Raw genomic sequence first — 461,373 nt, forward strand, 5'->3', positions numbered from 1 at the left:
GGGGATACCCTCGATGGCCCGCTGTACACAGAACCCCTGTAGGAGCTGCCGCAGGCTCGGGCCGCGATCGGACGATCTTTTGATCTTGATTCAAAAACAGGATCAAGAGATCGCAGCCTCGTTTCACTCGACAGCTCCTACAGGGATTTGCGGTGGGTTTGGGAAATTACCCCGCAAACGGGCAAACCCCCACCCGTGGGCTATAACCTATAGGGCCGTATCGGGAAGTCGCCGCTATGAACATGCAGTCGAAATCGCTTCCGGTGGACGAGGGGAATCTGCGGTTGGGCTCGCGCAAGCTGCCGTTCAACCTGCTGCGTTGGTTTTCGCTGATCAGCATGGCGGTGATCGGCACCGTTGCTGCGGCGCTGGGGGTGGTCTCGACAAGATTCGTGATCGAAGAAAGCGTGCAGCGTGACGCCTTGCTCACTGCGCAGTTCATTCAGGCCATCGCTTCAGCCGAAGTGCGCCACGTCTCTATTGCCAATGTGCGCACCATGGGCGAGCTGCTGGATCCGCGGCAGGATCTGAATTTTCCCGACGTCAGTCCAAAGGCCCGGGCCGATGCCCGCGGTGAGTTTCTCGATCACATCGAACACTTGCCCGACGTGATCCTAGCCAATATTTATGCCCCGGATCGTCAGGTGATCTGGTCCACCAACCCGGCTCTGATCGGTAGCCACATCCACTCCGACAAAGACCTTGATCGTGCCTTCAACGACAAAATCCCCGTCTCCGCCAGTTACCACAACGTCGACAAGGCCCGTGAGGAACAGAAGTTCGTCATCCCGCCGGATTACATCTTTATTGAAAACTACATTCCGCTGTTCGACGCCGAGGGCAAGAACGTCACGGCGATGGTCGAGATCTACAAGGAACCCAAAGACCTGATCGCCCGCATGGAGCGCGGACTGGTTCTGATCTGGCTGGCCACCGCACTCGGCGGCGGGCTGATTTATCTGGGGCTGTACTGGATCGTGCGGCGTGCGGCAATTCTGCTCGCGGCCCAGCAAAAACAATTGATCGCCAACGAAACCTTTGTCGCGTTGGGCGAGATGTCTTCGGCTGTGGCGCACAGCTTGCGCAACCCGCTGGCGACTATCCGCTCCAGCGCCGAACTGGCGCTGGAATTCGACGCCGGCCCGGCCGAGAAAAACATCAATGACATCATCGGCCAGGTCGACCGGATGTCGAAGTGGGTACGCGAACTGCTGCAATCGCTGCGTCCGCTCAACGATGATCCGGAGCCGGTGAACCTGGTGGCGGCGCTGCACGAAAGCCTCGTCGCGTTCGAACAGCAGATCGCCAGGGCAGGCGTGCAAGTGGTGTTTCACCCGCAACACACGCCGATGGTGCTCAGTCAACCGGTGCAACTGACGCAGATCCTCAACAGCCTGCTGGCCAATGCACTGGAAGCGATGGACAAGCGCGGCACGCTGACCGTCAGCCTCGAACCGCGCGACAACTGCGGTGTGTGCGTGGTGCTCAGCGACACCGGCAAAGGCATGAATGAAGAGCAGCGCACCATGGCCTTCCGGCCATTTTTCACCACCAAATCCGGTGGCCTCGGCGTCGGCCTGGTGTTGGTCAAACGCATCATGGAACGCTTTGGCGGCGGCGTAACCTTTGACAGCCGCGAAGGCGAGGGCACCACCGTGCGGCTGGCATTTCGACTCGTCCAGTAACTCGCATTTTCCCTGTAGGAGCTGCCGAAGGCGGCGATCAGGTTCAAGAGCAAAGATCGCAGCCTTCGTCAGCTCCTACAGGGGTTTTGTCAACGGTGTCAGATGCGAGTGACTTTCCCCACCTATGGGTGCCAAGCCCCGGTGACTGGGGGCTGGGTATGCGCATAGCACTCCCAAGTGCCTGTAACCACTGCAAATAAATTCTTGGCGCGGTAGTTGCTAAAACACCATCACTCCTTCCGCCGAAGCTTCGGCCGACGACGCGTTGAGGCCGGTAAAACCGGGCTCTGGCGCGGCACAGATAAGTCAAATTCAGTAGCGGCAAAATAGCATCGTTGAACCGTGTGTCACGGCCAGAGCCACCTACACTGATGGCTGTAACTGGCTCGATACAAAACTCCAGGGCACTCCCATGCAGCGACTGGAAGCACGAAAAACCGCTGCACCGAACGCCTCGGTCGCAGGCAGGGGCTGGCGCGAGCAGTTCAATCTGCTGCGCTGGTTCTCGCTCGCCAGTTTTTTCATCATCGCGGCGGTGGCGCTGGGGCTCGGTTACATCTCCACACGCTTCGTGGTCACAGAAAGCGTGAAGCGCGACGCGCTATTGACCGCGCACTTTGTTCAAGCCATCGGCGAGGCCGAAATGCGCCACGCCAAAATCAATTCGAACCGCACGATGGGCGAGATGCTCGACCCGCGCCAGGACAACCACTACGCCGATGTGGATCCAGCGTTGCAGGCGTCGGCGCGCATCGAGTTTCTCGACCACGTCGAACATCTGCCGGATATTTTGCTGGCGACCGTGTACGCGTTGGATCGCACCGTCATCTGGTCAACCAACGCCGAGCTGATCGGCGTGCACATCAAGGATGACGACGAGCTCGACGAGTCGTTCGCGATGAAAGTGCCGGTGTCCTCCAGCTACCACAAAATCGACGACGAGCGCCCGGAGCAGCGGTTGCTGCGCGAGCCTAAATACCTGTTCATCGAGAACTACATTCCGATGTTCAATGCCGACAAAAGCAAAGTCGTCGCCATGGTCGAGATCTACAAGGAACCGTCGGATCTGGTCGAGCGTATCGACCGTGGTTTCGCCTCGATCTGGGCGGCGACTTTTTTTGGTGGTGCGGCGATCTTCCTCGCCTTGTTCTGGATTGTCAGGCGTGCGGCGCAACTGCTGCAGAGCCAGCAGCAACAATTGGTCTGCGACGAAACCTTTGTAGCCCTCGGCGAGATGTCTTCGGCGGTGGCGCACAGCTTGCGCAATCCGCTGGCGACCATTCGTTCCAGTGCCGAACTGGCCCAGGAAATCGCCAGCCCCGGCGCGCAGCGCAACATCGGCGACATCATCAGCCAGGTCGATCGCATGTCGCGCTGGGTGCGCGAGTTGCTGGTGTCGCTGCGGCCGATGAACGACGACGGCGAGGCCGTCGATCTGGTGTTGGCGGTTGAAGACACCTTTGGCGCATTTGATGCCTTGATCAAACGCAGCGGCGTTGAAGTGCGATTCACGCCGCAAAATTGCGCGCCGGTCGTCAGTCAGAAGGTGTTGCTCACGCAAATACTCAACAGCCTGTTTGCCAACGCCCTCGAAGCCATGCCCAAGGGCGGCGTGCTCACCATCGAATTCGAATCGCCGCAGCCGGACAGCGTGCGCATGACCCTCAGCGACACCGGCAAAGGCATGACCGCGCAGCAGCAATTGCTGGTGTTCAAACCGTTTTTCACCACCAAGCAGGGCGGCCTCGGGGTCGGCCTGGCGTTGGTCAAACGAATCATGGAGCGTTTTCAGGGTTCGGTCGTGTTGACCAGCCGCGAGCAGGAGGGAACCCGCGTCAGTCTGAACTTCAAGGTGGCATCGGGAGGGGAATATGGAACACAGCATTCTGCTGGTTGAGGATGACGAACTGCTGGCCGAAAATATTCAGACCTACCTGGAGCGCAAGGACTTCGAGGTGACTGTCTGCCATTCGGCTGAAGACGCGCTGGGGCAACTGGAAACGTTCATGCCGGACATCGTTCTGACGGATAACTCGCTGCCCGGCATGAGCGGTCACGACCTGATCCAGAAGCTGCGCATAAGCGCGCCAGATCTGAAAGTGATCATGATGACCGGATACGGCAACGTCGACGATGCGGTGGTGGCAATGAAGGAGGGCGCCTTTCATTACGTCACCAAACCGGTCGCATTGACGGAGCTGAAGCTGTTGCTCGACAAGGCCCTGGCCACCGAGCGGATGGAGCGCACGCTGTCGTTCTACCAGGAGCGCGAGGCGCAGAAATCCGGGGTGCAGGCGCTAATTGGCGACTCGGCGCCGATGCAGTATCTGAAGAACACCATCGGCCAGTTGCTCGATGCCGAACGGCGCATGGCCAACACTGATCTGCCACCGGTTTTGGTCGAAGGCGAGACCGGCACTGGCAAGGAACTGGTGGCCCGCGCCCTGCACTTCGACGGCCCGCGCAGCAAGGGCCCGTTCATTGAATTCAACTGTGCGTCGATCCCGTCGAATCTGGTGGAATCGGAGTTGTTCGGGCATGAAAAAGGCGCGTTCACTGATGCCAAGGATCGCCGCGTCGGTCTGGTGGAAGCGGCGGATGGCGGCACGCTGTTTCTCGATGAAATCGGCGAAATGGATCTGCTGTTGCAGGCGAAGATTCTGAAATTGCTGGAAGATCGCACCATTCGCCGGGTTGGCTCGGTGAAAGAGCGCAAGGTTAATCTGCGGGTGATCAGCGCGACCAACTGCAATCTTGAGCAGATGGTGCAGCAGGGTAAATTCAGGCGTGATCTGTTTTTCCGTCTGCGCATCATTTCGATCAAGGTGCCGCGTCTGTATGCGCGCGGCGAGGATATCCTGCTGCTGGCGCGGCATTTTCTCGCCAGCCATGGCAAGCGTTACGGCAAACCGAATCTGCATTTCAGCGATCAGGCCGAGGAGTTGCTGCTCAGTTACACCTGGCCGGGCAACGTGCGCGAGCTGCGCAACATGCTCGAACAAACCGTGCTGCTGGCGCCGAGCGACACGATTGCCGTGCATCAACTGAATGTGTGCATGAGTCTGTGCGACGAGTTGCCACCGCAGCATCAGCATCAACATCAGCATCATGAGCCGGCCGCGCACTATGAACCGCGTCCGGCGAGCAATATGGAATCGATGAACCTGCCGGAAGTCGAGCGCGACATGGTGCGCAAAATGCTCGACAAGACTGACTGGAACGTCACCAAATCTGCGCGCCTGCTCGGCCTGAGCCGCGACATGCTGCGCTACCGCATCGAAAAACTCGGCTTGGCCCGCCCGGATAAACGGCAGTGGTAGCGGCCGTACACAATGAATGTAGGAGCTGCCGCAGGCTGCGATCTTTTGATCTTGTTTTAAGATCAAGATCAACAGATCGCAGCCTGCGGCAGCTCCTACAGTGGGCGTTCGTTATTCAGTGTTGCTGCCGGCTCAAACACTCCAGCAGACAACTCGGATCGAGCACCTCGTCATTCACATAAATCCCGCGCTCGGCATCGTATGTACGGATAAACACCCGCACCGTCGCATCCGCCACGGTCGGCAGTTGCGAATCGTAGAACACATGGTCGTCCGCAATGACCACAAAATCCTGCGGCGCGGCGTCGTCGTAAGACTTGGGCGGCGTGGCGCGCAATGAATACGGAGCAGGATGGGCAAAGGGCTGGTTCGGCCCGTAATACGCAAAATTGCTGTCCAGCGCTTGCGCCTGTGTGGCAGCGAGCAAACAGCCCGTCAACAGCAGTCGATCGAACATTGGCATGGCGGCACCTGCGAGTGCGGTTTTCCCCAAGGCTATTAACTATAGCCTCTCGCAGGCACCACCGAATTTTTGGCGAGGAGCTCGCTCCCACACGGAAACGCATTCCATTGTGGGAGCGAGCCTGCTCGCGATGGCGGCCTCAGAACCGCCAGGAACATCCAGCCTGAATCAAGCCTGCGCCGCCGCCGTCACCGCCGGTCTTTCCGGCTTGCGCAGCGCCTCCAGCCTTGACTCGCTGTAGCGCGTTTGGCGGAAGAAGCGCCAGTGTCCGAAGAGGTCGTAAACGTGGGTGATCCGCCCTTGTTCTTTATAGCCCAGGCGCACATGCATCTTCAGGGCCTGGATATTGGCGTTGTCGCAGATATCCACGACTTTTTTGAACCCCTTGGCGTCCATGACTTGCCACAATGCGGTCTGTGCATCCACGGTCAGGCTAGTGCCGAAGTAGGGCCGGGCAATTTCGGCTCCGAACTGGAAGTATTCACCGGGCTGGACCGGGAACGTGCAGCGGTAGAAGTGGCGGTCGTAATAATCGCGGGCGCTGGCCCAGACGAACCCGACGGTGTGACCGTCCTGGTCCAGATACATGTGCCCCGTATGCCCTTCAGCGGCCAACTCGGCCATGGTCCCCACCCGGTCACCAAAGTATTTGCCGAAGGCCTTGGCGTTGTCCTCGGTGATGTCCACTCTGCGCAAACCTTCACAGGGGCGCAGTTTGTTTGGGCCGATCGGAGTGACGAGGTCGCGCTCCATCCACAACAGTTCACGGTGAGCGAACACGTAACGTTTCCCCAGCGCGCCAAGGGTGCGACTCAGGCCTTTTTGTCTAATGCGCAGAAGCAGTTTTTCGATGACGTTCATGATGCTCTCCGAGGCGCTAGCCCAGGTGGGGTGGATGATGTTGCCGGTTGAGTTTCGGATGTATTTGTTGTTGTCGGATTGGCGGCACGCTGTGCGCGTCTTTTGCGCAGAGCCGGTTTGACGTAGTACCAAAAACGTAGCCCCAGACCGAGCAGCAAGCCGCTGGGGCGCCATGAGTAGAAGCTCCAGCGCCAGTGCTCGAGTTGTCCGGTCATGCGCTCGTGCAGTTGATGGCTGGAGTTCTCCAGGCTGACCCGCGACGCATCGATCCAGCGCCATTGCTCGTCCAGGCCCCAGCGAATCCATTCGTCCAACAGCACGCGACCGCTGCCCAGGTCGGCGTGTTGCGGCAGGAAGGCGAGGTTGTAGTCGTAGAGTCGGTCCTGTTCGAGCAGGCCCAGCCGATAGCTGATGCAGCGACCGTCAAGCTCCAGCGTCACAACCCGCACCAGCCCTTGCGCTGCTAGGGCGGTGAAAGCGCTGTCCATCCACTGACGACTGCGTTCAGTGGCGAAAATCCCGACGCCTTCGTCACCTTTCCAACTGACGGATTCGACTTCGCGCAGCGCCTGCAAAAGCGTTGGCATCGACAGCGCATCGGGGGTGATTCGCCGTACCTGGGCGCCGCATGCGGCAATCCGTTTGCGCGCCCGGCGCAGTTTGTAGCGCGGGTCGCCGGAGACTTCCTGATGGTCGGCTTCGCTGATCAGATGCACCGGCACCCGACAGCTCAATCGGCGCTCGCCTGTGGAACTGCGGGCCATCCAGTCAGCGAGCACACTTTGCTCGCCCACCGGTTCGGTCAGTTCATTGAGCTGCAGCAATGCGTGGGGGATGCGCTGGCGGATCAGGCGTAACGCCTGTCCCATGGCCTCGGCATCCAGCAGCGACAACAGTGCCAAGCGATCCGCCATGGGGTAACCCAAATGACGCACGATGCGAAAGCGCAAACCGGCAAAGCGCTCTCGACCCGCCACCAATGGCAGGCACAGGCACAGTGCGTCGGCGTCCCAGCCCAGCAAGACCAACAGGCATTGATTCTGGTCGAGCGCCTGCTCTGCCGCGCACAACCAGCCGAGGTTGTTGAATGGCGTGTGGTCGGTTACGCGCAGGCGCAGTGCTTCGTAGGCATCAGCCGGGAAGTCGGCGGCGCACAGCGACGTGTGCCATTCGAATCGCATTGCCATGGGTTCAGGCCGCCGTTGCTTTGACAGGTGGACGGGAAGTTTTGCGCACCGCCATCAGGCGCGAACCGCTGTAATGCGTTTCGCGATAGAAGCGCCAGCGGCCGAACAGCGTGTAGATATTCATGATCCGCTGTTGTTCGGTATAGCCCATGCGCAGGTGCAGCTTGAGCGCCGGGATGTTGCTCGAGTCACAGACATCGACCACTTTGCTGGAGCCTTTTGCAGCCATGGCTTTCCACAGGAGCAGTTGCACATCGACTGACAATGCGGTGCCCCAATAGGCGCGGGCCATTTCGCCACCGAATTCGAAGAACTCGCCGGGTTTCACCGGGAATCGGCAACCGTAGAAATGCCGATCAAAATAATCGCGCTGCGTACCCCAGATGAACGCCACGGCATCGCCGTGCTCGTCGACATGCATATGCCCGGTGTGGCCTTCATCGGCCAGTTCGGCCATGACGCCGACACGGTCGCCGAAGTAACGGCTGAAGGCGCTGGCGTTGTCGGCGGTGATCTTCATCACGCGCAGCGGCGGGTAAGGTTTGAGGCTGTACGGCGGGACGGGGCTGACCAGGTCGCGCTCCATCCACAGCAATTGCTGATGGGCAAAAATGTACATTCTGCGGATCTTCGCCAAAGTCGCTCGCAGGCCTTTGCGGCGGATATGTCCGCTGAGTTTTTTCAGGATTTCCATGGTTTCATCTCCCGGTGAAGGTGCCACGCGCAGCATGACGCTCGCAGGGCGCAGGGGCGGTTCATGAAGCATTCCAGTTCAGGGCAAACAGGGTTTGCCCGGGTAACTCGAAACGCACGCGCCCGTTTTCGCAGACAAACGGTGCGTCGCGGGCGCGGTTGTCGACGCCGAAGAAACGCAGGGCGCCCTGGTTCAGCGGGCACTTGGCGCCGCTCAGATCAACGCGTTGCAGGCGTGTGCCTTTGTTCACACCCAGCAAAGTGCGCTGCTCGTCGCCGGCCATCGCCAGCACATCCACTTCAAAGGCGTCGTTTTCGAGCTGCAGCACATGCGGCAGCCAATGCCGAGCGATGAATTGCTGGGCCAGGCCCACCGGTTTCAGTTCGAAGCGATCACCGCCCGATATGCGCACCATGCCTTTGGCGTACGGCGGTTCGTCGGCTGCCTGAAACCAGTTGAGCATGCTCAGCAAACCGTCCTGAGAAGCGTTGATGACCACCGACGCCCACCACAGCGCCGCGTAGTGAGTTTCCTGGTCGTACGGGCTCAGGCTCGAGCCGCTGGAGAGATTGGTCTGATCCAGCAGCAAGGCCTTGCGCGGCTGATCTTTTGCGTCGAGGCCGACCAGTTCCGCGGCGCGGCGCACGCTGTCGCGATACACGCGAGTGGCGAGCAGGTCGCGGATCATCCATTCGTGCCAGGCCAATGCGTCGATCTGTTCGGGCGATTCGCCGAGCAGACGCCGAGCCCAATCGATCCCGCGCTTGTCCGCGGCGTTATTGGCGAACGGGCCGTTGACCAGGCGCGAAGTGGCCGGCATGGCGATGCGCACACCGGCCTTGGCATTGGCCGGATCACTGCGCACCTGGCGCGCCATGCTGACAAAAATCGCCCGATAGTCTTCGTAGCTCGAATAGTTGAGGTTCGGCTCGTCGGCAAAGCCGATGTAATGGGTGCCTTGACCACTCAAGGCTCGAGTCCCGGCCAGCCATGCCTGAAGGCCGTTGCTGCTTTGCACGTCGGCGCGCAGATTGGCCTGACGCCCGGTACCGGCGAGCAGAGTGATGTCCTGGCGGATGCCGAAGCGAGTCTGATAGAGCTGACGAACCGGGTCGTCGAAACGGGCATTTTTCGAAGTGACGTCAACGTAGCTGTAATAACTCGCCGCACTTGGTTTCAAGGCGTCCAATGCGGCATGACTGCTTTCGGGCGGCATAATGTTGGGCAGGGCAATGCCCAGATCCGGCGTGCGCCCGAGCACCTTGTCGTGCAGGATGAGGCGTACCTGACCCGGTTCTTCACGCAATGGCTGGAGCTGCTGCTGATTCTGCGCAAACAGGTTGCCGGTGCCGTCGAGCCAGAACGCCGCTTTGCCGCTGCCCTGCAAACGCAAGCGCCAGACCTGCGCCCGGTCGCTGACCGGCAGGGCCACTTGATCGAACTGCCAATAGGCGCGGTAGGGCTTGAGGGCCAGCGACAGTTGTTGTCCATCGTCCATGCGCTGTGCTTGCAGCGCTTTGACGCCGCCATGGTATTTGCCGTTGAGCACCGCACGTTCCCCCGGTGCCACTTTGAAAAACAGCTCATCGCCATTGCGCGTTTCGACACTGAAATGCACCTTGGCCGGACTGAACAGCGCCACGGTTTTATCGTCGTGCTCGACGCGGTAACTGCGGAAGCTATAACCGGGAATCTCCAGACGATAAGCGGCAGCGCCTGGCACCAGCGGCCAGCGCTGCGAACCACGAACCTCGCTCGCCTTGATGAACCGGTCACCTTGTAACCGGCCCTGGCCGTCGAGCAGGTAGATATGCTCTTCATTGGCCTCGGCCTGCCACGCCGGCACCCAGCTTACGGTGATTGTGTCCGGGCGATCGGCTTGCAGATACAGGCTGCCGTCGCGGATGTCGCCCCACTGCATCGGCGCAGCGAAGGCGTTCAGCGTCAGGCCGAGTCCGAGCAGCAGGATCAGGCGCTTCATGCGGCTTTCCTGCGGTGCAGCATCAGCCACATCGGTGTGATGTCGCTGGGGAGGATGAACAAGGTGTGCCAGAACGGCACGCCACTCAATCTGCAGTAGAGCACCAGCATCGCCAGGGTCACGGCCAGATAGGCAATCGAGGACGCTGCCGCTGCGCCGACGATGCCGTAGCTTGGGATCAGCAGCAGGTTGAGCCCCAGATTGAGCAACGCGCCCACCCCCATCAACAGTGAGACCGTGGCCGGCCGATTCTTGCCGATCAGGTCCAGGCGCAGAATGCTTGCGTAGCACAGGCCCAACAGCCCCGGCAGCAATGCCAGCAGCGCCGGATAGGCCGGTTGGTAGGCCGCGCCGAACAGGGTGACGATCAGCCATTCGCCGATCAGCGCCATGCTGATGCACGCGCCGAGCATCACCGTGGCAGTCAGGCGTAGCGCCAGCGGCGTGACCTTGTCCATGCCTTCGTCCTGTTGCAGCAGGCGCTTCATCAGCGGTGTGGTGACCGCTTCCGGAACGATCAGCAACAGTTCGGCGGCGGCACTGGCCATGGCGTAATGGCCGAGCGCGGTGCTGCCGAGCAGGGCGCCGATGAACAAGTAATCGGAGCGCAGAATCACCTGTTGGAACAGCAGATCCGGATGGCTGCGCGCACTGAATCGCAGCAGCTCGTTCTGGCTCGCACGATCCCATTGCAGTTGCAGCGGCTGTGCGCGTTTGAGCCACATCCAGCCCACCAGCACCACCAGGCTGATACCGGCCAGCCAACTGATCAGTGCGGCTTCAAGTGCCGCCTCTTTCCACATCCAGAACAGCGCGACAAACAGCAGCAGCGGCGCCAGGGATTCGATCAGGCGCAGGACATTGAAGGCGACCACGCCGCCCGACGCATTGTGCAACGTCAGCAGGCCGCTTTTGAGCACGGTCAGCGGCACCGCCAGCAGCAATAGCCACGCCAGCAGACCGAGTTGCATCGTGACGTCGAGTTCGCTGCCAAATTCTCGCGCCAGCGCGACCACCAGCAACGTCAGCAGTCCGGCCAGGAGACAGCCGAACACCAGCACCTGAGCGAGCAACACACCCATCGGCCGCTGGTTGGCCGCCTGATAACCGACCGCCGAATTCAAACCGCCGCTGGTGGCCGCGCTGATCAGATCCGGCAGGGTGCTGAGCAGGGCGAACAAGCCGCGTTCACTCGGCCCGAGAATCCGCGCCAGCAACACATTGCGCAGCAGGCGCAAGGCAATCATCGCCAGTTTGGTGCCCATGCTCAGGGCCAAATGCCTGATGTAGCTGCCGCGACTCATGGCCGTGCTCCGCGAAAGATCCGTAACGACAGCAGTTCCGGATTGCGTGCGGTGCGTTGGCTGACGCCGAAGCGCGGCAGGTTCAGCGGATCGCCCGCGCCGCGATAGAGGCCCGTGGCCGTGCCAAGGGCGAATGGATAATCGTGATTGGCGACCTGCTCGCGTACGCGCTCATCGTTGTCGCCGTTGGGATAGCAATACACCGGCAATGGCCGATTGCAGCCATTGTGCAAGGCATCGCGGCTGCGGCTGATTTCTTCATGCAGACGCAGGTCATCGAGTCCGGTGAGGATCGAATGGCTGGCGCCGTGTGGGCCAAAACGCACCAGACCGGACGCTTCCATGGCGCGCACCTGGTGCCAGTCCAGGGCTTGCGGCAGGGATTCGGGCGGACACTCGTCGGTCAAACGTTCCAGTTCCTGCGGATCGAGGCTTTTCAGACTTTGCAGGTAATGCAGCAGCGCCAGGCTGCGCCGGTCTACATCGATATCGTCGAGCAGCACCGGCAACGGATGACCGGTGACGCGCAGGTGCTCGATCAGGTGCATGCGCGCCTTTTCGCCATGGCTGCCCCACAGCGTTTCGCCCACGCTTTCCCACCAGAAGCGTTGCCGGCTACCGATGAAATCGGTGGAAAGAAAAATGCTCGCGGGCACCTGATGTTTTTGCAACAACGGGTAGGCGTTGACCGCGTTGTCACGCCAACCGTCATCGAAGGTCAGCGCCACGCGCGGGCGTTCGGTGCGCAGCGCGTTGGGCTGCAGCACCTCCATCAGCGGCACGCAATCGAAATGCTTGCGCAGCCACATCAGCAAGTGTTCGAAGGCGTGCGGGCCGACGCACAGTTCATTGCGGTGCGGCAGGTTGGCGGCACGGTCGTTGGCCAGCACGCGGTGGAGCATCAGGATGACCCCCGCCCCGTGCAACTGGTTGCGTCCCACTGACGAGTTGAGATAAAGCCAGCCGCTGGTGCGTTTTATCAGTTGTTTGATCGCCATGGCATGAGTCCTCTCAACGATTCTGTTCAGGATTCCACTGCGCGTACCGTTGCCCGCGCAGGAACTGCCACAGGCCGACGCTCATGCCCGCCAGCGTCACCAGCAGGAATGCCGCAAGGCGGAACGGTTTGGGCAAACGGTGTTGCGAATCCAGCAGGCCGGCGATGGCGATCGAGTAACCGATCAATTGCGCGATCAGGCTCAAGCGATAAAAACCGTGTGCGTTCCACAGCCAGAAATTGCTCAGCAGCAGCGGCAGCAACAGCACCGGTGCCAGTCGGCGGATCAGTTTGTGGCTGATCAACGCGATGGAATACAGGCCATGCTTGAATGGATTGAGCAGTTCGCGGCGTTGCGCAAGGCTCTGCAGACCACCGACGGTCACCCGCTGGCGGCGGCGCCATTGCTTGTCCGCTTCGTCGACGCCTTGATCGATCACTTGGGCCTGAGGTACGTAGACGATGCGTTTGTGGGCTACCGGCGCGCAGGTGCTGATAAAAAAATCGTCGTTGACCTCGGCCGGTACGTCCTGGAACAACTCGCGACGCAGGGCGAGCAGGGCGCCGTCGGCGGAAACCATGCAGCCAGTGCGATTTTCGACCCGGCGCAGCCAGCCTTCGTAATGCCGATAGAGGCTGTCACCGATGCTCAGTCCGCCACCCGTAACCGGAATCACCATGTGCCCGGCGCAGGCACCGACCTGCGGATCGCTCAACGGCGCGAGCAAATGGCCGAGTGTGTCACGCGACCATTGGTTGTCGGCATCGGTGAATACCAGAATGTCGCCGCTGCTCACGGCCACGCCGGCATTCAGCGTGGCGGCTTTACCCTGGCGCGGCAGGTCGAGCACGGTGATGCGCGGATCGATCACTTTGTGCGCGCAGGCCACGGTGTCGTCGGTGGAACCGTCGCTGGCGAGAATGATCTGCAGCGCGGCCGGCTGATAATCCTGGGCCAGCAGCGTGCGCAATTTGTGCTCGATGTGCCGCGCCTCATTGTGTGCGGCAATGACAATGCTGATGTTCAGCGCCGGCGCCGGGTCGTGTCGCCAGGCCGGAAACAGCGGTGCCAGCAAAGTCAGCAGCAGTGGATAGCCGATGTAGGCATACGCTGGCAGCAACAGGCACAGGCAAAAAATGAGTTCAGCCACGGGCGGGCCTCCTGGCATTCCAATGACACAGTCCGAGAATCAATGCCGCGCTGGCCAGGTGCAGACGCACCCAGTGCAGGCCCCAGAGTTGAAAGGTCAGGCTCAAATCATGCTGACGAATGCTTTGCCGTACGCTGAGCAGCAGACTCGGCAGCAGACCCAGCATCAACAGGATCAACGCTTGCTCGGCGTGGCCGGTGAGCAACGTCAGGATCGCCAGCGCATCGAGCAACCACACCATCACCGACAGCAACGGAAAACGCAGCAGACGCAGGCTCATGCCATGGGCGCGCAGCAATTGCAGATGACTGCCCTGACGCCACAGTTCCTTGCCGACCCATTCGCCCCAGGTCATTTCATAGCCCCAATGCAGGGCGACGCTGGTGTTGACTGAGAGCAAGCGCGCGCCGTGTCGGTGCAGACGCAGGGTGTATTCCTTGTCCTCTCCGGTGCGCAGGGTTTCGTTGAAACCGCCGGCATCGTCGAACCAACGCTTGCGCAGCAGCAGGTTGGCACTGGGTAGCCATTGCACCGTGCGCGAGGCGCGGCTCGTAGGACGCAAAGCGCGGCGCTGCCATGCGGTGGCAAACCATGGCGCGGCGGCAGGGGTGTGCAGGTCCAGACCGAAGACGTCGCCCCGGTCGTCAGCGGCCAGGGCGAACATTTGCTTGAGCCAGTCTTCGGGCATTTCGATATCGGCATCGATGAAGGCCAGCCATTCGCCGCTGGCAACTGTTGCGCCTCGATTGCGCAAGGCACCGATCAGCAGCCCGGGCAGCACCAGCACTTGTGCGCCGAATGCGCGGGCGATCTGCGGCCCGTCGTCAGTGGAGCCGTTGTCGACCACGATCAGTTCACAGTCGATGTCGGCAGCGTGCGCGGCTTTGCGAGCGGCCAGCAGGGTGCGGCCGATGTGCCGCGCCTCGTTGTACATCGGGATGACAATGCTGATCCGGCTCATGCTCTGGCCTCCATCAGCGGCGCTTGCTCGGCTTTCAGGCGCAGGACCCAGGTCAGCGCCAGCATGATCCACAGGTATTTCAGGTTCGGCGCGCTGAGAAACATCAGGAACAACGCAAGTGACAGAAAACTCATGCCCAGGTGGGTAATCAGGTCTGCCTGCTGCCGATCGCGTCGCTGCAACCACGCGAGTCGGGCGCGGATCAGGTTGTAGAAACCCTGCACAAGCATGCCGACAAACAGCAGGCCCGCAGGGATACCCAGTTCGCTGAAAATCTCCAGATAAGTGTTGTGCGCCCGGCGATACAGATCGCCGATCTTGCGGTTGGCCGAGAATGCCTTGGCATAACCGGTGGTTGCGTAGTGCAACGGAAAGGTGCCGGGTCCGGAGCCCAGCAGCGGGTGTTCGCGGATGATCTGACTGCCGACGACAATGTAGGAGGCGCGACGGCCGAGGGATTCGTCCTGAGCCTTGGCCCCGGCGCTAAGGATACTCAGCGACTGGATGCGCGCCAGATAACCGGCCGGCATTGCGTAGATCGCCAGAGGAAGAATGATCGCAGCGCCGAGCATGGCGAAGCCGAAATGCCGTGGACGAATGTGAGTAAGCTGCTGACGGTAATGCCAGACACCGATCCCCAGACTCAGCGCCAGAACCACCAGCCCCGAGCGCGATTCGGTTTTGGTCATGCCGCCGAGCAACAGCAGGCAGCAGCCCGCCCAGAACAAACGCTGCAGCAGGTTCGGGCTGCGAATCACCAGCAGCAGACCCAATGGTACGGCGAAGGCGATCAGCAAGGCGAAGGCGTTGGGGTCTTCGAGCAGACCGGCGGCGCGGCCCTTGTCCTGAAATCTGCTGGAAAACATCGCCATCGCGCAAGTTGCGCTGACGCTGAGCGTGACCAGCCTGGCGAACAGATCGAGGTTCAGTTCGCGGCCGACCAGCAAGGTAATCACGAACAGGATCAGACCCACGCTCAGTTCACGCAGATGAGTTTGCGACATGCCGAGGTTGTCGCTGGCGAGCAGGCTCAGCAGGTACAGCGCCATGAAGCCGATCAGGTAGCGCCACAAATTGCTGCGCAGGCGCTGCGATGGAATCTGATGCAGTGCCAGTTGCAACGCCAGAATCGCCGCCAGCGAAACACCGATCAATTTGCTGCCGGAAAACGCCGTGTCCTTGAAGAACCCTTCAAACGGAACCAGCGCGGCAATGCCCAGCAGGCCCCACGACGGTTTGCGATACAGCACCGTGAAACCCAGCAGGCCCAGCACTGCCCCCGGCGCCAGAAACGGATAAGGACTGACCAGCAAGGCCAGACAGACCAGTGCCAGCAGACTGACGATCGAGAGCGGGAAAATCATGGGCGTGCCTCCCGTGCCGTGTGGATGTACAGCTGCGACCAGCGTTCGGCCAAGGCCTTGAGGTCGTAGCGTTCCTGTTGTGTGCGTTTGGCGTTGTCGCTCAGTTGCGCAGCCAGCTTCGGTTCGGCCAGCAAGGTGTCGAGTTGGCGGGCGAGGGCGGCGGTATCCATCGGTGTCGCGAGCAAGCCGTTGTGGCCGTCCTGCAAAACGTCGGGAATGCCGCCGACCGCGAAAGCCACCACCGGCACGCCAGCCTGCATCGCTTCGAGCAGAATCATCGGCGTGCCCTCGGTGCGCGAGCTGATCACCAGCGCATCGAGCTGCCGCCACCAGTCTTGCATCGCCGTCTGATAGCCAGGCAAGCGAATCCGCTCTTGTAAACCCGCCGCGTCGATGCGTGCTTGCGAGGCTTCACGTTCCGGGCCATCACCGAGCATCACCGCGTCCAGTTGCGGATGCTGATGACACAGCGGAATCAGTGCATCGAGAAACAGGTCCGGGCCTTTCTCGCTGCTTAACCGTCCGACGTAACCCGCCAGCCAGCGTTGCCGATCTGCCACCGGTTGAATCGCCGGCGCCGCTGGCAAACCGTTGGGAATCACCTGCAACTTCTCCGCGCGCACGCTGGCTCGTCGGTGCAGCGCGGCGATGCTTTCCGCCACGCAGACCACCCGCTTCACCGGTGACGTGCGGCACAGTTGCAGGCTCAGCCAGGTGTAGAATTTCTGCTTGCGACTGCGCGGAGTGAAACCGTGTTGAGTGATCACCAGCGGCAGGCGCAACAGCGTTGCGCCGACCCAGCCAAATAACAGCCCTTTGAAGTTGTGCGTGTTGAGCAGGGGCTTGTCTTCTCGACGTTGACGCAAGTGCTGCAGAAGTCCGCCGAGCCCGGCACAAGCGCGAGCGTCCACCCCAGCCTCGCGAAAGCGCGCGATCAGCTCTGGCGGTGCGTCGAGGAACAGCACCTGGTGCTGCCCCGGCGTCGCCAGGCAATGATCCAGCAACATCCGCTCGGCCCCATAGAAGCCGCCACTGCTGAGCAAGTGAATGATCGGCAGGGCGACGCAAGGGGTAGACGCCGCGTTCAATTGCGCACCCAGTGAACGAGGCTTGGCACGGTCCAGTTCTTGTGCGGATTGCCCGGCTGCGACGTTTCTTCGTTGAGCACCAGCAGTACCGGCAGACCCAGTTCGTGACTGATTTGCGCTGGATGTTTGAAGCGATGATCGAAGAACTCACGCACATAGACGAAGGCAATTGCCAGCAACAGCCCGGTGAACAAACCGAAAGGAATGATCAGCAGCGGTTTGGGAAAAGCCGCTTCGGTCGGTTCATACGGCGGACTCAATACCCGGGCGTTGGACAAGTCGTTATCCAGCGCGCGTGTCGTGCTGCTTTCGGCAAAGCGCTGCGCATAGGTCGAAAACGCTGCGTGCAACGCGCCGATCTCGGTGTCCATCTGGCGCAGCTTGCTTTGGGTCTGCTGCAATTGGTGGATGCGGTTCTTGAACTCGGCGATGCGCGCGGTTTTCTGTTCGATGACCTGGCTCACCACTGACAGGTCAATGGTGCGTTCCTGGATGCGGTTGTTGACCACTTTCAGGAACTGCTGGCGTGTCCGAGCGATTTGCTCGCGGGCCAGCAACATTGGCTCGCTGCTGGGCTGAAATACCGCCAGGTCGTTCATGTAGCGGCTGACCTGAGTGGTCAGTTGCTCACCCATCTGCCGGATCTCGCGATCCTCGAACGCGATGTTGTCCACCGTCGTGGTGAAGGTAAACGGGAAGGTGTAGTCATTGAGTTTGTTGGTGTTCGCGGCGGCCAGACTGGTTTTCAGGTAATCGAGCCAGCGCTGGCTTTGCAGCAAGCGATCGCGATACAAGTTGAGTGCCTGCTCTTCGGTGTTGATCGCGTTGAGGCGGAAGGTGATTTCCTCTTTCGGATCGGACGAGCCGACGCTTTCCAGCAGGCCCAGCCGAGCGCCTTCCAGGCCATCGAGCCGCACCTGATATTGATGTTTCTTGGTCTCGTAGAACGAGTGCGGCAACTCGATCGATTGCAACGCCTGCCGATCGACCAGATAGTTTTGCAGCAACGCGGCAACGAACGTTGTGCCTTGGGCAGGATCAGGGAAGCTGTAGACGATCGAGATCACATTGGAACCCGGCAGGGTTTCGATCTTCAGATTGTCGACGGCGTCCTGGGTCAAACTGTCCAGTGCCGTGTCACGCACCGGATCGGTTTCCATGCCCAGTGCATCACGCAGCGGATTGATCACGTATTCGCGCAGCGGCGTGCTGACGTAACGCTTGAACGGTTCGCCGGCCAGCTTGCTGAGCATCCCCGGCGGCGGGTTGTATTGACCCTGGTCGCGCAGTTCGCTGATGGTCCGGCGAATCAATGCCGGCGACCGGAGGATATTGCTTTCGGTTTCCATGTCCGCCAGCGATGGCGGAATGAATGTGGCGCTGTCCTGGGTCAGCGAAGTGGTCGCATCGCCCTGGGACAGTTTTTTCGACTGCACGATGACCTGCGCGTTGATATCGAAGCTCTGTTTGAGCAGCAATGGCAGGAGCAGGGCGATCACTGCAAAGGTCAGGAAGATGCGCTTCACCGTTTGCTTGTTGGCGAAGAAAATCCTGAAGAACTCGTGCAGGTAATTTTCTTTTGGGTTCATGTCGGTCACCTGAGAATCAGTCGTCACTGCCTTTGTTGTCGACGCGGTAGCCGAAGCTGAAACCGACGCCCTGGAACAGCACCACATCCGCCAGTTGCCGGGCGAGTTCGCCGGCGCTGGCGAGTTTGGTTTTTGGCACGTAGAGCATGTCGTCCGGCTGCAGATAGGCGATCTGTGGCGCCTCCCCGGACAGGGCTTTCTCGACGTCGTAGTTCATCGCCTGCACCTGATTACCGTTGCGCCGCATGATCACGACCGAATCCAGACGCGCCTTGACGTTGGTGCCGCGCGCCAGGGTCAACGCTTCAAGCACCGACACTGGCCGACGGATCGGGTAAGAGCCCGGTTGCGCGACTTCGCCAAGCACATAGATCTCGTTGCCGGCAGTGGACTTGAGCAGCACGTCCACGGTCATCCGCCCCGGCAGTTGCGCGTACTTCTGATTGAGGAAGGTTTCCAGCTGATTGACGGTCATGCCTTGCAGCGGCACGGCGCCGATTTCCGGGAAGCTGGCATAGCCATCGGTGCCGACAGTGATCTCGCGGCTCATGCCGGTGGCCGGGTGGTTGAGCGCGCTTTTGAGGTTCTGTTCGTTGCTCAGCGGGCTCAGGATCTGCACCGAAAGCTGATTGCGGTTGGGCTGGAACAGCTGTTTGCGCTGATAGACGCGCTGGATTTCCTGGCGGGCCTCGTCGCTGGTCAAACCGGCGATTTTCACCGAGGTGTTGGCGCCGGGCAGCTCGATGGTGCCATCGGGCAGCACCAGTTGCGTGCCGTTGAGCTGGCTGGCGGCGGTGAAGTTCAGGCCGACCTGGTCACCCGATTGCACGCGGTAAGCGTCCGAACCGCTGGTGCTGATGTGGAAAATCACATCCAGCACGTCTTTCGGGCGCAGGGTCTGCTCGACCCTCGGCATGTCGGTGGCCTGGGCATTGGCCGGGGTGGCGGTGAGAATATTCACCGGCATGTTGCGGGTTTCGGAAGTGCTGGAGCAACCCGCAAGCGGCAGCAACAGCAGGACAAGCATTTTGGCGTTCATGGCGTCATCCTTCGCGTTCGCTTACAGGTTTTTGTAAAGCCATTTGGGCATGTAGTACTTGCGCCGGTTGAAGACGCTGCCGACCACTTTCGCGCCGGCCTGGGTCAGCCGTTGCACAGCGGCTTGGGCGACTTCCCAACGGGTGTCTTCGGCACGAACCACAAACACCACACCGTCGACTTGGGTGCTGATGACCAGGGTGTCGGCGGCGGAGTACACCGCGTCGCCATCGATCACCACGAAGCGGTACTGGCTGCCCAGTTGATCGAGCAACGGGCTCAGGCGCTCGGCGGTCAGGTGTTCCATAGTGCGGATCGGCCGACCGTTGGGTAGCACGTGAAACGGCAGGCTGGAGACCTGCACCAGGCAGTCCTGCAAAAGGGGTGGGTTGTCCGGGTTGAACAGCAAGTCGCGCAGGCCGCGCTCCTTGGTCAGATTCAACTGCTGTGTGAGGTTGCTCGCCGACTGGCTGGCATCGACGAACAACACCTGACCGCTGCTCATTTGTGCCAGCTGACTGGCCAGCGTCAGAGCGCTGGTGGTAGTGCCGGCGCCGGGATTGGCGGCGGTCAGGAACAGGATCCGCAGATCGAGATCCAGCACGGTCGAGGTCAGGTTCGATTCGCTGGGGCTGGCGATGCTCAGGCTTTTATTGGTTGAACCGTCCATTAGCTTGCTCCGTGGCCGCTGAATACTTTGAAGGGGGTTTTCAACAGAATCTTCAGATCAAGCAAAAGGCTCTGCTCGGCGATGTAGCTGAGATCCAACTCAACGCGCTGGTCGAAGTCGATATTGCTGCGCCCGGAGATCTGCCACAGGCCGGTCATGCCGGGGTAGATCGCCAGGCGGGCGAGATGGTTGTCCTTGTAGCGGTAAGCGTTGAACGAGGTCGGACGTGGGCCGACCAGGCGCATGTCGCCGGTCACGACATTGATCAGGTTGGGCAATTCGTCGAGGCTGGTGCGCCGCAGGAAACCGCCGATGCCGGTGATGCGCGGATCCTTGTCGATCTTGAAGTCGATGGCGTCGGCGCCGTGCTTGTTCAGGTGGCGCAGCGACTCCTTCAGATCTTCGGCGTTGGCGACCATCGTGCGGAATTTGTACATGCCGAATTTGCGGCCGCGGTAGCCGGTGCGCTTTTGCACAAACAGCACCGGGCCGGGGCTGCTGAATTTGATGGCCAGCGCTAGACCGATCAACAGCGGCGAAAACACCAGTAAAATCGCCAATGCGCCGAGGCAGGCGACCACCCGATTGGTGCGCGACAACTGCCATGGCCGGCCACCGTCGCGGCCAGTGAACCAGCCGCGACCCTGGCGATGGATCGCTGCGTCGAGGCGCATTCGGTGCTCGGGGTCAACGCGCTTGTCTCGGCGCATTTGTTGGATCGGCACACCTTGTTCATGTCCAGTCATCAGGAAGTCCTCCGCTGAATTTCAGCCGCGAGCGGCGCGTGGGCGACAGGCAGTGGGTAGTAGTCGCGAAACCAGGCGATGAAACGCCCGAGTCCTTCATCCAGCTCGATGCGTGGCTGGAATCCGGTGGCCTGGGCCAGATCGCTGGCATCGGCGCAGGTGTTGAGCACGTCGCCCGGTTGCAGCGGCAACAGCTCGACAATGGCTTGGCGGCCGAGGTGTTTCTCGATCAGCGCCAGGTAAGTCTTCAGTTCCACCGGTTGCTGCCCGCCGATGTTGAACAGTCGCCACGGCGCCATGCTGCTGGCCGGGTCCGGCTGCTCGCGATCCCAATGCGCATTGACCTGCGGCGCCTGGTCGATCAGGCGCGCGATGCTTTCGATGATGTCGTCGATGTAGGTGAAGTCGCGCTGATGCTCGCCGTAATTGAACAGCTTCAGCGGCGTGCCTTCGTTGATCGCGCGGGCGAACTGGATCGGCGACATGTCTGGCCGGCCCCATGGCCCGTACACGGTGAAAAAGCGCAGGCCGGTGCAGGGAATGCCGAACAGATGGCTGTAACTGTGGGCGATCAGTTCATTGGCTTTTTTAGTCGCGGCGTACAGCGACAGCGGATGATTGGCGCCGTCCTTGACCGAATACGGCGTGTGCTGGTTGGCGCCGTAGACCGAACTCGACGAGGCGTAGATCAGGTGCTCGACCGGATGATGCCGGCAGCTCTCGAGAATGTTGAGAAAGCCGCTGAGGTTGCTGTCGACATAGGCCCGCGGATTCTCCAGCGAATAACGCACCCCGGCCTGCGCGGCGAGGTGGATCACCACTTGCGGCTGTTCGCGGACGAATAACGCTTCGATGGCCGAAGCGTCGGCCAGGTCAACCGTGGCGAGCTGAAAATCACCGACCTGGGCACGTACCCATTGCACCCGATCGTGCTTGAGCTGCGGATCGTAGTAGTCGTTGAAATTGTCCAGGCCGACCACCGCGTGACCGTCGCGCAGCAGTCGCAACACGCAATGGGCACCTATGAAACCGGCCGCACCGGTAACCAGAATCTTCATGGCCGCGGGCCTTCTGGTGCAACGTGGCGCAGGCCGATGCCGCTGTAGTGCAGACCGGCGGCGGCGACGTGTTCCGGGTTGTACAGGTTGCGCCCGTCGACGATCACCCGCGAGCGCAGTTTGCTGGCGAGCAGTTCAAAATCGACCACACGGAAATTCTTCCACTCGGTGCAGATCACCAGCGCGTCGGCGTCTTCCAGCGTGTCATCGCGAGTGGCGCACAGGTGCAGGTCGTTGCGGTAACCGTAAATGCGCCGGCATTCGGACATCGCTTCCGGATCATAGGCCTGCACGCTGGCACCCTCGCCCAGAGTGCGTCCATCAAATAGCGGCTGGGCGCTTCGCGCATGTCATCGGTGTTCGGCTTGAACGCCAGGCCCCAGATCGCGATGGATTTGCCGGCCAGGCCTTGCGGAAACTGGGCTTTGAGTTTGCTGAACAGGATGTGCCGCTGGCTGTCGTTGACGTCGGTGACGCTGCGCAGCAGTTTCAGCGGCATGCCGTTGTGTTCGGCGGTGTGCAGCAGGGCGCGCAAATCCTTGGGGAAACACGAACCGCCGAAGCCGCAGCCGGGGTAAATGAAGTGGTAGCCGATGCGCGGATCCGAGCCGATGCCTTTGCGCACCGCTTCAATGTCAGCGCCAAGCAATTCAGTCAGGTTGGCCAGTTCGTTCATGAAGCTGATGCGCGTGGCGAGCATCGCGTTGGCCGCGTACTTGGTCAACTCGGCGCTGCGGTTGTCCATGAACATCAGCTTTTCGCGGTTGCGACAGAACGGCGCGTACAGCTCGCTCATCTGCTCGCGGGCTTCTTCGTCGTGGGTGCCGACGATGATCCGGTCCGGGCGCATGCAGTCGGCGAGGGCGCTGCCTTCCTTGAGGAATTCCGGGTTGGACACCACGCGCACGGTCAGGCCGGTTTTTTCGCGACGCTGCAGTTCGGTGTTCGCGGTGGCCAGCACCTGATCCGCCGTGCCCACCGGCACCGTGGATTTGATGATCAGCGTGCGGTCGGCTTCCATGTGCGAGGCGATCTGCCGGGCAACATTCAGCACGTGGCTGAGGTCCGCGGATCCATCTTCGTCCGCCGGAGTGCCGACGGCGATGAAGATCAACTCGGCATGCGCAACGGCGTCACTGGCCTGGGTGCTGAACAACAGGCGGCCGGCCTTGATGTTTTCTTCCAGCGTGCCGGACAACCCCGGTTCGCTGATCGGCGGCACGGCTTGTTGCAGTTGGTTAATCTTGTTGGGATCAATATCTACGCATAAAACCCGATGACCAACATCTGCAAGTGCAGCGGCTTGTATGAGTCCAACATAACCCGTGCCAAATACGCTCACGTCCATCTGCGCACCCTCGATAGAGTGAAAAGAAGTAGTTCGGAAGAAGACTGTAGAAGGGGTATAGCGCAGGGTTTGAAAACCGTGTCAGCAAAATGACATGTTGCATCGGTATAACACTTAAGCGTTTTTTGGCGATTGGCCATCAAGTCATTGTCGCGATTGAATTTGTTCAAAAAATGCAGATTTGTTCAGAATTAAAATAAGCGATGAACGGTCGAAAGCCCTGAATTTAAAGGTCTTCAGCGCTTGGGGTGTGTCAGATTTGAGTCACCGTTTTTTTGACGCTTAATACTCAAACCAGTCAGTTCTTGCGCTTTTTCGGGTGGGTGCTAGTGTCAGCTTCGGACCGACAATCATTTGACCATCGCCTTTCAAGCACCCCGGAATCGCCATGTTTCGATACATCAAAGACTTGCTGTTAATTGTGTATGTGCTGCTTTATTCCGACTATTACCTGGAGCGGTTAAATGCTATCGGCATGCATTTTCCTGTACTTCTTTTTGGCGCGATGTTTTTGGCGCTTACTTTGGCGTTATATCTGACTGCCTATATACGACAAGCGCTCATACGACATCTGTTCGCATTGGCGATGTTTGTCTCGGCAATTTTCTTTGATGTCTACACCCGGGTCACCGCGGATTACCTGAACTACAGCGATTTCGTCTCGCTGGTGTACTCGGGCGGCTTCATTCAGGAGGCGGCCTACCAATATCGCGACGCGATTCTTCGCAGTGTGCTCATTGGCTTGCTGCTGTTGTTCGGCATCGGTCTCAAGCCGCGGCACGCGCTGATTGTGCCCAACGCGCTGCGCGTGGCGGCACCGGTGTGTGGCGTGCTATTGCTCAGCGCCGTGTTGTTTTTGCGGGCGGGTGAGGGCGCGCGGGGCTTGCCGATCATGTACACGCCGCTGGCCTACCTGAACCTGTTTGCCTATGAAGCGCTGCACAACACCGTCGGCCCGCGCGAACCCGTGAAGCTGGCGCGAACCGCGCAAGCCGTCGGCCACGACATTGTGCTGATCATCGACGAAAGCATCTCCGGCAATTATCTGGATATCAACGCGCCGTTCGGCGTGCACAGCAACCTCCAGCAAGCGCCGGCCGGCGTAGACATTTTCAATTACGGCTATGCCGCGTCCATTGCCAATTGCAGCGCCGATACCAACGTGACCCTGCGCTTCGGTGGCACTCGCGCTGATTACATGCGCATCAACAGCACACTGCCGTCGATCTGGCAGTACGCGAAAAACGCAGGGCTGCGGACGGTGTACATCGACGCGCAACGCACCGCCGGTAACTTGCAGAATCTGATGACCGACAGCGAGAAAAAGGATATCGACGAATTCGTCCAGTTCGATCAGACCAGCGTGCGGGATCGCGACATGGCGGCTGCGGCGAAGCTGATCGACCTGCTCAACGACGGCAAGCCTGAGCTGGTGGTGATCAACAAGGTCGGCGCGCACTTTCCGGTGCACGACAAATACCCGGATGCTTTCATGGCTTATCGTCCGACCCTGCCGCGCGGGCAGTTCACCGAAGTGGCCGATACCGGCGAACGCAACGGCTTCAATGGTCAGCCCGACGATTGGGTGTTGTATCGCAATGCCTACAAAAACACGTTGCTGTGGAACGTCGGCGAGTTTTTTTCGCGAGTGTTCGCTCAGGCTGATCTGAGCAATGCGCTGCTGATTTATACCTCTGATCATGGCCAGGACCTGCATGAGCGCGGTAATCCCGGGCTGAACACCCACTGCGGCGGCGATCCGGTTGAAGAGGAAGGGCTGGTGCCGCTGGTGGTGATTCAAGGCAGCCGGTTGCAGACCCCGGACTGGACGGCGCAACTGGCGGCCAACAAGGATCGCTCCAGCCACTACAACATTTTCCCGACGCTGTTGCAGTTGATGGGTTACGACCTGGCGGGAATCGAGGCGGTTTACGGCAAGCCGTTGAGTGTGGCGACGGCCGATGAGTTCACCTTCAACTATCGCTTTAATGCGCGGTTGGGGGCCAAGCCTGAGTGGAAACACATTGATCTGGGCAGCATCGTGACGCCGGTGCAGGCGCCGGCGAGTGTGGCTTCGGGGCCGTAAGAGTTTCTGCTGGCACAACGGGCCCATCGCTTGCAGGGCAAGCTCCCACCGTGTGCGGCGAGAGCGGCGAACATCGCATCCCCCAGCGAGCTGAAACATTTTCAATACACCACTGCCCCCTGTGGGAGCTTGCCCTGCAAGCGATGGGGCCATGAGATTCACCGCAGGTTCTGATCTGCCATCGACATCCGCTATCCTTGCCTCATTCTGACCGCTCAGGTGACGGCATGCTCCACGTTGAAAATGTCTTCAAAAGCTATCTCACCCCACAAGGCGCGCTGCCGGTACTGCAAGGTGTCGACCTGACATTGGAGGCCGGTGGCAGTCTGGCGCTGATGGGCGAATCGGGCAGTGGCAAAAGCACCTTGCTGCACCTGGTTGCCGGCCTCGACAAGGTCGATCGCGGCAGCATTCGCAGCGGCGAGCACCGGCTGGAGTCGATGAATGAAGCGCAACTGGCAAACTGGCGGCGCACAGAAATCGGCCTGGTGTTTCAACAATTCAACTTGATTGGCAGTCTGCGCGTCGAAGACAACCTGGCCTTCCAGGCGCGGCTGGCCGGGCGCCACGAGCCGCGTTGGCAGGCGCATCTGGTGCAGCGTCTGGGCTTGGGCGACTTGCTCACGCGTTATCCGGAACAGCTTTCTGGCGGGCAACAACAACGGGTCGCGCTGGGCCGGGCGCTGGCGTCACAGCCGAAATTGCTGCTGGCCGACGAGCCCACCGGCAGTCTCGACGAGGCGACCAGCGACGAAGTGTTGCGGCTGTTACTTGAATTGCTCGAGGACACCCCGACCACGCTGTTGATGGTCACTCACAGTCAGCGGGTCGCCGCGCGTCTGGCGCAGCGGGTGGTGCTGTCGAACGGACGGCTGACGTGAACGTTTTTCGCCAGACCCTGCGTGCGCTGCTCAGTCATTGGCGACGCCATCCCGTGCAGTTTTTCAGTGTGCTGACCGGGTTGTGGCTGGCGACCAGCCTGCTCACCGGCGTCGAAGCGCTGAACAGTCAGGCTCGCGACAGCTATGCCCGCGCCAGCCAGATGATCGGCGGCGAACCGCAAGCCAGTCTCGCCACGCCAAACGGTGCAACTTTCAGCCAGCAGTGGTTTGTCGATCTGCGCCGACAGGGCTGGCCAGTGTCGCCGCTGTTACAGGGCCGCTTGAACCTCAAAGGCCACGAAAACCAGCGACTGCAGTTGATGGGCATCGAACCGGTGTCGCTCCCGGCGGATTCCGCAGTGGCCGGGCAGGCGATGCCGATCGAGCGTGTCGTCGAATTTTTCATGCCGCCGGGCCGTACGTGGATTTCTCCGGAAACCTTGCAAGCCCTCGACCTGCACGAAGGCGACACCCCGCAAACCGAAAACGGGCGGCTATTGCCGCCGCTGCTCGCACAAAACGACATGGCTCCGGGTGTTTTGCTGGTGGACATCGGCGTAGCGCAGACCTTGCTCGAACAACCCGGGCAGCTGTCGCGGCTGTTGCTGCCGAAGGATTTCCACGCGGACTTGCCGACTGCGTTCAAAGGCCAGTTGCAGCTGAAAAGCAGCGGCGAGGAAAAAAATCTCGCAAGACTGACCGAGAGCTTCCACCTCAATCTCGATGCCTTGGGATTTTTGTCGTTTGTCGTGGGGTTGTTCATCGTCCACGCGGCAATCGGTCTCGCTCTGGAACAGCGCCGTGGCTTGTTGCGTACTTTGCGCGCGTGCGGGGTCAGTGCGCGCATGCTCATCCTCTGTCTGATGGTCGAGTTGGGCGTTCTGGCGCTGCTCGGCGGATTGTTTGGCGTGCTCAGCGGTTACTGGCTGGCGAGTGTTCTGTTGCCGGATGTCGCCGCCAGCCTGCGCGGTTTGTATGGCGCGGAAGTGGCGGGGCAGTTGCGCCTGAGTCCTTGGTGGTGGTTCAGCGGCATCGGTTTGAGCCTGCTCGGCGCCTTGCTCGCCGGCGCCAGCAGTTTGCTGCGGGCGGCCAGACTGCCGTTATTGGCGGTCGCCGATCCGCAAGCCTGGCACGAGCAATATGCTCGTTGGTTGCGGCGTCAGGGTTGGCTGGCTGCGTTGTTGGCAGTGACGGCGTTGGCGGCGTTGATTTGGGGCGATAGCCTGGCCAGCGGTTTTGTACTGATGGCAGGCCTGCTACTCGGTGCCGCGCTGGCTCTGCCGGTGTTGCTCAGCGCGCTGTTGAGCCCGTTGCTCGGGCGCAACCGTTCGGTGCTCGGCCAGTGGTTTCTCGCCGATTGCCGTCAGCAATTGCCCGCGCTGAGTCTGGCGCTGATGGCGTTGTTGCTGGCGCTCGCCGCCAATATCGGCGCGGGCAGCATGACTGCCGGTTTTCGCCAGACCTTCAATGACTGGCTCGAGCAGCGTCTGAGCGCCGAGCTTTACCTCAACCCGAGCAACCCGGCTCAGGCGCGCGAAATGGATCGCTGGCTCAGGCAACAGCCGAACGTGGCGGCCGTGCTGCCCAACTGGCAAGTGTCGGTGACGCTGCAAGGCTGGCCGGCAGAAGTGTTCGGCGTGATTGATCATCCTTATTATCGTCAGCACTGGCCGCTGCTGGATGCCAGCGCGGGCGATCCGTGGGGACATCTGGCTGCGGATGACACGGTAATGCTCAGCGAACAACTCGCCCGGCGCCTCAACGTTCGCCCCGGCGAGCACCTGACAATCCCCACGCCAAACGGTGCCTGGTCACCGCGCATCGTTGGCATCTATGCCGACTATGGCAATCCAAAAGGGCACTTGCTGGTCAACGCCAAGCACCTGCTGCGCGGCTGGCCGCAACTCACGCCGAACCGTTTCAACTTGCGCATCGAGCCGCAAAATATTCCGCCATTGCTGGATGCATTGCAGGCGCGCTTTGCGCTGGATGACAGCCGTATCGTCGATCAGGCGCGGCTCAAAGGTTGGTCGGTTCAGGTGTTCGAGCGCACTTTTGCCGCGACGGCGGCGCTCAACAGTCTGACCTTGGCGGTTGCCGGCGTGGCGCTGTTTATCAGCCTGCTGACGCAAAGCCAGAGCCGTCTCGGCCAGCTCGCACCGTTGTGGGCGCTCGGCGTGACGCGCAAGCAATTGATGTTGCTCAACCTCGGCCAGACCTGGCTGCTGGCGGTGCTGACGCTGGTCTTGGCGTTGCCTTTGGGTATCGCACTGGCGTGGTGTCTGGATGCGGTGATCAACGTGCAGGCGTTTGGCTGGCGTCTGCCATTGCGGGTATTTCCGTGGCAACTGCTGCAATTGATGGGGCTGGCTTTGCTGGCGACGCTGTTGGCTTCGGCGTGGCCGTTGTATTCGCTATACCGCACGCAACCGGCGGATTTGCTCAGGACGTTCGCCCATGAAAATTAACGCGGTAATGCTGGCGCTCGTGTTGCTGCTGCTCGGTGGCTGCGATCAAACCCAGCCTGAGCAAAAGGGCTTCGCCGGCATGGGTGATCAGGCGATGGCATACACACCGGTGGTGCCGGGGCGGCCATTCAGTTTTCCGGCGGATCACGGCGCGCACGAAGGTTTTCGCATCGAATGGTGGTACGTCACCGCCAACCTCAAGGATCAGCAGGGCAACGAGTTCGGCGCGCAGTGGACCTTGTTTCGCAGTGCGCTGAAGCCACTGGCAGAGCAGGGCGGATGGGCTAGCCAGACAATCTGGCTCGGGCATGCCGCGGTGACTTCGCGCTCGGCTCATCACGCTGCTGAACGTTACGCCCGGGGCGGCGTGGGACAGGCCGGCGTGCGGCTGGCGCCGTTTGAGGCGTGGATTGACGATTGGCGGTTTGCCAGTCAGGCGCCGGATCCGCTGGCCGACATGCAACTGACGGCTCGCGACAAACATTTCAGCTATCAATTGCGCCTGACTTCCAGTCGTCCGCTGGTGCTTCAGGGTGACAAGGGATTCAGTCAGAAATCCGAAGAAGGCCAGGCCTCGTATTACTACAGTCAGCCGTTTTTTCAGGCGAGTGGCACCGTGCAGATCGACGGCGAAACCTACACCGTCAGCGGCCCGGCATGGCTTGATCGCGAATGGAGCAGCCAGCCGCTGACCGCCAACCAGACAGGCTGGGACTGGTTTTCCCTGCACCTGGACAGCGGCGAACACGTAATGCTTTATCGCATGCGCCAGAAGGACGGCGCGCCGTACCTCACCGGCACATGGATCGCTGCCGACGGCCAGACCCAGACATTGAACAGCTCGCAGATCCAACTCGCCGCGCAAGACACCGCCAGCGTTGCCGGGCGGTCGATGCCGGTGAAATGGTCAATCAGCATCCCCGACAAACACCTCGACATCAGCCTCGACGCGCTCAATCGCAATGCGTGGATGAATTTGCGTATTCCCTATTGGGAAGGCCCGGTGCGCATCACCGGCAGCCATTCCGGCCAAGGCTATCTGGAAATGACTGGCTACTGAGCGCCTATGCAGGAGCTGCCGAAGGCTGCGATCTTTTGACTCAATGGACGAATCAAAAGATCCCAGCCTGCGGCAGCTCACACAGGATTGCTTTGAACTTGGCTTGCCGCGTCGTTCTCTAACGGGAAACCCGCCGAGGAAGTGCCATGAGCGACGACCTGCAACCCCCAGACCTCGAGACCTGGCAACGCCTGTTTGACGATCAAGCGTACTGGCAAGACTCTCCCGACGCGCACTATCTCGATCTGCAGCGCATCGCCGACGACTTGCTCGGCCAAGGCGCGATCGACCTTGAGCAGTGGCAGTTACTGCGCGCTAAAGCCGACGACCTGCATAAGCATTCACCCGAGGTCAACGTCGCCCGCGAACTGGACGACCCCGAAGCCTGAGGACTATCACCATGAACAGACCCATCAGCCAAAACGACAATCCCGACGAGCCACGCCCGGCTGGCGAAACCGAACGTGACAATGATGCGCTGCGCCCGACCGATCCCAAGCAGCGGCAAAACAGCGGCAAGGGTACGCCCAGCGGCGAATCCACTGCCCAGGAGACCGCGAAGCAACAACCCTGCGCGCCCCAGACCCCTGCCTCGCAAGACCCCGCAGCACAAACCCACGTCAAGCCTTGAACAGCGTCTATGCTCACTGGCACGCCCGGCGCTGAAGTCGATTCGGCGCGGGTGCTGCCATTTCATCACTGGGAAAGGATTGCTCATGAAGCTCGACGCACTGGCCAAGGCCATCACCCTCGCAACTGTTTTGTCCTCCATCAGCTTCGGCGCGTTGGCCGCCGACATTCCGCTGTCCGCCGCAATCGAAGCGGACAAAGTCACTACCAAAGTGGTCTCAGTCGATGCCGCCAATCACCAAGTGGTGCTTGAAGGCGCGGAGGGTCGTCAGGTCCACGTTCAGCTGACCGATAAGGCGAAAAATCTTTCCAACCTCAAGCCTGGCGATCAGGTCGACATTGAGGTGCAGCGTTCCATCGCTGCTTATCTCGACACCGATGTGGATAAAGGTCTGCCTGGCTCCACCGAGCGTACCGGCGAGCTGCGTAATGCGCCGGGCAGTGATAACCCCGGCGGCGAAGCATTCCGACAGGTTCAGGTGCAACTGAAAATCACCAAAATTGATTTAAAGAAAAATCAGGTGACGCTGCAGAACCCGGCAGGCGTGTCGAAAACCCTTGACGTCAAGAGGCCTGAGATTCAAGCCAAACTCAAAGATTTGAAAGAAGGGCAGAGCGTTATCGTCACTTACACCGATATCTTAAAAGTGACCAGTCAACACGAAAGTTGAGTATTGACTCTACAATATGATTGTTCTTGTACAAGTTTGGGTATGAGAACAGTCATTTAAAAGTTGAACGTCAAAAGTTTCTCGGTAAATATCGGCGATGCTGGGCTTTAACTTTCTGGTACATAAATTTCATCATTGCTACTGACGACATATTCACCAACTTCATTTAAAATCCACGGCGTTCGCCCAGTGTCAGGGCTCTTTACCGGTGCATGGATTGCCAGGCCATTACACTGGGCGAACACCTCTTCCGGTCATGTATACAAAAAATGAAAACAAAAAGGGCGACTTTTCAAGTCGCCCTTTTTTGTGGGGGAATGTCCTATCGGATCGCGGGTTAGCTTGCAGCCTGGAAGCGCTTGAGCGTGGCCTGATACATCTTGGTGCGTCGGTGATCCTTGCCGTAGGTGCCGGCTGCAGCCACTGTGCCGGATTGGATGTGATCCAGGTAATGGAAAATCTTGCGTGGCGACAGGAACTTGATGCCGTAGCCCAACGCGGTCATGCGGTCCTGCAGCGTGTAACCAGGAACCCGATCATCCATGCAAAAGTGCAGGCCTTGAGATTTCATCAAGCGCGCATTCCACAATGTACAGAAACTTTTCAGATGAGTTTCCCGATACGGCTTTGGCTCTTTCGATTTCATTCCCAATCGGGTTTTGGCACGACGAATATAGTGTTTGCAAAAACGCGAAGTTAAACGCCAAGTATCGCGAACCGCCCCGCGATTGATTTGCTCGACACAACCAACCGCTGCCATATCAGGCGTTTTCGTGCCCTCACGCATCATCATTGCGAACACTTCCTTGTCGTAAACAAAAGTGTCGGTGTGCAGCAAAAAAAGATAATCCGTCGTAACTTTGCCCAGCGCCAGATCCAGCGCTTTGCCGTGAGCGATATGCCCGGCCTCCTTGCCCGGCGAAGGACGCTCGATCAAATTGATCCAGTCCAGCGAACGCAAATAATCGAGACTGGCGTCCGCCGAATCGTTGTCCACCACCCATACCGGAATCTGGTTCTGCGTGACGTGCTCGCGCAAAAGCTCCAGGCACATGCGGGTGAGGTCCGGGGTTTTGTAATTGACCAGGACAAGACTGAAATTGGCCGGTTGTGGGGTGGGCAGATCAAAGGCTTTCATGACAGAAGGGCTCATCCGGTTCGGTACATGGATGAGGAGGGTAGCGAGGGAACCTTAGGTGAAGCTTAATTTTGAGGGTGGGTGGGTTGAGAGGGGGGATTGAGGGTACGGCTACGCCTGCACGAATGAGGTTTGCGCATACAGGATGGGGAGTAGCTTTTTTTTTCCAAAAACAGAGGTCCACTGTTTTCTGTTGGAAATTGAAGATGTTCACCTTCATCGGCGCTTTCGGCGATCAAGCATTCGCCTTGCACAGGAATTCAGTGGTGTGGCCGCCGACTGTTTTCTCGCTGCGGCGACCGAAAACGTCGTATTTGTAGGATGCGATGCTGCCGCCCGGCAGGCTGACGCCGCAAAGGTTGACAGTTGTAACGGTATTCGACGACGAGCTTTTGGCCGTTTCCGCGCCGTTAACAATTAGGGTTGCCAATACGTGCCGTATTCGTAACGACGATCACTGCTGCATGGATTAGGTGGCTAAAAAGGTGCAAGTTGTCGCGTATTGATAGCGATTGATACGCCAAGCTCGTCGCGTTCGGCCGTGACCCGGCTATAGGATTGTAAGTAAGGTCGCGGGTTGGCGCCGTCAGTCAAGCTGATCTGGGGGTAAGGCCACCGTCGGCGTTCAATTCGTAATGACTGGTGTCCCCGGATGTGAATTGGCGAGGTGATCTCCTGCACTCACATCAGTCATCTCGACGCCGGAATGATAGGCTTATCAAAATCACTGAGGAGAATTCAAATACGCGGAGGGGCCGCAAAGCACAGCATGTTTCGTCTCGAACTCTTTTTACCGACTCTTCATTCGTTGCGCGAATTCTGTATTGCTCGGATTCACTTGATATTTTCATGTCAGATTTTTTGCAGGAATATTTTTTATTAAAAGATCTACAACGTTGCTGCAGTTGAAGCCTATCCTAAAAGTATTGAATGCAGATTTCTTACGCTTCATGGGGCTTCTGGATATTCTTTAATGTCAAGTTCGGTAATTATTGCCGGTCTCTTGTTGTTTATATTTAGGGAGGGCAGTATTGCCTCTCCAATAGGGGGTAGGGTAGTTAATGCTCTATTGAAGAGTCAGCTTCCGTCTTGATTATTCTAGAAATTTTTGTTGTCCTTTAAATGATATTGGTTTTTTCCGCCAGATACTTTGCCTGTTCTTGGATTTTCAATCGGTCACAGGTTGAAGTGATCCGTCTGGTCATCTTTGTTTTCAAGCTCGGTGAATTCAGTGCGGGTATTCAGATTCACTAATATGAGCACCCCTTTCTATAAGGGTTTTCTTCATTGCTAGTCCTCTGGAGTCGCTGCCTTCGCTCCGATTTCATCCTCGCTCATAGATCGATTGGATAAAACGAAATGTCCTCCGAAATTATGTCTACAAATAGGGGGAGGGGCCGGTGTTGTTTTTCAATAGATACTAGCGATACAGAATCGCCTATTTTTAATACACCACAGCCGTCATCTTCGATGGCGATTAACTCCGCGGTAATGAGTGTTTTACCGTTTTCGTGATGTATGGAAGGTGCTCTTTTTTTGGATATTACTATGTTGTCTCTCCAAAAAAGATTATCGTCGATGTTAAACTCGACATCATATGCTTGACCTTTTTTGGGTTGCGGACCTATAAAGATCGAGACTCCATTACCGTAGGCGGTTGAGTATGCTATCTGCGTTTTGTTAGGGCTTTTTTTTATAATCTCGGTGACTGTAATATTCATTTATTTCGTACCTGGCGGGACTCGTATAACAGTGTTGTCGACATTCATTAGGTTGTTAATTAAGTCTAGAGTCCATGTTTCTTCATGGTAATGGTGCTTGTTGGGTTTGCTGTTCATTTCATGTGCACCATATCGAATACTCCTCTTGCCGTCGGACGAAACGATTCTGTCGTTGTCTGGTAATCCAGTCCTCGGGTGAATATTTGTATAAGGTCCTTCACCTAAGAAACTTTCCCATCTTTCTACCGCATTCTGCGGCTTTACAGGCTTGCTACCATAAACTTCGTTGTGATAGCCCTGACCCACGGGCAGCGGCTCGGGAGGCGCCAAAGGTCCTGCCTGTTTTACGACGTTGTCCGTACTCGACCCAGGACTCGCTCCCTGCGGTTGCGTATTATCATCCAGACAGTTGCCGCTCAATCCTAGAGGATCCACCCACCCCGTAGGATTAGGCACGTACTGGTAGCTATTCAACCCGCCCGCAAGCTTGATCGGATCCGGCGTCAAAAACCTTCCAGTCCCCGGATTGTAGTAGCGGTGCCGGTTGTAATGTAACCCTGTCTCCGCATCGAAATACTGACCCTGAAACCGCAGCGGGTTATCGATCTCGCTGACGTCGAGTGCCGCAAGGTTACCGTAGGCACGGTATTTAGCCGACCACATGATCTCGCCGCTGTAGTCGGTCAGTTCCTGCGGCGTGCCGAGGTGGTCGAGTTGGTAGTAGAACGGGGCCGCTTTTAGTGGGCCTTCGCCGTCGAGCATTGCCAACGGGCGGAAGCTGCCCGGTTCGTAGACGTAGCTGCGGTAGCGATTTTCGGCGCTTTCGGCGATCAATCGTTCGCCTTGCCATAGAAATTCAGTGGTGTGACCGTCGACGGTTTTCTCGATGCGGCGACCGAAAGCGTCGTATTTGTAAGACGCGGTGCTGCCGCCCGGCAGGCTGACGCCAATCAAGCGGTGTTGGCAATCGTAGCGATATTCGGTGACGAGCTTTTGGCCGGTGCCGCGATGTTCGCGGATCAGGTTGCCGTAGGCGTCGTAGTCGTAATGGCGGTCGCCTTGCATCAGCAGGCGATTGCCTTTGACGTTGGCGAGGTTGGCTGCGGGCAGGTCATTTTGTCCGAGGAGGTTGCCCGCCGGGTCGTGTGCGAAGCTCTCTGGCATGGCGCCGCGCACGCTGATCAGTCGGTCGAGCGGGTCGTAGTGATAGCTGCGATTGCCTTTGCGGCTGTCGTCGATGCCAGCGAGGTTGCCGTTGGCGTCGTAGTTATATCGCCGTTGAAACAGGTGTTTATCCCGCTGACTGACGCTGTGCGCTTGCAGTCGGCCCTGTTCATCGTATTGGTATTGGCTGAGCAACAAACCTTGCTGGCGCTGTTGTTCACGACCGGCGTTGAACTGGTGGCTGGTCAGGCGCGAACCGTTCAGGTCGATACTGCTCAGCCGCCCGCCGGACAGATGACGATAGTCGAGTGTGCTGCCATCAGGAAGGCGGTAATGGCTAAGTTGGCCGACGCTGTCGTATTCGTAGCGGGTTGTGCCCCAGCCCTGATGCTCGGTGACCAGTCGATCTTGCACATCGTATTCATAGGCGAGCGGCCAATGGCCGTCGTCGACATTGACCAGGCGACCAAGCGCGTCATAGCTGTAATGAATTTCTTCGCCATCGGGCAGCTTCTTGACCAGCAAACGACCTGCGGCATCGCGCTGGTATTCGGTAGTCAGTTCGCTACCGTCATGGCCGAATTCGGTCTTCTTCAGCAGTTGGCCGTTGAGGTCGTACTCGTAAGCCGTGCGGCGGCCGTCGAAGCCGGTTTCCTGTTGAATCAGGCCGTTCGGGTAGTAATCGAGGTGATAGCGTTCGCCGCGCTCGTTCTCTATCTCTGTGAGGTTGAGTTGTGAGTTGTCGTAGCGGTAGCGCAGTTGGCTGCCGTCGGGATTGATGCGGCGGCTGACGAGGTGCAGGTTGTCGGCGTATTCGTAGCGGGTGATGCGGCCTAGCTCGTCGCGTTCGGCAGTGACGCGGCCATACGGATTGTAGGTAAATGCGCGGGTGGCGCCGCCGGGCAGAGTGACCTGAGTGAGGCGGTCGACGGCATCCCATTGGTATTGGGTGATCGCACCGAATTCGTCCTGGCGAGTGGTCTGCCGACCGAGTGCATCGTAGCGGTACTTGCGTTGACCGCCATCTGGCAAGCGTTCTTCCAACAACTGGCCGAGGTTGTTCCAGCCCAATTGATGACGACTACCGTCGGGATGACGGATCTCCAGCAAGCGTCCCTGACGGTCATAGCTGTAGAAGGTCTCGTTGCCGTCAGGATCGGTTTGTTGGGTAATATCGCCTTGGCGGTTGCGTTCGTATTTCCAGCGCGCCTTACCGCGCTGGACATCAATAAGTTGACCGTTGAAGTAGTTGTAACGCGTCGGAACACCTTCCGGTGGAATCACCGCAATCAAGCGTCCGGCATCGCTGTACTGATACTCGGTGATCGCCCCCATGGGATCTTTAACGGCAATCAGTCGACCCTGATCGTCATAAGCGTTCTGCGTTTCGCCACCGTCTGGCGCGGTCTCACTGACCAAGCGGGCATTGTCGTCATGCACATAGACCAGTTCACTGCCGTCAGCGTTATGGACAATGACCGAGCCTTTATCGTCCCACTCGTAACGCGCTTCCATCTGCGCGTAATTGGCCCAATGACGCACGCATCGGGACAGCTTGCCTTCACGCTCCCACTCCCAAAAGAAGCTGGCCCCTCCGGCCATTTGTCGCTCGAGGATGACGTGCTGATCGTTGTAGCGGTAATGCTCGGTTTCGCCGATCGCATTCGTAGAAGAAACCAGTTGATCAAGTGCGTTGTATCGGTAGGTGACGAGGGTATGAATCGTCAGCCATGGCTCTTGGCGTTCGCCGCGTTCATTGTATTCGGAGCGTTGTTGCTGTTGATCCACAGCGACAATGTGCCGGTTGTCGTAACGCAACAACAGCGCGCGCCCTGCGCCATTATCGATGCGCTGGATACGATCAACGAAGTCATAACTGATGTGCAGACGATTTTCGTAAGCATCGCTGATCGTTGTCAGGCGCCCGGCACGGAAATGGTAAAAGCGTGTTTTTGGCCCGGCCTGGGTCAAAATGAGTTCGCCGGGTTCATTGCCTAGATAAATCGCTGCCTGCGCCAAGCTGTTAGTGATGGCCGGACGCTGTTCCGTGGGCATCGGGAAACGGGTTTGCCGGTTCTCGTTGTCCGTCCACAGCACGCCCTCATCGTCGATCTGCAAGCGATGAGACAGTGAATGACTCCAGCCATAGCCGAGGCGGCTATCAATTTCGACTGCGCTGCTTCGGTATAGGCGTGTCCACTCAAAAGGCAGCAGGCCACCCAGTTCCCCATCGGTGAGCGTCAGTAACTCTTCGCCGGTCACCATCGATACGGGTTCGCCGTCTGAGCATGTGTCGTCGACGCATTGTGCGGGTTTTTTCGCTGGGTTCTTCGGCTGTTCGGGGGCGTTGTCGATGGCCTCTACCTGCTCGATGCGTGAGGCTGGCTCATCTTTTTTACGTGTCTGAATCTGCGCATCGGATTCCACTTTGCCGTCAGTGACCGGTGGCTTGCTCTTCGGAGCTGTCGCGGTTTCGGCGGGTTTGGGAGCGGCAATCTGAACATCCGCTTTGCGCGCCGGATTGAATTTCGAATCACCATTGAGCAACAACGGTTTTGATGCTTCGGTGTGCGGCGTTGCCTTGGACTTGCTGACTTTCATCAACATGCCGGTGAAGTCTTCAATCAGCTTTATGACTTTGCCGCTGCTTTGTACCCCTTTGACGGCTTTTGTACCCACGCGTACGGCCAGGCCAAGACCACCAGTCAATACAACGCCGATCAGAATGTTCAGCAGGAACTCTGTCGACATTTGCGCCAGCACTTCGGTACAAGTCTGCGGCGGCAGCATCCTCACCCAGGCCACGATGGCCGCTACATATATCCACATCAGCGGCTCATCGCTAGCGATCAATAAAGCAGTGTGGATAGCGTCGGCAGAGGCGTCGTAGATCTTCTTGATCTGTTCTTCAGTGAAAAAACTTTTCAGCTTCTCGTAGTTTTCGCGAGGATGGGCGATGAGGTCGTAGAGACTTTTGATATCGCCCCACAAGCCCATGATTGCTTTCATGAAGCCTTCCCAAGCCGCTTCCAGTTCCTGCAACGCGCGACCACCAAGGGAGGCATCGGTGTGAGCCTGCCATAACGGCAGGAAGTTGGTGCTCCATTCGGTTTGTAGCCAGCCACCCAGCTCGCCGATTACACCCTGATAGGAGTTGAACAAACTGTCGATCTGGGCACGCGTCGGATTCGGAAAGAAGATAATTTTGTACTGCTGATTTGGGGTAAGGCCTGAGACTTCAAGAATCCCTGACGCGTCAATGGTTTTATTGATTGTTGGACCAACTTCGTTTTTGCCGACGAAGCGGCCGTTGACGACCGGCGTCAGTTGAACTGGCGTATTGCCGATCGGCACAAAACGCGCAGACTCGAAACTATGGACCAGCACCAGCTTGCCGTTCGCAGGACAGTTGGCATAAAGGGTATTTTCCTTCTTGCTGTCCTTGTCAGCCGTGCCAACTTCGTCACCGACTTTGAACTGCTGCTCCGCATCCAGAATGCCACCGTACCAGGCTTCGGCATGCTCGCGATAATCCTTCAGGCACTTCTTGAAGTCGTTGATGATGGCCTGAGCATCGGGTTGTTTTGCTGTAAGACCGCCAACGATCCCGCCCATTAACACGCTCATGCCACCACCTCTTTTTCCAGATAGGCCTTCAACAGCCCGGTAAAATTTTCTTCCGTGAGTGGCGTGCGTTTAACAAAGCGCGCCACTTTTTGTTTCAGGTTCGATTCGGGGAACGAGAAATACAGATCAGCGTGTTCTTCCTGCAGCCACTGCAACATGTTGCCGATGACGGTCGAGGGATTTTCTGCCATCAATCCCTGCAGCAAATCCTTCGGCACCTCCCACCACGGCCAATCCCGCACCTTCGGCACAACCCTTGTCCCGACCTCCAGCGTTTGCCCGTTAATCAGGTACCGCTCAAACACCGGCAGCACTTCCCCAGCCTTGTCTCCAAGCCCATGCAGAATCGGGTACATATGGCGGCCGTCCCAAAACCGGAAAAACACCTCAGTGCCATCCGGCATTTTCACCTGCGTCAGGCTGCGCAGATGTTCGAACACTTCGTTCGGCTCTGAACGTGATACCGCCAGCCAGCCCCAGTCGAGGGCGTCGGTTTCGGCGATCCATGGCAGGAACGCGGAGTTGCCCTTGATTTCGGTGACATACGGCATCACCGGTTGCCAGGTGGAGTAGGGCGTGCCGCCCCAGATCGGCAGGAGCTGGGCGGTGGGTACGGTGAGGTAAAGGTTTTTCAACGCGTCGGCATCACTTGCCGCGCTGATAATCAGGTACAGGCGCTCGCCGCTTTGCAGTGGCTGTTGCGCCAGCCAGTCCTTGGGTGTCAGTCGATCAGATGGCACAGGCACCTGCCTTGCATTTCTCGCATTCTTCGCAGAACGGCGCGTTGCGTTTGAGGGTATTGATCTGGGCCGGGGTGAGGACCTGACCGGCCTTGTCAGCATCGGCCTGTTTCAGCACGCCCGGCATCAACGGCGCAGCCCCAGTCCCACTGCCCGGACTACCACCGGAATTCATGTTGATCACCGGCCCGCTCAGGGTTACGCCGCCGGCGTCGATCTTGATAAAACTGCCGCCGCCGACCAGGGTCAGTTCCGCACCAGCCTCCATGACTACTTTCATGCCGCTGCTGAGGTGGATTTCCTGGCCAGCATCAATGAACTGGCCGGTGCCAATCTTGATGTGCTGGTTCACGCCCACGGTGAGGTGGTCGTTGGCGCGGGTTTCGACTTTGCGGTCGGCGTAGACGGTGTGGTGTTCTTCGGCTTTGAATTCGGTGTAGCTGTTTTGCTCGACGGTGTCGTGGCGTTCGTTGCCGACGCGGATTTTCTGGTCGTGTTCGATGTTTTCGTCCCAGTCGCGCTGGGCGTGCAGGTAGATCTGTTCCTGGCCTTTTTTGTCTTCGATGCGCAGTTCGTTGTAGCCGCCACCGCCCATGGAGCTCAGGGTTTTGAAGGTGCTGCGGGTCTTGTTCGCCGGCAAGGCGTAGGGGACGGTGTTTTCCTTGTGGTACAGGCAGCCGCTGATCAGCGGTTGATCGGGGTCGCCTTCAAGGAAGGTGACCAGCACTTCCATGCCGATGCGCGGGATGGCGATGCCGCCGTACTGGGCGCCGGCCCAGGCGCTGGAGACGCGCAGCCAGCAGCTGGTTTTATCGTCGGCCTGGCCTTCGCGGTCCCAGTGGAACTGCACTTTGACGCGGCCGTATTCGTCGCAGTGGATTTCTTCACTTTTGGGGCCGGTGACCACGGCGCTCTGGCTGCCGAGGATGCGCGGTTTCGGGTGGCGCAGGGGCGGGCGGTTGGGCACGTCCCACGGCGTGGCCTGGAAACGGTTGCGGTAGCCTTGATGGAAATCGTCTTTCAGCGCGGTGGTGTCACTGGTCACCGACTCTTCCAGCACTTGCGGCTGCTTGCCTTCATGCAGAACCTCGGTGAGCAGCCAGAGGTCGTTCCACTTGGCTTTCGGGTGTTCGGTGAGAGCGAGGAAATGGCCGCTGACCAGCAGTGGCTGATCGCTTTTGCCTTCGGCCAATTGGAAGTCGCTGCGGTGGCGTTCGAGGGCGCGTTTGGCCAAATGCTTGCCGCGCTCGCGGTCGATGAAACGGCCTGGGTAATCGTAGTCCTCGAGGTCGGGCAGGGCGTCGCCACGGTTTTCGCTTTCCAGCGTCAGGCGCGGTTTCTCAAAGTCGTAATCGCGGCGAGTGGTGCGGCTGGTGCGGGTTTCCAGGCGCAGGTCGAAGCGCTTGATCACCGGGTTGCTGGCGACCATGCCGGAGTCTTGCTGATAGGGCACAGGCGCCAGTTTCGGGAACACCGTCTGGTCATCGCCGAACACCAGTTTGTGCGCCGTGGCGCTGTGCTGGAAGTGGAAGTGAATGCCTTCCTCTTCGCACAGACGCTGGATGAAATGCAGATCCGACTCGTCGTATTGCACGCAGTAAATGCGCTCGGGATAGATCGAGCCGGTCTTGAACTCGTAGGCGTTGCTTTGAATGCCGTGCTCTTCCAGCACCATGCCGATGATTTTCGGCACGCTGAGGTTCTGGAAGATACGTTGGTTAATGCGGTGCGCGAGGTACGCCAGTTGTGGACGCAGCGTCACCGAATAACGGGTCAGGCGTTTGCCCGAATCGCCTTGCGCGGCGCGGTAGATCTGGCCATGAATACCGCTGCCGTCGGGCGACAGTTGCAGGAAGGCCGGTTTGTGCAGCAGGGTTTCGAGGTCCAGCGACGGCTGCTCACTGACCAGCTCCACCTCAAAGACAAAAGGCTGGCTGATGGCTTCCCGGCCTTGCAGGGTAAACACCTGAAAGTCAGCGGAAAGCCCTTCGATGGTCAGGGCAAAGTGGGTTTCATTGGCCGGCGCGAACATCCCTTGTTCCTCGTGCTGTACAGCGGCGCCCGTCGACGGCCGCAAAAAGCGGCTCAACGTACGCGAAATTCTGGAGGGGCGTAAACAACATCGACCAGCAGAGCTGGCCGATGCGTGTAACGATCAGCCGTAATTAAACGACTGGAGCACGCCAGTCATCGGAACCCGAAGTACCGGATACTTCGTGGGTCCAGGTGATTTTGCGGTAGGTGAACTGCACTTCTTCCAGGTGGGTGAAGTGCGCGTTGCCTGGATCCTGGCAGTTGTGCATTTTGTTGTTGATGGCGACGATGATCGCGTCTTCCAGTTTGGTGGTGTAGTAGTGCTCTTGGGTGCCTTGGGCCGAAGTGCGGTACCACTGGATAACGATTTCGCTCATGCGCTCGCCGGAAGTCAGTGCTGCTTGCAGCAGTGGCGAAGCCTTGTCGTAGACCTTGGTGATCACAACTGGCTTGTGTACGCGCTGACCGGTTGGCTGACCGGATTGCGGGTCACGCGGGATGATCACGTCGTGGGTGAAAGCCTGAACCATGACCTGGTCTTCGTGGCCTTCCTGGTAGGTGTTGCCAACGGAGTCGGCGGTGAATGCGCCTGCAGTGATCAGGCCTTGTTTTTCGCCGGTAACCGACATGTACGCTGGTGTTGCCATGGGGTGCTCTCCTTGCGGATAAAGTTAGGGTGCCCGGGGCGAGATCGCCCGGTGGGTGGCTGACTGTTATCAAGGAGCGTGCCACGTTTTGTGAAGTGTCCGATGGCTGGGGGCGAAAGGCTCGTTTGCGGCGATTGGCGGCGATTCTCAGCGTGCTGAACGGAAGAAAGTGCGCAAGAAGTTGCGCAGTGGTGCGCAACTTCTTGCGCACTTGGCTATGGGCCTTGCACGGCGTGCTCTGCAGAGGATTTACCCCGTGAAATATTACGAGCAACTGCGCAACTTGTTGCGCAGTATGGCTGAAAGCCTTCATTGAACCGACGCGTGGTGCGGATCAAAAGATCGCAGCCTTCGGCAGCTCCTACATTGGAATGTGTTTCCTCTGTAGGAGCTGCCGGAGGCTGCGATCTTTTGATCTTATCAACGCGCAAGCTGGGCCAGACACTCCTCGATTGAGCGCCGCTGCGTCTCGGCATACAACGCCAACTCATCAATGGTCGCGCGCCCCAGCGCCTGTTCGAACGCCTGGCGATTCGAGTGCTCGCCATAATGCGTCTGCGCTGCATCGCCAAGGTTTGACTGAAAAATCCCCGCTGCGCTCACCGGCAGGAAATCTTCGTACACCAGCGGTTCCGCTTTCACATAGCCTTCGCGCAGCAAGTCTTCCAGCGATGACTGCCCAATTCCTGCCGCCGCCAAACCCTTTTCCGTGGCGAAGTAGCGGAAATAGGCCAGTTCCTGTTCACGCATGCCTTCGACGCTGTCAGGAAACTCGCCGAAGTGTTGCGCCATCAGCTCGTTGTAGCGGGCAGCGTTTCCCTCATTGGGGAAGTCGCCGAGTTCCTCCCGCGCGGCGTTCAGCAAGCGGTCATACAGCGCACGCCCCCTGGGGGTCAGCGCTGCACCACGTTGTTCTATTTCGCCGAAACGCGCGCTATGGCTGCCGCGAACGCTGCCTTGATCGGTAAAGGCGATCGGTTCGTCCAGCGCCTTGAAACTGGTCTGGCGCAGCAGGATCGGACACTGGCGGCGGGGCGGGCCCTCAATCACCGCTTTGGGCGTAATGCCATGGGCGGGCATCTGTTCCTGCACGCGGTCGATATCCAGCGTGCGTGGCGTCAGATGATTGATGTGCGGGCCTTTGAACGCCACCACATCGGCGATCAACCGGTGTTGTGCGCTCAGCGTCTGGTATTGCGCGGCGGTGACGGTTGCGCTGTGATGCCAACGAAAAGTCTCCAGCGCCTGTAGGACGAATTCCGCAGCTTCGGCTTCGTTCAAGCCGCCGGCTGTTTCCGCTTGCGAGATCAGGCGCAAAGCCGCCGCAGTAAAAATCGAACGTTGGGCCAGCACCGATTCGGCAAAGCTTCGTAACTCAGGGTTCTCAATCAATTCCAGGCGCAACAGCGAAGTGAACACGCGAAACGGACTGATTTGCAGCGCGGCTTCGTGCACGGCGCGAAACGCCGTGGAATGCACCGGGACGCCCGCCGGGGTCAGGTCGTAGTAACCGACCGGTTGCATGCCCATGACCGCAAACAGACGGGCGAGGGTGGCCAGTTCTGTTGCCGTGCCGACGCGGATCGCGCCGTGGCGCTCCATGTCCAGGCGCTGGATTTCACCAGTGTTGGCGAGCTGCCGGGCGATGTCCGGCTCGCGGCTCAGCACCTCGCGGTTGGTCTGTTCCACCAACTCCATCAACGCGCCGTACAGCGGCACTTCTTCGCGGTACATATCGGACATTGCTTTGGAAAAGCGTTGGCGGATCAGGTCAGGGCTGACGAACGGCTGCACGGTCATGAAAAGAATTCCTGCCACGGGTCACGAATGGATGAGCGAAAAGATCGCAGCCTTCGCTGACGCGGGCAAACGAAGAATCCTACGAACTTCATTCTGCCAACGACTGATCCACCAACTCGATCCAGTGCATGACCGGCGTGCGCCCGGCGCTGGACAGATGGCTTTGGCAACCGACATTCGACGTGACGATCAATTCGGGCCGGCCGCTTTCCAGTGCATTGAGTCGGTTATCGCGCAACCGCCGCGCCAACGCCGGTTGCGTCAGTGAATAGGTGCCCGCCGAGCCGCAGCACAAATGGCCGTCGGGCACGGCAGTCAGGTTGAAGCCCAAGCGTGTCAGCACGGCTTCGACCGCGCCACCGAGTTTCAACGCATGTTGCAGGGTACACGGACAATGCACGGCAATCCTCCGCTCACTGGCGGCGCAGATCTGTTCAAGCGGTTCCTGCGCGAGAATCTGCACCAGATCCAACGTCCGCTCGCTGATCAACCGGGCTTTCGCGGCGTAAGCGGGATCCCCCTCCAGCAAGTGCCCGTAATCCTTGATGAACGCGCCGCAACCGCTCGCGGTTTGCACAATCGCTTCGGCACCGTTTTGCAGGTGCGGCCACCACGCATCGATGTTCTGCCGGGCGCGGTCGAGGCCTTTGATTTGGGCGTCGAGATGATAGTCGAGCGCGCCGCAGCAACCTGCTTCAGTCACCGTTGTCACGCTGATGCCCAATCGATCGAGCACCCGTGCCGTCGCATCATTGGTGTTGGGCGAAAGCCCCGGTTGCACGCAGCCTTCCAGCAACAGCACGCGCCGGGCGTGACGGGGCGCGGGGCGCACACCGGAGTGCGGCATATGCTGCGGCAATTTACTTTCGAACAGACGCGGCAGCAGCGGGCGAAAGGTCGTGCCCATTCGCAGCAAGCCTTTGAACAGGCCAGGATTTGGCGCGAGGGCGCGCAGACCCTCTCGCAGTAATCGCTGCGCGGCGGGACGCGGCACCGCGTGATCGACCACCGCACGACCGATGTCGAGCAGGTTGTGATAATCGACGCCGGACGGGCAGGTGGTTTCACAGTTGCGACAGGACAGGCAGCGATCCAGATGCAGTTGCGTTTGCTCCGTCGCCGGGGCGCCTTCGAGCACTTGCTTGATCAGATAGATACGCCCGCGCGGGCCGTCGAGTTCGTCGCCGAGCAGTTGATAGGTCGGACAGGTCGCGTTGCAGAAGCCGCAGTGCACGCAGGTGCGCAGGATTTTTTCCGCTTCGGCGGCGCGGGGCAGTTGGCGGGATTGCTCGCTGAGGGTGGTTTGCATGGCTATAACTCCGCGTACATCCGCCCGGGGTTGAACAGCCCTTGCGGGTCGAGTTGCGCTTTGAGTTGCCGGTGGTAGCGTAGCAGCGTCGGCGCCAGTGGCTGGAAGGGTGACTCGCAGGCGCCGTGGGTGAAACAGGTCGCGTGACCACCGAGTTCATGGGCGAGGGCGTGAATGTTTGTCGCATCGGACTTTAGCCAGCGTTGCGCGCCTGCCCAATCGATCAGTTGCTTGCCGGGCAAATTCAGTGTCCCGAGATTGTTCGGCAGCGACAGCCGCCACAATGGCAAGCCTTCGTCAAAGAATGCCAGACGGTGTTCATTCAGATCGCGCCAAAACACTGAATCCAACGGTTCACCGCCAAGGCGTTGATGGGCTGCCGTTACCGAGCCTTCGCCGCCCTCAAGGCGCAAATACAGACGGGTGCCATCGTGGCACGCGGCGCTGATCGGCAGCGGTTGCTGCCCCCATTCGGCCAGTCTGGCCAAGGCGCGGGGGCCGTCGATATCGAGGCGGATGCTCAGGCACTGGCGCGGTTTGGGCAGAACTTTCAGCGACACTTCGGTGAGCACGCCGAGGCAGCCGAAACTACCCGCCATCAAGCGTGACAGGTCATACCCGGCGACATTTTTCATCACTTCGCCACCGAACCGCAGGTGCTGGCCGAGGCCTGTGATCACTCGTGTACCCAAGACGAAATCCCGTACCGAACCTGACCACGGGCGCCGCGGCCCGGACAAGCCGCTGGCGATCATGCCACCGACCGTGGCGCCTCCAGCGAATGACGGCGGCTCGCACGGCAACATCTGCCCGGCTTCATCCAGCGCCGCAAGTAGCTCTGACAGCGGCGTGCCGGCGCGCACGCTGATCACAAGCTCGGTCGGCTCATAACGGACAATGCCGCGATGGGCGCGGGTGTCGAGCACTTCGCCGGCCACTTCGCGACCGAGGAACGTCTTGCTGTTGCCGCCCTGAATTTTCAGCGGCGTGGCGTTGGCCCGCGCCTGATTGACCTGATCGAGCAGGGCATCGACGGCATCGGAGTCGGTCATCAGAAACGCTCCAGTTCGGGGAACGGCAGCTGTCCGGCGTGAATGTGCATGGCGCCAAACTCGGCACAACGGTGCAACGTCGGGATGTTCTTGCCGGGATTGAGCAGACCTTGCGGATCGAATGCGGCTTTTACCGCGTGAAACAGGCGCAACTCATCGCTGTTGAATTGCGCGCACATCTGATTGATTTTCTCGCGGCCGACGCCGTGTTCGCCGGTGATGCTGCCGCCGACCTGCACGCACAATTCAAGGATCTTGCCGCCAAGGGCTTCAGCGCGATGCAGTTCGCCGGGTTGGTTGGCGTCGAACAGGATCAACGGATGCATGTTACCGTCGCCGGCATGGAACACGTTGGCCACGCGCAAACCATATTCTTGTCCGAGGCGCGCGATGCCCTGCAGGACACCGGGCAGTTCGCGGCGCGGGATGGTGCCGTCCATGCAGTAGTAATCGGGCGACAGGCGCCCGATGGCGGGGAAGGCGTTTTTACGCCCGGCCCAGAAGCGCACGCGCTCGGCTTCGTCCTGCGCCTGACGCACTTCGCTGGCCCCGGTCTGATTCATCACCTCGCGGACTCGCTGGCAATCGTCGTGAACATCGGCTTCGACGCCGTCGAGTTCGCACAACAGAATTGCCTCGGCTTCGACCGGGTAACCGGCATGGATGAAGTCTTCGGCGGCGCGAATGGCCAGGTTGTCCATCATTTCCAGCCCACCGGGAATGATCCCCGCCGCGATGATTTCAGCCACGGCGCGGCCAGCCTTTTCCACCGAATCGAAACTGGCGAGCAACACTTTTGCGACCTGCGGCTTTGGCAGCAATTTGACCGTGACTTCGGTGATAATCCCCAGCAAGCCCTCGGAGCCGGTGAACAATGCGAGCAAGTCGAAGCCTGCTGAGTCGAGCGCTTCGCAACCCAGCGTCAGGCGTTCGCCCTCGATGGTCAGTACTTCGATTTTCAGCAGATTGTGCACGGTCAGGCCGTACTTCAGACAATGCACGCCGCCGGCGTTTTCGGCGACATTGCCGCCAATCGAACAGGCGATCTGCGACGACGGATCCGGCGCGTAATAGAGCCCGAAGGGCGCAGCTGCCTGGGAGATCGCCAGATTGCGCACGCCGGGTTGTACCCGAGCGGTGCGCGCGGCGGGGTCGATATGCAGAATATTGTTGAAGCGTGCCATGACCAGCAGCAGGCCTTTTTCCAGTGGCAAGGCACCGCCGGACAAGCCAGTCCCGGCGCCGCGAGCGACCACGGGTACGTTGTTCTGATGGCAGAGCCTGAGCAGGGTTTGCACCTGTTCCAGACGCTGGGGCAGGGCGACCAGCATCGGTGTGGTGCGGTAGGCGGACAGGCCGTCGCATTCGTAGGGTTTGAGTTCTTCCTCGCGCCACAAGATATCGAGGTCCGGCATGGCCTGTTGCAGGGCCTTGAGCAACTCGGCCTTGTTCACCTCTGGCAACTGACCGTCGAGGCGCTCGTCATAAAGAATATTCATCTATGCCTCATATCTCGTCCCGTGGCGGCGCTGCCGAAGTCTCGGGCCGCGATCGGACGATCTTTTGAGTGATTTTTTACAAGCAAGATCAAAAGATCGTCCGATCGCGGCCCGAGCCTTCGGCAGCTCCTACGGTGTTGGGTTTCATCGCTGGTTTCCGAGAAATTCCCGATACAGGCGTGCGGTACTCGCGGGTTGCTCGACCATCGGCATGTGCCCGACGTGGTCCCAGACTTCGACCCGCAGATTGGCAATGCCCTTGCTCCACACCGGCACGCTGCTGACGTCGATCAAACGATCCTTGCGCCCCCACAGCAACAGCGCCGGGCATCGGATCGCTGGCAGTTTTGGCTCCATTGGTGGGCTGGCGCGAAAGTCACGAAAAATCTCTTCCAGCTCATCGCGTTGCCGCTCGTAACGTTGCGCGATGGCGTCCAGCACCAATTTTGGTACCCAGGGCGGCGATTCCATGGTCATTGCATAAAACTGGCGAAACTCTTCTCGCGAGTTGATCAGGAACGGATTATGGCCACGGGCCAGATGGCGCTCCATGTCGCTGATCTCCGGCGCTGTGACACCAGCCGGATCGATCAATGCCACCGACGCGATCCGGTCCGGATAGGTGGCCGCCAGCCATGCTGCGATGTAACCGCCCATGGAATTGCCGATCACATGCACCTGCTCCACGCCGCAGACATCCAGTAACTGAATCATCCGTTTCGCCTGCAGCGCAATGTCGTAGCCGCCGCCCGCCTTGAAGCCGGTTTCGCCATGGCCGGCCAGGTCCGGAATGATCACCCGGTATTCGCGAACAAAATGCCGGGCACAACGCAGCCACAGGTTTTTGTCGGCGCTGAAGCCGTGCAACATCAGAATCGCGCTGGAGGCCTCATAAGGTCCGCCTTGCCAGGTCGACACGGTCATCTCGGCAATCGGCACTTCGATCTTGTGCAGTTTGTACAACTTGGCCTCGATGGCCATGTTCAGGTCATACAGCCAATGGCCGACCGCCGGATAACTCAACCAGCTCCAGGCCACGAAAACCGCGAGGGCGACAAACAGCAAAAGCATCGACGTCTTCCTTTTACGTGTTCAAGACAAAATGTGGTCGGCGGGTTTCAACGCACGGGTCAAGCGGTAGTAGCTGAAACTGAAGCCGGGAAACATCGCGATCACATGACCGCTCTTGCTTTGATACCAGCTGTGGCAGCCGCCGGACTTCCACACCGTGCGCTCCATTTCCCGGTGGATCATTGCAGTGTAGGTACGTTCTGCTTCGGGGCGTACCTCAATGCTGCGCAAACCTTTTGCATGCACGGTGCGAATGCAGTCGAGGATGTAGTTCATCTGCGATTCGATGATGAACAACGCTGATGTATGACCAATGCCGGTGTTGGGGCCTGTGACGATAAACAGGTTGGGAAAGTCCGGCAGGCTGGTGCCGAGGTAGGCGCGCGGATACTCGGCCCAGACATCGCGCAATTGCACAGCGTTTTTTCCGCTGACCGGGTAGGAAATCACCCCGTCGGTAGCGTCGTAACCGGTAGACCAGATGATCAGATCGACATCGATGTGCGCGCCGTCCGCGGTGTTGATCCCGCTTTCATCCAGTGATGCGACGCCTTGCTCGCGAGTATGCAGCGTCACGTTGGCCCGGCTCAGCGCCGGATAATAAGTATTGGAAAGCAGCACCCGTTTGCAGCCGATGGCGAAGTCTGGAACGAGCTTGGCGCGCAAATTCGGGTTTGGCACCTGACGCTTGAGCCAGCGCATTGCCTGACGCTGCACCAGGCGGATCGCCGGTTTCGAGTATTTGAACGCAATCACCCGCGTTTCGAACTGCCAATAGATCAGCCAGCGCAGCAGCTTGTAAGCGGGTTTTACCCCGAGCAGCCAGCGCTGGATGGAACCGAAGCGGCGATCCGCTCGGGGCAGCACCCAATGCGGCGTGCGTTGGAACACATGCAACTGGTCGACCTGCGGCGCGATCACTGGAATCACTTGCACGGCACTGGCGCCACTGCCGACGATCGCCACGCGTTTACCACGGTAGTCGTAGCTGTGGTCCCAATGGTTTGTGTGAAAAGTCTTGCCGCGAAAGCGATCCTGGCCGCTAATTCGTGGGATCACCGGTTGGCTCAGCGGTCCGCTGGCATTGATGACGAACTGCGCGTAGAAAATTCCTTTGCTGGCGGTGTGCACGGCCCAGCGTTTTTCCGCCTCATTCCATTCGATGCGTTCGACGTTGGCTTGCAGTTCCACCCGTTCGCGCAGCCCGAACTGTTCAATCACCTGTTCGGTGTAGCGCTGCAGTTCAGCCTGTTCGGCAAACATCTGCGACCAACGGTAGGAGGCAAACGACAGCGAATAGAGCGGCGACGGCACGTCCACGGCGGCGCCGGGGTAGGTGTTCTGGCACCATGTGCCGCCGAAGAAGTCCCGGCGTTCCAGCACGCGGAAATCGTCGATCCCGGCCTTGAGCAGGTTGACCGCCGCGCACTGGCCGCCGAATCCGCTGCCGATGATCAACACTCGATAGGTCTGCATGAGCCTCCTTCTTATAGTTGTTTTCGCGTTTCCTTCTTTCATGTATAGCCAAATATTCGCCCGGTGCGCGGCTCTGATGTCGCGCCATTCAGCCCGCTGGCCGGTGATGGCTATTTAACGTTGCCCTGATAGACTCCCATCACATCCGCGCCATGGCATTGGCAGGATCCGTCGAGAGATCGAGGCCCTTATGGGAAATACGGGACGCAAGGGACTTTCAATGGCCAGGAGGCTTTACACATCGCGGACCCTGGGGCTGGCGCTGGGGCTCGTCTGTGTCAGCGTGGCAATGTATCCGCTCGACCCGGCACCGTGGGTTTGGGCGCTGATGATTTGCAACGGCCTGCTGTGGCCGCATCTGGCGTACCAATGGGCGCGCCGTTCGCAAACGCCGTACCACGCCGAATACCGCAACTTGTTGATCGACGCTTTTTTCGGTGGCTTCTGGGTCGCCGCCATGCATTTCAATCCGCTGCCCAGCGCCACGACCGTTTCGATGATGGCGATGAATAATGTCGCTATCGGCGGTCCTCGGTTTCTTTTGGCCGGGCTGGCGGCGCAGATTTTCGGGATGGGCGTCGGCCTGGTGGTCTTCGCCCCGGCGTTCATTCCGCAAACCTCATCGACGCAGCTCTACGCTTGCCTGCCGTTATTGATGTTTTATCCGTTGGCATTGGGCTGGATCTGCTTTCGTCAGGCCCACACTCTGGGTCGGCATAAACGTGAACTGTTGGCATTGAGCCGGACGGACAGCCTCACGGGTCTGCTCAATCATGGCGCGTGGAAGGATCAACTGGAGATCGCTTTCCAGCGCTGCAAACGGCAGAAAGAAGGTGCGGCGATTGCCTTGATCGACATTGATCATTTCAAGGCGATCAATGACACCTATGGTCATGTCGCCGGCGACATCGTGTTGCGACAACTGAGCAAGTTGCTCAAACAGAACCTGCGTGCGACCGACATTGCCGGACGTTATGGTGGCGATGAGTTCTGCGTGATTCTGCCGGACCTGCCGCTGTTCAACGCCGCCCAGGCCATGGAAGTCCTGCGCGAGCGGTTTGTCACGCTGGGGTACGATCAGGATCCAGCGCTGAAGGTCAGTTTGAGTATTGGCCTGGCGGCGTATGAACCCGCCCATGTCGACGCGACCCGCTGGCTCAATGACGCCGATCAGGCGTTGTACGAAGCCAAGGCTGGCGGGCGCAACCGGGTGATCTGCAACTGCGACACGCCCCGGCACGAGTTGCTCGACTCGGTTTGAGCCCCACACATAAATTTTTTGTAGGAGCTGCCGAAGGCTCGGGCCGCGATCGGACGATCTTTTGATCTTGTTTTCCAAAAGCAAAGTCAAAAGATCGCAGCCTTCGGCAGCTCCTACATTGTTCGGTGTGTTCGGTGTGTTCGGTGTGTTCGGTGTGTTCGGTGTGTTCGGCGTGTACGGCGTGTACGGCGTGTTCGGTGTTGGTCGGAAAGGGGTCGGATTTGGTGTAGAGCCTTGCGTCAATGTCGGGTACGGTTGAATCCCCCCGACACGAAACAAGGATCGCTTCATGACGTTCTCATTTTCCCGCTCTCTGTTGGCCGTCAGTCTTGGCCTGTCGCTAACCCTCGCAGCGTCCGCTGCCGTTGCCGAACCGCACAAGCAAGTGCTCGCCGATGCCGAGCAATATCAGCCCGAAGCGCTGAAGCTGTTGGAGCGATTGGTCAACATCGACTCCGGTTCAGGTTATGAACCGGGCCTCAAGCAAGTCAGCGACATCGCTATCGATGAGCTGAAAAAGCTCGGCGCGACCATTGAGCTGGTGCCGAATACACCGGAAAAATCCAACCATGTGCTCGCGACGTTCAAGGGCACCGGCAAGGCGAAGATCCTGCTGATGGCGCACATGGACACGGTATTCAAAGAGGGTTCTGCGGCTGAACGGCCGTTCCATATCAAGGACGGTCGCGCCTATGGACCCGGTGTGATGGACGACAAGGGCGGCATCGTCGCTGGGATCTACGCGCTGAAAATCCTCAAGAATCTCGACTTCAAGGATTACGCGCAAATCACCTTTCTGCTCGATGCCAGTGAGGAAACCGGTTCGGACGTCGCCACCGATCTGATCAAGAAAACCGCCAAGCAGCATGACGTAACGCTCAATCTGGAGCCGGGTCGTCCCGCCGATGGCCTGGTGGTGTGGCGCAAGGGCAGTGCGACGGCGCTGGTCGAGGTCAAAGGCAAAGCTGCTCACGCCGGTGTCGCGCCGGAGTTGGGACGCAACGCCGCGATGGAAGCGGCGCACCAGATTCTGCAACTGGGCAAGCTCGGCGACGAGGCGAAGAAAACCACCATCAACTTCACCGTGCTCAAGGCCGGTGACCGCACCAACGTGATTCCCGACCAAGCCACGGCCAAGGCTGACGTACGCGCAGCGGTGCCGGAAGAGTTCGACCGCATCGAGAAGGATCTGGCGCGGGTTTCGCAGGACAAGCTGATTGCTGAAACGGAAGTGAAGACTACGTTGCAGCGCGGATTGCCACCGATGCCGCAGACTGCAGAGTCGGATCGCCTGATGGCCATGGCCCAGGGGATTTACGGTGAGATCGGCCGCAAGCTGACCGAGGAGGGCAGCGGTGGTGCGGCGGATGCCAGTTTGTCCGCCGGGGTCGGTACGCCGACGCTGGATGGTTTTGGCATTGTCGGCGGCAATATTCACACGCCGGAGGAATACGCCGAAGTGGCGAGCGTGGCGCCGCGGATTTATCTGTTGTCGCGGATGATCATGGAGTTGGCCAAGTAGCCGTGAGCAGAGGCTGATTTGGCGGTGCGGCGGCTGGCCTCATCGCTGGCAAGCCAGCTCCCACAGGGTTTGGTGTGAACCATTAAGTCATGGTTAGCCGCATACCCTGTGGGAGTCTGGCTTGCCAGCGATGGCGTCAGCCTGGTCAACCCATCACTCCTTGACGCTCATGTATTCCTTGGCCCAAAGGATGTATTCCTCCGGCTGGGTATAGGTGTGCGTCAGTTCGGTCGCGCTCAGGTCGGACGCCTGGGTGAAAATCTGCCGTTGCTCGCGCAAGCTGTCGTACGTGGCTTTGATTGCGGCAAAGTAAGCGCCGTGGCCGTCGATGGTCACGCGTACGCCAAGTTCGGCCAGACGCTTGTCGTCGCGCAACGCCGGGTTGCCATAGGTCACCAGCATCAGCGGCACAGTCAAGTGCTCGGCGATTTGCTCGAGCTGATCGAAGTCCTGCACACCAACCATGCAGATGCCATCAGCGCCGGCGGCCTGATATTGCCGGGTACGGCTGATGATTTCCTGATTCGGCAGAATACCGGCGTTGGTGCGGGCGATGATTGCCATTTCCGTAGCGACCCGGGCTTCCAGCGCCGCGCGGATCTTGCCGACACCTTCGGCGACGGTGATCAGGTCGGTGGATTTGCGTCCGAATTGCGCCGGCAGCAGGGTGTCTTCGATGGTCAGGGCGGCGACGCCCGCGCGTTCCAGTTCGACGATGGTGCGCATCACGTTGAGGGCGTTGCCGTAGCCGTGGTCGGCGTCGGCGATCACCGGCAATTGGGCGACGCGGCCAATGCGCGTGGCCTGTTCGGCGAACTCGCTGAGGGTGATCAGGGCAAAATCCGGCGCACCCAATACCTGCAACGAGGCCACCGAGCCACCGAGAATCCCCACTTCAAAACCCAGGTCAGCGGCAATCCGCGCCGACATCGGATCGAACACCGAGGCGGTGTGATAACAGGTGTCGGAGGCCAGCAACTGACGGAAATTACGGCGCAAATCTTGATGAGAAAGCCTGGTCATACGAGTTCCACCAATACAAAGGAATGGAACGGCTTGAGCAAATGTGTCAACGCCGAAGGATGAAAAGGCTATCACGCGAATGGGTCAATGATCATGACGAATTTGCAAGGCGGGCGTCGATCAGGCAGCCACCGCTTGTTGCTGCTGACTCGGCAGCATTACCGCGCGCACCGAGTTGCCAGGCTGCAACTGCAAACGCTGGGCCGTGGCGCGGTCGATCGCCAGGTGGCTGCCGACCCGTCGACCGCGGGCAACGGTAATTCGGCAATTCTCCAGCCGGCGATTATGGATCAGCCAGAGCGGCGCCTGTTCATCTGGAGTGCCGAGGCTCAGCGTCAGCTCAAGGCTTTCGCGGACGGTGCGGATGCTGCGCACGGGGGCTTCGATCACCGGGCCGCCGTCGAAAATGTCGATATAGCCTTTATGAGCAAAACCTTCGGCCTGGAGAATTTTCAGCGCCGGTTCGGTATTGGGGTGCGCCTGACCGATCGCGGCCTGGGCCTGTTCGGTGAGCATGCAGGTGTACAGCGGCTGGCGTGGCATCAGTTCGGCGATGAAGGATTTGTTGCCCAGCCCGGACAAGTGATCGGCATGGCTGAAGTCCATCTGGAAGAAGTGCCGACCCAGACTGTCCCAGAACGGCGAACAGCCTTGTTCATCGGCGCTGCCGCGCAATTCAGCGATCATCTTCTCGCCAAATAAATGCGGAAACTCGGCGACGAACAGCAAGCGGCCCAGCGATAGCAGGCGGCCGTTGCTGCCGTGACGGTAACCATGGTCGAGAAACAGCGAGCACAGTTCCGATTGGCCGGTCAGCTCATTGTTGAGGAACAGCGTCGGAATCTGCCGCTGAATACCCAAATCCGGCGCCGAACTGACGGTCAGGCCGACGCGATAGTTGTACCAGGGTTCACGCAAGCCCACCGCCCCGGACATTGCGCTGACACCGACTACGCGTGAATCGTCGTCTTCGAGGACAAACAGGTAATCGGCATCGGCGCGCTCCACCTGTTCGGCAAAGGCCCGCTGCGCCCAGCGCACCCGATGGGCCAGGCGATCTTCGTTGGCCGGCAGCGTCGTGAACCCTGGGCCCGCCTGTTGCACCAGCGTCATCAACGCCGGCAGATCGCTGACTTTGACCGGACGGACAATCATGCTGTAACTCCTTCTGCGCGCCTGTTCGGGCACTGTCGTAGGGGGCAGAACCGGGCGTGGTTCATAACGCAATCAGCCGGATCGGGCTGCCATCGGTCACGTCCAGCGCCGCGCACATTGCACGGGTAAGGGCCAGCGGTTGATCGGGTTGGCAATCGAGTTCGGCGACGATGGCGCGGTAGCCGTGCAAGGCGTCGTTGCTCAGCAGATAGCGGCCGCGCGCGTCGATCGACGGGTGTTCGCGGATTTCGACAGTCTGGCTGCGTGCGATCGAACGGATATTGGCCGTGCGCGCATACAAGGTCGGGCCGGCATCGAACAGATCGATGTAGCTGTTGGTTTCAAACCCTTCGCGTTCAAGGATATCGAAAGCTTCCTGGCCGTCCGGATGGATGCGCCCGATGCATTCCTGTGCGGCCGGCGGCAGCATCGGCACGTAAATCGGGTATTGCGGCATCAGTTCGGCGAGAAAACTGCGGCTTTGCAATCCGCACAGACGCTCGGCTTCGGCGTATGGCAAGTCGAAGAAGTGTTTGCCCAGCGCATCCCAAAATGGTGAGTGGCCGTTTTCGTCGCTGTAACCGACGATCTCAGTAATCACCGCTTCGGCGAAGCGCGGCGCATGGGCCGCGATGAACAACAACCGCGCCCGCGAGAGCAGTTCGGCAAAAGGCGTACGCGCCAGACTCGCATCAATGTGAAAACCGCGCAGCAACGTATGGCCGCTGAGGTCATGGCATAGCGACAATGCCGGGACGCCATGCGTGATGTTGAGTTCGCGCGAGGCACTGGTGAAGTGGCGGTTGCGCAGGCTGTAGAACGGCTCGTCGAAACCGGCGGTGGCGAGTATTTCCGAGCAACCGACCAAGCATTGGCTAGTGAGATCCTCGAGCACGAAGAAATAGTTTTCCGGGCCGTGCGTCGCGGCGGCACTGTCGAACGAGGTGCAGGACGAGGCGATCTTTTCGCGCAGACGTTCGCTGTCGTCCGGCAACGACGTCACGCCGACCAGGCTGGCGCGGGCCAGCTGTTGCAATTGGGGCAGGTCGGTTGGCTCAACTGGACGTAAGACCAGCATGGATGCACTCCTGTATCAAAGGGTTCGGCGCTGTTGCCGAACCTGACTATCACTGTCGGTTTCCACGCGTTAAATCGGCGGTCGCCTGATTTGTTGTCAGACGCCGCTCTTTTTCTTGTCAGCCATTGCTCGGGTCAGGCAGCGCGGTGCTGGCGCCGAGTTTGTTCAGGAAAAACAGATACACCAGGCCCAGAGCGATCCAGATCAGGCCTAGTTTCTGCGCATCGACGCCCATGTTGTACATGATGGCCGCAACGATGATGAAGCCGACCACCGGGCAGATCAGGTGACGTACAACCTGACCGGACTTTTGCCGACGCCAGTAATAGTTGATCACCGTCAGATGCAGCAGCATGAAACCACTGAGGGCGCCGAAATTGACCAGCGAAGTCAGGGTGTCGACCGAGTTGATGAACAGGTAGCAGATCACCAGTGACAGCACCGCGACGAGATAGATGCTCAGGTACGGGGTGTTGTGTTTCGAGTGCACTTTAGCCAGTACTTTGGGCAATTTGGCGTCGCGGGCCATACCGAACAGCAGGCGCGAAACCGCAGCCTGCGAGGTGATCGCCACGGCCACGCCCCAGGCTAGCGCAGTCGCTACCGCAGTCAACGTTGCGAGCCAGCTGCCGGCGGCGATTTCGGCGATTTCATAAAACGCAGTATCGGCGGAGGTGAAGCCCATTCCCGCCGCCAGATCGGTGGCGATCCAGGTCTGCGCGACGAAAATCACGCCCATCACCACCAGTGTGATCAAAGCGGCTTTGCCGACGCTCTTGCCGGGATCGCCTTTGATTTCTTCGGCGAGCGTGGAGATTGCATCAAAGCCGAGGAACGACAGCACTGCAATCGACACCGCTTGCATCAGCAAGGCGAAACTGAACGTCTCGGCGTTGTACAGCGGCGCCAATGTCAGCTCGCCGTTGCCGCCACCGTTATGCAGCGCGTTCCAGGCGTAGAACAGGAAAATCCCCAGCACCACCAGTTGCGCGAGCAAAAAGATAATGTTCATCCGCGCGGTAAACGTGATGCCGCGCAGGTTGACGAACGTCGCGCTGACGAGAAACGCCAGAATGAAGCCGACCTTGGGAATGTCCGGGTACAGATGGTTGAGCGCCATCGCTGCGTAGACGTAGAGCAGCGGCGGAATCAGCAGGTAATCGAGGAGCATCAGCCAGCCGGCGAGGAAGCCGACGTGTTGATTGAGGCCGCGCTGCGCGTAGGAATACACCGAGCCGGCAATCGGAAAAGCGCGGGCCATGCTGCCGTAGCTCAACGCGGTAAACACCATCGCCACCATGCCGATGATGTAGGCCAGCGGCACCATCCCCGGAGCCTCGGCGTTGACGTAGCCAAACACACCGAATGGGGCGATGGGGATCATGAAGATCATCCCGTAGACCACCAGGTCGGTGAGCGTCAGGCTACGTTTCAACTCTTGTTTGTAGCCGAATTCTTCGATTTCCATGAAGCGCAACTCCTTGTCAGCCAATCGGTCGTTTTAGTTGTTATAGCGGTCCATCGTGAACAGCTTCAGCGGTCTTTCCTTACAACAATGGCCCCAGATATTCCGCCCATCGCGCAACAGCTTCGGGGCTGCGCAGCAAGTCGTTGCGCACCTCGATCAACAGCGAATCGAGGCCGCGCGCATCGCCATGCACCGGCACGGTCATATCGCCCAGCGGATCGATCTTGTACGGCTGATTACCGGCGACTTTCAGCGGGTGTTCGCCGAGGCCGTCGAGCAGACGCTGCGCGTAGGCCTGCGCGTGACCGAACAGCACGCCGACTTCCAGCGTTCGCGGCTGGCCGTAATACACCGGGGTAAAACTGTGAATTCCCACCACCCGCACGGTTTGGCCGCGCGCGATGCGTTCGTCGATCAAGGTCTGCAAACGCGCGTGAAACGGTTTGAACAGTGTTTGGCGGCGGTATTCGCGCGTCACTTCATCGAGCTCACGATTGCCCGGAATCGGGTAAATCTCGCTCTGCGCCGGAATGCTGTCCGGCGCGTGCCGTGGCCGGTTCAAATCGATCAGCAAACGCGAGTAATTGGCGCTCAACAAGGTGGCGCCAAGTTGTTCCGATAGTTGCTCGGCCAATTGCAGGGCGCCGATGTCCCAGGCGATGTGTTCGCGCGCCGCGACGTCATTCAGGCCCAGATTATTCAAGGGCTCGGGTATGTAGCGACTGGCGTGCTCACACACCAGAATCAACGGATGCGTCGAGTCGGCACGGCTCAGGTTGTAGACCGGTCGGGTGTACAACCCAAGTTCGGCGGATTCAGTACAGGCGTGCATAGTGCTCACACAAGTCAGCGGGCGAGAGCTGTTCCGTCAGCGCCAGTTCCTCGGTTTTAAGGGCGTAATACGTATCGAGCAATGGCTTGGGCAGCCATTCGATCAGGGGAGCGCTGTCGCGCAGACAATCCAGTGCCTGGCTCAGCGAGGCGGGCAGGGCGACGATACCGCGCGCCTTGCGTTGCTCGTCGTTGAGGGAATCGGGAATTTCATCGGTGATCGCATTCAAGGCCAGACGCTGCTCGATGCCCAGTCGCCCGGCGATCAACAGTGCCGCCATGGCCAGATGCGGCGAGGCGGTGGCATCCATGGCGCGGAATTCGAGGTTGAACTGATGCGCTACGGACTTTCCGCCAAGGCTCACGGTCGGGCAGATGCGCAGCGCCGCTTCGCGGTTCTGCTGCCCAAGGCAGGCGTAGGACGCGCTCCAGTGATGCGGCTGCAATCGCTCGTAGGACACCGGCGTCGGCGCGGTGAATGCACACAGCGCCGGCAAATAATGCAGGATGCCCGCCGCCCAGTGCTGGCCGAGACTCGACAGGCCGTTGCTGGTGCCAGCGTCGTAAAGCATCGGCCGCCCCGCAAGGTCGAGCAGGCTGACATGCAGATGCACACCGTTGCACACCGCGTCGGCCTTCGTCTTGGGCGCGAAGCTCAGATCCAGGGCCATTTGCCGGGCGATCTCGCGGGTGATTTCGCGCACGTTCACCGCACGATCCGCCGCCGCCACGCCCAGGGTCGGACGACAGGTGATCTCGTATTGGTGCTTGCCGTATTCGGGCAGAAACATTTCCGGCTCGACACCGCCGGCACGCAAGGCGCTGAGCAGCCAGCCGCCGAATTCCGCGCCCTGACGCTGGGCTTGCAGCGAAAATGCCAGGTGTTCGGCAGCACCGGCGTGCAGATTGAATTCGTGTTCGAACGCTGCGTTGACCTGCAAACCCAGATCGTCGCGGTAGCGTTCAATCTCATCGCGCAACAAGGTGCGCGGGCAGGCACCCCAAGGGCGGCCGTCGGTTTCGCGGATGTCGCCATGGATGAAGTCCAGCGCTGGCGCATTGGCGTCCGGGCCGTTGACGACGGTGACGCGGCTGCTCAGGTGCGGAATCAGCCGCAAGTCGCCATAAGCGCCCCACGGACTGGTCGAGGCAATGATGTCCTGCGGCGTCAGCGCGCTGTTGGCCGGCACCCAGCCGCAACCGGCATCCGTATAACGCTCCAACTCATCGCTGGGAAACGAGCGGCCACGGGTAATGCCGATCAGGTCAGTGGTAACCAGTGTGGTCATCGGCAGGGGCGCCAGACGTGCGCTCATCGCGGCATCTCCCGCAGGCGCCCGAGGACGGTGTCGGTGTCGGTGATCCAGCAATAACCTTTGATCGCGTTCAGGCAGGCGTGGTGCCGTTCGGCGCTGTAAGTGGCGCAGGCGTCTTCCACTAGCGTGACCAGATAACCGCGGTCGGCAGCGTCGCGCACGGCCATGTCCACGCACTGATCGGTGACGATGCCAGCGATGATCAGGTGGCGGGCTTCGAGGTTGCGCAGCACGTAGTCAATGTTGGTCGAGTTGAATACCCCCGACGACGTCTTCGGCAGGACGATTTCGTTTTCCGCCGGGGTCAGTTCGGCGATGACCTGCGCCTGCGGGCTGCCTTTGGGCAGATGCATGTCCGACAGTTTGTGATCCAGCGAGCGATCGCGGCCGTCGGCAGTCAGGCTTTCGATAATCGTGTGCAACACGTTCTGCTGTTTTTCGCGAAAAGCACCGAGCAAACGCTGTTGATTCGGCACTACTTGGGTGCGTGCGCGATTGAGGAAATATTCGGCGTCGGGACCACTGAGGTGCGGGTCGAACTGCGGTTCGAGCCAGGCCCGTTGCATATCCACCAACAACAACGCCGTGTGGTCGGCAACAAATGGCAGGTCTCGCGGCGAGCGGTGGGGAAGGCTGAACATCCTTATTTATCCTCCAGCAGGTGAGTGGCGAAGTCGTTGCGCAAGGCGTCGATGCCTTCCAGGCGATCGGCCAGATCCGGGCCGCGCAGGGTCAGGCAGGCAATCAGCGCCTCGACCTGGGCGAGCGCGGGCACCATGGTGTCGAACGCGGATGCCGATTCCACCGGGGCGCTGATGATCAGGTCAGCCATCTCGCGCAGTGGTGAAGCGTAGATGTCGGTGAACAGCACCACGCGGGCGTTTTTGCTTTTCGCCGCACTGGCTACCCGCAGGGCTTGGGCTTGGTAGCGGCGATAGTCGAACACCAGCACCACGTCCTGGCGTTGCAGGTCATACAGACGGTCCGGCAGCAGCGCGTTGTCTTCCAGGGCAAAACAGCCGGGGCGCAGCAGGTGCAGATGATTGAGCAGATACGTCGCCATCAGACTGCTGAACCGCCCGCCGTAGCAGTACACCTGATGGCGGGAGTCGAGCAGCCAGTCGGTGAGAATGCGCACGTCTTCTGGCTGGGTCAGTGATTGCGTGTCGAGCAGCAGGCGATGACTTTCGCCCAGATAATGGCCCCAGGCGTCATCCTTGTTTTGCTGGGCGCGAGGCTGCAGGAGCGTGCGCGGCGAGCGCAGGCGATGGTCCATATCACTGAGCAGGGCGTCCTGAAATTCGGCATAACCGCCGAAGCCGAGTTTCTTCACCAGCCGCACGATAGTCGGGTCGCTGACACCGGCATGTTCGGCCAGGCGCGCCATGGGCCCGAGGCCATTGCGTGGGTACTGATCGAGCAAGGCGCGAACGACTTTGCGCTCCGATGGCGTCAGAACCAGGCCGGGGTCGGTGATCACGTCTCTAAGAGGGGGCATCCGGGCTCCTGCTGGATGGGGGTGTCGAATTCGCTTCACAATCCGTTAAAACAGTATTTATGTAACTCCCGCTACATGTCTAGTTAATTTTTGTGGATGTTTATAAGGCACCGAAATGGGGCGAGACGCCCGTGTAACAAGGCCTACACGCATGCCGATCAGTGTTGTAGGCCATTGCCCACTGGCGTGTCAGACATTGCCGATTCGCATGCTTCATTCCGCGATTTATCGCGGTAGCAGATGACCCTGCCGCCCGCTGTTTGCGGCACAATTGACGGCGAGCTGGCACTGCGCCGCGATTTTTCAACCCTCTCGACCGAGTGATACCTCGTGCAAAGCACCTGTTTGACTTTGATTTGCCACGCGCGAACCGTCGCACAGAAATTGGCGAGCTTTCCTACGAATGAGCCTGTTGAAGATTCCGCGCCGCCATCCGACAGGCTGTCGGCTCGCTTCAGCCCTCAGCGGCGCTTGATCTGTGGCCCCGAACTGCGCACCCGACAGACCGCCGCGTGGTTTGGAACGGATGCGCAGATCGATGAGGCGTTGCGCGATTGCGATTGGGGGCGCTGGCATGGCAAGTCGATCAAGGCGTTACAGCGCGAAGAGGGCGCAGCGCTGCGAGCGTGGCTCGATGATCCGCAGGCCGCGCCGCCCGATGGCGAGTCCGTTGTACAACTTGGCTCGCGAGTCGGAGCATGGCTGCACGCGCTGCAAGGTACGCCCGGCCATGTGGTCGCGGTGACGCATCCGTTCGTGATGCGCGCGGCGCTGATGCACGTTGCGCAAGGCGCGGCCTTTAATGCCATCGATGTCGAGCCGCTGTCGATCATCGAATTACGTTTCAACGGGATCTGGCGGCTACGCTTGCCCGGTCTCGAATTGGAGGGTGCGCTCTGATGAAACAGCTATTGGTGATTGGCATCGGCGCCGGAAATCCGGACTACATCACGATGCAGGCGGTCAAAGCGCTGAACCGCGCCGATGTGTTTTTCCTGATGGACAAAGGGCAGAGCAAGGATTCGCTGATCAAACTGCGCCGCGAAATCTGTGAACGCTACATCAGCGATCCCGGTTACCGCTTCGTCGAGGCCCGCAGTCCAGAGCGTGAGCGTGGCGATGTCGACTACACGGCCAGCGTCGATGAGCTGAATCGCGCCAAGCAGCAGACTTTCGAACAAATGATCGATCAGCAATTGTCTGACGGTCAGTGCGGCGCTTTTCTGGTGTGGGGCGACCCGGCGTTGTACGACAGCACGATTCGCATTCTGCAGGCGATTATGGCCTCGGGTCGTTGTGCGTTCGAGTTTGAGGTGATCCCCGGCATTACCAGTGTTCAGGCGCTAGCCGCGCAGCACAAAGTGCCGCTGAACGGCATTGGCCGTTCGGTCGAGATCACCACGGGACGGCGCCTGGCCGCGGGGCAGGTCAGTGACGCAGACAGTCTGGTGGTGATGCTTGATGCTGAAGATGCCTACCGATGTGTGGCCGATCCGCAAACCGACATTTACTGGGGCGCCTACCTGGGCACAGCGGACGAGATTCTGATCAGCGGCAAAGTGGGAGCGGTGGCGGATGAGATCGAGCGGGTGCGCAAGGCAGCCCGGGCTGAGCATGGCTGGATAATGGATACCTATTTGTTGCGCAAGCCTTAGGTTTGCGACGTCCCGACTGGCCTCATCGCCGGCAAGCCAGCTCCCACAGGTTTTTGCGCTGTTTGCAGAGGTGGTAAACACCACAAATCACTGCGGGAGCTGGCTTGCCAGCGATGGGGCCCTAAAGAACACCTCAGGAACTGGCACTAAACCCACGCCCAAATCGCTCGCGATACACAGATGGCGGCACGCCGACCACGCCGCGAAAGGCCACGCGAAAACTCTCGACCGAGCGATACCCGCAACGCTGCGCAATGCGTTCGGTGTTGTCCGCTGTGCTCTCCAGCAACTCCCGCGCCCGCGCCAATCGTTCATGTTGCAGCCACGCCTTGGGCGACTGTCCGCTGGCTTCGCTGAAACGTCGTAAAAATGTCCGTTCGCTCATCGCCGCTTCACTGGCCAGATCGCGCACTTCCAGCGGTTCGTGCAGTCGCTCACGGGCCCATTGCATGATCCGCGACAGATCGTTGCGCGGTGTCCGGCTGACCGGGGTCGGGATGAATTGCGCCTGACCGCCGGTGCGTTGCGGCGACATCACCAGACGGCGGGCGACCGCATTGGCGACCTGCGTGCCGAAGTCCCGTGCCACCAGATGCAGGCAGGCATCAATTCCCGCAGCGCTGCCCGCCGAGGTGATCAATTGTCCCGAATCGACGTAAAGCACATCCGGGTTGACCTCGATCGCCGGAAACCGCTGTGCCAGTTCTGTGGTGTAGCGCCAATGCGTCGTCGCGGTATGGCCGTTGAGCAAACCACTGGCCGCCAGTACAAAAACCCCGGAGCAAATCGACAATAACCGCGCGCCACGAGCGTGAGCGTCGCGCAGTGCCTCGATCAGCGCCGGCGGCACCGTTGCCTCACGGTCGCGCCAGCCGGGAATGACGATGGTGCGCGCCTCGCGGAGCAATTCCAGCCCGCCATCAGCGATCACTTGAATGCCGCCCATGGCGCGCATCGGCCCTTGATCGACGGCGGCAATCGCGTGCTCGTACCACGGGAAATCGAACTCCGGGCGGGCGAGGCCAAAGATCTCCACGGCAATGCCGAACTCGAAGGTACAGAGACCGTCATAGGCCAGAATGGCGACCAGACCTGGTGAAGTAGGCATTTGGCGGAAAATTCCCGGTGAGTGTCTTATGCGCCACTGTAGCGGTTTGCGCTGGCTCGATAAAGTCTGCTCAACCCCACCGAACTACAGGATTGAACAACATGCCTAGCCTGGTCAGCCACATTCCCGCAGCCCCATCGGCGGTTGCCTTCGCACATTTCAGCGCCCGTCTGACGTTCGAAACCGATTGTTCCGACGTCCATAGCAGTCACGAGGCCGGCGACGCCGATTTCGTCTTGCTCGACGTGCGCGGCCCGCTGGCTTACGAACGCGGGCATGTGCCGGGCGCGATCAACATGCCGACACGGTTACTCACCGTGGAAAACCTGGCGAACTATCCGCAAGACACATTGCTCGTAGTCTATTGCGCAGGTCCGCACTGCAACGGCGCGAACAAGGCGGCGGTGAAACTGGCGGCGCTGGGTTATCCGGTCAAGGAAATGATCGGCGGTGTCACCGGATGGCTGGATGAAGGCTTCGAATTAAACATCCCACAAAACCAATCCACCATCAGCTGCGCCTGCTGATCTACCTGTAGGAGCTGCCGCAGGCTCGGGCCGCGTTCGGACGATCTTTTGATCTTGTTTTATAGAAAAAAAATAAAAAGATCGCAGCCTGCGGCAGCTCCTACACAAAATTTCCGAGCCGATTGAGGGCTTGTCCTACAGGCTTTGCACCACGACGGCGCAGCGGTTGATCTAGGTCAAACACTGCGCCGATGTTTCGTAAGTATTTGTCGCTTAAACACAATTTGCCCTGTGCGCGCCGCCATAGACTGCCGGCCACTTCGGAATTTGCTGCTCAAAGGCCATGACCGAATGCTGACTCGAAGCTGCCAATAAAAGCCTCCGCACACAGGAGTTATAAATGAAGAAGCTAGTGATGTTTGGTGCCCTGGCACTGTCGATGTTATCCCTGACCGCCGTGGCCGATGAGGCCAAGCCGATCCGCATCGGTATCGAAGCCGGTTACCCGCCATTCTCGATGAAAACCCCTGACGGCAAGCTCACCGGTTTTGACGTGGACATCGGCGATGCGCTGTGCGCGCAGATGAAAGTCAAATGCACTTGGGTCGAGCAGGAATTCGATGGCCTGATCCCGGCACTGAAAGTGAAGAAGATCGACGCCATTCTGTCCTCGATGACCATCACCGACGACCGCAAGAAAAACGTCGACTTCACTATCAAGTACTACCACACCCCGGCGCGCTTCGTGATGAAGCAAGGCTCCGGTGTCAAAGATCCGCTGACCGAGCTGAAGGGCAAGAAGGTCGGTGTGCTGCGCGCCAGTACGCATGACCGTTACGCCAGCGAAGTGCTGGTGCCGGCCGGGATCGAACTGGTGCGTTACGGCTCGCAGCAGGAAGCCAACCTCGACATGGTGTCCGGACGTATCGACGCGATGCTGGCCGACTCGGTCAACCTCAGCGACGGTTTCCTGAAAACCGACGCGGGTAAAGGTTTCGAGTTCGTCGGGCCGACCTACGAAGACGCCAAGTACTTTGGCGGCGGCGCCGGCATTGCCGTGCGCAAGGGCGATACCGCGCTGGCCGAGCAGTTCAACAAAGCCATCACCGAAATCCGCAGCAATGGCGAGTACAAGAAAGTCCAGGACAAGTACTTCGACTTTGACGTGTACGGCCATTAATACGCCGTAAAAAAAAGTGGCCCCGTTCGCGCGGTGGCCACTTTTTTTGCGCCCATGATTTATCCTGCGTCAATCATTTCCATGTAGGAGCTGCCGCAGGCTGCAGCAGCTCCTACAGAAACTTCGGAGTTTACCCATGCAACGCATCGACCATGTTCTGCCCTGGAGTCACTTGGGCAGTGAACGTTCTCTCAGCGTGTTCCGTTACGGCGCCGGCCCGCGCAAGGTGTACATCCAGGCCAGCCTGCACGCCGACGAGTTACCGGGGATGCGCACCGCATGGGAACTCAAGCAGCGCCTCAACCAGCTCGAAGCGCAAGGCCGCTTGCAGGGCGTGATTGAACTGGTGCCCGTGGCCAATCCGATTGGTCTCGACCAGCATCTGCAGGGTGCGCACATGGGTCGCTTCGAACTGGGCAGCGGCAAGAATTTCAACCGCGCGTTCGTTGAGCTGAGTGCTCCGGTGGCGGCGTTGATCGGCGACCGCTTGGGCGCCGATCCCGATGCCAACGTCGCCCTGATTCGTCAGGCCATGGGCGAGGTGTTCGAGGCCTTGCCGGCCCCGGCTTCGCAACTGGAAGCACTGCATCGTCTGCTGCTGCGCCACGCCTGTGATGCCGATATCACGCTTGACCTGCATTGTGATTTTGATGCGGCAATCCATTTGTATGCATTGCCGCAGCATTGGCCAACGTGGCAATCACTGGCGGCGCGCTTGCAGGCGGGGGTTGCGTTGCTCTGCGAAGATTCCGGCGGCAGTTCGTTCGATGAATCCTGCTCGACGCCATGGCTGCGTCTGGCGCAGGCATTTCCGCACGCGGCGATTCCGGCGGCAAACCTCGCCACCACGCTGGAACTGGGCAGCATGGGCGACACCCGTGTCGATCAGGCGCAGGCCAATTGCGAAGCGATTCTCGGCTTCCTCGCCGAGCAAGGCTTCATCAGCGGTGAATGGCCGGCGGCGCCAGGCGAATGCTGCGAAGGCCTGCCATTCGAAGGCACCGAGTACCTGTTTGCGCCGCACCACGGCGTGGTGAGTTTCCTGCGCAACGCCGGTGAATGGGTGGAGAAGGGCGACGCATTGTTCGAGGTGGTCGATCCTTTGCGGGACCGCGTCAGCATCGTACGTGCCGGCACTAGCGGCCTGTTGTTTGCAATTGACCGCGGGCGCTACACCGAGCCGGGGATCTGGCAGGCAAAAGTGGCGGGGCGGGTGCCGTTTCGCACGGGCAAACTGACCAACGACTGACGGATCTTCAATGGCCTCATCGCTGGCAAGCCAGCTCCCACAAGTTTTGAATGAGCACACTATTTGTGCACGGCGATAAACACTGTGGGAGCCGGCTTGCCAGCGATGGCGGCATCAGCCACACCACATCATGTGGATCCTTGCTCCGGAATGTTAGGCTCACCCTTGAACCCGACAACCTGTGAAGGAAAGCTCCATGTTGAAGATGTTTGCTCTGTTGACCCTGCTGGTCTCCAGCGCCGTCCAGGCGCAAACCACCCTGCAATCCGATCTGCCGCTCAAATACCTCGAACAGGTTCACGCCGACGCCGAGCCGCGCCCGCTGGTGATTTTCCTGCACGGCTACGGCAGTAACGAAGCCGATCTGATCGGTATGAAATTCCAGCTGCCCGCGCAGTACAACTATTTGTCGGTACAGGCGCCGATGGCATTGGGCGAAGGGCGTTTCCAGTGGTTTCGCAAAAAGGGCGAAGGCGCCTACAACGGCGAGACCGATGATCTGAAGGTCAGCAGCCAGAAGCTGCGTGACTTTATCACTCAGGCAACGAAGAAATATCACACGCGCCCGGACAAGGTATACCTGATCGGCTTCAGTCAGGGCGCGATGATGAGCTACGAAGTGGGCCTGCGACCGCCGGCGGTGGTCGGCGGCTTTGCGGCGTTGAGCGGGCGTTTACTGCCGGTGTTGAAAAGCCAGCTCAAAGCCGATCAGCCACTGCTGCCAGTAAACATCTTCATCGGCCACGGCACCGCCGATGATCCCGTGCCCTATCAGAATGGTGCCGAGGCCAAGGCATTGCTGGAAACGCTGGGCTATAAACCGCAGTTTCACGCCTATCCCGGCGTCGGCCACAGTATCAGTGCGGCCGAACTGCGGGATCTCAACGGCTGGTTGCAGCAGCTCAATCCTTGAGAATGGTTTTGACCAGGGCTTCGTGAGTTTTCTCGTCGCTGGCGCGAGAAATCACCTGCACCAGTGCCATTTTCGTTCCGGAGCCGGCCATCAACGTTGTGTTTAGCGTCTGCCCGCCACCCTGGGTGGCGGTGCTGTCTACCTGACGCAGGCCGAGGCCAGTGCTTTTTTGGGTCAGGCTCTTTTCGCTGAGCTTGTTGAAGTCCGGCAAGGCTTTGCGTTGATCGTCGATGAAACTCGACACACTGCCATCGAGGAATTCACCGTCGTTGTCCTTGACGTTCTGGCCTTGAGGAATCTGGTTTTCGGCGGCGATGACTACAGTCTTGGTTGCCTGATTGGTATACATCGTGCCCGTGGCGCCACTTGGGCTGGCCGGCAGCGGGTCCGCAACGAAGCCTTTTGGCAGAACGAAAGTGAACTTGCCGTCGAGCATCGAGACTTGCCCGGTCGGCGCTTTTTCCTTGGCTTTGGCAGCCTGAGCGTTGATGGCGCCGAGACCGGCGACGGCCGCCAGCAACACGATGACGGCTTTCTTGCTCAACAATGACATTCGAATCTCCGAGGGATGGGCGCGCTAGGCGGGCGATCATCCCACGCAGCGCGCCGTCACTCCAGCGCGGTTCGTCAGGGCTACTGGGGTTGCTGTTGCTTCGCCACAGGCTTGGCCAGTAACTGGCGGGTCACGCCGAGCATGGCGACAGAGACGGCAACCCCCACGGCGAACCCGCTGAGCCCCATCGTCGGCAGGGTCAATGCCGACACCAGACAAAACGCCGAAAACGAATACATTCCCGTGGCAGTGGCTCTGAGCAATGCCGCGGTAAATGCTGCGCCGCGCGTCTGCTGGGAAAACACCGCCATGACGCTGCCGAGCACCGGGAATACTGCCAGCAGGCCGCTCCAGCGCGCGCCCACGGAGCTCGCCACCAGAGTGACCACCAGCGTCAACGCGGCTCCGGCAATCATCCGCCAGATCAGTTTGTCCGACTTCGGCGTCGGGCTGTTGAGCAGCGGTTGCACTTTCGGAAACAGGTAAGGTGAGGACAGCAAGGCGATCGCCGCAATGATCACGGAGAACGGCAGCGATGCGGGAATCAGCGACAACAGCAGCGCCAGTGCCGCCCAGACCGCCATCGAAACGGCCAGCGCCCATGGCCAGTTGGCCCGCTGCGCAATCTGCGCGTAGGTAATGCAGAAGGCAATCATGGCGAACATTGCCGACAACGCGGCCACCGCCGATTGCGCTGCAAACGCCGGACCTTGCTCAACGGCGAGGAAAAACAGAATCGGCCCCACCACCACCGGCAACCCCGACAGCCACCCAGCCACGCTTGGCCCCCAACGTTTGCCGGCGAGGGAAATCAGCAGCAGGAAACCGGGGATCAGCAGAAGTTTGAGGATCAGCACGCAGGTGTCTCCGTCACAGGGGTGCGGCCACGTTAGCATTGCCGAGCAGACAATGCTGCCAATGTGTGCAAATATTGTATACAAAAACTTGAGATAGCTTTGCCAGCTATGCTCTGCTGATCCGAGCCGTTTGGAATCGTTGCCGCCATGAATAGAACACGAAAGGTAATGCGCGGATGTTGCGGAATCGGTCTGTGGGCACTGCTGCTTACGCCAACCTGGGCCAATTGGCAGGACGCGGTGCCCGGCGCGCAGATTATCGGCAGCGGCGACTTCAGTGTGTTTGGTTTCGATGTGTACAACGCACGCTTGTGGAGCGCCGCGCGACCGCTGGCCGAGGATCAGCCCTTTGCTCTGGAATTGATCTATCGCCGCCGCATCACTCGCGAAGATCTGGTCCAGGCCAGCGTCGATGAAATCAAACGCTTGGGCGGCACCAAGGTCAGCCCTGCGCAATTGGCCGGTTGGCAGCAACAGATGCGCCAGTCGTTTGTGGATGTGCAGGCAGGCACGCGGATCACAGGTGTATATCTGCCGGGGCAGGGCGCCCGTTTTTTTGTCGGTCAGCAGTTGCAGCATGAAATCGATGATCCACAGTTCGCCCGGGCTTTTTTCGATATCTGGCTGGATCCACGCACGCGCAGTCCCGAGTTGCGTGAGCAGTTGTTGGGTGTCGGCCGTTGACGATGTTTTGATCTTCTAGGTTGCAACGGAAACCTCTAAGCTGCGCCTTTTCCGACTTGTTTCTGGATGTGTGCGTGAAATTCAGCTTGCCCAAAATCGCCACCGCGCCGTTTTGCCCGCCGGAAGTCGCCGGCAGCGTCGCGGTGGATCCCAATGCCACATTCTTTAAACGCGTGCTGCGTTTCGCCGGCCCCGGCTTGCTGGTCTCGATCGGCTACATGGACCCCGGCAACTGGGCGACCGCCATCGAGGCCGGTTCGCGTTTTGGTTACAGCCTGTTATTTGTAGTGTTGGTGGCGAGTCTGGCGGGCATGGTGGTGCAATGCCTGTGTTCGCGGCTTGGCATCGCCACGGGCCGCGATCTCGCGCAATTGTCCCGCGAGCGCTACAGCACGCCGACCGCACGTCTGCAATGGCTGTTGGCAGAGATTTCGATCATTGCCACCGACCTGGCCGAAGTACTCGGCTGCGCGCTGGCGTTTCACTTGTTGCTCGGTTGTTCGCTGACCTTCGGCATTGCCCTGACGGCGTTCGATACGCTCTTGGTGCTGGCTCTGCAGAATCGCGGGTTTCGCCGTCTCGAGGCAATCATGCTGGTGCTGGTCGCGACCATCGGCGTGTGCTTTTTCGTTGAACTGGTGCTGATCAAACCGTATTGGCCGGACGTGTTTGGCGGTTTCAAACCCTCATTGTCGGCGCTCAGCGACGCCGCGCCGTTGTACCTGGCCATCGGCATTCTCGGTGCGACCGTCATGCCGCATAACCTGTATCTGCACACCTCGATCGTGCAAACGCGAATGATCGGCAAGGATCTGGCGAGCAAGCAGGACGCGGTGAAGCTGGCGCGCATCGACACCATCGGTTCGTTGGCGCTGGCGCTGCTGGTCAATGCGGCGATCCTGATTCTCGCGGCGGCAGCGTTTCATCAGTCCGGGCATACCGATGTCGTTGACATCCAGGATGCCTATCACTTGCTTGATCCGCTGGTCGGTGGTGCGCTGGCCAGTGTGCTGTTCGGGGTGGCGCTGCTTGCTTCGGGGCAGAGTTCGACGTTCACCGGGACCATCGCCGGGCAGGTGATCATGGAAGGTTATCTAAACCTGCGGATCCCGTGCTGGCAACGGCGCTTGATCACCCGCGGGCTGGCGTTGATCCCGGCATTCCTCGGCGTGTGGCTGATGGGCAATAACGCGGTCGGCAAGCTATTGGTGTTGAGTCAGGTGGTGCTGAGTCTGCAGTTGCCGTTCGCGCTGTATCCGCTGATTCGCATGACCAATGACCAACAGCTGATGGGGCCGTTTGTGAATCGTTTGCCGACGCGGGTGTTGGCTTGGGGATTGTTTGGGGTGATCAGCGGGGCGAATGCGTGGCTGATTGTGCAATGGGCTGGCTGAGTTTTGATGTTGTTCGGGCTGGCCTCATCGCTAGCAGGGCTAGCTCCCACAAGGGATTTGTGAACCCGATCCACTGTGGGAGCTAGCCCTGCTAGCGATGGGGCCAGTCCATTCAAAGCAGATTTTCAATGAGCAAAAAACACCCGGTGCAACGCAAGTCGCACCGGGTTTTTTGTTGCCAGCAATCAGCGGATGTCGTGGATCCGCCGCCTGCCGTTGAACCTTTTGTTTAACCGCGTTCCAGCGCCAGCGCGACACCCTGACCGCCGCCAATGCACAGGGTCGCCAGACCTTTCTTCGCATCGCGCTTGATCATTTCGTGCAGCAGCGTTACCAGAACGCGGCAGCCCGAGGCGCCGATCGGGTGACCGAGGGCGATGGCGCCGCCGTTGACGTTGACCTTGTCCAGATCCCATTGCAGATCCTTGGCCACTGCCAGTGATTGCGCCGCAAAGGCTTCGTTGGCTTCGATCAGGTCGAGTTGAGCGATATCCCAGCCAGCCTTTTCCAGGCAGCGGCGGGTCGCCGACACCGGGCCGATGCCCATGATCGCCGGGTCGACACCGGCATTGGCGTAAGCGGCGATTTTCGCCAGTACTGGCAAACCGAGGGCCTTGGCTTTTTCCGCGCTCATCAGGATCACTGCGGCAGCGCCATCGTTCAGCGACGACGCGTTGCCGGCGGTGACACTGCCGTCCTTTTTGAACGCAGCGCGCAGTTTCGCCAGAGACTCGGCGGTGGTGTCGCCGCGTGGCTGCTCGTCGACTTTGAACGCGAGCGGATCGCCCTTGCGCTGCGGAATCAGGATCGGAGTGATTTCATCGGCGAAGCGACCGGCTTCAATAGCCGCCGCAGCTTTTTGCTGGGAAGCGGCGGCAAAGGCGTCCTGCTGTTCGCGACTGATCTGGTATTTGTCGACCAGATTTTCCGCGGTGATGCCCATGTGGTAATCGTTGAACGCATCCCACAGGCCATCGCTGATCATGGTGTCGACGATTTGTGCGTGGCCCATGCGCAGACCGGTGCGTGCGCCCGGCATGACGTAGTTGGCCAGGCTCATGTTTTCCTGACCACCGGCGATGATCACATCTGCGTCGCCGCAGCGGATGGCCTGCGCGCCGAGGTGCAACGCCTTGAGACCCGAGCCACAGACTTTGTTCAGGGTCATTGCCGGTACCGCGTAGGGCAGGCCGGCCTTGATCGCCGCCTGACGCGCCGGGTTTTGCCCCGCGCCGGCGGTCAGCACCTGGCCCATGATCACTTCATCGACCTGTGCACCGTCCAGTCCGGTCTGCTCAAGCAACTGGCGAATCACCGCCGCGCCCAGATCCACCGCAGAAACGCTTGCCAGGGAGCCCTGAAAACTGCCGATCGCGGTACGCGTGGCGGCAACAATGACGACGTCTTGCATGTTTGAATTCCTCACTCGGCAGCGAACTGCATTTCCGGTACGTGATCCGGGACGATCAGTTTACCAGCGGTTTTGGCGACGATTTCCTCAATGCTGACGCCAGGTGCGCGTTCCTTGAGGACAAAAGCGCCATTTTCGATTTCCAGATAGGCGAGGTCGGTCAGCACGCGCTTGATGCAGCCAGCGCCGGTCAGCGGCAAGCTGCACTTGGATAACAGTTTGGACTCACCGTCCTTGGACGCGTGGGTCATGATGACGATGATGTTGTCGGCGCCAGCCACCAGATCCATCGCACCGCCCATGCCCTTGACCAGTTTGCCGGGGATCATCCATGAGGCGATGTTGCCTTCGACATCCACTTCGAACGCGCCGAGCACGGTCAGGTCGACGTGGCCGCCGCGGATCATCGCGAACGATTCGGCGGAGTTGAAAATCGACGCGCCAATGCGCGCGGTCACCGTTTGTTTGCCGGCGTTGATCATGTCGGCATCGATGGTTTCTTCTGTCGGAAAGGGGCCCATGCCGAGCAGGCCGTTTTCCGATTGCAGCATGACTTCCATGCCGTCGGGAATGTAGTTGGCGACCAGGGTCGGAATGCCGATGCCGAGGTTCACGTAGTAGCCGTCCTGCATTTCGCGGGCGACGCGCTGAGCCATTTGTTCGCGGGAAAGTGCCATGTCGTTATTCTCCGTCAGCCTGAATTATTTGCGGATGGTGCGCTGTTCGATGCGTTTTTCGAACGTGCCGCAAATGACCCGATCGACGAAGATGCCCGGGGTGTGGATCTGCGATGGATCGAGTTCGCCCGGCTCGACGATTTCTTCGACTTCGACCACGGTAATCTTGCCGGCAGTGGCGGCCAGCGGGTTGAAGTTCTGCGCGGTGTGACGGTAGATGACGTTGCCGAAGTGGTCGGCTTTCCAGCCTTTGACGATGGCGAAATCGCCGGTGATGGATTCTTCCATCAGATATTTGCGGCCCTTGAACTCCCGCACTTCCTTGCCCTCGGCCACCGGAGTGCCGACACCCGTGGCGGTGAAGAAGGCCGGAATACCGGCGCCGCCCGCGCGCATTTTCTCGGCAAGGGTGCCTTGCGGGGTCAGAACCACCTCGATTTCGCCTTTGAGCAATTGCTCTTCGAACAGCTTGTTCTCGCCAACGTAGGAGGCGATGACTTTGCTGATCTGCCGGTCACTGAGCAACACACCGAGGCCGAAACCGTCGACGCCACAGTTGTTGGAAACGACGGTAAGGTCGCGCGTGCCTTTGCGCTTGATCTCGGCGATCAGGTTTTCCGGAATGCCGCACAGGCCAAAACCGCCGGCAATGACGGTCATGCCGTCCTCGAGCCCGGCCATGGCTTCCTCATAGGAACTCACGCGTTTGTCGAAACCTGCCATATGCACCTCTTTTATTATTTGCGGGCGGCTGGCTAGCCGAATGATTGGAGTGTCTCGCCGGTAGATATATTTGTTAAGTTGATTTTTAAGGTCGATTGATTGATAAAGCTCAACAATGTTTCCCGAGATCCACTGTAGGAGCTGCTGAAGGCTGCGATCTTTTGATCTTAAAAAACAACATCAAAAGATCGCAGCCTTCGGCAGCTCCTACATCGGATCGTGGCGTTCGGCTTGCAGCTCAACGCTCATAGCTTACAACTGAAGCGAAGCGACCATGACCATCAAACAGATCCGCGCCTTTCTCGCGGTTGCCCAAAGCCTCAGTTTTGCCGTCGCTTGCGAACGGCTGCATCTGTCGCAATCGGCGCTGAGCCTGACCATCAAGGCCTTGGAAGAAGGGCTGGGCGGGCGCTTGTTCAGCCGCAACACGCGCAACGTGGCGTTGACCCCGGAAGGTGAATCGCTGTTGCCGCTGGCCCGGCGCCTGATCGCCGATTGGGACAATGCCGAAGACGAAATGCGCCAGCGCTTCAGCCTGCAACGCGGCCGGGTGACGCTGGCGGCGATGCCCTCGTTTGCCGGCAATCTGCTGCCGCCGATCCTGAAGACTTTTCGCGCCCGTTATCCGAACGTCAACGTCACGGTCAACGACGTGATCAACGAGCAAGTATTGGAAATGGTCCGCGATCGTCAGGTCGAACTCGGGGTAGCGTTTGAACCGATGCAGAGCACCTCGATGTCGTTCACGCCGTTGTATATCGATCGCTTTGTCGCGGTGGTGCCCAAGGAATCGCCGCTGGCCGAGCGCAGCGAGATCGACTGGCAGGTCTTGTTGCAGGAGCCGTTCATTACCCTGCAGCGACCATCGACAGTGCGGGTCATGCTTGAAGAGCATTTGCAGGCGCGCGGCATGAAGTTGCCGGTGGAGTTTGAAAGTCATCAATTAGCCACGGTTGGCAGGATGGTTGCCAGCGGACTGGGCGTCAGTGCGGTGCCTGCGTTGTGCGCCGGGCAGATGCTCGAGCTGGGCGCGCACTGCCTGACGTTGAACGACTCGGTGGAGCGAGCCATCGGCGTGCTGACTGAACCGGGCAATGAATTGTCGGCAGCGGCGCAGGCGTTGTTCGATATCCTCAAGGCAGAAGATTTGGGGCGACTGTGAGATTTACCCCCTCACCCCAACCCTCTCCCCCAAGGGGGCGAGGGGGAAGGGAGCTGATCGAGGGGTTCCCAGATTCTGTGTTCGACTCAGAATTTTCATGTCGCAGTATTTAGACCCGCCCCCTCACCCTAGCCCTTTCCCTTGGGAGAGGGCTAGGGTGAGGGGCTACGTTCAAGTCGAACACATCGCCCGGGCACTCAGCGTCCCAACTCCCCAAACAACAACGGCAAAACCTGCTCACAAGACGCTTCAATCTTCAAATCCAGCAAGTTATCCGCGCGCGTTTTGCCCAGGTTGATCGCGATCAACGGCTTGCCGCGATCCACGATCACTCGGCACAGGCGAAACGCCGAGTACGCCATCAACGACGAGCCGACCACCAGCATTCCAGCGGCATGCTCGGCGGCGTGCATCGCACGCGCGGCGGTGTGCGGCGCGACGTTTTCACCGAAAAACACCACGTCGGGTTTCAATCGCTCACCTGCGCAATAGGGGCAGTGGGGCACCTGAAAGCGCGCCTCAAATGCCGGGTCGAGCAGGGTGTCGCCATCCGGCGCCTGCACCGCATCAACGCCGGCCAGATAGGGGTTGTGCATTTCCATCAGACGCTGGATCGCATCGCGCTCGCTGCGCTCGCCACAATCCAGACACAGCACTCGATGCAAGCTGCCATGCAGTTCAATCGCGTCGTGGCTGCCGGCCTGATCGTGCAAGGTGTCGACATTCTGCGTGATCAAAGCGCCGATGCGCCCGTGGCGCTGCAACTCGGCCAGCGCTGCGTGCGCCGCGTTCGGCCGCGCTTGACGCACTCGCGGCCAGCCGAGCATGGCCCGAGCCCAATAACGCCGACGCGCTTCGGGAGCGGCGAGAAACTCCTGATACATCATCGGCTGTCGGCCGCGGCGAACGCCCTCGCTGTCGCGGTAATCCGGAATGCCTGAAGACGTGCTGATGCCGGCGCCGGTCAGCACCAGGAAATCGCCGGCGGCCATGGCTTGCTGCAGGGTGTCGAGATGCGCGCGGATCGGGCTGTCGAGCATGGCAGACGCTCCGAAAAGGATGGTGCCCGCAGATTAGCATGGCGTTCCAAACCCCTGTAGGAGCTGCGGCACGCTGCGATCCTTTGATCTTGGGTTTGAAAATCAAAAGATCGCAGCGTGCCGCAGCTCCTACAGATTGGGGTCCGATCAGGAAGGTTGAGTTCAGCGCAAAAAGATCGCAGCGCATCAGGGCCGATCAGGCTGGTTCAGTTCAGCGCAAAAAGACCGCAGCGGATCAGGTTCGATCAGGCAGCTTGAGTTCTGCGCACAGGCCGCCGCCCTCGCGGTTGCTCAGGGTCAGCGATCCGCCGAGCGCCATCGCCAGTTGCTGGGCGATCGCCAATCCCAGTCCGGTGCCGCCGGTGTTGCGGTTGCGCGAATTCTCGACGCGGTAGAACGGCTCCATCACCTGCGCCAGTTCGGCGTCGGCAATGCCCGGGCCGCGATCAAGAACTTTGACGGACAGGCCGCTGCCGTTCGCCTCCACCTGCAATTGCGCGGCGCCGGAAAATTTCAGCGCGTTGTCGGTCAGGTTCACCAACACCCGGCGCAGCGCCTGCGGTCGGGTGTCGATGACGGCTTTGCTTTTGCCGTTGAGTTGCACGTCTTTGCCGATGTCCTGATAGTCGAATACCAGGCTGTCGAGGAACGAGTCGAGATCGGTGCGGCGGCTTTCTTCGGTGGCGCCGTGAATGCTGCGGGCGTAGGCCACACCTTCGCGCACCAAGTGCTCGATCTCGCCGAGATCGCTGCTCAATTTGTCTTTTTCAACCGAGTCGTCCATGAACTCCGCGCGCAGTTTCATGCGCGTGATCGGCGTTTGCAGGTCATGGGAAATGGCCGCGAGCAACTGCATGCGTTCTTTCAGATAAGCAGCGATGCGCGTTTGCATGGCGTTGAACGCCCGCGCCGCATGCACCACTTCGGTCGGGCCGTGTTCGTCGAGTTTGATCGGATGTGCGTTGGGATCGAGGGTTTCCACCGCATTCGCAAGACGGGTCAGCGGGCGGATGGCGATGCGCACGGCGAGCCAGGTGCAGAGCACCAGCAGCGCCAATTGGCCGAGCAATACCACGGGCAACCACGGCGACAGGGGCACCATCGCCGGACGTATATCGATGGTCACCGGGCTGCCGTCGCTCAGGCGCAGATGGCCCTGAAAATGCCTTCTCGGCCCGCCGGGCACCTCAGTAAAGATCACCGGGTAGGTGTCGCCGATGGCGGCGGTAATCGATGCGATGGCAACGGACTCGTCACCAGACGTGACCGGCATGCCCGGTTCGCCTTCATTGAGCAGATATTGATAATTGCGCCGCGCCAGACGCGGCAGCCAGGTCGGACGCTCGTCGGCCGGCAGACGATCAAGAATCGCCATCGAAGTCGAAACATCCGTCTCGAGATTGCCGAGCATGGTGCTTTTCGCACTTTGATAGCGCTCGTAATACTGCGCGCCAAACGACAGGCCCTGGGCGAGGATCAGCCCGATGAGGAAAATCAGCGACAGGCGCGAGGCGAGGGTGCGCGGCCATTGCAGTTTGAGTGTCATGCCGGCGCCCCAAGCAACTCGACCGGCAGCGAAAACACATAGCCTTCACTGCGCACGGTCTTGATGTAGGCCGGCTCGCGGGCATCGTCGAGCAGGCGTTGGCGCAAGCGGCTGACCAGCAGATCAATGGAACGGTCGAACAGATCGGCCTCGCGGCCTTGAGTCAAATTGAGCAATTGCTCGCGGCTGAGCACCCGTTGCGGATGGTCGAGAAACACCCGCAGCAAGCGGTATTCAGCGCCGCTGAGGGCAACCATGGTGCCGTCGCTGTCGAGCAGATGGCGCGCCGAGGTGTCCAGCTGCCAGCGACCGAAGGCCAGCAACCGGCCGGCTTCCGTGACTACCAGATTCGGCGGCAACATGCGCGTGCGGCGCAATACCGCGTTGATCCGCGCGAGCAATTCGCGGGCGGCGAAGGGTTTGGTCAGGTAGTCATCGGCGCCCATTTCCAGACCGATGATGCGGTCAGTTTCATCGTTGCGCGCGGTGAGCATCAGCACCGGCGTGGCCTTGTGCTTGCCCACCCGCAGTTCGCGGCACAGCTGCAGGCCGTCGTCGCCGGGCATCATGATGTCGAGCACAATCAGGTCGACGGTGTTGGCGTCGAGGAAACTGCGCATTTGCCGGCCATCGGCAACCACGGTCGTGCGCAAGCCGTTTTTCTTCAGGTAATTACCTACCAGTTCACGGATCTCGCGGTCGTCGTCGACGATGAGAATGTGATCGACATGTTCCATCGTTCAAGCCTCTGTCTAAAGGGGAATGCCGTGCAGTCTATAGCGCCGTTGACCGCACGCCTGCCTGCCTTTGTATTGCAGTGTATCTGCCGCGTAGACGGATACACGCAGACGCAAAAACGCGATTTCTTCTGGCTTTTGTATCGCTGTGTATCTACAGGGCGCGCAGATACACAGCGATTGATTCTCGTCCTTTCCTGACACAGACGCGATACCTCAAGGGCCTCAAATAGGCTCCATCGAGGCCCACACAGATCGCCTCGGCTCAAAACCCACTGAAGCCTTGAGGACACCACCATGACCAACAAATCCGTAATCGCCGCTTGCCTGTTCGCCGCTCTGAACATCTGCACCCTGTCAGCGCACGCCGAAGCCGATGTCAGCCGGCAGACCTACAGCTACGGCACGCATCTGGATATCAAGAAAGTCATCTCGATGACCGAGGACGACTCGGTGGTCTGCGGCATCACCCAGGCGCGCATGGTTTACCTCGATTCGGCCGGCAAAACCCGCGAACTGGATTACAGCAAATTCGCCGACGGCTGCAACAACCAGAACTGAGTCTTCCCTAACTTTCTGCAAGGAGTTTTGCCATGAACAATGTCTCGCGCTTTCTGACCGCATTTGCCTTTTCCTTCGCCGGTGTGGCCGCCCACGCCGACAGTTCCGTCGAAACCGGTAGTTGCGGCAGCAGCACCTGCTTCCAGCTGACGACCGTGGCGAAGGAGGGCAGCGACGCACTGATCGCCGCCGACGGCTCCAGCCGCACGCCGCAGGGGCAGATGGTTGCAGCTGACGGCTCCAGCCGCACGCCGCAGGGGCAGATGGTTGCCGCCGACGGCTCCAGCCGCACGCCACAGGGCCAGCTCGTTGCGGAAAACGGTGCCAGTCGCACCCCTCAAGGGCAATGGCTGGACGATCAGAACGCATGAGCCACGGCGTCGAAAAAACTCGGTAGCGAGGGCGCGATTGGCCTCGCTACCCGGTTGAGTGCCCAGCCTCTTTTTCAAGGTGACCCCCTATGTACCTCATCGCGTTTCTCGGCGGTCTGCTGACCGTTCTCAGTCCCTGCATCCTGCCGGTGGTGCCATTTCTGTTCGCTGGCGCCAACCGCACCCGAACTTCGATCTTCCTGACGCTGGGCGGCATGGCGCTGACCTTTGCATTGATCTCCAGCCTCGCCGTGGTCAGCAGCGAGTGGGTCATTCAGGCCAGCAACACCGGTCGCCATGTGGCGCTGATCGTCATGGCGCTGTTTGCCTTGTCGCTGATCTCGGCCCGTGTCGGTGACTGGCTGACCCGGCCCTTGGTGGCGCTGGGCAACCGTCTCGACCAGAACACCCGCAAACGCGCAGGGCCCTTGGGCCCGATCATGCTTGGCGTGGCTACCGGTCTGCTCTGGGCACCCTGCGCCGGACCGATTCTCGGGGTGATTCTGACTGGCGCAATGCTGCAAGGCGCCAACGCGCAGACCAGTTTGTTGCTGTTGGCGTATGGCGCCGGCAGTGCCTTGTCGCTGGGCACGCTGATCTTCGCCGGGCGCGGTCTGGTCAATCGGCTGAAACCGTCGATTCCGTTCACCGGTTGGTTGCGTCGCGGTGCGGGGGTCGCGGTGCTTGCCACCGTGGCGGTGATTTCGACGGGGGCGGACAAAACCCTGCTCGCCAGCACGTCATCCGAAGGCGTCGCCAGCGTCGAGAAGAATGTGTTGGAGAACGTACCGAAAGTGGTCGATTACTTTGTCAGCAAGGTCCGCGCCGATTCGATGCTGGACCCGGCCCAAGGCGCAATGCCGTCGCTGGCGGGGGCGGTGCAATGGCTCAACTCACCAGAGCTGAACGCCGAGTCCCTGCGCGGAAAAGTCGTGCTGGTGGATTTCTGGACCTATGACTGCATCAACTGCCAGCACACTCTGCCGTATGTCAAAGAATGGGCGAAGAAATACGCGAAGGACGGCCTGGTGGTGATCGGCGTGCACACCCCCGAGTACGGCTACGAGCGGATCATCGACAACGTCAAGGATCAGGTGAAAAAACTCGGCATCACCTATCCCGTGGCGATCGATAACAACTACGCGATCTGGCGCAACTTCGACAATCAGTACTGGCCCGCGCATTACCTGATCGATGCCAAGGGCCAAATGCGTTCCAGCCACTTCGGCGAAGGAAGCTATGACGCGAAGGAGCAGATGATCAAGCAATTGCTGGAGGAGGCGAAAGCGCCCGCGGCTTGACCGGCGATGTGTTGCAACGGCTTTACAAATCCCCGCCACTCATCGGCAAAGCCGCTGTTTTCGCTGCTCGCCGGACGATCGGCGGGGACGCCGACCGGACTCGGCGCGATAGTGGTAGAGCAGGGTGATTGTCGACTCTGTCGCATAACAAGAGGTCGCCACGGCGGCGGCAATTGAATGGTCCGACCGCCACCGAATGATGACCGACCCCACCTCTAGCGGAGCGCACATGCATGAGTACGCCGATTGATCTCATTGCCTTGAAGGAACGCCAGAAAGTCGCCTGGGCCAGTGGCGATTACGCCGTGATCGGCACGACCTTGCAGATCGTCGGCGAAACCCTCGCCGAAGCTTGCGATTTGCGCTGCGATGAAGAGGTGCTGGATGTCGCCGCCGGTAACGGCAATGCGACACTGGCGGCGGCCAGGCGCGGTTGCCAGGTGACCTCCACCGACTACGTCGCGGCCTTGCTGGAACGGGGCCAGGATCGCGCTCGGGCCGAACACCTCGACGTGACTTTCCAGGTCGCCGATGCCGAGGCGTTGCCGTTCCCGGATGAAAGTTATGACGCCGTGCTCTCGACGTTCGGCGTGATGTTCGCGCCGGATCAAGTCAGGGCGGCCAACGAGCTGGGGCGGGTCTGCCGCCGGGGTGGGCGCATCGGTCTGGCCAATTGGACCCCGGAAGGGTTTGTCGGGCAGATGTTCAAGACCCTCGGTGCTCACTTGCCACCGCCGGCAGGCGCGCAGCCGCCGTCGAACTGGGGCTCCGATGCATGGCTGCACAAGCACTTCGACGACCGCGATTTTCTCGTGCGGGTAACGCGGCGCGAATTCAATTTCCGGTATCGCTCAGCGGCGCATTTCATCGATATCTTTCGCCACTGGTACGGCCCCGTGCATAAGGCCTTTGCGGTGCTGTCGCCGGAAGTGGGGCAGGCGCTGGAGAGTGATTTGACGCAACTGCTCGAACGCATGAATCGGGCGGGGGAGGAATCGCTGGTGGTGCCGAGTGAGTATCTGGAAGTGGTGATTACCAAGCGCTGAAAGACCTTGTATTCACGCTCAGTGCCACTCCCTGCGGGAGCTGGCTTGCCAGCGATGACGGAGTGTCAGCCAACTACCTTTTGGCTGGTCTGGCGCTATCGCTGGCAAGCCAGCTCCCACAGGTTATTTGTGGCGTCCTTAAGGCCTATTTCAAATGGGCGCGATCAAACCACTCCAGCGCCGTGCGCCAGATGCAGATCCCCAGAAAATATGCCGACATCAACAACCACAGGCCCATCACCAGTGGATTGATCACCGGGTGATTGAGCACCAGCGACAAACTGCACAGCAGCCAGATCGCCGTCACCGCAATGTTGATCGGCATGAACCGCCGCACGCGGAACGGGTGCAGGAATTTCATGCGCGTCACGGTCAGCAATGCCAGGCCGATCACGGTGAGAAACGTGATCCATGGCCCTGGGCCAATGATGTACAGACACAGCGCGACAACATTCCACGCGGCCGGAAAACCGACAAAATAGTTGTCCTTGCTCTTCATGTTGACGTTGCAGAAGCAGAACAGCGACGACACCAGAATCAGCGATACCGTTAGCAACAATGTGTAGTCGGGCAGCGGAATGTAGCGATAGATGAACAGTGCCGGAATGAACACGTACGTCAGGTAATCGATCACCAGATCGAGGACCGAACCGTCGAAACTCGGCAGGACCGATTGCACGTTGACCTTGCGCGCCAGTGCGCCGTCGAGGCCGTCGACGATCAATGCCACGCCCAGCCACATCAGGCAGTGGGTCGGCTGATTCTCGAGCAGGGCGAGGGTAGCCAGGAACGCGGTCACCACGCCGGTCGCGGTAAAGCCATGGGCGCCCCATGCTTTGAGCCTGGCAATGTGTACGGTCGAAATCACGGGAGCGTTCTCCAGATAGTGAAGCAAGCCGGTGTTCACCCTCAGTCGAAGGGTGCCGGCCAACCGGGTCGGGGTTGCAGCTATCGACCGGTCTGGCCGGGATAAGGTTCACCTACCCTGAATCTTAGCTGGCGAAAGAAAAAAATCGCGGCGCAGCCGGATCAAGCCCTTAAGTGTCGGCCAAACGGTGCTGGCGCTATGGCTTGAGCGGTCTATCGTTGCCTGACGCAGTCACCGCCTACGCTTGAGGATGACGTCATGAACACCAGCGATTTGCTCGAACAACTGTTACGCGGCCAGGCTTCGTCGGGACAACAACGGGGCGCCGCTGGCGGTGACGGCCTGGGCGGACTGGGCGGCTTGCTGGGCGGGTTGCTCGGTGGCGGAGGTTCGAACGTGGGCGGCGCTGGCTCTGGTGGCGGACTGGGCGGATTGCTCGGTGGGTTGCTTGGCGGCGGTGCGGGCGGCGGACTCGGCGGCGCTTTGGGAGGAGCGTTAGGCGGCGGTGGCGGCGCGCAACGCCGATCCGGAGGTGCCAACTACGCGGCCCTCGCGTCGCTGGGAATGATGGCGTACCAGGCCTATCAGGCCTGGCAACGCAGTCAGGCCAGCGCGGCCCCGCAACAGATGCTGCAAACCGCCGATCTGCTCGCCGGCCCCGAAGTCGAGCAACACAGCCACGCGGTACTGCGCGCGCTGATCGCTGCGGCCAAGGCAGACGGGCGTATCGATGACAGCGAAAAACAGCGGATCAGCAGCGAGATCGGCAAACACACCGAGGATCCGCAGTTGCAGCGTTGGCTGGATGCCGAAGTCGCCAAACCGCTGGATCCCTCTGAAGTAGCCGGCTCAGCGCAAGGCGACCCGGCCGTCGCAGCAGAAATGTACCTGGCCAGCGTGATGCTGATAAACGACCAGCAAGACGCCGAGCGCCGCTACCTGGACGAACTGGCGGCAGCGCTGCGCATCGATCCGGCATTGCAGGTGCATCTGGAACAGCAGGCCAAGGGCCAGGGCTGAAATCAAAAGATCGCAGCCTCCGGCAGCTCCTACAGTGAATCAGTGTAGGAGCTGCCGAAGGCTGCGATCTTTTGATCTTGATCTTGATCTTGATCTTACCCTTCAAATCCAAACCGCATCCCACAACGGATAATCGCCCAATCGCTCAACCAGCCCGGCCCGCAAAGGGTTCAAGACGATGTACCGGGCCGCGGCTTTGAGATCTTCATCTCGCCGCAGCGCCCGGTCGTGATATCCGCGTTGCCACATAGGACCCTGACGGCCAAGTTTCAGATTTATCGAGCGACAACTCCGCGTTTTCACCCGACACATCAGTTGCGCCAAGGAGCCTTGCTTGAGATCGACCAAACAATGGAAGTGATCCGGCATCACCACCCATGCCAGCGACTCGACCTTTCCCTCCTCGTCAGCAGTACGCATCTGTTCGACTAACAAACGTCCCAGTCGCCAGTCGGAAAACATCGGGCGCCGTTCCTGAATGACGGCAGTGAGCAAATAAATACGTCCGGCCTCGCTGAAACGGCCTTTCCTCAAACCACATCCCTTGGCAGCAACAGGCATTCCTTGCCCTCCAAAAATCTCCGTCCCCCAAACCTTAGCAATTCCTCTCACCAACGCGAATCCAATCCATTGCACGATGTAAAACTGTAGGAGCTGCCGAAGGCTGCGATCTTTTGATCTTAAAAAATCAAGATCAAAAGATCGCAGCCTCCGGCAGCTCCTACACCGATCTCCGTTAGGCTTGTCCTGAGCGGGCAAGGAAGAACTGCTAATGGCTGGCTCGACTAAAAGCGACGAAGCCAAACTGTAGGAGCTGCCGCAGGCTGCGATCTTTTGATCTTAAAAAATCAAGATCAAAAGATCGTCCGATCGCGGCCCGAGCCTTCGGCAGCTCCTACAGGAGGACATGCGGCGATAAACGGCCGTCCGTCAGGGCAATTTTCACGTGGATTGAATTTTTCAGCGGCGCGAGCCCTCTGCTTTGTAGAGGCGTATGAAACAGCGTCCTGCCAATCGACCGGGAAAAACTGCCATGACTGTCCTGACACGCCTGCAAACTGCGGCGAACCAGCCACAAGCGATCAATCCTGCCGGGAATCTTCGCGGCATTTATGAGGCCTTGCTCCGCGACGACGATGCCCAGGCGCTGGCGCATTCCTTTTTGCAGGAGCAACTGCAACACGCTGCCCAGATCAGCGACCCGCTGCCCAAGGATCCCGCGTCGTGGTATGCGTGGGTCGCCGAACATTGCACCGATGTTGCCGAGCAATATGGCCGCTATCTTGAACAGCGCAAGGCCGGCGGCCCTCGGCAGTTTTTCAGCTGCAAGGCGCAGGCGCTGTACTTTCTGCAAGCCGTGGCACCCACCAAACTGGTCGATGGCGCCTGGCTCTATGGCCTGACATCGCAGTGGCAGGATCCACGTTTCGCAGGCTTGCTCACTACCTATCTGGAAGAACTCGGCGACGGCAACCCGGCGCAAAACCATGTGGTGATCTATCGCAAGCTCCTTGCCGAGCACGACTTGCAGGACAGCACGGCCATCGCCGATGAACACTATCTGCAAGGCGCGGTGCAATTGGCGCTGGGCGTTGCCGGCATGGATTATCTGCCGGAAGTGATCGGCTATAACCTCGGCTACGAACAACTGCCGCTGCACCTGCTGATCAGCAGTTATGAGCTCACTGAACTGGGCATCGACCCTTACTATTTCACCTTGCATGTCACCATCGATAACGCCAGCACCGGTCATGCGCAAAAAGCAGTGCAAGCGGTCCTGGATCTGTTGCCGATCGAAGCCGATCGCGAGGAATTTTTGCGCCGTGTGTCGCTGGGTTATCGGCTCAACGATCTGGGGCAGGGCAGCCGCGCGATCATCGAAGGCTTTGACCTTGATCGCGAATTGCTGGCGATGTTCGAGCGCAAGCGTCCGTTCGGTCAGCACATGCATTCCGATTACTGCCGCTTCGAAGGGCAGACCGTCAATCAATGGCTGGCAACCCCTGAGCAACTGCCGGGGTTCCTGCAAGCCATGCAGAACAAAGGCTGGATCAAACGCGACGAAGACCCGCAGGCCAGTCGTTTCTGGCAACTGATCGCCGGCGATGGCGCGGCAATGTTCGGCGTGTTCAATGCCTATGAAAAACAGTTGGTGCACGACTGGATTGCCGGGGACTGGACGTCGCCGGATGCGCCCAAAGCGGCCCGTCGCCGCACGCAGATGGCCACGTCAATCGAGGTTCCCGAGCACGATCCCGATGTGCTGCAACTCAACGCTTCCCTGCAAGGCTTGGATGGCCCCGCGCAAATGTCGACCTTGATCCCCTGGCTCGCGCCGGACCGTCATGCGCATCCCGCCGGACTGCTGGCGACCCGACGCTTCATCGAACTCAAATCATCTCTGCCCTAAGGAAGTCCCCATGAATCAGGAAGAAAACCTGTCTGCCGATGATCGTGTGTTGCTGCAACTCGGGCGGCGATTGCACGCTGACGGCTACCGGTTCGTGACCCCGACGCCGTTGACGCACCAGCGCGTCAATCAGCGTGACGAGGGGCAGAAGTGCGATTCCCTGCGTGATGTGTTCGGCTGGTCTCGGCCATTCGAAGCGGGATTGTTGTCGAGCGACGAGCAACGCCAATTGCAGGATGCGCAGGTCATTGATGAATATCAGGGCCAGTTCAAGAGTCGGGTGCGCTGGTCGAGCCTGGATGATTTGCTGTTCGTGCATTCAGCGTTCCCCACCGACGCGGCGGATGCGGTTTTCTTTGGCCCGGACACTTATCGATTCGCGCAACTGATTCACGCGCATTTGCAGCAGAATTTCGCGCCCATCCGGCGCGCGGTGGACATCGGCTGCGGCGCTGGCGTCGGCGCGATCCTGATCGGTCGCGCACGCCGTGAAGCAGAAGTTTTGGCGCTGGACATCAATCCTGCGGCCCTGCGCCTGACGGCCATCAATGCAGCGCTGGCGGAAGTCGCCAACGTCGAAGCGCGTCACAGTGATCTGCTGCAAGGCGTCGATGGCGAGTTTGATCTGATCGTCGCCAACCCGCCCTACATGGCCGACCCCGCCGCGCGTGCCTATCGCCATGGCGGCGGGACATTGGGTGCCGGGTTATCGCTGCGGATCGTCGAGCAGGCGCTCAATCGTCTGTCGCCCGGCGGTTCGCTGCTGCTGTACACCGGCGTGGCCATGGTCGATGGCCACGATCCGTTTCTCGACACCGTCCTGCCGCGACTGGATGAAAAGCGCTTCGGCTGGACCTACCGCGAACTCGATCCCGATGTCTTCGGCGAAGAGCTGAGCAATCCTGGTTATCAACGGGTCGACCGAATTGCCGTGGTCGGGCTTACCGTAACTCGTATTGGCTAAAGCAAGGCAGGTGCGTGATGAGCAGAAACCTCGACGATTACAACCGCATGCGCGACTTTTCCGCGACCTCGGAACCGGCGGCGGTCAAACGCTCGGCGCGCCGGGCCGCGCAGGATCACGCGCTGCAGTTCTGCATCCAGAAGCACGATGCCTCGCACCTGCATTACGACTTTCGACTGGAATTGGATGGCGCGCTCAAGAGCTGGGCGGTGCCCAAAGGCCCCTCGCTCGATCCTAAAGTCAAACGCCTGGCCGTGCATGTCGAAGATCATCCACTGGATTACGCGACTTTCGAAGGCAGTATCCCGGAAGGCCATTACGGCGCCGGTGATGTGATTGTCTGGGATCGCGGCGTGTGGATTCCGCTGGAGGATCCGCAAAAAGCCTACGCCAAAGGCAGGCTGAAATTTGAATTGCAGGGCGAGAAACTCGGCGGCGTCTGGAATCTGGTGCGCACGCACATGCCGGGCAAGAAAGAGCAGTGGTTTCTGATCAAGCATCAGGACAATGCCGCGCGCCCGCAAGACGACTACGACGTGCTGGTCGCCGAGCCGGACAGTGTCTTGAGCGAACGCACCATTATCGCCAAGCACAAGCAATCGGCTGAGCAAAGCAAACCGGTCAAGAAACCTGTGAGCAAGGCCCGAAAGCCCGCCAGCGGCACTCTCACCGGCGCGCACAAGGCCAAACTGCCAGCGCAACTCAAGCCGGAACTGGCGACGCTGGTCGACAGTGCGCCCGAAGGGCAGTGGAGCTACGAGATCAAGTTCGACGGCTACCGGATCATGGCGCGCATCGATCATGATCAAGTGCAGCTGTTCACGCGCAATGGCCATGACTGGACGCATAAACTCCCGCAGCAGGCCGAAGCCCTGGCCGCGCTGGGCCTGGAGTCCGCCTGGCTCGACGGCGAGATGGTGGTCGCCAACGAACAAGGCGTACCGGATTTTCAAGCGCTGCAAAATGCCTTCGAGGTCGGACGCAGCGGCGGAATTCTCTATTACCTGTTCGACTTGCCATATCTCAACGGTGTCGACCTGCGCGAAGTGCCGGTCGAGGAGCGCCGCGCCGCGTTGTCGACCATTCTCGGTGCGCAGAAAAATCCGCTGCTGCGCTTCTCCGAGGCGTTCGATGAGACCCCGGATGCGCTGCTCAATAGCGCCTGCCAAATGCAAATGGAAGGGCTGATCGGCAAACGCCTCGGCTCGCCTTACGTGTCGCGCCGCAGTGGCGACTGGATCAAGCTCAAATGCAAACACCGGCAGGAATTCGTGATCGTCGGTTACACCGATCCGAAGGGCGCGCGCAGCTCGTTCGGTGCCTTGCTGCTCGGGCTGCATGATCGTGACAGCGGCGAATTGCGCTATGCGGGCAAGGTCGGCACCGGATTCAACGAGGCAACCTTGAAAAGCATTCTCGCGCAATTGAAACCGTTGCAGACCAAGAGCCCGGCGGTGGTCAATCCGCCCACCGGCTTCGACGCCAAAGGGGCGCACTGGTTGAAACCCAAGCTGTTGGCCGAGGTCGCGTTCGCGGAGATGACCAAGGATGGCTCGGTGCGTCATGCCGTGTTCCATGGTTTGCGCAACGACAAACCGGCCAAGGACATCACTGAGGAGCTAGCGAAGCCCGTGAAGACTTCGGAGAAGAAAACCGCTGAGAAAAAACCTGCGAATAAGGCTGCCACGACGAAGGACGCTGCGAGCAAAGCCTCGTCAACCAAAGCTGCGGCTACCAAAGCTGCGACAACCAAAACTGCTTCCACCAAAACCCCGACTACAAAAAACGCGACGAGCAAATCCGACGCTGCGCCTTCGCAGTTGGGCCTGGCCGGCGCCAAAGTGCGCATCAGCCACCCGGATCGAGTAATCGACGCGGTCAGCGGCACCACGAAAATGCAACTGGCCGAGTATTACGCCAGTGTCGCCGAGTGGATTCTGCCGCAACTCAATGAACGGCCGGTGGCGTTAGTGCGTGCGCCGGATGGCATCGCGGGCGAATTGTTTTTCCAGAAAAACGCCGAGCGCTTGGCGATCCCCGGCATCGAAACGCGGGACAAGGAACTGACGGGCCAACCGGTGATGCTGATCAACAAACCTGAGGCGCTGATCGGCGCGGTGCAGATGAGCACGGTCGAACTGCACACCTGGAATGGCACCACGGTTGACCTGGACAAACCGGACCGATTCGTTCTCGATCTCGACCCGGATCCGGCGCTGCCTTGGAAAAGCATGGTCGAAGCCACTGCGCTGACGTTGACCGTGCTGGATGAATTAGGCCTCAAGGCCTTTCTCAAGACCAGTGGCGGCAAGGGCATTCATCTCGTGGTGCCACTGACGCGCAAGTTGGGCTGGGACGAGGTCAAGGATTTCAGCCATGCGATTGTCAGCCACATGGCCAAGCTGTTGCCGGACCGCTTTTCTGCGGTGTCCGGGCCGAAAAATCGCGTCGGGCGGATCTTCATCGATTACCTGCGCAACGGCCTTGGCGCCACCACCATTTGTGCTTATTCAGCACGCACGCGTGAAGGTCTGCCTGTCTCAGTGCCGCTGTTTCGTGAAGAAGTGGCCGAGATCAAGGGCGGCAATCACTGGAACGTTCACAATGTCCACGAGCGCCTCGCCGAAGTTGGCGATGAACCTTGGGCCGACATGAAGAAAACCCGTCAGAGCATTACCGCAGAAATGCGCAAACGGGTCGGCATGAGAAAGTGATCAGGTGTCGCGCAGCAAGTCGTGGGCGTTGAGCAATTCGAAAGCGATGTGAGGGCGATTCTCCAGACCCCGGCGAATCGCCGCCGGAATCGCCGCACGGGTTTTGCGACACAGGCCGGGTAGTTCTTCGATCTGAATGGCGATGCCGCGCATTGTCCGCACTTCGTTGAAGCCGGGGGCGACATCGACGCGAATGCCCAACTGCTCGAACATGCGCTGCTGCAGGTGTTTGAGGTCTTCGAGATCCTTGAGCATTTCCAGCCGCGCGAGCAGGCGTTTTTCCTCCTCGCGGGTCAGACGCAGGATGCGCAGATCCGCGCCGGGGGTATCCAGCAACGGATCGCGCCCGCAAATGCAGGCGCCGGGTGGGCAGGGTGAGCGCAAGGGCACGGAGGTTGTCATGGCCTCCATCATAGAGGCCGGCTGACTGGTTTGCCTATGCGCGTTCAGCGGCCATCCATCGGCTGCCAATACCGTAAGCGCTACTGATTCAGGCCTTCGTACTGCACCAGAATCGCATTGGCGAGGTCGTTATCGCTGGCATTGATGCCCGGATTTTCCTGGCGAACCTGTTGCAGCACCGATTCAAGATAAACCCCACGAATGGTTCCGCCGCTGGCCACGAATGCAGACAAATCATCACGGGCCGGAATCACCATTTTGTGATCCTTGAAGGTCGAGTACAGCGACGCGGAGACACCGGCCGAAGTGGCGACGTCACCGGCATCGACATCGGCCAGCGCCGAACCGACCGGCAGGCATACGAGTAAAGAACAAACGAGCAAGGACTTGCGCATGACGGTGTTCCTCCACAGGCGCGAAAAGCAAAAGGGAAGTACTACATAATGTGAGAGGTGCGGGCGAAGCGGGAGTTCCGTGGTCGGTGAAACTCTGCGTGGCTGAGAACAGACGCGGGCAACGTCATCGGGTTTGCCCGGCCTGCATTGAGCAACCGGTCAGATGACACCGCAGGCCATACGATCACCGCCGCCACCCAATGGTTTCGGCATGTCCGAGTGGTTATCGCCACCGGCGTGAATCATCAAGGCGTGCCCCTTGATTTCGGAAATCTTCTTCAGTCGAGGTGCCAGCACCGGGTAGTTGGCGATACCGTCAGCGGTGACGTAAACCGCCGGCAAATCGCCGAGATGGCCATCGGCATAAGGGCCCAGGTGCTTGCCGGTTTTTTGCGGATCGAAGTGGCCGCCGGCGGCCAGCGCGGCGCCTTTCACGCCATCCTTCGTGCCGGCCTCGCAGCTGCCGTTTTCGTGAACATGAAAGCCGTGGATGCCGGCAGGCAGGGATTTCAGATCCGGGGTGAACAGCAGGCCATAGGCTGTTTCAGTCACGGTGACCGACCCGATCGCCTGTGGCGCGCCGTCGGCGCTGACCAGATTGACCGCGACTTTCTCCGTCGCTGCCTGAGCGGAGCCAATGGCGAAAGTACCGAGCAAGCCCAACCATAATGCGCGTTTCATAAACGTTTTCCTCTTTGGCCGTATGCGTTGCAGTTTCAGACGTGCCACGCAATCTGAAAGTTTTACCCGAGTAAGGATTCGCGCGGTCAAGACTTGCGTTAAGTGTTGCTGATTATTGCGGCTACGCCGTGGGCTGGCCTATCGGTGGCAGCATCCACACAACAAAAGATCGCAGGCTTCGCCAGCTCCTGCCGGGACTGGCATGTAGGAGCTGCCGCAGGCTGCGATCTTTTTGCCTCTACTTGCTGGAATCAGAACTTGAATGCCTGCCGCCCGACCAGCAGCCACTTGCCACCTTGTTTTTGCCAGATTTGAAAGTTCTCGATCTCCGTCGGCACGACCTCGGTCCCCTTCAACGCCTGGGCAGAAAAGTGATGGCGCACTAACGCGGTATCGCCGGACAGGGTGATGGTCTGCTTCTGCATTTCGAGGGTCTTGAACGCGCTGCGGCCGGTTTCGATGTCGGCGATGAATTCTTGCTTGTCCTGAATCTTGCCGCTGGAGTGACCGTAAGTCAGGTTGGGCGCGGTGAGTGCATTCAGTTCGGCGATGTCTTTATGCAGCATCGCTTGAGTCAGGTGGTCGACGGCTTGGGCGACGTCTTTTTCAGCCGGGGCAGGGGCGGCGAGCGCATAGCCGGAAAAAGCGCAGAGAAAACCGATGACGAGGCGCGACTTGGTCATGAGAGGTGCTTCCTTGTTTTTATGGATTGACGACTGACCGAGTTCATCAGTCATCGTACAACCTAGCAGATTAACCAAAGTTTGGCAGCGCGCTTTTTTCCATTGCACCGGTGGGGTGAATTTGCGGCGGGTTCATTACCGAATTGGCGGGGTCATGTTTGATTTTTGAAATGAAGATCAAAAGATCGCAGCGTTCCGCAGCTCCTACATGGGTGGGGGCGTCAGTGTTTGCGCGGTGTTGCTGCCGGCGCACGACATTATGTAGGAGCTGTCGAGTGCAACGAGGCTGCGATCTTTTGACCGTCGCCGGCCGATAATTCCCGGAGCGGGAAAAAGACTCTCGAGTCGGGAACAGACGCGCGGGTTTGCCGTGACGTGATATTCTGCGCGCCAACTTGTTTTGACCTAATTCGGTCGGCTCGCTTTCAGGCGCGCCGACGGGATCCCTGTCGCTCAAGTAGCTGAGCCAATAATGATAAGAAGTCAGTTCAGAAGGGACATTAACTGAGGTCGATGCAGCTTGTCGGCCTTGTGTGCCCACCCGTCAAAATTGAAGTGTGCCGGAATCTGCGACGCCAGCCTGAGCGTCACCAAAGCGGATCGCATACTGATAACAGCGGCGGGCGGAAGGCGTTTTATCATAGGTGCAACAGATGTTTAAGAAAGTGAACACAGCCTTGCTCGGTCTGGCTTTGGCGATGGGGATGTCGTCCGCCAATGCTGCCGAAGCAAAGAAAGTTGACGTCCTGCTGATCGGCGGCGGCATCATGAGCACCACCCTAGGTGTGTGGATCAATGAGCTGGAACCGACCTGGTCGATGGAAATGGTCGAGCGCCTCGACGGCGTCGCCCTCGAAAGCTCCAATGGCTGGAACAACGCCGGTACCGGTCACTCGGCTCTGGCCGAGCTGAACTACACCCCGGAAGACGACAAAGGCAACGTGACGATCCCGAAAGCCGTCGAGATCAACGAAGCGTTTCAGGTCTCGCGTCAGTTCTGGGCCTGGCAGGTTCAGCAGGGCGTTCTGAAAAACCCTCGCTCGTTCATCAACACCACGCCGCACATGAGCTTCGTCTGGGGCGACGACAACATCAAGTTCCTGAAAAAGCGCTACGAAGCCCTGCAAGCGAGCCCGCTGTTCGCTGGCATGCAGTACTCCGAAGATCCGGCTGTGATCAAGAAGTGGGTTCCGCTGATGATGGAAGGGCGTGACCCGAACCAGAAAATCGCGGCCACCTGGAGCCCGCTGGGTACCGACATGAACTTCGGCGAAATCACCCGCCAGTTCGCCGCGCACCTGCAGACCAAGCCTAACTTCGATCTGAAACTGTCGAGCGAAGTCGAAGACATCACCAAGAATGCCGATGGCACTTGGCGCGTCAGCTACAAAAACCTCAAAGATGGCAGCAAAACCGAAACCGACGCCAAGTTCGTCTTCATCGGTGCGGGGGGCGGTGCGCTGCACTTGCTGCAGAAGTCCGGCATTCCTGAAGCCAAGGAATACGCTGGCTTCCCGGTCGGTGGTTCGTTCCTGGTGACCGATAACCCGACCATCGCTGAACAGCACTTGGCCAAGGCCTACGGTAAAGCTTCGGTGGGCGCTCCGCCGATGTCGGTTCCGCACCTGGACACCCGTGTTCTGGACGGCAAGCGCGTCATTCTGTTTGGCCCATTCGCGACCTTCAGCACCAAGTTCCTCAAAGAAGGCTCGTACCTGGACCTGCTGACCAGCACCACCACCCACAACATCTGGCCTATGACCAAGGTTGGCATCAAGGAGTACCCGCTGGTCGAGTACCTCGCTGGCCAACTGATGCTGTCGGATGAAGACCGTCTGGACGCGCTGAAGGAATACTTCCCGAACGCCAAAGCCGAAGACTGGCGCCTGTGGCAAGCCGGCCAGCGCGTGCAAATCATCAAGCGTGATGAAGCCGCTGGCGGCGTGCTGAAACTGGGCACCGAAATCGTCGCTTCGCAAGACGGCTCCATTGCTGGCCTGCTGGGCGCTTCGCCAGGCGCGTCGACCGCTGCACCGATCATGCTGAGCGTGCTGCAGAAAGTCTTCAAAGACAAAGTCGCAACGCCTGAATGGCAAACCAAGCTGCATCAGATCGTGCCGAGCTACGGCACGCAGCTGAACAGCGATCCGGCCAAAGTGGCTGCAGAGTGGGCTTACACCGCCAAGATCCTCGAACTGCCGACTCCGCCAGTGATCGGTCAGGTAGCTGCTCCAGCAGCCGCAGCGGAAAAAGCTGTGGCGCCGAAGGAAAGTGCTGCACGTGACATGGCTCTGTAACTAAACCCATGCCACACAAAACCCACTGAACCGGCGACGGTCAGTGGGTTTTTTTACGCACGGAACCAAGGGCCTGTTCGCACAAACTGTACGATCTGTACGATCTGTGCGATCTGTACGATCTGTACGACCTGTAGGATCTGTAGGAGCTGACGAGTGCAACGAGGCTGCGATCTTTTGATCTTGACGTTTTAAAAAGATCGCAGCCTCGTTGCACTCGTCAGCTCCTACACTTCTACGCTTGCCGTTGAACTCAGGCTTTTGCGGACGCCAGATAGGCGCCGAGGCGTTGGCCCATTTCTGCTCCCAAGGCTTGCAACCCGCTTAGCGGCCGCACCATCACTTCGAATTCGACAATCTTGCCGTGTTCATCGAAGCGAATCATGTCGATGCCTTTGAGTTCTTTCGAGCCTACCTTGGCGCTGAATTCCAGAATCACGTTCAGGCCATCCGCAGTTGCCAGTTCGCGGTGATATTCGAAGTCTTCGAACACGTTGAACACGGTATTCAGAATCATCGACACCACCGGCGCGCCGAGATATGGCGTGTGGGCCATGGGCGAGCGGAACACCGCTTGCGGATCGAGCAACTCGGGCAGGGCGTTCAGGTTGCCGGTGCGGATCATCGCGTGCCAGCGGTTCAGCGATTCGGCCACATTAGGTTGCAGATTCAGGTCAGTCATTTGCGCTCCAGGTTTTTGTTGTTCTGGTGATGGCAATGACTCTAGATCAAACCCGATGAATGTGAATTTTCATGATCAGGCTGAATATCCACGCATCGCTCAAGCAGATCAGTTGCGCATCTGATCCGTATTTTTCTTTTGAATCTGCCGCTGTTACCGGTGCAGTCAACCGCTCAAAATGGCCCCGCAGTGCGGTCATTCGCGGCAATCCTTCATTCCGAAGTGCCCGATGCGCTGCAAGCTCAGCATCAAGGAGAGCTACATGAACAAGATGGCGATTTTTCTCGGTGGATTTCTGGCGTTGACCATTTTGATCGGCTTGCTCGCGACCATCTCTCCGGTCTGACCCGCACGCAGCTTTTTCGAACTCTGCGGTGCTCCTGCTTTCAGTTGCAGAACAGGGCCAGCACGCCCGCCACTGAACGTTTGAGGAGAGAATCATGCCTAATCCAGCCTCGCAGGGACGTTGGGTTTCCGTCGGTTTGATGGTTGCCGCGTTGGCCGGTTGCGCGATGAGCAACACCGATTCGCCGGTGCAGACGCCGGGGCAGGCCAAGGCCTCCGACACGGAAATGCTCGAGGTCGGCGCGCAATGGCTGCAGGACAAGCCGCCGATCCGCGCGTTGAACATGTACCTGGATGGCTTCCACTTTTATAACGGCCATCCCGGCGCGCAGATGGAAGCGCATCATTACTGCTCGGTGCTGAACGAAGAAGTTTTCCAGTGTGTGATCTACGACGGCAACGCCGCGCAAGCGAAGTTGATGGGTGTGGAATACATCATCAGCCAACGGCTGTTCAGCCAATTGCCGGCGAAGGAAAGAGCCCTGTGGCACAGCCATGCGCACGAAGTCACTTCGGGCCAGTTGATCGCGCCGGGCATCCCGCAAGTGGCGGAACACCGCTTGATGGAAAAACTCGCCAACACCTACGGCAAGACCTGGCACACCTGGCACACCGATCAGGACAAACAACTGCCGCTGGGCGTCCCGCAGTTGATGATGGGCTTTACCGCTGACGGTCAGGCGCATGCGCAAATGGTTCGCCAGCGCGATCAGCGGCTGGGCGTCGACAGCGCCGAGAAGAAGAAGGACCGCGCCGACATCCAACCAGCGCCCGTCGCGCCAGGGGCTGACGCCTGGCAGAAAGGCAATGTCGTGCAGCTCAACGACCCGACCGGGCATCAACATGTCATGCCGCGCCCGGCGACACCGAGCGATGAAAATGCCCGCGGTGGCAGTCAGCCGTAGCCGCTTTCGTGAGCAGGCTCACTCCCACAAGGGTTCGGTGTGCTAGAACCTGTGGGAGCGAGCCTGCTCGCGAATGCGGTATATCAGAAACCAATAGATCGTCCAGCAGGCTCACCCCAATAGGTTCAAGCCTCAATAACTCAGCGATTCAACACATCCCCCAGCCACCGCAAATATTCCCCGCGCGCGGAAATCGAGTTGTGCCCCGAATCCGGCACGACCTTCAGCGTCGCTACGCCTTGAGGAAAGCTTTCAAACAACCGCTGCGTACTGCTGCGTCCAATCACCTCGTCATCGCTCGCCGCCAACAGCAACGTGGGTATGCGGATGTGCGCCGCGTATTTGCCCGATTCGAAACGATCCTTGAGCAACCACTTCACCGGCACCCACGGATATTGCCTCACGGCGATTTCCTCGAGGCTGTTGAACGGCGTTACCAGCAGCAGATTCTGCACCGGCCGCTGACTGGCCAGACGCACCGCCACGCCCGAGCCGAGACTGCGCCCGATCAGCGCAATCTGCGGATGGCTGGCGTAGACCTGATCGAACAGCGCCAGCGCATCTTCCGCAATTGCGGCTTCCGAGGGCGCGCCCGTGCTGCCACCAAAGCCGCGGTAATGCAGAAAATACAATGCGTAATCGGGAAACGCCTCGGCAAACTCCGGCAGATTGCGCGCCACATCTTCGGCATTGCCGCCGAAATAAATCAGCGCCCGCGCGCCTGCGTGTTCGCGCACGGTCACCCAAACGTCGGCGTCCGGCATCGACAGCTTAAAACGCGAGTGCGCAGAAACCACGGCGGCAGGCTGCGGAAAATAGATCAGCGAACGTTGAAACACGAACAGTGCCGCGCACAACGCCAGGTACACGGCAACGATGAAAACGACGAGTGACATCAGGGTTCGGGACATTCGGCTACTTTTAACGGTGTAAGTGGATTCGCAGTCGCAGTGTAGTTGAGCATTTTTGCCGGACGACCCGAACACACAACATGCAACAGATCGCCGCAACAGGGGAGCCCGCATGAGCCACACTGAAGGTTATTCCCGTCGCCGACTGCTCTCGCTGGCTGCCGGGGTTTCGGCGGTCTTCACCTTGAATCGGGCGTTGGCTACCGCCACGTCATCGCCTACCCATCGAGGCCAAACCATGCAGACCCGCGCCATCCCTTCCAGCTCCGAGTCGCTGCCCCTGGTCGGTCTGGGCACTTATCGTGGTTTCGATGTCGCACCGGGCGATCCGGTTTACCGGCAATTGCCAGCCGTGCTCGATGAGCTATTCAGCAAGGGCGGCACGCTGATCGACAGCTCGCCCATGTATGGCCGCGCCGAACAGACCACCGGTGAATTGCTCTCGATCCACGAACCACGCTCGCCGGCGTTTCTGGCGACCAAAGTCTGGACGCGCGGGCGCGAAGAGGGCATCGCGCAGATGGAGCAGTCGTTCAGCCTGCTGCGCACCGAACGCATCGACCTGATGCAGATCCACAACCTGCTCGACTGGCAGACCCATCTGCCGACCTTGCGCGAATGGAAAGAACAGGGGCGCATTCGCTACATCGGCATCACCCATTACACGCCGTCGGCGTATGACGAAGTCGAAGCGGTGCTCAAGCATGAAAAAATCGACTTCCTGCAAATCAACTACGCGCTCGATGACCGAGGCGTGGAGAAGCGTATCCTGCCGCTGTGTCGCGAACGTGGCGTGGCGGTAATCTGCAACCGACCGTTTGGCGGCGGTGGCCTGCTCGCGCGGCTCAAAGGCAAACCGCTGCCAGCGTGGGTGTCGGATGTGCAGGTCAACAGTTGGCCGCAACTGGCGTTGAAATTTCTTCTCGCGCACCCGGCGGTGACGTGCGTGATTCCCGGGACCAGCAATCCGCGCTATATGGCTGACAACGTCAGGGCCGGGTTCGGGCCCATGCTGACTGATGCGCAGCGACATCAGTTGATTGCGTTGGTGGGCTGAATCGGCTCAAGAGCGATAACGTAGCGCCGCAAGTAACAACGCAAACGCCGGTGCTGCCTGGCGCCGGCTCGGGTAGTAGAGGTGATAGCCGGAAAACGACGGGCACCAATCATTCAGAACCTGCACCAGATGCCCATCGGCCAGATACGGCGCCACGACGTTTTCGGGAATGTAGCTGAGGCCGAAGCCGTCCAGCGCGGCGTCGAGCAGCGGGTAGACACCGTTCAGCGTGATCTGCCCGGCGACGCGAACCTTCAGGCTCTCACCGTCCTTTTCGAACTCCCATGAATAGAGCCCGCCATTGGTCGGCAGGCGCAGATTGTTGCAGGCGTGGTCGGTGAGGTCGCGTGGGGTTTGCGGGGCAGGGCGGCGGGCGAAATAGGCCGGTGCGCCAACCACCGCCATGCGCATGTCGGGGCCGATGCGTGTGGCGATCATGCCTTGGGCGACATCCTCGCCCAGGCGCACACCCGCATCGAAGCCTTGGCCGGCGATGTCGACGAAACCGTAATCGCAGCAGACCTCCACAGAGACGTCCGGGTATTGCGGCAAAAATTGCTGCAGCACCGGGCGCAGGATCCAGTTCAGTGAATGGTCGGTGGCGCTGATGCGGATCTTGCCGGCCGGGGTCTCGCGCAGGTTGCTTAGTGCGGCCAGCTCCACTTCGATTTCCTCGAAACGCGGGCCAATCGTTTGCAGCAGATGTTCGCCGGCCTCGGTCGGCGAAACGCTGCGCGTGGTGCGCGTCAGCAGACGCAGGCCGAGACGCGCTTCGAGGCTGCGGATGGTGTGACTGAGCGCCGACTGCGACACGCCGAGTTTCGCCGCGGCTTTGGTAAAGCTGCGCTCGCGTGCGACAGCGAGAAAGGCAAGCAGATCGGTGGCATTTTCCCGAAGCATTGATGAGTGTCCCGCATAAGTTTTTTTGAATTTTAGTCGATTATCTGAAGAGTGCGGAGCGCTAAAGTGCTTGCATCGTTTATTCGGAGACTATCGCCATGAACCCGATTGCTGCTTCTGCGCTGACGCTTTCCCTGCTGGCCGGTGAGGTGCAGGCGAGTGAAACCCCGCGCGTCACCGTGACGCCGAATGGCTCGCAACCTTCGGCCAAAGGCCCGGCGAACTGGTTCACCGGCACCGTTCGGGTGGACGCGCCGTTCAAAGGTTCGGATGACGCGCGGGTCAGCGGCGCCACGGTAACGTTCGAGCCAGGCGCGCGCACCGCATGGCACACGCATCCATTGGGACAGACGCTGATTGTCACGGCAGGTTCTGGATTGGTGCAGGAATGGGGTCAAGCGGTTCGCGAGATTCGTCCGGGCGATACGGTGTGGATCGCGCCGGGAGCCAAGCATTGGCACGGCGCCGCGCCGACGACGGCGATGAGTCACATCGCGATTGCCGAGGTGCTCGATGGCAAGGTGGTGGATTGGATGGAGCAGGTCAGCGCCGAGCAATATCCGCAGGTCGAATGACACCGCCCCTGTTGGAGCTGTCGAGTGCAACGAGGCTGCGACCTTTTGATGTGGCTTTGAAGATCAAAAGATCGCAGCGTGCCGCAGCTCCTACAGAGGTGTATTCGGATCATCTCCGAGCAATATCCGCAGATCGAATGACCCCACCCCTGTAGGAGCTGTCGAGTGCAACGAGGCTGCGATCTTTTGATGTGGCTTTGAAGATCAAAAGATCGCAGCGTGCCGCAGCTCCTGCAGAGGTGTATTCAGATCATCTCCGAGCAATATCCGCAGGTCGAATGACCCCACCCCTGTAGGAGCTGTCGAGTGCAACGAGGCTGCGATCTTTTGATGTGGCTTTGAAGATCAAAAGATCGCAGCGTGCCGCAGCTCCTACAGAGGTGTGTTCAGATCATCTCCGAGCAATATCCGCAGGTCGAATGACCCCACCCCTGTAGGAGCTGTCGAGTGCAACGAGGCTGCGATCTTTTGATGTGGCTCTGAAGATCAAAAGATCGCAGCGTTCCGCAGCTCCTACAGAGGTGTATTTCCGCAGGTCGAATGACCCGACCCCTGTAGGAGCTGTCGAGTGCAACGAGGCTGCGATCTTCTTATGTGGCTTTGAAGATCAAAAGATCGCAGCGTGCCGCAGCTCCTACAGAAGTGTATTCAGATCATCACCGAGCAATATCCGCAGGTCGAATGCACCACCCCTGTAGGAGCTGTCGAGTGCAACGAGGCTGCGATCTTTTGATGTGGCTCTGAAGATCAAAAGATCGCAGCGTGCCGCAGCTCCTACAGAGGTGTATTCAGATCATTTCCGGCAGTGAATCAAGGATCTTGTCCAACGTGATCGGATACTCGCGCACCCTCGCGCCGGTGGCGTTATAGATCGCATTCGCCACCGCCGCACTCACGCCGCAGATGCCCAATTCGCCTACACCCTTGGCCTTCATCGGCGATGAAATCGGATCGGTTTCGTCGAGGAAAATCACCTCTTGATGCGGGATGTCGGCATGTACCGGCACTTCGTATCCGGCGAGGTCGTGGTTGACGAAAAAGCCCAAACGCTTGTCGACCGCCAGCTCTTCCATCAACGCCGCGCCAACGCCCATGGTCATCGCGCCGATCACCTGGCTGCGCGCCGAGGTCGGGTTGAGGATCCGGCCAGCGGCGCACACCGCGAGCATGCGCCGCACGCGAACTTCGCCGGTCGCCGCATCCACGGCGACTTCGGCGAAGTGCGCGCCGAAGGTCGATTGCTGATATTTCTCGGCCAGATCACCGAATTCGATGCTGTCCTCGGCAACCAGCGCACCACCTTCAGCCGCGTTGCGCAGCGGCAGGCTCTTGCTGCCGACACGCACTTGGCCATCGGCGAACTCGGCCTGATCCGCCGCCAGTCCCAGCTTCGCCGCGACTGCCTCGCGCAGCTTCACGCACGCGGCGTAAACGCCGGAGGTCGAGCAGTTACCGCCGAACTGGCCGCCCGAGCCAGCCGACACCGGGAAGTCCGAATCGCCCAAACGCACCACCACATCATCAAGGCCGACGCCCATCATCTCGGCTGCGGTCTGCGCGATGATCGTGTAGCTGCCGGTGCCGATGTCGGTCATGTCGGTTTCCACCACGACCTTGCCATCGCGCTCCAGCCGCACCCGTGCGCCGGACTTGACCAGCAAGTTGTTGCGAAACGCCGCCGCCACACCCATGCCGATCAACCAGCGGCCTTCGCGACGGGTGCCCGGTTGCGCCTTGCGCTGATCCCAACCGAATTTCTCCGCGCCGGTCTGCAGGCATTTGATCAGCTGTCGCTGGGAAAACGGCCGCTCGGTCTTCACCGGGTCGACCTGGGTGTCGTTGAGAATGCGGAACTGCACCGGGTCCATCTTCAATTGTTCAGCCATCTCATCCATGGCGATTTCCAGCACCATCAACCCCGGCGCTTCGCCCGGCGCACGCATGGCGTTGCCTTCAGGCAAATCAAGCGGGGCGAGGCGCATGCTGACCCGGCGGTTTTCTGCGGCGTAGAGCAACTGGCTCGGTTGCGCGGCGAGTTCGACCTTGCCGTCGGCCAAATTGCCCGACCAGCCTTCGTGAGCGATGGCGGTGAGCTTGCCATCCGCGGTGACGCCCATGCGGATGCGCTGGATGGTCGCCGGACGGTGCGTGGTGTTGTTGGCCATTTGCGGGCGGGCGAGGGCGACTTTCACCGGTCGGCCGGCCATCCGCGCGCCGAGAGCGGCGAGGATCACGTCGGCGCGGATGAACAGCTTGCCGCCGAAACCACCGCCGATGTACGGCGAGACCAAACGGACTTTTTCCTTCGGCAGACCGAGGGTTTTCGCAATGTCACCGACGCTCCAGGCGACCATCTGGTTCGAATTCCACACGGTCAGTTGATCACCTTTCCACGCCGCCAATGTGGCGTGCGGTTCCATCATCGCGTGGGACTGATCCGGCGTGGTGTAGGTCTGATCGAATTGCACCGGTGCGGCGGCGAAAGCTTTGTCGAAGTCACCGTGATTGACGTCCGGCAACTCGTCTTTTGGCTCGACGCCGAGGTCTTTGACGCTGGCCAGATCGAACTTGCCTTCGGCAGTTTCGTAATCGACCTTGACCAATTGCGCAGCGGCGCGCGCCTGCTCGAAGGTCTCGGCAACCACCAGTGCAACGGCTTGCTGATAATGCTGCACTTCAGGGCCGGCGAGCAGATGCGCGGCGTTGTAATCACCCTTGTCGAGCTTGCCGGCATTCTCGGCGGTGACGATCGCCAGCACGCCGGGCGCAGCTTTGGCCGCGTCGAGATGGATGGCTTTGATACGCCCCTTGGCGATTGCCGAGTCGACCATGAAACCATAGGCCTGATTGGCTGCCGCTTCATGTTGCTCATAGGCATACGTCGCCTGACCGCTGGTTTTCAACGGGCCTTCGATGCGCTCGGTAGGCTGGCCGACGACCTTCAGGCGGTCGATGGGATTGGTGGTGGCGGGCGTGTCGAATTTCATGCGGTTTCCCTCGCTTGCGCCAACACCGAAGCCAGCGTGCGCTCGACCAGTGTCAGTTTGAATTGGTTGTCATCGGTAGGTGTCGCGCCCTCAAGCAGGCGCTCGCTGACGGCTTTTGCACCTTTGGGCAGCAGCGCTTCAGCGGCTTCGACCCGCCACGGTTTCGGTGCGATACCACCGACCGCGACGCGGCCCGTGCCGTCCTTTTGCAGGATCAAACCGACCGAGACCAGCGCAAACGCGTAAGACGAGCGATCACGCACCTTGTGATAAATGTGCGTGCCGCCGACCGGGGCCGGCAGGGTCACGGCGGTGATGAATTCACCGGGCGTCAGGCTGGTTTCGATGTTCGGCGTGTTGCCCGGCAGCTGATGGAAATCTGCTATCGGGATGCTGCGCGTGCTGCCGTCGGGTTTCACCGTTTCGATCTGCGCATCGAGTGCACGCATGGCGATGGCCATGTCGCTCGGGTGAGTGGCGATGCACGCGTCGCTGACGCCAATGATCCCCAGTTGCCGAGTGACGCCACCGATGGCCGCGCAACCGCTGCCCGGATTGCGCTTGTTGCACGCCTGATGGGTATCGTAAAAGTACGGGCAACGGGTGCGCTGCAACAGGTTGCCGGCCGTGGTCGCCATGTTGCGCAATTGCCCGGAGGCCCCCGCAAGCAGAGCGCGGGAGAGCAGGGCGTAATCCTTGCGCACGCGAGCATCGGCGGCCAGATCGGTGTTGCGCACCAGCGCGCCGATGCGCAATCCGCCCTCGGGCGTGGCTTCGATCTGATCCAGGCCCAAGTGATTGACGTCGATCAGGTGCACAGGGGTTTCGATGTCGAGTTTCATCAGGTCGAGCAGGTTGGTGCCGCCAGCGATGAACTTGGCGCCCTCGACCTGCGCGGCCTGGGAGGCGGCTGCCGCAGCGGAGTCGGCGCGGCTGTAATTGAAGGCTCTCATGCCGGCACCTCCGCGACTTCAGTGATGGCTTCGATGATGTTCGAGTAAGCGCCGCAGCGGCAGATGTTGCCGCTCATGCGCTCCTGCAATTCGGCGGCGATCAGTTTCGGCGGCTCCGTCAGGCTCGGGCTGACGTGGCTGGGAATGCCGTCGCGGATTTCCTTGAGTACGGCGACTGCCGAGCAGATCTGCCCCGGCGTGCAATAACCACACTGGTAACCGTCGTGCTTGATGAACGCCGCTTGCATCGGGTGCAGCTTGTCCGGCATGCCGAGGCCTTCGATGGTGGTGACTTCGCTGCCTTCGTGCATCACCGCCAGCGTCAGGCAGGAATTGATCCGGCGACCATCGGCGATCACCGTGCAGGCGCCGCACTGGCCGTGGTCGCAGCCTTTCTTGGTGCCGGTCAGTTGCAGATGTTCACGCAGGGCGTCGAGCAGGGTGGTGCGGGTGTCGACTTCGAGGGTTTGCGCTTTGCCGTTGACTTGCAGGGTGACTTTGCTCATGGCCGGTTGCTCCAGACTGGCCGCGTAGGCCTTGAGGCTGATAAAGGGGGGCATTGCGAACGCCGTCGCGGTTACGGCGCCGAGGATCAAAAAGTTGCGTCGGGAAATCGCCATGGTTCGATTCCTTGTCTCTCATCGGGCGGCAGGATTGCAAAAGGCCCAATAGGGCGCGCCGGCATGCATGCCAGTCTCGTAAAAGGAGTGACCGCAGGAGGGAGGTAAAGGTTTTGTCGGATTTGCGCTAAAGAGTTATGTGCTGGATTCATCAATCTGCAGATCACCCAAAAACTGTGTAGGTGAGCCTGCTCGCGACAGCGGTGTGTCAGTTAATGTTGATTCGACTGACACACCGCTATCGCTGGCGAGCCAGCTCCCACAGGGTTCCGAGTTGTTAATCCAATTGCTTCACAACATCAAAACCTGTGGGAGCTGGCTTGCCAGCGATGAGGCCGTTGCGTTCACTCTGAATCTAATGCCCACCCACCACCATCGAGGTAAACGGTGCGACATACGCCTGCAACGTCACCAACCCGCCGACCAGAATCGCCAGCACGATCGAATGGAAGAACACGTAACGCAAAATCTCACCTTCATGCCCATACCAACGGGTCGCGGTCGAGGCGACGACGATCGATTGCGCATCGACCATTTTGCCCATCACCCCGCCGGAGCTGTTCGCGGCTGCCATGAGCACCGGGCTGATGCCGAGTTGTTCCGAGGTCACCCGTTGCAAGCCGCCAAACAGCACGTTTGAGGCGGTATCGGAACCGGTCAGCGCGACCCCGAGCCAACCGAGCAACGTGCCAAACATCGGGTAGAAAATCCCCGTCGCCGCGAACGCCAGACCCATGGTCGCGTCCAGCCCGGAATAACGCGTGAGAAACCCCAGCGCCAGCATCGCGGCAATGGTGATCAACGAAAAGCGCACCACCCACAATGTGCGCAGGTATTGCTTGATCAATTGCGGGATCGAATAACCCATCAGCAGACCGCCGACAATCGCCGCCAGCAAGATGCCGCTGCCGGTCGCGGTCAGCCAGGTGAATTTGTACACCGCTTCCTCGGCTTTCGGCGCCGCGACCACTGGCGGGACTTTCTCGATCTGCAGGTGCAGGCTGGTGAACGTCACCGCCGGGGCAAAGATCGGATTGGCCTCGCGCACGGGTTTGCCCTGCGGATCGAGTTTGGCCGATTGCGTCACCGGATCGATCACCGGGCGCGTATCAAACATGTTCTTGAAGCCCTGGGTGCCCCAGGCAAACACGAACACGGTGAGGATGATCCACGGCATCCATGCGCGCATCACTGCCGGACGCGCCTGATCGCTGAACGCGGCGCTGGCGGTGACTTTTTCTTCGTCGACCTTGGAGTTATCGACGCGACCCGACAATGCCGCCGAAGTGTGAATAGTCGCGGGCTTCCAGACCTTCAAGAACAGCGTGAGACAGGCCATGGAAATCAGCGCGGCGATCACGTCCACCAGCATCGGACCGTGGTAGTTCGATACGAGAAACTGCGGAATGGCGAAACTCACGCCGGCCACCAGAATCGCCGGCCACACTTCGAGCATCTTGCGCCACCCGGCAAACGCCCAGATCAGCCAGAACGGCACCAGCACCGAGAAAAACGGCAATTGCCGGCCGACCATCATCGACAGCTCCATTTCATCCAGCCCGGTGACTTTGGCCAGGGTGATGATCGGCGTGCCGAGGGCGCCGAAAGCCACCGGCGCCGTGTTGGCAATCAGGGCCAGACCGGAAGCGGCCAATGGCGAAAAACCCAGGCCAATGAGGATCGCTCCGGTTACCGCCACGGGCGTTCCGAAACCCGCCGCACCTTCGAAGAATGCGCCAAAGCAAAAGGCGATCAGCAGCAACTGCAAACGTCGATCATCGGTGATCCGCGCGAGGGAATCCTGCAGCACTTTGAACGAGCCGTTTTCAGTGGTCAGGCGATGCAAAAAGATGATGTTGAGGACGATCCAGCCAATCGGCAGCAAGCCATTCGCCGCCCCGAACAACGCCGCCGAACCGGCCATGCCTGCGGGCATGTCGAAGGCGAAGATCGAGATCAACAGGGCTGACGCCAGCGCCAGTAACGCTGCCAGATGCGCCTTGACGTGAAAAAACGCCAGCGCCGCCAGCATCACCACCACCGGCACGGCGGCCATCAGCGTGGACAGCACCGGATTGCCGAACGGGTCATAGATTTGCTGCCAGACCATGGTCCACCTCTGCTTGTTGTTATTGAGGGCGCAGATCCATTGCATGGGGGTTGGTGCAAGCAGTATAGGTGGCATTACGCCGCCGTTTGGGCGTGATGAACGGCCCGACAAACGGTCGATGCTGGCCACTGAATCAACGCGGTTTTGTCCGGTCGTATTTGCGGCTGCGCGCTCCGCGTCGAAAAGGCGCTGGCAGCGTGGCGATTTCCGTCGTCAAGACTTGGGTTTTAGGGAAGTGTTGAATGAAGCAAGCGACAACGATGCTGCTTACTGTGACCGCCGCCGTATTGCTGAGCGGCTGTATTGCGGATTTTGATGATGACCACCGGCATGGCCGGCATTACGACCGCGACCACGGCCGCAACTACGATCATGATCGGCGCTGGGATGATCGTGACGACGACCGCCGCGATGGCCGTCGTTATCACCGTGATCGCGATGATGACTGATTGAATGCATAAAGGGCGTTCCCTCGAGGAACGCCCTTTTTGCATCAGCCTTCAGCTAAAAAAACGAGCGCTCGCCCGGACGCTGGATCGCGCAGGCACGGAGGCCTCGATGTCCAGCAAATGGGTGGCGAGAATGTCGCTCAGAAAACGGAACTGATCGTTGATGCCAACCACTTCATTGCTGAAATGATGGGTCGCGGCGGGCATCAGCAGATCTTCGAAACGTTCGTTGAACACCAGCGCCTGGGTCTTGTGCGACACCGCGTGCTGGTCGTAATAGTTGCTACCGAACAGCGGGAAGCTCACGGAGAGTGTGACGTGGGTGTGAATCATGCTGTGAACTCCTCGTTGTGTTTCGGATGGCTTAATCGTGCCTTCGATGGGCGGCGGGCGGAAGGCAATCGTCGCGATGTTGAATATCGATGGCAGTGATGTCTGGGTTTTTTGTGGTGTTGCTGATGGCCTCATCGCTGGCAAGCCAGCTCCCACAGGATCTGCAGTGACCGCAGATTTTGTGCGCACCAGAGAAACCCGTGGGAGCTGGCTTGCCAGCGATGAGGCCAGTACATCCAGCATCAGGCTCAATTGACCCACCTATACTCAAACCTGCACCCCGTCATCCAGAGGACTCAACCACCGTGAACCCGCGTGCGCTGGTCGTCGTCGCCGTGTGTCTGCTGGCCGGCTGTGCCGCTTCAGCGCGCCCGCCAGTGGCGCCGGTGCGGGCGGTGGTGGTTTCACCAGCAACCTGGCAGCAGATCGATCGGGAAATCGTCAGCGCTTCGCAGCAATCCACTGAGCAGGTCAAACTGTTCGCCCGGGGCTCGATGGAACATTGGCGCACTCGCGTCTATCAGCAAACTGAAGAAAATTTCATCCCGTGGTTCAGCAGCTACTGGACGCAGGAATGGCTGTCGATGAAGGTGAGTTGGTACACGGTCAGTGCCGGCGGCGAGCACGACGCCTCGGCAAGACGGCTGGCGACCTATCTGCTTGAGCAATATCAGGAAAAGGTCTTGGCGCCGGTGGCGGTAGAGATCGACCCGGATGCGATTCTCGGCCAGGCCACGGCGTTTTATGCGCAACTGATGGCGCAACAAATGCCGCTCATCGCTCAACGTCACGGCGTGCCGGTTGCGCAGCTTAACGCACGCCTGCAAAAAATCCCGGCCATTGCCTTGGGCCCTCCGTTGGCGCGGGATGCTTCGTTGTATCAAGTGATCAGCAGCGAACCGTTGAATACACTGCCGGCGTACGCCGCGCTGATCGGCAAGATCCACCAGGACGGTGGCGCCAAAGGGGTAGCCGCCACCGATGGCGGCATGGCACCGGTGGCCAAGCGTGCCAGTCAGCGCATCGAAGCGGAGATGGCGCCGCGCGGCGCCGCGAGTGCGGTGGCCGCCGCTGCCGGGAAATTGGCCGGCGGGCTGATTTCGGTGGGCGTGGCCGGGATCCGCGCGATCATCCAGGCCAATGACCGCCCCGATAGCGAGGCCTTGATCCGCAGCAGCCTGGGCAACACGTTCGACAAGGCCTGGCTGAAGCTGGTGCAAAACCCGACCACCGGAGTCATGGCCGGTACGCTGCACATGGCCAGTCAGGTCGAAGGCCATTTGCGCAGCAATTCGGAGCCGCCGGTCGGCTTGGGTGTGAACCGTGTCGAATGGCAGCCGCCACCGTCGACTACTCAGCAGATCGAACCCACTGTGCAAGGAGAATGAACATGGCTTACATCGATATTTTCGTCGCGCCGGTGCCAGACGCCAATCGCGAGCAATACAAACAACACTGTGAAATCGCCGCGAAATTGTTCCGCGAATACGGCGCGCTGGACGTGGTCCAGTGCTGGGGCGATGACGTTCCGGACGGCAAACTCACGTCATTTCCGCTGGCGGTCAAGCTCAAGGAAGGCGAAACGGTGTCGGCCGGTTGGCTGGTCTGGCCGGACAAAGCCACCCGCGACACCGGCATGGGCAAAATGATGGAAGATCCGCGCATGCAACCGGACGTCAACCCGATGGGCTTCGATGGGCAACGGATGATCTTCGGCGGCTTCAAGAACATCCTGGAATCCTGAGGCCTCTCAGTCACACCTCAATACCCCTGTGGGAGCTAGCCCTGCTAGCGATTAGGCCAGCACGGGCACCATCTTCATTGGTTGATGCACCGCAATCGCTAGCAGGGCTAGCTCCCACAGGGTTTGTGTTTACTCGGTAGTTGGCGTGATGCGGCAGCTTTTGCGCTCGCGGATCTGTTGCTCCGTCGGGCGTTCGCGGACGAATTCGAAGCGCGGCTCACCTTCGCTGTAATGCACCAGCCAGCCCCATTCCAGTTCGGTTTCAGCCTGCCCGGGCTGCGGTGGCCGAGCCCACCAGGGTTCTTTGCTGAGGATCTCGCGCATCGCGGTCTCCGGTTGATGGCAATCCTTGAACTATAGCCCGCTGTCACGAGTCGTCAGATCAGGCTGTATAGAATCACCTGATCGACGAACAAAGGAGCAGGGCCGATGAGCGATGATGCGCGCCGGGATGAACCATCCAAACGACTGTTTTTTGCGCTCGATTGCCCGCCGGAGCAGCGTAAGGCGATTGCTCAGTGGCGTGCGCAATTGGGCCTGCGCACCGGCAAATCGGTGCCGGCGGACAATTTCCATCTGACCCTGCTGTTTCTCGGCGCGGTGCCTTTGGCACAGATCCATGGCGTGTGCGAAGCCGCGAGCAGTGTGCGCACGCCGGGCGAGGCATTGCGAGTGCCACTGGATCGGTTGCAGGTCTGGCACCGCGCGGGCGTGCTGTCACTGGCGCCTGAGCAGGCGCCGCCGGCGTTGTTGCGTCTGGTGTATGCGCTGGAGCAGGCGATGCTGCCGTTCGGCTTTGAAGAAACTACCCGCGAGTTTCGCCCGCACCTGACGTTGGCCCGGGAATACCGCGCACCAGAGCCGGAAGCGGCCACGCCAGCTGAGTTTTTTCTGCGCGCGGAGCGCTTCGCCTTGTTCGAATCGCACAAGGGCCGCTATCGCGTGTTACAGGAATGGTCGCTGCTTTGATCGGACAAAAAAAGGCGCCCGAAGGCGCCTGAGAATTCACCTGAACCGAGGGAGCCAGGTGAGGCCGTTCAGAGAGGTTGCAGCGGTGGTAAGGCGCTGCGTGAACGGGAAATCATTGATTTTCGAATCCCCGACGCTCCCTTGCAGGAGCTGCGGAACGCTGCGATCTTTTGATTTGGGTTTTGATAAGCAACATCAAAAGATCGCAGCGTGCCGCAGCTCCTACAGGTAAGGGTCGGGTTGGTTACTTGCCGAGCTTCACCCGCGTCCAGCCGCGGGTCATGATCCGTTGCGTCGCAATCGGCTGATCCGGCACTGCGTACAACGTCGCCATCACTGCCGCCGACGGGTACGAGCCCGGGTCGTTGCGGATCGCTTCGTCGACCAACGGCGTGGCCGCTGCGTTGGCGTTGCTGTAGCCGTTGCTGTTGGTGATCTCGGCGATGATCTCCGGACGCATCAGGAAGTCCATGAACAGGTAAGCGTTCTCGACGTTCGCGGCGTCGCGCGGGATGGCGACCATGTCATAGAAGCTGCCGGCGCCTTCCTTGGGAATGCTGTAGTCGATCACCACGTCGTTGCCCGATTCCACCGCGCGGGCCTTGGCCTGCAGCACGTCGCCGGAGTAACCGACCGCCACGCAGATATTGCCGTTGGCCAGATCGGAGATGTATTTCGAGGAGTGGAAATACGCCACGTTCGGACGGATCTTCATGAACAAAGCTTCGGCCTCGGCAATGTGCGCCTTGTCCTTGTCGTTCACCGGATAACCCAGATAGTGCAGGGCGGCCGGGATCATTTCGGTGGGCGAATCGAGAAAACTGATGCCACAGGCTTTGAGTTTTTCTGCGTTCTCGGGTTTGAACAGCAAGTCCCAGGAATTGGTCGGAGCGTTGGCGCCGAACACTTCCCTGACCTTGGCCGGATTGAAACCGATGCCGATCGAGCCCCACATGTACGGGAACGCATGGGCGTTGTCCGGATCACTTGCAGCGGCGTTTTTCAGCAGCACCGGGTTGAGGTTCTTCCAGTTCGGCAGCTTGGATTTGTCCAACGGCTGATAGACGCCGGCCTTGATCTGCTTGGCCAGAAAACTGTTCGACGGCACCACCAGATCGTATCCGGATTTGCCCGCCAGCAAACGTGCCTCGAGGGTTTCGTTGCTGTCGAAAACGTCGTAGGTGACGCGAATGCCGGTCTCGTCTTCGAACTTCTTGACGGTGTCCGGCGCGATATAATCGGACCAGTTGTAAACACGCAGCACCTTGTCGTTGGCCTGGGCGCCCATGACCATCGCGCCCATTAAGGACAGTGTCAGCAGAGTCCTGCCAAACATTTTCATCGGTACAACTCCATTCTTCTTATTCAAAAACACAAAGCCCAAACTTGGTTAACAGCGCCTGCATGTGTAGGAGCTGTCGAGTGAAACGAGGCTGCGATCTTTTGATCTTCAAATGCAAAGTCAAAAGATCGCAGCGTGCCGCAGCTCCTACCGGTCAAGCGGTGGCGGCTTGTTGCGGCTGCCACGCTTCGTTCGCCGTCTGATCCATCGCTTCCTGAATGGCCCGTTTGCGGTTGGCTTCTGCCTTGCGACCGAAATACCAGACCAAAAACGTCACCAGCGACACCGCCAGCAGAATCAGGCTGGCCACCGCGTTGATTTCCGGTTTCACCCCCAAACGCACTGCCGAGAACACTTCCATCGGCAACGTCGTCGAGCCCGGGCCAGAGACGAAGCTCGCCAACACCAGGTCATCCAGTGACAGGGCAAACGACATCATCCCGCCCGCTGCCAGCGACGGCGCGATCATTGGAATGGTGATCAGGAAAAACACCTTGAACGGCTTCGCACCGAGATCCATCGCCGCTTCTTCGATCGATAGATCCAGCTCACGAAGGCGGGCGGAGACTACCACCGCCACATAGGCCGCACAAAACGTGGTGTGGGCGATCCAGATGGTGACGATGCCACGCTCCTGCGGCCAGCCGATCAGTTGCGCCATGGCCACGAACAGCAACAACAGCGACAGACCGGTGATCACTTCAGGCATCACCAACGGCGCCGTGACCAGCCCGCCGAACAGTGTGCGGCCCTTGAACCGCGTAACGCGGGTCAGCACAAACGCCGCCAGCGTGCCCAGCGCCACTGCGGCAATCGCGGTGTAGCAGGCGATCTCCAGCGAGCGCACCACCGAGCCCATCAGTTGCGTGTTGTCGAGCAGGCCGACGTACCACTTGATCGACCAGCCGCCCCACACCGTCACCAATTTCGAGGCGTTGAACGAGTAGATCACCAGAATCAGCATCGGCAGATAAATGAACATCAACCCGAAGATCAGCATGAATTTCGAAAAATTGAAGCGTTTCATCCCCGTGCCTCCATCTCTTTGGCCTGGCTGCGGTTGAACAGCAGAATCGGCACAATCAGGATCAACAGCATCACCACCGCCAGCGCAGACGCCACCGGCCAGTCGCGGTTATTGAAGAACTCTTGCCACAGCACGCGACCGATCATCAGCGTTTCCGGGCCACCGAGCAGTTCCGGGATCACGAACTCGCCTACCACCGGAATGAACACCAGCATGCAGCCGGCGATGATGCCGTTCTTGGCCAGCGGCACAGTGATTTTCCAGAAGTTGTTGAAGTTGCTCGAGCCGAGATCCGACGCGGCCTCCAGCAGACTGCCGTCGTGTTTGACGAGGTTGGCGTACAGTGGCAACACCATGAACGGCAAGTACGCGTACACGACGCCGATATACACCGCCGTGTTGGTGTTGAGGATCTCGATCGGGTGATCGGTCAGCCCCGTCCACATCAGAAACGCGTTGAGCAAACCGTTGTTGCTGAGGATGCCCATCCACGCATACACGCGGATCAGGATCGCCGTCCAGGTCGGCATCATGATCAGCAGCAGCAGGACATTTTGCGTTTCCTTGCCGGTTTTGGTAATCGCATAAGCCATCGGAAATCCGATTACCAGGCACATCAGCGTGCTCAGTGCCGCAACTTTCAGCGAACCGAGGTACGCCGACAGGTACAGGTCGTCTTCGCCGAGCAGGGTGTAGTTGCCGATGTTCAGCAGCAGCTGGAATTTCTGTTCGGCGTAGGTGTAGATCTCCGAGTACGGCGGGATCGACAGCGCGGCTTCCGAGAAGCTGATCTTCATCACCAGAAAGAACGGCAACATGAAGAACAGGAACAGCCAGATGAACGGGATGCCGATCACCAGTTTTCGTCCGCTGGGCACCAGGCGCAGGAATTGCTGATTGAAGGTTCTCATGAGCGCAGTACCACGCCGCTGTCGTCTTCCCACCACACATAGACCTTGTCGTCCCAGGTCGGTCGCGCGCCACGGCGCTCGGCGTTGGCCATGAACGACTGGACGATTTTGCCGCCGGGCAGCTCGACGTAGAACACCGAGTGGCCGCCGAGGTAGGCGATGTCATGCACCTTGCCTTCCGACCAGTTGTAGCGGAACTCCGGTTGGGTGGTGCTGACGAGCATTTTTTCCGGACGAATCGCGTAGGTAATCGACTTGTCCTGCACCGAAGTGCTGACGCCGTGGCCGACGTAGATCTTCTGCTGCAAGTCCGGGCTGTGAATGATCGCGTGGCCTTCGAGGTCTTCCACCACGGTGCCGTCGAAGGCGTTCACGTTGCCGATGAACTCGCAGACCATGCGGCTGACCGGCGCTTCATAAATGTCGACCGGGCTGCCGATCTGCGCGATCCAGCCCAGGTGCATGATCGCGATGCGCTCGGCCATGGTCATGGCTTCTTCCTGGTCGTGGGTCACCATCACGCAGGTCACCCCGACGCGTTCGATGATCTGCACCAACTCCAGTTGCATTTGCGAACGCAGCTTTTTATCCAGCGCACCCATCGGTTCGTCGAGCAACAGCAGCTTCGGCCGTTTGGCCAGCGAGCGGGCGAGGGCCACGCGCTGCCGCTGGCCGCCGGACAACTGGTGCGGGCGGCGCTTGGCGTATTGGGTCATGTGCACCAGACGCAGCATTTCTTCGACGCGGGCATCGATTTCGCTGGCCGGCAAACGGTCCTGTTTGAGGCCGAAGGCGATGTTCTGTGCCACGGTCATGTGCGGGAACAGCGCATAGGACTGGAACATCATGTTGATCGGCCGCTCGTACGGCGGCATATCGGTGATGTCCACGCCGTCGAGCAGAATCCGCCCTTCAGTCGGGCGCTCGAAACCGGCGAGCATGCGCAGCAAGGTCGATTTGCCCGAACCGGAGCCACCGAGCAGGGCGAAGATTTCGCCTTGATGGATCTCCAGGGAGACATCATCCACCGCCGTGGTTTCGTCGAATTTCTTGGTGACGCGATCGACCTTCACCAGAACCTTTTTCGGTTGCTGATGACCCTCAAGAGCCTTCCGGTAAGTGCTGGAGGCGTTTGCCATGTGAAACTCCCAACAGGTTTCGTTTGCCGGGCCAATGTGGCCTGGCTTAAGTGGATTGCAAGCCAGGAACAACCATTCCCCTCACACATGGCCCTGTAGGAGCTGCCGAAGGCTGCGATCCTTTGATCTTGTTTTTTACAGTCAACATCAAAAGATCGCAGCCTTCGGCAGCTCCTACAGGGGGCCACATTTTCAGGGGGTTGCCCTGGCTTGTTCGGCGCCGCCGTCCTGGCTGCCTGGGTCGTGCTTGTTGTTATTACGGGTGTCGTTGTTCACGAAGGCCGGGTGTGCACAGGCACGCCCGGCCTTCGTGGGGGCAGTAAATCGTTATGTAGTTTTTGCGGGTGTCAGCGCTGGTTGCGTCGCGCCGCCCGTCGCCGGCAAGCCTCGCCAAAGGCCTGGAAAATCTTCAGGTAGTTGGGGTTGTCGAGCACTTGCCATTCCGGGTGCCATTGCACGCCGAGGGCGAAGGTCGGGCTGTGCTCGATCGAAATCGCTTCGATCAGGCCATCTGGCGCCACGGCTTCGGCGCGCAGGCCAGGGGCGAGGCGGTCGATGCCTTGACTGTGAATCGAATTGACCTGGAACTCGCCGGGCAACTCCAGCGCTTCGAACACGCCGCCCGCGAGCACCGTCACCGCATGGGCCGGTGCGTATTGCACGGCCACATCCGGGCTGTCGGCTTCGCGGTGGTCGAGCATGCCCGGCAACTCGTGCACCTTCTGGTGCAGGCTGCCGCCGAACGCCACGTTCATTTCCTGGAAACCACGGCAGATGCCAAGTACCGGAACGCCCGCCGCGATGGCTGCACGCAATAAAGGAAGGGTGGTGGCATCCCGCGCCGGATCGTGATCCGTGCCGGGGGCGCTGGCCGGGCCTTGATAGTGGAAAGGTTCCACGTTCGACGGCGAGCCGGTCAGCAACAGACCGTCGAGTTGACCGAGCAGGTCGTCGATTTCAGTCAGGTTGCCAAGGGAAGGGATGACCACCGGCAGCCCCTGAGCGCCAACGCTGACAGCACGTACGTACTTGTCGCCGCTGATGTGATAGGGGTGCAGGCCAATCTGTTTGACGCACGCAGTAACGCCGATCAATGGCTTGAATGCCATTTTTATTCACCTCGAAGTTTGACACTTGAACGAGCTTTTCCGGAGCTTAGCCTCGTTGATTTTAATTAACAACTGCCATGTAAAAAATTCTCAACGCCGTTCATCTTATCTTCATGATTCTCGGGGCTTCGGCGCCTGTATTGGCACGAGAGTGTTAAAAAAAGCCCGAAAAATAAACCTTTGAAGGTCATCTGTTCGCTATTGACTTCACTTTGCCGTTCGGGTTGACTGGCTCGGCGAAACAGCAGTGAACATAATAATTAACAGCTAAATAGGTGCATCATGTCGGTCCCTCTGCGTACCGTTCAACTCAACGAAGCCAACGCATTCCTTAAGAAATATCCTGAGGTTTTGTACGTCGACCTTCTGATTGCGGATATGAACGGTGTGGTGCGCGGCAAGCGCATCGAACGCACCAGTCTTCACAAGGTTTACGAAAAAGGCATCAACCTGCCAGCTTCTCTCTTTGCTCTGGATATCAACGGCTCTACGGTGGAAAGCACCGGCCTGGGTCTGGACATTGGCGACGCTGACCGCATCTGCTACCCGATCCCCGGCACCCTGAGCATCGAGCCTTGGCAGAAACGCCCAACCGCTCAATTGCTGATGACCATGCACGAGATCGAAGGCCAGCCGTTTTTCGCTGACCCGCGTGAAGTGCTGGCCAACGTCGTGCGCAAGTTCGACGACCTCGGCCTGACCATTTGTGCAGCGTTCGAACTCGAGTTCTATCTGATCGACCAGGACAACGTGAACGGCCGTCCGCAGTCGCCACGTTCGCCGGTATCCGGCAAGCGCCCGGTGTCGACGCAGGTCTACTTGATCGACGATCTCGACGAATACGTCGATTGCCTGCAAGACATCCTCGAAGGCGCGAAAGAGCAGGGGATCCCGGCTGACGCCATCGTCAAGGAGAGCGCCCCGGCGCAGTTCGAAGTCAACCTGCATCACGTTTCCGACCCGATCAAAGCGTGCGATTACGCCGTCCTGCTCAAGCGTCTGGTGAAAAACATCGCCTACGACCACGAGATGGATACGACCTTCATGGCCAAACCGTATCCGGGCCAGGCGGGCAACGGACTGCACGTACACATTTCGATTCTGGATAAAGAAGGCAACAACATCTTCGCCAGCGAGGATCCCGAGCAGAACGCCGCGCTGCGTCACGCGATCGGCGGTGTGCTGGAGACCCTGCCTGCGCAAATGGCGTTCCTGTGCCCGAACGTCAACTCGTACCGCCGTTTCGGCGCGCAGTTCTACGTGCCGAATTCGCCGAGCTGGGGTATCGACAATCGCACCGTGGCCGTGCGCGTTCCCACCGGTTCGCCGGACGCCGTGCGCATCGAACACCGCGTCGCCGGTGCCGACGCCAACCCGTACTTGCTGATGGCTTCGGTGCTGGCCGGCATTCACCACGGTCTGACCAATCAGATCGAGCCGGGCGCGCCGGTGGAAGGCAACAGCTACGAGCAGAACGAGCAGAGCCTGCCGAACAACCTGCGCGACGCCTTGCGTGAGCTGGACGACAGCGAAGTCATGGCCCGCTACATCGACCCGATGTATATCGACGTATTTGTCGCGTGCAAGGAAAGCGAGCTGGCCGAGTTCGAAAACTCGATCTCCGACCTTGAGTACAACTGGTATCTGCATACGGTCTAAAGATCAAAAGCCCCTCACCCTAACCCTCTCCCGGAGGGAGAGGGGACTGATCCGGGGATGCTCGGGAAATCCTGCGACCTGAACGATTGTGCCGAATCGATATCCGGCTCGATTCAATCTGAACGATCCAGACGATCATGGATTCGGCAAAGATTTTTCAGGTCGGCGCAGTTTCGAGCATCCCCCGATCGGTCCCCTCTACCCCTGGGAGAGGGCTAGGGTGAGGGCAGCCATCTTAAGACAGACACAACACCCCAAATTCCCCCCTTGTCGAGCCCACAACAATGACAATGACCCGCAACGACTGGGAACAACGCTTCCAGTCCCTGACCATCGAATCCCGCGCGTTCATCAACGGTGAATACCGCCCCGCGATCAGCGGCGACACGTTCGAATGCCTGAGCCCGGTGGACGGTCGCTTCCTCGCCGCCGTTGCCAGCACCGATGACGCGGACGCAAACCTCGCCGTCGAAGTCGCGCGCCAGTCTTTTGAATCCGGCGTGTGGGCGAAGAAAGCCCCGGCCGAACGCAAGCGCATCCTGATTCGCTTCGCCGATCTGATCCTGCAGAACCAGGAAGAGCTGGCGCTGCTGGAAACCCTCGACATGGGCAAACCGATCAGCGATTCGATGAGCATCGACATCCCGGCGACCGCCAACGCGATCCGCTGGAGCGCCGAAGCCATCGACAAGATCTACGACGAAGTCGCTGCTACGCCGCACGACCAACTTGGCCTCGTCACCCGCGAGCCGTCCGGCGTGGTTGCCGCGATCGTGCCGTGGAACTTCCCGCTGATCATGGCCAGCTGGAAATTCGCCCCGGCGCTGGCCGCCGGCAACTCATTCATCCTCAAACCTTCGGAAAAGTCGCCACTGACTGCGATCCGCATCGCGCAACTCGCGCTGGATGCCGGCATTCCCAAAGGCGTGTTCAACGTCCTGCCAGGCTTTGGTCACACGGTCGGCAAAGCGCTGGCGTTGCACATGGATGTCGACGTGCTGGCTTTCACCGGCTCCACGGCGATTGCCAAGCAACTGATGATTTACGCCGGGCAAAGCAACATGAAACGCGTCTGGCTCGAAGCCGGCGGCAAGAGCCCGAACGTGGTGTTCGCCGACGCACCGGACTTGCGCGCAGCCGCACAGGCAGCGGCCGGTGCCATTGCCTTCAATCAGGGCGAAGTGTGCACCGCCGGCTCGCGTTTGCTGGTCGAACGTTCGATTCGCGAGCAGTTCATTCCGCTTTTGGTGGAAGCGCTGCAAGCGTGGAAACCGGGGCACGCTCTTGATCCTGCGACCACCGTCGGTGCGGTGGTCGATCAGCGTCAACTCGACAACGTGCTGCGCTACATCGGCATCGGCCGTGAGGAGGGCGCTGAGCTGATTGCCGGCGGTCAACGCACCCTCGAAGAAACCGGTGGCCTCTACGTGCAGCCAGCGATTTTTGACGGTGTAACCAACGCGATGACCATCGCCCGCGAAGAGATCTTCGGCCCGGTGCTATCGCTGATCACCTTCGACACCGCCGAAGAAGCGCTGCAAATCGCCAACGACAGCATCTTCGGTCTCGCCGCCGGCGTGTGGACCAGCAACCTCAGCAAGGCGCACACCTTCGCGCGCGGTTTGCGCGCTGGCAGCGTTTGGGTCAACCAGTACGACGGCGGCGATATGACCGCGCCGTTCGGTGGTTTCAAGCAATCGGGCAACGGTCGCGATAAGTCGCTGCACGCGTTCGACAAGTACACCGAGCTGAAAGCGACCTGGATCAAGCTCTAACTCTTTTACAGCGGCGGTCGCCCTGTGCTGGCGGCCTTCGGAGAAACGTATGAAACAGCAACACGTAAACAGCTACTACGCCGCCACCCGCAACGAAGTCATCGATTTTCCGGTTCTCGAAGAGTCGGTCGAGTGCGACGTGTGCATTATCGGCGCCGGCTACACCGGCTTGTCTTCGGCGCTGTTCCTCAGCGAAGCCGGCTACAAGGTCACGGTGCTGGAAGCGGCGAAAGTCGGTTACGGCGCCAGCGGTCGCAACGGTGGGCAACTGGTCAACTCCTACAGCCGCGACGTCGATGTGATCGAAGAACGCTACGGCGACAAGACCGCGGAAATCCTCGGCAGCATGATCTTCGAGGGTGCTGACATCATCCGTTCGCGCATCAAGGATTACGACATCCAGTGCGACTATCGCCCCGGCGGTATTTTCGCGGCGATGAACAAGAAACAACTCAACGGCCTGGCTGAGCAGAAGCGCAGTTGGGAACGTTACGGCAATCGCAACCTGAAGATGCTCGACGCTGCGGACATTCGCCGCGAAGTCGGCTCCGACGCTTATGTCGGCGGCTTGCTGGACCTGCAGGGCGGTCACGTCCATCCGCTGAATCTGGCGCTCGGTGAAGCTGCCGCGACCGTGCGTCTGGGCGGCAAGATCTATGAGCAGTCGGCTGCCGTGGAAATCAAGTACGGCGAACCCAACGTCGTGCGCACCGCCAAAGGCCAAGTCCGCGCCAAATACCTGTTGATCGCCGGCAACGCATATCTGCCGCAAGGCCTCGACAATCGGGTGACCGCGAAAAGCATGCCGTGCGGCTCGCAGATCGTCGTCACCGAACCGTTGAGCGAGAAACAGGCGCGCAATCTGATCACCAACAATTACTGCGTTGAAGATTGCAATTACCTGCTGGATTACTACCGTCTCACCGCCGACAACCGTTTGCTTTACGGCGGCGGCGTGGTCTACGGCGCGCGTGAGCCGGACGACATCGAACAACTGATCCGCCCGAAGATTCTCAAAACCTTCCCGCAGCTCAAGGACGTGAAAATCGACTACCGCTGGACCGGCAACTTTCTGCTGACCATGTCACGCATGCCGCAATTCGGCCGCATCGAGAAAAACGCTTACTACATGCAGGGCTACAGCGGCCACGGCGTCACTTGCTCGCACCTGGCCGGCAAACTGATTTCGGAAATGATCCGCGGCGACGCCGAACGCTTCGATGCCTTCGCCTCGCTGCCGCACATGCCGATGCTCGGCGGCCGCACCTTCTCCGCGCCACTCACCGCCCTCGGCGCCGTCTATTACTCGCTACGCGACCGCTTTGGCATCTAGGTTACCTCCCCGGCGGCGGTCCGAAAGGCCCCGCCGGTTTTTCCCCTCAACAGCACACAAAACCTGTGGGAGCTGGCTTGCCAGCGATGGCGGTCTATCAGCAAAAAGAGATGTTGAATGTGCCATCCAATCGCTGGCAAGCCAGCTCCCACAGATTTTGTATTCAGCCCAGAATTACCCCCGGCAGGCTCATTTCACCCACCGTCCATCGAACCTGCTGAGCAACACTCGCAAACGTGATTTAATAGCCGCCTTTCACGGTTCCGGGACACGGGAGCAACGTGATCCGCGCCATCTGCGCGGCACCCGCCACCCACCCCCATCGTCCTTAGTCGTTCTCACATAAGGCTGTCATGGATACGGGTTCTCGACTCAAACTAGTACGCGAAAGCTACAAACTCTCCCAGCGCGAACTCGCCCGGCGTAGCGGCGTGACCAATGCGACCATCTCGCTGATCGAACAGAACCGCGTCAGCCCTTCTGTCAGCTCTCTGAAAAAGCTGCTCGAAGGCATTCCGATGTCGCTGGCCGACTTCTTCACCTTCGACCAACCCCCGCGCGAACATCAATATGTGTTCCGCGCCAACGAACAACCCGACCTCGGCCGCCATGGCCTGCGCCTGCTGCTGATCGGCGCCTCCGTGCCCAGCCGCCAGATGCGTTTGCTGCGCGAGCAATACGCACCGGGCGCGAGTTCCGGGGAAGAGCCGATTGTTCACGCTGAAGGCGAGGAGTGCGGGTTGGTGACGCGCGGGACTGTCGAGTTGACCGTGGACGGGCAGATAAGCGTGTTGAGTGCGGGGGATGGCTATTACTTTCCGACCACACTGCCGCACAAGTTCCGCAATATCGGGGCGGATGAGGCTGAGATTATCAGTGCGAATACGCCGGCGAATTTTTGAGGGGCATGCGTCTCGCATAGCTTTGTCGACATTGATTTCTCAGGAATGCCCGGGCCCCCTGGGTTTTTTCCTGCGAAGTATTCAGATGTCGACATTTCGCGATGTCTCCAGGCGATAGCCATTCGTCCGGCGCATCGCACGTTCGCCGCATACCTTCTTCCAATGCTGTAACCCCCCCCACGCAAAGGAAGAGCCACCATGCTGAACCATAGATTTGCGGTGATTACCCTCGCGGCGTTGCTGTTCGGCAGTGCGCCGTACGCGCTCGCGGCCGGCGAAACGTCGACCCCGAAGGCGAGTGACGGCACCAGCCAGACTCGTGAACCGGCTTCTCCAGCCACCAATGCCGACCCGGATGCAGATTCGCTGCCCCCAGGTGGTGATGGTGGCAAAACCGATCAAGGGCCGGCGGCACCTGCAACCCACTCCACCCCTGCGGGTCAACCATCCGGTAGTAGCAGCAGCGGCGGGAGCGGTGGTTGATGGGTATCGCGCACTAAAATGCCCGGTCTTTTCAGTCGGGCTTTTTTCTGCCTACAAGGTATCGTTTTTTGATGCCCTGACCTCTCTTTCGAGCTGACGGGTTTGTTTATTTTGCCATTCGTCAGCCCCTCCGCATTTTCGCCACGCAGGTGATTCCAATGCTTACCTTACCCCGCAAAGGAACCGCCAACATGCGTAAATCCAACTTCGCAGCACTGACGCTTGCCACTCTGTTATCCGCCACCTCGCTCTACGCAAATGCCGCCAACGAAACGCCGACGCCGACCGCCAACGATGGCAATAGCCAGACCAACCCGAGCGCGCCGGAAGACATTCATTCCAACGGCGCCACCGTGCCGAAGGGCACGCAGGGCAATACCACCAACAACGACGGCTCGACACCCTCGGGCGGCACGCCCAGTGGTTCGAAACAATCGAACGACAGCGGCACCAGCAGCGGTGCCGGCGAAGGTTAAGCATTTTTCGAATGCAGCAAGCCCGGCATCAAGCCGGGCTTTTTGCTGGGCAATCCTCGAGACTGAAGCTATTCCGCCTTCCAGTTCCCGCCACTGTTCTCACAATCAATCTTCGCCTGCGCCAGATGTTCACCGTCGTAGTAATACGTGGTGACTTGGGCGTTATCGGGCATGTTCAGAGGTTGGGCACTTTTGTCTTTGCTGGTCGAGTGCGGGTTGGCCAGGGATTCCTGGGTGAGGCGAGCGGTGCAGGTGGCCTGGTAGTGGTCGTCGCAGCGATCGACTTTTTTCTTGGTGGTGTTGAGGGTGTCCTTGCTTTCATTGCTGCATGACCAGTTGATGGAATCCACGGGCATGCCTTCGTATTCGTAGCAGCTGTGGGTTTCCACCGCCGGCACCGAGGCGCTGGAGGAACGGGTCTGCACGTCGCAGCCTTCGGCCATGACGCAGGTGGGGATGATGGCGAACGTGGCGATCAGAAGCAGCAGTCGGGTTTTCATCGGCAATTCCTCTCCAATGGCGCCGCGTCTGATCGGTGATTTGGCGCTTGTCTGGTTTCGAGGCGGCGAGGGCGGGCAAGGTTCAATCGGCTTTGAGCCTTCTTCGCGTACACTGCGCAACAATCAGAAACGTACGGAGACTCCAATGGCCCAATCCCTCGAACGCGCCATCGCCATTGCCGCCGCGGCCCACACCGGGCAGGTCGACAAGGGCGGCGCGCCGTATATTCTGCATCCACTGAAAGTCATGTTGCGCATGAATACGCTTGAAGAGCGCATCGTCGCCGTGCTGCACGATGTGGTCGAGGATTGTGGGGTGAGCCTCGACGATTTGCGCGCGGAAGGCTTTAGCGAGGAGGTACTGGCGGCGATTGCGGCGGTGACCAAAGTGCCCGGTGAGACCTACGAGGATTTCGTCGGCCGTGCCGCGCAGAACCCGATCGGGCGGGTGGTGAAACTGGCGGATCTGGAGGAGAACAGCGATATCTCGCGAATTGTCTCGCCGAGTTGGGAGGATCTGGAGCGGATCGAGAAGTATCGGCGGGCGATTGCACGGCTCCGCGCATAGCAATGAGTCCCCTGTAGGAGCTGCCGAAGGCTGCGATCTTTAGATCTTGATCTACAAAAAAAAGTCAAAAGATCGCAGCCTTCGGCAGCTCCTCCAGGGGTGGTGGTGTGTCAGATAAATGGCCAGGAAGGCGAACTATGAAATCCATTGTGTGCTTGTTGATTGCCGCCGGGTTCGGCGCGTTGTTGCAGTTTGAAGGCGTGCCCCACGGCTTGCTGTTGGGCTCGATTGCGGTAACCGCGTTGTTCGCCAGTAAAACCGGTATTGCCCCCGCTACTCCTTACGGACTGGGCTACATCCAGATCACGCTGGGCATCGCCACCGGACTGATGTTCGAAGCGTGGGACAACGAAACGGCCTCGACAGTGCTGCCCAGCCTCGGCGTTTTGCTGATCTGCCTGACCGTGCAAATTGCGCTCGCTGGCTGGTGGCTGACACGTGGTGCCGGCTGGAACCGCACCGATGCACTTCTGGCGGTCTATCCCGGCGCATTGGCCGCAGTGTTCGATTTACTTGAATCGGAAAAGGCTTCAAGCAAAGTCATCATCGTCCACCTGACGCGCCTGCTGTTGATCACCGTGCTGGTGAGTTTGCTCATTCCCGGACAAACCGCAGCGCCGGAAGTCGTTAGCGACACGTTGACCACCGGCATGGCGCTGACCGCGTTCTCGGTAATTGCGCTAAGCATATTGCTCGGCCGCTTGTTGCTGATGATCGGCGTCCCGGCGCCGTTCATGCTCACTGCGATCATCATCACTGCCGTGTTTGTGAAATCAGGATGGCTGCACGGTTTTCACATGCCAGACTGGAGCCTGAACCTGGCCGCGCTGATTCTCGGCGTCCGCATCGGCTCACGGTTCCAGGGCCTCGGCTTCGCCGAACTGGCCCGGCACGGGCGCACAGCGCTGGTCTCGGTTGGCTTGATGATCGTGGTTGCGGCAGTGTTTGCCGAAGTAGCGGCGGGGTGGCTGGACAACGATCCACTGTCGTTATGGCTCGCTTACATGCCGGGCGCGATCGAGACAATTGCGATTGTCGCGTTTGGGGGCGGGCTGAATGTGGTGTTTATCCTGACGCATCATTTGAGCCGGATGGTGTTGCTGCATTTTGCCCCGGCGTTGTTGGTGCAAGTGCGGCGGGTGCGCGAAGAAGTCTGACTCGTGCACATCCCGTGGCGAGGGAGCTTGCTCCCGCTGGGCTGCAAAGCAGCCTCACCCTCCGGCTGGCCTCGGTTTGACGCGCTGTCAGGCGTGGCCGAGCGCCACCGCGAACGACACGACAATCATGCAGGCGAAGGCGAAATTGAGATTCATGGGCTGTTCATCCTGAGCTTTTGAGAGTGAGGCCATTGTGAACAGGCGCACGGCAAAGAAAAAATTTGCCGTGTTGATTCCAATGATCGAAACAATTGATAGCCGCTGCGTTTGTATTTGCTCGAGGCTTTCGCTAGCCTTCATAAAACCTGCAACTACAAGCACAAACAGGCACAACCATGCACGATCACTCCATCGCCGAATTGCCGTCCCTGCGCCGGCAGAAAATCCTTTTGCTCCTCGAACGTGACGGCAAAGTCATGGCATCCGAGTTGAGCCAGCATTTTGCGGTATCCGAAGACACCATCCGTCGCGACCTCGCCGAACTGGACAACGCCGGGCTGGTGCAGCGGGTGCACGGCGGGGCGTTGCCGCGTCCGAAAGATTCCGGTAAGGATTATTTCGCGCGTCTTGACGAGACCGACGAAGTGAAAGTGCGCCTGGCGCAACGGGCGGCACAGGAGGTGCAGGACGGGCAGATCGTGCTGTTCGATTCCGGCTCCACCACGTTGCAGGTGGCGCGTTCGTTGCGTGCGGATATCAGCATCACTGCGGTTACCGCATCACCGATCACCGCAATTGCCTTGTCCGAATTCAAAGGTGTGAAAGTGATCCTTGCGGGCGGCCAGTTGAACCCGCGGACGATGGCGGCGGGTGGGCATGAGGCGCTGCGCTTGCTGGCGGGAATCAAGGCTGATCTTGCGATAACCGGTGTGTGTGCGATTCACCCGGAGGTGGGGATTACCTCGCTGCATTTCGATGAGGTGCCGGTGAAGCAGGCGATGCTCGATGGCGCGGCGCGGGTCATCGCCGTGACTTCGGCCGACAAGCTGGGTGCGGTGGAACCGTTTGTGGTGGCGCCGTGTGCGCGCTTGCACATGCTGATCACCGAGCGGCATGTGGCGTCGGGGAGTGTCGAGGATTATCGGCGGTTGGGGATTGTGGTGGAGCAGCTTCCCGATTGAGTTCATCGGGTGTGGCTGATGGCCCTATCGCTGGCAAGCCAGCTCCCACAGGTGTTCGTGGTGTACATAAACTTGATACGCCACGATCACTGTGGGAGCTGGCTTGCCAGCGATGGGGTCAGCATGGTCAACACATCTTTCAGCGCAACTTTTCGAGCATCTGGTAGTACCACATTCCCGCCGCCAACAACGGATTTCCGAGCAAATCGCCCATCGGCACTCGAATGTGCTGGCACGCGGCAAACGTATCGAACTGCTGCATCTGTCCGGTGATCGCGCGGCTCATGATTTCGCCCATGATGTGTGTTGTGGCGATGCCGTGCCCTGAGTAACCCTGACAATACCAGACGTTTTCCGACAACTTGCCGAGTTGCGGGATGCGGTTGATGACGATGCCCATCGCGCAACTCCATTGATAGTCGATCTGCACACCTTTGAGCGCGGGGAAGGTGCGCTCGATGCACGGGCGCAGTTCGGCGGCGATGTCGCGTGAATCCTTGCCGCTGTAGTTGGCGCCGCCACCGAACAGCAGGCGACCGTCGGCGGTGAGGCGGTAATAGTCGAGAACAAAGCGGCAGTCGTACACCGCCAGATCTTGCGGGTTGATTTGCCGCGCCAGTTCGCCCAGTGGTGCGGTAGTGACGATGCCGCCCATGGCTGGAAAAATCTTGCCCTTCAGCTGGCCAGGTTCGAGCTTGTGATAGACGTCACCGGCAAGCATCACCTGATTGGCGTCGATCTGGCCGTGAGCGGTTTTTATTCCAGGCCGATCGCCGTGAATGATCTCCAGCACCTCGCTGTTTTCGAAGATCAACGCACCGAGACTTTCCGCCGCCCGTGCTTCACCGATGCACAGGTTGAGCGGATGCAGATGCATGTTTCGAGTGTTCTTGATCGCGCCGTGATAGAGCTCGCTTTGCAGCAGATCGCGTACCTGGCTGCGGTCGAGCAGACTCACCTCATCGCCCAACCCGCGACGCACGGCTTCTTCGTAATCCTTGCGCAAATCAACCATGTGGCTGGGCTTGTACGCCGCTTGCAGATGGCCGTGTTTGAGATCGCAGGCAATGGCATATTTCTCGACCCGTTGCTGGATGATTTCATGCCCGCGCCAGCGCAGATGCCAGATGAAATCATCGACGTCATCGCCGAGTTTCGCGCGCATCTGTTTGCGCATCGCGCCGTCGCCGGAAAGGCTGCCGGTGACTTGACCGCCATTGCGCCCGGTGGCGCCCCAGCCAATCTTGTGGCTTTCGACGATGGCGACTTTCAGACCCTTTTCGGCCAGTTCCACGGCAGTGGCGACGCCAGTGAAACCGCCACCGATGATCACCACGTCAACCTGGTGGCGACCTTGCAGGGTCGGGTAGTCGGTGTCCTGGTTGAGGGTGGCGGTGTAGTAGGAATTGCAGCGTTCAGTCATGTCAGTGTCCACACAAAATTCGGGAGTCGGAGGGCAACCCCCTGTGGGAGCTGGCTTGCCAGCGATAGCGGAGTGTCAGTCAACGCTTATGCCAGATGTGCCGGCCCCATCGCTGGCAAGCCAGCTCCCACAGGGTTGTGGTGAGGCTTCAGGCTTCGGTCAGATACCAGCGCCAATCCTGCTCACCCACTTCGGCCATGAACTGCCGATACTCGGCGCGCTTCACCGCCAGATACACTCCGAGAAACTCCTGCCCCAGGGCATCCCGCGCCCACACCGAATTCTCCAGCGCCTGCAGCGACGTCAGCCAGTCGGTCGGCAGCAACTCCTTGGCCTGCGCGTAACCATTGCCCTCGACCGGGGCGCCCGGATCGAGGTTGTCGCGAATCCCGCGATGGATGCCCGCCAGAATCGCCGCAGCCGCCAGATAAGGATTGGCGTCGGCGCCGCAGATGCGGTGTTCGATGTGTCGGGTGAACGCCGGGCCGCCTGGCACGCGCAGGCTGACGGTGCGGTTGTCGACGCCCCAGGTCGGTGCCAGCGGCGCATAGCTGTTGGCCTGGAAGCGGCGATACGAGTTGGCGTTCGGGCAAAACAGCAAGAGCGTATCCAGCAGCGAGGCCAGCATGCCGCCAACCGCGTTGCGCAGCAGCGGAGTCCCGGCCGGGTCTTCGGAGGCGAACAGATTTTGCCCTTCGCCGTCGGCCAGACTGACATGCATATGCATGCCCGTGCCGGCGAGGTGATCGAACGGTTTGGCCATGAACGTCGCCTGCATGCCGTGCTTGTGTGCCACCGCTTTGACCAGCCGTTTGTAGCGCACCGCCTGATCCATCGCTTGCAGGGCGTCGCCGTGTTCGAGGGTGATTTCCACTTGGCCGGGGGCATATTCGGAAATCGCCGTGCGTGCCGGAATGCCGTGCAGTTTGCAGGCGCTGTAGAGGTCGGCGAGGAACGGTTCGATCTGCTCAAGCTCGCGCAAACCGTAGACCTGCGTGTGTCGCGGTCGGCCGCCATCAGCGTCCAGCGCCGGTTGCGGACGGCCATTGTGATCGCGTTTGGCGTCGAGCAGATAGAACTCCAGCTCGCAGGCCATGATCGGGTGGAAACCCTCGGCCTTGAGGCTGTCGATGACCTTGACCAGCAAGTGGCGCGGGTCGGCGATGCTTGCCGGCAGGCCCTCGGTCGGGTGCATGCTCACCTGTACGGCCGCGGTCGGAATCTGCCGCCACGGCAGACGCACCAGACTGCCTTCCAGCGGATAGGCGCGGCAGTCGATATCGCCGACGTCCCAGACCAGTCCGGAATTTTCGACGTCTTCACCTTGCACGGTCAGACCCAGAATGGTGCTCGGCAACGGCCGGCCGCTTTCGTATACGGCGAGCAGTTCTTCGCGATGCAACAGCTTGCCGCGCGGCACGCCGTTGGCGTCGAGAATGAACAACTCGATCATGTCGATATCGGGGTTCTGTTGAAGAAACAGGCGTGCGTCTTCAAGGGCTGCGAATTTCATAACGATCACTCACGATGGCGCCGCACAGGCGCGCAGATTCGAACCGGACACGGCACGGCGATGGCGTGGGTGTCCTGGCGGAGATATCAAAAGGAGATTTCGCTGAATACCCGATCGTCAGTGCAATGGCTGACTGGCGGGCATCACGAATTTAGAGGGCGATATCCGGCGGGCGTGCGGAGTGACGCAGCTTGGAACGGCGCAGGGCCATGGGCAGATTGACGATGCGATTCATGCGCGGCCCCTGTCACAGAGGGCGCACACAGCGGAGACGGTCAACGATTTTAGTTGTTGTGGTGACGTGCTCATAACGCGTGTTTCCGTTGGCGGAAAACGTCGGTGGCGCAGTAGATCGCGCTAACCGGTGTGCCCGGATAGTACGGGGGAATCCGCCGGCGTGTAAACGAGCAATGTGAATTATCTTGAACACCCGGGATGGGCTGGGGAAGTCGCTGTAATGTTCGGCATATTTATTCGCTGGTCGACCGCTATCGCCAGCAGGCTGGCTCCCACAGGGGTTTTGTGGTGCTCATCAACTGCATGACCAGGCGCTTTAGCCCCCCGTCATGTTCATGAAGCGCACGACCTGCACGTCGTCGTTTACTTCGAAATTGTGCCGGTACGGTTTGAATTTCATCGCCTCGATGATGGCTTGCTCCAAGCGGTGCGGCTGCCCCGGATTGGCGCGCAACACCGCTTTCAGGTTCACCGAATGCTCGTTGCCCAGACACAGTAGCAGCCGCCCTTCGACCGTCAGGCGCACGCGGTTGCAGGTGCCGCAGAAATTGTGGCTGTGTGGCGAGATGAATCCGAGACGAATGTCCGGCGCTTCGGCCAGCCGCCAATAGCGCGACGGACCCTGAGTCGATTCCGCGGAGTCAATCAAGGTATAGCGTTCGGCGATTTTTTCGCGCACCTGCGCGCTGGAGAAAAATGACTCCGCGCGGCTGTGCTCGCTGATGATCCCCAGCGGCATCTCTTCGATGAAAGACACGTCGAGCTGACGATCAATCGCAAACTGCACCAGATCGTTGATCTCATCATCGTTGCGCCCCTGCATCACCACGACATTGAGTTTGGTGCGGGTAAAACCGGCCTTGCGCGCTGCGTCGATGCCGGCGATCACCTGCGCCAGGTCGCCGGTGCGGGTCATCTCCTTGAAGCGTTGCGGATCAAGACTGTCGAGGCTGATGTTGAGGCGCTTGACCCCGGCATCGAACAGCGGCGCAGCGAGTTTGCCGAGCTGCGAGCCATTGGTGGTCAAACACAGTTCACGAAGGCCGGGCAGGGCGGCGATCTGTTCGCACAACTTGACCACGCCCGGGCGGATCAACGGCTCGCCCCCGGTGAGACGGATCTTGCGCGTGCCCAAGGCGACAAAGCTCTGCGCTAACTGGTAGATCTCCTCCAGCGTCAGCACTTGCTGGCGTGGCAAGAACTGCATGTCTTCCGCCATGCAATAGACACAACGGAAATCGCAGCGGTCGGTGACTGACATGCGCAGATAGTCGACGCGGCGGTTGTAACCATCGATCAAGACACGCTCTGACATGACAGCCTCGCAGCAGTGAACCCCTGTTGAAGGAATTCGGCAGGGCAGGTTATGGGCAACGTTCAGCGTAGTCCAATCACTCTTTGTGAACGGCTGATTGATGCCGTCGATGACCAACTCTGCGCAGCACAACGGCGAACCTTGTGGGAGCGGACGCCATCGCTGTTGAAATTCAAACACCACTCGGCCACTGTAGGAGCTGTCGAGTGAAGCGAGGCTGCGATCTTTTGATCTCCAGACCCAAAATCAAAAGATCGCAGCGTGCCGCAGCTCCTACAGATGGATTTTGCCAAAGGAATTCAAACACGATTCGGACACTGTAGGAGCTGTCGAGTGAAACGAGGCTGCGATCTTTTGATTTCCAGACCCAAAATCAAAAGATCGCAGCGTGCCGCAGCTCCTACAGCTGGGGTTCTGCGTATGGAACTCGAACATCACTCGGACACTGTAGGAGCTGTCGAGTGAAACGAGGCTGCGATCTTTTGATCTCCAGACCCAAGATCAAAAGATCGCAGCGTGCCGCAGCTCCTACAGATGGATTTTGCCAAAGGAATTCAAACACCACTCGGCCACTGTAGGAGATGTCGAGTGAAACGAGGCTGCGATCTTTTGATCTCCAGACCCAAGATCAAAAGATCGCAGCGTGCCGCAGCTCCTACAGATGGATTTTGCCAAAGGAATTCAAACACCACTCGGCCACTGTAGGAGCTGTCGAGTGAAACGAGGCTGCGATCTTTTGACCTCCAGACCCAAGATCAAAAGATCGCAGCGTGCCGCAGCTCCTACAGATGGATTCTTGCCTAAGGAATTCAAACACCACTCGGCCACTGTAGGAGCTGTCGAGTGAAACGAGGCTGCGATTTTTTGACCTCCAGACCCAAGATCAAAAGATCGCAGCGTGCCGCAGCTCCTACAGATGGGTTTTGGCTGAGGAACACGAACACCACTCGGCCACTGTAGGAGCTGTCGAGTGAAACGAGGCTGCGATCTTTTGATCTCCAAATCTAAAATCAAAAGATCGCAGCGTGCCGCAGCTCCTACAGATGGATTTTGCAAAAGGAACTCGAACACCACACGGACACTGTAGGAGATGTCGAGTGAAACGAGGCTGCGATCTTTTGATCTCCAGACCCAAGATCAAAAGATCGCAGCGTGCCGCAGCTCCTACAGATGGATTTTGCCAAAGGAATTCAAACACCACTCGGCCACTGTAGGAGCTGTCGAGTGAAACGAGGCTGCGATCTTTTGACCTCCAGACCCAAGATCAAAAGATCGCAGCGTGCCGCAGCTCCTACAAATGGATTCTTGCCTAAGGAATTCAAACACCACTCGGACACTGTAGGAGCTGTCGAGTGAAACGAGGCTGCGATCTTTTGATCTCCAGACCCAAGATCAAAAGATCGCAGCGTGCCGCAGCTCCTACAGATGGGGTTCTGCGTATGGAACTCGAACACGACTCGAACACCGTAGGAGCTGTCGAGTGGAACGAGGCTGCGATCTTTTGGTTCATTGGCTTGGCCGTTCGCGAGCAGGCTCGCTCCCACAAGTTGGGGCGGGGTTTACGGAGCGCCGAACATCGCAGTCCAGTAAATGCCCGCGTTGCTTTTCGGGTCGGTCGCGTAGGCAGCGCCGAGTTCTTTGTATTGCGGGTTCATCAGGTTAGCGCAATGGCCGGGGCTGGCGATCCAGCCGTCAACGACTTTGCTGACGGTGTCTTGCCCAGCGGCGATGTTTTCGCCGACCAGTTGGCCACTGTAACCGGCGAGTTCAGCACGGTCGCCGGGGGTGCGGCCGTCGCGATCCTTGTGATCCAGATAACTGTTGTTGGCCATGTCACGGCTGTGATCCTGGGAAATCGTGCCCAAGGTTGCGTTCCATGCCAGCGGGGCGGCGGCGGCGAAGGCCTGGTTGCCGCATTGGCGCGGTTGACTGCGGGCGACGTTGAGCTGCGCCAGCAGTTTCTGCCCCTCGCTTTGTGCATCGCCCAGTCTGGCCGTGAGCAACGGGCGCGCGAGGACGATACGCCAGTCGCGATCGGCGCGACTGACACCGACATCGACAAACTGCGGATCGAGCACCACCTGACAGAAACTCTCCTGAATCGCTTTCATCGCCGATGCCGCATCACGCGGACCATTGAGGGTGATCGCCTGCACATTGACCATCGGGTAACTCGCACTGGCCATGGCTTGTTGCAGGTCAACCGCGCCACTGGCCGGCAACCTCAGCCGTGGATCGGCTGACAACGGTGGCAATTCATTCGAAGCCTGCGAGCCGCAACGCTGCGGCTGGCTGCGGTAGCTGTTGATCGACTCGATCAGTTGCAACTCGTCCGCAGCCATCGCCGGCAGGGCCAATAACAGACCTGCGAACATCGCTGCAAAACGCAAAACCGGTGGCGTGAAGCGCATGGAAATCTCCCTTGAGCTGAATGCGCCCATGATGCGCGAAAGGCCCCCGGTGGGTGCAATGTCTTTTTCTGCATTGAGTGTTTTTTTCTGCGGAACGTTGCTCTTGATTTTGCCGTCTACACTTCGCGAAGAGCCCGGCGGCCGGGCCTCTCCCCGACGCAACATCCTGCCCGACGCGGGCGCTTCCGGAAGAACCGACAATGGGATTGAAAGGCTTGGCGGGTTGTATGATTTTCACCCTGTGGGCCGGCGCGGTTGGCGCCACCGATCAGGCGCCGATCAAGGCGAAGGCTGAAGAAAAAGCGCAAGTGCTGGAAGAAAAAGCCGCCGATAAAGTCAGCGCCGCACCGGCGCCGAAATCCGAGGCGATCACCCCGACTGAAGCGCAAGCGGTCGACCCGGCGGGCGTTGCGCCGCTGGACGATCCGCTGACCTGTCTGGCGCGCAGTATTTACTGGGAGGCCAAAGGCAAGGACACGCCGGAAATGGAAGCCGTGGCCAGCGTCGTGATGAACCGCCTCGGGCATGAGGGTTTTCCCGATACGGTGTGCGCCGTGGTCAAGCAGGGCTCGGAAAGCGGCAATTGCCAGTTTTCCTGGTGGTGCGATGGACGTCCGGATCAGGTCAAGGAAGATGCCGAATACACCCTTGCCAAAGAAATCGCCGGCAAGGCCCTGAACCGCCAGCTTGCCGATCGCAGCCGTGGCGCCTTGTATTTCCATGATCGCAATGTTCATCCGGGCTGGGCCAGGGAATATCGCAAAACCGCTGAAATCGGCAAATTCAGGTTCTACAAACCCGCGGGCGGCGATGCGCGTTAGGCGCAGACTTCTCGCACACATTGACGCAACCAACGATGTGCCGGATCGGCGTCCGTGCGCGGATGCCAGAGCATCGACACGCTGATGTCCGGCATTTGCAACGGCAGGGCAAAACTGTGCATGCCCATGCGCAGTTTGCTCGTATGCCGCTCCGGCACCGTTGCGATCAGGTCAGTCTCACGCACCAGTGTCAGCGCCGCAGAAAATCCGCCGAACGAGGTGACAATGTCTCGCGTCAGGCCATAGGCGAGCAGCGCTTCATCCACCGGGCCGCTGCTGCGTCCGCGCCGGGATATGAGAATGTGCTGGCCGCTCGCAAAGCGTTTGACGTTGACCCCGCCCGAACTTAGCGGATGACCGTCACGCACCACCCCGATCCAATGATCGTGAAACAACACACGGCTGTGTAATGTCGGATCGGTAGTGTCGTCGACCACGCCGGTCTCCAGATCTACGCGGCCCTCACGCAGGAGCGTGCTGTCCTTGTCAGCCTTTTGCACGAAGCGCAGGCGCACGCCGGGCGCTTCTGCGCCGATGCGGGCGAGCAGGGCGGCGGCAAAGGTTTCGACGAAACCGTCGGTATTGCGCAAGGTGAAGGTGCGCTGCAAACGGCCCGGATCGAGCACTTCGACGGGGCGCAAAACCGCCTCGGCTTCCTGCGCCAGATGACTCACCCGTTCACGCAATTCCAATGCGCGCGGCGTTGGCACGAGGCCGCGCCCAGCGCGCACCAGCAACGGATCACCGGTCGCGTCGCGCAAGCGGGCGAGGGCGCGGCTCATGGCCGACGGGCTCAGTTGCAGGCATTTGGCGGCGCGGGCGACGCTGCCTTCGCGCAATAACACGTCGAGGGTGATCAGCAGGTTGAGGTCGGGCGCTGTCATGACATGGCGTTCCATGCAGGTATCGAGTGCAAAGCATGCGTCTTGCGCGGTTTATTGTCGAGGCTCAGGCTATGGCGACCCTCTTGCTGCTGCGAGTCCCCATGCCCCGCGAACCTCTGAGTAATTCCGCCCGATGGGCGCTGACCAGCCTGGCCTTGTCGATGTTGATGCCGTCGCTGGACACCAGCATTGCCAACGCCGGCTTGCCGATGCTGGCGATAGCGTTCGATGCCACATTCCAACAAGTGCAATGGATCGTGTTGGCCTACCTGTTGGCGGTCACCACATTGATTGTCAGCGTCGGTCGCCTGGGCGACGGTTGGGGCCGGCGACGATTGATGTTGATCGGGATTGCGCTGTTCACCATCGCGTCATTGGCCTGCGCGCTGGCCACGGAGCTTGGCTGGCTGATTGGCGCGCGGGCGGTGCAGGGCGTTGGCGCGGCGATCATGTTCGCCTTGACGGTGGCGCTGGTGGCCGATGCGGTGCCCAGAGCACGGGCGGGCAGCGCCATGGGTCTGCTCGCGACGATGTCGGCCACCGGTACGTCCCTCGGGCCTTCGCTGGGTGGACTGTTGATGGAGCATGTCGGCTGGCAGGCCATTTTTCTGATCAACGTGCCGTTGGGTTTGCTCAACGCATGGCTGGTGTACCGCTATCTGCCGGCGGATCGGGCTGTCGGGCCGCGTGTTGCCTTTGATTATCCCGGCAGCGCAGTGCTGGTTCTGACCCTGGCGGCCTATGCGCTGGCGATGACCCTTGAAGGTTTCACTTTGCCGTTGCTGCTGGCCAGCCTGTGCGGCGCGGGTGTGTTTTTCGTGGTCGAAAAAAGGGTCAAGGCACCGTTGATCAACTTGTCACTGTTCAGCGATCCGCGCTTGAGCAGCAGTCTGGCGCTGACGTTGCTGGTGACCACCGTCATGATGACTACGCTGGTGGTTGGACCCTTTTATCTGAGCCGTGGGCTGGGACTCAGCCATGCCATGGTCGGCCTGACATTGTCGGTCGGGCCGTTGTTGTCAGCGCTGGGCGGCGTGCCGGCCGGACGCTTGGTGGATCGTTTCGGCGCCAGGCGGATTGTGCCGGGCGCACTGTTTGCGATGGCCTGCGGCTGCGCCTTGTTGGCGCTGTTGCCGATGGCGCTGGGACTGCCGGCGTATGTCCTGCCGATTATTCTTGTCGCCACAGGATATGCACTGTTCCAGGCAGCGAATAATACCGGGTTGATGTCCGGCGTCAGGCAAGAACAGCGTGGCGTGGTCGGAGCGCTGCTCGGGCTCGCGCGCAACCTCGGCTTGATCACCGGCGCCGCAGTGATGGGGGCGGTATTCGCGCTGGCAGCGGGCAATCCGATACAAGCGCCCGCCACAAAGATCGGCAGCGGTTTTCACATCACTTTCAGCGTCGCGTTGGCGTTGTTGGTGACGGCGTTGATCATCAGCCGCGCGCAGTTCAAGAGTGCTCCGGCAATCGACAACGCCTAATGCACGCCGCCCTCCCATGTAGGAGCTTCCGAAGGCTGCGATCTTTTGACTTGGTTTTTTACAAACAACATCAAGAGATCGCAGCCTTCGGCAGCTCCTACACGGTTTTGCGGTGCGCCGTCAGCTGGCGTGGGTGCTGAGGATGCTCGCCACTTGCTGCGGCTGGCAGTTCAGGTATGGCGAGGATTTCAGCCAGCGTTGATCCGGGTACCAGGAAAACATGAACTGGCCATTCTTCAGGCGATCGATTACTTGCTTGGCAATCTGCGGGCGCACCGCTGGGCAGCCTTGGCTGCGGCCGATGCGCCCTTGTTTCTTGCTCCACAGCGGATTCACATAACTGGCCGCATGAATAACGATGGCTCGATCGCGAGCCATGTCATTGAAGCCAGGTTCCAGACCATCCATGCGCAATGAATAGCCGTGGGCGCCGCTGTAGCTTTCCTGTGTGCGGAACAGCCCGAGGCTGGATTGGTAACTGCCTTCGCGGTTGGAAAACTGCGTAGCGAAGTTTTCCCCGGAATTAGAACCGTGCGCGACCAAATCGCGTAGAACCAACTTCTGTTTGCTCAGGTCGAAAATCCATAACCGGCGTTCGGTGGACGGTTGCGAATAATCGATGATTGCCAAATGGCGCGACGGTTTCGCCCCGTTGTTGACTGCGCACTGCATGGCGTTCAGGGCACCTTTCAGCGCCTGGGGATTGAGTTCTGGCGCGGCGTGCGCGAGGCTGGTGTAGAGAACCGGCGATGGATAGCCGGCGGCAAAAACTGGACTGGACACCGCGACGAGGGTCGCGCTGGTCAGCAGAAGTCGGCGCAAAAACGTCAACATTTAAAGGGTGTCCTCACTTGCAACTAACTTGGCACTTTGGCTCCTGACTCCCAGTCGGTACCGGCAAGCCCGGAGATCGAGCCTGACTGTTCAGCGCACCTGATGTAAGGTTGACCGTCATCTGGACGGCCATGGATTGGAGTAAAGCAGTTGTTCAAAAAGTACGCATGCTACTTGAGCATTTGTCTGATCGCTGCGCCGTTTGTCGCTTGTGCCGATGAGCCACTGCCGCCATTGCAAACGCTGGCCACCCCGCTGGCCGAACTGCCCGTCGAACCGCAAAGTCCGTTGCAGTCGGTATTGATCAGCCTGTCGCAGTCCTGTCCAACGATAGGCACGCAGTTGAATGGCCCGGCGCTAGCGCAATTGCAGGCCTTTTATCAGCAGCAGGACTGGATGCCATTATGGGCCGGCGAGGCTGCACGATTGCCGGCGTTACGTGCACAATTGCAGCTGTTGGCCGATGATGGCCTCGACGCGAAACGCTATCCGGTCGCTTCGGTTGCTCCGCAGGACGGCGAGCTGTGCGCCGACATCGAAATCAGCCGCTACTACCTGCAAGCGCTGCAGGATTTGCACTTCGGGCGTCTGTTGCAGTCGCACTTCGAACCGCTGTGGCACGCTGACGATACCCTGCGTGACCGTCAGTCGGAGTTATTGGCCATCGCGGTTCCGGGCATGCACGACATCGCGGCGGCGTTTGATCTTGCGCGCCCGCGCCTCGCTCAGTATCAAAATCTTCGTCAGCTATACGCGGCGCAACGCTTGCAAGCCTTGCCGCAATGGCAACCGGTCGGAAATGGCCCCTTGCTGCGTCCGGCAATGGAAGACAAGCGCGTGCCGGAACTGGCCCAGCGACTGTTCAGCGAGGGCTATCTGACCCACGCCGTCGCCACGCCGGATAACGCTTACGACGGCGTTCTGGTCGACGCGGTGAAAAGCTTCCAGGCCAATCATTCGCTGCAGGCTGACGGCGTGGTCGGGCCAGGCACGATTGCCGAACTCAACATCAGCCCGCTGACTCGTCGCGAACAATTGCGGGTCAATCTCGAACGTTTTCGCTGGATGTCGCAGGATCTGGAGCCCGACGGTCTGTTGGTCAATGTCGCCGCTGCCGAATTGACCCTGTATCAGGGCGGTCACCCGGTGTGGCAAACCCGCACTCAGGTGGGCCGCGCCGAGCGTCAGACGCCGCTGCTGAAATCCCGCGTCACGCGCCTGACCCTGAACCCGACGTGGACGGTGCCGCCGACAATCTGGAAGGAAGACAAACTGCCGGCGATCCGCAAGGATCAGACCTTCCTCAGCCGGCAGAATCTGCAAGTGCTCGATGCCAACGGTCAGCCGTTAGCGGCGGCGGACATCGATTGGGACAATCCCGGTAATATCCTTTTGCGTCAGGACGCCGGGCCGCGCAACCCGCTGGGGCAAATGGTCATCCGCTTTCCCAACCCATTCTCGGTATACCTGCACGACACGCCAAGCAAGGCGCTGTTTGACAAGGGGCCGCGTGCCTTCAGTTCCGGTTGCGTGCGGGTCGAACACCCGTTGCAGCTGCGTGATCTGCTGCTCAGTCCGACCGAGAAGGCGCGTACCGACACGCTGCTCGCGACTGGCACCACCCATGAATTTCGCCTGTCGGCGCCGGTGCCTATCCTGATGACTTACTGGACAGCCCAGGTCGGCAACGACGGCCACGTCCAGTACGCACCGGACATCTACAGCCGCGACAGCGCCTTGCTCGCCGGCCTCGACCGGGCGCACTGACACCTCAAATCCGAACACAACTCGGACACTGTAGGAGCTGTCGAGTGAAACGAGGCTGCGATCTCTTGATCTTCAGACCCAACATCAAAAGATCGCAGCGTGCCGCAGCTCCTACAGATGGGTTTTGCCTAAGGAAATCCGAACACAACTCGGACACTGTAGGAGCTGTCGAGTAAAACGAGGCTGCGATCTTTTCATCTTCAAACCCAACATCAAAAGATCGCAGCGTGCCGCAGCTCCTACAGATGGGGTTTGCCTCAGGAAATCCGAACACAGCACGGACACTGTAGGAGCTGTCGAGTGAAACGAGGCTGCGATCTTTTGATCTTCAAACCCAACATCAAAAGATCGCAGCGTGCCGCAGCTCCTACAGATGGGGTTTTGCCTAAGGAGCTCGAACACAACTCTGGCACTGTAGGAGCTGTCGAGTGAAACGAGGCTGCGATCTTTTGATCTCCAAACCCAACATCAAAAGATCGCAGCGTGCCGCAGCTCCTGCACAATAGGGTTCAACAGGCAAAAAAAACGCCGCGCATCTCACGATGGGCGGCGTTTTTCATTGCGTTGTAACGTTAGGCTTGAACGACCGGGATGTTGGCGTTCGCCGCAGCTTCACGGAACTCGGCGATCTGGTCGAAGGACAGGTAGCGGTAGATATCGGCCGCCATGCTGTCGATCTTGCCAGCGTATTCCATGTACTCCTCGACGGTCGGCAGGCGACCGAGGATCGAGGCAACGGACGCCAGTTCGGCCGAAGCCAGGTAGACGTTCGCGCCGTCGCCCAGACGGTTCGGGAAGTTACGGGTCGACGTGGAAACCACGGTGCTGTTCGGCTCAACGCGTGCCTGGTTACCCATGCACAGCGAGCAGCCTGGCATTTCCATGCGAGCGCCAGCCTTGCCGTAGATGCCGTAGTAGCCTTCTTCGGTCAGTTGGTGAGCGTCCATCTTGGTCGGCGGCGACAGCCACAGACGGGTTGGCAGCTGACCCTTGACCTGATCCAGCAGTTTACCGGCAGCGCGGAAGTGACCGATGTTGGTCATGCACGAACCGATGAACACTTCGTCGATCTTCTCGCCAGCAACGCTGGACAGCAGACGGGCGTCGTCCGGATCGTTCGGCGCGCACAGTACAGGCTCGTTGATCTCGGCCAGATCGATTTCGATGATTTCGGCGTATTCGGCGTCGGCATCGGCTTCCATCAGTTCCGGATTGGCAACCCAGGCTTCCATCGCCTGAGCGCGACGTTCCAGAGTACGCGCATCGCCGTAGCCTTCGCCGATCATCCAGCGCAGCAGGGTGATGTTGGAGTTCAGGTACTCGGTGATCGATTCTTTCGACAGCTTGATCGTGCAACCGGCAGCCGAACGCTCGGCCGAGGCGTCGGACAGTTCGAACGCTTGCTCCAGGGTCAGACCTTCCAGGCCTTCGATTTCCAGGATGCGGCCGGAGAAGGCGTTTTTCTTGCCCTTCTTCTCCACGGTCAGCAGACCGTTCTGGATGGCGAAGTACGGAATCGCATGAACCAGGTCACGCAGGGTGATGCCAGGTTTCATCTTGCCTTTGAAGCGCACCAGAATCGATTCCGGCATGTCCAGCGGCATGACGCCGGTGGCTGCAGCAAACGCCACCAGACCGGAACCGGCCGGGAACGAAATGCCCATCGGGAAACGGGTGTGCGAGTCACCACCGGTACCGACGGTGTCTGGCAACAGCATGCGGTTCAGCCACGAGTGGATGATGCCGTCGCCCGGACGCAGGGAAACGCCGCCGCGGGTCATGATGAAGTCAGGCAGGGTGTGGTGGGTGGTCACGTCGATCGGCTTTGGATAGGCCGCGGTGTGGCAGAACGACTGCATCACCAGATCAGCGGAGAAGCCCAGGCACGCCAGGTCTTTCAGTTCGTCACGGGTCATCGGACCGGTGGTGTCCTGAGAACCCACGGTGGTCATTTTCGGTTCGCAGTAGGTGCCAGGACGCACACCTTGGCCTTCTGCCAGACCGCACGCCTTGCCGACCATTTTCTGCGCCAGGGTGAAACCCTTGGTGCTTTCAGCCGGTGCTTCAGGCTTCTTGAACAGGTCGAACGGTGGCAGACCCAGTTCGGCGCGAGCCTTTTCGGTCAGGCCACGGCCAATGATCAGCGGAATACGGCCGCCGGCGCGGACTTCGTCCAACAACACAGGAGTCTTCATTTCGAAGGTGGTGATGACTTCGTCGGTACCGTGCTTGCAGACCTTGCCAGCGTGCGGGTACAGGTCGATCACGTCGCCCATGTTCATGTTCGACACGTCGAACTCGATTGGCAGAGCGCCGGCATCTTCCATGGTGTTGTAGAAAATCGGAGCGATCTTGCTGCCGAAGCAGAAACCGCCAGCGCGCTTGTTCGGCACGTAAGGCACGTCGTCGCCGAAGAACCACAGCACCGAGTTGGTGGCCGATTTACGCGACGAACCGGTACCGACCACGTCGCCGACGTAGGCGATCGGGAAACCCTGGCCGCGCATTTCTTCGATCTGCTTCATCGGGCCGATGGCGCCCTGCTGATCAGGAACGATGCCGTCACGGGCCATTTTCAGCATGGCCAGGGCGTGCAGCGGGATGTCTGGACGCGACCAGGCGTCTGGCGCAGGGGAGAGGTCGTCGGTGTTGGTTTCGCCGGTGACCTTGAACACGCGCAGGCTGATCTTGTCGGCCAGGGTCGGACGGTTCTTGAACCACTCGCCGTCAGCCCAGGATTGCAGCACGGCCTTGGCGTGAGCGTTGCCGTTCTTGGCTTTTTCCGCGACGTCATGGAATGCATCGAACATCAGCAGAGTGTGCTTGAGTTGCGCGGCAGCGACAGGCGCCAGCTCGGCGTCGTCCAGCAGGTCAACCAGAGTCACGATGTTGTAGCCGCCCTGCATGGTGCCGAGCAGTTCTACAGCGCGCTTTTTGTCCAGCAGAGGGGAGGAAACTTCGCCCTTGGCCAGGGCCGACAGGAAACCGGCTTTGACGTAAGCGGCTTCGTCTACGCCTGGTGGAATGCGATTGGTGATCAGGTCAACGAGAAATTCTTCTTCGCCAGCCGGAGGGTTTTTCAGCAGCTCGACCAGGCCTGCTGTTTGTTCGGCGTTAAGCGGCTGGGGAACGATACCCAGGGCTGCACGCTCTTCGATATGTTTGCGGTAGGCTTCAAGCACAGTTATTACCCTCATCAGTGGTCCCAAATGGGTGTCCGGGACGCTCGTCGCGAAATGCTCGTACTCATGCGCCGCGTGGCGTTGTGCGCCGCTTGGCCAGAATTACCGAACATTCCTTACAGAAGCTGCTTTCAAAGTTTTACGCCTGCAGAACGGGGAGCTGATGAGGGTTGGCGTTGGGCTTTTCCCCGCTGGAAAAACCCCTCGCCAACACCGCTCTGAAGGAACGACTGTGCTCGTGACGCTTTGAAAACAGCTTCTAACGGACATTGGCGCCTTAAAAGGCTGGCTGATTCTACGGCAAAAAAAATTTAAAGGTAAGTCGCGCTCTATTGGACTTTCGTGGCAAAGCGCGGCGCCGGGGCAAACGTGCGGCGGCATGGAAACCCTGACGTTTGAGGGGTGATCAATCCCCGACAAAGGGCTACCATGCCGTTCTGTTCAGCGTTTCAGTGTTTTGCCAATCCATGCCCAATCAGACCATCAAGACCCCCTGCGTCGGCCTCTGCTCCACTGTTTACGGTGATCTGGTGTGCCGTGGCTGCAAGCGTTTCCATCACGAAGTGATCCATTGGAATGGTTACGACGAAGAGGAAAAGCGTGCGGTCTGGCTGCGTCTGGAACAGTTGCTGTCACAAGTGATGGCGGCCAAGGTCGAGATCTTCGATTCGGCTCGTCTGCGCGCGCAACTGGAACAGCGCAAAATTCGCTTCGTGCCGCATCAGTCGGAATATTGCTGGGCTTATCAACTGATTGCGCGTGGTGCGCGGGTGATCGTCAATCTGGAAGCCTATGGAATGGTGCTGCTGCCGGAGTTTCGCGACTGGAACCTGCCGGAACTGCGCGACGCCATTGATCGGGAATTCTTCCTGCTGTCGGAAGCGCACTATCAACGCTACATCGCCCCGGGATTTCTCAAAGACGCTTTCGGCGCCTGAACGTCAAAAGATCGCAGCCTGCGGCAGCTCCTACAGGTAGAACGCATTCCCATGTAGGAGCTGCCGAAGGCTGCGATCTTTTGATCTTCAAAATGTTCATCATCGACTTCAAATTCCGCCTGGAACGCCCGGCACTGCTCGCGATAGCGCGCCTGGATGGTTTCGCTCAGTTGCAGGGTCGGATCCGTCGCCGACAGCATTGGCGACGGGTGCGCGGCGATCACATGCAGATGCGCCTTGGCCAGGCTGGCAATGTCATAGCCGTGATCAATGATCGTCGTGTGCAAATGCCGATGCTCGCCATCGACATTGCCGACATCGACTGCCGCCAGAATCACTTTGTCCTTCCACGAACCGGCGGTTTTCACCAGCAGCACCGGAGTAGGACAGTGGCGCAGCAGTTTCCAGTCCGCCGGAGTCAGCAGGGCTTTTTTCAGCGAGCTATCCGGGAAATGTTGCTTGATCACCAGTCCACAGCCCTCGGCCTGCTGCACATCGATGATGGTTTCATGCAGGCTTTCGTTCCAGGCCTGTTCGGTGGTGACGCTGTAGCCTTCGGCAGTCAGAGCGGATTTGAGCACGCTGAGCAGGCCGGCATGATCATGCTTCTTGTCGCACACCAACAGATGCAGATGCGCCTGAGTGACGCCGGCGATCAACTTGGCGCGCTTGAGCGCCAGGCTCTCCGGATGTTCGGGTTCGATGACCACCAGAAGGCTGCGAATGGCTTGCATGAGCGGAGTCTCCAGCAAAGAAAAGGCACGGCGTTGCACAACTATAGTTGCTGCGCGAACGTGTGCGACTTGATGCATATCAACGCCAGCCGCTGGTGGTCTGCGGGCAGGCCGGTATAATCGGCGCCCTTCGCTCGAATATCTTTAGCCGTGAGCCCCATGATCCTTCCCGAAATCCACGAATTCCTTGGCTGCCGCACCCCCGACGCCTGGGTCCAGGCCGCACTGGCCGATCAGGACACCTTGCTGATCGACCACAAGAACTGCGAATTCAAAGCCGCCAGCACAGCCCTGAGCCTGATCGCCAAGTATCACGCTCATGTTGACCTGATCAACATGATGTCGCGCCTGGCCCGGGAAGAACTGGTGCACCACGAACAAGTCATGCGCATCATGAAACGCCGCAAGATCGAACTGCGCCAACTGCACGCCGGCCGTTACGCGTCGGGCCTGCGTAAAGTCGTGCGCAGCCACGAACCGGTGAAACTGGTGGACACATTGGTGGTTGGCGCCTTCATCGAAGCACGCAGCTGCGAACGTTTCGAAGCGCTGGTGCCGCATTTGGATGAAGAACTGAGCAAGTTCTACTTTGGCTTGCTGAAGAGCGAAGCACGGCATTTTCAGGGGTATCTGAAACTGGCGTATCAGTACGGGGACGCAAAGGACATCGCCCAGGTCATCGACAAGGTCCGCGCCGCCGAGCAAGAACTGATCGAATCCCCAGACGAAGAATTCCGCTTCCACAGCGGCATACCCGCCACCGCCCAACCCCTGTAGGAGCTGCCGAAGGCTGCGATCTTTTGACCTTCGTTCCCACGCTCCGCGTGGGAATACACAAACCCCCACCGCATAACCCAATGTAGGAGCTGCCGAAGGCTGCGATTTTTTGATCTTCCAACTCCTACAAATCCAGCCCGGAAGAAAAACCCCCAAACCGCGCAAATCCCTGTGGGAGCGAGTTTGCTCGCGAAGAGGCCGCAATGGCCGCCGACTGATTCAGCTCATATCCACAAAGCGCCGATCATCCCGCTAACTCGTCTCAGCTCAACGCTGTTGTTTAAAGTCTATGATTTACCAGACTATTGTTCATATTAAACACGTTGGTAACGCTGAATTTTGCCGGTTCTTAGGATTGGTGTTATTTGTAAAACATGAAATTGTCGAATTGGCCTGATCCAGCGCCGAGTCCCCTTAATTCAATTTTTGATATGTTAGGGGCTGAAAACTCCACGAAGCCGTTTGGGTAAATTGTTCGTTCTTCGATTAGCATATTATCTGAGCTAAAGAACTTTGCATAAACTCCATGAAAATGCCTAAACGTAACTTTCGAACATGGTGATTTTAAGGTTAGCATTGCTACTCCCGGTATTGCCCCACTTAGCGTTAATGCCTGCTTCTCGATTCCTGAGTTGTTCGCGGAGGGCGCAATTCTAACAGAGTCACCATCGATGTAACTTATAGTCATGCTTTCAAGGTCTAGCGAATGTCCTGTGGTAATGTTTGTATTTGGGATGATATCGAAGTTTTCAGTAAGTATCTTGGGTGCCAGTTTTGTGTTGTAAACGCGCTCCGGAAAGATTGTGGTGTTTGCTAGGTCTTTAACTAAGTATGGGGTTGTGCTGAATGTAATCTTTAGCTCGCTGTCACTTTTCAAATTGTGTAGCCATTCGATAGGTGCGGCAATAGTTAAACCATTGTCCGAAGAAGCTGGCTCGCCTTTTAGAACTTCATTAGTGGTGACGCCATTTTCATTAACTCCGCTCAAAGTTAAAAAAGTGGGTGCGCCTTTTACTTGAAAGAGCCAGCGCGCTACCAGGATATTGGCCCCAGCCGATAATTTATCAATATCCAAATCTGTCCCCAACTCCCCTTCGACATTCGGCATCGGCAACCGCTCATCCCCATCCACAATTCGCCCCACACTCACCTTTACCGCCGGCGACTTCCCAGCCTGCCCACCCCCGCGATTCAAATTCCATCGATACTCCAACTCTTTCCCATGCCGCGCCGCCAGATACGCAGCAGTCAACGGTACATTCACCCGTTTGTTGCTATTAAATGCAACCAACGGAAACTGCGGTGCTCCAGCCGGCGCATTCACCTCAACCAACCGCGCCCGATCGCCTTGCTGCGCACCGGGGTAATCGATGCGCATCTTCACGCCGTCCCGGTAGGCCAGCACATCAAGCGGACTTTGTGCCGGCGGTACGAGAAACGGTGGCGGCAGTTCGGTGCTGCCCGCGCCGGTGACGGCTGCCACGGCAGCGTCGGAAGTGGCGATGACATTACCTTTGCGAATCAATTCATACACGACCTTCACGGTACTGTCGGCGATAACTTTAGAGTTGGGAATTTCCCACGTGACGTTCGTCTTGGGTTCCCTATTATCAAAGGTCTGTTCGTAAGTCCCAACCACCGCACCTGCCCGTTCAGCGGTGAAGGTCAAGTGAATCGAGTCCTCGGATTTCCAGATTGTTTCCGCCAGGTGCACCTGCGCCCACAGCGGCCCGCCATTCATTTTTTCGAGATCCACAGTGGCCGGATCGTCATTGTTGTCGCTGAGGATTTCGCGGAAAACCGCCATTGGCAGTGACAGCCGATCCAGGTGCACATCCACGCTCACACTGTCCGACCACGTCGGCGGGCCGGACGGATTGGTCAGATAGTCGATGACACGAAATTTGAACTCGAAGTTTTCATCATTGCCGCCGTCTTCAAGCGCGGTGCGCGGGATCGGGATCACGATGTTTTTCGGCGCGGCAGGCAGAGGCGTGGTGCTGTCTGGCAGCAGCTGATGCTGCACGCGCGCGCCATTGCAGTCGACAAAAATCCGGTCATACCACTGGATGTTTTTATAGCTCACGGTTACGGAAACATTGTTCGCGTCACCCGGGCCGATGCTGTTATGGCTGACGCTGAGGGTCAGCGCCGGCGGTGTGCCGCCGGGCGAGAAAGTCCGGTGAAGCAGGACCAGTTTGGGGGTAAATTCGTTATTGCCGGAGGTGCGTTCGATGTGGAATTTCAGTCGGTTGAGGCCTTTTTGAAACATGCCCGGGCGAACAAAAATCGAGGTCGCGGCTTGCTCATCGATGACGGTTTCATCGTCAACGAATTCGCCGTTCAGATAGAGCCGGATGACATCGCCCTTCGCCTGTTGCTGGTAGCTTAACATGACGACCTCAAACGGTTTTGTCTCGGTATCCTTGATCGAAGCCCCGCCGTGCGCCTCTACGTCAGAAGGATCGAGGGTGAGCATCTCCGGGGCTTTTGGCCGAGTGAGGGCGAAGGCTTTAATGTCCATGGCGATCTCCGGGTTTTCGGGAATACCGATGGGGATATGAGATGCCAATAGGGTTGGGGTGTCACCTGTCAGATCTGACAGGTGCGGCAGGTTTTGCGACAGGCGGTCGTGATCAATGTCGCCTGTGCAGGCCTTACCGCCAGCAGGGCCGGCCCTGCTGGCGATAGCGTTGGCGAGGCGTTGTCGTTGACTCAGGCACTTACATGGTAGGGATTGCGCGGATCGTGATTCCAGTCGAGAAACGGCTTCCCTGTTTCCATCGGCACCATTTCGATACACGCCGCCACGGGGCAGGTGATCTGGCACAGATTGCAGCCCACGCACTCATCGTCGATCACTTCATATTTATGCGTGCCGTCCGCTTGCTTGAGGCTGGCGATTGCCTGGTGTGAAGTGTCCTCGCAAGCGATATGGCAGCGGCCGCAACCAATGCAGGCTGCCTGATCAATCTTCGCGATCACTTGATAATTGATATCGAGGTACTTCCAGTCAGTGGTGTTGCCCACCGCGCGCCCGGAAAACTCGCCGATGCTGGCGTAACCCTGACTGTCCATCCATCGCGACAGCCCATCCTTCATCTCGTCGACGATCCGGAAGCCGTGGAGCATCGCTGCCGTACACACCTGCACGGCGCCGCTGCCCAGCGCCATGAATTCCGCCGCATCCCGCCAGCTGCCAATGCCGCCGATACCGCAGATCGGCAGCCCCTGGGTCTGCGGATCGCGGGCGATTTCGGCAACCATGTTCAGCGCAATCGGCTTCACCGCCGAGCCGCAATATCCGCCGTGGGTACTTTTGCTTCCGACCGTCGGCAGCGCAACCATGTGGTCGAGATCGACACTGGTAATCGAGTTGATCGTATTGATCAGCGACACCGCGTCCGCGCCGCCGCGATGTGCGGCCCGTGCGGCGACGCGGATGTCGGTGATGTTCGGGGTCAGTTTGACGATCACCGGCAGCGAGCAATACGTCTTGCACCAGCGCGTGACCTGCTCGACGTACTCCGGCACCTGACCTACCGCCGCGCCCATGCCCCGTTCGGGCATGCCGTGGGGGCAGCCGAAATTCAGTTCGATGCCATCCGCACCCGTCGCCTCCACCAGCGGCAGAATGTGTTTCCACGACTCCTCGACGCAAGGCACCATCAGCGAAACGATCACCGCTCGATCCGGCCAGTCCTTTTTCACCTGAGTGATTTCACGCAGATTGATCTCCAGCGAACGGTCGGTAATCAGCTCGATGTTATTGATGCCCAGCACTTCGCGGTTGTTGCCGTAGTGCGCTGAATAGCGCGACGAAACGTTGACCGCTGCCGGATCCTCTCCCAGGGTTTTCCAGACCACGCCGCCCCAGCCCGCTTCGAATGCGCGGACGACGTTATAGGCTTTATCGGTCGGCGGCGCGGACGCCAGCCAGAACGGATTGGGCGCTTTGATGCCGGCGAAGACTATCGACAGATCGGCCATTTATGCGGCCTCCACGTTAAGCATCAGTTGAGCGTTGATCGCCTCGGCGGCGAGTTTGCCGTGTTGCACGGCTTGTACGGTCAAATCCTGATCGAGGCTGGTGCAGTCGCCGCCGGCGTACACCCCCGGAATGCTGGTGCGCAGGTTTTCGTCGACTTCAATGCGCTCGCCCTGACGCTTCAGTTCACGGGCCAGCGGATCGGCGAGGGCGCTGCCGTCGAACGCCTGCCCGATGGCCTTGAAGATCGCATCCGCCGCCAGTTCGAAAGTCTCGCCGGTGGTTTGCAGTCGACCGTCGACCAGATCCGTACGCGCGAAGCGCATGCCGCGCACACGGCCCTGAGCATCGAGCAAGACTTCTTCCGGCTGCGCCCAGGTCAGCAGGCGTACCTGATTGGCTTTGGCGATGTGTTGTTCATGGTCGGTGGCGCCCATGTCCGCCGCGCCACGCCGGTACACGAGGTTGACGTCGTGCGCGCCAAGACGGGCCATTTGCACGGCCATATCGATTGCGGTATTGCCTGCGCCAAGGACGATGCAACGTTCGGCCAGTGGCAGTTGCGTCAGGTCGTCGGCCTGGCGCAATTCGCAGATGTAATCGGTAGCGGCGAGCAGACCCGGGGCGTCTTCGTACGGCAGGCCGAGCTGCTTGCTGGCGTTGAGGCCGAGGCCAAGGAACACCGCGTCGAACTGCTGGTGCAGCTCGCTGAGGGTCAGGTTCTCGCCAAGTTTTTGTCCATGGCGAATGTCGATGCCGCCGATTTGCAGGAGGAAATCCAGTTCCTTCTGCGCGTAGTCGTCGACCAGTTTGTACTTGGCGATCCCGTACTCATTAAGCCCACCGGCCTTCTCCCGCGCTTCGAAAATCACCACGTCGTGACCGTGCATGGCGCAGCGATGCGCGCAAGACAAACCGGCCGGGCCGGCGCCGACCACGGCGATGCGTTTGCCGGTGGCGGCGGCACGTTGGAACGGGTGCTCGGCGAACTGTGCATTGTCGACGGCGTAACGTTGCAGCAGACCGATCAGCACCGGCGCGCATTCTTCAGCATTATTGCGCACGCAGGCTTGCTGACAGAGGATCTCGGTCGGGCACACCCGCGCGCAACTGCCGCCAAGGATGTTCGCCGAGAGAATTTTCTGCGCTGCGCCCCTGACGTTGTCCTGATGGATGTTGCGGATGAACGATGGAATATCGATCTCGCTCGGGCACGCGTTGACGCACGGCGCGTCATAGCAATACAGGCAGCGCGAGGCTTCCAGGTGCGCCTGTCGGGCGTTGAGCGGCGGCGCCAGATCGCTGAAATGGCCAGCGAGCGCGGCCGCGCTTTCGTGCGGATGGGGGAGGTGCTTCAGAGTCTCGATCACGGTTTATGCCTCACGGTAACTGCCTCTAACGGGCATTGGCCAAATCCGCTGCGTATGAGCTGTCGAAGGCTGCGATCTTTTGATGTTGGTTTTCAGAATCAAGATCAAAAGATCGCAGCCTTCGGCAGCTCCTACACGGGGGAATGCATTTCAAGGATGGGAGCGAGCTGGCTCGCGAAGGCCGGGATTTCAGCGTTTCACGGCAATGGGCTTGTGCAACTCGGCCCGCTTGCTCAGCAGATCAAACACGGCCGGATACGCCGGCCGTTCGATGTACCGACCGGCGCCGCGCTCGGCTCGCAAGTCACCATCGGCCCAGACCAGCCGGCCCTGACTGACGGTGTGGCTTGGCACACCGCGCACGGTTTTGCCTTCGAAGATGTTGAAGTCCACCTGCTGGTGGTGAGTCTTGGCGGAGATGGTGCGTGTGCCTTGCGGATCCCACAGCACCAGATCGGCATCGGCGCCGACGCGAATTGCGCCCTTGCGTGGATAGAGATTGAAAATCTTCGCGGTGTTGGTAGAGGTGAGCGCGACGAAATCCTGCATCGACAACCGACCGCTGTTGACCCCTTCGTCCCAAAGCACGGCCATGCGGTCTTCGATGCCTGCGGTGCCGTTGGGAATCTTGCTGAAGTCATCGCGGCCGGCGGCTTTCTGCTCGGCGCAGAAACAGCAGTGATCGGTCGCGGTGGTGTGCAGATTGCCGTTCTGCAGACCGTGCCAAAGTGCCTCTTGATGGCCGCGAGGGCGGAACGGTGGGCTCATCACGTAACCGGCAGCGGTCTGCCAGTCCGGATGTTGGTAGACGCTGTCGTCGAGCAGCAAATGCCCGGCGAGCACTTCGCCGTAGACCGGCTGGCCCTTGCTACGCGCATAGGTGATTTCGTCGAGAGCTTCCTTGGTCGACACATGCACCAGGTACAGCGGTGTGCCGATGGTTTCGGCGATGCGGATCGCTCGGCTGGCGGCTTCGCCTTCGACTTGTGACGGCCGTGACAGCGGATGCGCTTCCGGGCCGGTAATGCCTTGGGCCATCAACCTGCGTTGCAAGTGATAGACCAGCTCGCCGTTTTCCGCATGGACGGTGGGCACGGCGCCGAGTTCCAGACAGCGCTCGAAACTTGCCACCAGCGTGTCATCGGCGGCCATGATTGCGTTCTTGTAAGCCATGAAATGCTTGAAGCTGTTGATGCCGTGATGGCTGACCAGCTCGGCCATTTCCTCCCGCACCTGCTCACTCCACCAGGTAATCGCAACGTGAAAGCCATAGTCGGAGGCGGACTTTTGCCCCCAACCGCGCCATTGATGGAACGCCTCCATCAACGACTGTTGCGGATTGGGAATCACGAAATCGATGATCGACGTCGTGCCACCGGCGAGACCAGCCGCCGTACCGCTGAAAAAGTCTTCGCTGGCCACGGTGCCCATGAAAGGTAATTGCATGTGCGTGTGCGGGTCGATGCCGCCTGGCATCAAATATTGGCCGCTACCGTCGAGCACTTCGGCGCCTGCGGGAATATCGAGGTTTCCACCGATGGCTTTGATCACGCCGTCGGCGCAATAGACGTCGGCGCGATAACTTTCATCGTGAGTAACAACAGTGGCGCCACGGATCAACAGAGACATTGCAGCTTCCTCGCAGGCATGACCGACTTATACCGGTTCTAAGTGTTTTTTTAAGGCGTCGCTGCGCAAAGATATATTCCTGCCAGCGCTGTCAGGAATAAAAACTAGCTGGTGTTAATCGAATCAGCAAGATTATTTTTTATAAGAATATTACAAACATAAACCGTTGAAATATATGGACTTAAAATATTCCTCACCAAAATGGGGAGGCCTTTCACCATTTTGACGCACTTGACAGGAATCAGATTTGAGCGAGATTTGTCATGGTAAATCAGCTGCTTGAACGCTACGGAGTCGCGGACCAGACGCTTCAAGGAAAATAAGCGTGCACCACTTTGATCCTGGCTGTTCGAGGAACTTGTCTAATATTTCTGGCTGAACAGTGAATCAAGTAAACGCAGGTGCTCAATATTTGGATTCAAAGCGTTTAAACATCAAACAGTTGCAAGCGTTATACGGATCATTCGGGACACTCGGCGCAACAGTCGGCACGTTTATTGAGTGCTGGCGCTGACAAGCCAGGCCGGTTCGTGAAGTGCGTGTTCACATGCAAGTACTCCGGCCATCGCCTGGCGCGCGGCGCGTTCGCCCGCCAGCCCGATGAGCAAAAATAATCAGAAAAACCGTGGAGCAGCCATGCAACAGAACAGATCGCAAGTAACCGAGCGTGACGGCTTGTTCGAACTCGAAGCCGGCAGCGACGTCCTCGACAGTCCCCGCTACAACCACGACATGGCACCGACCAAGGTGCGCGAGCGAACCTGGAACAAATGGCACATCACCGCGCTGTGGGTCGGCATGTCGATCTGCGTGCCGACGTATACCCTCGGCGGGGTGTTGACCGCGTACTTTGGCCTGAGCGTGGGCGAAGCGCTGCTGGCAATACTGTTCGCCAATCTGATCGTGCTGATTCCGCTCACACTCAATGCCTTTCCCGGTACCAAGTACGGCATTCCGTTCCCGGTGTTGTTGCGCTCATCGTTCGGCATTCTCGGTTCCAACGTGCCGTGTCTGATTCGCGCCTTGGTGGCGTGCGGCTGGTTCGGCATCCAGACCATGTTCGGCGGCCTGGCGATCCACCTGTTTCTCGGCTCCGTATTCGAGGGCTGGAAGTCCCTTGGCGGCACGGGGGAGGTGATCGGCTTCATGGTTTTCTGGGCACTGAACCTGTGGGTTGTGATTCGTGGCGCGGAGTCGATCAAGTGGCTGGAAACCTTGTCCGCGCCGTTGCTGGTGGCGGTCGGCATCGGCTTGCTGGTGTGGGCGATGCCTAATGTATCGATGAGCGAATTGCTGGCGATCCCGCCGAAACGCCCTGAGGGCGCCAGTGTGGTGAGCTACTTCGCGGCCGGGCTCACGGCAATGGTCGGCTTCTGGGCCACGTTATCGCTGAACATTCCCGACTTCAGCCGTTACGCCAAGAGCCAGAAGGATCAGATCCTCGGGCAGATTATCGGCCTGCCGCTGACGATGTTCCTGTTCGCCTCGCTGGGCGTGATCATGACCGCCGCCTCGGTGAAACTGGTCGGCGTCACGGTTTCTGATCCGGTCACCCTGATCGGCCACATTCAGAACCCGGTGTGGGTCGCGGTGGCCATGGCATTGATCATCATCGCGACGTTGTCGACCAACACGGCAGCCAACATCGTCTCGCCCACCAATGACTTCCAGAACATTGCGCCCAAGGTCATCAATCGCACCAAAGCGGTGTTGCTGACCGGGCTGGTCGGGCTCTTGTTGATGGGCCATGAACTGCTGAAAAAACTTGGTCTGATCGTTTCCGATGTCAGTCTGGAAACCGTCTATTCCAACTGGCTGCTGGGCTATTCCAGTCTGCTCGGCCCGATCGCCGGGATCATGGTGGTCGACTATTTCCTGATCAAGAAACAGCGACTGGATCTGGCCGGGTTATATCGCGACGACGTGTACCCGGCGTGGAACCGGGCCGGATTCCTTGCGTTCGGTGTGCCGGTGGTGCTGACGCTGCTGTCGCTGGGCAGCGATGCGTTCAGCTGGTTCTACAGCTACGGGTGGTTCACCGGTTCAGCGCTGGGTGGCGTGATTTATTACGGGTTATGCGTGATGCGGGCGCAGCCGTCAGTTGTAAAAACAGCGGTGTGAATGAGGGCCACATCGCTGGCAAGCCAGCTCCCACAGGGATCGAGTCGTGCACAAATTCTGTGTTCAACCAAAAACCCTGTGGGAGCTGGCTTGCCAGCGATGGCGGCCTCACAGACACCACAGCAGTATCCATAAGAACAGCAGCCTGAGGAGATCCCTATGAACGCACCCGTAGACGTTCTGCAATCGACCCATCAGCACATCAACCGCGACCGCCTGTGGGCATCGCTCATGGACCTCGCCAAACTCGGCGCCACGGTCAAGGGCGGGGTTTGTCGCCTGGCCCTGACCGACCTCGATCGCCAGGCCCGCGACCTGTTCGTGCAATGGTGCGAGGACGCCGGATGCAGCGTCACGGTCGATGCTGTCGGCAACATCTTCGCGCGCCGTGCGGGACGCAATCCCGAGCTGCCACCGGTGATGACCGGCAGCCACATCGACACCCAGCCCACCGGCGGCAAGTTCGATGGCTGCTTCGGCGTACTCGCCGGCGTCGAGGTGTTGCGCACGCTCAACGACCTCGGCGTGGAAACCGAGGCGCCGCTGGAGGTGGTGGTCTGGACCAACGAAGAAGGCTCGCGCTTCGCTCCGTGCATGATGGGCTCTGGCGTGTTCGCAGAAAAATTCAGCCTTGAGGAGACGTTGGCCAAGGTCGATGCCGACGGCGTGACAGTCGGCGAAGCGCTCAACGCTATCGGCTATGCCGGCCCGCGCAAGGTCAGCGGGCACCAGGTCGGCGCCTATTTCGAAGCGCATATCGAACAAGGCCCGATACTTGAAGACGAACACAAAACCATTGGCGTAGTGCTCGGCGCGCTGGGGCAGAAGTGGTTCGACCTCAAGCTGCGCGGCGTCGAGGCCCACGCCGGCCCAACGCCGATGCACCTGCGCAAGGATGCGCTGGTCGGCGCCTCGGTCATCGTCGGTGCCGTCAACCGCGCCGCGCTCGGCCACCAACCGCACGCCTGTGGCACCGTCGGCTGCCTGCAGGCCTATCCCGGCTCGCGCAACGTCATCCCCGGCGAAGTGCGCATGACCCTCGACTTCCGTCATTTGGAACCGGCGCGCCTCGACGCGATGATCGCCGAGGTGAAGCAAGTCATCGAAGCCACCTGCGAGGAACATGGCCTGACCTATGAGCTGACGCCGACAGCCGACTTCCCGCCGCTGTACTTTGAAAAGGGTTGTGTGGAAGCGGTGCGCGGCGCGGCGAAAGGTCTGGGTCTGTCACACATGGACATCGTCAGCGGCGCCGGCCACGACGCGATCTTCCTCGCCGAACTCGGCCCGGCCGGGATGATTTTTGTGCCGTGCGAGGGCGGCATCAGCCACAACGAAATCGAGAACGCCGCACCGGACGATCTGGCGGCGGGATGCGCAGTGCTGTTGCGAGCGATGCTGGCGGCTTCGGCGATGGTCGCGGCCGGTAAAGCCGCCGCATAAATATCAACACATCGCAGCTCTGTGTAGGAGCTGCCGAAGGCTGCGATCTTTTGATCTTGATGTTTAACAACCAGAATCAAGAGATCGCAGCCTCGTTTCACTCGACAGCTCCTACAGCAAGCACCGGTAGGAGCTGCCGAAGGCTGCGATCTTTTGATTTGGATGTTTAGCAACCAGAATCAAGAGATCGCAGCCTCGTTTCACTCGACAGCTCCTACAGCAAGCACCTGTAGGAGCTGCCGAAGGCTGCGATCTTTTGATTTGGATGTTTAGCAACCAGAATCAAGAGATCGCAGCCTCGTTTCTCTCGACAGCTCCTACAGAAAGCACCGGTAGGAGCTGCCGAAGGCTGCGATCTTTTGATTTGGATGTTTAGCAACACAGAATCAAAAGATCGCAGCCTCGTTTCACTCGACAGCTCCTACAGAAAGCACCGGTAGGAGCTGCCGAAGGCTGCGATCTTTTGATTTGGATGTTTAGCAACACAGAATCAAAAGATCGCAGCCTCGTTTCACTCGACAGCTCCTACAGAAAGCACCGGTAGGAGCTGCCGAAGGCTGCGATCTTTTGATTTGGATGTTTAGCAACACAGAATCAAAAGATCGCAGCCTCGTTTCACTCGACAGCTCCTACAGAAAGCACCGGTAGGAGCTGCCGAAGGCTGCGATCTTTTGATTTGGATGTTTAGCAACACGGAATCAAAAGATCGCAGCCTCGTTTCACTCGACAGCTCCTACAGGGTTTGCGAGGGCGTTAGTTGTCAACGTTCATCAATTGCTGCACGCCTTCCCATGCTTCGGCGCGCATCTGTTCGATGTCGAGGCCCGGGATCACGCCGTTATCGACCACGATCCTGCCGCCCACAAGGCTGTACTTCACGGTGATCGGCTCGCCCGCGACCACCGGCGCGACGGCGCTGTCGTGGAAACCGTAGAAGCGTGGGTGATCGAGGCTGTAGACCACCAGATCCGCTGCCTGTCCGACTTCGAGCGTACCCACGGCGCCAAGGCCAAGCACCTGCGCGCCACCGGCGGTGCCCCAGTGAATGACGTCTTCGGCGGTGGTGGCCGACGCGCCTTGTTCGGCGCGATGGATCAGCCATGCGGTGTTGGCTTCGCCGACCATGCTCCCGGATTCATTCGAGGCCACGCCATCGACACCCAGTGAAACCGCCACGCCCGCCTCGTACATCTGCGGCACAGGCGCGACGCCGCTGCCCAGCCTGGCGTTGCTCACCGGGCAGTGGGCGATGCCGGTGCCGGTTTGCGCGAGCATGCGGATTTCCGCCGGCTGCAGATGCACGGCGTGGGCGAACCAGACGTCGGGGCCGAGCCACTCGTGTTCAGCGACGAATTCCACCGGCGAACAGTTGTATTTTTCGCGGCAGAAATTCACGTAATTCTGCGTTTCCGACAAGTGCGTGTGCAGGCGCAGGCCAAGCCCGCGCGCGGTGTGGGCGAGTTCGCGCAGCAGCGTCGGCGGCAGCGAAAATGTTGGCGTAGTCGGCGCGACGACCACCCGGCGCATCGCGTCCGGGGTGTCCTGGTGATAGCGCGATTTCAGTCGCTCGATATCGCCGACCATCTGCTCGAGGCTTTCCGGTTGCAGCGCGGTTTTCGAGAAACCCGGGTGAGCGCTGGCCGATTCCAGCGCGCCGCCACGGCACAGCACGAAACGCAAACCGAATTCGTCGGCCATGTCGAACAGCAAATCGCCGGTCTCGGTGCTGCCGTGGGCGTGGTAGAGATAATGGTGATCGGCGCAGGTGGTGACGCCGGACAACAGCAACTCGACCATCCCCAGCCGTGCGGCGATCCGCGCCAGTTGCGGGGTGAAGCGATTGAGGCGCGGATAGGGCACGCTGGCCAGCCAGCCTTGCAGATCCTGATTGAGGCCTTCGGGCACGGCTTTGAGCAGGTTCTGAAACAGGTGATGGTGAGTGTTGATCCAGCCTGGATAGACGACGCAATTGCGCGCGTCGATCACCCGTTCGCCCGGTTGCGCTTGCAGGTCGGCGGCCATCTCGGCGATGCGCCCGTTGACCACACGGATGTCCACGGCACCGGCCCGTGCGCGAGAGCCGCGCTGGCCGGTCATCACCGCAACCGGGTGCTTGATCAGAATGTTTTGAAGTTGAGTCATGGGCAGGCTCCAGTCAAAGAATGTGCGAGGCGGATTTGCTGGCGGTGGTTTGCGGCACGCTGACGCCGTTCAGCGCGGCGTTGAGCAGCACCGACACCAGGCAAGCGATGACCACGCTGCTGTGCAGAAACGGCTGCGACCACTCGGGTAATTGTTTGAACAGGGTCGGGGCGAGCACCGGCACCAGCGCGGCGGCGATGGTGAAACCGACGATCAAGACGTTGTAGCGATTGCGCTCATAGTCGACTTTGGCCAGGGTCTGAATCCCCGCTGCCGCGACCACACCGAACATGGCCACGCCGGCGCCACCGAGGGCGGCGGTCGGCATCGAGGCGATGATCGCGCCGGCCTTTGGCACCAGCGCAATCGAGCACATCAGCAAACCGCTGACCGCCACCACCCAACGGCTGCGCACGCCGGTGAGGATCACCAGACCGACGTTTTCCATGAAGGCAATGAACGGGAACGCGGCGAACATCCCGGCAATGGTGCTGGCCAGGCCGTTGGCGCGCAGGCCGTTGATCACTTGTTTGTCTTCCACCGGTTTTTCGACGATGTCGCCAATGGCCACGAACAGCCCCATCGACTCCACCATCTGCACGATCATCACCACGACCATGGTCGCGATCGGGATCAGGCTGAATGTCGGCAAGCCAAAATAGAACGGATAGGGCACGGTCAGCCACGGCGCTTGCTCAACGCTGTGAAAACTGCCCATGCCCAAACCGTAGGCCAGGCCCGCGCCCACCAGCATGCCAACCAGCACCGCCATGTTGCGCATCAGCGGGCTGCCATAACGAGTGACGAGCAGAATCGTCAGCAACACCACGACCGCGACACCGAGGAACGCCGGGGCACCGAAATTGCTCGCGTTGCGCCCGCCGCCGACCCACTCATAGGCGATCGGGAACAATTGCAAACCGATCACCGTGACGATGCAGCCGGTGACCACGGGCGGAAAAAACCGCCGCAATCGACCCACGAACGGTGCCATCAGCATGGTAAAAATCCCGGCACCGATCACCGCCCCGCAGACCCCGGCGAAGCCCACCTCCGGGTTGCTGCCGATGGCGATCACCGGGCCGACGCTGCTGAACGCGACGCCCTGCAGGATCGGCAGACGTACGCCGAATTTCCAGAAGCCGACGGTTTGCAGAAGGGTGGCGATGCCTGAGCAGAACAGCGTGGTACTGATCAGCACCACCGTGTCGGCATGGGACATTTTCAACGCGCTGGCGACAATCAACGGCACGGCGATGGCGCCGATGTACGAGACGGCCATGTGTTGCAGGCCGAGGGTAAGCATCTGTCGCACCGGCAGAACGCGGTCGACGGCATGCACGGTGGTGGCGGATTTCGATGCGGATGTGGCTGACGACATGGGGAAACACCTCTGGCTGTTTTATGCGGTAGAGAGGGGTATTCGTCTGATGCCGATCAGCTCAAGAACACAGTGGAATCCTGTGGGAGCTGGCTTGCCAGCGATGGCGATTTCGCAGTCACCATTTTTATAAACTGACAGTCCGCTATCGCTGGCAAGCCAGCTCCCACAGGTGTTGTGTTGTTCAAAAGAATTGGCATCAGTCATTCGTGCTGCGAAGCCGCCATCCACCGGCTCCGATGCCTTGGTTCAGCCTGCCAGGCAGGCGGCGAAGCCTTGGTTCAGCGCCGCGCGATCCAGGTCGCGGCCGATGAACACGATCTTGCTCGATCGGGGCTCCGTGCCCCAGGCGGTCGATGCGCGAAACTCCACCAGACTGTGCACGCCCTGCAGCACGTAGCGCTGGTCTTCGTTGGCCACCGCGAGCACGCCTTTCATGCGATAGAGATTGTCGGCCTGGGACGAGCGCAACTCGCTGATCCAGCGGTGAAACGCCATCAGATTGACCGCGCCGTCGACAGCGATACCGACCGATGACACGCTCGGGTCGTGCTGGTGATCCGGCTCTTGCGCGTGATGCTCGTGGTGATCGTGATCGTGCTGTTCCGCGCCGATTTCCATCAGCTTCTGCGTGCATTCGAATGCACCGATTCCGAGGATCCTGGTCAGGTCGATTTGCGCATGGGTCGAGGTCACCAGATCCGCCGTGGCGTTCAAGCTGCGAATCTTGCCGCACAGGGCTTCAACCTCTGCGGCGCTGACCAGATCGACCTTGTTGATGACGATGCGGTCGGCGCAGACAATCTGATCCACCGCCTGGTTGTCGACGCCGTCCAGTTGCAGATCCTCCAGATGCTGGGCGATGTGCTTGGCGTCGACCATGGTCACGATTGCGTCGAGCTCGACTTCTTCGGCGATCGGGTCGTTGATGAAAAAGCTCTGCGCGACCGGATAAGGGTCGGCCAGGCCACTGGTTTCAATGAGGATGTGATCGAGGCGCACCGGGCGTGCCACCAGCTCGCGGACGATACGCACCAGATCCTCGCGAACCTCGGCGGTGCAGCACACGCAGCCGTTGACCATCTCGTAGATTTCTTCGGTTTCGGAGCTCAGCACCAGATCGCCGTCGATGCCGACCTCGCCGAATTCGTTTTCGATAACAGCGATTTTGCGCCCGTGGTTTTCCTTGAGGATGTAATTGAGCAACGTGGTTTTACCGGCCCCGAGAAAACCGGTGAGGATGGTCACGGGGATTTTGGTATTGCGGGTTGGGGCGTTGAAGGGAGTGTTCATCAGAAGCTCCTTGACTGTGTTTTGCCGAAGTGCGATCAAATGTGGGAGCTAGCCCTGCTAGCGATGGCGGTGTATCAGCCAGAATTGATTTCACTGACACTCCGCCATCGCTAGCAGGGCTAGCTCCCACAGGGATTGGGGTGTTCTCGCCAGCGAGTGGCGACACCGGCATCAAGGCCGAACAGGTCGAGCACCCGACCAAGGCTGTGATCGACCATTTGCGCCAGATTCTGCGGGCGTGCATAAAACGCCGGCACCGGCGGGGCGATGATCCCGCCCATTTCGGTGATGGCGGTCATGTTGCGCAAATGGGCGAGGGTCAGCGGGGTTTCGCGGGCCATCAGCACCAAGGTGCGGCGCTCCTTGAGGGTCACGTCAGCGGCGCGGCCGATGAGTCCCGAAGACGTGCCCGTGGCGATTTCCGCCAGGGTGCGCATCGAGCAGGGCGCAACCACCATGCCGAGGCAGCGAAACGAACCGCTGGCAATGCCGGCAGCGACGTCGTCGGCGCGGTGGTAATGGCTGGCGAGCGCCGTGACGTCGGCCAGTTTGTAGTCGGTCTCATGCGCCATGGTCAGCAGCGCGGCGCGGCTGATGATCAAGTGGCTTTCGATGTCGAGTTCGGCCAGCAACTGCAGGAGCCGCACGCCGTATACGAACCCTGACGCGCCACTGATGCCCACCACCATCCGCGGCCGGTTCATGCCTGCAGACCTTTGATCAATTGGCGGGCACGTTCGAGCACTTGCTGATCGAGCTGCGCCTTGATCCCGTCGAAAGCCGAACCGCGCGTCGCATCCAGGCCCATCCGCGAAGTGGTGCCGTTGACCGAAGAGGACGGGTCGAGCGGACTGCCGGGCAAGCCATCGATGGTGAAAATATCCAAGTGTGGCTGGAAGTGCGTGGCCAATGCCCATAGCACCTGACTGTCATCGCTGATGTCGATATCGCTGTCCACCGCGATCACCGTTTTCAGGTACGGATCCCAACCGAGCAGGGCCAGCATGATCTGCCGCGCTTCGCCGTCGCGGCTTTGATCGAGTGCCACGTAGCAATGAAAATGCGTGCCGGAATTGGGGTAATGCACGGCGGTGACGGCAGGGAAGCGTGCTTTGAGTTTTTCGCTCATTTCCGCCTCGCGGGGCAGGCGGGCGAGGGTCAAATGCTCGGCGTAGCGGCCGCCCATCACATCGACCAGCCAAGCGTCTTTGCGCTTTAACAGGGTGTCGACGCGCAGCACATTGTTGGTCGAGCGATCCGAGGAATAACCGCTGAATTCGCCGAACGGGCCTTCGTCGGCGTAGGCCGTTGGGTCAATCGCGCCTTCGAGAACAAACTCGGCATATGCCGGCACGCCAATGCCGTAGCGCGGGGTTTTGACCAGCTCCAGCGGCGCACCGAACAGCCCACCGGCGACCGCGCGCTCATCCGCGCCGTACGGCAAACGCGCAGCGGCGGCGAGCATGAACAGCGGATGCGCACCGACCACCATGGCCATGCGCAATTCTTCGCCACGTTCACGCGCGGTTTGCAGCATCCGCCACAGGTGTCCGCGTGAATGCAGACTGGTGGCGAGGGCCTGGCGGGCATGGCGCATCGAGCGGTGGTAGCTCATGTTGGCAATGCCGCTCAGCGGGTCTTCGGCAATGATGATCGCGTTGGTGATATACGGGCCGCGATCACTGTCGAAATGCTTGAGCATCGGTAGCAGCGCCAGATCCAGTGCTTCACCCTCGAACACTTCATCGAGGATCGGGCCGTTTTCTACATAACGCGGCGCGATGGGCTGGTTGGCGCGAGCCTGAAAGGTTTCGTGCAATTGCGCCGGGTTGACGCCGAAGATCCGGGCGATACGGGTGCGAGAGGCGAACAGATTGGTCGCCACCGGCACGCCCAGGTTGCCGACGTTTTCGCAGATGAGCAGTGGGTCGCGGCCCTGCGCGGCGAGGGCATCGACCAGGGCGGTGACGTCCTGATCGGCTGAAATAGTTTGGGTGACCGTCAGCACATCGTCCGGATACTCTCGGCGATAGGCGTCGATGAACACGTGGAAGTCCTGAGAATCGCCGAGCGTCGAACGGGTCATGGTTTCACCTCGTAAAAAGCAGGCACGCAGGGGTGAGAGGGCATCCGATCGGCCAGCCGCTGGCCTGCCGGTCGAACGAATGCCGGTTCATCTTCGTGCCTGTAAAGTCGCTGTGTGCTCTGTATGCAAGTCCCTTGTGGCGAGGGGATTTATCCCCGATCGGCTGGGAAGCAGTCGTAAAACCAGTCAACGCGATCTGCCTGATACAACGTGGTTGCAGGTTTTTGGAGCTGCTTCGCAGCCCATCGGGGATAAATCCCCTCACCACAGGAAACTCCCTTCCCACAGGAGGTTCGTGTACGGCTACAGGTACGTGGTGGTCAGGCGAATATCGGCCTCAACCAGATCCTTGGGCGGTGGCGTCGGTTCGATCCCGCACAAGCGGGCGATGTTGTTGCCCAGGTAATCTTCGAGATGATCCTCATCAATGCCCAACCCCTGCGGTGCCGGTGAGCACAACACCTCGAGTTCGCGCAGCCACATCCCCGGCTCATTCGGCGGTGAATCGGTGCCGAAGACGATCTTGTTGCGCGGCAGTTCCTTGGCGAATTCGACGATCCGCGATTGAAAGCACCAGCCCGATTCGCAGTACACGTTCGGCGTGTCCATCGCCATCCAGAACGCTTCGAACGAGTAGTTGCCGCCCGTCTGGATACCGAAGTGGCCGATGATGAAATTGACCATCGGAAACTCGCGGATGATCGGGTAGAACATCGTCGGAATCGTGTACGGGCCATCGCCGGTGTGGATCAGCACAACGATGTTGTACTTGGCGCAAACCTTCATCGCCGGGCGCAGCCAATCGAGCGCGCGGTCCGGGCGATAGCCGTGCATGTTGGCGTGCAGCTTGAGCATCTTGAAGCCGTATTCCTTGATATGGAATTCCAGCTCCGCCGCACCGTTTTCCGGGCCCCAGCGCGGGTTAAAGTTGAAGTTGCCGATGAAGCGATCCGGATATTTCACACAGAGTTCGGCGACGTAGGACATGTAGTCACGCACGCCCTCGCGGCCTCGGCGGTTGCCGTCGCGATAACCGGTATTGCCCGGCGGCGGCTGGATGAAGCCCATGTCGATGCGGCGCGGTTTGCCGTTGATCATGTACGGGCCGTCCATGAGCTTGAGCATGCGCTCGCCGGTGAACGGTTCGCCGGTATGGCGCCAGGCCTCGTCGACCAGGTTAGTAGGGTGCAGATGGGTGTCGATGATCATCGGTTCAGCTCCTGGCCAGTTGAGTGGTGACGGGGCGTGCGAGTTGCGCCTCTGCTTCGGAAACGGAACGCGGTGGCGGGGTCGGTTCGAGGCCGATCATTCGCGCGGTGTTGTTGCCCAGATAATCTTCGAGGGTGTCCTCGTCGAGATTCAGGCCCTGTGGCGGCTCGTGGCAGAGCACTTCGAGCAGGCGCAGCCACATGCCCGGTTCGTTCGGCGGCGTATCGGTGCCGAAAAGGATTTTGTGCGTCGGCAATACCTTGGCGAACTCGACGATCCGCGATTGCAGGCACCAGCCGGACTCGCAGTAGACGTTGGGCAACTCCATTGCCCATTGCATCGGTTCAAACACGTAGACGCCGCCGGTCTGCACGCCGAAGTGGGCCATGATGAAATCGACGTTGGGGAATTCCTTGATCATCGGCACCCATTCCGACGGGATGCTGTAAGGTCCGTCGCCGGTGTGCAGCTTGACCGGAATGCCCAGCTCGGCGCATTTCTCGAAGCACGGGCGCACCCAATCCAGCGCCCGGTCAGGACGGTAGGCATGCATGTTGGCCTGCATCTGCACCATCTTGAAACCGTGTTCCTTGACGTAGCGCTCGATCGCCTCGACGCCGTTTTCCACACCGCAGCGCGGGTTGTAGACGAAGCAGCCGATGAAGCGGTCCGGGTAGGTCTGAACCATTTTCAGCGTGTAGGCCATGTACGCATCGATGGATTCGCGACCGCTCAGGTCGCCGTCGGTCCAGGTGTAAATCGTGTTGCCCTGCGGCGGCTGGATGAAGGCTTTGTCAATGCGGCGAGGCTTGCCGTTGACAATGTACGGGCCATCCATCATCTCCAGCAGACGCTCGCCGGTGAACGGGTCACCGTCATGCCTCCAGGCGAGGTCCACCAGATCGGTGGGATAGCAGCTGATATCGATGATCATTGCAGTCGATCTCCTGATAGCGGGGAAGGGAGCCTTGCGGCTCTCGGCATTCACGTCCCGGGCAATCGGCCGTTTCTATGCGCAAGACTCGCGCATTCCCTCGCCTGTTCGCATCCGGCCCGGGTGGGTGGCTGCTGAGGGCGAGTATTGGAAGGAGGGGTTGGGTTCGTACAATATTAATTGGGCGGGGTGGTGATACTTGTTCGATATGGCTGCATCAAGATCAAAAGATCGCAGCCTGCGGCAGCTCCTACACCGTTCAATGTAGGAGCTGCCGAAGGCTGCGATCTTTTGATCTTCAATGGTTGTGCCAGCGCTGTCGTCAGGACTGTGTTTGCATTGCCAACTGTTTGATCGCTTCAACCACCGGCGCCACACGCTCAGCCTGCCCATGCGGCCACACGGCGTAAAGGTTGTAATGCGCCGCAATCTGCGCCTCGTTCAACGCCACCAACCGCCCACTGCGCAATGCATCAGCCGCCAATAATCCACGCACCAGCCCCGCGCCAACGCCAGCCTCGGCAGCCGCAATCAAATTCGCCGCATTATCAAAAATCACCCGTGCCGGCGGCTCGGTTGGCGTCATCCCGGCCGCATCCAGCCACGGAATCCACGAGCGCCGCGTATACCCCAACAATGGCAACTTCAAAATCTGCGCCGGGCTCAACGGCACCTGCAACCCATACCGTTCCAGCAAATCCGGCGAAGCCACCGCCAACACCCGATCGCCACAAATCTGCGTCATCTCGCAGTCGTCCCAATCGCCATAGCCATAACGCAGCGCCAGATCGACTCGCTCAAACGTACTGCGATCACTGCGCGGCATCGACAGCAGCGTCACCTCATAATCCGGCAGCCCATCAAGCAACTGCGGCAGGCGCGGATTGAGCCAGCTCTGCGCCAGTTCGCTGTCGACATCAAGGGTCAAGCGTTGCGCCACGCTGCGGTTTTTCACCGAAGACAAGGCACGGTCAATCTGCGCCAGACCATCCGCCAACACACTGGCAAACAACTGCCCGGCATCGGTCAGATTGCTGCCACCGCCTTCGCGGACAAAGAGCGGCTGGCCGATGAACTCTTCCAGGGCACGAATCTGCTGACTGATCGCGCTGTGGGTCAGATCGAGTTTGCGCGCGGCGCTGGAAAAACTGCCGCTGCGCGCGGCGTGGATAAACGCGCTCATGGACTGCACCGACGGGTATCGCTTGTACATGTTGTTAGTCCTGCTTACACCGGTTGGCAGAAAACGTCGCTGGCCGGGGATCGTCGCGGCTTCCAATAATCGGTCACCAGGCCCGCACAAAGACGGGCCGCTCTCTTGGAGCCTGACAATGATTGCATTCACGGTTAACGGCGAACGACGCGAGCTGGAGGAAACGTCTTCCTCCACGCCCTTGCTATGGGTACTGCGTGATCAACTGAAACTCACCGGCACCAAGTTCGGTTGCGGCATGGGCCTGTGCGGTGCTTGCACCGTGCACCTGGACGGCGTCGCGGTGCGTTCCTGCCAAATGCCAGCGGCGGCCGTCGCGGGCCACAGCATCACCACGATCGAGGGGGTGTCGGCGACGCAAAGCCATCCGCTGCAATTGGCCTGGGTCGCCGAAGATGTGCCGCAATGCGGCTACTGTCAATCCGGACAGATCATGTCCGCCGCGGCGTTGCTCAACACCGGTGCAGCAGTCACCGACGCTTCGATCCGCACCGCAATGTCCGGGAATATCTGCCGCTGCGGCACTTACGGGCGCATCAATAAAGCGATCAAACGCGCGGCGAATGCGCCGAAGGAGGCCTGATGAGCCTTGTCGACGACAGCCGCATCGAACTGCCGCGCCGAGAGTTTCTCAAGCAAGCGGCGACGCTCGCTTCAGGCCTGGCCATTGCGCTGTATCTGCCGAGTGGCGTCGGCGCCACCGACCCGAAGGCCCCCGCGCAGGTCAAGGAATTCGAGCCCAATGCCTGGGTGCGTGTGTTGCCTGACGGCACGGTGAAACTGGTGGTGCACAAGCACGACTCCGGCACCGGTACGCAGACGGCACTCGCCGCGTGCGTGGCCGAAGAGCTGGACGTCAACCCGATGACTGTGCAGGTGATCACCCCGGAAGATCCGTTCTTCGAAACTTACATCCATCCGGTCTGGAAAGTCTTTTCCACCGGCGGCAGCACCAGCGTTTCGCTGGAGTACGACCGCTTGCGCATGGCCGGCGCTACGGCGCGGGCATTGTTGATAACCGCAGCGGCGAAGCAATGGAAAGTCAGCCCCCAGAGCTGCGCCACGGAAGAAGGTCGAGTGGTACATGCATCGAGCAAGCGCAGCCTCGGCTATGGCGAACTGGTGGGTGTCGCGGCCAACTTGCCGGCGCCGGACAACGTCACGCTGAAGGATCCGGCGCAGTTCAAATACATCGGCAAACTGCGCCACAAGCGTGATGCCGCCGCCAAGGTGTGCGGGCGTTTCCAGTACAGCATCGACGTGCAGTTGCCGGGCATGCTGGTGGCGGTCATTCAGCGGGCCCCGGTGCTGGGCGCGAAGGTTGTCAGCGTCGACTCGGCGGCGGCGTTGCGAGTGCCAGGTGTGCGCAAAGTGCTCGCGGTTCCGGGACGTCCCGACGTGCTCGGCGGCAATCTGGAAGGCGTCGCCGTGCTGGCCGACACATATTGGGCCGCGCAGCAGGGCCGTAACGTGCTGCAGATCCAATGGAGCGATTCGCCGCTCGCCGGTTTCGACAGTGATCAGTTGCACGCGGCGCAGGCCGCGGCGATCGGCGATCCGCACGCCCAAACCGTCAAAGCCATGAGCCACGGCGATGTCAGCGGACAATGGTCGAGTGCAGCGAAGCTGATCGAAGCCGATTACGCCATGCCTTACAAAGTGCAGAACCCGCTGGAGCCGATCTGCATCGTCGCGCAGGTCAAGGACAGGGCGATCACATATTGGGGCGGCGTGCAGGTGCCGTCGTCGGCCCTGGAGGCGGCGCAGATCGTGTGCGGCATCGACAAGGCCAAGGTGACGATCCATGAGCTGGTTTCCGGCGGTAGCTTTGGCGCGCGGGAGGCGAAATACTGGCTGTTCGAAGGTGCCTGGCTCGCGCAGCAAACTGGCGTGCCGGTGAAACTGCTGAACAGCCGCGAAGATGAAATGCACGCACTGTTCAATCATCCGGCGACCTTGCATCGGGTCAAAGGCGCGCTCGACCCGCAGGGAAAACTGACTGCGCTGCAATTGCACGCGGTGTCGCCGGCCTCGCCAGAGCAGTGGGAACCGGGCTATTTCGAGCGTCCGGACAAGATGGATTACAGCACCACCGAGGCGATCACTGCGTGGGACTTCGCCTACCGTCCGCCGCACCTGGAGCTCAATTGGGTCAAACACGAAAGTCAGCTGCCGAGCGGTTGGTATCGCTCGGTGAGCTTCATTCCCAACGTGTTTGCCGTGGAAAGTTTCATGGACGAACTCGCCTATGCCGCTGGCGAGGACCCGCTGGCGTTCCGCCTCGCCAACATGCAGGAGCGACCTCGCCATGTGACGGTGCTCAAACAGGCTGCCGAACGCGCGGGATGGGGGCAGCCATTGCCGCCGGGAACCGCATTGGGTATCGCGACCAATCAGGGTTACACCAGTTTTATCGCAGTGGTGGCGCGGGTGGCGACCGTGAACGGCAAACCGCAAGTCGAGAAGCTCACCTGCGTGGTCGATTGCGGTCTGGCGGTGTCGCCGGGCGGTGTCGAAGAGCAAATCTACGGCGGTTTGATGTGGGGGTTGGGCCATGCACTGTTTGACCGCCTCGATATCAAACAGGGCAGGGTGGTGCAGAGTAACTTCCACGATTACCGCGTCACGCGCATGTCGGATATGCCGGCCACCGACATCCTGGTACTCGACGGTGAGCCCGGCAAACCCGGTGGCGTCGGCGAGCTGGGCAGCCCGTCGGTGGTGCCGGCGATTGCCAACGCCTTGTTCGCATTGACCGGCGTGCGCCAGCGTTCGACGCCATTCAACCTGGGATAAACCGTCATGGATCTACGCCTGCTGCGATATTTCATGGCGTTGGCTGATGAGCTGCACTTCGGTCGCGCGGCCGAGCGATTGCACATCTGCCAGCCGCCGTTGAGCCAGCAGATTCGTCTGCTCGAGGAAGAACTCGGCACGCCGCTGTTCGAGCGCAGTCATCACCGCGTGGAACTGACAGCGGCGGGGCAGATGCTCAAGGAACAGGCGCCGCTGGTCTTCGAGCAGCTTGAGCGGGCGCTGGATCTGACTCGGCAAACCGGGCGTGGTCAGTTGGGCGAGCTGGAAATCGGCATGATCAGCTCGGTGATGGTCGGCGTATTGCCCAAGGCCTTGCACTTGTTTCGCGAGCGCTATCCGCAGGTCAACTGGCGCCTTCACGAGATGACTCCGGCGGCGCAGGTCAAGGCATTGAAGGAAAAACGCATCGATGCCTGCGTGTTTCGCGTCGGTTACGACGATTCGCAGTTGCGCAATGAACTGCTGATCTACGAACCGATTCATGTGGTGATGCCCGCAGACCATCCGCTGGCCGCTCGCGAGGTACTGGCCCCGGTGGATCTGGCGCAGGAACCGTTCGTGGCGCTGGAGTTGAAGCAGTCGCGATTTGCCCATTTTCTCTATCAGTGTTGCGTGCAGGCCGGGTTTACGCCGCAGATTCGCCAACAGGTGATCGAGGTGCAAACCTTGCTCAGCCTGGTGCGCGCCGGGTTTGGCGTGGCGCTGTTGCCGGCATCCATCGAGCAATTGGCACCGGCCGGCCTGGTGTTCCGCCGCCTGACCCCGGCGCTGCCGGAAGTGCCGTTGTATGCCACCTATCGCGCGGACGACGCCTCGCCCGTGCTCAAGCTGTTCCTCGACACTCTCCGCGAGCTCAGCGGCAACCCGAAACCGTTGTAGGAGCTGCCGAAGGCTGCGATCTTTTTGATCCTGTCTTTAAAAAACAAAGTCAAAAGATCGCAGCCTGCGGCAGCTTCTACGGGGCAATTTTCGGGTTTTAAACAGCGGCGCACGATCTCGGGCCGCTGCGGTCGTAGTCTTCACATGGGCGTATCACTTGTGGAGATGCAATGAGCCAGGAAGTCCTGACCACCGAAACCAATCGCCGTCAGTTGCAGCAGATCATCGCCGGGCTGTCCGACGGGGTGATTTTGCTGGAGCTGGACCAAAGCATCCTGTGGGCCAACGAAGCGGCACTCGCCATGCACGGTGTCAGCCGGATCGGTGAACTCGGCCACAACGCCACCGAGTACGCGCAGCGTTTCAGTCTGCGCTACCGCAACAACCACACGCTGTCCCCGGAAAATTATCCGATCAGCCGTGCGGCACGCTGCGAAATGTTCAGCGACGTATTGATTGAAATGTCCGCCGTTGACGATCCCGAGCGGGTCTGGGTGCACAGCGTGCGCAGCATGATCCTGACTGATCGCGAGGGTAAGCCCGAGTCGCTGGTGCTCATCATGACCGACGTCACCGATTGGGCCAACGCCGAGCTGCGCTTCGAAAAAACCTTCAACGCCAACCCGGCGCCGGCCGTGATCTGTCGGCTCAGCGATCTGCGCTACATCAAGGTCAATCCGGGGTTTCTGGAGATGACCGGTTATACCCGCGAGCAGGTGATCGGCACGTCGGCTTATGAAATCGACATTTATGAGCAGGCCGAGCGAAAAGAGCTGGCCATCCAGCGCATGCGCGACGTAGCAACCATCCCACAGATGCAGACAGATCTGCGGTTGCCCGATGGCAGCAGCAAGCAGGTGATCGTCGCCGGGCAGCCGCTGCTGCTTAACGACGAAGATTGCATGCTGTTCTCGTTCGTCGACATGGAACTGCGGCACAAGGCCGAGGTGGCGCTGCGCCAAAGCGAAGAGCGCTTTGCCAAGGCTTTTCGCCTGACCCCGGTGCCGATCCTGGTTTGCAGCGCCGATGAACAGCAGGTCATCGACGTCAACCAGGCGTTCCTCGAAACCCTGGCTTACGACGGCGACGAGGTGTTCGGTAAAACCGTGACGCAGCTGGACTTCATCGATGACGATGGCGCGCGCACGCGTTTGTTGGCAGCCCTGGCGAAAAACGGTCGGGTCGATCGCGTGGATGTGCGGGTGCGCAAGAAAGATGCGCAGGTGCTGGAATGCGCGCTGTCCGCCGATACAGTGATTATTCACGACGTGCCGTGCTATCTGCTGGTGTTGATGGACATCACCGAGCGTAAACGCACCGAACTCGAACTGGTGGCCGCCATTGAAGAGGTGATGAAAGACGCCTCATGGTTCAGCCGCACGCTGATCGAAAAACTGGCCAACGTGAAAAAGATCAATTCGCCGCAATTGCCGAGCGTGTCGTTCACTGACTTAACCGCCCGCGAGCGCGATGTGTTGGCGCTGATCTGTGAAGGTTTGGCGGACAAAGAGATCGCCGCGCGTCTCAAACTGGCGCCCAACACGGTGCGCAACCATGTGGCGACGGTGTATTCCAAACTTGACGTGCATAGCCGCAGCGAGGCGATTGTCTGGGCACGGGAGCGCGGTCTGTTTGCTGGCGAGTGGGGCGCCAAGGGGCAGCGGTGAGGTGCAAATGCACTAGTGCAAAGGGTGCAAATGGGGGTGTTGGCGAGGGGGAGGCTGTTCTTAGTCTGGTGACGTGCGATACGGGTCTTTCACGGCCCGGGATCCATCCCTGCGAAGTAACTAAAGGAACAGCTCAATGACCAATCTTGCGCAATTGCGCGCGCAGCTGGAGCAAAGCTTCGCGCCATTGTCGTGCGAGTGCTCGGCCGATGGTGATCATTCACTGACTGTGAAGCTTTACCACCCGGTATCCGGGCAAGTGGATCTGGTGATCAGCGGGTTGAATCTTGCCGCGTTGCGCACTCCAGAGGCCTTGCAGTCGCTGATCGAAGAACTGCGCTACGAACTGCAAAGCAATAACCTGCGAAGCTCCACTGACACGGATATGGCGTAGCCCACAATCGACAGGTAAATAAGGTTGATCGGGCCTGTTTACTGGCACATACCGGCCGGTCGGCTATAAAGAATGAGTGGTCAGGTCTCTCGTGGTCGGTTCGACCGCGGGAGTGGCTCTTTCCTTTATCGCGGGTCGTCCTATGAAAAATCCTGGGAAACGCGTGTTGCCCTTGGCTTTGTTTGTCGCGCTGCTGGCCGGCTGTGCCAGTCCGCCGCCACCTCCACCTCTCGCACCGCCGCCACCGCCGGAACGTACCTGCCAGGTCATGGAAAACACCGAGGTTGCAGGCGATATGTACGTCGATGGGCAAGTCACCCGGCACATCACCACCACGCGCTGCGTCACGCAATAAATTCATACAACCTTCCCTGTAGGAGCTGCCGCAGGCTCGGGCCGCTCCTACAGGGGCGCGTCGGTTTCGCGTGGTATCAGGACAGGAATCCGCCATCCACGTTCAGCGCGACTCCGGTGGTGTAGCTCGACGCATCGCTGGCCAAATAAAGCACCGCGCCGGCCATTTCACTTGGATCGGCCACACGCTTGAGCGGGATCTGCGTCAATGCCTGCTTGAGGATTGCATCGTTTTTTACCAGTGCTGAAGCGAATTTGGTGTCGGTCAGGCCTGGCAGCAGTGCGTTGCAGCGGATGCCGAACTGCGCGCATTCCTTGGCGAAAACTTTGGTCATGTTGATCACCGCGGCTTTGGTCACCGAGTAGATGCCCTGGAAAATCCCCGGTGATATACCGTTGATCGACGCGACGTTGATGATGCTGCCGCCACCGTTTTCCCGCATCAGCTTGCCGGCTTCCACGGACATGAAGAAGTAACCGCGAATGTTCACGTCCACAGTCTTCTGGAACGCGCCGAGGTCGGTGTCGAGTACGTTGCAGAACTGCGGGTTGGTCGCCGCATTGTTGACCAGAATATCGAGGCGGCCGAACTGCTCCTTGATCCCGGCGAACACTTGCGCGATTTGCTCCATTTCGCCGATGTGGCAGGCCACCGCGGTGGCTTTGCCGCCGGCGGCGATGATCGCGTCAGCCACGTGCTGACAGCCGTCGAGTTTGCGGCTCGAAACGATGACGTGGGCGCCTTGCTGGGCCAGCAGTTTGGCGATGGCTTCACCGATGCCGCGGCTGGCGCCGGAAACGAATGCGATTTTGCCGTCGAGGTCGAACAACTGTGTCTTGGACATGGGGTTCCCTTGTGAAAGTCTTGTTATGGGCCTGGATCAGAGGCTGGATTTCTGAATGACCTGCAAGCTCATCTGCTCCAGCAGTTTGTTCATGTGAATGAACTGCGCGAAGCGTTTGTCCTGGGTCTGACCATGGTAGAAGCGGTAGTAGATCTGCTGGACGATGCCGGCCAGGCGGAACAGGCCATAGGTGTAATAGAAGTCGAAATTGTCGATCTGGATGCCCGCGCGTTCAGCGTAATAATCAACGAATTCCCGGCGAGTGAGCATGCCGGGCGCGTGGCTCGGCTGACGGCGCATCAGTTGCACCGGCGCCGGGTCGTCCGCCTGAATCCAGTAGGCGAGCGTGTTGCCCAGGTCCATCAGGGGATCGCCGAGTGTGGTCAATTCCCAGTCGAGCACGCCGATGATCTGCATCGGGTTCTGCGGGTCGAGGATCACGTTGTCGAAACGATAGTCGTTGTGCACGATGCTCGAAGTCGGATGATCGGCGGGCATCTTTTCGTTGAGCCAGGTTTTCACCGCTTCCCAGTGCGGCGCGTCCGGGGTCAGGGCTTTTTCGTAGCGCTCGCTCCAGCCTTTGATCTGCCGGGCGACATAACCTTCAGGCTTGCCCAGATCGCCGAGCCCGCAGGCGTTGTAATCGACCCGGTGCAGCTCGACGAAACGGTCGATGAAACTCTTGCACAGAGCTTCGGTTTTCGCCGAGTCGAGGCCCAGCTCCGGCGGCAGATCCGAGCGCAGAATGATCCCCTTGACCCGCTCCATCACGTAGAACTCGGCGCCGATCACCGATTCATCGGTGCAATGCACGTAGGCTTTCGGGCAATACGGAAAGCCATCGCGCAACTGATTGAGGATGCGGAACTCGCGGCCCATGTCGTGGGCGGATTTGGCCTTATGCCCGAACGGTGGACGGCGCAGGACAAATTCCTGCTCGGGGTATTCCAGCAGATAGGTCAGATTCGACGCGCCGCCGGGAAACTGACTGATCGTTGGGGTGCCGCTCAGGCGTGGAATGTGCGCCTTCAGGTACGGATCGATCAGGCTGGCATCAAGTTCTTCGCCAGCGCGGATACGGGTGGACTGGTCAGTAAGCGCCATGCTTATCCCTTCTGCTTATTTTGGAGGCCAGACATCATTGGCTAATCTAATGGCGCGCCTGGGCAGCCACAAGCGCCGGTGGGTCTTATAGGCTAGCGTGTTGCCGGATAATCAGCGTTTCGAATAGGCCGATGACGCGCCGTCGCAGGCGTTGCCGCAGCCTGCGCCGGCGCCTGGGTCAATGCACGCGCTGGTTATGGTGCTTGGGTGGAAGCGCGATCGGGGTGAGCACCGGTTGCCCGGAGAAAAACGCCACGAGGTTTTTGCCGACCAGTTCCACGGTGCCTTGGGTGGCTTCCGGCGACAGGCCCGCGACGTGAGGTGTGAGCAGCACGTTGCTCAAGCTTTTCAGGGCATCCGGTACTTGCGGTTCGTGATCGAACACATCCAGTGCGGCGCCGGCAATTCGTCGTTGTTCCAGCGCGCTGATCAGATCCGCCGTGGCGATCACACTGGCGCGGGCAATATTGACGATGAAGCCGTCCGGCCCCAGCGCATCGAGCACCGCCCGCGTGACCAGATGCTGGGTGCCAATGCCGCCGGGCGTGGCGACGATGAGGAAGTCCGAGGCTCGCGCCAGTTCGGTCGGTGTCGAGCAGAAGGTGTACGGCACCTCGTTGCGCACTTGACGGCTGTGATAGCTGATCTCCATGTCGAACCCCAGATGGGCCCGTTTGGCAATTGCCAGACCCACCGCACCCAAACCGAGAACTCCCAGGTGTTTGCCGGCCAGCGACGGGCGCATGATCTTCGGCCATTCACCGCGGCGCACGGCCGCGTCACAGCGGGGAATATCGCGCACCAGCGCCAGCAGCATCGCCAGCGCATGGTCGGCCACCGACGAGGCATTGACCCCGGCACCGTTGGTCACTGTGATGCCACGGTTGCTGGCGGCTTGCAGGTCGACCTGTTCGTAACCGGCGCCGATCACCGTGATGATCTTCAGCGCAGGCAGGGCGCTGATTTCCTGCGCAGTCAGACCCAGCGGGCCACGCGTCAATACCGCATCGATGCGACTGCCGTGGCTGGCGATGGCTTGCGCACGTTCGGTTGGCGTTGGCGCGAGGATCAGGTGGAAACCTTGATGTTCGAGGATGGGCAGATAGTCATTGATGGTTTCAACCAGTACCAGAACGGTGGCGGGCATTGCGCGGCTCCTGAGATCAATGGCGGTTCGGTCGCGAAAGTCGTGTCAGAGTGCTGATTCCAGAGCGGTTTGGCAATGCTGGCCGCAGCACCGCTTCAAGCAGTGTAGCGGCGTCTCAAATCACGTATTGGGCGATACCGTTACCAAATGACCAGTTTTCTTTTTTGACTTCCATCAAATTGATGAACACATCTTCCAGCCGCACCGCCAGATGCGTGTGCAGGCTTTCGGCGATGGTCTTGAACAGCAGTTGTTTCTTTTCCACCGAGCGCCCTTCGCTGATGGTGATCTGAATGAACACCACACCGTCGCTGCGCTGAATGCCGAGGTATTGCGGGTCATAGACGAAGTGCTGGGCGTCATGCTCGGTGAGGATCTGGAAATTGTCGTGCTCGGGCACATCGATGCAGCTGCGCAGGGCCGCATAGATATGTTCGCCGACGCGTTTGGCGAAAGTAGGATCGGGATTTCGATGGATGTCGACGCGGACGAGTGGCATGGCGCGAGGCTCTGTGGGGTAGGAGGGCTTCTCTCACGCTAGATCATGCCGGCCAGAATGGAAGTTTTTTTGATGACGCGCCGGTGGGGTGTTGATTCTGCTGCCGACTTCGTCTGAGGCGACCTACGAGTCGCGCAGATTTTGCCTACGAATCTGGCAGATCGGTCTGCTATTCACTCGCTGCTCAAACTGAAAATATGTGCTCAAAGGGCAGTGTGTACATTCGATGAACGAGCAGCGGGAGCGGAATCCATCAATAGCCAAGGAAGGCCAATGCATCTTGATAGCCATGAAAACGTAGCGCTCGAAAGGCTTCAAACAGAAACCCGGAAGCTTGGCGCAGAGAGACGCAAGCTCTTGGCGGAGGTAGCAAAATTGAGGCTTGAGACGTTCCTGTATCCCTTTGTGGTGGGGGCGGGGGTACTAACCGCAGCCGCGACCGCCATAGGGCTTTATCTGAAATTTTGAATGATTGATGCGCGTTGCCGTTGTGCGCTCGTAGCGTTCATTAATGTCACGCGCAGACGCTTATTCTGCGGATCAAAAAGGCAGGTCAGTATGAACACGGAAGAAAGCAAAGCCCGAATCCAACGCATTTATCAAGAGGAGTTCGAGTTCAGGGAAGCCATGAAACCGTTCGAGAGAGCTCAGAGACGGGAAGCGATTCTGCTGCTTGGTCTTGGCATGCTGATGGCCGCGGTCGGGATCGCAATCGCCCTGTTATTGGCCCGAGCTTTCTGACCGTTCTATTTGGCGTGTTGAGTATTGGCATACCTGAAGGCGACATTGTGCGTACCTATTAGCGACAGAAATTTTCCCGAAAACGACGCCTGCCAAATCTGCTCCGCGCAACCATTCCTCAGCTAAGTCTTTGCTTCTGTTGATTTATCGCGGAGAATCGCGCCCCTGTTTCGGCCGGGGCATGTCTGTCGGTTTTTTCCGACGCGTTCTGACCGAGTGGCAAGTGACCGGAATGCGGAGATCCGACCGGATGAATGATCAGGCCAATAGCGTCGACCAGCGCTTCGATGCAGCAGCTCCAACCGAGCTGTCGAGCTGGAATCGCCAGGACACCACCTGGATGTTGGGACTGTTTGGGACGGCCATCGGCGCCGGTACTCTGTTTTTGCCGATCAACGCGGGGCTCGGTGGCTTCTGGCCGCTGGTGATCCTTGCGCTGCTGGCATTCCCGATGACGTTCTACGCGCATCGTGGCCTGACCCGTTTTGTGCTGTCCGGCCGCGAAGGCGCCGACATTACCGAAGTAGTCGAGCAGCATTTCGGCATCAAGGCCGGTGCGCTGATCACCTTGCTGTACTTTTTTGCGATCTTTCCGATCCTGCTGATCTACAGCGTCGGCCTGACCAACACGGTCGCCAGTTTCCTTGAGCATCAATTGCACATCACTCCGCCACCGCGCGCGTTGCTGTCGTTCGTGCTGATTCTGGGTCTGCTGGCCGTGGTGCGCTGTGGTGAACAGGCGATCGTCAAGGCCATGAGCCTGATGGTCTATCCATTCATCGTCGCGCTGCTGTTTCTCGCGGTGTATCTGATTCCGCACTGGAACGGCGGCATCCTCGCCACCGCGACGCACGTGCCGGCACCGTCAGCCTTGCTGCACACGCTGTGGCTGGCCATTCCGGTGATGGTGTTTTCGTTCAATCACTCGCCGATCATTTCGGCGTTTGCCGTGGACCAGAAGCGTCGCTATGGGGTTCACGCTGAACAACGCAGCTCGCAGATCCTTTCCCGTGCCCACGCCTTGATGGTGCTGATGGTGCTGTTTTTCGTGTTCAGCTGCGTATTGACGCTGTCGCCGGAGCAGCTGGCGGAAGCGAAAGCGCAGAATCTGTCGATCCTGTCTTACCTGGCGAACCACTTCAGCAATCCCACCATCGCATTCGCTGCGCCGTTGATTGCATTCGTGGCTATCTCCAAGTCATTCCTTGGCCATTACATCGGCGCGAGCGAAGGCCTAAAGGGCTTGATCGTCAAAAGTGGCAAGCGTCCGGGCGCCAAAGCCCTGGATCGCATCGTTGCTGCGTTCATGCTGGTCGTGTGCTGGATCGTGGCGACTCTGAATCCGAGTATTCTCGGCATGATCGAGACCATCGGGGGCCCGGTCATCGCGGCAATCCTGTTCCTGATGCCGATGTACGCGATCCGTAAAGTGCCGGCCATGGCGCGCTATCGCGGCCAGGCTTCCAACGTATTTGTCACGGCAGTCGGGCTCGTGGCTATCTCGGCGTTGATCTATTCGCTGACGGCATAACTTGATACGCAAGTGAGTTAGTCACACTGGCCGCTGTGCTCCATTGGGCACAGCGGCTTTTTTGTGCCCGGCAGATGTGAATTGAACCCGTGTATTTCAGCCGGTAATCCGCTACATTTTCCGGCCGCACTCTGCATGGTGAATCCGCTTCATGTCTCTCGCACTCGAACGTCTGATCGCTGGCACGCCGATCCCTTTCGCGGGCAACCGCGTCACCGTGGTCAGCCCTGAACTGGCCGCGCGGTTTCAGCCCGGCGACCACTTGTTGGTGGAGCAGGTGAGCGGCGAGTTGTTATTGATCCCCGTCGCGGATCAACACGCGGCGTCGCTGGCGATCGAGCGCGCGGCTGCAGCGTTCTCGGCATTGTCGGCAGTGTCCGACGCGGCGATCAGTCAGTTCTTCGATCTGTTCGCGCAGCGCCTGGAATCTCCCGATTGCTGGGCGCAGATCGAAGCGGCCAACCTGGCTGATATCGAACGGGCCAGGGCGCGCGGTCGCTCTACCACCCGACTGCTTGCCGATGAGCGTATGCGCAATGACATGATCGCCGGCCTGCGTGCCTGGCGTGATGCGCAGCCAACCCGGGGCAAGGTCATCAGTTGCGTCGAACACGATGGCTGGAAAGTCGAACAAGTGGTGTCGCCACTCGGCATCGTCGCCTTTGTTTTTGAAGGGCGGCCGAATGTATTTGCCGATGCGGCCGGGGTCCTGCGCACTGGCAACACTGCTGTGCTGCGGATCGGCAGCGATGCGTTGGGCACCGCGCAAGCGATCGTCGCTCATGCTTTGAACCCGGCTCTGGCCGATGCCGGTTTGCCAGCCGGGGCGGTGTCGCTGGTTGAAAGCGTCAATCATGCCGCCGGTTGGGCAATGTTTGCCGACCGACGTCTGTCGCTGGCAGTGGCGCGTGGCTCGGGCCGTGCAGTCAGTCAACTGGGCAGCATCGCGCAGCAGGCCGGCACCGCCGTCAGCCTGCATGGCACTGGTGGCGCGTGGCTGATTGCCGATCATGCAGCTGACGCAACACGCTTTGCGGCCGTGGTGCGCAACTCACTGGATCGCAAAGTGTGCAACACGCTCAATGTTTGCCTGATCCAGCGCGGGCGCGCGGCCGAGCTGGTGCCGTTGTTCCTCGAAGCGCTGCAGCAGGCGGGCACTGCGCGCGGGCAAAGCTGCAAGTTGCACATTGTCGAAGGCAGCCAAAGTTACCTGCCGAGCGAATGGCAGCAGGGGACAGTCGAGGTCTATCGCGCCGAGGGCTATCAAACCGAAGCCTTGGCCGAGCCCTTGGCCGAGTCCGAGTTGGGCCGCGAGTGGGAATGGGAAGAAACTCCAGAAGTCAGCCTGATGATCGTCGATGATCTGGATCAGGCCATCGCATTGTTCAACCGCTATAGCCCCCAATTCACAGTGTCGTTGATCAGTGAAGACGCTGCGGCTCATGAGCGCTTTTACAACGCAGTGAACGCGCCATTCGTGGGCAATGGCATCACCCGTTGGGTGGATGGCCAGTACGCACTGAATAAACCGGAGTTGGGACTTTCGAACTGGGAGAGCGGACGGCTGTTTGCGCGCAGCGCGATTCTGTCCGGTGACGGCGTGTTCACCGTGCGCAGCCGCATGAGCCAGACAGACCTCAGCGTAAAACGCTAACCAGGAGCGTTCATTCAGAGGCTGATGCGCTTTGTTGGAGCTGCCGCAGGCTGCGATCTTTTGACTATGTAAAAAAGGATCAAAAGATCGCAGCCTGCGGTAGCTCCTACAGATGTGTTTTCAGGCAGCATCCACTGATTGGGCGTGGATCGCGCAGGTCGCCGGTTGCTCGGCCAGCGGTACAAAGGTGCGCCGATCAGACGACAGTGCGTCGATCGAGCCGGTCTCGATGTCATACACCCAGCCATGCAAATTCAGCAGGCCTTTTTCCTGCGCCAGACGCACGCTCGGGTGGGTCTGAATGTTCGCCAGTTGCGCGATGACGTTTTCCCGCACCATGGAGCTCAGTTTCGCTGCGTCACTGGCGTGCGACCGTGCCTCGTTCACCACTTTTGCCGATTCGGCATGTTGTAACCAGCCACTGACGGCGGGCAGGTGGTCCATGCACGTGCATTTCGCAATCGCGGTCATTGCGCCGCAATCGGAGTGACCGCAGATTACGATGTCGCTCACGCCGAGTACCGCCACTGCATATTCCACCGTCGCCGAAACGCCGCCCGGATGCGGGCTGTAGGACGGTACGATATTGCCGGCATTACGGATCACGAACAGCTCGCCGGGTTCTTGTTGGGTCAAAAGCTCCGGCACTACGCGGCTGTCGGAACAGGTGATGAACAGCGTGCCAGGTTGCTGCGTCGTCGCCAGGTGTCTGAACAGCTCGGTGCGTTGTGGGAAGGCTTCGTTCTGGAATTTCAGGAAACCGTCGATCAAGGCTTTCATGGGCAGGTTCTCTTCAAGGGAAAGCGGAAGGCCCGCACCCAGGGCACGGGCCGGGGCGCATCAGAACGGACGCAGCGGCAGGAATTTACCGTCGAGGGTGACCACAGCGCGGGAGCCGCCTTCCGGGTCTTCGACTTTTTTGATGTCCAGTTTGAAGTTGATTGCGCTGATGATGCCGTCGCCGAACTGCTCGTGAACCAGGGCTTTAAGGGTAGTGCCATAGATCTGAATCATCTCGTGAAAGCGGTAGATGGTCGGATCAGTCGGCACGCCGCCAAGGCTGCCGCGCAAGGGAATGATCTGCATCGCTGCCACATCGTCGGCGGGCAGTTCAAGTTTGTCGCCGACGACCTTGGCGGCGTTTTCCGGCAGTGGATGCTGGCCGAGCAGGGCGGCGGTGACATAAGCCAGGCTGAGGCCGGTGCCGTCAGCGAGATCCTGCCACGAGAAGTCTTTACGTGCCTTGGCGTCGAGAATGCGGGTGGTCAGGGCCAGGCTGGTGTCGTTATAGGCGTGGGACTGTTGCATGGTGTCACTCCGTTCAGGGGATGGCTTGGTGTGTGGAAGCCATCTTGTGCTCGGCGATCCATAACGTCCAAGACCCATATACAATGCTTTGCATAAGTCCTGCCTATAGGTGGTTTCCCGTGCTGTTGCGACATTTGCGTTATCTGTTGGCCGTTGCCGATCACGGCGGCTTCACCCGAGCGGCCGAGGCGCTGCATGTGTCGCAGCCGACGCTGTCGCAGCAGATCCGCCAGTTAGAGGAAAGCCTGGGCGTCTCTCTGTTTGATCGCAGTTCGCGCACGATCAAAGCCACCGATGCCGGCGCGGCTTACATCGAATGCGCGCGGCGGGTGCTGGTGGAACTGGAGGCGGGCAAGCGCGCCTTGCATGACGTGAGGGATCTATCGCGAGGAACGCTGCGCCTGGCAATGACGCCGACGTTCATGGCGTACCTCGTCGGGCCGTTGGTACGGGACTTCGCCGCGCAGTATCCGGGCATTCACTTGCAGATTTTCGAATTGTCGATGGACGATATCGAGGCAGGGCTGATGGGTGATTCGCTGGATGTTGCGATTGCATTCACGCCTGTGCGCAATTCGGACATCGAATGCATCCCGGCATTTACCGAGTCACTGGCGGTCATGGTCGGGCGCGAGCATCCGCTTTATGACAGCCATTCGGTGCTGACTGTGAATGACCTGGCGCAGCTGGATTTCGCCCTGTTGGCCCCTGAGTTCATCACGCGGTTATCGGTCGATGAGTTTTTTCGCCAACACGGGATTACGCCTAAGGTGCGGATCGAGGTGAACTCGGTCAGTACTTTGCTGGAGGTGTTGCGCTGTTCGCCAATGGCAACGATGTTGCCGCAAGCGATTGCGACAGAGGATCGAGCGCTGCGCAGTTTGCGCGTCGAGCATGAGCCGCCGCAGCGCGGAGCGGCGCTGTTGCGGCGCAAGAACAATTATCACAGCGCGGCAGCGGTGGCGTTTATGAATCTCGTCCTTGAAACCGGCAATCCCGTGTAGGAGCTGCCGAAGGCTGCGATCCTTTGATTTTGGTTTCTAAAAACAAGATCAAAGGATCGCAGCCTTCGGCGGCTCCTGCACGGGCCATGCGACAAATAAAAAGGGCCTGCTTCTTTTATGGAAGCAGGCCCTTTTTAATATTGAAGTTTTGAATCAGCAGAACCGATCAATCACCCGGACTTCGTTTTTATTCTGCATCGAGTCCCACGCCTGTTTCAGCGTTTGCAGGACATTACCGATGAAGTCCTTGTCGGCCGCGGCTTTCTTGCCGACATAACCGTGGCCACGGCGGTACATCTTCAGGCGGGCCAGCAGGTTTTGGTGGTTACGGTCGAATTCTTCTTCACCAGCGTGGGGCGCCAGGCAGTCGATGTGTACCTGGCCCGACTTGCTGATCCAGAGAATGTGGCTGTCGTGGCTGTCTTTTTGTGCCGCGAACATACGAGCCAGTTCTTCGATAGTAGGTTGATTGTTCAGATTCATGATTTGCCCCTTGACCAGTGTGGTGATCTTTCAAAGTTGATTCGCTAATACAGGTAGCCCATCGGTTAGTTGATCCCTGGCACCGAAACCAGGACGTCAGCGCTCGCCCGTGTGGAATACGGGGTCGTGCATCTGTTGCATGTAGTCGTGTTGAATAACTGCTACGCAATAGCGTCACAACGAGGAGAAGCAGCGAAAACCGGGAGGCTTCTTGTTGACACTTTCAGTGTCTACCACAAGCGTCTTGAGAATTTTCGCCAGCGCTTCTCGTCCTTGTACTGGACGTTCAGGCCAGGTCAGCTTCTTCAATCTGCCTTGTGGGCAGCGTGTATCCGGAAAAAACAACTCGGCGGTCAGACGAGTTTGCTCAAGCGTGTTACCCGTGTTCCCGATCGGGGAACGTCTTCATCATGCAAAAGCAAAACGATGCCGTCAACGGTTTTGTAGTGATTATTTTCAAGCACTACATATTGTCGGACAAAGCTGTTTTGGAATGAGAAAAGGTCGGTCCGCTGATGGGGGCAGGGCACCGCGAACGGCTTAACGGGCCGCCGGTCTGGCGGTACGCTTGCGCGTGCCGGTGGTTTTGCTGGCGTTGGATTTGCGCTTTTTCTTCCATGGCGCTGCGGCCTTACCGGTAGGAGCCGGGCCGCTGATGGTCAGGCTCAGGGCTGAGCAGCGGCTGACCTGCTTGCTCATCCACGCCGCTTGTTTGGTGACGAATTCTTCGAGACTCATTTCGCCGCTCTGCACCATATCCAGTGCCTGCTCCCAGATCGCGGTGGTGCCGGGATCGGCTATCGCCCGGGGCACCGCATCAATCAGGCTGAACGCGGCCGGTGTAGCAGCCAAGGCCTTGCCGTTCTTCACCAGATAACCACGGTCCAGCAAACCCTGAATGATCGACGCACGGGTGGCTTCGGTGCCGATCCCCGTGGTGTCTTTGAGTTTCTGTTTTAGCAGTGGGTCTTCAACCAGTTTGGCGACGTTCTTCATCGCCTTGATCAGATCACCCTCGGTGTAGGGTTTTGGCGGTTGAGTCCAAAGATCCTTGAGCTTCACGTCGGCGACAATGCATGCGATGCCTTCGGTCAATGCCGGCAAGGTTTGCGGGGCGGGCGCTTCGCGGCCTTTGGCGGGTGCCAGAGCTTCCGGCAAGGCGCGCTTCCAGCCCGGTTCAATGATCTGTTTGCCCACTGCGCGCAACGCCTGACCCGCGCAATCGAAATCGGCCTGCGTGCGATCGTACTCATGATTAGGCAGAAACTGCGCCAGATAGCGCGCGCGAATCAGCGTGTACACCGCACGGTGTTTGCCGCTCAAGCGGTCGAGATGCTTCGCTGCCGCCGTTGGAATAATGCCGTGGTGAGCGCTGACCTTGGCGTCGTTCCAGGCCCGCGAGCGGCGCTGCGGTTCGAGAAAATCTTGCAGCGCCTCAAGACCGGGATCGGCTTGACGCAGCGCAGCGAGAATTCCCGGCGCCTCGCTGTGCTGGCTCACCGGCAGATAACCGCAATCGCTGCGCGGGTAGGTGATGACCTTATAGGTTTCGTAAAGCGCCTGGGCAATATCGAGTGTTTCCTGGGCACCGAGGCCGAGTTTTTTCGAGCAGACTTCCTGCAAGGTGCCGAGATCGAAGGGCAGGGGCGCCACTTCGCGCATCCGCTCGGTTTTCAGTTTGGCCACACGAGCACTCTCGGCATTGGCGATTGCCGCCGCGGCTTGCTGGGCCAGTGTCTGATTCAGGCAGCGATCCTGATCATCGGTCGCCTCGGACGGCGCGCGCCACTGCGCGGTAAACGCAGTGCCTTGATGCAGCAGATCCACGTCGATGGCCCAATAAGCCACAGGCACGAAATCGGCAATGCTGCGATCGCGATCCACCACCAGTCGAAGTGTCGGCGTCTGCACGCGGCCGACCGGCAACACACCTTGATAACCCGACTGTCGTCCAAGCAGGGTGAACAGGCGGCTCATGTTCATGCCGATCAGCCAGTCCGCCCGCGAACGACCCAGCGCAGAGTGATACAGGCTAAAGGTCTCGGCGCCAGGCTTCAAAGCGGCCAGTGCCTTGCGGATCGAGGCTTCATCCAGCGCCGACAGCCACAAGCGGCGGATCGGCCCGCGATAGCGGCAGTGCTCGACCAGTTCCCGGGCGATCATTTCGCCCTCACGGTCGGCATCGGTGGCGATGATCAGTTCGCTGGCTTCGCCGAGCAGGCGTTTCACTGCTTTGTACTGGCTGGCGGTGCGCGGCTTGACGGTCATTTTCCACTTGTCCGGAATGATCGGCAGATCCGCCAGCACCCAGCGTTTGTAGCGAGCGTCGTACGCGTCCGGAGGTGCGGTTTCGAGCAAATGGCCAATGCACCAGGTCACCGTGACATCCGTCCCCAACCAGCAGCCGTCGCCGCGCCGCCGGGCGCCGAGCACGGCAGCAATGTCTTTGGCCTGGGAAGGTTTTTCACAGAGGTACAGCCGCATGACTACCATCGCTGGTTGGTTTTTGTGGAGGGCACAGGATGGCCGGAGTCGGCGGCGGGAGCAACTTTTATCTGTATGGATATACAGATGAAATCATTTCCGAACATGAGGTCGTGCCGTTCAGCCGTAATCCCGGCCCGACTCCGGCCCATCAGCTATACCTGAACCGGTCTCTTCGCCGTATTCAGGAGAACTCCATGACAAGCCCAAGTCCTGTGATCAGGCTCGAACAACTTACCGGCTGCCTGCTGGTGAAATTCCATGGCATCCAGGTCGCCGCGTCCTCCCATGCGCTGATCCTCAACGAAGCCAATTACCCGCCGGTTTATTACATTCCTCGCGAAGACATCGACGAAAGATATTTCGCCCGCACCGACCACACCAGCTATTGCCCGTACAAGGGAGATGCCAACTATTTCAGTTTGCAGGTGCCGGGGCATGAAGGCGCAAATGCGGTTTGGACGTACGAAAACCCGAAGGTCTCAGTGGCGCCGATCCGCGACTACGTGGCGTTTTATCCGGATCAGGTGAAGTTCGAAGTGATTACGGCCCAGATCTGAGCCATGAAAAATGGCGAGAGAATCACTTCCCTCGCCATGGTTGCAGACTGCCGTCAGTTCTTGTCCAGATCGATGTTCTTCGTTTCGCGCAAACAGATCATTCCCACCACCAGGCTCACCCCGGTAATCAACACCGGGTACCACAGTCCATAGAAAATATCCCCGGTGTACACCACCAGCGCGAACGACACGGTCGGCAAGAATCCGCCAAACCAGCCGTTGCCGATGTGGTACGGCAGCGACATCGAGGTGTAGCGAATACGCGTCGGAAACAGCTCGACCATCAGCGCCGCCAGCGGGCCGTAGCACATGGCCGAGATGATGATCAGCGCGACGATCAGGGCAACGATCATCGGCTTGTTGATCTGCTGCATGTCTGCCTGCTGCGGGTAGCCGGCGAGGGTGATCGCGCCGCGCAGTGCCGACTCATCGAAACCGTCCAGTTTCACGTCGCCGACACTCACTTGCACGGCGCTCCCGGCAGGCGCAGCGACGCTGGAGTAGGGCAGGCCTTGCTTGACCAGAAAGGTTTTGACCTTGTCGCACGGGCTGTCGAATTTCGCCTTGCCGACCGGATCGAACTGGAAGGTGCAAGTCGCCGGATCCGCCACCACCGTGATCGGTGCCTGACGGCTGGCCTGATCGATTGCCGGGTTGGCGTAATGCGCCAGGGATTTGAAAATCGGGAAGTACAGCGCGGTCGCCAGCAGCAGGCCAAGCATCAATACCGGTTTGCGCCCGACCTTGTCGGACAGCCAGCCGAAAAAGATGAAGAACGGCGCGCCGATCACCACGCTGATGATCAGCAGACCGTTGGCCACCGCCGGGTCCATTTTCAGGAACTGGGTGAGGAAAAACAGCACGTAAAACTGCGCGGCGTAGAAGGTCACCGCTTGCCCGGCATTGATGCTGAACAGCGCGATCAACACCACTTTGAGGTTTTCCCATTTGCCGAAGGATTCGCGAATCGGCGCCTTGGAGGTTTTGCCTTCTTCTTTCATTTTCAGATAGGCCGGCGACTCGTGCAGGCTTAGGCGAATCCAGGTGGAAATGCCCAACAGCACAATCGACAGCAGGAACGGAATCCGCCAGCCCCACACTTCAAACTGATCGCCGGTGAAATAACGGCAACCGAGCACTACCAGCAGCGACAGTAGCAGGCCCAGGGTCGCAGTGGACTGAATCCAACTGGTGTGGAAGCCGCGTTTGCCCATCGGTGCATGCTCGGCGACGTAAGTCGCAGCGCCGCCATATTCACCGCCCAGGGCCAAGCCCTGAAGCATGCGCAGCACCACCAGAATGATCGGCGCGGCGATGCCGATGCTGGCGTAGGTTGGCAGCAGACCGACGCAGAATGTCGCCACGCCCATCAGGATTATCGTTGCGAGGAACGTGTATTTGCGCCCGATCATGTCGCCCAATCGCCCGAACACCAGCGCCCCGAACGGACGGACGATGAAACCGGCAGCGAACGCCATGAGCGCAAAGATGAACGCCGTGGTGTCGTTGACTCCGGCGAAAAACTGTTTGCTGATCACCGCCGCGAGCGCGCCGTAGAGGAAGAAGTCATACCACTCGAACACCGTGCCCAATGAAGAGGCGAAGATGACTTTCTGCGTGGCGTTGCTGGTGCTGGCGGCGCTCGCGGCGTCCAGCGGCTGAGCGTGTTCTGACATATCGGTATCCCTCACAGTGATTGTTTTTGTTGTTCCACTGGTGTTGCGTGTCCGGGTGATGCCTTGAATTAAACGCGGTCCCTTGTAGGAGCTGCCGCAGGCTCGGGCCGCGATCGGACGATCTTTTGATCTTGCTTTTGATCCGGAAAATCCAAAGTCAAAAGATCGTCCGATCGCGGCCCGAGCCTTCGGCAGCTCCTACAGGGGGTGGGCCAGCTCCAATTTTGCGGTGTTGCTTTTAATGCTGGGGTTGAGGATCAGCTGAGCGGCCTTCTCGGCAATCATCAGCGTAGGCGAACAGGTATTGCCCGAGATGATTTTCGGCATGATCGAGGCGTCGGCGACGCGCAAACCGGGCACGCCATGCACGCGCAACTGTGCGTCGACTACCGCATCACCGTCATTGCCCATGCGACAGGTGCCGACCGGATGGAAAATCGTCGTGCCGATTTTCGCGGCGGCTTCGTGCAACTGTTCTTCGCTTTGCAACTGCTCGCCCGGCAGATACTCCACCGGTTTGAACGCTTGCAGGGCGGGGGCGCTGACGATGCGACGGGTCAGGCGAATCGCATCCGCCGCGACGCGCAAATCCTCCGGGTGACTGAGGTAGTCAGGCTGAATCAGCGGTGGCTCTTGGGGATTCGCCGAGCGAATTTCGATGCGCCCGCGACTCTGCGGACGCAGATCGCACACCGATGCGGTGAATGCCGGAAAGCTGTGCAACGGTTCGCCAAAACGCTCCAGCGACAGCGGCTGTACGTGATATTCGAGATTCGCCGAGGTCTGCTCCGGCCCCGACCGCGCGAACGCGCCCAGCTGGCTCGGCGCCATCGACAACGGCCCGCTGCGGTCATATAGATAGCGCAGGCCCATACCCATCTTGCCCCACACGCTGCCAGCGATCTGATTCAACGTGCGCGCGTTTTCCAGTTTGTAGATCAGCCGCAACTGCAAGTGATCCTGCAGGTTGCCGCCCACCCCCGGCAGCTCATGGATCACGCCGATGCCGAGACGCTCCAGCAGCGGTCGCGGGCCAATCCCGGAGCGCTGCAAAATGCTCGGCGAGCCGACCGAGCCGGCGCACAGGACGATTTCCTTGCGCGCCCTGAACTGTTTGATCTGGCCTTGGTGTTGCGCGCTGACTTTCGAGGCGCGGCCGTTTTCCATCAGCACCCGATCCACTTCAACGCCGGTCAGCACAGTCAGGTTCGCCCGGGCGCGCACCGGTTTCAAAAAGGCCTTCGCGGCGTTCCAGCGCACGCCGGCCTTCTGATTGACCTGAAAGTAACCGCAACCTTCGTTGTCGCCTTGGTTGAAGTCGCTGATGCTGGCGATACCGCTTTGTTCGGCAGCGCTGCGGAACGCATCCAGAATCGGCCACGACAAGCGTTGTTGCTCGACCTGCCATTCGCCTTGGCCGCCATGGAATTCGGCGCCCCCAGCGAAGTGGTTTTCACTTTTCTTGAACAGCGGCAACACGTCGTTCCAGGCCCAGCCGGGATTGCCCTCGGCCGCCCAGCCGTCGTAGTCGTTGGCCTGGCCGCGCATGTAGATCATGCCGTTGATGGAGGAGCAGCCGCCCAGCACTTTGCCGCGCGGATAACTCAGTGCACGGCCATTGAGGCCCGCCTGTTCTTCGGTTTTGAAGCACCAGTCGGTGCGCGGATTACCGATGCAGAACAGGTAACCCACCGGAATGTGAATCCACGCATAGTTATCGCGTCCGCCCGCTTCGAGCAGCAAAACGCGGTGCTGCGGATCTGCCGACAGCCGATTGGCCAGCAGGCACCCTGCGGGGCCGGCGCCGACCACGATGTAGTCGTATTCATCAAGGGAAGTCTGCATTCCCTGACCTCGCTTTTTGTTTTTATTGTCGGACACTCTAGTTGTTAGCTTTCGTCAAAAGAATGTTAGTTTTTGCGCAGCCGCTGTGCGTTTCTGAACAGTGCACCAAGACCTTAGCTCACAAGGACACGCTATGTTCGACTGGAATGACCTGCGGTTTTTTCTCGAACTGCAACGCAGTGGCCGCCTGCTCACCGCCGCGAGGCGCCTCAACACCACGCACGCTACGGTTGCACGGCACATTGAAGCCATCGAAAAAAGTCTCGGCACCGCGCTGTTTGTCCAGCATGCGCAAGGCTACGAGATGACACCCGCGGGGGAGGCGCTGCTCAAGCATGCTGAAGCGATGGAAAATGTTGCGTTGCTGGCGCAGGAAGAAATCACCCAATCGACCGCGCCGCTGGGCAAGATTCGCGTCGGTGTCACCGAAGGGCTGGGGATCAGATTTCTCGCGAGTCGCATGATCGGCTTGTTCGAACGCTATCCTGGCCTGGAAGTGGAACTGGTCGCTGTGCCACGGTTTGTCAGCATCCTCAATCGTGAGGCTGAGATCAGCATTCACCTCGAGCGGCCGGCGGCGGACATGCTGGTGACGCGCAAACTCACCGACTATCGCCTCGCGCTGTACGCCAGCCAGGCCTATCTCGATAAAGCCGCGCCGATTCTCAGCCGCGAAGACCTCGGGCGACAGGCGTGGATCGGCTATGTGGATGATTTGCTGTTCAGTCAGGAGTTGATGTTTCTCAACAGTTTCTGCCGAAGTCCACGCGTTGTGTTTCACAGCACCAGCGTCATCGCCCAACAGGAAGCGGCTCGCTCGGGATTGGGCATTGCCGTGCTGCCGTGTTACATGGCCGCGTCCGATCCGGGGCTGGTGCCGCTGCTGCCCGATGAAAGCATCGAGCGTAGCTACTGGATCAGCACGCGGCGGGAGTTGCACAAGTCGGTGCGGCTGCGGGTGGTCTGGGATTATGTGGTGGAATTGTGCGAGGCGGAGCAGGGCTTGTTGCTTGACCTCTGAAGATCAAAAGATCGCAGCCTTCGGCAGCTCCTACACCGGTCCTTGTAAAAGATCGCAGCCTTCGGCAGCTCCTGCTTTTATCTCTGTAGGAGCTGCCGAAGGCTGCGATCTTTTTTCCGGATTCAACGATCCCGCTAATACCTAAACCGCGCGCCCAACCATCCGCACACTCGCAAACGTCGACTCGTTTCGAGCCTGATCGAGCACGGTCAGCTGAGTAGAGGACGCCTGTGCGGTCGCGAGCGGCGCCTGTTTGCGGCTCATTTCCGAGCCGCTGCGTTCATCGCTGGGCGGCACGCCAAAGTACTCGCGGTAGCACTTGGAGAAATGCGGCGTTGAAACGAAGCCGCAGACATAGGCCAGTTCGACAATCGACATGGAAGTCTGCTTGAGCAGTTGCCTCGCACGAATAAGCCGTAACCTCAGGTAATAACGCGACGGCGTGCACTGCAGATATTTCTGGAACAGCCGCTCGAGCTGGCGCCGTGACAGGCCGACGTATTCTGCCAGGTGATCGAGATCGATCGGCTCCTCCAGATTGGCCTCCATCAACGCGACGATCTCTTGCAACTTGGGCTGATGCGTTCCGAGCACATGCTTGAGCGGAACACGCTGATGATCCTGTTCGTTGCGTATTCGCTCGTAGACAAACATCTCGGAGATCGCGGCGGACAGTTCACGGCCGTGATCGCGAGCGATCAGGTGCAGCATCATGTCCATTGGCGCGGTGCCGCCGGAGCTGGTGAAGCGGTTGCGGTCGAGGGTGAACAGGCTCGTACTGACGCTCACACGCGGAAAGGCTTCCTGCATCGCCGCGAGAAACTCCCAGTGCACACTGCATTCGTAACCGTCGAGCAACCCGGCTTGTGCCAGCGCCCAGCTACCGGTGCAAACGCCGCCCAGGCGTTTCGACTGTCGTGCCAGAGCTTGCAGCCAAGTGATGTGCTCGCGCGTGATCACGCTTTGAATGCCGACGCCGCCGCAGACAATGACGGTGTCGGCGATGGACGCGTTATGCCACGGGGCATCCGGCGTGATCGGCAGGCCATCGCTCGCCCAGACCGCCGCGCCACCCGGGCTGAACGTATGCCAGCGGTACAACGTCCGACCGCTCAGCTGATTGGCCATGCGCAAGGGCTCGACGGCGGACGCCAGCGACATCAGGGTAAATTTGTCCAGCAGCAGAAAACCGACGGATTGCGTCTTGGCGTCGGGCACGATGGCGCTTGATGACATTTCTGTCCTCACTGAAAACGATGGCAGCCGCAAATTCCGATGCCCCTCGCCTGAGCGTGGGGCATCAGGGAATTACCCGGCGGAAGTGGCGCTAGCGGCCGGCGCTGGATGACGCGAGGTCACGAGGCCGAGCAAGGAAATCACCAGCGCCAGTCCGATCGTGGTGGTGACTTCGGTGCGGTGCTGCGGGGTGATCATCATCACCGCCAGTGCCGCGCAGATGAACGCGATCACCAGCCAGGTCAGCCAGGGAAACAGCCACATGCGAAAAGTCAGCTCGACGTTGCGCTGACGCAAAACCTTACGCATGCGCAACTGCGACACCGCAATCGCCAGATACACCAGCAAGGCAATCGCGCCGGAACTGGCCAGCAGAAATTCGAACAGCCCGGCGGGCATCACGTAGCTCCACACGGTGATCCCTGCGCCGAGCACGGTGCTGGCGATGACGGCCGCGCGCGGCACGCCCTCGGAAGAGGTCGCCTTCAACGCTTTCGGCGCATCGCCACGCCGGCCCAGCGAATACAACATGCGCGAAGCAATGTAGATCGAAGAGTTCATGCAACTGGCCACGGCAATCAGCACGACCACGTCGACCATGAATTTGGCATTGGGGATGTTCATGATTTCCAGCGCGCGTTGGTATGAACCAACCGACGCCAGCAACGGGTCGTTCCACGGCACGACAGAAATCACCACGAAGATCGACAACAGGTAGAACACGCCGATCCGCCAGATCACTGAACGGGTAGCCTTGGCGATGTTGCGCGCCGGGTCATTGGATTCAGCCGCGGCGATGGTCACCGCTTCCGTGCCGATGAAACTGAACATGATGGTGATGAATGCGCCGACGACCGCTGACAGGCCGTTGGGGGCAAACCCGCCGTGTTCCGCCATCAGCCCCGTCAAGCCGCTGACTTCGCGGTCGGGCACCCAGCCCATCAACACGGCGAAGCCCACCCCAATGAAACCGATGATCGCCACGACTTTGGCCATCGCAAACCAGAACTCGAACTCGCCGTATTTCGACACGCTGAACAGATTGGTCACCACCAACGCAATGATCGACATCAAGGCGAACAGCCAGGCATCGACCTGTGGAAACCATTGGTGCAACACGTGGCCGGCAGCCAAGGCTTCGATGGGAATCACCAGCACCCAGAACCACCAGTAAAGCCAGCCGATGGTAAACCCGGCCCAGCGCCCGATGGCCTGGTCGGCATAGGTGGAAAACGAGCCGGTGTCGGGATTGGCCACCGCCATCTCACCGAGCATGCGCATGACCAGAACGACGAGCAAACCCGAGAACAGATAAGCCAGAAGTACCGCAGGCCCGGCCGCAGCAATCGCGTGTCCGGAGCCAACGAACAAACCGGCGCCGATAATGCCGGCGATTGACAGCATGGTGACGTGACGAGGCTTGAAGCCCTGCGCCAATTGGCCACTCGAATCCTTGGAGTTCGGGCTAATCATTGGTTTTTTTATTCTCTGCTGATCGACATTTAAGCGCACTGACAGGGGCAACCGGTCGCTGTGTTGCCTGCTGGACTTCCCCCGGGAAGCCCCCCTCAACCGCCGCAGTTCTTATCAAACCCATCATCGCAATGGCGTTGTTTTGCTGAAAAGACGCGTCACCTTACCCGGCCTGTCTGATGGCTCAACAGCCTGATCGCGGCATCACCTTGTCTGATATCGACACAAAAAATGCTTGCGTTTTTGCTCGGGACTGGCTGGTCACAGCGTGGGCGAGGGGCAATGAATCGTTCGGCGACAGGATTTATGTGGCGGTTGTTCGATCTCTCGGCGACTGAACCATTGCGGCATATGTACCGTTTTTTGCCGATGGGTAAACGGGGAGCGGGGTGGTTGTTTAAATGGAGCTTCAGGAAGTTGTCTGCGCCCTACAATGCCTTGCGCCGTTGCCTACGACTAAGCCAGAATCCGCTGGCTTGTGCGTCCAGGGCGGGGGTTCTATCGTTGGTCGGTCACTGAAAAGCAGTGATCGGGTTTGGTAGCCCGCCGTAACTAGTCGCATCACGAACCGTTCGCAGACCTCATCAGATCTCTGCTTAATGGTGGCCATGCGCAGGACACCTTCGGGTGTGCCGGGTCCTAGTTACCGGTCTACCAACCCGCGTATGGCCGCCACCTTCGTTTGGTAGCGAATGTGAAGGCTCCTTTTATCTACTAGGAGTTTCACCATGTTCAAAGTCACGCCCAACCCACCCGAAACCGACCCCGCATCTCACCACCAACCCGCCGACTCGAAGAAATTCAACGAAGCCGCCGACCGCGCCCTGAGTCACTATCTCGGCCCTGCGCAAATCATGGCCAGCACCAACCAACCCGAACGCATGTACCTCGCCAACCCCAAATACAACAGCGAATCGCTGCTCGCCAACGCCAGCGAAACCCTCGGCTCCGCCAGCGAAATGCTGATCAACTTCGCCGCCACCCTCGACACCTCCCACCGCAAAACCGCGCTCGGCATTGCACAAGTGGTGATGCTCGGCGAAATCGCAGTTAACCAAGCGCTGGATAACGTCGAAGTCGCGAACTGACGCCCCATAGCGACGAGGGGAAACCCCCTCGTCATTAAACGCGATCTCAACAGCGCTGGCAGAGGGCCACGGCTTGTGCCCCACAGCCCCGGCTGTCACCCTTCGCGCCGTTCTCAAGGATCAGAACCAGGAACCAAGGATGAGTGGCTACGTACCCAACCCGCCGAAAAACTTTCGCTACGAAGAAGCCGAACCCGTCGATATTCATGCCCAGCGTTGGGCTGAGTATGAGAAATATGGAAAAGCGCCCGCGCGTGAGCCTGAAAAAATCGGGATTGCGCTGCGCATAGGTATGTTCTTCGATGGCACTGGTAACAACGCCAACAACACGGCTGCTGGCCTACTTTGTGGCGCGCAGCACCCCATCGCACCGCATGATATTCCCGCAAGCTGCAAGCCCTACATGATGGATCCTGACAGCAGTTACGCCAACGACACTAGTAACGTGCAGAAACTGAGTGACCTCTACTTCGCACCGCAGAAGGCCGAAGGGGATGGCTCGCAAAAGCAAGCGTTCCGTATGGTCTACGTTGAGGGAATCGGCACTCGATCAGGTAAAGAGGACAGCACGTTGGGTGCTGGCACTGGACGAGGTGTTACGGGTGTGGCGGGTCGGGTTCAGTTGTCATTTGCAGAGATCAAGTCACGTATCAAGGATGTGCTGGACGCCAATCCCAACAGTGAAATCACCTCTCTCACATTTGATGCCTTTGGTTTTAGTCGTGGTGCTGCCGCTGCCCGCCACTTTGCCAATGAGGTCGTGCGTGGAAAGCAGGGGCCGCTGGGAGAGGTTTTGCGCAGCAATGCAAATGGCCTCAGTCGAACGTTCCTTGAGGAATACCATGGCAGCATCAAAATGGGCTTTATCGGTCTTTTCGATACCGTCCCATCAATTGCTGGCTGGTCAAATCTGGGGGACATCAAAAGCTCCATTGCAACTGGCATCAAGTTGTACCTCGACCGCCGTTTTTTTACCGACGTTATTCAGCTTTCAGCTCGTGACGAGTGCCGAGCCAATTTTGCTCTGAGCCGCGTCAAAGCTGATCACCTAGAAATCACCCTGCCAGGTGTTCACTCAGACCTTGGCGGCGGCTATCAGGATGAGATTCAGGAACGCGTGCTCGTCAGTCCAATGCAAACGCTTGAGGTGTCGCAATTTACTGATGTCTCCACAACCTCAATCTACCGTGATGCAGTAACAGTAAAGACTCAGTGGCTCGCCAAAGGCTGGCCGGAAGACATGCTCGAAATCGTTACCCCAGCTGCGCAGCTCTTGCCAGTTGATCCACAGGATAGGCTCAGTCCACGTAAGCAACGCGTTTACGCTGCACTACAACTCAAGCGTCCAGTGAGTGGTTTGCTCTCCAGGGTGTATCTGCGAGTCATGCACCAACTGGCAAAAGAGAAAGGCGTTCGTTTCAACGACATTCCAGACACACCTGACTTGGCAATTCCATCAGAGCTACAGCCTATATGTGAACGATTTTTGGCAGGCAATTACGACACCTCGCCGCAAGAAGACCAGTTGCTGAAGCTGAAGTACATTCACATGTCGGCAAATTGGAACCATCCACTCGGACGACGGGATGGCGGTGGTATCCGCGCGGTTTACATCAATGTGCCTACGGCTGACTGGATTCGCGTACAACATCCTCACGTAGCTGATTGGAAACTTTGGTAATGAAACTAATTTTTACCCTGCTGTGCGCGTTGCTAATTACTGGATGCCAATCCGCTGATCCACTGTCTGCGAAAAGCGACCCGAAGTCTGAATGGTGGGAGCTCGCGTTCATTGAACCGGACTACATGAAAGTCTGGGTTGAAAACAGCTCAGTTCAAGACATTACCGGCAAGATTTTCTACAAGACTGGCGGCGGCACTGCCGCTGGGGGGGAGCCTGAAGGAGGCACAGAATCGGCGCGCGGATGGACTGGTGGGGTCGGTGGTAGCGGCAAAAGAGTAGTGGGTGCAGATTTACCTGTTCGCATTTGGGTTCGCTGGCAATCAATCGTCGAGCAGAAAACGTGGCAAGCATGGGTGGACATTCCTGAATCGGCGCGGCAGTTGATGGTGCAATCTGTCAATCAACGATGCCCACAGACGCCTGATCAGGAAGCAAGATTCATGGCCTCCGTGTACTTAGGGCTGGCTCCCGGTGGAGTTGTGCAGGTTTGGGTCAGGGACTCGTGTCATCACCCGGTCAAAGTTGCACGAGCGCAGGCTGAGATTGAGCCGCTGGGACCGAGTCAAGGTAAGAACCAAGGACGTTATGCTTATCCGGTGAGCGAGAAGGCGAAGCGGTATATCGAAAAATTCGGCATTCCTTATGGGAGCTGGTAATTGGCGTACCTTTGACTTTCACGGACACACTGAATTTAGCATCGATATCTCAAGAGAAGCCTAATCCGCGTTACGTTCGGCAGCTGTTCATCGAGTTACGAGAGGCTATTTTTTGAGAATTGCAAACGCTGCGCGCTTTGATGATGTCGACTACGACGCGGGATTTGCGTACCGGGGTTGCAACTATCTAATTCAGCATGAGCCGGATGAGTTTTTCGTTAGAACTTACGATGACGAGCCTGGTAAGGCAACGGTTCTGCATCCGACATCTGTAGGTACGAACGGCGGCCTCAGAACGCTCATTGAATTTTTACAATCTGAGTTGAAGGTGTCCTCGGTATCCCTTTATAAGGCCGACGTTGGCGGCTATGCAGAGGTAGATATGGATAGCTTGGAATTTAAGGAATAAGCCGACTCTCCCACTGCGGCTTCAACTCGTCCGCGCAACAGTTTGATCAAAAGATCGCAGCCTCGTTTCACTCGACAGCTCCTACAGGGCAGGTGTTTCATGTAGGAGCTGCCGAAGGCTGCGATCTTTTCGCTTTTATGCCGAACTTCAAGGATTCATTCAGCGGCAATGCCGAACGCGCCGCTTGCTAACACCTCCCCATTAACCATCACCGTTACCCCGTGCCGTCCGGCAAAATGCTTACGCGTCGTGAAATCCTTGATCACCTGTCGCCGCTGCACCACTTCGCGCGCAAACCCCGGCAACACCAACGTCTTCAACTTGAAAACCTTCCTTGAAACGCCGCCATTCGCCTTCACGTAGTCGATCGCATAATCAATCACCAACCGTTGCTCATGCGCCACAGTCGACTTCACCGTAAAAGACAACGCAATCGTCTCGCCCAACCTCACCACCGCCGGTTCAACTTGTACATCCAGCAACTCGACCTCAGCCTTCGCCCCCGCGCCGATGACTGTAAGAGCACGCATATCACCCTGTTTGATCAAACTCCGCAGCGCATGCCTGGCAATCCACGCGGTGTGCTTGTTCTCCATTGACCAGCCTTCAACGGTGTCGAGCACCCACTCGGGATGCACTTTGGTGACATCGTTCAAATGATTCGCCACGGATTTGCGCACGTACAAGCTTTCATCGACCTTCAACCGGTCCAGAATTCCTGCGGCCAGCTGCGGATCGGCCTGCACCGCTTCCAGACGAAATGACCAAGGCAGGCGTGGGCGGCTGCCTTCGCTGGCGAGGCGGCGGACGTGGTGGTTGTCGTCTTGGGTCCAGTCGTGCATCAATTCCAGCGTGCGTTCCAGGTCGCTGCGCAGAAAATGGCGGATTGCAAATTCGGAGGAGCCGAAGGTGGTGAAGTACTTCAGCGCCTCCATGGAGGTTTCAAAGGCATGCCCGCCGTAACTCGCGACGTAGTGCGGCAGACACACGCTGACGAATCCACTGTTCAAGCGCGGTGCAAGTTCGCGCAGGACATCGAGGGAATCTTCGTAGTCCAGCGGCAACACGGCGTGCAAGCTTTCGCTGACGCGGGCCATGCGTTGCATCACTGACAACTCGGCGAGCCCTTGATTGGCATGTTCAAGAAATGCCTTTGCGTTGAACGCGGGATACACGGCGCTCATTTCGTCAGCGATATGCCGAAGGCGCTCTGCGTTGAAGATTTCCTTTAACGCCGGGGCGGCGGTTTCAGTTGTGCTCATGCTCAGGTCATCGGTGTGCTGGCGAACGCGTCGAGCGTTTCGGCGTAGGCGGTGTATTGGGCGATTTGGCGGAAGCGCTGCGAGTCGATCTGGTCGGGGACGACAAGGTTGGTGAAGCTCCAGGCGACGGCAAGGCTGATACCCGTCTGGTCGAGGGTGCCGTCGGTGGGCAGACCGGTCTTTACAAGTTCTTGCTCGAGGGCGGTGAAGGCAGCGGCGAGTTGGCTTTCAACACGTTCAACCCAAGGTTGAAATTGAATGTCAGCCGGACGCAAATTGCGCTCGTAATATAGCTGCACGGCTTTTTCGCAGGCGGCCAGGCTGAGGCCGATCAGGCGCAGAGCATGGACGCGCTGCCCCAGCTCCGTCGGCAGCAGGCTTTTACCTGAAGCGGCTTCGAGATAGTCGAGGATGAGGGTTGAATCCATCAGGACCACGCCGTCGTCGAGGATTAGCGTGGGCGCTTTGACCACCGGGTTGATCTGCTGAAATTGCTCGAAGTGGCGGAACACTGAGACTGACTCGTGTTCGAGATCGATGCCTAAGCACTTGGCGGAGATCGCCACGCGACGGACGTAAGGAGAATCCAGCATGCCGATCAGTTTCATGACGCGTTCCTTCAAGTCGATCCGAGTGAAGGCATAACCTAGCCCAGCCTGAAGGAATTGTCAGTCATCGAACCCCGCCTGCTCGTGAATCTCATCCACATTCAATCCCAGCCGATACGCCACCGCCACGAACAACGCCTGATACAGACACAGCGTCGTGCTCAACGAGCGAAACACCGGGGCGCTGGCCTCGTTGACCAGCAAGACACTGTCCGAAAATGGCGATGCGGGATTGTGCTGTTAGCCGTTTGTCTTCTATATACAGCCGCTGGACTGAATTTCTTGCTATAAACGCACTCCGATGACCCATGTGAAGCCTGTGTCAGAGCAGTTTCCGGGCTTTGTCGGACAAATTCCCTGTATTTGCAGTTGCTGATGCCTCAAGTCGGCCTTAGACTGCCGCCCCTCGTAAATTGAGTGCCGGGTGGCGTTTGCAATAAACGATGCCTTTTCGTCGACCGTACACGGATCGCCGAAACGCTCCCTATTTCGCCTTAATGCACGTTTTTTTATAGAGATATCAATGACAAAGGACAAGTTGCTGGCTATGCCGGCAGATGACTACATGAATGCAGAGCAACACGCTTTCTTCACTGAGCTGTTGCAAAACATGAAAGTCGAAACCCACGAGCGCATTGAGCAAAATCGTATCGCCATCGAAAGCCTGGACACTCCGGCTGACCCGGCGGACGCGGCTTCGGTTGAAGAAGAGCGCACTTGGCTGGTTAACGCGATCGATCGCGACCAGCGCATGCTGCCGCAACTGGAACAAGCCCTTGAGCGCATCAAGGAAGACAGCTTTGGCTGGTGCGACGACAGCGGCGAGGCCATTGGCCTGAAGCGCTTGCTGATCAGCCCGACCACCAAGTACTGCATCGAAGCTCAAGAGCGTCACGAGCAGATCGACAAGCACCAGCGTCAGGCCTGATTCTGTGGGGTGACCCTAAATCAGGGCGCTTGGAAAAGATCGCAGCCTTCGGCAGCTCCTACGGGGAGCTGTTGGGCTGCGATCTTTGCTTTTGCTCGTCCCCAACATTCTCCGCCTGTTCATTGACCTGCCACAGACCCACGACTAACGGACCATGGATAATGGCGTTGTAGTGGCGTTTAATGCAGGCACAATAATGAGAACAAGCGTGGGGTGTTGAAATGACGAGAGACGGATCTCTGGTTGGGGCTTTGCCTGCACCAGTGCTTTTGCCGAAAAACCGCTGGATCGCACCGACCCTGCAAAGCATCGCCCTGATGCTGTTGTTGGCCGGCATGACGCTGGGTGAGTGGTCGCTTTATCTGGGCATGCCCTTGGCGGTGCTGATTGTATGGCTACCGCGCTTGCGTACGCGTGCTGTTCCCGACGCACAGCCTGCCGACTCCGGCAGCGCAATTTCCGAATTGACCCGCGACCTTTCCTACACCACCAGCCATAACGCTTTATCAGCAGCCGGCGTGGCGTTTTCGGTGAAAGCGTTGGCGAGCAAACTCGAATCGCAACTCGATGCGGCGGCGCGGATCGTCAGCAATGCCGAGGTGATGATCGCCACCGAGCGTGCAACGTCGCAGCTCAGTGGTGACGCGCTGGCAGCCGCCAGCGAAGCGCATCACAGCAGCGCGGCGGGGCGCACGGAATTGCTCGACTCGATCTCGCGCATGCACCAGCTCAGTCAGCGCGCCAATGCCAGCCGCGAGTTGATTGAGGCACTGAGTGTGCGCAGCGATGACATTCAGCGTGTGACGCTGGTCATCCAGTCGATTGCCAGCCAGACCAACCTGTTGGCGCTGAACGCGGCGATTGAAGCGGCGCGAGCGGGCGAGCACGGACGCGGCTTTGCGGTGGTCGCCGATGAGGTGCGCGGTCTCGCCGCCCGCACGGCGTCGGCGACCGGTGAAGTCGGTGAGATGGTCGCCGACATCCAGCAGCGTACCGCACAAGTCGTCGAGCAGATTCGCGAGCTGTCCAGCGATTTGCACACCGGCGTCGAGCAGGTCGAACACACCGGTGAGCATCTGGACAACATCGCGCGACTGGCTGCGGATGTGGAACGGCAGGTTGGTGAGATCGCCAATGGCGCGCAAACCAATCGCGAGCAACTCGACAGTTTGTTCAAAGCCATTGAACAGATGCGCAGCGATCTGGCCATCAGTGATCAACAAACCCGAAGCCTTGCTGAGGCCGCAGTGCAGATGGAGGGCCAGGCCGAAACCATCAGCGAGCGTCTGGCCGAGGTCGGCCTGGATGATTACCACCAACGCATTTACGACCTGGCGCGTGAAGGGGCGAGCCAGATTGCTGCGCATTTCGAGGCGGATGTCGAGCAGGGCAAAATCAGCCTGGAAGATCTGTTTGACCGCAATTACCAGGCGATTCCGGGCACGGAGCCGGCCAAGTTCCAAACGCGTTTCGACCGCTATACCGATCAGGTGCTGCCGGCGATTCAGGAGCCATTGTTGCCGCGCCACGAAGGTTTGGTATTTGCGATTGCCTGCACGCCGCAGGGCTATGTGCCGACGCACAATCAGGCGTTTTGCCAACCTTTGACCGGCGATGTGAAGGTCGATACGGTAAACAATCGGACCAAACGCAAGTTCGCCGATCGCACCGGAATCCGCTGCGGCAGTCATCAGCAAGCGGTCCTGTTGCAGACCTACACCCGTGATACCGGTGAACTCATGCATGATCTTTCGGTGCCGATCATGATCAAGGGCCGGCATTGGGGTGGGCTGCGGCTGGGTTACAAGCCCGAAAAGCCACGCTGATTGTTACCGTTGATGCAATGAAGCTGTGCGCCGTCAATGCTGTTTCCTCACGCGGGGAAGCGATAATCTGCCGACTTAGTTAGCTAGCTAATCATTTCGGGGGGCATATGCAATGCAGAGTTGATGTGGCGGTGATGATCGGCAGTGGCGTGCCGACCGGATTACGTGCAATGGGGCGCAGCGTGTGCTGGGTGGTTTTGCTCAACGGGGAGCGGCGCGGTACGGCCTTCGCCAGTCGCGGCGAAGCGGAGGAGTGCAGAGCTGCCTGGCTCGAGCAACTGAACATCGAGCCCGGCGACAGCCTGCACTGATCGCCTTTATTTGCCGCGATGCAAGCGCACGTTCAGCTCATCTACTATGGGCGCTTCTTCGCCATCCGCTCGCAGCCACTCCTTGAGTAAGGCCGCCTGTTGCGGCGACCAGAAATCGGCGTCGATAAGTTTGGTGTCCGGATCCAGCGGATGTGCTTCTACGAAATCGTTGATCGACCCCTCGTCCGAGGGCAGGCCCAGCTGGTCGAAAAGGGTGGTCAGGTTAAGCTCGTTTGACAGTTCCATCATCTACTCCAGGGTCGGCGCCGGTGCGGCTTGTTCGTTCACTCCTCTTATCTGAGGCAGCCGCTGGCGTGGAGTTCGATTTTTGATTCAAACGAACGGGCGAGGGCGCACGCTTCGTTGTGGTTGCCGCGGAAACCTCTGACACGTCCGGTGGAAATCTCCTTGATGTGAAAGAACGCGATGCCCGCTGGCACTACCTGAAAAATTGGGGTTCGCTGACTGTCAGACGATGTCGGCAGGTTATCGAGTGCGGCAACATTGATCGTCAGAGGTGGGGTAATGCGTGCGTCAGCCAACGTGGCGAAATGAGTCAAAGTACACATAGGAAGTCCTTTTCATCAGTCGGCCGGGATATAACGGCCGTTGCGGGTAGTCGTAGTGAGCATCGCTGCTCTAGAATCGTCAGCACCTGATGACGACAGGGCTTATCTAAAGCAATTTTTCGCCAGCGATATGTCGGAAAAGTGCTTTTTTTCGTGAGAAATTTCCCTAAAGTTCGTAGTCGTCTTCCCAGTCCGCCGATGAAGACTTTTCCTTCAAGTCGCGGCGACATCGGGATGAGTTTTGCTGACGACAATCCAGTAGTCTTACGAGTCTCGCGAATGAGCTTTCTGTTTGCTGCGGGTTTCTCTTGAGTGATTTGGCAGTGCCATCGGCCTGACCGTTATTTTTTGCCGTGCGCGTTTTCCGTGCGCGGTTTTCAGATGTGGGGATGTTTCTTTGGCAGTCAGTAATCTCGATATGCATGCTTTGTTCGTGCTGGGTGATTTGCGTGCAAAGCTGGTCAAGCAATTCCAGTCGCGTTTTGTTTACGTCACCGAACAAAACGCTGAAGGCATCTATGTTGCCGAGCTCGACACCGAAACCGCCCTGGTGGTGGATGACAAGCCTGGGCTCAAGCTGAAGGTCGGCGATCACTTCAGTGCTTCAGTATTGCCCAGCCGTGAAGGCGGCAAGATGGACATCCGTTTTCGCGAAATCAAACTGACCGTTTATGGCATTGGCGACTACGCCTTCGTTGAGACGGCGGACGGTCATGCAATCCTGTTTAAAGAAGGCCACAGCGTTGTCACGGTGTTCGCCGCTCATGAACAGTTGCAGGAAGGTCTGACCAAAACCCTGAAAGCCGTCACCGCCAAGGCTGCTAAATGGCGCAAAGGCGAACTGGTGACCTTCAAGGCCAGCGAGTAAAAGTCCTGAAACGCGCCGATTTCCATTCGCAGAACCTCGCAAACGCGCAGCAGGAAGCCCGACGGTTGTTCGCCGCGAAGACTGAGCTTCAAGGCGCTTGGCTGACTTGGGTCGCGTCGCAGATCTATGCGTTGCGACCGCCCGAATACGCCAGCATGGTCAGACGCGAGCTGCAAAGCCTGCAGGAAAAATCTGATTTGTAAGCTCGTCAGGCGCAGGGCCCGGAAAAAGCAGGAACCTCGGCTACAGTCAGTTGACTGAGTATTCAGAGGCTTGCGGTCTTCTGTCAGGCCATCCTGCCATTGCTGTGAACAGCACGAGGTGCAATGCATGAACGGATTTCGACGGTTATTGGCCGCCAGCGTGGCCACAATCGGGTTGCTGGCGTCGGCGCAATCGGTGACAGCGGCGCAAACGCCCATCCACTTTGCCGACCTGAATTGGGAAAGTGGCAGTTTGATCACCGATGTCCTGCGGATCATCGTTGAGAAAGGCTATGGACTGCCCACCGACACGCTTCCTGGCACGACCATCACTCTGGAAACCGCATTGGCCAACAACGACATTCAAGTCATTGGCGAAGAGTGGGCCGGGCGAAGCCCCGTTTGGGTCAAGGCTGAAGCGGAGGGGAAAGTGGTCAGCCTGGGTGATACCGTCAAAGGCGCGACCGAAGGCTGGTGGGTGCCTGAATACGTGATCAAGGGCGACCCGGCGAAAGGCATCAAGCCGATGGCGCCGGACCTGCGCAGCGTGACCGATCTGAAAAAGTACAAGGATGTCTTCAAGGATCCTGAGAGTCCGAGTAAAGGGCGTTTCCTCAACAGCCCGATCGGCTGGACTTCGGAAGTGGTCAATAAACAGAAGTTGACCGCCTATGGCTTGCAGGACGATTACACCAATTTCCGCAGTGGTTCGGGCGCGGCGCTGGACGCGGAGATCAGTTCTTCGATTCGTCGCGGTAAACCGGTGCTGTTCTACTACTGGTCGCCGACGCCTTTGCTGGGCAAGTTCAAACTGGTGCAACTGGAAGAGCCACCGTTTGATGCCGATGCCTGGAAAACCCTGACCGACGCTGATAACCCGAATCCGAAACCGACCCGGTCGCTTGCCTCCAAGCTGTCCATCGGTGTGTCTACACCCTTCCAGAAGCAATATCCGCAGATCGCTGAATTCTTCAGTAAGGTCGATTTCCCGATTGAACCTTTGAACAAGGCCTTAGCGGACATGAGCGAAAAGCACACCGCACCAAGGGCAGCAGCGGAGGCGTTCATGAAGGCGCATCCGGACGTGTGGCAGGCTTGGTTGCCGAAGGATGTGGCGGAGAAGGTTTCAGCTGATTTGAAATAACGTTTTTGGCGCGCCAGTAGCGCACGGTCGGAGCGAGCAAGCGTGGATGGAGCTGTTTTGCTGACCGCCGACCGGTCGTGCGCGCGAGAAAAATGCGACTAGGATGATTGGTTCAAATCCCTTTCCAAGGATTTTTAACCATGACCTTTGTGTTGGCTCAATGGCTGGTGACAACGTTTGCAGTGATCAGCCTGATGCATGTGTATTGGGCGTTGGGTGGACAATGGGCAGCCGCAGCGGTGGTGCCGCAGGTGCCGGTCCAAGGCTTTGTCGCCACGGTGCGACCGGCATTCAATCCGTCGGGTTGGCTGACGCTGGTGGTGGCCGGCGCGCTGTTGGCGATCGCGGCTCTGGTGTGCATGAGAGTCGGCTGGGGCATGCAGCCGGTGCATCACAAAGCGCTGCAATGGGTGATCAGCGCGATTGCGCTGTTGATGTTCGCCCGGGCTATTGGCGACTCCAATCTGGTCGGGTTTTTCAAAGAGATAAGGGATTCGCGCTTTGCCCGGCTGGATACCTGGGTGTACTCGCCGTTATGCGCGGTGCTGGGGGCGGGATTGTTGGCGGTGGCCTGGATGTGAATGCTGAATCAAAACATCGCCCGAACGCAGCCCGAGCCTGCGTCAGCGGATTTCCAAGCCAGAAGCTGCTGCAGGCTGCAATCTTTTAACGATCAACTACCGCTGTCGGTCCGGCGGCTACTGACCTCCGCCGGCACATCATCCCCAGCCATGCGTTTGCGGAATAACGCTGCGCGAGCTAACAGCAACGTAGTAACCGGCACCGTAATCGCCAGCAGGATCGGGATCAGCCAAGCGTGGACCACCGGTCCGGATTTCAGTGCTGAAAAGCAAATGATTGATGCGAGTGCCACGCACCACGCGCCGATGGTCGAAGCCAGTGCGGGCGGGTGCATGCGCTGGAAATAATCCTTCATGCGCAGTAAGCCGGTTGCGCCGATCAAGGCAAACACGCCGCTGAGTACGAGCAGGGTCGCCACCGGGATTTCCACCCACAAAGACAACTCGGTATTCATTCGATCACCTCGCCACGCAGGAGGAATTTCGCCAGGGCAAACGAGCCGACGAAACCGAACAGCGCGATCAACAGTGCTGCCTCAAAGTACGTATCACTGGAATAGCGAATCCCCAGTGTCAGCATCATCAGCATCGCAACGATGTACAGATAATCCAGCGCCAATACCCGATCCTGCGCCGATGGCCCCTTGAACAAACGAATCAGGGTCAGGACCATCGCCACTGAAAACAGGAACAGCGTCAGCAGGATCGCGTTCGACAGTAACGGGCTCATTCGAAAATCTCCATCAACGGCCGCTCGTAGGTCGTTTTGAAATGCTCGATGAATTGCGCTTCGTCGTGCAGATCCCAAACGTGCAGCAACAAAATGCTGCGATCCAGCGCCAGCTCCGACCATACCGTGCCGGGCACCACCGTGCAGATCATTGCCAGCGTCGCCAGGCCATGGGCATCGCGCAGTTCCAACGGCACTTTGACGAAGTGCGAGCGTGGAGGGCGGCGTCCGGCGTTGAGTACACCCCACGCGACGATCAGGTTGGACATCACCACATCGCGGCCGACGAGCAAGAACAACTTCATGATTGTGCCTGGCCGGCGAATGCGTGCGCGTTTCGGCCGCAGCTTGCGCATCATCAACGGTGCGGCGAATCCGAGGGCCGCGCCGAGCAGCAAGTTGCCGGGGCTGACCGACAGGTTCAACGTCAACCACAGAACCCAAAGCGCCAGCGACAACCATGGGGCAGGAAACAGGCGTTTCATGGCCGCACCTCCAGCATTGCCGCTTTCGCTTCCGGACTGAGCACGGCGCGGGTGCCGAGCACCGCCATGACGTATTGCTGAGGATTGTGCAGTGCATCCGCCGTGGCTTGGGTGTAACGCAGCAGCGGCTCAGCCTTGAAAGTGAGGACGATGCTCAGGCCCAGCAGAAGAAAAATCGGCGCGCATTCGAGTTTACGCAGCAGCGGCGAAGGGCGTTCTTCCGGCGTCCAGAATCGCTGGATGCCCAAGCGCGAAAACGCCATTAACGATGCGAGCCCGGAAAGGATCAGCAGCGCCAACAAAATCCACGCGGGCATGGAAATCGGCGCGCTGTTGCCCAGCCCCATCGGGTTGAGCAATGCGCCGATCAGGCTGAGCTTGCCAATAAAGCCCGACAGCGGCGGCATGCCGATGATCAGCAGCGCGCAGGCGATAAAGCCCAAGCCGAGAAACGCCATGGTCCACGGGATGACCTGACCGACGACAGCCTTTTGCTCGTCGTCAAGGTTGATGCCTTTGGGCGGTTGCAGCGACTCCTGCGGTCGGGGCAGCAGCTCACTTTCATCTTCCAGCGGGATTTCATTGGCCGAGCGCGAGCGCTCGATCAGCTCCGACAGCAAGAACAGCGCACTCAACGCCAGGGTCGAGCTGACCATATAGAACAGCGCGGCGCCGATCAGGTCTGGCTGGGCGAAACCGATCGCCGATAACAGAATGCCCGCGGACACCAGAATGCTCAGGCTGGCCATGCGCTCGAGGCGTTGCGCTGCGAGAACCGCGACGGCTGCGCAGGCTATGGTGACCATGCCGCCGTAGATCAGCCAGTCGCCGCCGAAGAATGCCGAAGCCCCGGCCTGCCCGGAGAACAACAGAGTCCATAACCGCAACAGGGTGTAAACGCCGACTTTGGTCATGATTGCGAACATGGCGGCCACAGGTGCGCTGGCCGAGGAATAAGCCGGTACCAACCAGAAGTTCAATGGCCACATACCGGCCTTGGCGAGAAATGCGACGGCGAGAATCCCCGCGCCGGCGTGAAGCAAGCCAAGGTCGGCTTCCGGTACGAGCGGGATCTTCATCGCCAGGTCGGCCATGTTCAGCGTGCCGGTTACGCCGTAGATCAGCGCGGCGCCAATCAGGAACAGCGACGAGGCGAGCAGGTTGATCGAAATGTAATGCAGCCCCGACGACACCCGTGCCCGCCCCGAGCCATGCAGCAACAAGCCATAAGATGCGGCCAGCAGCACTTCGAAGAAGACGAACAGGTTGAACAGATCCGCCGTCAGGAAAGCGCCATAAAGGCCCATCAGTTGAATCTGGAACAACGCGTGGAAACTCGAGCCGGCGCCGTCCCAGCGGGCCATGGCGAACAGCAGGGCGCTGACCCCGATGATCCCGGTCAACACCAGCATCATGGCTGACAGGCGGTCGACCACCAACACGATGCCGAACGGTGCCTGCCAGTTGCCCGGCAGGTACACGCCGATGGAACCGGGTACACCTGTGGTCTGCGTCCATTGCAATAGCAGCACTGAAATGAACAGGCCGACGAGGCTGGAGAACAGGTTGATTTTTGCCTTCAGCGGCCGGTGCCGCTCGCCCAGCATCAGCATGATGGCGGCGGTCAGCAGCGGCAGCAGGATCGGTGCGGCGATCAGATGCGTCATCGCCATCATTCTTTAGGCTCCCGGCCGTCGACATGGTCGGTGCCGGTCAAGCCACGCGAGGCGAGCAGCACGACGAGGAACAGTGCCGTCATGGCGAAGCTGATGACGATTGCGGTGAGTACCAGCGCCTGCGGCAGCGGATCGGTGTAATGCAGCAGATCTTGCGTTACACCGTCCTTGATCACCGGCTCCTTGCCGATGAACAGGCTGCCCATGCTGAAAATGAACAGATTGACTGCGTACGACAGCAGGCACAGGCCCATGACCACCTGAAAGGTCCGTGGTCGCAGGATCAACCAGACCCCGGACGCGGCGAGGATGCCGATGGCGATTGCGATGACTTCTTCCATCAGACGGCTCCTTTGCTGGCGACGGATTTGGGCAGCGATGCGGTCTTGTGACCCCGCACCGATTGGTGGGCGAGGGCGGTGAGGATCAACAGCGTCGACCCGACCACCACGGCGTACACGCCAATGTCGAAGAACAGTGCGCTGGCGAGATGGATGTCGCCTAGCAGCGGCAATTCGAAATGCCAGGTGTGCGTGGTCAGGAATGGATAGCCGACCAGCATCGCCCCCAGACCGGTGGCGGTCGCGAACAGCAGCCCGGTGCCCATCCAGCGCAATGGACGCAGGCTCATCTGCGCTTCGACCCACTGCGTGCCAGCGACCATGTATTGCAGGATGAACGCTACCGACATCACCAGCCCGGCAACAAAACCACCACCCGGCTGATTGTGGCCACGCATGAACAGGTAGAACGACACCACTAGCGCGATCGGCAGCAACAGACGCACCAGCACCGCCGGGACCATCATGAAGCCGAGCGCGGTGTCGCTGGCCGAGCGCGGGTTGACCAGGTCGGTCACCACGTCCGATGCGAGCAAGCGTTGCTGGGCAGGCAGTTGCAGGCTTTCTTTCGGCGGGCGGAAGCGGCGCAGCAGGGCGAATACCGTCAGCGCGACGGCGACCAGCACGGTAATTTCGCCGAGGGTGTCGAAACCACGGAAGTCCACGAGCATCACGTTGACCACGTTGCTGCCACCGCCTTCGGGTAGTGCGCGGCTGAGGTAGAACGAAGAGATGTCGTTCGGTGTCTGTCGTGTGAGCATTGCGTAGGACAACAGCGCCATGCCACCACCGACCGCGATCGACAGCAACAAGTCGCGCAGACGTCGGATCCGCGCCCTGCGCAGTGTGCTTGGCAGTGGCGAGACTTCTTCGATGCGCCGGGGCAACCAGCGCAGACCCAGCAGGATCAGCACGGTGGTCACCACTTCGACCGCCAGTTGCGTCAACGCAAGATCTGGCGCCGAGAACCAGACGAAGGTTACGCAGGTCATCAGACCGCAGACGCTGACCATGGTCAGGGCGGCGAGACGGTGGTACTTGGCTTGCCATGCGGCACCGAGGGCGCAGGCAATCGCCAGCAGCCACAGCGTCACGAAAACCACTGACCCGGGAATCTTCGGCCGATCGCCCCAGCTCAGCGTGCTGTACAGCATCGGGATCAGGCCGGCGAGTACGGCCGCCAAAACCATCAGGAATAACTGCATTTGCAGACGTTTGGTGCCGAGGCGCCGTTCGACGCGCCGGGCCATCCGCATCATTACCACCAGACTGCGTTCGAACAGGCGCTTGCCATTGAAGCGACCCACCAGTGGCGGATATTTGAAACGACCGAGTTTGAATTGATTGCGCAGCAGCAGATACAGAACGATACCGCCGGACATCGCGATCAGGCTCATGATCATCGGTGCATTGAGGCCGTGCCAGATCGCCAGGCTGTATTCGGGCAGCTCACCGCCGACGACCGGCAATGCCGCCGCCGCAAGCAACGGGCCGACGATTTGCGCGGGGAAAATCCCTACCAGCAAGCAGGTAAACACCAGCAGTTCGACCGGCGCACGCATCCAGCGCGGAGGCTCATGCGGGGTATGCGGCAGGTCGGTAGCCTTCGGGCCGAAGAACACATCGACGGTAAAGCGCAGCGAATAGGCGACGCTGAACATGCCAGCGATGGTTGCCACGATTGGCAGGCTGGTTTCGACCCACGCCGTGGCGTTGATGAACACCGTTTCGGCGAAGAACATTTCTTTCGACAAGAAACCGTTGAGCAACGGCACGCCCGCCATCGACGCGCTGGCGACCATCGCCAGGGTGGCGGTGTACGGAATCAGTTTGATCAAGCCGCTGAGCTTGCGGATATCGCGGGTACCGCTTTCATGATCGATGATGCCCGCGGCCATGAACAGCGAGGCTTTGAACGTGGCGTGATTGAGAATGTGGAACACCGCTGCAACCGCCGCCAACGGGCTGTTAAGGCCGAGTAGCAAGGTGATCAGACCGAGATGGCTGATGGTCGAGTAGGCCAACAGGCCTTTCAGATCGTTCTGGAACATGGCGCAATAAGCGCCGAGCAACAGCGTGCAGGCGCCGGCCCCACTGACAATGTAAAACCATTCTTCACTGCCGGACAGCGACGGCCACAGGCGCGCGAGCAGGAAAACCCCGGCCTTGACCATCGTTGCCGAGTGCAAATAAGCCGAAACCGGTGTGGGCGCCGCCATGGCGTGCGGCAGCCAGAAATGGAAGGGAAACTGCGCGCTTTTGCTGAGCGCGCCAATAAGAATCAAGGGGAGCAGAACAGGGTAGAGGGCATGTGCGCGAATCAGATCGCCGGCGGCCAGGACCTTGTCGAGGTCATAGCTGCCGACCACATGGCCGAGAATCATCACTCCCGCCAGCAGGCACAAGCCGCCCGCGCCGGTGACCATCAACGCCATATAGGCGCCACGTCGCGCGTCCGAGCGGTGGTGCCAATAGCCGATCAACAGGAATGAAAACAGGCTGGTCAGTTCCCAGAAAAATACGATCTGGATCAGGTTGCCAGAGATGACCAGGCCGAGCATGGCGCCCATGAACGCTAGAAAAAACGCGAAGAAGCGCGGCACCGGATCATCCGGCGACATGTAATAACGCGCATACAAGGAAACAAGGGAGCCGATGCCAAGCACCAGGATGGAAAACAGCCAGGCAAAGCCGTCCATGCGCAAAATGAAGTTCAGCCCGAGGCTGGGCAACCACATGAATTCTTCGCGGATTACGCCACCGTGGGCGATTTGCGGGTACAGCATCGCGACCTGGACGGTGCCAATCAGAGCGACCAAACCTGCGAGCAGAGATTCGGCGTTACGCGCATTGTGAGGCAGCACCGCTGCCAGACAGCTGCCAATGAATGGCAGAAGCAGTAGAACTATCAGGGACATAGGCTTCTAATCTGCGGAGGTTTGTGAAGCATCATACGTGCCAGCTCCCCGATCACCAAACGCCAGGATGTCTCAGAATCCTACAAAGTAGTCGGGAATTTTGTACTTGGCCTTATTTCAGGGACATCAGGCGGGTGGAAAATCTCATCGTCGCGATATGGACCAAGTGTAGGAGCTGCCGAAGGCTGCGATCTTGTGCTCCATTCAATTACCGCTCTCACTCTCCATCCCTTCATCAATTTCAGCAACCACCTTACCCTTGGTCTTCAACTCACTGACAATCACCGCCGCAACAATCAATCCGGCGCCGACCAGTGCAATCGCTGGCAGCCGCTCGCCGGCGATCCGCCCGACGATGCCGGCCCACACTGGCTCTCCGGCATAAATCAGCGTGGCCCGCGTCGGCGAAACACTCTTCTGCGCCCAGTTCATAGCGACCTGAATTGCAGCACTTGCAGCGCCCAGCCCAAGGGCTGTGACCAGCAACGTCCAGGAGAAGTCAGGCAGCACTTCGCCTGTCGGCACTACCATCAAAAAAGATAACACCGCCGTCGTTGCCAATTGCACGACCGTCACCCGGCGCACGTCCACTTGGCCTGCGTAGGTGCTGATCAAAATGATCTCGGCGGCAATCGCGATGGCGCTGATCAACGTGACGATTTCACCCGGACTGAAATTCAGCGCAGCCCCGGACGGCCCCGACAGCAACATCAAACCGGCGAAGGCCAACATGATGCCGATGCTTGGCATCAACCCCGGACGCCGCCCGAGCACCAGCCATTGCAGCAACGGCACGAAAGGAACATACAACGCGGTAATGAAAGCCGACTGACTGCTCGGAATACTTTGCAGGCCAACCGTCTGCAAGCCGTAACCGAGCATGATAGCCACGCCGATAAAGGCGCCGGCCCTGAGCTCGAACAAGGTCAGATCACGCAGATGACGCCACGAGAACAGCGCGACGATACCAGCCGCTGCAGCAAAACGCAGGCCTACGAAAAACATTGGCCCGCTGACGGTCATGGCGTGCTGAACCAGCAAGAACGTGCCGCCCCAGATCATGGTGATCAGCACCAGCACGCACTCGGCTTTGCTGAATCGGGAGAAACGGAGAAAGGTGGGAGAGTTGTTCAACGACGTCATGACCTTGCGCAAAGTAAAAGGCAGGACGCACAATGCGCCCAACGTTGCGCAGTATACTGCCCAACTTCGCCGAGTGAGCAATATAGTGCACAAAGATTCCACGCATCGAGCATCCGTCCTGCAACACGTCAGTCAGAACGTCCGGCGTTTGCGTCACGCCGCCGATATGAGCCAGACCGCGCTGGCAGAAAAATCCGGTGTCAGCCGGCGGATGTTGGTAGCCATCGAGGCGGGAGAAAAAAACGTCAGCCTGACCACCCTTGATCGGGTCGCCGAGGCACTCGATGTGGCGTTCAGCGACCTTATCCAGGCGCCAGACGCCCGCGATCCGAGCCGGATCAACGAGGTCGCTTGGGCGGGTTCCATCCCTGGCAGCAGAGCGATCCTGCTGTCGAAAGCCAGCGCGAGTCGTGCAGTTGAGCAATGGGAATGGTGTTTGCAGCCGGGCGAAGTCTACCCTTCGCAGCCGGACGCCGAGGGCTGGAGCGAGCAGATCTACGTCTTCGAAGGTTGTTTGACACTGATGCTGGGCGCTCAGCCGCAGCTTATCGGCAAGGGAGAGTTCTTCATGTTCGCCAGCAATCAGCCGCATTCGTATCGCAACGATGGCGACGTCGCCGCGCGGTTTGTACGTAATGTGGTGATCTGAACGTCTTTGACCTTTCGTCGGTTTTAGTGCCCCACCTGTAATTTCTGACAGTAGACCAAGGTGGCTGCTGATGTGCTAATAGTCCTTGGCGCTTTTGCCACCCGGTATGGTTTCCCATGCTGGCTATTTGCTAAGGAGTAAGGGCATGGATTTTCAGCCGTTGCAAATCAAAGAAGCAGTCAATGGCGTGATCAAATTGCAAGCTGTTGATAATGGCGGAACGGCTGTTATTGCTGAATGGGATGTCGTGCATGAGGACGATCAAGTATTGGTGATGATCAATGGGAAAGTGGCAGGAGACTTGTATCTTGTGGGACGGGACCCACAATTTCCTCTCGAGTTACCTCTATCCAAGAGCGTGTTCCTTGATCACTCGGGCCAGGGGAAAGTGGAGTTTATATACTCGGTTTTTCTTGGAAGCGATTTTGGGAACGAGTATCGATCGTTGCCCGTGTCCTATTCAATCGAATTAGTACGCTAGTCCGTTGATACAAACTGGGAACGCTCATCTTTGAACCCTCTGAGATGAGCGTTTTTGCTTGTTCTGTTGTGGTTTCATCTGCTAATGCGGCGAAGACGTTAATGTGGGATCGTCGGCAGCTTCTCAAGAAGTGGATCAAGACGGGTATGAGTGAGCTTCCAAATAAAGCGCCAAGCGCAGTAGACCAGTACGCCCATGTTCTTATCATCGGCGGCGGCCTCAGCGGCACCATGCTCGCAGTACAACTGTTGCGTCAGCCAGTCAGGCGAAACATCCTCATCATTGAACCGCGTGCAGAACTCGGGCGTGGCGAGGCCTACAGCGCTGTGGAACTGGGCCATACGCTCAACGGCAATGCCGCGCGGATGAGCGTTGATCCAGACAATCCTGATGATCTGACGCAATGGCTGACCGAGCATATTGCCGCTGGCGGCTGGCCTGAGTCCGCTGAACAGGATGTGCCGGTCAGGGAGCTGTTTCCGCCTCGGGGATTGTTCGGTGTTTATGTGCAGCAGCGTCTGGCAGAAGCGCGGAGGCTGGGCGAGCAACAAGGTTCAAGTGTCGAGCATGTCTGCGCTGAGGTCGTCGCCCTGCAGCTTGAAAATGATTCTGTGTTGCTCACGCTGAATGACGGCGAGCAATTGCGCGGAGACTTTGCGGTCCTCGCCACCGGGATGTTTCCTGCCGCCAGAACCCCACAGAAACAATCCAGCGGACTCAACGCGGCGGCACTGGATCCCTGGGATGTCGCGGCCATGCGTCAACTCGATCCGCAGTCGACCGTGCTGATCATCGGTTCCGGCCTGACCATGGTCGATGCCGTGGTATCGCTGGAGCAGGCCGGGCATCGCGGGCCAATCGAGGTGTTTTCGCGGCACGGTCTGTTGCCACATGTGCGCAGACAGCCGCCGGGCTGGGTGGATTTTCTCGGTGAGAATCACCGCATTCGCACACCGCGACAGTTGCTGCGGGAAGTGCGTCGGCAATGCGCTGACGCGGTGGCACAAGGCATTGATTGGCAAGCACCGCTGGACACGGTGCGTGTGCATATCGCTCGGCTGTGGAGTCAGGCGACCGACGCACAGCGGCGACAATTCGTACGGCATGTGCGGCCGTGGTGGGAAAGCCATCATCATCGCTCGCCGCCTCTGAGCGCAGAGTTGGTGGAGCGCTTGCAAAGCGCAGGTCGACTGCGGATTCACGCTGCTTCGTTCAAGGGGCTGGAGAAAGGTCAGGAAACCGGTGTCGGTATTCGTATCCGCCGTCGCGGCGAGACCGAAACTTGTGTGGTGCAGGGCGCTGCGCTGATCAACTCCAGTGGCATCGAATACGATTGGCGCCGGGTCGCGCGACCGTTACCCCAGCAATTGTTGGCTCGAGGACTGGTACAGCCGGGGCCATTGGCGCTGGGGATTGCCGCCACCGTTGATGGCGCGGTACTGGATGCCCAAGGGCGGGTTAGCTGTCAGTTGTTCGCGATGGGCCCGCCATTGCGCGGGATGTGGTGGGAAAGTACGGCGGTGACGGATGTGGCAGCGCAAGCTAAAGCGTTGGCGGCGCGGTTGGCAGTCTGAGAGAGATCTTCAGGCCCCATCGCCAGCAGGGCTGGCTCCCACATTTGATCGGGGACGAATGCCGCTGTGTCAGCTCCCACATTGAGGGTTGCACGCGAACTTGCATGCATCCCAACCCCCTGTGGGAGCTAGCCCTGCTAGCGATGCCGATGTGTCAGACGACATCAATTTCTGATCTGCCGCAATCGCTGGCAAGCCAGCCCCCACAGAAATTTGTGGGGCCCGAAACAGATTAAGCAACCACCCGATAACACGGCACATACGCCGCGCCGCCCGGCAGTTTCATCCGGTGCTGGGCCACGAAGGCTTTGAGCAGTGCATCAAGCGGTTGCATGATCGCTGCATCGCCACGGATCTGATAAGGCCCGTGTTCCTCGATCAGGCGAATACCTTTGTCCTTGACGTTACCCGCGACGATCCCGGAAAACGCCCGGCGCAGGTTGGCTGCCAGTTCATGCGGTGGCTGGTCGCGGTGCAGTTTCAGGTTGGCCATGTTTTCGTGAGTCGGATCGAACGGACGCTGGAATCCTTCATCGATCTTCAACAGCCAGTTGAAGTGGAACGCGTCGTTGCGTTCGCGACGGAACTGCTTTACCGCTTTCAGGCCCTGAGTCATCTGCCGCGCGACTTCGGCGGGATCATCGATGATGATTTCGTAATGCCGCTTCGCCGCTTCGCCGAGTGTCGCAATGACGAACGCGTCGAGTTGTTCCAGATACGGCGCGGCATGTTTCGGCCCGGTGAGGATGACCGGGAAGGGCAGACCTTCGTTGCCCGGATGCATCAAAATGCCCAACAGGTAGAGAAACTCTTCCGCAGTACCGGCGCCGCCCGGGAAAATGATGATGCCGTGGCCGACGCGCACGAACGCTTCCAGACGTTTTTCGATGTCCGGCAGGATCACCAGCTCATTGACGATCGGGTTCGGCGCTTCAGCAGCGATGATCCCTGGCTCGGTCAGGCCCAGGTAGCGGCCGCCGTGGATGCGTTGTTTGGCGTGGGCGATGGTCGCGCCTTTCATCGGGCCCTTCATGACGCCTGGGCCGCAGCCGGTGCAAATGTCGAGACTGCGCAGGCCCAGTTCGTGGCCGACTTTCTTGGTGTATTTGTATTCTTCGGTGTTGATCGAGTGCCCGCCCCAGCACACCACAATCTTCGGCTCGACGCCCGGTCGCAGCGTTCGGGCATTGCGCAGCAGATGGAAGACGTAATCGCTGATGCCTTGCGAGGTGCTCAGGTCGATGCGCTGGCTGTCGAGTTCGTTCTCGGTGTAGACGATGTCGCGCAGGGCGCTGAAGAGCATTTCACGAGTGCTGGCGATCATTTCGCCGTCGACGAACGCATCGGCCGGAGCGTTCAGCAGCTCCAGGCGTACGCCGCGATCCTGTTGGTGAATGCGGATTTCGAAGTCCTTGTAGGCTTCGAGGATGGTCTTGGCGTTATCAACATGGGCGCCGGTATTGAGGATGGCCAGGGCGCACTGGCGGAAGAGGGTATAGGTGCTGCCGGATCCGGCTTCGCTCAGTTGCTGAACTTCACGTTGAGAAAGGGTTTCCAGGCTGCCTTTCGGGCTGACCGAGGCGTTGATTACGTGTCGTTGGGTCATGCAATGATCCTTAAAACGATGTCATCACCCATCTGGGCAATGGCATCCGAATAGTGTGTATCCATGAATGAAGATGGCACGATCTGCGCTATACCGCCATGTCCCCGTTGGACGCTGAAAAGATGAAAAGGAGCCCCAGCATAGCTAAATCGCCGCGCGATGCGATAATGCGCCGGCGGTTTTTTCCGTCGCCTTTTTTTGCCGCTCAAGGAAGTCATGCGTAATGTTCGAAATTCAGCCGATGGACGCCGCCACCTTTCGCCAGCAGACACGCCGCAGCACGATCATCATCGCGGTGTTGTTTCTGCTGCTGGCGATGCTGTTTTCCAGCGTGGCGGTGGCACTGTTCGGTGAGCCTGACGGTGACAACCTGCGGTTCAACGTAGGCGGTGTGTTTCTCGCCTTTTTGCTGACGGCTGCGTTATTGCGCGGACGCTTCTGGAATCAGACCTGGATGGCTCCAGCGGTTTACAGCTGGCGGCTCAAGCGCAATCTGATGAGCATCACCAATGTGATGCACCAGGTGATGGCTGCAGTGGAAAAGCACGATCCAACGGCGATGAAAGTGCTGCGCTTCTATCACTTGGGGCTGACGCAGATGCATGAACTGGACGGCAATTCCAGCGATCATGGGCAACTCTGGCGAGAAGTCGACGCGCACAAGCAACGGATGCAGGCGTTGGGTCTGGACACCGAGCAGACGCGCTTCGATCCAGCCTGGCTGGAAGCCTTGAAGCCGACGTCGCGCTAAAGCGCTTGTTTATGACGCAGTTTCCATGAGCGTATCAGCCGTCCATAGACCAGCAGATTGACCGCCAGCACCACACTGCCCAGCGCCAGTTGAATCTGCGGTGTAAGCCCGGCGGGATAAATGATCGGCCAGATGTAATGCTCGATGAAGCCGCCGGCGTATTCGGTTTGCCCGGCGGTGTGGCGCATCAGATTTTCCCAATAGGTCAGCGGACACGTCAGGTGCAGCACTTCGACCGCCACTCCCCATGCAGCCGCAGGCAGATGCAGCCAGATCAAACGTGGCCATTTCAGCACCAGCAACCCGCCGAGCAGCACGAACAGAATGAATGACAAATGAAACAGGACGAGGCCGTCGGCGGCGATTCGGTACAGCATGTCGTTTCCCCGACGCGAAGGTGAATGCCGTCATCATACGACGAAAATGTTCTACGCTTTTGCAAGGCAGAATTTTCGCTGAGACGGAGGTGGGTATGGCGACAGAGCAACAGCATCCGAGCGATGGTGACGAACCAACCGAAGAGGAGATCGAGCGGCAGAAGCGTAGTCAGGAACAAACCTGGCACCACGATGGGAGCAAAGAGCTTTCAAAACAAGATCAGGAGCGTCCGCTGAAACCTTGATCTGATACCAAAAAAAGCCCCGCGTTGGCGGGGCTTTTTCGTTTTCATAGATCTTCGATCTTGGTGAAGTCGGGGTGTGATGCCCGATATCCCAAGGTTCGGTCGATCCACGCGTTGAGCTCGTTGACCATTACCGGCGGACGGCCGGGGTAGGTCTCGAGCGTGCTGCGCAGGATACGTTCAATATCCGGGACGGCACGCAGGTTTCGAGTCTTGATGTAGTGGCCGATAAAACAGTCGAGTTCAAAGCGTTCTGTCTTTGACAGATGAATACACTCCAGGCCGCTGACCTGTTTGATTGCAAAATCGTCGCGCAACATATTTCTCTGCAAGGGCTTGAAAAGTTGTAGGGAATTCCTGATTTCGTTGACTCTTTGGTCAACTGGTATACCAATCGGAAGGGCGGCGCGCATGCTAGCGGTAGTGCGGCCGAATGTATGTATGACGATCCAGTTGTCAGACAAGCGGTTGATTCGATCAAACGTCTGTTTCAAGCGCGGTGTTTCGTGAATGAAACACTGGCTGTAACGCCGCCGAGTCGGTGTACTTTCGAGTTCCTCAAGCGCCGGAACCAAACCCTGTGTACCCTATCCAACCTCGGCTCGCAGATGGGCGCGCAGGGATGGATAGGGGCGAGGGAGTTTTGCCGACCGACAGCATGCCTCGCACCGTGAGGCTCAAGGCAAAACATGACATCTGGATTGAAACTCGTTGCTGCAGCATTTATTTCCCTGGGGCTGGCCGGCTGCATCGCTGCGCCGGTCGAGCTGACCGCGCAGACCGAGACTCGTCTGGAAAGCCAGGCACCGGTGCGCTTCCTCTTGACCTTCGACGACGGTCCCAGCGCCTCCGGTTTCTGGAACCCGACGGCAACGGTGCTTGATAGCCTCAAGAACAATCCGCTGCAGCCCAATATCAAAGCGGTATTTTTTGTCCAGACCCGCGCACCCCGAGCCGGTAACAGTGAGATCGGCCGCAGCCTGATGCGACGCGAGTCCGCTGAAGGTCATATCCTCGCGTTTCACACGGCCACTCACTGGCATAGCAACCATCGTTCGCTTGGCCCTGAGCAACTCGAAGAGTCGCTGACCAACGGTACGGCGGATATCGCGAAAATCACCGGCGCGCCGCCAACGCTGCTGCGTCCGCCGTTCTGGAATTATGACAAGCGCACCTTTGCCGCCTATCAACGCCACGGGTTGCACGTGCTGCTGACGGACTTGAGTGCCAACGACGGCAAAATCTGGGGCTTCAATGCCAGCCCTCGGCGTCGGGCCAATCTGTTGCGGCAACTGTCGCAAGTTCGTGAACGCGTCGCGTCGGGTGAATTGCCCACGGTAGACGGGGTGATTCCAGTGGTCGTGACCTTCCATGACCTTAATCGCTATACCGCGCGGCATACACGTGAGTATCTGCAAATCTTGCTCGACAGCGCGGCCGCCACTGGCGTGAAACTGGCGGACAAGCCGTTTTATGATGATCACGCGGCATTGCAGAAAGCCGCGCTGGCGCGCACGGTTGAGAAAAGCGAGGAGCCGGTGGAATTGCCGGGGATGTGGAACTGGATTTGGGATCACGACGCTCATTAGTATTCGCGCCGCAAATTGTGATCCATTTGGCCATTTGCACCGAGCAGTAATGAGTTGCTCATCTATGCTCTATCGATCGGATCGACTCATCGCCTGCGAGGCGTTCGCCCATGCTTGCCATTGCCGACATTTGCCGCATCGTCGAGTCCGGCTTTCCTGCACTCAAATGCGAGTGCACCCCGTCGGCACAAGGGCTTTTGCGGATCAAGGTCTACGAGCCCGACAGCGGTCGGGTCGATCTACTCCTCAACGGTGTTTCTCCGGAACATCTCGTCACAATCCGCGACATCTCCAACTTCATTGGTGAGCTGCGCACGGAAATGAGCGCCGGTCGCCGGGCGTTCGCCGGGTGAGCGATTAAAGACGTCGTTGGAATGCCCGAACAATGCGCAGTGTCGCTTCATTGGTGCTGAGATTCTGCACGGCGTCGAGCGGATGCCAGATGCAGTCGATGATCTCGTTTTGCGGGCGGACCTGATCAAGGTTCGACACGGAGGCTTCATAGACATGATGCTGCGTGCGCCCCGTCTGCACTTCCATCAGATACAGCACATCGTCGGCAGCAAGACCGGTTTCTTCCTGTAATTCACGCACGGCAGCACCCGCCCGGGTTTCTCCGGGTTCGACCTTGCCGCCGGGTAATGTCCAGTGGCAGTGGGGTTTGCGCACCAGAAGAATGTGGCGATCCTGTTCGCAAATGACGGTTGCACGTACTTTCATCTGTTACCTGTTTGCTGCTGTCACAAAACTGAAATGAAACTGCAATATTCGAGCCGGGGCCGCGTTTGAAGGTTCCATAAGAAGTTGGAGTGATTGCCTGAACGAATAAGTCCCCTTCGTTACCGGTGGAGCGACGTCCGGTTGGCACGTAGGAGTAGAGCGGGTGTAAGGTTGAGCCGTGAAGCCGAACCCAACGTTTGCGTAAAGGAGGTGCCCATGAGCACGCCTGTCATGAACAAAATGCACATGAACGGCTACGACGTCATAAACATCAACAACGGCCCGTGGCGAGTCTGTACCCAAGGCGATCGACTGGCGTCATTTGCCAGCAGGGAGGAAGCTTTAGCCTATGCCGCAGCACTGCCCGGCTACAAAAAACGCTCGGCGCGCGGACAAAGTCACAATTCAGGTTGATGGGTCGCAGTAAACGTGCCCCGGCATTGCCGGGGCTTTCGTTTGGAGAGAGATTCAACGGCTTCAGTGGACTTTGGTCCGACTGATGGCGCGCGCTTTCACTTCCTTGGCATACAGTTGCAAGCGCTCCTCGTCGCTTTGCAGAACCTCGCAGGATCTCAAGACCGTTTGCGCGTCGGCTTCGTTGCCGGATTTGCGCAGTTGTTCGGCGATACGTTTGAGATCGACGGCCGACCATCTCAAGTCCGATGCAACGCTTTGCAAGTCTCGCTGAAGTTCGTGTTCGTATTCATTGAGTCGCATGATCACCTCCAGAACATTCTCGGTAGAAAAGAGTAGTCGCATTTTCCCGGCCGGGGCGGCGGTGTCTGTCATCGAACCTAATGGTCGTGAAAAACTGCCCATTCTTCGCTGCCAGCCTGTTGCCACGATGGATGTCGTCCCGGTTACACGTTACATTCGCTTTTTTTCAGATCAGAGAAACAACTATGCGGATGTGGATCGGGAGTTTGGCGTTGGCCATGTTGGCGGGATGCTCGTTGCCGGCGTCGTTGGTGCCGGGTGAGCCCAATGTCAGCAAGACCAGTGACAAGCCTCCCAAAGACTATGCCGCGTGTGTATTACCGTTGTGGCAGCAGGATGTCGCCAAAACGACGCAAACTTCCATCTCCAACGGCTATCGCATCACCGCGCCGAGCATCATCACGGCCGACGAGATTCTCGATATCGTCAAATACAAGGACGGCAGCAGGGTGTCGTTGTATCAGGGACCGCCCTGGGCCAAGTCCGGGTCGTTGCGCCAATCGGTTCGCGATTGTCTTTAACGAGTTTCGCGGATGGACAAAAAGCAGAAACCGGAGCATCGGTTTCTGCTTTTTTTTGGCGCCTCGTACGCTGTGGTTGTGGATTTTACCGAGGTTGCGTAACGAGCGGTGACAGTTGTGCGACAGGTTTTTCCCAGCGTGCACTAGGCTTTGCCTGCTGGTCGCGTTCAGACCAGCGCGACCCGCGAGGAGCCTCGATCATGGATGATCTGGTCAAAGAAGTTATTCCGCTGTTGCAGTATTTGATTCCCGGATTTCTGTCAGCGTGGATTTTTTACTCGCTGACGGCGTTCAAGCGTCCGGACACGTTCGGACAGATTGTGCAGGCGTTGATTTTCACGTTTGTGATTCATGGCGCGGTGCTGGGGATTGGGGCAATTTGTATGTGGGTGGGCGCGAAAGGGTTTTCGGTTGGGAGATGGGATGCGAGGGCCGAGGCCGTCTGGGCGTTTGTTCTGTCGGTGACCCTGGGTTTGCTTTCCTGTTACCTGGCCACGAATGACAAATTACATGCATGGCTGCGTAGTCGAAACGTAACGAAACAAACTTCCTACCCCAGTGAATGGTTCAGCATCTTCGCCCAACATCATCGGCTCATCACGCTGCACCTGACCGACGAGAGACGCGTATTTGGCTGGCCTGTCGAGTGGCCACCCGAGTCCGGCAGTGGTCAGTTCGTCATGCAAAATCCCTGTTGGTTAGACGCCCAAGGGGTCGAAGTGCCTTTTGGTGCCGAGTATTTGCTGATAGATTCCGGCAAAGTCAAATGGGTGGAATTCGGCCCGCAATTGGAGGATTCATTGTGACCGCGAGAGCAGCTCAACCTATGCCAGCCTGGGTGGCACGTCGTTACACCTCCGACGGGAAACCTGTTGCAAATGCACAGCCGAAGGCACCGAGTGGCCCACCGCCGCTGAAAAGCTGATCAATCTATTGATCCCCAACCCTCCGCCACAGCCCGGCGAATCGCCTCAAGCAGCATCGCGAACGCCGGGTTGTCGTTGTTCTCCCGCCAGATCAGGTGCAGTTCGCTCTGCACCCCTTCGCCTAGATCGATATCGCGAAACACCACATTTCTGAACACCACACTGGTTGCGCAGCGCGGCACCAGCGCCAGGCCCATGCCGGCGTTGACCAAAGCCAGAATCGTCAGCGATGACCCCAGCCACTGCACGTAATCGGGTGCGACCCGGGCCGAACGCAGCATGCCGGTCAGCAGTTCGTTGAACGGCGGATAAGCCGCATGGGAATACATCAGGAATGGCTGCTTATCCAGGTCGGTGACCGACACGTCAGCCGCACTCGCCAATCGATGAGCGCTGGGCACCGCCAGCACAAACGGCTCACGCACCAGACATTCGGTGGCATACCCAGGCTCCAGCAACGGCGCGCGGGCGATGCCCAGATCGATGCGGCGCGCACGCAGGGCTTCATGTTGTTGGTAGGTGTTCATCTCCGTCAGATCGATCTTCACCTGCGGCTGTTTCAAGCGAGCCTCGGCGATGACCTTCGGTAAAAACTCATACACCGCGCTGCCGACAAAACTGATGTTCACCGAGCCGATGTCGCCTTCAGCGAAGCGTCGGGCGGTGACGGCTGCCTGTTGGGCGCGCTCGAGCAGGTTCTGCGCTTCGACGAAGAACGCCCGACCAGCGGCGGTGAGCGCAACGCTGCGGGTGCTGCGCGTGAACAACTCGACGCCGAGGTGATGTTCGAGCAACTGAATCTGCCGGCTTAGCGGCGGCTGCGTCATGTTCAATCGTTCGGCGGCGCGACGAAAGTTAAGTTCCGTGGCGACGGTGGTAAAGCAGCGCAGCTGGGTAAGTTCGAACATTGATCTAATCCGGGTATCAATCGAATGCCAAGTTAGATTAGACGGGATCAATGATCGCCGTCCATGATCGGTTCATCGCTCTACGCCGTCCCTAAAAAAACAAGATCGGGAGTCGCCCCTTGAAAAACCTCCAGAGTCCGCCGGACGTCACGGTACTTGCCCGTGCCGCCGCCAAGGTCAAGCGCCACGTACTGCCGTTGTTCGTGGTGATGTTCATCGTCAATTACATTGATCGGGTCAACATCGGTTTTGTGCGCAGCCATTTGGAAACCGATCTGGGTATCGGCGCTGCGGCCTACGGGCTCGGCGCCGGATTGTTTTTCATCGGTTACGCGCTGTTCGAAGTGCCTTCGAACATGCTTCTGCAGCGCTACGGCGCGCGGGTCTGGCTGACCCGGATCATGTTCACCTGGGGCGCAGCGGCCATGGCCATGGCATTCGTCCAGGGCGAAACCAGTTTCTATGTGCTGCGCTTTATTCTTGGTGCGGCGGAGGCGGGGTTCTTTCCGGGAATCATTTACTATTTCACCCAATGGCTGCCGGCCTCGGAGCGCGGCAAGACCATGGCGGTGTTCCTCAGCGGTTCGGCGATCGCCTCGGTGATTTCGGGCCCGGTGTCCGGTGCGTTGCTGCACGTCAGTGGCCTGGGCCTGCACGGCTGGCAGTGGATGTTTCTGATCGAGGGCGCGGCCTCGGTGGTGCTCTGTGCATTTGTCTGGTTCTGGCTGCAATCGCATCCGCGCCAAGCCAAGTGGCTCAGTGCAGAAGAGCGCGAAGCGCTGGTCAGCGCCATCGCTGAAGAACAGCGTGCCCGCGAAGCCGTGCAGGTGGCCAAGCCGTCGATGTTCAAGTTGTTGGCGGACCGGCAGATCGCGCTGTTCTGCTTCATCTATTTTTCCATCGCTTTGACCATCTATGGCGCCACCTTCTGGTTGCCAAGCATGATCAAGAAGATGGGCAATCTGGGCGACTTCCAGGTGGGGCTGCTCAATTCGATCCCGTGGATCATTTCTATCATCGCCATGTACGGCTTCGCGGCGATGGCCGGCAAATGGAAATTCCAGCAGGCCTGGGTGGCGCTGACGCTGGTGATCGCAGCCTTCGGCATGTTCATGTCGACCACCGGCGGGCCGATTTTCGCCTTCGTCGCCATCTGCTTTGCTGCGATCGGTTTCAAGGCTGCCTCGGCACTGTTCTGGCCGATTCCGCAGAGCTATCTGGATGCGCGTATCGCCGCTGCGGTGATCGCCTTGATCAACTCCATCGGCAACCTCGGCGGCTTCGTCGCGCCAACCGCGTTCGGCTTTCTCGAACAAACCACCGGCTCTATCGAAGGCGGCCTGTATGGCCTGGCGGCGACGTCGTTGATCGCGGCGGTGGTGATTTTCTTCGCCCGCACAGCGCCGGGTGCCAAAGGTAAAACGCCGGCAAAGCCCCATGACGAAACCGCCGTTGTCGCGACGGCCAGCCCGGCCGCGAGCCATTGAATCGATTGTTGATCTGTCAGGAGCGTTATCTTGAAAATCACCCGCGTAACCGTCACCCCGATCGCCTTTCGTGATCCGCCACTGCTCAACGCCAGCGGCATCCACGAACCGTTCGCCCTGCGCTCGATCATCGAGATCGAAAGCGACAATGGCTACATCGGCCTTGGCGAAAGCTACGGCGATGCCCCGGCGCTGGCCATCCAGCAGCAATTGCAGACGCAACTGATCGGCCTCGATCCGTTCAACCTCAATCAATTGCGGGCGATTGTGCAGGCCACGGTTGCCGCCAACAAACCGGCAAGCATTGCGGGTGCCGAATTGGCGCCCGGCTCTCACGCCAGCAAAGCGGTGAGCAATGCCTATTCGGCGTTCGAAGTGGCCTTCCTCGATTTGCAGGCGCGTTACCTGAATGTACCGCTGGTGGATCTGCTCGGTGGCGCGATTCGCGACGAAGTGCCTTTCAGTGCGTATCTGTTCTTCAAGTACGCACAGCACGTCGATTCGCCATACAAGCCGGACAACTGGGGCGAGGCACTCAGCGAGCAGCAGATCGTCGCGCAGGCTGCGCGGATGATTGAGGCGTATGGCTTCAAAAGCATCAAGCTCAAAGCCGGGACGTTGCCGCCGGAGCACGAGGTGGCGTGCATCAAGGCGCTGAAAAAAGCCTTTCCCGGTTATCCGTTGCGCATCGATCCCAACGGCAATTGGTCGCTGGAAACGTCGATTCGCATGGCCGAATTGCTCGGTGACGATTTGCAGTATTACGAAGATCCGACCCCTGGCCTGGAGGGCATGGCTGAGCTGCACAAGCGCACCGGACTGCCGCTGGCGACCAACATGGTCGTCACCGATTTCGATGAGTTCCGCCGCAGCGTCGAGCAGAACAGCGTGCAAATCGTCCTCGCCGACCATCACTATTGGGGCGGCCTGCGCGACACGCAGACGCTGGCGAAAATGTGCGATGTGTTCGGTCTCGGGGTGTCGATGCATTCCAATTCGCACCTGGGCATCAGTCTGATGGCGATGGCGCATGTGGCAGCGGCGGTGCCGAATCTGGATTACGCCTGCGACACCCATTACCCGTGGCAGGAGCCGGATGAAGAGGTGATCAAGGGGGGCAAGCTGCCGATTGTCGATGGCTGCGTGAAAATCACTCGCGCACCGGGGCTTGGGCTGGAACTGGATCATGATCAACTGGGCAAGCTGCATGATCAGTTCCTGACCTGCGGCATTCGCCAGCGCGACGATGTGCGCCAGATGCAGCGTTATAAGCCGGACTGGAAGGCGGTCAAGCCCCGGTTCTGAGGTGTCTGGTTCGACGCTATCGCGAGCAGGCTCACTCCTACATTTTGAAATGCGTTCCCCTGTAGGAGTGAGCCTGCTCGCGATGGCGCCGGACCTGTCAAAGCGTCTCCAGCAGCCAATCCCGAAACGCCTTCAACGATGGCAGATTTTCATTGCGCGGCGGGTACGCCAGGTAATAACGGCGCCGGCTGGTGATCGGTTGCCCCAGCTGCAGCAGTTCACCGTTGAGCAGCTCATCTTCCACCAGAATCCGCGGCACCAGGCCCACGCCCATGTTCGCCCGCACCGCCTGAATCAGATGCGAAGTCATTTCAAAACTCGGACCGATGCGCATGCTGCGATGGGGCAGGTCATGCTGGCTGAACCACTCCGACCACGCCTGCGCGTTGCTGCTGACATTTAGCAGCAACTGCCGGGCGATGTGAGTCTCGGCGCCGATGCGCTCGGTTTCGCTCAGTTGCGCGCTGGCAATCACCACCAATTCTTCGGTGTGCAGGGGCAGGGCGGTCAGGCCTGGCCACTCGCCGGCGCCGACACAGATCGCCGCGTCAATCTCGCTGGTATCGAAGTCGATGGTTTCGATGCGCGAATGCAAGTGCACGGTCATGCCAGGGTGCGCGGTATAGAAATCCTTCAGCCGCGGCAGCAACCACTTCGAACCGAAGGTCGGCAGCGTCGCCAGGCGCAGACTGTGGATCCCGGAACCGAACGCCATTGCCTGCAGCGTCGCACTGCGTATCTGCCCGAGCGCCTCGGCCAGTTCTCGCTGGTACATGCGCCCGACATCGGTCAGCACCACGCGCCGTCCTTCGCGCGCAAACAAACGCATGCCGAGCATTTTTTCGAGAATCTGCACCTGACGGCTGACCGCACTTTGCGTCAGCGACAATTCATGGGCGGCGCGGGTGTAGCTTTCGTGCCGTGCCGCCGCTTCGAACGCCAGCAATAACGACATGGAGGGTGTAAGCGTGCGCGGATTCATTCGTAAACGTCATGGATAGTGGGCGGATTTTACGGTTGTCCCGATGCCTGTCAGCAATGAACATGGGTGACATCAGATGGCGGAGCCTGACGCAATCATTCGTTGCGTACAACTGTTTACCGCCGCGTAGCCCGATTTGACCGAGATTTTCTGACCGATGATTGCCCAGCTGTCCCCCGCAAGCGCATTGACCCGCGACTACCAAGCGTTTCTCGAAGCCCTCAAGGCCAGCGGCTTTCGCGGGGAAATCAGCGCCGATTACGCCAGCCGCGTGGTCTTGGCGACCGACAATTCGATTTATCAGCGCCTGCCGCAAGCAGCGGTGTTTCCGCTGGACGCCGAAGATGTTGCGCGGGTCGCGCGGCTGATTGCCGAGCCGGCCTACCAACACGTGGTGATTACCCCGCGCGGCGGCGGCACGGGCACCAACGGCCAATCGCTCACCGATGGCATCGTCGTCGATCTGTCGCGGCACATGAACCGCATCCTCGAAATCAATGTTGAACAACGTTGGGTGCGAGTGCAGGCGGGCGTGGTCAAGGATCAACTCAACGCGGCGCTGAAGTCTGCCGGGCTGTTCTTCGCGCCGGAGCTGTCGACCTCCAACCGCGCCACCGTCGGCGGCATGATCAACACCGATGCCAGCGGGCAGGGCAGTTGTACCTACGGCAAAACCCGCGACCATGTACTGGAACTGGAAATGATCCTGCGTGGTGGCGAGCGCCTGCACGGTCAGGCCTTGGCGGAAGAGGAACTTCAAGCGCTGTGCGCACGCGAAGATCGCGTCGGTGAAGTCTATCGCTGCGCCCGACAGATCATTGATGAACAGGGCGATCTGATCAAGCAACGATTCCCCGATCTCAACCGTTGCCTCACCGGCTATGACCTCGCGCATTTGCGTGAGGAGGACAACCGTTTCAACCTCAACAGCGTGCTCTGTGGCGCGGAAGGTTCGCTGGGTTTTGTCGTCGAAGCGCGGCTGAACGTGCTGCCGATTCCCAAACACACGATGCTGGTGAACATCCGCTACGCCGGGTTCATGGACGCATTGCGTGATGCGCGAGCGCTGATGGCGTTGAAGCCGTTGTCGATTGAAACCGTCGATTCGAAAGTCTTGCTATTGGCGATGCAGGACATCGTCTGGCACGGCGTCGCCGAATATTTTCCGCAAAACGCCGAGCGCCCGACTCTGGGTATCAACCTCGTCGAATTCTGCGGCGACGATTCCGAAGATTTGCGATGCCGCGTCGAAGCCTTTCTCGAACACCTTGAAAACGACCCAACGGTGGAGCGCCTGGGTCACACGCTCGCAATCGGCCATGCGGCGGTGAACAAGGTCTACGGCATGCGCAAACGCGCGGTGGGCTTGCTCGGCAACGTGGCCGGCGAAGCGCGGCCGCAGCCGTTTGTCGAAGATACCGCGGTGCCGCCGCAACATCTGGCCGAGTACATCGCCGAGCTGCGCGATCTGCTCGACAGCCACGGTTTGCAGTACGGCATGTTCGGACACGTCGATGCGGGCGTGCTGCACGTACGGCCGATTCTCGACATGAAGGATCCGCACCAAGCGGCGCTGGTGCGTCCGGTGTCCGACGGCGTCGCCGCGCTGACCCAGCGCTACGGCGGGCTGCTGTGGGGCGAGCATGGCAAGGGCCTGCGCTCGGAATATGCCCCGGCGTTTTTCGGCGAACTGTATCCGGCGCTGCAAGCGTTGAAGGCGGCGTTCGACCCGTTCAACCAGTTCAATCCGGGCAAGATCGCCACGCCGGCCGATACCCGCGCGACCTTGCTGAAAATTGACGAAGTCACTCTGCGCGGCGAACTCGACCGGCAGATCGGCGAAAAAGTCTGGCAAGACTACGGCGCGGCCATGCACTGCAACGGCAACGGCGCTTGCTACAACTTCGACCCCGACGACGCGATGTGCCCGTCATGGAAAGCCACCCGCGAGCGCGCGCAATCACCGAAGGGCCGCGCCTCGCTGATCCGCGAATGGTTGCGATTGCAGGGCGAGGCCGGCGTCGATGTATTGTCTGATGCGATCCGCAAACCGGCGTTTTTCGCCACGTTGTGGCAGCGCTGGCGCAACACGCGCGCGCAGTCGGCGGACTTTTCCCATGAAGTCTATGACGCCATGGCCGGTTGCCTGGCGTGCAAGTCCTGCGCGGGACAGTGCCCGGTCAAAGTCAACGTGCCGGAATTCCGCTCACGGTTTCTTGAGCTTTATCACGGCCGTTATCTGCGTCCGGCACGCGACTATCTGATTGCTTCGCTGGAATACAGCATTCCGTACATGGCGCGGATTCCTGTGCTGTACAACGGCTTGATGGGCGCCGGATGGATTCGCGGCTGGCTGGAGCGGCTTGGCGGCATGGTGGATGTGCCGCTGCTGAGCCGTTTCGATTTTCACGCGGCCATGCGCCGCTGGCAGGTGCAACCGGCAACGGTTTCGACCTTGTCGGCGCTGACTGGGGCGCAACGTGAGCGCAGCGTGGTCATCGTTCAGGACGCGTTCACGCGCTACTTCGAAGCCCCGTTGTTGGCCGATCTGTGCGAACTGATCACGCGGCTCGGCTATCAGGTTTACCTGGCGCCTTTCAGTGCCAATGGCAAACCGCTGCATGTGCAGGGCTTCCTCTCGGCATTCAATCGTGCGGCGTTGCGCAATGCCCGCCAGTTGCAGGAACTGGCGGACATCGGCGTGCCGTTGCTGGGGCTCGATCCGGCCATGACTCTGGTCTATCGCCAGGAATACCTGAAAGTGCCGGGGATGGATCACTGTCCGCAAGTGGCACTGATTCAGGAGTGGCTGCTCAAGGTCATGCCCGAGCGGGGGGCGCAGAGTGATGCAGCGGCGTATCGACTACTGGCTCACTGCACGGAGAAAACCAACGCCCCGGCGGCGACCCGGCAGTGGGAGCAAGTGTTTGAGCGCGCCGGTCTGACCTTGGCCACGCAGGCGACCGGCTGCTGCGGCATGTCCGGAACGTACGGGCATGAGGCGCGAAATCGCCATACGTCAGCGCTGATTTATGAACAGTCATGGGCGCGCCAAATCGATGCGCCGACGCAGACGGGCGAAGCGCTGGCGACCGGATATTCCTGCCGCAGCCAGGTCAAGCGCCAGTCGGATCAGGCACTGCGCCATCCGTTGCAGGTGCTGCTTGAGGTTCTGCGTCGCTGAGGATTTCGTCGCTGTCCTTGTCCCAGATCAGGCGAGGGTCAAAGCTCATTGCCGCGAGCATGGTGAACACCACGACCAGGCCAAAGAACAGAATGCCGGGTCGTGGTTCGATATCCCCCAACGCCTGAAACTTCACCAGCGCCGCAACCAGCGCGACCACCAGCACGTCGAGCATCGACCAATAGCCGATCAGCTCGACGAAGCGGTACAGCTTCGAGCGCTCTTTGCGCGCCCAGGCACTGTCGCGTTGCACCGTGACCAACAGCAAGGTCAGGGCGACGAACTTGATTCCCGGCACGGCAATACTGGCGATGAAAATGATCAACGCGATGTCCCACGCACCGGCTTCCCAAAATTCCAGCACGCCACTCATGATCGTGCTGTCGGCACCATTGCCGAGCATGACGGTGTTCATCACCGGCAGCAGATTGGCCGGCACGTAAAACGCCAGCGCGGCGAGCATGTAGGCCCACGTGCGTGTCAGCGAATTGGTTTTGCGCCGATGCAGCGGGGCGTCGCAGCGCGGGCATTGGTGAGGTTCGTCGGTCATGTCGCAGGCCAGGCCGCAGCTGTGGCACAGGCACAGGCCCAGTTCGCTGGCGGTCGGTGGACGCTTCATGGAAAGTCGCTTCATAGAATGTCCCATAGGTCGCGGATATCGCGGCCGGCGATGCGGATCATCATCAGGCTGAGCGCCGCGAGCGCGAACAGGCCAATGCCTGGCAACACATCGAGCAATCCGGCCAGTTTGAACACGGCGACCATCGCGCCGAGCAAACACACTTCGAGCATGCTCCACGGGCGCAGGGTTTCCAGCCAGCGCATGCACACTTTGAAGCCCGGCGCGCGCTGCGAGCCCAGCGCGAAGCCCAGCACCCAAGTCAACAACACCAACTGAAACGCCGGGGCAATGATGATGGCGATGGCCGCCACCATGGCAATAAATGTGATTGGCCCCTGACTCAATGCCAGCACCGAGTCCCAGAGGGTCGCGCTGTTTTTCAGGCCTTTCATGCTGATGCTCATGACCGGGTAGAAATTGGCGAACAGCCACAACACCGCCGCCGTCAGCGTGAGTGCCAGACGCTGCTCGATGGTCAAGCCGTTGTAGCGCTGCAGCACGCCGCCACAGCGTACGCAGGCGGTTTTCTGATGTTTGGCGAGCGTGACTTTTTCGTACACGCAGTCGCAATGTTCGCAGATGATCAGGTGTTCGGTGTTGACCATGGACCACGCTCGACAACAGGCCACAGAGGGCGGGGGGACTTGATCACTATAGAAGCCTGACGCGATTGGGCAACTAGCCGGACGGTATCGGCATCGCTTTTGCTGAGAATGGCGATCGATTGGGCGTGGGTTTTCACGATTTTAGTGTTATAAGGTAACGCAAATTTCCTCAGGGTGTTCTGCTCGGGCACCTGTTTTCCCCTTCGATTGCGAAATGCTCATGACGATTGCGCCTCCACGTTCTGCCCCGCTGTCTGCTGGCCGACTGCTGTCCATTGATGCCCTCAGGGGCCTGGTCATCCTGTTCATGCTGTTGGATCACGTGCGGGAAACCTTCTTGCTGCACCGCCAGGTCAGCGATCCGATGGACATCGCCAGCACCGAGCCGGCACTGTTTTTCAGCCGTACCCTGGCGCATTTGTGCGCGCCGGTGTTCGTGCTGCTCACCGGGCTGTCCGCGTGGCTGTATGGAGAGAAATACGCGGGCAAGGCCGATGTCAGTGCGTTTCTGTTCAAGCGCGGTCTGTTTCTGGTGGTGCTCGAGTTCACCTTGGTCAACTTTGCCTGGACCTTTCAGTTGCCGCCCAGCGTGATTTATCTGCAAGTGATCTGGGCCATCGGCCTGAGCATGATCGCCTTGTCGCTGCTGGTCTGGCTGCCGCGCGGGCTGTTGCTGGCGCTCAGCCTGACGATCATCGCCGGGCACAATCTGCTCGATGGTCTGCATTTCCCGGTCGAGTCGGCGCTGCATGTGCCGTGGGCGATATTGCATGACCGCGGCTGGATCGATGTCAGCGAGACCCTGCGCCTGCGCACGTCCTATCCGGTGCTGCCGTGGATCGGTGTCATCGGTCTGGGTTATGCGCTGGGGCCGTGGTTCGCCCGTGGCGTTGAGGCGGGTGTGCGACAGCGTCGATTGCTGATTGGCGGGGTGGTGGGGCTGATGGGGTTTGTCGGGCTGCGCCTGCTCAATGGCTATGGCGAAAAACCGTGGGCGGTGGGCGATACTTGGCTGCACAGCGTGATGAGTTTTTTCAACATCACCAAGTATCCGCCGTCGCTGCTGTTTATCGCATTGACCGTGAGCGTCGGGTTGTTGCTGTTACTGGCGTTCGAGCGCGTGCAAGGGCGTCGGTGGATTCGCTGGCTGACTGTGTTCGGTTCGGCGCCGATGTTTTTCTATTTGCTGCACCTGTACGTGTTGAAGGTTTTGTACCTGATCACAGTGGCCCTGTTTGGCCTCAATCAGGGCAGTTACTTCGGTTTTTCGTCGGTGACGGCGGTGTGGCTCGCCGCGATCATTCTAGCGATCACGCTATACCCGGCGGTACGCTGGTTCTCGGCTCTGAAGGCCCGGCGCCGCGATGTCACCTGGTTGAAATACCTCTAAATGTCCACCCCCCTGTAGGAGCTGCCGCAGGCTGCGATCTTTTGATCCTGTTTTTCAGATCAAAAGATCGCAGCCTGCGGCAGCTCCTACACGGGGCGGTGGTGCTGACTTACTTGCGATCCAGCCATACGGTTTGCGCGTTGCAGAACTCACGTACGCCGAAGTGCGAAAGCTCGCGGCCGAAACCACTTTTCTTCACGCCACCGAAAGTCACGCGCGGGTCGCTGGCGGAATAACCGTTGATGAACACGCCGCCGGTTTCCAGTTCGCTGGTCAGTTGTTGCGCCAGTTGCACGTTGGCGGTGTAGATCGTCGCGGTCAGACCGAACTCGCTGTCGTTGGCCAAGGCAACGGCATGCGCGCAGTCGCGGGCAGTGATGATCGAGGCGACCGGGCCGAACAGCTCTTGCTTGAACGACGTCATGCGATCGGTCACGTCGGCCAGCACCGTCGGTTCGTAATAATTGCCAGCGCCTGCGCCTTTGCCACCACCGAGCAGCAGCGTTGCGCCTTCCTCAAGGGTGGCGCGCACTTGCTGGTCGAGTTCATCACGCAGGTCGAAGCGTGCCATCGGCCCGATGTAAGTGTCAGTGTCCAGGGGATCGCCGATTTTCAGCTTGCGGGTCGCTTCAACGAACTTGCGGGTGAATTCTTCCACCACGCCTTCCTCGATGATCAAGCGCTTGGCAGCGGCGCACACCTGGCCGGAGTTCTGATAACGGCCGACCACGGCGGCATGCACGGCTTCGTCGATATCGGCATCGTTGAGCACGATAAACGGATCGGAACCGCCCAATTCCAATACGCATTTCTTCAACGCTGCACCGGCCTGAGCGCCGATGGCCATACCGGCGCGGACGCTACCGGTCAGAGTGACAGCGGCAATGCGCGGATCAGCGATGGCAGTGGACACACCTTCAGGCGTGACATTGATCACCTCGAATACGCCGTCGGCAAACCCGGCACGGGTAAAGGCGTCGCGCAGCAGGTAAGCGCTGCCCATGACGTTCGGAGCGTGCTTGAGGACGTAGGTGTTGCCGGCGATCAGCGCCGGAACGGCACCGCGCAGCACCTGCCAGATCGGGAAATTCCATGGCATCACCGCGAGGATCGGGCCCAGCGGACGATATTCGATGCGCGCCTTGCCACCTTCAACCTGCGTCGCTTCGGCGTCGAGCATGGCCGGGCCGTTTTCGGCGTACCACTCGCAGAGCTTGGCGCATTTCTCGATTTCGCCACGGGCCTGCGCAATCGGCTTGCCCATTTCCTCGGTAATCATGGTGGCCATGGCTTCGGCGGTTTCACGCAGCGCGCCGGCCAGAGCGGTCAGCAGACGGGAGCGATCCTGCAGGGATTTGCGTTTCCACTTGCCGAAGCCAAAGGCTGCGCGGGTCAATGCGGCATCGAGTGCAGCGGCGGATTCAAAGGCGTAATGGCCGATCTGCTCGCCGGTGGCTGGGTTGATCGAGATGGCGTGGGTCTGGCTGGAAATCTGGCTCATGGCGTTGTCCTGCGTGTTCGTCGGATGGGCCTAGAGTAGGGTGGTGTTTGTTTTCTGGAAACTGAATAATAAAGATCGTTTCTTTCACGATTGGAGAATGACTGTGGATCTGGTGCAGCTCGAGATTTTCAAAGCGGTCGCCGAACACGGCAGCATCAGCGCCGCCGCCGCGCAGATTCATCGCGTGCCGTCGAACCTGACCACGCGAATCAAGCAATTGGAGCAGGATCTCGGCGTCGATCTGTTTATTCGCGAGAAAAGCCGCTTGCGCCTGTCACCCGCGGGCTGGAGTTTTCTCGAGTACGCACGGCGCATTCTCGATCTGGTATTGGAGGCACGGGCGACGGTGGCGGGGCAGGAACCGCAGGGGGCTTTCCCGTTGGGTTCGCTGGAAAGTACAGCGGCGGTACGTATTCCCGAACTGCTGGCGGCGTACAACCAGTTGCACCCCAAAGTCGACCTCGACCTGTCTACCGGGCCATCCGGGACGATGATTGACGGCGTACTTTCCGGGCGGCTGGCGGCTGCGTTTGTCGACGGCCCGGTGCTGCACCCGACGCTGGAAGGCGTGCCGGCGTTCGAAGAGGAAATGGTCATCATCGCGCCGCTCAATCATTCACCGGTTGAGCGTGCGGCAGATGTGAATGGCGAAAATATTTACGCCTTTCGTTCCAACTGCTCCTACCGTCATCACTTCGAAAAATGGTTCAGCACCGACGCCGCCGTACCGGGCAAGATCTTTGAAATGGAGTCCTACCACGGCATGCTCGCCTGCGTCAGTGCGGGGGCGGGCCTGGCCTTGATGCCGCGCAAGATGCTGCAAAGCATGCCGGGCAGCGCCACCGTCAGCGTGTGGCCGCTGCACGCGGATTTCCGTTATCTGACGACTTGGCTGGTGTGGCGGCGGGGCACGGTATCGCGCAGCCTGAGCATGTTTGTGCGCTTGCTTGAAGAGCGTGGCGTGGTGCGCGCCGAGCAGTGATCATCCGTGAAAGCCATTCGCTCACGGCGTGCCGTTTCGCCCATACAGTCGATAGCCCTCGCGCAGATTCAAGCGGTCGTAGTAAGCACGCACGGCGGCGAATTCTGGATGCGCGAGGGGCGTTTCGAACCAGCGGTTCACCGACAGTCCAATGGGGATATCCGCCAATGAAAACGTGTCGCCGCTGACATAGGCGCCGGTCTTGTGCAGTTGCCGGTCGAGGATTTGCATGTTGCGTGACCAGTCCCGGCATCCCGCTGCCAGCGCGGCGCTGTCCTGGTAATCCGGCGATTTGCGTACCAGCGCCATCAGCGGATATGACCATGAGCGGTTCAGCTCTGAGGCTTGCCAGTCAATCCACTGATCGACACGCGCTCTGGTAATCGGATCAGCCGGATAAATTGCTGCGCCGCCGTAGCGCGACGCTAGATAACGGATGATCGTGTTCGATTCCCACAAGGTGAAATCGCCGTCCTGAATCACCGGCACCATGGCGCAAGGATTCAGCGCGAGAAACTCCGGCGTCTGCGTCGATTTGAACCCCGAACCCCACTCTTCACGCTCGAACGGGATCTGCAATTCGGCGCAGGTCCACAGCACTTTGCGCACGTTGATCGATGAGGCTCTGCCGAGTATGCGCAGCATTGGGTTGCCCTCTTATTGTGTCATCAGGCCTCAACAAATAGCACAGCGCAAAAAAAATGGCCCGCAGCAGGCGGGCCATTTGTTGCGCTGAGTCGACCTTAAAGGCTACTCGCCATGCCAGCCATCATCCGTCGACGATAGGACGTGTCGCGATTGGCCAGCCAGAAATACAGCGGCGAGGTCACCAGCAAGCCCACCAGCCATGACAGATCCGCGCCGTTGATGTGCGCCGAGACCGGGCCGACGTAGAGCGGCGTGTTCATGAACGGAATCTGTACGGCGATGCCGACCACGTACGCCAGCAAAGCCTGCGGGTTGTAGCGACCGTAAATACCGCCGTCGACCTGGAAAATCGATTGGATGTCGTACTTGCCTTTGTGGATCGCATAGAAGTCGATCAGGTTGATTGCGGTCCACGGCACCAGCACCACCAGCAGCACCAGCACCATGTCGACAAAGTGGCCGATGAAATCCTTCGAGGCCCCAACGGCGGCAAAGCAGCAGGCCAGCAGCACGATGATCGAGATCACCGCGCGGCTCTTGGCAGTCGGGATCCAGCGGTAAGCGAAGGTCTGCACCAAGGTAATCAGCGACAGCACCGCGCCATACAGGTTAAGGGCGTTATGGCTGATCACGCTGAGCAGGAACAGCACCAGCATCAACGGACCGATGGAACCGGTGGCGAGTTTGACCGCGTCCATGGTGTCCATACCCACCGGCGTCGCCAGCACCGCGACGGCGCCGAAAATGAACGCCAGGCTCGAGCCCAGCGCCGAACCGAGGTATGTGGTCCAGAAGGTCGAAGAGACTTTCACATCGGCCGGCAGATAACGCGAGTAGTCGGACACGTAAGGCGCAAACGCGATCTGCCACAACGCCGCCAGCGACACGGTCGCGAGCCAGCCGGAGAGGTTGAAGCTGCCACGGGTGAGGAAATCGTCGGTCTGAATGTGGGTGAAGATGTAGATGAAACCCACCGCGATGCCGATTCCCAGCACCCAAGTGCCAATGCGATTGAGCACGTGAATGAAGCGGTAACCGATGATGCCGATGATCCCCGATCCGATTGCGCCGATGACGATGCCCACCGGCACTGGCACGCTGTCGACCACACCGTGCAACGATTTGCCGGCGAGAACGATGTTCGAAGCGAAGAAACCGATGTACATGACGCCAGCAATCAGCACCACCAGCAGTGCGCCAAGGGAGCCGAACTGGGCGCGGCTCTGGATCATCTGCGGAATGCCCATCTGCGGGCCTTGCGCCGAATGCAGTGCCATGAGCACGCCGCCGACCAGATGGCCGACGAGAATCGCGACGATCCCCCAGACCAGATTCAAATGGAACAGCTGTACGCCCAGAGCACCGGTGACAATCGGTAACGGCGCGATATTGCCGCCGAACCAGAGCGTGAACAGATCCCTGACCTTTCCATGGCGATCTTCGGGGGGCACGTAGCCTATCGTGTGTTTTTCAATGAGCGGAGCGGAGGTTGCTTCGGGGATAGCCATGACGAACTCCAAGGCAAGGATGAGTACGTGGACGTACTTCGGCAAGCGCCGGCACGGGCGGCGCATTTCTTGTTGAAGCGATCATGTGCAAAGGCTCGGGATAGATAAATTAGTAAGTTTGTTGCTTCAGACGTTAAAAAAAATATGCTCCGGGTTACGCGCAGCTCCGGTATGTTCAGGCTTCTCTCTTATCTGGATTCACACGGCTTTTTGTAGGAGCTGCCGAAGGCTGCGATCCTTTGATCTTCTGGAGATTCCCATGGCTGCCTATAACCTGCGCCAGCTCAAATACTTCGTCACCACCGCCGATTGCGGCAGCGTTGCCGAGGCTTCGCGCAAGCTCTATATCGCGCAGCCGTCAGTGTCGACGGCGATCAAGCATCTGGAAGAGAGCTTCGGCGTGCAGCTGTTCATTCGTCACCACGCCCAAGGCGTCTCGCTGACACCAAGCGGCTCGCGCTTCTATCGCAAGGCGCAGGAGCTGCTGCGGGTGGCCCATGAGTTCGAGCAGAACGCCCTGGCGGACAACGACGTAGTCTCGGGGCAGATCGATGTCGGCTGTTTCGAAACCGTTGCGCCGCTGTACCTGCCACGCCTGATCGCCGGTTTCAAGGCGCGCTGGCCGGGGGTGGAAATCCGCATTCGCGATGGCGAGCAGCAGGAACTGGTGCAGGCGCTGACCGCCGGAAGCATCGATGTGGCGATGATGTTCGAACACGACCTCGACAGCACGATCGAGACCACACCGCTGATGCCGCCGCAGCAACCTTACGCGTTGCTGCCGGCGAACCATCGCTTCGCCCAACAGGCCAAAGTCTCGCTGCATGAACTGGTGCTCGAACCGATGATTCTGCTCGATGTGGTGCCGAGTCGAACCTACTTCGTGAGCATCTTCGAGGAGCGCGGATTGACGCCGAACATCGTCTTCAGCTCACCGTCGATCGAGATGGTGCGCGGCATGGTCGCCAACGGTTTCGGCTTTTCGATTCTGGTGACCCGACCCTTCAGCGATTACACCTATGACGGCCAGCAAGTGGTGTGCGTGCCGCTGGCCGAAACCGTAACCGGTTCGGGGTTGTCGGCGGCGTGGCTGCGGCGGGCGCAACTGACCAAACCGGTGCAATTGTTTGTCGACCACTGCCGTGAGGAGTTGGCCCGACTGCACCCTTGAGCGCAGTCGAGCCCGGTTCAATTGCGGATAAACGCCAACACGCGCTGAAGCATGGCATCGCACGCCTGTATTTGATCGAGACTGACAAACTCATCGGGTTTGTGGCCTTGATCCATGCTGCCCGGCCCACAGACCACCGTGGGAATGCCCACCGCATCGAACAGTCCGCCTTCGGTGCCAAACGCCACCGTGCCGAAATCCTTCGAACCGCAGAACGCCGCGATCAGTTCGGCAGCCTGGCTGTGCGCGTCGGTGACCAGCCCGGGATACGCCGACAGCTCGCGAAAACGGATATCGCTGTGTGCGCTGACCGCACGCATACGCGGCAGAACTTCGCGCTCGGCGTAAGCTTTGAGGGCTTCGGCAACCAGCGCTGGATCCTGCGAGGGCAGGGCGCGGATTTCGAAGTCGAAACGGCAATCGGCCGGGACGATGTTCAACGCTTTGCCGCCGCTGATCACGCCGGTCTGCACGGTGCTGTAGGGCGGATCGAAGCGCGGGTCCTGATGTTCCGGCGCGCGCAATTGATGGCCGAGGCGGCCGAGTTCGGCAATCAGTTCGGCGGCGTATTCGATAGCGTTGACGCCCAGTGGCGCGTAGGCCGAATGACACGGATGGCCGTGCACATCGCAGCGCATCGCCAGTTTGCCCTTGTGGCCGAGTACCGGTTTCAGTTCGGTGGGTTCGCCGATGATGCACAGCAGCGGTTTGACCGGACGCTGCCGCAACACGTCGAGCAAGGAACGCACACCAAGGCAGCCGACTTCTTCGTCGTAAGACAGGGCGATGTGCACCGGGATGCGCAATGACGCCTGGCTCAGCGCCGGCACCAATGCGAGCACGCAGGCAATATAGCCTTTCATATCCGCCGTACCGCGGCCGAACAATTTGCCGTCGCGCTCCGTCAATTGGAACGGTGGAAATGTCCACGGCTGGCCATCCACCGGCACCACATCGGTGTGCCCGGACAGCACGATGCCCGGCTGATCCGCCGGGCCGAGGGTGGCGAACAGATTGGCTTTGCTGCGCTCATCGTTGTAGATCAGCGCGCAGGGCACGTCGAAACCTTCCAGGTAATCGCGGACGAATTCGATCAGTTGCAAGTTGGATTCGCGGCTGGTGGTATCGAAACCCACCAGCGCCCTGAGCAGCTCGACGCTGTTCATCGATCATCCCCGGCAACGCCATAACCCGGCGCTTTGGCTGGGTCGAGGGCGCGGTCGATGTAATCCTGCAGTTGAGGCTCGTACGCTTCCCATAGTTTTTGCAGTTGCCCGATCGGGTTTTCATCGGCCCAGTCGACGCGCAGGTTGACGATCGGCCAGGTCTGTTCGCCGACAACCACCACCGCCGCCGAATGCACCGGGCCGGCTTCGCCGCCGAGGGCTTGGGCCGCGTGCAGGGCTTTGAGCAGGCGCTCGGCCAGTTGGCCTTCGCCGTTTTCGAAAGCGCTGACCATCGCTTCGATCACCGAGCGGCCAGCAAGCATGTTGCCGGCAGCGACGCATTGTTCGCCGCTGACCGCATTGTGCACGCCGAGGGTCTGCGCACCGCTGAAGTGGGCGGTCTGGCCGAGATGATTGATCGCGGTGATCTGGCGGAACTGGCTGTAGCCATTGCGCGTGAGCACTTGGTCCAGCGCATCGTCGGGGGCCAAGCCTTGCTCCAGCAACGCGAGGACTTCCGGGCCGAGGGACGGCAGGGTGATGTTCTGGCTCGACACGGCGCCGACGCCCGGCAATAGCCATGGGCAGCGCGCGCCAACGGCGATGCTCGAGGAACTGATGGCGACACCGAACTGGCCGGTGTCGGCGCAGCGGGCTGCGATTGAAAAGGTCATCTACTTAACTCCTTGTGTGTCTGGGCTGGCCTCATCGCGAGCAGGGCTTAGCTCCCATAGTGGAGTTGTGTTGTTCACAAAACCTGTGGGAGCCAGCCCTGCTGGCGATGGCCATAACGCGGTAAACCTGCTTACTCAGGAATCACCGCAATCACATCAATCTCCATCAACCACTGCGGCTGCCCGAGTGCCGACACCACCAATCCGGTAGAGATCGGAAACACGCCCTTGAGCCACTTGCCGACTTCGCCGTACACCGCTTCGCGATAGCGCGGGTCGACCAGGTAGGTGGTGGTCTTGACGATGTGGCTCATGTCGCTGCCGGCTTCTTCCAGCAATTGCTTGACGTTGCGCATCGCCTGTTCGGCCTGCGCCCGCGCGTCACCCAAACCGACCAGGTTGCCGTCGAAATCAGTGCCCACCTGACCGCGCACATACACGGTGTTGCCGGCGCGGACGGCCTGGCACAGGTCGTTGTCCAGAGTCTGGTTCGGGTAAGTGTCTTTGGTGTTGAACATGCGAATGCGAGTGTGGGTTGGCTTGCTCATGTGCAGCTCCTGCAGAAGGCTTGCGCCGGCGCCAATCGACGCCGGAGCGAAAGAGGAAATCAAGCGTCGATGGTGTCGGCGATTTTGGTGTGCGCTGGCGAATGCAGTTCGGCCTCACGCTGTTCGGCGTCGCGATATTCGAGGTATTTACGCTGGGTCGCGATGTGATCAGCGACGTGTTTGGCGTCATGCCACACGCCCCAGATGAACGACGAGCCCCGGCGCGATTGCCACGGCAAACCGAGGAAATAAACCCCCGGCTCGCTCGACACGCCGCGCTGGTGCACGGGCCTGCCGCGGTCGTCGAACGCGGCGACCTGCAGCCAGGAATAATCCACGGCAAACCCGGTAGCCCAGATGATGGACGTCACGCCGGCTGCAGCCAGATCGAGATCGACCAGCGGATTTTTCACGCACTCAGGATCGGGAAACATTTCCCGCGCTTCAGGTTCTTCCGGCAGATCAAGGCCGTTGCGCTCGATGTAGGCATCGGCCGCATCGAGCAACGCCAGATAATTTTCGTCGCCGCGATTGAGGTTGCCGAGCAGATCCTGTTTGAACGTGACCACGCCGTCATTGAACGCTTCGGTGACGCCGACCAGCGTCATGCCGCGATGGGCCAGGCCGCGGAAATCGATAGTCCGGCCGCCATGAGCGCCGCTGACCGCGATGGTCACGTGCTCGCGGCCCGGTTTCATCGCCGCTTGATCCCATTCGCCGAGCACACCCAGCCACCAGCAGAAATCGCGGTTGCGGTAGGCGCGAGGCGGGCGGTCGTGGGCACCGACCGAGAGGTAAACCTGCTTGCCCGAACGTTGCAGTTCATCGGCGATCTGCACCCCGGACGAGCCCGCGCCAACCACCAATACCGCGCCATCCGGTAACTGCTGCGGATTGCGATAATCAGCGGAATGAATCTGCAGAAGACGCGCGTCTTTCGGGGCAATTGCCGGGATCACCGGTTTCTGGAACGGGCCTGTGGCGGCAACCACCCGGCTGGCTTCGATCACACCTTCGGACGTCTCGACGGTGAAGCCTGGGCGGCCGACATTACGCACCACGCTTTTCACTTCAACGCCGGTACGGATCGGCGCATTGAATTTCTTCGCATAGGCTTCGAAGTAATCGGCCACGCGCTCTTTAGCGGCGAAACCGTCGGGGTCGACGTCATCGAATTCCAGACCCGGGAAGCGGTCGTGCCACGCCGGGCCATTGGCAACCAGCGAGTCCCAGCGCCCGGTGCGCCAGCGTTCGGCAATGCGATTGCGCTCAAGCACCAGATGCGGCACGCCGAGTTTGCTCAGGTGCTCGCTCATCGCCACGCCCGCTTGGCCGGCACCGACGATCAGCGTGTCTGTTTTTATTATTTCAGGGGTCATCTCTACATCCTTCCTAGCAAGGCAGTTGGATTCGGGCCGCTGTTGGCTTGTCCGTTTGGCTTGAGGTCAGACTAGGGAGAGGGGGGGTATCGGTAAAATATTATTAAGCTGGGATGTGAAGATAAAATTCTGATGCAGAGGGCTGTAGGCCTTTGAATGCGGGGCTTTGGGGGTTGCAGTCAGCAGGTGTGGCATTCAGCAGATGAGCAATTTGTGGCAAGGGAGCTTGCTCCCGCTGGGCCGCGAAGCGGCCCTCTTTTGATTCAGCAAAAAAGGGCCTGCTACGCAGTCCAGCGGGAGCAAGCTCCCTCGCCACAGGGTGCGTGAGTCTGGAAGAATTAACGATTGAGGAAGCCCAACAGATCTTCATTCAACGCCTGCGCATGCGTCGCTGCGAAACCATGCGGTGCGCCGGCATACACTTTCAGCTCGGCGCCCTTGATTTGTGCGGCCGCCTGCTTGCCGGTGGTCTCGAACGGCACGATCTGATCGCCATCGCCATGAATCACCAACGTCGGCACGTCGATTTTTGCCATGTCCGGACGGAAGTCGGTTTCCGAGAACGCGGTCACGCAATCCACGGTGCCTTTGAGCGACGCCATCAACGCGATATTCAGGGTTTGCGTGAGCACGCCGTCAGAGACTTTCTGGCCCTGATTGGTGCCGTAGAACGGCGCGGCGAAGTCAGCGATGAACTGCGCGCGGTCCTTCAGCAGACCGGCCTTGATGCCGTCGAACACCGACGTGTCGACCCCTTGCGGAAAATCAGCTTTCTTGCCGAACAACGGGGTCACCGCGCCCAGCAGCACCAGTCCGGCCACGCGCTCGCTGCCATGGCGGGCGATGTAGCGGCTGACGTCGCCGCCGCCCATGGAGAAGCCCACCAATGTCACGTCGTGCAGATCCAGATGATCGATCAGTTGCGCGATGTCATCGGCAAAGGTGTCGTAGTCATAACCGGTCCACGGCTGATCGGAGCGACCGAAACCGCGACGGTCAAAGGCAATGGTGCGATAGCCGCGGCTGCTCAGATACTCCATCTGGTATTCCCACATGTCAGCGTCCAGCGGCCAGCCATGGCTGAACAACACGGGCTTGCCGCTGCCCCAGTCTTTGTAATAAATCGCGGTGCCGTCTTGGGTGGTGAATGTGCTCATGCAAACTCCTGCGTCGAAGGCGTCAATGAAAGCCGGAATGGCCGATTCACTATCCGCGCAAAGCGCTCGCGCCACTTGTACGCAAGTGCTGGGTTTAACCGCTGGCTCAACTGCGACACAGTTGTATGATGCAACTCGTGTCAGTCAGCGGTTTTTTCAACGGAGAGCTTTAGGTGAAACGCAAAAGCCTGCAAGGCAATGCCTGCCCGGTCGCACGCACACTGGATCTGATCGGCGACTGGTGGTCGTTGTTGATCATTCGCGATGCGCTGGAGGGCATTCGCCGTTTCAGTGATTTCCAGAAGAACCTGGACATCGCCAAAAACATTCTCAGTGCGCGGCTCAAAGGGCTGGTCGAGAAGGGCATTTTGCAAACCGTGCCGGCCGCCGAGGGTGGCGCTTACAAGGAATACGTTCTGACAGAACGAGGCAAGGCCTTGCAGACTGTGATCGTCGCGCTGTCGCAATGGGGCGGGGAGTTCATGTACGCGCCCGGCGAGCCGGGTTCGGTGATGGTGGATGCGCAAAATCGCCAGCCGCTTCGCAAGCTCGAATTGCGGGCCGAGGACGGCCGGACGCTGCGGCCGGATGAGGTGGCTACCCGGTTCGGTGTGGCGCACTGACTGCGCTTTGGTGCTTTGCCAGTTCCGATGAACGGTCAAACATAAAGATAACGTCAAAAAGTCTGACGGACATGAATGATTAGAAGCGCCGGAGTGTCCGCTTTTCCATCCTGACTATAAGCAAAAAACGAAAACGCCCCAGATCAACCGGGGCGTTTTCCATTTATCGTCCTGTGAGTTCAGGAACTTTTACCGAAACGCCGGCACCACATGCTTGATAAACAGTTCCAGCGATTTCTTCTTCTCCGCATGCGGCAAGCTGTTATCACACCAGAAACTAAACTCATCCACCCCCAGTTCCTGGTAGTACTTGATGCGCGGAATGATTTCTTCCGGCGTGCCAATCATCGCCGTCTTGTGCAGGCTTTCCAGTTCGAACTCCGGACGTCCGGCAAACTTCTCTTCCGGGCTTGGGTCGAGGAAGCCGTTGACCGGGGTTTGCTTGTTGCCAAACCAGGCATCGAATGTGCGATAGAAACGCGAGATCGCTTTCGCGCCGACTTTCCAGCCGTCCGGATTGTCGGCGGTGTGCACGTGGGTGTGGCGCAGCACCATCAATTGCGGACGCGGGACGTCCGGGTTGTTGTCGAGCGCGGTCTGGAATTTGTTCTTCAGGTCGAGAACTTCTTCGTCGCCTTTCATCAGCGGCGTGACCATCACGTTGCAGCCATTGGCAACGGCGAAGTTGTGCGAGTCCGGGTCGCGGGCGGCGATCCACATCGGCGGGTTGGGTTTTTGGATCGGCTTGGGCACGCTGGTCGAGGTCGGGAATTTCCAGATGTCGCCGTCGTGGGCGTAGTCGCCTTGCCACAGGGCGCGGACGACCGGGACCATTTCGCGCAGGGCCTGGCCACCGGATGAGGCAGGCATGCCGCCGGCCATGCGGTCGAATTCAACCTGATAAGCGCCGCGTGCCAGACCGACTTCCATACGACCGTTGCTGATCACGTCGAGCAAGGCGCATTCACCGGCCACCCGCAACGGGTGCCAGAACGGCGCGATGATGGTGCCGGCGCCGAGATGGATGGTGGTGGTTTTCGCCGCGAGGTAAGCCAGCAGCGGCATCGGGCTCGGCGAGATGGTGTATTCCATGGCGTGGTGTTCGCCGATCCACACGGTGCTGAAACCGCCGGCCTCGGCCATCAGGGTCAGTTCGGTCAAGTCTTCGAACAGTTGGCGGTGGCTGACGCTTTCGTCCCAGCGTTCCATGTGTACGAACAGGGAAAATTTCATGACGCTACCTCGGATCTTTTGTTGATGGCCGGTCGTTTGCGGGCCTGTGTCACTGGCATGAGCGATAGACGCTCGCGAGTCTTCTCACCATTCAAGCACGCCTTCGATGACGGCTGTTCGGCTGATTGAATATTGGTATACCATAATACGGGATATCCGCAAAATATTTCTGACCGACACTTCGAACAAGGAAGGCGCAGTAAATGAACATAAAACAAAAACTGACTATGGCGTTCGCAGTGATCGCCAGTCTGCCGGTGCTGTTGGTGGCCGTGCTGATTATTCTGAATGTGCGCGATGGGGCGCGGGACAATTTTGTCGACAGCACCGGCAGGGAGGTGCGCCAGGTCGAAAACGCCATGCAGCTGTTTTTTGAGGGTATCAGCCAAAACGTCGCGTATTTGGCTGACCACCAGCAATTGCAGGGGATAGATGCAAGTCTTAAACGCTACTCGAGCAGTGACGCCGCAAAAACCCCGATGGGGCCGCAGGATCAGCAGGTGTTCACGCTGTTCGCCGGTCTGGCCAAGGCTCATCCGGCTTACACCTATCTATCGCTGGGGACGCAAGAGGGTGGTTATCTGTTCTGGCCAGGTGATCCGCAATTGGCCAATTACGATCCGCGCACGCGGCCCTGGTACAAGACGGCGATGGCCAACCCCGGCAAAACCCTGCGCACCGACGCATATTACTGGGCGGCGGACGATGTCGTGCTGGTCAGCACTGTGCGCAGTTTCAACAATCAGCTGGGCAGCAATGCGGGGGTGGTCAATATTGATGTGTCGCTCAAGCAATTGACCGATCTGGTCAAGCAAATCCGCCTCGGCGAGAGCGGTTACCTGATGCTGATGGAAGCCAACAACACCGTGCTGGTCGACCCGAGTGATCCGGCGCACAACTTCAAGAAGCTCAATGATCTCGGCGATGGCTATAAACAACTGGCCGAGGCCGGCAAAGGTCTGGTCGAAGTGGAATTGGCCGGCGAACGCTACATGGCGTTGGTCTGGCCGTCGGAGGCGCTGGGCTGGCGCTTCGTCGGTGTGGTCAAGGCCAGTGAAGTCATGGCCGGCGCCACTCGCCTGACCTGGATCATCGGCGCTATCGCGGTGGTATGCGCGGTGTTGTTCGCCATGGCCGGCGCGTGGTTCGCCGGTTTGATCGTCAAGCCGATTCGTGGCGTCGCCAGTGGACTTGAAGGCATTGCCCAGGGTGAAGGCGACCTGACAGCTCGATTGGCGGTGCGCGGGCGGGATGAAACGGCGCAACTGGCGGGCTGGTTCAATCAGTTTCTTGAAGCGATCCGCACCTTGATCCAGCGCATCGGCCAAGCGGCCGGGCAGATTCACAGCAGCTCCGGCAGCGCCACCGAAGTCTCGGCGGAAATGGCCGAGGTGGCTGCACGGCAGCGCGAGGCGGTGGACATGGTTTCCACGGCATTCCACGAAATGGTCGCCACGTCCAACGAAGTCGCGCGCTCCTGTAGCCAAGCGGCAGATTCCGCCGATAACGGACAACGCCAGGCGCACGCCGGGCAACAGCAGATCGATGCAGCGGTGAACAATGTCGGGCGCCTGAGTCAGGAGATCGGCAACAGCGCCGAGTCGATGCAGCAACTGGAGCAGGACAGCAACGACATTCAGTCGATCCTCGGCACCATCCGCTCGATTGCCGAGCAAACCAATCTGCTCGCGCTCAACGCGGCGATCGAAGCGGCGCGGGCCGGGGAGCAAGGCCGTGGTTTTGCCGTGGTCGCCGATGAAGTGCGCGCACTGGCCAAACGCACGGCGGATTCCACTGGCGAAATCGATGCACTGCTCGGCAATCTGGCGCGACGCACGCATCAGATGGGCAAGCAGATGCACGCCAGCCTTGAGGTGTCGCAGGACACGGTGGTGTCGATCAACGAGGCGCGGGCGAGTTTTGAATTGATTCGCGAGTCGGTGGACGTGATCCGCGACATGAACACGCAGATCGCCACGGCGGCGGAAGAGCAGCATCAAGTGGCCGAGGACATTAATCGGCACATCAGCCAGATCCATGGCGATGCGCAGTTGGTGGCGAGCCTGGCAGATTCAACCCGCGAAGACGCGCAGAATCTGACGGCGTTGTCGCAGACGTTGAATCAGTTGGTTAGCCGGTTCCGTACCTGATATTCATTCGGGTCACATAAAAACCTGTGGGAGCTGGCTTGCCAGCGATGGCGTCATTACAGTCAATATTGATGCTGACTGAACTGACGCTATCGCTGGCAAGCCAGCTCCCACAGGTTATGTATTGAACAGGGAATCAGGCCACCGCAGGCAACGCACCCATCTTGCCGTGGCAATACACCAATGGCGCGGACACTTGCTCCGGGACGATCAGGTTCTTCACTGCGCCGACCATGATAGCGTGGTCGCCCCCTTCATATTCACGCCACAGTTCGCACTCGATCACTGCCGTTGCATTTGCCAGGATCGGGTTGCCCAACTCGCTCAACGTCCATTCGATGCCTTGCGCCTTGTCTTTGCCTTTGCGTGCGAAGGCATAGGCCTCGCTCTGCTGGCCGCCAGACAACACATGGATGGCGAAGCGCTTGTTCTTGATCAGCACGGGATAGGAGTCGGAGCTGTAGTTGGGGCAGAACAGCACCAGCGCCGGGTCCATCGACAATGAACTGAATGCGCTGGCGGTGAGGCCGACGATCTGGCCGTCATCGTCCAGGGTGGTGATGACAGTGACGCCGGACGGGAACGAGCCCATGACTTGTTTGTAGATGGCAGCATCGATCATTGGGTGGTCCTCGGGGTGTTGTGACGCGGTTTTTATGAGTTTGTAGGTCTGATGGTATACCGTAATACATTCTTTGCAAGGGATTTTCAGGTGAACCGATAAACGTACGGCACTCGTCGGAAAGTCAATGTTTACGGGGGTTTCAACTGGTAATCAGCAAGCTGGATCAGCGAGGATAACGGATCAGATCGCATTGAAATTGCCGGATCAGCCTTGTGCAAAGTTTGGAATACCATAATATGGTCGGCATCTGAGGGGTGACCAAAGAGTTCCCCCGGTTTGGCTTCATACAAAGATAAGAACAGACAAACTCGAGTTCATGCATATGTCCCAGATGACCCGGCAAGATCCGTTGATCGAGAACCATACGGTCGACTACGTCCCACTCGCGGAACGCCACGGGAAGGCCCGCGACCTATTCACCCTTTGGTTCAGCACCAACATTGCGCCACTGCCCATCGTTACCGGCGCCATGGTGGTTCAAGTGTTCCATCTCGATCTGTTGTGGGGCCTGCTGGCGATTGCGCTGGGCCACATGATCGGCGGTGTGGTAATTGCGCTGGCCTCGGCGCAGGGGCCGCGCATGGGCATTCCGCAGATGGTCCAGAGTCGCGGCCAGTTCGGCCGTTACGGTGCGCTGTTGATCGTGTTCTTCGCGGCGATCATCTACATCGGTTTCTTCATTTCCAACATCGTGTTGGCGGGCAAATCCATCGTCGGCATCGCGCCTTCGGTGCCAGCACCGCTGAGCATTCTGATCGGTGCGCTCGCCGCCACGGCAATCGGCGTGATCGGCTACAACTTCATTCACACGCTCAACCGTATCGGCACCTGGGTGATGGGTGGCGCGTTACTGGCGGGCTTCGTTTACATCTTCGCCCATGACTTGCCGGCGGATTTCTTCACCCGTGGCAGCTTCAACCTCTCCGGATGGCTGGCGACGGTGTCGCTGGGGATCATCTGGCAGATCAGTTTCTCGCCGTACGTTTCCGACTATTCGCGTTATCTGCCGGCCGACATCGGCATCGCCAAGCCGTTCTGGGCGACCTATCTGGGCGCGACGCTGGGCACGATTCTGTCCTTCACGTTCGGCGCGGTGGCGGTACTTGCGACGCCGGAAGGCACCGAGGCGATGGTCGCGGTCAAACAGTCGACCGGTTGGCTGGGGCCGATTCTGATGGTGCTGTTTTTGCTCAATATCATCAGCCACAACGCGCTCAATCTGTACGGTGCGGTGCTGTCGATCATCACCTCGATCCAGACCTTCGCCAGTCAGTGGACGCCGAGCATCAAGGTGCGCGTGATGCTGTCGAGCGTGATATTGGCCGCTTGCTGCGTGGTTGCGCTTGGTGCGTCAGCGGATTTCATTTCCGAATTCATCGGGCTGATTCTGGCGCTGCTGCTGGTGCTGGTGCCGTGGGCTTCGATCAACCTGATCGACTTCTACCTGATCAAGCGTAGCAACTATGACATCGCCTCGATCTTCCGCGCAGACGGCGGGATTTACGGACGATTCAACCTGCACGCGATTGTCGCCTACTTCATCGGCATCATCGTGCAATTGCCGTTTGCCAACACCTCGCTGTATGTCGGGCCTTACGCCAATCTGGTTGAAGGTGCGGATCTGTCATGGCTGGTGGGCTTGGTGGTTACCGTGCCGCTGTATTACTGCCTGGCGACCCGCGGTCAGGCGCAGCAGAGCAGGGCGGCCAAACTGAGCTATCGCTCCTGAATCAAATTGTCGCAACTCCCCTGTGGCGAGGGGATAAATCCCCTCGCCACAAGATGTGCTCAAAGCTCGCGCATTCGAGTGGTCAGTCATATTGGCCAGATCAATCCCCTTTTGGCCAATCCCCCACTGTGATCCAGCTACGCTGTCAGCAAGAATCGAAGCCATAATCAAACGCTGAACCTTTGCCCTTGGCTACCTTTCAAGCCGCTGCCGTGTACAGAACATAAAAACCATCGAACTCACGCCGCATTTTGGGGAAACAACCATGGTCACGATGAAACGCATTCTGGGCGCCACCGTGTGTGGGCTGACGCTGCTGGCCGGCGCTGTCCAGGCTGAGCAGCGCGAACTGCGGGTGTACAACTGGGCGGATTACATTCTGCCCTCGGTACCCAAGGATTTCGCCGCGAAAAGCGGCATCAAAGTGACCTGGGACACCTTCGACACCAACGAATCCCTCGAAGCCAAATTGCTTACCGGCAACTCTGGCTACGACCTGGTCGTGCCGTCGAACCAGTTCCTCGAAACCCAGATCAAGGCCGGCGTATTCCAGAAACTCGACAAATCCAAACTGCCAAACTGGAGCCATCAGGATCCGGAACTCTTGAAGCTGCTGGAGAAAAACGACCCCGGCAACCAATACAGCGTGCCTTATATGGTTGGCACCGTGCTGATTGGCTTCAACCCCGCCAAGGTCAAGGCAGCACTGGGCGACAATGCGCCGGTGGACAGCTGGGATCTGGTGTTCAAACCGGAGAATATGGAAAAGCTCAAAGCCTGCGGCGTAGCGATGCTCGATTCGCCGACGGAAATTCTGCCGTTGGCCCTGCATTATCTCGGGCTCGATCCGAATAGCCAAAACCCCGCCGATTACGAAAAAGCCAAAGAGCTGATGATGAAGATCCGGCCTTACGTGACCTACTTCAACTCGGCGAAATACATGACCGACATCGCCAACGGCGACATCTGCGTGGCCATCGGGTACTCGGGCAGTTTCTACCAGTTCGGCAATCGCGCCAAAGAGGCGAACAACGGCGTGGTGGTCGACTGGCGCTTGCCGAAGGAGGGCGCGCCGATCTGGTTCGACACCTTCGCCATTCCGAAAAGCGCGAAGAATGTCGACGAAGCCCACGAATTCCTCAACACCTTGCTCGACCCGAAAGTGATCGCGCCGATCAGTGATTTCCTCGGGTATCCGAATGCGAACAAGGATTCGATGGCGTTGATCAACAAGGAAATCACCGGCAACCCGAACCTGACGCCGACCAGCGAAGCGCTGAAAAAGCTCTATGTGGTCCAGCCATTGCCGCAGAAACTTGAACGCGTACGCACTCGGGTGTGGACGAGCATCAAATCCGATAAATAATCTCCGTCCAGACGAAATTCCCCGGTAGGCGCTGCCGCAGGCTGCGATCTTTTGATCTTGTTTTTAATAATCAAAGTCAAAAGATCGCAGCCTGCGGCAGCTCCTACAGGGGTTCGGTCTGGTTTTGTTTTCTGGTGACCACCAGACTCAACAACACCGAACTCAAAATCACCCCGCCGACCACCGCCAGCGACCATTCCACCGGCATGTGAAACCAGGGCATCACCACCATTTTGCCGCCGATAAACACCAGCACGATCGCCAGGCCGTATTTGAGCAGGTGGAAGCGGTCAGCCATGTCTGCCAGCAGGAAATACAGCGCGCGCAGGCCCATGATCGCGAAGATGTTCGAGGTGAAGACGATGAACGGATCGGTAGTGACAGCGAAGATCGCCGGGATGCTGTCGACCGCAAACATCAGGTCACTGGCCTCGATCAGCACCAGCACCAGAAACATCGGTGTCGCCCAGCGCACGCCGTTCTGCAGAATGAAAAAACGTTCGCCATGAAAACTGCTGGTGATGCGCATATGCCCGCGCACCCAGCGCAGCAACGGATTGTTGTCGAGGTCCGGCTGGTGCTCGGCGAACACCAGCATCTTGATCCCGGTGATGATCAGGAACACCCCGAACGCATACAGCAGCCATTCGAACTGCGACACCAGCCAGACCCCGGCGAAAATCATCACCGCGCGCATCACGATCGCGCCGAGCACGCCGTACAACAACACCCGGCGCTGCAACTCTGGCGGCACCGCGAAATAACTGAAGATCATCACGAAGACAAACATGTTGTCGATCGACAGCGACTGTTCGATCAAATAGCCAGTGAGGAATTCGAGAGTTTTCTGTTGGGCGATTTCGCTGCCGAATGTGCCGTGCAGATACCACCAGAGCAGGCCGGCGAAGCTCAGCGCCAGCAGGCACCAGGCAATCACCCAGGACAACGCTTCACGTACCGACACGCGATGCGCCTTGCGCCCGCCGAAGACGAACAGATCCAGTGCCAGCATGGCAAGAACGAAAACGATGAAGGCGCCCCACATCCAGGGCTCGCCGATATTGATGTTCGTAGCGGGCATGTCACGCTCCCTGTCTTATTGGTTCAAGTCAGACGAGGCCATGCTAGCGACGAGTTTGGCGCAAAGAAAAATCGTATATTCCGAGGCAACAGTTCGTTAAAAACGAAATGTCCATCGGCGGCGCGCGCCAGAATTTCCGAGGAGGGCAGTGCGCAATCGGGTCGGGACTGATCAGCTCCGACCCGGTTTTGCTCAGGAAAGCGGTGGTGTGCGCGGCGGCACCTGGCGCTTGCAGCCGGTCGATTCGAACGCCGACGCCAGACGCAGCAACGTCGAATCGTCATAGGCACGGCCGGCAAAGGTCAGCCCGGCGGGCATGCCGATGTCGGCCATGATGCCCATCGGCACCGTCACCGTCGGCACGCCCAAGTGGCGAATCGCGAGGTTGCCGTTGGCGACCCACACGCCGTTGCTCCAGGCAATGTCTGCCGATTGTGGATTGACGTCGGCATCCGCCGGGCCGACATCGGCCACCGTCGGGAACAGCACGGCATCGAGTTTCAGCGCATCCATCCAGTCTTCAAGATCGAGCTTGCGGGTTTTCTCCAGGCCTCGCAGGCCGTCTGCCAGGGTCGGGATCTGATCCCACGGCGTAATGCCGCGCTCGGCCATGCGCACGTATTCGTCCATGCCGGCCGCCAGATCGCCTTCGCGATTGGGCAGTGTGCCGGGATCGTGCGGGAATATTTTCGGCCCATCGACATCGGCCAGACGGTTGAGCTTCGGATCGCCGTTCGCGCGCAGGAAATCATCAAAGGCCCAGGCCGACAGATCCCACAATTCGTGATGCAGAAACTCTTTGGAAACGATGCCGCGATTGAACACGGTCGGCGCACCGGGACGGTCGCCCTCGCAGTTGGAAACCAGCGGGAAATCGACTTCGATGACTTCGGCGCCGGCAGCTTCCAGCGCAGCGCGCGCCTGTTTCCACAGATCGATCACCGACTCGCGGGTGTTGATGCGTTGGCCGGTCGGGCCACCGATGCCTGGCTCTGTGCTGGTACCGGCGTCGGGGTCGGCGTTGATGTACATCTTCGGCACACCCAAACGCTTGCCGGCCAGTGCGTCGGCCTTCACTGCCAGTTCAGCATAGGAAGCAGGGCGCACCGACATGACGCTCGGGATCGGCACCCAAGGCTGCAAACGCCAGAGATCGCCACGGGTGTCGCTGTCTTCGGCGACGACCACATCAAGCACTTCGAGCAGGTCGGCCATGGTGCGCGCATACGGCACGACGACATCCATGGTCGGCGTCAGCGGCCAGTTGCCGCGCACCGAAATCACCCCGCGCGACGGCGTATAGGCGCACAAGCCATTGTTCGACGCCGGGCCGCGACCGCTCGACCAGGTTTCTTCGGCCAGACCGAACGCCGCGAAACTGGCGGCGGTGGCGGTCCCGGCACCGTTGGAAGAGCCGGAAGCGAACGGAGCGGTCAGGTATTCGGCGTTATAGGGACTCTCGGCGCGGCCATATACACCGCGCTGCATGCCGCCATTGGCCATCGGTGGCATGTTGGTCTTGCCCAGGCAAATCGCCCCGGCCGCGCGCAGGCGCTCGATGGTGAACGCGTCGCGATGGGCCACAAGATCGACAAACGCCGGGCTGCCGGACGCCGCCGTCAGGCCTTTGACCAGATAACTGTCTTTGGCGGTGTAGGGAATCCCATCAAGCGGGCCGAGGGTTTCGCCCTTGGCGCGACGCTCGTCGGCGGCTTGCGCTTCTTTCAAGGCGTCGGGATTGCGCACCACCACGGCGTTGAGCGCGGTAGGGGTGTCGGGCCCATCGTAGGCATCGATCCGCGCCAGATACGCCTGCACCAGCTCGACCGAGGTGGTCTGGCCGGACGCCAGCGCTGCGCGCAATTGGGCAATGGACACTTCAGTGACTTCGATCATGGGATTACCGCCGTCAAGTTCTCAAATGGGTTGTTCATCGTTGTTATTGTGCAGCGAGCAGAACATTTCGATGGGCGTCACTCTACCTTGAACTTCAAATAAAGGCTCGCGCAAGTTCGATAATTATCGGGCTATTCAGCGGAAAAATTCTCCAGGCGTCTCTCCGAACTGCTGTCTGAAGGCCGAAATGAAGGCGGAAGTCGATTCATATCCGCAAGCCAGTGCGACGTCGGTCACCCGCTCGCCGCGTTCCAGCGGTGTCAGCGCCCCGAGCAGGCGCAAGCGCTGGCGCCAGGCGCGGAAGGTCAGGCCGGTGTCACGCAGAAACAACCGGGTCAGGGTTTTCTCGGTGACGCCGAATCTCTCGCTCCAGTGACTGAGCGTGGTCTGCTGTTCCGGATGTTGCTCCAGGCTTTGATAGATCTGTCGCAACCGCGCGTCCTGGGGCAGCGGCAACATCAGGTCGATCTGCGGAGCGTCAGCCAGTTGATCGAGGATCACCTGAGCCAGCCGTCCATGCGCGCCACTCTGGTCATACTCCACCGGCACCTCGCTGAACGCGCGAATCAACTCTCGCAGCAGATCGCTGACACCCAGCACATGACAACGCTCGACAGCCCAGCCGGCAACGCTGCAATCGATATACAGGCTGCGCATTTCAGTGTGCGGCGAACTGAATACCCGATGGGGCATTCCCGCCGGGATCCACACCGCCCGCTCGGGCGGCGCAACGAAGCGGCCGACGCTGGTCTGCACTTCGAGCACGCCCTGAATCGCGTACGACAACTGCACCCACGGGTGGCTGTGACGTCGGGTCAGCGCACGATTGGGCAGCGATTCGGTGCGGCCATACAACGGACGCGGCAGGCTGGGCAGCCCGGGAACACTGCGTCTGACGCTCTTGTCGTGTCCTTTTGGCGGCATCTGGAGGATCTTCGGCGTTAGTCGGTAATTGGCGGCCACGTTAAAGTCGCAACCACGTGCTGGCAACCCCCGGATGAGCAAACCATGACGCGCCCAAGATTTCTTCCCGACAACTTCACCCTGACCTTGATCGGCGTCGTGCTGCTCGCCAGTTTTCTGCCGGCCAGCGGACAAGTCGCGGTCGGCTTCGGCTGGCTGACCAACATCGCCATCGCCCTGCTGTTTTTCCTGCATGGCGCCAAGTTGTCCCGCGAGTCGATCATCGCTGGCGCCGGCCACTGGCGTTTGCATTTACTGGTGTTCGGTTTGACCTTCGTCCTGTTTCCGCTCCTCGGTCTGGCGCTCAAACCGCTACTGTCGCCATTGGTCGGTGATCAGCTGTACATGGGCATGCTTTACCTCTGCGCATTGCCGGCCACGGTTCAGTCGGCGATCGCGTTCACCTCACTGGCCCGGGGCAACATTCCGGCTGCGATCTGCAGCGCGGCGGCGTCGAGTCTGTTCGGAATTTTCCTCACGCCGTTGCTGGTGACGCTATTGCTGAATGTCCACGGCGACGGCGGCTCGACCCTCGATGCGATTGTGAAGATCAGCGTGCAACTGCTGCTGCCATTCATCGCCGGACAGATCGCCCGACGCTGGATCGGCGCGTGGGTGGGGCGCAACAAGAACTGGCTGAAGTTTGTCGACCAGGGTTCGATCCTGCTGGTGGTTTATGGTGCTTTCAGCGAGGCGGTCAATGAAGGTATCTGGCATCAGATCCCGCTTGTCGAGCTAATGGGTCTGGTTGTGGTGTGCTGCATTCTGCTGACGCTGGTACTGCTGGCGTCGACCCTGCTCAGCAAAGCGTTCGGCTTCAGCCTGGAAGACCGCATCACGATTCTTTTCTGCGGCTCGAAAAAGAGCTTGGCCACCGGCGTGCCGATGGCTCAAGTGTTGTTTGCCGGCAGCACCATTGGCGTGTTGATCCTGCCGCTGATGTTGTTTCATCAGATTCAGTTGATGGTGTGCGCGGTGTTGGCGCAGCGCTATGCGAAACGGCAGGAATCGGTTCCGGAGTTGATGGCGCAAGTCGACCCGTAATCCCGCGCTTGATATAGGCCGCGCACTGTTTGACTTGCCGCCATCGCCAGCAGGGCTGGCTCCCACAGGTTCTGCGGGATGCCAGCAATTTCGAACGCAGCGCAAATCCCTGTGGGAGTCAGCCCTGCTGGCGATTGGGCCGGCGCAGGCGGCATTTGGATTGACTGATCCGCCGCCATCGCCAGCAGGGCTGGCTCCCACAATTAGCACCTGGGGCCAGGCCGCCGGTTCGCGCAAAAAATGGTTTGCGCCGAGGATTACTGAGGGCTGTTGAACTGATCGGAGTAGCTACCAGACATCAATGCCGAGGCGACTCGATCAGAGCCGACGCCCGCGCGCGAATAGGCGACGCGGTTAACCCCGGTGCGATCAGCGCCATCTGCGGCCAGTGCGCCGACGCCAACATGGTCGGAACCATCAGCAGCCACGGCACCCGCGCCAACATGGTCGGAGCCATCAGCAGCCACGGCACCCGCGCCAACATGATCGGAGCCATCAGCAGCCACGGCACCCGCGCCAACGTGGTCGGAGCCATCAGCAGCCACGGCACCCGCGCCAACATGGTCGGAGCCATCAGAAGCCACGGCACCCGCGCCAACGCGGTCGGAACCATCAGAAGCCACGGCGCCCGCGCCCACATGATCAGAGCCATCTGAAGCAACAGCCCCGGCCCTCACATGATCGGCCCCGTCTGAAGCCAGCGCCTGGGGCTGGGCGGCCCACGCGCCGGGTATTGCAACGGTCGCCGCGACCGTCAGTATCACGCCTGACAGCAATCTGTATTTCATGATCATCTCCACGCCCACTCTGGTTGGCGAAAGGCACGGGCGCACCGTCAGGCGCACGAGTGTCGACGTCATCGGTATCGAACTGAACGAGTATAGATCGCTGCACGCCAGCGGCATGCTCAGCGGATCAACGGGCTTAGGCGTTTGCCTTATTGCTCAGCCTAGGCACGGCTGAAATCAATCTAAAAAAGCTGAGTCGCGGCAGTGAGCCTTTGCTAGGCTCAACAAGGTAGGCGAAGACGCAGACTGATGCGCAATCGGATAGCAAGGGGGCGTGGGGCGCGCTCCGAAAGGTACACGGTTAGAAAGATCTCCGTGCTGAGATCCAGCCCTTATGCCGTGTGAAGCAGCCGAGGCCGTACCCGTTCAAACTGGCCCGGTACTGTGGGAAGCCCGATAAACCTTGTAAGCCAGAGACCAGCACTGGCCGCCTGCTCGAACACCAAAGCCCGCCTCGTGCGGGCTTTGTCGTTCCTGCGGGCTCAGATCGATTGCAGCGCCTGCGCCAGATCGGCGCGCAGATCGTCGAGGTCCTCAACCCCGACTGACAGGCGCACCAGACCGTCGCCGATCCCCAGCTTCGCGCGGGTCTGCGCCGGAATGGTCGCGTGGGTCATGATCGCCGGGTGCTCAATCAGGCTTTCCACACCGCCGAGACTTTCCGCTAGGGCGAAGATCTTCACATTCTCGAGAAAGCGTCGGGCACCGGCCAGATCCGTGTTCAGATCGACGGAAATCATGCCGCCGAAACCGTGCATTTGGCGCTTGGCCAATTCGTGCTGCGGGTGCGACGGCAGGCCTGGGTAGTGAACGCGCTTGACCTGCGCTTGCTGCTCCAGCCACTGCGCCAGTTCCAGCGCATTGCTGCAGTGGCGCTCCATGCGCAGCGCCAGAGTTTTCACCCCGCGCAGGGTCAGAAAGGCGTCGAATGGCCCGGCAATTGCGCCGACGGCGTTCTGCAAAAAGCCCAGTTTCTCGGCCAGTTCAGCGTTTTGCCCGACCACGGCAATACCGCCGATCACGTCCGAGTGGCCGTTCAAGTATTTGGTCGTCGAATGCAGGACGATGTCGAAGCCCAACTCCAGCGGCCGCTGGATATACGGGCTGGCGAAAGTGTTGTCGGCGACGCAGATGATGCCGCGTGCGCGGCAGATGCGGGCGATGGCGGCCAGGTCTGACAGGCTCAGTAACGGATTGGTCGGCGTCTCGACCATGACCATCCGCGTGTCATCCTGCAATGACGCTTCGAATGCCGATAGATCGGTCAGGTCGACAAAGCTGAAGCGGTGCCCGGCACTGCGCTGACGGACCTTGTCGAACAGGCGAAACGTGCCGCCATACAGGTCGTTGCCCGAGACGATGTGTGAACCGGCATCGAGCAATTCGAGTACCGTGGAAATCGCCGCCAGCCCGGAGGCAAACGCAAACGCGCGAGTGCCACCTTCAAGATCCGCCACGCAGCGTTCCAGCGCAAACCGCGTCGGGTTGTGCGAGCGGCCGTAATCCAGACCCTTATGCACGCCGGGACTTTCTTGCAAGTAGGTGGAGTTGGCGTAGATCGGCGGCATCAGCGCGCCGGTGCTCGGGTCCGGCGCTTGCCCGGCGTGGATGACGCGGGTCGCGAAACTTTGCGATTTGTTGTCGTGTTGAGTCATGCGAGGGATCTCCGTAATTGGTTGAGCATGTCGGTGCGGGTGATCAGCCCATGGAAACCTGAGGCATCGGCGACGATGGCGACGAGACCACGGCTGAGCACCGATTCCAGCTCGGAAAGGCTGGCGCCGGGGGCAAGGGTTTGCAGTTTGTCGGTCATCACGCTGGACACCGATTGGCTGAAGCGCGCTGCATCTTCATGCACGCCAAGAAGGATGTCGGATTCGTCGATCACCCCGACCAGTTGTTTGCCTTCCACCAGCACCGGCAGTTGCGAAACGTCCGCCAGGCGCATGCGCTGGAACGCGGTCAGCAGGGTGTCATCGGGGCCGACGCTGATTACGCGGCCGTCTTCGAAGCGCCGGGCGATCAGGTCGCGCAGATCGCCATAGCCCTTGCGTTGCAACAGGCCCTGGTCAGTCATCCATTGATCGTTGTAGACCTTCGACAGATAACGCGTGCCGGTGTCGCAGACGAAACTGACCACGCGTTTCGGCTCGGTCTGCTCGCGGCAATAGCGCAGCGCGGCAGCAAAGAGGGTGCCGGTCGACGAACCACCGAGAATGCCTTCAGCCTTGAGCAGTTGCCGGGCGTGGTCGAAGCTTTCTGCATCGCTGATCGAGTAGGCGTGGCGCACGCTCGACAGGTCGGTAATCGATGGAATGAAATCTTCACCGATGCCTTCGACGGCCCATGATCCGGGCTTCGGCAGCGAGCCGTCGCGACTGTATTGCGCCATGACCGAGCCGATTGGGTCGGCCAGGACCATCTCCAGATTCGGCTGCACGCGTTGAAAGAATCGGGTCAGCCCGGTCAACGTGCCGGCCGAGCCAACGCCCACCACGATCGCATCCAGATCATGTTCGGTCTGTGCCCAGATTTCCGGTGCGGTGCTGCATTCGTGGGCCAGTGGGTTGGCCGGGTTGTTGAACTGGTCGGCGAAAAACGCGCCGGGAATGTCTTTCGCCAAGCGTGCGGCGACGTCCTGGTAATACTCGGGATGACCCTTGCCGACGTCGGAGCGGGTGATGTGCACTTCGGCGCCCATCGCCTTCAAGTGCAGGACTTTTTCGGTGGACATCTTGTCCGGCACCACCAGCACCACGCGATAGCCCTTGACGCGCCCGACCAGTGCCAGGCCGAGTCCGGTGTTGCCGGCGGTGGCTTCGACAATGGTGCCGCCGGGTTGCAGACGCCCGTCGCGCTCCGCCGCGTCGATCATGGCCAGACCGATGCGATCCTTGATCGAGCCGCCGGGGTTTTGTGATTCGAGTTTGAGAAACAGTGTGCACGGCCCGGTATCAAAACGGGTCACGCGCACCAACGGGGTATTGCCGATCAGCCCAAGCACGGCAGGGCGGGAATCTTTTGACATGTCGGTTTCCTTCGGTGAGTCATAGCGCTTCATGCGCAGGCAGTCCTCTTGCAAGCAACATAGGCCGGGTCGGCAGTGCTCGCAACTTAAAAACTCGCATGGCGCTTTGATGTTGTTTTTAAAGAGCCAGATCAAAAGATCGCAGCCTTCGGCAGCTCCTACAGGGACAGTGGGGTATGAATGAAACTTGTGATGATCAGGAATATATTGAGTTTGTCTCATGCCATTCCGGTGGCGACAATGGCCGCCATCGAATAAGCACCTGGAGTTTTACCTCATGGCATTGGCCCATTCCCTTGGATTTTCGCGCACCGGCCGCGACCGCGAATCGAAGAAAGCCCAAGAGGCGTTCTGGAAAGGCGAACTGGACGAGGCGGGCCTTCGTGAAGTCGGACGCGAGCTGCGCAAGTCGCACTGGGCCCTGCAGAAAAACGCTGGCATCGAATTGCTGCCGGTCGGCGATTTCGCTTGGTACGACCAGGTGCTGAACCACTCGCTGATGTTCGGAGTGATCCCCGAGCGCTTCCGTCCGCAGGATGGCAAGGCCACGCTGCGGACCCTGTTTGGCATGGCTCGCGGGATCAGCGACAGCTGCTGTGGCGACGCCCATGCGCAGGAAATCAACAAGTGGTTCGACACCCATTACCACTACCTCGTGCCGGAATTCAGCCTCGATCAGCAATTCCAGCTGGGCTGGGATCAGTTGTTCGAAGAAGTCGAGGAAGCGCGTGCGCTGGGGCATGCCGTCAAACCGGTAATCCTTGGTCCGCTGACGTATTTGTGGTTGGGCAAGGCCAAGGGGGCCGACTTCGACAAACTGGAATTGCTCGACCGTTTGCTGCCGCTGTACGGGCAGATATTTTCGCGTCTTGCCGCCCAAGGCGTGGAGTGGGTGCAGATCGATGAGCCGATCCTGGTGCTCGATCTGCCTCAGACATGGAAGAACGCATTCGAGCGCGCCTACAACCAGATCCAGCGTGATCCGCTGAAAAAACTGCTGGCCACGTACTTTGGTGGTCTGGAAGAAAACCTTGGTCTGGCGGCGAACCTGCCAGTCGATGGTTTGCACATTGATCTGGTGCGGGCACCGGAACAGTACCCGACCATTCTTGACCGTCTGCCGGCTTATAAAGTGTTGTCGCTGGGGGTGGTCAATGGCCGGAATGACTGGCCTTGCCATCTGGAAAATGTGCTGGCGACCGTTCGCCATGCGCACGAGCGGCTGGGCGATCGGCTGTGGGTCGCGCCTTCATGCTCGCTGCTGCACAGCCCGGTGGACGTGGATCGTGAAGACGCGCTCGATGTTGAGCTGAAGAGCTGGCTGGCGGTTGCCGTGCGAAAGTGCACGGAAGTGGCGGTGTTGGCTCAAGCGGTCAGCGAACCGGAAGAAAGGCTGTCGTTGCGGCATGCGTAGTGGAAGCTTTAGCTGGATTGGGTCAACCCGGACTGCGGCCTGAAACCCGGCGGCTGGGCCGAGAGCGAAGCGGCGTTCTTGCACATGTTCAGCCCCGCCCGGCAACTGCGTACCCTGCAACACCATCCCCTGTAGGAGCTGCCGCAGGCTGCGATCTTTTGATTTTGCTTCAAAAGATCAGATCAAAAGATCGTCCGAACGCGGCCCGAACCTGCGGCAGCTCCTACATGTTCACATCGGTGTTGAATGCACGGCCGCTTTCGCGAGCAGGCTCGCTCCCACAGGGATTTGCGCTGTGCTGGAGATTTCTGGCATCCCTGTTGTTAAGGTGGCCAGCCATTTCCAGGTGTTTTCTGCGACATGAGTGATCGACCGACTATTCAGGCAGTGGCCGCCGCCGACATTGCCGATGTGCTGACCTTTGCCCTCAACGCCCGCGCCGAGCTGTTTCCCAAGCTCAGCGCAACCGGCACCCCCGATGATCTGGCACGCTTCGCCGAGGTGTATCTGCACGGCGAAGGTTGCTTTCTGATTGCCCGCGATAAGGGGCAGATTGTCGCCTCGATCGGCTATTTGCCGTATGACCGACGCTTCCCGAATCTGTCGTATCCCGGCCTCAAAACAGTGGAAGTCGTGCGCCTGTTCGTCCTGCCGTCGCAACGTCGCTCGGGTCTGGCGGCGGCGCTGTATCAAGCGCTGAAGGAGCGGGCGCTCGCCGATGGAGTGGAAGTGATTTACCTGCACACCCATCCGTTTCTACCGGGCGCTATCGCCTTCTGGCAGCGGCAGGGGTTCGAGATTATTGCGGTCGACCCGGACCCGGTCTGGCAAACCACGCACATGCACGCGTTTATCCGTGGAAGCGAAGGATCTGCGCACCGTCAAACGGGTCTGTCAGGTAATGCGCCCTGACGCCGAACGTGTCCTGCAACCGCTGCGGTGTCAGCACGTCGAGCGGTTTACCTGTCGCCACCAGGCGCCCGCGTTCCAGCACCGCAAGTCGATCGCAATTGAGTGCCTGATTGAGGTCGTGCAGGGCAATCAGCGTGGTCACCGGCAGCGTTCGCACTACGTTGAGAATGCTCAGTTGATGCTGGATGTCGAGGTGATTGGCCGGCTCGTCGAGCAACAGGATCTGCGGCCGCTGCGCCAGTGCCCGGGCGATGTGCACCCGTTGTCGCTCCCCGCCCGACAGGCTGCGCCAGAGGCGATTGCGCAAATGCACGGCGTCGACGTCGGCCAGCGCCTGCTGGACAATCGCGTCGTCGCCGCGCGACCACGGTTGCAGCGCCGACAGCCACGGCGTGCGGCCCAGCGCGACGGCGTCGAATACGCGAATGCCATCGTCGGTGTCGGCCTGTTGTTCGACCACGGCGAGGGTTTGTGCAATGCTGCGCCGGGCCATTTTGTCGAGGCGCTGACCTTGCAAAAGCACCTCGCCAGCGCTGGGTTCGCGCAACCCGGCGAGCAGCTTGAGCAAGGTCGACTTTCCCGAGCCATTCGGCCCGACGATGCCCAGCGTCTCGCCGCGCTGAACTTCGAGGCTGACACCTTGCAGCAAGTCGGCGCCGCGTACCTTGAAGCTCAACCCTGAGCAACTCATCACTGTGTTCATCGAGCCGACCTCCGGCCCACCAGAATCAGGGCAAACACCGGCGCACCGACCAGCGCGGTAATCACCCCGACGGGAATCACCTGGCCTTTGATCAAGGTACGCGACAGCACATCGGCGGCTATCAAGAACACCGCACCGCCCAGCGCGCTGGCGGGCAGAAGACGGGCATGCCCGGTGCCGAGCAACAGTCGCGCCGCATGGGGGATCACCAGGCCGACAAAACCGATGGAACCAACAATCGACACCATCACCGCCGTCACCAGCGCCGCGCAACCAATCAGCAGAATCTGCACGCGGCGCACCGGGATGCCGAGCGATGCCGCCGAATCCGCACCAAACGTAAACGCATCCAGCGCCCGTCGATGCCACAGGCACACCACCAACCCGAACGCTGCCACCGGGACTGCCAGCCACACTGATGGCCAGCGCACGCCGCCGAGGTTGCCCAGCAGCCAGAACATGATCCCGCGGGCCTGTTCGGAGCTGGCCGAGCGGGTGATCAGAAATGCCGTCAGCGCATTGAACAGCTGCGATCCGGCAATCCCCGCAAGGATGATTTGCCCGGTGCCATTGCTCGAGCCGCTGATCCGCGCCAGCACCATCACCAACAGGAACGCCGTCACCGCCCCGGCGAAAGCCCCGGCCGACAGTGAAATCACGCCAGCGCCCACGCCGAGCAACGCGACCATCACCGCACCCGTCGAAGCGCCGGCGGAGATGCCCAGCAGATACGGATCGGCCAACGGATTGCGCAGCAGCGATTGCAGAATCACTCCGCAAGTCGCCAGCCCGGCACCGCAGGCCGCTGCCACCAACGCGCGGGTCAGGCGGTAGTTCCAGACGATGCCTTCGTCGATCGGATCGAGTGCGTACCCAGCCGCCCACAGTTTGTTTGCCAGCACCTGCAGGACGATGCCCGGCTCGATCGGCGTTTCACCGATGGCCACGCCAGCAATCACTGCAATCAACAGCGTTGCCAAGGCCAGAATCGTGCGAATCAGGCTTGCACTCATTTCGACAGGTCGTAACCGTGGAGGGCCGTGGCCAGTTGTTCGAGGCCCTCGAACATGCGCAGGCTGGCCTGCAGGGCCATGGCGTCAAGGATGACGATGCGGTTGTTTTTCACCGCGTCCATGTTGCGCGTCACCGGGTCGCTGCGCAGGAAGGCGAGTTTCTTTTCATAGTCGTCCGCAGGGAACCGTCGACGATCCATGCGCGCGATCACCAGAAATGTCGGGTTGGCCTTGGCGATGGTTTCCCAGCCGACCGTCGGCCATTCTTCATCGGACTGCACAACGTTGCGCACGCCGAGGGTCGTGAGCATGAAATCGGGAACGCCTTTGTGGCCGGCCACAAACGGCTCGATGTCCATTTCAGCGCTGGAGAACCACACCAGCGCACTGACGTCTTTCAACTGCTTGCCATGCGCGGTGGCAATCGACTTGGCGAGGCTGGCCTTGAGCTGATCATTGAGTTGCTGGCCACGCTCCTGCACGTCGAAGATTTGCGCCAGTTGGCTCACGCTTTTGTAGATCGTGTCGATGCGAAACGGCGCCAGCCGCGTGCCGTCGGCTCCGACGAGATTGTCCTTGGCTTCGCAATCGGAGGGCAGCAGGTAGGTGGGGATTTTCAGCTCATGAAACTGTTCGCGCGTGCCGACCGCGCCTTGTGGCCCGACCATCCATTCCAGTTCTACGGCGACCAGTTCCGGGCGCTTGCCGATCACCGCTTCGAAGCTCGGTTCGTTGTCGGCCAGACGCTCGATCTTGTCGTTCTGCGGCTTGTAGGCAGCCAGCACATTGTTGAACCACAGCGACGTGCCGACGACCTTGTCGGCCAGGCCCATGGCGTAGAGCATTTCCGTACCAGCCTGACCGATGGTGACGGTGCGCGTCGGTGCGTGCGGGAACGCGAGGGTGCTGCCGCAGTTTTCGACGGTCAACGGGTAGTGAGTGGGGGCCGCATGGGCCAGCGTGCAAAAGCTCAGACCGGTGATCAGGGTGGCAACGCGGGGCAGCAGCATGCGGCAGTCTCCAATGGAACCGTACGGGGAGCGGGGAGGGTACGGATTGGAAAACACACCAGCGAACACGGTCATGGAAAACCGCGCAAGGCCGGCATCACAGAGCGACGCACGGCACGATGTCCTTCCCGGACACCCCGCCGGTTAGTCAGTCAACGTGCCGGCAGGTCTCCTGACTGATGCGTCATCGCCAACGCTCCGGCCTTCCCGGGTGTGACCCAGTGGCAATCGTGAAGCGGGCTCAGCACCTACAGTTGCGGGGGCAGTTCCGATTGATGCTGTGAGAGCACCTCGGATTCCCTATTAATCCCATTTGGAAACCGGCGGCGGCATGGTAGTCGATCAGGCCGCTGAAGGGGAGCCGAATCTGCCCGTGCGTGGGCATTGGCGGTTTTACCTGCCCTGTAGGAGCTGCCGCAGGCTGCGATCGTTTGATCTTGATTGCTAAAAGATCGCAGCCTTCGGCAGCTCCTACAAGGGCAGGCTTCGTCGTCGTGCGTTTGCAATTTTGGCCGAGGCCTGGCTAATATACGATCCATATACACATCGTATCGGATCCATATATGGGCATTGTAAAGATTTCAGAGGACATGCACGAGAACCTGCGTATATCCAGCAACGCTCTCAGCCGCTCGATCAACGCGCAGGCCGAACACTGGATGCGCATCGGCATGCTCGCCGAGTTGCACCCCAACCTCGACCACAGCGCCATTTGCCGCCTGCTCATCCGCGCCGAACAGAACGGCGGACTGGATTTGCATCAACTGACTCAGGAAGCCGTCAGCGCATGAGAAACCAGATCAAGCTCAACACCCCGGCCGACATTGAAAAATCCCGCGCTGCCGGCAAACTCGCTGCCGAAGTGCTGGCGATGCTGGTACCCCACGTCAAGGCTGGCGTGACCACCGATGAACTGGATCGACTGTGCAACGACTACATCGTCAATGTGCAGAAAGCGGTGCCGGCGAATGTCGGTTATCACGGCTTTCCGAAAACCGTCTGTGCGTCGGTCAACGATGTGGTGTGCCACGGCATTCCGTCGGGCACTCCGTTGAAGGACGGCGACATCGTCAACCTCGACATCGCCGTGATCAAGGACGGCTGGTTCGGCGATACCAGCCGCATGTATGTGGTCGGCGAAGCAACGCCTGAAGCGCAGCATCTGATCAAGACCACCTACGACGCGATGTGCGCCGGCATTCGCGCGGTAAAGCCGGGCGCGACGCTGGGCGATATCGGCCATGCGATTCAGACGCTGGCGGAGGCGGAGGGGTTCAGTGTCGTGCGCGAGTATTGCGGGCATGGCATCGGAAAGGTCTACCACGATGAACCGCAAATCCTGCATTACGGCTTTCCTGATCAAGGTCTGAAGCTGAGGGCCGGGATGATCTTCACTGTTGAGCCGATGCTTAATGCCGGCAAGCGTCACGTGAAAAACATGCCGGATGGCTGGACTGTGCTGACCAAGGACGGCTCGTTGTCGGCGCAGTGGGAGCATATGGTCGCGGTGACCGATACCGGGTTCGAAATCCTCACCGCGTGGCCGGATGAGATTGAAGGGTACCGAGCCATTGGCTGATACCGCGTCGCTCGCTCGCCCTCACCCTAACCCTCTCCCAAAGGGAGAGGGGACTGACCGAGGGGTTCTTGCGGGATACGCCGACGTGCGATACCGAGTCGAACTTACATGTTGAACAGCATGAATATCGGCTCCCTTTCCCCCTCGCCCCCCTGGGGGAGAGGGCTGGGGTGAGGGGGTAAATGCAGCTGACTCACCGCAATCAATGAGCACCTGCAGCCTTGTTCAAATCACTCTCCGTCCACTCGGTGTAGACGCAGGCATCCGCCGTCGCCCAGCGCACCCGCACCGGATCGCCAGCCTTGAGCGGCATGCCCGCCGCCGACAGCGCTTTCACCGTCATCGACGTTCCGCCCGCTGTCACCACGCTGCAGGTCTGGCTTTCACCCAGAAACAGCACTTCCACAACATTCGCCGAAACCTCATTCCAGCCAGCGGCGAGTGGCTCATCAATCGCTTGCTGCACGCTCAACGCTACAGCCTTCTCCGGCCGCACCATCAGCAGCACATCCTGATCGGTGTGCAATCCTGCCGTCAGCCGAATCGACAACGATTGGCCCTCAAAACTCGCCGCTGCATTGCCTTGCGCCTTGAGCTTGAGGAAGTTCGAATTACCGAGAAACGACGCAACGAACGCATTCGGCGGGTTCTGATAAAGGTCATAACCGCTGCCCAGACCGACAATCTTGCCGTGGCTGAAAATCGCGATGCGTTGCGACAACCGCATGGCCTCTTCCTGGTCGTGCGTCACGTAAACGATGGTGATGCCCAGGCGCCGGTGCAACTGGCGCAACTCATCCTGCAAATCCTCGCGCAGCTTCTTGTCCAGCGCGCCCAGCGGTTCGTCCATCAGCAGGATGCGTGGCTCGTACACCAGCGCCCGGGCGATGGCGACACGTTGCTGCTGGCCGCCAGACAGTTGCGAAGGGCGGCGATGGGCGAATTGCTCCAGCTGCACCAGCTTCAGCATCGCATCGACGCGTTTTTCGCGCTCGGCCGCAGCGAGCTTGCGGATCGCCAAAGGGAACGCGATGTTGTCGCGCACCGACAGATGCGGGAACAGCGAATAACGCTGGAACACCATGCCGATGTCGCGCTTGTGCGGCGGCACATTGACCAGTGACTGGCCGTTGACAAGGATCTCGCCGCTGCTCGGTGTTTCGAACCCGGCCAGCATCGACAACGTCGTACTTTTGCCCGAGCCGCTGGAGCCGAGAAAGGTGAGGAATTCGCCGTCCTTGATATCCAGCGAAATGTTGTCGACGGCGGCAAAGTCGCCGTAGTGCTTGTTCAGGTTGCGCAGGCTGACCAGGGGTTTGTCGTTCTGCTGGGATGCGTCTTTGATCACGGCACTCATGTCGTACTCCTGGGCGCTCAGGCGCTGATTTCGTTGCGCCGGCGCAGCGCGGCGGCGATCACCATGACCAACACCGACAGGCCGATCAGCAACGTCGAAGCGACGGCGATCACCGGGGTCAGGTCCTGGCGCAATGTGGTCCACATTTTCACGGGGAGGGTTTGCAGAGTCGGGCTCGCCATCATCACGCTGAGCACCACTTCGTCCCACGAAACCAGGAAGGCGAAGAGGGCGCCGGCAACCATGCCCGGACGGATCGCCGGAAACGTCACCTTGAACACCGCTTGCAAGCGCGAGGCACCGCAGATCACCGCCGCGTCTTCAATCGACTGATCGAACAGCTTCAGCGAGTTGATGATCGAGATGATCGTGAACGGCAGCGCGACGATCACGTGGCTGACGACGAACGCAAACATCGTCCCGGTGTAGCCGAGCTTGAGAAACAGCGCGTACACCGCCACCGCAATAATCACCAGCGGCACGATCATCGGCAGAGTGAACAGGCCGTAGAGCATCTCGCGACCGGGAAAGCGCCCGCGCACCAGCGCAAACGCAGTCGGCAAACCGAGGGCGACGGCGCAGATCGTGGTCAGCACGGCAACCTTGAGACTGGCGGCAGCGGCGTTCATCCAGTCGGGGTTGGAGAAGAACTGGCCATACCATTTCAGCGTCCAGCCCGGCGGCGGGAATACCAGCCACTGCGAGGAACCGAACGACAGCAGCACGATGAACACGATCGGCAACAGCAGGAACAGACCGATCAACCCGGTAGTGGCGTACAAGCCGAAGCGCATCCGGCGGCTCATGGCATTGGGAGTCAGGAGCATGTCGGCTTACCTCGCGTTACTGGCGCCAACCGGGGATTCCGGCTGGAGCTTCAGGTAGAAGTAGAACAGCACCAGCGTGATCGCGATCAGCAACGCGGCGCCGGCACTGGCCAGGCCCCAATTGAGGAACGATTGCACCTGCTGAATGATGAACTCCGGCAACATCATGTTCTGCGCACCGCCGAGCAGCGCCGGGGTGACGTAGTAACCGAGCGACATCACGAACACCATCAATCCACCGGAGGCCAGACCCGGCCGGCACAGCGGCAGGAATACCCGGAAGAAGTTGGTCCACGGACTGGCGCCGCAGATCGAGCCGGCCTGCAGGATCATCGGGTCGATGGCCTGCATGGTCGCCTGCAGTGGCAGCACAATGAACGGGATCATGATGTAGCTCATGCCGATCACCACACCGGTGAGGTTGTGCACCATTTCCAGCGGTTGATCGATGATGCCCATCGCCATCAAGGCTTTGTTGATCACGCCCGACGCTTGCAACAGCACCAGCCATGAATAGGTGCGGGCGAGCAGGCTGGTCCACATCGACAGCAGCACGATGTTGAGGATCCAGCGTCCCCAGCCGCGCGGCACCAGGGTGATTGCCCAGGCCAACGGAAAGCCCAGCAGCAGGCTGAACAGCGTCACCAGCCCGGCCACCGAAAAGGTGTTGAGCAGCACTCGCGCATAGGCCGAGTTGGCGAACAACTGTTCGTAGTTGCCGAGACCCGGCACAGGTTCGAGCACGCCGCGCAACAGCAAACCAATCAGCGGCGCGAGAAAGAACAGGCCGAGGAACAGCAGCGCCGGGACGAGGTTGCCGGCGCCGCGCCAGCGTTGCTTGAAAGCCGAACCGGCAGCGCCAGCGGCGCTCCCGGCGGCAGTGGAGGGACGGGGCGCAGTGGCCGCGATTTTCATTTGACCAGCCATTCGTTCCACCGTGTCGCGATGGCAGGACCGTTTTTGGCCCAGTACGCGAAATCAAGAGTGATCTGATCCTTGGCGTAGGCCGTCGGCAGGTTGGGAGCCAGCGTCGAATCCAGACGCTCCACACTGTCGAGGTTGACCGGGGCGTAAGCGGTCAGATTGGAGAAGTCAGCCTGACCTTTGGCGCTGCTGGCGTTGGCCAGGAACTTCATCGCCGCGTCCTTGTTCTTCGAGCCCTTTGGAATCACCAGAATGTCGGCCATGACCAGATTCTGCTTCCAGCTCACACCGACGGGTGCGCCGTCTTCCTGCAGGGCGTGAACGCGACCGTTCCAGAACTGGCCCATGCTCGCTTCGCCGGACGCCAGCAGTTGCTGCGACTGCGCGCCGCCGCCCCACCAGACGATGTCTTTCTTGATGGTGTCGAGTTTCTTGAAGGCGCGATCCAGATCCAGCGGATAGAGCTTGTCCGCCGCCACGCCGTCGGCCAGCAGCGCCAGCTCGAGCACGCCGGGGCTTGGCCATTTATAGAGGGCGCGTTTGCCGGGGTAGGTCTTGGTGTCGAACAGCGCGCTCCAGTCCTGCGGCTTGTTGGCGCCGAGCTTGCCCTCGTTGTAGCCGAGGACGAAGGAGAAGAAGAACGAGCCAACGCCGTGATCGTTGACGAAGCGCGGGTCGATCTTGTCGCGCTGGATCACTTTGAAATCGAGGGGTTCGAGCAGGCCTTCGGCAGCGGCGCGCAGGGCGAAATCGGCTTCGACATCGACCACGTCCCATTGCACGTTGCCGCTTTCGACCATGGCTTTGAGTTTGCCGTAGTCGGTCGGCCCGTCCTGGACGACGGTGATGCCGCTGGCCTTGCTGAACGGATCGGCCCAGGCCTGTTTCTGCGCATCCTGGGTGCTACCGCCCCAGCTGACAAAATTCACGCTTTCGGCAGCCATTGCAGCCTGGCCGGTAACGCTGAGCAGTCCCGCAAAAAAGATCGCGGTTGCAGCTTTGTTCAACACCATGTTCACGCCCTCATTGTTGTGTTTTTGAGCGGGCTTGCGTTGTTGCCCGCCTATCGGGAGCAGTAGATGTACGATTCGTTGGAGTGTCCGGTCTATGGAATATCATATTATGGTATTCCAAACTTTGTGCAAGCACTTTGCCTTACCGGTTATCTGGCGACGGTGGGTTTTTGATGCGTTCGGCTTGGGCTTTTTTGTGAATGTCAGATCCGAGCCCCTCACCCCAGCCCTCTCCCGAGGGAGAGGGGGCCGATTGGGGGCTTTTTAAAAATTGAGTTCGGCTCGGTATTTCAGGTCGGTGTATAGCGACTAAACAACTCAGTCAGCTCCCTCTCTTGCGGGAGAGGGCTGGGGTGAGGGTGGCGTTATTCAGTGAACGGAATACTCTCGACCACCTCAAGGTCATACCCGGTCAGGCCGGCATATTTCAGCGGCGGGCCAAGATGGCGCAATTTGCCCACCCCCAGGTTCTGCAGAATCTGCGCCCCAGTCCCGACCTCCGAGTAAATTCGCGATTGCGAGCGACTGAACTGGCGCGGCGGCTGCGTCAATTGCGGCACGCGTTCCAGCAGCGCTTGCGACGACTCATGATTGGCCAGCACCACCACAACCCCATGTCCTTCCGCGGCGACCCGTTGCAGCGCCGCCCACAGCGTCCAGTTCGTCGGCCCGCTGTACTCGGCGCCGACCAGATCACGCAGCGGATCGATCACGTGTACACGCACCAGCGTCGGCTCCTCGCGGCGCAGCTCGCCCATGACCATTGCCATGTGCACGCCGCCCTCGATGCGGTCTTCAAAGGTGATCAAACGGAACGTGCCGTGCACCGTCGGCAACTCGCGTTCGCCAATCCGTTCGATGGTGTGTTCGGTGCTCAAGCGATAGTGAATCAGGTCGGCGATGGTGCCGATCTTGATCCCGTGCTTGCGCGCGAATACTTCCAGATCCGGGCGGCGGGCCATGGTGCCGTCGTCGTTCATCACTTCGACGATCACCGAGGCCGGGGTGAAACCGGCGAGGCGGGCCAGATCACAACCCGCTTCAGTGTGCCCGGCGCGGGTCAGCACGCCGCCTTCCTTGGCGCGCAGCGGGAAGATATGGCCAGGCTGCACCAGATCCTCGGCGCGGGCATTCGGCGCGACCGCGGCGGCCACGGTGCAGGCACGATCCGCTGCGGAAATGCCAGTGGTCACGCCAACCGCCGCTTCAATCGACACGGTGAACGCAGTGCTGAACACGCTGCCATTGGCTGGCACCATTTGCTCCAGGCCCAAACGCTGGCAGTGTTCGTCGGTGAGGGTCAGGCAGATCAGTCCGCGTGCTTCGCGGGCCATGAAACTGATAGCCTCTGGTGTGCAACGGTCGGCGGCCAGCAACAGGTCGCCTTCGTTTTCGCGGTCTTCGTCATCGACCAGCAGAACCATTTTGCCGAGGCGATAATCTTCGATGATTTCTTCGATGCTGTTGAAGGCCATGCTGGACTCTCAGGGTTCGTTGGAAATATATTGGTATACCATAATACAGAATCAACAAAGAGGTCACTATGAAGGCGTACTGGATTGCTCATGTGGATATAGCTGATGCCGAGCACTACAGCCAATACACCCAGCGCACACCGCAGGCGATTGCCGCGTTCGGTGGGAAGTTTTTGGCGAGAGGCGGGCGCAGTGAGGCGATGGAAGGACGGCAGACGCCGCAGCGCACCGTGATCATCGAATTCGAGAGCTACGAAACAGCCGTGGCGTGCTATCGCTCGGCGGCGTATCAGGAAGCGAAAAGTTACCGGGAAGAATGGGCGAGGGCGGAGATCATTATCGTCGAGGGCGTCTGAGCCCCAGCCACATAACCCCTGTAGGAGCTGCCGCAGGCTGCGATCTTTTGATTTGCCTTTAACAGCAAGATCAAAAGATCGCAGCCTGCGGCAGCTCCTACAATCGAGTTCGTGGAGCTTCAGCGCATGAAGTGAATTTTGCCGCTGTCGTCGTTACCCATGTAAATCCCGTATACCCCCGCCTGGCGCTCTTCGATATAGCGCTCGAGAATCTGCCGGATCGCCGGGTAGTAGATCTGCTCCCAGGGGATGTCTTCAGGCGCGAAGAACTTGTAATCCATGGTCTCCGGGCCGAACTGACCGGTGATCTCCACCGCGATGGCGCGAAAGATGATGTACACCTCGCTGATCTTCGGCACGCTGAAGATCGAATACGGCGAGACGATTTCCGCACGCACGCCGCTTTCTTCCCAAACTTCGCGCAACGCCGCCTGCTCGGTGGTCTCAAAGCTTTCCATGAACCCGGCCGGCAGCGTCCAGGTGCCCGGGCGGGGTGGGATCGCCCGTTGGCAGAGAAGGTATTTGCCGTCCTGCTCGATGATGCAGCCGGCAATGATTTTCGGATTGACGTAGTGGATATAGCCGCAGCCGCGGCACATCAGGCGCTCGTGCGTATCGCCCGCGGGTATTTGCTGACCGAGGTCAGGGCCACCGCATTTCGGGCAAAAGCTCGGGCTGAACATGTCATTGACCTATGCGTGGTTCTTTCAGCGCGATCGGCAGGGTGATCGCCGGGGTGCCTTTGACGGCGACGCCGGTTTCTTCCTGCTTGCGCTTGAGATAGTCGAGGGCAACGGTAGCGGCTGCGCGGACGTGATCGACACAAGCCTGATGCGCCGCCAGCGGATCGCCGCTTTTGATCGCCTCGACCATTTTTTCCATCTCGTGATTACTCGCGCCGCGCCGGTTCTCCTGAGAGACCGAGGTCGCGCGCAGATAGCTGATGCGCGCCTGCAACTGGCGCAGTTGCGTGGCGGCGACGTGGTTGCCCGAGCCTTCGAGCAGCACGTCGTAAAAACCCTGCACCGAGTCGATCACCTGTTGCAGCTCGCCGTCCTTGAGCGCCTTGCGGTTGTCATCAAGGGCTTTTTCAAGGGCTTTGATGTCTTTGGCTTTGGCGCGCAGGGTGAACAGCTGGACGATCAGGCCTTCGAGTACGCAACGCAATTCGTAAATATCGACGGCATCGTCAAGGGTGATGATCGCCACGCGCGGGCCTTTGGCGTCGGCGAATTCGACAAGACCTTCGGATTCGAGGTGACGCAAGGCTTCGCGCACCGAAGTGCGGCTGACGCCGAGACGGTCGCACAGGTCGCGTTCGACCAGGCGATCGCCTGGCATGAGCTGGAAATTCATGATCGCGCTACGCAGTTTGTCCAGCACGATTTCGCGCAGGGTAACGGGGTTGCGATTGACCTTGAAGCTGTCGTCGAGTGGCTGGCGTTTCATGGGGTCCGCTCTTGAGCTTGGCTGTCCATGCCAGACGGGCATCAAAACAGCCGAGGGTTAACTGGAGGCCTCGGCGTCGGCTTCGGCAAAGGCTTCACGGGCCAGCCGGAAACTGTCCACGGCTGCCGGAACGCCGCAATAAATGCCGACCTGAAGCAGAATTTCGCGTATTTGCTCACGACTCAGGCCGTTACGCAAGGCGCCGCGCACATGCAGCTTGAGTTCATGCGGACGGTTGAGTGCCGAGATCATCGCCAGGTTGATCATGCTGCGCTCTTTGAGCGACAAACCCTCACGCCCCCAGACATGGCCCCAGCAGTATTCGGTCACCATTTCCTGCAGCGGGCGGGTGAAGTCGTCGGCGTTCTCTATCGAACGCTGAACGTAGGCTTCGCCGAGCACCTGCGTACGGATCTTCAGGCCTTTTTCGTACTTTTCGTTACTCATCATTCCTCCAACTCCCCCTGTAGGAGCTGCCGAAGGCTGCGATCCTTTGATCTTGCTTCTAAACATCAAAGTCAAAAGATCGCAGCCTGCGGCAGCTCCTACAGGGGGATTTGTGTGAATCCGTCAGGTCAGGGTGGGCAACGCGCCCAGCTTGCCTTTGTGATAAATCATCGGTGTCACCGGTTGCTCGGGCAGGATCAGGTTCTTCACCGCGCCAACGATGATCGCGTGATCGCCGCCGTCGTATTCACGCCACAACTCGCACTCGATGATCGCCGTAGCCTTGGCCAGAATCGGATTACCCAATTCGCTCAAGTGCCACTTGATGTCTTTGGCCTTTTCCTTGCCCTTGCTGGCAAACGCGTACGCTTCGGCGGTCTGGTCGGCGGAGAGCAAGTGAATGGCGAATTTCTTGCTGTCGCGCAGCACCGGGTAGGTGTCAGAGGCGTAGTTGGGGCAGAACAGCACCAGCGCCGGATCAATCGACAGCGCGCTGAACGCGCTGGCGGTGATGCCGACGATGCCGCCATCCGGGTCGAGGGTGGTGACCACCGTGACGCCGGACGGGAACGAGCTCATGACGTCTTTGTAAATGCCGGGTTCGATCATTTCGCAGGACTCCTAGCGCATCACAAACGGATCAGGCATTGGCGCCTGGGAGAGGTTGATCCACACCGTTTTCAGCTCGGTGTAGGCCAGCACCGAATCGATGCCGCTTTCGCGTCCATAGCCACTGTTCTTGAAGCCGCCGATGGGCGCCATCGCCGACACTGCGCGGTAAGTGTTGACCCAGATGATTCCGGAACGCACATCACGCGCGAGGCGATGAGCGCGGCCCAGATCACGGGTCCAGATACCGGCGGCGAGGCCGAACTGCGAGTCGTTGGCGATCGCCAGCGCTTCGGCTTCGTCCTTGAAACGAATCACCGAAGCCACCGGACCGAAGACTTCTTCCTGCATGATCTTCATCGAGTTACGGTCGCACTCGAACAGCGTCGGCTCATAGAACCAGCCTTCGCCGACATCGGTCGGACGCTTGCCGCCAGTGCGCAAACGCGCGCCTTCGGCAATGGCATCAGCGACCAGACCTTCGACCACCGCCAATTGCTGGGCGGTAGCCATCGGGCCCATCTCGCTGCTGTCTTCCTGCGGGTTGCCGATGCGAATGCGCTGGGCGCGTTCGACCAGACGATTGACGAACTCGTCGTAGATTTCATCCTGCACGAGCAAACGCGAACCGGACACGCAGCTCTGCCCTGAAGCCGCGTAGATCCCGGCAATCGCGCCGTTGATCGCGCTGTCGAGATCAGCGTCGGCGAAAATGATATTCGGCGACTTGCCGCCCAGCTCCAGTGACAGCTTGGCGAAGTTATCGGCGCTGCTGCGCACCACGTGGCGTGCCGTCGCAGCGCCGCCAGTGAAGGCAATCTTGCGGATCAGCGGATGGCGGGTGAGGGCGGCGCCGGTGCTCGGGCCGTAACCGGTCACGACGTTGACCACGCCCGGCGGAATTCCGGCCTCGAGGGCCAGCCGTGCCAGCTCGAGAATCGTCGCCGAAGCGTGCTCGGACGGTTTGATCACAATGGTGTTGCCGGCGGCGAGGGCCGGGGCCAGTTTGATTGCGGTCAGGTACAGCGGGCTGTTCCAAGGAATGATCGCGGCGACCACACCCATGGCTTCGTGCACGGTGTAGGCAAACAGATCGGGCTTGTCCAGCGGCAGGGTGCCGCCTTCAAGCTTGTCGGCCAGACCTGCGGTGTAGTGGAAGAACTCCGGCAGATAGCTGACCTGGCCACGGGTTTCGCGGATCAGTTTGCCGTTGTCGCGGCTTTCCAGCTGCGCCAGGTGTTCCTTGTTTTCCGCGATCAGGTCACCGAGGCGACGCAACAGTTTGCCTCGGGCGGTGGCGGTGAGGCCGCGCCATGCCGGGCCGTCGAAGGCAGTTTGCGCCGCTTGCACAGCGCGTTCGACGTCTGCTTCATCGGCGTCGGGCAGTTCGGCCCAGGCTTGCGCGGAGGCCGGGTTGAGGCTTTCGAAAGTCTTGCCGGAGAGGGCGTCTACCCATTCTCCGCCGATGCACATCTGGAAGCGTGCGAGTGTCATGCAACGATCCCCTTTATATGGTTTTGTCGGGAGTGTGCGAATTGAAGAAATTCCAGCAGCATCTGATTGACCAGACGCGGCGACTCTACCGGCATCATATGCCGTTGCTCGGGGAGCACGGCAACCTTCGCACCAGGGATGCGTCGGGCCAGTTGCTCGGCCATTTCCGGCGTCGACCCGGGGTCGAGTTCGCCAGTGGCGATCAGCGTCGGCGCCTGGATACTGCTCAGGTCGTCGGCGCGGTACATGTCTTGAGTGGCAAACAATTCGTAGGTGGTCAGGTAACCCTGCGGATCATTATTGGCCAGGGTCTGACGCAGCGCGGCGATCTGCGCCGGGTTGGCCGCCTGATATTCGCGGCTGAACCAGCGTGACAGCGCGGCCTCGGCATTGGCATCCGGGCCGTGCTCGGCAGCCTGCGCGGTACGCGCAATAACGCCGGCGCGCTGTTCTTCGCTGCGGTTGAACACACTGTTCAACACCACCAGGCTTTGCAGGCGCTCCGGATAATGCAGGGCAAAGGCCCGTGCGACCAGACCGCCCATGGAGAAGCCGATCACCGCTGCCTGCGGCAGGTTCAAGTGATCGAGCAGCTCGAGCAACTGATCAGCATAACCGAGCAGATCAGTGCCGCTGGCCGGTCGCGGACTGGCGCCGTGGCCGAGCATGTCGTAGGCGATCACCCGGTATTGGCTGGACAGGCCGACAATCTGCCCGCCCCACATTTCTTTGTTCAGGCCCACGCCGTGGATCAAAACCACGGGCTGGCCTTGGCCGGTCGCCAGGTAACTGGTGCCAGCCGGGGTGAGTTCAGCGGTGAGCCGAATCATGGAGCGCTCCTGCATTGCCTTTCTTGTTGTGATTACTGGGCTTTTTCGGCGGCCAGTTCTTCCAGATCGATATAGCGGTTGCCGATGCGCGGATGCAGGCGGCCACCGTCGGCGCAACCCAGCACGACGACGATTTCGTCGGCGCGCGGCGCGTCTTCGATCTGCATTTCCAGGGTGATGTAGTGTGAACGCAGGCCTTCGTCGTCCTTGTGCATCATCGGGATCTGAATCGAAGTACCCGGACCGCCGCGCTTGTTGGTGAAGCTCAGGTAGCTCTTGGCTTTCACGGCTTCGCGGTAGTGGTTGCCGAAGCGCAGGGTGTGAATCACGGCGGAGGCGTGCTCGATTTCGCCATCAGCACCGACCACGGCCGCTTTGCCGTAGGCTTCGATCTTCTCGGCACCGCCGATGATGCCGACCAGACGCTCGACCATCATGGCGCCGAGGTCGGAGCAGTTGGCGCGAATCTGCGGCTTGAGATCTTCAACAAAGCCGTTGCCCACCCAAGGGTTCTTCATCACCACGGCGAGACCGACCATGGTCACTGGCTTGTCAGTGGCTTTGCCGCCTTCGATGAAGGTTTCTTCGACATAGCTGACGATCTTGCGAATTTCGAAACTCATGAGCTGCTCCGTTGGGGGATTGAGAGTGTCTGTGCGTCTGATGGTATACCATAATACCGATCCTGCAAGTCCCCTTCGCAAGATTCCCTTTATCCACCCGACGAATCCCCCGCCATCACACGCAAAAATCTGTAGGAGCTGCGGAACGCTGCGATCTTTTGATCTTTAATGCCCAGGATCAAAAGATCGCAGCCTCGTTTCACTCGTCAGCTCCTACAAGGTTTTGTGCGGGCCGCTTTCGGTTAACAAAAGATAACGTGGCGCCGATTGTCAGACATTTACAAAGCCCGATAGGATGAGCCAGCTTCCGAAGGGGCTCTGGATTGCGGGTTTCAGGACTATGCTTCTGACCAGCCACCCACGCAGCACCCTTGCGGCGCCCTTGAAGGCCAACTGGCCTAACAATAATAAATAGGGGAAGGTCTATGAGTCGTTGCCGCCCGCCGGCGTTACGCAACACCGCGTTGCTGGCCACAGCACTCTCGCTGCTGGGCTTTGCCATGTTGTCGACACCTGTGATTGCCGCCGAGGCACCGGCCGATGCCGTGTATGCCACCGAGTCCGCGAAAGCCGCGAAAAGCCTGATTCTCGATGTCGTCCACGCCGGCGCACGGTTGGTCGCGGTCGGCGATCGCGGGCACATTCTCTATTCCGATGACCAGGGCAAAACCTGGACCCAGGCCAAGGTGCCGACCCGGCAACTGTTGACTGCTGTGTATTTTGTCGACGACAAACACGGTTGGGCCGTCGGCCACGATGCACAGATTCTCGCCAGCGCAGACGGCGGTCTGACCTGGACCAAACAATTCGAAGACCTCAAACGCGAATCGCCGCTGCTCGACGTCTGGTTCAAGGATGCCAGCAGCGGCTTTGCCGTGGGCGCTTACGGCACGCTGTTGGAAACCACTGACGGCGGTAACAACTGGGAAGATGTCAGCGATCGCCTCGACAACGAAGACCAGTTCCACCTCAACGCTATTGCCGCCGTGAAGGATGCCGGGCTGTTCATCGTTGGCGAGTCGGGCAGCATGTTCCGCTCCGCCGATGCCGGCCAGACCTGGGAAAAGCTCGAAGGCCCGTACGAAGGTTCGCTGTTCGGCGTCATCGGTACCGCCCAGCCGCAGACTCTGCTGGCCTACGGCTTGCGCGGCAATCTGTATCGTTCGAGCGATTTCGGCAGCACTTGGGAGCAGGTCGAGCTGAAAGCCGCACGCGGTTCACTGGAGTTCGGCTTGTCCGGCGCGACGCTGCTTGAAGATGGCTCGATCGTGATCGTCGGCAACGGCGGTTCGGTGATCAGCAGCAGCGATGATGGCGAAACGTTCAGCGTGTTCAACCGCCCGGATCGCATTTCGCTGTCGTCGGTAACCGCCGCCGGCAACGGCAATTTGATTCTGACCGGGCAGGGCGGCTTGCACCTCACCCAGCCAAACGGTGCCGAGACCAATAACAAGAAGGCGGGGCTATGACTTCCTTGATCACTCCTCAGCAGGAAAAGGCGACGGTTCTCGAGCGCCTGATCTTCAACAACCGTCCGGCCGTGATCCTGATCTGTCTGGTGGTGAGCGTGTTCCTGTTCTGGCAAGCGACGCTGATCCGTCCATCGACCAGTTTCGAAAAGATGATTCCGCTGCAGCATCCGTTCATCGAGAAGATGATGGAACACCGCAACGATCTGGCGAACCTGGGCAACACCGTGCGAATTTCGGTGGAAGCCAAAGACGGCGATATTTTCTCCAGGGAATACATGGAGACCCTGCGCCAGATCAACGACGAGGTGTTCTACATTTCCGGGGTCGACCGCTCCGGTCTGAAGTCGCTGTGGAGCCCGAGCGTACGCTGGACCGAAGTGACCGAAGAAGGTTTCGCCGGCGGCGAAGTGATTCCGCAGAGCTACAACGGCTCGCAGGACAGCCTCGATCTGCTGCGCAACAACGTACTCAAGTCCGGCCAGGTCGGGCGTCTGGTGGCCAACGACTTCAAGTCGAGCATCGTCGACATCCCGCTGCTGGAGTCCTACCCGGACCCGGAAGACCAGGGCAAGTTGCTCGCGCTGGACTACCGCAAGTTCTCCCATGAACTCGAAGACAAGATCCGCAATAAATTCGAAGCGCAGAACCCCAACGTCAAAATCCATATCGTCGGTTTCGCCAAGAAAGTCGGCGATCTGATCGATGGCCTGGTGATGGTGGTGATGTTCTTCGGCATCGCTTTCGTCATCACGCTGATACTGCTGCTGTGGTTCACCAACTGCCTGCGTAGCACCATTGCGGTGCTGAGTACGACGCTGGTGGCGGTGGTCTGGCAGCTCGGGCTGATGCACTTTTTCGGCTTCGGACTCGACCCGTATTCGATGCTGGTGCCGTTCCTGATCTTCGCCATTGGTATTTCGCACGGCGTGCAGAAGATCAACGGTATTGCCCTGCAATCCAGCGAGGCCGACAACGCGCTGACCGCCGCACGACGCACATTCCGTCAGTTGTTTCTGCCGGGGATGATCGCGATTCTCGCGGATGCGGTGGGCTTCATTACCTTGCTGATCATCGACATCGGCGTGATCCGTGAACTGGCGATCGGCGCCTCGATCGGTGTTGCGGTGATCGTGTTCACCAACCTGATCCTGCTGCCGGTGGCGATTTCCTATGTCGGCATCAGCAAACGCGCGATTGCCAAGAGCAAGAAAGACGCGAACCGCGAACATCCGTTCTGGCGCCTGCTGTCGAACTTCGCCAGCCCGAAAGTCGCACGCATCTCGGTGGTGCTGGCGCTGATCGCCTTCGGCGGCGGCCTCTGGTACAGCCAGAACCTGAAAATCGGCGACCTCGATCAGGGAGCGCCGGAACTCCGTCCGGATTCGCGCTACAACAAGGACAACAACTTCATCATCAGCAATTATTCGACCAGCTCCGATGTGCTGGTGGTGATGGTCAAGACCAAGGCTGAAGGCTGCTCGCGCTACGAAGCCATGGCGCCGATCGATCAACTGATGTGGAAGATGCAGAACACCGAGGGCGTGCAGTCGGCAATCTCGCTGGTGACCGTGTCCAAGCAAATGATCAAGGGCATGAACGAGGGCAACCTGAAATGGGAAACCCTGTCGCGCAACCCGGACGTGCTGAACAACTCGATCGCCCGCGCTGATGGTCTGTACAACAACAGTTGCTCACTTGCGCCGGTACTGGTGTTCCTCAACGATCACAAGGCCGAAACCCTGGATCGTGCGGTGAACGCGGTGCAGGAATTCGCCAAGGAGAACAACAAGGACGGCCTGGAATTCATTCTTGCCGCCGGTAACGCCGGGATCGAAGCGGCGACCAACGAAGTCATCAAACAGGCTGAGCTGACCATCCTGATTCTGGTGTACATCTGCGTCGCGGTGATGTGCATGATCACCTTCCGCTCGTGGGCCGCGACCCTGTGCATCGTCCTGCCGCTGGTGCTGACCTCGGTACTGGGCAACGCGCTGATGGCGTTCATGGGCATCGGCGTGAAGGTTGCGACCTTGCCGGTGGTGGCGCTGGGTGTGGGGATTGGTGTCGATTACGGCATCTACATCTACAGCCGTCTCGAGAGTTTCCTGCGTGCCGGGCTGCCGTTGCAGGAAGCCTATTACCAGACGCTGAAATCCACCGGTAAAGCGGTGTTGTTCACCGGTCTGTGCCTGGCAATCGGGGTGTGCACCTGGATCTTCTCGGCGATCAAGTTCCAGGCGGACATGGGCCTGATGCTGACCTTCATGCTGCTGTGGAACATGTTCGGCGCGCTGTGGCTGCTGCCGGCGCTGGCGAAGTTCCTGATCAAGCCGGAGAAACTGGCGGGGCAGAAGGGCAATTCGCTGTTTGCGCATTGATCTGCAAGCCTGAAACGACAAAGCCGCAACCTTAGGGTTGCGGCTTTTTTTGTGGCTGAAGATCAAGAGCCCCTCACCCTAACCCTCTCCCGGGGGGAGAGGGGACTGATTGGGGGATATTGGAGATTTACGCCGACTTGAGCGTCCTGCTGTGAATCCATAATCGACTCGGATTTTCAGGTCGATGTATGACGAAGCACGCCTCGGTCGGTCCCCTCTACCTCTGGGAGAGGGCTAGGGTGAGGGCAGGCGGTCTGAAGCCTTAAGAAAGCTCAGCGCCAAGCACAACGCTGAGCGCACTACGCGCATCATCCAGCTGCACCAAAGTCGCATGGCGCGCACCCAGCGCATCACGATTTTCGATCGCCGTCAGAATCGCCTTATGCCGCGGCAATGCCAATTCATGCAAATTCGGCCGCTGGTTGGAATGCTTCAACGCCTCGGCAATCGCCACTGCCAACATGTTGCACAGGTTCGCCAGCAAATCATTGTGCGTCGCATCGGCGATGCGGCTGTGGAAATCCAGATCCGGCTGCAACAAGGCTTCCGGCGTCGGCGCCGCTTCCATGCGTTGATACGCTTCATTGATCGCGGCAATGTCGGCATCGGTTGCATGCTGAGCGGCGAGGGCGGCGGCTGCCGGTTCGATGATGCTGCGCACGCTGGTCAGCACATTGAAGAATTCATTCTGCGGGCTGCTTTGCATCAGCCAGTGCAGCACGTCCGGGTCGAGCATGTGCCACTCGCGGCGCGCCTTGACCACCGTGCCCACGCGCGGCCTGGAGTACACCAGACCCTTGGCCACCAGCACTCGCGTGGCTTCGCGCAACACCGGACGACTGACCGCGTATTCCTCGCAGAGCAGGGCTTCGGCGGGCAGTTTGTCGTCGGGCTTGAAGCGTCCGGAGACGATCTGCATGCCCAATTCCTGGACGATGCGCGAGTGCATGCTTTTACGGTCGGAGGGTTTGCGGTAATCCATGGGGAACGGCGCGATCCTGAGCGATGGAGATGCCGCGCATCATAGCAGGCACGGCACAATCTTGAGGCAGACACACAAGCCAAATGTGGGAGCCAGCCCTGCTGGCGATAGCGGTGTGTCAATCAACGGGAGACTGACTGACAGGCCGCAATCGCTAGCAGGGCTAGCTCCCACAGGGATTCGCATTCCCATGTAGGAGCTGCCGCAGGCTGCGATCTTTTGCTCTTAATGTGAATGGCGCGGCACTTCAGCCCCTCGGCAACCAACCAGGAAGTCAAAATCACAACCCTGATCCGCCTGCAGCACATGGTCGATGTACAGCTGACGATAACCCCCCACCAGCAATTGCTGCGGCGGTTGCAGATCGGCCATGCGCGCGGCCAGTTCGGCATCGGAAATATCCAGATGCAGACGGCCGCTGGCGCAATCGAGTTCGATCCAGTCGCCTTCCTTCACGGTCGCCAGAGGCCCGCCCGCGGCCGCTTCCGGGGCAACGTGCAAAACCACCGTGCCGTATGCCGTGCCGCTCATGCGCGCGTCAGAGATGCGCACCATGTCAGTCACGCCTTGGGCTAGCAGCTTGGCCGGCAGGCCCATGTTGCCGACTTCGGCCATGCCTGGATAACCCTTCGGCCCGCAGTTCTTCATCACCAGAATCGAGTCTTTATCGACGTCCAGCTCAGGATCATTGATCCGCGCCTTGTACATGTCGAAGTTCTCGAACACCACCGCGCGACCGCGATGTTGCATCAATTCAGCGGTGGCGGCGGACGGCTTGAGCACTGCGCCCAACGGCGCCAGGTTGCCGCGCAACACGCAAATGCCGCCGTCGGCGCGAATCGGATTGTCGAGAGTGCGGATCACCTCGTCTTCGCCATAAATCGGCGCGTCCTTGGTGTTCTCGCTGATGGACTTGCCATTGACGGTCAGTGCATTCGGATTAGGAATCAGATTGGCTTCGCCGAGGCGACGCAGCACCGCTGGCAAACCACCGGCGTAGTAGAACTCTTCCATCAGGAAACGCCCCGACGGTTGCAGGTCGACGATGGTCGGCATGCCGCGACCGATGCGGGTCCAGTCATCCAGATCGAGCTCGACGCCAATGCGTCCGGCGATGGCTTTCAAGTGAATCACCGCGTTGGTCGAACCGCCAATGGCCGCGTTGACGCGGATGGCGTTTTCGAAAGCTTCCTTGGTGAGGATCTTCGACAGTTTCAAATCTTCGCGCACCATCTCTACCGCACGCATGCCGGACATATGCGCCAGCACGTAACGACGCGCATCCACCGCAGGGATCGCCGCGTTGTGCGGCAGCGAAGTGCCCAGTGCTTCAGCCATGCAGGCCATGGTCGACGCGGTGCCCATGGTGTTGCAGGTGCCCGCCGAACGCGACATGCCGCCCTCGGCCGCGAGGAAATCGTCAATGGTGATGGTGCCGGCCTTGACCTGTTCGCTGAGCTGCCAGACCACGGTGCCGGAGCCGATGTCCTTGCCTTTGTGCTTGCCGTTGAGCATCGGCCCGCCGGTGACGACGATGGCCGGCACGTCGCAACTGGCCGCGCCCATCAGCAACGCCGGAGTGGTTTTGTCGCAACCGGTCAGCAGCACCACGCCGTCGATAGGGTTGCCGCGAATCGCCTCCTCAACGTCCATGCTCGCCAGGTTGCGGGTGAGCATGGCGGTCGGGCGCAGGTTCGATTCGCCGTTGGAGAACACTGGAAATTCCACAGGGAAACCACCGGCCTCGATCACCCCGCGTTTGACGTGCTCCGCGATCTGGCGAAAGTGCGCGTTGCACGGCGTCAGTTCCGACCAGGTGTTGCAGATGCCGATGATCGGCTTGCCGTGGAACTGATGGTCGGCGATGCCCTGATTCTTCATCCAGCTGCGGTACATGAAGCCGTTCTTGTCGGCCGTGCCAAACCATTGGGCGGAGCGCAGGGTGGGTTTCTTATCAGACATGTTCGATTCTCTTATTGTAAGACTATTGTTTACGAGCTGACGCTTAATCTAAGCTCAAAATCCGCGCTTTGGAAGTGTTGTTGGGTAATTAGTATTACTATATAGTCGTTTTCGACGGAGGGATGGCCCTGGCTGTTTTGGCGAGAGGCGTCCCCCGAGGTTCTATAAAAACAACAATCGGAGACCGATCTCATGAGCCAGGAACTGCGGCTTATCCGGCGCATCACACTGAAACTGATTCCCTTCCTGATCCTGCTGTACCTGATCGCCTATGTGGATCGCTCCGCTGTTGGCTTCGCCAAACTGCACATGGGCGCCGACATCGGCATCGGCGACGCGGCCTATGGCCTGGGCGCCGGGCTGTTTTTCATCGGTTACTTTCTGCTGGAAATTCCCAGCAACCTGATGCTCGAACGCTTCGGCGCGCGGCGCTGGTTTGCACGGATCATGATCACCTGGGGCGCGATCACCATCGGCATGGCGTTTGTTCAGGGGCCGCACAGTTTCTACGTGATGCGCTTCCTGCTCGGCGCCGCCGAGGCGGGCTTCTTCCCCGGCGTCCTCTACTACATCACCCAATGGTTCCCGGTACGCCATCGCGGCAAGATTCTCGGGCTGTTCATTCTGTCGCAACCAATCGCCATGATGATCACCGGCCCCGTGTCTGGCGGTTTGCTCGGCATGGACGGCATTCTCGGTCTGCACGGCTGGCAGTGGTTGTTCATTGTCATCGGCACCCCGGCGATTCTGCTGACCTGGCCGGTACTGCGCTGGTTGCCGGACGGCCCGCAGCAGGTGAAGTGGATGGATCAGTCTGAAAAAGACTGGCTGACCGGTGAGCTGAAAAAGGATTTGCAGGAATACGGCCAGACCCGTCACGGCAATCCGCTGCACGCGCTGAAAGACAAACGCGTGTTGCTGCTGGCGCTGTTCTATTTGCCAGTGACCCTGAGCATTTATGGTTTGGGCCTGTGGCTGCCGACGCTGATCAAACAGTTTGGCGGCAGCGACCTGGTGACCGGATTCGTTTCTTCGGTACCGTACATTTTCGGGATCATCGGTCTGCTGATCATTCCGCGCAGCTCTGATCGCTTGAACGATCGCTACGGCCATCTCGCCGTCCTTTATGTGCTCGGCGCAATCGGCTTGTTCCTCAGTGCCTGGCTGTCGTTGCCGGTGGCGCAACTGGCGGCGCTATGTCTGGTGGCGTTTGCGTTGTTTTCCTGCACAGCGGTGTTCTGGACCTTGCCCGGACGGTTCTTTGCCGGCGCCAGTGCGGCGGCGGGCATTGCGTTGATCAACTCGGTGGGCAACCTCGGCGGCTACATCGGCCCGTTCGTGATTGGCGCGTTGAAGGAATACACCGGCAATCTGGCTTCGGGGTTGTACTTCCTTTCGGGCGTGATGGTGTTCGGGCTGGTGCTGACCGGCATCGTTTACCGCGTACTTGAGCGCAAACATGTGTTGCCAGTCGACCAGTTCGCCGCCAGTGCGCGCGGTGCGACCCGAACCTGACGCCTATGGATCAATTACCACCCCTGTGGGAGCTGGCTTGCCAGCGATGACGGCGGCACATCCAACATTGATGTGTCAGACAGGTTGCTATCGCTGGCAAGCCAGCTCCCACAGGGTTTTGCGGTGTTTCGGAATTATGGATAAAGGAGAGGACATATGCATCTGGTTCAATTCGAATTAAGCAACCGCGAACGCCGCGTCGGCGTGGTCGACAACGGTCAGGTCCGTGAAGTCCAGGACGCCCGCAGCGTGCGCGATCTGGCACTGGCAGCCATCGAAGCCGGCAACACCCTCGAGCAGCAAGTGCAGACACTCGGCCTCGGCATCAGCCACGACTACGCCGAACTGCTCGCGCAACTGCGCATCCTGCCGCCGCTCGATCACCCGGACCCGGCGCACATGCTGGTCAGCGGCACCGGCCTGACGCACCTGGGCAGCGCTTCGGCGCGGGACAAAATGCACCAGCAGGCCGGCGACGAAGCGGCGATGACCGACACCATGCGCATCTTCAAATGGGGCGTGGAGGGCGGCAAACCGGCGGCGGGGCTGGCCGGTGTGCAGCCAGAATGGTTCTACAAAGGCGACGGCAGCATCGTCGTGCGTCCGGGGCAACCGTTCCCGCTGCCGCCGTTCGCCGAAGACGCCGGTGAAGAGCCGGAAATGGCTGGCCTGTACATCATCGGCAACGACGGCAAGCCTTATCGCCTCGGTTTCGCAGTGGGCAACGAGTTCTCCGACCACGTCATGGAACGCAAGAATTACCTGTACCTTGCGCACTCGAAATTGCGCAGTTGCAGTTATGGTCCGGAACTTCGCACCGGTGAATTGCCTCAACACCTTGCCGGCACCAGTCGAATCCTGCGTGACGGCGAAGTGCTCTGGCAGAACGAGTTCCTCAGCGGCGAGGCCAACATGTGCCACAGCCTGGCGAACCTCGAATACCACCACTTCAAGTACAGTCAGTTCCTGCGTCCGGGCGACGTGCATATTCATTTCTTCGGCACTGCGACCCTGTCGTTTGCCGATGGCATCCGCACCCAGCCGGGCGACACCTTCGAGATCAGCCAGGCCGACTTCGGCGCACCGCTGGTCAACGGCATCGTCCCGGTTCCGGCGGCTTTTGAACCGGACAGCATCGGCACCCTTTAAGGAGATCCCATGACTCAGATTCTCGGTCACAACTACATCGGCGGTCAGCGCAGCGCGGCTGGCACGGTCAAATTGCACTCGGTCGACGCCAGCACGGGCGAAGCCCTGCCGCACGACTTCACTCAGGCCACGGCGGAAGAAGTCGACGCCGCCGCCAAAGCCGCCGCTGCGGCTTACCCGACTTACCGCAGCCTCAGCGCCGAACGTCGCGCGCAATTCCTCGACGCGGTTGCCGATGAACTCGACGCCCTCGGCGATGACTTCGTTGCCGTGGTCTGCCGCGAAACCGCGCTGCCGGCCGGGCGCATCCAGGGCGAACGCGGTCGTACCAGCGGGCAAATGCGTCTGTTCGCCAAGGTCCTGCGTCGCGGTGACTTCTATGGCGCACGCATCGATCAGGCACTGCCGGATCGCCAGCCGCTGCCACGTCCGGATCTGCGCCAATACCGCATCGGCCTAGGCCCGGTCGCCGTGTTTGGCGCGAGCAATTTCCCGCTGGCGTTTTCCACCGCTGGCGGCGATACCGCTGCGGCACTGGCCGCCGGTTGCCCGGTAGTATTCAAGGCTCACAGCGGCCATATGGCCACCGCTGAGCTGGTCGCCGACGCAATCATTCGCGCCGCAGAAAAAACCGCCATGCCGGCGGGCGTGTTCAACATGATCTACGGTGGCGGCGTCGGCGAGTGGCTGGTCAAGCATCCGGCAATCCAGGCGGTCGGCTTTACCGGTTCGCTCAAGGGTGGTCGCGCACTATGCGACATGGCCGCTGCGCGCCCGCAACCGATCCCGGTGTTCGCCGAAATGTCGAGCATCAACCCGGTGATCGTGCTGCCGCAAGCGCTCGCTGCACGTTCGGAAACTGTTGCCCGCGATCTCACCGCTTCGGTGGTGCAGGGTTGCGGTCAGTTCTGTACCAATCCGGGTCTGGTGATCGGCATTCGCTCACCGCAGTTCAGCGCATTCGTGCAACAGGTTGCCGCCGCGATTGGCGATCAACCGGCGCAAACCATGCTCAATGCCGGCACCCTCGGCAGCTATGGCAAAGGTCTGGAAAAACTCCTGACGCATTCGGGCATCGAGCATCTGGCCGGCAATCCGCAGCAGGGCAACCAGGCGCAGCCGCAGTTGTTCAAGGCTGATGCCAGCCTGTTGATCAACGGCGACGAAGTGCTGCAGGAAGAAGTCTTCGGTCCGACTACGGTCATCGTGGAAGTGGCCGATCAGGCACAACTGAGCGCAGCGCTGCACGGCCTGCACGGTCAATTGACCGCGACGATCATCGGTGAGCCGGCTGATTTCGAGCAATTCGCCGAACTGACGCCGCTGCTGGAACAAAAGGTCGGGCGCATTCTGCTCAATGGTTATCCGACCGGTGTCGAAGTGTGCGATTCGATGGTGCATGGCGGGCCATACCCGGCGACGTCCGATGCGCGCGGCACTTCGGTGGGCACGCTGGCGATCGATCGCTTCCTGCGCCCGGTGTGCTTCCAGAACTACCCGGACAGCTTGCTGCCCGAGCCGCTGAAAAACGCCAACCCGTTGCGTATCCAGCGTCTGGTGGATGGCAAGCCATCGCGTGACGCGATCTAACCAGCAGCGCAATCCCTGTGTAGGAGCTGCCGAAGGCTGCGATCTTTTGATCTTGTTGTTAAAAGCAAAAATCAAAAGATCGCAGCCTTCGGCAGCTCCTGCACAAGGGGCAGGGCGCCATGAGCTATCATTGGCCCTTTCCCCCCTAGAAAGACTGTTTGCCATGACTGCCCAAACCCTTCTCAACGCCCTCGAACACTGCGGTATGGTCGAAATCGATGGCCTGCACGCCTTCGAATTCGCCCTCGACGAGGACGATAACCTGCACATTGAATGCATCGTTGGCCGTGAAGCGAAGTTCTGGGAATTTACCCCGGCGCAGGTCGCGGCGGCGACGTTCGATGAGACGCTGCAGAGCTGGCTGATCGTCGGTTACGCCAGTGATACCAAGACCACGGGCGAACATCGCCTGGTGTGTCTCGGCGGCATAGTCAGCAGCAGCGACGACGAGGATGACAATAATGAAAATGCGTAACTTCTGGCCTTTGCTGATGGCCGGCAGCGTCGGCGCGATGGGCCTTTCCAGCGCCTCTGCCGAAACCCTCCAATTGCTGGTCGGTTCCTACACTGCCGGCACCAGCGAAGGCATCTACCGCATGCAGTTCGACAGCGCCACCGGCCAGATCGACGCCAAGCCGCTGCAAGTGGTCAAGACCGAAAACCCTTCGTGGCTGACCCTCTCGAAAGACCAGAAGCGCTTGTTCGTGGTCAACGAAAACGGCCCGGGCCAGACTGACCCGGTCGGTCGTGTCAGCAGCTTCGCCATCGACCCGAAGACCCACGCCCTGAGCCTGATCAATCAAGTCCAGAGCCTGGGCAACGAGCCGACCCATTCAAGTCTCAGCGCTGACGCCAAACACCTGTTCGTCAGCAACTATTCGGTGATGGAAGATCCGGGCGGCACTTTGGCGGTATTGCCGGTCGATGCCGACGGCCAGTTGAAACCGGTGGTGCAGATGAGCGCGCACCCGGCCAGTCGGGTCAACCCTGAGCGTCAGGCTTCCAATCACGTGCACTCGACGGTGTCCTCGCCGGACGGCCGCTTCATGTTCTCCAACGATCTGGGCGCGGATAAGGTTTTCATCTATCAATACGATCCGAAGGCCAACCCGGACTTGCCGCTGACCCCGGCGAAAACCGCCTCGGTAACGTTGCCGGCCGGCAGTGGCCCGCGTCATCTGCTGTTCAGTGCTGACGGCAAGCATGCCTGGCTGACCATGGAAATGAGCGCGCAAGTTGCGGTATTCGACTACAACGACGGCGTGCTGACCCAGACTCAACTGGTCGATCTCGCGGCGGGCCAGCCGACCTCGGACAAGGCGGGCGCGGCGTTGCACGCCTCGGCGGATGGCAAGTTCCTCTACGTGAGCAATCGGGGCACGGCCAATCAGCTCGTCGTTTTCAGCATTGACCCGGCGACCGCTCAGCTCAAGGAGCTGCAAAAGCGTTCGGTGGAAGGGGATCATCCGCGCGAGTTTGCCCTCGATCCGAGCGGCAAGTTCGTCTTGATCGCCAACCAGAAGAGCAACCAGATTGTCGTCGTCGAGCGTGACGCCAAGACCGGTCTGCTCGGCAAAACCGTGCAAAAACTGCCGATGGACGCGCCGAGCGACCTCAAGTTTCTAGTGCGACAATAAGCCACAGGCCCCGGCGCACGGGGCCTGCATCATTGTATTAATTACACTGATAACGGCTAATGCTACAAAAGATTTCAAGCGAGCAGCCCTCGAGCGTTACGTTTGTTTCACGGCCCAACCGGGCAAACCAACCAAACGAACACGAGGGTTACCGCCATGAACTTCAATCTCTTCTCCGTAATCGCCGCTTCCGCCATCTCCGCCACCGTGGTATTGCCAGCCAGTGCCAACGTCGAAATCGCCAGCAAAAAATCCCATGCCCAGAGCTACACCCAGAAATACCTCCAACAAAGCGCCAACTTCTATGCCGCGCTGGATCACAAAACCCAAGCCTGAGCACACCGTTCCCCTGTAGGAGCTGCCGAAGGCTCGGGCCGCGTTCGGACGATCTTTTGATCTTGTTTTTCAAAATCAAAAGATCGTCCGAACGCGGCCCGAGCCTTCGGCAGCTCCTACGCGCGTGCGCGTTCTGCTCTCATAGGTTTTCTCTCGCTAGCAAATAGAGCGGCTAAATAATCAACGAAGCTGATGTTTACTATGGCAAACCCTGAGTGGTTGGCGCGGCTTTTTTGATTGATTCTGTGGGCATCGAAGCTTGCCCACGGGAGAACACCATGGCCAGCGCAATCCTCACTTCCGCCAAACGCGGCGCCTACCTGGCCATCGGTCTGTACCTGGCCGTGGTGCTGATCGTCAGCATCGGCGCGCAGATGGAGCACAACTTCGACGCTCCGATCGACGTCGCCCACCCAGGCATTCAGTTCGAACTGCGCTCGCAAAGCGTAATGGTCGATCGGGCTGAACTCGCGGGAGTCGGCGGCGCATGAAAGGTTACCGACTCTGGGTCATCGCCAGCCTTGCGCTGATGACCAACGGCGCGTCATTGCTGGGATTTTGGTCAAGGCTCGGTGGGCGGCCTGGCCCGGGCCATAGAGGCGAATCACAGCATCGCACATAACATCGAACGGGCGAACACGCTGGGGCTGCTGGCCGGCAATCCACCCGCCAGGATAGCCGTCGATTTTCTCGGCCCGTTTGAAGTGGATTGCATGGCGCTCGGCATGTGCCGGGCATTGGCATGAGCCCTGTAGGCGCTGCCGAAGGCTCGGGCCGCCTTCGGACGATCTTTTGATTTTTTAATAAACAAGATGCTTGATCGTTCCCACGCTCTGCGCTGGAGCGATCAGGCAAGTCGGGTCACTTCTTCATGATCGACGTGAACAGCTCGGACTCGAGGAACCGCTGCAACCACCCCTGCAAGCGAATATACGGCGTCTGCGCAAACCACTCGCGATCCACATGAGCAAACTGCCGGACGAACGGCAGCAGGGCGATGTCGGCGAGGCTCGGATGATCGGCCAGCAGATAATCGCGTCCTTCAAGCAGCTCATCCAGCTTCTGCAGAAATAGCGCCCCTTCAGCCCGATAAGCCTCCATCGGCTGCTCAGGATAACGCTCGGCATACTTGTAACGATTCAACGCTATTTTGAAGATCTGATCGTTACCCTGTATCAGCTTCTCCATCCACAGCGCCGCAAAAGAATCGCTGCTCAGCAACCAGTCATCCGGATCATTCTGCGCCAACGCCCAGCGCATGATCTGCAGACTCTCATCGATCACCACACCATCCGCATTCAGCACCGGCACCGTGCCTTTGGGCGATAGCGTCAGCATTTGCGCCGGTTTGTTCTTGAGGCTGACCTCAACGATGTCCACCGCTACGCCCGAATAACGCAGCGCCATCCGCGCACGCATGGCGTACGGACAGCGGCGGAAGGAATACAGCGTGTTCATTTCACCTCCAGCGTGCTCAAACCGTTGCCCAGACGTTGCACCTGAATCTGCACGGGAATTCGTTCGTGCATTTCCTGCACGTGAGAAATCACCGCGACCTTGCGGCCTTGGGCCTGCAAGCCATCGAGGGCATCCATCGCCAGTTGCAGCGACTCCGGATCAAGGCTGCCAAAGCCTTCGTCGATAAACAGTGACTCGATCTTCAGCGTGCTCGAGGCCATCGATGCCAGACCCAATGCCAAGGCCAGCGACACCAGGAACGTCTCGCCGCCCGACAGCGAATGCACCGAGCGCAATTCGTCGCCCATTTCCGTGTCCATCACCAACAAACCCAGCATGCTGCCGCCGCGTTTCAGGCGATAGCGTTTGACCAGTTGACGCAGCTGCACGTTGGCGTGATGCACCAGCAGATCGAGGTTGTAGGCCTGAGCGATCTTGCGGAAGGTGTCGCCGGTGGCCGAGCCGATCAGGGCACTGAGCCGCGCCCAACGTTGATACTCGGCATAAGCCTCAGCGATCTGCTGCGCCAATGCCTGATTGGCATTTTGCCGGCGCTGGTCCTCGACCTGCTCGGCGCGCAGTTCAGCACATTGCTGCTCACTGACGGCGAACTGGTTTTGCAGGTCGGCAAGGGCGCTGGCCAATTGTTCGGCATCAAGGTTGCCGTTGTGCTGCGCCTGATGATCGAGCAGACGCTGGTCGCGTTCTTGCACTAACACCTGAGCCTGTTCGATGGCTTTTTCGTTGTGCTGCAAACGCTGGCGCAGCTCGGTGAGTTGCGCATCGTCGACCTTCAGTAGCGATTCAAGACCTTGATCATCCAGCTCCGGATGACGGCTGCGCCAGTCGGCAAGCTTGCCGTGCAGGTCCTGATCTTCGGTTTGCAGCGCTTGCAAGCGTTCCTGCTGCGCCTTGAGTTCAGCACCGATCTGGACGAGTTGCGTCCGCACACTTTGCAGTTCTTGCGCGGTGCTGGCTTCGCTGCCGCGCGCCTGTTCGACCGCGTGTTCGAGCTGCTGCTGCCATTGCTCGGCGCTGCTGTGTTCGCCGAGCAGTTGCGTGAGTTGCTGTTGGCAAGTCTGCTGCTGCTCGGTCAGTGCGTTGAGTTGCGCTTGGGCGCTGTGCAACTGCTGCGCACGGGTCTGCTGACGGTCCTGTTGCTTTTCCAGCGTCTGCTGGCGCTGCAGTTGTTCGGCTTGTTCTTCCTTGTGCTGATCGAGCTGAGCCAGACGCTCGGCGATCTGCCGATCAAGTTGCATGAAGGTTGCGGCCGGTTCATGCCGCAATGCTTCGAGGGTGTCAGCGGGCAATAGACTGGCGAACGCGGCGAGTTCTTCGTCGAGACGCTGACGGTCGCTGCTCAGTTCGCGCTGCTGGTTGCTCAATTGCTGCGTGGCTTGCTGATGCGCGGTTTCCGCCTGGCGCAGTTGCTGGGTCAGGCGCGCGGCTTCCTGTTGCAGGGTGAGCAGGGCGCTCTGGCGCTGCTCGTCCTGGCTGATGCTCTGGTTCAGTTGCTCGTTTTGCCGGGTCAGCCAGGCGTCGCGCTTGTCCGCGTCCTGATTGAGCAACTGCGCTGCCAGCGGATGCGCCTCGAGGCTCGGCGCCAAGGCTCGTTGCTGCTCTGCCACTTGCTCCTGTTGCTGTAGCAGCTCTTTCTGCTGCGCGATCACGCCACCGACTTCGGCACGCAATTCGATGAGCTTTTCCTTGAGCTGATCGACAATCTGCTGTGCGTTGGCCTGCTCGCTTTCATCGTGGCGCCCGAGGCTTTGCAGCAGCGCTTCGGGCTGATGATACGGATGCTCGTTGCTGCCGCAGACCGGGCAGGGCTGATCGTCCTGCAACTGCGCACGCAGCTCTTCGACACTGGCACTGCGCGCCAGACGCTGGCGCTCGAGCAACTCGCGGGTGACGTTGAGGGTTTGTTCGGCGACAGTCAGTTCGGCTTTGGTTTTGACGCCGTCCTGCGTCAAACGCTCGCGTTCCTGCTGGGCGCTGAGCTGGCGTTGTTGCAGTTCGGCGCTGCGCTTGTCGAGGTCCTGCTGAGCGGCCCACAAGCGCGACAGATCTTCGAACGCGCGCAGTTGCTTGCGGTTGTCTTGCAGAAGTGTGCCGAGAAGGCCGATCTGTTCGGCGACGGCATCGGGCTCTGCATCAGCCTCCTTGAACAGCACTTCCAGTTGCTGTTTCTGCGCGGTCAGGGCTTGCGCGCTGCGAGCGGCGCTGTCTTCGAGGCTCGCCAGTTCCGTTTGGCCCTTATTCAAGCGATTGCCGATCAGCATCAGTTGTTGCAGGCGATCGCGATAGGCATTCCACGCATCGCTCAGCGGCGCCAGATGAGCGCTTTGCTCCAGCTCGCTGGCGATGCGCTGCAAGCGTTCGGCGGCCTCGCTCTGCTTTTCCTGCAAGGCCTGAATGGCATTCTGGCCGTCGTTGCAGGCTTGCTGCGCCGCGAGCTTGGTTTCGGCACTCTGTGCAACTTCCTTAACCAGACGAGCGAGGGTGCTCTGTTCCTCGAAGGCCTGACGCAACAGTGGCGAGTTCTCGCTTTGTCGTTGTTGCGCTTGACTCAGGGCGACTTTCGCGGTCTCGAGAGTTTGCTCCAGTTGCGTCTGGCGCTCGTTCAGTTCGGCGTGTTGTTGTGTGTGCGCGGTGATCTGCGCGGCCAACGGCGTCAGCAGCGTGTCGAGTTCGGTTTTGCGGGCGAACTGGTGCCGTTGCGGGGCCAGTTGCTCCAGTTGGCTCAGCTTGACCCGTTCGCCGGCCAGCGCTTGCCATTGCTGCTGCGCGCTGTGCAATTGCTCGGTGGCGGCTTGCTGCGAATCCTGCAACAGGCGCAAATCCTTGAGCCAGCTGTGCTGTTGTTCGAGCTGTTTGAGCTGCGCCTGTTGCGCTTTCATTTGCTGCTGTGCGGCGGCGCAGCGCTCGTCCAGTTCGGCGCGCGCTTGCGGCGTCAGCGGCGTAACGCCGGTGGCCTGATCCTGCAACAGCTTGTGCGCTTCGCGGGCCTCTTTGGTTTTGTCGAACGCGCGGCGGCCGAGGCGGGTGTACAGCGCGGTGTCGGTGAGTTTTTCCAGCAGTTCGCTGCGGTCGTTGTCGTCAGCCTTGAGGAACGCACTGAACTCGCTCTGGGCCAGCAGCACCGCGCGGGTGAACTGTTCGAAGTTCAGACCGAGCGCGGCTTCCAGTTGAGTTTTGTACTCGCCTTTCTGGCTGGCGAGCAGTTGATCCTGATCGATGTCGCGCAAGCTCTGGCGGCTGATCTGCAACTTGCCACCGGCCTTTTCGCGGGCGCGGTTGGCCTCCCAGCGCGCGCGATAGCGGCGCCCGTCGACACCGACGAAATCGACTTCGGCATAGCCTTCGCCAGTGCCGCGACGCAGCAGCGTGCGCGGATCGCCAGTGGCGATCTCGCCGTCGGCATCCGGGACTTTGGCGTCGCGGCCGGTGTTGTTCAAGCGCGGCACGGCGCCAAACAGTGCCAGGCACAACGCGTCGAGCAGGGTACTTTTACCGGCGCCGGTCGGGCCCGTAATCGCGAACAGACCCGCGCTGGCCAACGGTTCGGCGGTAAAGTCAATTTCAAACGGCCCGGCCAGCGAGGCAAGATTTTTCAAACGAATGGCGAGAATTTTCATGGCTGCTCGCCCTCCATTTGCACGTCCTGCAGCAGTTCAGCGAAGTCTTTCAGCGTCTGTTCGTCGACCTCGTTGCCGTAGTTGTCGAGCCAGGCACGGCTGAACAATTCCTGCGGTGTGAGCTGGTCGAGTTCGATCAAGGTGCTACCGTCATTGCTGCCATCGGCACCGCGGTTGCCAGCGTATTCAGCGGCGATACGCACCAGACGCACGGCTTTGCCTTGCAGGGCGTTTTCCACTTGATGACGCAGGTCGGGCTGTGGCTCGTCGAGTATCACGCGCACTTCCAGCCAGGGCTGACGCTGGGTTTCGGCGAGCAGGTCGATATTTGGCAAATCTGCCAGTTGCAGCAGAATTTCGACCAGAGGCGCCGGGCCGATGCGTTGCAGATTGACCGAACGCGGAATCATTTTCGGCTCGACGCTGACAAGCGTTTCGCCGTCGAGGACGACGTCGAGGATCTGATGCTGATAACCGATCTCCGAAAACGACAGCGGAATCGGCGAGCCGCTGTAGCGGATGCGCTCCTCGCCGTTGACCTTCTGCGGCTTGTGCAAATGGCCGAGGGCGACATAGCTGATGCTTTCGCCGAACAGGCTCGCGGGCAAGGCTTCGGCGTTACCGATGATCAGGCTGCGCTCGGAATCCTCCGACACCGAACCGCCGGCCATGTGCGCGTGGCTGATGGCGATCAGCGCCTGACCCGGCTTGCGTTTGGCGTTGGCCGCTTCGATCAGCCATTCATGCACCTGGCCGATGCCGCGCAGATAATTGTCACCAAGATGCGCGCCGGTCACCTCGGCCGGCCGCAGGAACGGCAGCGCCAGGCACCATGCGGCAATTTCGCCGGTTTTATCCGGCAACGGGAGCAGCAGGCGTTCGGCATCCAGTTGCCCGTCATCGAGCCACAAAACCCGGCCCAACGCATGGGTGCGCAACCGCCGCATCAATGGCGCGGGCAGTTCGATCCGCGAGCCGGAATCATGGTTGCCAGCGATCATTACGATGGTCAGCAGCGGCTGCTGTTCGTGAGCGCTGACGATGAAATCGTACAGGCGTTCCTGGGATTTCACCGGCGGATTGACCGTGTCGAAGATGTCCCCGGCGATCAGCAGCACATCCGGCTGCGCCAGTTGCAACTGGCGCAGCAGCCAATCGAGAAAACACGCGTGCTCGAAATCGCGCTCCTGGCCGTGCAGGTTTTGCCCAAGGTGCCAGTCGGAGGTGTGAAACAGACGCAAGGTGAACTCCGCTACAGAAAAGAGGTGATGGCCGCGAGGAATGATAGGGCGGCGAAATGAGGGAGAGTTTACAGATTATTGCACCGGTGGGGCTTGTCCCAGCGGTACGCCGCAGGTCATTTCGACGATTCAACATCCAAAGATCGTCCGCTCGCGGCCCGAGTCTTCGGCAGCTCCTGCACATAATTTGTAGGAGCTGCCGAAGGCGCGGGCCGCGATCAGACGATCTTTTGCTTTTACTTAGGATAAAGCGGCGGCAAGCCACTCTCACCCACGGGATCCTGCACGCGCTCGGCGGCAGGAATAGTGCGAATCGCCCGCCACAAATCCTCACCCTGCCAATGCTGCCCGGTCTCGCTATACAGCGCGCCGTTCAACCCATCCAGCGCATCCGATAACGGCACGAACCGCGCTGCCATGTCCGCCAGTGTTTCCGGTTGCTGCCGCGCCCACGCATCCAACGCCTGGCGCGTGGCATGCGGGTCGTTGGCCTGGCTGGCGCGTTTGATGTCATCCATTAACGTGCGTGGGCTCGGGCCGGTTTGCGCGGCGCGGTGGATCGCCGGTTGCCAGCGCGCGCGCCACCAGAGGCCGAAGCCGAGGAGGGTGGTGCAGGCGAGGATCAGGGTGCTGAGTTTCCACCACCACAGGGTGTCGTTGTCTGCCGTGCTTGGTTGCAGGGTGCCGGCCGGGGTGTCGATTTGCAGGCTCGGGTTGTTCGCCACTTGCAGGGTGCGCGCGGGCAGACTGCTGTGTTCGAGGTGGTCTTCGAAGGTGTTCCACCAGACCACGTCGACGGTTGGCAGATCGATCAAACCACTGCGGTTCGGCACCAGCGCTTCGCGTTCTTCGCGGCTGCCGACGATGCCCCGATCGCTGCTCTGGTTGCTCAGCACCGGTTGGTCGGGGTAACGGCGCAGGCCGTTGACGTCGGTGGCGGGCAGGGCCGGCAATTGCGAGCTGGCCAGACCTTCGACTTTCAATATCAGGCTGCGGGTCAGGGAGTCGCCGACCTGGGTGTGGTCCGGTTCCGGGCTCCAGCTTTCGCTGAGGCTGAGGCTGCGCGCCGGCAACCATGGTGCATCGACCGGGTAGGTCAGCGGTTTCGGTTTCACCGTCAGCGGGATCGACGCGGAGCTGACACGCATCAGTTTGCCTGGCTTCGGCCCCGAGGCATCCTGTGACGGCGCCGTATCGACCAGCGTGGCGCTGAACGTTTGCGGGGCGATCGTCAGCAGGCCGCTGTGTTGCGGATAGATCGCGTAGCGCATTTCGATCACGCCGTGGCGCAGGCCATTGATGTCTTTTTCATAGGTGCGCGTGTCGCCGAGCTGTTCGATGCGCGCATCGGCGATTTGCAGCGGGCTCAGGCTGCTGTCGTCATACAGCGACACCGAGTGGTAGATGCGCAGAGTCAAAATGGCCTGGGCCTGCACATAGACGCTGGTCTGATCGAGGCTGGCTTCGATGAACACTGGATCTAGGCCGTTCTTGTCTTCGCGGTTGTCACTGGCGATGACTTGCACGGTGATTGGCTGGCTCTGCGCTTCGCCCAACTGCAAGGGCGGGATGACCACGCTGCCGTTCTCTTTCGGCAGCAAAGTGATGATCCAGCGCGTGGTCGCGCGGTTGTCGCCGTTAAGGGTGTTGAGCTGGTTGACCTGGCGCGTGCCGCGCACCTCGAACAGCGGTTCCAGCGCCGACAGGTCAGGTTTGCCGAACTGGGTGACGTCGTCCGTTTCGAGGATGAGCTCGACCGTCTCGCCGGAGTTCAGGCGACTGCGATCCACGCTGGCCGACAGCTCGGCCGCCTGAGCAGAGGCCGTGCAGATCAGCAGGGGCAGCAAGAGAGCGGTGAAGCGGGTCATCGAGTGTTTTCCTGATCCTGATGTTGTTGCTGTTCGTACCAGAATTTGCGGCGCAGCAGTTCGCCCGGATCGTCCGGAATCTTCCCCAGCCATTGCTCCAGCGCCTGACGCTGTTCGCCCTCGAGATTGTTCTCGCTCGGGCGCAGCGTCGGCACGGTGTCGGTTTCTTCTTCCTCGGTGCTGCCCGGTACCTCGTTGGGGCCTGGCAGCGGCGGGGCGGTTGGCGGCGGTTCGCTGGCCGACTCGGTCGCTTGCGCCTCGCTCTGGGTTTCGCTGCTCACCGCCGGCGGGGGCGCGGTGGTAGGCGAAGGCTCATCGCCGCGCAGACTTTCTTCGTTTGGCTGGTTGTCCGGTTCGGGCGGCGGCGGGGCGTTTTTCTGCTTCAGCAGGTTTTCCACCAGCGCCTTGTTGGTCTGCGCCGGGCGCAGATCCGGTTGCAGCTCCAAAGCCTGTTCATAGGCGTCGATCGCCGCTTCCAGCTCACCGCTTTTCGCCAGGGCGTTGCCACGATTGTAGTGGGCGCGGGCATCGCTGCCCTCGGCGAAACGCTGGGCGGCGCCACTGTAGTCGCCGGCCTCGTACAACGCCACCCCTTGCCACTGATGATCTTCAAAATGCTGCGCGGCTTCGGCCGGGCGTTTCTGCTTGAGCAGGTGCAAACCCTGCTGATCCGGGCGCAACCACAAGTCTTCGAAATCGAAAGCGTAGCTCGGTTGCGGCAGGCACCACAGCAGCGGCAGACAGAACAGCCAACCACGGCGTCCGGCACAAGCGGCCAGCAACAGCAGCGGCAACAGCAGCCAATAACCCTGATCGGCCCAGGTGTCGAGGCGCACGGTCTGGCCGTCGTCGCGCAGGCTGCGCGGGCCATTGAGCAGACCAAGGGCGCCGAGATCGCCTTCGTCGAGACGCGCCGGATGGTACTCGCCGCCGACGCTGTTGAGGAAAGTCGCCAGACCGGGGCTGTCAAGTTGCGGCACACGGATCGCGCCTTGCTCGTCCTTGAGGAAGCTGCCGTCCTCCTGGGCAATCGGCGCACCTTCAGCGGTGCCGATGCCGAGCATCAGCAGTTGCGTCGACTCGCCATTCAGAGCGCGGCGAATACCGCGCCGTTCTTCTTCATTGAGCGACGAGCCGATCAACAGAATCCGTCCCTGACCCAGCGCGCCTTGCTTGAGCAACGCCAACGCTTTGCTCACGGCCAGGTCGGCGCGGTGACCGCTTTCCGGCATCAGTGACGGCTTGAGCGCGTCGAGCAGGTTGCGACTGGTCGCCAGGTCATCCGACAGCGGCACCAGCGTGTGCGCGCTGCCGGCATATACGACGATGGCGGTCTGCGCGTCGCTGCGCGCCTGCAACAGATCGAACAGCTTGCGTCGCGCCTGTTCGAGCCGTGTCGGTGGCGAGTCGGTGGCGAGCATCTCCGGGGTCAGTTCGAGCACGACAACCAGCGGATCGGCGGGTTTTTGGCTGGTCTGTTCGACGCGTTCCCAGCTCGGCCCGAGCAAGGCCAGGATGGTCAGCAGCCAAGCCACGCCGAGGGCGATCCACGGCAGTTTGCTCTGGCGCCCACTGCCGCCACTGAGCAGCGCAGCGTGAAATGCTGGCGGCAGAATCATCTGCCAGCGACCGGCGCGTTTCTGTCGGTGCCAGAGTTGCCAGATCAGCCAGCCGAGCAGCGGCAACAGCAACAGCCACCAAGGGCGGAACCAGTGCGGCCAGAGCGCGATCATCGGCGCCTCCGCAGACGCAAACGCTGCAAGCGCTCACGCCAGTCCGGCAGTGGACTTTGCAAATACAGTTGCTTGGTAAACAAGCGTTGCAGCGGATTGTCCGGCCACAGTTCGCGGACGACCAGCAACAGACTCAACCACAGCGCCAGCGCCAGAGGCCAGTGATACAAGGCTTGCGCCGGGCGCGCCTGGGTCGGTTGCTGTGTCACCGGTTCGAGTTGGTCGAGGGTGTCCTTGATCGCTTGCAGCTCCAAGCCGTCGTGGGCGCGGAAGTACTGGCCGCCAGTGATTTCGGCGATTGCCTTGAGCGCCGGTTCATCCAGATCAAGGCTCGGGTTCACACTGAGCAGGCCGGTCGAGCCGCTGTCCTCGGGATTGGCGCCGATGCCGATCGGGTAGATTCTGACGCCTTCGCTGGCAGCGAGTTTTGCTGCGGTCAGCGGATTGATTTCGCCGCCATTGTTGGCACCGTCGGTGACCAGAATCAGCACACGACTTTGCGCCGGACGCAGGCGCAGGCGTTTCAAGGCCAGACCGATGGCATCGCCAATCGCGGTATTTTTGCCGGCAATGCCGATCCGCGCCTCGTCGAGCCAAATGCGCACGGTGCGCCGGTCAAACGTCAGCGGCGCTTGCAGATAGGCCTGACTGCCAAACAGGATCAAACCGACGCGGTCGCCATCACGGCTTTCAAGGAAGTCGCCGAGCAAATGCTGCACCAGCGACAGCCGACTGACTTCTTCGTCCTGCCACTGCATGTCGGGAAAATCCATCGAACCGGATACATCCACCGCCACCAGCAGATCGCGGCCACTGGCGGCAATCGGCAACGGTTCGCCGAGCCATTGCGGGCGGGCGGCGGCGATCAGCAGGATCAGCCACAGCAGAATGAACGGCGCCTGCTGCCGCCAGGCCGGCAAGTTGGCGCGGGCGCGGCGGCGGGCGAGGCCTTCGAGATCGGCGAGGAAACTGACTTTCAACGCCGGCTCGCCGCTGTCGGCCACCGGCAAGACCAGACGCATCAGCCACGGCAGCGGCAACAGCAAGAAAATCCACGGCCAGGCGAACTCAAACATGTTTGCGAATCCACGTATCGACCGCTTGGGTCAGGCCGGCGATGGCTTTGTCATCGAGTTTGCATTCCGGTTTGTAGGCGCCTTCGACCAGCACCATCCAGCGCGTCAGACCGGCGGCGGGGCAACGGTTATCGAGAAATGCCAGCCATTTTCGGCCATTGAGCGTGTGGCTCTGGCTGTAGGGATAATGGTTGCGGCACAGGCGTTTGAGCAGGCCGTTGAGTTGCTGCAGCCACGCGCCGGCCGGTGCGCCATCGTACGGTTTGGGCATCTGCGCCAGTTCCGCGAGGGCGGCGATGCGCACTGGATCCAGCGGTTGCTCGGCGCGCACCACCGGGCGTTTCTTCATCGGGATGAAACGGCGCAGTTTCCACACAGCAAAGCCCAGCAGCGGCAGCAACAAAAGTAGCAACCACCAGCCGGGCGCCGGTGGCCAGAAGGCAATCGGCGGCGGCGAAATCAGCGGTTGCAATTGCTCAAGGCCGTTCATCGACCTTTCCCCGGACGCTGCGGGTTCAAGAACTCGCGCATCTGCTCGACCATTTCGCTTTGCGTACTCAGCGGCATCAGCAATACCCGCAGCTTCTGCGCGAGCAATTCCCAACGGGCAATGCGCGCTTCCGCCTGAGCGCGATAAGTCTGGCGCAGATCGAAGTTCAGCGTGTCGATTTCCAGTTGCGCGCCACGCTCGGCGAACCGCAGCAGGCCGGCGGCGGGCAGGGCGTGATCGAGCGGATCGGACAGCGGCAACATCAGCAAATCGCAATGCCGCGACAGCAGGCTCAGCTGTTGCTCGGCACTGTCGGAGAGCGCACGTTCATCGCAAATGACGATCGCCAGACTGCCCGGCCGCAGCACTTCTCGCGCCCGACGCAAGGCCACGCCGAACGCATCGCGATCCGGCTCGCGCTCGCTGTGCAGCGATTGATTGACCTTGACCAAACGATTGAGCAATTGCAGCAGGCTCTGTTTGCTGCGGCGCGGCTTGATTTCGTAATGCTCGTTGTCGCCGAACACCAGCCCGCCGACCCGGTCGTTGTGGCCGAGCGCGGCCCAGCCGATCAGCGCTGCGACCTGCGCCGCCAGCACCGATTTGAACATCAGCCCGGAGCCGAAAAACAGCCGCGTGCTTTGCTCGACCATGATGAAGATCGGCCGTTCGCGTTCTTCGTGGAACAGCTTGGTGTGCGGCTCTTGGGTGCGCGCAGTGACGCGCCAGTCGATGGTGCGTACGTCGTCGCCGGCCTGATAGACGCGCACCTGATCGAAGTCGACGCCGCGACCGCGAAATTTCGAGTGGTGCAAACCGATCAGCGGGCTGCGCTGACTCGGCGTGGAAAACAGTTGCACCTCACGCACGCGGTGACGCATCTCGATCAGTTCGGCGAGGCTGATGCGAATCCCGGGTTCGGAGGGCAGGGCGGCGTTCATGGGGGTCAAGCGACGGCGACGACGTCGAGAATCCGCTGCACCACGCGGTCCTGATCGATGCCGGCGGCTTCGGCCTCAAACGACAGAATGATGCGATGGCGCAACACGTCGAACAGCACCGCCTGAATGTCTTCCGGGCTGACGAAATCGCGTCCGGCCAGCCAGGCGTGGGCACGAGCGCAGCGATCAAGCGCAATCGAACCACGCGGGCTGGCGCCGTAAGCGATCCACTCGGCCATTTCCGGATCGAACTTGGCCGGGTTGCGCGTGGCCATGACCAGTTGCACCAGGTATTCCTCCACGGCGTCGGCCATGTACAAACCGAGGATTTCCTTGCGCGCGGCAAAAATCGCCTGCTGGCTGACCCGACGCTCGGGTTTGGTCTCGCCATTGAGGGCTTCGCCACGGGCCTGCTGGAGGATCCGGCGTTCAACGGCCGCGTCGGGAAAACCGATTTTCACGTGCATCAGGAAACGGTCGAGCTGGGCTTCCGGCAATGGATAGGTGCCTTCCTGCTCGATCGGGTTTTGCGTGGCCATCACCAAAAACAGCGGCGACAGCTCGTAGGTGCTGCGCCCGACACTGACCTGACGTTCGGCCATGGCTTCGAGCAAGGCCGATTGCACCTTGGCCGGCGCACGGTTGATTTCGTCCGCCAGCACAAGATTGTGGAAGATCGGCCCCTGCTGAAACACGAAGCTGCCGGTTTCCGGACGATAGATTTCGGTGCCGGTGATGTCGGCCGGCAGCAGATCGGGGGTGAACTGGATGCGATGGAACTGGGCTTCGATGCCCTCGGCGAGTTCTTTGATCGCTTTGGTCTTGGCCAGACCTGGCGCGCCCTCGACCAGCATATGGCCGTCGGCGAGCAGGGCGATGAGCAAACGCTCGATGAGTTTTTCCTGGCCGAGAATCTGCGTTGAAAGAAAGGTTCGCAGCGCCAGCAGCGCTTCACGATGTTCCATCGGTGACTGTTCCTGGAAAGGGTGGCCGCGGGCGTTCGAATAACGCCGGGGCTGGGGGCGTTACTTTAATCCATCGCGGGGGGCGGCGACTAACGGCATTTTGTAGAAAAGCGCAAAAGATCGCGGCTTTTGGCAGCTTTCCGGTCGGAATGCGATCCCCTGTAGGAGCTGCCGAAGGCTGCGATCTTTTGATCATTGCCAGCAGCAAATTTATCGGGTGACAGTTCTGGGTCTATCGCTGGCAAGCCAGCTCCCACAGGGACCGATGCGTTGCACCAATCGCAAGCACGCCGCCGAAACCTGTGGGAGCTGGCTTGCCAGCGATAGGGTCCTTCCAGGCGCCATCAAACCTCGCTGATGAACGTCCCGGTCCCATCGAGAATATTCTTCAAAGTCTCAACAACCTCATCGATATCCACCATATCCGGGTTGAAGCTGATCTCCAGCACATCATCCCCATTCAGCGCATCGGCGTCCGCCGCCGCGATTTCGATCTTCAGCAGGTTCGACGTCAGCGTGACCTTGACCCCGTCCAGCGTCGAAGGCTCGCCATCCAGAGTGATCTCCAGTTCATCCTCGTCCGGGTAGCGACTCATCAGGAACATATCGCCCTTGTCGCTGTGGCAGCAGAGCATGGCCATGTTGTCTTCTTCGTCATCGCATGGGTTGACGATGAGTAGGGCGGTGGTCATTTGCATGGGAGGCTTCCTGGGCAGCGGCGGCGCTGAATCTATTCAAAGGCGCGATTTTGCCAGTCTCCAGGCGTTTGCGCTGCGTGTATGTGCAAAAAGTGGCAAAGAAGGACAAATCCTTCACCCCGTTGCGCTCAAGGATGCGGAAAAATCCGTCGACAGCGTAGGGCAAATTCCGAGTAGTGCCGATCTTGGTTGAATCATGAGTTTTCGCTTGTGATCGCAACGCGTTTGCCGTTAATTTCGCCGCTCTCACGCAACGGATTGCGTCACGCCAATGAAAAAAAGGACCTCTTTCAATGCCTCAATATTTCGATCGTGCCGAAGAAATCCGGCACTTGTCTGACGAACAGATCGAGCAGGTCTACCAGCGCTATCTGGATGGCGAGAAAACTGCCGCGCTGATGGCCGAATTCAAGATTCCGTCAACGGTTCGCAGTCTGCTCAAGGTCTTGCCTCCAATCGTCAGTGACGAGCTCAGTTGTCCCTACTGCGATTTACCGATGTGGGTTCGCCGGCATGCAAGAGATACTGCGGTCGCGCTGCGACACCCGTTCAAGTGCGTACGTTGTGAGCACCAGCACAGCGTTGCGGGTGCCAATAGTCGACACGCCACGTGTAGTTGCAGCGAATGTTTCAAGTTACGCCAGCAGCAAGTCGCGGCACGGGCGGCGCGTGATCGTCTGGAGCTGGAGGCCCGTCATGGTGCGCCGTCCCCGGCAGTGCCATACGCGAACCTCGGCTTCGTGCAGAAGCTGACGTTGCTTGCCTTGCTGGACGACGGCTACGGTGCGCACGTCGAATGGATTGCGCCGTTGAATGCGCCATCCCGGGAAGAACCGCTCGCCCTGACCCACGAGGCTTGCGAAGAATTGCTCAAGGGACTCCACGAAAGCGGGGTGCTGGTCGTTTCAACGGAGTCCGACATCAAGGCGTTTGATCGCACCGAGGGCTGCAGCATCCGTGAGTACAGCGCCGTTCGCTGGCTGCCCAACGTCACGCTGGATGGTCCGGAGCGCAGCACGCGCGAGAATTTGTACCTCGCGCTATATCAGGAGTTGTCCGGCAATGTTCAGGCGGCCTGGAAGAGTGAGATCTATGCATTGATTTTCAGCCTGGCCCGTGAAGATTCGATTCAATACATCCGTGTGCTGGCCAGTGAAGTGGATTTCGCCTTCACCGCCGAAGCCCGCGCCGAGGAAGTGGTCGGGCAGCTGCTGCAGGACTTTTCCGTGAGTCAGCTGTATTACTTCGCCCGCCTTGCGGTCAGAAACGCCGCGCATTTCTATGCAACCGGCAATTCCAAGGGACGCAGCCATGCGTCCAACACCATTCCGCGCAATATGCTGGGCACGGCGCAGGACGCGCTCGCGCGCAACTGGCGCAAGAATGCCCATCGCGATCCCCGCGTGCCGCAGACGGCCATGCAGCGGTTGCTTTATGACGTGGTGCTCAGGGATTGCGGTGCGGGTTTTTCCAAATCGCCGGGTATGTACTGGCGTGACGAACTGGTTCCGCAGTTCTTTTGCGCCCTAGCGTTCGACAGCGATCTGGTCAGCCATTTGCGCCTGTTCTGCCGCGAGTGTGATTCGAGCAATATCGACGCCAGCATGGACAAGCAGATCCTGCAGACGATGTGCTACGACTGCGCCACTGTGAGCAAATTCAGGGCCTTCGAAGAGTTGCCGGACTGATCGGCGTCAATCGCTGGCGCTGAACCGGATGCGACGCTCAGGGTCGATTAAAGGGCCTTCAGGGTTTTCGTTTCCGGATATGTAACGTCATCGAGCATCGTTCTGGCACGAAAGTCCCGTGAAACCGGGGCGTCGAGCCTGCGTTTCAGCTCACGCCTGCTAGTGTTGAACCAGGCGAAACCCTTCATTTACGTGCCAATGACCGAATATGTCGCAGCACCGCAAGCAGACACATTGTCGCACCCTTTAAGCTGCGCAACGGATGAGCACCCGTAAAGGCATTGCCGCAAACCGGGCAGTCGCTTTTGCAGATGCTCATTCATGGAAGGTGAATGTGACCTTCGGGCCGCGTCCAGCTTCACCCACCTGTCTCCCTGTTTCCTCTGCCCGAGAATCAGGAACAGGGCGACACAAGCCCCGAAAGGGGTGTTGCACGCGACGCTTTCCATCAATAACAAGCTTAAGCGGAGTACCACAGATGGCGTTCTTCACCGCAGCCAGCAAAGCCGACTTCCAGCACCAACTGCAAGCGGCACTGGCGCAGCACATCAGTGAACAGGCACTGCCACAAGTGGCGCTGTTCGCTGAACAATTCTTCGGCATCATTTCCCTGGACGAGCTGACTCAACGTCGCCTCTCCGACCTCGCTGGCTGTACTCTCTCTGCGTGGCGCCTGCTTGAGCGCTTCGATCACGCGCAACCGCAAGTGCGCGTCTACAACCCTGATTACGAGCGTCATGGCTGGCAGTCGACCCACACCGCCGTCGAAGTCCTGCACCATGACCTGCCATTTCTGGTCGACTCGGTTCGCACCGAGCTCAACCGCCGCGGCTACAGCATCCACACTCTGCAGACCACCGTGCTCAGCGTGCGTCGTGGCAGCAAGGGCGAATTGCTGGAAATCCTGCCTAAAGGCAGCACCGGTGAAGGCGTGCTGCACGAATCGCTGATGTATCTGGAGATCGACCGCTGCGCCAACGCGGCCGAACTCAATGTGCTGAGCAAAGAACTGGAACAGGTTCTCGGTGAAGTTCGCGTGGCGGTCGCCGATTTCGAGCCAATGAAAGCCAAGGTGCAGGAAATCCTCGCCAAGCTCGACACCAGCGCCTTCGCTATCGATGCCGACGAAAAGAACGAAATCAAAAGCTTTCTGGAATGGCTGGTGGGCAACCACTTCACCTTCCTTGGCTACGAAGAATTCGTGGTCACCGATCAGGCCGATGGTGGCCATATCGAATATGACCGCAATTCCTTCCTCGGCCTGACCAAACTGCTGCGCAACGGCCTGACCTACGAAGACCTGCGCATCGAAGACTACGCCGTCGCTTACCTGCGCGAACCCACCCTGCTGTCGTTCGCCAAGGCCGCGCACCCGAGCCGTGTACACCGTCCGGCTTACCCGGATTATGTGTCGATCCGTGAAATCGACGCTGACGGCAAAGTCATCAAGGAACATCGTTTCATGGGCCTGTACACCTCGTCGGTGTACGGCGAGAGCGTGCGAGTCATCCCGTTCATCCGCCGCAAGGTCGAAGAAATCGAGCGCCGCTCCGGCTTCCAGTCCAAGGCTCACCTGGGCAAGGAACTGGCGCAGGTCCTCGAAGTGCTGCCGCGTGACGACCTGTTCCAGACTCCGGTTGACGAGTTGTTCACCACGGTGATGTCGATCGTGCAGATCCAGGAACGCAACAAGATCCGCGTGTTCCTGCGCAAAGACCCGTACGGTCGTTTCTGCTATTGCCTGGCCTACGTGCCGCGCGACATCTATTCCACTGAAGTTCGCCAGAAGATCCAGCAAGTGCTGATGGAGCGCCTCAAGGCTTCCGATTGCGAATTCTGGACGTTCTTCTCCGAATCCGTGCTGGCCCGCGTGCAGTTGATCCTGCGCGTTGACCCGAAAAACCGTCTCGACATCGACCCGGTGCTGCTGGAAAAAGAAGTCGTGCAAGCCTGCCGCAGCTGGCAGGACGATTACGCTGCGTTGACGGTCGAAAGCTTCGGCGAAGCCCACGGCACCAACGTGCTGGCAGACTTCCCGAAAGGCTTCCCGGCAGGTTATCGCGAGCGTTTCGCCGCGCATTCGGCCGTAGTCGACATGCAGCACCTGCTGAGCCTCAACGAAAAAAATCCGTTGGTGATGAGCTTCTATCAGCCGCTCGGTCAGGTTTCCGGTCAGCGCGAGCTGCATTGCAAGCTGTATCACGCCGACACGCCGCTGGCGCTGTCCGACGTCTTGCCGATTCTGGAAAATCTTGGCCTGCGCGTACTCGGTGAGTTCCCGTATCGCCTGCGCCACACCAATGGCCGCGAGTTCTGGATTCACGATTTCGCGTTCACCGCCGCTGAAGGCCTGGATCTCGACATCCAGCAACTCAACGACACCCTGCAGGACGCGTTCGTCCACATCGTGCGCGGCGATGCCGAAAACGATGCATTCAACCGTCTGGTGCTGACCGCCGGCCTGCCTTGGCGCGACGTCGCGCTGCTGCGTGCCTACGCGCGTTATCTGAAGCAGATTCGTCTGGGCTTCGATCTGGGTTACATCGCCAGCACGCTGAACAACCACACCGACATCGCGCGCGAGTTGACCCGGTTGTTCAAAACCCGCTTCTATCTGGCGCGCAAACTCAGCGAAGACGATCTGGAAGACAAGCAACTGCGTCTGGAACAAGCGATTCTGACGGCACTGGACGATGTTCAGGTGCTCAACGAAGACCGCATCCTGCGTCGTTACCTTGACCTGATCAAAGCGACCCTGCGGACCAACTTCTACCAGACTGACGCCAACGGCCAGAACAAGTCGTACTTCAGCTTCAAATTCAACCCGCACGCGATCCCTGAGCTGCCGAAGCCAGTACCGAAGTTCGAAATCTTCGTTTATTCGCCACGCGTTGAAGGCGTGCATCTGCGCTTCGGCAACGTCGCTCGCGGTGGTCTGCGCTGGTCCGACCGTGAAGAAGACTTCCGCACCGAAGTCCTCGGCCTGGTGAAAGCCCAGCAAGTGAAGAACTCGGTCATCGTGCCGGTTGGCGCGAAGGGCGGCTTCCTGCCGCGTCGCCTGCCGCTGGGCGGCAGCCGTGACGAGATCGCGGCCGAGGGCATTGCCTGCTACCGCATCTTCATTTCCGGCCTGTTGGACATCACCGACAACCTGAAAGACGGCGCACTGGTGCCGCCATTGAACGTGGTTCGCCACGACGATGACGACCCGTACCTGGTGGTCGCGGCGGACAAGGGCACGGCAACGTTCTCCGACATCGCCAACGGCATCGCCATCGACTACGGCTTCTGGCTGGGTGACGCATTTGCCTCCGGTGGTTCGGCCGGTTACGACCACAAGAAAATGGGCATCACCGCCAAAGGCGCGTGGGTCGGCGTGCAGCGTCACTTCCGCGAGCGCGGCATCAATGTTCAGGAAGACAGCATCACTGTTGTCGGCGTCGGCGACATGGCCGGTGACGTGTTCGGTAACGGTTTGTTGATGTCCGACAAGCTGCAACTGGTCGCAGCCTTCAACCACATGCACATCTTCATCGACCCGAACCCGAACCCGGCGACCAGCTTCGTCGAGCGTCAGCGTCTGTTCGACTTGCCGCGTTCGGCCTGGACCGACTACGACACCAGCATCATGTCCGAAGGTGGCGGTATCTTCTCGCGCAGCGCGAAGAGCATCGCGATTTCTCCGCAGATGCAGGAACGCTTCGACATCAAGGCTGACAAGCTGACCCCGACCGAACTGCTGAACGCGTTGCTCAAGGCGCCGGTTGATCTGCTGTGGAACGGCGGTATCGGGACTTACGTCAAGGCCAGCACTGAAAGCCACGCCGACGTCGGCGACAAGGCCAACGATGCACTGCGCGTCAACGGCAACGAGCTGCGCTGCAAAGTCGTGGGCGAGGGCGGTAACCTCGGCATGACCCAACTGGGTCGTGTCGAATTCGGTCTGAATGGTGGCGGTTCCAACACCGACTTCATCGACAACGCCGGTGGCGTGGACTGCTCCGACCACGAAGTGAACATCAAGATCCTGCTGAACGAAGTGGTTCAGGCCGGTGACATGACCGACAAGCAACGCAACCAGTTGCTGGCGAGCATGACCGACGAAGTCGGCAATCTGGTACTGGGCAACAACTACAAGCAGACGCAGGCCCTGTCGTTGGCGGCGCGTCGTGCCTACGCGCGCATCGCTGAGTACAAGCGTCTGATGGGTGATCTGGAAGGCCGTGGCAAGCTGGACCGTGCCATCGAGTTCCTGCCGACCGAGGAGCAATTGGCCGAGCGTATCGCTGAGGGCCACGGCCTGACGCGTCCTGAGCTGTCGGTCCTGATCTCCTACAGCAAGATCGACCTCAAAGAGCAGCTGCTGGGCTCGCTGGTGCCGGACGACGATTACCTGACCCGCGACATGGAAACGGCGTTCCCGCCGACCCTGGTCAGCAAGTTCTCCGAAGCCATGCGTCGTCACCGTCTGAAGCGCGAAATTGTCAGCACCCAGATCGCCAACGATCTGGTCAATCACATGGGCATCACCTTCGTTCAACGACTCAAAGAGTCGACCGGCATGAGCCCGGCGAACGTGGCTGGCGCTTATGTGATCGTGCGCGACATTTTCCACCTCCCGCACTGGTTCCGTCAGATTGAAGCGCTGGACTACCAGGTCAGCGCTGACGTGCAACTGGAGTTGATGGACGAGCTGATGCGTCTGGGTCGCCGCGCCACGCGCTGGTTCCTGCGTGCCCGTCGCAACGAGCAGAACGCTGCCCGTGACGTCGCGCACTTTGGTCCGCACCTGAAAGAGCTGGGTCTGAAGCTCGACGAACTGCTGAGCGGCGAGATCCGTGAAAACTGGCAGGCGCGTTATCAGGCTTACGTCGAAGCCGGTGTGCCGGAGTTGCTGGCGCGTATGGTTGCGGGCACTTCGCACCTGTACACGCTGCTGCCGATCATCGAAGCCGCTGACGTCACCGGGCAGGACCCGGCCGAAGTGGCCAAGGCTTACTTCGCTGTGGGCTCCGCGCTGGACATCACCTGGTACCTGCAACAGATCAGCGCATTGCCGGTGGAAAACAACTGGCAGGCCCTGGCCCGTGAAGCATTCCGTGATGATGTCGACTGGCAGCAACGAGCGATCACAATCTCCGTCCTGCAGCAGGGCGACGGCACTCAGGAAGTGGAAGCACGCCTGGCGCTGTGGATGGCACAGCACGAAAGCATGATCTCGCGCTGGCGTGCCATGCTGGTGGAAATCCGCGCGGCAAGCGGCACGGATTACGCGATGTATGCAGTGGCCAACCGTGAACTGCTGGACCTGGCGTTGAGCGGGCAAGCGGTAGTGCCTGCGGCAACTGCTAACGCCGAGCTAGAACTGGCGTAAGTAGCGGCTGAATGAAAAAGCCCCGGTATCGCAAGATGCCGGGGCTTTTTTACATCTTATGGGTTCACATCGCCCCCGTAGGAGCTGCCGCAGGCTGCGATCTTTTGATCCTGAAAATCAAAAGATCGCAGCCTGCGGCAGCTCCTACAGTGGAGGCGGGGTTTCCACAGAATCTGTAGGAGTGAGCCTGCTCGCGATGGCGTCCTTTACATCAATACAACTTCTGGCGCTGTTTACTATCGAGCATCGACACTTTATCCACCGGCCGCGCCACTAAATTGTTGAGCGACTGATCAAACTTCTGCAACGCCCGAACTTGCACATCCTGCTGCTGGTTGATATCCGCGACGATTTCTTCCGAACGTTTGAAGTCCGCCCACACCGGTGTTAACTCGCGCGCGTCCGAACCTTTTGCGGTGCCGATGTAGTTCAACTGCGCATCATAAAAATCGGCACTGACCTGCGCGTTGATATCCGAGCTGCGGGAGGTAATCAACTGGCTGTGAGTATCGACGATAGCCACCACATCGGGCTTGGCCGCGCGCAGGCTTTGCATGTCCGGGTACACGGTGACAGAACCGAACTGGCGTTGCAGCGAGGCATTGACCCACTCAACCGCCATGTCCGGTTTCGAACTGGCAACGTAGGCGTCGTGAATCGGTTGCACCAGCAAACTCTGGCCGAAACCGGTGCCGGCGTTGGCCTGATAGTGGCGCAGGTATTCACGGTTGGTTTGGGTGCTTGGGCTGTAGATGACGCCGAGCGCTACATTGGGGCCGCTGTTCACCTGGGTCGCACTGCTGCGGCCGGTGGGATGGGGCAGTAAGGTGTCGAGGGAGGAGACAGCTTTCGGAGCTGTTGGAACGGAACAGGCAGAGAGGGCTATAACCGATATCGCCAATACACTAGTGAGCGCAAGTTTCATGGTGTTTCTCCCGTGAAACAACATCAGTCGGAACTTCGAAGTGGCCGAGCGCTGGATAATTGAACGGTCGGCGGTTCATCCAGACTAAACCCGCCAAGCTGACTGTTTACTGTCTCGAAAGAGCGGCGCTAGTTTTATTCGCTTTAAACCGGAATCGTTAAGCGCTGCAGGAAATAAACAGGCGCAAATGATTTATTTGCGCCCGTTTATTTATGGCTGGGGGTGCATCTATCAGTTTTTCAAGGGGATCAAGACCGGCTCGTCCGGCGCCATCACCATGAACACCAAGAGCTTGGCAGGCTTGCTCTGACTGGCATTCTTCGACACCAGATGTTCGGAGCCGGCCGCCTCATACCAGAACTGGCCCTTTTTGTAAGTGATCGGCTGTTCGCCCTTGACCTGGGAAATCACTTCACCTTCCAGCACGTATGCCATGGCGGTGCCGTCGTGTTTGTGGGCGATGGACGATTGTCCGGGTTGGTAGTCGACCTCGATCATCATGGCTTTCTTGCCGGGTGCGTTTTTCAGCAGTTGCTCTTGCAGCACGGTGACTTTTTCCGAGGGGTCGTGGGCCATGGCTGACGCGGACAGGCTAAAGGCAAGGGCGGCGGCGAAGCAGGGCAGAATTTTCATGGCGGGTTACCTGTGAGTGTTGGGGTGCAATCACAGTAGTCCGCAACGTCAGGCATTCAAACGGCCAATATTCGCGAAGACCGGGTGACCAATTCAATATCCCAAAAGCAAAAGATCGCAGCCTTCGGCAGCTCCTACAGGGATCGGTGTAGGAGCTGCCGAAGGCTGCGATCTTTTGAACTTGCTTTCAGACGATGGGGAAACTGTTGAAATCCACACTATTGGCCAGCCGGCTATCGATCAGATCGATAAACCCCTGCGCCTCGGGCCGGTTGAAATGCGCTTGCATCGCCGCTTCCGATTGCCAGCGTGCACTGACCGTCCAGCGGTGGCTGTCTTCGGGGCAGCGGTCGACCAGGTAAGAATCGCAGCCCGGTGTCTGGCGCAGGGTATCGACGATTTTCTGCAATTGCTTGCCCAGTTCATCCGAGCGGCCGGCGGCGGCCTGCACCTGGACCGTATTGATCACTTCGTTGGTCATTGCTCACACTCCTGAATCAGGCCGGACGAATCCTGCTCATTGAGGGATAACGCCTGTGCAGAATAGGCCTGCGTCAGCGGATCACCAATAACCAATCGGCGGTTAATCCGTTAGGCCATTGGCGCAGGTGACTTGCTGAAGAATGTCGCGCAGGCGGTCGAGGGCAATATCGATATCCAGCGTCTCAATGGCGCCGAAGCCGAAAAACATACCGTCGCGTGGCGTCTGCTGATAATAGAAACCGTTGATCGCATACAGCCCGACTTCAACCTTTTTCGCCAGTTCGATCACCAGCGGCAAGTCGATCGGCACCTTGCAGAACACCGCCATATGAAACCCGGCGCTCGCCGGCACGGCCTGCAGCCACGGCGACAAATCACCGGCCATGCGCGCCAGAATGCGTTCGCGGCGCTGCGCATAAATCGTATGGCAGCGGCGGATATGCTTGAGCAGGCAACCCTCGGCGATGAACTTGGCCAAGGCCCACTGCGGCAGGGTCGAGGCGTGCAGATCGGTGAGCTGTTTGGCGCGGATCACCGCTTCGACAATCGCCGGCGGCAGGATCGCATAACCCAGGCGCAACTCCGGCAACAGGGTCTTGGAGAAGGTGCCGACGTAGGCAACGATGCCTCGCTGGTCGAGGTTGTACAGGGAATCGGTGGGCCGCCCTTCATAGCGGAACTCGCTGTCGTAATCGTCCTCGATGATGATCGCGCCCAGCGCATAGGCGCGGGCCAGCAGGGCTTCGCGGCGCGCGTGGCTCATCGGCATGCCCAGCGGAAACTGATGTGACGGCGTGACATAGATCAGGCGCGTGCCATCGGGAATGTGTTCGACCTGAATACCCTCGGCATCCACTGGAATACCGACCACTTCGGCGCCGTGGGTGCCGAACAACAGGCGTGCCGGGGGATACCCGGGATCTTCCATCGCCACCAGACTGCCGGGGCGAATCAACACCCGCGTGATCAGGTCCAGCGCCTGTTGTGCGCCGTTGCACACGACAATGTCTTCATCCTGACAATTGATCCCGCGGGAAAACGCGATGTGTCGGGCGATCGCATTGCGCAGCGCCGGCAAGCCTTCGGTGACGCTGTAGAAACCTTTGGACTGGGCCATTTGCCGCATCGCATGGGCGACACAGCGCCGCCAGTCATCCTGCGGAAATTGGCCCTTGCCGGTAGCGCCGCCGATGAAGTCGTAGCGCAGCGAACCTTCCAGCGTCGGGTGGCGCAGGAATACCGGCAGATTGCGCCAGCTCTCGATGACATCGGCGCCGGCCAGTTCGGTGTGGCTGTGCTTGCGTTGGCTCTGCGCCGGGCGGGCGTTGACGTAAGTGCCTTTGCCGATCACCCCGGTGAGGAAGTTTTCATAGGTCAGTTGCGCGTAGGTATCGGAAATGGTCTTGCGCGAGATGCCCAACTGCTCGGCGAGCAAGCGGCTGGGCGGCAGTTGCGTGCCAGCGGCCAGACGCCCGGATTCGATGGCACCGCGCAATTGCTGATACAGCTGACTGGCGAGATCCTTGCGGCCGTTGATCACAACGTGAAGTTCCATACCGACGAGGCTCCCGAGGCTGTTTGGCGTGCCCGCCAGATTACCGCTGAAGTGTGATCCACAATAGTTGCCTACCCAAAAAACCCGAAATTGGCGCAACCCCCTGTAGGAGCTGCCGCAGGCTGCGATCTTTTGATCTTGCCTTTTGATCGTTGCCACGCTCCGCATGGGAACGATCGGATTGGCGCAACACCCCTTGTGGGAGCTAGCCCTGCTAGCGATGGCGGTGTGTCATTCATCGTTATGTCGGGTGTGCCGACGCTATCGCTAGCAGGGCTAGCTCCCACAGGGTTTTGGGTTTGGCAGAGGGGTAGTGGTGTGCAGGTATTTCGTGGGATTGGGGCTGTAATGCACCGGCATCGGGGGTTTACGGTGAAGTCATCATTCCCTTTACCGAGGCCTGCCCATGTCCCCGCGTCTTGACTACTACAACGCTTCGCCCAAGGCTATGAAGGCGATGATTGCCATGGAGGCGCTGACCAGCAACCTGAGCATCGAGCCGCCACTGCTGCAATTGATCCGGATCCGCGCCTCGCAGCTCAACGGCTGCGCGTTCTGCACCGACATGCATTCGGTAGATGCGCGCCGGGCCGGGGAGAGTGATCGGCGCCTATACGCGATCGCCGTGTGGCGCGACAGCAACTTCTTCAACCCGCGTGAACGAGCCGCACTGGCCTGGGCCGAGGCGGTGACGCTGCTGTCGGAAAGCCGCGTGCCCGATGACGTTTATCAGCAGGCGCGCGAGCAATTCAGTGAAGGGGAACTGGTTGATCTGACGATGGCTGTCACCACCATCAACAGCTGGAACCGTCTGGCGGTGAGCTTCCGCCAGACGCCGAGCGATTGAAGATCAACAGATCGCAGCCTTCGGCAGCTCCTACAGGGATCGGTGTAGGAGCTGCCGAAGGCTGCGATCTTTTGACTTTGTTTTCCCTAATTCGGCGGACGCTGCGGTTTGACCGATGTGCCAAAGGTATTGCCCATCCGCGTGCTGGTTGCGGCGGGTGTGGCGAGGCCAACCTGATTCGGCGGACGCTTGTGCACCGGCACGTTCAACATTTCCTCGCGCTTTTGCGCAGCCGCCACGCCGTCTGGATTGTTGCCCATCTGCTGGCTCAGGCAGTCGAAATTCGGTGCCTTGTAACCGCCGACGGTCACCTCGACACAGCCCAGGGGTTCCTCGGCATAAGCGCCCGACAGTGCCATCAGCAACAGCCCGCCAAGGGTGAATCGCCACAGTGTTTTCATGCTCGCCTCCTGGCCGACCCGAAGGGGCCGCGCTATGCCGTGAGTCTAGTGCAAGCACAGCGCAAATCCCGTGATGGTTTTTTTGCACTGGCCGTCACACCAGAGTCATAAACAGCCCTCAGGATGACGGTTTTCAGGGGTGCGTCAGCCGTGCAGCGAGGCAGTTCCAGGGACGGTCTTCAGCGTTCAACCACGCGTGTGTGCCAGATCTGTCTGGGGCTGCTGCTTGGCTGGCTGGCGACTGACGCGGCGGCTGAACCGGTGCCGGCGGACTTGCGCATGACACTGCACATTCCCGCGCAGGATCTGGCCCGGGCACTGGATCAATACAGCCGCGCCACCGGGGTTGCGGTGCTGGTCGACAGCCAACTCAGTCGCGGCAGGCGCTCGCTGGCGGTGAACGGCGAGTTCACCGCCGCCGACGCACTGCGCCGTTTGCTAGGCGGTAGCGGCTTGATGGCGCGTTATGCCAGCAACGATGCCTTCACCCTGCAGACTGCGCAGGTCGAAGACCTGCCGATGCCGACAGCGAAACAGTCGCCCGAAAGCGCGGCCGTCAGCCGCAGTTACGCCAGTGCCGTGCAGGCAGCGATCGAGCGCAACCTGTGCCGCTCGCCGCTGACCCGTCCGGGCAGTTACCGCGCGGTGTTGCAGGTCTGGGTCGGGCGCGATGGCGTGGTGCAGCACAACCGGTTGGTGACCTCCACCGGCGATGGGCGGCGCGACACCGCGCTGGTGGAAAGCTTTCGCAATTTCAAAATCGACCGACCGACGCCGAGTGCCTTGCGTCAGCCGGTCACCTTGCTGTTGTTACCGGAGTCGTCAGGGAAACGCATGGAATGCACCAAATGGGAAGGAGTTTCCGGGGGATGAAAGACACCGGACAAGGTTCGATGGGCCAGTTGTTCCTGGCGTCCTATGAGGATTTTCGGGTGCGGCTGCGCAGGCGTCTGGGCTCGGAAGACCTGGCCAACGACGTGCTGCACGAGACCTGGCTGCGGGTCGACCGCATGGAGACGCCGCCCGACCTGCTGCGGCCCAACGCTTACCTCTATCGCATCGCCCTCAACATCGCAGCGGACCGGCGTCAGGCCGATGCGCGCCTGCTCACTGGCAGCGAAGTCGAAGAGCTGCTGCAAATCAGCGACGAGGCGCAAGATCCGGCGCGGGTGGTCGGCGGGCAAAAGGAAATCCAGTCGCTGCTCAGCGCGCTCTATGAGCTGCCATCGCGCCGGCGGCGGATCTTCATCGCTGCGCGGCTGGAGGAGGCGCCGCACCTGGAAATCTCCCAGCGTTTCGGCATTTCCACGCGCATGGTCGAGAAGGAAATCAAAGCCGCGCTCGGTTACTGCGCAGCGAAACTGGAAAGAAAAGTGTTTCAGCGGTTCGGTCGCGGGGCCGGAAAACCGTCATCTGAATAGTGTCCCGATTAATCCGTTGAGAATCTGCGCGTTTGAACATCTTTCGACTGAGACCTGCCGAGCCATCGGCCAGCGAGAATCTGCACAGCGAAGCCCGCGACTGGCTGATCCTGCTGACGTCTGGGCGCGCCACCGTGGCCGATGCCCGCGCGCTACGCGAATGGTGTGCGCAGAGCCGCGAGCATGCCCACGCTTTTGAAGACGCCAAGGTCTTGTGGCACAAACTGCGTCCGGCGGTTGAAGCGCTAGAGGCGCCGCGCAGCTTGGGTCGGCGCGCCTTTCTCGGCGGTGCCATTGCTGCGTCGGCAGCGTTCTTTTTGATACGCGGCACCGTCCCCGGTGGTTTCGAGGGCCTGGGTGCCGATTACATCACCGACGTCGGCCAGCAGCGGCGCGTCGAGCCGGCGGACGGCGTGCTTCTTGAGCTGAATACTCAGACGCGGATCAATCAGCGTGCCGTTGACGAAGGTGTGCAGGGGTTTGAATTGGTCAGCGGCGAAGTCGAAGTGCAGACCTCGCGCTTGCCCCTGGCGATGCAGGCAGGAGGAGGGTGGCTGCGCGCCAGCCAGGGGCGTTTCAACCTGCGTAATACTGATCAGCAGGTTTGCGTGACTTGCCTCGATGGCGCGGTTGAAGTCGACGTTGAAGGCCGCAGTCTGCGGCTGCAACCGGGGCAGCAATTGACTTACGACGCCCGGCAGGTTGGCGCTGTTCAGACTGTAGATACCGCTGCGGTGGTGAGTTGGCGGCAGCAGGTTCTGGTGTTTAACGGCGCGACGCTGAGCCAGATGATCGACGAGATCAACCGCTATCGCCCCGGCATGTTGCTGCTGCTCAACCGCGAACTCGGCCAACGCCGAGTCCAGGCCCGCTTCAGCCTTGATCAACTTGCTGGCGTTGCATTGCTGATTCGGGATGCCTATGGCGTCAAGTTCACTGAGCTACCCGGCGGAGTAGTCGTCCTCAGTTAACCCATTCCCGCCAACACCACTACCCCTGTGGGAGCTGGCTTGCCAGCGATTGCTGCCTGCCATCCATCAATTCTCTAACTGACTACATCCAATCCCACTGTCGGAGCTGCCGAAGGCTGCGATCTTTTGATCTTGGCTTTGTTGCGGGGATGACCGAGTACATATCCGTTGCTGCGGTTATGGCTGCTTAGGGTTTCGCCCTTACGGCGACTCACTTTTTTTACAAACGCCTAAAAAAAGTAAGCAAAAAAACGCTTGCTCCTACGTCCGGCCCGCTCGCTGGGGCTCGGGGTTCCTTCGCTCCGGGATCCATCCGGGCGCATCGCCTACGGTTTGCTTCGCTGCACCTCCTCTCGATGCATTTGGCTGCGCCAAACGGTCGCTGCGCTCCCACCCCCGGATGAATCCCTCCACTCAGCCTTCCGATGTCGCGCGTGAATCAAGATCAAAATCAAGAGCTGCAGCCGAGCTAACGCTCATCCTGTTGAGTGGGGCGGCTTTGCCGCTTGGGTTGTACGCAAATTTAAAACTGTGGGAGTGAGCCTGCTTGCGATGATGGCCTCACCGCCAACCAATCCCCAACTGACCGCACCCAAATACCACTGTAGGAGCTGCCGAAGGCTGCGATCTTTTGATCTTAAAAATCAAAGTCAAAAGATCGCAGCCTTCGGCAGCGCCTACACAGATTCGTCGGAATATCTGGATCACTTGCGCCTCACTCCAACAACCCAATCACCTGCCGATATCTCTCCACTCCCTGCGCCGTCTCCCGACTCAACCGAATCTCCAACCCCAGCGGATCCTCCCGCCGATTCCCACTCAACTGCCGCCAGCCCTTATCCACCTCCCAAACCCGCACCTGCGCATCACTCACCCCATCCAAAACCGCCACCCCAGCCGTCGGCGCCGGCAATGGATAGCGACTCCGCGCCTCCGCCACCGCCCGATACAACGTGTCCCCCTTGACCCACCACCGCACCCGCTGCAAAGCCCCCGGCTGATCCGCCGCCGTACGAATAATGTCCAGCCGAAACCCCTTACTGTCGCTACTGCGCACAGTCAAAGCGGGCGGGGCGCTCGGCGGCTCATCATCCACACCAACCTTCTTCGGCTCGGTCAACTCAATTCCCGCCCGCATATCCACATCCCGCTGCAACTGATTCAACGCCCGCAACAAAACGTCGCTCTGCTCGCCACTCGCCTGCAAATGACTGTCCGCCCGCGTCACGCTGTCCAGCCCCCGCCAGGCAATCAGACTCACCACCGCCATCAGCAGAATCGCGACCATCACCTCGATCAAGGTAAACCCGTGCTGATTCTTCATTGAATACTGATCCGCCCAGCGCCATCACGCACCACGCTCAGCCGATTCAAACCGTCAGACAATGTCAGCCGCAACGCCGGATTGATCCACTCCGCATTCAGCACAACCCGCTGCTTCGGCTCCACCCGCACATCGACCTTCGGGCTCTGCCAGGCACGCGGCCGCAATTGCTGATCCTGCGCGAAATGCTCAAAACCCTCGCCACCCTCACCACGCCGACTGAACCGAAACCCCTTGGTATCGCTCAACCACACAATCGCCCGACCATCCGCGCGCGCCTCCGCCTGCGCCACCTGCAGCAGCTGCGCCACGCGCTCGGCATCCTTGCGCAGCAACTGCAGCGGATCCGGTTTGATACTCAGACTGATCGCCGCACTCGCGATACCGATGATCACCAGCACCACCATCAACTCGATCAGCGTAAAACCGTGTTGCCTGTTCATCGCGCGCGCGCTCCTTTGCGTCCTGCGCCATCGTGCACGGCCAACATGTAAGGCGTGTGAAATAAAACGGAGAGAATTGCCGCGTAGGCTGAGCGCAGGGATAAAAAGGAGATTCAGCCCCATGATATTCGCCCCACGCATTGCCCCAGCGCAAATGGCCCAGGCCCTGGCCCTGCTCACCGCACTGGTCGGCGTCGCGACATGGTCGTCGCTGCTGCTGACCACCGCCGAATCCCACACTCCGGTAGTGGCTCCGCAATTGCTGGCAGCGCGCAGTGATAACCCGGCGTTGCAATGGTTTTCCAATCAGATGGCACCGGTGGATATCAAGGTCAGTGGGGTGATGGCGGGTGGTTCGGCGGCGGTGGCGATACTGAGTCTGAACGATGGGCCGCCGAGGAGTTTTTTGCCGGGGGAGAGGGTTGGGCCTGGGGTGAAGTTGGTGGCGGTGGAGGGGGATGCGGTGGTGATTGAGCGGGGTGGGGAGAGGGTGCGGTTGGGGGTGGAGAGGTTGGTGGAGGGGGTGGTTTTGCCAACGTTGGTGAGGCCGTGATTTTTATGGGGTAAAAGCTGTGATATCGCGGTGTTAGTCGTGACGCTGGGGGTTGGATTGCCGGGAGTGTACTTGGTCGCTTTTGACCAGAGGCTCCTGTGACGAACGTCCTCTTTCGGCCAGAAGCGGCCACTCACCATAAAGTCGTTTCTACATGTTGGCCGGACCTATCCTTAGCAAGGGTTCTGCATAGGCAGCAAGTCCTTGGCGGGGCTGCGCTGATAGCCAAACGCCGTTGCTCTCAGTAGAGAATGCCAATAACATCTAAGACGAAACCAGCAAAAGCTTCGAATGCATTTTCTCAAAGCTGAAAAATATATAGCGGATAGAAATTGTGCACTTGCCATCTAACATATAACAAATAAGGAAAAAAATGCTCAGCGATCTGGATGAGTTAATATTGAGTTGCGAGGACCCTCGCTCGCGCCTATATATCGAAGAAGCCGTAAAATGTTATAAGGCAGGTGCATACCGCTCGTCAGTGGTAGCTTGTTGGATAGCAGTTGCTTTCGATTTGGTGGATAAGATAAGAGAACTATCAGCTTCCGGAGATAAGGAGGCCCAAGTTGAAATTGCGAGATTTGAAACTATACAGAAAACTCACAATCTTCCGGGAGCCTTAGCTTTTGAAAAAGAACTTCCATTGATGGCAAAAGACAAGTTCGAACTAATTTCCCCAATTGAATATCTTGATATTGTTCGCTTAGTAGAGGATCGCAACAGATGTGCTCATCCTTCACATGTCTCTGACAACCAAGTATTCTCTGCGTCGGCGGAACTGGCAAGGTTGCATATATTCAACTCTGTAAATTCCATACTTTCCAGACCTGCATCGCAAGGAAAGGTAGCACTGGCGCGAGTTTTAAGCGACGTAGATTCTAAATTTTTCCCGAGCAATCTAGAAGATGTTGTCACGTTATTCGAGGCCGGGCCTTTGAAACGGCCAAGAGAGTCTCTATACAATAACTTACTAAAGGTTTTTGTAAAAACCGCCTTCGGGGGAGAAGAGTCGGCAAAATTTAATAAGTGCGTGCTTGCTTTAGCGGCGATTAAAATTATCCACCCTAATTTGTGGGAAAGGTTCTTCGAAGATTGCGTCAGGCAAACAGTTGAACGCATGCGCACGGAAGAGGAAATATGCGGAGCAGTTATAATCGTAGCGCGGCTTGCCAAGTTAGGTTTATGGAATGCCCTTCCCAAGGCGGAGCAGTTAAGGATTTTGACATTCATACAAAACGCACCGCAGAAATTATTTATTGATTTGGATTGGTTTTTTTTACTAGACGCGCTCCCCCCCGAATTAATTGCCGCAGCAGAAAAAAGAATCAGGTTTGCAACGTTTGACGAGCTGGACAAAGTTGATTGGCTTGTCACTCCTTCAGCGGTGTTGGATCGGCTTATTACCATATATTCAACCTCTCGTAGCTTTGCTGAAGCAAATACATATGGTCGGACCATCAGGCAAGTTATGCAGGAAGTTGGCCCTAGCTACAAACAAGCCAATGAAATTGTTAGGATGGCATCGGCAAACGACCAGATTAAACACAGCAATGAGTTGGCCAGTGTTCTTCGAGCGTTGGAGTCTGTTGAGGGTGGAAGGGTGGCAGTAGAGCAACTGATGGTAGATCATGGTTTAAATATTAATCTTTGATGTTTGTGAGAACAGAAGTATTTAGGTCTCCTGACCAATTGTAATGCTTTACCAGGATCATGCGCGGGTCGCCCTCAGCTACTTTTCGCGTCTATGCCTCCTTCAGAATCGTATTCAGTCTATCGCCGTAGCCAATCGGATGCTCGCAAGCGACCATTAACGGCCAAAAGGAGCTAGTTGAAGGCGGCTAGAAATCTAGAGCGATTCGGAATGCTCATAAGTTCCATATAGAGCTTAAGATTAGTCGAGTAATGGATGGATAATCTCGACCGAATGATGCGATTAATGTTTGGCTTATTTAGGGCTAATAAACAATATAGCTTTATCTATAAGGTCCCGCTGTCGCATCAGCTCCTCTATCGAAGCTGACGAGTCTAAGAATTTATTGGCATCTTGCAGTCCAGAAAAATTGCCCACTTCAGCCAAGTGAAAAATAACCGCCTGCCGAAAGAATTTTTGTATTTGGAAGCAATGAGGGGATGGATCGTCGATAGACTGACCCATATGTACATTTCGATTACGGTAGTCTTTTACATGCTCTAATATTTGTCGATGATACTCACGCTCTCCATAAAGGTAAGAGCAACGCGCAACGACTAGGTCCGTATTATTTTCACCAGGAGCCATTATTGACTCCAAAGCAGCCCACCCCCGCTGAACAGAGGAGTTTTTATCAGTCTCGTCAAATGCACGCACAAATCTTACGATGGCGTCCTTGATAATGTGCGCATCCTTATGATGCTTGAGTGTATCTATTACAAACTCGAAGAAATTTATCGATTGGTTTATTTTTCCAACTGTCAGATTTAATGATCTTCGCTCAGTATAGTTAGAGTCATACCAAAAAATATTGCTATCACTTAGACTGCCATCCTTGTTGTGTAGCGTGTGCATTCCCCCTAAAGTCAGTTTATTGATAGGCGCTCTTCGAATTGCCTGCATCGAAATGGCAATCTCAAACGCAGGGTTTATATCTAGACAAAACACTCCCCTTATGAAATCCAATTCATGTAGCGCATGCTCTACACCATCCATAGGGTTTTTCGACTTGAATCTTACAACAATAGGACAATAGCTATCTGGAAGAGATGGAGATTCAAAATTCCAACGAGCGTTATATGCTTCTCGGGTTTTATATTTTTTTGGCAGCCCGCCTGGGTAACATTCCAGAGTCGTATCACCAAGCACTATCCTTCGCAGGGGAAAGCCCGCGGCTATCGATATCGAAGTAACTAGCACGTGCTCCTTCGGTGCCTGCTTGTTATAAGATAACACTTCTGCCTTTAATGCCTTCAAAAAATCATCAGCCAATTTGCTCCCAGATTTCACCCAGGAGTTTAAAGCTCGGTTATAAAATCGCTTAGCGGTGTGATAACTAAATGTTTTGTGAAAATCAATCATCGTAAAAAGAACGGAATCAAGTTCATGCATTTCGAAGCCATTGAAAGACACTTTACCTTCGGTGTCGATAGATGAGCAGGCCTTTAGGCGATCTAGGATGATTTGCGGCTTCAGTTTTTTGTTGGCCTTCCATTCGACTTTCATATCCACTCCTCAAATTCAACCATATTCTAACCCCGTTTACATCGCTCTGAATCGCCCCGGGTTCCCAGATACATCCAAGGTCGCCTTTTGGCCGGAAGCGGTCGCTCTAGCGTGGCCGCCTTAGGTCAGAAACGGCCCCCCGGATCACGAGTCTCATCATCCTGACTTTTTGTCACCGATCGTTTTTAATATCAATTCTAAAGGGCTTGAGAATGGAATTTCCTCTACAGCTCCTGATTTTGTGGATCGGAATAAGCTTTCCAGAACAAGCTTTCGATCCTCCTCGGACTTCAATTTTCCTTCGTTCAACAAAGCTAGATACGTCTTTGTGAATGTAATTCTTTCTTCGGCCTCTAAGGCTAGATACGAATGAGTGTTGAATTGCCGAAGCGTTATTTTTATAATTATTCCTAGTAACGTTATTAAGAGCGCAGCACCTGCAAGATCTGCCACTGCAAGAGTTAGTTCGGAGCGCTTAATCGTGGGCAGACTAACAGATGAGGCTGAGGAGATAAATGTGGGATCGTTCGATATAGGAGCGGATGATAGCGTGGGAAGTTTTTGAGCAAGCACACTATCCTCTACGCGCTGCTGGTGAAACAAATTAGACAGTCCGACGGCGCCGCCAGCACCATAATAACTCAGCACAGAGCCAAACATTACTGCCATACTTAATAAGACGGCCAAAAACCATACAACCTTAAACGTCGAATGGCTGCGCTTACGGGCACTCCAATACTGAACAGAAGCATCTAAGTCTACTTGATCATGATAAGCATTTTTTGCGGAGGCTAGGGTACTAGTAGCCTCAATCACGGCTGCGCGAGCAGAATCTCGCATTTTAATCAGGTAAGCTGAGTACCTTTTTCGTCGTCTTGAATAAGCTGCGGTTAGTGAGTTTGCAAGATCATCTATGTCCGATTTCATAGATGACGTAGAGTCGATAATGTCCGTGACATAGTTATTTACAGCATCGGTCGCTAAATCCGCATGAGAAACAAAACGCTCTAAAGTTTCCCGCATTACCGACGACCGAGCATCAAGAGCTATAGAGGAAAATCCTTTGAGCGAAATGGCAATTTGGATGGCTACCGACCTCTCAAATGACAAGCGATCATTCTGTGCAAAGCTACTAATCCGGCCATCCCGATGAATTGCATTTCTTGTGTGGCCATTCAAATAAATAATTGTAAGCGCTGCTGTTATGTCACCATATTCTTGTCTAGTCTTTGAGATAAGATACCCCTCATCACTGTCGTGCAAGATGAACGGCATCTTTTCGCTTCCCAATCTAATTTCTCGCCGCGCTGAATTTATGACTCCTGTTTCAACCTCATGAATTGGATTCAAAAAGTAAACTTCAAGTATTGCCTTTCCTTCCTCTCTGTATGGATCTGGTAACTTGGCGAGCCATTTCCAATGCTTAACCTGCAAAGCTAGGTAAGCGCTAAGTTCGTCATAACTCTTAAAAGTTTTCTTTTCGCCGTTTAGGCGTAGGGAATATTCTTGCACGTCTGACATGCTCTCCTCCTTGGATGATTGAAATGAGTAAATCTTATAGCGCGAAAGAGCAAATGTTTACCACATACGTGTTTTTATTTTAGCGTTATGCACCCGCTGAGGCATTGAGAATGGCGCTTCAGACGTGTGTCAATAATGCGTTGCAGTGCGGCTTTTCGGCCGGAAAATACACACATGGATCGTCAGACTCTGGGCGCTAAATTTAGCTTGTGAACGTCCGCTAATGGCCGAAAGCAGTCACCTTTAACGTGCCTTATTCCGACTTGCAAGCATGTGTTTGAATCCCTGTACCGCAGTCATCAATTGGCACCGGCATGACGACCATTCACTTGAATCGATGGAAACCCTGTGGTGATTACGGCGCCACAACCACATGTGTCGCCAACACGTGCGGAGACATAATGCGGGGTGTTCGATAAACATTGCTGTTTAAAAAGACATCTCCAGACACTCACTCAGGCTACACATCCTTGCGCCTTTGCCTACAGCTACGCCAGAATCCGCCGGCTTGTGCGTCTTGGGGGTGGGTTCTATTGTGGTTCGGTCGCTGACTGTTTCAGTGATCGGGTTTAGCAGCCCGGGTTATCTCTAGACGCACAAAGCCTGTTGCCGTTATGGCGGCTTTGCGTGGGGCACTTCGGTGCGCCGGGTTCTAGAGTCCTGGTCTGCTAACCCGCGTACAGCCGCCACCTCCTTTGTTAGCAGCGAACGGTGGCAGCTTCTCCACTCTAGAGACTTCAATCATGGTCAAACCAACCCCCAACCCGCCAGAATCCAACCCCACATCCCCCTACGAATCCCTCGACTCAAAAAAACTCCATGAAGCCGCCGACCGCGCGCTGAGCCATTACCTCTGTCCCCCCGGCTCCACGCCGCCGCCACGGAGATCCCGTGGGATGTATGCCGTCACCGCGGACAATAAAAACGAAGAACTGCTAAACGACGCCAGCGAGACGCTCGCTTCGGCGAAGGCGATTGCTCAGGACTTTGCGGGCCAGTTGCCGGCGACACAGCGGCGGACGGTGTTGGGGATTGTGCAGTTGATCATGCTTGGCGAGTTGGCGGTGAATCGGGCGTTGGATAATTTGGAGTTGCCGGGGTGAGGGCGGGCGTCGGTTGCACCTGGTTATTGATTGGGTGTGAGTGAGGACGCTTTCGCGAGCAGGCTCGCTCCCACAGGGTTTCAGGTCAGTCACGGACATCGTGTTCGGCGCTGGGCCCGTGGGAGCGGGTCGACTCTTGTCCTGCGCCGTCTTCATTTGGTAATTGAGACGCCCCAGGACATTTTTGAGTCCATCGGGTAACCGTCATGTCAATGAACCGCTCACCAATGGTGTCGACGGGATATTCAGGCATCGGGCCGAAAGAATTGAGGCATAAGCTGATAACCCACCGCCCTCACAGGCGATGGGTTCACCGCATAACGCAAATCAGATATTCGGCGTGTAAGAAAAACCCTGCGAAGCTTCAGCATCGGAGAATGGCGTAACGCGAGTTTTCTGGTTGAACAGGCCATTAACGACCGAGCCCGGGAACATTTCGATGGAGTTGTTGAACAGTTCAACGTTGCGGTTGTAGATGGTGATCGCAGCGCCGACGTTCTCTTGTTGTTCGGCGATTTCACGCATCATGTTGTTCGCGGCTTCGGATGCTTTCAGCTCAGGGTAGGCTTCGAAAGCGATGCGCAAGCCACCCATCAGCTCTCTCGATGCGGTTTCAACGGTCGCGAGGGCACTGCCGTTCGCCCCAGCGGGGAGGGCGTTGATGGCGCTGCGAAGGCCGGTGATTTTTTCGAGGAGGCTGGCCTCAAACACCATGAAGTCTGCGAGCACTTTTTGCAGTTGATCAAGCACTTTTGTTTTCTGGCGTTCGTAAACGAGTACGTCTGACCAGGCACGCTGTACTCGGTTGTGTCCCCCGATAATGCCGTTGTAGATGCTGAAGCCGGCGATGATTATGACGACCGCTATAACAGCGGAGAGGATGAGTGCAATGTCCATGGCTTACTTCTCTGTGCGTTTTTTAGGGGGAGTGGCGGTAAAGGCAAAGTTGTCATCGTGCAGCTCACTGAGTTCATGGCTCCATTGGAGCGCCGACATCAGGCGCGGCAGTTCGACACCAGCATCAATTTCTGCGTAAAACTCGTTGGGTGAGGCCAGCGAATACTCAGTACCGAAAGCAAACAAGTCGTTGCTCGCGAAGCTGAGGCAGAGCTTGCCATTGTCGGAGAACTCCAGGTTCGGACGATGGAGTATGTTGAATAGCTTCAGCAAGTGCAGCACTGTCGAAGGTTTGATGAATTTCGCACAGCTGATTTCGCTGGCACCCGTCAAACAGAACGCTTTATTGAAATCTGGAGAAGCCGTGTCCATGGGGCACGGATAGTCGTTCGCTGAGTGCTCATCCGATCTAACCGATATCCCGCTGACCCATGGAAAGTCGATGACCAGACTGTACCGGTCGTAGTGGTCATACACCACGCGAGTCTCCGTTCTGGTTTTTCCATCTTTGTCGGTCACCGTGGTGTGCACCGTCCGTCTATTGACGTAGTGCAATCGGCGGTAGTTGTAAGGGATTTCGCGCAACGTGCCGGTAAAAACACCCTGTATCGACTCGACCAACTCTCTGCTGTAGTTGCCCCGGCTGTAGTCACCGAATTGCGCATCCAGCTTATTGAGGGTCCGGTCCGAGTCTTCTTCGAGAAACATCAATCCGTTGTGGAAGTACGATGAGAGTCGAGCGATTTTGCTACTAAGCGAAGGCAAACGATCAGCTTTGGATTTCATCCATACCAGACTTCCAATGGCAATCGCGATACCCACTAACCCAACGGCTATGCCGAGCATGATGGGATCAATTTGCAGCTGGTAAAAAATAACAGCGACAGTGTAGGTGTTGGCAAACCAACAAAGCGCAAAAGCGCCTGCAATCACTGACAGGCCGGTGCCGAATAACCACCATGCGCGTGTGAAGTTGAATTTGAGCGAGCCATTGTATGAGACGAACCCATGGATCACGTTGAGTAAGTCGGCCTGGGACTGTGCACTGTCAATACTGGCTTCGCTCACCGCCAGCAACTTACCTAGTTTCGCGTTTTGCGATGTGTTGGGCATGTCAGGTATCCATTGATCCAGAGATGCCTGCTGCGGGAGCAATGGCCCGGATGGAGCATTTGGTTCTATACATAATCTGTCGGAAATTCGGAAAAGAAGAGGACGATACCATTGTCTGGCAATGATGGCTTCTGGCCTCTGCTCAAGAAATAGCTGATGACATATGCAGCTTGTTTCTCTGCCTGACACACCGCTATCGCCAGCAGGGCTGGCTCCCACAGGGGGGTGTGTTGGTCATGGGGTTGTGTTGATCATAGGTATTGTGTGGACGCTGACCATTGTAGGAGCTGCCGCAGGCTGCGATTTTTTGATTTTGTTTTTTGAAGGGCAGGGTCAAAAGATCGCAGCCTTCGGCAGCTCCTACATTGGGCGGCTGAGCAGGGTTTCCAGTTTGGCGAGTGGCGGGGCGTCTTGGTTGCGGTCGAAGACCTGGATGGCGATTTTGAGCAGGCGGCCATTTTCGGCTGGGCCAATTTGCTGTTCGCAGCGCAGCAATAGCCGGCCTTGGTCGCAATCGATAGCCTTCATCCCCACCGGCAATTTCCCCTCCAACCGCAACTCCGCCATCCGACTCTGCGCCGCGATCAGCGCAACCGAGCGGTCCCGCAAAAGCCCGCTGCTCTGCGTCATCAACCCCGCCACGCGCACGGCGGCCGACATCGCCACGGCGATGATCGCCAGCGCCACCAGCACTTCAATCAAGGTAAACCCGGCTTCTCGAGAACGCGCACGCATGAAGGGCTCAATGCAAGAACACAGCCTTCGACGCTAACCCGCGTGCTTGACGGCTTGACGACGAAAACTCCCGAGGATTTTCAACATCCCTGACATATCTTCTTGCAACACTGCGCGTCGAATCGAATCTAGCCAGGGAATGTCGAGATGGATATCGCTCCGTGCACACCGCTACAACAATCGCCGCGCAAGCCCCATGGGCAGCAGGGTTTTACCCTGATCGAGATCATGGTGGTGGTGGTGATTCTCGGAATTCTGGCGGCGATGGTGGTGCCGAAGGTGCTTGACCGCCCGGATCAGGCGCGGGCGACGGCGGCGAAGCAGGACATTGGCGGTTTGATGCAGGCGTTGAAGTTGTATCGCCTCGATCACGGTACTTATCCGTCGATGAATCAGGGTTTGAAAGTGCTGGTCGAGCGTCCAGCGGATGCGAAGAACAGTAACTGGCGTTCGTATCTGGAGCGTTTGCCGAACGACCCGTGGGGCCGGCCTTATCAATATCTCAATCCAGGTGCCAACGGCGAGATCGACATCTTTTCCCTCGGCGCCGATGGTCAGCCTGACGGCGACGGCGTGAATGCCGATATCGGTTCCTGGCAGTTGTAAGGCCGGCCATGGACAGTCGTTCGCCGCACCGGGCGAAGCAACGAGGCATGGCGATCATCAGCGCGTTGCTGATCGCGGCGGTGGTGGCGGTGATTGCCGCTGGCATGCTCACGCGTCAGAGCGTAGCCACGCGCAGTCTTGAAGCCGATCAGCAGCGTGTGCAGGGGCGCTGGGTGGTGCAGGGTGGGGTCGAAGTCACTCGGCAATTATTGTGGGATGCGCGTCAGCGTGATCCGTTGACCCGACTCGATCAGCCGTGGGCGCAGCGCTTGAATGCGCAGGGTTTTGAAGGGCGGCTGGAGGATGAACAGGGCAAGTTCAACCTGCGCACGCTGGTGGCCAACGAGCGCATTGATGAAGCTCAGGTTCAGGCTTTTCAGCGCCTGTGTGAGTTGATCGGCGTCAATGCCGCTGTGAGCCAGCGCATCACTCAGCGAGTCATTGCCTCCTATCCGCGATTGTTGAATCCGCAGATTGCCGAGAGCAGCAAGCCGGGTTTCAACAGTGGTCGCGCCACCTCGCCTGATGCTTCGCACAAACCGCAAAACCCTAGCGTACCGATGCTGCGCAGCCTCAAAGATTTGCGCAGCGTGGATGGTGTGAATGACGCGGTCATCGGCAAATTGGCCCCGTACGTGACGGTGATTCCGGCAATGACGTGGCTCAACGGCAATACCGCAACGGCGCCCGTGTTGGCCGCGTATGTGCCGGGGCTGGAGTTGGAACGTGCGCAGGCGTTGATCAATGAGCGCGACGCCGGGCGCTGGTTTATCAACCGGGGCGATTTTGTTAATCGCTTGCGCATGCCGCAACTGGAGCTGACCAGCGTCAAGGTCGGCATCACCAGCGATTGGTTTCGCCTGCGAGGCGAGGCGCGGCGTGATCAGCGTCGGGTCAGTGTCGAGGCGTTGCTGCATCGCAGTCAGGATCGCTTGCCGCAGGTGATCTGGTCGCGGGTGGGCGCATGAGCCAGCTGCGAATTGCCCTGCCGCCGCTGGCCGAACTGGATGTCCATAGTGAATTGGATTGCGCGTGGCTGGACCGTCAGGGTCAGGTCAGTCGTGAAGCGCCGCAGAGCCTGAGTCAATTAAGCCAGACGCCCAAACAGCCGCCGCTGGTGTGTTTTCTGCACCCGAGTGACAGCCTGCTGGCGAGCATTGAGCTGCCGCCGTTACCCGCCAACAAAACCGCAGCGGCGGTGCAGTGTGCGGGGCAGGCGTTGATGCTCGGCGACAGCAGCGCCATGCACATCGCCCACAGCTCACGGGGTGAAAACGGGCAGGTGCAGATTGCCTGGGCGCCGCGTCAGGACTTGCAGCGTTTGGGGCAGATGCTCAAGCACAGTGGTCTGAACCTGCGTGGTCTGTACCCGGCGCCTTACAGCTTGCCGGTGTTGCCGGGCACGGTGGCGTGCGTGCAGCACGGTCACTTGTTGTTGCGCGAAAGCGTGCAGGCGGCGCGGGTGCAGCCGCTGTTTGACGAGCACGTTGACCAACACTTGATCGAGCCGGGGACGACTGTCCACTGGATCGCCAATCAAGCGCCGTCCACCGCCGAACTGCCAATGGCGCAGGCCCAGCGTTGGACCGGCCCGTTGCCGGGTTGGGGCTTGCATGGCGCCGTGCAACCAGCCGCTGGGGAACAGCGCGGATGGGGCCGAGCTCTGGGTTTTTCGGTGCTGGCGGTGGCGGTCTGGGTCATCGGTTTGAATCTCTATGCGTTCCGCGAAGCCAGCCAGGGGCAGCAGCTCAAGACGCAGATGAGCCTGCGGGTAAAACAGGCCTTCCCCGAGTTGCCGGTGATCCTAAATCCGCTGCAACAGGCTCGTCAGCAACTGGCGGCGCGGCAGAAAGGCGCGGCGGATGATCCGACACAGAACTTCAATCGCCTGGTGTTGCAGGCCGGTAGCGGCATGCCGTTCATGGCCGGCAGCGTTGAACGCTTGTCCTTTGTTGGCGACACCTTGCAGTTGAGTTTACTCAGCGAGGCTCGCCGCACGGGTGGCGACAAGCAATGGCAAAGCACTCTGGCTCAGGCCGGCATCAGCGTCACCGCCGAGGACGATGGCTGGACCTTGCGCCCGTCCGGCGAAACCAGCACCAGCGAAAATGACGACAGCCGCGGAGTCGAGGATGAATAAAGCATCGCTGGCGGTCCATCGCGCTCGATGGCAGCGCTTCAGCAGTCAGTTGCAGGCGCGCTGGCAACCTTTGGCGGTGCGTGAAAAACGCATGGTCGCGGGCATGGCAATCGCGCTGTTAAGCCTGCTGGTCTGGATCGCACTGATCCAGCCGCCGCTGACAAAGATCACTTACTGGCAGACCGAAACGCCAAAGCTGCGCGCCCAGACCGAGGCACTGGAAGTGTTGCTGCGTGACCTCAGCGTGCGCCCGGCAGATCAAAGCGTCGGCCAATCGCTGGAGCAAACCCTGCAGGCCAGTGGCCTCGGCGGGCATTACCAATTACAGGTTGCGGACGCCGGCGCATGGCTGTTGAGTTTCGACGCCGCACCCGCCGATGCCGTGCTCGACTGGCTGCTGAGTCAGCCGTCGCAACTTTCTCTGCAAGTGGTCGAGGCGCATTTGCAGCGCATCGAAAGTGCCTCGACCGAAGTCACTGCCGGCACGTTGTCAGGCACCGTTCGCATGGATCAGGCGCTGGGCGCTAAGGAAGCTTCATGAAGGGGTCAGGATCCAAACCGGCACGTCTGGCATTGCCGGTGTTGCTGATGGCTTTGAGCGCGTGCAGCAACACCAACGCTCCACACAATCAACCACCGTTGCTGGTCGACAGCGAACTCGGTCGGCCCTTGGCCAACACTCAGCGCAATGGCGATGCAGTGGCGGATCGCGAACGGGCGCAGGCCCAGGCGCGGCCGGCGCCCAAGCAACTGCACAACATCAGCAAGAGCGCACGCACTGGCGCGGCGGCTCCCAGCAGCGCGGTGCTGGGCAACCCTTTGGGCAATCAACCGGTGACGCTGAATTTTGTCGACGCCGATATTCAAGCGGTGGTGCGCTCACTGTCGCGTTCCAGCGGTCAGCAGTTTCTGGTCGATCCGCGCGTTAAAGGCACGTTGACGCTGGTGTCGGAAGGCCAGGTGCCGGCGCAACAAGCCTACGACATGTTGCTCGCGTCGTTGCGCATGCAGGGCTTCAGCGTGGTTGATGTGGGGGGTGTGGCGCATGTGGTGCCGGAGGCCGATGCGAAACTTCTCGGCGGGCCGATTTATAACGCGGCCAGACCGGCGGGCAATGGCATGCTCACCCGCACCTTTCGCCTGCAATACGAGAACGCGGTGAATCTCATCCCGGTGCTGCGCCCGATCGTTTCGCCGAACAATCCGATCAATGCCTACCCCGGCAACAACACCATTGTGGTCACCGATTACGCCGACAATCTCAACCGCGTGGCGCAGTTGATCGCCAGCATTGATACGCAGAGCGCCATCGACACCGATGTGGTGCAGATCCAGAACGGCATCGCCGCTGACATTGCGCCGATGGTCGCCGAGTTGCTGGATGCGCCGGGCAATGATCCAACGCAAAAAGTCGCGGTGATCGGCGACCCGCGTTCCAACACCATCATCATCCGTTCTGGCAGCCCGGAACGCACCGAGCTGGCGCGCAATCTGATCTACAAACTCGACAACGCGCAAAGCAATCCGAGCAATCTGCATGTGGTCTACCTGCGCAACGCGCAAGCGGCGAAACTGGCGCAGGCATTGCGCGGTTTGCTCACGGGTGAGAGCGACAGCGGCAGCAGCGACAGCGCGCGTTCGGTGCTCAGTGCGATGGGCAGCAGCACTAATTCCAACGGACAAAACGGCCAGGGCGGCACACAAACCCCTGGCACGACAACCACGAACAGCAGCGGCAGCACCGGCGGCAGCTACGTCCAGGGCAGCAGCGCTTCGGGTGGCAGCGGCAGCTCGCAGAATACGGATCAGAACGTCGCCTTCAGCGCTGGCGGCGTGACGATTCAGGCTGATGCAACCACCAACACCTTGCTGATTTCCGCCCCGGAGCCGGTGTATCGCAACCTGCGCGAGGTGATCGACTTGCTCGACCAGCGCCGCGCACAAGTGGTCATCGAGAGCCTGATTGTTGAAGTCGGCGAGGACGATGCCAGCGAATTCGGCGTGCAATGGCAGACCGGCAATCTCGGCGGCAACGGTGTGATCGGCGGCGCCAATCTGGGCGGTTCGGAGATCAATCTCAACGGTAGAACCAGCCTCGACGTGTTGCCGCAAGGTCTGAATCTGGGTTACGTCAACGGCACCGTCGACATTCCCGGGATCGGCAAGATTCTCGATTTGAAAGTGTTGGCGCGCGCCTTGAAGAGCAAGGGCGGGACCAACGTGTTATCGACGCCAAACTTGCTGACGCTGGACAACGAAGCCGCGAGTATTTTTGTCGGCCAGACCATCCCTTTTGTCAGCGGCAGTTATGTGACCGGCGGCGGAGGCACGAGCAACAACCCGTTCCAGACGGTGACGCGTGAGGAGGTCGGTCTGAAACTCAATGTGCGTCCACAGATTTCCGAGGGCGGCACGGTCAAGCTCGACATTTATCAAGAAGTCAGCAGCATCGATGAACGCGCCTCCAACAGCGTGACGGCGGCGGGTATTGTCACCAACAAACGCGCGATCGACACCAGCATTTTGCTGGATGACGGGCAGATCATGGTGCTTGGCGGCTTGTTGCAGGACGGCTACAGCCAGAGCAACGACGCGGTGCCGTGGCTGGGCAGCCTGCCGGGAATAGGCGCGCTGTTTCGCAACGAGCGACGGGCGATCTCCAAGACCAACCTGATGGTGTTTCTGCGCCCGTACATCATCCGCGACAGCGAAGCGGGGCGCAGCATCACCCTCAACCGTTACGACTTCATGCGCCGCGCCCAGGGCGGTTTGCAACCGGAGCGCAGCTGGGCCATGCCCGACGTGCAAGCGCCGCAGTTGCCGGCAGCGGCGCAAGGCGTGCCAGCGGTCGCGCCAACCTCAGGCCCACGCGCCACCATCAAAGCAGTGCCGATCCGAGCGGAGCCGCTATGAATGGAATGATGACTGTGGCAAGGGAAAATGTCGGACCTGTAGGAGCTGCCGAAGGCTGCGATCTTTTGCTTCGGCTTGTTCCAATGCCGCTGAAGATCAAGATCAAAAGATCGCAGCCTGCGGCAGCTCCTACAGGTCCGACATGTTTCCCTGCTGCTCGGATAGGCACCGCTTTGATTGTTTCGCATCGAACGATCACCGTCGTCGCAACACGATTCCTTGTAGGAGCTGCCGAAGGCTGCGATCTTTTGATCTTGATCTTCGACGGACCCAAACGGCCAAAGATCAAAAGATCGCAGCCTGCGGCAGCTCCTACCGGGATTGGGGAGGGGTTGAGATGAGTGTGTTGCCTTACGCCTGGGCCAAGGCGCAGCGGATTTTGTTGTGTGATGGGGTGTTGACCGTGTGCCCGTCGACGCCCGGCTGGTCGATCAATGAGGCGCGGCGGCAGTTTGGTGCGACCACGATTCAGCGGGTGCGCGATGACGAACTCGACGGCTTGCTCGCCAGCGCCTATGCCGACACCGGCAGCGCAGCGGCGGTGGTGGGCGCTGCGGAAAACGAGGTGGATCTGGATCGCTTGATGCAGGACATGCCGGAAATCACCGACCTGCTCGACACTCAGGACGGCGCGCCGGTGATCCGCATGATCAACGCACTGCTGACCCAGGCCGCGCGCGACGAGGCCAGCGACATTCACATCGAGCCGTTCGAAACCCATTCGGTGGTGCGCTACCGCGTCGACGGTACCCTGCGCGACGTGGTCTCGCCGCGTAAGGCCTTGCACGGCGCGCTGGTGTCGCGAATCAAGATCATGGCGCAACTCGACATCGCCGAAAAACGTCTGCCTCAGGACGGTCGCATAGCGTTGCGCGTGGCCGGGCGGCCGATCGATATTCGCGTGTCCACGGTGCCGACCGGACACGGCGAACGCGTGGTGATGCGCCTGCTCGACAAACAGGCAGGGCGCCTGCATCTGGAAACCCTCGGCATGGACGCGCAAGTGCTGGCCAAACTCGATCATCTGATCCGCCAGCCCCACGGTATCGTCCTGGTCACCGGGCCCACCGGCAGCGGCAAAACCACCAGCCTTTACGCGGCACTGGCGCGCCTCGATGCGAGCACCAGCAATATCCTCACCGTCGAAGATCCGGTGGAATACGACTTGCCCGGCATCAGCCAGATTCAGGTCAACGCCAAGATCGACATGACGTTTGCCCTGGCGCTGCGGGCGATTCTGCGGCAGGACCCGGACATCATCATGATCGGCGAAATCCGCGATCTGGAAACCGCACAAATCGCCGTGCAGGCTTCGCTGACCGGTCACCTCGTGTTGGCGACGTTGCACACCAACGATGCGGTGTCGGCGGTCAATCGCCTGATCGATATGGGCGTCGAGCCGTTTCTGCTGGCCTCGTCGATGCTTGGCGTACTCGCGCAGCGTCTGGTTCGGCGCTTGTGCAATCAATGCAAACAGGAAGATCCCGCCGCGCCCGGCACCTGGCGCCCGGTGGGTTGCCCGGCGTGCAATCAAACCGGGTACAGCGGCCGCACCGGCATCCACGAATTGTTCTGCATCGATGACGACATCCGCACCCTGATCCACCAAGGGGCGGGGGAGCAGGCCTTGCGTGCATCCGCCGCGAAAGCCGGAATGTTCAGCCTGCGTGAGGACGGTGAGCGGTGGATTCGCAGCGGCGCCACCGCCCCTGAAGAAATCCTTCGTGTCACTCGGGACGCCTGATGAATCGCTATCGTTTTGAAGCCGCCGACGCCACCGGCAAGATCGAAACCGGGCATCTCGAGGCGGACAGCCAGAGCGCCGCTTTCAGTGCGTTACGCGGGCGCGGCCTGACAGCATTGTCGGTAAACAAAGAGAGCAACGTCGCCAGTCACGGCGGCGGTGGACTGTTCAGCGCGAAACTCTCCGACAACGATCTGGCCTGGGCCACACGCCAACTGGCGAGTCTGCTCGGCGCCAGTCTGCCGCTGGAGGCTGCGCTGAGCGCCACGGTGGAACAAGCCGAGAAAAAACACATCGCCCACACCCTCAGCGCCGTGCGCGCCGACGTGCGCAGCGGCATGCGTCTGGCCGAATCGCTGGCGGCGCGGCCACGAGACTTTCCCGAGATTTATCGCGCATTGATTGCGGCGGGGGAGGAATCCGGTGATCTGGCGCAGGTGATGGAACGGCTTGCCGATTACATCGAGGAGCGCAACAACCTGCGCGGCAAGATTCTCACGGCGTTCATTTATCCCGGCGTGGTCGGACTGGTGTCGATCGGCATTGTGATTTTCCTGCTCAGTTATGTGGTGCCGCAGGTGGTCAGCGCGTTCTCTCAGGCGCGGCAGGACTTGCCGGGGCTGACCTTGGCGATGCTCACCGCCAGTGACTTCATTCGTGCGTGGGGCTGGTTGTGCGCGGCGCTCATGGCGGGTGCTTTCTGGAGTTGGCGCCTGTATTTGCGCAATCCGGCGGCGCGATTGCGTTGGCATCATCGAGTGCTGAAACTGCCGCTGTTCGGGCGGTTCATTCTCGGTTTGAACACGGCACGCTTCGCCTCGACGCTGGCGATTCTCGGCGGCGCCGGGGTGCCGTTGTTGCGAGCGCTGGAAGCGGCGCGGCAGACGCTGTCCAATGACCGCCTCAGTCTCAGCGTCAGCGCTGCGACGGCCAAGGTCCGCGAGGGGGTGAATCTTGCCGCTGCGTTGCGCGTCGAGAACGTGTTCCCGCCGGTGCTGATTCACTTGATTGCCAGCGGCGAAAAAACCGGCTCGCTGCCACCGATGCTCGAGCGCGCGGCGCAAACCCTTTCCAGGGATATCGAGCGACGGGCAATGGGCATGACCGCGCTGCTGGAGCCGCTGATGATTGTGGTAATGGGCGGGGTGGTGCTGGTGATCGTGATGGCGGTGTTGTTGCCGATCATAGAAATCAATCAACTGGTCCAATGATCCACATCCCCCTGTAGGAGCTGCCGAAGGCTGCGATCTTTTGATCCTGATCCTGAAAGATGAATCAAAAGATCGCAGCCTTCGGCAGCTCCTACAGGATTTGGCTTGGGTCCAGAATCAGCAGGCAACCCAATACCTGTGGGAGCTGGCTTGCCAGCGATGAGGCCAGTCAGGCCAATAAATAATTCAAGGTTTTTGCAAAAGATTCGCCATCACCCGACCCTCAAAACAACCATCCTCGGGTTCTCCTTTCTGTCATCTGCAACCACCCGCCAACGGCTCCAGCCTGATTCCGCGAGAACCCCGATCCAGAGCTTCTGACGACTTCCGCAAACACCCGAGAAAATCCGCCGAAAATCACCGCGCACCTCCCGAGGTTTTTTCCTTTATCTGTCACCGCAAGCTGCGAATTTGTCGGTGTGACTTAACCAAGGCCAGCGCTAGCGAGGGCCCGGTGAGTCCTCCCAGTGTCATGCAAGCAACCCCCGAAAACCTGTGTTCACAACCCAGTTGAAAAGGAGATTCTTCATGTTCAAGCGCACTCTGATCGCAGCTTCCCTGACCGTCGCTACTCTGGCTTCCGCTCAAGCCATGGCCGTTACCGGTGGTGGTGCAACCCTGCCAGCCGCTCTGTACAAAGGTTCTGCCGACAGCATCCTGCCAGCCAACTTCTCCTACGCTGCCATCGGTAGCGGCGGTGGCAAGACTGCTTTCCTGAAGAACAATCCAGCCGGTTTCGGCACCACCGGCACCGTGCACTTCGCCGGTAGCGACTCGATCCTCAGCGCGTCGGAACTCAGCACCTACGCCACCGAATTCGGTGCTTCGTACGGCCCGCTGATCCAACTGCCTTCGGTAGCCACCTCGGTTGCCATTCCGTACAAAAAATCCGGTCAGACCGCGTTGAACCTGACCAGTGCTCAGCTGTGCGATGCCTTCTCCGGCGCGAAAACCACTTGGGGTGCTCTGCTGGGTACTTCCGACGCCACCAAGATCCGCATTGTTTATCGCAACGTCTCCAGCGGCACTTCGGAAATCCTGACCCGCCACCTGGCTTCGGTCTGCCCGACTCAGTTCACCACCAGCACCACCTTCACCAGCGCTCGTCTGCCAGCCGGTTCGACCCTGCCTTCGAACTGGGTGGGCGTCGCCAACACTTCCGATGTTGCCACCACTGTCAACGCCGTCGATGGTTCCATCGGTTATGTCGGCCCGGACGGTGTTGACGCTACCAGCAACGCTGTGGTTGCCCGCGTCAACGGCGTTCAGCCAACGTCGCTCAACGTGACCCTGGCCCTGTCATCGGTTTCCGCGCCTGTTACTCAAGCGGCGGCTGCCAACCCGGCCAACTGGTCGCCAGTGGTGGCTAACCCGGCTTCGGGTTACAAACTGGCTGCTTACACCAACTTCATCTTCGGCCAGTGCTACAAGGATGCAGCCGTCGCCGCGGACGTCAAAGCCTTCCTGACCACTCACTACAGCAATCCAGGCAACAACACCGCGACTCAGGCTCACAAGTTCGTTGCTGTGCCTACCGCCTGGAAAACCGCTGTAACCGCCAACTTCATCACCAACACTTCGGGCTACAACCTGGACATCAACAACGCTAGCGTCTGCAACGCTATCGGTCGTCCTTTGTAAGCTCAGACTGTCGAAAAAAAACTGGCGGCAACCTTCGGGTTGCCGCCATTTTTTTGCCCGACTACTCCTCGAACATGAAGTTTGTGTGACATCCGTTCGGTCGCGGCCCTCGCCAACGGCCTATGTCGTAACAGCAGGTTTTTGCAGGCCTGCGGCATCTTTGCAACCAAAGTGTGGCAATCAAAAAGGATCTCGTAGTGATGCTCGCTCGCCCATCCCGTCGTCGTACCCGTGTTCTGTCCTCCCAGCGTGAAGCCGTGGAGCCGACGCTGTGGCTGCTCAAGCCGTTGGCGCACGCCGTGGCGTTGTGTCTGATGGCGGGCAGTGCGCAGGCGCAGACGGCGTTCAGTTCGGGCTGGTTTGCCGCCAAGGGCGCTGCGCAACAAGCAGCGGCGGCGCGGCCGAGCATGGGTGGCTTGCCGGGCATGACCCCGCCACTGGCTCAACAACAGAAGGCCAATCAGCAGCTGCAGCGTTCGATCCAGACATTGAACAATACTGTCGCCGCGATTGCCGCGCAGCAAGCAGCGCAAGCGGCCGGTCGTGCGGCGGCGTTGGGCACAGTGCAGTTTGTGCCGGACGGTCTGGGTGAGGGCGGTTTGAAAGTAGATAACAGCCTCGCCCAGGGTTGGCAGAACGCCAAGGGCCCGCAGCAGACTCAGGCTGACGGCAAGACCACGGTGAAGATCGAGCAGACCGCCGACAAGGCGATTCTGAATTGGGAAACCTTCAACGTCGGTCGCAACACCACGGTCGAGTTCGCTCAGCAAGCGAACTGGGCGGTGCTCAACCGGGTCAACGACCCGAGCGCGCGGGCCAGTCAGATCCAGGGCCAGATCAAGGGCGCTGGCACGGTAATGCTGGTCAACCGCAACGGCATCGTGTTCAGCGGCAGCAGTCAGGTCAATGTGCGCAACCTGGTGGCAGCGGCGGCCAATATCACCGACATACAGTTCCGCGACCGTGGGCTGTATTTCGACAGCACCGGCACTCAGCCGACGTTCACCGATGCGGCTGGCAAGGTGCTGGTGGAGCGCGGCGCGTCGATCGAGACCCACAAACCGGCGGTTTCCACCGACGCCGGTGGCTATGCGTTGCTGCTCGGCAATGAAGTGCAGAACGACGGCAGCATCAGCACGCCGAAGGGCCAGACGGTGATGGCCGCCGGTGATCGTTTCTACATCCGCAAAGGCTCGGGCACTGAGGGTAATGCCTTTTCGACGACGTTCGGCAGTGAGGTTACGCCGGGCTTCATGCCCGGGGCCGTTGCCGGCAAAGTCAGCAACAACGGGCTGATTCAATCCGCCACTGGCGATATCACCCTGGCTGGTCATGAGGTGGTGCAGAACGGTGTTTTGCTCGCCAGCACGTCGGTGTCCACGCGTGGCACGATTCATTTGTCCAACCCGAGCACCGACAGCACCGGCAGCGTCACGCTGGGGCAGGGCAGCGCCACGGCGATCATGCTCGACAGCAGCGACCTGACGGCGCTCGACAGTCAACGTGACGCGGCGCTGACCGGGGTCAACGCCAACAACCGTATCCGAGGCGATCAATCGCGCATCGAGATTCAAAGCGGCGGCAGCGCCGAGTTCCAGAACGGCTCGATTACCTTGGCCACTGGCGGCCAGGTCGCGGTCAGTGCGCAACGTCGCAGCCTGGTGCGTGATGGCGCGATGATCGATGTGTCCGGGGCGCTCGGCGTCAAGGTCGCGATGGAAAACAACAACATCAAGATCAACGTGCAAGGTAACGAACAGCGCGATGCGTCGGTCAACCGCGAGAAGGGCGCGCTCAACAGCAACGATATTTGGGTCGATGTGCGTGAGCTGGTTTACGTGCCCGCCGGCACCAACGGCTACGCCACTGATCGCTGGTACACCGCGGGTGGCTTGCTGGAGGTCGGCGGTTATCTCGGGACGCAGGGTCACAGCATCGGCGAGTGGATGGCGCAGGGCGGTACGGTGAGTTTCGCTGGCAACGACGTGGTCACCGAAAAGGGTTCTTTGATCAATCTGTCCGGCGGCACGCTGGATGTGCAGAGCGGCGAGATCCGTCAGAGTTGGCTGCGTGGCGCCGACGGTAAATTGTATGAAGTCTCCAGGGCGCCCGGCGATCTGCTCTACACCGGTCTGTACAAAGGCTATGAAGTCAATAGCGAACGCTGGGGCCAGACGAATTATTTCTACAACCCGCTGATTGCCCCGCGCTCACGGTTTGAGTCGGGCTACACCGTGGGCCGCGATGCCGGGCAACTGGTGATCGCCACCGCCAACGCTGTGCTCGATGGGCAGATGATTGGCGAGGTGTATCAGGGCGAACGGCAGAATCAGGCGCCGAAACCGGTGCTGGATGGCTATGAACAAAGTCAGACAGCGTTGGCGCGGCGTGCGCAGTTGATCGTCGGCAGTTACGACCCGAGCTATGTCGCGGCGGCGAGTGGCTTGTTGTACACGCTCAATCCAACGTTGGACCAAGTGCAGATTGGCGGCGAGCGGCCAGCCGCTGGCAGTGATCTGGACCTGAGCGGTGCGGTGTCCGATGCGCGCAAGGGCACGTTGTATCTCGATAATGACCAACTCAATGGTTTCCGCCTCGGAGCGATCAAAGTCGCGGCCAGGGATCAGGTCGCAGTCGATGGCGCACTCACGGTCGATAACGGTGGCGACATCACCCTGTATGCCCCCGACATACAGATCGGCGCCGACCTGACCGCACGCGGCGGCAGTCTGCGTCTGGGCAACGTGCTCAATCAATTCCTCAGCAGCGATACCGCCGACACTCGGCTCACGGCCAAGGCCGACAACGCAACGCAAGTCAAAGTCGCCGAACGCGTGCGCCTCGACACGCGCGGCGTGTGGAGCAACCTGCGCACCAACCCTGACGATGGCGCAAGTCTCGCCTATCTGAATGGCGGTTTGCTGTCGATCCGCAGCAGTGGCGATATCGATATTGGCGCGGGCAGTCTGCTCGATGTGTCTTCCGGCGGTGCCGTATTGGCCAACGGCAAGACCCGAGGCGGCAAGGGTGGTGACCTGACGCTGGAATCCAGTGCAATTTCGGCGCCCGGTAAATCTCATCTCAACCTTGAAGGTGAACTGCGCGGCTACGGTGTAACGGGTGGCGGCACGCTGACGGTGCAGGCCAACAAAATACTTGTCGGTCAGGCTGACAAGGTGCTGGCAGACAATACGCTGCAACTGTCCGGTGATCTGTTCAGCAAGGGTTTTTCCGCTTACAACCTGATCGGTCTGAGCGGGCTGGACGTTGCCGATAACACCCTGATTGACGTGAACATGCCGGTGTACCGTTTCGGTGATGCCGCGTCCAATCAGGTCAGCGGCGTCGACCCGCAAACGGCGATGGAACTGTGGACGCCGACGTTATTTCAGCAAAACCCGACCAAGGGGCCGCTCACCCAACGCGCCGGCGCCAGTCTGACGCTGCAGGGCGGCGCCAGCCTGATCGGCTTGATCGATGCCGCCAACAGCACGTTGACCCTGGGCCGTGGTTCGCGCATCAGTGTCGATCCGGGGCAGAGCATCAAGCTGCGAGGCGCCGGGCAGATCACGGTCGAAGGTGAGCTGAATGCCTGGGGCGGGACGATCGATATTCGTCAGCAGCAGTTCGGCTCGATCAACCCGGGTACCTCCAATCAAGTGGCGGATTCGAATGCGCACAACCGTTCGATCTGGATCGGCGAGCAGGCCGTACTGGATGTCGCCGGGCGCGCCAATACGGCCATTGATGTCTTGGGGCGCACTTACGGTCAGGTCGGCAAGGGCGGCAGCATCATCATCGGCGGCGAAATAGATTCGAAACTGGCCACGGCGACCGCCGCCGACGCTTACGTGATTGTGCGTCCCGGTGCCCTGCTGGAGGCCTCTGGCACCGAGGCCATTCTGGATATCGCCGGGCAGGGGCCGACACGCGTCGCAACGGATGGCGGGCGCATCAGCCTGAGTTCCTACAACGGCTTGGTCGTGGATGGCGACTTGCGTGCGGCGGCCGGAGGCGTCGGCGCTGCCGGCGGGCGTCTGGAGCTGGCGCTTGAAACCCCGCTGTACATGGACTCGGCAAGCAATGCGGTGCGTGCGCCGCGGGAAATGGTCATCAGCCAGGCTTTGTCGGAACCCCTTGCTGCGAATCTGCGACCGGGCGAGCGCGCTGATGGCCTGAGCTATGGTCGCGCAAACCTGAGCGCGGAGCACCTGATGACCGGCGGCTTCGACAACCTGAGCCTGCTGAGCAACGGCCTGCTGTCGTTTGACGGTGACGTCAATTTGCACATGAACCAGAGCCTCAATCTGTATGCCGGCGCGCTCGCGCTGACGGAAACTTCAACAGATATGGCACGTATCGATCTGAGCGCGCCGTACCTGCGTATGTCCGGTGTCGGTACTTACTTTGAAGCGCCCACCATGACGCGGCCACGGGTGACCCTCAACCCCACGACCCGACTGTCGCAGGCATCGTTCAATGCATCGGCGAGCCTGCTTGATGTGGGCAACGGGATATCGTTCGGTACGCAGGGTGCGATCTTGCAATCGCAAGGGCATGCCGTTGCATACAGTCGCCGGGCATTTGGCTTGGTGTCCCTCGACAGCAGCGGTGACTTGCGCTTCCTCGCACCCAATGACCGTGCCGAAAAAACCCGCCTGTGGGCCCCGGGTGACTTGAATCTCGGAGCTGCGCAAATCTACCCCGCCACGGGCGTCCAGGCTGACGTTCGCGCCGGCTATCAGGGCGCCGACCGGGCAAGCGATCACACCCTGCGGATCAGCGGTCGCGGTGCAGCACCTGCGGCGGTGCCTTACTCGGTATTCGGCAGTTTGAGCCTGACCGCGGGCACCATTGAGCAAGGCGGGGTGATCCGTGCACCGTTGGGCCTGATTACCCTGGGTGACGATCTCCTGACCACCACAAGCGAGGTGCGCCTGTTGCCGGGCAGCGTGACGTCGGTCAGCGCCGCCGGGCTGGTCATGCCTTACGGTGGCACCACGGACGGCATCGACTATCGCTACAACGACAAATCTGTCGTATTGAATGGCATTACTGGCGAAACCAATGGCGTGGTCGTCAACTCGCAATACATCGATGTACAGAGTGGCGCGACCATTGATCTGTCCGGTGGTGGTGACCTTCGTGGTGCCGGTTTCGTTTCCGGGCGCGGCGGCTCCACCGATGCCCGTCTGAATCCGCTGGTACGCAACGCCGCCGACGGCAGCTTCAGCTTGCCGGGGCTGGCGAGTAATCCGGTCTACGCCATCGTCCCGGGCAATCAGAGCGTCTACGCGCCGGTGTTGGCAGAGGCCGCAGCGGTGGATCCCCGTGTCGGCCAGCAGATCACCGTAGGCGCGGGCGTGCCCGGTCTCGCAGCTGGGACCTACACCTTGTTGCCCTCCAATTTCGCCCTGTTGCCGGGAGCGTTCCGGGTTGAAGTCAACGGTCAGGCGACGCCGAGCGGGACGACGCGTGCACTGCCACTGCGCAACGGTTCCTGGACCAGCAGCGGGCAGATGTCGATTGCCAATACCGGTTTGCGTGACAGCCTCGCCAGTCAGGTAATTTTGACCTCGGCCGATGTTTTGCGCCGCTACTCGCAATACAACGAAACCAGCCTGACCCAATTCATTGACAGCGATGCCGCACGACGGGGCGTGCCGCGTGCGTTGGCGCCCATGGACGGCAAGACGCTGGACTTGCGTCTGAGCGCCGGTGGCGAACAAGACATTGCTTTGCAGTTCAACGGGCAGGCGCTGTTCAAGGCCGCCGACGGTGGCTTTACCGGCACCGCTGTGCTGCGCGGGGGCAACGCTGGCGCGAACTTTGAAATCCTCGGCGCTGGACATGCACCAACGGCTGACTTCAATGGCGTGTCGGTCTACGCTGACACGCTCAACAACCTCAATGCCGGACGCCTGAGCATTGGTGCGATGCCGAAAGTTGTCTACAGCAACTCGGCCAACATCATCGGTTTCGTCGGCACCAGCACCGATATTGTTCTGCGTGAAGGGGCCATCCTGTCGGCGCCGGAAGTCTTGTTGCGCACCACGTCGACCCTTGGCGGCATCACGGTCGAAGCGGGGGCGGGGATCAATACACTGGGGCGTGGCGATGTGGCCTACGACTCCACGGCCGGCTATTTCTATCAGCCTGACCAATCCAGCCTGTTGCTCGCTTCCAACGGCTGGACTCATGTTCTGGCGCCAAAAGCGGCCAGCGGCATTTCCGGCGGCGGCAGCATCCGCATCGGTGTCTGCACGACGGCTGTGTGCAGCAATCCAGCAATCCTTTATTCGGACGGCAGTCTGACAGCCGCCACGGATAATCAATTCGAACTCGACGAAGCGGTGCGCTTCGGCACGCGCCACCTGGCGCTCTCAGTCGGTTCGGTCAACGCCGGCAGTGCCGAGGCGCTGGCAGCGGCAGGCAGTCGCGTACCGACTGGCCTGACCCTGAACCAGAACGTGCTCAATCGCTTGCTGCGTGGTGATACGCAATATGGCGCGCCGGCGCTGGAAACCCTGAGCCTGACCACCCGCGATGCCTTCAATTTCTTCGGCAGCGTCAGCCTCGACACGCTTGATCCGCAGACCGGCCAGAGCAAGCTGCAGAACCTGGTGCTGGCCACCCCGGCGATCTACGGGCTGGGCGATGCCAACGACGTGGCGAGCATCCGCACCGCCAATCTGATCTGGAATGGCGCCACGCAAAGTCCGGGCGGCGTCATCACTGATGGCGCCGGCACGGGCAGCGGCACCTTGGACATTCAGGCGCAACGCATCGAATTGGGTTACGGCCCGATGCCGCAAGCGAGTGGGATGGACCAGAACAATCGTCTGGCCTTGGGTTTTGCCAACGTCAACCTGACGGCCAGCGAGCGCATTACCGCCAATCACAAGGGCAGCCTCGCGGTGTATCAGGAGCAGGGCGCTTACGATCCGCTCAAGGGTTACAGCTACAGCGGCGGCAACCTGAATCTGCGTACACCGTTGCTCACCGGTGAAGCGGCGTCGGTCAGTGTGCTCAAGGCTGGCAATAATCTGACGCTCAGCGGCGGCGGGGCTGCTGGGGCGGCGAACGCTTTGGGTGCCGAGTTGAGTCTTGAGGCGCGCAATATTGTCCTCGACAGCCGCATTGCATTGGCCAGCGGCAAGCTGACGGTGAAGTCCGAAGGCGATTTGACCCTCGGCAATGCTGCGGTGCTGGACATGGCCGGGCGTACGTTGCCGTTCAACGATGTGAGCAAATACAGCTGGGGCGGGGACGTGTCGCTGTACAGCGCCAACGGCAATATTCATCAGGCGGCGGGCTCGCGGATTGATCTGTCGGCAAAGAACAATCAGGCCGGCAATCTCACCGTCACTGCCTTGGCTGACGCAGCCGGGGTGGTCGATCTGCAGGGCGAGATCGTCGGCAGCAGCAGCGGTTATTACGATGCCGGCGGCACGCTGGTGCCTTACAAGTCTGGTGGCGTGGACATCCGCGCGCAAAATCTCGGCGGGGATGCCACCGCGCAGTTTGCCGCGCTCAATCAACGCCTGAACGTCGGACAAGTGTTCGGCAGCCGCAGTTTGCAGCTCAAGCAAGGCAATCTGCTGATCGGCGATGGCCTCAAAGCCAGTGAAGTCAACGTTTCGGTGGACAATGGCAGCCTGACCGTGGCCGGTCTGATCGACGCCAGTGGCGAGCGCGTTGGCAACATTCGTCTGTCGGCGAAAAACGGTTTGACCCTGGCCGGCAATAGCGTGCTCGACGCCCATGGTCGTGTGCTGCGCGTCGACAGCTACGGCAAGATCATCGATGCGCCGAACCGCGCCATGGTTGAACTCAACTCCGGCGGCGGCGTGCTCACGCTGGCCTCGGGCGCGCGGATCGATCTGCGTCACGGCACCGATGCAGTGCCAGGCTATCTGGCGGGGCAAAACGATGGAATGCTGCGCGGCACCCTGGAGCTGAACGCTCCACGTCTGGGCAGCAATGACATCGCCATTGACGCCAGCGGTGCGTTGACCATTCAAGGCGCTCGCTCGATTGGCCTCAACGGCACACGCCGCTACACCGATGCCCGTGATGGCCTCGATCAGGCAGTCAGTGGCCGACCGTATCAAGTGATCGATCAAGCCATGCTCGATCGTATTCATGGCGACAGCGACAGCTTCATCAATGCCGCGCTGGGCAACAACGATCTGCTGCAACGCAAACTCGCCGGGCTGAACAACGCCACTTACGCTGATGCATTGCATCTGCGCCCCGGCGTGGAAATCGCCAGCAAAACCGCCGACGGCGATCTGGTGGTGGAGGGCGATCTGGACTTGTCCGGTTATCGCTATGCCAGCCTCAATCCGCACACGCGCTTGAACCCGTCGGTGTATGGCTCCGGTGAGGCCGGTAACCTGGTCATCCGCGCGGGTGGCAACCTGGATATTTACGGCAGCATCAACGACGGCTTCGCGCCGCCACCGGAAACTCAGGATGACGCTGGCTGGAAATTGATTGCTGGTGTGCAGCCATTCGGTGGCGATCTGATCGTGCCGGGCAGCGGTGTTTCGCTGGCTGAAGGGACGCAATTTCCGGTCGGCGCCACGCTCAACTATGACGTGACGATTCAGGGCGCGGTATTGGCTAACGGTACGTTGCTGCCGACTCAAGCAGTGTTGGCTGAGGCGTATACCTTCAGCGCTGGCACGGTGTTGGCCGGGGCTGTTCATGATGCCAGCGGCAATCTGCTGTATGCGGCAGGGACGTTGCTCACTGACAGCGTGACGCTGCCGGCGGACAGTCGTTTGGGCGCGGGCATTCGCTTGAACAAAGCGACAAATCTGCAAGCCATGAACTGGCCCAAAGGTGTGCCGCTGCCGGCGGTGTACGATGCCGATTCGCCCAGCACTTCCGGAGTGAAGTTGAGTGGTTCGCTGGCATTGCTGCGTGGCTCGCTGATTCCTTCCATGACCGATGTGAAACTGGCCGACGGCACGTCTTTGATCGAGCTCCGCCCCTTCAATGGCACACAACAAGGTAAAAACTGGGCGGTGGCGAGCATGCTGCCTGCGGGCAGTGCCTCCTGGTCGATGCGTGCGGTGGCCGGCGCCGATCTTGGGGCGGCGGACACCCGCGGGGTGAAGCCGGTATTGACTGATGGCAATCTGCGACTGGCCGATACTCATTACGGTGTGACCGTGACGACGGGTACCGGAACAATGGTCTGGGCTCCAGGCAATCCCTACGATCTGCCGGGGTATAACCCGGTGCCCGATGACCAGTTGTTCATGTGCGATCTGATTCCGGGACTTTGTCAGCCGATGGCGCGTTGGGTTTGGGCGCCAGGCAGCGGGTTGGGGGGTGATTACGAACCAGTGCCTGAAGATGCGCTGATCCTTTGCGACATCTATCCGGACCTGTGTATCGGCAATAATCCGGGCACAACCGCCAAAGCTCATAGCCAGATGTTCAGCGTCCTGCGCACCGGCACGGGGGATCTCGACCTGATCGCCGCCGGCAACCTGAGCATGGACTCGCCGTTCGGCGTGTATACCGCTGGTACTCAGTCCACCAACGTCGATCCGCTGTACAACCAGAAACGCGGGCATTTGTCGGACAGCAATTCGGTACTGGGCACGGCGGGTGCTGACTATGAGAAATGGGTCAACGGTGGCGCGGACAGCTTGTATCAGGCCTGGTATCCGCAGATGGGCGGCAACCTGACGATCAACGCCGGGGGCTCGGTAACCGGGGACTCGGTGGGCACCAAAGTTCAGGGTGTCGGCGGCCTCCGCGAGCAAATCGCCAGTGTGGCGGTCGGCAACTGGCTGTGGCGCCAAGGCACCGCAAGCGCGGATATGCCTACGGCCTGGTGGATCAACTTCGGCAGCTATGCGACTCAGCCGATGCCCGTTGACGGTATGAGCGCCGAGCCTTACCTGGTGGGCTTCACCGGTTTTGGCACGTTGGGGGGCGGCAATATCAGCCTGCGTGCAGGGCAGGATGCGGGCATGCTCAAGCCTTTGGGCGAGACGAGAACCAATCCGCGCAGCCAGGGACTGATCGTCGCGGTGGGCAGCACCGGTCGAGTTGCCAGCGATGGCAGCGTGCAAATGACCGGTGGCGGTGATATGGAAATTCGCATCGGCGGTACGCTTAACCCGCTGCTGCAAACCACGGCCCTTGGCGTCGTTGCGCCAAACCATGATCTGCAAGGCGCACTGATCAACCTGCGCGGTGCGGCGCAATTGGCGGGCGGTGCGCTTGGCGGCATCAAATTGCAGTACGGCGGCTTGCCGACCCTTCATGATGCTCGGGAAACTCGCACGCTTGATCCGTTCACCTCGACCACCAGTAGCGCTTTCGGTGGGCTGGTGGTGATTCCGGGTGACTCGGGCATGAGCATCAAGACACGAGGTGATCTGGTGCTGGGCGGCGCGACGGACCCGGGTCGCGTGAGCTTGATGAACGCCACACCGGTTTTCGACGCCAACGGCAGCATTGCGCAAGGCGGGACTCTGAGTGGCTTCTCGCTGTGGACCGACCACACCGCCATCGACCTGTTTTCAGCCGGCGGCAACCTGACACCCAGCACGCAGATCGGTGAATTCAATGGTTCGCTTGGGGTGGTCAACGGTCGCAATACTTCACCCACCGATGGCCGATTCGTCTATCCGTCGATTCTGCGCGCGGTGGCAGCTCAGGGGTCGATTTATGCCGGGCCGTCCGCAACGTTCACCAACGGTAATAACAGCCCGCTGATCGGTTATTCATTATTGCTGGCGCCCTCCAAGTCCGGGCAGCTTGAGCTCCTCGCGGCTGACTCTATCTATGCCGGGGGCTATGCAATCAACCAGTCCGGCGCCAGCCCGCTGGCCATCGCCACGCCCTTCAATCCGGCGTTCAATACGTTCGCCAACAGCAACGCCGGCAAACCGGTCGCTACCAACTACAGCAGCGACGGCGTTTCATCGGCCGCCAACACGCGTTATCCGTTGTTCGCCTTCGGTCCCAATAGCTACTCGGGCCTGAATGATGTCGCACAGCCGGCGCGGTTTTATGCATTGACTGGCGACCTGGTAGGCGTGCGCAGTGGCGAGACGTTGAATTTCACGATTTCCAAGGGCACTTGGTATGAGGGCGCGGGGCCCGTATGGATGATTGCCGGGCGCGACATTGTCGCGTCCGGGACAAATCTGGGACAACCAACTTACATACCCCAGGGCCTCATGGGCGTTGGTATTGAAGACATCACCTCCATCGGTAACTTGTTCATTCACAATGATCTGCGAGATGTATCGCGGGTGTCGGCCGGTCGCGACATTCTTTACAGCAGTTTCGACATTGCCGGGCCGGGCACGCTGGACATCAATGCCGGGCGCAACATCCTCCTGGAGAACCGCGCCAGCATTACCAGCCTCGGCTCGCTTGTGGCCGGGGATCAGCGGCCTGGCGCCAGCGTGGTATTGCAGGCCGGCGCGGGCGCGCAGGGGCCGAATTACTCGCGCTTCATCGCGCGTTACCTGAACCCGCAGAACACTGCCAATCCGAATGCCTCTCTCAACGGCCAGCCGGGCAAAGTGGTCAAAACCTACCTCGACGAATTGCAGAGCTGGCTGACCCTCGGCTATGGCTTCAGCGGTGATGCCGAGCAGGCCCAGGCATTTTTCTCCGCGCTGCCAGGTGCCGAGCAAGCGATCTTCGCGCGGCAGGTGTACTTCGCCGAACTGCGTGCCGGTGGCCTCGAATACAACGATGTCGACGGTCCACGGCAGGGCAGCTACCTGCGGGGTCGCAATGCCATCGCCGCGTTGTTTCCGACTACCGATGTGGCGGGCAATGCGATCCGTTACGACGGGGACATCACGATGTACGGCGGAGCCGGGGTCAAGACCCTGTTCGGCGGTGACATCCAGATGCTCACTCCCGGCGGCGGTCAGGTGTTCGGCATCGAAGGCGCGGCACCACCGTCGACGGCGGGGATCATCACCCAAGGCTCGGGCAACATTCAGCTCTATTCGCAGGGCAGTATCTTGCTCGGCCAGAGCCGCATCATGACGACGTTTGGCGGCTCGATTCTTGGCTGGTCGGCCGAGGGCGACATCAACGCCGGTCGCGGCTCGAAAACCACCGTGGTCTACACCCCGCCGAAACGCGTGTACGACACCTGGGGCAACGTCACGCTGTCGCCGTCGGTGCCCAGCACGGGTGCCGGTATCGCCACGCTCAATCCGATTGCCGAAGTGGCACCGGGCGACATCGACCTGATCGCGCCGCTGGGCACCATCGACGCGGGTGAGGCGGGGATTCGCGTGTCGGGCAACGTCAACATTGCCGCACTGACCGTGGTCAACGCCGCGAACATTTCGGTGCAGGGCAAGTCGACCGGCGTGCCGGTGGTGTCGGCGGTGAATACCGGAGCGATCACCTCAGCCAGCTCGGCTGCATCGTCGGCCACGCAAGCGGCGGAAGACGTCGCGCGTCAGCAGCAGGCGGCGTCGCGGCAGAATCAGGCCTCGGTGTTCACCGTACAAGTGCTGAGCTTCGGCAACGAACAACTCGCCCCATCGCGCGATGGCGCAAGCCGCGCGCCGGCCTCGGGTTACAACCCCGACAGCCCGGTGCAAGTGCTGGGGGCCGGGGCCCTGGATGAACAGGCGAAACAGCAGTTGACCGAGGAGGAGCGTGGGCAACTGACTTTGTAAAAGACTCTCGTGTAGTACTTTGGGCGGCCAGTTGGCCGCCCTTTTTTTGAGGTGGTGAACGTGACGCATTGATCCAAATAGTCGATCTTGCGCTACCTGTGTAGGAGCTGCCGCAGGCTGCGATCTTTTGATCTTGATCTTCTAACCGATTGAAGATCAAAAGATCGCAGCCTTCGGCAGCTCCTACATCCATCACCTTCAACGCCACAAATCCGCCGGCCACAGGTAAACTCTCGCGCACTTTCCAAGGAGTTCACATGAGTCAGTACCAGCCGGGCATTCTTGCCACCCCTGTTCCGTCGCAAGCACGTCACTTGTTCTTCGCCCTTGCGTCGGTTGAAGCGCTGCCGCAGGCGCTCGACAACCTGATGAGTCAGGTGGACGGCGCGTCGGCGGTGGTCGGTTTTGGTGAGTCGCTCGTCAAGGCCCTCAACGTGCAGATCGACGGCCTGCGCAGCTTCCCTGCAATGACGGGCGTTGGCGTGAACAACCCGTCGACCCAGCATGCGTTGTGGGTGTGGTTGCACGGTGTCGATCGCGGCGAACTGCTCAACCGTTGCAATGCCCTCGAAGCAGCGCTCGCCCCGGCGCTGCGTCTGGTCGACATGCAGGAAGCCTTCCGCCACAAGGACGGCCACGACCTGACCGGTTACGAAGACGGCACCGAAAATCCCCATGACCAAGCAGCCATCGCGGCCGCGCTGCAAAGTCAGGGCGGCGAAGGGCTGGTCGGCGGCAGCTTCGCCGCGATTCAGCAGTGGCAGCACGACCTCAAGGGTTTCCACGCGTTGTCCGCCAATGACAAGGACGACATCATGGGCCGTCGCCTCAGCGACAACGAGGAAATCGAAGAAGCGCCGATCTCCGCCCACGTCAAACGCACCGCGCAGGAAAGCTTTGCCCCGGAAGCCTTTGTCGTCCGCCGCTCGATGCCGTGGATCGAAGGTGATCGCGCCGGCCTGATGTTCCTCGCTTTCGGCTTTTCGCTGGACGCCTTCGAAGCGCAACTGCGGCGCATGAGCGGTCTCGAAGACGGCATCGCCGATGGCCTGTATCGCATCAGCCGGCCGATCACCGGCGGCTACTACTGGTGCCCGCCGCGCAAGGACGGCCACCTCGATCTGCGCGCCCTGCGCATCGGCTGAAGAAACAGACACGGCCGCGCCTGTCCGTAGCGAATCACAACACCGGCATTCACTGGACAAGCGCTCATGGATCAGATCCTCAAACGTTAAGATCAAAAGATCGCTGCCTTCGGCAAGCTCCTACAGGTGAATCGCATTTCAACTGTAGGAGCTTCCGAAGGCTGCGATCTTTTGCTTTTCCAGGGCGAATCTAAGGTTATGCCCAAACAATATTTCTCACCTTGTCATAACAATTCTAAGATCACGTCATAACTCGTTATAACAAGTGATCGATGATGACCGATAACGTTCTCTCCTTATCAAGTGTCCCGCTGCACACCCAACTGCGCGACGTCCTCCGTGCGCGCATTCTTGATGGCGAATATCCACAAGACAGCCAGATGCCCTCCGAAAGCGAACTCGGTGCGCTGTTCAAAGTCAGCCGCATTACCGTGCGCCAGGCTTTGGGCGATCTGCAAAAGGAAGGGCTGATCTTCAAGATCCACGGCAAAGGCACCTTCGTCGCCAAACCGAAGACCTTTCAGAACGTCAGCAGCCTGCAAGGCCTCGCCGAATCCATGACCGGGCGAGGCTACGAAGTGATCAATCGCTTGCGCAGTTTCAAATTCATCGCCGCGGACAAGCGTGTCGCCGAGCGTTTGCAAGTAGCCGAAGGCGAGATCGTTGCGCAGATCAAACGCGTACGCCTGATCAACCGTGAGCCGATCTCGCTGGAAATTACCTACCTGCCCAAAGCCGTCGGCGAGCGCCTGGAAAAAGCCGATCTGGTCACCCGCGACATCTTCCTGATTCTCGAAAACGACTGCGGCATCGCCTTGGGTCACGCCGATCTGGCCATCGACGCGGTGCTCGCCGACAGCGATCTGACCCAGGCGCTGAACGTCGAGGCCGGCTCGCCGATCATGCGCATCGAGCGCCTCACCCATGATGCGCAGGGCCAGCCGCTGGACTTCGAACATCTTTACTACCGTGGCGATGCGTTCCAGTACCGCCTGCGGATCGACCGGCAAAAAGGGGAGCAGGCATGACCCGCAACGTTCATGAGCAAGAATACGACATCGTCGTGATTGGCGGCGGTACGGCCGGGCCGATGGCCGCAATCAAGGCCAAAGAGAAGAACCGCGATTTGCGTGTGCTGCTGGTCGACAAGGCCAACGTCAAACGCAGCGGCGCGATCAGCATGGGCATGGACGGGCTGAACAACGCGATCATTCCAGGCCACTCGACACCGGAGCAGTACACCAAGGAAATCACCATCGCCAACGACGGCATCGTCAACCAGGCTGCCGTTTACGCCTATGCGACGCACAGCTTTGAAACCATCGAGCAGCTGGACCGCTGGGGCGTGAAATTCGAGAAGGATGAAACCGGCGACTACGCGGTGAAAAAGGTTCACCACATGGGCGCCTATGTGCTGCCGATGCCGGAAGGGCACGACATCAAAAAGGTGCTTTATCGCCAACTCAAACGCGCGCGGGTGAGCATCACCAATCGGCTGGTGTGCACGCGTTTGCTGACCGACGAGGAGGGCGCGGTCAACGGTGTGATGGGCTTCGACTGCCGCACTGCCGACTTTCATGTGATCAAGGCCAAAGCCGTGATCCTTGCGTGCGGCGCGGCCGGGCGTCTCGGCCTGCCATCGTCGGGTTACTTGATGGGCACCTACGAAAACCCGACCAACGCTGGCGACGGCTATGCGATGGCCTATCACGCCGGCGCCGAACTGGCCAACCTCGAGTGCTTCCAGATCAACCCGCTGATCAAGGATTACAATGGTCCGGCCTGCGCCTACGTCACCGGCCCGCTGGGTGGCTACACCGCCAACAACAAGGGCGAACGCTTCATCGAATGCGACTACTGGAGCGGGCAGATGATGTGGGAATTTCACCAGGAGCTGGAAAGCGGCAACGGCCCGGTGTTCCTCAAACTCGATCACTTGGCTGAGGAAACCATCCAGAACATCGAGGAGATTCTGCACAGCAACGAGCGCCCCAGCCGTGGCCAGTTCCACGCTAATCGCGGCACTGATTACCGCACGCAGATGGTGGAAATGCACATCTCCGAGATCGGCTTCTGCAGTGGTCACTCGGCGTCCGGCGTGTGGGTCAACGAGCGCGCCGAGACGTCGGTGAAAGGCTTGTATTCGGCCGGCGACATGGCGGCGGTGCCGCACAACTACATGCTCGGCGCGTTCACTTACGGCTGGTTCGCCGGGCACAACGCCGCGGATTTTGTCGCCGGACGCGAGTTTTCCGCGCTCGATGCCGAGCAGATCGCAAAGGAAAAGGCTCGGGTCTACGCACCGTTGGATCGCGAACAGGGTCTGCCACCGGCGCAGGTCGAGTACAAGCTGCGGCGCTTCGTCAACGATTACCTGCAGCCGCCGAAGGTCACCAAAAAAATGCAGATCGGCCTGCAACGGTTCAGCGACATTGAGCGCGATCTCGAGCAGATGAAGGCGAACAACGCGCACGAGCTGATGCGCGCGATGGAAACCAGCGTCATCCGCGACTGCGCCGAAATGGCCGCCCGTGCCTCGCTGTTCCGCGCTGAAAGCCGTTGGGGCCTGTATCACTATCGCGTCGATCATCCGCAGCGCAACGACAGCGAATGGTTCTGTCATTGCCATTTGAAAAAGGGCGAGGACGGCCGAATGACCAGTTTCAAGAAAGCCATCGAACCCTACATCATCCCGCTCGATGCCGAGGAAATGCAGGCATACGACCGCTTGCGCGTCGGCGCTTTCGCCGCTTGAGACATTATTTTTCAAAGGGTCTGAACATGGCTTATCAAGCTCAGGAAATCTTTTTCCGCTCCAACGCCCCGGTCACCGTCGACGAGGACAAATGCATCGCCGAAAAGGGCTGCACCGTGTGCGTCGACGTCTGCCCGATGGACCTGCTGGCGATCAACCCGGCCACGCAAAAGGCCTACATGGCGTTCGACGAATGCTGGTACTGCATGCCGTGCGAGAAGGATTGCCCGACGGGGGCGGTCAAAGTCGATATTCCCTATTTGTTACGTTGAAACCCGATCCCTGTGTAGGAGCTGCCGAAGGCTGCGATCTTTTGATTTCGTTTTTTAAGATCAAAAGATCGCAGCCTGCGGCAGCTCCTACAGGGGGGGGTTGTGACAACACGAAGCTACCCGGAAAACCCGGACGCTGGATTCACCAAAAACCCCTCGTTTCCCACCGCGCCCTGATCGCGGCGGAGACGAATTTCAAATAAACGATTCGAGGGGAAACACTCATGTTGCGTGCAGCAATCGCCAGTCTGGTACTGGCTTCGTTCACCTTGTCGGCCTCGGCTGAAACCATCCGCATTGCCATCGGCACCCAGGACACCACCATCAATTGCGCCGCTGGCGGGTTGTTGATCCGCGAGCTTGGTCTGCTCGACAAATACCTGCCCCATGACGGCGCCTACAAAGACGCCAAGTACGACGTGCAGTGGAAGAACTTCACCAGTGGCGCGCCGCTGACCAACGAGATGGTCGCGGGCAAACTCGATTTCGGCGCCATGGCCGACTTCCCCGGTGCGTTCAATGGCGTGGCGTTTGAAACTGCGGGTAAGCACAGCCTGTTCATCAGCGTGTTATCGGGAAGCATCAAGGGCAGCGGCAATGGCATCGTCGTGCCGAGCGCCTCAAGCGTGCAGTCGCTCAGCGAGCTCAAGGGCAAGACCATTTCCGTGCCGTTCGCTTCCACCGCCCACGGCATGTTGTTGCGCGCAGTGACCGAGCAGGGCTGGGATCCGCTCAAGGACGTCAACATCATCGCCCAGCCGCCGGAGGTCGCAGGGTCGGCATTGCAGGCCGGCAAGATCGACGCTCACGCCGATTTCGTGCCGTTCGCCGAGCTGTTTCCGAGCCGTGGTTTCGCCCGCAAGATCTACGACGGCGCCCAAGCCAATGCGCCAACCTTTCACGGTGCGCTGGTGGATCAGGCCTACGCGCAGAAGTATCCGGAAGTTGTCGTCGCGTACTTGCGCGCGAGCATCGAAGCCAACCAATTGCTGGCGGCGGAGCCTGAGAAGTACAGCGAACTGATCGCCAAAGTCACCGGCGTCGATGCCGAAGTGAATTACCTGTTCCACGGTCCGCTCGGTGTGCAGACCCGTGACTTGAGCTGGAAACCTGAATACCGACAAGCCGTCGGCACCGCGATCGATACGTTGAAGCTGCTGAAGAAAGCCGATCGCGGGCTCGATCTGCAGCATTTCATCGACGATCAATACATTCGCGCAGCGTTCAAGGCGTCGAATCTGGATTACACCGCGCAGTTGGCCAACTACGCACAGACGCCGCTGCTCGGCGTTGATGCGGCAACGGGCAAGGCGATCACTGACTTCAGCCACGTTGCCGAAATCTGGGTGCGCGGCGAGGAAAAAGTGCGGCGTTATGGCTCGGCGGAATCGGCGTTTAGCGCGCTGGCAGCGTTGAAGCAGGAAGGCAAAAACATCCGCGCGGTATATGCCCAGGCCAGCGACAGCGGGATCAAGTTGCTCGCCGAGCAGGCTTGGTTTGCCAGCGATGCCAAGGGTCGCCTGAGTGCATTTTTACTCAAGGGCCAGGCCCAGCAATACGCGACGGCGCAGGGTGGCAAGGTTTTCGACTTCACTGATGCCACTACCCAAGCGGTTGCTGCTCGCTGATTGAAGATCAAAAGCCCCTCACCCTAGCCCTCTCCCAGAGGGAGAGGGAACTGACCGAGGTGTTTGGACTAGCTACGCCGACCGGAAATACCGAGTGGAACTCAGGTTTTCAAAGCATGACCACTTGCTCGCTATCGGGTCGAACTCAGGTTTTCAAAGCATGAGCACTTGCTCGCTATCGAGTCGAACTCAGGTTTTTGAAATCACGAAGATCGGCTCCCTTTCCCCCTCGCCCCCTTGGGGGAGAGGGCTGGGGTGAGGGGGTAAATCTCAGCCACAACACAGACCCAGAACTGGAAACCCGCTCCATGAAAACACCCATCCGCTGGACATCAAGAGCCGCCTCACTGCTGTTCTGCCTGCTCTTCTGGCAACTCGCCGCCAGCCACCACTGGAACCTCGGCCTGGTCACCTTCGCCAACGTGCCAACCCCATTGGCCGTGATCGAAGCCGCCCTGGGCCTGGGCGACTCCGGCAAACTCTGGCAGCACCTGAGCAGCAGCCTGGGCCGGGTTTTTGCCGGTTACCTCGCCGCGCTGGTCATTGGCATCGCCCTGGGCCTGTCCATCGGCCGCTCGAAGTGGGCCGAAGACTTGCTGCTGCCGCCGTTGGAAGTGCTGCGGCCGATTCCCGCCGTGGCGTGGATTCCGCTGGCAATCCTGATGTTCCCGTCCTCGGAATTGTCGATGGTGTTCATCACCTTTACCGGCGCGCTGTTCCCGATTCTGCTCAACACCGTGCACGGTGTCGAAGGCGTCGACCCACGGCTGATCGCCTCGGCGAAAAGCCTCGGAGCCGGGCGCCGGGCGATTCTCGTGGAAGTGATCCTGCCGGGCGCCGCGCCGAGCATCATCACTGGCCTGGCGATCGGCATGGGCACTTCCTGGTTCTGCCTGGTGACGGCGGAAATGATCTCCGGCCAGTTCGGCATCGGTTACTACACCTGGGAGTCCTACACCATTCAGAACTACGCCGACATTGTCGTCGGCATGCTCCTGATCGGCCTGTTGGGCATGGGCAGCAGTTGGCTGATCAAACGCCTGGGCGGGCTGTTCACGCCTTGGCATCGACCGCGAGGAAAAGCCTGATGAGCGTGATGCAAACCCCGGAAGGGCGGATCGACATCCGCCAACTGTCGATTGTCCTCGGCCAGGGTCGGGAAGCCTTTGAAGCGGTGCAGGGCCTCGATTGCCAGATCGAACCCGGCCAGTTCGTGTGCATTCTCGGCCCGTCCGGGTGCGGCAAATCGACCTTGCTCGGCGCCCTGGCCGGGCACTTGCAAGCCCGCAACGGCAGCCTGAAAGTCGATGGCTGCGAAGTCTCAGGGCCGTCACCGCAACGCGGCATGGTCTTCCAGCATCACACGCTGTTTCCGTGGCGCACGGTGCGCGACAACGTTGCCTTCGGCCTGAAGATGCGCGGCATCAGCAAGCCTGAGCGCCATCGCGCCGCCGATGAAATCCTGCAACTGGTCGGCCTCGAAGACTTTGCCGAGCGCTGGCCCGATCAACTCTCCGGCGGCATGCAGCAACGGGTGGAAATTGCCCGCGTGCTGGTCAATCGCCCGCGTCTGTTGTTGATGGATGAACCGTTCGGCGCGCTGGATGCGCTGACCCGATTGAACATGCAGGAATTGCTGCTGGATATCTGGACGCGGATCCGAACCACGGTGGTGTTCGTCACCCATGACATCGACGAGGCGCTGTTTCTCGCTGACCGCTTGCTGGTCATGAGCGCGCGGCCCGGGCGCATCATTGAAGACTTGCGTCTGGAATTTCCCCGCCCGCGCACCAGCGAACTGGTGACCAGCCCCGAGTTCGCCAGCCTCAAGCGGCACTGCCTCGACCTGCTGCGCCACGATACTGACCGACCGCTGCCGCGCCTTAATCCGCTTGGCCTGCCTCCCGAAAACCCTTTGCCGCGATTTGCCCTATGACGACTATTTTTGCTGTGACCGATAACGATGACATTCTCGCCCTGCAACCGCGCCTGACCGCCGACGATGCCGGCGTGCGACGGATTGCCCTGATTGACCTGGCAGACCTCGAAGAACCGGACGGGTTGCTGTGGCTGGTCGATCGTCTGCGCCAGGATCCGGCAGAAGACGTTCGCGCCGAAGCTGCGCGCTTGCTCGAGGCCTGGGAAGAGCCCGCTGTCGTACAAGCCTTGTGCGAAGCGCTCACGGACCCGTCGCCGGCGGTGCAAGTCGGCGCAGCCCAAAGCCTCAGCCTGCTCAAGAGCGAAGCGGCGGGCCAGGTGATTCTGCCGTGGACCGAGCATGCCGATGTCAGCGTGCGCATCGCCGCATTTCGCGCGTTGCGAGAGTTGCGTTTCGCCGAAGCCGCGCCGGCGGCCATCGCCGCGTTGCACGATGCGGATGCCAACGTGCGCCGTGAAGCGGTTGGCGTGCTTGGCTGGCTCAAACAACTCGACGCGCTGCCTGCCTTGGCGCTACTGGCCAGCGACGATCCGGATACCGAAGTGCGCCGTGCCGCCACGGGCGCGCTGGGTCTGGCAAGCGGTGCCGAGGTGCTGCCAGCGCTGCGCCAAGCGTTGCAGGACAGCGCCTGGCAAGTACGCGAAGAAGCCGCGACCACCCTGGGAAAAGTCGGCCACGCCGATGCCGGCCCGGCCTTGGTCGAAGCGTTGAGCGATGATTATTGGCAAGTGCGTCTGCGCGCCACCCGCAGCCTCGGTCGCCTGCGTTTCGCCCCGGCCCTCGACGCGCTGATCGACACCCTCGGCCACCGCATCAGCAACCTGCGCAAGGAGGCCGCGCTGGCCTTGGGTGAACTGAATGATCGCGGCGCCGTGGCCGCTTTGCAGGCAGCGCAGGACGACGGCGACCCGGAAGTGCGCAAAGCCGTGCGCATTGCCTTGAGTCAGTTGCAATGAATCCGCTGTCGGTCGGTAATTCGCAGAGTGCGCGCACCCTACGCCTGGGTTGGCCGGACGGCAGCGAGTCGGTGCTCGACCACGCCGAACTGCGCCGGCAATGCCCGTGTTCCCAATGCCGCGCGTTTCGCCTGCGCGGCGTTACGCCGCTGGTTGATGAGCGCGTGCGCCTGATCGAACTCAATCCGCAGGGCTACGGCGTGCAACTGGTTTTCAGCGACGGCCACCAACGCGGCATCTACCCCTGGGAGTATCTGGCGCAACTGGATCCTGTAGGAGCTGACGAGTGAAACGAGGCTGCGATCTTTTGACTGTGTTTTTTTCAAGCAAGATCAAAAGATCGCAGCCTTCGGCAGCTCCTACCTCGACGGGATTCTGTAGGAGCTGACGAGTGAAACGAGGCTGCGATCTCTTGACTTTGACTTTTAAAAGCAAGATCAAAAGATCGCAGCCTTCGGCAGCTCCTACCTCGACGGATTCTGTAGGAGCTGAGGAGTGAAACGAGGCTGCGATCTTTTGACTGTGTTTTTTTCAAGCAAGATCAAAAGATCGCAGCCTTCGGCAGCTCCTACCTCGACGGGATTCTGTAGGAGCTGACGAGTGAAACGAGGCTGCGATCTTTTGACTCTGACTTTTCAAAAGCAAGATCAAAAGATCGCAGCCTTCGGCAGCTCCTACCTCGATTGGATTCTGTAGGAGCTGACGAGTGAAACGAGGCTGCGATCTTTTGACTGTGTTTTTTTCAAGCAAGATCAAAAGATCGCAGCCTTCGGCAGCTCCTACCTCGACGGGATTCTGTAGGAGCTGACGAGTGAAACGAGGCTGCGATCTTTTGACTCTGACTTTTCAAAAGCAAGATCAAAAGATCGCAGCCTGCGGCAGCTCCTACGTCGGCTTTCGCCGACTGGCGGTGCTTGTCAGGGAAATCCCGCAGGAGTACAAATGTACTCCATGACGAATCTGACTCCCCGCCGTACTGCCATTCTGACTTTTATCCGCGATCGAATCGCCGAACACGGTCAGTCCCCAAGCCTCGCTGAAATCAGCGAGGCTTTTGGTTTTGCCTCGCGCAGCGTGGCGCGCAAGCATGTGCTTGCGCTCACCGAAGCCGGTTTTATCGAGGTCAATCCGCATCAGGCTCGAGGCATTCGCCTGCTTGGGCAAGCGCCGCGTCCTGAGCTGCTCGACATCCCCGTGCTCGGTCGCGTCGCTGCCGGTGCCCCGATCGGCGCCGATGCCGACATCCATAGCCGCTTGCTGCTCGACCCGGCGCTGTTTTCCCGCCCACCGGATTACATGCTGCGGGTGCAAGGCGATTCGATGATCGAGGACGGCATTCTCGATGGCGATCTGGTCGGTGTGCGGCGCAATCCCGAAGCGCTCAATGGCCAGATCGTCGTGGCGCGGCTCGACGGTGAAGTCACCATCAAACGTTTCGAGCGGGTGGGCGAACAAGTGCGACTGCTGCCGCGCAACCCGGCGTACCGGCCGATTGTCGTGCGCGACGATCAGGATCTGGCCATCGAAGGGGTGTTCTGCGGACTGGTGAGGCAAGGCTGATGGGTGCCGTTGTCGCGCTGGACATGCTGTTCAATGGCGGCCAGGTCTGGAAAGGCCGGCCTGCGCCACCGGCTGCCAGTCCGCAACCGACCGGTCACGCCGCGCTGGACGCGGCGCTGCCCAGTGGTGGCTGGCCGGAAGCGGCATTGAGCGAAATCCTTCTGGCCGGTCCCGGTGTGGGCGAGTTGCAATTGGTCTGGCCGACGCTGGCGCGCCTGGCGGCGGCAGGCGAGCGTATCGTGCTGGTGGCGCCGCCCTTCGTGCCGTACCCGCAGGCGTGGGAAAACGCCGGGGTCGATCTGCGTCAGTTGTCAGTGATCCAGGCCAGTGAACGTGATGCCTTGTGGGCGGCGGAACAATGCTTGCGTTCGGGCAGTTGCGGCGCGGTGCTGTGCTGGCCGCACAAGGCCGACGACCGCGCGCTGCGGCGTTTGCAGGTGGCAGCGGAAACCGGCCAGACACTGGCGTTTGCCTGGCGACCCCTGAGTGAAGCGGTCAATCCGTCTCCGGCAGCGCTGCGCATTGCCATCGACGCCAAGCCTGCGCAATTGCGCGTGCTCAAGTGCCGTGGCGGATTGGCGCGTACGGCGCCGATTGCCTTTGCCGTGGGACATTGAGGTCGCCATGCGCTGGGTCTGCATTCTTTTTCCGCAGTTGGCTCTGGACGCGGTGTTGCGACAACGCCCCGATCCTGACGAACCGTTGGTTCTGCTCAGTGGCCCGGCCCAGCGCCGGGTGCTGCAAGCGGTCAATCCGGCGGCGCGCAAGCTCGGTTTGCGCGCCGGTCAGTCGATGACAGCTGCACAGGCCATGAGCAAAGGTTTTGCTACCGCCGATTACGAGGCTGCCGAGGTCGAGCACTGGCAGCAGTTTCTCGCTGCGTGGGCTTACGGTTTCAGCGCCCAGGTCAGCGTGCATTATCCGCGCGCCGTGGTTTTCGAGATCGAGTCGAGTCTGGGCCTGTTCGGTTCGTGGGCGCAGTTCGAAGCACGCTTGCGCAAGGAACTGAATGAGTTGGGTTTTCGGCATCGCATCGTTGCCGCGCCCAACCCGGTGGCGGCGCGGGTGCTGGCCAATGCTTACGACGGTCTGGTGGTGCCGGACGGCGAAGCCTTGCAGCATCACCTCGGGCAGTTGCCGGTCGACCGCGTCGGCCTGGATCCGGAGGTGGCCACGGCACTGTCTCGTATGGGGCTGCGCAACCTCAGTCAGGTGCAGAGTCTGCCGCGCCAAGCGCTGGCCCGACGTTTCGAGGCACAGATGCTCAAACACCTCGACACCTTGTTCGGCGCGCGGCCACTGGCGCTGGAATTTTACCTGCCGCCGGATCGTTTCGATGTACGCATCGAACTCAACTTCGATGTGCAGTCCCATCAGGCCTTGCTCTTCCCGTTACGCCGCTTGACTGGCGATCTGTCGGCGTTCCTGTGCGGGCGCGACAGCGGTGTGCAGCGTTTCGATCTGCATCTGGAACACGCCGGGCTGCCGGATACAGTAATCAAGGTTGGCCTGCTCAGCGCCGAACGCGATCCGGCAATGCTCTTCGAACTGGCGCGCGGGCGTCTGGAACAAGTGCAGGTCGAGGCGCCGGTGCGCGGCTTTCGTCTGCGCGCCGAGGATCTGCCGAGTTTCGTCCCGCAGTTTCAAGAACTGTTCGATGACCGTCCGCAGCAAACCTTGCCGTGGGAACAATTGCGCGAACGCTTGCGTGCGCGACTCGGTGACGAGGCGGTGCAAGGGTTGCGGTTTCAGGCCGATCATCGGCCGGAATACGCCTGGCAACATGCCGTCGACACTCAGCGGTGCGCCGCTTTGCCGCGTGTTCATCGTCCGGGCTGGCTGCTCGCCGAGCCACAAAGTGTGCCGCAAGGTTCGGCACGGATTCTCATGGGCCCGGAGCGCATTGAATCCGGCTGGTGGGACGGCGCCGATGTGCGCCGCGACTATTACCTGATCCAGAATCGTGCCGGTCAGCAAGGCTGGGCTTATCGCGCGGTTGGTGAGGATGGCCCGTTGTGGCTGCAGGGCTGGTTTGCATGAGCGCCGGCTATGCCGAACTGCACTGCCTGTCCAACTTCAGTTTCCAGCGCGGAGCATCAAGTGCGCTCGAGTTATTCGAACGGGCGAAGAAAAACGGCTATCAAGCGCTGGCGATCACCGATGAGTGCACGCTGGCGGGAATAGTCCGTGCTTGGCAAGCGGCGAAATCGGTTGAGTTGCCGCTGATAATCGGCAGTGAAATACGCATCGACAACGGCCCGAAACTGGTGCTGCTGGTGGAAAACCTTGTCGGTTATCAGGCCCTGTGCGGTTTGATCACCCGCGCCCGGCGGCGTACGCAAAAAGGCCAGTATCAAGTGCTGCGCGAAGATTTCAGCGAACCGTTGCCGGGGTTGCTGGTGTTGTGGGTGCCGGATTCGCTTGATGAAATGGAAGAGGGCCGATGGCTGAAAAAGACGTTCGGCGCAAGCCTGTGGCTGGCGGTGCAACTGCATTGCGGGCAGAACGATCAACAGCGTTTGTCGAAGTTGTCGGAGCTGGCCGCTGAGTTGCAGATACCTGCCGTGGCCAGCGGCGATGTGCACATGCACGCCCGAGGCCGCCGCGCCTTGCAAGACACCATGACCGCGATCCGTCATCACGTTCCGGTGGCCGAGGCAGGGTTGCGCCTGCATCCCAATGGCGAGCGGCATTTGCGCAGCCTTGAAGTGTTGCGGGCTGTGTATCCGCAGGTCTTGCTGGAAGAATCGGTAAAACTGGCGCGGCGTTGCACGTTCGATCTGGGCGAATTGCGTTATCAATATCCCAAGGAACTGGTGCCCGAGGGTCACAGCGCCAGCTCCTGGTTGCGCCAACTGACGAAAGAGGGCATCGCTTGGCGCTGGGAGAAAGGCGCGCCCTTCAAAGTGCTCAGGCAGATCAACAAAGAACTGCAACTGATCGCCGAGCTCGGCTACGAAAGCTATTTTCTCACCGTGCACGATGTGGTGCGTTTCGCCCGTGGCGAGCACATCCTCTGTCAGGGGCGCGGTTCGGCGGCCAACTCGGCGGTGTGCTTTGCCTTGGGCATCACCGAAATCAACCCGGATCACACCACGCTGCTGTTTGAACGGTTCATGTCCAAAGAGCGTAATGAGCCACCGGACATCGACGTCGACTTCGAACACGAGCGCCGCGAAGAAGTGCTGCAATATGTGTTTCGTCGTTATGGTCGCCATCGCGCTGCGTTGACGGCGGTGGTCAGCAGTTACCACGCCGCCGGTGCGGTACGCGATGTCGCCAAGGCTTTGGGCCTGCCGCCGGATCAGATCAACGCACTGGCCGATTGCTGCGGACACTGGAGCGACGAAACGCCGCCGCTGGAGCGTTTGCAGGAAGCTGGTTTCGACCCGGAAAGCCCGGTGTTGCGCCGGGTGCTGAGCCTGACCGGGCAACTGATCGGCTTCCCCCGGCATCTGTCCCAACACCCAGGTGGCTTCGTGATTTCCGAACAACCGCTGGACACACTGGTGCCCGTCGAGAACGCGGCGATGGCCGACCGGACGATCATCCAGTGGGACAAGGACGACCTCGACGCCGTTGGCCTGCTCAAGGTGGATATTCTCGCCCTCGGCATGCTCAGCGCGATTCGTCGCTGTTTCGATCTGCTGCGCCGTCATCGCCATAAGGACTTGAGCCTGGCGACGATTCCGTCCGAGGACAAACCGACTTACCAAATGATCAGCCGCGCCGACACCGTTGGCGTGTTCCAGATCGAGTCCCGCGCGCAAATGTCGATGTTGCCGCGGCTGAAACCGGCAACCTTCTACGACCTGGTGATTCAAGTGGCGATCGTGCGGCCGGGGCCGATTCAGGGCGGCATGGTCCATCCGTACCTGCGTCGACGTAACAAGGAGGAGGAAGAAACCTATCCGTCCCCGGCGCTGGAAGTGGTGCTCAAACGCACCCTCGGCGTGCCGCTGTTTCAGGAACAGGTGATGCAGATCGCCATCGTCGCCGCCGACTACAGCCCCGGCGAGGCTGACCAGTTGCGCCGCTCCATGGCCGCGTGGAAGCGCCATGGCGGGCTCGAACCACACAAGTTGCGGCTCGCCGCCGGCATGCAGAAAAACGGCTACACCCCGGAGTTCGCCGCGCAGATCTTCGAACAGATCAAAGGCTTCGGCAGTTACGGCTTCCCCGAATCCCACGCCGCCAGTTTTGCCTTGCTGACTTACGCCAGTTGCTGGCTCAAATGCCATGAGCCTGCTGCGTTCGCCTGTGCGTTGATCAACAGTTGGCCGATGGGTTTCTACAGTCCCGATCAGATTCTGCAGGACGCCCGCCGGCACCATTTGCAGATTCGCCCGGTCGATGTGCGCGCCAGCGACTGGGATTGCAGTCTGGAAACCACCACGGCGGCGCAACCGGCGATCCGCATGGGCCTGCGGATGATCAAAGGTTTTCGCGAGGACGATGCCCGCCGCATCGAAGCAGCGCGTGCTGATGGAGCGTTTGCTGATGTCGCCGATCTGGGCGAACGCGCCGCCCTCGACAGTCGGGCGCAGGCGTTGCTGGCGGATTCCGGTGCATTGCGTGGCTTGGCCGGGCATCGTCATCGAGCCCGTTGGGAAGTGGCGGGGGTGCAGAAACAACTGGGCCTGTTTGCCGGTTTGCCGAGCGAGGAAGAACAGGAAGTCGTGCTGCCCAAACCCAGCGTTGGCGAGGACCTGCATGCCGATTACGCAACAGTCGGCACCACACTGGGGCCGCATCCCTTGGCGCTGTTGCGCGGCGAATTGAAAGCCCTGCGCTGCCGCAGTTCGCGGGAATTGCAGGACGTTGAACACGGCAGGCCAGTCAGCATTGCCGGTCTCGTCACCGGGCGGCAGCGACCGGGCACCGCCAGTGGTGTGACCTTCGTCACCCTGGAAGACGAGTTCGGCAACGTCAACGTGGTGGTCTGGCGTGACTTGGCCGAGCGCCAGCGGCAGGTGCTGGTCGGTTCGCAATTGCTCAGGGTCGACGGACGCTGGGAACGCCAGGGCGACGTGCGCCACCTCATCGCCGGCCGCATGAGCGACCTTAGCCCGATGCTTAAAGGCATCCGCGTACAAAGCCGCAATTTCCACTGAGCCTGATTTCCCCTCAGGTGGCTGTGATCCGCCCTGTGTAGGAGCTGCCGCAGGCTGCGATCTTTTGATCTTGATCTGAAGACGTCAAAAGATCGCAGCCTTCGGCAACTCCTGCAGGCGGCTGATCGCTTGATTGTTCTCCTGTAGCGCGCGGACCGATAAAGCCAATTCACTGGCGTCAAAAAACCCTGTCTTCAATGATGGCACTTTGTCATAATGCCGGCCGTTTTCAGCCCCTGTACCGCGTTGCCGTGCCGGGACACCGCCGTTTTCAATAAGGAATACTCAGTGAGAATGATCTCCCGAATGCTGGTATCAGGCGTGGCGATTGCCGTGCTTGGCACCCTTGCCACCACACTCTCTGGCTGCGCCACGGAAAGCTCCCGCGCCTTGCCGGTGGCCAAGGTGGAAAGCGCCTCCCAGATCTGGACCGGCGTTCGCGTGCCGATGGCCGTGGGCAAGTTCGACAACCGTTCCAGCTACATGCGCGGAATCTTCTCCGACGGCGTCGACCGTCTCGGCGGCCAGGCCAAGACCATCCTGATCACTCACTTGCAGCAGACCAACCGCTTCAGCGTGCTGGATCGCGACAACATGGGTGAAATCCAGCAGGAAGCGGCCATCAAAGGCCAGGCCCAGCGCCTCAAGGGTGCTGATTACGTGGTCACCGGTGACGTCACCGAATTCGGCCGCAAAGAGACTGGCGATCACCAATTGTTCGGCATTCTCGGCCGCGGCAAGACCCAGGTCGCTTACGCCAAGGTCAATCTGAACATCGTCAACATCAGCACCTCCGAAGTGGTCTATTCGACCCAGGGCGCCGGCGAATACGCATTGTCCAACCGCGAAATCATCGGCTTCGGTGGCACCGCTGCCTACGACTCCACCCTCAACGGCAAAGTCCTGGACCTGGCCATGCGCGAGGCGATCAATCGTCTGGTGGATGGTATGAACGCCGGTGCCTGGAAACCGGGCAACTGATCGACGCCCACTGCAAGGAGCAACACCCATGAATCTGACTTTGTCGCGCGCGCTGATGGTGCTAACGCTGGCCGCCAGCGCTTTGCTGACCGGTTGCAGCAGCCCGAAAACCCTGTATCAGTGGGAAGGTTACGAGCCCCAGGTCTACGAATACTTCAAAGGTGAGGAGCCGAAAGAGGCTCAAATCGAAGCGCTGGAACGTGATCTGCAGAAAATCCGCTCCACCGGCAAAGCTGTCCCGCCGGGCTACCACGCGCACTTGGGCCTGCTCTACCTGAGCATGGGCAAGGACGATCAGATGGTGCAGCAATTCAACACCGAGAAAACCCTGTTCCCCGAGTCCGGTACGTATATGGACTTTCTGCTCAAAAACGCCAAGGCCGGAGTCGTGCAATGATCTCGCGGACCTTGAAACTGCTGGTGGGCGCACTGGCCCTGACGCTGCTCGGTGGCTGTGTTGCGCCGAAGACCGTTGACTACTCGGCGTACAAACAGGCGCGGCCGAAGACCATTCTGGTGTTGCCACCGCTGAACACTTCGCCGGACGTGAAGGCGTCGTACAGCCTGCTGTCGCAAGTGACGTTCCCGCTGGCCGAGGCCGGTTATTACGTGTTGCCGATCGCCTTGGTCGACGAGACTTTCCGCCAGAACGGCCTGACCACGCCGGATGACATTCATCAGGCACCGCCGCACAAGCTGAAGGAAATCTTCGGTGCGGATGCGGCGCTGTACATTACCGTGAGCGAATATGGCACGCGCTACATGGTGATCAGCAGTGAAACCGCGGTGACCGCGACGGCGAAACTGGTTGACCTGAAAAGCGGCACCACGCTGTGGACCGGCGCTGCGCGTGCGTCGAGCGAAGAGGGCGGCAACAACGGGGGCGGCGGTCTGATCGGCATGCTGATCACGGCGGCAGTGAAGCAGATCATCAACAGTGCCACCGATGCCGGCTACCCGATTGCCGGTGTGGCGAGCAATCGTCTGCTGTCCGCCGGGCATCCGGCGGGGCTGCTGTACGGCCCGCGCTCGCCGAAGTACGGCACTGACTGAAAAATCAAAAGATCGCAGCCAGCGGCAGCTCCTAGAGGAAAATGCATTGAAAATGCAGGAGCTGCCGCAGGCGGCGATCTTTTGCCGTTGACGTTTATTTGGCAGAAGGCCAAAACCGTTCGCCGCCGCCCGGCGCTTCCGTCCACGCTTGCAACGAGCGGGTCGGCAGGTCGAAGTAGTCGCGGGTTCGCGCATAACCGTGGCCGCCCATGCGGCCGATGGCATCCAGCCCCAACTGGTCGATATACAGCGTTTTCGGGTCGATCAATTCATCGCGCACATGCGCCATCAACACCTCGCCAAAAATGATTTCCCGCGACTGACCGATGTTCAGCGCCATCATCCGGCGGCACTCCAACGCGACCGGCGCTTCGCCAATGCGCGGGCATTTCACTGCGGTACCCGCAATCGCGGTCAGGCCCGCCGCCGTCAGCTCATCGAAACCGGGTGCGAACGGCACCGCACAGACGTTCATCGCCTCCACCAGCGCATCGCTGACGATGTTCACGGTGAATTCCTGGTTCAACTGAATATTGCGCGTGGTGTCTTTCGGGCTCTGATCGCCGTAATTTTCGACGCCAAGCGCCAGGATCGGTGGATCCGCCGACAGTGCATTGAAGAAGCTGAACGGTGCGGCATTCACTCGGCCTTCGCCGTCGATGGTGGTTACCAGCGCAATCGGCCGGGGCACGACGCTGCCGATGAGGATTTTGTATTTTTCCCGCGGGCTGAGTTGGCTGAAATCGAAACTGTGCATGGCAAAAATCTCTAGGCGAGGGGATCGATCGCGCTCAATGGCGCATTGAGGCTGTAGTCGTCGGCGAATGGAATGGCCGGCTGGAACAGGGTTTTCCAGTCCGGTCTTCCGGACGCCCGGTCGCTGTGGCTGCGCATCAGCGTTTCGTATTGGCGCTGCGCCTGGCGTTGCAGTGCGAGGTAGTCGATGCCGTTGACCTGACCGTCGTGCATCACACATCGACCGTCGATGTAACTGGCGATGCAGTCGTCGCCGCGCCCCGCCAACAGCAGGTTTTTCAGCGGATCGAACAGCGGCCCCAAATGCATGCCGCGCAGGCTGAACACAGTAATGTCGGCTTTCGCACCGGGGGCCAGACGGCCAAGGTCATCACGGCCCAGCGCCCGAGCGCCGCCAAGCGTCGCAGCGTTGTACAGGTCGAGGCCGCTGGTCAGTGAAGGGCCGCCCTCCATGAGCCGCGCAATGTTCAGACCGTGACGCATGTTCTCCAGCAAATCGGCCGGCCAGGTGTCCGTGCCCAGGGCAAAATTGATGCCTTTGGCGCGGTAACGGCCGAACGAGTCCAGTGCTTCGCCATCGCGAGCGAACACCAATGGGCAATGCACCAGACTCGCGCCGCCGTCGATCACCCGCTGCAGGTCGTCGTCGCCGTCGGTGTAAATGCCGTGCGGCAGCAGACTACGCGGGGTGAGCAAATCCAGTTGCTGCAACCAGCCCAGCGGCGAAGCGCCGCGCAATTGCTCGACCATCGCCACTTCGCCCAGGCCCTGACAGCAATGCAGGCGCATCGGCGCATTCAGTTCGCGGCTCAAAGCCGACGTGCGTTGCAACAACGCTGGGCTGCAGGTCTGGATGCGATCCGGCAACAGCGCACCGCGAATCAAGCCGTCGTGGGCGCCGTCGAAATCCTTGAAGAATCGCTCAGCGGCATCGAGCCCGGCGAGTCCGCGGGCCTCATCCCAGTGATGGCCGAGGGTGCCGTCGGCCTGCCAGTAGCTCATGCCGCTCATGTAGCAGGGGCCGAGGTAGGTGCGCAGCCCGAGTTCGCCGGCAATGGCGGCGACCCCGGCAAATTCATCGTAGGTTTCCGCCCACTCGCGGTAGTACATCGAGGTGATCGGCATCGCCGTGGTGATGCCATTGCGGATCAATTGGGTAAAGGCGTAGCGGTATTTGAAACGCTCTTGTTCCGGGCTGTACGTCTCGCGCGGACCGGCCGCTAGATAGTCCGCCGACCACATGCGGCCCATGCCGCGCTCATCGTCGTTATCGAGGGTCAGTACCGTCGAATCAAGATCGCCGAGGGCGTCCAGATCGATGAATCCGGGGCCGATCAACGCATTGCCATAGTCGATCCATTGATCTACCGGCCCCGCGTAACCGCGCCCGACAAACTCGATGCGCGAACCGCCGAACACCACTTCGCCGTCGCGCCACAGCACATGTTGCGTGCCGTCGAAGCCGACTACGCAACTGGCTTTCAGGCCAATACGCTTCACAAGCGGCTGCTCAGCAAGCGCCCGCCGCTGGCGATCAATTCACCGCCGCGGTAAACCTCACGCATCGGTCGCGCGACGACTGCTTCGCCGAGAGTTTCGACCGGCATCAACAGAAAGTCCGCACGATGCCCGACACCGAACCCATAGTCCTCGGCGCCCAGCGCCCGCGCGCCATTCACGGTCGCCGCCTCGAATGCCGCCGCCAGTTCATCGTCCTTGCCCAGATCAAAGCGAAACGCCAACAACATCGCCCGCTCGAGCATGTCGCCATTGCCCATCGGCGACCACGCATCGCGGATCCCGTCGGAGCCCAGGCAGACATTCACGCCGCTTTCGCGCAGCGCCAGAAACGGCGGCACTGCGCAGTCGGCCGGTGCCGAACTCATCAGGGAAATGCCCAACGCCGCCAAGCGTTCTGCGACCGGTTTGACCTGCGCCCAAGGCAGCATGCCGAGGCAATAGGCGTGGCTGATCATCACCCGGTTCTGCAAGTTGAAACGCTCGGTGTAGTCGGCAATCAGCGCGATCTGCCAGAGGCCCAGTTCGCCTTTGTCGTGCAGATGAATATCCACGCCGCGAGCGAATTCAGCCGCCAGTTTGAAGACGAAATCCAGCTGAGCGATCGGGTCATTGTCGATACCGCACGGGTCGAGACCGCCAACGTTTTCCACGCCCAGCGCCATCGCTTCGCGCATCAGTTCGGCGGTGCCGGGGCGACTGATCAGGCCGGTTTGCGGGAAGACCACCAGTTGCAGGTCGATGAGATCCTTGTAGCGTTCGCGCAATTGCTGCATGGCTTCGACGTGACGCAGACCGAATTCAGGATCGATGTCGACATGACAGCGCATCGTCAGCGAGCCGCGAGCGATGCAGTTTTCCAGCAGCGCGCCGGCACGCTCGGCGATTGGCGCTGTGACTTCACGCAGGATGCGCCGCTCATTGCTGATGTAATCCTTGAGCGTCGGCCCGGCACTGTTCGGGCGCCAGGGTTGGCCGTAGAGGGTTTTGTCGAGGTGCACGTGGCTTTCGACCAGCGCCGCGGTCAGCAAACGGTTTTGCCCGTCGATGTCGCTCGCGGCCAGCGGCGCATTGCTGGCCGGGCGGCGTTGGCTGAACCGGCCGTGGTCGATCAGCAGGTCTTCGGCTGGGGCTCCGTAGGGGCGCACGTTGCGGAGCCAGTGTGGTTGGGTCATATCAACCTCATTCATGTCTCAGAAAGTTGTGGTTGCCGAGCGGGCCTCATCGCTAGCAGGGCTAGCTCCCACATGTGGTCAGTGTTGAATTCAAAATTCGTGGACAACCAAAATCCCCTGTGGGAGCTAGCCCTGCTAGCGATGGCCGCGCCTCGGTTTCAAGCCAGTTGATCAACCCTTGAGCTTCGACCAGATCCGATCCTGCAGCTCCCGCGCCTTGTTGCTGCATTCCTTTTCCGGGCGCAGGCGCGAGGCGTATTCGTCGGGCATGTTGATCGCGTCCATGACTTTCCATTTCGGGTCGAGCAGCGAGTCGCTCTGAATGCCGTTGGCATACGCGATAGCGTTGGAAACCGCTGCGGCGTTCTCCGGTTTCATCATCCAGTCGATGAAGATCTTCGCGTTACCCGGATGCGGTGCGCTTTTCGGCACGGCGAAGTTGTCCTGGAACATCGCCAGACCTTCACGCGGGTAAACGTACTTGATCGTGCTTTTCTGCAAGGTGGCGCGGGCGGTGGAGCCGTTCCAGTTCTGCATCATGATCACCTCGCCCGAGGCCATGCGATCGACGGTATTGTCGGAGCTGTACATCTTCAGGAACGGTTTCTGCTTCTGCAGCAATTCGAGAATGCGTTTGGCGTCCTGCGGGTTTTCGCTGCATTCGTCGACGTTCAGATAATGGCTGGCGGCGTTGATCACGCTGCTCGACGTATCGAGTGCGGCGAGCTGCCCTTGCAGCTCCTTGCGCGGCTCGAAGAATTCTTTCCACGAATCATCCAGCTTGCCGCCCGGCACCCGCGCGCTGTCGTAAGAAAAACCGGTGGTGCCCCACAGATACGGCGCCGAAAACTTGCGCCCCGGGTCGAAACTCGGATCGCGGAACGGCCCTTTGACGTACTGGAAATTGCTCAGGCTCGGCGCGTCGATCTCCATCAGCAGGTCCTGCTTGATCAGCGTCTGCATGATCGACTGCGACGGCACGATCACGTCATACGCGGCGCCGCCGGCCTGTAATTTGGCGAGTAGGGTTTCGTTGCTGTCGTAACCGTCCATGGTCACTTTGATCCCGGTTTCCTTCTCGAACTTGGCCAGCAAATCGACCGGGTAGTAGTCGGTCCAGTTGTAGAAAAACAACTGTTTGGGTTCGGCCGCGTGAACACTGAATGCCGTCAGACAACTCAGGGCCAGACCGGATACCGCCAGACGCATGCTTTTGATTTTCATGAACGGAGCGCTCCAGAATTATTGTTGTTTACCGCGTTGGCCCAGCCAGAAGGCCAGCACCACAAGGACGATGGAAATAAGCAGCATCAGCGTCGAGATCGCATTGATTTCCGGCGTTACGCCAGCCTTGATCGCTGAGAAGATGTACACCGGCAAAGTCGTCGAACCGGGCCCGGCGACGAAGAAAGTCATGATGAAATCGTCGAGGCTGACCACGAACGCCAATACCGCGCCGGACAACACCGCCGGCCACAGCAGCGGCAATGTCACGCGGCGGAAGACCTGCCACGGATTGGCGTACAGATCGTTGGCGGCTTCCAGCAAGCTCTTGTCCAGATCATTGAGCCGCGCGCGAATCGGCAGGTAGGCGAACGGAATGCAGAAGCCGATGTGCGCGACGATCACCGTCAGCAAGCCGAGTTTGATGCCCAGCGCCATGAACAGCAGCAGGGTCGCCACCGCGGTGACAATCTCCGGCAGGATCAGCGGCAGATTAATCCCGCCCTCGACCATCTTTTGCCCGTAGAACGGCCGATAAGTGGCCAGCGCCGCGAGCAGCGCAATCGCCGTGGCGCATACCGTGGCAATGGTCGCGACGATGATCGAATTCAGCGCCGCCGTCTGAATCGACGGGTTGGCGAGAATCCGCCCGTACCAGGCGAACGAAAACTCGGTCCACACCGTCGCCGAACGGTTGGCGTTGAAGCTGTAGGCGATCAACACGAAGATCGGCAAGTACAGATACGCAAGGATCAGCAAGCTGATTTCGCGGGTCGCCGGGAGTTTTTTCAGGTGCAGGGAAATCATGCTTTCGCCCCCCGATTGATAGTCTTCGCCGCGTGGCGGCTGTACAGCGCATAAAGCACCAGCGAGACCAGCAGAATCGCCAGCAACAGGAACGACAGCGAACTGCCCAGCGGCCAGTTTCGTGCGGTGCCGAACTGCTGCTGGATCAGGTTGCCAATCATCAGCGTCTTGCCGCCGCCAAGAATCGCCGGGGTGATGAACGCGCCAAGACTCGGCACGAACACCAACAGCGCACCGGCTATCACGCCGGGCATCGACAGCGGCAGGATGATCCGCCGCAACGCATGCCAGCGATTGGCGCCAAGGTCATAGGCGGCTTCCACCAGACGCCAGTCGAGTTTTTCCAGTGTCGAGTAGATCGGCAGAATCATGAACGGCAAAAAGCTGTAGACCAGACCCACGCTCACCGCGAAGTCGTTATAGAGCAGGGTGATGCCGCCGGCACTGGGCAACAGCGCGTTGAGGCTCTGCGCGACCCAGCCCTGTTCGCGGAGAATGATCAGCCAGGCGTAGTTGCGGATCAGCAGGTTGGTCCAGAAGGGAATGGTGATCAGCAACACCATCAGATTGCGCCGGCGCGGGGTCAGGCTCGACATCCACAACGCCACCGGAAAGCCGAACAAAAAGCACAACACGGTGGTGCCGCCAGCCTGCAGCACCGAGCGCAACAATGCCTGGGCGTAAACCCAGTTCAGCTCCAGTTCGCCGTCGAAACCTTCCTGGAAGAACAGCTGCACGTAGCTTTGCAGTTGCCATTGCGCCTGCCAGTCGACGCCGCCGTAGGTGTTGCGCGGCAGCAAGCTGATGTAACCCATGATCCCCAATGGAATGGCGATCAGGGCGAGCAGGGTCAAAACCACCGGGCTGAGCAATAGTGCGCGGTTGAGAGCGGGGGAAGTGCTGCTAACGCTCATCTCAGGCCTCCATCAACAGGCAGGCGTGCGGCGGCAGGTGCACGGCCACGCCTTCGCCGACGGCACGGCCACGGTTTAGGCCTTCGTTGTTTTCGCGCAGCATGACTTTGATGTCGTTGTGCAGCCGGCACTGGTACAGCGTCGCTGTGCCGACATAGAGCACCGCTTCAATCACACCACGCAGGTGATGCGGCTGATTGAGGTCGACCAGTTGCGAGCGCTCCGGGCGGAACGCCAGTTGCACATTGCCGCCGGTGAAGCTTTGCTGCTGACAGGGAATTTCAATCGGCAGGCCGTTGGGCACGAAGAGTTTTTCGTTGTGTTCGCCGTGCTTGAGCTGGCCGGGGAGGAAGTTGATGTCGCCGATGAACTGGGCGACGAATCGGTGAGTGGGGTGCTCGTAAATATCAGTCGGCGTACCGATCTGCAGGATTTTGCCAGCAGACATCACTGCGATGCGATCGGACAGGGTCAGCGCTTCTTCCTGATCGTGGGTGACGAAAATGAACGTAATGCCGGCTTCTTTCTGCACGCGCTTGAGTTCAACCTGCATTTCCTTGCGCAGCTTCAGGTCTAGCGCCGACAGCGGTTCGTCCAACAGCAGCACTTTCGGTTTCGGCGCCAGGGCACGGGCCAGCGCTACGCGCTGCTGTTGGCCACCGGACAATTCAGCCGGTTTGCGCCCGGCCAGGTGCTCCATTTGCACCAGCGCGAGCATCTCGCTGACCCGATCCGGAATCGACTTGCGTTGAAGACCCTGCATCTCGAGCCCGAAGGCGATATTCTGCGCCACACTCATGTGCGGAAACAGCGCGTAACTTTGGAACACCGTGTTGACCCGGCGCTTGAACGGCGGCAGATCGTTGACCGGTTCGCCAGCCAGGCGAATCTCGCCTTCGCTGACGTGCTCGAAGCCGGCAATGGTGCGCAGCAAGGTGGTTTTGCCGCAGCCCGAGGGGCCAAGCAGGGTGAAGAATTCGTTATCGGCGATGTTCACCGACACGTTGTCGAGGGCTGGCGCCAGGCCAGGATCGTCAGAATATCGTTTTGAAACATTGCGCACTTCAATTGCTGTTGGCTGACCCATATTGGTGCAATCCTTTATTTATTGTATGCAATATCTGAATGCAATTTAGAAATACCCGGATTAATCTGCGCGTGCAACCCCCTTTTTCCGTGGCCAGTCATCGCCAGGGGCGGGTTGCCCGACGCTAAAGGAGTGTTCGAATGACCGAGAAGAAGCTGGAAACCACGGTCGACCGCGTCTACCAAGGGGTTTACGAGGCGATCAGCAAGCGTTCGCTGCGACCCGGAATGAAGCTGGGTGAGGCATCGCTGGCCGAATTATTCAATGTCAGCCGTACGTCGGTGCGCGCGGCGTTGAAGCAATTGGAGGCCGACGGACTGGTCACCACTGAGCCCAATAAAGGTGCGTCGGTGTCATTGCCGAGCAACGAAGAGATCCGTTCGCTGTTCGAAACCCGTCGGCTGATCGAGATCGGTATCGTCACCGAACTGTGCCGACGCAAGGACAGCGCCGCGATGCAGGACCTGCGGGAGCACCTGCTGCTGGAAGATGCCGCCCACGCTGCCGGGGATCATGAACGGCTGATTCATCTGCTCGGCGAATTTCACATCAAACTGGCGCGCAGCTTGAACAATCCGGTCCTGATCGACTGGTTTCAGAAGCTGATCTCCCGCGCCTCGCTGTACGCTGCCGCGCTCGATGACGACAGTCACGAAGTCTGCCGCGACGATGAACATCTTCGCTTGATCGAGTACATCGAGGCCGGCAATCAGAGCGCGGCCATTGAGCTGACCTGCATGCATTTGAATGGCATCGAAAAGGCCATTCTCGACGTCGCCGCGAAGATGAAAACTGGCTACCATCCGCTCAAGCACCTGATTGGGGTGTGATCATCCGCCGGCGATGAAGTCGGCTATAACTCAATGAAACCAATGCGGATCAAGGCGCTCGAAACACTCGGGCGTCGCGTTTCACTGGCGTAGCGCTCAATCGGGCAACCAGCACAGGACACCGAGTCAGTCGATGGAGTTTTTATCCAATAGCCACGGTTGCGAAGGCTGGAAGGGCGAAATGGCCGGGCGCATTTGTGCGTTCGACTGGAGCAACACCGAGCTTGGCCCGCTGGCCCATTGGCCAGCCAGTCTGTGCAACACCGTGCAATTGATGCTGGCCTCGCCACTGCCCATGGTCATGCTGTGGGGCCGTGCCGGCTTCATGGTCTATAACGACGCTTATTCGCAGTTTGCCGGTGGACGGCATCCGTATCTGCTCGGTTCGCCGGTCGAACTCGGGTGGCCGGAAGTCGCCGAGTTCAATCGGCATGTGGTCGATACCTGTCTGGCCGGCGGCACCTTGTCGTTTCGCAACAAGCATTTAGTGCTGTTGCGTGATGGCGTCCCGGAAGATGTCTGGCTCGACCTTTATTACAGCCCGGTGGCCAACGACGCTGGCGCGCCCGCCGGGGTCATGGCGATGGTGGTGGAAACTACCGAACTGGTGATCTCGGAGCGACTGCGTCAGGAGGCGGAGGACGCTTATCGAGCCGATAACGAACGGGTGCGTCTGGCGTTGAATGCCGGCGCTTTGCTCGGCTCGTTCGTCTGGGACGTGAAAAACAATACGTTGTCGGCTGACGAGCGTTTCGCTCGCACATTCTCCTATCCGCAGGATCAGGACCTGAGCAATCTGCCCCAGGACATCGCCGAATCGCGTATTCATCCGGATGATGTCGAATGGGTGCGCGAGCGGGTCGACCAATCCGTGCAGACCGGCGAACCGTATAACGCCGAGTATCGGGTTCGACGCAATGACGGGCAGTATCTGTGGGTGCTGGCCAGCGGTGGTTGCGAGTTCGATGAACATGGCCGGCCGTTGCGTTTTCCTGGCGTACTGATCGATATCCACGAACGCAAGAACGCCGAAGAGTCGCTCCTCAAATTCACCCGTAATCTCGAACAGCGTGTGGCTGATGAGGTCGAGGCGCGGATGGCCGCCGAGGAGCAATTGCGCCAGTCGCAGAAGCTCGAATCCATCGGTGGACTTACCGGCGGCGTCGCCCATGACTTCAATAATCTGCTGCAGGTAATCGCCGGGAATCTGCATTTGCTCGCGCGCCATGAGCCCGACAATGCCAACGTGCAACGGCGCGTCAGTGCCTCGCTGGCCGCCGTCGAGCGCGGCGCCAAACTGTCTTCGCAACTGCTTGCGTTTGCCCGACGGCAACCGCTGTCGCCAGCGGTGTGTAATCCGCAGCAGATTTTCGAAGGCGTCGGCGAATTGCTCCAGCGGGCACTCGGCGAAACCATTCAGATTGATGTGCAATTGCCGCAAGCGCCGTGGCACATCAATGTCGACCGCAATCAGCTGGAAAACGCGATTCTGAATCTGGCGATCAACGCCCGTGATGCCATGAAAGGTGAGGGCACCATTGGCCTGAGCGCGGCGAACGTTCGTCTGGGTGCGGAGTTTTGCAACGGCAAAGGCATCGGCCCCGGCGATTTTGTCCGGGTCGCGGTCAGCGATAGCGGCGTGGGTATCCCGCCGCATATTCTCGAGCAGGTGTTCGAGCCATTCTTCACCACCAAGGCCGACGGTCAGGGCACCGGGCTGGGGCTGAGCATGGTGTTCGGCTTCGTCAAGCAGAGCGGCGGGCATGTCGAGATCGACAGTGAACTCGGCAAGGGCACGTGCGTGCAGTTGTATTTCCCGCGCAGTCTGCGGCCGATTCTGAATGATTCGCCCAGCCTGCCGCGGCAGCAGAGCGGTGGTCATGAAACGCTGTTGGTGGTCGAAGACAACGATGCGGTGCGCGCTTCGGCGGTCGAATTGTTGCGCGAAGAAGGCTATCGGGTGCTGACCGCCGCCAATGGCGACGTGGCGATGCAAATGTTGCTCGAAGGTGCTGAAGTAGATCTGATTTTTACCGACGTGGTCATGCCGGGGCTGATCAAAAGTTCTGACCTGGCCGCGTGGGCCAAGGTACAGACGCCGCCCGTGCCGGTCCTGTTCACCTCTGGACATACCCGCGACATCATTTCGCGCAATCACCAACTCAGCCCGGACACGCATCTGCTCGGCAAGCCCTACAGCCCGCACGCGTTATTGCAAATGTTGCGTGCGGTGTTGAGTGCCTGAGGCGCGCACAGTTTTGCTGTGGCGAGGGGATTTATCCCCGATCGACTGCGCAGCAGTCGTAGATCCTGAATATGCGGTTCGAGCGAAAATCGGCAGGGGAGCGCTGCGCACTCCATCGGGGATGAATCCCCTCGCCCCAATGATCCTGCTCATCTCGAGGGTCGCTGTTGTTCCGCAGATCGTTACTATCCAGACAAGGCCCGCCCATGACTTCCAAGCGTAACTCCAAAGCGCCCGCCGGCATGGTTCGAGTGCGTGGTGCGCGTGAACACAATCTGAAGAATGTCGATGTCGATATCCCCCGCGATGCGCTGGTGGTGTTCACCGGTGTGTCCGGTTCCGGCAAATCTTCGCTGGCGTTTTCCACGTTGTATGCCGAGGCGCAGCGGCGTTACTTCGAATCCGTGGCGCCATACGCGCGGCGGCTGATCGACCAGGTCGGGGTGCCGGATGTCGACTCCATCGAAGGTCTGCCGCCCGCTGTGGCGTTGCAACAGCAACGCGGTACGCCGAGCGCGCGGTCTTCGGTCGGCAGCGTCACAACTCTGTCGAGTCTGATCCGCATGCTCTATTCGCGCGCCGGCAGTTATCCGCCGGGGCAACCGATGCTGTACGCCGAAGATTTCTCGCCGAATACACCGCAAGGCGCCTGCTCGCAATGCCACGGGCTTGGGCGGGTTTACGAAGTCACCGAAGCGCTGATGGTGCCGGATCCGAACCTGACCATCCGCCAACGCGCGGTCGCATCCTGGCCGCTGGCGTGGCAGGGGCAGAACCTGCGCGACATCCTGGTGACCATGGGCATCGACGTCGATATTCCCTGGAACAAACTGCCGAAAAAGCAGCGTGACTGGATTCTCTTCACCGAAGAAACGCCGACGGTTCCCGTCTACGCCGGGCTGACCCCGGAAGAAACTCGCGTCGCCCTCAAACGCAAGATGGAGCCGAGCTATCAGGGCACCTTCACCGGTGCGCGGCGCTACATCCTGCACACGTTCACCCATTCGCAGAGCGCGCTGATGAAGAAGCGCGTTTCGCAGTTCATGCGCGGCAGTCCTTGCCCGTTGTGTGACGGCAAGCGCCTGAAGCGCGAGGCGCTGTCGGTGACGTTTGCCGGGTACGACATCGGCGAGCTGTCGCAGATGCCGCTGTTGCAAGTCGCCGAAGTGCTGCGGCCAGTTGCGGCGGCGAATTATCTGGAACACGCCGACGAGACCGGTGAGACCCTCACGCATGCGCAAACCCGCGAGGCTCGCCAGCAGCGCGTGGCCGCCGGTGCCAGCGGGCACGCCAGCGCTCCGGATGTGCGGCATACGCCGAATCTGTCGCTGGAGAAGCGTCTGGCAGCGCAGCGGATCGCCGAAGATCTGCTGGAGCGGGTCAGCACGCTGACGGATCTGGGCCTCGGTTACCTGGCCCTGGAACGCAGCACGCCGACGCTGTCGTCCGGCGAGTTGCAGCGTCTGCGGCTGGCGACGCAATTGGGCTCGCAGCTGTTCGGCGTGATCTATGTACTCGACGAGCCGTCCGCCGGTTTGCATCCGGCTGATGGCGAGGCGTTGTTTGCAGCGCTGCAGCGCTTGAAGGCTGACGGCAATACCTTGTTCGTGGTTGAGCATGACGTGGAAACGATGCGTCGCGCCGACTGGCTGATCGATGTCGGCCCGGCGGCGGGAGAGAAGGGCGGGCGCGTGCTGTACAGCGGCCCGCCCGCCGGACTCGCCGAGATTGCGGATTCGCAGACCCGCGCTTATCTGTTCGCTGAGCAACAAGGTGCCGCTCGCACCGCGCGTACGCCGAGCGGCTGGCTGAAGCTGGAGGGCATCACCCGAAATAATCTGAATAGTCTCAGCGCCGAGTTTCCGCTGGGCTGCTTCACGTCAGTGACCGGCGTGTCCGGCTCCGGCAAATCCAGTCTGGTCAGTCAGGCCTTGCTGGAACTGGTGGGCGCGCAGTTGGGGCGTCCTGTGGTCGAAGCCGAAGCGGATGAGCCCAGTCTTGAAGACGATGCACCGCCGCCCAGCAGCGGCCAGATCACGGCGGGGCTGGATTCGATCAAGCGTCTGGTTCAGGTCGATCAGAAACCGATCGGGCGCACGCCGCGTTCGAACCTCGCGACCTACACCGGGCTGTTCGACAATGTGCGCAAACTGTTCGCCGCGACTGCTGAGGCGCGTGACGCCGGGTATGACGCCGGGCAATTTTCTTTCAACGTCGCCAAGGGCCGCTGCGCCACCTGCGAGGGCGAGGGGTTTGTCAGCGTTGAGTTGTTGTTCATGCCCAGCGTGTACGCGCCGTGCCCGACCTGCCACGGCGCTCGCTATAACCCGCAGACCCTGGCGATTCGCTGGCAAGGCCTGAGCATCGCGCAGGTGCTGCAACTGACGGTGGATGAGGCTGTAACGGTGTTTGCCGGGCAGCCGGGGATCCGTCGTTCGCTGGAAGTGCTGCGCGATATTGGCCTGGGTTATCTGCGCTTGGGGCAACCGGCGACGGAACTGTCCGGCGGTGAGGCGCAGCGGATCAAACTGGCGACCGAATTGCAACGCACCCAGCGCGGCGCGACGCTGTACGTGCTGGATGAACCGACCACGGGGCTGCATCCGCGCGACGTCGATCGGTTGCTGGAACAACTCGATACGCTGGTGACGGCGGGGCACACGGTGATCGTGGTCGAGCATGAAATGCGCGTGGTGGCGCAAAGTGATTGGGTGATCGACATCGGTCCGGGGGCGGGGGATCAGGGCGGCCGCATTGTTGCGGCGGGCACCCCGCAGAAAGTCGCGGCCAGCAAGAAAAGCAAGACTGCGCCTTTTCTCGCGCGAGCGCTAAGCCGATGATCGCGGCGCTCAGACCGACGCCATCGCTAGCAGGGCTAGCTCCCACAGGGTTTTGCGGTGAATCTGGAGTTGTTGCGGCACACATCATCTAATGTGGGCCAGCCCTGCTGGCGATAGCGGTGTGTCAGTCAGCTCATTTCTACAGGCATAACCTCATTCTGTACGAGCTGCGGCACGCTGCGATCTTTGACGTTGGAGATCAAAAGATCGCAGCCTCGTTTCACTCGACAGCTCCTACGGGGATTTGCGGTGTGCTGGGGATTGATGCGGCACACAAAACCTTGTGGGAGCCAGCCCTGCTGGCGATGGCGGCGCGTCAGGCGCCGTCGAGTGTGCGGCGCACCTTGTCCAGCAGCTCGCTGATCTGGAACGGTTTGACCAGCATGTCCATGCCGCTGCCAAGGAAGACCTGGCGGTTGAGGGCGGTTTCGGCGTAGCCGGTCATGAACAGGATCGGCAGGCCTGGATGCCAGCCGCGAGCGACGTCCGCCAGTTCACGGCCGCTCATCCGGGGCAGGCCGACATCGGTGAGCAGCAGGTTGATCGATGGATCATTCTGCAATCGCTCCAGCGCCGATTCGATGTCCGCCGCCTGCGTGCAACGATACCCGGCGTCTTCCAGCACTTCGGTGACGAACAACCGCACAGTGGCCATGTCCTCGACGATCAACACATGCTCGCCGCTGCCTTTGGCACCGGGCACCGGTGACGGCGCGTCCGCTCCGGTGGGGTCATTGGTGCCGGGCAGCATGATGGTCACTTCCGTGCCACGACGAGCGACGCTGCGGATATGCGCGTCACCGCCGGACTGACGGGCGAAACCGTAGATCGTCGATAGCCCCAGACCGGTGCCCTGGCCCAGCGGTTTGGTGGTGAAAAACGGTTCGAACACCTTGTCGATCACGTTATGTTCGATGCCGGTGCCATCGTCGCGCACCGACAGCGCCACGTACGCGCCATCGGCCAGATTCGGGTCGCCATGAGAATACGCCGCATAGGTATTGACCCAGATGTTGCCGCCCGAGGGCAGGGCGTCGCGGGCGTTGATCACCAGATTCAGCACCGCGCTTTCCAACTGCACCGGGTCGACCAGTGCAATCGCCGGTTTGTTGGTCAGTTCCAGCTTGAGGATGATGCGTTCGCCAATGGTGCGCACCAGCAATTCTTCGAGCGAACGCACGTGTTCGTTGATGTCCACCGGTCGCGTGTCCAGCGGTTGCTGACGAGCAAACGCGAGCAAGCGGTGAGTCAGGGAAGCGGCGCTCATCGCCGAATTCAATGCCGCATCGGTATAGAACTGCACCTTGTCCAGACGCTCGTCAGCGACGCGCTTTTTGATCAGTTCCAGACTGGTGATGATGCCGGTCAGCAAATTGTTGAAGTCGTGAGCGATGCCGCCAGTGAGCTTGCCCAGGGCATCCATTTTCTGCACTTGCAGCAATTGCGCTTCAGCACGCACGCGTTCGGCAACTTCCTTGGCCAGTTGCGTGGTGGTGTCATCCAGGCGCGCCAAATGCGAGCGCTCGCGATGGCGATGTTCGGTGACGTCCTCGACGAACACCAGACTCAGTTCAGGGGTGCGATACGGCGAAATCTGCCACTCGGTCTCACGCGTTTCGCCTTGGACGCGCATGTTCAGCGTGCCTTTCCAGCGCTCGCCGTCGACCAGGCGCAGGCGCAGTTCGTTGAGGATCGCACTTTGATCGTCGGCGAAGCATTCGCGCAGAGCCTGTTGGTCCTGGTTGTCGAGAATCAGCTGAGTGAAAGCATGGTTGCACTCGTGGACTTTGAGGTTGGCGTCAAGCACCGCGATCGGCGCCGAAACGTTGGCGAAAATTTCGCGAAACCGCGCCTCGCTTTCGCGCAGGGCATTTTCGGTGTCGCGCACTCGCAGCAAGGTGCGCAATGTCGCCAGCAGCACGTCAGGGTCGACCGGATGAATCAGATAAGCATCGGCGCCAGCGTCGAGGCCGGTGATGATGTCGCCGGTCTGGATCGACGCTGCCGACACATGAATCACCGGCAACAGCGCGGTGCGCGGGTCGGCGCGCAGCAAGCGGACAATATCGAAGCCGCTCATGTCCGGCAGATTGACGTCGAGGATCAACGCATCGAGCGCTTCGCTCTCGATCAACGCCAGACCGTCGCTGCCCGTGCCCGCTTCCAGCACCTCGTAGCCGTGGCGCTCCAGGCGCCGGCGCAGGGCGTAACGGGTGGCGACGTTGTCATCGACGATCAACAGGCGGATGTCACGATTCATCGACGTTCTCCATAGCGATTGCCAGCGGGATAATGACAAAAAACGTTGAGCCGACGCCAGGCGTGCTTTGGACGCCTACTTCGCCGCCCAGCAGAGCCGCGAAACGCTTGCACAATGACAGGCCCAGACCGGTGCCGCGCAAGCGTTTTTGCAGCGGCGAATCGACCTGGGAGAAATCCTCGAACAAGGTGTCATGCAACTCTGGCGCGATGCCGATGCCAGTGTCGCTGACGGCGAAGCGAATCTGGTCTTCACCTTCCATGCGCGCCGATACGCGCACCTCGCCACGGGTGGTGAATTTCAGCGAGTTGGAAATGAAGTTGCGCAAGATCTGCCCGAGCTTCTTGTCATCGGTGTACAGACGGGGCAGACCGCTGGGTTCTTCGAAGATCAAGTCCACGGTGGAGGCATCGACGATCGGCCGGAACATCCCCCGCAAGGCCGAGAACAGGTCGAACATGTCGAACCAGGCCGGTGAGATGGTGATGCGCCCGGCTTCGATTTTCGCCAGATCGAGCAGGTCGTCGACCATGTCACTGAGCTCGCGAGCCGCTGTACTGACAAACGCAACCTGCTTGTGTTGCTCAGGACTCAGCGGGCCGTCGAGTTCGTCGGCGAGCAGACTGTTGATACTCAGAATCGAGCCCAGCGGCGTGCGGAACTCATGGCTCATGTAGGACAGAAAACGGCTTTTCAGATCCGACGCCTGGCGCAATTCTTCGGCTTGATTGTCGAGTTCGCCGTACAGCGCCAGAACGCCCTGGTTGGTCTCGTCGAGTTCTTCGCGCAGCGCCGTGATTTCGGCCTGCAACCGGGCAATGCACGCTGCCTGTTCGGCAGGGCTCAGCGTTGTCGAGTCAGCCATGTGCGGCCTCCAGGGCAACGACCAGCACCGTGACGTCATCGCGCCCGCGGCAGAAGTCGCGGTGCAGGACGCTGGCTATCACGGCAGGGTGGCGATGCACCAGACCGGGGTAGTCTTGAAGGTTCCAACGGGACTGTAAGCCGTCGCTGTACATAATCAATAAATGTCCGTTCACGTGAGCATAGTCAAAAGGTTTGGCTTTTCGGTACTGAGCACCGACGATGCCAGGATGCGAGGCCAGACCGCGCGATTTGCCATCCCCCAACAGGGTGGCGCCGATGTTGCCGACACCGGCGAAGGTCAAGCCGTCGCGCTGGCTGTCGAATTGGGTGAAAGCGACCGCGCCACCGCGGGTACCGAGCATTCCCTGATGCAGGTCTTCCATCAATACCACAGGATCGGCAAACGGCGCCCGGGCGAATGCCTCGGCGCCGGCCAGACCCGCGCGCTCGGCTTCTTCGCCATGACCGAGTCCGTCGACAACCAGCGCGCTAAGTCTTGTGCGGGCGTAAGCCAGGTACCAGACATCGCCGCACGCTGGATCGGCATGCAGCGAATGCTGGCTGACACCAAAGCGCACATCGGCGTGACGATCGCTGCGCGGATAGATCCGCGCCAACAGCACAGCGCCACGGTGGTCCGCGTAGACATCAAACACGTTGGTCTGACGCGATACCGCGCCGAGACCGATGCCTTGCGTGCCGCCGGTGGAAAAACCGTCCGCCAGACAGGCGTCAAGGTCAAAGCCCTGCGCCCGGTCCACAGTCTGCATTTCAATGCCGAAAGCGTTATCGGGCCGTGGCACCACGCGCAGGTGGAATTCGCCGCCCTGGGCATGTTTGAGCACGTTGCTGGCCAGTTCCGTGGCCACCAGCGCCACGCGCCCGGCATCGTTTTCATCGAAGCCGTGCTGCTCGGCGAGTTTCTGCGCGGTGCGCCGCGCGTGCCCGATCTGACTGCTGTCCTCGATCGGCAAAACCTGGGTCAACGACCCGGCGATATTCATGTCCATCGGGTGATCGTTATGCGTGTGCCTTTGCCGGGCTCAGTGTCGAGTTCGAATTCATTGACCAGTCGCTTGGCGCCAGTCAGGCCAAGGCCCAGTCCGCCGCCCGAGGTCCAGCCATCGGTCATCGCCAGTTTGATGTCGGGAATGCCCGGACCTTGGTCACGGAAAGTCAGGCGCAGGCCGACGCGGCCGTTTTCCTCAAGGATCTGCCAATCCATGTCGCCGCCACCGCCATAGACCATGGTGTTGCGCGCCAGCTCACTGACGGCGGTCACCAGTTTGGTCAGGTCGATCAGGCGCATGCCGCATTCGGTGGCGAGCTTGCGCGTGGTCTGGCGGGCCAGTACCACGTCCTGTTCAATCAGAATGGGTTGAGTACCGCTGCTGCGCACGGTCATTGCAGGCGTACTCGGTCCTGTAGCAGTTTCATCCCGCGTTCGACGTTGAGGGCGGTGCTGACACCCGGCAAGGTCATGCCCAGCTCGACGAGGGTAATCGCCACCGCCGGTTGCATGCCGACCAGCACGGTTTCGGCGTCCATGATTTTCGACAACCCGGAAATGGTGCCAATCATGCGCCCGATGAACGAATCGACCATGTCCAGCGCGGAAATGTCGATCAACACACCGCGCGCCGAAGTCCGGCTGATGCGCTCGGACAAATCATCCTGCAAGGTCAGGGCGAGTTGGTCGTGCATGTCGACCTGAATGGTCACCAGCAGCAAATCGCCCATTTGAAGAATCGGAATACGTTCCATCGGCTCAGACCGCTTTGCCGAGGCTGATGCCCAGGCGCGTCAGGGCCAGCTTCAAGGCGTCGGCCAGATTAGCCTTGGTGACTACGCCCTGCAGATCCAGGCCCAGGTGCACGATGGTTTGCGCAATTTGCGGACGCACGCCGCTGATGATGCAATCGGCGCCCATCAGGCGAATCGCGGTCACGGTTTTCAGCAGGTGCTGGGCGACGAGGGTGTCAACGGTTGGCACGCCGGTGATGTCGATGATGGCGATTTCCGAACCGGTGTCGACGATGCGCTGCAGCAGCGACTCCATCACCACTTGGGTGCGCTGCGAATCGAGGGTGCCGATCATCGGCAGGGCGAGTACGCCATCCCACAGCTTGACCACCGGCGTCGACAGTTCCAGCAGTTCTTCCTGCTGACGCTTGATCACCGCTTCGCGGGATTTCTGGAAGGTGCCGATGGTGTGCATGCCTGCGGTGTCGAGCAGCTCGGACATTTCCAGCAGTTGCTCAGCAAGCAGTGCCGGCTGGTCCTGGTAGTGGTTTTGCAGCAGAGCGAACACTGGGCCCTTCAGCGCGAAAATGAAGTTGGCGGTCTGCTGGGAATCCTGGCCGAGCAGGGCGCGGCTCTGCGACAGCTTTTCCAGAAACTGGCGAGTGTCTTCCCAGCCGGCGGCAGTGATCTTGCTGCCATTGCCGCTTTCAAGGCCGTTGAGCAGCAACTGCAGAAGATCGCGGGTCTGTTGCGTCAGGTCGTGTTCTTTGAGATTGCGCGTGGCGCCGCTGGCTTCGAGACGCTTGGTCCACTCACTCAACAGTTGAGCCTGGTTGTTCTTGATTGCTTCGACTGTGCTGTTCTGCAGTGCTGCCATGTGCGTGTCGCTCCGTTACGTATGGGGGGCCGGCTCAGCGAAATGACCGGCGCGAATTGACTGACATTTGCCGCCTGAAATAGTTGTCCATTTCGCGGTGAATTTTTCTGCCTGTCGCGTCGAACGCCCCGTTAATTCTAGTCGGCGTGGCAACAGGCAACGATGTTTTGAACGAATCAGTGGCGTCAGGCTTCGAATCTGCAAGCCCGACGTTTTCCAGTCGTGCTGGAAGAAGGATGCAGGACTATGAATGAGGTGGATATGAACGAGCAAGCGCCGCGAGAGCAAAATCAGTCCTCTGAACCAATTAATCGCAATGATCCCGCGATCGATCCGCAAACTCCGGGGCAAACTCCGCCTGCGCCAAGCGAGAAAGGCCAAGCAGACAGCGCCTCCACCGAGGTCGATCAAAAGCAGCATCACAGCGATAACAGCAACGACTTCAGCCCCGGCTTCAAGCCCGACCCTGACCGTCCTGCGCCGGGAGAAAGCACCGACGCCGATATCGACACTGACGGCGGTTGATCGCCGCAACGCAAAAGGCCGCATCCATGGATGCGGCCTTTTTTATGCCCGGGAGTTTTATTTGCTCGGGTGTTTGGCTTGCAGCTCTTTGGCATGGGCCAGATGTTTTTCCAGCGCCGGGAGCATTTTCTGCGCAAACGCTTTCAGTTCAGTTGCGCCCTTGGCCTTGTCGTCGGTCACGGTGTTCGCCTGTTTCTTGAACAGCTCGATGGTTTCCTGGTGAGCCATCACCTGGTTGTTCGCGTAAGCCGCATCGAACGATTCATCGCGCATATCGAGGATTTTTTCCTTGGCCTGTTTGACCAAAGTAGTGGTGTCCGGGACTTCGATGTCGTTGGCTTTGGCGATCGCCGCCAGCTCATCGTTGGCCTTGCTGTGATCGGTGATCATCTGGTTTGCAAAGGCTTTGATGTCAGCGGACTGGCTCTTTTCCAGGGCCAGGCGACTGGTTTCGATTTCAGCGATGCCACCAGCGGCGGCGTTATCGACAAAGTCGTTGTCGGTCGCAGCGAAGGCGCTGCCCATGCCGGTGCTCAGTGCAACAGCCAGAGCGAGATGACGCAGGTTGAATCCGTCCATTGGGTATCTCCACGCAGGTTTTTGTGAGCGTTATCCAATGGAGCGGGTGCAGCCGTGAAAGGTTTTATCGCGTTTACGACAGGGCGACGAACGGCAACCGCTGGTCTGACAGGGAGTCGACAGAAGCTATCGCGCAAGGCCATGCTGATAATGAGTCAGCGCATCGGTCGCGCTGGTTGTCCAATCAAATTGTTGGAGGTGTTTCATGCCGGTTTCACATGATCTGTATCAGGACCTGGGTTGCAAGAAGGAAGAGATCGAGCAAAAACGCTCCGAGGATCCGAAGCTGGATTCGTTGCTCAACAAATACTTCGATGTTGATGCTGAAGTGGTCGAGGCCGAGACCGCCCAATCAGATGCCCCCAGCGATGACGAGCTGAAAAAGCTCAAGGAGAAACGGGTGATCGTCAAAGAGCAGATCGTCGCGCGTCTGGCGGGGCAATCTTTGACCGGCCAGTAGCCGACTGACCGGCGGTCGCAGACTGACCGGAACGACAATCCCCGACGGCACCTCGAATGTTCAGAGTCATCCATCATCGACTCCTGGCGAGGTGCCTTATGAACGATCCCAAATTCCCCAGTGAAGAGCAGGGCGGATTCGACCCGATTCCGAAGCGTCCCGAACCGAATAGCCCGGCGCACACCACGGCCATTCCGGAAGAGCCGGACCCGAATCTGCCGGAAGATGAAGATCCCGAGAAGTTCGACAGGTCCAGCAACTGATTGACCGCTATCGCCAGCAGGGCTGGCTCCCACAGGTTTTCGGCGTGTGACAAATGTCAGGGTCAACCTGTTTCACTGTGGGAGCCAGCCCTGCTGGCGATAGCGTCGCTCCATGCGACAGAAATTCATCTCAACGCCGCTTCCAACGGCATCCGCGCCATATGCGACGCCTTCAACGAGCCGAAATACAACCACTGCCCATATTCGCGCACCGTGGTAATCGGCGAGTAATTGTCGTCGCTGGCATCCTGCAGATTGGCAATCACTTTGCCGTCCAGATCCAGCCCCAACACGAAGCCGCGCTTCTCCACCGGTTTCGGCAAAACCGTCAGTGCCCGGACAATCATTTTGCGCATGAACGGATGCCCGGCGGTGCCGTCGAGCAGAGCATTGCGCGGTGCATACAGCGCCACCCAAAAGCGGTTGCTGCCATTGAACGCGAGGTTGTCCGGCAGCCCCGGCAGGTTATCGATAAACACGTCATGGGTGCCGGCCTTCGGGCCCCTCAGCCAATAACGGCTGATGCGATAGGCGCCGGTTTCGTTGACCAGCACGTAGGCTTCGTCCGGGCCGAGGGTCACGCCGTTGGCAAACTGCAGTTTATTCAGCAGCACCGAGGTCTTGCCGGTCTGAAAGTCATAGCGCAGCAGACGGCCGTCGCCGCCGTGCTCGATGATTGCCTCGCCGTCACGACCGTAACCCCAACGGCTGGAGGCGTCGCTGAAGTAGGCGAAATGTCCTGACTTGTCGATGACCACGTCATCGGTGAAACCGAACGCGACACCGTTGGCGTCGGTGGTGAGCGGAATCAATCGGCCTTGCGCGTCTAAAGACAACAAGCCTTTGACCGCGTCGGCAATCACCAGCATCCCGTTCGGATGGCGGGCGAGGCCCAGGGGGCGCCCGCCGGTATCGGCGAGAACTTTGCGTTCCTGGCCGTCGAGGCTGGTGCGGATCAAACGACCGTCGTGCAGCCCGGTGATCAGAAAATCCTCTTCCAGCAGCAATGCCTCGGGGCCTTCGATATCGCTCGGGCCGATTTTGGCCGCGCCTTTGAGTTTCTGGTTTTCGGCATAAATGCCCTCGGTCAGAGATGGCGCGGCCATCGGGTTCCAGGCCTGCGGTTCAACTTGAGTGGGCATCAGCAGCAGGAACCCGATAACGACCAACGCCAGCAACAATAATCCATGCCGTACCTTCACGCGCTGGCCCTCGCCGAAGCCAGGTATCGTCCGGCCATGTCGCGCAGCGCCAGCATTGATTCGGCGGACTCGCGCTCAATGCGGCGTTTGAGCAACAGCCTATTGGCGATGCGCATGGGTAACCCGTCGAAGCGATAATCGAGCGTGCGTATAAAACGCGTGTCGCTGCCGGTGGCGCTGCATTCGTAGGTCAGCGACAACGACAATCCGCGATCGCCCTGCGCGCGTGCACACCAACGTCGGCCGGGCAGATACTCGGTGACTTCCCATCGCAGATGACCACTACGGCCGCCGGCGTTGATGTCTTCTTCGAAGGAATCGCCAGCGTGCAGTGGGCCGTGCGCGCCATCAATCTTCAGCGAAGACGGATGCCACTCGGGCCAGCGGCTGACGCTCGCCGCGTAAGCGAGCACGGCAACGGGGTCGCCGGCGATGTCGATCTGGTGCTGCATACGGGTCATGGGCATTCTCGAGTAGCTCAGAGGAGCGAATTCCGGCTCCCAATAAAGGGTGCCGAACAGGTAATCCATCAGCGGCAGGACAATGTTGAAATTGCGCTCCTGCATGCGCTCGCGACGGTGATGCAGTTCGTGCAGGCGGCGCATCTGGCGAATCCACGGCAGGCGCGTCAGCGGGTTGTCCGCAGGCAGATGTTCGCAGGCATGGAACACCTCGTAAGTGAGATAACCCAGCACCATGCAACCTGCAAACAGCCCGGCAACGTTGGCATTGAACTGCGCGAGCAGCCACCAGAGCGGCAGCGTGAACACGAGCGTGTGCAACACGATCAGCCACGCCGGAAAGAGGATCACCCGCCAGTCGCGGGCACTGTCGTACGTCATGTGGCCGGGCGTGAAGAAGCTGTGATGGTCACCGGCATGCCGGGCGTAAAACATCTTCGCGAAGGATTTTTTATGATGGCCGAGATGGCGGTGAACCATGTACACGCCGAAATTGAAGAACAGCAAAGTCAGCGGCACGGTCAGCCATTGCAACAAGCTTACGTGCTCCAAGGTACTCCAGAATGCCGCGATGGCCAGCACGCCGAACAGCAGCACGAACGCGCCGTGCAGCCACGGGTTGTAGCGCGGATGTATGGCCGCGCGATAACGGCTGCGGAATACCTCAGTGGTCTGCCTCACTGCGCTCACCTGTCGGGTACTGGAAATGTACCCGGCAGATTAGCCGATCCGGCCGTTTGTGCCGCTCAGACCTAGAGGTCAGTTGCGCCATCATCCGGTGTAAAACGCACAACTCAGCTCAATGGGTTCCAGCGCTGGGACCAGTCGTCATCGGTTTTGATCACGTCGCGCAGCAGATCGAAGGCTTGCTGCAGGATCAGCGAGTCGCGGTCGCGCGAGTACACAAGATAGGTCGGATAGCCAAATTCCGGGGCTTTGGTCACCGCTTCCAGCGCGCCGTTTTCCAGATAGGTACGCACCACGCGCGTGCGGAAATAGCCGCTGCCGCCGTGTTCGAGAATGTATTGAAGGGCCAGCGGGCCAAGGTTGAAACTCAGCGCCGCTTTGGCTTTTTCCGGCAGCGCGGCATCGTGCTGACGACGAAAATCCGGGCCCCAGTCGATATAAACGTAGGGGTCCGGGCGGTCGGGCGCGCGAACCAGAATGAGTTTTTCTTCCAGCACTTGCTCGACCTGCAAGCCCGGCCAGTATTCCGGCTGGTAGACCAGCGCGGCATCGAGTACGCCGAGTTCGAGTTGTCGCAGCAGGTTTTCGCCGTCGCGGATTTCCATGCGCAAGGCATGGCTCGGAATCTTCTCACGCAACTCTGCCGCCCAACTGAGCATCAACGGGTTGCACAAGCTGACTTCGCCGCCGATGTGCAACACGTTGTGGTAGCCCTCGGGCAGCGGCAGGTCGCGGCGTGCCGCCTCCCACGTCTGCACCAGTTGATTGGCGTAGATCACGAACGCCTCGCCATTGGGCGTCAGCTTCGCCCCGGCACGGTTGCGCACGAACAGCGTGCTGCCCAACTGGCTCTCGAGTTTCTGCACGCGCGCGGTGATCGCCGTTTGCGTGACGAACAGTTTCTGCGCCGCTGCGGCGAGACTGCCGTGGCGAACGATTTCCAGAAAGGTGCGGGCGAGGTCGATGTCCATGGGCGGGCCGGTGGTGAAGGTGCGCGTAGTGTAAGGGGCAGGCCGGGTCGACTCCACCATCCCGTAGGAGCTGTCGAGTGAAACGAGGCTGCGATCTTTTGCTCCTGATGTTGATTTACCGACCAGGAATCAAAAGATCGCAGCGTGCCGAACTCCTACACGAGTTCTCCTCATCGACGACCAGAGCCTGCGGAAATCGGAGCGTTTGCGCCAAGTGTGGGGAAACTTCCGACGAGTATTTCAGGTTGGTCGTCGGACGCGCGGGCTATAGCATGAGTCCTGACATTGAAGTCATCGAGCACATTGATTGCTCTGAAAACGCACTAAGGACGGAACATGCGAATCCCAATGCTGGAAAGCCATACACCCGCTTACTCCTCGCGCCATTATTGGCGCGACGATCGCGCCAGATGCCCCTCGGAGGCTGTCCCCATGCCCACCGCCAAAGCGCACCGGCTCACGGGCTTGAAGAAGCTCGAGGGCAAGCCTCTGGAGTTGCTCCTGCGTGGGCAAGACACCGGCGACGACCCGATGCTCATTTTGCGTTGCACAAGCGAAGGGTTTGAATTGGCCGATGTGATCAACATGATCGCAACCTGCGAGACCTATCAGCAGGGCGAACTGGTCAAGCGTATCACCGGCAAGTCCGTCAGAGCTGTGCGACGCCTGCTCAAGGAAGGCATTGCGCTGCGGCTGGACACGCAGCAGAGCATCATCGCCTACCAATATGCCCTCGCGCTGGAGCTGGCCACCGAGGTGTTCGGCCAGCAGCTAAAGGCCGAGTCCTGGCTGCAACAACCCGCCAAATACTTTTACGGTCATGTGCCGCTCGATCTGGTTGGGCATGCATTGGGGTTCAGAATGGTTGAGGAGTATCTGAACCAGATCAAATACGGGGTTTACCAATGAATCCCTTGCCCTGGGATGATCGCTGGTACGCCTGGCGGCTGGATCGCGAGGTGTACAGCGATACCTGGGACAGCGGCCTGGGATCGAAACGCGACGGCGGCCGCTGGAATACGCCTGGCCGGCGAGTCGTTTATGCCTCAGTCGATCCCTCCACCGCGATTCTGGAGGTGGCCGCCCATGGCAGTTTCGATGCGCTTGATCAGGAGCGTTATGTGCTGACCTGCTTTGAAATCATTCACGAAGCCAGTGTCAGGATTGTGCAACCGGAAGACGTGCCCAATCCGCATTGGCTGAACCCGATGAAGACGTCGCCCAACCAGCGAAAGTTCGCCGACGCACTTTTGGCTGAACATCCGTTCATATTGGTGCCCTCGGTGGCAACCCGTCATTCATGGAATCTGCTGGTGAGCTGCGATCTGGCGGAAGGTCAGTTCCGAATGGTTTCGCAAGAACGTTTTGGGCTGGATACGCGTTTACTGCAAGAGGTCTGATCTGCGCTCAAGCAGCGGTGGCGAGCCCGAGCGATGCACTGGCGTCGACTGCTTAAAACGACAAATCCCGCGATTAAGCGGGACTTGTTTGTACCAAGTGGCTTCTTACGAAGGGAACAGCTCGGACAGTTTCATCGACAGCATCATGTCGCCTTCAACGCGCAGTTTGCCGCCCATGAACGCTTGCATGCCGTCGGTTTCGCCGCTGACGATGTCCTTCAGTGTCTGGCTGTCCAGCACCAGCGTGCAGTTGGCGTCCGGGTTTTCGCCTTCCTGGATGTCGCAAGTGCCGTCTTTGACGATCAGTGCGTATTGCTTGTCTTCGTCGGTGATGTTGAAACCGAAGACCAGATCCAGACCGGCAGCAGCGGCTGGGTTGAACTTGGCTTGCATTGCTTTTACGGCATCAGCTACGGAGGTCATGGTTCGATCCTTTCTTGGTAGTAGGAGCTGGGTGGTTACAGCCAGGGTCACAGTTAGCCGGACTCAGCGGAAAGTGATGAGTTCCGGGGCCTTCAGCAGTTGCAGGTGTGCGTGACTGTTGAAGGAAGCCAGAGCCACCTCGCGACCACGAAATTTCAGTTGGTTGAGCGAGGTGTTGACGATTTGCCAGTTCAATTCAAAAGCCTGTCGGGCAGGCATTTGCGTAATCAGGTGGAGCAGGGCGGTGATGGTGCCGCCGGATGTGAAGACGGCGATTTTCTGGTTCTTTTCCGCCAGATCAAGAATTCGCTGCAGCCCGGCCTGAACCCGTTCGACGAAGCCCAGCCAGCTCTCCAGCCCGGGCGTGTCGTAGGTCCCGGCCAGCCAGCGCTCGATGATCAGAGCGAAGATGCGCTGAAATTCGCCGCGGTTTTGTGCGGCGTTGCGCAGGATGTCGAGGGCCTCCGGTTCTTCGGGCAGCAGCGCCGGGAGCAGGGCGCGGATCACCGCATCGGCATCGAATTCATTGAACGCGGAATCGGTTTCCAGGATCGGTACCGGCAAGCCCTTGGCGCTGAACTGCTCAAGCGCACTGGCAGCGGTGTCTTGTTGGCGGCGCAGATCGCCCGCCAGGCAGCGATCGAAGCTGATGCCCAGTTCAGCGAGATACTGACCGAGGATTTCCGCCTGGCGCACACCGGTCGGCGACAGGACGTCATAGTCGTCTGCACCAAAGGAGGCCTGGCCATGTCGAATCAGATAGATGCTGCCCACGTCCGCGTCGTCCCGGTACGTTGAAGGTTTGGCGAGGTTATGAGGATGGCGGAGAGCTGTCAATGAAAAAACATACGCTTGTTTGAAATGCCCGTTACAGGCGTGTTGCCAGAGGTTTCACGGCTGGCCGACTAGCCGGACGATGGGTATGCTGGCGTCAACCCGCGGATGTTTCGCATCCGCGCATTGTTTTGAGGAGTCGCTGTGGAGTTTTTCACCGAATACGCCAGTTTTCTGGCCAAGACCGTCACCCTGGTAATCGCCATTCTGATAGTGCTCGCCAGCTTTGCTGCGTTGCGCAGCAAGGGCCGACGCAAATCGGCGGGCCAGTTGCAGGTCAGCAAGCTCAATGATTTCTACAAGGGCCTGCGTGAACGGCTCGAGCAAACGCTGCTCGACAAGGATCAGCTTAAAGCGTTGCGCAAGAGCCAGACCAAGTCTGAAAAGACCCATAAGAAGCAAAAGAACAAGCCTGACGCTAAAGCGCGGGTGTTCGTGCTGGATTTCGACGGCGACATCAAGGCTTCGGCGACCGAGAGCCTGCGCCATGAAATCACTGCGCTGTTGACCCTCGCCACTCCGAAAGACGAAGTGGTCCTGCGCCTGGAAAGCGGTGGCGGCATGGTGCACAGCTATGGTCTGGCATCCTCGCAACTGGCGCGGATTCGCGACGCCGGCGTGCCGTTGACGGTCTGCATCGACAAGGTCGCGGCCAGCGGCGGCTACATGATGGCGTGCATCGGCGAGAAGATCATCAGCGCACCGTTCGCGATCCTGGGTTCGATCGGCGTGGTCGCGCAATTGCCCAACGTCAATCGCTTGCTGAAGAAACACGACATCGACTTCGAAGTGCTGACGGCCGGCGAATACAAGCGCACCTTGACCGTGTTTGGCGAAAACACCGAGAAGGGCCGGGAAAAGTTTCAGGAAGACCTCGACGTCACCCATCAGTTGTTCAAGAACTTCGTGGCTCGCTATCGTCCGCAACTGGCCATCGATGACGTGGCCACCGGCGAAATCTGGCTGGGCATTGCTGCGTTGGATAAACAACTGGTCGATGAACTCAAGACCAGCGATGAGTATCTGGCTGAGCGGGCGAAGAAATCCGAGGTTTACCACCTGCATTACGCCGAGCGCAAAAGTCTGCAAGAACGCATTGGCATGGCTGCCAGCGGATCGGTGGATCGCTTGCTGTTGAGCTGGTGGAGTCGCCTGACCCAGCAACGCTTCTGGTAAAACAGGCGCGCATGAAAACGCCGGTCAGTGACCGGCGTTTTTTTGTGCCCGATAAAGTCCGTCGGCTTAGCGACGACGGAACAATGGCAACGGTTCGTCGGCCGCGGCCTGATAGGTCACCGAGAAATCCTTGAGGCCTTCAAGGGCTTCGTACGGATCCTTGTCGGGACGCACGGCGAAGGCGTCGAACCCACAACGACGCATGTAGAACAGCTGATCACGCAGCACGTCGCCGATTGCCCGCAGTTCGCCTTTGAAACCGTAGCGGTCGCGTAGCAGGCGGGCATTGGAGTAGTTGCGGCCGTCAGTGAAGGCGGGGAAGTTCAGGGCAATCACCTGGAACTCCGCCACGTCGTCGCCGATTTCTTCGGCTTCTTCCTCAGCGTCCAGCCACACTCCCAGACCGCCGTCGCGGGCTTTCAAGGCGTGACCGTGATCGCGCCACAAGGCCAGCGGCACGATCAGGTCGTCACAGTTGGAGATACCGTCGAGGGTTGCGTCCTTTGGCAGCAGGTGCCAGGTTTCGTCGACGACTTCGTTGTTTTTAATGATTCGCTGCATAGACGCGTTCCTTGAAGAGGTCGATGCCAATACGCTGATAGGTGTCGATAAAGCGCTCGTCTTCGGTGCGTTGTTCAACATACACGTCGATCAGCTTCGAGATCACCTCAGGCATGGCTTCCTGAGCGAAGGACGGGCCGAGGATCTTGCCCAGGCTGGCGTCACGGCTGGCGCTGCCGCCAAGGGAAACCTGATAGAACTCCTCGCCTTTCTTGTCGACGCCGAGGATGCCGATGTGGCCGACGTGGTGGTGACCGCAGGCGTTCATGCAGCCGGAAATGTTCAGGTCCAGCTCGCCAATGTCGAACAGGTAATCGAGGTCATCGAAGCGGCGCTGAATCGACTCGGCAATCGGGATCGATTTGGCGTTGGCCAGCGAGCAGAAATCACCGCCAGGGCAGCAGATGATGTCGGTCAGCAGGCCGATGTTCGGCGTGGCGAAACCGCCTTCGCGCAGTTCGCCCCAGAGGGCGAACAACTGGCTCTGCTCAACATCGGCAAGAATGATGTTCTGTTCGTGGGAGGTGCGCAGTTGGCCGAAGCTGTAGCGGTCGGCCAGATCGGCGACGGCGTCGAGCTGCTTGTCGGTGATGTCGCCAGGGGCAACGCCGGTCGGCTTCAGCGACAGGGTTACGGCAACATAACCCGGCTTTTTGTGCGCCAGGGTGTTACGGCTGCGCCAGCGGGCGAAACCCGGATGCTCTTTGTCGAGCTCGGCCAGTTGCGCGGTCTGGTTATCCAGCGCCTTATAGTCCGGGTCGACGAAGTGCTTGGCCACACGATGCAGTTCGGCTTCGGTCAAAGTGGTCTGGCCACCGCGCAGGTGTTCCATTTCCGCATCGACTTTCTGTGCGAACACTTCTGGCGTAAGAGCTTTGACGAGGATCTTGATCCGCGCCTTGTATTTGTTGTCGCGACGGCCGTAACGGTTGTAAACCCGCAGGATGGCGTCGAGATAGCTCAACAGATCCTGCCACGGCAGGAATTCATTGATGAACGCGCCCACCACTGGCGTACGCCCCAGCCCGCCACCGACCAGCACGCGGAAGCCCAGTTCGCCAGCGGCGTTGTGCACCGGCTCAAGGCCGATGTCGTGGACTTCAATGGCGGCACGGTCAGCGGTCGAACCGTTGACGGCGATCTTGAATTTACGCGGCAGGTAAGCGAATTCCGGGTGGAAGGTCGTCCACTGACGCACGATCTCGCACCATGGGCGCGGGTCGATCACTTCGTCGGCAGCGACACCGGCGAACTGGTCAGTGGTGACGTTGCGCAGGCAGTTGCCGCTGGTCTGGATCGCGTGCATCTGCACGGTGGCCAGTTCGGCAAGAATGTCCGGGATATCTTCCACCGCCGGCCAGTTGAACTGCACGTTCTGGCGCGTACTGATGTGGGCATAGCCTTTGTCGTAGTCGCGGGCAATCTTGGCCATCATGCGCACTTGGCGCGAGGTCAGTTGGCCGTAAGGCACCGCCACGCGCAGCATCGGCGCGAAGCGCTGGATGTAGAGGCCATTTTGCAGGCGCAGAGGGCGGAATTCTTCTTCGCTCAGCTCACCTGCCAGATAGCGTCGGGTCTGATCACGGAACTGCTTGACGCGGTCCTCGATGATCCGCTGATCGTACTCGTCGTATACGTACATATAAGTCCTGTTCTCAGGCTTGGGCCACTCGGAAAACGCTGCGTTTTCGCTTGCTGGAGTCCGAATTGTGCCTCTGCAATTCTGCGCGCACGGCCGCGCACTCCCTAACGGAGCCGGGGCAATATACCCGTTTGCAGTTATGCGCAAAAGTGATGTTTGAGTATATGTAAAGAACCAAATCGCCTAACGAGAATGACTGTCAACTAATCCACATTTGTCGTGCGGACAATCATCGTCTTAACTGTCATCGAGACTTTCTGCAATCACCGATAAAACCGATAAGAGGCGATGCAATGAGCAATCCGACCAAGGCAAGAAAAAGCGACAGCAGTGTCGATGCATGGGCCATTTTGTTCCTGATCATTCTAGTGGTGGGGACAGCGGTATTCTGGGTCAGTCATCAGTAAGCGACCCGTCCGGGCCCACGTCCGACGGACTGTCGGGCATAAACGGAACACACGCCGATAGCTGCTGGTTCGATGGCTATCGATGCGCGGCGATGTTTCCTTGGGCCCGGATGCTTGATCTCGAGATTTTTCTCTATCACCTGCCAGCGGGGCGGCGCACGGCTGCGCTGACGCTTGTCACACCCCGGCGAGAAGCAACACCAGTTTGACGATGGCGAACAGCGTCAGGGCGAACACGGCGGTAAACAAAATTCCCAGCATGACAAAATGGCTGGGCTTGCCATGGGTGAAATCCCTGGCGCGGTTCTTGCCGCTCTGCACGCCGAATGCCGCAGCCATGACGCTGTGCAGCATCTGCCAGAAACTTGGTGGTTTGTTGTTGGCTGGATCGTCCATAAATCCCTCGTATGCCGTGGATGTCAGACAAGCATAGCCAACCCGAGAAAAAAGATCGCAGCCTGCGGCAGCTCCTGCACTGGATTTAGTTCATCCAAGCAGTGAGCCTGCTCGCGAAGGCGGTGGGTCAGTCGGCGATGATGTTGCGGCGGATGGCCTATTCGCGAGCAAGCTCGCTCCCACAGTGGATCGGGGCTGGGCCGAAATATCCGAACACCACAAATCCCCCTGTAGGAGCTGCCGCAGGCTGCGATCTTTTTAGTTGTCGTAACCTAGGTTTGGCGCCAGCCAGCGCTCGGTTACGCTCAGGTCCTGGCCTTTACGCGACGTGTAACTCTGCACCTGATCCTTGTCGATCTTGCCCACGGCGAAGTATTGCGCCTGTGGATGCGCGAAATACCAGCCGCTGACCGCTGCCGCCGGGAACATTGCGTAATGTTCGGTGAGGAACACGCCGCTGCGGCCGGCACGCATTTCGGCGGCTTCAGGATCGAGAAGCGTGAACAATGCCGCCTTCTCGGTGTGGTCCGGGCAAGCCGGATAACCCGGAGCAGGGCGGATGCCACGATATTGCTCTTTGATCAGCGCATCGTTGTCCAGCGTTTCATCCTGAGCGTAGCCCCAGTGCTCTTTACGCACTTGCTGGTGCAGCCATTCGGCACAGGCTTCGGCCAGGCGGTCAGCCAGAGCCTTGACCATGATCGAGTTGTAGTCGTCGCCAGCGTCCTGGTACGCCTTCGCGACTTCTTCGGCGCCGATGCCGGCAGTGGTGATGAAGCCACCGACATAGTCGGTCACTTCGCTGTCCTTCGGTGCAACGAAGTCGGCGAGGCAGAAGTTCGGTTTGCCGTCGGTCTTGATGATCTGCTGACGCAAGTGATGCAGTTTGGCCAGCGGCTTGCCGTCATCGTTGTAAAGCTCGATGTCGTCTTCGTTGACCTGATTGGCCGGCCAGAAGCCGAATACCACACGGGCGCTGATCAGCTTCTCGTCGATCAGTTTGGCGAGCATTTCCTGCGCGTCCTTGTACAGCGCGGTGGCGGCTTCACCGACCACTTCGTCTTCAAGGATGCGCGGGAATTTGCCGGCCAGATCCCAGGAAATAAAGAACGGTGTCCAGTCGATGTATTCGGCCAGGACCTTGAGATCGATATTGTCCAGCACCTTGCTGCCGGTAAACGTCGGTTTCACCGGCTGGTAATTTGCCCAGTCGAACTGCGGCTTCTTGGCGATCGCCGCCGCGTAGCTCAAGCGCTCGGTGCGGGCGCTGCGGTTGGAGGTGCGTTCGCGTACCTCAACGTAGTCGGCGCGGGTCTTCTCGACGAAACCGGCTTTCAATTCCTTCGACAGCAATTGCGTCGCCACGCCGACGGCGCGCGAGGCATCGGTCACGTAGACCACCGCGTCGTTGCTGTATTTTGGCTCGATCTTCACCGCCGTGTGCGCTTTGGAGGTGGTCGCGCCACCGATCATCAGCGGCAGATGGAAGTCCTGACGCTGCATCTCACGCGCAACGTGAACCATTTCATCCAGCGACGGCGTGATCAGCCCGGACAGGCCGATGATGTCGCACTTCTGCTCTTTGGCCACCTGCAGAATCTTCTCGGCCGGCACCATCACGCCGAGATCGACGATGTCATAGCCGTTGCATCCGAGCACCACACCGACGATGTTCTTGCCGATGTCGTGCACGTCGCCTTTCACCGTAGCCATGAGAATCTTGCCTTTGGCTTCCGGTTTGTCGCCTTTCTCCAGTTCGATGAACGGGATCAGATGCGCCACGGCCTGCTTCATCACCCGCGCGGATTTCACTACTTGCGGGAGGAACATTTTGCCAGCGCCAAACAGATCGCCGACGATGTTCATGCCAGACATCAGCGGGCCTTCGATCACTTCGATCGGGCGAGCAAACGACTGACGGGATTCTTCGGTATCTTCGACGATGTGCGTGGTGATGCCTTTGACCAGCGCGTGTTCCAGGCGCTTGTTGACGTCCCAGTTACGCCACTCTTCAGTCTCGGCTTCCTTGACGCTGCCGTCGCCCTTGTACTTGTCGGCGATGGCGAGGAGGGCGTCGGTGCCTTCCGGCGTGCGGTTGAGGATCACGTCTTCGACCGCGTCGCGCAGCTCGACCGGAATCTGGTCGTAGATCTCCAGCTGACCGGCGTTGACGATGCCCATGGTCAGGCCCGCGCGGATCGCGTAGAGCAAAAACACCGAGTGGATCGCCTCACGCACCGGGTTGTTGCCCCGGAACGAGAACGAAACGTTGGACACGCCACCCGACGTCAGCGCATACGGCAGTTCGTCGCGGATGTAGGCGCAGGCGTTGATAAAATCGACCGCGTAGTTGTTGTGTTCTTCGATGCCGGTGGCCACGGCAAAGATGTTCGGGTCAAAAATGATGTCTTCCGGCGGGAAGCCGACTTCGTTGACCAGAATGTCGTAGGAACGTTTGCAGATCTCTTTTTTGCGCGCTTCGGTGTCGGCCTGGCCAGCTTCATCAAACGCCATCACCACCACCGCCGCGCCGTAGCGCTTGCACAGTTTGGCGTGGTGGATGAACTGCTCGACGCCTTCTTTCATGCTGATCGAGTTGACGATGCCTTTGCCCTGGATGCACTTGAGCCCGGCCTCGATGACTTCCCATTTAGAGGAGTCGATCATGATCGGCACGCGCGAGATGTCCGGTTCGCCGGCGATCAGATTGAGGAAGGTCACCATGGCCTTCTTCGAGTCGAGCATCCCTTCGTCCATGTTGATGTCGATCACCTGCGCGCCGGCCTCGACCTGCTGCAGAGCGACTTCCAGCGCCTCGGTGTAGTTGTCTTCACGAATCAGGCGAGCAAACTTCGCCGAACCGGTAATGTTGGTGCGTTCACCGACGTTGACGAACAGCGAGTTGCGATCAATGGTGAACGGCTCCAGACCCGACAGGCGGCAGGCCTTTGGAATGTCCGGAATCTGTCGTGGCGCATAACCGGCGACGGCTTTGGCGATGGCCTCGATGTGGCCCGGCGTGGTACCGCAGCAACCACCGACGATGTTAAGGAAACCGCTCTGGGCGAATTCTTCGATGACTTTTGCGGTTTGCGACGGCAACTCGTCGTACTCGCCGAACTCGTTCGGCAGACCGGCGTTCGGGTGTGCGGAAACGTGGGTGCTGGCCTTGTTCGACAGCTCTTCCAGATACGGCCGCAGTTCGCTGGCGCCGAGGGCGCAGTTCAGACCCACGGAAATCGGCTTGGCGTGAGCCACCGAGTTCCAGAACGCTTCGGTGGTCTGGCCGGACAAGGTACGGCCGGAGGCGTCGGTAATGGTCCCGGAAATCATGATCGGCAGTTCGATGTGCAGCTCTTCGAACACGCCTTGCACGGCAAAGATTGCCGCTTTCGCGTTGAGCGTGTCGAAGATCGTTTCGATCAGGATCAGGTCGGCGCCGCCTTCGATCAGGCCTTTGGTGGCTTCGGTGTAGTTTTCCACCAGCTCATCAAAGGTGACGTTGCGGTAGCCGGGGTTGTTGACGTCGGGCGACAGCGAGCAGGTGCGGCTGGTCGGGCCGAGCACGCCGGCAACGAAGCGCGGCTTGGCCGGGTTCTCGGCCGTCTTGGCGTCGGCAACCTTGCGGGCCAGACGTGCGCCTTCTACGTTTAACTCGTACGCCAGCTCTTCCATGCCGTAATCGGCCATGGAAATGCGCGTGGCGTTGAAGGTGTTGGTTTCGAGAATGTCGGCGCCGGCGTCCAGATAGGCTTTTTCGATGCCGCCGATCACGTCCGGACGGGTGATCACCAGCAGGTCGTTATTGCCCTTGACGTCGCTCGGCCAGTCCGCGAAGCGTTTGCCGCGATAATCCTGCTCTTCGAGCTTGTAGCTCTGGATCATCGTGCCCATCCCGCCATCGAGAATCAGGATGCGCTCTTTGAGGGCTTGCTTGAGAGCTTGAAGGCGGACGCTGCGATCGGACATGTGGACTACTCGGAAAGACCATTACGAAGGAGCGGGATCATAGCAAACCCGCGCGCTTTTGGAGCATGCTCGGCTTTTGCATGAATATCGCTCATGTTGGTACGGGCGTCATAACGGTAGAATCGACGCCTTTTTTCACAATCGGGATCAGCAGCATGCCGTACCGCGTCATCAGTTTGTTGTTGCTGTTCCTGAGCGGGAGCGTCGCGGCGCAAGATCCGGCAATTTCGTCGTCCATATCCTACAGCCGCGATATCCAACCGATCTTCACCGAGAAGTGTGTGGCCTGCCACGCCTGTTACGACTCGGCCTGCCAGCTCAATTTGGGCAGTGGCGAAGGCGCCGCACGCGGTGCGAGCAAGATGCCGGTGTATGACGGCGAACGTACCCGGGCCGCGCCGACCACGCGATTGTTCTATGACGCGTTTGGCAAGCGTGCCTGGCAGCAAAAGGACTTTTACTCGGTGCTCGACGCGCAAGGCAGTCAGGCCGCGCTGATGGCGCGCATGCTTGAGCTCGGTCACAAAACTCCACTCACGCCGAACGCCAAACTGCCGGAAGAGATTGTGCTCGGGCTCGATCGCAACAACCTCTGCGCGATGCCCGGCGAATTCGACGCCTATGCCGGTGCGCATCCGAAAGAGGGCATGCCGCTGGCCGTGACAGGGCTTACCGATCAGCAGTATCAGACCTTGCAACGGTGGCTGGCGTCCGGCGCCCCGATCGATGAACAAGGCCTGACGCCCAGTGCGCAAGAGGCCCTGCAGATCGCACAGTGGGAAAATCTGCTCAACGCCCCCGGTGCGCGGCAAAGCCTGGTCGGGCGTTGGCTGTTCGAGCACTGGTATCTGGCGCATATCTATTTCAAGGATGGCGAGCCGGGGCATTACTTTCAGTGGGTGCGGTCGCGCACGCCGAGCGGGCAGCCGATCGACCTGATCGCCACCCGCCGCCCGAACGACGACCCGGGCACTCAGGTGTATTACCGTTTGTGGCCAGTGCAAGGGGTGATCGTGCACAAGACGCACATCACCTATCCGCTGAGTGCGGCGAAGATGGCGCGGGTCAAAAGCCTGTTCTACAGCGGCAATTGGCAGGTCGATGCCTTGCCGGGCTATGGCCCGCAGAGCCGGGCCAATCCGTTTGCCACGTTCGAGGCAATTCCGGCGCAGGCGCGGTACCAGTTCATGCTCGACAATGCCGAGTACTTCGTGCGCACGTTCATTCGCGGGCCGGTGTGCCGTGGGCAGATTGCGACCGACGTCATCCGCGACAACTTCTGGGCGCTGTTCCAGGCGCCCGAGCATGATCTGTACATCACAGACCCGAACTATCGGGGCCAGGCCACGCCGTTGCTGGCCATGCCAGGGCAGAACGACGACGTCGGCAGCGTGCTGAGCCTGTGGCGCAACTACCGCGATAAACGCAACGAATACGAAGCACTGCGCCGCGACAGCTACGCCGACCTTTCGCCACCGAGCTGGTCGACGCTGTGGGCCGGCAACGACAACGCCTTGCTGAGCATCTTCCGCCACTTTGACAGCGCGTCGGTGACTAAAGGCCTGATTGGCGAAGTGCCGCAGACGATGTGGCTGTTCGACTACCCGCTGCTGGAGCGCACTTATTACCAGCTGGCGGTCAATTTCGACGTGTTCGGCAACGTTTCCCATCAGGCGCAGACTCGTCTGTATTTCGACCTGATCCGCAACGGTGCTGAACAGAATTTCCTGCGCCTGATGCCCGCCGACTCGCGCGAGGATTACCTCAACGATTGGTACCAGGACGGTGGCCAATTCAAAATGTGGCTCGATTACGAAGCCATCGATGACGACACGCCGACCGCGCTGAAGCTCAACGGAAAAGACCCGAAACACGATTTCGCCATGCAGTTGCTGGCCCGTTACGGTGACCTTAATGCCCGGCCGGATCCGATCAATCGCTGCGACGGCGCTTATTGTTCGCGTCCGAATATCGAGCCTGCGCTGCAAAACGCCGAGCAGGCGCTCAGTCGCTTGACTTCGCGACCTGCCGCAGGGCTGAAGGTGATCGATCAATTGCCCGAAGCGACCCTGCTGCGCATCGAAACCCCGAGCGGCAAGCGCGAAATCTACAGCCTGCTGCGCAATCGCGCCCACAGCAACGTGGCGTTTCTGCTCGGTGAATCGAGGCGTTATCAGCCAGGGCTCGACACTCTTACCCTGTATCCGGGCGTACTCAGCAGTTACCCGAATTTCATTTTCAACATTCCGGCCGGGCAAGTGCCCGAGTTCGTCGATGCGCTGGAAAATGCCAGGGATGCCCAGCGCTTCGAGAAGATCGTCGAGCGTTGGGGCATCCGTCGCAGCCACCCGCAGTTCTGGTTCTACTTCCATGATCTGAGCCAATACCTGCACGAAACCGATCCAGTGGAAGCGGGTGTGCTGGACATGAATCGCTACGAAAACCTTTAGTTCTGTCAGCGGATCGGGGTCTCAGACCTCGATCATTCCCAACTCATCGATCAACGCCTCGGTCAAGTGATCCAGATCGCGAAAGCGCCGGCCGCTGACGGCGCCGAATGGGGCGTGATCGACGTAGGCTTCGGTTCCGTCGACGAAGACTTTTACATCCATGTATTGGCGCCGATCGTTCATGTAATAAACGCTGGCGTGGTGCTGGCGAGACGATGTGGTCGTGAAAAGGTTCGGGCTGTGAACACGCATGTGCAAGTCGATTCGGTTTTCCGCACTCGGCAGGCCAACCAGCAAATCGCAGCTGTGAAGAAACTGATCAGTACCCAGCGGGGAATGAATCATCACGCCCGGGTCTCGGCTGAGTCGCGGCACATTGCCGATCCGCCGCTCCAAGCGCAGACCGGTGGCGTTGGTCAGCTCAGCCAGGCCCGGAATGTTCTGCAATGTATTGCAATGACCTTGGCCCACCAGAGCCACCCAGCGGTGCGGGCCTCGGGCCAATAGCTCGGCGCTCACCCGCTTGTAGGCAAAGAAATTGAACATCGTGACCCGGTCCAGCTGATCGGCCAGCGTAGGCGCGGAGAGTGTCAGGTCGTCGGAGGCGTACAAGGAGCTGGCTGTGGTATCCAGCGCCATCACGCGAATGCCTTGTGCATGGATGTCCTCGACCAGCCGGGTATAGCTGAACTCGTCTGACTGCAGCGCCATTTGGTCAATTATCTGAAGTCTTTCCTTTAAAACTTGAGGCAGTGGGACCTGCGGCGAAACATTGTATTGGTCCAGCAGCACCTGATGCAGATCGGTGTTGAACAGTTCGAAATACGCGGTCTTGACCCCGACTTTTTTCAGGGCCTTCACGTTTTTCACCATAAATTGCCGGGCCAGCGAGTAGATGTGTTTTTCGCCAAATATCACGCCATCGCGCTGGATATACAATTGCTGCAGCAATTGCTCGGGCGACAACCCCCTCTGCGGCACTATCACCGGTCGTTGTGAAGGGCTGAATGTGCGGAAAAAACCTCGCGCATGCCGGCGTAGCCTCGACTGGATGCCGAAAACATGTAGCGCGCCGACCGAGCCCGGATCCATCGGCAGCGCCAGATTCACGGAGCCCAGATTCAATGAACCCGGCCCCTTGCTGTTGAGCGCCGGAAGGGCGGCGACGTCGGATCGCGGCAGTTCATAGTCACGAAACGTTGTGTGCAAGGGGCCTTTTTCAATCTCATCCATTCCACCCGGCAGCCTTGGCAAAGGTTCAACGTGCCAATGCTTGTGGGTGTCGTCCAATATCAACGGATAGCGAAGACTCTTTCTCGCGACGCCGGGCGGATAAATGAAACGCTGGCCCTGCGCGATGTCGGACAGGTAATGCCTGCCGTTGATCAAGGCATATTGTTGAGACGAGGTCTTGCTCTGAAACAAATTGGCCTTGAGCCGGTGCAGACTCGACGGATCGATCGTCGCTTCGATATCCGAGAGGTCGGGAGAAGGGTGAAATGCCGGTAGCGCGCCGAGCTTCTTCAGCGTCATCGGCCGGCCCCGCGCACCGGTGATCGACCAGAGTGCCCTGGCCGCGGTTTTTGAGACGCCCGTCTGTTTCAGCAGCAGGAACGTCCGGATGACATTGTTTGAAACGTTCAGCGCGCTGGTAATGGGCAGCAAACCCATCAGGTTCAATGCCAGGTCGATACCGAAATTGATGGCGTTCCACAACGATTGCGCATCGACCTCGGCGTTAGTGGTGGACATGTGGTCGGCATTGCGCCGCAACGTGACGATTTGTTGCTCGTAGAGTTTTTGCGCGAGTGAAGTATTGATTGGCACCAGATGTACGACATCGAAAGGGTTGCCGACCCGGCTGGTTGAACTCAATACCAGTTGGCTAAGCAAATGAGTGCGCGTCAGCCTGCTTTCGGTCAATGCTGCCTGCCCGGGAATCGACAACCTTTGCATGACATAGCGTCGCCATTGGGTAGAAGTGATCCATTGCTGCTGAAGAAACTCGTGCATCGCGGCAAAGTCAGCGAATTCCCTGATTTCTTCTTCGCCGGGCACTGCTGGCGTGTAGAGAATAACGTTCGGCACCGAGCGTGAATTGGCCGCACGAATGACCAGGATGTCGTTAATGATGTGGCCGTTACGGGCCCCTGCCGAATTGGCAATCAGCAGCGAATTGGCCACGATCTTGTGCCCGCCGACGGTCGGGCGAGTGGCCGGAGTGTCGCCATCGATGATCGCCCTTACCCACTGGTACCCGCGATGTTCGCGATCATCCAGAAAGCATCCCTTGTTCAGCCTGGCTGCCAACGCACTGCTTTCCAGGCTGGCTCGACGCGCTGTCGACCAGGCGGCACGCAACGCCGCGCCGTTGTCGATCAGGCGGGTTTTCAGTAGCTCGTCGTAGCGTTTGCCCACGTCCAGAAACTGGATCAGGCCAGTCAGATAACGGTGATCCAATTGCAAGGATTTACCGCTCGGTGTGGTGCCGGACGCCGAAAGAACAGTGTGTTCGCCGGTATACAGCTTGTAGAAACCGAAATCCCAGGGGTTACTGTTTCTCAGCGCCAGCTCGGTCAGGGACAGGGTAAGGGTGCGTTCAAGCGCTTCGCTTTTGCCGCCGGGGAGGGGCACGTGATCCGGCCCGACGCCGCCACCTCCACTCGCGGGATTGTGGCGGGTGGTGATCTTGACCTGAATATTGTCCGGGTCGAGTTTTCTTGCGCGGAAGTCAACCGCCAGTTGGCGGATCAATTCACTGCGAGCGAAGGTTTTCAGAGGCGCAATATCGGTTTTCTTCAGCAGCGCAGCCAATTGCTTGCTGGTCGATAATTCGGTCGCAGCCAATTGCTGCAGTGATTGCCGATCGGATTCACTTGCCGACCCGTACCACGATGGCAGTGTCGCTTCGAGATACAGCCGGGAGCGAGTCACCAGCACCTCGCGGATATCGAGAAATGGCCCGAGATGGGCCAATCGGTTGAACACTTCGCAAATCCGCTTGCCGTCCGCCTCGTGCCGGGGCAATAGACGCCATGCGTATTCGATGTCGTGTTTTTGCAGCGCCAATAGGGCATCGACGCGGTTTTCGAATGGGTTTGTGGCGATGGCGGTGTAGCGCAATTCAAACGACGTTTTACGGCGTCGGCGCGCGGGGGCCTGCGCCTGCCAGGGCATCGTGCCGATCAGGTGGCCACCTTCGGCAGAGCTGGCCAGCCGCTTCTTCAGCGCCTCGTCCAGTGCCTGTAATGAGGCAAACGCTTCAATGCCACGGTCCGGACAGCACAGCAGTGCGGCACCCATCGCGCGGGTGATCTGGGCGTCGGCATCCGGAGTCTGGCTTGAAAATATCAGCAGTCCGGTCAGTGGCGTGTCCGGCTCGCCGTCCTGCGCCACAAGGCCCACAGCGTAAGCGCCGGGACGCTGATGTTGCGGCAAATGTGCCCGCTCGCTGCCAAGGGGATATCGAACGATCAGATCGATGAGGTTTTTGCTTGCGGGTTCGAGCGTACCGTCCTCCACACGCAACGCAGCCTCAGCCTGCAAGGCTTTGGCCTTCTGATCGGCCAGCCATTGGCGGTGGGTCGTGGTTGCGCTGGACGCAAACGGAGCCTGCCAGAACTGTTCCAACTGCTGCACGAACAGGCGATCGGGCCGGCGCAGCAGTTCACCGACAAAGGACTCGAACGCAGGTGTACTCGCAACGGTGCTGGTGACGGTGGCCATTTTGCGCACGCCGTTGGTGTGCGGCCTTTGATACGTTCCTTTGGCGTAGAAGCGGTAGATTCGGTTCGGCGCATCGAGATCCTCGCCGCCCCACGGTTTATCGGTGAGGAGCGAGGAGAGCGGGCGCTCCGGCCCGGTGCCTGCAACCAATGCGTAGGTGCCGGGTCGGCTGGCGAACTGAATATCTGCGCGATAACTCACGGCCGACAAGGCAATCGGCAAAGGATGACTTGGAAAAGCCTGCTGGATTCGTTGATGAAGCCGGTCATTGAAGGTTTTTTCGGCTTCGGGCTGCTGGTCGAGCAACTGCTTGAGCGCCAACTGATGATCGAGCAATTGTTGCAACAAAGCTTGCTGCCGGGTTTCGGTCGGGGCAGGTGAGGTCATGGTGCTACCTGATAACGGGTCTGGAGGCGCCACGTTACCTAGGCAACAATGTGCAAGTGCGGTATCCCGCTACCGCCACGGCAAGGAAACAAGTGGGTATGGCGGCGTAACTGAGAACGCTTTCCCGACAAAAATACTGGGACTTTGTCCGGCGGCCCGATTGGCGTAAACTGCGCGCAAGCCTGCGAGGAGTTTCCATGACCGCTATTACTATTACCGACGCCGCCCATGATTACCTGGCTGACCTGCTGTCCAAGCAGAACACCCCGGGAATCGGCATCCGCGTCTTCATCACCCAGCCTGGCACCCAATACGCCGAAACGTGCATTGCGTACTGCAAGCCGGGCGAAGAGAAACCTGAAGACACGGCGCTGGGGCTGAAAAGCTTCACTGCTTATATCGATTCGTTCAGCGAGGCTTTCCTCGACGACGCCGTCGTCGACTACGCCACCGATCGCATGGGCGGCCAGCTGACCATCAAGGCGCCAAACGCCAAAGTTCCGATGGTCAATGCCGACAGCCCGGTCAACGAGCGCATCAACTATTACCTGCAAACCGAAATCAACCCGGGGCTGGCCAGCCACGGTGGCCAGGTCAGCCTGATCGATGTGGTTGAAGACGGCATCGCCGTATTGCAGTTCGGCGGTGGTTGCCAGGGTTGCGGTCAAGCCGACGTGACCTTGAAAGAAGGCATCGAGCGCACCCTGCTTGAGCGCATTCCAGAGCTCAAGGGCGTTCGCGACGTGACCGACCACACGCAGAAAGAAAACGCCTACTACTAAGGTGTTCGCTGCGAATACACGAAAACGGCGCCCCGTGAGCGCCGTTTTTTTATGCCTGCCAGGTGCATTAAAACCTGTGGCGAGGGGATTTATCCCCGATGAACTGCGCAGCAGTTGCTTGACAGGGGCCGCCTTGCGTCCCATCGGGGATAAATCCCCTCGCTACAGGTTTGGTCGTTGTTTTCAGGGCCTGTAGAGGTGCGCATGCCCCGCGCGATATAACGAGGACTCGCTGAACACCTCGCTTCCCAACACCCGCCCCACCAGGATCAGCGCCGTGCGCCGAAATCCTTTGGCCTCGACCTTCTCGGCGATATCCGCCAGCGTACCCACCGCCCAATCCTGATCCGGCCACGTCGCTCGGTGGATCACTGCAATCGGGCAGTCGGCGCCGTAATGCGGCAGCAGTTCAGCCACAATCTTTTGCAGATGATTGACGCCCAGGTGAATCGCCATGGTCGCGCGGTGCTGGGCGAGGCTGGCGAGTTCCTCACCGGCAGGCATTGCGGTTTTGTCGGCGTAACGCGTCAGAATCACGCTCTGCGAGACGTCCGGCAGCGTCAGTTCGGCGCCCAGCAGCGCGGCGCATGCTGCGGTGGCGGTAACCCCCGGAATGATTTCGAAGGCAATTGCGCGCTCACGCAAATGGCGAATCTGTTCGCCAATCGCGCCATACAGGCTCGGATCCCCCGAATGCACCCGCGCTACGTCCTGCCCCTTGGCATCGGCCGCTGCAATCAGGTCGATGATCTGTTCCAGATGCAGTTCAGCGCTATTAACCACTGTTTCCGCCTGATGACCTTCGAGCACGGCTTCCGGCACCAGCGAGCCGGCGTAAATGATCACCGGGCATTGGCGGATCAACCGCTGGCCCTTTACGGTAATCAGTTCGGGGTCGCCGGGGCCGGCGCCGATGAAGTAAACGGTCATTGTCCAATCCTGTAAAAAAAGGCGCAGCAGCACTTCAAATGAAGTTTGCTCATGTTCAGTAGCGGGAATTTTCCGGATTTTATGCGGCACCGGCCAATGCCAGCGTGGCCTGAGCGTATTTTTGCCGAGAAATCAGCAACTTTGCCGGGGCCTGGATCAGCTGCTCAGCCAGTGCCAGGGCTGCGCTTTCAGCGACGCCATAGCAACCGGTGCGCTCGTAAGCGATTTGCGAGTGGTGACTGAGCCGCTGTTCATAAGCGGCCAGCTCTGCGCTGGTGAAATACAGCAACGGCAGGGCCAATTGCGCCGCAAGTTCGTGCAGACCGGGCTCATCTCGCTTGAGATCGATGCTCGCTAACGCTTTGATCGCTTTGAGCTCGATACGATGAGCCTGCAACACCTGATCGAGCAACGCGCGCAGCGTGCTGGCGGGGCAGCCGCGCTGGCAACCCAGGCCGACCACCACGCTCGGCGCTGCGCTGTCATCGATCATGCGTGGTATTGCCCTGCGCTTTTGCGGCGGAACAACCAGGCGCTGATCAGGCCCAAGGCCAGCCAGAACACCACGTTGGTCAACTGCGAAGCAATCTTGAACTGGGTTTCCAGCGCCTCTGGCGCGAGCATCGAATGCACTTGTGGCTGCGGCGCGCCGATTATGTGGGGCACCGCGAGGATCGCCACCCCGAGGATTTTCATCAACCAGTGACGGCCGAATGCGATCAGCGACAGACCGACAGCAGTCGACGCCGCTGTGCCGATCCACCACATCTGCCGTGAGGCCAGATCGGCGGCAGCGGTGCCCGGCAATTCAGGCGGCAGGCCAAAAGTTGGCGCGAGGACGAACGTGGCGTAACCGGCCAGACCCCACAGCAAACCCTGTGCGGTTCTGGTTGGCGCGCGCAACGTGTACAGACCCGCCAGCATCAAGGCGAAACCCACCGCCACCACCAGATTGCCGCCAGTGGTCGAGACCACGCGTTGCCAGCCGTTTTCCGGTTCCCAGGCGTCGCCATCATGAGTGTGCGCGGCAGTGCCGGCGGCGTGTTCATGGACTGCGGCCACCGGTTCGGCCTGTTCGTAGGTTTCTGCCTGAAGAATCAGAGGTGACACCCAGAAACTTTGCAGTAAAGTCAGCAGCAGGGCGGCCAGCAGGCCACTGAACCCTGCGGTTTGCGCGATACGCTTGATCATGTCGGTAGCTCTCAATGGCACGGAAACGCGGCGCTGTGGCGGGTATCGTGAGCAGCGTTGTGCACCGCTTCGATGTGCGAGAAGCCGGCGAAGTAGACGAGGCTGGCGCCGAGGATTGACGCAAGAACGGCGGCGGTCAGACGTTGGCTCAGTGTGGCGGTGCTGGCGATTTTGTCCGTGTTGCTGCCGGTGCTGGTGATGATCGACATGGCGCTTCCCTCTGGAATGTCAGCGGGCGGCAGAGAGCGCATGAAAAACCCCTGCGAGTCGCGCGCGCAGAGGTTCGAACAGCGCCCGCCCACCGCGGGTTCGTTATGTTCAGCAACGCATGATGCGTGCTGTGTGTTGCGGGCCGGTCTCCGGGCTCACGAGGGGTTGGCATCAGGCCGACCTGCAAGCATCACCTTCCCATGCCGGATTGGCACAGTGGTTTTGATGCTTCGCTCGCTTACCGTTGCGGGGGCAGCACCGGACTGACATGGCTTTGAGTAAAGCACATGATTCACCGGTTTCCCGTTTCACCCTGTGAAGGGCACCCGTAACAAGTTGCGTAGGAGAGCATGGGGGTGGGTTGGAGTCAATTTTTCGGGTTGGGATGGGTCGCTTGTCCTTATGCGCCCCAATCCAAACGTTGACCCCTAAGCAAGCCATGCGTAGCCTTGCGCTTTCGAGGTTCTTCGGTAATTGCCGAAGCTAAGAAGGGAACGCGGTCAATGCCGCGGCTGCCCCCGCAACTGTGAACGGTGATGTTCGCTGCCACGCCACTGCCAGCTCGATCGACGAGCCAGCGGGAAGGCGCAGCGAATGCCAGGCCCAGCGCCTGAAAGCCGTCAGCCAGGAGACCTGCCTCGTCACAGATTCTCACTACAACCGGGCGGGGTGATCCGGTGGCGAACGCTTCCGGCGCGCATGCGCGTTGCCGGTTCTCGTCCCGTATGCCCGCCGCTTGCCAAAGGGCATACCGATGAAAACACTGGCCAAACTCCCCGTCACCATCGTCACCGGCTTCCTCGGTTCGGGCAAAACCACGTTGCTGCGGCACATGCTCGACAACGCTCAGGGCCGGCGTATTGCGGTGATCGTCAATGAGTTCGGCGAGTTGGGCATCGACGGTGAAATCCTCAAGCAATGCACCATCGGCTGCACCGAAGAAGAAGCCACCGGCCGCGTTTACGAACTGGCCAATGGCTGCCTGTGCTGCACCGTTCAGGAAGAGTTTTTCCCGGTGATGCGCGAATTGGTCGCCCGTCGCGGCGATCTCGACCACATCCTCATCGAAACCTCGGGCCTGGCCCTGCCAAAACCGTTGGTGCAAGCATTCCAATGGCCGGAAATCCGTAGCGCCTGCACAGTTGATGCGGTGATCACCGTAGTCGACAGCCCGGCCGTGGCCGCCGGCACGTTCGCGGCGTTTCCGGATCAGGTCGATGCGCAACGCAAACTCGACCCGAACCTGGATCACGAATCGCCTTTGCACGAACTGTTCGCCGACCAACTGGCCAGCGCCGACCTCGTCATCCTCAACAAGGCCGACCAGACCAGCGCGCAAGACCTCGCTCGTGTGCGTCTGGAAGTTGCCGAAGAATTGCCGCCAGCAGTAAAGATCATCGAGGCGAGCAACGGTCGCGTGCCGCTGGACGTGCTGATCGGGCTTGGCGCCGGTTCCGAAGAGCACATCGACAGCCGCCACAGCCATCACGATCATCACCACGGTGAAGGCGATGACGATCACGATGACCATGATCACGACGCCTTCGACTCAATCTCCATCGAACTGCCGCAAGCCGACGAAAGCCTGTTGCTCGATGCACTGACGCAACTGGTGGTCAAGCACGGCATCCTGCGGGTGAAGGGTTTCGCTGCGATTCCAAACAAGCCGATGCGCCTGTTGATCCACGGTGTCGGCACGCGTTTCGACAAACACTTCGACCGCCAGTGGGGCGCCGACGAGGCGCGCGTTACGCGTCTGGTGTTGATCGGTCAGGAACTCGATGCCGCGCAACTCGAAGCGCAGCTGCGCGCCGCGCTCAGCGTTTAAGCCATGCACCTGCTCAGGACCCAGCCAGGCGGTTTCGTCTCGGATGACAACATTGCCGACCTCGGCCAGACCCCCGCCGAGCTGGTGATCCTGTGCAGTGGCGATTCCAGCCTGGCGTTGCTTGCCGAAGCGGCGCAGCAGTTGCCGGAGGATTATCCGAGTGTGCGTCTGGCCAATCCGATGCAGGTGCAAAACCACGCTTCGGTCGATCTGTACGTCGATGAGGTGCTGCGCCACGCCAAGCTGATTCTGATTTCCTTGCACGGCGGAGTTGCCTACTGGCGCTACGGCGTCGAACGGCTGGTCGAGTTGTCCGAGCGCGGCGTGCAAGTGATTTTGGTGCCGGGCGACGACCGCCCCGACCCGGAACTCAGCGACTTGAGCACCGTCAATGCTGAGGATCGCGACCGTCTCTGGCAATTCTTGCGTCAGGGCGGGATGGGCAACGCGCTGGATTTCTTCCATTGCCTCGCTAGCCGCTGGCTCGGGCGCGATTACGCCTGGAGTGAGCCGCAAACGCTGCCGCGAACAGCGATTTACCATCCGCGCAAACCCACCGCCGCGTTGAGTGACTGGCAAGCCGAATGGCTGCCCGAAAGCCCGGTCGCAGCGGTGCTGTTTTATCGCTCCCATCTGCAAGCGGCGAACACGGCTTTCATTGATGTGTTCTGCCAGCGCTTGCAGGCGGCGGGGCTCAATCCCTTGCCGATCGCCGTGGCCAGCCTCAAGGAACCCGGTTGTCTGTCAGTCGTCGAGGATTGGCTGGATGAAGTCGAGGCCGGGGTGATCCTCAACACCACGGGCTTCGCCCAATCCAGTCCGGAAGCGCCGCATCTGCGCCCGTTTCGCCGCAACATTCCGGTGATCCAGGCGATTTGCGCCCAGGACAACGAGCCCGGCTGGCGTGCCAGCGAGCAAGGCCTTGGGCCACGGGATCTGGCGATGCACATTGCCTTGCCGGAACTCGACGGGCGCATCATCAGCCGCCCGATCAGCTTCAAGGATCTGGCCTGGCGCAGCGAGCGCAGTCAGTCCGATGTGGTTTGCTACCGGGCGCAGCCCGAGCGCATGGATTTCGTCGCGCAACTGGCACGCCGCTGGATCGATCTGGCGCGAGTGCCGAACGGCGAAAAACGCGTTGCGCTGATTCTCGCCAACTACCCGACCCGTGACGGGCGCATCGGCAACGGCGTCGGCCTCGATACGCCAGCGGCCGCGCTGAATATTCTGCGCGCGTTGCAGGCTGAGGGTTACCCGGTCGCGGCAGAGCTGCCGGACAGCGGCACGCAGTTGATTAAGCAACTGCTCGGTGGTGTCAGCAATGATCTCGACACGATGGATCAGCGTCCCTGCCAGCAAAGCCTGGCGATGGACGAATATCTGGCGATGTTTGACGCGCTGCCCGAAGCCAATCGCGCTGCTGTCGTCGAGCGCTGGGGGTCGCCGCAAACCGATCCGATGTGCCGCAACGGGCGAATGATGATCGCCGGCTTGCGCCTCGGCCTGACCTTCGTCGGCATTCAACCGGCGCGGGGATATCAGGTTGACCCGAGCGCGGTCTATCACGACCCGGACCTGGTGCCGCCGCACGGTTATCTGGCGTTCTATTTCTGGTTGCGCAAGACCTACGGCGCGCACGCCGTGATCCACGTCGGCAAGCACGGCAACCTCGAATGGTTGCCGGGCAAAGGCGTCGGGCTCTCGGAAAACTGCTGGCCGGACGCGCTGCTCGGGCCATTGCCGAATATCTATCCGTTTATCGTCAACGATCCGGGCGAGGGCGCCCAAGCCAAACGGCGCACGCAAGCGGTGATCATCGATCACCTGATGCCGCCGCTGACCCGCGCCGAAACCTACGGCCCGCTGCGCAATCTGGAACTGCTGGCCGACGAATATTACGAAGCGCAGTTGCTGGACCCACGGCGCGCCCGAGAGCTGCAGCGCGACATCCTGCAATTGGTGCGTGAGACCCAGATCGACCGTGAGCTGCAACTCGACGCTGCGCTGGACAGCGATGCGGACGCGGCGATCTGGTTGCCGCGCCTCGACACCTATTTATGCGATCTCAAGGAATCGCAGATTCGCGATGGCCTGCATATTTTCGGTGAGTCGCCGAGCGGGCGACTGCGCGTTGATACGTTGTTGGCGTTGCTGCGCATTCCACGCGGAGACGGGAAGGGCGCGCAGTCGAGTCTGCTGCGTGCGCTGGCCAAAGCATTCGAACTCGGATTTGATCCGCTCGACTGTGCGCTGGCCGAACCATGGCCAGGCCCACGCCCCGAAGCGCTGCAATCACAAAGCGACGAGTCCTGGCGCACCGCCGGCGACACCCGCGAACGCCTCGAACTCTACGCCGCAACCCTAATCTCCCAAACACTGCAAATCCCCTGTAGGAGTGAGCCTGCTCGCGAAAGCGGAGTGTCAGCCACCATTGATTCAACAGACATATCGCCTTCGCGAGCAGGCTCACTCCTACAGGAACCGGGGTGGGCTGAAGTCAACTCGATCATCGACCATCTGCGTGAAGTCGTCGCCCCGCGCCTGGATGCCTGCGGCCCGGCCGAAATGCGCGGTCTGCTCGATGCCCTCAGCGGCCGTTTCGTGCCCGCCGGCCCGAGCGGCGCGCCCAGTCGCGGCCGCCTCGACGTGCTGCCCACCGGGCGCAATTTCTACTCCGTGGACGTGCGCAATCTGCCCACCACCACCGCGTGGCGCATCGGCTTTCAGTCGGCGACGTTGATTCTCGAGCGACACCTGCAGGACCACGGCGATCATCTGCGTCAGCTCGGCCTGTCGGTTTGGGGAACAGCCACCATGCGCACCGGCGGCGACGATATCGCTCAGGCCATGGCCCTGATGGGCGTGCGCCCGGTGTGGGCCACCGGCAGTCAGCGCGTGGATGATTTCGAGATTTTGCCGCTGAGCCTGCTGGACCGTCCGCGAGTGGATGTCACGCTGCGTGTTTCCGGATTCTTTCGCGATGCCTTCGCCAATCTGATCCGTCTGTTCGATGCCGCCGTGCAAGCGGTGGCCGCACTCGACGAACCGGACGATCTCAACCCCTTAGCCGCCAAGGTACGCGCCGAACGCGAGGCGCTGCTGCAATCTGGCCTCGATGAAGACACTGCGCGTCGTCAGGCCGGCTGGCGTATTTTCGGCGCCAAACCCGGTGCTTACGGGGCCGGTGTGCAAGGTGCGATCGACGGACGCTTGTGGCAGAGCCGCGAGGATCTTGCCGAGGTCTATCTGAATTGGGGCGCCTATGCCTATGGCGGTTCCGACGAGGGCACAGCCGCCCGCCAGCAACTGGTGCAGCGTCTGAGCCAGGTGCAAGCGGTACTGCAGAATCAGGACAATCGTGAGCACGACTTGCTCGATTCCAACGACTATTACCAATTCCAGGGCGGCATGCTGGCCGCGGTCGAGAGCCTGCGCGGCGAAGCGGCGGCGAGTTATCACGGCGATCACAGCCAGCCGGATCTGCCGAGGATTCGCACACTCAAGGAAGAACTCAACCGGGTCATTCGCTCGCGGGCAGCCAATCCGAAATGGATCGACGGGGTCAAGCGTCACGGCTATAAAGGCGCGTTCGAGATGGCGGCGACGGTCGATAATGTGTTCGCGTTCGATGCCACCACGCAGTTGATCGACGATCACCAGTACGCGTTGCTGGCCGATGCTTATCTGCTGGATCCGGCCACCCGAGAGTTTGTCCGCGAACATAACCCGCACGCCTTGCGCGACATGACCGAGCGCATGCTCGAAGCACAGCAGCGTGGTATGTGGCAGGAACCGGGGGCATATAAAGAAGCGCTGGAGAATTTGCTGTTGGATATCGAAGAAGATATGTAGCGTCCTTGGAAAAAGCATCCCCTCACCCCAGCCCTCTCCCCAAGGGGGCGAGGGTGAAAGGGAGCAGATTTGCGCGCAGTTTCAAATTGAAGGCAACTCGATGGATCGGCCGACGGAATTTGTAAAAGCACCCCGGTCAGTTCCCTCTCCCGTGGGAGAGGGCTAGGGTGAGGGCCCCCCACTGACACACCTCAACGCCAAGCCACCCAGGACCACGATAGAGAAACCCCGATGACCGACACCCCACATTTCCCGCTGTCCGCCGTGGTCGGCGCCGATGATTTGAAGCTCGCTTTGTGCCTCACCGCCATCGACCCGAAAATCGGCGGCGTGCTCATTGAAGGCCCGCGTGGCATGGCCAAGTCCACGCTCGCCCGAGGCCTGGCGGATCTGCTTGCCAGTGGTCAGTTCGTCACATTGCCATTGGGCGCCACCGAAGAACGTCTGGTCGGCACGCTGGATCTCGACGCCGCGCTGAGCGAGGGTCGCGCACAGTTTTCTCCCGGTGTGCTGGCCAAAGCCGACGGCGGCGTGCTCTATGTCGATGAAGTCAATTTGTTGCCCGATCATCTGGTGGATCTGCTGCTTGATGTCGCCGCCAGCGGCACCAACCTGATCGAGCGTGACGGCATCTCCCATCGGCACTCGGCGAAGTTCGTGCTGATCGGCACGATGAACCCGGAAGAGGGCGAATTGCGTCCGCAATTGCTCGACCGTTTCGGTTTGAACGTGGCGCTGGACGGCCACACGGCGCCAACCGAACGCGGACGGATCATCCGGCGGCGCCTGGATTTCGACAGCGATCCGCGTGCGTTCTGTGCGCAATGGGAAACCCGACAGCACGCCCTGCGTGAGCGTTGCGAAACCGCGCGCAACGCTCTGGCGGATATTCCGCTGGACGACAGTGCGCTGGCGCAGATCACCGAGCGCTGTTTCGCTGCCGGGGTGGATGGCTTGCGCGCGGATCTGGTCTGGTTGCGCGCTGCCCGTGCACACGCCGCATGGCGGGGCGCGCCGGCGATCACCGAAGAAGACATCAACGCCGTGGCCGACTTCGCCCTGCGTCACCGTCGCCGTGAACCAGCGCCGCCCAGCCCGCAATCGCCTGCGCAGTCACCTTCCGGCGGCCAGTCCGAGCCGAGCGCAGGGCAAGGGCAGTGGGGCGACATGCCGGCGCCCGCAGTGGCGACCGGCAGCCGCCGTGAAGTCCCCGCCTGGCCAAAAAAGCCTTAGGCATTCGCCCCCGATCCGACGTGGGGGCGAATGCCAGACCCCGCGCCGGACAGTTGGACCACGGCCGCCAGGGCAAGCGTCACGCTGCGTGCAGTGGCGCGGTGAACTGGCCGGGGACGCTGCTGGGCGGGCGTCCCCGGGTACGCGACGACCTGCTTTTTCAATTGCGCACACGCTCCCCCCATGAGCTGTGGTTGGTGATCGTTGACGCCTCGGCTTCTACTCGCCGGCATCATTCCTTGAGCGATGCCAAGGGTCTGCTGGCGCAAGTATTTGATGATGCCTATCGGCAACGCGCGCGGCTAGCGCTGTTGACCGCCAGCGGTGCGAGCCCGAAATGGCAAGTCCAAGGCTTGAAAGCGGCCAGTGGCTTACGCCTTTGGCTCGCTGAACTGGGCGCAGGTGGCGGCACACCACTGCTCGCGGCGTTGGTGCAGGCGCAGCAATGGATGGCTGTGCGCCACAAGCGTTATCCCGCTGAACAGCGGCGCCTGCTGGTGATCACCGATGGGCGCTTGAAAGATCTCGCCGGGATAACGGCGCCGGGGTGTCCGGGGCTGCTGATTGACATCGAGCGCGGGCCGATTCGGCTGGGCAGGGCGAAGGAACTCGCCAAGGTGTTAGCGGCGGATTATCGACATATCGACGAACTGCATCCGCACTGAAATTGTGCTGCCTGATCTTGAGTTCGCGAGCAGGCTCGCTGCCACTTTTTGAAATGCGTTCCCCCGTGCGAGCGAGCCCGCTCGGGAAGCATCTTCAATTGCTACAGATTTTGAAATGATTTGCCGCTGTAGGAAATGTTCCCAATCCCTGTACGCTCCAAGGCCATTTTTCATTCAGGTTTTGCATGAACACCCTTTTGGAGCCTCCCCCTTCTCTTCAACAGAGAACCTGCTTCTCGCGCCATGGCGCGGTCTTGATGCACTCGCGGCATCCCGTCTTCCGACATACGACTATCGTTGAACACGTGGCTTTTGAGCTTTCGTGCGCCTTGTCGTGTCCGGCAGCCTGAATTCACCAAGAGAGATCGAGACGTTTTTATGGAATGGTTAGCGGATCCTACGGCCTGGTTGGGCTTGTTGACTTTGATCGTGCTGGAACTGGTGCTGGGTATCGATAACCTGGTGTTCATTGCGATTCTCGCGGACAAACTGCCGCCGCATCAGCGCGACCGCGCCCGCATCATCGGTCTGTCGCTGGCGCTGATCATGCGCCTGGGCTTGTTGGCGAGTATTTCCTGGCTGGTGACGCTGACGCAGCCGTTGTTCGAAGTGTTCGACAAGAGCTTTTCGGGCCGTGACCTGATCATGTTGTTCGGCGGCGTGTTCCTGCTGTTCAAAGCAACGATGGAGTTGCATGAACGCTTGGAGGGCCACGTCGGTGAGCGTTCGACGAATACCGCCTATGCCTTGTTCTGGCCGATCGTTGCGCAAATCGTCGTGCTCGACGCGGTGTTCTCGCTCGACGCGGTGATTACCGCCGTGGGCATGGTCGATGAACTGGCGGTGATGATGATCGCGGTGATCATTTCCATTGGCCTGATGATTGTTGCGAGCAAACCGCTGACGCGCTTCGTCAACGCCCACCCGACGGTGATCATGCTGTGTCTGGGCTTCCTGATGATGATTGGTTTTGCCCTGACCGCTGAGGGCCTGGGTTTCCATATCCCCAAAGGCTATCTGTACGCGGCCATCGGCTTCTCGATCCTGATCGAAGTGTTCAACCAGATCGCCCGAGCCCGGCGCAAGCGCTCGATGCAGGGCGTACGCCCGATGCGCGAGCGCACGGCCCATGCGGTCATGCGCTTGCTGGGTGGTCGCAAGCTGGCGGTGGAAGAGGTGGGCGAAGACATTTCCGATTTGCTGGACGACGGTGATGCCCCGAGTGCCGAGCTGTTCGACCGTCGCGAGCGTGTGATGATCAGCGGTGTGCTGCAACTGGCCGAGCGGCCGATCCGCGCCTTGATGACCGTGCGGGCGGACGTCGACAGCATCGATCTGGCTGACGACGCGGAAGCGATTCGTACGAAGCTGATGCATTCGTCCTACTCGCGCCTGCCGTTGATTCGTGACGGTGCGGTGGATGAGCCCTTGGGTTTCGTGCACAAAAAGGAATTGCTCAAAGAATACCTGGCCGGCGTTGAACCGAACCTGGAGCATTTGGCACGCAAGACCATCAACTTGCTCGACAGCTATTCGATCCTCAATGCGCTGGAGCAAATGCGCGGCGCCTCGACGCACATTGCATTTGTGGTCAATGAATTTGGCGACTTCGTCGGTGTGTTGACGATGACCGATATTCTTGAATCGATTGCCGGTGAATTGCCCGATGCCAGTGAAGTCGAAGGCCCGGACGTGGTTGAAGAGCAGGGCGGTTTCATGGTCAGCGGCGCGCTCAACCTGATGCGCGTGCGCCAACGCACCGGTTTTGGCGCTGAGCCGACCGAGGATTACCAGACCATGGCCGGGTTGGTGATGAGTTTGCTCGACCGCTTGCCGATGAGGGGCGATCGCCTGACGCATGAAGGCTGGCGGATGACGGTGGTAGCGGTTGAGGAGCGGCGGGTGACGCGGGTATTGCTGGTGCCTGAGTCGGCGCAGGTTTGCTGATCTTTTTCGACGGGGGCCGGCCCCAGCGCCAGCAGGCTGGCTCCCACACGGTTTCATTCGCGCCATGGATTCAGTGTGGGGGCCAGCCTGCTGGCGATAGCGATCAAACGTCCCCGGAAAATCAACGGTGAAAAGTGTATCGGTCCTTCCCGGTGTGCTTTGACTCGTACAGCGCCTTGTCCGCCTTGATCAGCGCCTGCGACAGCGTGTCGTCATCCTTGATGCGCGTCACGCCGATGCTGATCGTGACCGGATGCTGTGCCGGATGCTCGCGCACCACGCGGCACAATTGCCCCGCCAGCGCTTCGACCTCTTCACGGCGCACGCCGGCCAGATAAATCGCAAACTCCTCACCGCCCAGACGGGCGTAGTCAAACTTCACCATCACCGTTTTGATGTCGGTGGCAACGCGCTTGAGGACTTCGTCGCCAATGTCGTGGCCATAGGTGTCATTCACTTTTTTGAAGTTGTCGATGTCGATCATTGCCAGAAAGTGATCATGCTCGCGCGGTACGGCGTTTACTCGTTGTTCGGCGAGAGTCAGGAAGGATCGGCGGTTGGGGATGTCCGTCAGGGTGTCGTTGTAGGCCTGATCCAGCAAAAGCCGGGACATGATGTAGTTGTGCAGCTTGACCTCGCGCAATTTGAGGAACGTGTAAATGGTCAATGCGCAGAGAAACACGCTGTAGCAAGCAGTCAATACACCGCGAAGTTCGATCAGGCTGGTGGTGGTATTGAGAAAAGGATTAAGCAGCAGCCAGATCACCCCTTGCACGGCAAAAAAAGCCCAGCGACTCAGCGGCAACACCGAGATGCTGTAAAGCATGCTGGCCGCCGCCAGTACCAGCCACGAACTGTGAACGGCCGGCGGCAGGCCATCGACGATGAGGCGAATGCCCGCGGTCAGGCCCAGCACGAACAGCACGGTGATCACGTCGAAATGCCGGGCCTTGCGGGTGTACGCCAGCATCACGGTCAGCACCGCAAACAGCGCCAGAAACACCATCGAACGCCAGGTGAATCCCTGGCCACCGAGGAAGCTGACGATCAAGTCGAATAACAGCCACATGAAGATGCTGACGATATAGATCAGCAGGCTGAATGATTGCAAACGCTCGAATTGATGCTGGAGGAATTCCCCGCGCAATTCAGCCGGAGCGGTTTTTTTCAGTACTTGCTCTTCAATGGTTTTGTACATCACTGGCCTGATGTCTGCGCTGGTTGTCGAGAATCAACTTGCCCCAAGGGCGATACCGCAGTGAAAACACCGCGCCCGGATGACACCCGTTCGATGTTGCATCCGGCGCGGCGGGTTCGGCGCGGAAGGGTTGCCCTTCGTGGCTGACCTGACGAAACGCTTCACGGACGATGCCGACCGAGCAGGGCAGTGCGCTGGCATAGCCGTTGCGCACCACCACAGGCAAGCGGCCCGTACCGGCGCCGTCTTGCCACCACACCTGAATTCCGGCTGCGCTCAGATCGCCCAGCCACTGGCCATTGATGGTAGGGGCAAGCTTGCCGGCGCTGAACGCGCTGAGGTGCAGCGGCGCATCCAGTTTGGCCGCGAAATCCTTGAGCTGGCGTTGCAGCGTTGCGCGTCGATCCGCCGCGAGAAAGTGAAAATCATCCAGTTCCAGCGGCAAGTACCAGCCATGCACGGCCAGTTTCCATTCGTTGCGTAACGTTTGCTGACGGGCAAGCGATTGGCCTAATTGCGCTTGCCAGTATTTTCCAAGGCCAGCGCTGTCGAGCTCGTCGATGCGTTGGTAGTAGGCCGGGTCCATTTTCAGTCCCAACACCAACTGCAGGCCCTGCTGCTGTGCGAGTTTCAGACTGTTGGCGAGCCAGCCGTCAGCGCCACCGAAATCGCTTTCGCCATAGGCAGTCCACTGCACAATCAGCGTTCGGGTGCCTTGCTTCGCGGTGGTTTGCCAGATGCTTTGCCATTGCGCCTGGGTGAGGCTGGCGTCGGCATTCAGCGGTTGGTAAAACACTCGCTCATCGGCGTGCGCGACAACAGCGCCAAACCACAAGCCCAGGCACAGCAGCCATCGAGTCATCAGAAACTCCATTCCACGCCGAGCAACACCCCACTGCCGCCTTCATACAAATTGCCGCCGAGTGACTGCTGATACTCGGTTCGCACGGTCAATTTGGAGCGATAGGCGTTGTAGCGATCATCGTCATACCACCATTGCCAGCGCACGCCGACACCGGTGCGCAAATCCTGGCGCCAATCGTTGCTTGGGTCCTGGCTGGCGAACTCAAGGAAACCGTACGGCATGAGTGTTTGTGCCCCGTTGAACGGCAGTTTCCACGTATGGCCTTGCTGGAAGCGCGACAGCCATTGATGATCACCCGCCTTGGTCCACCACGCGGCGTCGAGGTAGAGCGAGCGTTCGTCCCACTCGCTTTCGTCAACGTGCCAATCGTTGCGGTATCGACCCTGATCGAGGAAAGACGCAGTGGCGCGCAGCAGGTAATCGGTGGTGGTGTGGCCGTCCTGACGATGGTCGTCGAGTTGATCGGAGAGCTTGTCCGGATTGATCAACTGGCCAAGGCTCAAGCCGTGATTGTCCTGGTCATCGAACTGGCTCTGCTTGTAAATCTCGCCGTAGAAGTTGATGTTTTGCGTGCCCCACGGTTTGTAACGCAAGCCCACGCCCGCCGCGACAGACTCGGCATAACTGGAGCGGCTTTGCCCGCCTAGCAGCACGCGGCCATAGACCGACAGCGAACTGCCGGCGCGGCTGGGTTCAGCACCGAGGGCGTGATCCCACATCGCCACCTGGACGTTTTGCGAATTGGGGCTGCGGTTGGAAGCGGTGCTTTCGTCATCGCGCAGAAAATCGTTGGTCGAAACACCGGCAGGTGACCAGGTACTGGCGATTGTGAAGCTGTCGCGGCGAGAAAGTGCCTCATGGGCGCGGCGTTGACGATAACGCCGGGCTTCCATGCTGCCGTCCTCATCGTCGGCGGCCACCGGGTTCTGTTCCAGATCGATGACCCGACGCAATTCCTCGCGCGCGGAGGCGCTGTCTGCGATTTCGTCGTAGCGCCAGGCCAGGGTTTCGCCGAGTTGATAATCCTCAGGGAAGTCGCGGGTGGCCTGTTGCAGATAGGGCACGGCTTTCGCGCGTTCTTCACGGGTAGGCGCGCCTGCCAAGCGCATGCCGTAATCGGCACGGTAGCGCGGATTGGCCGGGTCACGGCGCACGGCTTCGGCGAGCCAGGCGTTACTTTGCGCCAGATCCCCGGCCTTCTGCGCGGTGACTGAAGCGGCGTAGAAATGCCCGGCGTCCGGGCCAGTCTGCAGGGCTTGGCGCTGTCGTTGCAGAGCTTGGAGATGATCGCCGCGAGCGTCAGCGATGGCGGCGCCCAATGCCCATTCGTTGGCACCGCGCGTTTTGCTTTGCTGCCAGAAGCGTTCAGCCGCTTGTTTGTCGCCTGCGTTCAAGGCACTTCGGCTGGCTGTCAGGCGTGCGTTTTCAGTGAATTGTGCGGGCGCGAGAGTGCGCCAGATCGCCAATGCACCGGCAGAGTCACCGGCGGCCTGCAGCGCGTAGGCCAAGGCGATGCGATTGCTGCGGTCACCGAGTTTTTCCGCCTGCTGGTAATAGACCACGGCTTCGCCCGGACGATCACGCATCGCGCAACGGCCGAGGGCGCGATAGTCGCCAGCGCTTTGCGGCTGAGTGCCGATGGCCTGTTGCACGGTATCGCACTGGCCCGTCTCGGCCAGTTGCGCGAGCAGCTGACCGCGGGTCGTGCTGTCGATATGAGCGATCAACGAGGCCATGCGCCGCTGCTGCGCAGGCGTGATGTTCGTCGACGACGCGTAAATACCTGCCAGGCGTTGCAACGCGGCGCCAGGCAGACGTCCGCCATGACGGTCATAAGCGTTTTCCAGCAATTGCTGCGCATGAGCACGATCACCGCTTTGCATAGCGAGGAAACTGGCCTGATTCAGCGACGCGAGATTACCGGTCTGGCGATAATGATATTCCCATAAGGTTTGCTCTTCGGTGCGCCGACCCATGCGCTGCGCCAACTCGGCGCGGCGCTTGACCACCGCCGGGGTTTGCGGCTGGCCAGCGAGCCAGACCATGACTTTGCTGCTCTCGCCCTGTTCCTGCCAGACATCGACCAGTTGCGCCTGACGGCGGCTATCCCACGGCTCGGGCAAGCGGGTGTTTTGCAGCAGATCGGTGGCTTGCAGGCGTTGCGCGAGCACCAGCCAGGCTTGCGGATCGTCCGCGGGTTGGCACTGGCGCAGTTGCTGCAAAGCGGCTTCCGGATCGCGGCGCGAAAGCCAATCGCTGGTTTCCAGGCAAGGGCGCTGCAAATCATTGCTCAGGCGTTGCACTGTGGGAACGTCGCTGGTTTGCCGCGCCAGTTCCCAGAGACGCTGGCGTTGTGCCGGGTCGGCGAGATCGGCGGCAGGTAATGATTGCAGCCAGCGTTGCGCTTGTTGACCATGACCCATGGCGATCGCCCGATCGACCATCGCCAGACGGACTTTTCGCGCGGCTTGCGGTGTTGGTGCTTGCTGCAACAATTGTTGCAAAGGCTTTTCGTCGAGGCGTTGCACATAGGCATTGGCCAATCGCTGCCAACTCTCGGCATCCAGTTGTTGACGCGCGGCGAGCGGTGCCAGTTCGTCGATCGTGCCGCTCCAGTCACGCAGCTGTTCCGACCAATTGGCGCGGGCCAGACGCAGGATTTTTTCATCGCCTTTGGGCGAGAGGTGCGCCAGCCAGTCATGCGCCCTGGCCGCACCGCCAAACTTGGCCAGACTCAAGCTGTAAGCCTGCCAGAGCTTTATTCGCGCGTTGAGATCGCTGGTCGCCATCCACTGCTCCACCTGCGTGCTGCTCGGCGGATCCTGTTCGATCCAGGTCAGGCGCAAGTCGAGCAGCGCGGCATTGTCCTCGTCTGGCAGCGCCTGTACCGCATCCTTGTAGCGGCGCTGTTTCGCCAACGCTTCCACCAGCAAGGCGCGGGCTTCATCGTTTTTCGGCACTTTCTCCAGCAAATGCTTCATCAAGCGTTCGACTTCTTTCCAGTTACCTTTTTTTGCCTCGCGGTAGCTGCGATCCATGTAGGGGTAGCTGCGGAACTGCTCGAAGTCGCTCAGCGGCGCGGCTTTTATTGGAACCGCTGCGCTCAGGCCGAACAATAGGCTGCCCATCAACAGGCTGCGGCGTTGAAAGCGCTTCATGCGACCTCCCGGACGATGCGGTAGGCGGCCTGCTGTTCGCTGGCCTGGTCGGCCAGTGCTTGGTCAAGCACCTCTTGGGTGATCATGCCGCGGGAGATCAAGTGTTCGCCGAGCGACATTTTTTCGTCATCGAAATCAATCATGGCCTGATTGAACAGAGTAGGCGGCACCATGCCGCGGACCTGGAGCAAATTGCCGAGCAGCACCTGATGGCGACTGACGCGCTCCAGCAAAGCCTCGTCGTCCTGATGCCGCTCCAGCACCTCCAGCATATGACGCATATCTGCGTTCTGGCGGGGGCTGGCGTACCAGTAACGAATCCCCAGCGTCACCCGGCCCTGCGGCGCGAGACGACTGCGCACCGGGCGTTTCAACTGGCGGCTGATGGCGCCGAGGGAAACCTGGCTGACCGGCCCCTCGGAAGCCAGCACCAAGGTGTCGCCTTCTTCGGCGACCGGCAGCACGCCGTAATGCGAAGCGACGCGGCGGGGAACGGCGTCGATCAGGCGTCGGTCGATTTTGAACGGGTTGAGCGGTGCCCACTCCAGTTCCAGTTGTTCGGCCAGTTCCTGGACCAGTTGCGTGCTGTTGATGTACTCGCGCAGCAGCAGCTCCCGGCCCAAACGTCGGCGTACCGGGCTGGTGACGGCCGCTTCGAGTTGTTCTTCGGTAAGCAAGCCTTTCTCCACCAGCCTATGGCCCAGCGGTACCCGTTGCGCCTTCGTCAGCGCCGGGAATTCATGGGTGGTCTTGTCCCACGCGACCCGGCGCGAGTCGCCCATGGCCATTACCTGGCGCAGCGCGCGCAGGTTGGCGAAGAAATTGACGAAGTTGCTCCACATCATCCGTGGCGCCGACAGCAATCCTTCGGCCAGCCCGTAATAGCGGGTGACGAACCAGCCGCGCTGAAACAACCGATTGAGCAACATGAGACCATTGAGCCAGAGCAGCACCGGGAGAATGGCGCTGTCGGAAAGAATCGACGGATAGCGCCACGACTCCGGTGCAATCACCGTAATCAGCCACATGGTGATCAGGACGGCGAACAGCAGATTGACCAGAAAACTCAGCATATAAGCGATCAAGCCACGACGGTCGCGCCACAGAAAGTAATTCAGCAGGCCTTTGCGGCTCCAGCCGAGATTCTTCGTGCCCTGAAACACGATGCCGACGATCCAGCGCGACTTCTGTCTGATCGCATGCTGCAAGTCTCGGGGGAAATGCTCGCGCACACAGATGACCTGGGAGAATTCTCGGTTCATGCCGAACGCCCACGGCTGTTCCAGCGCCAGTTTCGGATCGCTGATGGAATAGCGGGCGAAGATGCATTTCATGCCTTTTTGCTTGAGGCGGAAACCGATGTCGTAGTCCTCGGTGAGACTCTGCACGTCGAAGGCAATACCGTCGCCGTCTTCGAGCAGGGCGCTGATGGCCTTGCGGCTGAAGCAAGTGCCGACGCCAGCGCTGGGCACCTGACCGGTCAAGGCTTCGCGGACGATAACGTCCTTGCCATGGTTTTCGGCAAATTCGTCAACGTAGTGCCCGGCGGTGAAGCCATGCCATTCTGGTGCGTACGGGTAAACCGGAATTTGAATCAGGTCTTTGTTCGGCAGCAAATAGTTGAACAGGCGCAATTCCATCGGCGAAATCACGTCCTCGGCATCGTGCAGAATGAACCCGGCAAACTGGATTTTCGCCTCGCTTTCAAAACGCAGGATCGCGTCGATGATGTTGTTCAGGCAGTCGGCCTTGCTGGTCGGGCCGGGGCGGGCGCACACCACTTTGTGCACGTTGGGATAGTGCTGGCAGACCGCGTCGACGTCCGCTTGCGTGTCAGCATCGTTGGGGTAGGTGCCGACGAAAATCTGATAATTCTCATAGTCGATGGTCGAGGCGGCCAGCCGCGCCATTTCACCGACCACGCCGACTTCATTCCACGCGGGCACCATGATCGCCAGCGGTTTTTCAGCGATGGTGTATAGCCGTTGCTCATCGGCCCGTTCGAACTTTTCATAGATCCGCCAGCGCCGGATCAGCTTGCGGCTCCAGTACACAAGGTCGATGAACAGATCATCGAGACCGAGCAGAAACATCAACAGGGCGAGGGCAATCGCCACATATTTAAGGCCGAACAGCACATACGCAAAAAAATCGACCCAGCCCAGACTCATGCGCCGACACCTGAGCGTGCGCTCAGCCAGGCGTGGAGACGGGTGGCGATCAGTTCGCTGGCGTGGCCGTCGCCATAGGGGAAATGCACACGACTCATGCGCTTGTAGGTTTGCTCGTCATCGAGCAACTGACTGGCCTCCTGGACGATCCGCGCCTTGTCGGTCCCGACCAACAGCATTGTGCCGCTTTCCAGCACCGACGGCCGCTCGGTCACGTCTCGCAGCACCAACAAGGGTTTACCGATGGCCGGCGCTTCTTCCTGAACGCCGCCGGAGTCGGTGAGGATGAAATGCGCCCGGCCCATCAGCCAGACGAAGTTAGGGTAATCCTGCGGGGCGACGAGATAGATGTTCGGCGTATTGGCGAGCATGCCGTAAACCACTTTCTGCACCAGCGGATTGAGGTGCACCGGGTAAACGAATTGCACGTCCGGGTAGCGCGCGGCCAGCTCCGCCAGGGCCTGACAGATGTTCTGAAAACCATCGCCAAGATTTTCCCGTCGATGGCTGGTGATCAATACCATTCGGCGCTGCTCATCGAGCACTGCCAGCGGTGAGTCTGCCGCCGGATGCCAATCGGTTTGTTGTTGATGGGTGCGCATCCACAGCAAGGCGTCGATCACGGTGTTGCCGGTAATCTCGATGTTGTCTTCCGGAACGCCTTCGCGCAGCAGATTGGCAGCGGATTTCGACGTCGGTGGGAAGTGCAGGTCGGCGATGACCCCCGTCAGGCGTCGGTTGGCCTCTTCCGGCCAGGGCGCGCGCAGATTACCGGTGCGCAATCCGGCTTCAACGTGGCCTATGGGCAGTTGACGATTGAACGCGGCGAGCGCGGCAATGAAGCTGGTGGTGGTGTCGCCGTGCACCAGAACGATATCGGGCTTGACTCGCTCATAGGCCTGATCGAGCTGAGTCAGCAGATGTTGCGAAAGGCCGTTGAGAGTCTGCCCCTGAGTCATCACTTGCAGGTCTTCGTCGACCGTCAGTTCAAAGGCGTCGAGCACTTGCGTCAGCATCTCGCGGTGCTGGCCGGTTGAGCAGATATTCAGCGTGATACCTGGCCACTGACGCAGAACCCGGGCCAGCGGGGCCATTTTGATGGCCTCCGGACGAGTACCGAAGACCATCATGACTTTGAAAGACATTGACCCCTCCTGGGATGGCAACGCCTGGGCAACGAAGCCGCAAGCGTTTGTTCTCTCTCTGAGAAATCAAGCAAAGCAGCCGGAATGGACCTTGTCCAATCCGGCTCGACGCAAGTGTGATACCGATCATGTGCAACGATGGATGAGTGGCTGATGGCTCTTGAATGGCACTGTCAGGTAAAAATGCCTATCGGCGTGTTCGGGAAACGGTGCGCAGGGCGCGCAGTGTCTGCTTCAGCCAAGTGAGGTCATGTTTGCGTTTGAGTGCAGGGGAAGGTGCTTTGGTTCTGCCGATGTGCCGAGCGAAATCTTCTTGCAGGCTTTCTTCGCTGCCAATGCCTTTGAGCTTTTTCACCAGCCTTCCGTGCTTGTAGAAAAGTACCGTTGGTGTGCCGGTCACCTGCGGATGGCGCGGCGCTTCACTGGTGTTGAGCATGTAGATATTGGCGCGGTGCCGGTAGGGCTCGGCCGTCTGCCGGAAAATCGGCCCGGCCCACTCGCAGGCCGGACAATGTTCGTCGGCGAAATACAGGATCACCGGGCGCCAGGTTTTCAGGGCCTTGCGGTAAACCGGAGCCAGATCATTACTCGACGGGATGGCGTTCATTGAAATCTCCTTTTCAACGACCTCGGGATTTATGACGTTAAAGGAGCAGGGCAAATGGAGCTACTGTCAGAAATTACAGGTGGGTATAGAAATCCGAATATTTTTCCCACGAAGTTCCGGGAGCCAACCGACAGGTAACGCAGAAACGTCGGAAGAAAGCCCGTGATATCTTCGTCTCCATTGAAGTCATGACCTGTTAGAGGTGCTATTTTGGGTGTCGTCTAAAACGCCTTCAGGAGCACTGGCATGGCACATATTGTTCTTTCTCATGTAGTTGCGAGTATCTCCGAATTGAAAAAAAACCCGATGGGAACCGTTGCTGCCGGAGGAGGGCAGTCCGTCGCTATCCTCAACCGGAATGAACCTGCGTTTTATTGCGTACCGGCTAAGGAGTACGAAGCGATGATGACGCGCCTGGATGACCTGGAACTCATAGTTCTTTGCAAAGCGCGGGAAGGTGATCCGACCATCAAGGTTTCAATGGATGACTTATGAGCTGGAGTTTTCCGAAAAGGCTTGGAAGGAATGGGGCAAGCTGGCGGTTGGGCTTCGTGAACAGTTCAAGAAAAAACTCGTGGAGCGGCTACTCAACCCCCATGTACCTGCTGATCGCCTGAAAGGCCTCTCCAACGCTTATAAAATAAAGCTGCGGAGTGCAGGGTACCGAATGGTTCATCGCGTTAAAGATGAAATCCTGGTCGTCCCTGATAGCTATCGGTAAACGAGAACGGGGCGAGGTTTATAAAGAAGCTGCCATACGCTGAGTGATCTTCCACCGTCGTATTTACCAGCGATGCTATGCACTGCATCGGAGCAATCGCCCCGATATGGGTACTCGCTACCCGAAGTATGTAGCCGACAGTAGCGCAGTCGCGCTCGGTGACACCGCTCAATAAGACGCCGGTCTCGCGCATCTCTCTGATTCCAAAAACATTTCAACCCGTTGCAGATTCCCGGCGAATCCTGTGGCACACTTTCTGCTGTCTATTCCGTAGTAACAAACCGTGTTCCGGTATAGCGGAATAAACAATCGTCTGGAGTGCTCGCCATGCATCGTCGTCCTTCGTTGTTCAACACGTGTGTTTTCATTCTTGCGGCTTCTTCCGCTGTCATGGCTACGGCCCAGGCGGCCGATAGCAAGCTCGACAGTGTCTTGGCCCGTGGCAAATTGATCGTGGGCACCGGTAGCACCAACGCGCCGTGGCATTTCCAGGGCGCGGACGGCAAGTTGCAGGGCTTTGATATCGACATCGCGAAGATTGTTGCCAAAGGTCTGTTCAATGACCCGAGCAAAGTCGAGTTCGTGGTGCAGTCGTCCGATGCGCGAATTCCCAACCTGCTGACCGACAAGGTCGACATGAGCTGCCAGTTCATCACCGTCACCGCGAGCCGCGCACAGCAAGTGGCGTTCACCTTGCCGTACTACCGCGAAGGTGTCGGTCTGCTGCTGCCGAACAACAGCAAGTACAACGAAATCGAAGACCTGCAAGCGGCGGGCGATGACGTTACCGTTGCCGTGCTGCAAAACGTCTATGCCGAAGAATTGGTGCATCAGGCGTTGCCCAAGGCCAAGGTCGACCAATACGACAGCGTCGACCTGATGTATCAAGCGGTGAATTCCGGCCGTGCCGACGCCGCCGCCACCGACCAGTCTTCGGTCAAATACCTGATGGTGCAGAACCCTGGCCGCTATCGCAGCCCGGCCTATGCCTGGAGCCCGCAAACCTACGCCTGCGCGGTCAAGCGCGGCGATCAGGACTGGCTGAACTTCGTCAACACCGCGCTGCATGAAGCCATGACCGGCGTCGAGTTCCCGACATACGCGGCATCCTTCAAGCAATGGTTCGGCGTTGATCTGCCGTCCCCAGCCATCGGTTTCCCCGTCGAATTCAAATGATCCCGTGAGAGTGGGGCGAGTCGAATCGCCCCGCTCAAGGTACTGCTGACCATGAACTATCAGTTGAACTTTGCCGCCGTGTGGCGCGATTTTGACACGTTGCTGGCGGGGCTTGGTCTGGGCTTGCAGTTGGCGCTGGTGTCGATCGCCATCGGCTGCGTGATCGGCCTGCTGATGGCGTTCGCCTTGCTGTCCAGGCATCGCGCCTTGCGGGTGCTGGCCTCGGTGTACGTCACGGTTGTGCGTAATACGCCGATCCTGGTGTTGATTCTGTTGATCTACTTTGCGCTGCCGAGTCTGGGTATTCGTCTGGACAAGATTCCTTCATTCATCATCACCCTGTCGCTGTACGCCGGGGCGTATCTGACCGAAGTGTTTCGCGGCGGGTTGTTGAGCATTCCAAAGGGGCAACGCGAAGCCGGGCTGGCGATCGGTCTCGGTGAATGGCAAGTGAAGGCTTACGTCACCGTGCCGGTGATGTTGCGCAACGTATTGCCAGCGTTGTCGAACAACTTCATTTCACTGTTCAAGGACACCTCGCTGGCTGCGGCGATTGCGGTGCCGGAGCTGACCTATTACGCGCGCAAGATCAATGTCGAGAGCTACCGGGTGATCGAAACCTGGCTGGTGACCACGGCGTTGTATGTCGCGGCCTGTTACCTCATCGCCATGTTGCTGCGTTACCTCGAGCAGCGTCTGGCGATCCGCCGATAGGAGGCTGCGATGTACGAATCTCCCAGTTGGTTGCATGAATTGTGGGTGGCCCGCGAGCCGTTATGGCAAGGCTTCTTGACCAGTGTGCAAGTGTCGGCGCTGGCGATTCTGCTGGGCACGATGCTCGGCGTGATCGCCGGGCTTGTGCTCACTTACGGCAAATTCTGGATGCGCGCACCGTTTCGCCTCTATGTCGACCTGATACGCGGCACACCGGTGTTTGTATTGGTGCTGGCCTGCTTCTACATGGCGCCGGCGCTCGGTTGGCAGATCAGCGCGTTCCAGGCCGGCGCGTTGGGGCTAACGCTGTTTTGCGGCTCGCACGTGGCCGAAATCGTTCGCGGGGCGTTGCAAGCCTTGCCGCGCGGGCAGATGGAGGCGGGCAAGGCGATCGGGCTGACGTTCTACCAATCCCTCGGCTATGTGCTGTTGCCCCAGGCGCTGCGGCAGATCCTGCCGACGTGGGTCAACTCGTCCACCGAAATCGTCAAGGCCTCGACCTTGCTCTCGGTGATCGGCGTCGCCGAGTTGCTGCTGAGCACCCAACAGGTCATCGCCCGGAATTTCATGACTCTGGAGTTCTATCTGTTCGCCGGTTTTCTGTTCTTCGTCATCAACTACGCCATCGAATTACTCGGCCGGCACATTGAAAAACGGGTGGCCTTGCCATGACTGACGCTCAACTTTCCAACATTCCAAACGGCCAGCCGCTGCTGGACATTCGTGGCCTGCATAAACAGTACGGCGCGGTCGAAGTGCTCAAGGGCGTCGACCTGAGCATGCAGCGCGGCAACGTGGTTACGCTGATCGGCTCCAGCGGTTCGGGCAAGACGACATTGCTGCGCTGCGTGAACATGCTCGAAGAGTTCCAGGGCGGACAAATCCTGCTCGATGGCGAATCGATCGGCTATGACGAGGTCAATGGCAAACGCGTCAGGCACGCGGAAAAACTGATCGCCCGGCATCGCGCGATGACCGGCATGGCGTTCCAGCAATTCAACCTGTTTCCGCACCTGACCGCGTTGCAAAACGTCACCCTTGGCTTGCTCAAGGTGAAGAAAATGGCCAAGGACGAAGCCGTGGCGCTGGCGGAAAAATGGCTTGAGCGCGTGGGCTTGCTTGAGCGGCGCAATCACTTTCCCGGCCAGTTGTCCGGCGGTCAGCAACAGCGTGTGGCGATTGCCCGGGCTATCGCGATGAACCCGAGCCTGATGCTGTTCGATGAGGTCACCTCGGCCCTCGATCCGGAGTTGGTCGGCGAGGTGCTCAACGTGATCAAAGGCCTGGCCGAAGACGGCATGACCATGTTGCTGGTGACCCACGAAATGCGTTTCGCGTTCGAGGTCTCGGACAAAATCGTTTTCATGAATCAGGGGCGGATCGAAGAGCAGGGGCCACCCAAGGACTTGTTCGAACGCCCGCAATCACCGCGTCTGGCTGAATTTCTCAAGAACACGCGGTTTTGAATCACTTTTGCAATCAGGAGAAACACCCATGAGCATTACGCGTTACGGCACCGGCAGCACCGCCGCCGGCGGTCAACCCCGTCCATTCGCCCGCGCCGTTGAGGCGGATGGCTGGCTGCACGTGTCCGGTCAGGTGCCGGCGGTGGATGGCGAGATCATCGCCGGCGGCATCGTCGAGCAGACGCACCAGACAATGAAGAACCTCATCGCGATTCTCGAAGAGGCCGGTTATGGTCTTGAAGACGTGGTCCGGGCCGGCGTCTGGCTGGACGATCCGCGCGACTTCAGCAGCTTCAACAAGGTGTTCGGCGAGTACTTCAAACCTGAACACGCACCGGCGCGCGCCTGTGTGCAGGCGAGCATGATGGTCGATTGCAAGGTCGAGATCGACTGCATCGCCTACAAGAAGAAGGCCTGAAACACGCGGCTCTTGTAGGAGCTGCCGAAGGCTGCGATCTTTTGGCATTTGATCGTTCCCACGCAGAGCGTGGGAACGATCGTTACAGAGCAGTTTGAGTGAGCACTGAAATGACCGAAGACACCATCAAACGCCGGGCACGCGGGCTGGACCGGGCGTTCGATATTCTCGATTTCCTCAAGGAAGTCGGCCAGCCGCTGCGCCCCAACGACATCGCCAACGGCATCGGCAGTCCGAAGTCCACGGTCTATGAACTGGTCGCATCGCTGCTTGAACGGCGGATTCTGGAGCCAGTGGGCAAGGACGGTCACGTCTATCTCGGCCGGCAGTTGTATTTCCTCGGCCAGGCGCACTTGCGTCATTTCGACCTCAGCCGCGAGGCCGATCACGCGCTGCAGGAGATCGTCAGCCAGACCCGTGAAACCGCGCAAATGTGCCTGCTCAACGGGCGCAAATACACCGTGGCGTTGATGAAGGAAGGCGAGCGGCATTTCCGCATTTCGTCCGACATCGGCGAAAACGCGCCGATCCCGTGGACGGCTTCCGGGCGCTTGCTACTGGCGCACTTGAGCGACGAACAGATCATCGATCTGATCGACGCAGACGACTACATCCTGCCCGATGGCGAGCGCTTGCCGCTGGAGCGTTTCCTGAGCGAGATCCGCCAGGCCGGCATCGATGGATTTTTCTCCTTCGACAGTGTCGCCGACACCTTCACCCATTGCTTCGCCGCACCGGTCAAAGACCGCAACGGCGTCGCCATCTGCACCCTCTGCATCGTCGCACCACGGGCCGATGCGAAGAACAATTACAACGACTATCGCCGGGTTCTGATCGAGAGCGCCAACAGCCTCGCCCGACGAATCAACGAATAAACGCGGCTGCCTGCGGCCGTGCATTTGAGGAGTTCGACCATGACCACTGCCAATCAATCTGCTGTGGAGAAGGGCAACGCCGCGATCGGCGCGCACCTGACCCGCGACGTCAGCCTGCCGGCGCTGGTGCTGCACCGTGAGGCGCTGGAGCACAACATTCGCTGGATGCAGAAATTTGTCAGCGACAGCGGCGCCGAACTCGCGCCCCACGGCAAAACCAGCATGACGCCGGCGCTTTTCAAACGTCAGCTCGACGCCGGCGCTTGGGGCATCACCCTTGCCAGCGCCACCCAGACCCGCGCCGCTTATGCCCACGGCGTGCGCCAAGTGCTGATGGCCAACCAATTGGTCGGCGTGCCGAACATGGCGCTGATTGCCGATCTGCTCAACGACCCGTCGTTCGACTTCTATTGCATGGTCGATCACCCGGACAACGTCGCCGACCTCGGCGCTTACTTCGCCTCGCGCGGAGTGACGCTCAACGTGATGATCGAGTACGGCGTGGTCGGTGGCCGCTGTGGTTGCCGCAGCGAGCAGGAAGTCATCGAACTGGCCAAGGCGATCAAGGCGCAGCCGGCGTTGGCCCTGACCGGCATCGAAGGTTACGAAGGGGTGATTCATGGCGATCATGCGGTCAGCGGCATTCGCGCCTTCGCCGCATCGCTGGTACGGCTCGCAGTGCAGTTGCAGGACAGCGGCGCATTTGCCATCGGGAAGCCGATCATCACCGCGTCGGGTTCGGCGTGGTACGACTTGATCGCCGAATCATTCGAAGCACAGAACGCCGCCGGGCGATTCCTCAGCGTGCTGCGTCCGGGCAGCTATGTCGCGCACGACCACGGCATCTATAAAGAAGCGCAGTGCTGCGTGCTCGACCGTCGCAGCGATCTGCACGAAGGTTTGCGGCCAGCGCTGGAAGTCTGGGCCCACGTGCAATCGCTGCCTGAGCCTGGATTCGCGGTGATTGCGCTGGGCAAACGTGACGTGGCTTACGACGCCGGGCTGCCGGTGCCTTTGTTGCGCTACAAGGCAGGCGTCGTGCCGGCGGTGGGCGATGACGTCGGTGCATGCAAGGTCACGGCGGTGATGGACCAGCATGCGTTCATGACCGTGGCGCCGGGGATTGAGTTGCGCGTTGGCGATATCATTTCGTTTGGTACATCGCATCCCTGCCTGACGTTCGACAAGTGGCGCGTGGGGTTGTTGGTGGATGAGCAGTTGGCGGTTATCGAAACCATGGAAACCTGTTTTTAAGGCTTGAGACCGCGTTGTGGTCAATCGCTGGCAAGCCAGCTCCCACAAGGTTTGAGGTCGATTACAAAATCTGTGACCGACTTGTAAACCGGTGGGAGTTGGCTTGCCAACGATGAGGCCAGACCAGCCACCAAAGAACCCCAGAGATGCCACCGATGAACACCCTCAGCCCCTTGGGCCCGAACACCCCGCGCATTGCGCTGATCGGCGAATGCATGATCGAGTTGCAACAGCGCGCCGACGGCAGCCTGCAACAAAGTTTCGGCGGCGACACGTTGAACACAGCGGTGTATCTGTCCCGCGCGATGGGCGACAAGGCGCAGATCGATTACGTCACGGCCTTGGGCGACGACAGCTTCAGCGACGCCATGTGCCAGATCTGGACCGACGAAGGCATTGGCCTCGACTTGGTGCAACGTCTACCCGGTCGTTTGCCTGGCCTCTACTGCATCCAGACCGACGCCAGTGGCGAGCGCCGTTTTCTCTACTGGCGCAACGAAGCGGCGGTTCGTGACTGTTTCACCACCCCTGCGGCCGAGCCGATTCTAGCGGCGTTGCCCGATTACGACGTGCTGTATTTCAGCGGCATAACCCTCGCCGTGCTGGGTATGCAAGGGCGCGCCAGACTCATTCAGACATTGGTCGAAGCCCGGCAGCGCGATGCGCGGATTGTCTTCGACAACAACTACCGCCCGCGTCTATGGGCTTCGGTGGAAGAGGCGCGAGCAGCGTATCGCAGCGTGTTGCCTTACGTTGATCTGGCGCTGCTGACCGTGGATGACGAACAGGCGCTGTTCGGTTTTGCCGATTGCCCCGAGGTGTTCGCGGCCTACACGCAATTCGGCACGCCGGAAGTGGTGCTCAAGCGCGGCGCTGAGGCGTGTCTGATTCGTTGTGATGATCAGTCGTTTGAGGTGCCGGCGCACAAGGTTGAAAACGTGGTCGATACCACGGCGGCAGGCGACTCGTTCAGTGCAGCGTATCTGGCCAGTCGTTTGCTCGGCGGCAGCCCGGTTGCAGCAGCCGAAGCGGGGCATCAACTGGCCAGTCGGGTTATCCAGGTACCGGGCGCCCTTATCCCCAAACTTTGAACCAATCCCTGTAGGAGCTGACGAGTGCAACGAGGCTGCGATCTTTTGATCTGTTTTTTCAAGAGCAACATCAAAAGATCGCAGCCTCGTTGCACTCGTCAGCTCCTACACAGCTCCTACACAAAAGATCAATCGCGGTAGAAGACTTGCACCAGGTGATAACCGAATTTGCTCTTGATCGGCCCATGCACCGTGCGCAGCGGTTTCTTGAAAATCACCGCATCAATTGCGCCGACCATCTGCCCCGGCCGTACCTCGCCCAGATCGCCGCCGCGCTTGCCTGAAGGGCAGGTCGAAAACTTTTTCGCCAGCACATCGAACGCTTCGCCCTTGGCAATGCGTTGCTTGAGTTGTTCGGCCTCTTCGGCAGTTTTCACCAGAATGTGGCGGGCTTGGGCTTTCATCGTGCGATACCTGATAACGGGGCTGACGGCGTGGCGCGCGATTATGCCTCAAGTCGCGCGGTGATTGATCATCGTGCGGATCTTGTTGGCCAGCAAATCCAGGGCAAAAGGTTTGGCCACCATGTCCATGCCTTCCTCGAGAAAACCCTGGCGCTCGGCGGCGATCTGCGCATAGCCGGTCATGAACAGCACTTTCAATGCCGGACGATGCTGGCGAGCGATTTCCGCCAGTTGCCGACCGTTGGTGCCCGGCAAACCAACGTCAGTGACCAGCAGGTCCACGCGCATGTCCGACTCCAGCAGCGCCAGCGCGGCCGTCGCGTCGACCGCCTCGAAAGCGCGATAACCCAGTTCCTTGAGCAGATTGAGCACGAGCATGCGCACGGCCGGATCATCTTCCACGACCACCACGGTTTCGCCGGGGGTAGCGGCGGGCGACTCGCCGACAGCTTCTTCTGGCGCCTGCTCCGGCGCTTGCAAATGCAAACGCGGCAAATAAAGCCTGACGCAAGTGCCTTGATCCGGCCGGCTGTCGAGGCTCACATGGCCACCCGATTGCTGGGCGAAACCGTAGATCATCGACAACCCCAGCCCGGTGCCCTGGCCGATCGGTTTGGTGGTAAAGAACGGATCGAACGCCTTGGCCAGCACCGACGGGGTCATGCCGGTGCCGTTGTCGCTGACCGCAAGCATCAGATAATCGCCAGCCTTGACCGGCTCGAGGGTGGTGATGTCGCTGCCATCGAGGTACACGTTGGCGGTCTCGATCAGCAGCTCGCCACCGTTGGGCATGGCGTCCCGCGCATTGATCACCAGATTGAGCAGGGCATTCTCCAGCTGACTGACATCGGTGCTCACTGCCCAGGCATCGTCGGTCAGATGAAGCTTGAGTTCGATCGGATCGCCCTTGGTGCGCCGGATCAGGTCTTCCAGCGAATGAATCAGCTCGTTGACGTCCAGCCGCTTGCGATCGAGTGACTGGCGCCGCGAGAACGCCAACAGACGATGGGTCAGGGCGGCCGCGCGATTCGCCGACGATACGGCGGCCTCGGTAAACCGTCCGATTTCATTGGCGCGACCGGCGGCAATGTAACGTTGCATCAGGTCGAGGCTGCCGATGATCCCGGTGAGCATGTTGTTGAAATCATGCGCGATGCCGCCGGTGAGCTGGCCGACCGCTTCCATTTTTTGTGCGTGACGCAGCGCATCTTCGGCGCGCTCGCGTTCAAACATTTCGTTTTGCAGGCGCTGGTTGGCTTGCGCCAGTTGTTCGGTGCGAGCGCTGACGCGTTCTTCGAGGGTTTCGTTGAGGTTGCGCAAAGCTTCTTCGGTTTTCTTGCGCTCGGTTTCGTCGATGACAAAAATGTAGAAGCCATTTACCGCGCCGTCTGCGCCGTGGCGCGGCAAGTAGTTCATCAGCGCATGACGGTTGCTGCCGTCGTGGTGCGCGGTGTAGAGGCTGAACGAGCACGATCTGCCGGCGAGTGCTTCAGCGATGTACGGGGCTCGCAGAAAATACGCCTCTTCGCCGATGACCTCGCGAATGGTGCGGCCATAAAGTTCTTGCGGGGTAAGCCCGTACCAGTCCAGATAAGCGGCATTGTTCAGGCGGAAGCGCTCTTCGTGATCGACATAGCTGATCAGAATCGGCATGGCGTTGATGATCAACTGCAGCTCGGTCTGGCTCTGGCGCAGGGCCTGTTCCGTATGTTTACGCTCGGTCAGGTCCAGCGCCGCGCCGAGAAAACGCACGGGCCGGCCGTGATGATCCTTGTAGCAACGGCCGCGGGCGAACACCCAGCGCAACTCGCCGTCAGGTTGCAGCAGACGATATTCCTCAGCGTATTCCGTGCCATGGGTGATGCAGTGCTTGATGCTGCGCGCAACCATCGCGCGGTCTTCAGGGTGAACGCCCTGCAGGTAATCGGTGATGGGCAATTGGCCTGCCCCAGCGGGATCGACACCGTGCAGCTGGGCGAAATGCGCATCGGCAATGAAACGGTCCTCGCCGATATCCCAATCCCAGGTACCCACTGCGTCAGTTGCAGCCAGTGCCAGTTGCAGGCGCTCTTCGGTTTCGCGTTGGGCCTTGAGGCTCTGTTCAGACCGCTGCTGCAATTCCAGAGCAATGCGCCGCCGCTCGTTGGTCTGGATGGCGGTGACCAGAATACCGGCCACCTGTGCGGTTTCGTCGCGGATCGGGCTGTAGGTCAAATCCAGCCAGAAGTCGGATTCTTTCCCCTCGTGTCGCAAGGTAAAGCGCCGTTCGCTGTAGGTGCGCACCTGGCCTTGTAGGACCGCGCTGTAAATAGGGTCCGTAAAGTCGCGAAGTTCCGGCCATATCTGGTGCGCGGGTTGTCCGAAAGCGTGCGGATGCTTGCCGCCAGCGAGCATGGCAAAGCCGTTGTTGTAGATCTGCGTCAGTTCCGGGCCCCACAACAACAGCATCGGCATCGGTGAGTGAATAACGATGTCCACCGCCGTGCGCAGGCTCTGCGGCCAGGTTCCGGGATCTCCGAGCGGACTGTTGCGCCAGTCGGTTCTGGCGATCAGGGCCTGAGCGTCATCATGGGTGGGTAAAGCATTCATCACGTCTATCCTGAGCAGCGTTCGGTGAGGCGGCGTCTACTATTCTTGAGAACGGTAGACGCTCAATGTATCGCTGCGACACCGCAGCGGACACGTCTGAATATTTGAAAGCTTCGCGGGTGCTTTTTGCCATGGAAATCGATGCGCTGTTAACACGCCTGGCCAGTCAACATGGCTCGGACCTGTATCTGTCGACCGGAGCGCCGCCGAGTGCGCGCTTCGAAGGGGTGCTGACACCCTTGAGTGAACAACCCTTCAAGCCCGGCGAGATTGCAGCCATCGCCCATTCTCTGATGGACGCCGAACAACGCCAGACGTTCGATCGCGATCTGGAAATGAATCTGGCGATCTCACGCACCGGCATCGGACGTTTTCGGGTCAATGTGTTTAAACAGCGTAATGACGTGTCAATCGTCATCCGCAACGTCAAACTCGACATCCCGCGCTTCGAAGATCTCAAGCTGCCAGCGATCCTGCTTGAAACCGTGATGCTCAAGCAAGGGTTGATCCTGTTCGTCGGCGCCACCGGTTCCGGCAAGTCCACCTCGCTGGCAGCGCTGATCGATCACCGAAACCGCCACAGCGGCGGGCATATCATTACCATTGAAGATCCGATCGAATACATCCACCGCCATCGGCGCTCGATCATCAATCAGCGTGAGGTCGGTGTCGACACGCGTAGTTTCCACGCAGCGTTGAAAAATACATTGCGCCAGGCCCCGGACGTGGTGCTGATCGGGGAAATCCGCGACCGTGAAACCATGGAACACGCGTTGTCCTTTGCCGAAACCGGACATCTGGTGTTGTCGACCTTGCACGCCAACAATGCCAACCAGGCTCTGGAGCGGATCATCAATATGTTTGCCGAAGAGCGCCGACCGCAGCTGTTGCTTGCGCTGGGTAACCACCTCAAAGGCTTTGTTTCACAGCGCCTGGTGCGCACGCTTGACGGTAAACGGCGCGCCGCCGTCGAGGTGATGCTTGGCACGCCGACGATCGGCGATCTGATACGGCGCAACGAGTTGGGCGAGCTCAAGGGCATCATGGAAAAGTCCGCGGAGCTCGGCATGCAGACCTTCGATACGGCGCTGCACAAGTTGGTGGTGGAAGGCGCGATCAGTGAAGAAGAAGCGCTCAGGCACGCCGACTCGGTGAACAATTTGCGCCTGCGTTTAAAACTGCACGCGGACACGACGCCAGTGCCGCCCACCTCGAACGAGTGGGGCTTGATGGATTAGGCGACATCAGTCCTTGAGTTCGTCGCGATCACGAAACTGCTCCAGCGCTTCGGGATTGGCCAGCGCATCGGTGTTCTTCACGGTGTCGCCGTGCACGACATTGCGCACGGCGAGTTCAACGATTTTGCCGCTGATGGTCCGTGGAATGTCCGTCACCGCGAGAATTTTCGCCGGCACATGCCGTGGCGTCGTGTTGGCGCGAATCATTTGGCGGATTTGCTGCTGCAAGGTTTCATCCAGTTCCACGCCATCCGCCAGACGCACAAACAACACCACGCGCACGTCGTCCTGCCATTGTTGACCGATGGCGACGCTGTCGAGCACTTGCGCCATTTTTTCTACCTGACGGTAGATCTCGGCGGTGCCGATGCGCACACCGCCGGGGTTGAGCACGGCATCCGAGCGGCCATGAATCATCATCGCGCCATGAGGCAGCTGCTCGGCGTAATCGCCCTGCGCCCAGACTCCGGGAAACAGGCTGAAATAGGATTGCCGCAGCTTGCTGCCGTCGGCGTCATTCCACAGGCCGATCGGCATCGCCGGGAAATGTCGCGTGCAGACCAGCTCACCTTTCTCGCCGATCACCGGCGCGCCGGCATCGTTCCAGACTTCGACGGCCATGCCCAGGCTCTTGCCCATCATTTCACCGCGGCGCACCGGTAACAGCGGATTGCCGTTGACGAAGCACGAGACGATATCGGTGCCGCCGGACATCGAAGCCAGGCACACGTCAGGTTTAACGTCGCGATAAACGAAATCGTAACTTTGCGGCGACAATGCCGAACCGGTGCAGAGTAGCGTTTTCAGGCTGGCCAGATCGTGGCTTTCGCGGGGTATGACGTTGCTGCTTTCCAGGGTCGCGAGAAATTTGGGGCTGGTCCCGAAGACGCTGATGCGTTCGTCGTCGATCAAGTCGAGCAATCGCTGGTTGTCCGGGTAGAACGGCGAGCCGTCGTAGAGGACCACGGCGCTGCCGACCGCAAGCGCCGACACCAGCCAGTTCCACATCATCCAGCCGCAAGTCGTGTAATAGAACAAGCGGTCGCCGGGGCCAAGGTCGCAATGCAGGCCGTGTTCCTTGACGTGTTGCAGGAGCACGCCACCGGTGCTGTGGACGATGCACTTCGGTACGCCGGTAGTGCCGCTGGAATACAACACGTACAGCGGATGATCGAATGGCACCGCGACGAAATCCGGTTCGCCACCAGGCTGATAAAAATCCGGCCACAAAGTCACTTCAGCGCGAGTGCGGTAGTCCGTCGGCCGGGCATGCGGGTGGGCGTAAGGCACGATGATCAACTGCTTCAGGCTGGGCAGTTGCTCTAGGATTTCGTTGAGTTTGGTGGTCTGGTCGATGTCTTTACCGGCATAACGGTAACCGGCGCAGGTAATCAGCACCTTCGGTTCGATCTGGCCGAAGCGATCGATCACGCCGTGGGTGCCGAAGTCCGGCGACGAACAGGACCAGATTGCCCCAAGGCTGGTGGTCGCCAGCATCGCCACCAGCGTTTGCCAGGTATTCGTCATGCACGCTGCGACGCGATCACCGACGCTCACGCCGGCAGCCCGCAAGCTGGCCTGGAATCCGGCGACATTCTCGGCCAGTTCGGCCCACGTCAGTTGCTCGCGCTGACCGTTTTCAGCCACGGCGATCACGGCCACTGCATCGTCGCGACGGCGCAGCAGATGTTCGGCGAAGTTCAGGGTTGCGCCGGGAAACCATTCAGCGCTGGGCATCTGCTTGCCCTCACGCAGCACCGCGTCGGGCTGGCTGTGGAAACGAATGTCAAACTGATCGACGATGTCCTGCCAGAACGCTGCGCGGTGATCAATGCTCCATTGGTGCAGGGCAGGGTAGTCGTCGAGTTTCAACCCATGACGCTGATTGACCGAGCGCCGGAAAATGTCCATGCGCGATCGGGCGATACGGTGGGCGTCGGGTTGCCAAAGGATGTCGGACATGGGTTGCCTCTTTTTTTTGTACCGGGGTCGAGCAAACATTTGTTGGATCGAGCCTGCTCGCGAAGACGTTGGCACATCCAACCATTGCACTGGATCATCCACCGCTTTCGCGAGCAGGCTCGCTCCTACGGAGAGATCGCAGCTTTATTGTGCGAGCCAGCCGCCATCGATATTCCATGCGGCGCCGCGCACCTGGCTACCCGCCTCGCTGCACAGAAACAACACCAATTCACCCAAATGTTGCGGCGTGACGAACTCCAGCGACGGTTGTTTCTCGGCAAGCAAATCATGCTGCGCCTGTTGCGAGTCGACACCATTCGCCGCGCGGTCATCGATCTGCTTTTGCACCAGCGGCGTCAACACCCAGCCTGGGCAGATCGCGTTACAGGTGATCGGGCTGGTCGCGGTTTCCAGGCCGACCACTTTGGTCAAGCCGATCACCCCGTGTTTCGCCGCCACATACGCGGCTTTGCCGGTCGAACCGACCTGGCCATGCACCGAGGCAATGTTAATGATCCGTCCCCAATTCTTGCGACGCATGCCCGGCAGGCTCAAGCGCGTGCTGTGAAACACCGACGACAGATTGATTGCGATGATCGAATCCCAGCGCTCGACCGGAAACTCTTCGACCGCCGCCACATGTTGAATGCCTGCATTGTTGACCAGGATGTCCACGCCGCCGAACTCGCGTTCGGCGTAGTCGATCATGTCGGCGATCTGCGCCGGATCGCTGACGTCGGCCGGATGATGGCCGACCTTGCCACCAAACTGGCCAACCTCGGCAATGACGTGGGCAGCATCGCCAAAGCCGTTAAGGATCAGGTTGGCGCCAGCCTTGGCCAGACTCAGTGCGATACCGAGACCGATGCCGCTGGTGGAGCCGGTAACCAGTGCGGTCTTGCCGGAGAGAGTGGTCATGAAATACCTCACACAATGCCAGTGGCGTAGAAAGTGCCGATCACCACGAAAACCGCCAGGGTCTTGATCAGCGTAATACAGAAAATATCTTTGTAGGCTTCGCGGTGGGTCAGACCGGTCACCGCCAGCAGCGTAATCACCGCGCCGTTGTGCGGCAGGGTGTCCATGCCGCCACTGGCCATCGCGGCCACGCGGTGCAGCACTTCCAAAGGAATATTGGCGGCGTGAGCAGCGGCGATGAATTGTTCGGACATGGCCGCCAGCGCGATGCTCATACCGCCCGAAGCAGACCCGGTGATACCTGCCAGCAGGGTGACGGTGATGGCCTCGTTGACCAGCGGATTGGGGATCTGCTTGAGCCAGTCGGCCAGCACCAGAAACCCCGGCAGCGAGGCGATCACTGCACCGAAACCGTATTCCGACGCGGTGTTCATCGCCGCCAGCAGTGCGCCGCTGACTGCGCTTTTACTGCCCTCGGCAAGCTTGCTGCGAATCGCCTGAAAGCCGAACGCCAGCACCATCAGAATGCCCACCAGCAACGCCGCCTGCACCGCCCAGATCGCCGTGAGTTTGGCGATTTCGGTAGTGACCGGCGCGGTCATGCCCGGCAGCGCGAGGCTATGGGTTTTGCCATACCACTGTGGAATCCACTGGGTGAACAGCAGGTTCATGATGCCCACCGCCAGCAGCGGCGACAGTGCAAGCCACGGGTTCGGCAGTTGCAGGTCTTCCGCGGTTTCCGGTTCGTTGCGCAGCTCGGTGCCATAACCTTCGCCGGCACGTTGCGCCTTGTTGCGCTGGCGCTGCAAAAACAGCATGCCGGCGCAAAACACGAAAATCGTGCCAATCACGCCCAGCCACGGCGCCGCCCATGCGGTGGTGTTGAAGAAGGTGCTGGGGATGATGTTCTGAATTTGCGGAGTGCCGGGCAGCGCGTCCATGGTGAACGAAAATGCCCCGAGGGCGATAGTCGCCGGGATCAGCCGTTTGGGAATATTGCTCTGGCGGAACATTTCGGCGGCAAACGGATACACCGCAAACACCACCACGAACAGCGATACGCCGCCATACGTGAGCAGGGCGCAGACCAGCACGATGACCAGCATTGCCTGTCTGGTGCCGAGCAGCCGAATCGCCGCCGCGACGATGGAACGCGAAAAACCCGACAACTCAATCAATTTGCCGAACACGGCGCCGAGCAGAAACACTGGAAAATACAGTTTGATGAACCCGACCATCTTCTCCATGAACACACCGGTAAAGGCGGGCGCGACGGCGGAAGGATCAGTGAGCAACACCGCACCAAGGGCGGCGATCGGGGCGAAGAGGATGACGCTGTAGCCACGGTAGGCGGCGAGCATCAGCAGCGCGAGGGCTGCCCAGGCAATGATCACACTCATGGTGTGTCTCTCCAGAATTGTTATTTTTGTGGGTGAAACGGGTGTGAAGAGCGGATAGCCAGAACTGTGCCAACGAGCTAAGTCGTTGAAATCCATGGTTTCTTCAGATTTTTTGAGGGTGCGACGAGTGATTCTGTCTCTTTCTGGAGACTAAAAAGATCGCAGCCTTCGGCAGCTCCTACACGGAAATTTCGCGTATCCCCTGTAGGAGCTGCCGAAGGCTGCGATCTTTTGATCTTTCCATAAACCGAGACACGCGTCTCTTAAAGGAGACTCAAGCAATCCCCAACGCCAGCATTTTCTTGTACAACGTCGACCGTCCCAACCCCAACCGAGCCGCTGCCGCAGGCACATTCCCCGCGCATTGCGCTAGCGTGGCCTGAATCAACTGCCGATCAAACCGTTCACGCGCCTGCGCAAAGGTCTCTGTTGTCGCCGTGACATTGAGCGCCGGCAAGGCGCGTTCCACCGGGGTAACCGTGCCAATCGCTGCGCGGATGTCGCTCTCCGTCAGCATCAGGTCATCACTCAACAGCGCCGCCCGTTCCAGCACATTGCGCAGTTCGCGAATGTTGCCCGGCCAGGCATGCTGGCCGAGCAGCGCCAACGCGTCACGGTGCAATTCATGCTGACTGCGCAGCTCTTCGAGGATGGCCTCGCTGAGTGCCGGCAAGTCATCGAGACGTTCACGCAACGGCGGCACCTGGATCGGCAACACGTTAAGGCGGTAATACAAGTCTGCGCGGAACTCGCCGCGCTTGATCGCCGCTTGCAGATCTGTCGATGTCGCGGCGATCACGCGCACGTCACTCTGGATCACTTCGTTGGAGCCTACGGGTTCGAATTCCTTTTCCTGCAGCACCCGAAGCAATTTGCTTTGCAGCGGCAGCGGCATGTCGCCGATCTCGTCGAGAAACAGCGTGCCACCCTGAGCTATTTGCAGTTTGCCGGTGCGACCCTTGCGATCGGCGCCGGTGAACGCCCCGGGCGCGGTGCCGAAAAATTCCGCTTCCAGCAACGCTTCGGGAATCGCCGCGCTGTTGATACTGACAAATGCTTTGTGCGCCCGTGGCGAGGCACTGTGGATGGCCTGCGCAAGCAATTCCTTGCCGGTGCCGGTTTCGCCAAGCAGCAACACCGGCGACTCGGCGCTGGCACTGCGCCGCGCCCGACGTTTGACTTCGAGGCTGGCGGCGCTCGTGCCGATGAAATGGGCGAAATTGTATTTGGTCTGCCGCGCCCGCAACAGCGAGCGGGTCGAGGCCAGTTCTTCCTGCATGCTCAAGTAGCGCTTGAGCATCGGCGACAGCGTGCGCAGCTCATCGAACAGCGCAAACCCGATGGCGCCGATCACCATCCCGGCGTCGTCATGGATCGGCAGGCGCATCACCACCAACGGCTCTTTGGGCGTGTCCTGCATGTCCAGCAGAATCGGGCGCCCGGTGCGCACCACCTCGCGCAACAGACTGCCGGGGATCACGCTTTCGCACGGCTTGCCGATCGCCCCTGCGGCGGACTCAAGGCCAAAGCGCCGCGCATAGCGCTCATTCATCCAGACAATATTGGCATCACGATCAACGATCACCGTGCCTTCACTGGACTGCTCGATGATTTCGAACAGCGAGCGGATCGCCAGGGTGCGGACCCGTTGATAGTCCTTGAGGCTTTCGGTGGTGTTCATCGTGCTTCCTGGATGAGTGAGCCCTATCGGCAACCTTCGGATGCCGCCGACATTATGCCGATGGATCACCGGATCATCATCTCGCATAGCTGGCAGATTGATCGGAGCGCCTAGGCAAGTCGTGCTGACCGTTCATCGGGAATGCACCGCTACCTGTAATTTCTGACAGTTGTGCGCTACCGATTGCCGTCGCCAAATAACAACACCACCGCGCAGAAGAAAATTTTGGTTCGGCGCTCCAGCGTCTCGAGGAAAACTCCATGAGCAAGGAAGAAGTTCTACCGGAAGAGGTCTCCGCGCAGGCTGCAAATGTTTTGGCACTGTCGCCGTTGTTCATTCCAGGCCAAATCCCGCACATCCATGATGCGGATGGAACCCCTAACGAAAACCGGTACGGCATCAACCGCAGCATGTGCGCCTCCAACGCAAAGGGGCTGCTGGTGAACGTGTTGCCCTACACGAACGCGGAAGAGGGCGACAACATCCGTATTTTCAGCAGCCTGGATCCGATCGAATTACTGTCATTCAACTTGGCGGCGGGGCAGGAGAATGAAACGTCCCATGTTTTTCTACCGGGGCATTTGCTCAAACCGGGCTTTCAGACATTGCATTATGAAGTCATGCGCAATAGCCAGAACATAGGCAATGCGCCACCGCTGGAAGTGCTGATCCGGTTCATGATACCGGGTGGGACAGACCCTGAGCCGGATCGCCCCGGGCACTATCGGTTACTGGCTCCGCGGCTGCTGAATGTGCCGGCGGGAGGGATTACCCGGGCGCTGGCAGAGTCCACGGAAGGCGTGCAGTTCGCGATTGCCGCATACCCGAACATGCGCCAATTCGATACGGTGATTTTAAGCTTTGGCGGAGAGAGCTTCGAACATACGGTGACATTTGAGCAGGTCGGCAAGGAAATCCAGGGCAAGATCCCGCTGGACGTCATCCTCAAAGCCGGCAACGGTGACCAGGTTTTCATCTATCGCCCATTCGACGAAGCTCATAATCGCGCCAGTGACTGGTCGTTGCGCAAAACCGTTTACAGCGAAGTCACCCCGGATCTGTTGCGCCCGGTGATTCTCGAGGGTGTTCAGGTCGACGCGGATACCGGCGAGCTGTTCTACGATCTCGCCACGCTGGGCAATGGGAACATTCAGGCTGATGTTGTCACGCGTCCGGTAACCTTCGTCATCGGCGATAGCGTCAGGCTGTGGGTATCGACAATCAAGAGCGGTGTCGAATCGCAGGTGTTCAGCGAAACCAAAAAGGTCACCAAAATCGATGGCACCGTGCGCTTTTTCGTCCCAAATGTCACGGTGGTGCAACTGGCTCGCGAGCATATTTATTTCCGCTACGAACTGACCAGCGATGACACCGGTACTACGCGGCAGTCCAGTCGTACGACCGTGTGGCTCATGGGCAGTGCAGTGAATTTGCCGGCACCGAAAATTCTGCCGATCAACGGCGTTATCGTCGATCCCGGCAAAGCCGCTACCGGCATCGTTTCACCCAATGCCGCGATTTCGGCGCAAGCGTGGGTGCACTTTTACGCGCAAGGTACTGCGCCGGGGGGTGTGGAGCATCTGTACGACAGCGGTCGGCGGATCAGCAGTTCGCTGGCGGCCCGCGATATGACCTTTCCATTGTCGGCGACCTATCTGACGAAAATCGATGGCGGGCCGCTTGAATTGTATTACAAGGTCGGCACCAGCAAGGACGATCCGCTCGCAGCACAATCCTTGAGCCACTCGGTAAGGGTAGGAGAGCCCAAGCCAGATTTGCAGGCCGTTATCGTGGTGGACGCGATCGACGGTGTGCTGGATCCCGAGCTGTTACCGCCCTTCGCGGATGCCGAGGTACAGGTTCCGCCGTTCAAGGATATGAAAGGGCAGACGGTTTATCTTTGGTATCAGTCCGACTCGCCGCTGGATCCGCAGCGTTACGACGATTCGGTAGACATTGATGATCGCGATCTCGACATTCCGGTTTCGTTTTTCCTGTCGCAGGATTTTCTCAAGGAACACGTGGGTTACAACCTGACCATCGGCTATTCGGTGGAGGCTACGGACGGCACTGGCACTGAACGTTTCGGTGCCAGCGCGCAAGTGGCTATCGGCGCAAGCGCGAAGCAGCCGCTGCCACTGCCTAAAGTGCTCGAGGCTAATGACGCCGGTGTCTTGAACCCGGCGGATACGGCCGTGCGAGGCGCTTCAGTGGTGATTGACGGCGCCGATCTCAAGTTCGGCGATTTCATCAAGTTCCGATGGGACGGGGATGCGCAGGCGGGCGATTACGCGTGGGACGAGCCAATTTCCTTGAATGGCGAGGGCAAGCCGTTCACGCACCAGGTTCCTCATCGTTATGTGCTGGCGAATCAGGATTCAGGCATCAGGGTGTCTTACTCCGTGGAGCGCGATGCCGGCGGCGAGCAGCCGTCTGAAGTCTTGTTGTTAAGTGTGCAGCGAGCAGTGTTGCCGTTGCCTGCAATCAGCGAGGCTACAGGGCCCAATCGCGACCAGATCAACCCCGACGATGTGCCGGCCGATGGCGCCAGCGCCCGCATTGGCGTGACGGCGCAACTCAAGCAGGGGGACACCATTACGCTCATGCCCAGCGGTGCGGCTCCGATCGTCAGGACGGTGCTGCAGACGGAGGAGGGTCGAGAGCTGGTCATGCGCATTCCACGTATCGTCATCGACCAGAACAACGGCGGCAGTTTCACCTTGGGCTACACGATTCGCCGCAAAGCAGGCGGCGCGGACGAACCTTCAGACTTCAAGACTTTCGATGTCCGTCGTGTGATTGGTTCCGGAAAATTGAAGGTCATGGGCGCTCGGCATAACTCCAATACCTATCGATCGTCCAGCGCACCGTGTCTGATCTGGGCACTCAATGCGCAGACGCTGCAGCCAATGTTGTCGGAGTGGCGTTATGTGGGTGATGCAGCATGGACCGCCGCTGCACAGTTTATTGATACGGATGCTTTGCGTGCACTGCAAGTGCGTTCGGCGACTGACCAAGTCACACTCAACGCGGTGAATATATGTGGCAATGGCGTCGATGGAAATCTTAGTGGCGCAGTCGCGGTGGCGTACTTGCGCGATGTACGAATCACGAACGGAGCAGTAGGAGGGCGCGATGTTTTCGCTAACGGCCATCCCTCTTATGGTGGCGTTGTCCCGCCGGTGTATTTGATTCAGGAAAACCTGCAGGGCGTTTTCTCCAGTGGTGGTGCTTTTGTTGCTCTGACATAAGACGGGTCAGTTCTACCTTGGGGGGACGCAGCAAATGGCGGCAGTCTGGGTAACGTAAGCGCAGCCGGGTTCAAGACGATAGCCTGTAACAGCAACGCGTTTGCGGGGCTGGATGCAGCCGGTAACGTCCGTAGCTGGGGCAATGCTGCGCATGGCGGAACATTGCCAGTAGCAGGCCTTGGCAACATAAAACGACTGTTCAATGGTGGACTCGCATTCGCTGCCGAGCGATCGGATGGAAGTATTACTGCCTGGGGAAACGCTGCCTCCGGCGGCATTGCCAACCCGGTACCCGGCGTCAACAACGTAGACAAAATTATTTGTGCGTACCAGGCATTTGCGGGCATCACCAAGACCAAGCGGCTTTTTGCCTGGGGGAATGGTCCTTACGGCGGCGTTATTCCCGCAGATATCGCCAGTCGAACGGATATCTTGCGACTCTGTTGTGCTAACGCTCGCGCATTTGTGGCGATGACCGCTGCGAAGACTGTCGTGGCTTGGGGGTTTGGCCCCTACGGCGGAGATTTAAATCTGTTCCCCGGAATTTCGACAGTGCGCTTCGTTGACGTCGCTTCCACGTGGCATGCGTTCGCTGGCGTCACCGAAAATCATCGTGTCGCCGCGTGGGGCGCCAAACCTGCAGGTGAAGTACCGCCCGCAATCGCCTCGTTGACCAATGTTATTCAGGTCGTCGGAACGGCTCATGCGTTTGCCGTGCTATGCACTGATGGACGGGTTTTCGCATGGGGGAATCCGGCACTCGGCGGCGACACCTCACTCGTAGCCGGAGAGTTGCACGATGTTGTAGCGCTTTACAGCTGTTCAACCGGCTTCGTGGCCCTGACCTCCGACAAGCGTTGTTTCTCGTGGGGCAATAGCGGCAATCGATTCGACACCAAGAACGTTTCACATATAGACGCATCGGCAACGAACGCGGCAGCCGGTTTTGCCGAGGCCGAGGATGCCGTCATCTCGGGGTAACCCTATTCGAACCTTTGCCTACCCGCCGCCCATAAGGGCGGCTGGTGCCCGACCGACTCTGAGGTGACTGAAATGCTCGAAGAAAATACTGGCGTGTTGGCAACCCTGCCTGCGCCGACAGTTGATGGCGCAATCGATGGCACGCTTGATCCGCAAGCATTGAACGAGAAAACCAACGTGCGGATGCCTGCGTATCCGGGCATGAAAACCCCTGATGTGATCAGTTTATGCCTGTCTGCGCCGGGTGCGCCGGCAACGGTGGTCGACAAAGTCAAAATCAGAGCCAGCCAGGGCGAAAGCGCGCCGTATATTTCCGTCGACGCGAGTCGGTTCGCGGCATTCTTGGGGAATGTGATCGAGTTGAGTTACCAGGTGTTTTTTGGTGACCAGCAACTGCACACATCTCAATCCCTGCGCCTCGAAATCAAGGCCGGTTTCGAAGGCGAGCAAACGCTCGATCTGAGTTCGTTCGATTACGTGCTCGTCACCGGCAAACCGCCACACAATCCCCCTGCTTTCAGCCGCTTCACGCGCGAGGCGACGTGGGGCGTCGCGCCGTATACGTATGCCAGCAGCGATGCCACGGTAGCCGTTGTCGATCAGCAGGCTGAAGTGACAGTCGCCGGTAATGGGACGTGCCAGATCAGCGCCACGGACAGCGTCGGCCAGTCGCAGAAATATCAACTGACAATCAGTGGTATCGGCCAATTGAGTTTCCTCACGGCCACCGCCAACTGGGCGGGTATGCGCGATGCTTGCGCGGTGGCCGGATTGCAGCCGGCCACGTTAGCGCAGATGCGTCAGTTGTTGAAGATCTACGACAACCATGCCGGATCGTTGACCGATTACCTCGGACGTTTGCCGTACCCGTTCTGGAGCGGAGAACTCAACGGCGCCAATACCGCGTGGATCGTCGACCTGGATAAACCGGGAAACGATCCGCTGGATCCTAATCCCACCTCGGCCGACCTGAACGAGTTACATCAGGTGCTGGGTGTTTCGATGAGTTGAGTCTGCGCGTGACTTAACGCCGGGAGGGATTCCATGAACGTCCATCGTTTGCTGGTCAACAGCACGCTATTGCTTTGCCTGCTGTTTGGCGAATTGGCCGGAGCTGTCAGCGGCCCCGAAGTCGCGCAAGTCCTTAATAGTCGTTACGCGATCGACCGGCCATCATGCCCGGGCGATACCGATGCTTATCATTGCAGTGGTGTGCTGGTGCGGGGATCGCAGGTCGCTGTCGGGCGTGCGTTCTGGATGCTGAGCCCTGAAGCAGTCGGCTCGGGCTACGAACGTTTCGCCTATTTGCGCAAAGATATTCCTCGAGATTCTTCGTTGTTGCAGAACGGCTTTGTGTTCACCGACAAATTCACGGCGCTGGGATTGGGCAAGACGTTGGAGGTGTCGCCGTCCGACCCGAACGCAGAGGTGCGGGTCAAAAACTGGAATGAACAGGCGCCGCAGCACATCCCGGTCGAAGGATTGTTTTACGACCGCAACTGGCCGACCGGGCTGTTAGCCGCCCAGCGCGATCAGCGCGACTACTTTCTGGCCACCGGGCTGTGGTTGCCAATCCTGCGATTGGATTTGCGCGATGCAGCGCAGCAGATCTTCGGCTTCAACCAACAGGATCAGTTATATGGCGGTTATCAGGTCGCAGCGCGGCTGAACGCCAGGTTCCGGGACACCGCGGTTGCCTGCCGCGACGGGCGTGCGGCGTTCCATTGCAATGGCGTGTTGCTACGCGGCACTGCGGCATCGACGCAGTTTCATGCGTGGAACCCCAGCCCTAACTCAGTGGGCCGCAACGGAGTGTCTTTCTCTTGGGCCAGAGCTGATGTCGGCATGACCCAAATAGCGGGCAATCAGGGCCTGATCTTCAAGGAGTCTGCGGCCCCGACGCCTTACAACGCGGCTTGGCGCTGTATTTATCCGACCAATGCCGGCACCAGCGGCATCCCCAACAGTTGTCGCACTTACTGCGATGCACTGGGTGTGACCACTGTGGCCGCGTATCGAGCACAAGGCGGCACATGTTCGTTCAATGTCACGCCGCCTCAGGTGCAACTGAGTATTGATGTACGAAATCGCAATCCGGCGTGGAACGAAGTGATCGTCGCCGCCTGGCCGCAAAACATCCCCCAGCAGTTGCCGCTCGAAGCGATTTTCGTCGTAGCCGGTACTGCGGGCCTGAAGGATGCCCAGTTCATTCAGCGTGATTTCTTTCAACAGACGACGCGCACGGTGCCCGTCGTCCGCATTGCGCTTAATGCGGCCAATGGCTTGCCGTTCACTTACGAGCCTTTGGATCAGGGTGTGCAGTAGTCGGTTTGCGAATCTTTCAGGGAGGAAGTGCCATGAGTCGCCGGAGAGGGGTTGCCTTGCTGCTTATGTCGGTGTTTGGGTTCGTCGTGCACAGTGCGCAGGCGATCACCGGGCCGGAGACAGCTCAGGTGCTTAACGCCCGTTATCAACTAAAAGCGGATAGCTGTGCGGGCGGTACGGCGGTTTATTTCTGCAGTGGTGTATTGCTGCGCCGCTCACGGAATCCGGTGAACTTGCCGTTCTGGATGCTCAGTGCTGAAGCGGTGGCCTCCGGTGCCGAACGATTTGATTTTTGGCGAGAAGATCGGCCTCCTGTGGACAGGAATGTTGCCAATGGTTTTGTGCTGTCAGATGTATTCACCGCTATTGGTGTCAATAAATCTTTGGACGTCAGTGCTGCTGTTCCAGATGCACAGGCGTTGGTGAAAAACTGGGACGATACGGCCCCTACGAAAATCCCCTTGGAAGCCCTGTTTTACAACGTGACCGTGAAGGGTGCGTTGCGTCGCGCTCTTAAGGATCAATTGACGTACTTTCAGGCCACTGGGGAATGGTTGCCGATCCTGCGATTGCAGGCCGCTGAGACACAGCAGAATCCGTTCGGCTTCAACCAGGCCGATCAACTCTACGTCGGCTACCAGGTCGCCGCCCGGCTGGAGGCCCGATATGCCGATACCGCCCCGGCGTGCAGAGACGGGCGCGCGGCGTTTTATTGCAACGGGGTGCTGATTCGCACGACGGATCAGTCCACGGCGTTTCATTCATGGAATCCGAGCCCGGGATCTGTGCGAGGCAATGGCGCTTCGTTCAGCTACCTGCGAGCCGACGCGGGTGTAATCAGGTTTTATAAATCCCAAGGGTTTGTCGTCCGAGAGCAAGCCGCGCCCGCCGGCAACCCCATGACCTTGCGCTGCGCCTATCCCTACGATGCTGGCACCGGCGGGAGCGCCGATGTTTGCAGAACACACGGCGGACTGTGCAGTGAGGTGGGGGTCAACAGCATTGATGCCTGGGTTTCGCGATACGGCGGACAGGTCAACCGCTCGTGCGCGTTTACCACTGATCCGCAGCAATTTCAGCTGAGTATCGACGTGCGCAAGAATCGCGGCGATTCTCTTGGCTGGAACGAGTTCATGGTTGCGGCATGGCCACAGGACAATCCGGCCCAGTTACCCATCGAGGCGTTTTTCTACAATACCCAAGCCCTCCTTCCGAGTAATGGTTTGCCAGGTGCCCAGTACGATCAGAAGGATTTCTTTCAGGAAACCGGTCGTAACGTGCCGATTTTGCGTATTACGCTCGGTGCTGGTGCCGGCGGGATTTTCGTCTTCAATCCTCTGGAACAGGGTTTGTAAGCGTTCATTCAGGATGCGCCGCCGCCAACAGCTCTTGGGTGTACGGATGCTGCGGGGAGTCAAAGACGTCATGACTGGCGCCGCGCTCGACCACTTTGCCGTCCTTGATCACGATCATGTCATGGGCGAGAGCGCGGACCACGGCCAGGTCATGGCTGATGAACAAATAGGTCAGGCCGTGTTTTTCCTGCAGGTCGCGGAGCAGGGCGACCACTTGTTTCTGTACCGTGCGGTCCAGTGCCGACGTTGGTTCATCGAGCAGAATCAGGGCGGGTTTGAGCACCAGTGCGCGGGCGATGGCGATGCGTTGGCGCTGGCCACCGGAGAATTCGTGGGGATAGCGATGACGGCTTTCCGGATCGAGGCCGACTTCCTTGAGAACGCGGATCACCTGCTGATCACACTCATTGGCGGTCGATTCGCTATGGACTTCCAGACCTTCACTGATGATCTGCGCCACTGACATGCGTGGGCTGAGGCTACCGAACGGGTCCTGAAACACCACTTGCATCTGCCGCCGCCACGGGCGCAGCTGTTTCTGGTTGAGGCCGTCGAGCGCTTCGCCCTGAAAGCGAATGCTGCCTTCGGAGTCGATCAGCCGCAGGATTGCCTGGCCCAGCGTCGATTTGCCCGAGCCGGATTCGCCGACGATGCCCAGCGTCTTGCCGCGCTGGATGCTCAGACTGATACCGTCGACTGCGCGCAGGTACTGCTTGCGTTGAAACAGTCCGCCGCCAACAACGAACTCGACCCGCAGATCCTCGACTTCCAGCACGTTTTCGCGCTCATCTCGAGGCAGGGCTTCGCCTTCCGGCTCGGCATTAAGCAATACACAGCTATAGGGATGTTTGGGTTCGGTGAACAGCGTTTCGCACGGTGCCTGTTCGACGATCTCCCCGGCCTTCATCACGCACACGCGCTGAGCAATGCTGCGCACCAGATTGAGATCGTGGCTGATCAGCAACAACGACATGCCGAGCCGCTGCTGCAGGGACTTGAGCAGCAGCAGAATCTTGCGCTGCACGGTGACATCGAGCGCGGTAGTCGGCTCGTCGGCGATCAGCAGTTCCGGCTCGCAGGCCAGCGCCATGGCAATCATCACACGTTGGCGTTGGCCACCCGATAACTGATGCGGGTAAGCCTTGAGGCGCTCCTTGGGTTTCTGAATGCCGACCAGACCGAGCAGTTCGAGGATCCGATGCTGCGCCGCTTTACCGCCGAGACCACGGTGCAACAACAGCGTTTCGCCAATCTGCTTTTCAATGGTGTGCAGCGGATTGAGCGAGGTCATCGGCTCCTGAAAGATCATCGCGATACGGTTGCCGCGTAACTCGCGCAGGACCTTGGGGTCCGAGCCCACCAGTTCCTTGCCGCGATAGCGAATGCTGCCGGTAGTCTGTGCATCGGTTTCGGGCAACAGTTGCAGGATCGAGTGCGCCGTCACCGATTTGCCCGAGCCCGATTCACCGACCAGTGCCAGACATTCGCCGGGGCGAATATCCAGGCAAAGTTCCCGCACCACGCGCTGGCCATTAAAGGCGACATTGAGGTTACGGATTTCGATCAGGTTGTCAGTCATGGTCACGCTTCAGGATCGTGGGTCGAACGCGTCACGCAACGCTTCGCCGATGAAAACCAATAAAGAGAGGATCAGCGCCAGCGTAAAAAACGCTGTCAGCCCGAGCCACGGCGCTTGCAGGTTTTGCTTGCCCTGTCCGATCAGTTCGCCGAGCGAAGCGCTGCCGGCAGGCATGCCGAAGCCGAGGAAGTCCAGCGCCGTCAGCGTGGAAATCGCCCCGGTCAAAATGAACGGCAGGTAGCTCAACGTCGCATTCATGGCGTTGGGCAGAATGTGCCGGATGATGACCTTGCGATCAGTCAGGCCCAATGCCCGGGCGGCTTTGACGTATTCCAGATTGCGCCCGCGCAGGAATTCGGCACGCACCACGTCGACCAGCGCCAGCCAGGAAAACAGCGCCATGATGCCCAGCAGCCACCAGAAATTCGGCTCAACAAAACCGGACAGGATGATCAGCAGGTACAGCACCGGCAACCCCGACCAGACTTCCAGCAGTCGTTGCCCGAGCAGATCGACCCAGCCGCCGTAATAGCCCTGCAATGCGCCGGCCGCGATGCCGATCAGCGCACTGACAAAGGTCAGCATCAACGCAAAGAGGATTGACACCCGAGCACCGAAAATCACCCGCGCGAGCACGTCGCGCGCCTGGTCGTCCGTCCCCAGCCAGTTCACCGACGTCGGCGGGCTCGGCGCGGGTTTGTTGAGGTCGTAATTGGGCGTGTCGTCACTGAACGGAATCGGTGGAAACAGTATCCACCCGCCGTCCTTGCGGATCAGCTTCTGCACATAGTCGCTGCGATAATCGGCCTGAAACG

391 protein-coding genes, 10 pseudogenes and 3 riboswitches (1 of these 404 cut by a window edge) are annotated in these 461,373 nt (G+C 59.7%); of the genes and pseudogenes, 181 read left to right on the forward strand and 220 right to left on the reverse strand.

Annotation, left to right across the window (positions count from 1 at the left end; translation table 11 throughout):
* The first annotated feature begins 236 nt into the window (after nt 1-236).
* The 3 genes from EL257_RS10010 to EL257_RS10020 all read left to right on the forward strand — a co-directional run bounded on the left by EL257_RS10010 (nt 237) and on the right by EL257_RS10020 (nt 5,005).
* Nucleotides 237-1,685: an ATP-binding protein gene (locus EL257_RS10010; protein WP_126362102.1), complete on the forward strand. Its 1,449-nt coding sequence runs from the start codon at nt 237-239 to the stop codon at nt 1,683-1,685.
* 412 nt (nt 1,686-2,097) lie between these two features.
* Nucleotides 2,098-3,582, forward strand: a complete 1,485-nt coding sequence (locus EL257_RS10015) for a sensor histidine kinase (protein WP_126362104.1) — start codon at nt 2,098-2,100, stop codon at nt 3,580-3,582.
* Nucleotides 3,557-5,005 carry a sigma-54-dependent transcriptional regulator gene (locus tag EL257_RS10020; RefSeq protein WP_126362106.1) on the forward strand — a complete coding sequence of 483 codons (1,449 nt, stop codon included), beginning with the start codon at nt 3,557-3,559 and terminating at the stop codon, nt 5,003-5,005. The genes EL257_RS10015 and EL257_RS10020 overlap by 26 nt, the downstream gene beginning before the upstream one ends.
* A gap of 115 nt (nt 5,006-5,120) precedes the next feature.
* Here EL257_RS10020 and EL257_RS10025 read toward each other — a convergent pair whose 3' ends face one another.
* The 17 genes and pseudogenes from EL257_RS10025 to EL257_RS10105 all read right to left on the reverse strand — a co-directional run bounded on the left by EL257_RS10025 (nt 5,121) and on the right by EL257_RS10105 (nt 23,505).
* Nucleotides 5,121-5,468: a hypothetical protein gene (locus EL257_RS10025; protein WP_126362108.1), complete on the reverse strand. Its 348-nt coding sequence runs from the start codon at nt 5,466-5,468 to the stop codon at nt 5,121-5,123.
* A gap of 168 nt (nt 5,469-5,636) precedes the next feature.
* The gene (locus tag EL257_RS10030) at nt 5,637-6,329 is read right to left on the reverse strand and encodes an N-acetyltransferase (protein WP_126362110.1); all 693 of its coding nucleotides are present in this window, start codon (nt 6,327-6,329) and stop codon (nt 5,637-5,639) included.
* Nucleotides 6,326-7,516, reverse strand: a complete 1,191-nt coding sequence (locus EL257_RS10035; protein WP_126362112.1) for a GNAT family N-acetyltransferase — start codon at nt 7,514-7,516, stop codon at nt 6,326-6,328. The genes EL257_RS10030 and EL257_RS10035 overlap by 4 nt, the downstream gene beginning before the upstream one ends.
* 4 nt (nt 7,517-7,520) lie before the next feature.
* Nucleotides 7,521-8,210, reverse strand: coding sequence for a GNAT family protein (locus EL257_RS10040; protein ID WP_126362114.1), 690 nt, complete (start codon nt 8,208-8,210; stop codon nt 7,521-7,523).
* A gap of 61 nt (nt 8,211-8,271) precedes the next feature.
* A complete protein-coding gene (locus EL257_RS10045) occupies nt 8,272-10,191 on the reverse strand; it encodes a hypothetical protein (protein ID WP_126362116.1) in 1,920 nt (639 codons plus the stop codon).
* A complete protein-coding gene (locus EL257_RS10050) occupies nt 10,188-11,495 on the reverse strand; it encodes an oligosaccharide flippase family protein (RefSeq protein ID WP_126362118.1) in 1,308 nt (435 codons plus the stop codon). The genes EL257_RS10045 and EL257_RS10050 overlap by 4 nt, the downstream gene beginning before the upstream one ends.
* Nucleotides 11,492-12,493 (reverse strand): polysaccharide deacetylase family protein, encoded by a 1,002-nt coding sequence (locus EL257_RS10055; RefSeq protein WP_126362120.1) that lies wholly within the window; start codon nt 12,491-12,493, stop codon nt 11,492-11,494. The genes EL257_RS10050 and EL257_RS10055 overlap by 4 nt, the downstream gene beginning before the upstream one ends.
* 13 nt (nt 12,494-12,506) lie before the next feature.
* Nucleotides 12,507-13,643 (reverse strand): glycosyltransferase, encoded by a 1,137-nt coding sequence (locus tag EL257_RS10060; RefSeq protein WP_126362122.1) that lies wholly within the window; start codon nt 13,641-13,643, stop codon nt 12,507-12,509.
* Nucleotides 13,636-14,604 carry a glycosyltransferase gene (locus EL257_RS10065; RefSeq protein ID WP_126362124.1) on the reverse strand — a complete coding sequence of 323 codons (969 nt, stop codon included), beginning with the start codon at nt 14,602-14,604 and terminating at the stop codon, nt 13,636-13,638. The genes EL257_RS10060 and EL257_RS10065 overlap by 8 nt, the downstream gene beginning before the upstream one ends.
* Nucleotides 14,601-15,968, reverse strand: a complete 1,368-nt coding sequence (locus EL257_RS10070; RefSeq protein WP_126362126.1) for an O-antigen ligase family protein — start codon at nt 15,966-15,968, stop codon at nt 14,601-14,603. The genes EL257_RS10065 and EL257_RS10070 overlap by 4 nt, the downstream gene beginning before the upstream one ends.
* Complete coding sequence (locus EL257_RS10075; RefSeq protein WP_126362128.1) at nt 15,965-17,056, reverse strand: glycosyltransferase family 4 protein; 1,092 nt, start codon at nt 17,054-17,056, stop codon at nt 15,965-15,967. Before EL257_RS10075 ends, EL257_RS10070 begins: the two co-directional genes overlap by 4 nt.
* Nucleotides 17,053-18,645 (reverse strand): GumC family protein, encoded by a 1,593-nt coding sequence (locus tag EL257_RS10080; RefSeq protein ID WP_126362130.1) that lies wholly within the window; start codon nt 18,643-18,645, stop codon nt 17,053-17,055. Before EL257_RS10080 ends, EL257_RS10075 begins: the two co-directional genes overlap by 4 nt.
* Before the next feature lie 16 nt (nt 18,646-18,661).
* Nucleotides 18,662-19,684 (reverse strand): polysaccharide biosynthesis/export family protein, encoded by a 1,023-nt coding sequence (locus EL257_RS10085; protein ID WP_126362132.1) that lies wholly within the window; start codon nt 19,682-19,684, stop codon nt 18,662-18,664.
* A 21-nt stretch (nt 19,685-19,705) separates the two neighbouring features.
* Nucleotides 19,706-20,353, reverse strand: a complete 648-nt coding sequence (locus EL257_RS10090) for a CpsD/CapB family tyrosine-protein kinase (RefSeq protein WP_126362134.1) — start codon at nt 20,351-20,353, stop codon at nt 19,706-19,708.
* The gene (locus EL257_RS10095) at nt 20,353-21,099 is read right to left on the reverse strand and encodes a sugar transferase (RefSeq protein WP_126362136.1); all 747 of its coding nucleotides are present in this window, start codon (nt 21,097-21,099) and stop codon (nt 20,353-20,355) included. Before EL257_RS10095 ends, EL257_RS10090 begins: the two co-directional genes overlap by 1 nt.
* Nucleotides 21,099-22,157 (reverse strand): NAD-dependent epimerase, encoded by a 1,059-nt coding sequence (locus tag EL257_RS10100; RefSeq protein WP_126362138.1) that lies wholly within the window; start codon nt 22,155-22,157, stop codon nt 21,099-21,101. Before EL257_RS10100 ends, EL257_RS10095 begins: the two co-directional genes overlap by 1 nt.
* Nucleotides 22,154-23,505: pseudogene (locus EL257_RS10105) on the reverse strand (UDP-glucose dehydrogenase family protein). Before EL257_RS10105 ends, EL257_RS10100 begins: the two are co-directional and overlap by 4 nt.
* Nucleotides 23,506-23,893: 388 nt before the next feature.
* Here EL257_RS10105 and EL257_RS10110 point away from each other — a divergent pair.
* The 7 genes from EL257_RS10110 to EL257_RS10140 all read left to right on the forward strand — a co-directional run bounded on the left by EL257_RS10110 (nt 23,894) and on the right by EL257_RS10140 (nt 31,301).
* Nucleotides 23,894-25,591, forward strand: coding sequence for a sulfatase-like hydrolase/transferase (locus EL257_RS10110; protein WP_126362140.1), 1,698 nt, complete (start codon nt 23,894-23,896; stop codon nt 25,589-25,591).
* A 227-nt stretch (nt 25,592-25,818) separates the two neighbouring features.
* A complete protein-coding gene (locus tag EL257_RS10115) occupies nt 25,819-26,472 on the forward strand; it encodes an ABC transporter ATP-binding protein (protein ID WP_126362142.1) in 654 nt (217 codons plus the stop codon).
* Nucleotides 26,469-28,940, forward strand: a complete 2,472-nt coding sequence (locus EL257_RS10120) for an ABC transporter permease (RefSeq protein ID WP_126362143.1) — start codon at nt 26,469-26,471, stop codon at nt 28,938-28,940. Before EL257_RS10115 ends, EL257_RS10120 begins: the two co-directional genes overlap by 4 nt.
* Nucleotides 28,930-30,000, forward strand: a complete 1,071-nt coding sequence (locus EL257_RS10125) for a lipocalin-like domain-containing protein (protein WP_126362145.1) — start codon at nt 28,930-28,932, stop codon at nt 29,998-30,000. The genes EL257_RS10120 and EL257_RS10125 overlap by 11 nt, the downstream gene beginning before the upstream one ends.
* A 146-nt stretch (nt 30,001-30,146) precedes the next feature.
* Complete coding sequence (locus tag EL257_RS10130; RefSeq protein ID WP_126362147.1) at nt 30,147-30,389, forward strand: hypothetical protein; 243 nt, start codon at nt 30,147-30,149, stop codon at nt 30,387-30,389.
* An 11-nt stretch (nt 30,390-30,400) separates the two neighbouring features.
* Nucleotides 30,401-30,631 (forward strand): hypothetical protein, encoded by a 231-nt coding sequence (locus EL257_RS10135; RefSeq protein WP_126362149.1) that lies wholly within the window; start codon nt 30,401-30,403, stop codon nt 30,629-30,631.
* An 85-nt stretch (nt 30,632-30,716) separates the two neighbouring features.
* Complete coding sequence (locus EL257_RS10140) at nt 30,717-31,301, forward strand: hypothetical protein (protein WP_126362151.1); 585 nt, start codon at nt 30,717-30,719, stop codon at nt 31,299-31,301.
* Between the two features lie 337 nt (nt 31,302-31,638).
* Here the strand turns inward: EL257_RS10140 and EL257_RS10145 are convergent, their stop codons facing one another.
* The 13 genes and pseudogenes from EL257_RS10145 to EL257_RS10205 all read right to left on the reverse strand — a co-directional run bounded on the left by EL257_RS10145 (nt 31,639) and on the right by EL257_RS10205 (nt 50,579).
* A complete protein-coding gene (locus tag EL257_RS10145; RefSeq protein WP_126362153.1) occupies nt 31,639-32,439 on the reverse strand; it encodes a glycosyltransferase family 2 protein in 801 nt (266 codons plus the stop codon).
* A 218-nt stretch (nt 32,440-32,657) separates the two neighbouring features.
* Nucleotides 32,658-32,849: pseudogene (locus EL257_RS10150) on the reverse strand (type IV secretion protein Rhs); the annotation flags it as partial.
* Between the two features lie 924 nt (nt 32,850-33,773).
* On the reverse strand, nt 33,774-34,160 hold the full coding sequence (locus tag EL257_RS10155) for a hypothetical protein (RefSeq protein ID WP_126362155.1): 387 nt from the start codon (nt 34,158-34,160) through the stop codon (nt 33,774-33,776).
* Nucleotides 34,161-38,951 (reverse strand): RHS repeat-associated core domain-containing protein, encoded by a 4,791-nt coding sequence (locus tag EL257_RS28260; RefSeq protein WP_331852537.1) that lies wholly within the window; start codon nt 38,949-38,951, stop codon nt 34,161-34,163.
* Nucleotides 38,948-39,691, reverse strand: a complete 744-nt coding sequence (locus EL257_RS10165; protein WP_126362157.1) for a DUF4123 domain-containing protein — start codon at nt 39,689-39,691, stop codon at nt 38,948-38,950. Before EL257_RS10165 ends, EL257_RS28260 begins: the two co-directional genes overlap by 4 nt.
* The gene (gene tssI / locus EL257_RS10170) at nt 39,681-41,723 is read right to left on the reverse strand and encodes a type VI secretion system tip protein TssI/VgrG (protein ID WP_126362159.1); all 2,043 of its coding nucleotides are present in this window, start codon (nt 41,721-41,723) and stop codon (nt 39,681-39,683) included. Before tssI ends, EL257_RS10165 begins: the two co-directional genes overlap by 11 nt.
* Before the next feature lie 133 nt (nt 41,724-41,856).
* Complete coding sequence (locus tag EL257_RS10175; protein ID WP_007949952.1) at nt 41,857-42,372, reverse strand: Hcp family type VI secretion system effector; 516 nt, start codon at nt 42,370-42,372, stop codon at nt 41,857-41,859.
* A 420-nt stretch (nt 42,373-42,792) separates the two neighbouring features.
* Complete coding sequence (locus EL257_RS10180) at nt 42,793-44,172, reverse strand: VOC family protein (RefSeq protein ID WP_126362161.1); 1,380 nt, start codon at nt 44,170-44,172, stop codon at nt 42,793-42,795.
* An 88-nt stretch (nt 44,173-44,260) separates the two neighbouring features.
* Nucleotides 44,261-45,481: a glycolate oxidase subunit GlcF gene (glcF, locus tag EL257_RS10185; RefSeq protein ID WP_126362163.1), complete on the reverse strand. Its 1,221-nt coding sequence runs from the start codon at nt 45,479-45,481 to the stop codon at nt 44,261-44,263.
* A 2-nt stretch (nt 45,482-45,483) separates the two neighbouring features.
* Nucleotides 45,484-46,533 (reverse strand): glycolate oxidase subunit GlcE, encoded by a 1,050-nt coding sequence (glcE, locus tag EL257_RS10190; protein ID WP_126362165.1) that lies wholly within the window; start codon nt 46,531-46,533, stop codon nt 45,484-45,486.
* Entirely contained in the window at nt 46,533-48,032 is a 1,500-nt protein-coding gene (gene glcD, locus EL257_RS10195) for a glycolate oxidase subunit GlcD (RefSeq protein ID WP_126362167.1), read from the reverse strand. Before glcD ends, glcE begins: the two co-directional genes overlap by 1 nt.
* A 144-nt stretch (nt 48,033-48,176) precedes the next feature.
* On the reverse strand, nt 48,177-49,103 hold the full coding sequence (locus EL257_RS10200; protein WP_126362169.1) for an alpha/beta fold hydrolase: 927 nt from the start codon (nt 49,101-49,103) through the stop codon (nt 48,177-48,179).
* 21 nt (nt 49,104-49,124) lie between these two features.
* Nucleotides 49,125-50,579 (reverse strand): flavin-containing monooxygenase, encoded by a 1,455-nt coding sequence (locus EL257_RS10205; RefSeq protein WP_126362170.1) that lies wholly within the window; start codon nt 50,577-50,579, stop codon nt 49,125-49,127.
* A gap of 190 nt (nt 50,580-50,769) precedes the next feature.
* On the opposite strand from EL257_RS10205, the gene EL257_RS10210 reads away from it, so the two are divergent.
* Together EL257_RS10210 and EL257_RS10215 are read left to right on the forward strand one after the other, a co-directional pair.
* A complete protein-coding gene (locus tag EL257_RS10210; protein WP_126362172.1) occupies nt 50,770-51,840 on the forward strand; it encodes a diguanylate cyclase in 1,071 nt (356 codons plus the stop codon).
* Nucleotides 51,841-52,129: 289 nt separating this feature from the next.
* Entirely contained in the window at nt 52,130-53,362 is a 1,233-nt protein-coding gene (locus tag EL257_RS10215) for a M20/M25/M40 family metallo-hydrolase (RefSeq protein WP_126362175.1), read from the forward strand.
* A 153-nt stretch (nt 53,363-53,515) separates the two neighbouring features.
* On the opposite strand, the gene EL257_RS10220 is transcribed toward EL257_RS10215, so the two are convergent.
* The 8 genes from EL257_RS10220 to EL257_RS10255 form a co-directional block, all read right to left on the reverse strand.
* Nucleotides 53,516-54,385 (reverse strand): isocitrate lyase/PEP mutase family protein, encoded by an 870-nt coding sequence (locus EL257_RS10220; RefSeq protein WP_126362177.1) that lies wholly within the window; start codon nt 54,383-54,385, stop codon nt 53,516-53,518.
* Between the two features lie 120 nt (nt 54,386-54,505).
* Nucleotides 54,506-55,540, reverse strand: coding sequence for an arginine N-succinyltransferase (gene astA, locus EL257_RS10225; protein ID WP_126362179.1), 1,035 nt, complete (start codon nt 55,538-55,540; stop codon nt 54,506-54,508).
* Nucleotides 55,541-55,601: 61 nt separating this feature from the next.
* A complete protein-coding gene (locus EL257_RS10230) occupies nt 55,602-56,618 on the reverse strand; it encodes an arginine N-succinyltransferase (protein WP_126362181.1) in 1,017 nt (338 codons plus the stop codon).
* A 118-nt stretch (nt 56,619-56,736) separates the two neighbouring features.
* The gene (locus EL257_RS10235; RefSeq protein ID WP_126362183.1) at nt 56,737-58,086 is read right to left on the reverse strand and encodes an APC family permease; all 1,350 of its coding nucleotides are present in this window, start codon (nt 58,084-58,086) and stop codon (nt 56,737-56,739) included.
* 79 nt (nt 58,087-58,165) lie between these two features.
* The gene (locus tag EL257_RS10240) at nt 58,166-58,918 is read right to left on the reverse strand and encodes an N-formylglutamate amidohydrolase (protein ID WP_126362185.1); all 753 of its coding nucleotides are present in this window, start codon (nt 58,916-58,918) and stop codon (nt 58,166-58,168) included.
* Nucleotides 58,902-60,233: a glutamine synthetase gene (locus EL257_RS10245; protein ID WP_126362187.1), complete on the reverse strand. Its 1,332-nt coding sequence runs from the start codon at nt 60,231-60,233 to the stop codon at nt 58,902-58,904. The genes EL257_RS10240 and EL257_RS10245 overlap by 17 nt, the downstream gene beginning before the upstream one ends.
* Entirely contained in the window at nt 60,230-60,874 is a 645-nt protein-coding gene (locus tag EL257_RS10250; RefSeq protein ID WP_126362189.1) for an isochorismatase family cysteine hydrolase, read from the reverse strand. The genes EL257_RS10245 and EL257_RS10250 overlap by 4 nt, the downstream gene beginning before the upstream one ends.
* Before the next feature lie 2 nt (nt 60,875-60,876).
* On the reverse strand, nt 60,877-61,731 hold the full coding sequence (locus EL257_RS10255; RefSeq protein WP_126362191.1) for a MurR/RpiR family transcriptional regulator: 855 nt from the start codon (nt 61,729-61,731) through the stop codon (nt 60,877-60,879).
* 330 nt (nt 61,732-62,061) lie between these two features.
* Between EL257_RS10255 and EL257_RS10260 the strand changes: the two genes are divergently transcribed.
* Together EL257_RS10260 and cobF are read left to right on the forward strand one after the other, a co-directional pair.
* Entirely contained in the window at nt 62,062-62,631 is a 570-nt protein-coding gene (locus EL257_RS10260; RefSeq protein ID WP_126362193.1) for a histidine phosphatase family protein, read from the forward strand.
* Nucleotides 62,631-63,386: a precorrin-6A synthase (deacetylating) gene (cobF, locus tag EL257_RS10265; protein WP_126362195.1), complete on the forward strand. Its 756-nt coding sequence runs from the start codon at nt 62,631-62,633 to the stop codon at nt 63,384-63,386. The genes EL257_RS10260 and cobF overlap by 1 nt, the downstream gene beginning before the upstream one ends.
* A gap of 133 nt (nt 63,387-63,519) precedes the next feature.
* Here the strand turns inward: cobF and ftrA are convergent, their stop codons facing one another.
* Nucleotides 63,520-64,494 (reverse strand): transcriptional regulator FtrA, encoded by a 975-nt coding sequence (ftrA, locus tag EL257_RS10270; protein WP_126362197.1) that lies wholly within the window; start codon nt 64,492-64,494, stop codon nt 63,520-63,522.
* A 101-nt stretch (nt 64,495-64,595) separates the two neighbouring features.
* Between ftrA and EL257_RS10275 the strand changes: the two genes are divergently transcribed.
* From EL257_RS10275 to EL257_RS10290, 4 genes are all read left to right on the forward strand, one after another.
* Entirely contained in the window at nt 64,596-65,021 is a 426-nt protein-coding gene (locus tag EL257_RS10275; RefSeq protein ID WP_126362199.1) for a rhodanese-like domain-containing protein, read from the forward strand.
* A 340-nt stretch (nt 65,022-65,361) separates the two neighbouring features.
* On the forward strand, nt 65,362-66,141 hold the full coding sequence (locus EL257_RS10280; protein WP_126362201.1) for an ABC transporter substrate-binding protein: 780 nt from the start codon (nt 65,362-65,364) through the stop codon (nt 66,139-66,141).
* A gap of 136 nt (nt 66,142-66,277) precedes the next feature.
* Nucleotides 66,278-67,390 (forward strand): succinylglutamate desuccinylase/aspartoacylase family protein, encoded by a 1,113-nt coding sequence (locus EL257_RS10285; RefSeq protein WP_126362203.1) that lies wholly within the window; start codon nt 66,278-66,280, stop codon nt 67,388-67,390.
* Nucleotides 67,391-67,586: 196 nt separating this feature from the next.
* The gene (locus EL257_RS10290; RefSeq protein ID WP_126362205.1) at nt 67,587-68,303 is read left to right on the forward strand and encodes an alpha/beta hydrolase; all 717 of its coding nucleotides are present in this window, start codon (nt 67,587-67,589) and stop codon (nt 68,301-68,303) included.
* Here EL257_RS10290 and EL257_RS10295 read toward each other — a convergent pair.
* Both EL257_RS10295 and EL257_RS10300 read right to left on the reverse strand, forming a co-directional pair.
* A complete protein-coding gene (locus EL257_RS10295) occupies nt 68,293-68,856 on the reverse strand; it encodes a hypothetical protein (protein ID WP_126362207.1) in 564 nt (187 codons plus the stop codon). The genes EL257_RS10290 and EL257_RS10295 overlap by 11 nt on opposite strands.
* Nucleotides 68,857-68,936: 80 nt before the next feature.
* Nucleotides 68,937-69,713: a hypothetical protein gene (locus EL257_RS10300; protein ID WP_126362209.1), complete on the reverse strand. Its 777-nt coding sequence runs from the start codon at nt 69,711-69,713 to the stop codon at nt 68,937-68,939.
* A 147-nt stretch (nt 69,714-69,860) separates the two neighbouring features.
* On the opposite strand from EL257_RS10300, the gene EL257_RS10305 reads away from it, so the two are divergent.
* Nucleotides 69,861-70,397, forward strand: a complete 537-nt coding sequence (locus EL257_RS10305) for a chalcone isomerase family protein (RefSeq protein WP_126362211.1) — start codon at nt 69,861-69,863, stop codon at nt 70,395-70,397.
* 74 nt (nt 70,398-70,471) lie between these two features.
* A complete protein-coding gene (locus EL257_RS10310) occupies nt 70,472-71,791 on the forward strand; it encodes an Nramp family divalent metal transporter (protein WP_126362213.1) in 1,320 nt (439 codons plus the stop codon).
* Between the two features lie 229 nt (nt 71,792-72,020).
* Here EL257_RS10310 and EL257_RS10315 read toward each other — a convergent pair whose 3' ends face one another.
* The 3 genes from EL257_RS10315 to EL257_RS10325 are packed head-to-tail and all read right to left on the reverse strand — an operon-like array spanning nt 72,021 to nt 74,602.
* Entirely contained in the window at nt 72,021-73,202 is a 1,182-nt protein-coding gene (locus tag EL257_RS10315; RefSeq protein WP_126362215.1) for an acetyl-CoA C-acetyltransferase, read from the reverse strand.
* An 11-nt stretch (nt 73,203-73,213) separates the two neighbouring features.
* The gene (locus tag EL257_RS10320) at nt 73,214-73,879 is read right to left on the reverse strand and encodes a CoA transferase subunit B (protein ID WP_126362218.1); all 666 of its coding nucleotides are present in this window, start codon (nt 73,877-73,879) and stop codon (nt 73,214-73,216) included.
* 24 nt (nt 73,880-73,903) lie between these two features.
* A complete protein-coding gene (locus EL257_RS10325; protein WP_126362220.1) occupies nt 73,904-74,602 on the reverse strand; it encodes a CoA transferase subunit A in 699 nt (232 codons plus the stop codon).
* A 274-nt stretch (nt 74,603-74,876) separates the two neighbouring features.
* On the opposite strand from EL257_RS10325, the gene EL257_RS10330 reads away from it, so the two are divergent.
* On the forward strand, nt 74,877-75,764 hold the full coding sequence (locus EL257_RS10330) for a LysR family transcriptional regulator (RefSeq protein WP_126362222.1): 888 nt from the start codon (nt 74,877-74,879) through the stop codon (nt 75,762-75,764).
* 197 nt (nt 75,765-75,961) lie between these two features.
* Here the strand turns inward: EL257_RS10330 and EL257_RS10335 are convergent, their stop codons facing one another.
* From EL257_RS10335 to EL257_RS10345, 3 genes are all read right to left on the reverse strand, one after another.
* Complete coding sequence (locus tag EL257_RS10335; RefSeq protein WP_126362224.1) at nt 75,962-76,804, reverse strand: NAD-dependent protein deacetylase; 843 nt, start codon at nt 76,802-76,804, stop codon at nt 75,962-75,964.
* 235 nt (nt 76,805-77,039) lie between these two features.
* Entirely contained in the window at nt 77,040-78,350 is a 1,311-nt protein-coding gene (locus EL257_RS10340; RefSeq protein WP_126362226.1) for a sensor histidine kinase, read from the reverse strand.
* Nucleotides 78,347-79,087 carry a response regulator gene (locus tag EL257_RS10345; protein WP_126362228.1) on the reverse strand — a complete coding sequence of 247 codons (741 nt, stop codon included), beginning with the start codon at nt 79,085-79,087 and terminating at the stop codon, nt 78,347-78,349. Before EL257_RS10345 ends, EL257_RS10340 begins: the two co-directional genes overlap by 4 nt.
* Nucleotides 79,088-79,384: 297 nt before the next feature.
* On the opposite strand from EL257_RS10345, the gene EL257_RS10350 reads away from it, so the two are divergent.
* The 4 genes from EL257_RS10350 to EL257_RS10365 all read left to right on the forward strand — a co-directional run bounded on the left by EL257_RS10350 (nt 79,385) and on the right by EL257_RS10365 (nt 82,366).
* The gene (locus EL257_RS10350; RefSeq protein ID WP_126362230.1) at nt 79,385-79,648 is read left to right on the forward strand and encodes a DUF2790 domain-containing protein; all 264 of its coding nucleotides are present in this window, start codon (nt 79,385-79,387) and stop codon (nt 79,646-79,648) included.
* 32 nt (nt 79,649-79,680) lie between these two features.
* Nucleotides 79,681-80,019 carry a hypothetical protein gene (locus EL257_RS10355; protein WP_126362232.1) on the forward strand — a complete coding sequence of 113 codons (339 nt, stop codon included), beginning with the start codon at nt 79,681-79,683 and terminating at the stop codon, nt 80,017-80,019.
* An 89-nt stretch (nt 80,020-80,108) separates the two neighbouring features.
* Nucleotides 80,109-81,320 carry a cytochrome c biogenesis protein DipZ gene (locus EL257_RS10360; protein WP_126362234.1) on the forward strand — a complete coding sequence of 404 codons (1,212 nt, stop codon included), beginning with the start codon at nt 80,109-80,111 and terminating at the stop codon, nt 81,318-81,320.
* A 233-nt stretch (nt 81,321-81,553) separates the two neighbouring features.
* On the forward strand, nt 81,554-82,366 hold the full coding sequence (locus tag EL257_RS10365; protein WP_126362237.1) for a class I SAM-dependent methyltransferase: 813 nt from the start codon (nt 81,554-81,556) through the stop codon (nt 82,364-82,366).
* A gap of 145 nt (nt 82,367-82,511) precedes the next feature.
* Here the strand turns inward: EL257_RS10365 and pcsA are convergent, their stop codons facing one another.
* Nucleotides 82,512-83,234: a phosphatidylcholine synthase gene (pcsA, locus tag EL257_RS10370; RefSeq protein WP_126362238.1), complete on the reverse strand. Its 723-nt coding sequence runs from the start codon at nt 83,232-83,234 to the stop codon at nt 82,512-82,514.
* A gap of 258 nt (nt 83,235-83,492) precedes the next feature.
* Here pcsA and EL257_RS10375 point away from each other — a divergent pair, with 258 nt between their 5' ends.
* Nucleotides 83,493-84,254 (forward strand): tellurite resistance TerB family protein, encoded by a 762-nt coding sequence (locus EL257_RS10375; protein WP_126362240.1) that lies wholly within the window; start codon nt 83,493-83,495, stop codon nt 84,252-84,254.
* A 102-nt stretch (nt 84,255-84,356) separates the two neighbouring features.
* On the opposite strand, the gene EL257_RS10380 is transcribed toward EL257_RS10375, so the two are convergent.
* Entirely contained in the window at nt 84,357-84,815 is a 459-nt protein-coding gene (locus EL257_RS10380) for an REP-associated tyrosine transposase (protein ID WP_126362242.1), read from the reverse strand.
* Nucleotides 84,816-85,287: 472 nt separating this feature from the next.
* On the opposite strand from EL257_RS10380, the gene EL257_RS10385 reads away from it, so the two are divergent.
* From EL257_RS10385 to ligD, 3 genes are read left to right on the forward strand one after another with little or no spacing between them, the layout of a single operon-like run.
* Entirely contained in the window at nt 85,288-86,664 is a 1,377-nt protein-coding gene (locus EL257_RS10385; protein ID WP_126362244.1) for an iron-containing redox enzyme family protein, read from the forward strand.
* 10 nt (nt 86,665-86,674) lie between these two features.
* Nucleotides 86,675-87,628: a methyltransferase gene (locus EL257_RS10390; protein ID WP_126362246.1), complete on the forward strand. Its 954-nt coding sequence runs from the start codon at nt 86,675-86,677 to the stop codon at nt 87,626-87,628.
* A gap of 17 nt (nt 87,629-87,645) precedes the next feature.
* Nucleotides 87,646-90,342: a DNA ligase D gene (gene ligD / locus EL257_RS10395; RefSeq protein WP_126362248.1), complete on the forward strand. Its 2,697-nt coding sequence runs from the start codon at nt 87,646-87,648 to the stop codon at nt 90,340-90,342.
* On the opposite strand, the gene EL257_RS10400 is transcribed toward ligD, so the two are convergent.
* From EL257_RS10400 to EL257_RS10415, 4 genes are all read right to left on the reverse strand, one after another.
* The gene (locus EL257_RS10400; protein ID WP_172604466.1) at nt 90,343-90,744 is read right to left on the reverse strand and encodes a hypothetical protein; all 402 of its coding nucleotides are present in this window, start codon (nt 90,742-90,744) and stop codon (nt 90,343-90,345) included. It lies immediately after the preceding gene.
* 80 nt (nt 90,745-90,824) lie between these two features.
* Entirely contained in the window at nt 90,825-91,139 is a 315-nt protein-coding gene (locus tag EL257_RS10405; RefSeq protein ID WP_126362252.1) for a DUF2388 domain-containing protein, read from the reverse strand.
* 159 nt (nt 91,140-91,298) lie between these two features.
* Nucleotides 91,299-91,820 (reverse strand): superoxide dismutase family protein, encoded by a 522-nt coding sequence (gene sodC, locus EL257_RS10410; RefSeq protein ID WP_126362254.1) that lies wholly within the window; start codon nt 91,818-91,820, stop codon nt 91,299-91,301.
* Nucleotides 91,821-92,071: 251 nt separating this feature from the next.
* The gene (locus EL257_RS10415; RefSeq protein ID WP_126362255.1) at nt 92,072-92,503 is read right to left on the reverse strand and encodes a nuclear transport factor 2 family protein; all 432 of its coding nucleotides are present in this window, start codon (nt 92,501-92,503) and stop codon (nt 92,072-92,074) included.
* A 653-nt stretch (nt 92,504-93,156) separates the two neighbouring features.
* Here EL257_RS10415 and mqo point away from each other — a divergent pair.
* A complete protein-coding gene (mqo, locus tag EL257_RS10420) occupies nt 93,157-94,800 on the forward strand; it encodes a malate dehydrogenase (quinone) (RefSeq protein WP_126362257.1) in 1,644 nt (547 codons plus the stop codon).
* Nucleotides 94,801-95,053: 253 nt separating this feature from the next.
* On the opposite strand, the gene EL257_RS10425 is transcribed toward mqo, so the two are convergent.
* Nucleotides 95,054-95,482 (reverse strand): nuclear transport factor 2 family protein, encoded by a 429-nt coding sequence (locus tag EL257_RS10425; RefSeq protein WP_126362259.1) that lies wholly within the window; start codon nt 95,480-95,482, stop codon nt 95,054-95,056.
* A 46-nt stretch (nt 95,483-95,528) separates the two neighbouring features.
* Nucleotides 95,529-95,681 carry a hypothetical protein gene (locus EL257_RS27725; RefSeq protein WP_172604467.1) on the reverse strand — a complete coding sequence of 51 codons (153 nt, stop codon included), beginning with the start codon at nt 95,679-95,681 and terminating at the stop codon, nt 95,529-95,531.
* Between the two features lie 286 nt (nt 95,682-95,967).
* Between EL257_RS27725 and EL257_RS10435 the strand changes: the two genes are divergently transcribed.
* Nucleotides 95,968-96,732, forward strand: a complete 765-nt coding sequence (locus EL257_RS10435; RefSeq protein WP_232013101.1) for an OBAP family protein — start codon at nt 95,968-95,970, stop codon at nt 96,730-96,732.
* A 140-nt stretch (nt 96,733-96,872) separates the two neighbouring features.
* On the opposite strand, the gene EL257_RS10440 is transcribed toward EL257_RS10435, so the two are convergent.
* Nucleotides 96,873-97,643 carry an alpha/beta hydrolase gene (locus EL257_RS10440; RefSeq protein ID WP_126362263.1) on the reverse strand — a complete coding sequence of 257 codons (771 nt, stop codon included), beginning with the start codon at nt 97,641-97,643 and terminating at the stop codon, nt 96,873-96,875.
* Nucleotides 97,644-97,755: 112 nt separating this feature from the next.
* Between EL257_RS10440 and EL257_RS10445 the strand changes: the two genes are divergently transcribed.
* Nucleotides 97,756-98,700, forward strand: coding sequence for an aldo/keto reductase (locus tag EL257_RS10445; RefSeq protein ID WP_172604468.1), 945 nt, complete (start codon nt 97,756-97,758; stop codon nt 98,698-98,700).
* 6 nt (nt 98,701-98,706) lie between these two features.
* Here the strand turns inward: EL257_RS10445 and EL257_RS10450 are convergent, their stop codons facing one another.
* Nucleotides 98,707-99,600, reverse strand: coding sequence for a LysR family transcriptional regulator (locus EL257_RS10450; RefSeq protein ID WP_126362266.1), 894 nt, complete (start codon nt 99,598-99,600; stop codon nt 98,707-98,709).
* A gap of 98 nt (nt 99,601-99,698) precedes the next feature.
* Here EL257_RS10450 and EL257_RS10455 point away from each other — a divergent pair, with 98 nt between their 5' ends.
* Entirely contained in the window at nt 99,699-100,175 is a 477-nt protein-coding gene (locus tag EL257_RS10455; RefSeq protein ID WP_126362268.1) for a cupin domain-containing protein, read from the forward strand.
* Nucleotides 100,176-100,963: 788 nt separating this feature from the next.
* Here EL257_RS10455 and paoC read toward each other — a convergent pair.
* The 4 genes from paoC to EL257_RS10475 form a co-directional block, all read right to left on the reverse strand.
* On the reverse strand, nt 100,964-103,162 hold the full coding sequence (paoC, locus tag EL257_RS10460) for an aldehyde oxidoreductase molybdenum-binding subunit PaoC (RefSeq protein WP_126362270.1): 2,199 nt from the start codon (nt 103,160-103,162) through the stop codon (nt 100,964-100,966).
* A complete protein-coding gene (locus tag EL257_RS10465; protein ID WP_126362272.1) occupies nt 103,159-104,115 on the reverse strand; it encodes an FAD binding domain-containing protein in 957 nt (318 codons plus the stop codon). The genes paoC and EL257_RS10465 overlap by 4 nt, the downstream gene beginning before the upstream one ends.
* The gene (gene paoA, locus EL257_RS10470) at nt 104,112-104,735 is read right to left on the reverse strand and encodes an aldehyde dehydrogenase iron-sulfur subunit PaoA (RefSeq protein WP_126362274.1); all 624 of its coding nucleotides are present in this window, start codon (nt 104,733-104,735) and stop codon (nt 104,112-104,114) included. The genes EL257_RS10465 and paoA overlap by 4 nt, the downstream gene beginning before the upstream one ends.
* Nucleotides 104,736-105,090: 355 nt before the next feature.
* Nucleotides 105,091-106,845, reverse strand: a complete 1,755-nt coding sequence (locus tag EL257_RS10475) for an L-lactate permease (RefSeq protein WP_126362276.1) — start codon at nt 106,843-106,845, stop codon at nt 105,091-105,093.
* A gap of 242 nt (nt 106,846-107,087) precedes the next feature.
* Between EL257_RS10475 and EL257_RS10480 the strand changes: the two genes are divergently transcribed.
* Complete coding sequence (locus EL257_RS10480; protein ID WP_126362278.1) at nt 107,088-107,294, forward strand: hypothetical protein; 207 nt, start codon at nt 107,088-107,090, stop codon at nt 107,292-107,294.
* 51 nt (nt 107,295-107,345) lie between these two features.
* Here EL257_RS10480 and EL257_RS10485 read toward each other — a convergent pair whose 3' ends face one another.
* Nucleotides 107,346-107,627, reverse strand: a complete 282-nt coding sequence (locus tag EL257_RS10485) for a hypothetical protein (protein ID WP_126368045.1) — start codon at nt 107,625-107,627, stop codon at nt 107,346-107,348.
* A gap of 305 nt (nt 107,628-107,932) precedes the next feature.
* Here EL257_RS10485 and EL257_RS10490 point away from each other — a divergent pair, with 305 nt between their 5' ends.
* Both EL257_RS10490 and EL257_RS10495 read left to right on the forward strand, forming a co-directional pair.
* Entirely contained in the window at nt 107,933-109,015 is a 1,083-nt protein-coding gene (locus tag EL257_RS10490; protein ID WP_126362280.1) for a hypothetical protein, read from the forward strand.
* A 2-nt stretch (nt 109,016-109,017) separates the two neighbouring features.
* Nucleotides 109,018-109,371, forward strand: coding sequence for a DUF1428 domain-containing protein (locus EL257_RS10495; protein WP_126362282.1), 354 nt, complete (start codon nt 109,018-109,020; stop codon nt 109,369-109,371).
* A gap of 129 nt (nt 109,372-109,500) precedes the next feature.
* Here EL257_RS10495 and EL257_RS10500 read toward each other — a convergent pair whose 3' ends face one another.
* Nucleotides 109,501-109,695 (reverse strand): hypothetical protein, encoded by a 195-nt coding sequence (locus EL257_RS10500; RefSeq protein WP_126362284.1) that lies wholly within the window; start codon nt 109,693-109,695, stop codon nt 109,501-109,503.
* A gap of 105 nt (nt 109,696-109,800) precedes the next feature.
* On the opposite strand from EL257_RS10500, the gene thpR reads away from it, so the two are divergent.
* Nucleotides 109,801-110,340 (forward strand): RNA 2',3'-cyclic phosphodiesterase, encoded by a 540-nt coding sequence (thpR, locus tag EL257_RS10505; protein WP_126362285.1) that lies wholly within the window; start codon nt 109,801-109,803, stop codon nt 110,338-110,340.
* A 244-nt stretch (nt 110,341-110,584) separates the two neighbouring features.
* Here the strand turns inward: thpR and EL257_RS10510 are convergent, their stop codons facing one another.
* The 5 genes from EL257_RS10510 to EL257_RS10535 all read right to left on the reverse strand — a co-directional run bounded on the left by EL257_RS10510 (nt 110,585) and on the right by EL257_RS10535 (nt 115,868).
* Nucleotides 110,585-111,682 (reverse strand): polyamine ABC transporter substrate-binding protein, encoded by a 1,098-nt coding sequence (locus tag EL257_RS10510; RefSeq protein WP_126362287.1) that lies wholly within the window; start codon nt 111,680-111,682, stop codon nt 110,585-110,587.
* A gap of 154 nt (nt 111,683-111,836) precedes the next feature.
* On the reverse strand, nt 111,837-112,709 hold the full coding sequence (locus tag EL257_RS10515) for an ABC transporter permease subunit (RefSeq protein WP_126362289.1): 873 nt from the start codon (nt 112,707-112,709) through the stop codon (nt 111,837-111,839).
* The gene (locus EL257_RS10520) at nt 112,706-113,587 is read right to left on the reverse strand and encodes an ABC transporter permease subunit (RefSeq protein ID WP_419866617.1); all 882 of its coding nucleotides are present in this window, start codon (nt 113,585-113,587) and stop codon (nt 112,706-112,708) included. The genes EL257_RS10515 and EL257_RS10520 overlap by 4 nt, the downstream gene beginning before the upstream one ends.
* 29 nt (nt 113,588-113,616) lie before the next feature.
* Entirely contained in the window at nt 113,617-114,759 is a 1,143-nt protein-coding gene (locus tag EL257_RS10525) for an ABC transporter ATP-binding protein (RefSeq protein WP_126362293.1), read from the reverse strand.
* 347 nt (nt 114,760-115,106) lie between these two features.
* Nucleotides 115,107-115,868: a gamma-glutamyl-gamma-aminobutyrate hydrolase family protein gene (locus EL257_RS10535; RefSeq protein WP_126362295.1), complete on the reverse strand. Its 762-nt coding sequence runs from the start codon at nt 115,866-115,868 to the stop codon at nt 115,107-115,109.
* A 282-nt stretch (nt 115,869-116,150) separates the two neighbouring features.
* Here EL257_RS10535 and EL257_RS10540 point away from each other — a divergent pair, with 282 nt between their 5' ends.
* From EL257_RS10540 to EL257_RS10565, 6 genes are all read left to right on the forward strand, one after another.
* Nucleotides 116,151-117,527, forward strand: coding sequence for a glutamine synthetase family protein (locus EL257_RS10540; protein ID WP_064120847.1), 1,377 nt, complete (start codon nt 116,151-116,153; stop codon nt 117,525-117,527).
* 284 nt (nt 117,528-117,811) lie between these two features.
* Nucleotides 117,812-119,302 (forward strand): aldehyde dehydrogenase, encoded by a 1,491-nt coding sequence (locus tag EL257_RS10545; RefSeq protein WP_126362297.1) that lies wholly within the window; start codon nt 117,812-117,814, stop codon nt 119,300-119,302.
* Between the two features lie 49 nt (nt 119,303-119,351).
* Nucleotides 119,352-120,635, forward strand: coding sequence for an NAD(P)/FAD-dependent oxidoreductase (locus EL257_RS10550; RefSeq protein ID WP_126362300.1), 1,284 nt, complete (start codon nt 119,352-119,354; stop codon nt 120,633-120,635).
* A gap of 353 nt (nt 120,636-120,988) precedes the next feature.
* Complete coding sequence (locus EL257_RS10555; protein WP_126362302.1) at nt 120,989-121,537, forward strand: cupin domain-containing protein; 549 nt, start codon at nt 120,989-120,991, stop codon at nt 121,535-121,537.
* A 198-nt stretch (nt 121,538-121,735) separates the two neighbouring features.
* A complete protein-coding gene (locus tag EL257_RS10560) occupies nt 121,736-122,020 on the forward strand; it encodes a hypothetical protein (RefSeq protein ID WP_126362304.1) in 285 nt (94 codons plus the stop codon).
* A 191-nt stretch (nt 122,021-122,211) separates the two neighbouring features.
* Nucleotides 122,212-122,496, forward strand: coding sequence for a hypothetical protein (locus tag EL257_RS10565; RefSeq protein ID WP_126362306.1), 285 nt, complete (start codon nt 122,212-122,214; stop codon nt 122,494-122,496).
* 68 nt (nt 122,497-122,564) lie between these two features.
* Here the strand turns inward: EL257_RS10565 and EL257_RS10570 are convergent, their stop codons facing one another.
* Nucleotides 122,565-122,996 carry a hypothetical protein gene (locus EL257_RS10570; RefSeq protein WP_126362308.1) on the reverse strand — a complete coding sequence of 144 codons (432 nt, stop codon included), beginning with the start codon at nt 122,994-122,996 and terminating at the stop codon, nt 122,565-122,567.
* 145 nt (nt 122,997-123,141) lie between these two features.
* On the opposite strand from EL257_RS10570, the gene EL257_RS10575 reads away from it, so the two are divergent.
* Both EL257_RS10575 and EL257_RS10580 read left to right on the forward strand, forming a co-directional pair.
* Nucleotides 123,142-123,564, forward strand: a complete 423-nt coding sequence (locus EL257_RS10575; RefSeq protein ID WP_126362310.1) for an HD domain-containing protein — start codon at nt 123,142-123,144, stop codon at nt 123,562-123,564.
* A gap of 137 nt (nt 123,565-123,701) precedes the next feature.
* The gene (locus EL257_RS10580) at nt 123,702-124,721 is read left to right on the forward strand and encodes an AbrB family transcriptional regulator (RefSeq protein WP_126362312.1); all 1,020 of its coding nucleotides are present in this window, start codon (nt 123,702-123,704) and stop codon (nt 124,719-124,721) included.
* Nucleotides 124,722-124,808: 87 nt separating this feature from the next.
* Here EL257_RS10580 and EL257_RS10585 read toward each other — a convergent pair whose 3' ends face one another.
* Nucleotides 124,809-125,021: a hypothetical protein gene (locus EL257_RS10585; RefSeq protein ID WP_126362315.1), complete on the reverse strand. Its 213-nt coding sequence runs from the start codon at nt 125,019-125,021 to the stop codon at nt 124,809-124,811.
* A gap of 35 nt (nt 125,022-125,056) precedes the next feature.
* Here EL257_RS10585 and EL257_RS10590 point away from each other — a divergent pair, with 35 nt between their 5' ends.
* Nucleotides 125,057-125,842, forward strand: coding sequence for a DeoR/GlpR family DNA-binding transcription regulator (locus tag EL257_RS10590; RefSeq protein ID WP_126362317.1), 786 nt, complete (start codon nt 125,057-125,059; stop codon nt 125,840-125,842).
* Nucleotides 125,843-125,981: 139 nt separating this feature from the next.
* Here EL257_RS10590 and EL257_RS10595 read toward each other — a convergent pair whose 3' ends face one another.
* The 4 genes from EL257_RS10595 to EL257_RS10615 form a co-directional block, all read right to left on the reverse strand.
* Nucleotides 125,982-127,265: an NAD(P)/FAD-dependent oxidoreductase gene (locus EL257_RS10595; protein ID WP_126362319.1), complete on the reverse strand. Its 1,284-nt coding sequence runs from the start codon at nt 127,263-127,265 to the stop codon at nt 125,982-125,984.
* A 148-nt stretch (nt 127,266-127,413) separates the two neighbouring features.
* Nucleotides 127,414-128,778, reverse strand: coding sequence for a glutamine synthetase family protein (locus EL257_RS10605; protein WP_126362323.1), 1,365 nt, complete (start codon nt 128,776-128,778; stop codon nt 127,414-127,416).
* A gap of 553 nt (nt 128,779-129,331) precedes the next feature.
* A complete protein-coding gene (moaA, locus tag EL257_RS10610; RefSeq protein WP_126362325.1) occupies nt 129,332-130,330 on the reverse strand; it encodes a GTP 3',8-cyclase MoaA in 999 nt (332 codons plus the stop codon).
* 1,559 nt (nt 130,331-131,889) lie between these two features.
* Entirely contained in the window at nt 131,890-132,741 is an 852-nt protein-coding gene (locus EL257_RS10615; protein ID WP_126362327.1) for a CAP domain-containing protein, read from the reverse strand.
* A gap of 200 nt (nt 132,742-132,941) precedes the next feature.
* On the opposite strand from EL257_RS10615, the gene EL257_RS10620 reads away from it, so the two are divergent.
* Nucleotides 132,942-133,562 carry a cell wall hydrolase gene (locus EL257_RS10620; protein WP_126362329.1) on the forward strand — a complete coding sequence of 207 codons (621 nt, stop codon included), beginning with the start codon at nt 132,942-132,944 and terminating at the stop codon, nt 133,560-133,562.
* On the opposite strand, the gene EL257_RS10625 is transcribed toward EL257_RS10620, so the two are convergent.
* Complete coding sequence (locus EL257_RS10625) at nt 133,559-134,446, reverse strand: LysR family transcriptional regulator (protein WP_126362331.1); 888 nt, start codon at nt 134,444-134,446, stop codon at nt 133,559-133,561. The genes EL257_RS10620 and EL257_RS10625 overlap by 4 nt on opposite strands.
* A 101-nt stretch (nt 134,447-134,547) precedes the next feature.
* Here EL257_RS10625 and EL257_RS10630 point away from each other — a divergent pair, with 101 nt between their 5' ends.
* On the forward strand, nt 134,548-135,930 hold the full coding sequence (locus tag EL257_RS10630) for an MFS transporter (protein WP_126362333.1): 1,383 nt from the start codon (nt 134,548-134,550) through the stop codon (nt 135,928-135,930).
* Between the two features lie 120 nt (nt 135,931-136,050).
* On the opposite strand, the gene EL257_RS10635 is transcribed toward EL257_RS10630, so the two are convergent.
* Nucleotides 136,051-136,764, reverse strand: a complete 714-nt coding sequence (locus EL257_RS10635) for a murein L,D-transpeptidase catalytic domain family protein (RefSeq protein ID WP_126362335.1) — start codon at nt 136,762-136,764, stop codon at nt 136,051-136,053.
* A 150-nt stretch (nt 136,765-136,914) separates the two neighbouring features.
* On the opposite strand from EL257_RS10635, the gene EL257_RS10640 reads away from it, so the two are divergent.
* Nucleotides 136,915-138,531, forward strand: coding sequence for a L,D-transpeptidase family protein (locus tag EL257_RS10640; protein WP_126362337.1), 1,617 nt, complete (start codon nt 136,915-136,917; stop codon nt 138,529-138,531).
* Between the two features lie 572 nt (nt 138,532-139,103).
* On the opposite strand, the gene acnB is transcribed toward EL257_RS10640, so the two are convergent.
* The gene (gene acnB / locus EL257_RS10645; RefSeq protein ID WP_126368047.1) at nt 139,104-141,713 is read right to left on the reverse strand and encodes a bifunctional aconitate hydratase 2/2-methylisocitrate dehydratase; all 2,610 of its coding nucleotides are present in this window, start codon (nt 141,711-141,713) and stop codon (nt 139,104-139,106) included.
* 467 nt (nt 141,714-142,180) lie between these two features.
* Here acnB and EL257_RS10650 point away from each other — a divergent pair, with 467 nt between their 5' ends.
* Nucleotides 142,181-142,651 (forward strand): DUF1289 domain-containing protein, encoded by a 471-nt coding sequence (locus tag EL257_RS10650; protein ID WP_126362339.1) that lies wholly within the window; start codon nt 142,181-142,183, stop codon nt 142,649-142,651.
* Nucleotides 142,652-142,743: 92 nt separating this feature from the next.
* Here EL257_RS10650 and EL257_RS10655 read toward each other — a convergent pair.
* A pseudogene (locus EL257_RS10655) lies at nt 142,744-143,385 on the reverse strand (universal stress protein); the annotation flags it as partial.
* 159 nt (nt 143,386-143,544) lie between these two features.
* On the opposite strand from EL257_RS10655, the gene EL257_RS10660 reads away from it, so the two are divergent.
* The gene (locus tag EL257_RS10660; RefSeq protein WP_126362341.1) at nt 143,545-144,162 is read left to right on the forward strand and encodes a tRNA-(ms[2]io[6]A)-hydroxylase; all 618 of its coding nucleotides are present in this window, start codon (nt 143,545-143,547) and stop codon (nt 144,160-144,162) included.
* Nucleotides 144,163-144,523: 361 nt separating this feature from the next.
* Here the strand turns inward: EL257_RS10660 and EL257_RS10665 are convergent, their stop codons facing one another.
* The 4 genes from EL257_RS10665 to hydA all read right to left on the reverse strand — a co-directional run bounded on the left by EL257_RS10665 (nt 144,524) and on the right by hydA (nt 151,149).
* Nucleotides 144,524-146,686: a hypothetical protein gene (locus tag EL257_RS10665; protein WP_126362343.1), complete on the reverse strand. Its 2,163-nt coding sequence runs from the start codon at nt 146,684-146,686 to the stop codon at nt 144,524-144,526.
* 191 nt (nt 146,687-146,877) lie between these two features.
* Nucleotides 146,878-148,152, reverse strand: a complete 1,275-nt coding sequence (gene preA / locus EL257_RS10670) for an NAD-dependent dihydropyrimidine dehydrogenase subunit PreA (RefSeq protein ID WP_126362345.1) — start codon at nt 148,150-148,152, stop codon at nt 146,878-146,880.
* On the reverse strand, nt 148,153-149,520 hold the full coding sequence (locus EL257_RS10675) for an NAD(P)-dependent oxidoreductase (RefSeq protein WP_126362348.1): 1,368 nt from the start codon (nt 149,518-149,520) through the stop codon (nt 148,153-148,155).
* Nucleotides 149,521-149,709: 189 nt separating this feature from the next.
* A complete protein-coding gene (gene hydA / locus EL257_RS10680; RefSeq protein ID WP_126362350.1) occupies nt 149,710-151,149 on the reverse strand; it encodes a dihydropyrimidinase in 1,440 nt (479 codons plus the stop codon).
* A gap of 636 nt (nt 151,150-151,785) precedes the next feature.
* Between hydA and EL257_RS10685 the strand changes: the two genes are divergently transcribed.
* Nucleotides 151,786-153,270 carry an NCS1 family nucleobase:cation symporter-1 gene (locus EL257_RS10685; RefSeq protein WP_126362352.1) on the forward strand — a complete coding sequence of 495 codons (1,485 nt, stop codon included), beginning with the start codon at nt 151,786-151,788 and terminating at the stop codon, nt 153,268-153,270.
* A 159-nt stretch (nt 153,271-153,429) separates the two neighbouring features.
* Nucleotides 153,430-154,713 (forward strand): Zn-dependent hydrolase, encoded by a 1,284-nt coding sequence (locus EL257_RS10690; protein WP_126362354.1) that lies wholly within the window; start codon nt 153,430-153,432, stop codon nt 154,711-154,713.
* Nucleotides 154,714-155,466: 753 nt separating this feature from the next.
* Here EL257_RS10690 and EL257_RS10695 read toward each other — a convergent pair.
* From EL257_RS10695 to EL257_RS10735, 8 genes are all read right to left on the reverse strand, one after another.
* On the reverse strand, nt 155,467-156,855 hold the full coding sequence (locus EL257_RS10695; RefSeq protein ID WP_126362356.1) for an amidohydrolase family protein: 1,389 nt from the start codon (nt 156,853-156,855) through the stop codon (nt 155,467-155,469).
* A gap of 13 nt (nt 156,856-156,868) precedes the next feature.
* The gene (locus EL257_RS10700; protein WP_126362358.1) at nt 156,869-158,236 is read right to left on the reverse strand and encodes a nucleobase:cation symporter-2 family protein; all 1,368 of its coding nucleotides are present in this window, start codon (nt 158,234-158,236) and stop codon (nt 156,869-156,871) included.
* A 249-nt stretch (nt 158,237-158,485) separates the two neighbouring features.
* The gene (locus tag EL257_RS10710; RefSeq protein ID WP_126362362.1) at nt 158,486-159,529 is read right to left on the reverse strand and encodes a CobW family GTP-binding protein; all 1,044 of its coding nucleotides are present in this window, start codon (nt 159,527-159,529) and stop codon (nt 158,486-158,488) included.
* Nucleotides 159,530-159,648: 119 nt separating this feature from the next.
* Nucleotides 159,649-160,233 (reverse strand): UbiX family flavin prenyltransferase, encoded by a 585-nt coding sequence (locus EL257_RS10715; protein ID WP_126362364.1) that lies wholly within the window; start codon nt 160,231-160,233, stop codon nt 159,649-159,651.
* A complete protein-coding gene (locus EL257_RS10720) occupies nt 160,230-161,615 on the reverse strand; it encodes a UbiD family decarboxylase (protein ID WP_126362366.1) in 1,386 nt (461 codons plus the stop codon). Before EL257_RS10720 ends, EL257_RS10715 begins: the two co-directional genes overlap by 4 nt.
* 303 nt (nt 161,616-161,918) lie before the next feature.
* On the reverse strand, nt 161,919-162,824 hold the full coding sequence (locus EL257_RS10725) for an amidohydrolase family protein (RefSeq protein WP_003224037.1): 906 nt from the start codon (nt 162,822-162,824) through the stop codon (nt 161,919-161,921).
* A gap of 4 nt (nt 162,825-162,828) precedes the next feature.
* Nucleotides 162,829-163,758 (reverse strand): amidohydrolase family protein, encoded by a 930-nt coding sequence (locus EL257_RS10730; protein WP_126362368.1) that lies wholly within the window; start codon nt 163,756-163,758, stop codon nt 162,829-162,831.
* A 322-nt stretch (nt 163,759-164,080) separates the two neighbouring features.
* The gene (locus EL257_RS10735; RefSeq protein ID WP_126362370.1) at nt 164,081-164,971 is read right to left on the reverse strand and encodes a LysR substrate-binding domain-containing protein; all 891 of its coding nucleotides are present in this window, start codon (nt 164,969-164,971) and stop codon (nt 164,081-164,083) included.
* 118 nt (nt 164,972-165,089) lie between these two features.
* Between EL257_RS10735 and EL257_RS10740 the strand changes: the two genes are divergently transcribed.
* The 6 genes from EL257_RS10740 to EL257_RS10765 all read left to right on the forward strand — a co-directional run bounded on the left by EL257_RS10740 (nt 165,090) and on the right by EL257_RS10765 (nt 171,083).
* Nucleotides 165,090-165,554 (forward strand): (2Fe-2S)-binding protein, encoded by a 465-nt coding sequence (locus tag EL257_RS10740; protein ID WP_126362372.1) that lies wholly within the window; start codon nt 165,090-165,092, stop codon nt 165,552-165,554.
* Nucleotides 165,554-167,767 carry a xanthine dehydrogenase family protein molybdopterin-binding subunit gene (locus EL257_RS10745; RefSeq protein ID WP_126362374.1) on the forward strand — a complete coding sequence of 738 codons (2,214 nt, stop codon included), beginning with the start codon at nt 165,554-165,556 and terminating at the stop codon, nt 167,765-167,767. Before EL257_RS10740 ends, EL257_RS10745 begins: the two co-directional genes overlap by 1 nt.
* Nucleotides 167,768-167,773: 6 nt before the next feature.
* Nucleotides 167,774-168,667 (forward strand): LysR substrate-binding domain-containing protein, encoded by an 894-nt coding sequence (locus tag EL257_RS10750; protein ID WP_126362376.1) that lies wholly within the window; start codon nt 167,774-167,776, stop codon nt 168,665-168,667.
* 170 nt (nt 168,668-168,837) lie between these two features.
* Nucleotides 168,838-170,334 (forward strand): helix-turn-helix transcriptional regulator, encoded by a 1,497-nt coding sequence (locus EL257_RS10755; protein ID WP_126362378.1) that lies wholly within the window; start codon nt 168,838-168,840, stop codon nt 170,332-170,334.
* 136 nt (nt 170,335-170,470) lie between these two features.
* A complete protein-coding gene (locus EL257_RS10760) occupies nt 170,471-170,728 on the forward strand; it encodes a DUF1652 domain-containing protein (protein ID WP_126362380.1) in 258 nt (85 codons plus the stop codon).
* Between the two features lie 142 nt (nt 170,729-170,870).
* Nucleotides 170,871-171,083, forward strand: coding sequence for a hypothetical protein (locus tag EL257_RS10765; protein WP_126362382.1), 213 nt, complete (start codon nt 170,871-170,873; stop codon nt 171,081-171,083).
* Between the two features lie 76 nt (nt 171,084-171,159).
* Here the strand turns inward: EL257_RS10765 and EL257_RS10770 are convergent, their stop codons facing one another.
* The 4 genes from EL257_RS10770 to EL257_RS10785 form a co-directional block, all read right to left on the reverse strand.
* Nucleotides 171,160-171,927, reverse strand: a complete 768-nt coding sequence (locus tag EL257_RS10770) for an SDR family oxidoreductase (protein WP_007911074.1) — start codon at nt 171,925-171,927, stop codon at nt 171,160-171,162.
* A gap of 36 nt (nt 171,928-171,963) precedes the next feature.
* Complete coding sequence (locus EL257_RS10775) at nt 171,964-173,031, reverse strand: phosphotransferase family protein (protein WP_126362384.1); 1,068 nt, start codon at nt 173,029-173,031, stop codon at nt 171,964-171,966.
* Between the two features lie 178 nt (nt 173,032-173,209).
* On the reverse strand, nt 173,210-174,178 hold the full coding sequence (locus tag EL257_RS10780; protein WP_126362386.1) for a 2-hydroxyacid dehydrogenase: 969 nt from the start codon (nt 174,176-174,178) through the stop codon (nt 173,210-173,212).
* 115 nt (nt 174,179-174,293) lie between these two features.
* On the reverse strand, nt 174,294-174,677 hold the full coding sequence (locus EL257_RS10785; protein WP_126362388.1) for a tautomerase family protein: 384 nt from the start codon (nt 174,675-174,677) through the stop codon (nt 174,294-174,296).
* Between the two features lie 558 nt (nt 174,678-175,235).
* Between EL257_RS10785 and EL257_RS10795 the strand changes: the two genes are divergently transcribed.
* The 3 genes from EL257_RS10795 (at nt 175,236) to EL257_RS10805 (ending at nt 178,603) form a co-directional block, all read left to right on the forward strand.
* The gene (locus tag EL257_RS10795; RefSeq protein WP_126362392.1) at nt 175,236-175,418 is read left to right on the forward strand and encodes a hypothetical protein; all 183 of its coding nucleotides are present in this window, start codon (nt 175,236-175,238) and stop codon (nt 175,416-175,418) included.
* 250 nt (nt 175,419-175,668) lie between these two features.
* Nucleotides 175,669-176,949, forward strand: a complete 1,281-nt coding sequence (locus tag EL257_RS10800) for an HAAAP family serine/threonine permease (protein WP_126362394.1) — start codon at nt 175,669-175,671, stop codon at nt 176,947-176,949.
* Nucleotides 176,950-177,100: 151 nt separating this feature from the next.
* Nucleotides 177,101-178,603, forward strand: coding sequence for an aldehyde dehydrogenase family protein (locus EL257_RS10805; protein WP_126362396.1), 1,503 nt, complete (start codon nt 177,101-177,103; stop codon nt 178,601-178,603).
* A 120-nt stretch (nt 178,604-178,723) separates the two neighbouring features.
* Here the strand turns inward: EL257_RS10805 and EL257_RS10810 are convergent, their stop codons facing one another.
* Nucleotides 178,724-179,383 (reverse strand): carbonic anhydrase, encoded by a 660-nt coding sequence (locus EL257_RS10810; protein ID WP_126362398.1) that lies wholly within the window; start codon nt 179,381-179,383, stop codon nt 178,724-178,726.
* A gap of 60 nt (nt 179,384-179,443) precedes the next feature.
* On the reverse strand, nt 179,444-179,911 hold the full coding sequence (cynS, locus tag EL257_RS10815) for a cyanase (RefSeq protein ID WP_126362400.1): 468 nt from the start codon (nt 179,909-179,911) through the stop codon (nt 179,444-179,446).
* A gap of 119 nt (nt 179,912-180,030) precedes the next feature.
* On the opposite strand from cynS, the gene cynR reads away from it, so the two are divergent.
* Nucleotides 180,031-180,915 carry a transcriptional regulator CynR gene (cynR, locus tag EL257_RS10820; RefSeq protein ID WP_126362402.1) on the forward strand — a complete coding sequence of 295 codons (885 nt, stop codon included), beginning with the start codon at nt 180,031-180,033 and terminating at the stop codon, nt 180,913-180,915.
* A 153-nt stretch (nt 180,916-181,068) separates the two neighbouring features.
* Here the strand turns inward: cynR and EL257_RS10830 are convergent, their stop codons facing one another.
* Nucleotides 181,069-181,398, reverse strand: coding sequence for a hypothetical protein (locus EL257_RS10830; RefSeq protein ID WP_108226457.1), 330 nt, complete (start codon nt 181,396-181,398; stop codon nt 181,069-181,071).
* A gap of 540 nt (nt 181,399-181,938) precedes the next feature.
* The gene (locus EL257_RS10835) at nt 181,939-183,882 is read right to left on the reverse strand and encodes a DNA topoisomerase III (protein ID WP_126362404.1); all 1,944 of its coding nucleotides are present in this window, start codon (nt 183,880-183,882) and stop codon (nt 181,939-181,941) included.
* A 197-nt stretch (nt 183,883-184,079) separates the two neighbouring features.
* On the opposite strand from EL257_RS10835, the gene EL257_RS10840 reads away from it, so the two are divergent.
* Nucleotides 184,080-184,442: a DUF427 domain-containing protein gene (locus tag EL257_RS10840; protein WP_126362406.1), complete on the forward strand. Its 363-nt coding sequence runs from the start codon at nt 184,080-184,082 to the stop codon at nt 184,440-184,442.
* 53 nt (nt 184,443-184,495) lie between these two features.
* Here the strand turns inward: EL257_RS10840 and EL257_RS10845 are convergent, their stop codons facing one another.
* Nucleotides 184,496-186,118, reverse strand: coding sequence for an MFS transporter (locus tag EL257_RS10845; RefSeq protein ID WP_126362408.1), 1,623 nt, complete (start codon nt 186,116-186,118; stop codon nt 184,496-184,498).
* Nucleotides 186,119-186,316: 198 nt separating this feature from the next.
* Complete coding sequence (locus EL257_RS10850; RefSeq protein WP_126362410.1) at nt 186,317-187,963, reverse strand: GMC family oxidoreductase; 1,647 nt, start codon at nt 187,961-187,963, stop codon at nt 186,317-186,319.
* Nucleotides 187,964-188,096: 133 nt separating this feature from the next.
* Here EL257_RS10850 and EL257_RS10855 point away from each other — a divergent pair, with 133 nt between their 5' ends.
* Nucleotides 188,097-188,984 (forward strand): LysR family transcriptional regulator, encoded by an 888-nt coding sequence (locus EL257_RS10855; protein ID WP_126362412.1) that lies wholly within the window; start codon nt 188,097-188,099, stop codon nt 188,982-188,984.
* Nucleotides 188,985-189,125: 141 nt separating this feature from the next.
* On the opposite strand, the gene EL257_RS10860 is transcribed toward EL257_RS10855, so the two are convergent.
* On the reverse strand, nt 189,126-190,220 hold the full coding sequence (locus EL257_RS10860; protein WP_126362414.1) for a GlxA family transcriptional regulator: 1,095 nt from the start codon (nt 190,218-190,220) through the stop codon (nt 189,126-189,128).
* Between the two features lie 72 nt (nt 190,221-190,292).
* Entirely contained in the window at nt 190,293-191,693 is a 1,401-nt protein-coding gene (gabP, locus tag EL257_RS10865; protein ID WP_126362416.1) for a GABA permease, read from the reverse strand.
* A 728-nt stretch (nt 191,694-192,421) separates the two neighbouring features.
* Here gabP and EL257_RS10870 point away from each other — a divergent pair.
* The 4 genes from EL257_RS10870 (at nt 192,422) to EL257_RS10885 (ending at nt 195,530) form a co-directional block, all read left to right on the forward strand.
* A complete protein-coding gene (locus tag EL257_RS10870; protein WP_126362418.1) occupies nt 192,422-192,781 on the forward strand; it encodes a DUF6124 family protein in 360 nt (119 codons plus the stop codon).
* Between the two features lie 139 nt (nt 192,782-192,920).
* Nucleotides 192,921-194,462 carry a T6SS phospholipase effector Tle1-like catalytic domain-containing protein gene (locus tag EL257_RS10875; RefSeq protein ID WP_126362420.1) on the forward strand — a complete coding sequence of 514 codons (1,542 nt, stop codon included), beginning with the start codon at nt 192,921-192,923 and terminating at the stop codon, nt 194,460-194,462.
* Nucleotides 194,462-195,121, forward strand: a complete 660-nt coding sequence (locus EL257_RS10880; protein ID WP_126362422.1) for a DUF2931 family protein — start codon at nt 194,462-194,464, stop codon at nt 195,119-195,121. The genes EL257_RS10875 and EL257_RS10880 overlap by 1 nt, the downstream gene beginning before the upstream one ends.
* A gap of 112 nt (nt 195,122-195,233) precedes the next feature.
* Nucleotides 195,234-195,530, forward strand: coding sequence for a hypothetical protein (locus EL257_RS10885; RefSeq protein WP_126362424.1), 297 nt, complete (start codon nt 195,234-195,236; stop codon nt 195,528-195,530).
* A gap of 155 nt (nt 195,531-195,685) precedes the next feature.
* Here EL257_RS10885 and EL257_RS10890 read toward each other — a convergent pair whose 3' ends face one another.
* From EL257_RS10890 to EL257_RS10900, 3 genes and pseudogenes are all read right to left on the reverse strand, one after another.
* On the reverse strand, nt 195,686-196,792 hold the full coding sequence (locus EL257_RS10890; protein ID WP_126362426.1) for a DNA alkylation repair protein: 1,107 nt from the start codon (nt 196,790-196,792) through the stop codon (nt 195,686-195,688).
* Between the two features lie 2 nt (nt 196,793-196,794).
* The gene (locus EL257_RS10895) at nt 196,795-197,400 is read right to left on the reverse strand and encodes a glutathione S-transferase family protein (RefSeq protein ID WP_126362428.1); all 606 of its coding nucleotides are present in this window, start codon (nt 197,398-197,400) and stop codon (nt 196,795-196,797) included.
* Nucleotides 197,401-197,460: 60 nt separating this feature from the next.
* Nucleotides 197,461-197,613 (reverse strand): annotated as a pseudogene (locus tag EL257_RS10900) (MurR/RpiR family transcriptional regulator); the annotation flags it as partial.
* A gap of 310 nt (nt 197,614-197,923) precedes the next feature.
* Between EL257_RS10900 and EL257_RS10905 the strand changes: the two are divergent.
* The 3 genes from EL257_RS10905 to EL257_RS10915 all read left to right on the forward strand — a co-directional run bounded on the left by EL257_RS10905 (nt 197,924) and on the right by EL257_RS10915 (nt 200,465).
* Nucleotides 197,924-198,328, forward strand: a complete 405-nt coding sequence (locus tag EL257_RS10905) for a TraR/DksA family transcriptional regulator (RefSeq protein ID WP_003225981.1) — start codon at nt 197,924-197,926, stop codon at nt 198,326-198,328.
* A 602-nt stretch (nt 198,329-198,930) separates the two neighbouring features.
* Nucleotides 198,931-200,154 (forward strand): methyl-accepting chemotaxis protein, encoded by a 1,224-nt coding sequence (locus EL257_RS10910; protein ID WP_419866618.1) that lies wholly within the window; start codon nt 198,931-198,933, stop codon nt 200,152-200,154.
* 107 nt (nt 200,155-200,261) lie between these two features.
* Nucleotides 200,262-200,465 (forward strand): hypothetical protein, encoded by a 204-nt coding sequence (locus tag EL257_RS10915; RefSeq protein WP_126362432.1) that lies wholly within the window; start codon nt 200,262-200,264, stop codon nt 200,463-200,465.
* Nucleotides 200,466-200,471: 6 nt separating this feature from the next.
* On the opposite strand, the gene EL257_RS10920 is transcribed toward EL257_RS10915, so the two are convergent.
* Together EL257_RS10920 and EL257_RS27940 are read right to left on the reverse strand one after the other, a co-directional pair.
* On the reverse strand, nt 200,472-200,711 hold the full coding sequence (locus EL257_RS10920; RefSeq protein WP_419866595.1) for a DUF2789 family protein: 240 nt from the start codon (nt 200,709-200,711) through the stop codon (nt 200,472-200,474).
* Nucleotides 200,712-200,758: 47 nt separating this feature from the next.
* Nucleotides 200,759-201,034: a hypothetical protein gene (locus EL257_RS27940; RefSeq protein ID WP_126362436.1), complete on the reverse strand. Its 276-nt coding sequence runs from the start codon at nt 201,032-201,034 to the stop codon at nt 200,759-200,761.
* A 397-nt stretch (nt 201,035-201,431) separates the two neighbouring features.
* On the opposite strand from EL257_RS27940, the gene EL257_RS10930 reads away from it, so the two are divergent.
* From EL257_RS10930 to EL257_RS10945, 4 genes are all read left to right on the forward strand, one after another.
* Nucleotides 201,432-201,902, forward strand: coding sequence for a hypothetical protein (locus EL257_RS10930; RefSeq protein ID WP_126362438.1), 471 nt, complete (start codon nt 201,432-201,434; stop codon nt 201,900-201,902).
* Nucleotides 201,903-201,907: 5 nt separating this feature from the next.
* The gene (locus EL257_RS27945) at nt 201,908-202,105 is read left to right on the forward strand and encodes a hypothetical protein (protein WP_126368049.1); all 198 of its coding nucleotides are present in this window, start codon (nt 201,908-201,910) and stop codon (nt 202,103-202,105) included.
* 127 nt (nt 202,106-202,232) lie between these two features.
* On the forward strand, nt 202,233-203,249 hold the full coding sequence (locus tag EL257_RS10940) for an ABC transporter substrate-binding protein (protein WP_126362440.1): 1,017 nt from the start codon (nt 202,233-202,235) through the stop codon (nt 203,247-203,249).
* A gap of 140 nt (nt 203,250-203,389) precedes the next feature.
* The gene (locus EL257_RS10945) at nt 203,390-203,830 is read left to right on the forward strand and encodes a DUF3995 domain-containing protein (RefSeq protein WP_126362442.1); all 441 of its coding nucleotides are present in this window, start codon (nt 203,390-203,392) and stop codon (nt 203,828-203,830) included.
* Nucleotides 203,831-203,922: 92 nt separating this feature from the next.
* Here the strand turns inward: EL257_RS10945 and EL257_RS10950 are convergent, their stop codons facing one another.
* The 7 genes from EL257_RS10950 to EL257_RS10980 form a co-directional block, all read right to left on the reverse strand.
* A complete protein-coding gene (locus tag EL257_RS10950; RefSeq protein ID WP_126362444.1) occupies nt 203,923-204,285 on the reverse strand; it encodes a Na+/H+ antiporter subunit G in 363 nt (120 codons plus the stop codon).
* On the reverse strand, nt 204,282-204,560 hold the full coding sequence (locus tag EL257_RS10955) for a K+/H+ antiporter subunit F (protein ID WP_126362446.1): 279 nt from the start codon (nt 204,558-204,560) through the stop codon (nt 204,282-204,284). The genes EL257_RS10950 and EL257_RS10955 overlap by 4 nt, the downstream gene beginning before the upstream one ends.
* Nucleotides 204,557-205,045 (reverse strand): Na+/H+ antiporter subunit E, encoded by a 489-nt coding sequence (locus tag EL257_RS10960; RefSeq protein ID WP_126362448.1) that lies wholly within the window; start codon nt 205,043-205,045, stop codon nt 204,557-204,559. Before EL257_RS10960 ends, EL257_RS10955 begins: the two co-directional genes overlap by 4 nt.
* Entirely contained in the window at nt 205,042-206,721 is a 1,680-nt protein-coding gene (locus EL257_RS10965; RefSeq protein WP_126362450.1) for a monovalent cation/H+ antiporter subunit D, read from the reverse strand. Before EL257_RS10965 ends, EL257_RS10960 begins: the two co-directional genes overlap by 4 nt.
* A complete protein-coding gene (locus EL257_RS10970) occupies nt 206,718-207,062 on the reverse strand; it encodes a Na+/H+ antiporter subunit C (RefSeq protein ID WP_016775082.1) in 345 nt (114 codons plus the stop codon). Before EL257_RS10970 ends, EL257_RS10965 begins: the two co-directional genes overlap by 4 nt.
* Entirely contained in the window at nt 207,062-209,980 is a 2,919-nt protein-coding gene (locus EL257_RS10975) for a monovalent cation/H+ antiporter subunit A (RefSeq protein WP_126362452.1), read from the reverse strand. The genes EL257_RS10970 and EL257_RS10975 overlap by 1 nt, the downstream gene beginning before the upstream one ends.
* Before the next feature lie 204 nt (nt 209,981-210,184).
* Nucleotides 210,185-211,123 (reverse strand): DMT family transporter, encoded by a 939-nt coding sequence (locus EL257_RS10980; RefSeq protein ID WP_126362454.1) that lies wholly within the window; start codon nt 211,121-211,123, stop codon nt 210,185-210,187.
* An 85-nt stretch (nt 211,124-211,208) separates the two neighbouring features.
* Between EL257_RS10980 and EL257_RS10985 the strand changes: the two genes are divergently transcribed.
* The 3 genes from EL257_RS10985 (at nt 211,209) to EL257_RS10995 (ending at nt 213,827) form a co-directional block, all read left to right on the forward strand.
* Nucleotides 211,209-211,772 carry a helix-turn-helix domain-containing protein gene (locus EL257_RS10985; RefSeq protein ID WP_126368051.1) on the forward strand — a complete coding sequence of 188 codons (564 nt, stop codon included), beginning with the start codon at nt 211,209-211,211 and terminating at the stop codon, nt 211,770-211,772.
* Between the two features lie 145 nt (nt 211,773-211,917).
* A complete protein-coding gene (locus EL257_RS10990; protein WP_126362456.1) occupies nt 211,918-212,253 on the forward strand; it encodes a hypothetical protein in 336 nt (111 codons plus the stop codon).
* 146 nt (nt 212,254-212,399) lie between these two features.
* A complete protein-coding gene (locus tag EL257_RS10995) occupies nt 212,400-213,827 on the forward strand; it encodes an FAD/NAD(P)-binding protein (RefSeq protein ID WP_126362458.1) in 1,428 nt (475 codons plus the stop codon).
* 232 nt (nt 213,828-214,059) lie between these two features.
* Here the strand turns inward: EL257_RS10995 and ppnN are convergent, their stop codons facing one another.
* Entirely contained in the window at nt 214,060-215,433 is a 1,374-nt protein-coding gene (ppnN, locus tag EL257_RS11000; protein WP_126362460.1) for a nucleotide 5'-monophosphate nucleosidase PpnN, read from the reverse strand.
* 223 nt (nt 215,434-215,656) lie between these two features.
* On the opposite strand from ppnN, the gene EL257_RS11005 reads away from it, so the two are divergent.
* Entirely contained in the window at nt 215,657-216,184 is a 528-nt protein-coding gene (locus EL257_RS11005; RefSeq protein ID WP_126362462.1) for a DUF3087 family protein, read from the forward strand.
* Here the strand turns inward: EL257_RS11005 and EL257_RS11010 are convergent.
* Nucleotides 216,181-216,561, reverse strand: a complete 381-nt coding sequence (locus EL257_RS11010) for a DUF2784 domain-containing protein (protein WP_126362464.1) — start codon at nt 216,559-216,561, stop codon at nt 216,181-216,183. The two genes, EL257_RS11005 and EL257_RS11010, sit on opposite strands and share 4 nt — an antisense overlap.
* 95 nt (nt 216,562-216,656) lie before the next feature.
* Between EL257_RS11010 and EL257_RS27730 the strand changes: the two genes are divergently transcribed.
* On the forward strand, nt 216,657-216,806 hold the full coding sequence (locus EL257_RS27730) for a hypothetical protein (RefSeq protein WP_172604469.1): 150 nt from the start codon (nt 216,657-216,659) through the stop codon (nt 216,804-216,806).
* Between the two features lie 44 nt (nt 216,807-216,850).
* Here the strand turns inward: EL257_RS27730 and EL257_RS11015 are convergent, their stop codons facing one another.
* Nucleotides 216,851-217,123 carry a hypothetical protein gene (locus EL257_RS11015; RefSeq protein ID WP_126368053.1) on the reverse strand — a complete coding sequence of 91 codons (273 nt, stop codon included), beginning with the start codon at nt 217,121-217,123 and terminating at the stop codon, nt 216,851-216,853.
* 372 nt (nt 217,124-217,495) lie between these two features.
* On the opposite strand from EL257_RS11015, the gene EL257_RS11020 reads away from it, so the two are divergent.
* Nucleotides 217,496-218,395, forward strand: a complete 900-nt coding sequence (locus tag EL257_RS11020) for a polysaccharide deacetylase family protein (protein ID WP_126362466.1) — start codon at nt 217,496-217,498, stop codon at nt 218,393-218,395.
* A gap of 110 nt (nt 218,396-218,505) precedes the next feature.
* A complete protein-coding gene (locus EL257_RS11025; protein WP_126362468.1) occupies nt 218,506-218,748 on the forward strand; it encodes a DUF1652 domain-containing protein in 243 nt (80 codons plus the stop codon).
* A gap of 4 nt (nt 218,749-218,752) precedes the next feature.
* On the opposite strand, the gene EL257_RS11030 is transcribed toward EL257_RS11025, so the two are convergent.
* Entirely contained in the window at nt 218,753-219,115 is a 363-nt protein-coding gene (locus EL257_RS11030) for an NUDIX hydrolase (protein ID WP_126362470.1), read from the reverse strand.
* 216 nt (nt 219,116-219,331) lie between these two features.
* Here EL257_RS11030 and EL257_RS11035 point away from each other — a divergent pair, with 216 nt between their 5' ends.
* A complete protein-coding gene (locus tag EL257_RS11035) occupies nt 219,332-219,529 on the forward strand; it encodes a DUF2188 domain-containing protein (protein ID WP_126362472.1) in 198 nt (65 codons plus the stop codon).
* A gap of 63 nt (nt 219,530-219,592) precedes the next feature.
* Here EL257_RS11035 and EL257_RS11040 read toward each other — a convergent pair whose 3' ends face one another.
* Entirely contained in the window at nt 219,593-219,832 is a 240-nt protein-coding gene (locus EL257_RS11040; protein ID WP_008085812.1) for a hypothetical protein, read from the reverse strand.
* Here EL257_RS11040 and EL257_RS27735 point away from each other — a divergent pair.
* The 3 genes from EL257_RS27735 (at nt 219,831) to EL257_RS11050 (ending at nt 221,159) form a co-directional block, all read left to right on the forward strand.
* Nucleotides 219,831-220,094, forward strand: coding sequence for a hypothetical protein (locus EL257_RS27735; RefSeq protein ID WP_172604434.1), 264 nt, complete (start codon nt 219,831-219,833; stop codon nt 220,092-220,094). The two genes, EL257_RS11040 and EL257_RS27735, sit on opposite strands and share 2 nt — an antisense overlap.
* The gene (locus EL257_RS11045; protein ID WP_126362474.1) at nt 220,018-220,353 is read left to right on the forward strand and encodes a hypothetical protein; all 336 of its coding nucleotides are present in this window, start codon (nt 220,018-220,020) and stop codon (nt 220,351-220,353) included. Before EL257_RS27735 ends, EL257_RS11045 begins: the two co-directional genes overlap by 77 nt.
* Before the next feature lie 200 nt (nt 220,354-220,553).
* Nucleotides 220,554-221,159 carry a DUF6338 family protein gene (locus EL257_RS11050; protein ID WP_126362476.1) on the forward strand — a complete coding sequence of 202 codons (606 nt, stop codon included), beginning with the start codon at nt 220,554-220,556 and terminating at the stop codon, nt 221,157-221,159.
* Nucleotides 221,160-221,278: 119 nt separating this feature from the next.
* On the opposite strand, the gene EL257_RS11055 is transcribed toward EL257_RS11050, so the two are convergent.
* Nucleotides 221,279-222,187: a LysR family transcriptional regulator gene (locus tag EL257_RS11055; RefSeq protein ID WP_126362478.1), complete on the reverse strand. Its 909-nt coding sequence runs from the start codon at nt 222,185-222,187 to the stop codon at nt 221,279-221,281.
* Nucleotides 222,188-222,306: 119 nt separating this feature from the next.
* Between EL257_RS11055 and EL257_RS11060 the strand changes: the two genes are divergently transcribed.
* Both EL257_RS11060 and EL257_RS11065 read left to right on the forward strand, forming a co-directional pair.
* The gene (locus tag EL257_RS11060; protein ID WP_126362480.1) at nt 222,307-223,674 is read left to right on the forward strand and encodes an MFS transporter; all 1,368 of its coding nucleotides are present in this window, start codon (nt 222,307-222,309) and stop codon (nt 223,672-223,674) included.
* Between the two features lie 30 nt (nt 223,675-223,704).
* Nucleotides 223,705-224,979 (forward strand): glucarate dehydratase family protein, encoded by a 1,275-nt coding sequence (locus EL257_RS11065; protein WP_126362482.1) that lies wholly within the window; start codon nt 223,705-223,707, stop codon nt 224,977-224,979.
* 97 nt (nt 224,980-225,076) lie between these two features.
* On the opposite strand, the gene EL257_RS11070 is transcribed toward EL257_RS11065, so the two are convergent.
* Nucleotides 225,077-225,961, reverse strand: a complete 885-nt coding sequence (locus EL257_RS11070) for a LysR substrate-binding domain-containing protein (RefSeq protein ID WP_126362484.1) — start codon at nt 225,959-225,961, stop codon at nt 225,077-225,079.
* A 157-nt stretch (nt 225,962-226,118) separates the two neighbouring features.
* On the opposite strand from EL257_RS11070, the gene EL257_RS11075 reads away from it, so the two are divergent.
* Nucleotides 226,119-229,145 (forward strand): FAD-binding and (Fe-S)-binding domain-containing protein, encoded by a 3,027-nt coding sequence (locus EL257_RS11075; protein ID WP_126362486.1) that lies wholly within the window; start codon nt 226,119-226,121, stop codon nt 229,143-229,145.
* Here the strand turns inward: EL257_RS11075 and EL257_RS11080 are convergent.
* Nucleotides 229,078-229,764, reverse strand: coding sequence for a paraquat-inducible protein A (locus EL257_RS11080; protein ID WP_126362488.1), 687 nt, complete (start codon nt 229,762-229,764; stop codon nt 229,078-229,080). The two genes, EL257_RS11075 and EL257_RS11080, sit on opposite strands and share 68 nt — an antisense overlap.
* A gap of 11 nt (nt 229,765-229,775) precedes the next feature.
* Nucleotides 229,776-230,372, reverse strand: a complete 597-nt coding sequence (locus tag EL257_RS11085) for a paraquat-inducible protein A (RefSeq protein ID WP_126362490.1) — start codon at nt 230,370-230,372, stop codon at nt 229,776-229,778.
* A 220-nt stretch (nt 230,373-230,592) separates the two neighbouring features.
* Here EL257_RS11085 and EL257_RS11090 point away from each other — a divergent pair, with 220 nt between their 5' ends.
* On the forward strand, nt 230,593-231,762 hold the full coding sequence (locus tag EL257_RS11090; RefSeq protein WP_126362492.1) for a DUF1624 domain-containing protein: 1,170 nt from the start codon (nt 230,593-230,595) through the stop codon (nt 231,760-231,762).
* A 109-nt stretch (nt 231,763-231,871) separates the two neighbouring features.
* Here EL257_RS11090 and EL257_RS11095 read toward each other — a convergent pair whose 3' ends face one another.
* On the reverse strand, nt 231,872-233,263 hold the full coding sequence (locus EL257_RS11095) for an aldehyde dehydrogenase family protein (protein ID WP_126362494.1): 1,392 nt from the start codon (nt 233,261-233,263) through the stop codon (nt 231,872-231,874).
* A gap of 103 nt (nt 233,264-233,366) precedes the next feature.
* Here EL257_RS11095 and ptrR point away from each other — a divergent pair, with 103 nt between their 5' ends.
* On the forward strand, nt 233,367-234,245 hold the full coding sequence (ptrR, locus tag EL257_RS11100; RefSeq protein WP_126368055.1) for a putrescine utilization regulator PtrR: 879 nt from the start codon (nt 233,367-233,369) through the stop codon (nt 234,243-234,245).
* Nucleotides 234,246-234,266: 21 nt separating this feature from the next.
* Here ptrR and EL257_RS11105 read toward each other — a convergent pair whose 3' ends face one another.
* Together EL257_RS11105 and EL257_RS11110 are read right to left on the reverse strand one after the other, a co-directional pair.
* Nucleotides 234,267-234,890, reverse strand: a complete 624-nt coding sequence (locus tag EL257_RS11105; RefSeq protein WP_126362496.1) for a glutathione S-transferase family protein — start codon at nt 234,888-234,890, stop codon at nt 234,267-234,269.
* A gap of 98 nt (nt 234,891-234,988) precedes the next feature.
* Nucleotides 234,989-236,401 carry a purine-cytosine permease family protein gene (locus EL257_RS11110; RefSeq protein ID WP_126362498.1) on the reverse strand — a complete coding sequence of 471 codons (1,413 nt, stop codon included), beginning with the start codon at nt 236,399-236,401 and terminating at the stop codon, nt 234,989-234,991.
* 259 nt (nt 236,402-236,660) lie between these two features.
* Here EL257_RS11110 and EL257_RS11115 point away from each other — a divergent pair, with 259 nt between their 5' ends.
* Nucleotides 236,661-237,572 carry a LysR family transcriptional regulator gene (locus EL257_RS11115; RefSeq protein ID WP_126362500.1) on the forward strand — a complete coding sequence of 304 codons (912 nt, stop codon included), beginning with the start codon at nt 236,661-236,663 and terminating at the stop codon, nt 237,570-237,572.
* 17 nt (nt 237,573-237,589) lie between these two features.
* Here EL257_RS11115 and argE read toward each other — a convergent pair whose 3' ends face one another.
* The 5 genes from argE to EL257_RS11140 form a co-directional block, all read right to left on the reverse strand.
* Nucleotides 237,590-238,738 carry an acetylornithine deacetylase gene (gene argE, locus EL257_RS11120; protein WP_126362502.1) on the reverse strand — a complete coding sequence of 383 codons (1,149 nt, stop codon included), beginning with the start codon at nt 238,736-238,738 and terminating at the stop codon, nt 237,590-237,592.
* Nucleotides 238,735-239,412, reverse strand: a complete 678-nt coding sequence (locus tag EL257_RS11125; RefSeq protein ID WP_126362504.1) for a DUF1028 domain-containing protein — start codon at nt 239,410-239,412, stop codon at nt 238,735-238,737. The genes argE and EL257_RS11125 overlap by 4 nt, the downstream gene beginning before the upstream one ends.
* Nucleotides 239,413-239,543: 131 nt before the next feature.
* Nucleotides 239,544-239,960 carry a RidA family protein gene (locus tag EL257_RS11130; RefSeq protein WP_126362505.1) on the reverse strand — a complete coding sequence of 139 codons (417 nt, stop codon included), beginning with the start codon at nt 239,958-239,960 and terminating at the stop codon, nt 239,544-239,546.
* A 59-nt stretch (nt 239,961-240,019) separates the two neighbouring features.
* The gene (locus EL257_RS11135) at nt 240,020-241,339 is read right to left on the reverse strand and encodes a flavin-containing monooxygenase (protein ID WP_126362507.1); all 1,320 of its coding nucleotides are present in this window, start codon (nt 241,337-241,339) and stop codon (nt 240,020-240,022) included.
* 338 nt (nt 241,340-241,677) lie between these two features.
* Nucleotides 241,678-242,496, reverse strand: coding sequence for an alpha/beta fold hydrolase (locus tag EL257_RS11140; protein ID WP_126362509.1), 819 nt, complete (start codon nt 242,494-242,496; stop codon nt 241,678-241,680).
* A 173-nt stretch (nt 242,497-242,669) separates the two neighbouring features.
* Between EL257_RS11140 and EL257_RS11145 the strand changes: the two genes are divergently transcribed.
* Nucleotides 242,670-243,119: a winged helix-turn-helix transcriptional regulator gene (locus tag EL257_RS11145; RefSeq protein WP_126362511.1), complete on the forward strand. Its 450-nt coding sequence runs from the start codon at nt 242,670-242,672 to the stop codon at nt 243,117-243,119.
* A 189-nt stretch (nt 243,120-243,308) separates the two neighbouring features.
* Here EL257_RS11145 and EL257_RS11150 read toward each other — a convergent pair whose 3' ends face one another.
* A complete protein-coding gene (locus EL257_RS11150) occupies nt 243,309-244,352 on the reverse strand; it encodes an LLM class flavin-dependent oxidoreductase (RefSeq protein ID WP_126362513.1) in 1,044 nt (347 codons plus the stop codon).
* Nucleotides 244,353-244,711: 359 nt separating this feature from the next.
* Here EL257_RS11150 and EL257_RS28370 point away from each other — a divergent pair.
* Nucleotides 244,712-245,596, forward strand: a pseudogene (locus EL257_RS28370) (cache domain-containing protein); the annotation flags it as partial.
* Between the two features lie 309 nt (nt 245,597-245,905).
* Nucleotides 245,906-246,502: pseudogene (locus EL257_RS28375) on the forward strand (methyl-accepting chemotaxis protein); the annotation flags it as partial.
* A gap of 136 nt (nt 246,503-246,638) precedes the next feature.
* Here the strand turns inward: EL257_RS28375 and EL257_RS11160 are convergent.
* Nucleotides 246,639-247,124 (reverse strand): flavin reductase family protein, encoded by a 486-nt coding sequence (locus EL257_RS11160; protein ID WP_064393009.1) that lies wholly within the window; start codon nt 247,122-247,124, stop codon nt 246,639-246,641.
* 325 nt (nt 247,125-247,449) lie between these two features.
* On the opposite strand from EL257_RS11160, the gene EL257_RS11165 reads away from it, so the two are divergent.
* Together EL257_RS11165 and EL257_RS11170 are read left to right on the forward strand one after the other, a co-directional pair.
* The gene (locus tag EL257_RS11165; RefSeq protein WP_126362517.1) at nt 247,450-248,856 is read left to right on the forward strand and encodes a purine-cytosine permease family protein; all 1,407 of its coding nucleotides are present in this window, start codon (nt 247,450-247,452) and stop codon (nt 248,854-248,856) included.
* 265 nt (nt 248,857-249,121) lie between these two features.
* Entirely contained in the window at nt 249,122-250,222 is a 1,101-nt protein-coding gene (locus tag EL257_RS11170) for a polyamine ABC transporter substrate-binding protein (RefSeq protein WP_126362519.1), read from the forward strand.
* A 103-nt stretch (nt 250,223-250,325) separates the two neighbouring features.
* Here EL257_RS11170 and EL257_RS11175 read toward each other — a convergent pair whose 3' ends face one another.
* The 3 genes from EL257_RS11175 to EL257_RS11185 form a co-directional block, all read right to left on the reverse strand.
* On the reverse strand, nt 250,326-251,303 hold the full coding sequence (locus EL257_RS11175; protein WP_126362521.1) for a TerC family protein: 978 nt from the start codon (nt 251,301-251,303) through the stop codon (nt 250,326-250,328).
* Nucleotides 251,304-251,495: 192 nt separating this feature from the next.
* Nucleotides 251,496-253,199 carry an amidase gene (locus EL257_RS11180; protein WP_126362523.1) on the reverse strand — a complete coding sequence of 568 codons (1,704 nt, stop codon included), beginning with the start codon at nt 253,197-253,199 and terminating at the stop codon, nt 251,496-251,498.
* Between the two features lie 135 nt (nt 253,200-253,334).
* Entirely contained in the window at nt 253,335-254,123 is a 789-nt protein-coding gene (locus tag EL257_RS11185) for an AraC family transcriptional regulator (RefSeq protein ID WP_126362525.1), read from the reverse strand.
* 84 nt (nt 254,124-254,207) lie between these two features.
* On the opposite strand from EL257_RS11185, the gene EL257_RS11190 reads away from it, so the two are divergent.
* The gene (locus EL257_RS11190) at nt 254,208-255,206 is read left to right on the forward strand and encodes a bile acid:sodium symporter family protein (RefSeq protein ID WP_126362527.1); all 999 of its coding nucleotides are present in this window, start codon (nt 254,208-254,210) and stop codon (nt 255,204-255,206) included.
* 298 nt (nt 255,207-255,504) lie between these two features.
* Here EL257_RS11190 and EL257_RS11195 read toward each other — a convergent pair whose 3' ends face one another.
* The 3 genes from EL257_RS11195 to EL257_RS11205 all read right to left on the reverse strand — a co-directional run bounded on the left by EL257_RS11195 (nt 255,505) and on the right by EL257_RS11205 (nt 259,022).
* The gene (locus tag EL257_RS11195; protein ID WP_172604470.1) at nt 255,505-255,858 is read right to left on the reverse strand and encodes a hypothetical protein; all 354 of its coding nucleotides are present in this window, start codon (nt 255,856-255,858) and stop codon (nt 255,505-255,507) included.
* A 618-nt stretch (nt 255,859-256,476) separates the two neighbouring features.
* Entirely contained in the window at nt 256,477-257,649 is a 1,173-nt protein-coding gene (locus EL257_RS11200; RefSeq protein WP_126362529.1) for a cystathionine gamma-synthase, read from the reverse strand.
* A complete protein-coding gene (locus tag EL257_RS11205) occupies nt 257,646-259,022 on the reverse strand; it encodes a pyridoxal-phosphate dependent enzyme (protein WP_126362531.1) in 1,377 nt (458 codons plus the stop codon). The genes EL257_RS11200 and EL257_RS11205 overlap by 4 nt, the downstream gene beginning before the upstream one ends.
* A gap of 277 nt (nt 259,023-259,299) precedes the next feature.
* Between EL257_RS11205 and EL257_RS11210 the strand changes: the two are divergent.
* Nucleotides 259,300-260,409 (forward strand): annotated as a pseudogene (locus EL257_RS11210) (5-methyltetrahydropteroyltriglutamate--homocysteine S-methyltransferase); the annotation flags it as partial.
* Nucleotides 260,410-260,796: 387 nt separating this feature from the next.
* Entirely contained in the window at nt 260,797-261,348 is a 552-nt protein-coding gene (locus EL257_RS11215; protein ID WP_126362533.1) for a GNAT family N-acetyltransferase, read from the forward strand.
* On the opposite strand, the pseudogene EL257_RS11220 reads toward EL257_RS11215, so the two are convergent.
* From EL257_RS11220 to EL257_RS11230, 3 genes and pseudogenes are all read right to left on the reverse strand, one after another.
* A pseudogene (locus EL257_RS11220) lies at nt 261,287-261,955 on the reverse strand (ABC transporter ATP-binding protein); the annotation flags it as partial. The gene EL257_RS11215 and the pseudogene EL257_RS11220 overlap by 62 nt on opposite strands.
* 92 nt (nt 261,956-262,047) lie before the next feature.
* Nucleotides 262,048-263,052 carry a FecCD family ABC transporter permease gene (locus EL257_RS11225; protein ID WP_172604549.1) on the reverse strand — a complete coding sequence of 335 codons (1,005 nt, stop codon included), beginning with the start codon at nt 263,050-263,052 and terminating at the stop codon, nt 262,048-262,050.
* An 8-nt stretch (nt 263,053-263,060) separates the two neighbouring features.
* Complete coding sequence (locus EL257_RS11230; protein WP_126362539.1) at nt 263,061-264,074, reverse strand: ABC transporter substrate-binding protein; 1,014 nt, start codon at nt 264,072-264,074, stop codon at nt 263,061-263,063.
* Nucleotides 264,075-264,218: 144 nt separating this feature from the next.
* A riboswitch (cobalamin riboswitch) is annotated at nt 264,219-264,414 on the reverse strand.
* 223 nt (nt 264,415-264,637) lie between these two features.
* Between EL257_RS11230 and EL257_RS11235 the strand changes: the two genes are divergently transcribed.
* Together EL257_RS11235 and map are read left to right on the forward strand one after the other, a co-directional pair.
* A complete protein-coding gene (locus tag EL257_RS11235; RefSeq protein WP_003225727.1) occupies nt 264,638-264,865 on the forward strand; it encodes a ParD-like family protein in 228 nt (75 codons plus the stop codon).
* The gene (gene map, locus EL257_RS11240; protein WP_126362541.1) at nt 264,862-265,653 is read left to right on the forward strand and encodes a type I methionyl aminopeptidase; all 792 of its coding nucleotides are present in this window, start codon (nt 264,862-264,864) and stop codon (nt 265,651-265,653) included. Before EL257_RS11235 ends, map begins: the two co-directional genes overlap by 4 nt.
* 202 nt (nt 265,654-265,855) lie before the next feature.
* Here map and EL257_RS11245 read toward each other — a convergent pair whose 3' ends face one another.
* The 5 genes from EL257_RS11245 to ribBA form a co-directional block, all read right to left on the reverse strand.
* Nucleotides 265,856-267,010 (reverse strand): ABC transporter ATP-binding protein, encoded by a 1,155-nt coding sequence (locus tag EL257_RS11245; RefSeq protein WP_126362543.1) that lies wholly within the window; start codon nt 267,008-267,010, stop codon nt 265,856-265,858.
* Nucleotides 267,011-267,027: 17 nt separating this feature from the next.
* Entirely contained in the window at nt 267,028-267,837 is an 810-nt protein-coding gene (locus EL257_RS11250) for an ABC transporter permease (RefSeq protein WP_007918021.1), read from the reverse strand.
* A gap of 6 nt (nt 267,838-267,843) precedes the next feature.
* Nucleotides 267,844-268,752 (reverse strand): ABC transporter permease, encoded by a 909-nt coding sequence (locus EL257_RS11255; protein WP_172604550.1) that lies wholly within the window; start codon nt 268,750-268,752, stop codon nt 267,844-267,846.
* Nucleotides 268,749-269,774, reverse strand: a complete 1,026-nt coding sequence (locus tag EL257_RS11260; RefSeq protein WP_039763888.1) for an ABC transporter substrate-binding protein — start codon at nt 269,772-269,774, stop codon at nt 268,749-268,751. The genes EL257_RS11255 and EL257_RS11260 overlap by 4 nt, the downstream gene beginning before the upstream one ends.
* A 365-nt stretch (nt 269,775-270,139) precedes the next feature.
* Nucleotides 270,140-271,249 (reverse strand): bifunctional 3,4-dihydroxy-2-butanone-4-phosphate synthase/GTP cyclohydrolase II, encoded by a 1,110-nt coding sequence (gene ribBA, locus EL257_RS11265; protein WP_126362547.1) that lies wholly within the window; start codon nt 271,247-271,249, stop codon nt 270,140-270,142.
* Nucleotides 271,250-271,317: 68 nt separating this feature from the next.
* Here ribBA and EL257_RS11270 point away from each other — a divergent pair, with 68 nt between their 5' ends.
* Complete coding sequence (locus EL257_RS11270; RefSeq protein ID WP_126362549.1) at nt 271,318-271,605, forward strand: DUF1330 domain-containing protein; 288 nt, start codon at nt 271,318-271,320, stop codon at nt 271,603-271,605.
* A gap of 119 nt (nt 271,606-271,724) precedes the next feature.
* Here EL257_RS11270 and EL257_RS11275 read toward each other — a convergent pair whose 3' ends face one another.
* From EL257_RS11275 to EL257_RS11305, 7 genes are all read right to left on the reverse strand, one after another.
* On the reverse strand, nt 271,725-272,288 hold the full coding sequence (locus tag EL257_RS11275) for an NUDIX hydrolase (RefSeq protein ID WP_126362551.1): 564 nt from the start codon (nt 272,286-272,288) through the stop codon (nt 271,725-271,727).
* A 1-nt stretch (nt 272,289) separates the two neighbouring features.
* Nucleotides 272,290-273,054 (reverse strand): GntR family transcriptional regulator, encoded by a 765-nt coding sequence (locus EL257_RS11280; protein WP_126362553.1) that lies wholly within the window; start codon nt 273,052-273,054, stop codon nt 272,290-272,292.
* Between the two features lie 57 nt (nt 273,055-273,111).
* On the reverse strand, nt 273,112-273,501 hold the full coding sequence (locus tag EL257_RS11285; RefSeq protein ID WP_007968634.1) for a carboxymuconolactone decarboxylase family protein: 390 nt from the start codon (nt 273,499-273,501) through the stop codon (nt 273,112-273,114).
* Between the two features lie 123 nt (nt 273,502-273,624).
* Nucleotides 273,625-274,110: a flavin reductase family protein gene (locus EL257_RS11290; protein WP_126362555.1), complete on the reverse strand. Its 486-nt coding sequence runs from the start codon at nt 274,108-274,110 to the stop codon at nt 273,625-273,627.
* A 12-nt stretch (nt 274,111-274,122) separates the two neighbouring features.
* Entirely contained in the window at nt 274,123-275,604 is a 1,482-nt protein-coding gene (locus EL257_RS11295; RefSeq protein WP_126362557.1) for an aldehyde dehydrogenase, read from the reverse strand.
* Complete coding sequence (locus EL257_RS11300; protein WP_126362560.1) at nt 275,601-276,434, reverse strand: alpha/beta fold hydrolase; 834 nt, start codon at nt 276,432-276,434, stop codon at nt 275,601-275,603. Before EL257_RS11300 ends, EL257_RS11295 begins: the two co-directional genes overlap by 4 nt.
* 32 nt (nt 276,435-276,466) lie before the next feature.
* Nucleotides 276,467-277,057 carry an amino acid synthesis family protein gene (locus EL257_RS11305; protein WP_007968626.1) on the reverse strand — a complete coding sequence of 197 codons (591 nt, stop codon included), beginning with the start codon at nt 277,055-277,057 and terminating at the stop codon, nt 276,467-276,469.
* Between the two features lie 425 nt (nt 277,058-277,482).
* Between EL257_RS11305 and EL257_RS11310 the strand changes: the two genes are divergently transcribed.
* Together EL257_RS11310 and EL257_RS11315 are read left to right on the forward strand one after the other, a co-directional pair.
* Nucleotides 277,483-278,526 carry a WD40/YVTN/BNR-like repeat-containing protein gene (locus EL257_RS11310; RefSeq protein ID WP_126362562.1) on the forward strand — a complete coding sequence of 348 codons (1,044 nt, stop codon included), beginning with the start codon at nt 277,483-277,485 and terminating at the stop codon, nt 278,524-278,526.
* The gene (locus EL257_RS11315) at nt 278,523-280,907 is read left to right on the forward strand and encodes an efflux RND transporter permease subunit (RefSeq protein ID WP_126362564.1); all 2,385 of its coding nucleotides are present in this window, start codon (nt 278,523-278,525) and stop codon (nt 280,905-280,907) included. Before EL257_RS11310 ends, EL257_RS11315 begins: the two co-directional genes overlap by 4 nt.
* 262 nt (nt 280,908-281,169) lie before the next feature.
* Here EL257_RS11315 and EL257_RS11320 read toward each other — a convergent pair whose 3' ends face one another.
* On the reverse strand, nt 281,170-281,889 hold the full coding sequence (locus EL257_RS11320; RefSeq protein ID WP_126362566.1) for a FadR/GntR family transcriptional regulator: 720 nt from the start codon (nt 281,887-281,889) through the stop codon (nt 281,170-281,172).
* A 225-nt stretch (nt 281,890-282,114) separates the two neighbouring features.
* A complete protein-coding gene (locus EL257_RS11325; RefSeq protein WP_126362568.1) occupies nt 282,115-283,851 on the reverse strand; it encodes an IlvD/Edd family dehydratase in 1,737 nt (578 codons plus the stop codon).
* A gap of 192 nt (nt 283,852-284,043) precedes the next feature.
* Between EL257_RS11325 and EL257_RS11330 the strand changes: the two genes are divergently transcribed.
* The 8 genes and pseudogenes from EL257_RS11330 (at nt 284,044) to EL257_RS11365 (ending at nt 290,824) form a co-directional block, all read left to right on the forward strand.
* Nucleotides 284,044-285,366: an MFS transporter gene (locus EL257_RS11330; RefSeq protein ID WP_126362570.1), complete on the forward strand. Its 1,323-nt coding sequence runs from the start codon at nt 284,044-284,046 to the stop codon at nt 285,364-285,366.
* A gap of 156 nt (nt 285,367-285,522) precedes the next feature.
* Nucleotides 285,523-286,515, forward strand: coding sequence for an AraD1 family protein (gene araD1 / locus EL257_RS11335; RefSeq protein ID WP_126362572.1), 993 nt, complete (start codon nt 285,523-285,525; stop codon nt 286,513-286,515).
* Between the two features lie 9 nt (nt 286,516-286,524).
* On the forward strand, nt 286,525-288,105 hold the full coding sequence (locus tag EL257_RS11340) for an aldehyde dehydrogenase (NADP(+)) (protein WP_126362574.1): 1,581 nt from the start codon (nt 286,525-286,527) through the stop codon (nt 288,103-288,105).
* Between the two features lie 163 nt (nt 288,106-288,268).
* Nucleotides 288,269-288,580 carry a DUF5629 family protein gene (locus tag EL257_RS11345; RefSeq protein WP_126362576.1) on the forward strand — a complete coding sequence of 104 codons (312 nt, stop codon included), beginning with the start codon at nt 288,269-288,271 and terminating at the stop codon, nt 288,578-288,580.
* Nucleotides 288,567-289,742 (forward strand): lactonase family protein, encoded by a 1,176-nt coding sequence (locus EL257_RS11350; RefSeq protein WP_126362578.1) that lies wholly within the window; start codon nt 288,567-288,569, stop codon nt 289,740-289,742. The genes EL257_RS11345 and EL257_RS11350 overlap by 14 nt, the downstream gene beginning before the upstream one ends.
* Before the next feature lie 156 nt (nt 289,743-289,898).
* Complete coding sequence (locus EL257_RS11355) at nt 289,899-290,078, forward strand: hypothetical protein (protein WP_126362581.1); 180 nt, start codon at nt 289,899-289,901, stop codon at nt 290,076-290,078.
* 278 nt (nt 290,079-290,356) lie between these two features.
* Entirely contained in the window at nt 290,357-290,569 is a 213-nt protein-coding gene (locus EL257_RS11360) for a hypothetical protein (RefSeq protein WP_126362583.1), read from the forward strand.
* A pseudogene (locus EL257_RS11365) lies at nt 290,566-290,824 on the forward strand (hypothetical protein). Before EL257_RS11360 ends, EL257_RS11365 begins: the two are co-directional and overlap by 4 nt.
* A 115-nt stretch (nt 290,825-290,939) precedes the next feature.
* On the opposite strand, the gene EL257_RS11370 reads toward EL257_RS11365, so the two are convergent.
* From EL257_RS11370 to EL257_RS11415, 10 genes are all read right to left on the reverse strand, one after another.
* On the reverse strand, nt 290,940-291,536 hold the full coding sequence (locus tag EL257_RS11370; protein WP_126362585.1) for a glutathione S-transferase: 597 nt from the start codon (nt 291,534-291,536) through the stop codon (nt 290,940-290,942).
* Nucleotides 291,533-295,174, reverse strand: a complete 3,642-nt coding sequence (locus EL257_RS11375) for an AAA family ATPase (RefSeq protein WP_126362587.1) — start codon at nt 295,172-295,174, stop codon at nt 291,533-291,535. Before EL257_RS11375 ends, EL257_RS11370 begins: the two co-directional genes overlap by 4 nt.
* Nucleotides 295,171-296,415 carry an exonuclease SbcCD subunit D C-terminal domain-containing protein gene (locus EL257_RS11380; RefSeq protein ID WP_126362589.1) on the reverse strand — a complete coding sequence of 415 codons (1,245 nt, stop codon included), beginning with the start codon at nt 296,413-296,415 and terminating at the stop codon, nt 295,171-295,173. Before EL257_RS11380 ends, EL257_RS11375 begins: the two co-directional genes overlap by 4 nt.
* Before the next feature lie 236 nt (nt 296,416-296,651).
* Nucleotides 296,652-298,283 carry a BatD family protein gene (locus EL257_RS11385; protein ID WP_126362591.1) on the reverse strand — a complete coding sequence of 544 codons (1,632 nt, stop codon included), beginning with the start codon at nt 298,281-298,283 and terminating at the stop codon, nt 296,652-296,654.
* Nucleotides 298,280-300,016, reverse strand: a complete 1,737-nt coding sequence (locus EL257_RS11390; protein WP_126362593.1) for a vWA domain-containing protein — start codon at nt 300,014-300,016, stop codon at nt 298,280-298,282. The genes EL257_RS11385 and EL257_RS11390 overlap by 4 nt, the downstream gene beginning before the upstream one ends.
* Nucleotides 300,013-301,092: a vWA domain-containing protein gene (locus tag EL257_RS11395; RefSeq protein ID WP_126362595.1), complete on the reverse strand. Its 1,080-nt coding sequence runs from the start codon at nt 301,090-301,092 to the stop codon at nt 300,013-300,015. Before EL257_RS11395 ends, EL257_RS11390 begins: the two co-directional genes overlap by 4 nt.
* On the reverse strand, nt 301,085-301,582 hold the full coding sequence (locus EL257_RS11400; RefSeq protein ID WP_042606790.1) for a DUF4381 domain-containing protein: 498 nt from the start codon (nt 301,580-301,582) through the stop codon (nt 301,085-301,087). Before EL257_RS11400 ends, EL257_RS11395 begins: the two co-directional genes overlap by 8 nt.
* Complete coding sequence (locus tag EL257_RS11405; RefSeq protein WP_126362597.1) at nt 301,579-302,523, reverse strand: DUF58 domain-containing protein; 945 nt, start codon at nt 302,521-302,523, stop codon at nt 301,579-301,581. Before EL257_RS11405 ends, EL257_RS11400 begins: the two co-directional genes overlap by 4 nt.
* A 5-nt stretch (nt 302,524-302,528) precedes the next feature.
* The gene (locus EL257_RS11410; protein ID WP_007913915.1) at nt 302,529-303,488 is read right to left on the reverse strand and encodes an AAA family ATPase; all 960 of its coding nucleotides are present in this window, start codon (nt 303,486-303,488) and stop codon (nt 302,529-302,531) included.
* Nucleotides 303,489-303,832: 344 nt separating this feature from the next.
* The gene (locus EL257_RS11415) at nt 303,833-304,186 is read right to left on the reverse strand and encodes a hypothetical protein (RefSeq protein ID WP_126362599.1); all 354 of its coding nucleotides are present in this window, start codon (nt 304,184-304,186) and stop codon (nt 303,833-303,835) included.
* On the opposite strand from EL257_RS11415, the gene EL257_RS11420 reads away from it, so the two are divergent.
* The 3 genes from EL257_RS11420 to EL257_RS11430 all read left to right on the forward strand — a co-directional run bounded on the left by EL257_RS11420 (nt 304,185) and on the right by EL257_RS11430 (nt 311,248).
* Nucleotides 304,185-304,379 (forward strand): hypothetical protein, encoded by a 195-nt coding sequence (locus tag EL257_RS11420; protein WP_126362600.1) that lies wholly within the window; start codon nt 304,185-304,187, stop codon nt 304,377-304,379. The genes EL257_RS11415 and EL257_RS11420 overlap by 2 nt on opposite strands.
* A gap of 100 nt (nt 304,380-304,479) precedes the next feature.
* A complete protein-coding gene (locus EL257_RS11425; RefSeq protein ID WP_126362602.1) occupies nt 304,480-305,874 on the forward strand; it encodes a hypothetical protein in 1,395 nt (464 codons plus the stop codon).
* Nucleotides 305,875-306,352: 478 nt separating this feature from the next.
* A complete protein-coding gene (locus EL257_RS11430) occupies nt 306,353-311,248 on the forward strand; it encodes an NAD-glutamate dehydrogenase (RefSeq protein WP_126362604.1) in 4,896 nt (1,631 codons plus the stop codon).
* 211 nt (nt 311,249-311,459) lie between these two features.
* Here the strand turns inward: EL257_RS11430 and EL257_RS11435 are convergent, their stop codons facing one another.
* The 4 genes from EL257_RS11435 to EL257_RS11450 form a co-directional block, all read right to left on the reverse strand.
* On the reverse strand, nt 311,460-312,173 hold the full coding sequence (locus tag EL257_RS11435) for an ATPase (RefSeq protein WP_126362606.1): 714 nt from the start codon (nt 312,171-312,173) through the stop codon (nt 311,460-311,462).
* A 231-nt stretch (nt 312,174-312,404) separates the two neighbouring features.
* The gene (locus tag EL257_RS11440; RefSeq protein ID WP_126362608.1) at nt 312,405-312,806 is read right to left on the reverse strand and encodes a cupin domain-containing protein; all 402 of its coding nucleotides are present in this window, start codon (nt 312,804-312,806) and stop codon (nt 312,405-312,407) included.
* A gap of 187 nt (nt 312,807-312,993) precedes the next feature.
* Nucleotides 312,994-313,287 (reverse strand): putative quinol monooxygenase, encoded by a 294-nt coding sequence (locus tag EL257_RS11445; protein ID WP_126362610.1) that lies wholly within the window; start codon nt 313,285-313,287, stop codon nt 312,994-312,996.
* Nucleotides 313,288-313,389: 102 nt separating this feature from the next.
* The gene (locus EL257_RS11450) at nt 313,390-314,844 is read right to left on the reverse strand and encodes a PLP-dependent aminotransferase family protein (protein ID WP_126362612.1); all 1,455 of its coding nucleotides are present in this window, start codon (nt 314,842-314,844) and stop codon (nt 313,390-313,392) included.
* Between the two features lie 406 nt (nt 314,845-315,250).
* Here EL257_RS11450 and EL257_RS11455 point away from each other — a divergent pair, with 406 nt between their 5' ends.
* Nucleotides 315,251-315,691, forward strand: coding sequence for a carboxymuconolactone decarboxylase family protein (locus tag EL257_RS11455; RefSeq protein WP_126362614.1), 441 nt, complete (start codon nt 315,251-315,253; stop codon nt 315,689-315,691).
* An 86-nt stretch (nt 315,692-315,777) separates the two neighbouring features.
* On the opposite strand, the gene EL257_RS11460 is transcribed toward EL257_RS11455, so the two are convergent.
* On the reverse strand, nt 315,778-316,092 hold the full coding sequence (locus EL257_RS11460) for a hypothetical protein (RefSeq protein ID WP_126362616.1): 315 nt from the start codon (nt 316,090-316,092) through the stop codon (nt 315,778-315,780).
* Nucleotides 316,093-316,299: 207 nt separating this feature from the next.
* Between EL257_RS11460 and EL257_RS11465 the strand changes: the two genes are divergently transcribed.
* Genes EL257_RS11465 through EL257_RS11475 form a run of 3 tightly spaced genes read left to right on the forward strand, consistent with a single transcriptional unit; the run spans nt 316,300 to nt 318,484 of the window.
* Nucleotides 316,300-316,965 carry a secretin and TonB N-terminal domain-containing protein gene (locus EL257_RS11465; RefSeq protein WP_419866619.1) on the forward strand — a complete coding sequence of 222 codons (666 nt, stop codon included), beginning with the start codon at nt 316,300-316,302 and terminating at the stop codon, nt 316,963-316,965.
* A complete protein-coding gene (locus EL257_RS11470; RefSeq protein WP_126362620.1) occupies nt 316,962-317,513 on the forward strand; it encodes an RNA polymerase sigma factor in 552 nt (183 codons plus the stop codon). The genes EL257_RS11465 and EL257_RS11470 overlap by 4 nt, the downstream gene beginning before the upstream one ends.
* 32 nt (nt 317,514-317,545) lie before the next feature.
* Complete coding sequence (locus EL257_RS11475; protein ID WP_126362623.1) at nt 317,546-318,484, forward strand: FecR family protein; 939 nt, start codon at nt 317,546-317,548, stop codon at nt 318,482-318,484.
* 715 nt (nt 318,485-319,199) lie between these two features.
* Here EL257_RS11475 and EL257_RS11480 read toward each other — a convergent pair.
* Nucleotides 319,200-319,808: a prepilin-type N-terminal cleavage/methylation domain-containing protein gene (locus tag EL257_RS11480; RefSeq protein ID WP_126362625.1), complete on the reverse strand. Its 609-nt coding sequence runs from the start codon at nt 319,806-319,808 to the stop codon at nt 319,200-319,202.
* Nucleotides 319,805-320,251: a prepilin-type N-terminal cleavage/methylation domain-containing protein gene (locus tag EL257_RS11485; protein WP_126362627.1), complete on the reverse strand. Its 447-nt coding sequence runs from the start codon at nt 320,249-320,251 to the stop codon at nt 319,805-319,807. Before EL257_RS11485 ends, EL257_RS11480 begins: the two co-directional genes overlap by 4 nt.
* A gap of 121 nt (nt 320,252-320,372) precedes the next feature.
* On the opposite strand from EL257_RS11485, the gene EL257_RS11490 reads away from it, so the two are divergent.
* Nucleotides 320,373-320,804: a type II secretion system protein N gene (locus tag EL257_RS11490; protein ID WP_126362629.1), complete on the forward strand. Its 432-nt coding sequence runs from the start codon at nt 320,373-320,375 to the stop codon at nt 320,802-320,804.
* A gap of 373 nt (nt 320,805-321,177) precedes the next feature.
* Nucleotides 321,178-322,455: a hypothetical protein gene (locus EL257_RS11495; RefSeq protein WP_126362630.1), complete on the forward strand. Its 1,278-nt coding sequence runs from the start codon at nt 321,178-321,180 to the stop codon at nt 322,453-322,455.
* 294 nt (nt 322,456-322,749) lie between these two features.
* On the opposite strand, the gene EL257_RS11500 is transcribed toward EL257_RS11495, so the two are convergent.
* Complete coding sequence (locus tag EL257_RS11500; RefSeq protein WP_126362631.1) at nt 322,750-324,000, reverse strand: hypothetical protein; 1,251 nt, start codon at nt 323,998-324,000, stop codon at nt 322,750-322,752.
* A gap of 156 nt (nt 324,001-324,156) precedes the next feature.
* Entirely contained in the window at nt 324,157-325,521 is a 1,365-nt protein-coding gene (locus tag EL257_RS11505) for a DUF6161 domain-containing protein (RefSeq protein ID WP_126362632.1), read from the reverse strand.
* 743 nt (nt 325,522-326,264) lie between these two features.
* Between EL257_RS11505 and EL257_RS11510 the strand changes: the two genes are divergently transcribed.
* Nucleotides 326,265-326,624 carry a DUF6124 family protein gene (locus tag EL257_RS11510; RefSeq protein ID WP_126362634.1) on the forward strand — a complete coding sequence of 120 codons (360 nt, stop codon included), beginning with the start codon at nt 326,265-326,267 and terminating at the stop codon, nt 326,622-326,624.
* 327 nt (nt 326,625-326,951) lie between these two features.
* On the opposite strand, the gene EL257_RS11515 is transcribed toward EL257_RS11510, so the two are convergent.
* From EL257_RS11515 to gspI, 3 genes are all read right to left on the reverse strand, one after another.
* Nucleotides 326,952-327,521: a LemA family protein gene (locus EL257_RS11515; RefSeq protein ID WP_126362636.1), complete on the reverse strand. Its 570-nt coding sequence runs from the start codon at nt 327,519-327,521 to the stop codon at nt 326,952-326,954.
* Nucleotides 327,522-327,524: 3 nt separating this feature from the next.
* Nucleotides 327,525-328,634, reverse strand: a complete 1,110-nt coding sequence (locus EL257_RS11520) for a hypothetical protein (RefSeq protein WP_126362638.1) — start codon at nt 328,632-328,634, stop codon at nt 327,525-327,527.
* Between the two features lie 360 nt (nt 328,635-328,994).
* Complete coding sequence (gspI, locus tag EL257_RS11525; protein WP_126362640.1) at nt 328,995-329,369, reverse strand: type II secretion system minor pseudopilin GspI; 375 nt, start codon at nt 329,367-329,369, stop codon at nt 328,995-328,997.
* A gap of 147 nt (nt 329,370-329,516) precedes the next feature.
* On the opposite strand from gspI, the gene gspG reads away from it, so the two are divergent.
* The 25 genes from gspG (at nt 329,517) to EL257_RS11655 (ending at nt 369,716) form a co-directional block, all read left to right on the forward strand.
* Entirely contained in the window at nt 329,517-329,975 is a 459-nt protein-coding gene (gspG, locus tag EL257_RS11530) for a type II secretion system major pseudopilin GspG (protein ID WP_126362642.1), read from the forward strand.
* An 8-nt stretch (nt 329,976-329,983) separates the two neighbouring features.
* A complete protein-coding gene (gene gspK / locus EL257_RS11535; protein WP_126362644.1) occupies nt 329,984-330,943 on the forward strand; it encodes a type II secretion system minor pseudopilin GspK in 960 nt (319 codons plus the stop codon).
* Complete coding sequence (gspL, locus tag EL257_RS11540; RefSeq protein ID WP_126362646.1) at nt 330,940-332,115, forward strand: type II secretion system protein GspL; 1,176 nt, start codon at nt 330,940-330,942, stop codon at nt 332,113-332,115. Before gspK ends, gspL begins: the two co-directional genes overlap by 4 nt.
* Entirely contained in the window at nt 332,108-332,656 is a 549-nt protein-coding gene (gene gspM / locus EL257_RS11545; RefSeq protein ID WP_126362648.1) for a type II secretion system protein GspM, read from the forward strand. Before gspL ends, gspM begins: the two co-directional genes overlap by 8 nt.
* The gene (gene gspD, locus EL257_RS11550) at nt 332,653-335,028 is read left to right on the forward strand and encodes a type II secretion system secretin GspD (protein WP_126362650.1); all 2,376 of its coding nucleotides are present in this window, start codon (nt 332,653-332,655) and stop codon (nt 335,026-335,028) included. The genes gspM and gspD overlap by 4 nt, the downstream gene beginning before the upstream one ends.
* A 337-nt stretch (nt 335,029-335,365) precedes the next feature.
* On the forward strand, nt 335,366-336,772 hold the full coding sequence (gene gspE / locus EL257_RS11555) for a type II secretion system ATPase GspE (protein WP_126362652.1): 1,407 nt from the start codon (nt 335,366-335,368) through the stop codon (nt 336,770-336,772).
* A complete protein-coding gene (gene gspF / locus EL257_RS11560) occupies nt 336,772-337,983 on the forward strand; it encodes a type II secretion system inner membrane protein GspF (RefSeq protein ID WP_126362654.1) in 1,212 nt (403 codons plus the stop codon). Before gspE ends, gspF begins: the two co-directional genes overlap by 1 nt.
* A 528-nt stretch (nt 337,984-338,511) precedes the next feature.
* On the forward strand, nt 338,512-339,624 hold the full coding sequence (locus tag EL257_RS11565) for a substrate-binding domain-containing protein (protein WP_126362656.1): 1,113 nt from the start codon (nt 338,512-338,514) through the stop codon (nt 339,622-339,624).
* 200 nt (nt 339,625-339,824) lie between these two features.
* Complete coding sequence (locus EL257_RS11570; protein ID WP_126362658.1) at nt 339,825-352,313, forward strand: filamentous haemagglutinin family protein; 12,489 nt, start codon at nt 339,825-339,827, stop codon at nt 352,311-352,313.
* A 257-nt stretch (nt 352,314-352,570) separates the two neighbouring features.
* The gene (locus tag EL257_RS11575; RefSeq protein ID WP_126362660.1) at nt 352,571-353,458 is read left to right on the forward strand and encodes a Dyp-type peroxidase; all 888 of its coding nucleotides are present in this window, start codon (nt 352,571-352,573) and stop codon (nt 353,456-353,458) included.
* A 275-nt stretch (nt 353,459-353,733) separates the two neighbouring features.
* The gene (locus EL257_RS11580) at nt 353,734-354,486 is read left to right on the forward strand and encodes a GntR family transcriptional regulator (RefSeq protein WP_126368057.1); all 753 of its coding nucleotides are present in this window, start codon (nt 353,734-353,736) and stop codon (nt 354,484-354,486) included.
* On the forward strand, nt 354,483-356,213 hold the full coding sequence (locus EL257_RS11585) for a fumarate reductase/succinate dehydrogenase flavoprotein subunit (protein ID WP_126362662.1): 1,731 nt from the start codon (nt 354,483-354,485) through the stop codon (nt 356,211-356,213). Before EL257_RS11580 ends, EL257_RS11585 begins: the two co-directional genes overlap by 4 nt.
* A 26-nt stretch (nt 356,214-356,239) precedes the next feature.
* Nucleotides 356,240-356,485: a 4Fe-4S dicluster domain-containing protein gene (locus EL257_RS11590; RefSeq protein ID WP_003225615.1), complete on the forward strand. Its 246-nt coding sequence runs from the start codon at nt 356,240-356,242 to the stop codon at nt 356,483-356,485.
* 224 nt (nt 356,486-356,709) lie between these two features.
* A complete protein-coding gene (locus tag EL257_RS11595; RefSeq protein WP_126362665.1) occupies nt 356,710-358,113 on the forward strand; it encodes an ABC transporter substrate-binding protein in 1,404 nt (467 codons plus the stop codon).
* A gap of 308 nt (nt 358,114-358,421) precedes the next feature.
* Entirely contained in the window at nt 358,422-359,201 is a 780-nt protein-coding gene (locus tag EL257_RS11600; RefSeq protein WP_126362667.1) for an ABC transporter permease, read from the forward strand.
* Nucleotides 359,201-360,049: an ABC transporter ATP-binding protein gene (locus EL257_RS11605; RefSeq protein WP_126362669.1), complete on the forward strand. Its 849-nt coding sequence runs from the start codon at nt 359,201-359,203 to the stop codon at nt 360,047-360,049. Before EL257_RS11600 ends, EL257_RS11605 begins: the two co-directional genes overlap by 1 nt.
* Entirely contained in the window at nt 360,046-361,008 is a 963-nt protein-coding gene (locus EL257_RS11610; RefSeq protein ID WP_126362671.1) for a HEAT repeat domain-containing protein, read from the forward strand. The genes EL257_RS11605 and EL257_RS11610 overlap by 4 nt, the downstream gene beginning before the upstream one ends.
* Nucleotides 361,005-361,298 carry a DUF971 domain-containing protein gene (locus tag EL257_RS11615; protein ID WP_126362673.1) on the forward strand — a complete coding sequence of 98 codons (294 nt, stop codon included), beginning with the start codon at nt 361,005-361,007 and terminating at the stop codon, nt 361,296-361,298. Before EL257_RS11610 ends, EL257_RS11615 begins: the two co-directional genes overlap by 4 nt.
* A gap of 652 nt (nt 361,299-361,950) precedes the next feature.
* A complete protein-coding gene (gene lexA, locus EL257_RS11625) occupies nt 361,951-362,568 on the forward strand; it encodes a transcriptional repressor LexA (protein WP_126362677.1) in 618 nt (205 codons plus the stop codon).
* Nucleotides 362,568-363,185 carry a translesion DNA synthesis-associated protein ImuA gene (imuA, locus tag EL257_RS11630; RefSeq protein ID WP_126362679.1) on the forward strand — a complete coding sequence of 206 codons (618 nt, stop codon included), beginning with the start codon at nt 362,568-362,570 and terminating at the stop codon, nt 363,183-363,185. Before lexA ends, imuA begins: the two co-directional genes overlap by 1 nt.
* 7 nt (nt 363,186-363,192) lie before the next feature.
* Nucleotides 363,193-364,608, forward strand: a complete 1,416-nt coding sequence (locus tag EL257_RS11635; RefSeq protein WP_126362681.1) for a Y-family DNA polymerase — start codon at nt 363,193-363,195, stop codon at nt 364,606-364,608.
* On the forward strand, nt 364,605-367,682 hold the full coding sequence (locus tag EL257_RS11640) for an error-prone DNA polymerase (RefSeq protein WP_126362683.1): 3,078 nt from the start codon (nt 364,605-364,607) through the stop codon (nt 367,680-367,682). The genes EL257_RS11635 and EL257_RS11640 overlap by 4 nt, the downstream gene beginning before the upstream one ends.
* A 294-nt stretch (nt 367,683-367,976) precedes the next feature.
* Complete coding sequence (locus EL257_RS11645) at nt 367,977-368,663, forward strand: CsgG/HfaB family protein (protein WP_161806640.1); 687 nt, start codon at nt 367,977-367,979, stop codon at nt 368,661-368,663.
* A gap of 28 nt (nt 368,664-368,691) precedes the next feature.
* Nucleotides 368,692-369,060 (forward strand): DUF4810 domain-containing protein, encoded by a 369-nt coding sequence (locus EL257_RS11650; RefSeq protein ID WP_126362685.1) that lies wholly within the window; start codon nt 368,692-368,694, stop codon nt 369,058-369,060.
* The gene (locus tag EL257_RS11655; protein ID WP_126362687.1) at nt 369,057-369,716 is read left to right on the forward strand and encodes a DUF799 domain-containing protein; all 660 of its coding nucleotides are present in this window, start codon (nt 369,057-369,059) and stop codon (nt 369,714-369,716) included. The genes EL257_RS11650 and EL257_RS11655 overlap by 4 nt, the downstream gene beginning before the upstream one ends.
* Before the next feature lie 94 nt (nt 369,717-369,810).
* Here the strand turns inward: EL257_RS11655 and EL257_RS11660 are convergent, their stop codons facing one another.
* The 7 genes from EL257_RS11660 to EL257_RS11690 all read right to left on the reverse strand — a co-directional run bounded on the left by EL257_RS11660 (nt 369,811) and on the right by EL257_RS11690 (nt 377,197).
* A complete protein-coding gene (locus EL257_RS11660; protein ID WP_126362689.1) occupies nt 369,811-370,473 on the reverse strand; it encodes a flavin reductase family protein in 663 nt (220 codons plus the stop codon).
* An 11-nt stretch (nt 370,474-370,484) separates the two neighbouring features.
* The gene (locus EL257_RS11665) at nt 370,485-371,972 is read right to left on the reverse strand and encodes an amidohydrolase family protein (protein ID WP_126362691.1); all 1,488 of its coding nucleotides are present in this window, start codon (nt 371,970-371,972) and stop codon (nt 370,485-370,487) included.
* Nucleotides 371,969-373,165, reverse strand: a complete 1,197-nt coding sequence (locus EL257_RS11670) for an amidohydrolase family protein (protein ID WP_126362693.1) — start codon at nt 373,163-373,165, stop codon at nt 371,969-371,971. Before EL257_RS11670 ends, EL257_RS11665 begins: the two co-directional genes overlap by 4 nt.
* Before the next feature lie 171 nt (nt 373,166-373,336).
* Nucleotides 373,337-374,389: an extracellular solute-binding protein gene (locus tag EL257_RS11675; protein ID WP_126362695.1), complete on the reverse strand. Its 1,053-nt coding sequence runs from the start codon at nt 374,387-374,389 to the stop codon at nt 373,337-373,339.
* An 18-nt stretch (nt 374,390-374,407) separates the two neighbouring features.
* Nucleotides 374,408-375,196 carry an ABC transporter permease gene (locus EL257_RS11680; RefSeq protein WP_038368894.1) on the reverse strand — a complete coding sequence of 263 codons (789 nt, stop codon included), beginning with the start codon at nt 375,194-375,196 and terminating at the stop codon, nt 374,408-374,410.
* A complete protein-coding gene (locus EL257_RS11685) occupies nt 375,193-376,110 on the reverse strand; it encodes an ABC transporter permease (protein WP_126362697.1) in 918 nt (305 codons plus the stop codon). The genes EL257_RS11680 and EL257_RS11685 overlap by 4 nt, the downstream gene beginning before the upstream one ends.
* A 1-nt stretch (nt 376,111) precedes the next feature.
* The gene (locus EL257_RS11690) at nt 376,112-377,197 is read right to left on the reverse strand and encodes an ABC transporter ATP-binding protein (RefSeq protein ID WP_126362699.1); all 1,086 of its coding nucleotides are present in this window, start codon (nt 377,195-377,197) and stop codon (nt 376,112-376,114) included.
* A 140-nt stretch (nt 377,198-377,337) separates the two neighbouring features.
* On the opposite strand from EL257_RS11690, the gene EL257_RS11695 reads away from it, so the two are divergent.
* From EL257_RS11695 to EL257_RS11705, 3 genes are all read left to right on the forward strand, one after another.
* Entirely contained in the window at nt 377,338-378,027 is a 690-nt protein-coding gene (locus EL257_RS11695) for a GntR family transcriptional regulator (protein WP_126362700.1), read from the forward strand.
* Nucleotides 378,028-378,160: 133 nt separating this feature from the next.
* The gene (locus EL257_RS11700; protein ID WP_126362702.1) at nt 378,161-380,272 is read left to right on the forward strand and encodes a hybrid sensor histidine kinase/response regulator; all 2,112 of its coding nucleotides are present in this window, start codon (nt 378,161-378,163) and stop codon (nt 380,270-380,272) included.
* A 206-nt stretch (nt 380,273-380,478) separates the two neighbouring features.
* Nucleotides 380,479-383,112 carry an excinuclease ABC subunit UvrA gene (locus EL257_RS11705; RefSeq protein WP_126362704.1) on the forward strand — a complete coding sequence of 878 codons (2,634 nt, stop codon included), beginning with the start codon at nt 380,479-380,481 and terminating at the stop codon, nt 383,110-383,112.
* A gap of 316 nt (nt 383,113-383,428) precedes the next feature.
* Here EL257_RS11705 and EL257_RS11710 read toward each other — a convergent pair whose 3' ends face one another.
* From EL257_RS11710 to EL257_RS11735, 6 genes are read right to left on the reverse strand one after another with little or no spacing between them, the layout of a single operon-like run.
* Nucleotides 383,429-385,372 (reverse strand): response regulator, encoded by a 1,944-nt coding sequence (locus EL257_RS11710; RefSeq protein ID WP_126362706.1) that lies wholly within the window; start codon nt 385,370-385,372, stop codon nt 383,429-383,431.
* A complete protein-coding gene (locus EL257_RS11715; RefSeq protein WP_126362708.1) occupies nt 385,362-386,237 on the reverse strand; it encodes a sensor histidine kinase in 876 nt (291 codons plus the stop codon). Before EL257_RS11715 ends, EL257_RS11710 begins: the two co-directional genes overlap by 11 nt.
* On the reverse strand, nt 386,230-387,243 hold the full coding sequence (locus EL257_RS11720) for an ATP-binding protein (RefSeq protein ID WP_126368059.1): 1,014 nt from the start codon (nt 387,241-387,243) through the stop codon (nt 386,230-386,232). The genes EL257_RS11715 and EL257_RS11720 overlap by 8 nt, the downstream gene beginning before the upstream one ends.
* Nucleotides 387,240-387,644 carry an anti-sigma regulatory factor gene (locus EL257_RS11725; protein ID WP_126362710.1) on the reverse strand — a complete coding sequence of 135 codons (405 nt, stop codon included), beginning with the start codon at nt 387,642-387,644 and terminating at the stop codon, nt 387,240-387,242. Before EL257_RS11725 ends, EL257_RS11720 begins: the two co-directional genes overlap by 4 nt.
* Nucleotides 387,641-388,003 carry an STAS domain-containing protein gene (locus tag EL257_RS11730; protein WP_090283199.1) on the reverse strand — a complete coding sequence of 121 codons (363 nt, stop codon included), beginning with the start codon at nt 388,001-388,003 and terminating at the stop codon, nt 387,641-387,643. The genes EL257_RS11725 and EL257_RS11730 overlap by 4 nt, the downstream gene beginning before the upstream one ends.
* A gap of 4 nt (nt 388,004-388,007) precedes the next feature.
* Nucleotides 388,008-388,859: an STAS domain-containing protein gene (locus tag EL257_RS11735; protein WP_126362712.1), complete on the reverse strand. Its 852-nt coding sequence runs from the start codon at nt 388,857-388,859 to the stop codon at nt 388,008-388,010.
* A gap of 261 nt (nt 388,860-389,120) precedes the next feature.
* Between EL257_RS11735 and EL257_RS11740 the strand changes: the two genes are divergently transcribed.
* Nucleotides 389,121-389,384, forward strand: a complete 264-nt coding sequence (locus EL257_RS11740; RefSeq protein WP_126368061.1) for a hypothetical protein — start codon at nt 389,121-389,123, stop codon at nt 389,382-389,384.
* Nucleotides 389,385-389,441: 57 nt separating this feature from the next.
* Here EL257_RS11740 and EL257_RS11745 read toward each other — a convergent pair whose 3' ends face one another.
* Entirely contained in the window at nt 389,442-389,963 is a 522-nt protein-coding gene (locus EL257_RS11745) for a DUF4142 domain-containing protein (RefSeq protein ID WP_126362714.1), read from the reverse strand.
* Nucleotides 389,964-390,168: 205 nt separating this feature from the next.
* Between EL257_RS11745 and EL257_RS11750 the strand changes: the two genes are divergently transcribed.
* On the forward strand, nt 390,169-390,423 hold the full coding sequence (locus tag EL257_RS11750; protein WP_126362716.1) for a DUF465 domain-containing protein: 255 nt from the start codon (nt 390,169-390,171) through the stop codon (nt 390,421-390,423).
* A 98-nt stretch (nt 390,424-390,521) separates the two neighbouring features.
* Entirely contained in the window at nt 390,522-390,686 is a 165-nt protein-coding gene (locus EL257_RS27740) for a hypothetical protein (RefSeq protein WP_172604471.1), read from the forward strand.
* Between the two features lie 125 nt (nt 390,687-390,811).
* On the opposite strand, the gene EL257_RS11755 is transcribed toward EL257_RS27740, so the two are convergent.
* The 3 genes from EL257_RS11755 to EL257_RS11765 form a co-directional block, all read right to left on the reverse strand.
* On the reverse strand, nt 390,812-391,828 hold the full coding sequence (locus tag EL257_RS11755) for an SMP-30/gluconolactonase/LRE family protein (protein ID WP_419866596.1): 1,017 nt from the start codon (nt 391,826-391,828) through the stop codon (nt 390,812-390,814).
* 56 nt (nt 391,829-391,884) lie between these two features.
* Nucleotides 391,885-393,030 (reverse strand): SRPBCC family protein, encoded by a 1,146-nt coding sequence (locus tag EL257_RS11760; RefSeq protein WP_126362721.1) that lies wholly within the window; start codon nt 393,028-393,030, stop codon nt 391,885-391,887.
* 113 nt (nt 393,031-393,143) lie between these two features.
* On the reverse strand, nt 393,144-394,007 hold the full coding sequence (locus EL257_RS11765; RefSeq protein WP_126362723.1) for a LysR family transcriptional regulator: 864 nt from the start codon (nt 394,005-394,007) through the stop codon (nt 393,144-393,146).
* 336 nt (nt 394,008-394,343) lie between these two features.
* Here EL257_RS11765 and EL257_RS11770 point away from each other — a divergent pair, with 336 nt between their 5' ends.
* Nucleotides 394,344-394,916, forward strand: a complete 573-nt coding sequence (locus EL257_RS11770; protein WP_331852542.1) for an MbcA/ParS/Xre antitoxin family protein — start codon at nt 394,344-394,346, stop codon at nt 394,914-394,916.
* Nucleotides 394,913-395,407, forward strand: a complete 495-nt coding sequence (locus EL257_RS11775) for an RES family NAD+ phosphorylase (protein WP_126362725.1) — start codon at nt 394,913-394,915, stop codon at nt 395,405-395,407. Before EL257_RS11770 ends, EL257_RS11775 begins: the two co-directional genes overlap by 4 nt.
* Before the next feature lie 105 nt (nt 395,408-395,512).
* Here EL257_RS11775 and EL257_RS11780 read toward each other — a convergent pair whose 3' ends face one another.
* Both EL257_RS11780 and EL257_RS11785 read right to left on the reverse strand, forming a co-directional pair.
* Nucleotides 395,513-395,830, reverse strand: a complete 318-nt coding sequence (locus tag EL257_RS11780; protein WP_016774477.1) for an SCP2 sterol-binding domain-containing protein — start codon at nt 395,828-395,830, stop codon at nt 395,513-395,515.
* Between the two features lie 63 nt (nt 395,831-395,893).
* Entirely contained in the window at nt 395,894-396,604 is a 711-nt protein-coding gene (locus EL257_RS11785; protein ID WP_126362727.1) for a histidine phosphatase family protein, read from the reverse strand.
* A gap of 204 nt (nt 396,605-396,808) precedes the next feature.
* Here EL257_RS11785 and sohB point away from each other — a divergent pair, with 204 nt between their 5' ends.
* The gene (gene sohB, locus EL257_RS11790) at nt 396,809-397,840 is read left to right on the forward strand and encodes a protease SohB (protein WP_126362729.1); all 1,032 of its coding nucleotides are present in this window, start codon (nt 396,809-396,811) and stop codon (nt 397,838-397,840) included.
* A 66-nt stretch (nt 397,841-397,906) separates the two neighbouring features.
* Here the strand turns inward: sohB and EL257_RS11795 are convergent, their stop codons facing one another.
* The 4 genes from EL257_RS11795 to metH form a co-directional block, all read right to left on the reverse strand.
* Nucleotides 397,907-398,401 (reverse strand): DUF934 domain-containing protein, encoded by a 495-nt coding sequence (locus EL257_RS11795; RefSeq protein ID WP_126362731.1) that lies wholly within the window; start codon nt 398,399-398,401, stop codon nt 397,907-397,909.
* Complete coding sequence (locus tag EL257_RS11800) at nt 398,385-400,043, reverse strand: nitrite/sulfite reductase (protein WP_126362733.1); 1,659 nt, start codon at nt 400,041-400,043, stop codon at nt 398,385-398,387. The genes EL257_RS11795 and EL257_RS11800 overlap by 17 nt, the downstream gene beginning before the upstream one ends.
* 584 nt (nt 400,044-400,627) lie before the next feature.
* The gene (locus EL257_RS11805) at nt 400,628-400,846 is read right to left on the reverse strand and encodes a DUF2970 domain-containing protein (protein ID WP_126362735.1); all 219 of its coding nucleotides are present in this window, start codon (nt 400,844-400,846) and stop codon (nt 400,628-400,630) included.
* Between the two features lie 258 nt (nt 400,847-401,104).
* Nucleotides 401,105-404,815: a methionine synthase gene (gene metH, locus EL257_RS11815; protein WP_126362737.1), complete on the reverse strand. Its 3,711-nt coding sequence runs from the start codon at nt 404,813-404,815 to the stop codon at nt 401,105-401,107.
* 155 nt (nt 404,816-404,970) lie between these two features.
* Between metH and EL257_RS11820 the strand changes: the two genes are divergently transcribed.
* A complete protein-coding gene (locus tag EL257_RS11820; protein WP_126362739.1) occupies nt 404,971-407,265 on the forward strand; it encodes a fatty acid cis/trans isomerase in 2,295 nt (764 codons plus the stop codon).
* 21 nt (nt 407,266-407,286) lie between these two features.
* On the opposite strand, the gene EL257_RS11825 is transcribed toward EL257_RS11820, so the two are convergent.
* On the reverse strand, nt 407,287-411,339 hold the full coding sequence (locus tag EL257_RS11825; RefSeq protein WP_126362742.1) for a membrane-targeted effector domain-containing toxin: 4,053 nt from the start codon (nt 411,337-411,339) through the stop codon (nt 407,287-407,289).
* Nucleotides 411,340-411,575: 236 nt separating this feature from the next.
* Here EL257_RS11825 and nfuA point away from each other — a divergent pair, with 236 nt between their 5' ends.
* Nucleotides 411,576-412,160, forward strand: a complete 585-nt coding sequence (nfuA, locus tag EL257_RS11830) for a Fe-S biogenesis protein NfuA (protein ID WP_003225494.1) — start codon at nt 411,576-411,578, stop codon at nt 412,158-412,160.
* A gap of 183 nt (nt 412,161-412,343) precedes the next feature.
* Here the strand turns inward: nfuA and cobM are convergent, their stop codons facing one another.
* The 4 genes from cobM to EL257_RS11850 all read right to left on the reverse strand — a co-directional run bounded on the left by cobM (nt 412,344) and on the right by EL257_RS11850 (nt 414,490).
* The gene (gene cobM / locus EL257_RS11835) at nt 412,344-413,090 is read right to left on the reverse strand and encodes a precorrin-4 C(11)-methyltransferase (RefSeq protein WP_126362744.1); all 747 of its coding nucleotides are present in this window, start codon (nt 413,088-413,090) and stop codon (nt 412,344-412,346) included.
* A gap of 79 nt (nt 413,091-413,169) precedes the next feature.
* Nucleotides 413,170-413,583 (reverse strand): cobalamin biosynthesis protein, encoded by a 414-nt coding sequence (locus tag EL257_RS11840; RefSeq protein ID WP_126362746.1) that lies wholly within the window; start codon nt 413,581-413,583, stop codon nt 413,170-413,172.
* Nucleotides 413,580-414,281 carry a CbtA family protein gene (locus tag EL257_RS11845; protein ID WP_126362748.1) on the reverse strand — a complete coding sequence of 234 codons (702 nt, stop codon included), beginning with the start codon at nt 414,279-414,281 and terminating at the stop codon, nt 413,580-413,582. The genes EL257_RS11840 and EL257_RS11845 overlap by 4 nt, the downstream gene beginning before the upstream one ends.
* An 11-nt stretch (nt 414,282-414,292) precedes the next feature.
* Nucleotides 414,293-414,490, reverse strand: a complete 198-nt coding sequence (locus tag EL257_RS11850) for a CbtB domain-containing protein (RefSeq protein ID WP_126368066.1) — start codon at nt 414,488-414,490, stop codon at nt 414,293-414,295.
* A gap of 123 nt (nt 414,491-414,613) precedes the next feature.
* Nucleotides 414,614-414,836, reverse strand: a riboswitch (cobalamin riboswitch).
* Between the two features lie 98 nt (nt 414,837-414,934).
* Nucleotides 414,935-415,147: riboswitch (cobalamin riboswitch) on the forward strand.
* A gap of 98 nt (nt 415,148-415,245) precedes the next feature.
* Here EL257_RS11850 and cobW point away from each other — a divergent pair.
* From cobW to EL257_RS11875, 5 genes are all read left to right on the forward strand, one after another.
* A complete protein-coding gene (gene cobW, locus EL257_RS11855) occupies nt 415,246-416,319 on the forward strand; it encodes a cobalamin biosynthesis protein CobW (RefSeq protein ID WP_126362750.1) in 1,074 nt (357 codons plus the stop codon).
* 3 nt (nt 416,320-416,322) lie between these two features.
* The gene (cobN, locus tag EL257_RS11860) at nt 416,323-420,171 is read left to right on the forward strand and encodes a cobaltochelatase subunit CobN (protein ID WP_126362752.1); all 3,849 of its coding nucleotides are present in this window, start codon (nt 416,323-416,325) and stop codon (nt 420,169-420,171) included.
* A gap of 231 nt (nt 420,172-420,402) precedes the next feature.
* On the forward strand, nt 420,403-421,404 hold the full coding sequence (locus tag EL257_RS11865) for an ATP-binding protein (RefSeq protein ID WP_126362754.1): 1,002 nt from the start codon (nt 420,403-420,405) through the stop codon (nt 421,402-421,404).
* 53 nt (nt 421,405-421,457) lie between these two features.
* Nucleotides 421,458-422,069, forward strand: coding sequence for a vWA domain-containing protein (locus EL257_RS11870; protein ID WP_126362757.1), 612 nt, complete (start codon nt 421,458-421,460; stop codon nt 422,067-422,069).
* 378 nt (nt 422,070-422,447) lie between these two features.
* A complete protein-coding gene (locus EL257_RS11875; protein ID WP_126362758.1) occupies nt 422,448-424,016 on the forward strand; it encodes a TerC family protein in 1,569 nt (522 codons plus the stop codon).
* 121 nt (nt 424,017-424,137) lie between these two features.
* Here the strand turns inward: EL257_RS11875 and EL257_RS11880 are convergent, their stop codons facing one another.
* The 6 genes from EL257_RS11880 to EL257_RS11905 all read right to left on the reverse strand — a co-directional run bounded on the left by EL257_RS11880 (nt 424,138) and on the right by EL257_RS11905 (nt 433,160).
* Nucleotides 424,138-425,214: a sensor domain-containing diguanylate cyclase gene (locus EL257_RS11880; protein WP_126362760.1), complete on the reverse strand. Its 1,077-nt coding sequence runs from the start codon at nt 425,212-425,214 to the stop codon at nt 424,138-424,140.
* Nucleotides 425,198-426,076, reverse strand: a complete 879-nt coding sequence (locus tag EL257_RS11885) for a DUF4434 family protein (RefSeq protein ID WP_126362762.1) — start codon at nt 426,074-426,076, stop codon at nt 425,198-425,200. Before EL257_RS11885 ends, EL257_RS11880 begins: the two co-directional genes overlap by 17 nt.
* Nucleotides 426,076-429,237 (reverse strand): NfrA family protein, encoded by a 3,162-nt coding sequence (locus EL257_RS11890; RefSeq protein WP_126362764.1) that lies wholly within the window; start codon nt 429,235-429,237, stop codon nt 426,076-426,078. The genes EL257_RS11885 and EL257_RS11890 overlap by 1 nt, the downstream gene beginning before the upstream one ends.
* Nucleotides 429,234-431,408 (reverse strand): cyclic di-3',5'-guanylate-activated glycosyltransferase NrfB, encoded by a 2,175-nt coding sequence (gene nrfB, locus EL257_RS11895; protein WP_126362766.1) that lies wholly within the window; start codon nt 431,406-431,408, stop codon nt 429,234-429,236. The genes EL257_RS11890 and nrfB overlap by 4 nt, the downstream gene beginning before the upstream one ends.
* Nucleotides 431,405-432,553, reverse strand: a complete 1,149-nt coding sequence (wecB, locus tag EL257_RS11900) for a non-hydrolyzing UDP-N-acetylglucosamine 2-epimerase (RefSeq protein ID WP_126362768.1) — start codon at nt 432,551-432,553, stop codon at nt 431,405-431,407. The genes nrfB and wecB overlap by 4 nt, the downstream gene beginning before the upstream one ends.
* Nucleotides 432,554-432,740: 187 nt before the next feature.
* The gene (locus EL257_RS11905) at nt 432,741-433,160 is read right to left on the reverse strand and encodes a thioredoxin family protein (protein WP_126362770.1); all 420 of its coding nucleotides are present in this window, start codon (nt 433,158-433,160) and stop codon (nt 432,741-432,743) included.
* 246 nt (nt 433,161-433,406) lie between these two features.
* Between EL257_RS11905 and EL257_RS11910 the strand changes: the two genes are divergently transcribed.
* From EL257_RS11910 to EL257_RS11955, 10 genes and pseudogenes are all read left to right on the forward strand, one after another.
* Nucleotides 433,407-433,655: a type II toxin-antitoxin system Phd/YefM family antitoxin gene (locus EL257_RS11910; RefSeq protein ID WP_126362772.1), complete on the forward strand. Its 249-nt coding sequence runs from the start codon at nt 433,407-433,409 to the stop codon at nt 433,653-433,655.
* Nucleotides 433,645-433,924: pseudogene (locus EL257_RS11915) on the forward strand (type II toxin-antitoxin system RelE family toxin). Before EL257_RS11910 ends, EL257_RS11915 begins: the two are co-directional and overlap by 11 nt.
* A 284-nt stretch (nt 433,925-434,208) precedes the next feature.
* The gene (locus tag EL257_RS11920; protein WP_126362774.1) at nt 434,209-435,057 is read left to right on the forward strand and encodes a transporter substrate-binding domain-containing protein; all 849 of its coding nucleotides are present in this window, start codon (nt 434,209-434,211) and stop codon (nt 435,055-435,057) included.
* Between the two features lie 51 nt (nt 435,058-435,108).
* Nucleotides 435,109-435,771, forward strand: coding sequence for an amino acid ABC transporter permease (locus tag EL257_RS11925; RefSeq protein WP_126362776.1), 663 nt, complete (start codon nt 435,109-435,111; stop codon nt 435,769-435,771).
* Between the two features lie 9 nt (nt 435,772-435,780).
* Nucleotides 435,781-436,443, forward strand: coding sequence for an amino acid ABC transporter permease (locus tag EL257_RS11930; protein ID WP_126362778.1), 663 nt, complete (start codon nt 435,781-435,783; stop codon nt 436,441-436,443).
* On the forward strand, nt 436,440-437,237 hold the full coding sequence (locus EL257_RS11935) for an amino acid ABC transporter ATP-binding protein (RefSeq protein WP_126362780.1): 798 nt from the start codon (nt 436,440-436,442) through the stop codon (nt 437,235-437,237). Before EL257_RS11930 ends, EL257_RS11935 begins: the two co-directional genes overlap by 4 nt.
* Nucleotides 437,238-437,265: 28 nt before the next feature.
* The gene (locus EL257_RS11940; protein ID WP_126362782.1) at nt 437,266-437,655 is read left to right on the forward strand and encodes a RidA family protein; all 390 of its coding nucleotides are present in this window, start codon (nt 437,266-437,268) and stop codon (nt 437,653-437,655) included.
* 110 nt (nt 437,656-437,765) lie between these two features.
* Nucleotides 437,766-438,530, forward strand: coding sequence for an IclR family transcriptional regulator (locus EL257_RS11945; protein ID WP_126362785.1), 765 nt, complete (start codon nt 437,766-437,768; stop codon nt 438,528-438,530).
* Between the two features lie 39 nt (nt 438,531-438,569).
* On the forward strand, nt 438,570-439,784 hold the full coding sequence (locus tag EL257_RS11950; RefSeq protein WP_126362787.1) for an amino acid deaminase: 1,215 nt from the start codon (nt 438,570-438,572) through the stop codon (nt 439,782-439,784).
* A gap of 155 nt (nt 439,785-439,939) precedes the next feature.
* Nucleotides 439,940-440,875 (forward strand): sugar kinase, encoded by a 936-nt coding sequence (locus EL257_RS11955; RefSeq protein WP_126362789.1) that lies wholly within the window; start codon nt 439,940-439,942, stop codon nt 440,873-440,875.
* A gap of 128 nt (nt 440,876-441,003) precedes the next feature.
* Here EL257_RS11955 and EL257_RS11960 read toward each other — a convergent pair whose 3' ends face one another.
* Nucleotides 441,004-441,279: a peptidylprolyl isomerase gene (locus EL257_RS11960; RefSeq protein ID WP_007912322.1), complete on the reverse strand. Its 276-nt coding sequence runs from the start codon at nt 441,277-441,279 to the stop codon at nt 441,004-441,006.
* Between the two features lie 48 nt (nt 441,280-441,327).
* Entirely contained in the window at nt 441,328-443,868 is a 2,541-nt protein-coding gene (locus tag EL257_RS11965; RefSeq protein ID WP_126362791.1) for a PAS domain S-box protein, read from the reverse strand.
* Between the two features lie 131 nt (nt 443,869-443,999).
* Between EL257_RS11965 and EL257_RS11970 the strand changes: the two genes are divergently transcribed.
* Nucleotides 444,000-445,106 (forward strand): PilT/PilU family type 4a pilus ATPase, encoded by a 1,107-nt coding sequence (locus tag EL257_RS11970; protein WP_126362793.1) that lies wholly within the window; start codon nt 444,000-444,002, stop codon nt 445,104-445,106.
* Nucleotides 445,107-445,112: 6 nt separating this feature from the next.
* On the opposite strand, the gene EL257_RS11975 is transcribed toward EL257_RS11970, so the two are convergent.
* The 4 genes from EL257_RS11975 to EL257_RS11990 form a co-directional block, all read right to left on the reverse strand.
* Complete coding sequence (locus tag EL257_RS11975; protein ID WP_126362795.1) at nt 445,113-447,068, reverse strand: acetoacetate--CoA ligase; 1,956 nt, start codon at nt 447,066-447,068, stop codon at nt 445,113-445,115.
* A gap of 144 nt (nt 447,069-447,212) precedes the next feature.
* Nucleotides 447,213-447,986, reverse strand: a complete 774-nt coding sequence (hbdH, locus tag EL257_RS11980; RefSeq protein WP_126362797.1) for a 3-hydroxybutyrate dehydrogenase — start codon at nt 447,984-447,986, stop codon at nt 447,213-447,215.
* Nucleotides 447,987-447,994: 8 nt separating this feature from the next.
* Nucleotides 447,995-449,386 (reverse strand): GntP family permease, encoded by a 1,392-nt coding sequence (locus EL257_RS11985; protein WP_126362799.1) that lies wholly within the window; start codon nt 449,384-449,386, stop codon nt 447,995-447,997.
* A gap of 274 nt (nt 449,387-449,660) precedes the next feature.
* Complete coding sequence (locus EL257_RS11990; protein ID WP_126362801.1) at nt 449,661-451,067, reverse strand: sigma-54 interaction domain-containing protein; 1,407 nt, start codon at nt 451,065-451,067, stop codon at nt 449,661-449,663.
* 260 nt (nt 451,068-451,327) lie between these two features.
* On the opposite strand from EL257_RS11990, the gene EL257_RS11995 reads away from it, so the two are divergent.
* From EL257_RS11995 to EL257_RS12015, 5 genes are all read left to right on the forward strand, one after another.
* The gene (locus EL257_RS11995; RefSeq protein ID WP_126362803.1) at nt 451,328-454,318 is read left to right on the forward strand and encodes a hypothetical protein; all 2,991 of its coding nucleotides are present in this window, start codon (nt 451,328-451,330) and stop codon (nt 454,316-454,318) included.
* 162 nt (nt 454,319-454,480) lie between these two features.
* The gene (locus tag EL257_RS12000) at nt 454,481-455,299 is read left to right on the forward strand and encodes a hypothetical protein (protein ID WP_126362805.1); all 819 of its coding nucleotides are present in this window, start codon (nt 454,481-454,483) and stop codon (nt 455,297-455,299) included.
* A 72-nt stretch (nt 455,300-455,371) separates the two neighbouring features.
* Nucleotides 455,372-456,310 carry a hypothetical protein gene (locus tag EL257_RS12005; RefSeq protein WP_126362807.1) on the forward strand — a complete coding sequence of 313 codons (939 nt, stop codon included), beginning with the start codon at nt 455,372-455,374 and terminating at the stop codon, nt 456,308-456,310.
* A 33-nt stretch (nt 456,311-456,343) separates the two neighbouring features.
* On the forward strand, nt 456,344-457,624 hold the full coding sequence (locus EL257_RS12010) for a hypothetical protein (protein ID WP_126362809.1): 1,281 nt from the start codon (nt 456,344-456,346) through the stop codon (nt 457,622-457,624).
* 32 nt (nt 457,625-457,656) lie between these two features.
* On the forward strand, nt 457,657-458,979 hold the full coding sequence (locus tag EL257_RS12015) for a hypothetical protein (RefSeq protein WP_126362811.1): 1,323 nt from the start codon (nt 457,657-457,659) through the stop codon (nt 458,977-458,979).
* A gap of 4 nt (nt 458,980-458,983) precedes the next feature.
* Here the strand turns inward: EL257_RS12015 and EL257_RS12020 are convergent, their stop codons facing one another.
* Complete coding sequence (locus tag EL257_RS12020) at nt 458,984-460,558, reverse strand: ABC transporter ATP-binding protein (RefSeq protein ID WP_126362813.1); 1,575 nt, start codon at nt 460,556-460,558, stop codon at nt 458,984-458,986.
* 9 nt (nt 460,559-460,567) lie between these two features.
* On the reverse strand, nt 460,568-461,373 hold the 3' portion of the coding sequence (locus EL257_RS12025) for an ABC transporter permease (RefSeq protein ID WP_126362815.1). 217 nt of this gene lie beyond the right edge of the window; only the last 806 of its 1,023 coding nucleotides appear in the window; its start codon lies beyond the right edge, outside the window; its stop codon occupies nt 460,568-460,570.

It is taken from the genome of Pseudomonas fluorescens, assembly GCF_900636825.1.
Taxonomy (GTDB): Bacteria; Pseudomonadota; Gammaproteobacteria; order Pseudomonadales; family Pseudomonadaceae; genus Aquipseudomonas; species Aquipseudomonas fluorescens_BG.

Excerpts from the sequence above, each read along its gene's own strand:
- moaA (WP_126362325.1), bottom strand. The coding sequence starts at position 130,330 with ATGTCAGAGCGTGTCTTGATCGATGGTTACAACCGCCGCGTCGACTAT.
- EL257_RS10975 (WP_126362452.1), bottom strand. The coding sequence starts at position 209,980 with ATGTCCCTGATAGTTCTACTGCTTCTGCCATTCATTGGCAGCTGTCTG.
- cobN (WP_126362752.1), top strand. The coding sequence starts at position 416,323 with ATGCACCTGCTCAGGACCCAGCCAGGCGGTTTCGTCTCGGATGACAAC.
- EL257_RS10085 (WP_126362132.1), bottom strand. The coding sequence starts at position 19,684 with ATGAACGCCAAAATGCTTGTCCTGCTGTTGCTGCCGCTTGCGGGTTGC.
- EL257_RS11390 (WP_126362593.1), bottom strand. The coding sequence starts at position 300,016 with ATGATCGCGCTCTGGCCGCACTGGTTCCGCCCTTGGTGGCTGTTGCTG.
- metH (WP_126362737.1), bottom strand. The coding sequence starts at position 404,815 with ATGTCCGATCGCAGCGTCCGCCTTCAAGCTCTCAAGCAAGCCCTCAAA.
- gspD (WP_126362650.1), top strand. The coding sequence starts at position 332,653 with ATGAAGGGGTCAGGATCCAAACCGGCACGTCTGGCATTGCCGGTGTTG.
- EL257_RS11745 (WP_126362714.1), bottom strand. The coding sequence starts at position 389,963 with ATGGACGGATTCAACCTGCGTCATCTCGCTCTGGCTGTTGCACTGAGC.
- EL257_RS12005 (WP_126362807.1), top strand. The coding sequence starts at position 455,372 with ATGCTCGAAGAAAATACTGGCGTGTTGGCAACCCTGCCTGCGCCGACA.
- EL257_RS10380 (WP_126362242.1), bottom strand. The coding sequence starts at position 84,815 with ATGCCTGTTGCTGCCAAGGGATGTGGTTTGAGGAAAGGCCGTTTCAGC.
- EL257_RS27735 (WP_172604434.1), top strand. The coding sequence starts at position 219,831 with ATGATCACCTCCAGAACATTCTCGGTAGAAAAGAGTAGTCGCATTTTC.
- EL257_RS10365 (WP_126362237.1), top strand. The coding sequence starts at position 81,554 with ATGAGTACGCCGATTGATCTCATTGCCTTGAAGGAACGCCAGAAAGTC.
- gspM (WP_126362648.1), top strand. The coding sequence starts at position 332,108 with ATGAATAAAGCATCGCTGGCGGTCCATCGCGCTCGATGGCAGCGCTTC.
- EL257_RS10325 (WP_126362220.1), bottom strand. The coding sequence starts at position 74,602 with ATGGCAGGTTTCGACAAACGCGTGAGTTCCTATGAGGAAGCCATGGCC.
- EL257_RS11105 (WP_126362496.1), bottom strand. The coding sequence starts at position 234,890 with ATGCTGCGCATACTCGGCAGAGCCTCATCGATCAACGTGCGCAAAGTG.
- EL257_RS10540 (WP_064120847.1), top strand. The coding sequence starts at position 116,151 with ATGTCGGTCCCTCTGCGTACCGTTCAACTCAACGAAGCCAACGCATTC.
- EL257_RS10050 (WP_126362118.1), bottom strand. The coding sequence starts at position 11,495 with ATGAGTCGCGGCAGCTACATCAGGCATTTGGCCCTGAGCATGGGCACC.
- astA (WP_126362179.1), bottom strand. The coding sequence starts at position 55,540 with ATGATTGTCCGTCCGGTCAAAGTCAGCGATCTGCCGGCGTTGATGACG.
- EL257_RS10665 (WP_126362343.1), bottom strand. The coding sequence starts at position 146,686 with ATGGACATTAAAGCCTTCGCCCTCACTCGGCCAAAAGCCCCGGAGATG.
- EL257_RS10940 (WP_126362440.1), top strand. The coding sequence starts at position 202,233 with ATGAACGGATTTCGACGGTTATTGGCCGCCAGCGTGGCCACAATCGGG.
- EL257_RS11940 (WP_126362782.1), top strand. The coding sequence starts at position 437,266 with ATGAGCATTACGCGTTACGGCACCGGCAGCACCGCCGCCGGCGGTCAA.
- EL257_RS11585 (WP_126362662.1), top strand. The coding sequence starts at position 354,483 with ATGACCCGCAACGTTCATGAGCAAGAATACGACATCGTCGTGATTGGC.
- EL257_RS11450 (WP_126362612.1), bottom strand. The coding sequence starts at position 314,844 with ATGGAACTTCACGTTGTGATCAACGGCCGCAAGGATCTCGCCAGTCAG.
- EL257_RS11140 (WP_126362509.1), bottom strand. The coding sequence starts at position 242,496 with ATGAGCACATTCACCACCCAAGACGGCACCGCGATTTATTACAAAGAC.
- EL257_RS10625 (WP_126362331.1), bottom strand. The coding sequence starts at position 134,446 with ATGACAGCGCCCGACCTCAACCTGCTGATCACCCTCGACGTGTTATTG.
- EL257_RS10435 (WP_232013101.1), top strand. The coding sequence starts at position 95,968 with ATGGTTGCCGCGTTGGCCGGTTGCGCGATGAGCAACACCGATTCGCCG.
- EL257_RS10615 (WP_126362327.1), bottom strand. The coding sequence starts at position 132,741 with ATGCGCTTCACGCCACCGGTTTTGCGTTTTGCAGCGATGTTCGCAGGT.
- EL257_RS11425 (WP_126362602.1), top strand. The coding sequence starts at position 304,480 with ATGCCTCAATATTTCGATCGTGCCGAAGAAATCCGGCACTTGTCTGAC.
- sodC (WP_126362254.1), bottom strand. The coding sequence starts at position 91,820 with ATGAAACGCGCATTATGGTTGGGCTTGCTCGGTACTTTCGCCATTGGC.
- EL257_RS11845 (WP_126362748.1), bottom strand. The coding sequence starts at position 414,281 with ATGATCAAGCGTATCGCGCAAACCGCAGGGTTCAGTGGCCTGCTGGCC.
- EL257_RS11735 (WP_126362712.1), bottom strand. The coding sequence starts at position 388,859 with ATGGCAGCACTGCAGAACAGCACAGTCGAAGCAATCAAGAACAACCAG.
- EL257_RS10010 (WP_126362102.1), top strand. The coding sequence starts at position 237 with ATGAACATGCAGTCGAAATCGCTTCCGGTGGACGAGGGGAATCTGCGG.
- EL257_RS10970 (WP_016775082.1), bottom strand. The coding sequence starts at position 207,062 with ATGGAAGAAGTCATCGCAATCGCCATCGGCATCCTCGCCGCGTCCGGG.
- EL257_RS11400 (WP_042606790.1), bottom strand. The coding sequence starts at position 301,582 with ATGAACGGCCTTGAGCAATTGCAACCGCTGATTTCGCCGCCGCCGATT.
- map (WP_126362541.1), top strand. The coding sequence starts at position 264,862 with ATGAGAAACCAGATCAAGCTCAACACCCCGGCCGACATTGAAAAATCC.
- EL257_RS10710 (WP_126362362.1), bottom strand. The coding sequence starts at position 159,529 with ATGAACACTCCCTTCAACGCCCCAACCCGCAATACCAAAATCCCCGTG.
- EL257_RS11435 (WP_126362606.1), bottom strand. The coding sequence starts at position 312,173 with ATGAAACTTGCGCTCACTAGTGTATTGGCGATATCGGTTATAGCCCTC.
- EL257_RS11175 (WP_126362521.1), bottom strand. The coding sequence starts at position 251,303 with ATGCCCGCTACGAACATCAATATCGGCGAGCCCTGGATGTGGGGCGCC.
- EL257_RS10695 (WP_126362356.1), bottom strand. The coding sequence starts at position 156,855 with ATGACTCAACTTCAAAACATTCTGATCAAGCACCCGGTTGCGGTGATG.
- EL257_RS27725 (WP_172604467.1), bottom strand. The coding sequence starts at position 95,681 with ATGACCGCACTGCGGGGCCATTTTGAGCGGTTGACTGCACCGGTAACA.
- EL257_RS10390 (WP_126362246.1), top strand. The coding sequence starts at position 86,675 with ATGAATCAGGAAGAAAACCTGTCTGCCGATGATCGTGTGTTGCTGCAA.
- EL257_RS11090 (WP_126362492.1), top strand. The coding sequence starts at position 230,593 with ATGACGATTGCGCCTCCACGTTCTGCCCCGCTGTCTGCTGGCCGACTG.
- EL257_RS11920 (WP_126362774.1), top strand. The coding sequence starts at position 434,209 with ATGCATCGTCGTCCTTCGTTGTTCAACACGTGTGTTTTCATTCTTGCG.
- EL257_RS10315 (WP_126362215.1), bottom strand. The coding sequence starts at position 73,202 with ATGCAAGACGTCGTCATTGTTGCCGCCACGCGTACCGCGATCGGCAGT.
- EL257_RS10035 (WP_126362112.1), bottom strand. The coding sequence starts at position 7,516 with ATGGCAATGCGATTCGAATGGCACACGTCGCTGTGCGCCGCCGACTTC.
- EL257_RS10800 (WP_126362394.1), top strand. The coding sequence starts at position 175,669 with ATGAATGATCAGGCCAATAGCGTCGACCAGCGCTTCGATGCAGCAGCT.
- EL257_RS10620 (WP_126362329.1), top strand. The coding sequence starts at position 132,942 with ATGGGATTGAAAGGCTTGGCGGGTTGTATGATTTTCACCCTGTGGGCC.
- EL257_RS10755 (WP_126362378.1), top strand. The coding sequence starts at position 168,838 with ATGAGCCAGGAAGTCCTGACCACCGAAACCAATCGCCGTCAGTTGCAG.
- EL257_RS10245 (WP_126362187.1), bottom strand. The coding sequence starts at position 60,233 with ATGAGCGCACGTCTGGCGCCCCTGCCGATGACCACACTGGTTACCACT.
- EL257_RS11300 (WP_126362560.1), bottom strand. The coding sequence starts at position 276,434 with ATGATTCGGCTCACCGCTGAACTCACCCCGGCTGGCACCAGTTACCTG.
- EL257_RS11055 (WP_126362478.1), bottom strand. The coding sequence starts at position 222,187 with ATGTTCGAACTTACCCAGCTGCGCTGCTTTACCACCGTCGCCACGGAA.
- EL257_RS10510 (WP_126362287.1), bottom strand. The coding sequence starts at position 111,682 with ATGAAAATGTTTGGCAGGACTCTGCTGACACTGTCCTTAATGGGCGCG.
- EL257_RS11740 (WP_126368061.1), top strand. The coding sequence starts at position 389,121 with ATGAACGAGCAAGCGCCGCGAGAGCAAAATCAGTCCTCTGAACCAATT.
- EL257_RS11770 (WP_331852542.1), top strand. The coding sequence starts at position 394,344 with ATGCGAATCCCAATGCTGGAAAGCCATACACCCGCTTACTCCTCGCGC.
- EL257_RS10880 (WP_126362422.1), top strand. The coding sequence starts at position 194,462 with ATGAAACTAATTTTTACCCTGCTGTGCGCGTTGCTAATTACTGGATGC.
- EL257_RS11570 (WP_126362658.1), top strand. The coding sequence starts at position 339,825 with ATGCTCGCTCGCCCATCCCGTCGTCGTACCCGTGTTCTGTCCTCCCAG.
- EL257_RS11250 (WP_007918021.1), bottom strand. The coding sequence starts at position 267,837 with ATGCTCCTGACTCCCAATGCCATGAGCCGCCGGATGCGCTTCGGCTTG.
- EL257_RS10125 (WP_126362145.1), top strand. The coding sequence starts at position 28,930 with ATGAAAATTAACGCGGTAATGCTGGCGCTCGTGTTGCTGCTGCTCGGT.
- EL257_RS10855 (WP_126362412.1), top strand. The coding sequence starts at position 188,097 with ATGTTCGACTGGAATGACCTGCGGTTTTTTCTCGAACTGCAACGCAGT.
- EL257_RS10910 (WP_419866618.1), top strand. The coding sequence starts at position 198,931 with ATGATCGCCACCGAGCGTGCAACGTCGCAGCTCAGTGGTGACGCGCTG.
- EL257_RS10305 (WP_126362211.1), top strand. The coding sequence starts at position 69,861 with ATGAATAGAACACGAAAGGTAATGCGCGGATGTTGCGGAATCGGTCTG.
- EL257_RS11150 (WP_126362513.1), bottom strand. The coding sequence starts at position 244,352 with ATGAAATTTTCCCTGTTCGTACACATGGAACGCTGGGACGAAAGCGTC.
- EL257_RS10830 (WP_108226457.1), bottom strand. The coding sequence starts at position 181,398 with ATGAATCTGAACAATCAACCTACTATCGAAGAACTGGCTCGTATGTTC.
- EL257_RS10080 (WP_126362130.1), bottom strand. The coding sequence starts at position 18,645 with ATGAACCCAAAAGAAAATTACCTGCACGAGTTCTTCAGGATTTTCTTC.
- EL257_RS11635 (WP_126362681.1), top strand. The coding sequence starts at position 363,193 with ATGCGCTGGGTCTGCATTCTTTTTCCGCAGTTGGCTCTGGACGCGGTG.
- EL257_RS10555 (WP_126362302.1), top strand. The coding sequence starts at position 120,989 with ATGGATACGGGTTCTCGACTCAAACTAGTACGCGAAAGCTACAAACTC.
- EL257_RS10715 (WP_126362364.1), bottom strand. The coding sequence starts at position 160,233 with ATGAACCGGCCGCGGATGGTGGTGGGCATCAGTGGCGCGTCAGGGTTC.
- EL257_RS11040 (WP_008085812.1), bottom strand. The coding sequence starts at position 219,832 with ATGCGACTCAATGAATACGAACACGAACTTCAGCGAGACTTGCAAAGC.
- EL257_RS11840 (WP_126362746.1), bottom strand. The coding sequence starts at position 413,583 with ATGATCGATGACAGCGCAGCGCCGAGCGTGGTGGTCGGCCTGGGTTGC.
- EL257_RS11050 (WP_126362476.1), top strand. The coding sequence starts at position 220,554 with ATGGATGATCTGGTCAAAGAAGTTATTCCGCTGTTGCAGTATTTGATT.
- EL257_RS10735 (WP_126362370.1), bottom strand. The coding sequence starts at position 164,971 with ATGTACAAGCGATACCCGTCGGTGCAGTCCATGAGCGCGTTTATCCAC.
- EL257_RS10745 (WP_126362374.1), top strand. The coding sequence starts at position 165,554 with ATGAGCCTTGTCGACGACAGCCGCATCGAACTGCCGCGCCGAGAGTTT.
- EL257_RS10845 (WP_126362408.1), bottom strand. The coding sequence starts at position 186,118 with ATGTCAGAACACGCTCAGCCGCTGGACGCCGCGAGCGCCGCCAGCACC.
- EL257_RS10950 (WP_126362444.1), bottom strand. The coding sequence starts at position 204,285 with ATGAATACCGAGTTGTCTTTGTGGGTGGAAATCCCGGTGGCGACCCTG.
- EL257_RS11350 (WP_126362578.1), top strand. The coding sequence starts at position 288,567 with ATGAAAATGCGTAACTTCTGGCCTTTGCTGATGGCCGGCAGCGTCGGC.
- EL257_RS11495 (WP_126362630.1), top strand. The coding sequence starts at position 321,178 with ATGCTCAGCGATCTGGATGAGTTAATATTGAGTTGCGAGGACCCTCGC.
- EL257_RS10730 (WP_126362368.1), bottom strand. The coding sequence starts at position 163,758 with ATGATCATCGATATCAGCTGCTATCCCACCGATCTGGTGGACCTCGCC.
- EL257_RS10350 (WP_126362230.1), top strand. The coding sequence starts at position 79,385 with ATGACCAACAAATCCGTAATCGCCGCTTGCCTGTTCGCCGCTCTGAAC.
- EL257_RS10290 (WP_126362205.1), top strand. The coding sequence starts at position 67,587 with ATGTTGAAGATGTTTGCTCTGTTGACCCTGCTGGTCTCCAGCGCCGTC.
- EL257_RS11965 (WP_126362791.1), bottom strand. The coding sequence starts at position 443,868 with ATGAATGCTTTACCCACCCATGATGACGCTCAGGCCCTGATCGCCAGA.
- EL257_RS11875 (WP_126362758.1), top strand. The coding sequence starts at position 422,448 with ATGGAATGGTTAGCGGATCCTACGGCCTGGTTGGGCTTGTTGACTTTG.
- EL257_RS10445 (WP_172604468.1), top strand. The coding sequence starts at position 97,756 with ATGAGCCACACTGAAGGTTATTCCCGTCGCCGACTGCTCTCGCTGGCT.
- cobM (WP_126362744.1), bottom strand. The coding sequence starts at position 413,090 with ATGACCGTTTACTTCATCGGCGCCGGCCCCGGCGACCCCGAACTGATT.
- EL257_RS10635 (WP_126362335.1), bottom strand. The coding sequence starts at position 136,764 with ATGTTGACGTTTTTGCGCCGACTTCTGCTGACCAGCGCGACCCTCGTC.
- EL257_RS10065 (WP_126362124.1), bottom strand. The coding sequence starts at position 14,604 with ATGAGCCGGATCAGCATTGTCATCCCGATGTACAACGAGGCGCGGCAC.
- EL257_RS11190 (WP_126362527.1), top strand. The coding sequence starts at position 254,208 with ATGACGCGCCCAAGATTTCTTCCCGACAACTTCACCCTGACCTTGATC.
- EL257_RS11850 (WP_126368066.1), bottom strand. The coding sequence starts at position 414,490 with ATGTCGATCATCACCAGCACCGGCAGCAACACGGACAAAATCGCCAGC.
- EL257_RS10405 (WP_126362252.1), bottom strand. The coding sequence starts at position 91,139 with ATGCGCAAGTCCTTGCTCGTTTGTTCTTTACTCGTATGCCTGCCGGTC.
- EL257_RS11820 (WP_126362739.1), top strand. The coding sequence starts at position 404,971 with ATGCCGTACCGCGTCATCAGTTTGTTGTTGCTGTTCCTGAGCGGGAGC.
- EL257_RS10040 (WP_126362114.1), bottom strand. The coding sequence starts at position 8,210 with ATGGAAATCCTGAAAAAACTCAGCGGACATATCCGCCGCAAAGGCCTG.
- EL257_RS11600 (WP_126362667.1), top strand. The coding sequence starts at position 358,422 with ATGAAAACACCCATCCGCTGGACATCAAGAGCCGCCTCACTGCTGTTC.
- EL257_RS11485 (WP_126362627.1), bottom strand. The coding sequence starts at position 320,251 with ATGAACAGGCAACACGGTTTTACGCTGATCGAGTTGATGGTGGTGCTG.
- EL257_RS11670 (WP_126362693.1), bottom strand. The coding sequence starts at position 373,165 with ATGACCCAACCACACTGGCTCCGCAACGTGCGCCCCTACGGAGCCCCA.
- EL257_RS10565 (WP_126362306.1), top strand. The coding sequence starts at position 122,212 with ATGCGTAAATCCAACTTCGCAGCACTGACGCTTGCCACTCTGTTATCC.
- EL257_RS10630 (WP_126362333.1), top strand. The coding sequence starts at position 134,548 with ATGCCCCGCGAACCTCTGAGTAATTCCGCCCGATGGGCGCTGACCAGC.
- EL257_RS10025 (WP_126362108.1), bottom strand. The coding sequence starts at position 5,468 with ATGCCAATGTTCGATCGACTGCTGTTGACGGGCTGTTTGCTCGCTGCC.
- EL257_RS11235 (WP_003225727.1), top strand. The coding sequence starts at position 264,638 with ATGGGCATTGTAAAGATTTCAGAGGACATGCACGAGAACCTGCGTATA.
- EL257_RS11270 (WP_126362549.1), top strand. The coding sequence starts at position 271,318 with ATGAAGGCGTACTGGATTGCTCATGTGGATATAGCTGATGCCGAGCAC.
- EL257_RS10465 (WP_126362272.1), bottom strand. The coding sequence starts at position 104,115 with ATGAGAGCCTTCAATTACAGCCGCGCCGACTCCGCTGCGGCAGCCGCC.
- EL257_RS11205 (WP_126362531.1), bottom strand. The coding sequence starts at position 259,022 with ATGTCAAAAGATTCCCGCCCTGCCGTGCTTGGGCTGATCGGCAATACC.
- EL257_RS11710 (WP_126362706.1), bottom strand. The coding sequence starts at position 385,372 with ATGAATCGTGACATCCGCCTGTTGATCGTCGATGACAACGTCGCCACC.
- EL257_RS11275 (WP_126362551.1), bottom strand. The coding sequence starts at position 272,288 with ATGTTCAGCCCGAGCTTTTGCCCGAAATGCGGTGGCCCTGACCTCGGT.
- cobF (WP_126362195.1), top strand. The coding sequence starts at position 62,631 with ATGAAACAGCTATTGGTGATTGGCATCGGCGCCGGAAATCCGGACTAC.
- EL257_RS11950 (WP_126362787.1), top strand. The coding sequence starts at position 438,570 with ATGACCACTGCCAATCAATCTGCTGTGGAGAAGGGCAACGCCGCGATC.
- EL257_RS28260 (WP_331852537.1), bottom strand. The coding sequence starts at position 38,951 with ATGAGCGTGTTAATGGGCGGGATCGTTGGCGGTCTTACAGCAAAACAA.
- EL257_RS11085 (WP_126362490.1), bottom strand. The coding sequence starts at position 230,372 with ATGGTCAACACCGAACACCTGATCATCTGCGAACATTGCGACTGCGTG.
- EL257_RS10965 (WP_126362450.1), bottom strand. The coding sequence starts at position 206,721 with ATGATGGCGATGACGCATCTGATCGCCGCACCGATCCTGCTGCCGCTG.
- EL257_RS11075 (WP_126362486.1), top strand. The coding sequence starts at position 226,119 with ATGATTGCCCAGCTGTCCCCCGCAAGCGCATTGACCCGCGACTACCAA.
- EL257_RS10580 (WP_126362312.1), top strand. The coding sequence starts at position 123,702 with ATGAAATCCATTGTGTGCTTGTTGATTGCCGCCGGGTTCGGCGCGTTG.
- EL257_RS10220 (WP_126362177.1), bottom strand. The coding sequence starts at position 54,385 with ATGACCAGGCTTTCTCATCAAGATTTGCGCCGTAATTTCCGTCAGTTG.
- EL257_RS10140 (WP_126362151.1), top strand. The coding sequence starts at position 30,717 with ATGAAGCTCGACGCACTGGCCAAGGCCATCACCCTCGCAACTGTTTTG.
- EL257_RS10425 (WP_126362259.1), bottom strand. The coding sequence starts at position 95,482 with ATGACTGACCTGAATCTGCAACCTAATGTGGCCGAATCGCTGAACCGC.
- EL257_RS11020 (WP_126362466.1), top strand. The coding sequence starts at position 217,496 with ATGACATCTGGATTGAAACTCGTTGCTGCAGCATTTATTTCCCTGGGG.
- EL257_RS10115 (WP_126362142.1), top strand. The coding sequence starts at position 25,819 with ATGCTCCACGTTGAAAATGTCTTCAAAAGCTATCTCACCCCACAAGGC.
- EL257_RS10690 (WP_126362354.1), top strand. The coding sequence starts at position 153,430 with ATGAACGCACCCGTAGACGTTCTGCAATCGACCCATCAGCACATCAAC.
- gspK (WP_126362644.1), top strand. The coding sequence starts at position 329,984 with ATGGACAGTCGTTCGCCGCACCGGGCGAAGCAACGAGGCATGGCGATC.
- EL257_RS11725 (WP_126362710.1), bottom strand. The coding sequence starts at position 387,644 with ATGACCGTGCGCAGCAGCGGTACTCAACCCATTCTGATTGAACAGGAC.
- EL257_RS11280 (WP_126362553.1), bottom strand. The coding sequence starts at position 273,054 with ATGAAACGCCAGCCACTCGACGACAGCTTCAAGGTCAATCGCAACCCC.
- EL257_RS11645 (WP_161806640.1), top strand. The coding sequence starts at position 367,977 with ATGATCTCCCGAATGCTGGTATCAGGCGTGGCGATTGCCGTGCTTGGC.
- EL257_RS11780 (WP_016774477.1), bottom strand. The coding sequence starts at position 395,830 with ATGACCTCCGTAGCTGATGCCGTAAAAGCAATGCAAGCCAAGTTCAAC.
- EL257_RS11030 (WP_126362470.1), bottom strand. The coding sequence starts at position 219,115 with ATGAAAGTACGTGCAACCGTCATTTGCGAACAGGATCGCCACATTCTT.
- EL257_RS12020 (WP_126362813.1), bottom strand. The coding sequence starts at position 460,558 with ATGACTGACAACCTGATCGAAATCCGTAACCTCAATGTCGCCTTTAAT.
- EL257_RS11885 (WP_126362762.1), bottom strand. The coding sequence starts at position 426,076 with ATGACTCGATGGCTGCTGTGCCTGGGCTTGTGGTTTGGCGCTGTTGTC.
- thpR (WP_126362285.1), top strand. The coding sequence starts at position 109,801 with ATGAGCGATGATGCGCGCCGGGATGAACCATCCAAACGACTGTTTTTT.
- EL257_RS11675 (WP_126362695.1), bottom strand. The coding sequence starts at position 374,389 with ATGAAAATCAAAAGCATGCGTCTGGCGGTATCCGGTCTGGCCCTGAGT.
- argE (WP_126362502.1), bottom strand. The coding sequence starts at position 238,738 with ATGAACAGCGTCGAGCTGCTCAGGGCGCTGGTGGGTTTCGATACCACC.
- EL257_RS10450 (WP_126362266.1), bottom strand. The coding sequence starts at position 99,600 with ATGCTTCGGGAAAATGCCACCGATCTGCTTGCCTTTCTCGCTGTCGCA.
- EL257_RS11995 (WP_126362803.1), top strand. The coding sequence starts at position 451,328 with ATGAGCAAGGAAGAAGTTCTACCGGAAGAGGTCTCCGCGCAGGCTGCA.
- EL257_RS11695 (WP_126362700.1), top strand. The coding sequence starts at position 377,338 with ATGACCGAGAAGAAGCTGGAAACCACGGTCGACCGCGTCTACCAAGGG.
- EL257_RS10070 (WP_126362126.1), bottom strand. The coding sequence starts at position 15,968 with ATGATTTTCCCGCTCTCGATCGTCAGTCTGCTGGCACTGGTCTGTCTG.
- EL257_RS11160 (WP_064393009.1), bottom strand. The coding sequence starts at position 247,124 with ATGATCGATGCTGCCATCTACAAACAAGTCATGGGCTCGTTCCCGTCC.
- EL257_RS10875 (WP_126362420.1), top strand. The coding sequence starts at position 192,921 with ATGAGTGGCTACGTACCCAACCCGCCGAAAAACTTTCGCTACGAAGAA.
- EL257_RS27740 (WP_172604471.1), top strand. The coding sequence starts at position 390,522 with ATGAACGATCCCAAATTCCCCAGTGAAGAGCAGGGCGGATTCGACCCG.
- EL257_RS10760 (WP_126362380.1), top strand. The coding sequence starts at position 170,471 with ATGACCAATCTTGCGCAATTGCGCGCGCAGCTGGAGCAAAGCTTCGCG.
- EL257_RS10810 (WP_126362398.1), bottom strand. The coding sequence starts at position 179,383 with ATGAAAGCCTTGATCGACGGTTTCCTGAAATTCCAGAACGAAGCCTTC.
- EL257_RS27940 (WP_126362436.1), bottom strand. The coding sequence starts at position 201,034 with ATGTGTACTTTGACTCATTTCGCCACGTTGGCTGACGCACGCATTACC.
- EL257_RS11125 (WP_126362504.1), bottom strand. The coding sequence starts at position 239,412 with ATGACCTTTTCAATCGCAGCCCGCTGCGCCGACACCGGCCAGTTCGGT.
- EL257_RS11410 (WP_007913915.1), bottom strand. The coding sequence starts at position 303,488 with ATGGAACATCGTGAAGCGCTGCTGGCGCTGCGAACCTTTCTTTCAACG.
- EL257_RS10990 (WP_126362456.1), top strand. The coding sequence starts at position 211,918 with ATGGATTTTCAGCCGTTGCAAATCAAAGAAGCAGTCAATGGCGTGATC.
- EL257_RS11640 (WP_126362683.1), top strand. The coding sequence starts at position 364,605 with ATGAGCGCCGGCTATGCCGAACTGCACTGCCTGTCCAACTTCAGTTTC.
- EL257_RS10945 (WP_126362442.1), top strand. The coding sequence starts at position 203,390 with ATGACCTTTGTGTTGGCTCAATGGCTGGTGACAACGTTTGCAGTGATC.
- gspI (WP_126362640.1), bottom strand. The coding sequence starts at position 329,369 with ATGCGTGCGCGTTCTCGAGAAGCCGGGTTTACCTTGATTGAAGTGCTG.
- EL257_RS11945 (WP_126362785.1), top strand. The coding sequence starts at position 437,766 with ATGACCGAAGACACCATCAAACGCCGGGCACGCGGGCTGGACCGGGCG.
- hydA (WP_126362350.1), bottom strand. The coding sequence starts at position 151,149 with ATGTCTCTGTTGATCCGTGGCGCCACTGTTGTTACTCACGATGAAAGT.
- EL257_RS10230 (WP_126362181.1), bottom strand. The coding sequence starts at position 56,618 with ATGCTGGTCTTACGTCCAGTTGAGCCAACCGACCTGCCCCAATTGCAA.
- EL257_RS11285 (WP_007968634.1), bottom strand. The coding sequence starts at position 273,501 with ATGAGTAACGAAAAGTACGAAAAAGGCCTGAAGATCCGTACGCAGGTG.
- EL257_RS10525 (WP_126362293.1), bottom strand. The coding sequence starts at position 114,759 with ATGGCAAACGCCTCCAGCACTTACCGGAAGGCTCTTGAGGGTCATCAG.
- EL257_RS10045 (WP_126362116.1), bottom strand. The coding sequence starts at position 10,191 with ATGAAGCGCCTGATCCTGCTGCTCGGACTCGGCCTGACGCTGAACGCC.
- paoA (WP_126362274.1), bottom strand. The coding sequence starts at position 104,735 with ATGGCGATTTCCCGACGCAACTTTTTGATCCTCGGCGCCGTAACCGCG.
- EL257_RS11705 (WP_126362704.1), top strand. The coding sequence starts at position 380,479 with ATGACTTCCAAGCGTAACTCCAAAGCGCCCGCCGGCATGGTTCGAGTG.
- EL257_RS10110 (WP_126362140.1), top strand. The coding sequence starts at position 23,894 with ATGTTTCGATACATCAAAGACTTGCTGTTAATTGTGTATGTGCTGCTT.
- tssI (WP_126362159.1), bottom strand. The coding sequence starts at position 41,723 with ATGTTCGCGCCGGCCAATGAAACCCACTTTGCCCTGACCATCGAAGGG.
- EL257_RS11490 (WP_126362629.1), top strand. The coding sequence starts at position 320,373 with ATGATATTCGCCCCACGCATTGCCCCAGCGCAAATGGCCCAGGCCCTG.
- EL257_RS11720 (WP_126368059.1), bottom strand. The coding sequence starts at position 387,243 with ATGAATATCGCCGGGTCGTTGACCCAGGTTTTGCCGATCGAGGACAGC.
- EL257_RS11195 (WP_172604470.1), bottom strand. The coding sequence starts at position 255,858 with ATGGCTCTGATCATGTGGGCGCGGGCGCCGTGGCTTCTGATGGTTCCG.
- EL257_RS10660 (WP_126362341.1), top strand. The coding sequence starts at position 143,545 with ATGATCCTTCCCGAAATCCACGAATTCCTTGGCTGCCGCACCCCCGAC.
- EL257_RS11700 (WP_126362702.1), top strand. The coding sequence starts at position 378,161 with ATGGAGTTTTTATCCAATAGCCACGGTTGCGAAGGCTGGAAGGGCGAA.
- EL257_RS10955 (WP_126362446.1), bottom strand. The coding sequence starts at position 204,560 with ATGAGCCCGTTACTGTCGAACGCGATCCTGCTGACGCTGTTCCTGTTT.
- EL257_RS11130 (WP_126362505.1), bottom strand. The coding sequence starts at position 239,960 with ATGAGCAAGCCAACCCACACTCGCATTCGCATGTTCAACACCAAAGAC.
- EL257_RS10775 (WP_126362384.1), bottom strand. The coding sequence starts at position 173,031 with ATGGCGCTTACTGACCAGTCCACCCGTATCCGCGCTGGCGAAGAACTT.
- EL257_RS11295 (WP_126362557.1), bottom strand. The coding sequence starts at position 275,604 with ATGACACTCGCACGCTTCCAGATGTGCATCGGCGGAGAATGGGTAGAC.
- EL257_RS10155 (WP_126362155.1), bottom strand. The coding sequence starts at position 34,160 with ATGAATATTACAGTCACCGAGATTATAAAAAAAAGCCCTAACAAAACG.
- EL257_RS10200 (WP_126362169.1), bottom strand. The coding sequence starts at position 49,103 with ATGCTTTTGCTGTTTGTCGCCCTCGCGGTTTTCGTGGCCTGGAGCTGG.
- EL257_RS11880 (WP_126362760.1), bottom strand. The coding sequence starts at position 425,214 with ATGTACAAAACCATTGAAGAGCAAGTACTGAAAAAAACCGCTCCGGCT.
- preA (WP_126362345.1), bottom strand. The coding sequence starts at position 148,152 with ATGGCCGATCTGTCGATAGTCTTCGCCGGCATCAAAGCGCCCAATCCG.
- EL257_RS11370 (WP_126362585.1), bottom strand. The coding sequence starts at position 291,536 with ATGAACACGCTGTATTCCTTCCGCCGCTGTCCGTACGCCATGCGTGCG.
- EL257_RS10720 (WP_126362366.1), bottom strand. The coding sequence starts at position 161,615 with ATGACCCGTTCGACGCTCGGCGATTCTCAGGACTTCCACGTGTTCATC.
- EL257_RS10765 (WP_126362382.1), top strand. The coding sequence starts at position 170,871 with ATGAAAAATCCTGGGAAACGCGTGTTGCCCTTGGCTTTGTTTGTCGCG.
- EL257_RS10895 (WP_126362428.1), bottom strand. The coding sequence starts at position 197,400 with ATGAAACTGATCGGCATGCTGGATTCTCCTTACGTCCGTCGCGTGGCG.
- EL257_RS10135 (WP_126362149.1), top strand. The coding sequence starts at position 30,401 with ATGAACAGACCCATCAGCCAAAACGACAATCCCGACGAGCCACGCCCG.
- EL257_RS11565 (WP_126362656.1), top strand. The coding sequence starts at position 338,512 with ATGTTCAAGCGCACTCTGATCGCAGCTTCCCTGACCGTCGCTACTCTG.
- EL257_RS10545 (WP_126362297.1), top strand. The coding sequence starts at position 117,812 with ATGACAATGACCCGCAACGACTGGGAACAACGCTTCCAGTCCCTGACC.
- EL257_RS11605 (WP_126362669.1), top strand. The coding sequence starts at position 359,201 with ATGAGCGTGATGCAAACCCCGGAAGGGCGGATCGACATCCGCCAACTG.
- EL257_RS11375 (WP_126362587.1), bottom strand. The coding sequence starts at position 295,174 with ATGAAAATTCTCGCCATTCGTTTGAAAAATCTTGCCTCGCTGGCCGGG.
- EL257_RS11095 (WP_126362494.1), bottom strand. The coding sequence starts at position 233,263 with ATGAGCCAGATTTCCAGCCAGACCCACGCCATCTCGATCAACCCAGCC.
- EL257_RS11910 (WP_126362772.1), top strand. The coding sequence starts at position 433,407 with ATGGCACATATTGTTCTTTCTCATGTAGTTGCGAGTATCTCCGAATTG.
- EL257_RS10905 (WP_003225981.1), top strand. The coding sequence starts at position 197,924 with ATGACAAAGGACAAGTTGCTGGCTATGCCGGCAGATGACTACATGAAT.
- EL257_RS10860 (WP_126362414.1), bottom strand. The coding sequence starts at position 190,220 with ATGTCATCAAGCGCCATCGTGCCCGACGCCAAGACGCAATCCGTCGGT.
- EL257_RS11480 (WP_126362625.1), bottom strand. The coding sequence starts at position 319,808 with ATGAAGAATCAGCACGGGTTTACCTTGATCGAGGTGATGGTCGCGATT.
- nrfB (WP_126362766.1), bottom strand. The coding sequence starts at position 431,408 with ATGAGTCTGGGCTGGGTCGATTTTTTTGCGTATGTGCTGTTCGGCCTT.
- EL257_RS10515 (WP_126362289.1), bottom strand. The coding sequence starts at position 112,709 with ATGAAACGCTTCAATTTTTCGAAATTCATGCTGATCTTCGGGTTGATG.
- EL257_RS11575 (WP_126362660.1), top strand. The coding sequence starts at position 352,571 with ATGAGTCAGTACCAGCCGGGCATTCTTGCCACCCCTGTTCCGTCGCAA.
- EL257_RS10650 (WP_126362339.1), top strand. The coding sequence starts at position 142,181 with ATGCCCAATCAGACCATCAAGACCCCCTGCGTCGGCCTCTGCTCCACT.
- mqo (WP_126362257.1), top strand. The coding sequence starts at position 93,157 with ATGTTTAAGAAAGTGAACACAGCCTTGCTCGGTCTGGCTTTGGCGATG.
- EL257_RS10335 (WP_126362224.1), bottom strand. The coding sequence starts at position 76,804 with ATGCTCGACAGCCCGATCCGCGCGCATCTCGACACCCTGCAGCAAGCC.
- EL257_RS10770 (WP_007911074.1), bottom strand. The coding sequence starts at position 171,927 with ATGTCCAAGACACAGTTGTTCGACCTCGACGGCAAAATCGCATTCGTT.
- EL257_RS10920 (WP_419866595.1), bottom strand. The coding sequence starts at position 200,711 with ATGGAACTGTCAAACGAGCTTAACCTGACCACCCTTTTCGACCAGCTG.
- ppnN (WP_126362460.1), bottom strand. The coding sequence starts at position 215,433 with ATGACCCAACGACACGTAATCAACGCCTCGGTCAGCCCGAAAGGCAGC.
- EL257_RS11955 (WP_126362789.1), top strand. The coding sequence starts at position 439,940 with ATGAACACCCTCAGCCCCTTGGGCCCGAACACCCCGCGCATTGCGCTG.
- wecB (WP_126362768.1), bottom strand. The coding sequence starts at position 432,553 with ATGTCTTTCAAAGTCATGATGGTCTTCGGTACTCGTCCGGAGGCCATC.
- ribBA (WP_126362547.1), bottom strand. The coding sequence starts at position 271,249 with ATGGCCTTCAACAGCATCGAAGAAATCATCGAAGATTATCGCCTCGGC.
- EL257_RS11395 (WP_126362595.1), bottom strand. The coding sequence starts at position 301,092 with ATGTTTGAGTTCGCCTGGCCGTGGATTTTCTTGCTGTTGCCGCTGCCG.
- EL257_RS11005 (WP_126362462.1), top strand. The coding sequence starts at position 215,657 with ATGTTCGAAATTCAGCCGATGGACGCCGCCACCTTTCGCCAGCAGACA.
- EL257_RS10215 (WP_126362175.1), top strand. The coding sequence starts at position 52,130 with ATGACGTTCTCATTTTCCCGCTCTCTGTTGGCCGTCAGTCTTGGCCTG.
- EL257_RS11310 (WP_126362562.1), top strand. The coding sequence starts at position 277,483 with ATGAGTCGTTGCCGCCCGCCGGCGTTACGCAACACCGCGTTGCTGGCC.
- EL257_RS11470 (WP_126362620.1), top strand. The coding sequence starts at position 316,962 with ATGAAAGACACCGGACAAGGTTCGATGGGCCAGTTGTTCCTGGCGTCC.
- EL257_RS10685 (WP_126362352.1), top strand. The coding sequence starts at position 151,786 with ATGCAACAGAACAGATCGCAAGTAACCGAGCGTGACGGCTTGTTCGAA.
- cobW (WP_126362750.1), top strand. The coding sequence starts at position 415,246 with ATGAAAACACTGGCCAAACTCCCCGTCACCATCGTCACCGGCTTCCTC.
- EL257_RS11420 (WP_126362600.1), top strand. The coding sequence starts at position 304,185 with ATGGGAGGCTTCCTGGGCAGCGGCGGCGCTGAATCTATTCAAAGGCGC.
- EL257_RS11660 (WP_126362689.1), bottom strand. The coding sequence starts at position 370,473 with ATGCACAGTTTCGATTTCAGCCAACTCAGCCCGCGGGAAAAATACAAA.
- EL257_RS11255 (WP_172604550.1), bottom strand. The coding sequence starts at position 268,752 with ATGAAAATCGCGGCCACTGCGCCCCGTCCCTCCACTGCCGCCGGGAGC.
- EL257_RS10330 (WP_126362222.1), top strand. The coding sequence starts at position 74,877 with ATGACCATCAAACAGATCCGCGCCTTTCTCGCGGTTGCCCAAAGCCTC.
- EL257_RS10280 (WP_126362201.1), top strand. The coding sequence starts at position 65,362 with ATGAAGAAGCTAGTGATGTTTGGTGCCCTGGCACTGTCGATGTTATCC.
- EL257_RS10995 (WP_126362458.1), top strand. The coding sequence starts at position 212,400 with ATGAGTGAGCTTCCAAATAAAGCGCCAAGCGCAGTAGACCAGTACGCC.
- EL257_RS10255 (WP_126362191.1), bottom strand. The coding sequence starts at position 61,731 with ATGCCCCCTCTTAGAGACGTGATCACCGACCCCGGCCTGGTTCTGACG.
- EL257_RS10180 (WP_126362161.1), bottom strand. The coding sequence starts at position 44,172 with ATGACCGTGCAGCCGTTCGTCAGCCCTGACCTGATCCGCCAACGCTTT.
- EL257_RS10475 (WP_126362276.1), bottom strand. The coding sequence starts at position 106,845 with ATGGTCTGGCAGCAAATCTATGACCCGTTCGGCAATCCGGTGCTGTCC.
- EL257_RS10890 (WP_126362426.1), bottom strand. The coding sequence starts at position 196,792 with ATGAGCACAACTGAAACCGCCGCCCCGGCGTTAAAGGAAATCTTCAAC.
- EL257_RS10345 (WP_126362228.1), bottom strand. The coding sequence starts at position 79,087 with ATGGAACATGTCGATCACATTCTCATCGTCGACGACGACCGCGAGATC.
- EL257_RS10355 (WP_126362232.1), top strand. The coding sequence starts at position 79,681 with ATGAACAATGTCTCGCGCTTTCTGACCGCATTTGCCTTTTCCTTCGCC.
- EL257_RS12015 (WP_126362811.1), top strand. The coding sequence starts at position 457,657 with ATGAGTCGCCGGAGAGGGGTTGCCTTGCTGCTTATGTCGGTGTTTGGG.
- EL257_RS11800 (WP_126362733.1), bottom strand. The coding sequence starts at position 400,043 with ATGTACGTATACGACGAGTACGATCAGCGGATCATCGAGGACCGCGTC.
- EL257_RS11615 (WP_126362673.1), top strand. The coding sequence starts at position 361,005 with ATGAATCCGCTGTCGGTCGGTAATTCGCAGAGTGCGCGCACCCTACGC.
- imuA (WP_126362679.1), top strand. The coding sequence starts at position 362,568 with ATGGGTGCCGTTGTCGCGCTGGACATGCTGTTCAATGGCGGCCAGGTC.
- EL257_RS10055 (WP_126362120.1), bottom strand. The coding sequence starts at position 12,493 with ATGGCGATCAAACAACTGATAAAACGCACCAGCGGCTGGCTTTATCTC.
- gspL (WP_126362646.1), top strand. The coding sequence starts at position 330,940 with ATGAGCCAGCTGCGAATTGCCCTGCCGCCGCTGGCCGAACTGGATGTC.
- EL257_RS12010 (WP_126362809.1), top strand. The coding sequence starts at position 456,344 with ATGAACGTCCATCGTTTGCTGGTCAACAGCACGCTATTGCTTTGCCTG.
- ftrA (WP_126362197.1), bottom strand. The coding sequence starts at position 64,494 with ATGCCTACTTCACCAGGTCTGGTCGCCATTCTGGCCTATGACGGTCTC.
- EL257_RS11930 (WP_126362778.1), top strand. The coding sequence starts at position 435,781 with ATGTACGAATCTCCCAGTTGGTTGCATGAATTGTGGGTGGCCCGCGAG.
- EL257_RS11975 (WP_126362795.1), bottom strand. The coding sequence starts at position 447,068 with ATGTCCGACATCCTTTGGCAACCCGACGCCCACCGTATCGCCCGATCG.
- EL257_RS11515 (WP_126362636.1), bottom strand. The coding sequence starts at position 327,521 with ATGGACATTGCACTCATCCTCTCCGCTGTTATAGCGGTCGTCATAATC.
- EL257_RS11245 (WP_126362543.1), bottom strand. The coding sequence starts at position 267,010 with ATGAGTGCCGTGATCAAAGACGCATCCCAGCAGAACGACAAACCCCTG.
- EL257_RS10440 (WP_126362263.1), bottom strand. The coding sequence starts at position 97,643 with ATGTCCCGAACCCTGATGTCACTCGTCGTTTTCATCGTTGCCGTGTAC.
- EL257_RS10585 (WP_126362315.1), bottom strand. The coding sequence starts at position 125,021 with ATGAAGGCTAGCGAAAGCCTCGAGCAAATACAAACGCAGCGGCTATCA.
- EL257_RS11905 (WP_126362770.1), bottom strand. The coding sequence starts at position 433,160 with ATGAACGCCATCCCGTCGAGTAATGATCTGGCTCCGGTTTACCGCAAG.
- EL257_RS11590 (WP_003225615.1), top strand. The coding sequence starts at position 356,240 with ATGGCTTATCAAGCTCAGGAAATCTTTTTCCGCTCCAACGCCCCGGTC.
- EL257_RS11500 (WP_126362631.1), bottom strand. The coding sequence starts at position 324,000 with ATGAAAGTCGAATGGAAGGCCAACAAAAAACTGAAGCCGCAAATCATC.
- EL257_RS11170 (WP_126362519.1), top strand. The coding sequence starts at position 249,122 with ATGGTCACGATGAAACGCATTCTGGGCGCCACCGTGTGTGGGCTGACG.
- EL257_RS11795 (WP_126362731.1), bottom strand. The coding sequence starts at position 398,401 with ATGCAGCGAATCATTAAAAACAACGAAGTCGTCGACGAAACCTGGCAC.
- EL257_RS11445 (WP_126362610.1), bottom strand. The coding sequence starts at position 313,287 with ATGACCAACGAAGTGATCAATACGGTCCAGGTGCAGGCCGCCGCCGGC.
- EL257_RS10500 (WP_126362284.1), bottom strand. The coding sequence starts at position 109,695 with ATGCGCGAGATCCTCAGCAAAGAACCCTGGTGGGCTCGGCCACCGCAG.
- EL257_RS11355 (WP_126362581.1), top strand. The coding sequence starts at position 289,899 with ATGAACTTCAATCTCTTCTCCGTAATCGCCGCTTCCGCCATCTCCGCC.
- EL257_RS10175 (WP_007949952.1), bottom strand. The coding sequence starts at position 42,372 with ATGGCAACACCAGCGTACATGTCGGTTACCGGCGAAAAACAAGGCCTG.
- EL257_RS11340 (WP_126362574.1), top strand. The coding sequence starts at position 286,525 with ATGACTCAGATTCTCGGTCACAACTACATCGGCGGTCAGCGCAGCGCG.
- nfuA (WP_003225494.1), top strand. The coding sequence starts at position 411,576 with ATGACCGCTATTACTATTACCGACGCCGCCCATGATTACCTGGCTGAC.
- EL257_RS10240 (WP_126362185.1), bottom strand. The coding sequence starts at position 58,918 with ATGCACGCCTGTACTGAATCCGCCGAACTTGGGTTGTACACCCGACCG.
- EL257_RS11385 (WP_126362591.1), bottom strand. The coding sequence starts at position 298,283 with ATGACCCGCTTCACCGCTCTCTTGCTGCCCCTGCTGATCTGCACGGCC.
- EL257_RS11510 (WP_126362634.1), top strand. The coding sequence starts at position 326,265 with ATGGTCAAACCAACCCCCAACCCGCCAGAATCCAACCCCACATCCCCC.
- EL257_RS11135 (WP_126362507.1), bottom strand. The coding sequence starts at position 241,339 with ATGACCCCTGAAATAATAAAAACAGACACGCTGATCGTCGGTGCCGGC.
- EL257_RS11035 (WP_126362472.1), top strand. The coding sequence starts at position 219,332 with ATGAGCACGCCTGTCATGAACAAAATGCACATGAACGGCTACGACGTC.
- EL257_RS11345 (WP_126362576.1), top strand. The coding sequence starts at position 288,269 with ATGACTGCCCAAACCCTTCTCAACGCCCTCGAACACTGCGGTATGGTC.
- EL257_RS27730 (WP_172604469.1), top strand. The coding sequence starts at position 216,657 with ATGGCGACAGAGCAACAGCATCCGAGCGATGGTGACGAACCAACCGAA.
- EL257_RS10840 (WP_126362406.1), top strand. The coding sequence starts at position 184,080 with ATGACAAGCCCAAGTCCTGTGATCAGGCTCGAACAACTTACCGGCTGC.
- EL257_RS10750 (WP_126362376.1), top strand. The coding sequence starts at position 167,774 with ATGGATCTACGCCTGCTGCGATATTTCATGGCGTTGGCTGATGAGCTG.
- EL257_RS10780 (WP_126362386.1), bottom strand. The coding sequence starts at position 174,178 with ATGCCCGCCACCGTTCTGGTACTGGTTGAAACCATCAATGACTATCTG.
- EL257_RS10590 (WP_126362317.1), top strand. The coding sequence starts at position 125,057 with ATGCACGATCACTCCATCGCCGAATTGCCGTCCCTGCGCCGGCAGAAA.
- EL257_RS10320 (WP_126362218.1), bottom strand. The coding sequence starts at position 73,879 with ATGGCACTTTCCCGCGAACAAATGGCTCAGCGCGTCGCCCGCGAAATG.
- EL257_RS11330 (WP_126362570.1), top strand. The coding sequence starts at position 284,044 with ATGAGCCAGGAACTGCGGCTTATCCGGCGCATCACACTGAAACTGATT.
- EL257_RS10915 (WP_126362432.1), top strand. The coding sequence starts at position 200,262 with ATGCAATGCAGAGTTGATGTGGCGGTGATGATCGGCAGTGGCGTGCCG.
- EL257_RS10205 (WP_126362170.1), bottom strand. The coding sequence starts at position 50,579 with ATGCAGACCTATCGAGTGTTGATCATCGGCAGCGGATTCGGCGGCCAG.
- gspF (WP_126362654.1), top strand. The coding sequence starts at position 336,772 with ATGAATCGCTATCGTTTTGAAGCCGCCGACGCCACCGGCAAGATCGAA.
- EL257_RS10145 (WP_126362153.1), bottom strand. The coding sequence starts at position 32,439 with ATGAAAGCCTTTGATCTGCCCACCCCACAACCGGCCAATTTCAGTCTT.
- EL257_RS10850 (WP_126362410.1), bottom strand. The coding sequence starts at position 187,963 with ATGCAGACTTCCCTTGATGAATACGACTACATCGTGGTCGGCGCCGGC.
- EL257_RS11070 (WP_126362484.1), bottom strand. The coding sequence starts at position 225,961 with ATGAATCCGCGCACGCTTACACCCTCCATGTCGTTATTGCTGGCGTTC.
- EL257_RS10130 (WP_126362147.1), top strand. The coding sequence starts at position 30,147 with ATGAGCGACGACCTGCAACCCCCAGACCTCGAGACCTGGCAACGCCTG.
- EL257_RS11215 (WP_126362533.1), top strand. The coding sequence starts at position 260,797 with ATGAGTGATCGACCGACTATTCAGGCAGTGGCCGCCGCCGACATTGCC.
- EL257_RS11520 (WP_126362638.1), bottom strand. The coding sequence starts at position 328,634 with ATGCCCAACACATCGCAAAACGCGAAACTAGGTAAGTTGCTGGCGGTG.
- EL257_RS10495 (WP_126362282.1), top strand. The coding sequence starts at position 109,018 with ATGGCTTACATCGATATTTTCGTCGCGCCGGTGCCAGACGCCAATCGC.
- EL257_RS10700 (WP_126362358.1), bottom strand. The coding sequence starts at position 158,236 with ATGTCGTCAGCCACATCCGCATCGAAATCCGCCACCACCGTGCATGCC.
- EL257_RS11405 (WP_126362597.1), bottom strand. The coding sequence starts at position 302,523 with ATGAACGCCGCCCTGCCCTCCGAACCCGGGATTCGCATCAGCCTCGCC.
- EL257_RS11185 (WP_126362525.1), bottom strand. The coding sequence starts at position 254,123 with ATGCCGCCAAAAGGACACGACAAGAGCGTCAGACGCAGTGTTCCCGGG.
- EL257_RS11200 (WP_126362529.1), bottom strand. The coding sequence starts at position 257,649 with ATGACTCAACACGACAACAAATCGCAAAGTTTCGCGACCCGCGTCATC.
- EL257_RS11360 (WP_126362583.1), top strand. The coding sequence starts at position 290,357 with ATGGCCAGCGCAATCCTCACTTCCGCCAAACGCGGCGCCTACCTGGCC.
- EL257_RS10295 (WP_126362207.1), bottom strand. The coding sequence starts at position 68,856 with ATGTCATTGTTGAGCAAGAAAGCCGTCATCGTGTTGCTGGCGGCCGTC.
- EL257_RS11960 (WP_007912322.1), bottom strand. The coding sequence starts at position 441,279 with ATGAAAGCCCAAGCCCGCCACATTCTGGTGAAAACTGCCGAAGAGGCC.
- EL257_RS11045 (WP_126362474.1), top strand. The coding sequence starts at position 220,018 with ATGCGGATGTGGATCGGGAGTTTGGCGTTGGCCATGTTGGCGGGATGC.
- EL257_RS11755 (WP_419866596.1), bottom strand. The coding sequence starts at position 391,828 with ATGCCCACTCAAGTTGAACCGCAGGCCTGGAACCCGATGGCCGCGCCA.
- EL257_RS10455 (WP_126362268.1), top strand. The coding sequence starts at position 99,699 with ATGAACCCGATTGCTGCTTCTGCGCTGACGCTTTCCCTGCTGGCCGGT.
- EL257_RS10400 (WP_172604466.1), bottom strand. The coding sequence starts at position 90,744 with ATGACAACCTCCGTGCCCTTGCGCTCACCCTGCCCACCCGGCGCCTGC.
- EL257_RS11165 (WP_126362517.1), top strand. The coding sequence starts at position 247,450 with ATGTCCCAGATGACCCGGCAAGATCCGTTGATCGAGAACCATACGGTC.
- EL257_RS11305 (WP_007968626.1), bottom strand. The coding sequence starts at position 277,057 with ATGAGTTTCGAAATTCGCAAGATCGTCAGCTATGTCGAAGAAACCTTC.
- EL257_RS11440 (WP_126362608.1), bottom strand. The coding sequence starts at position 312,806 with ATGAAAATTCTGCCCTGCTTCGCCGCCGCCCTTGCCTTTAGCCTGTCC.
- EL257_RS11580 (WP_126368057.1), top strand. The coding sequence starts at position 353,734 with ATGACCGATAACGTTCTCTCCTTATCAAGTGTCCCGCTGCACACCCAA.
- EL257_RS11320 (WP_126362566.1), bottom strand. The coding sequence starts at position 281,889 with ATGGATTACCGCAAACCCTCCGACCGTAAAAGCATGCACTCGCGCATC.
- EL257_RS11325 (WP_126362568.1), bottom strand. The coding sequence starts at position 283,851 with ATGTCTGATAAGAAACCCACCCTGCGCTCCGCCCAATGGTTTGGCACG.
- EL257_RS11260 (WP_039763888.1), bottom strand. The coding sequence starts at position 269,774 with ATGGTGTTGAACAAAGCTGCAACCGCGATCTTTTTTGCGGGACTGCTC.
- EL257_RS10785 (WP_126362388.1), bottom strand. The coding sequence starts at position 174,677 with ATGCCACTCGTCCGCGTCGACATCCATCGAAATCCCGATCCTACTTTC.
- EL257_RS10030 (WP_126362110.1), bottom strand. The coding sequence starts at position 6,329 with ATGAACGTCATCGAAAAACTGCTTCTGCGCATTAGACAAAAAGGCCTG.
- EL257_RS11460 (WP_126362616.1), bottom strand. The coding sequence starts at position 316,092 with ATGAAAACACTGTGGCGATTCACCCTTGGCGGGCTGTTGCTGATGGCA.
- EL257_RS10340 (WP_126362226.1), bottom strand. The coding sequence starts at position 78,350 with ATGACACTCAAACTGCAATGGCCGCGCACCCTCGCCTCGCGCCTGTCG.
- glcE (WP_126362165.1), bottom strand. The coding sequence starts at position 46,533 with ATGACCGACTCCGATGCCGTCGATGCCCTGCTCGATCAGGTCAATCAG.
- EL257_RS11715 (WP_126362708.1), bottom strand. The coding sequence starts at position 386,237 with ATGGCTGACTCGACAACGCTGAGCCCTGCCGAACAGGCAGCGTGCATT.
- EL257_RS11765 (WP_126362723.1), bottom strand. The coding sequence starts at position 394,007 with ATGGACATCGACCTCGCCCGCACCTTTCTGGAAATCGTTCGCCACGGC.
- glcD (WP_126362167.1), bottom strand. The coding sequence starts at position 48,032 with ATGAATATTCTTTATGACGAGCGCCTCGACGGTCAGTTGCCAGAGGTG.
- EL257_RS11010 (WP_126362464.1), bottom strand. The coding sequence starts at position 216,561 with ATGCTGTACCGAATCGCCGCCGACGGCCTCGTCCTGTTTCATTTGTCA.
- EL257_RS11655 (WP_126362687.1), top strand. The coding sequence starts at position 369,057 with ATGATCTCGCGGACCTTGAAACTGCTGGTGGGCGCACTGGCCCTGACG.
- gspG (WP_126362642.1), top strand. The coding sequence starts at position 329,517 with ATGGATATCGCTCCGTGCACACCGCTACAACAATCGCCGCGCAAGCCC.
- EL257_RS11595 (WP_126362665.1), top strand. The coding sequence starts at position 356,710 with ATGTTGCGTGCAGCAATCGCCAGTCTGGTACTGGCTTCGTTCACCTTG.
- ligD (WP_126362248.1), top strand. The coding sequence starts at position 87,646 with ATGAGCAGAAACCTCGACGATTACAACCGCATGCGCGACTTTTCCGCG.
- EL257_RS10020 (WP_126362106.1), top strand. The coding sequence starts at position 3,557 with ATGGAACACAGCATTCTGCTGGTTGAGGATGACGAACTGCTGGCCGAA.
- EL257_RS10595 (WP_126362319.1), bottom strand. The coding sequence starts at position 127,265 with ATGACTGAACGCTGCAATTCCTACTACACCGCCACCCTCAACCAGGAC.
- EL257_RS11230 (WP_126362539.1), bottom strand. The coding sequence starts at position 264,074 with ATGCTGCTGCCCCGCGTTGCCACCCTGATCACCGGTCTGAGCTTTTGC.
- EL257_RS11750 (WP_126362716.1), top strand. The coding sequence starts at position 390,169 with ATGCCGGTTTCACATGATCTGTATCAGGACCTGGGTTGCAAGAAGGAA.
- EL257_RS11890 (WP_126362764.1), bottom strand. The coding sequence starts at position 429,237 with ATGAAGCGCTTTCAACGCCGCAGCCTGTTGATGGGCAGCCTATTGTTC.
- EL257_RS10725 (WP_003224037.1), bottom strand. The coding sequence starts at position 162,824 with ATGATCATCGACACCCATCTGCACCCTACTAACCTGGTCGACGAGGCC.
- gspE (WP_126362652.1), top strand. The coding sequence starts at position 335,366 with ATGAGTGTGTTGCCTTACGCCTGGGCCAAGGCGCAGCGGATTTTGTTG.
- EL257_RS11680 (WP_038368894.1), bottom strand. The coding sequence starts at position 375,196 with ATGATTTCCCTGCACCTGAAAAAACTCCCGGCGACCCGCGAAATCAGC.
- araD1 (WP_126362572.1), top strand. The coding sequence starts at position 285,523 with ATGCATCTGGTTCAATTCGAATTAAGCAACCGCGAACGCCGCGTCGGC.
- EL257_RS11805 (WP_126362735.1), bottom strand. The coding sequence starts at position 400,846 with ATGGACGATCCAGCCAACAACAAACCACCAAGTTTCTGGCAGATGCTG.
- EL257_RS10285 (WP_126362203.1), top strand. The coding sequence starts at position 66,278 with ATGCAACGCATCGACCATGTTCTGCCCTGGAGTCACTTGGGCAGTGAA.
- EL257_RS11925 (WP_126362776.1), top strand. The coding sequence starts at position 435,109 with ATGAACTATCAGTTGAACTTTGCCGCCGTGTGGCGCGATTTTGACACG.
- EL257_RS10560 (WP_126362304.1), top strand. The coding sequence starts at position 121,736 with ATGCTGAACCATAGATTTGCGGTGATTACCCTCGCGGCGTTGCTGTTC.
- EL257_RS11990 (WP_126362801.1), bottom strand. The coding sequence starts at position 451,067 with ATGAACACCACCGAAAGCCTCAAGGACTATCAACGGGTCCGCACCCTG.
- EL257_RS10375 (WP_126362240.1), top strand. The coding sequence starts at position 83,493 with ATGAACACCAGCGATTTGCTCGAACAACTGTTACGCGGCCAGGCTTCG.
- EL257_RS11455 (WP_126362614.1), top strand. The coding sequence starts at position 315,251 with ATGTCCCCGCGTCTTGACTACTACAACGCTTCGCCCAAGGCTATGAAG.
- EL257_RS11080 (WP_126362488.1), bottom strand. The coding sequence starts at position 229,764 with ATGAAGCGTCCACCGACCGCCAGCGAACTGGGCCTGTGCCTGTGCCAC.
- EL257_RS11610 (WP_126362671.1), top strand. The coding sequence starts at position 360,046 with ATGACGACTATTTTTGCTGTGACCGATAACGATGACATTCTCGCCCTG.
- EL257_RS10485 (WP_126368045.1), bottom strand. The coding sequence starts at position 107,627 with ATGATTCACACCCACGTCACACTCTCCGTGAGCTTCCCGCTGTTCGGT.
- EL257_RS10210 (WP_126362172.1), top strand. The coding sequence starts at position 50,770 with ATGGGAAATACGGGACGCAAGGGACTTTCAATGGCCAGGAGGCTTTAC.
- EL257_RS11730 (WP_090283199.1), bottom strand. The coding sequence starts at position 388,003 with ATGGAACGTATTCCGATTCTTCAAATGGGCGATTTGCTGCTGGTGACC.
- EL257_RS11180 (WP_126362523.1), bottom strand. The coding sequence starts at position 253,199 with ATGATCGAAGTCACTGAAGTGTCCATTGCCCAATTGCGCGCAGCGCTG.
- EL257_RS11315 (WP_126362564.1), top strand. The coding sequence starts at position 278,523 with ATGACTTCCTTGATCACTCCTCAGCAGGAAAAGGCGACGGTTCTCGAG.
- EL257_RS11430 (WP_126362604.1), top strand. The coding sequence starts at position 306,353 with ATGGCGTTCTTCACCGCAGCCAGCAAAGCCGACTTCCAGCACCAACTG.
- EL257_RS11685 (WP_126362697.1), bottom strand. The coding sequence starts at position 376,110 with ATGAGCGTTAGCAGCACTTCCCCCGCTCTCAACCGCGCACTATTGCTC.
- EL257_RS10870 (WP_126362418.1), top strand. The coding sequence starts at position 192,422 with ATGTTCAAAGTCACGCCCAACCCACCCGAAACCGACCCCGCATCTCAC.
- EL257_RS10980 (WP_126362454.1), bottom strand. The coding sequence starts at position 211,123 with ATGACGTCGTTGAACAACTCTCCCACCTTTCTCCGTTTCTCCCGATTC.
- EL257_RS10570 (WP_126362308.1), bottom strand. The coding sequence starts at position 122,996 with ATGAAAACCCGACTGCTGCTTCTGATCGCCACGTTCGCCATCATCCCC.
- EL257_RS11505 (WP_126362632.1), bottom strand. The coding sequence starts at position 325,521 with ATGTCAGACGTGCAAGAATATTCCCTACGCCTAAACGGCGAAAAGAAA.
- EL257_RS10360 (WP_126362234.1), top strand. The coding sequence starts at position 80,109 with ATGTACCTCATCGCGTTTCTCGGCGGTCTGCTGACCGTTCTCAGTCCC.
- glcF (WP_126362163.1), bottom strand. The coding sequence starts at position 45,481 with ATGCAAACCACCCTCAGCGAGCAATCCCGCCAACTGCCCCGCGCCGCC.
- EL257_RS10415 (WP_126362255.1), bottom strand. The coding sequence starts at position 92,503 with ATGACCAAGTCGCGCCTCGTCATCGGTTTTCTCTGCGCTTTTTCCGGC.
- cynS (WP_126362400.1), bottom strand. The coding sequence starts at position 179,911 with ATGCAACAGTCCCACGCCTATAACGACACCAGCCTGGCCCTGACCACC.
- EL257_RS11115 (WP_126362500.1), top strand. The coding sequence starts at position 236,661 with ATGGCTGCCTATAACCTGCGCCAGCTCAAATACTTCGTCACCACCGCC.
- lexA (WP_126362677.1), top strand. The coding sequence starts at position 361,951 with ATGTACTCCATGACGAATCTGACTCCCCGCCGTACTGCCATTCTGACT.
- EL257_RS10385 (WP_126362244.1), top strand. The coding sequence starts at position 85,288 with ATGACTGTCCTGACACGCCTGCAAACTGCGGCGAACCAGCCACAAGCG.
- EL257_RS10805 (WP_126362396.1), top strand. The coding sequence starts at position 177,101 with ATGTCTCTCGCACTCGAACGTCTGATCGCTGGCACGCCGATCCCTTTC.
- EL257_RS10535 (WP_126362295.1), bottom strand. The coding sequence starts at position 115,868 with ATGGCATTCAAGCCATTGATCGGCGTTACTGCGTGCGTCAAACAGATT.
- EL257_RS10550 (WP_126362300.1), top strand. The coding sequence starts at position 119,352 with ATGAAACAGCAACACGTAAACAGCTACTACGCCGCCACCCGCAACGAA.
- EL257_RS10095 (WP_126362136.1), bottom strand. The coding sequence starts at position 21,099 with ATGACTGGACATGAACAAGGTGTGCCGATCCAACAAATGCGCCGAGAC.
- EL257_RS10090 (WP_126362134.1), bottom strand. The coding sequence starts at position 20,353 with ATGGACGGTTCAACCAATAAAAGCCTGAGCATCGCCAGCCCCAGCGAA.
- EL257_RS11025 (WP_126362468.1), top strand. The coding sequence starts at position 218,506 with ATGCTTGCCATTGCCGACATTTGCCGCATCGTCGAGTCCGGCTTTCCT.
- EL257_RS10960 (WP_126362448.1), bottom strand. The coding sequence starts at position 205,045 with ATGAAACGCCTGTTTCCTGCCCCATGGTTGTCGCTGGCGCTTTGGGTT.
- EL257_RS10100 (WP_126362138.1), bottom strand. The coding sequence starts at position 22,157 with ATGAAGATTCTGGTTACCGGTGCGGCCGGTTTCATAGGTGCCCATTGC.
- EL257_RS10835 (WP_126362404.1), bottom strand. The coding sequence starts at position 183,882 with ATGCGGCTGTACCTCTGTGAAAAACCTTCCCAGGCCAAAGACATTGCT.
- EL257_RS10740 (WP_126362372.1), top strand. The coding sequence starts at position 165,090 with ATGATTGCATTCACGGTTAACGGCGAACGACGCGAGCTGGAGGAAACG.
- EL257_RS10235 (WP_126362183.1), bottom strand. The coding sequence starts at position 58,086 with ATGGAAATCGAAGAATTCGGCTACAAACAAGAGTTGAAACGTAGCCTG.
- EL257_RS11290 (WP_126362555.1), bottom strand. The coding sequence starts at position 274,110 with ATGATCGAACCCGGCATTTACAAAGACGTCATGAGCTCGTTCCCGTCC.
- EL257_RS10480 (WP_126362278.1), top strand. The coding sequence starts at position 107,088 with ATGAAGCAAGCGACAACGATGCTGCTTACTGTGACCGCCGCCGTATTG.
- EL257_RS11110 (WP_126362498.1), bottom strand. The coding sequence starts at position 236,401 with ATGGCTATCCCCGAAGCAACCTCCGCTCCGCTCATTGAAAAACACACG.
- gabP (WP_126362416.1), bottom strand. The coding sequence starts at position 191,693 with ATGATTAGCCCGAACTCCAAGGATTCGAGTGGCCAATTGGCGCAGGGC.
- EL257_RS10275 (WP_126362199.1), top strand. The coding sequence starts at position 64,596 with ATGCCTAGCCTGGTCAGCCACATTCCCGCAGCCCCATCGGCGGTTGCC.
- EL257_RS10575 (WP_126362310.1), top strand. The coding sequence starts at position 123,142 with ATGGCCCAATCCCTCGAACGCGCCATCGCCATTGCCGCCGCGGCCCAC.
- EL257_RS11935 (WP_126362780.1), top strand. The coding sequence starts at position 436,440 with ATGACTGACGCTCAACTTTCCAACATTCCAAACGGCCAGCCGCTGCTG.
- EL257_RS11970 (WP_126362793.1), top strand. The coding sequence starts at position 444,000 with ATGGAAATCGATGCGCTGTTAACACGCCTGGCCAGTCAACATGGCTCG.
- EL257_RS11415 (WP_126362599.1), bottom strand. The coding sequence starts at position 304,186 with ATGCAAATGACCACCGCCCTACTCATCGTCAACCCATGCGATGACGAA.
- EL257_RS10605 (WP_126362323.1), bottom strand. The coding sequence starts at position 128,778 with ATGAAATTCGCAGCCCTTGAAGACGCACGCCTGTTTCTTCAACAGAAC.
- EL257_RS10250 (WP_126362189.1), bottom strand. The coding sequence starts at position 60,874 with ATGTTCAGCCTTCCCCACCGCTCGCCGCGAGACCTGCCATTTGTTGCC.
- EL257_RS11650 (WP_126362685.1), top strand. The coding sequence starts at position 368,692 with ATGAATCTGACTTTGTCGCGCGCGCTGATGGTGCTAACGCTGGCCGCC.
- EL257_RS11690 (WP_126362699.1), bottom strand. The coding sequence starts at position 377,197 with ATGGGTCAGCCAACAGCAATTGAAGTGCGCAATGTTTCAAAACGATAT.
- paoC (WP_126362270.1), bottom strand. The coding sequence starts at position 103,162 with ATGAAATTCGACACGCCCGCCACCACCAATCCCATCGACCGCCTGAAG.
- EL257_RS11985 (WP_126362799.1), bottom strand. The coding sequence starts at position 449,386 with ATGAGTGTGATCATTGCCTGGGCAGCCCTCGCGCTGCTGATGCTCGCC.
- hbdH (WP_126362797.1), bottom strand. The coding sequence starts at position 447,986 with ATGACCACTCTCTCCGGCAAGACCGCACTGGTTACCGGCTCCACCAGC.
- EL257_RS10015 (WP_126362104.1), top strand. The coding sequence starts at position 2,098 with ATGCAGCGACTGGAAGCACGAAAAACCGCTGCACCGAACGCCTCGGTC.
- EL257_RS10795 (WP_126362392.1), top strand. The coding sequence starts at position 175,236 with ATGAACACGGAAGAAAGCAAAGCCCGAATCCAACGCATTTATCAAGAG.
- EL257_RS11775 (WP_126362725.1), top strand. The coding sequence starts at position 394,913 with ATGAATCCCTTGCCCTGGGATGATCGCTGGTACGCCTGGCGGCTGGAT.
- EL257_RS11865 (WP_126362754.1), top strand. The coding sequence starts at position 420,403 with ATGACCGACACCCCACATTTCCCGCTGTCCGCCGTGGTCGGCGCCGAT.